Below are 461,373 nucleotides of genomic sequence, written 5' to 3'. Positions count from 1 at the left end.
GCGCTTTAACACAATGCCGGAGACCACTTCGCCCAGCGGTTGCACTGAGCCATCAGGGTGGCGTTGACTCATGGTGACGGCGCCTTGGCGAATTTCACCACCAAATTCTACTGTGGCGATATCGGCCAGCGTCACTGTGGTACCGTCTACGCTTTTCACCGCCAGCTGAGCCAGGCTTTGCAGCCCTTGCTCACCGCCCGGCAGCCAACCCATGCCACGAATCACCAATTGTTCTTGGCCTCTAGGCAGAAACCAGCCGCCGACATTGAGGTTGTTGTCGGCAATGGCCTGCTGCACTTGCTGCTGGCTGATGTCGTAGGCCAGTAAGCGTTCAGGAATCAGATTGACCTGATACTGGCGCACTTCACCGCCAAAGGATAAGACATCTGTCACGCCTTCGGCCGGCATTAACAGCAGCTTCACCAGCCAATCATTTAAGCTGCGAAGGGCCATCACGTCGTAGCCTGAATCCGGCTCGGCGATCAGTAAATACTGGAAAATTTGCCCCAGGCCTGAGGTATTGGGCCCCATTTCTGGAATACCCACACCTTTTGGAATCAGTTCTCTGGCAGCCTGCAGGCGCTCAAATACCAGTTGGCGGGCAAAATAGACGTCGGTGCCTTCCTTAAACACCACAGTCACGCCCGATAATCCGGTTTTCGACACCGAGCGTACTTGCTCAACGTCGGGCAGAGCGTACATCACGGCTTCAATGGGGTAGCTGATGAGCTGTTCGACTTCCTCCGCGGCAAGTCCAGGTGCTTCGGTATTGATGCTGACCTGAACGTTGGTGACGTCGGGAAACGCGTCGAGATTGAGCCGCGGAATATAAAGTGCCGACAGTGCCATGAGGGCCACCAGCAGCATCAGCAGCAACAAGCGCTGGCGAATGGCCAGGGCAATTAACGAATTTAACATGCAGCCGTGCTCCTAGTGGTTGTGCGGATCAAAGCCATCTTTGGCAAATTGTGAGGCGACAAAAAACGCCCCCTGGATGACCACCTGATCACCGTCATTGACGCCGCTGATTTGCTGCAAATCGCCAAAGCGTGGACCCAACTCCACGGCTTGTGGCTTTAATGTACCGTCGGTGGATTGCACGAATACCTGCCACTGACCGTCATCGGTCGGCATCAAGGCTTGCTGCGGTACCGCGACCACTGGTGGGCTTAAAAACTCCAGTCGGACATTGGCGAACATGCCGGGGTGCAGCAAATGCTGTGGGTTGTCGATACGCAGACGTACTCGGCGGGTGCGGGTGCGGGCGTCAATGGTGTGAGAGTCCTGGCCGGGCGTGGCTTGCAGCTGCAGTCCGGCGACTTCGACGGTTAAGCGTTCAGCGTTACTGAGCAGGCGTTTTTCCGTTGCCGGCAAATGCGCTTCGACCCACAACTGTTGCTCATTGGCGATGCGCATCAGTTGCGTGCCCGCACTGACATGCTGACCTTGCTCAAAATTGTCATTTAATACTGTGCCAGCGACCTGAGCACGCAGCTGATATTGCCCCAGCGCTGGCATGTTTGGCTGCTGCAATCGTGAGATGTCGTCGGCGTTTAAGCCAAACGCCTGCAATCGCGCGCGACTGCGCTCATAGTCCGAGCGCGCACTGACATAGCGCTGATCACCGACCACCGTCTGTCCTAACGACTGGACTCGTTGCCATTCCGACCAGGCCGAGCGGTAATTGGCCTGACCTTCGGCAACGTCAGCGCTGAATAGGGTTAACAGCGGCTGAAATTGCTGCACGCTATCGCCTAATGCGACATGACGACTGACAATTTGCGAGTCCGTAGTTGGACTGACAATAAAGGTTTGATAAGCATCGGCGACCAGTTCTGCGGGGGCATTTAACACCTGCCGCTGAGGCTGGCGGTTAACGGTGCTGACCTCTATTTGCGCCAGCTGGCGCTGCTGGTTGCTGAGTTCAATGCCTTCTTCTTCGTCATGATCATGGCCGTGTTCGCCTGAACTGGCATGCTCATCGTGCTCATCGTGCTCATCGTGCTCATCGTGCTCAGCGTGTTCAGCGTGTTCAGCGTGTTCAGCGTGTTCATCGTGCTCAGCGTGTTCAGCGTGCTCAGCGTGTTCAGCGTGTTCAGCGTTGCCGTCATGCCGATGGTCTGTCTCGGCCTCGCTGCTGCTGGCGGGCATGGCGGTTAATAGCAACGTCAGGGCGGTGCAAGGAAGAGTTTTAAAAAACAGATTATTCATAGCGAGACTCCAGAGCAGAAGAGGGCCATTGGCCGCTGGTGAGCCACAAATCCAGTGCGGCCAAACGGGTTTTACGTTGCAATTCGATCGCGGCAGCCTCGCTGGCGGCCAGCTGATTCAGGCTGCGTAGATAATCGGCAATGCTCAGGTCGCCTTGCTGCCAACGCTGTTTCAGCAGTTGCTCGCTGCGCTGCAAGCGCTTGGGGCTGTGTTGTTGCCATTGCGCCCATTGGGCTTGATAGCTTTGCCACAGCTGTTGCTGTTGTTGCAGCTGTTGCTGCCATTGGCGGCGTTGCTCGCGATACCGGGCTTCCATAGCCAGAGTCTGCTGTTGCAGGGATTGCTGTTCGTAGCGGTAGTCATTGCGCACCGTGAGCGGCACTGACAGGTTGATGCCTGCCACGGTTTGCTGCTCATCCTTGCCAGCATTTAGGCCAATGGTGGGGCGAGCACGACGATCCCGGGCCGTGGCTTCTGTGCTGGCCTGTTGCGCTTGCCAAGAAGCTTTGGCCAGCGCGACTAGGGGGTGCTGATCCGCGCTGTTGGCAGCATTGAGTGGCAAGGATTGCCAGGTATCCGCTGGTGCGGCGGGTATCTTACCTAGCCAATTACGGCGTTCGCTGCTTTGCACGATCAGCTCGGCTTTGGCATCGGCCAGTGCCAGCTGTTGTTCGGATAGGGACAAAAAGGCCAGTTCAGCATCCAGTTGGCCTACGTCGCCTTGTTGCTGGCGCTGCTCTAACAAGGCCAGCAATTGTTGCAAGCGTTGCTGTTGCAGGCTGGCCAGTTGTTGGTGTTGTTGCGCGGCTTGCCAGTTGGTTTCGCTGCGCAGTGCTTGGGCCAGCATTTGCAGCCTTGACCAACGCGTTTGCTGTGCCATGGCTTGGCTGTTGAGAGTGGCTTGTTGGGCCGTTGCTTCACCGCTGTCCCACCAGTCAATTTCTTGGCTGAGGCCGAGGCGATAAGATACTTGCTGGTCGGTTTTTTCCCATTGTGCATCCAGCGATGGATTAAAGCGCGCTAATTGCGCCTGTTGCTGCTGCAGCTGACTGCTATTTTGCTGGGCGGTTTGCGCCTGCCACTGGGGCAGCTGTTGCAGTTGTCGCTGGACTTGCTGCCACCATTGCTCGCTGCTGGTGTCGGCCCACAGCGTTACTGGCGCCATAAGGCTGGCAGCCATCAATGCCGCCTGGCATCGATATCGTAAAAAGACGGATAACATGAATGTCTCCACACAGGTTTAAACACAAAAACATGGTTGCCGCGCCACAAGTGCGCGCAGTCTGGCTGTGTTGGCTGGAGATAAACTGGGCGAGCTAAAACCGCGTAGCCGCCAGCAACTTGGCCACGGCGTTTTACCGCTGGCTGATGGCTGTGACGACAGAAAACGTCTCTATTGAACGATCACCATGCCCAATGTTCAGGCATTGGCTGTCCGCAGCTTGTAATGAGCGCAGATCAGGCGATCAGTATTCAACGTTTAGCGGCAAGCCGGTTGCTTATCAGCAGCCGGCTAGCGGTTTGGAGGGGGCAATAACGGCGGGGCTCTGAGCCCAATGGGGTCGGTATTGGCGGCGATGGCCGGTAAGCTGATCGGCCGGGGGGCGTCAGTAAAAGAACACAGCGCCATCGGTGCCAGCAAATGCACATGCAGGTGTATTTCGCTGTTGCCGTCGTGCTGGTGCAGCTCATCCGCGGTTGAATCCGTGACCAAGCTGAGCAAGTCAGCAATGGCCTGTTCACCATGCAAGTGCGGGGTTTCGCGTCCATCATGCGGGTTATGAGACAGATGCACAGACGCCGCCACGGTGTTAAACACCGTGTGCTGAATCAGCAATGTCAGAATCAATAACAAGCGCATGGGAACAAACATTTGGTTCTAAAGAATGCCATTTAAATCACACCCGCGTAGAAACACAAGGCTTTCGACATTTCTTTAATCAGATTTAAACGGCAGTCGCAGCCTTGCTTGCTGCAGATACTGTTGCACCTGTTGTGCTTCTTCCAAAGCAAATGCCTCCACCGCTTGATGAAATTGCGGATGCCTGAGCCAGTGCGCGCTGTAGGTTAGGGTGGGCTCAAAGCCACGGCTTATTTTGTGCTCACCCTGGGTGCCGGGATCAAAACGCTGCAATGCCTGTTCAATGCAAAACTCGATACCTTGGTAGTAGCAGGCTTCAAAGTGCAAACCGTCGACCCCTTGCAGGCAACCCCAGTAGCGTCCGTAAAGGGTGTTCTGATCAAAGAAGTACAGCGCATAAGCGACGGGCTGCTGTCCTTGCTGAGCTTTCACCAGCAGCATTTGATCGCTCAGGCTAATGCGTAACTGTTGGAAAAACGCCTCATTTAAATAGCCACTGGATTGGCGTTTGAGGTAGGTCAGCTGGTAGCAGCGATAAAACTCACTGATATCATCGGCACTGATATCACTGCCCGTTAAGCGGCTGAGTTGAATATGCTGTTTAACTCTGTGGCGCTCTTTCAGTACGTTTTTGCGTTTGCTGCTGCGAAAGCTCTGCAAAAAATGCTCAAAGCTTTGGTAGTGGCGGTTATGCCAATGAAACTGGCAGCCAAGCCTGATATGAGCGTGGGTGTCGGCAAATAAGGGTTGCAATTGTGCCTCAAAAAAATTGAGATGCCAGCCAGATAACTGATATTGCTGGCACAGCTCTGTTAGTACCTGGGTGGCAAGGGTCAGTTGTTGCTGACTTGGCGTTGCAGGGGTGAGAATGCGTGGCCCGGTGGCGGGGGTGAAGGGTGCACCACACAAAAGCTTGGGGTAATAGCCAATACCGTGCTGGTGATAGGCATCCGCCCAGCTCCAATCAAACACGTATTCGCCATAGCTATGCTGCTTGATAAAGGTCAGCAAGGCAAAGGGCTCAGCGCCATCGACCAATACATAAAGAGGGTCCCAGCCGCTGTCATCGCCTATACAGCCGCTGTCTTCCAGGGCCGCCAAAAAGCGCTGGCTGATAAACGGATAGGCGCTGCCTATGCGCTGTTGCCAGTCCGTGGCATCTACCTGATGGATGCTGGTAAAAATACGAAAAAGTGCCATCTTTCAGTGATTTATACGCGCTTCGGCCCTATCATGGGTCGGGATATGAATTTGGAGTAAGCATTATGTTCCGTCTGCATGAACGTCTACAAGCGGATACCGCCTGGATTGGCCGTTTGCCGCTCAGTCAGGTACTGCTGATGAACGACGCCCGTTACCCATGGGTGATTTTGGTGCCGGTGCGCACCGACGTATTTGAAATTTATCATTTGTCTGAGCAGGATCGTATTCAGCTGGCCAAAGAGTCGGCACTAGTGGCAGAAAAGTTGGCTGACCACTTTGCCGCCCGCTCGATGAATATTGCCACGTTAGGCAATGTCGTGCCGCAATTGCACCTGCACCATGTGGTGCGCAAAGAAGGTGACCCAGCCTGGCCTGCACCGGTATGGGGCCACAGCGAGCCAGAGGCATACACGCCAGAGATGTTAGAGCAGCGTGTGGGTGAGTTGAAGAGCCTGTTGGGTTCACATTTAGTCGAAGATGTCGCTGCTGCAGATGAAGCGGCCAACAACGTTTACTGGTAAGCGCATCGTTTAGCAACGGGTCAAATTGAAGGGGGTGATATGCGGGTTTTGCGTCGTTATATGCACAATGCACTGCGCAACTTTAACTATTTGCTGGCCTGTGAGCACAGTCAGCAAGCCATTGCCCTCGACCCGTTGGACGGAGAAGCCATGGTGGCGTTGGCCCAGCAGCATGGGCTGACGATCAAGCTCATCATCAACACCCATGAGCATCATGATCATATTGAAGGCAACCCTGCGGTGCAGGCAGCGACCGGGGCGCCCATTTGGGCCCATGAAAACGCCCGCATTTCGAATCAGGCCCATGGCATTAAGGCCGGTGATTGGATCGAGTTAGGCAGTATGCGCCTGCAGGCATTGCATACGCCGGGTCATACGCCGGTGCATGTGTGTTTATTGGCGCCGGCCAGTGAATACGATGAGGTACCGCTGCTGTTTTCTGGCGACACCTTATTCAACGCCTGTGCTGGCAACTGTAAAAATGGCGGCAATGTTGACGATCTGTACGACAGTTTTGTGGCTCAACTGATGCCTCTGCCAGATGAAACCTTGCTTTATCCCGGTCATGATTACATAAAAAACAATCTGGGTTTTGCGCTGGATCGCGAGCCAGGAAATGCCATGGCGGCGTATTGGCAAGATCAGCTGGCGGCAGTTGGTGAAGACGATATGCCGGTGATGACCTTAGGCCAGGAACGTGAGTACAACCCGTTTTTACGTTTGCATGCTGATGCCATGCGCCAGCGACTGCGCGAGCGCTTTCCTGATTTAGGCGACAGTGATCGAGATGTGTTTAAAGCGTTACGCCACCTTCGTGATCACTGGTAGCTGTCTCTTCACTTTTTGGGGCAGGCGTTGGCAGGCGACTCGATAGGGTGGAGGCTAAAGAACGTGCCCACAGCCGATAGCCATCGGCGTTGGGATGATAGCCATCCGTTGCCATCCATTTTGGCTCTAGGGCCATTTCAAACGATTGATACAGCCAGCCTTGTTGCTGACTTAACTGTTGTAACACCTGATCGAGCTGCCAGGCTCTAACGCCTAAAAACCAGTTTAATGGTCGTGGTAATGCCGGAAACCTCTGCATCGGCGGCACCTGGGTGACCAGCACGGTGTGGCAATCAATGGCTTGCGACAGTTGTTTTAAATGCTGGCGCCAGTGACGGCGGCGTGTCAGTTCGGTGGTGTCGTTGACGCCTAGGGTGATGATCAATACATCGCAGCGGATTTGACCGGCGGGAAGATGTTGCAATAGTTGCTTCGCAGTCAGGCCATTGGCTGACAGGGTCTGCCATTGCACGCAATAGTCTTTATCTAGCTGGCGCGACAGTTGCGCCGTTAGCCCTTGTTCTATGTCATCGATACCAACGCCGGCGACGGTGCTTTCACCAATGTGCAGTAGCCTCAGGGGTTCGCCAGTGCCGCTTTGACCTTGGCAATTACCGCCCGCGGCGGCTAAGCGCGGCGTCAGTTTGCGTGTACGTTTTCCTTGCCAGAGAATCAGTGGCAATAACGGCAGCATCAGCAGCTGGCTGAGACGAAGCCACAATGCGGTCATAGCAGTGTCCTTATTCTCGGTATCAGCTCTTTTTCAAACCAGGGATGGCGCTTTAACCACAATTGATTGCGTGGTGAAGGGTGAGGCAATGGCACAATCGACGGTAATACCGCTTGGCTGTGCAGCGCTTGCAAACGTGCGGTTAGCGTCTTGTGGGAGTCGTTCAGGTAATAGCGCTGGGCATACTGGCCAATCAGCAGGGTCAGTTGAATATTGGGCAAGTGTTGCAAAATTGCCTGATGCCAGGTCGCTGCACACTCGGGTTTGGGCGGCAAATCGCCTTGTTTGCCTTTGCCGGGATAACAAAAGCCCATCGGAACAATGGCAAATCGTGTTGGGTCGTAAAAGGTTTTTTCATCGACGTCTAGCCACTGACGCAATCGCTGACCGCTGGCATCGTTCCATGGAATGCCTGATTCATGAACTTTTCTGCCCGGTGCCTGGCCAATAATTAAAATGCGCGCTTCAGCGGCAGCCACGACCACAGGTCTGGGTTCAAGGTGATCTTTGCATAGGGTGCATTGGCGAACGTCATGCAACAGGGTTGCTAATGGCGGGTTCATGTCGCTAGAAAAACGAGTAGAGGGCGGGGCGCAGAAATAAGCAAAAAATGCGCTGGCTGGGCCAGCGCAGTCTGGCTTACATCGCCATGTCTTTGAGTTTTTTCAGCGGTGTCACTTTAACCTTGGTTGATGCAGGTTTGGCTGCCACATCCATCGTTTCGCCTGGGCGGAAAGGATTTGGCACACCTTTGCGGGCTTTTTGAGCGGGCTTTTTAACGGTTTTGATTTTCAACAAGCCTGGCAGGGTGAATTCACCAACGGCACGTTTTTTAACGTGACGTTCGATGACTAAGCCCAGCTCGTCGAGTACTGCAGCCACTTCTTTGCGGGTCAGGCCGGTATTATCGGCAATCTCGTTCAGTAGTTGTGTCTTGGTAAACTTTTCGCGCACAGCAGTGACTTTGCGAGTAGTCATGGGTACATCCTTATTATTCGGGAAGTAAACGGCGGTTTTGCCTTGGGTCAGATAGTTTTTAGCCAAACTCGAGGTTGAGAGCAAGCCCTGATTGCGTACAGATGATAAGGAATAGTCAAAGTCGTTGCGATTGATCGTTCAGATGTGCAATTGGGCTGTCAGGAATTGCCTTTCTTCCGCTATAATGCTGGGCTTTTGTCGGTCGACCTGCTGTTTGCACGGGTTTTCAGCCACTTATGGCCACCGACAAGGCATAACTCACAGCTTTTATAGGGATGCGGGACCAACCATGCGCACGCACTATTGTGGTGATATCAACGAAACCTTGATTGACCAAACCGTCACATTCTGTGGCTGGGTTCATCGTCGCCGTGACCACGGTGGCGTTATTTTCCTCGACGTTCGCGATCGCGAAGGTCTGGTTCAGGTGGTATTCGACCCAGATACGGTCGATGCCTTTAATACCGCCGATAGCGTGCGCTCTGAATTTGTGATTCAGATTACCGGTCGTGTGCGTGGTCGCCCGGAAGGCACCACTAATGACAATATGAAAACCGGCAAGATCGAAGTGCTGGGTAAAGAGATTAATGTCATTAACAAAGCGGCCACCCCGCCTTTCCCTCTGGACGGTTACACCGACGTGGGCGAAGAGATTCGTCTGAAATATCGCTACATGGATATGCGTCGTCCGGAGATGCAAGAAAAGCTGCGTTTCCGCTCAAAAGTGACCTCCCATGTGCGTCGTTATCTGGAAGACAACGGCTTTTTGGACATCGAAACGCCGATTCTGACCCGTGCCACGCCGGAAGGTGCACGTGATTACCTGGTGCCAAGCCGTACTCACGAAGGCTCGTTTTTTGCGCTGCCGCAATCACCACAGCTGTTTAAGCAGCTGCTGATGGTGTCTGGTTTTGACCGTTATTATCAGATCGCTAAGTGCTTCCGTGACGAAGACCTGCGCGCCGACCGTCAGCCTGAATTTACCCAAATCGATATCGAAGCGTCGTTTATCGATGAAGAGCAAATCATGGCACTGACCCAGGGCATGATCAGCGAAATCTTCGAAAAAGAACTGAATGTACAGTTGGGTGAATTCCCACGCATGCCGTACTCGGAAGCGATGCAAAAATACGGCTCAGATAAGCCTGATTTGCGTATTCCGCTGCAGTTAGTGGATGTGGCTGAGTTCCTGCAAGACATCGAATTTAAAGTGTTTGCCGGCCCTGCCAAAGATCCAAAAGGTCGCGTCGCTGCGCTGCGCGTACCTGGTGGTGCTGAAATCAGCCGTAAGCAAATCGATGACTACACCAAGTTTGTGGGCATTTACGGCGCCAAAGGTTTGGCCTGGATTAAGGTCAACGAGATTGAAAAAGGCGTTGAAGGTCTGCAATCGCCAATCATTAAGTTCATTGGTGATGACAACACCATGAGCATCATGAACAAGCTGGGTGCAGAAAACGGCGACATCATCTTCTTTGGTGCCGATAAAGAAGTGATTGTGAACGAAGCGCTGGGCGCGCTGCGTTGCAAGCTAGGTGAAGATCTGAATCTGTACACCTGCGACTGGGCGCCTCTGTGGGTGGTCGACTTCCCAATGTTTGAAGAGACCAAAGACGGTGGCATTACTGCCATTCACCACCCATTTACGGCACCAAGCTGCTTACCAGAGGAGCTGAAAGCCGAGCCAACCACAGCGCTGTCACGTGCCTACGATATGGTACTGAACGGCTGTGAGCTGGGCGGTGGTTCGATTCGTATTCACGAGCAGTCAATGCAAGAAACGGTATTTGACGTCCTCGGTATCAGCGAGGAAGAGCAGCAAGAGAAGTTCGGCTTCCTGCTCGATGCCCTGAAATACGGCGCTCCTGTTCACGGTGGATTGGCCTTTGGCTTAGACCGTCTGGTGATGTTGCTGACTGGCGCTAACTCGATTCGTGAAGTCATTGCCTTCCCGAAAACTCAGTCGGCGGCCTGTGTGATGACTGAAGCGCCAGGCCAGGTAGGCAATGCCCAATTGCGTGAGTTGCATATCAAACTGCGTGAAAAGCCGAAAGCCGAGTCATAAGGCTAGGCCAAATAGGCTAATAAAAACGGGAGCTTAGGCTCCCGTTTTTTGTGGGAATTGCTTCTTTATTACACCTTGTGAAAGGCTGTGGGGAGAAAGATTACTTGACGTTGTTCTGAGCAAGGGGAGTGTAGGATGAATGAGGATCAGTTTTATCCGTTGTGGCTGTATCAGAAGCTTGTGGAGGACGACCTTCCTTGGGGAAATAAGTCGTCATATGACCTCAACGGTTTTTTAAGTAAGTACACGCTTCATGATTCTTATTGGGTCGGTTTGTTCCATCATGTCGCATTTGATAAATCGGCGACGCTAGCTTTTCAATGGGATTCGGTGTGGCTTCCAGATGAGGTTACTAAAGGTAGCTCCCATGTTGATGACTGGCCGTTTCTATTTATAAAAATTAACCAGCTTGATGAAGTAAGCACTGCTAACTTTATTGAGCTTGATAGGGTTAATCGCGCTATTGGGGACGTTGAGGTGCTTGAGATTGAAGGGTCGATGCACTTAGCGGTAGATGATGTGTACGGTGGGCAAGTGAATCTAGTTTTTAACGGAGAACATTCCATCCTTGCTATGAATCCGGATGGATCGGTTTTAAGTATCTGAGGATTTCGTGGTTGGAATGATCTTTTGGCATAACAACTTACCGTCCTGGTTTTCCGTTTGAGTGAAGTCATTGAAAGATGAATAGGGATGGCATATCTCGCTAAGAGCTTTTTATTATTTTCAATTCTCTCGTTATTTCTCAAAGTATTTATAGAACGTTTGTTTAGCAGAATCCTTTATAGCAGAGGCTATTTTGACATTACATTCTAGGCCTTTGTTTTTTATAGGTTTATCGGAAAACCGGCGAACTTAGCTAACACCTAAAATTCCATCCTGTTGTATCTCTCGCCACTTTTAATCTGTTTTTGTTCTATGGCGATTTAAACGCGCTGGGTTGAGTCCATAGCCCAGACTGGTCTTAACTGTCAGATATAACAAACACAATAACCGTGCTGGTTCTGTTGTTTGAAGCATCCGCAGAGGTGCGCATTCAGCAGTGATGTAGCCGCACGCATGGAATGCCTGCTTGCAGGGGGTGAATATGCGTTGTCGTGAATGGCTTGCTACTGCTGTGATGCTGTGGCCGCTAGGATTGGGGTCGTCCGCAGCTTGGGCCACTGGCACCAAAGAAGGTGTGGATTACGGTTCTCGTTGGAATATGCCCACTGGGGTAACGGAAATCAGCCGTGAGGTGCACTCACTGCATATGATTATCTTCGCCATTTGCGTGGCGATCGCCGTGGTGGTGTTTGGGGTTATGTTCTGGTCGTTGATTCGATATCGCCGCAGCCAGAATAAACAAGCCGCTCATTTTCACGAAAGTACCGCCATTGAACTGCTGTGGACGGCGGTTCCTGTGGTGATATTGGTGGTTATGGCGGTGCCTGCCACGGCTACCTTGAAAAAAATCTACGATCCCAGCGACGCCCAGGTCGATGTTTTGGTGACGGGTTATCAGTGGCGTTGGCGCTACGAATTTTTAAATGAAGACGTGGCGTATTTTTCTAATTTGTCGACACCGCTCGATCAAATAGAGGGTCAGCAGCAAAAAACCGATACCTATCTGTTAGAGGTGGATGAGCCCCTGGTGCTGCCAATTAATACCAAAGTACGCTTCTTGCTAACCTCCAATGATGTGATTCATGCCTGGTGGGTGCCGGAGCTGGCGGTTAAAAAAGATGCCGTGCCTGGTTTTATTAACGAAAGCTGGACTCGTATTGAGCAGCCGGGTACCTATCGTGGCCAATGTGCGGAGCTGTGCGGTCGCAATCACGGCTTTATGCCGATAGAGGTCAAAGCCGTTAGCGAGCAAGAGTTTCAGCAGTTTTTGGCAGAAAAACGTGAAATTGCGCTGGCCGAAAAAGCCAAAGAAGCCAAGCTATGGAGCATGGATGAGCTGATGGAAAAAGGTGAAGCCGTTTACACCACCTACTGCTCAGCTTGCCATCAACCTGGCGGCCAAGGCCTACCGCCTGCTTTCCCAGCATTGGCAGGGAATCCCAATATGAAAAACGCCAGTGGTCTGCAAGGTCATATCGAGCGAGTACTGTACGGAAAATCGGGTACCGCTATGCCTGGTTTTGCTGAGACCTTGTCGGCAGCGGATATTGCCGCAGTGGTAACTTATGAGCGCAATGCCTGGGGCAATGACAGTGGCGATACTGTTCAGCCAGACACGATTAATCAAATCCGTTCAGGGGAGGAATGAGTATGCAACTGGACACGGAACACACTCATGCTCCAGAAGTGAGTGGACCACTGCGTTGGCTGTTGACAACTAACCACAAAGAAATAGGTACCTTGTATTTATTTTTCTCGTTATCCATGTTGCTGGTGGGCGGGGTTATGGCGTTAGTGATTCGGGCCGAATTGTTTCAGCCTGGGTTGCAGCTAGTCAATCCAGAATTTTTTAACCAAATGACCACTATGCACGGTCTGATTATGGTTTTTGGTGCGGTGATGCCAGCTTTTGTTGGTTTGGCAAACTGGATGATTCCGCTGCAAATCGGCGCGCCAGATATGGCCCTGCCAAGGCTTAATAACTTTAGCTTTTGGCTGTTGCCCATCGGTTTTAGCTTGTTGTTGGCAACCTTGTTGATGGAAGGCGGTGGGCCTAACTTTGGCTGGACCTTTTATGCGCCTTTATCGACGACCTATGCGCCGGCATCAACCAGCTTCTTTATTCTGTCGATTCATATCGCCGGTATTAGCTCCATTTTGGGTGCGGTTAATATTATTGCCACCATCCTGAATTTGCGCACACCCGGTATGCGCTTAATGGATATGTCGCTGTTTGTCTGGACTTGGTTGATTACGGCCTTCTTACTGATAGCGGTCATGCCTGTGTTGGCCGGTGTGGTTACTATGATGCTGTTAGATATTAACTTTGGTACCAGCTTCTTTAATGCAGCGGGTGGTGGTGATCCGGTATTGTTCCAGCATTTATTCTGGTTCTTTGGTCATCCCGAAGTGTACATCATGATTTTGCCAGCCTTTGGCATTGTCTCTTTGATTGTGCCGACGTTTTCACGTAAGCGACTGTTTGGTTATAAATCCATGGTGTATGCCACGGCTTCTATTGCCATCCTGTCGTTTGTGGTGTGGGCACACCATATGTTTACCGTCGGGCTACCTTTAGAAGCCCAACTGTTCTTTATGTATATGACCATGCTGATTGCTGTGCCGACTGGGGTGAAGGTGTTTAACTGGATCGCGACCTTGTTCCGTGGCTCGATCAGCTTTGAAGTGCCTATGTTATTTGCATTAGCCTTTATTGTGCAGTTCACCATAGGGGGGCTTTCGGGTGTGATGTTGGCCATCGTACCGGCTGATTATCAGTACCACGATACCTATTTTGTGGTTGCTCACTTCCATTATGTGCTGGTGCCTGGAGCCATTTTTGCCATCATAGGTGGTGTTTATTATTGGCTGCCGAAATGGACGGGCTATTACCCCAGCGAAAGTTTGGGGAAACTGCATTTTTGGTTATCGGTAATCGGTGTCAATTTAACCTTCTTCCCCATGCACTTTTCTGGCTTGGCGGGCATGCCGCGGCGGATTCCAGATTACGCACTGCAGTTTGCCGACTTTAATATGTTGTCTTCGTTTGGTGCTTTCCTGTTCGGCTTATCGCAAATCTTGCTGATGGTCGTGGTGTATCAGTGCATCCGTGGTGGTAAGCCTGCGCCGGCCAAACCTTGGGAAGGCGCTGAAGGCTTGGAATGGACGGTGCCCAGTCCGGCGCCTTTGCATACCTTCTCTGAGCCACCGCCGTTTGTGCCTGAGCGTGACTCGCCTAGCCGGGCTTGAGATGTAAATATGACGAGCCAGCAGCAGGCAGTTAAAAAAACACTGTGGCAGTTGTCCGGACTATTGCTGGCCATGGTGTTGTTCACCATGGCGCTGGTGCCCTTGTACGATGTCTTTTGCGAAGTGACCGGCTTAAATGGCAAGGCCAGGCAAATGTCTCTAGAGCAAATACGGGACAGCTCATTGCTGTCCACCCATCGTACATTGGAAATGCAGTTTGTGACCCGTGTGGGCACTGGGCTGCCGATATCGTTCGAGGCAGAAAGCGGTCGTCAGTCGCCAATTTTTAACGGCCGCAATCAAACTCATTTTACCTTCCATAATGAGGGCAATAAGGATCTGCTGATCCGCACGGTACCCAGTATCAGTCCGGCAGAAGCCAGCCCCCATGTGTTAAAAATCGAATGTTTTTGCTTTCAGGAAATGGTGTTGAAAGCAGGCGAAAAAAAAGAGGTGGGGCTGATGTACATGATCGGTGCAGGGTTGCCTGAGCATGTGGCTGATATCACCTTATCTTATACGGTTTACCCCGTTGAATCGGTGAATCTCACCCAGGAGGATTCGTTATGAGTGGTTCCTATTATGTGCCGGCGTCCAGTCGTTGGCCTATTGCCGCCGTGGCAGCAATTTTATTAATTGCCCTTGGTGCTGGAAATGAGCTGGCATTTGGCCGTGGTGGCATGCTGCTGGTGTTTGGCCTGATTGGTATCTTGTGGGTGATTTATCACTGGTTTGCTGATGTGGTGTATGAATCGAGAGCGGGTTTGTACGATGCGCAAATGGACCGCTCATTTCGACAAGGTATGGGCTGGTTTATTTTCTCCGAGGTGATGTTTTTCTCGGCGTTCTTTGGTGCGTTATTTTATGTGCGCACCTTTGCCATTCCCTGGTTGGATGGTGAAGGTGCCAAGGGTATTACCGCTTTGCTGTGGCCTGACTTTACCGCCAGTTGGCCGCTCATGTCGCCACCGTCAGCCGAAGTGGCGGGGCCAGAGGGGATTATCGACCCTTGGCATTTACCGCTGGTGAATACCATTTTGTTGGTGACTTCCAGTGTTACGCTGACCTTTGCTCATCATGCGCTCAAGGCTAATCATAGATTTGCATGCATTAATTGGTTGGCGGTCACCTTGCTGTTGGGAGCGGCCTTTTTGGTGGTGCAAGGCATTGAATATGTTGAGGCCTATGAACAGCTGGGCTTGACGCTGCAAGCCGGCATTTACGGCAGCACCTTTTTCCTACTTACCGGTTTTCATGGTATGCACGTGACACTGGGTGCCTTGATACTGGCCAGTATCTGGCTGCGACTGATGAACGGCCATTTTTCTGCCGATCAACATTTTGGTTTCGAGGCCGCTGCCTGGTACTGGCACTTTGTTGATGTGGTGTGGATAGGGCTGTTTTTATTCGTATACGTGTTCTGATTTAGCCCAGTGCGCCACTGGCAAAGCCATACACCAGGGCGCACATTAAACCCACGGCGCAAAAAATGCGCAGTTTTAACGATGTGAGCAAGCGTTTTGACCCGCTACCGTCTTTGAGTAAAAAGCCAACGCCAGCCAGTAAACTGAGCAGCATGATAATAAAAAGAATGGCGATCAGAATTTTTAACATAAATAACCTAACGTCCTGTGGTCTGTGTGAGAGTAGCGCATGGCAGTGATTGTGAGGTCAAGTCGAGCATCTCATTGGCCGCCATTACGTCTTATTTGGTGGTCATTCTGGCTACTATTGGTCACTGTTGGTGTGAGCTTATCGCATTGGCAATGGAGCCGGGCAGAGCAAAAACAACAGTTATTGGCCCCAAAGGCTGTGTGGAATGAAGCATCGAGCAGTCGCTGGCCGCAACCAGGCCAGCAGGTGATGATTCATGGTCGCTGGTTATCTGAGCACAGGTTTTGGCTGGATAATCGACAGTATCAGGGCCAGGTGGGTGTGTCTTTAATTACTCCGCTGCAAGGTGCTGATGGTCGTGTTTATTTGGTTGATCGCGGTTTTGTGGCCACCCAAGGCAGTCGCAAAGCGCTGGCATTGCCTGAGCCGGTTAATGCAGAGGCGATGATCGAAGGTCGTTTTCAGTCCCTTATTTCGTCCCCTTTTGTGCTCGGCGCCTTGCAGGAGGGCAATCGCTTGCAGGCGTTGCAGTTGCAAGACTGGCAGCAGCGCCTTGGTATTTCAGAGTCCCTGGCCACGGGAGTGGTGCACCAGAGCAATGGCGCCTGGCCAGCCTGGTGGGCACCATTTGAACGTATGCCGCCGCAACGCCATTTGGGTTATGCCTTGCAATGGTTGTTACTGGCGTTGGCTGCTGTTTGCATGGCCGTATTGGCAGATCCATGGAGGTAAATCATATGTCGTTGTCGCAATGGAAGTTATTGGGCTTATTGCTATTGCTGTCGGCACCAGTGCCAGTGGCTTGGGCCATGTGGCACTGGCAGCTAGGGATTCCTGACGGGGTCGGTGTTAGTGCTGAGGTGCAGCCCGATGTGCCGCTATTGTCTGATTGGTTGCCGGATTACTACCAGCCCGATGCAGACTTTTATTTACTGATTAATTGCCAGCGTTCAAGCTGCCCGGCAGAGCGTATATGGCGCATACATCGAGCATTGGGAAAAGATGCCAAACGCATTTGGCGTTGGCGCTTTGACTCGCAAGCCAGCAGTGCCTTACCAGGTGAAACCATTACTAAAAGTACAATAGCAGATGACTCACCGTTATTGCTGGCCGATGCCGATGGTCGCATTGTGCTGCGCTTTCAACGATTGGACGATAAACAGGTACTGAGCGATCTGCGTTATGTGTTAAAGCGAGCACCCGCTGCTCCTGATTATTGGCCGGAGCAACAAGATGACTAAATCATTAATTAATATTCAGCGTTTGGCCGTGTGTGCTGCTTTTTTTAGTGTGGTAGTGATTTTATTTGGCGTCGCTACGCGGTTGATGGATGCAGGGCTGGGTTGCCCAGACTGGCCTGGCTGTTACGGAAAGCTGGTGGTGCCGGATGAAACAACGGCCGCCGCTTTTGCCGCTCAACCATTAGAGCCCGTTAAGGCATGGATGGAAATGATTCATCGCTATTTAGCATCGGCATTGGGTGTGATGGCGTTGATGTTATTTGCCATCGCGTTTCGGATACGCGGTGAACATCGAGCTACTTTTCGCTGGGCAACGGCTTTGCTTGTGATGGTCATGCTGCAAGGGGCCTTTGGTGCCTGGACAGTAACGCTAAAACTTTGGCCTCAGGTGGTCACGGCACATTTATTAGGTGGACTGACCTGTTTATCACTACTGGTTGCCTTGGTGTTGAGTTGTCGTAGGCATCGTGGTGTCGCTTTAACGGTAAAAAGCACTCGCGAAATGCGTCAATGGCTAGCGCTACTGAGTTTTGTGTTGGTGTTGCAGATCGCTTTGGGGGGATGGACATCCAGCAATTATGCCGGCGTAGGCTGTGTTGGTTTTCCTCAATGCAATGGCGAATGGTGGCCGGCAATGGATATGTCGGAAGGCTTTCATCTTAGCCAGACCATAGGGCCGCATTATTTATATGGTCAGCTGCATTCTGAAGCGCGTACCGCCATTCATTTTGTGCACCGGCTAAATGCCCTGTTGCTAGGACTGGTGATTGTCTTGGCGGGCTGGCGCGCAGCCAAGTTGCAGTCGGCGGCAAGGCGGCCGTTGTTGTTGGCATTGGCGGCGTTCTGCTTACAGTTGTTGCTCGGTGTGATGTTAGTGACTCAGGGCATGCCGTTGTGGGTAGCGCTGGCACATACCGCTGGTGCTGTGGCCTTGCTGTTATTGCTGTGGTGGGCTTGGCATTTGTCGGGTCAATGGCAGATGCAAACACATCCTGAGCTGGTCAAGGGAGGAGTTCAATATGAGTGATATGGTACTGGCAGCAAAGTTTCGCTGGCGCGATTATTGGGAGCTAGGCAAGCCACGAGTCGTGGCGCTTATGTTGGTGTGTGCCTTGGTAGGAGCACTGCTGGCGCGACCACAGCTACCGGATCTGCAGTTATTGCTGCTGGCCATGTTAGGCATTGCGCTGGCGTCTATGGGAGCTGCAGCCTTTAATCATTTGCTTGATCAGCGCTTTGATCAATTAATGGCGCGCACTGCGCGCCGGCCATTTGCTCAGCAACGGTTAACGGCAGTGCAGGTATTAACCTATGCCTCATTGTTGTCGTTAGCGGGTTTATTGTTATTGGCGGTAACGGTAAATTCGCTGACCGCCTGGCTGACGGCAGCTTCTTTACTAGGTTATGCGCTGATTTATACCGCCTTTTTAAAACACGCGACGCCGCAAAATATCACCATTGGTGGCCTGGCTGGTGCCGCACCGCCGCTGCTGGGGTGGACCGCCATTAGCGGTCAGTTGGAAGGCGGTGCGGTATTATTGGTGTTAATTATTTTCGCCTGGACGCCAGCGCACTTTTGGGTGCTGGCAATACATAAGCGCGACGAATACAGCCAGGCCGGTGTGCCTATGTTGCCGGTCACCCATGGGGATACGTTTACTCGTTTACAAGTGTGGCTGTACGCTTGGCTCACCTTAGTAGCCAGTTTATTGCCCTTTGTTACCGCCATGAGCGGTTGGCTTTATTTGTTATTGTTGTTGCCGCTGAATGCCCGTTGGATGTGGTTTAACTGGCGAGTGTACCGGCATCGACACGATGTTAATGCGCCGATGCAGGCATTTTGGTATTCAATTCGCTACCTTTTGTGTCTGTTTGCTGCACTCTTGCTCGATCACTTTGTGCGGCTCTGAGGCTAATAGGCGCGCAAGCAGCGCGTCTTTTTTCTTCCAGATAGCCGATGTCCATTGCTGCATTTCTTGGCGCAGCTGTAAGTCATTTTGATAGTCGCCATGGCAGAAATGCGGTGGAATCGGGATTTCTTCAATCACCATGCGAATAAAAGCAACCCGGCCACACATTAAATCCCAAAAACTCGGCGTGCCATAAGGGTAGGCGATGGTGACATTCGTGAGGGCATCAAAGCGTTCTCCCAGTGCTTGAATGGCAAAGGCCAACCCACCGGCTTTGGGTTTTAATAGATGCTGATACGGCGATTGCTGCTGACGGTGCTTGGCCGCTGTGAGGCGTGTGCCTTCTAGAAAATTCATCACACTGGTGGGTGTTTGGGAAAACTTTTCACAGGCGCGCTGAGTTTCTAACAAATCCTGTCCGGCTTTTTCAGGGTGTTTTTTTAGATAGTCCTTGGAGTAACGGCGCATAAAGGGAAAGTCCAATGCCCACCATGCTTGGCCAACGATGGGCAAATAGCCAAGTTCGTGTTTGATAAAGAACTTCAGCAGCGGAGCTTTGCCTAGATAGACCTGATAGAGAGCAAAGATATCGACCCAGCTTTGGTGATTGGCGGTAATCAGATACCAGCCATCGGCTCGGCTGCGCTCCAGCCCCTGGATATCCCACTGTACTTTGCCAACATGATTGATCCACCACAAAATGCCTTGAATCCATAGACTGGCGATGGCCACAATAGCTGGGTCGGCGATGCGTTGACGCAATGGCGGCAGCAGTATTTTTACGGCAATCATGGCGTACAGAAATACCCCTAGAAATACTGTGTACAGCAGCAGTGCTAGTGCACTGATAATGCCTGTGAAAGTTGAGCCGGATGGACTCGCGCTATTATTTGCCATGAATCAGCGTTCCCAAATAAATCTGCTTAGGATACTACTGTTTTTTGCATCCAGATCAATTTGTTAGGCGCTGTTTTGAGTGAACTGTTGGTCATTTATTGTGAGTTGTTATGCAACATAGAATTCAAATAGATCCAGGCTGGCTCACTATCGCTGCCCCCATCACCGAGACGGATCTCCATCAACACACGTGCTGGCAAGTGGTGCTTGGCCATGATTGGCAGTTGCTGCTTGATGATCGGACGTTAACTGGCTCTTATGTTATCGCGCTGGCACCTGGTGTGAGGCATGCTTTAAGGCTGACCCAAGGGGCCGTGATATTGCTCGAGCAGCAAAGCGCAGTCGGTCGTTGGCTAAGGCAAGCGTGCGCCGGCAAGGGTTACTTTCCAATAGGCTGTGACCCGGCGTTAACTCCCGATGCGTTTCGCCGCTGGATTGAACTGCAAAGCCAAACCCACGAGGTGGCCATGGATGCTCACATAAGTCAGCTGTTAGCACAGTTGGATGGCTGTTTGGTGGCTGATTGCATTAAACCTTCACAATGGCGAGCGGCGCAGGTGGCGCAGCAGTTGGGCTGGTCTGAAAGTCATTTTTTGCATCGCTTTAAACAGTCTATGGGAGTGCCCTGGCGACCGTATTTAAAATGGCGGCGTTTGCAGTGCGCCTTATTAGCCTTGCAGCGAGGGCAGTCAGCGACGGATGCTGCTCATGCGGCGGGTTTTTCCGACAGTGCACATCTGTCACGCACTTTTCGCCAGCAGTTTGGCATGACTATTCGACAAGCGTTACGGCAGTTTTTGTAAAGGCCCATCACCAGTTTATTCAAGTATGTTGTTGCTCAGCCTCGTAATCTGGTGGCATATGACCGGAGGTGAGCATGAACGATTATCTGATACACACTGATATGTTGGATTTCCAACAGGTTGATTTGCAAGCGCTGATCGATCAGCGCGGCTGGCGCCAGCTTGATAGTTATGCTGCCATCGGTGCAGTGTACGATTTTGTGCGCGACGAGATTTTGTTTGGCTACAACGCCCATGATGAGCTGAAGGCCAGTCAGGTGCTTGCTGATGGCTATGGCCAGTGCAATACCAAAGGCACATTGTTAATGGCGTTATTAAGGGCGTTGGGTATTCCCTGTCGCTTACATGGCTTTACGATTTTTAATCGCTTGCAGCAGGGCGCCATTCCTAATTGGCTCATGCCATTGGCGCCAGAGCGTATTGTGCATAGTTGGGTAGAAGTCTGGTATCAACAGCGTTGGATTAACCTTGAAGGTTATATCATCGACCAGCGCTATCTAAATCAGATTCAGCATCGCTTTGCCAAACAGGGTGGCGGGGAGAGTGAAAACTGCACGGCATTTAGCGGTTATGGCATAGCGACCACTTGTTTGGCTGAGCCTCAAATCAACTGGCAAGGAGAAGATACCTATATACAACGCCAAGGCATTGCTGATGATTATGGTGTTTTTACCCATCCCGATGATTTTTATCGTCAGCATCGTAATTTAACCGGTGTAAAGCGCTGGTTTTATTGTTACGCATTGCGTCATGTGCTTAATCGCAATGTTAGGCGTATTCGAGATCTCGGGCGCCTCTGATTAATTCGGTGCCCTTGGCATTGATCGTCGTTGAGCAAAATAAAGCGAGGATGAATAGCTTAGGGCCTGTTAACACTATTTCGATCACGCTGTTATGAGATGAAAACCCCGCAATCAAGGCGCGAAGATGGATGTTTAACGAGTTAAATGAAGGATGAGCAACACAGATTGAGGGGTTTTCAGCCATACCCCGAAGGGCTGGCGTCCGTTTTTCCCTGAGTCGCGTTATTCGTTGCTGATTTAACCCGTTAAACCACACGCCTTACTCAAGAAAGAACTAACTTCCAGCAGCAAAGAGCTAAATAGTGTTAACAGGCCCTAGAAAAAAGCCCGGCAAATGCCGGGCCTTTTATTGGGCTAGGTGGAATGGCTAGGAATTATTTATCCGTTGCAATCACAGCCGTTGCCGCTTTTTTGGTGTACTCGTCCATCTTGTCGAAGTTCAAGTACTTGTAGATGTCGGCAGACATGCTATCCAAGTTCTTGGCGTACTCCATGTATTCTGCAGGTGTAGGCAATTTACCCAAGATGCCGCCCACCGCTGCCAGTTCCGCAGAGGTCAGGTACACATTAGCGCCATCACCCAAACGGTTAGGGAAGTTACGCGTTGAGGTCGACAGTACCGTGGTGTTTGGAGCTACACGCGCCTGGTTACCCATGCACAAAGAACAGCCCGGCATTTCGGTGCGAACGCCTGAGGTGCCGTAGATGTTGAAGTAGCCTTCTTCCATCAGCTGAGCTTCGTCCATCTTAGTCGGTGGCGACATCCAGAAGCGCGTCGACAGACCGCCTTTGTTTTGAGCCAGCAGTTTACCCGCCGCACGGAAGTGACCGATGTTGGTCATACAGGAGCCGATAAAGACTTCATCAACACTGTCGCCAGCCACTTCAGACAGATATTTGGCATCGTCTGGGTCGTTCGGGCAGCACACGATCGGCTCTTTAATGTCGGCCAGATCAATTTCGATCACGTGAGCGTACTCAGCGTCTTTGTCGGCGCGCATCAGGCTTGGGTTAGCCAACCAGGCTTCCATGGCTTGTGCACGACGTTCCAGAGTACGAGGATCGCCATAACCTTCGGCAATCATCCAGCGCAGCATGACGATGTTAGAGCGCAGGTACTCAGCAACGGACTCTTCCGACAGGTTGATGGTACAACCCGCAGCAGAGCGCTCTGCAGAGGCATCTGATAGCTCAAACGCTTGCTCAACGGTCAGATTTTCCAGGCCTTCGATTTCCAGGATGCGACCTGAGAATTCGTTGATCTTGCCTTTTTTCTCAACCGTTAACAGACCTTGCTTGATGCCGTACAGAGGAATGGCATGCACTAGGTCACGCAGGGTGATGCCAGGCTGCATCTTGCCTTTAAAGCGCACCAGTACAGATTCCGGCATATCCAGTGGCATCACACCGGTGGCGGCAGCAAAGGCCACCAGGCCAGAACCGGCTGGGAACGAAATACCCATTGGGAAACGGGTGTGTGAGTCACCACCGGTACCCACGGTATCTGGCAGCAGCATGCGGTTCAGCCAAGAGTGGATGATGCCGTCACCCGGACGCAGTGCAACACCGCCACGGGTTTGAATAAAGTCTGGCATGGTGTGCTGCATTTCAACGTCAACCGGCTTTGGATAAGCTGCGGTGTGACAGAAAGATTGCATCACCAAGTCGGCTTGGAAGCCCAAGCACGCTAGGTCTTTCAGTTCATCACGGGTCATAGGACCTGTGGTGTCTTGAGAGCCGACGGTGGTCATTTGTGGCTCGCAGTAGGTGCCAGGACGAACGCCTTGACCGTCTTCCAGGCCACATGCCTTGCCGACCATCTTCTGCGCCAGGCTAAAGCCTTTAGAGCCTGCTTCTGGGTCAACGGGCAAGCGGAAAGTATCCGATGCGCCCAGGCCCAGAGCTTCGCGTGCTTTGGTGGTCAGGCCACGACCAATGATCAGTGGGATACGGCCACCGGCTTGAACTTCATCCAGAATGACGTCGGATTTGAATTCAAATTCAGACAATACGTCGCCCGATTCAGACAAAATCTTGCCGTCATATGGGCGAATTTCAATCACATCACCCATGTTGAGGTCGTCAACTGGGGCTTCGAAGACCAAGGCGCCAGCGTCTTCCATGGTGTTGAAGAAAATCGGTGCAACTTTGCCGCCGATACACACACCGCCGCCACGCTTGTTAGGTACACCAGGGATATCGTCGCCAAAGAACCACAACACCGAGTTGGTGGCTGATTTACGTGACGAGCCGGTACCTACAACGTCACCAACAAAAGCAACCGGCAGGCCTTTGGCTTTGATCGCTTCGATCTGAGCCATAGGGCCGGTGACGCCGTGCTCTTCAGGCTCTAAGCCGTCACGCGTCATTTTGTAAGCAGCGCGGGCGTGCAGAGGAATGTCTGGACGAGACCAAGCGTCTGGAGCTGGAGACAGATCGTCGGTGTTGGTTTCACCAGTGACCTTGAACACGGTCATCTTGATGCTTTCGGCGACTTTGTTTTTGCGTGTGAACCACTCGGCGTTGGCCCAGGATTCCATCACGTTTTTGGCGACTGCATTGCCAGCGTCCATTTTGTCTTTAACGTCGTTAAAGGCATCGAACATCAGCAGTGTGCTTTTCAGTTGCTCGCCGGCCAGCTCGGCCAAGCTGGCGTCATCCAGCAGCTCGACCAAGGTAGCGATGTTGTAGCCACCTTGCATCATGCCCAGCAGCTGCACGGCTTTTTCTTTCGAGACCAAAGGAGAGGCCGCTTCGCCTTTGACGATTGCGGTGAGGAAACCGGCTTTAACATAAGCAGCTTCGTCCACGCCTGGCGGGATGCGATTTTCCAGCAGGTCAACCAGGGTTTCTTCTTCGCCTGCAGGCGGGGTTTTTAACAGCTCGACCAAAGCGGCTGTTTGCTCAGCATTCAGAGGCTTTGGCGGAACGCCTTGCTCTGCACGCTCAGCGACGTGAGCACGATAAGCTTCTAACACGGTTATATCCTCGTCTCGTTATATCTGTCGCACTACCAGGTCCGGCTTGTGGCCGGCATGGCCGACGGATGGTTGCACGTCCTACTGGGTGTTGCGGCGAATCAAACTGGCATGCCTGGGACATCACCAGCGCCGTCAGGGCGGTAGTGACAGGACTTGCGAACGCCAGATGTCGCAACAAACCTCAAATGGATTTCCGGGCGCAAGTATAGGTCATTGGCGTTTTTGGGTTAAGGAAGGCGTTGATGGAATAGGTTATTAATTGCTCGCATTCTGCTTATATTCACTATTTCCTGAGTGAATGCGACATCTCACGCCCCTTGTAACGGTGAAATATCAGCAAAAACAACCTTGCAAGGTGTTATTTTGCTGTCCGCAGTATTCATGTCATTGTCACTGGCGGGCTCTGTTGCCAGAATAACGGCTGATGGATTATCTGAGATTACGCCGTGCGAATACTGGCTGATGAAAACATTCCCCTAATTGATGAATTTTTTGCTGACTTAGGCAGCATAGAGCGCCGCCCTGGCCGCCAGTTGTGCCGCGATGATTTGCAGCAAACCGACGTATTGCTGGTGCGATCCGTTACCCAGGTGGATGAGTCGTTATTGTCCGGTACGCCGGTCAAGTTTGTCGCTACCGCCACGATTGGCACTGACCATATCGATGTGGACTATTTGCAGCGCCAGAACATAGGTTTTGCCAGTTCGCCTGGCTGTAACGCCCAGGCGGTGGTGGATTATGTGCTCAGTTGTCTGAGTGTGTTGACCGACAGTCGTGGTCAGGCGTTTAGTGACTTAACGGTGGCGGTTGTTGGTATTGGCAATGTGGGTGGTCTGTTGCGCCAGCGACTGGAGGCCATGGGAGTCACAGTGCTGGCCGTTGACCCGTTTAAGGACCCAGAGGAGGTGGGGGATCTGGTCACATTGCAGCAGGCGCTCAAGGCCGATGTGGTGACCTTGCACACACCCTTGACCACAGACGGAGAGCACCCAACTCGACATTTGATCTCAACCGCTCAACTTGAGCAAATGCAGCACAACGCCTGCTTGATTAATACCTGTCGTGGTGACGTGGTGGATGGCAAGGCGCTACTACAGCATTTGCAGCAGCACGAGCATTTTGAAGCGGTATTGGATGTGTGGGAAAACGAGCCTTACCTGGATTTGGCGTTGATGAATCGGGCGATGATCGCAACGCCGCACATCGCAGGCTATTCACTGGATGGAAAAATGCGTGGTACGGAAATGATTTACCATGCCGTCAGCGAATTTTTGGGGCTGCCGGTACGCTGCAAATTAGCGCAGTTTTTACCCGAGCCTGGCATTAAACGTATTAACTTCTCCGATCGGGTGCCGGTGCATCAAGCCATTCGCACCGCCATTCGTGTTGCTTACGAGGTGCGTGTTGATGATGGCGTCATGCGCTCTGCCATGCGTCGCAGTCAGGATATGCGTGCCACTTTTGATCAACTGCGACGGGACTATCCGTTGCGTCGTGATATTCCGGTGCTTAAAGCTGGAGTGCCTGCCCGCTGCCAGGATCTGGGCAAAGCGCTGGAAGCGGTCGGCTTTGATGTGCGAGTAAAATAGAGCGGCTAAATCAGCTGGTTATGGCACAAAATGTGAGCTTGCAGTAGGCGCCCTAACATTAGGGTGTCACCTTGCAAGCGGGCGTATTCCAATGCGTGGGCCAGGGTCTGACTGGGATCTTGGTCGACGGCTTTCATAAGCCGGGCAAAGGCTTTTGACGTTAATACAAAATCATCGACTGAGCGGCAGGCATCGCGTGCGCCGAAACGCACAAAACCTTCGTCTTGCAGCCATTGAACCGTACCCAGTGCGGCCATGTGGCGTGCTGAGTGCAGGCCAAATTCATCCATATCATCTGGGCCTGAAATATCCTCGATAAACAGGGTTTGCTGGCGTGGAAACCAGCGAAAACCCAGTAATAAAGCGGCGGCGCAGTCTTTGTAAAAATCGTCGATATGAACGTCGAGCATGGTCTCTCCGTTAGATCTGGCGATAGCCGGCAAAAAACTGCTGCATGCGTTCCATCGCCGCAGATAAATCTTCTGGACGCGGAAGGAAAACCACCCGGAAATGATCTGGGTAGGGCCAGTTAAACGCCGTGCCATGCACAATCAGAATTTTTTGCTGCTCCAATAAGTCCAGCACCATGCGCTCGTCGTTATGCATATTAAATTTCTGCGTATCGACTTTTGGGAAACAGTACAAAGCGCCTTTCGGCTTCACACAGCTAACGCCGTCGATGGCGTTTAATGCTTGATAAGCGATGTCGCGTTGCTGGCAAATACGACCGCCTGGTGCCACTAAGTCATTAATGCTTTGATAGCCACCCAGCGCCGTTTGAATCGCATGCATGGCGGGCACGTTGGCACACAGGCGCATATTGGCCAGCATATCCAAACCTTCTAGATAATCTTTAGCCAGGTGTTTGGTGCCGCTAATGATCATCCAGCCGGCGCGAAAACCTGCCAGGCGATAATTCTTTGATAAGCCGTTAAAGGTAATGACTAATAAATCATCAGCCAGGGAAGCGGTTGATATATGCTCGGCACCATCAAATAAAATTTTGTCGTAAATCTCGTCGGAAAACACCACCAGCTGATGCTCGCGAGCAATCTCCAGCATGCCTTTTAATATCTCTGGTGGGTACACGGCACCGGTCGGATTATTGGGGTTGATCAACACCATCGCCCGGGTTTTATCGGTGATTTTGCGGCGCATGTCGTCGAGGTCAGGAAACCAGTCGCTGCCTTCGTCGCATACGTAATGCACAGCGCGGCCGCCGGCCAGGCTGACTGCGCCGGTCCACAAAGGATAATCGGGCGCAGGTACCAGTACCTCATCACCATTGTTGAGCAAGCCCTGCATGCTCATCACAATCAGCTCGCTGACGCCATTGCCCACGATAATGTCTTCAATGCCGACGTTGGCAATATTTTTCTGCTGGGCGTATTGCATGATGGCTTTACGAGCAGAAAACAAACCACGTGAATCGGCATAGCCTTCAGAATCGGGCAGGTTGTAAATAACGTCCTGGATGATTTCTTCTGGTGCATCAAGGCCAAACGGCTTGGGGTTGCCGATGTTGAGTTTGAGAATGCGGTGGCCTTCTTCTTCCATGCGCTTGGCGGCTTGCAGCACGGGTCCACGAATATCGTAAAAAACGTTGGCCAGCTTATTGGATTTAACGATTTCCTTCATGGAACTACGCACGCCTGTGTTGAATCGAAAGGGAACTGAGCATCATACTCTGAGCTTAGATAAGGCGAAAGTGAGCAAGGGTATCGCATGGCAAAAATTACCAAAACCCCACAACAATGGCGTGAGCAACTGGACGAACACACTTACCGCATTACCCGTGAAGCCGCGACGGAGCGCCCGTTTACTGGGCAGTACTACGATTTTAGCGAAGATGGCACCTATCATTGCGTTTGCTGCGGTGCGGCGCTGTTTTTAAGTCACAACAAATACGATGCTGGTTGTGGCTGGCCCAGTTTTACCCAGCCACTAGAACAAGATGCTGTTGATGAGCATCTGGATACCAGTCACTTTATGGTGCGCACCGAAGTGGTGTGCCATCAATGTGATGCCCATTTAGGCCATGTATTTACCGACGGTCCGGCCGAAAATGGCTTGCGCTATTGCATTAACTCGGCATCTCTCGATTTTGTCGCCACCGGCACGGCAGCCAGTGGCCGACAAGAGCGCGCTTCTGACGCTGAAGACAATCCTGATGAGTCATGAAACATTGGGCTGCAGCGGCGAATAAGCCTTGCAGTCGTTGTCTTTCAGGGTAGTATGTTGCGCACAATCTTAATGTGAGCAATATTCTGAGGTGAGCATGATCTTATCGGGCAATATGAATCGCTTAAATGGCGAGCAACAAGAGCTGGAGCAATACCAGGGTCAGGTGGTGTTGGTGGTCAACACCGCCAGTGCCTGTGGTTTTACGCCGCAATATGAAGGGTTGGAAGCCTTGTGGCAGCGCTACCAAGACGACGGCTTCGTGGTGTTGGGTTTTCCCTGCAATCAGTTCGGTCAGCAGGAAAAGGGCGACAGTGCAGAGATCGGTGCTTTCTGTCAGAAAAACTACGGTGTCAGCTTTCCCATGTTTGCCAAAATAGAGGTGAATGGTGGCAACGCAGCGCCTTTGTATCAGCGTTTGAAAGCCGCTGCGCCCGGCGTGTTGGGTACTGAGGGCATTAAGTGGAATTTCACCAAGTTCCTGATCGGACGTGACGGCCAGGTAATTGGACGTTACGCACCGACTACTAAGCCAGAAGCGCTGAGCCGCGATATAGAAAACGCCTTATCGGCCGAGTGAAGGATGCAAGATGGACCACCATGATGTGCTGCGCCTCGATCAGCAGGTGTGCTTTCCACTTTACAGTCTGTCGCGCCAGGTGACTCAGGCTTACCAGCCGCTGTTAAAGCCGCTGGGCTTAACTTACCCCCAGTACCTGGTCATGCTGGTGTTGTGGCAGGCGCAGCAGGAGTCGCGGTTACCGTTGGCCGTCAACGATTTATGTCGTGAGCTACTGCTGGATACAGGCACGGTAACGCCGCTGCTGAAGCGCATGGAGGCGCGCCAGTGGCTAACAAGGCGGCGCAGCCAACAAGATGAAAGGCGGGTGTTGGTTGATCTCAGCAACGAAGGAAAAGCACTTCGCCAAGCGGCTGAATCGATACCGCAGCAGTTGATGTGTCAGCTGCAGGTGTCTGGCGAGGAGCTGATCGAGCTACGCCAGTTACTGCAGCGTTGGCAGCACCAGTTGTCCGAACTTGGGAAGCTAAGTGAGTAGTGGTGTTGCAATGGCGAAGAGCGACTTTTTGATCAAGCGCCATCTAGCCATTGCAGTAACGCCGAATGTACCTGCACCTGGGTAAAGGGTTTGCCAATAAAGTCATTCATGCCGGCGTTGAGGCAATCCTGGCGTTCGCCTTCCCCGCTTAGGCCGGTTAGTGCAATGATGGGCGTATCCTGGTTAAGCGAGGCGCGGCGAATTTGTCGGGTGGCTTCAAAGCCATCCATGATGGGCATTTGGCAGTCCATTAAGATCACATCAAAGCTGCGCTCACGTGCCATCTCCAACGCATGCAAACCATTGTCTGCCAACTCTGCTTTTACCCCCAGGTTTTTAAGGAAGCGCTGGCACAACATGCGACTGATGGTGTTGTCCTCGGCTACCAGAGCCGTGGTTTGACGCTGTACTTGGGAGGGTTGGCTGCAGCGTTTTGCCAGTGCCAATAATAGCTGCGCGGCGGTCCATTGGCGGCCCAGTTCGGCTAGCTGTTGGCCGATCACGACGGTGCGGGAGTGCTGTGCATGAGATAAATCATCGCTGATGATTAAGCGGCTAGGATCGGGCTCATGGCAGCGGTTATGGGGCAGTTGCCATTGCTGCAGCAATGTTTTTACTTTATTGCGCTGGCCACTATCAGCAATCATTAACCCTATGGGCTGATGGCAGCCCGACTGCACTTGCTGCAGTACCTGGCTTTGTTGATGACAGGGCAGGTGCCAGGTCAGTCGTACGCTGTGATCACACTCCAGCTGCAGAGAGCCGCCATGCGACTCAAGCAGTTGTCGATAAACGCTCAGACCTGGCATTAAGCCTTGCTCGGTCGTCATCACATCTTGTTCCAATGCCAGAGTAACTTGCTGTTGCAGCTCAAAGGGCTCACTTTGAAGCTCAAACGCCAGCTGGCAACGATTTTCAATAGCTTTAACCTCTGCTTGCAAGGTGAGTGCGGGTGCGCCGCTGGCATTTAGGCAGTGAGCTACTCCGATCAGTACGCTGGCGTGCAAGGGCTCGGCAATGAGTAGCACCTGATCGGATGCTTGAAGCTGTGTAATGGCCAAGGGATACAAGCCTTGGTGTGTCAGTGAGTGCTCTATCCAGCTGTGCAATACAATTTCTTGGTCGGCGTCTGCGCTGAGCGTCAGACTTTTTTCTAGCCAACGAACGTGCTGTAACAAGGCGCGCGCGGTTGCCACGTCGTGGTGTTGATCGCTAGCGAGTTGTTGCCAGGTGGCATCAATGAATTGCTGGCGCGCAGATTGAACGGCACCGTGCAAATGTGCTGTGTTGCTGACCTGATGCTGACTGGCTTCCTGCAGTGCTTGACTGCGCCGACTGACCAATTGCTCTAGCTTGGCGGAGTATTCCGCCACTTGTGCTTCGGCTTGCTGCTGCTGTTGGATGTGTTGTGTTAGTGCTTCTAATAAGTGGTAAAACGCGCGGCTTAGCTGGCCCAGTTCATCCTCGCGCTGACTTTGGAATTGTTGCAGCGTCTGCTGGTCAATGTGGTGATCGTCAATGGACTTGGCTTTTTTGGTGAGTCGGCGCAACGGGCGACTGATGAGTCTGTGGTGGCTGAGGTAAATAAAGCCGGTAACCAGCAGGCATAACAGCAGTGTGTATGCCGTGGCGTGAATGATGGCTTGGCGAAACTCTTCTATAAAGGGGCAAGGGTCCGAGCGTAGGATAACTTTGCCAACGGCCGTCGCTCGGTGAAACAGGTCGGCAATATGAATGTCCTGAACATCAAATATGGCGTATTCGATGGCACTGATTTGGCAGCTCTGGTGGCGGTATGCATGTGCCAGCTCGCCACCAGTGCTATCGATGACAGACACTCTGAGTACACTGGGGTGTTTGATTAATCCGTCGCTGAGTTGCTGATTGAGACGGTCGTTATAGTTAAAGGTGGCTAATGTGAAAGCGGGAATATTGCTCTGCAACAGTAGCTCGGGGGTTTGTTGCAGTTGCTGTCGTAACGCTTTAGCGGTACTGGCTAGGCTAAAAGCGCCCAAACAGAGTGCAATAAAAAGCAGTAGGGCGCTGACTTGCAAGGCTGTGCGCTGGGCTAGTTTTCGATTAATACGGCGGAGCATAACGGCAGACTGTCCGTAATAGCCAGGGAGGCCTTGATAGGGTATGCATCATCGTATCCAACCCGTCCGCTGCTGTCGATCTGGGCGCTGAAATAGCCTGTTGATTAAAAGTGCTTTTTTTTCCAAGCTTCTTCGTTTTCGGCCATCTCCTGGGTGCCTGCTTCTAACCGCGAGGGGGTGTCTTCGGGGGCCAGTTCCGCGATTGCTGCTTTGACGTCGGCCTGCAATGCCTCCAGGGCTTTGTTCAATGTCGCTATTTCATCACTGCTGGCCTGCAGCAGTGCTTTCGCTTTATCGACGAAGCGGGTGGCTCGAGAAGGGCTGTTCATGGCCAAAGCGGCGCGCGCTTTGCTTTCGTAAACGCCATAACACACCTTAAGGTTTAGCGTGCGGGCCTCTTTGGCGATGGCGGAAGCCGTGTTTTTGTCAATCTGGCCACGTTGATAGGCCTGTCTCACTAATGTGCCTAGGTGCCGTGTTTGCTCACTAAAACGCTGTGCTTGTTTGCTGTCTTTGGGCAAAGGTGGTGGTGTTTTGCTGGGAGCTTGGTCAGCGACTTGCTGTGCTAAATTGACGGCGCGCTTAACCAATTGAGTGCTTTTTACGCCAAGCAGTGACAGTTGTTGCTGCATCGAGAGTATCTGTTGTGCCAGTAACTGCTTGGCGTTGCTACTCAAATACGCCGTTAAGGTCGACAAGACCTCGGCGTATTTGCTGATGTCATCGGTTAATAGAATGGCTTGCCGGGCACGCTCTAGGCGTTTTTGCTCGCGCAGGCGCAGAAACCCCATGGCGCCAACGCCAGCCAATGCGACGATAGTGACAATGATCACCAAGCCCAGTGTGGACATAGGTTGCGTCAATCCTTGCAATCTCCATGATATGGCACAAGTGTAGCTGTGCTGGCTGCAAACGCTTGCAATAGGCTAGGCCTGGCCTGTTAGAACGTAGGTCTTATGTTTTTAGAAAGTTATGATAAAAAAGTTATAAAAAAGAGTTGACGACCCTGAGCTTCACCCCTAGAATGCGCGCTCCTTGATTGAGACGTCCCCATCGTCTAGAGGCCTAGGACACCGCCCTTTCACGGCGGTAACAGGGGTTCGAATCCCCTTGGGGATGCCATCTTCTTTGAAGATGCATTAAGTGCGGGAATAGCTCAGTTGGTAGAGCACAACCTTGCCAAGGTTGGGGTCGCGAGTTCGAATCTCGTTTCCCGCTCCAATTCAAATGTGAATTGGAGTAGCGCAAGCTAAGCGTCAGCAATCAGGAAAGCAGCACTAGGCGCTGCAATACGGTGTGTCCCCATCGTCTAGAGGCCTAGGACACCGCCCTTTCACGGCGGTAACAGGGGTTCGAATCCCCTTGGGGATGCCATTAGCGGGAATAGCTCAGTTGGTAGAGCACAACCTTGCCAAGGTTGGGGTCGCGAGTTCGAATCTCGTTTCCCGCTCCAGATTTAAAAAGCCGATTCAGAAATGAGTCGGCTTTTTCGTTTTTGGGGTTTGAGTTTATGCATGGGAATCAGCGACGTCGCGAGCTGGAGCGCCAGCCCGATCGGTCTCGTTTCCCACTCCAAATTTAGAAGCCCAATCAAGCAATTGACTGGGCTTTTTTATTGGTTGCGGAGTTGGTCGGTATCTTACCTGTACCGACCCTTCGGGCTCGCTACGCTCTCGCAAAAATGTTCCCGGCTATGGTGTCGGTATCTTACCTGTACCGACCCTTTAGGATCGCTGCGCTCTCGCAAAAATGCTTCCGACTATGGTGTCGGTATCTTACCTGTACCGACCCTTTGGGCTCGCTACGCTCTCGCAAAGATGTTCCCGGCTATGGTGTCGATATCGTCCAGATACCGACCCTTCGGGCTCGCTACGCTCTCGCAAAAATGTTCCCGACATTTTTGTCCCGCTCCGGATTCTAATAGTCGATTCAGAAATGAGTCGGCTTTTTTTGCATCTGAGCTTTTTGTTGGTTGCGAGTTTGGCGGCTATTTTCCTGCGGAAAAAGCTGTCGATATTTGTGGCGTGTCAGATGTTGAAGTCGCTAAGTCATCAGCCAATGATTTCGTTATGCTGCTTGGGCTGATTTCTGGTTGTTTGGAGTTCGTTGTGGGTTGTGAGATAAAAGGGCGCTACGTTGCCCGTTGTTCAGTCAGAACTTTCCAGCGAGTGAAACTTTTTTAAAAAAAAGTGTTGCAAATCAAATAGATGAGGGTATCATGCACGGCATCTAAGCGATGCGTCCCCATCGTCTAGAGGCCTAGGACACCGCCCTTTCACGGCGGTAACAGGGGTTCGAATCCCCTTGGGGATGCCATTAGCGGGAATAGCTCAGTTGGTAGAGCACAACCTTGCCAAGGTTGGGGTCGCGAGTTCGAATCTCGTTTCCCGCTCCAGATTTAAAAAGCCGATTCAGAAATGAGTCGGCTTTTTTCGTTTCTGGGGTTTGAGTTTATGTTTGGGAATCAGTGACGTCGCAAGCTGGGGCGCCAGCCCGGTGGCTAGCTGCCCGGTCGATCTTGTTACACATTACCGGTTCTCAGTTAACTGACAGGATTGGGGGTGTTTGCAGATTAAGTATCTAGCCGATTGCGATTATGAATCGGTGCCTAGAGGCGATAACTGCAACAGTCTGGTGTGGTGGCGTGGCTGGTGTTGCCACGCGTCATTCGCTATCCTGCCTCGCCACTCAGCCAGCAAAGATATTTTGCTTCGCAATGTGGCGATCAAATGTTTGGCCAGCCGCTAGGGCTTCGGCTTCCTGCTCATCCAGTTGTTGAAAGCGCTCTATCTCTTCATCGGTCAGGGTGTGCAGGCAACTGCCGCCGAAAAACCAGAATAGGTCTCGCTCAATGGCAGGTACCAGTTGAGGTTGGTGAGTGGCTAGATGGCTAAGCCAGTCCTGGCCTTGCTCATAGACGTCGGGTAGTTGCTGTTCCATCGCCTGAATCATGCTGTCCAGGGTGGCGATGGTCTCTGGGGTAATGGCTTCGCTGGCTTTTAGCAGTCGCTGTTGCAGCTGCTTGAGCAGTTGCAAGTGGTAAGCTGATCGCGGATTTAACAGATTCGACATGGGTGTAACAATGACTCCGGCTTTACAGGTAAACGCGTTACGAAAGGTCTATGCCAATGGCTTCGAAGCATTGAAGTCCATTGATCTGACGGTGGAGCAGGGCGACTTTTTCGCCTTGCTGGGTCCCAACGGGGCCGGTAAATCGACCACATTAGGTATTGTATCGGGTCTGGTACAAAAAACATCCGGTTCTGCTTCCATTATGGGGTTTGATGTTAATCGTCAGTTGTTCGAAGCAAGGCGGCGACTGGGTGTGGTGCCGCAAGAATTTAACTTTAATCAGTTCGAAAAGGTGCAGGACATAGTGGTCACCCAGGCCGGCTATTTTGGTCTGCGTACACAAGAGGCCCTTGGGCGCACGCAAGAACTGTTACAGGCGCTGGATTTGTGGGATAAGCGCGATCAGCCTGCGCGTATGTTATCGGGTGGTATGAAGCGGCGTTTAATGATCGCGCGGGCGCTGGTGCATAAGCCCGATGTATTGATTCTGGATGAGCCCACGGCGGGGGTGGATATCGAACTGCGCCGCTCTATGTGGCGTTTTATGCAGCAGTTGAATAATGAAGGGGTGACCATAGTGTTGACCACCCATTATTTGGAAGAAGCTGAGCAGTTATGCCGCAATATTGCCATCATCAATCACGGTGACATTGTGCAGTGCACCAGCACACGAGCCTTGCTGTCGACCTTGCATACCGAAACCTTTGTGCTGGACTTGGCGGCTCCTTTGTCAGAAGTGCCGGCGCTTAACGGCTATGACGTGTGTCAGCCTTCAAGCGATAGCCTGGAAGTTACGGTAGAAAAAGGCCAAGACCTTAATGCCCTGTTTCAGGTGCTGACTGAGCACCAGGTGCTTGTTCGCAGCATGCGCACCAAATCGAACCGGTTGGAAGAGTTGTTTGTTCATCTGGTACAGGAGCCACAGCGATGAATCAATGGTCAGTGCAGCGCGTCGCGTTTAGCACCATAGTGGTGAAAGAAGTCAGACGCTTTATGCGCATCTGGCAGCAAACCTTGCTGCCGCCTGCCATCACCATGACACTGTATTTTGTGATTTTTGGCAATCTGATTGGCTCTCGCATTGGCGATATGGGCGGTGTCGATTACATGGCTTTTATTGTGCCTGGGCTGATTATGATGAGTGTCATCACCAATGCCTACGGCAATGTCGCATCGTCGTTTTTTAGTAATAAGTTTCAGCGCAGCGTTGAAGAAATGATGGTGGCACCGGTGCACCCGCTGACGATTTTGTCCGGTTTTGTCGCCGGCGGTGTGGTACGTGGCGTGCTGGTGGGCATCATAGTAACGCTGCTGTCGCTGTGGTTTACCGATCTCAATGTGCACAATGCTTGGGTGGTGGTGTCCGTCATCTTATTGTCGGCCATTGTGTTTTCACTCGGTGGTTTTATTAATGCCATCTTTGCCACCAAGTTTGATGATATCTCCATTATCCCGACCTTTGTGATTACTCCGCTGACCTATCTGGGCGGTGTTTTTTATTCAATTAACCTGCTGCCTGAGTTCTGGCAGATGGTGTCGGCATTAAATCCGATTCTCTACCTGGTCAACGCCTTTCGCTATGGTGTGCTAGGGGTGTCGGATGTTGATATTATTCACGCTTACTTAATGTTGCTGGCCTTTATCGCGGTGCTGACCAGCGTCAGTGTTTGGTTGATTCGTCGCGGTGTTGGTATGCGGCAATAAATGGATAAGTTGGAGAAAAGAATGGCTTCGGTGCACAGTGATAACAACCCGCTTGGGCAGTCGTCTGAATATAAGGATCAGTACGATCCCACACTCTTGTATCCTATCGACCGCCAGGAAAGCTGGAAAGCGATGGGGCAAGATCGTAACCAGGCGGCATTTCATGGCGTCGATATCTGGAATGCTTATGAGGTGTCTTGGCTGAATGGTCGGGGCAAGCCTGTGGTGGCGATGGCGGAGTTTCGTATACCGGCTACTAGTCCGTTTTTAATTGAATCTAAGTCATTCAAGTTGTATCTCAACTCATTTAATCAAACTCGTTTTGAGCAGGCCGAGGTGGTGTTGGAATGTATGCAACGAGACCTAAGCAAAGCGGCTGGCGAGCCGGTTGCAGTTACCTTGCTGGATATTGAGCACAGCTTCGAGGCACCGCCTCAGGCGCGCTGTATTGATGAGCTCGACATCGAAGTCAGCCAATATCAGCCCGATGCCAGTTTGTTACAGTTAGCAGAAGGGCAGTTTGATGGATGGTTGTGCAGTCATCTGTTGAAGTCTAATTGCCCAGTAACGGGTCAGCCGGATTGGGGCAGTGTGTATATTCATTATCGTGGCCAGCGCATCGATGAAGAAGCCTTGCTGCGTTACATCATTTCGCTGCGCCAGCATCAGGATTTTCACGAGCAGTGCGTGGAACGCACCTACCTAGATTTAATGCAGGCCTGTCAGCCCGAATCTTTAACCGTCTATGCGCGTTACGTACGCCGTGGCGGCTTGGACATCAATCCAATGCGCAGCAGCGACGCCAGTGTCGAAGCGATCAACTTTCGCTTAGCGCGCCAGTAGCCTTTATCGAGTAAATCTTGGTGCGATTGATGGCGGCGGAGCTCTGTCTCTGCCGCTGAGCGATAAGATTAAGCGTCGACTTGTTTGCGCAGTTTGCGGGCAGCACGTTCCAGTGCCGCAGCCACTTTTTCTCGCTCGTGGTCTTTGACCTTATCGGATTCCAGATACAGCGAAAATCCTTCGGTATCGTGATTGATAAAGCTGGGGTTGGCGCCTAGGTCACGGCGGTAGTCGACCACCTGGTACAGAGGCACAGGATCTCTAAAGCCTTTTACCTGGGCTGTGCCGCGAGTGCGGCAAATAATCTTGTCTTTGATCAGTGCGTAGGTTTCGTGGGAAATCAGAATTTCTCCCGCTTCAGCTTCGCTTTCCAGGCGAGCGGCTAGGTTCACCTCTTTGCCGATAATGGTGTAATCCATACGGTTTTCGGTGCCGAAATTGCCTACTGTGACGTAACCGGTATTGATGCCCATGCGTATTTGCAGCGGTGCGGTCATGCCGTGCTCTGCCCACTGCTTGCGCAGTTTGAGCATATGGCGGCGCATTTCAATGGACATGGCAACACAGGCCAAAGCGTCGCGCTTGGTGCCTTTGGTGCGTGGGTCGCCAAAGAAGATCATGATGCCGTCGCCAATAAACTTGTCGATGGTGCCGCCGTATTTCAACGCGATGCGCGACATATCGGTCAGATAGGTATTCAGTAACTCGGTAAAGGCTTCCGCCTCCATTTGCTCAGATAAGCTGGTGAAACCAACGATATCGGAGAAGAACACCACCAACTTTTTGCGTTGGGTCTCCAGCTTAACCTGGCGCTTGCCCGAGAAAATCGACTCCCAGATCTGCGGCGCCACGTATTTGGATACTTGATGGGAGAGGGCTTGAAAGCGCGACACCTGGCCCTGGAACTTGCGTTTTAAGTGGATCAGGTCACGAGCCTGACGATTACTGTTAAAGCCTGAAATCGCCAAGTGGATGCCGACACCAATCGCGGCGGTCATAAACACCACGTCGGGAACTCGCGGCGGCATACTGTAGCCAAACACCAGGTAACCAATGGCGGCACCCGATACCAGCGAGATTATGCAAAATGCCCAGGCGGTAAAACTACCAACGATAATAAAACTGGTATTGATCATGATCAAAAACAGCATCACCAGCGGCATAGGGAGCTGCATGTAGGATAAAAACAAACCGCACAGCAGTGCATCACCGTGGATCAAAAGTTGACGCGTGGTGTAGCCTCTACGGCGCTTAAACGGGCGGCTGATCAGATAAACGATGTGTGGATACAGCAAGCAAATCAGCATCACCAGCAGTGCACTGGCAGCAAAATATCCTTCAATAAAACCGGCCACTGCCGTTGCGGCAGCGACGCCATAGCCCAGTACGCGGGCCATATAGTCTTGCTTGGGCAACGTTGATTCGCTGAACTGAGCTTCGTCAGCCTGACTGGTCATGTACGCATTCCACGGTTGTTGTCGTTATGGTCGAAAGGCGTTATCGCCGCAAAACCACTCTGTATACCGGGATTACCGGTTGTCAGCAAGCTTTGGCGTCAGGCAAACATTATGAAGTTGAGAATGCAAGCCGTTCGCCTCAGGTTTTGTTGTTAGCCGACAGTCTTTAAAATAGCTCACTCACTCGTTTGCTGGAACTGAATTGATGAATGCCATTGATGTATTGACCCAACGCGTTTCCGCCCCGCAACTGACTGGGCCGGATGTCACTGCAGAGCAGATTGAAATCTTGCTGCAGGCAGCCTTGCGGGCAGCGGATCATGCCTGGCTACGCCCCAGTCGTTATCTGTTGATTCGTGGTGAGCGGCGCAGCGAGTTAAGCAACATATTCCTTCATGGCATCAAAGACTGGCAGAATTTGTCTGAAGAGAAGCAAACTAAGTTCGCCAACCTGTTAAATCGTGCCCCCTTGGTGATCGCCGCTGTGACCCAGGTCACTGAGCACGATAAGGTGCCGCGTGATGAGCAAATCTTGTCGACGGGTGCCGGTGTGCAAAACATGCTGAACGCCGCCTGGGCGTTGGGCTTGGGTGCGATCTGGCGCAGCGGCGATATGGTGAACAGCCTGGCCGTCAGAGAGGCATTGGGTCTTGGCAAGGACGACGTTTTGGTTGGTTTTGTCTATATCGGCCATGTGAACTGCCGCTTAAAGACCGCGCCGCAGTTGGATGTGGCCGAGTTTGCTAGCGATTGGCTTGGGAAATCTGAGTAAAAACAACGAATTACCCAGCAATGCTTGACGCCTACCCAGCACATGCGTATAGTTCGCCGCCACTGATCAGCGCAGCATGCATGCTGTGAACTGACTTTAGGTGAGGTGTCCGAGTGGTCGAAGGAGCACGCCTGGAAAGCGTGTATACCGAAAGGTATCGAGGGTTCGAATCCCTCCCTCACCGCCACTGATTCAAGAAACCGCGTTTGCTATCGGCTGCGCGGTTTTTTTATGTACGCGATTTGGTGAAGTTAAAATCTCAGAGGCGATGTTGTCGCAAGGCGAACAGTTTCGAAGGAACGGAGTTTACCGGCGAGTAAATGAGCACCCTGAGAGGCTGTTCAACACCGCGACAACGAGAAAAAGAGATTTTAATGAGGGTAGGGTGAGAAGCCTCGTTGTTCGTACCGAGCGAAGCGATTAACACCACCCTGCCTGAGGTCGAAGGGGCATTTGCCCTCCCTTACTTCCCCACACCCCAAAACGCGATTAGCCTCTCGATAAACTCCCTCGTATCATGGCAGCCATTAATACACTGGTTGGGGAATTTTGTGCGTATTCGTCCTGCTCAAATAGAAGATATTGATGCTATAGCAAATCTGCATGCCAACAGTTGGCGCATTGCCTATCGCGGCATCTTGTCCGATGAATTCCTAGATAACCAAGTATCTGCTGATAGATTAAAGGCCTGGCAGGAAAAGTTTAACTGCGCAAAAAACAATCAGAAAATATGGGTGACGGAAGAAGGCGACGACTTGGCTGGCTTTATCTGCATTTATGGAGATGAGCACGAAACTCTGGGCACTTTCATCGATAACTTGCACGTCGCAGCGGCTTACCAAGGTCAGGGCATTGGCCGACAGTTAATGCACACCGTGGCAGAGTGGGTTAATCAGAACTGCGCGAGTAAAGGGCTGTATCTTGAGGTACTGGCGGATAACCAGCAGGCGCAGAGGTTTTATCAGGGCTTGGCGGGCAAACCGGTCAAAAGCCAATGGTGGCAGCCGCCGGGCGATGGAGAAAAAGTCAAAGAGTGGTTGTATAGTTGGCGGCATGTCGAGGAATTGTCCCAAACTTATGCTTAGCGCTATAGAGAATGCCCACTCAATAACTTTATCGTTAGCTGCATCAAAGGGTCTCTTTTAAAAAAGGGACCTCTTATTGCGTAGGGCTTTCAGTTTTCTTTTTTTGCCCAAACAGTAGCTTGATGGCTCCCCAAATGCCTACAGCTGCAAATACCCAGAATTTTTTCAAAAATACCAGTAGCAAGGCAAAAAATCCTGTTTTAGCTAAGACCTTGCCTGCTACCAGGGCGCCTATACCGTATGCTGCAACTTTATCGACGTCAGGGTTAAAGTCACTGTAGCGATTCCCGTCATTGAAGCTTGTCATGGCCAAGACGGGTTCGAGGTTGGCATTGATTTCGTCGAGTTGTGCCATGCCAGCAACGAAATTGAGCTCTAGAACTCCTTGGCGGCCTAGTACGCGGATGCTGTAGTTCAGGGTATGTGTGTCCATGCCCTCAAATGCCAGCTCTTTGGCCCAATGCAGTTTTTTTTCCTCTGCGTCGTAGTAGGGTGTGGCTGCCCAGCCAATCAGTTCAATACCCTCATAACCTGCTTTTTTACGAGCGGCACTCGATGTTCGAGTATCTTTCTTCATCTGTTTCAGCATCTCATCGTAATCGATACCAGCGGCGTCTTCATCTGACACGTAACCTTCTTCGCGATAGTCAATAGTAACCGCCCAGCCGGCCGCTTCTAACGGTGAATACTCTGATGGCAGAATCATGCCTAAACCAGGTTCGGATGGAGGATTCCCCCAAAGATCAACCAGTACTTTCTGACTATCTGAGGGTGCTAAATAGTAGAAATTGTCTGGAACAGATAATGTGGCTAAGCCATTGCCAAGGTCGACCTCACCATGAATAGGCGTTAGCGAGTCAATGACGTCTTGAATGTGCTGATAGGCAGCAATGTCTTCAGCGTTTAATTCTGTTTCCTGAGCAAACAGGTTTATAGATAGAACCAGCCCTAAGGCCATGGTGAGGATTTTCATAGTGGTCTCGAGAAAATGAGGTCAAATTACGTAACAAGCAAAAAGGGGGCTAGTTACGTGAGGGGGCGCGATTGTATGAAAATCGACCAGTTTTGGCAATGTGCAGCAGTAAGCTCTGGAGCGAAAATGATTGCAGGGTAGGCATGACACCATGCTGTGTAGGGTAGCTGGTGCCCGCCTGTTTGTTAGGGCAACAACTCAACTACCGCTTGCCAGGGCACCAGTTTGAAATTTTGACGCTGCTTTGGCAGTAAATTACGCCCATCTTGCACCACCATCAGGCCTTGCTCATAGCCAGGCCCAAGATTGGCGCTGGTGACGGTTAAGCCGTCGGTTTCTGATGCACCATCGATATTGTTGTCGAGATTCATGCCAATACGAAAGCGCGTTAGCGGCTGGTAAGGCGGCTTGGCACTGTAGAGCACAAAGCTATCGTTGCCCTGGCTAGAGACCAGTAAATAGGCGTTTTGGCCGTTGTCGTACACTTCCATGCCTTCAATATCGGCGTGCAGCCAGCCATCGTTAACACGGCCGATGACGGTCAGCTTATCGCTGCCGCTGGGCTCTGCGTCCATGACGTATAACGCTGTATTTTCTTCTGCCAAAAATAATTGTCGACGAACGTCGTCGCCGCTGCAGCCTTCTGGTTGAGAGGCTAGGGCAAATTCACGCACCTTGCTGGCGTGCCAGCCTTGCTCACTGTCACGGATGTGCCACTGCTGGTAACGGCCGTCTTCGTCATTAATAAAAACGTACATCGCGTTATGGTTGCCGCGATACATGCACAGTCCGTATACGTTATCTAAATCCGTGGTAATTTCGCTAACGAGTGAAACCTCACCACTGTGTGGCTGAATGGAAAATAACGCGATGGCGGCATGATCACGCTGACTGGCGGCGGCAATATCCATCGCCTGGCCTTGTAAGGTAAAACCAGACCGTAGGTCGACATTATTGACGCGTCCAACGGCGAGCTGCTGGATGGTTTTGCCCTGTAAATCGTAGACCCACAAACCATATTGTTTGTCGGTGGCTAAAATGCGGCTGTCTTGTTGACGAGAGGGATGTACCCAGATCGCCGGGTCATCGGCGGCATCGCCCATCGATGTGACAGGGTCAGTTTCAGCGCTGGGTTTAATTTCAACAATGCTAGTGCCAGCTGTTGCTGAGCTTGGTTTCGGTAGTTTAATGGCTTGCCAGCTGTGCGTATTTTCGTCCAATAGCAAAGCGTTTAAATGATTATCTGAACTCGCGATGGCTAAGCCGTCGGCGGCAAGGGTAGGAATGTACCACTGCTGTTGCAGTCGATCGTGATGAAAATGATACAGTTGATCGCCGCCTTTAGGTGCCATATAGATGTGCTCCTGGTAGCGGGCGAGCGGCCCAACCTGATGCAATGGCCCATGGGGCTGGACCATGGCGACAACTTGGCGACGAAGGTCACTTTCGGCTCGAGCATCATAGCGCCATAAACCGATCTGCTCTTCGGTCACATACAGAGCATTATTTTGATCATCCACCACACAAAACTCACTGGCGCCTGGCAATGGCAGGGTGCGCAGTAGTGTTATTTTTAGCTGATCCTGTTGGGGCTGTAATAGCACTTGTAGCGCTTGGTGATCCTCGGTTAATAAAAATGCCTGCAAACCTTGCTCTGGACCTGGCTGATACAAACACAAGCCTTCGATGGCAGTGTCGAGTGCGTTCGATGCCCTAATGCGCCATTGGTGCTGTTGTTGAATAAATACCAGTTGATGCTTGTGGTTGAGTGTCAGCCAGCTGGGTTGGCCGTTATGATGGCGTTGATCCAGGTATTCAGCAGAAATACTCGCGATTTTTTCTGTGTTGAAGCGGGTACTGTCGTCCCTGCTGATGCTAAGCCATTGGCCGTTATGGTGGCTGATATAGTCGCCAGATACTTCTGGTTGTGTGACTGGGATCAGCCTGTTACTGGCACAGGCTGTCAGCAATGCCATGGCAATGGCGGAGGATAACAATAGCTTGTTTAAATATTTCATAGTGTATTTGGCCTTAAGCGACCTTCCTCTAAATCGGTACAGTTAAAAATGGCTGTAACTTAGGCCGATGCGATACGTCGGGCCGTATTCTTCGTATTGGGCGTTGTAGCGCGACTGGTGTTGGTAGCTGTAGTAGGGCTCGTCACCAAGATTGGAAATATCAAAGCTGACTTTTAGCTGATCGTTAATGTTGTAGGCAGTGCTGGCATCAATTTGCATGTGTGCGCTTTGATAAACATCCCCCTGGCTAGACGTTAAATCTTCTACTTCTAGTAAGTAGTCGGACTTATAGTTACTGGCTAGGCGCAACATTAAGCCGTTCTTTTCATAGCCGATCACTAGATTGCCTGTCACATCCGATTGATTCGGAAGGTCTATGGTTCGACGACTGGATTCACCTTGCTGATAGCTAAGGATTTCAGCGTGGGAGTTGCTCCATGTGATATTTGCTGCGACTAAAAGCCCATCAAAGGGAGCGGGTAGATGACTCAGTTTTTGTGAATAGGCCAGCTCCAATCCTTTAATGCTGGCGGTATTGCCATTACGATAGCTGGCTACTTGGTCGTAACCCTGCCATCGCTCTGATGATCCAGCCAGGTCGGTTGCAAAAATAAAGTCGTCGATGTCTTTGTAAAAGAGTCCTGCTGATGCGGCGCCAGTCGAGTCCATGAAATGTTCAAGGCTCAAATCAATATTGCTGGCTTGCATGGCATTTAGCTGGGTGTTGCCCAGCTCGGCTTCGTCGCCTTTATCAACAAAGCTGGGTGACATTTGCTCAAATGTTGGCCTTACTACGGCGTTGCTCCAGGACATGCGCAGCTGGGTGTCGTTGTGCCATTCATAACGTAGGTGAAGCGATGGCAGATTATGGCTGTATCGCTGCTTATCTTTAAGCCTAGTCAGTTGTTCGTCTTGATTTAACTGGGTGCCGCTAAAATCCTGCTGTGTCTCTTCATAACGCAGGCCAGCTAATACCAGCCAATTGTTAATCTCGATGCGGCCCATGAGGTAGGCTGCATGAATTTGCTCGTCAATGTCGTAGCTGGCGACGCGGGAGGCTTGTTCATTATAAAAATCATCTTTATTTAACGCCGTTAGTATGGAACGTATGCCTGATTCGCTAATACCAGGGCCAAAACGTCCTAAGCTATAGTCAGGACTGGAGCTGGCATAATGACTGAGCAGCAGCTGCTCTGCACCGACACCATGTTCGCTGAAGTCCTGGAACAGGTATTGCTCAACGTCTTGGTTCTTTTCACGTTCAGTGGCTTTTATTCCAGCTTTTAATAAAACCGGAAAATGGCCGAAAAAAAGATCACGACTGATATCTAATTGAACGCTGTACTGTGAATCTTTTGCCAGTGATTCAGAGTATTCGATCTCATCCAACTGGTAGAAGTTAGCATCAATATAGCCAGAGCTGGTGATTAAACGAGGCTTGCGGCTATTGTAAAACCCCATGCCAGCCAAGTTTTGCTGGCTGAACACTGCACCATCGATGGAATTCGGCTCGTCTTCTTCGGCTTGGCTATAGGCTAAGGCATATTCGACTGTCCAGGCACCTAGATAATGTTCTCCGCCGAGGCTAGTGGCAACGATTCGTTGTGTTTCTTGGCGATCTTTTAATTCACGTTTAATCTCAGCCAGCCCAGTTTCTCCTGGGCGGCGGGCTTTGTTATCGAATTCAAACTGACCTGGCTCATCGTCGCGGCTAGTGAGTTCACCAAACTCAATGCTGTTGGCTAAACGCAGTTCGTCATCGCGAAACGAACTGTACAGTGAACGCCAGAAAAAATTGTGTTGGCTGTTCAGCTGGAAATCGATATTTAAAGCAGCGCCTAGGCGTTCACGTTCGATGCTGTAGTCACGTTGCTCAAGTTGCTGCAGGGCTGCGCTATTTTCTTCAAATACCCAGGCGGCACCGGTTTCAATATTGTCCGATCCAAATTTGTGCTGATCGTAAGAGAATGCACTGGCGATGCCGAGACGCCGATGTGCGCCCCACTCGAAGGTGTTGCCGCCGGTGATGGCATAGGCTGGGCTGGTTTGCTCGGTCATATCGTCGTAGCTGGCTTCACCTCTGAGGGTGTAAAAAAAACCATCACGATCTAAAGCCGATAGGCTTTCCACTTCAATGCTGCCGCCAATCGCATTGGCATCCATATCCGCTGTTAATACTTTGCTGACCACCAGAGAGCTAATGAGGTCGGCTGGCAGGACATCGAGGGCAACAGCGCGCCGGCCGGCCTGTGCTGCCGGCAACTGGGTGCCATTTACCGTCACCGAGTTTAACTCTGGGCTGATACCACGTACCCGTACAAAACGTCCCTCTCCCTGGTCGCGCTCAATGGAAATGCCAGGCATGCGTTGCAGCGCTTCGGCGGCATTGCTGTCTGGCAGTTGGCCGATGGCGTCAGCATTAATGACATTGACTAGGTTATCAGCGTAGCGCTGGCGATCTAATGCCCGTTGTAACTGAGCGGCCTGACCGATAACCAGCACTTGCTCCAGCCTGACATCCTCATTGAGCTGTATGTCGCTATAGGTGGTCTGTTCATTACTGATATTCACACGGTGTTGTTGCAGACGTTGCTGCCCCAATGAGACGGTCAGGGTATACACGCCCGCTGCCAGTCCGGGCAAACGAAAGCGCCCACCTTGGCCTACCAGGGTTTCTCGCTTGAGCTCTTCAATGCGAATGACGGCACCCTGATAGTGAGCAATACCATGCTCACTGATTAAGCGGCCCTCGAGAATGCCATCGGCAGCGGCTTCACTAGCTGCTATGGCCGCTGATAAGGCAGCCAGCATTGCCGTGAATTTACAGGGGAAGTGCATATACTAGAGTCCTCTTGCTGTCGAAAAATAGTGACGGGCGACGCTAGATAATTACTATGTCAGTTCTGTGACCCTTGCCAATGAATAAGCGTCAGTTCTGCGACCTCGGTGCCATGTTTGCGGGTTTATGAGCTTATTTGACCTCTACCTGGTTGCGGAATTATGTCGCTAAAGACGATGTTGCTGCGGCTCTGATAAGGCTGATGCTAATGGTTGTTTTCGGGTTCGTAGAGCAGGCTTACCTGTCTTAAATTGCTCCATTGTTGATGGTTATATTTGGTTAGTATCTGTGCTTTTTAAATAATATCGCGTATACAGCTGAGCTAATTTAACCCCTGGTACCACCAAGCCACGGTCATCCAAGGCTGCTAATAAGTCAGGCCATTCTCTGATAGATGCACAGAATATGCTTGATAAATTCCTGTGCTTGCCGCAAAGGCTTATATAGCCTGCTTGACTCTATCGCTACTGATCAGAGCAGTTTACTTTTCGATGGTATGTCGATTTCCTGCTTTCTATAAGCTTGCATATGCTATGTCTAAAGCACGGCCCGACAACCTGCGGGTGTTTGGAAGGAGGCTGTGGTTTTACAGAAAGGGGGGGGGGAGGATAAGAATGCAGCAGACATCCATACGTTACTGAAGACGTCAGAATCATTCGCTACAGGCTCTTGGGCCACGAAACGGGCCCGTTGCTAAAGCCGGCCACTACTTAAGGCGGAAATATAAACGGATTTTCATCGTGCGTTGGGGCAGGTTTTCATAACGTCGTTATTGGTGTTCAAACGAGGCGGGCATGTTATGCCATTGCCGTCTTTATATGAAAGCCTGCTGCACCTGCGCACAATTATTCAAGGTCTCTAGTTAAATTGCACTGGCAATGAAATGCCTGATTTGCATTCGTAGCTTTGGCCGTGGCAACCCAAAAAGTGAACCTTAAGGATCGCTGGCAGTGTCGAAGCTTGCGTGGATAAATCCACCGGGATGTTCCCACAAATTACACTATCAAGACTGAGGTAGGTGCACTTGACCTTAAGGACGTCGTCAATGTTAACGGCATCGTTAAAAATAACGCCGGGTATGCCGCTGAAGCCATTGTCGATCAAAGAACGAGTTTCTACCTCTGGGCCAGTGTACAGCATTATCACGCTGGTGAGTTTATCCCGTTCTGGATCGAGTAACAGTGAGGAGCCAAAGTCGGATGATTCGACAAAGAACCAAAATTCACCATTTTTCATATTGGCGTGAACCTGGGGGTAGGAAATGCCTTGGTCAATAATGACTTCTGCATTGCCCTCTGCGGTGACGCGGTCGAAGCTGACGAAAAGGTCAAAAGGACTCTTGTCTGTGGTGTCGATATCGTCGGTGCTGGTCACACGATAGGCTGAAAGATCAAGCTCCTGCTCTTCACAGCGCACTGAGAACTCATTACCTGTGATGCTGCCTGCTTGAAAACCACCAATCTGTACCCGGCCGTTGCTGCAACTGGCTAGATCGCTATCTACCGGAATCGGCAGCTTGTCTTTTTGCTCGGCAGTTAATGTGCATTGACTGCCCTCGGCGATAAATATGGTGTTATCCACCGCTTCACAGAAATTGCTGGGTTGTACTTCAGGCGTAGGCGTTGTGTCTGTTTGCTCTGTATCAGACGAACTAGAGGAAGAACTGCCACCGCCGCCGCAGGCTGCTAAAGACAGTGACAGTATGGCGATAAAAGCAAAATTGTTCGTTTTCATATTGGTTTTCACTTAGCAATGAGTCGGGGCTCGCCAGGTACAAAACCCCAGCGAAGTTGATATCTGGGCCTAGTTCAGCTGCAAGCGTACATAGGCGCCGTACTGACACACATTCTTTTCAGCGTCGCAGCTTAATGCATGCAAGTTCATGTGAGCGGGGAGCTGAGTTTCGTATTGGCTCAGGTCGACTGAAACTTTGCCGCAGGTTACTTTGCTTAAGCTCTCGTATTGGCAGAGAGTACGAAGGCCCTGTGTTCTGCTTATGTCATCCAGGTTGTCGTAAATGACACCATTGTAGATATCACTGCTGTCTTGCAATAGATCGCGGCTGCTGACGTTATCATCTGAGAACACTAAGCGGATTTGGGCGTTGTCATCGGCAAAGGTGCCAAACTCGCCATCGATCTCAACGATAAATTCGCCATCGTCGATATTGGCGTGTACTTGAACAGTATTCTTGCCATCGTTGAAGGTGTATTCGGCATTGCCTTCAACTTTGATGCTGCTAATACGCACGGCATTGGAACTCACGTTAAGTGCAGAATAACTGCTTCCTGTGACACGATACTCTGCTTTTGATGACGAGCTTGATTTGGTGTCTGAACTGTCAGAGCTGCCACCACTACCACCGCCACAAGCGGTTAATGACGCAATAGCGGCCAAAGAAACAAGCACTTTATTCATATCGATACTGTCCCGGTGCACTTGAGGAGTGGATAGAGAGGCGCGCGAGTATAAAGATATGCTGTTAGAAAGAAATATAAATTTGTGCAAAAAACGATCTGTGCGAAGTGTGTCGCATTTTTTCCACTTTGGCGCAGTGAGTGTTGTTCTGAAGGTGCTACAGGTTGTTGCTGCCAAACTCGATGACTCATTAGCAGTGTGACTTGGTCGCTTGGGTGTTACGTCACTAGGCAGGGTCGGCTGACCGCGTTGAGCACGGTGACCTGGTTCGCTACATCGCATCGATATTTGATGTGGCTGACGCGCGGATGCTCTAGATATGTCCAGGGTTAGCTGGCAGTTAACGTTTTCCTTCGTAGCAGCCCCTTAGGGTGACAAGGTCGGCTATGTTGCTCACTTTTATCTTAGTGAGCCCGGTGCTGAGCAGAACTCGCCCATGTTATTGTCATGCCGCTGTCATCTATGGCTGGTAATAAGTCAGGCCATTCTCTGATAGATGGACAGAATATGCTCGATACCCTAACCCTCCATCGTCAAAAGCTGGGGCTTATATTCGGTCTTTGGTGGGGCTCATTAGTGGCGGCGCTGTGGTTGGGCAATGCCAAGCAGCAGTCAGCCATCGACTGGTTGGATGTGTTAGGAGAAGGCGGCAGTGCCATGGCTTTGGCCGTTTGGATTCTGTTGATTTTGGCCAGTCGCCCGCCAGGGCGCGTCACCAACTGGCTGACCTTAGGGTTGGGCTTTATGTTTTTGTCTTTTTGGCTAGATGCGCTCGATGAATTCTTGCGCTTGCCGGCAACGACTTTATGGCCGACCTGGCTTGAGTCTGTTGCTATGCCGGTGGGCATCGCACTACTCACTTATGGCTTGTATCACTGGCATCGAGAACAACTGGCCATCAACTGTCAACTGCGTGGCCGTGAATTATTGTTTCGTGAGCATCGTTTATGGGATCCACTAACACAACTGGGCCAAGCTGAGTATTTAAAGCAACAACTGACACTGTTGGCACAACAAACACCACTGGCCATTGTGATGTTTGATCTGGTCGACTTCGCTAGTTTTAATCGCCGTTATGGCCATCGCCAGGGTGATCGTTTGTTACGCCAGTTGAGCGAGTTGGTGTTACTCAATGGCCGCGACGGTGATCTGTTGTGCCGCTATGCCGGTGATCGATTTGTGCTGTTATTGCCTCATACGCACCACTTTGATGCTAGGCGGTTAGCGCAGGAGCTGCGCCGGGCTGTTGGCTGTTTCGCCTTTAAAACAGACGATGGCAGTAGCTGTTTTCAAACCCTGCGCATAGGGGTGGTGATGGCGCGTCCAGGACAGACGCCTTTGCAGCATCTCAAGTCCGCCAATGACGCTTTAATGCGTGATTCAGTTAAGACTAGGGCGGCCTGATGCCACCTCTGTCGTGGAGTGTTAGAGCCGCCCCGTCTGGGCTGTTAATTCATAACCCATCTGTTCGTTGGAGCGAGCAAGATGATGCGTTATTTGCTGCCGATTTACAGCCTGCCATATTAATGGATTTACTCAATGCTCGCGGCCTTTGCAGTCATCGATACTTGACCGGCAGCGGACTCTTTTATGAGGATGTGGTGCAGGGTGACTGTCGTTTGTCTGTGCATCAATGGTTGGCCTTTATTAAAAATGCACGCGCGTTGTACGCCAGCGATGACCTTAGTTTTCGCTGGGGCAATGAGTTATGGCCAGGCTATTACGGTGATGCCAGCCAATGTTTACGCGACAGTAAAAATCTCCAACAAGCCCTTGCACGGATGCAGGAATTTAGCCGCGAGCTGTGTCCGTTAATGACTCCCGTGCTGCAATCGGATCAGCGCTATTGCATGATCAGTTGGCAGGATAATTACGGCCTCGGTCAGCAATCGAGCTTTGTCGCCGAAGCGTATATCACAGGTTTGGTGGCATTCTGCCGTTGGCGCAGCGGCCAGCCATGGCCATGGCGCATCGGTTTTGCGCATAGTGAGCCCAGATATATTGAGCAATATCAGGTGCATTTAGGAAGTACCGTGTTTTTTGATGTTGGCAGTCATTTAATGCTTATTGAGCGAGATTTTCTTGAGCAGGCTTGGCACGTCGAATCACCACCAACAGCACAAGCGGCTGCCTTGCATCGCAGTCGTCAGCAAGATCGTCCTGCCGATGGTCTGTTGGTCGTCGCCAGTCGTTTTTTGCACCAGCATAGGGCTGCCTCATTAGAAGAGTTGGCACAATGGTTAGGTATCAGTGCGGCGACGTGTAAGCGCAAATTAAAGAAACATCACAGTAGTTTTCAGCAATTACAAGATCAGATGCGTTTACAGCAGTGTCAGTATCGTTTTCATGTGTGTGGCTGGAGTAATGAGCAAGTGGCTGCCGATTTAGGCTTTAGCGATATAGCCAACTTTCGCCGCGCTTATAAACGCTGGTGTGGCATGACGCCCAGCGCCAGTAAACATAGAATTAAAATGCTGTTCAGTTAGCGTTTGTTAATACTATTTCGCTCACGCTGTTATGAATTGAACATTGTTTAGTTTACAGGCCTTAGGCAGCCATGATTTGATGGCTGCCTAGTGGCATTTATCAGGCGTAGGCGTAAGGGCCGCCTTGTTTTAGGGCTTGCTGGTAGCTCGGCAGAGCATGAACCTGGTCGACAAAGCGCTGAATATTTGGGTACTTAGCGGCATCTACGCCGCGATTTAAGGCTGCTTCTAGCGGAAAGATCATTTGAATGTCGGCGCCGGTTAATTGCTCGCCAATAAACCAATGGTGCTGGCTTAAATGCTGTTCTATATGTTGCATATGAGTATCAACATTGGGACGGATAAAACCGCTTCGTACCTTGTTCACTATGCCTTTGGCGATAGGTTTAACAAAAAATGGCATTGGAGCTGTTTCTATGCGGGTGAAAATCAGTGACATCACCATTAATGGCATTAAACTACCTTCGGCATAATGCATCCAATACAAATAATTCCAATATTGATCTGTGTCTTCTGCCGGCATAAAGCGCTCGCGGCCGTAGCGGCGAATCAGATACTCAACAATTAAACCGGATTCCGCAATGGTCTGCTGTCCATCCGTAATGACAGGTGATTTGCCTAAAGGATGAATCTTTTTCAGGCTTTGTGGTGCTAGATAAGTGTCCTTGTTACGCTCATAACGCTTGATTTCGTATTCGACGCCCAGTTCTTCCAGTAACCACAGTATGCGCTGCGAACGCGAATGTTCTAAATGGTGCAAGACAATCATGTAGACTCCTTTTTATGGGTATTTAGATGAACCAAACAAATCATTTGAACCACTGCAGAGATGGTCCCGAGAGGAATAAACAACAATTGCAGCAGCCACCAAATGAGCAATACCGGGTGCCAATAACGACCGCGATTAAATAATGATAACTGCCAAATTGGCCAAGCAATGGTGAGCAGTAAAATAAGCGGGGAATAGGCCAGAATCCAGCCCAGAACTTTTAAATCATCGTGATTGCTGTAGAACTCCATCAGCGCTAGCAGAGATAACGCCAGCAGCGCCAGTAAGGTGACGGCCCCAGATTGAAACACCAGCATAAAGCGCCACAAAGTGACGTAGCGAGCACTGTCCATGAGCTTTCCGTGTGACTCTGTCAGTGCGCAGTATGCACCAGTGGCGACATAACGAGAAGTGGCCAGGGAGCAATAGAGCGTTGCGCTCGCGCCCTGGTTGGTGTCGTTTAGTCCGCGTGTATCGGCGCTAGGTCAAACCACAGTGCCTGGGCAGCCTGGTGCGTCGCTTTCAACTCGACCTTGCTGATATCTGGGCTTCCGGCACCATCGCCTGGCGACAGTGTCACAGTACCCTGCGTCGATGTTGCTTCAAGCTCACCTTGCAACAGATGCACATAGCCGCTGCGGCCCTGACGTTCGATCGTCACACGCTGTCCTGGCTCAAGGTCTAAACGATAAAGGCTGGCGTCAGCCTGTATGGTTAAGGATCCATCAACACCGTCTGGTGTTGCCAACGGTGTGAGCTTGCCATGGGCCGTCACCGCCATTTGCTGATAGTTAGGTGCAATACCGGTGCGATTCGGCTCAATCCAAATCTGTAAAAAGGTCAGCTCACGATCAGTATGATGATTGTATTCGCTGTGAGTGACACCGCTGCCGGCGCTCATCAGTTGTACATCGCCTGCCGGAATCAAATAGCCATGCCCCATGCTGTCTTTGTGTTCGATGGTGCCCGAGGTGATGTAAGAAATGATTTCCATATCTCGATGGCCGTGGGTGTCGAAGCCCGCGCCGGGCGCTACCCGGTCGTCATTAATGACGCGCAGGTTAGCAAAGCCCAGATGGGCGGGATCATAATATTGGCCAAAGGAAAAACTATGGCGACTGTCGAGCCAGCCAAAGTTGGCATGGCCACGTTGATGGTGGCGACGAATATAGTGCATACGCAGTCTCCCTAAACAGGGCTGGCGGCAATGAGGTGCCAGCCCGCTGATGGCTATGTTTGCATCATAGGATCGGTGGCATCGAATAAAAATCGTAAAAAAACGCAACTATCTTTCGATAAAATCGATGTGTTCGGGGCTCGTTTAAAACAACACAGCTCTGCTGATAAGAGGGTACCATCCATCTTAAAAGGCCAGGTCTAGCGGGCGGTGTGTGTTTTCGGGCTATACGAGGGCATCGCGACGGCCTGGCCTTGTGGTAATAAGGGTCGTTTGATTCCTTATGGAACGACAAAAACGACCAGGCAATCGAGGATGTTAATAGGGCATCAGCGACTAGCTGATTTTGCCAGTGACTCGAACGCGTTTGCTGCCGACTTCGACGGGCGCTTTTTGCGCTTCCAGTCGAGCTTTAAGGCGCTCATCAATAATATTTTTTAGTGCGATCAGCAGTCCCATGGCAACAAAGGCGCCCGGAGGGAGGATGGCAAATAAGAAATCTGGGTAGTCTTGCACCAGCTCTATTTTCCACTGGACGGCCGCAGGCCCAAATAACAGCTGCATATCAGAAAAAATGACGCCTTGGCCGAGCACTTCACGCATGGCTCCTAATATCACCAAAACCAGAGTAAAGCCCAGTGCCATCATAAAACCGTCAACGGCTGAGGGCAGGATCGGATTTTTGCAGGCAAAGGCGTCTGCGCGGCCGAGGATGGCGCAGTTGGTGACGATCAACGGAATAAAGATACCCAGCACCTCGTACAGGTCGTAGGTAAAGGCTTGCATCACTAATTCGGCCACGGTCACAAAGGAGGCGATGATCATGACGAAGGCGGGTAAGCGCACCGCATCGGATACATGGTTGCGGATTAAAGAGACGGACACATTAGAGCCGACCAACACCATCATAGTCGCCAAACCCAAGCCTAAGGCGTTGACCACGGAACCGGTAACGGCCAGTAGCGGACACAGGCCTAACAGTTGCACTAGTGCCGGGTTGTTAAACCACAAACCATCCAGGCTGATGCTGCGCAGTGTGTTAGTGCTCATTGGTATCTCCTTGAGCTGGGCCCGGATTTAGCAAGCTGGCTTGATGTTGTTGAAAGAACTGTAACGCCCGCTCAACGGCGGCGACCACCGCTCTGGGGGTAATAGTGGCACCGGTAAATTGATCAAAATCGCCGCCGTCTTTTTTAACGGCCCAGTGAATGTCTTGGCTTAATGACGTGTGGTTAAAGCCCAGTATCCAGTCCGATTTACGATGATCCACTTTGTCACCCAGCCCTGGCGTTTCTTTATGCTCAACGGTGCGCACCCCCACTATCTGGCCGTTGGCATCAATGCCCACCAATAAACGAATGTGGGTGGTATAACCATCTGGAGCTGTAACTGGCAAAATTACACTGCTGACTTTGCCGTCGCGGCGCGCTACATGCGCCTGGGCGTGCTCATCAATGGGGCCTAACAGGCTGAGGTTAAAGCGATCATCCAGTTGGATGATGTCGGTTAATAAATCGTTGTCGTAATGTTCTTTTGGAACGATCAGATTCAGCGCCTTGGCTTCGGCCGCTAACACATTGCGCGCGATGCGCTCTTTGGTCAGGGCTTGGGTGACGGCAATGGCACCGGCGGTCACCATGGCAAACAATGCCAGGCCAATGGCGTTACGACGAATGGCGGGCAATAACGGTTGCATGTTATTTCTCGCTCTTGGCAATTAAGCCACGGCGTGCTGCCTGGTGGCCGTAGCTGCGTGGCTGGGTGTAAGCATCGATAAAGGGCGCGGCAAAATTCATCAATAACACGGCAAAAGCGACGGCATCGGGGTAAGCGCCATAGGCCCGAATGATGTACAGCAGAATGCCGATGCCAGCGCCATAGATGAGCTTGCCTCGTGGTGTCGTGGCGGCGGATACCGGGTCGGTAGCGATGAAAAATGCCCCCAGCATGGTGGCGCCACTGAGCAGTTGCAGCGACAGTGGTGCATACATGTCCTCGTCCCAACCAAACAACAGTGAGCACAGCGACAAGCCCGCCAGCATCGCCGTTGGAATATGCCAGCTGATGACTTTGCGCCAGATTAACACCAATCCGCCCAACAGATAGGCAAGGTTGACCCACTCCCAACCGCCATTAAGCCAGCCGTTAAAAATGGGGCTTTTTAATACTTCACCGGCCGTTTGTGAGCCGATCATGTGTTTATAACTGTCGAGAGGGGTGGCGCTGCTAAACGCATCCGGGCTAACGCCGGCAAAAATAACCGCCAATGAATCTGTAAAACCAGGCACAGTGCTGGCATCGACGGCGAGTGGGGTAGCCCAGGTGGTGGTCATTTGCAGTGGAAACGACACCAGAACCAAGGCATAGCCGACCATGGCTGGGTTAAAGGGGTTATTGCCCATACCACCATATAATTGTTTGGCAAATATCACCGCAAAAGCGCTGGCCAGCACCGTGATCCACCAGGGCGCTAAAGGCGGCAGTGCCAGGCCTAACAACACGCCGGTGAGGGCGGCGCTGTAGTCACGCAGGAAAAAGCCCACTGGCCGCCTGCGCGCCTTTAATACCAGCGCTTCGCTGATTAAGGCACTGGCTGTGGCTAGCAGTACATTGACTAAGGTGCCGTAGCCAAACAACCAAGTGGTAACGACAAAGCCCGGCAGAGTGGCCAGAATCACCGTCAACATCACCTTGCTGGTGCTGTTGCTGCCGTGGGTATGGGGAGATGACAGGGTCAACACGGCCTCAGGCTCCTTCGGCTTGCTGCAGCTGCTGCTGCAATTGAGTCAGTTTGTCTTGCTGCTTTGCCACCGCCTTGCTCAGCGCTGGCACAGTATCCAGTTGCTCGGCTTGGGCCATTTGCAGACGCTCTTGGGCTTTGGCCAAGCGGTCTTGCTGGGCGAGGATTTTTTTCTGCAAAGCGGAGATATCGATATCTGCTGCACCAGCCGTTGGGCTTTGCACGGCATTATCGTAGGCCGCTTTGGCTTCTTCTACCCGAGCCTGCTGCTTGTCGACGCCGGCCTGTAACGCGCTGACGCTATCCAAACCTTGCTGCTGTGCTTCGAGCAAGCGTTGCTGGGCGGTTTGCAGCCGCGTTTGTGCGGTTTCCCATTTGCGTTTTAGCCGCTCCGGGCTATTCGGATCACCTTTGTCATGATCGACGCCAGTCGTGGTGGCTTTTGCGGCTTTTTTCAGCGCGGCCATCTGCTGGGCAATGTCTTTGATTTTGGTCTGGGTCTTTTCTAATGCGGCCTCGAGGGCTGGAACCTTATCGGCCAGCATGTCGTCGGCCTTGGCGGCATCCAGCTTATCTTGGGTCTTGGCTTGTGCACTTTTAGCGGCCTCAAGCTGCTTGCTGAGCTTATCTAGCTCGGCATTACTGTCGCTGGCGGCAGCAGGCGCTGAGCTGGTCTGGTCACTGGCCTCTCGCTTGGCTTTGGCCGCCGCTTCGGCGCGGGCTTTGCGCTTAGCTTCTTTTTCTTCCTGCTCGCGTTGTTGCCTGGCCAGGCGGTTTTCAAAGCGCTCTTTGGCGCGCTCAGACTTGGCTTGGGCAGCGCGCTCTTCGCGAATGGCACCTTTGGCAAACCGATAGTACTGCACCAGCGGGATATGACTGGGGCAAACGTAAGAGCAAGCGCCACACTCGATGCAATCAAATAGATTATGTTGCTCGGCTTTGTCGAATTCTTCCGCCTTACTGAACCAATACAGCTGTTGCGGCAACAGCTGTGCCGGGCAAGCATCGGCACACTGGCCACAGCGAATGCAGGCCATGGCAATATCGTTGGGCGGTAGTTCTTTTTCGCTGGGCGCCAGTAAGCAGTTGCTGGTTTTCACCACCGGCAAATCGGTATGTGGCAGTGCAAAGCCCATCATCGGGCCGCCCATAATCACCCGCTCACGTTTGGCGGGCTGATAGCCACTAAGGCTCAGTAAGTGACTGACCGGCGTGCCGATTAGAGTGTCCCAGTTGCCTGGTTGGCTGCAGGCATACCCCGTCACAGTGGTAATACGACTGATCAGCGGCTCGCCGTGGTACACCGCACGATAGACGGCACTGGCGGTGCCGACGTTCTGACAGACGATGCCAATCTGGGCTGGAATACCGCCCACTGGGACTTCCTCACCAGTGAGAATCTGAATCAGCTGTTTTTCACCGCCCGAAGGGTATTTGGTGGGAATCACCACCAAATCGAGCAGATGCTGTAGATTCTGCTCTGTTAGCGCGAGCTCCAGCGCGTTGATGGCCTCGGGTTTGTTGTCTTCGACGGCAATCAAGCAGCGTTCACTGGCCACTATGTGCTGCAAGGTGCGTGCGCCCAGCACTACTTCGGTGGCGCGCTCGCGCATCAGCATATCGTCGGCAGTGATGTAGGGCTCACACTCAGCGCCATTGATGATCAAGGTATGAATCGGGAACTGGCGGGTTTGCAGCTTGGCCGCGGTAGGAAAGCCCGCGCCGCCCATGCCGGCAATGCCCATAGTGCTGATAAAGTCGACCAGCTGCTTGGGTTCGATATCGCTGATATCGGTTAGCTGCAGCTGTTCAAGTAAACTGGGGTGTTCGCACCATGTGTCTTGGCCGTCGGGTGTTAAAACGATGCACAGCTCGTTTAACCCTGAGGCATGGGGTACCGGGCGTTCTTCAATGGCAGTGATGGTGCCAGAGGTTGGCGCATGCAGCGGCACGCTGATCTTGCCATCGGCGCTGGCGATGCGCTGTCCCTTCAGCACACGATCGCCGACGTCGACCTCTGCCACAGCGGCGGCGCCAATATGCTGATGCAAGGGCAGGATCAGTTGCTGGGGCAGGCCGCTACTGGCGATGGCACGAGTGGTGGACTGGTGTTTGTTTTCGGTTGGGTGAATGCCGCCATGAAAGTCATGCAGCCGGATCAGGTGGGTCATAAAGGCCCTCCTGCTGGGCGACGGTCACTGGCGATCAGTTCAACACCTCGGGTAGGCGCTTGCCAATACCAACTGCTGGTATCCTGGGCAACGGGAATCATATCAATACAATCTACAGGGCAGGGCTCTACGCACAGGTCACAGCCGGTACACTCATCAACAATCACGGTATGCATTTGTTTGGCGGCACCTAGAATGGCGTCAACCGGACAAGCCTGAATGCACTTGGTACAGCCAATGCATTCATCTTCGCGAATATAGGCCACCGTTGGCACGTCTTTTTCGGCGCCGTGCTCGGCATCCAGAGGCTCGGGCTCCACGCCTAGCAGGTCGGCCAAGGATTGAATCGTACCTTCGCCGCCGGGCGGACACTTGTTGATTTTATCGCCTTCAGCAATGGCTTCGGCATAGGGTTTACAACCGGGGTAGCCGCACTGGCCACATTGAGTTTGCGGTAGCAACTGGTTGATTTGGTCGACGATGGGGTTGCCTTCGACTTTAAAACGGACGGAAGCAAAGCCCAGCAATGCACCAAACAAGGCGGCCAAAACAACCACAACAAAAATGGCAATAACAATGGCGGTCATGGTCGTCATCAGATGCTCACCAAGCCGGTAAAGCCCATAAAGGCCAGTGACATCAGGCCAGCGGTAAGCATGGCGATGGCTGAGCCTTGAAAGGGCTTAGGTACGTCAGCCACGGCGATGCGCTCACGCATGGCGGCAAACAATACCATCACCAGAGAAAAGCCGACGGCGGCGCCAAAACCGTACAGAATCGATTCGACAAAACCGTGCTCACGTTTGGTATTCAGCAGCGCCACGCCAAGTACCGCGCAGTTGGTGGTGATCAGCGGTAAAAAGATACCTAAAACGCGATACAACAGCGGGCTGCTCTTGCGGATCGCCATCTCGGTAAAGCCAACGACCACAGCAATTACCATGATAAAACTGATGGTTTTTAAGTATTCAAGCTGTAACGGCACCAGCAGGTAAGTATGCACCAGATAGCTGCAGACGGATGCCAGTGTCAGCACGAAGGTGGTGGCGGCACCCATGCCGATGGCAGTCTCCAGCTTGTTGGACACGCCCATAAAGGGACAAAGCCCGAGAAACTGTACCAGTACGAAATTGTTCACCAATATGGTGCTGATGAGTATGAGCAAATACTCTGTCATGGCCTGACTTGCCCCGAACGCTGTGACCTAAGTGGCCAGTAAAAAGGGTGCGCATTATCCCAAAGATTGAATATGTCAGACAATATAGGCAGAGCTACTTTTAATGTCTTTTTGGAATAACAGCTGTATGCATAGCGTCTAACGCCCTGGATAGGGCAGTTAACACTATTTCAATCACGCAGTTATGAGCTGAAAACCCCTCAATTAAGGTGCGAAGAGTGATGTTTACCAGTTAAACACCACTCCTCATGCCTCACTCAAGAAAAACTGACGCCCAGCAGCGAAGAGCCAAATAGTGTTAACAGGCCCTAGTGTAGCTACGCCAGCAGGTCGGGCGCTGACGCCAGTCAATGACCGCGCAGTCTGCCCGGATAGTGTCCGGGCATAATCAGCCGCTTATTGCTCTGCTTTACGTTGCGCTTCTTTGAGCGCCAGCTTTTCTTGTCGGCGTTTTTCAATGACTTGATTTAGATCGGTGCCGAGGTGGTCTTCACCGCGCTGACGCGCTAATTGCATTTGCAGCTCACGTTGGCGAAAGCGCTCGCGCTGCTCTTCAGAGTATTCGTCAATGCAGTGGTGACAGCTGACTCCAGCAACATAATGCTCCGACTCTTTGTCGGCTTCGGTAATCGGGCGGCGACAGGCGTGACACTGGTCAAATTCGCCTTTTTCTAGCTGATGATTGACCGTTACGCGGTTATCAAACACAAAGCATTCACCTTGCCACAGAGATTCTTCCTGTGGCACTTCCTCCAGGTATTTGAGGATGCCGCCTTCCAGGTGGTAAACCTCATCAAAGCCTTGCTCTTTCAAATACGCGGTCGACTTCTCACAGCGAATGCCACCGGTGCAGAACATGGCGACTTTTTTGTGCTGCTCAGGGTTTAGATTGTCCTTAACGTACTGAGGAAATTCACGAAAGGTTTTGGTATTCGGGTCAATCGCCCCTTTAAAGGTACCGATGCCGACTTCGTAGTCGTTACGGGTGTCAACCAGAACTACATCCGGGTCGGATATCAGTGCATTCCAATCTTGTGGTTTGACGTAGGTGCCAACAACGCGTTTAGGGTCGATGCCTTCGACGCCCATGGTGACGATTTCTTTTTTCAGTTTCACCTTGGTGCGGTAAAACGGTTGCTCATCATCGTAGGATTCTTTGTAGCCTATGTCGGTTAAGCGCTCATCTTGGCGTAGGTGTGCAAGCACTGCGTCTATGCCTTCGCGGCTGCCTGCCACCGTGCCATTGATGCCTTCTTGGGCCAGCAATAGCGTGCCTTTAACATTGTGCTTAAGCATCATGTCGAGCAGTGGTTGGCGTAACTGTTGGAAGTTTTCCAAAGTGACGAATTTGTACAGGGCGCAAACGACAAAGGGTGCCGGTGATGTTGGTTGCATAGGTTTTTTCCTGGCTAGCCGGAGCGTAAATCCGGTGCGGTGTTAAGTTCAATCGCCATTTAGGCGGCGCGTATTCTAACAAAACTGCCGCCGACTGACAGAGGTCAGTCGACAAAGACCTTACATAAATCGGGTGGAATTTTTTCCCACAGGGCTCATACTGGGGCTATGAGTATCATGACCAGTCATCCCTATGCCGTAAATGCAGTACGGCGCATTTTAACACCACTGGTGCGCTTACTGTTGCGCTACCAAGTGACATACTCGGCACTCTTACCTTTGCTAAAGCAGGTGTACGTAGAGGTGGCCGAGCAGGACTTTGCGTTGCCTGATAAAGCCCAGACAGACAGTCGCATTAGCTTGTTGACTGGGGTGCACCGTAAAGACGTACGCCGCTTGCGTACTGAAACCGATGGTGAGGATTCCCATGCGCCTGTGTCGGTTTCGATGGGCGGACAAATGGTGGCTTACTGGCTCAGTGCTCCGGGTTACCAAAACAAAGGCCAGCCGGTACGGCTGCCGCTGAAAGCAGAAGCCGGGAAGCCGAGTTTTGAACAGCTAGTTGAAGCGGTTGTTCATGGTGATATCAGGCCCAGAGCTGTGCTGGATGAATGGTTGGCGCTGGGTGTGGTGCATCAATTTGACGATGGCTTACTGGCGTTGAAACAAGAAGCTTTTATTCCGCGCTCTGGCGAACAAGAGTTGCTGTTCTTTTTGGGACGCAATGTGGCGGACCATTTGCAGGTAGCAGCAGAAAATATTCAGGCCGAATCACCCATGCTGGAGCGCAGTGTGTATTACGGTGGTTTATCTGAGCAGGCTGCTCAGCAATTGCATGAGTTGTATCGCCAGCAGGCGAGTGAGGTGTTAAAGCGGATTAATCAGGAGGCGTTGCGGTTAAAAGACAGCGATCCTGGCGAGTATCGGATTAATGCAGGAGCGTATTTTGCCCTGCAGGAAAAACAAAAAGGGAAGCAAACATCATGACGTTAAGGTTGATGCACTGTGCACTAATGATGCTGCCGTTGTTGGTATATGCCGGTGATGATATTGAAGGCATTGGTGGGACTGGGCAGCAGCAGCCAATTCCGCAGGACAGCGACATGCTCGAAACACCGGATATTCCAGAGCTGCCAGAGATTCCTGAAACGATGGATGTGCTGGATACCCCGGAAGTGGACGCTGGCATTTCCGACGGTGACATGACCGAGGCACCCGACGTCGTTGAGCCGCCAGAGGAACCAAGGGATTAATGTTGTGCCTGCGCCGGTTAAAAGCGCAGGCTAATGCCAGCCGCGCGGCTGCCGTTGTTACCCAGCTGCAAATAAGGGGTAAAACGCATATCTTGAGTCTTGATTTGCCAGGAGGCCGTTAAATAGTGGCGCTGGCTTTGTCTCGACTGGCTGGCTTGGCGGCCACTATAAATTAGGCTAAAGGGTTGTCGGTACAAGCCAACTCCCCATAATCCGCCATCGATCATTTGATAGCGCTCGCTGGATGAGCGCCAGCGATAACCCGCTTGATACCACAGCCAATAAGAACCTATCGTGCGCATGGCGCGCAGCCTTAATTCTTGCTCGTCGGCGCCTGTCCCCAGTCCTTTTTGCTCATTGGCGGTTGCCACTTTGTAGCGACCGCGCAGTTGCCAGCGGTGTTGTAACCAGGGCTGGGTCATGTATTCAAGATTGATCCAAGCGTCGGCCATCCCTCTTTGTTTACCTTCATCTTGCTGGCGCTGTAATAAGCCACTGCTGATTTGTCCACGCCATTGCTGCCAGCGTTGGCTGGCACTGATGCTCAGTTGCTGCCATTGACCGTCGTCGATGTCGCTGGATGAACCCGCATGCAAGCCAGTGCTGATTTCCAGTCCATAACCTGGCCCAGTCAAGCCTATCAAGCTCACTAACACTGCTAGCTGCTTCATCGTTTTCCGTGCGGTGGTGATTAAAAGGTGTCTGAGTATGACCTTATCTACATCAACTTTACAAACTTTAGGCTTTCGTGGGAAAAAATCCCACGTATACTGAGGGCTCGATGGGGTTGCCCTGAAACAATAAGGAGATACGGATATGAACAGTTTGAGCTATCGCCCGCTGGCGTTGGCTGTTTTGGCTGCAGCGATCAGTGCTTGTGGTGGAAATAGCAGCAGCGATAAAACACCGGTCAGCGAGCAAGGCAGTCTGGAGCGATATTTAAAGCAAGGCTTTATTGAGGGTCGTAACTACGACTATGAGGACAGCATCGAACAGCCCACTGCCGATGCTGGTGATAGCGCCGAGCCAGGATTTTCCGAGACCAATACGCAAGAAGCAGGGGTGGATGAAGCCGATCTGGTCAAGATGAACGGTGACTACCTGTACGCTTACAAGCCTCGCAGTTATGACAATGATGTCTCATTGTCGGCGTCAATTGAGGTCTATCAGGTTAGTGCTGACCCTATTTCCAATGAGCAAAAGAACAGCGTGCCTTTGCCAAATAACACGTGGGGTGTAGAAGGATTATATTTGGTCGATGAGGCGCTGGTGACCATCACTCACGGTGATGCGCCAACCATGGGGGCTTCTTCTGCAGCAGCCACCACTATAGTGAGCGATTTTGCCGCCGATGATGTCAGTGAGCCATTTTTCGGGCAGCATCAAAGTACATCGATAGCGGTCTTTGATCTGGAAGACCCAAATCAACCTGAGTTGGTTACTGATTTGAGTATTGAAGGGTATTTGGTCAGCAGCCGGCGTATCGGTGACACGCTCTATATGGTGAGTAAGTTCTCGCCGTCTATTGCCGTGCCTTATTACGACGATGTCAGTGAGTCTGATTGGCAGCAGCGTATAGAAGAGACCCCGCTCGCTGATCTGCTGCCACGCTACTGGGTTAATGGTAAGGAAGCTGGAAAACTGTTTGAAGATGGCGAGTGTTATCTGCCAGATCAGGATGATCAAGGTGGTTATCCAAGCATTGTTGCCATTACTAAAGTGGATTTAAAAAACCCTCAAAACTGGCAAAGTCAGTGCGCCAGTGGTCGTATTGATGGGGTTTATGCCTCCGCCGATGCATTTTTCCTTACCGGTGGTTGGTATGGCGGTGAAACGCGCATCGACCAGTATGATCTCGATAGTTTCGAGCGCGTCGCAACGGGTAAAGTGGCTGGCAATTTGGGCTGGTCGATGCCGAGTTTCCGGTTAAGTGAAAAAGACGGTTACTTGCGAGTCGTGACCAGTAGCATGGATGATTTTTGGATTGGCTTGCCTGAACCTGTCATGGAAGACGATGGCACGGTGTCGACAGAGCCCGATACCACCACCGACACCGAACCATCTGGGCCAGATCACAGACTGTATGTGTTGAAAGCCGATGGTCAGGGTGGCTTCGAGCAAGTGGCAGTGTTACCAAACGAACAACGTACGGCTGCCATTGGTAAGCCGGGTGAAGAAGTGAAGTCGGTTCGTTATCGTGGTGATAAAGCTTATGTCGTTACTTTTGAACGGACCGATCCTTTGTATGTGATTAATTTATCTGACCCGGCCGATCCGTTTATTGAAGGAGAGCTGGAAATCAATGGCTTTTCCGAATATCTGCATCCTATTAACGATGAGCTGCTGCTTGGCTTAGGTCACAGTGCCGACGATGAAGGTCGCATTACTGGTCTTAAAGTGAGCTTATTCAGTACGGTTGACCCAACGTCACCGGTAGAGCTGCAATCCTACAGTTTGGGCGCAGAATGGTCGTCATCGGATGCCTTTTGGAATCATCGTGCTATTAGCTTCCTTGAGGTGGGCGATGCCACGCGCATGGCCTTTACTTGGCGCGATTATGGTCAGGACTACAGCATCACGAATAAACTGCATGTGGTGGACATAAATAAAGTACAACAGCAGATGCAGGTTCAGGTCGATAATGATTTTCGCACCGACAGTCAGTGGGGAGGCATGTATACCCGAGTACCGTTGCATAACGACGGGCTGCACTTGATTAATGATGGTAACGTCACATCAAAAACCTTGCTGCAGTGGCAACAATAAACTAAAAAAGCCCGGTCATTGACCGGGCTTTTTTTTGCGATGCAGCTGACGACAGTTATTAGTTGCCTTTTTGAGTTACTGTACCGACGCTACCGGCCAAATAATGCGGTCCTGCAAGGGCTGGTGGATCAGGTCATGGTACCGCGCTTCGATCAGATGGCGGCGGATTTTTAACGTCGGCGTCAACAGGCTGTTGTCGATGCTCCAGGTGTCTTTGATGATGATGATTGCGTCCAGTTGTTGATGGCTTTCAAGGCGCTTATTCACTTTGTCGAGCGTGTGTGTGAGGCTGTTTTGTAGCTGCTGCTGATCGTGATCCCAAGCTTCAGGTGTAAGAACGGCAAGGGCTACGGGCTGCTTTAATGACGCTCCTGTGACACAGATTTGCTCAATTAAGGAGTTCTCCATCAGTTGTGCTTCAATCGGAACAGGGGTGACGTATTTGCCTTTGGCTGTTTTGAAGATTTCCTTCAGTCGCCCTGTGATGGTGACATAACCATCATCGTCCATTTTGCCTTTATCGCCGGTTTTGAGATAACCGTCCTGGGTGAAGGTGTCAGCGGTTTTATCTGGCTCAAGATAATATTCTTTCATTAAGAATGGGCCTTTTAACTGAATTTCTCCTTCGTCGCTGATGCGTAGCTCAATGCCTTCATAAGGTTTGCCGATGCAGCCCACCTTGTCGGCTCTGAATGGGTAGCAGGTGGTTCCAAGGGCATTGGTTTCAGACATGCCCCAAGCCTCAGTGATATTGATGCCAAGTTTTTGATACCAACGAATGACCGCAGGAGACAAGGGTGCAGAGCCGCTGCCAAACAAACGTACATGCTCGAAGCCAAGCTGTTTGCGTATCTTGCGGGCAATGAGGCCTTTTAATAGCGGGATGCTGAGCATGCGATTGAGTTTTTGCGGTGGCACCTTGGCCAGGATGCCCATCTGGAAGCGGGTCCATAATCTCGGCACCGACAGAAATAGGGTGGGAGATACCTGCCTCAAATCGTCGGTAAAGGTGTCGAGTGATTCGACAAAGGACACTTGAAAACCGTTGTACAAACTGGCGCCTTCGACGATCACGCGCTCGGTGATGTGAGCCAGGGGGAGATAGCTCAGCATGCGATCTTGCGGATGAGTGGGCATGGTTCGCCCCAGGGTGTCGCAACTCCAGGCATAAGAACCAACGGTGATGACCACGCCTTTGGGGTTGCCAGTCGAGCCCGAGGTATAAATGATGGTCATGGTGTCATCGGCATCTGGAATGGGGTTGTCTTCCAGTGGAGGGTGGGACTGTAGCGTTTGCCAGTCTAGGTCGATATCGACGCCTTCAAGGTCTTGCGGGTAAGGAAAAGAAAACCGTTTTACACCCTCTGGAATAGCTTGGCTTTGCTGTTTCGCGTTATCGAGTTTGCCGACAAATATCGCCCGACAGTGGCTATGGGTGAGTACATAACGCAGCGTTTCTCCACCGGCTGTGGCGTAGACAGGCACTGACACGTGGCCCGCCATAAGAATGGCTAAATCGGTGATAAACCATTCGGCGCAATTTTTCGACAATATGGCTATATGGCTGCCTTTGGGAAAGTTCTGCGCGATCAGAGCATTGGCCAGTCGCCGTACTTGTTGCCCAACTTCATGCCAGCTATAGGGCTTAAATTGACGTTGTACTGGCTGTTGTAGATATATTTGCTCGGGTTGGGTTGACTCCCAGTGGTAAAGCATTTCCAGAGGGGATTTTGCTGGCATGGTGAATCCTTAGTCGTTGTTATTGGTATCCTGTTGACACACTAAGCGCCCAATAATTAGGCGTCTGTTAAAAAACGTAAATGCCGCTTATAAGGCTTGGGCAGCGCGTGGTGCAGCAATGGCCTGTATAGCAGCTATATCATCTGTGTTTATGGCGGTGCACTAATAAAAGCGGTGGGGGCGAGAGAGGTTTGCAATTGGCTTGAAATGATGTTCCTGCGCAACTCCAGGCTTAGTTTTATTCGTACTTTTGCCATGACTTGCTCGCGCTATCGGGATCGCGGCGCGATTAAGGTTGATTGGTAGACGGGCAGAAGTAATAGGAAGCCGCTGTAACTATGTGCTCAAGGCCATGATCGTCAGCCGTGCGCTCTGCACTTAGTGCATAAAAGGTTTGCTGTAGTTCGCTGGCGGTGCCAACGCTTTGCACACCGTATTTGCTACGAACGTCGCTGCTTATCACGGCAGGAGCGAAGAAAAACCCATGGCCCTGGCCGCCAAATGCTTTAAGGAGCGCGGAATCATCGAACTCACCGGCAATGCGGCTATGTATTTGCTGGCGTGATAACCAGCTGAGCACACTGGCGCGAACGCCAGAATGAGTGTCCGTTGGCAGCAGTAAAGGAGCGCCTTGCAGGCACTGAGGAAAGGGCCCCGGGTGAGTCTGCTGTAGCTCTGGGGTGGCAAAGCAGGCCAGAGGGCTGCTGCCTAACAGATGGCTGAAGCAGCGAATCTTCATATTCGGTGGAATGGGGCTGTCCGCCAGTACCAAATCGAGCTTGCCGACCGCCAGTTCGCCGAGCAGGTCAGGCATAGGCTGTTCGCGACAGATTAGTTGGGTGGGGCTGGCGGCCAGTGCAGGTAGCAGCAGCTGATGGGCAATGGCCTTAGGCAGTGCATCAACGATGCCCACGCGCAGTTGTTTGGGTTGTGGGTCATCAGCTTGGTGCAGGGCGTGTTGTAACTGCTCACCCAAAGCGAAAATGTCTCGACTGTAGTGCAGCGCCAATCGGCCAGCGCTGGTGAGCTCTAGTTGACGACCAGATTTGCGCAGCAGTTCTACCCCCAGTTGCTGTTCTAGCACGCGTAACTGACCACTGATGGTTTGTGGTGTGACGTTGAGCCTGGCGGCAGCAGCCTGTACGCTACCCTCTTCAGCGACCAGCTGAAAATACTGTAAGTGCTTATAGTTAAGTGCTTTCAAGGGAACTTATGCCCATTATGATAGATCGAAAAAACCGAGGTGTTAGGGTAATATAATTCGAATATTATTCTGCTTTGCCCGTATCTACAATAATGGGAACTCATACTAAAGGAGTTGAGAAATGAATCGTCCAGATTACCTGAACATGAAAAGCGACCAGAGCGCAGACAGCCGCGTCGCGGTGGGTGACTCTTTCGAAGTGCACAGCCGTGATCAGGTGGTCTCTGCCGACGGCCGCAAAGTACTTCGCAACACCTATGCGTTGTTGTCGATGACACTGTTGTTTAGCGGTGCCATGGCCATGGTGTCTATGGCCATGAATGTTCCACACTTCGGCTTGTGGACCTTGTTGGTGTACTTTGGCTTGCTGTTTTTTGTAGAAAAAACCAAGCACAGTGCTATGGGTTTGGTGGCTGTGTTTGCGCTAACTGGTTTTATGGGACTAACTCTGGGGCCCATCTTAAGTTTTTACCTGACTCAAGTACCTAATGGTGGCCAGCTCATTGCCATGGCGATGGGGACCACAGGTCTGATATTCCTCACCATGTCTGGTTGGGTTGTCAGTACTGGCAAAGACTTGAGCGGTTGGGGTAAAACCCTGACGGTCGGAATCTTGGTGGCCTTTGTGTTGAGTCTGGGAGCCTTCTTGTTTGAAATCCCTGCTTTGGCACTGGCGGTATCAGCAATGTTTATCATTTTGATGACAGGCTTGATCGCTTATCAAACCAGCGAAATCTTGCATGGTGGTGAAACCAACTACATTTCTGCCACTGTGACCTTGTACGTTGCGATCTACAACTTGTTCCTGTCGCTACTGCAGATCTTTGGTGTGTTGGGAGGTGATGAGTAAGTGTCACGGCTCGCTCATTGATTCCACTCTCTGGCCCTGACAGCGTTGCTGTCGGGGCTTTTTTTTATGATATGGTTTTGTCTACAAGGGTGTTGTAGAGCGCAGAGCTATGATGAAATCAATGCTGTGCTGGCTGATGTGTTGTTGTTCGGCTATATCGTTGGCGGATTGTCGCGATAAAGAGGCGATGGCTGCCAGTGACGCCCTAGCGTTAAAGCTGCTCAAAAACTCTGAAATATTTCATCCAGCTAAGGTGCTGAAAGTGCACCACCCTGGCCGGCGCAAAGAGATTGCTAGCTACGTCAAAGCGAAGGAAAAGCACTACAGCATATTTACACTGGTAGATGCTGAGTGCCAGGCAGTGTTTCGCAAGCGTACCCGCCAGCAAGACTAAGCGCAGTTACCCCTTCCTCTAAAGCCAACAAAAACTGCTGGCCAGGTATCGGTGTGTTAGCCCTTCACAATGCTTAATATGCGTTCCCGATAATGCTGAGCCAGATCTCGGCATTTTTGCAGTCGGTCTTTTTCCGCTTCAATTTTTGCGGCCGGCGCGCGGCTAACGAAGCCTTCGTTGGCCAGTTTGTTACTGATCTTCTGTGCTTCCTGTTCAAGTAAATCCACCTGCTCCTGCAGGCGCTCAATGTCTTCTTCCGGTGGGATTTGTGAGGCTGCCGAATGTGCCATGGCGGAATATCTCCTTAAAATTTGGCCTTGTCTCGCGACAATTGCTGTCACACTGCTTTAAAGAATAGTCTACTCTGGGGAGTTTGCTTTGAAATTGTGCCAGTCTGGCTGAGTGGTGGTTGTCTTTAACGTGGATCTAAGTCACCCGCTGTGAGGGCTTGCGCTAATGGGCTGCCAGTAAATGACGGATACGCCAAAAGAATTAGGGCGTGGCGCCTGTCTGTTGTGCCCTTGATTGATCCTGCAGGGAATAGGGTGAATCTGAGTCGTTTCGATAGTGGTGGCGTAAAAGGTTGGATGCAAGGGCGCATAGCCTGGAACTTTGCCATCCCAAAGGTGCCGTGCATTCTATCCAGACTGTGTTTTTGCTATCTTGCGCGCTTCATTTATTGGCAGGGACGTGATCATGATGATCAAAAAAATCTTCGTAGTTTCTCTTTTGTGGCTGACCTCAGTCTCTTGTTTGGCTGAGGTCGAAACCTATTCTATTAATACCGAGTACAACGGGTTTAGCATCGTTTATCCAAGGTTGGATCTACATACTCTTGATGGCATTGATTTAACAGTTGAAAAAAAATCGATCGCAGGAAGCGCTGAGGTTGAAACAGTTATCAAACGGGTGGAGTTCAAGTTGGCCAATGCTACCAACCTTGTTGCGACGAACCTAGTTGATGGTGCCGAGCACGAGGGTAAATACAGAGCCATCCTGACGGGGCCATGGGTATTCAAAAAACTGCTGGTTGAGATCTCGGCTGCAAACTTTAGTGATGGCGCTGCTGCCCAGTATCAAGTTAAGGCAATTGATAAATTCTCCGCGACTAACGCTTTGGTTGAATCAGATGGTGCCGGTCTGATTTTTGGTGGTGGTTCGTTAATTGATACTACTAAAGATTCTGTCGTTGATGTGGTTCGCACTGAAGTCGATGGAAAATTGGTGGTTCTGAAATTGTTTGGTCGTATTAAGAATAATCAAGCACGTATTGAGGCGACTTGGATGGGGCGGGGAAGTCGAATTTTAAGTCTTGACGCAAACCATATTGTAGGTAGCAAAGTGAAAACGCTAAAGCTAGGTGCTGAAGCGTTTGAAATAATCTTTGAAGGTGAAAGTGGCATTGAACCTCGGATTGTTTCATCGAGTTTGAGCGACTTATTGCATGAAGCCTTTGATGCCTAGTGGTCAGGCGTATATAGGGCGGGTTAGGAATGGTTTTTGTTTAAAATCTAATCTATAAGTTCGTTTGCCTATTTTGATAATTGTTCCGCATATGCGTGACGCTTGTGTGTGGATGAGATGGCAGGCGAAGCTTGTCGGCGCTCTTTTGGGGCGCCGACACTGCTGCGAAAGAAGACTGGTGACTCAGTAATGCTCTCAGCTGCCTGCTGGTCTTGATTCGGCGTGGCGGCGGGTGGCTAGTTGCAACGAGATGATTTGGCCTGCGGTTTCACCTACAATGTCGGCCTTTCATTGGTAAGGTGGTAATCATGAGCGATAAACCCGAACTGCCCGATCATTTGTCGGTAAACCCCAAAAGCAAGTTCTATGCAGAAGAGTACTTTGAGCATGAGATTGGCATTCGTTTGAATGGCAAAGAGCGCACTAACGTCGAAGAGTACTGTATCAGTGAGGGCTGGGTGAAAGTGTCTTCACCAACGGCAAAAGATCGTTTCGGTAATCCTATGCTGATGAAGCTAAAAGGCGAAGTAGAAGCATTTTATAAGTAAGTGCAAAGCTTAAAGCACAACTAAAAAACGCCCTGGCGACAAACCAGGGCGTTTTTTATTGGTCTTGAGAAGGGCGCTGGTTACAGCGCCTTGATTTTCTCAATCTGGTCTTTCAGCTTGATAATATCACGCTCAAAGCCTGTGGCTTTTTCTTTCTCTTTATCGATCACGGCAGCAGGTGCCTTGTCGGTAAAGCCTGGGTTGCCGAGCTTGTTGGTTACCCGCTCCAGTTCTTTGCCGAGCTTTTCAATCGACTTGTTAAGGCGAGCCACTTCAGCGTCTTTATCAATAAAGCCAGCCATGGGGATCAAGACTTCCATCTCGCCCACCAGCTGAGTGACTGACATCGGCTCTTCGTCGCCGTCGTTGAGCCAGGTGAGTTTTTCCAGTTTGGCCAGTTTCGTTAAGAAGGTCTGGTTTTCTTCGGCGCGGCGGAAGTCGTCGTCATCACCGTTTTTAAACAGCAATTCCAGGGGCTTGCTAGGTGGAATATTTTGCTCACCACGGATATTGCGCACCGCAGTAATCACGCCTTGCAGCCAAGCGATATCGGCTTCTGCTTCGGCGTCTATCAGTTCTGGCTGAGCAATGGGGTACTGGGCCAGCATAATGGTATCGCCAGCATCGGCTTTGCCAGCCAGCTCTTTGATTTGCTGCCAGATCGACTCAGTGATAAACGGAATAATAGGGTGCGCCAAGCGCAGAGTGGCCTCTAGTACGCGTACCAAGGTGCCTAGTGTGCCGCGCTTTTCCTCTTCGCTTGTGTTCTGGTTTTGCAGAATTGGTTTAGACAGCTCCAGATACCAGTCGCAGTATTCGTTCCAGATAAACTCATACAGTGTCTGTGCTGCCATATCAAAACGGTACTGGTCGAGATGACGGCGAACTTCGCTTTCGGCGCGTTGCAAACGGGAAATAATCCAACGATCGGCCAGTGATAAAACGCCGGCTTCACCATTGGCGCCACAAGCGACCTTCATCTCATCCGTTACGGCAATGGCTGTGCCTTCGGCGGCAGCTTTTTCTACCGCGTCTTCACCAGCCACTTCTCTCATAACGTAGCGCGAAGCGTTCCATAATTTATTACAGAAATTACGGTAACCTTCTAGGCGTTTCATGTCCCAGTTGATGTCACGACCGGTGGATGCCATTGCTGCCAAGGTAAAGCGTAAAGCGTCGGTACCGTGTGGGCTGATGCCTTCAGGGAATTCTTTTTTGGTGCGCTTGGCGATTTTTTCAGCCAGCTTGGGCTGCATCATATTGCCAGTGCGCTTGCCGAGTAATTCGTCCAACGAAATACCGTCAATCATGTCCAGTGGGTCGAGCACGTTGCCCTTGGTTTTGGACATTTTTTCGCCCACTTCATCACGAATCAGGCCGGTGACGTAAACGGTTTTAAATGGAACTTGCGCTTTGCCATTTTCATCTTTAATGAAATGCATGGTCATCATGATCATGCGCGCCACCCAGAAGAAAATAATATCAAAGCCGGTTACTAACACATCGCTAGGATGAAAGTCGGCCATGCGCTTGGCTACTTCCGGGTCGTCCAGGTTTGGCCAACCTAAGGTGCCAAAGGTCCATAGCGCGGACGAGAACCAAGTGTCGAGTACGTCGTTATCCTGGATGAGCTCAACGTCAGCGGCCAAGTTGTTTTGTTGGCGCGCTTCTTCTTCGTTGTGAGCGACATAAACGTTGCCTTCCTCGTCATACCAGGCAGGAATGCGATGTCCCCACCACAGTTGGCGAGAAATACACCAGTCCTGAATATCACGCATCCAGGAGAAGTACATGTTTTCATAGTTTTTCGGTACGAATTCGATATCACCGTTTTCGACTGCTTCGATGGCGGGCTTTGCCATGGTCTTGGCATCGACGTACCACTGGTCAGTCAGCATGGGTTCGATAACGACGCCGCCGCGATCACCAATAGGGACGGATAATTCGTGGTCTTTGATGCTGTCGACCAGACCTTGCTCTTCCAGGTCAGCAACGATGGCTTTGCGAGCAGCAAAACGCTCCAAACCACGGTATTTTTCTGGAATAAAACCAGACAGTTCGTTGTTGACGCTGCCGTCGCTGTTAAACGTCTGTGCTTCGTCGCGAATATCGGCGGTGAAGGTCAAAATATTGATCATGGGCAGCTGATTGCGCTTGCCCACTTCGTAGTCGTTAAAGTCGTGCGCTGGAGTGATTTTTACGCAGCCAGTGCCTTTTTCCATATCAGCGTGCTCATCGGCAACGATAGGAATACGACGGTCAACCAATGGCAGAATAATCTCTTTGCCGATCAGGTGCTGGTAGCGCGGGTCTTCTGGGTTTACTGCAACGCCAGTGTCGCCCAACATGGTTTCAGGGCGAGTCGTGGCCACGACAATGTAGTCTTTACCATCTTGCGTAAGTGCACCATCCGCCAACGGATAACGCAAATGCCACATAAAGCCTTTTTTATCGTGATTTTCTACTTCAACATCCGATATGGCGGTGCACAGTTTGGGATCCCAATTAACCAAGCGTTTGCCGCGATAAATCAGGCCATCTCGATGCAAACGAATAAACACTTCCTGAACGGCTTTGTAAAAGCCATCGTCCATGGTGAAGCGCTCGCTGTCCCAGTCTACCGAGTTGCCGAGGCGGCGCATCTGGCTGGTAATGGTGCCGCCAGAATGTTCTTTCCACTGCCAGACTTTATCGATAAAGGCGTCACGGCCCATGCTGTGGCGATCTGGCTGGCCTTCGGCGGCCAGTTTGCGCTCGACCACCATTTGCGTGGCGATGCCGGCATGGTCGGTGCCTACTTGCCACAAGGCTTTGTGACCGTCCATGCGCTTGTAGCGGGTCAGAGCGTCTTGCAGAGTATGTTGGAAGGCGTGGCCCATGTGCAGTGAGCCAGTGACATTGGGCGGCGGAATCATAATGGAGTAGCCAGGTCCGTCCAGGCCTTGCTGATAGGGGCTAAAATAGCCTTGTTGTTCCCATTGTTGATACCAAGCTTGCTCTAAGGCGCTGGGTTTGTAGGTCTTGTCCATAATCTGCTGCTAACTAATCTAAGTCGAAAAATGGCCCAAAGTATAACCGAAGACGGCCCGTGCATGCACGGGCCGTCTAGGTGTTGGCAGCGGTAGTGACAGTGTTAGGAATAGAGCAGTTGTTTTAATCGCTGGCGCAGCTTGTAACGCAGTGTGGGCAGCATTTCTTCTACCAGATCGTCTAGCAAGGCCTGCTTTTGTTGCTCCGTCAGCTTGGGCACATCTTCTAGCAAGTCATGGTTGGCTGGCGGTGTGCGTGATTCGCTCGGGCGAATTAATGTTTGGTGAGCCTGCTGGGCATCGGCTTGAGCGGCGGCGCGCTCTTGTGCCAAGCGTTCAAGAATCGATGCGGGCAGAAACGGATTGGCGCCACTGGCTACAGGCTCATCACTGTCGTCATCGTCTATCTGCTCAAGCATGTCGATGATGTCAGGACCTTCTTGTTCGTCATCACCTAGGCCTAACAAATCCGCGGCGCTTAACAGCGGGGCGCTGCTTGGCGCTGCGCTGTTTGGGGAGTTGTTGGCTGTGCTGGCGGTGGTTAATACAGTGACCTTGGCGGCTACTGCTTCATCTGTATTGATGTCATGCTGCTGCCTAGGTTTGACCTCTGCTACCGGCGCCGCTGTTGGTACCGCTTTAAGCGTCGGTATTTCCGTGGCAGGGGCTTTGCTGTTTACAACGCTGTCGGCGTTGATGCTCACGACTGCCGCGCGGGTACCGTCGTCGACCGTGTCTTGTGGTTGCCAGTCGTCGTCAAATACGTCATCCAGCAGCGGGATATCGTCCATGCTGAAGTCGCCAGCCTCTTGTTCGCTGCCTGGTTCGCTGGCGGCGTCGTCGAGCACTTGCTGCAGTTTTTCCAACTCATCCAGCAGGCTTCGGGATTTATCGTTCATTCACGCTATCTCATGTCGTGATCTGTGATCGGGTAACCCCGATCACGCAGGTATTTATAATGCTCACGAGTGTAGTGCAGGACGTCTTCCTGTTGTACTACCACCTCTGAGAGCCTTTCAAAGCGGCCGACAAACCCTGGCAGGCGGCTGCTCAAATTCACTAGCAGTTGATGGTGCGGCCCTGGATCATTATGCCAGCAGATATGCACCGGCGCTGCTTCAATCGGTTGATTCGGATGAAGTAGAGTATGCGGCACAAAGGCCTGCGGTTGAAAGGTCCACAATAACTCATCTAATGCCTGGGCTTGATCCTCGGAATCTACTTGCACCAGCACATCACAGCCTTGGCGTAGCAACGCTTGAGAAATCAGTCGACAGGCGAAGTGCCACTGCGACTGGGTATCGTTATCGGGCAAGATATAAAAGTGTGCATGGGTCATATCGAGCCCTCGCATTGTGTGCTTGGTTGCGCGCGAAACAACCAGCTCAGATGTTGGTGCAAGGTGGTGTGAAAATCACGCTGCAAGAAGGTGAGTGGCGGCTGGCTGATGGCCGCGGCTACCGCTGCACTGGGGTGGCAGATATGCCAGCAGCCGATCATGGCTTGCTGCACATGCAGTAGTAAGGTCATGGCCGTCGGCAGCTCTAAGCACAGCCAGTTAGCCAGCAGTTGCGCAAAGCGTTGCAGTAACGGCAGCAACTGTAATTTGAAGTCGCGCGCTTCATCAGTCGTCAGGTTTTGCTCTAACACCGTATGTAAAATGGCATTGAGCTGACAGAACACCGGATGTCGAGCCATCACCTCAACGCATGCCTTTGCGGCATCCGTCGAGCGCGGCTGTTGCTCGGCGTCTTCTACTAACCGTTGTAGCTGCTCGACGAATAAGGCCAAAAACAAGGTTTCTTTGCTGCGAAAGTAGCGATACAGCGCCGCTTTGCTGATGCCGCTGCGCTGAGCAATATCGTTTAAGTTGACTTGGTCGTATGAGTGGCGCGCAAATGCTTCGCTAGCAGCCTGCAAGATCTGCTGTCGTCGCAGCGCTTTTTGCTGTGGGCTTTTCGCACGTTGGGCAATGACAATGTCACAAACGCTCATGATGGTAGTTCCGCTGATTCGACCCAGTGTATCACGCGCTCGATGCGGCTTGGCAGCGGCGTCGGAAGTGATGCAGGCGAACGTCGATGTCGACCTGTAAATCCCCTTGAGCGACCAGGGCATCACGTGCCTCGCTACTGGTACGCCAGTAATGTGGCGTCATCATAATCAGGTCGTGCAACAGCTCCTGTGGTACCTCAACCTGGTATTGAATCTGCTGCTGCTGCAGCAACTCAAACTGCGCCGCCATGGTGCGCTCGGGGTCAAATCCTGACGCTTTTACCTGGGGGTAGAGTGCCTGGCGCAACTGCAGCAGATGCTGATCGCCGGTCGACAGGGTAAAGACGTTTCCCTCTGGCTTAAGGGCATTAGCAAACTGCTGTGGCATCAAGCGGGTAAAGAGGCAAGTGATCGCATCGAGCTGGCCTGGCAGCAGCGGTAGCTGTGCGCCGGACGCCACCAGCCAGCAAATTTGCTGGCTGCGTTTGGCGGCGGCTTTGATCGCATCTTTGGAAATATCGACACCGTATACCTGAGTCGTAGCCCCCAATGCCTGAGCCAGTCGTGCTGTGTAATAGCCTTCGCCGCAGCCGATATCAGCCAATTGTTTAACGTCTGTCGCTTGGCGGATGTGCTGCTCTAGCGCGTCGCTGATGGGCTGGTATAAGCCGCTGTCGAGTATGCGGCTGCGAGCGCTGACCATGTCGGCACTGTCACCGGGTTGGCGTGAGCGTTTGTGCTGCACCGCCAGCAGGTTGAGGTAGCCCTGGCGAGCGCGATCGAAACTATGTCCGGCATCGCACTGCCAGCGTTTGTGGTCGCTGCTGGTGAGGGCCTGGCCGCAATGCGGGCAGGCAAGAATCCATTCATTCATGAGGCCAGCAACAGCTCCAGCATGCGTTCGTACATGGCGGTTAGGGTATCCAGGTCTTGTGCTTTGACGCGTTCATTGACCTTGTGGATGGTGTCATTGCAGGGACCCAGTTCAAGTACCTGAGCGCCGGTTGGGGCAATAAAGCGGCCATCAGAGGTGCCACCTGCGGTTGATAGCTCGGTGTCGTAACCAGTCACTTCAGCGATGGCTTGGCGGGCCGCATCCACCAGTGGGCCGTGATCGGTTAAAAACGGTAGGCCGTTGACGGTCCAGTCAATGTCGTACTGCAAACCAAAGCGATCAAGAATGGCATGGGTGCGCTGCTTAAGCTGGTCGGCAGTCACTTCGGTAGAGAAACGGAAGTTAAATACCACCTCCATTTCGCCAGGAATGACGTTGGTGGCGCCAGTACCCGAGTGAATATTAGAAATCTGGAAACTGGTGGCCGGGAAAAACTCATTGCCTTCGTCCCAATGCTCTGCTGCCAGCGCAGCCAAAGCCGGAGCGGCTTGATGGACTGGGTTGCGAGCCAGATGTGGGTAGGCGACATGGCCCTGAATACCGTGCACATGCAGTACCGCACCCAAGGAGCCGCGGCGACCGTTTTTCACGACATCGCCAACGCGATCGGTTGACGACGGTTCGCCGACAATGCACATATCAATTTTTTCATTGCGCGCTTCTAGGGTTTCAACCACCTTAACGGTGCCGTTTTTGGCCGGGCCTTCCTCATCGCTGGTAATCAAAAAAGCAATGGAGCCTTGGTGGTTGGGATGTTTGCGCACGAAGTTTTCTACCGCCACCACCATGGCCGCCAGTGAGCCTTTCATATCGGCGGCGCCGCGTCCGCACAGCATACCGTCGCTATCGACTTCTGGTTCGAAAGGCGGATGCTGCCAGTTGCGCTCTGGCCCTGTCGGCACCACGTCAGTATGGCCGGCAAAACACACCAGCGGGCCTGAGTTGCCACGTCGAGCCCAGAAGTTATCGACTTCGTCAAAACGCAGTGGTTCGCAGTCGAAACCTTGCTTCTGTAAACGTTGCATCATCAGTTGTTGGCAGCCGTCGTCCTCGGGAGTAACGGAGCGACGGGAGATCAGATCAAAGGCCAATTCTAGTGTGGGAGTCATAGGGGTCCGGCTGATTTGTCGAGAGTGGCTGATAAAAGTCGCGCATGATAACACAGCCCTGCGTGCACAGCTGCGTTGCCTTCCGCATTCGCGGTGGTACCATACGCCGCTTTCTGTGCCGACCGGCACCCTAAGCAATTTGAGTGAGCACGCAAAAATGACAGAGTCACTGACCCTGGAGCAATTGAATACGGTTCTGCAGGAAGCTGATTTATTAAAAACAGAACAAGACGTCGAAAACGCCCTGGATAAACTGGCCGCCGATATTACCGCTCGCTTGGCTGATCGTATGCCGGTTGTTTACAGCATCATGAATGGCGGCCTGGTAATGGCGGGGCGACTACTAACCAAACTGCCGTTTGCACTGGAGCAAGGCTACATGCATGCCACCCGGTATCGCGGTGAAACTCAGGGACAAGCCGAACTGCAATGGCAGGCGCCGCCGTCCATTCCTATGACGGGCCGCACTGTGCTGATCCTGGATGACATCTTTGATGAAGGAAATACCCTGGCCGAAGTGGTGAAGGCTTGTAAGCAGCAAGGCGCGGAAGAAGTGTTGACGGCCGTGCTGGTTAATAAGGTGCATGATCGAAAGAGTACGGATCTCACGATAGATTTTGTTGGAATGGATGTTGAGGATCGCTATGTCTTTGGCTGTGGTATGGACTACCGCGGTTACTGGCGCAATGCTCCTGGTATCTACGCCGTTAAAGGCCTGTAAGACCATTAATGCAGCGATGGTTGGCTCTTCGGAGCTAATCATCGTGCTGCAGTCCCTCCTGTAGATCTACCTTGGTTTCTCTTTCTCCACCGCAGCAGTAACAAGGCATAAGCACTCGGGTTACAAAATCCTGCTAGAAGCCTAAGCAGAGCCGACTAGAGTTAGTAGTCATTGTGTTGTCGGGCTAGGGTGGGCGCTTATGCATGCGGAACTGATCAATCCATTTATTCAGACCATCAATCATATTCTTCATACCATGGCAGCGACTTCCTGTGCTCATGGTGCTCCATTTGTTAAGCAAGACAGTGCGCCACTGGGCGATGTAACGGCCATTATTCCGATGCAGGGCGACGGCGTCGCTGGCTCACTTGCCATCAGCTTCTCGGCGTCAACCATTATTGGCATTACCACGGCGATGTTGGGCGAGGAGGTGTTGGAGCTGGACGAATCTTGCACCTCATTAACTGGTGAGCTAACGAATATGCTGTCGGGTGGTGCACGGCAGCTGCTGGAGCAACGCGGTTATGATATTGATATGGCGCGGCCTAATTTGCTGCAAGGCTCAGAACCTATATGTCACCATGGCAGCAGCCCTGTGATTGTTATTCCCTTTGATAGTCAGCATGGCGACTTCTTTATTGAGCTGACCATGACGGTGCAGCCATAACGGCCATTGAATGGTCGTGAGTAAACAAGGGTAAAAGCAGTGGGGTGGTGAATAAACGTTGCCTAATATGACGATGCTTTCTGAGGGAGATAGAAGTATTTATGGCTGTCGCACGTGTTCTGACCTTGCTGCCCATCACTGTGTTGCTGACCGCCTGTGCCTTCAAGTCTGCGCCTGATCCTTCAGAGTTAGATACCCGCCCAATACTCCCCGATAATTTTCTCGCCCAGCAGGGTGCTTTGGGTATTGATGCTTGGTGGCAATCCTGGGCCGATCTTGCGCTGCAAGATTGGATTAAACGTGCGCTGCAAAACAACAACTCTTTGCAAGCCGCTAGGCAGCGTTATGCTCAAGCTAAGGCCAGTGCAAAGGCGTTAGGATCTGAGCAATTCCCGTCAGTGAATGCTGAACTTGGCCGCTCGCGCGTTATCAATGGTGGTGACAGCTCATCGGCGTCTAATCGCTGGAGTGCGGGCTTATCAGCGAGTTACGAGCTGGATATTTGGGGGCGCATCAACGCATTAGATGAGCAAGGCCAGTTATCGATGTTAAGTCAGCAGGCTAAAGTGCGTTTGCAGCGCACCTCGGTTATTAGCCAGGTCAGCTTATCTTGGTATAACTGGCAGGCTGAAAGAGCCCATCTTATTTTGCTGCAGCAACAACAAAAACGGCTGCAGGAAGCACTGCAAGTGATCGAAGGGCGCTTCCGCCGTGGACTGGTCACGGTCGCTGATGTCTGGCAGCAGCAACAACTGATCGAAGCCAATCTGGCAGAGCAAGCCAGTGCCCAAGCCCTGCAAGAAAACCATTGGCAAACCTTGCGCCTTTGGATGGGGGGGAATGTTCAGGATTTACCGGCTGAATTAACCCCGCTGCCGACCTTGCCATCATTGCCAACCCAGATACAGTTGCAGGCCTTGCAACAGCGTCCAGACGTCCAGGCTGCTTGGTATCAATTGCGAAGTGATGATGCGGCATTGGCCGCTGCGGTTGCTAATCGCTATCCGCGTTTATCGTTGTCGGCCAGTGTGACTTCGACGTCGGCAGGTTTTGCTGATTTGTTTGATAACTGGCTGGCGAATCTGGCCGCCAATTTAATGTTACCCCTGATCGATGGCGGTCAGCGCCGGGCTGAAGTGGCGCGTCAGCAGGCGGTCGTTAAAGAGCAGATGGCCAATTATCGTCAAACTTGGCTGCAAGCCGCACATGATGTTCAGCAGGCCCTGATCAATGCTCGACAAGCCGGTCTGCAGGTTGACAGTGTGAGTCGTCAATTATCTCTGGCGCGTAAAAATGAAGCCTTTCAGGCCAGTCGTTATCGCAAAGGCGTTGCCGACTTTTTAAGTTTGTTAAATGCTCAGCAGGATGTATTACAGCTGGAAAATCAGCTGCTGCAGTGGCAGCAACAGCAGCTGCAGTCTCACATTAATTTTTATACCTCCCTCAGCCCAGGTGCGGATATTTTGAGTGTTAACCGGTCCTAAGGATATTTGATTGATGCAAGCTTCATTAAAAACCGCCGTGTTCAGTGTGGTGGTGTTGCTGGCGGCAGCAGCGGTTAGCTATGGCATAGTGGCAACGGCTCCTAAGCCTGGTAAAAAAAATGCCACTGATCCGGCGCGATTGGTGGATGCTCAGCCGCTACAGCGCCAATCCTCTCGACCTACCTGGCGTAGCGGGGGCGTTGTGCAAGCTGCAGAGCAGGTCAGTTTAACGCCACAAGTGAGTGGGCGAGTGGTTGCTCTGTCGAAGGATGCGGTTCCAGGTGCTTGGCTAGAGCAAGGTTCCTTGCTGGCACAGATTGAGGATGACGATTACCAGTTATTGCTGGCTCAGCGTATGGCGGCGGTGACTCAGGCCAAAGCTGATCTGGATATTGAACGCGGTGAAGCAGCGTTAGCGCGTGAAGAATATTCATTGTCGGGGCAGGCGCTGTCGTCTGCAGAGCGTGCGTTGGTATTGCGAGAGCCACAGCTGGCAAAAGCCGAGGCGGCGCTGGCTAATGCACAAGCATTGCTGCAGCAGGCCCAGCTCGATGTAAAAAGAACCCAAGTACGTATGCCCTTTGATGGCCAGCTATTAAGCCGTTCTGTGAGCAGCGCTAGTTATGTTACGCCGAGCAGTTCAATGTTTGAGTTGGTGCGCACCGACACCTTTTGGCTAGAAGTTCGCCTACCACGACATTTTTTGCCTTGGCTGGATGTCGATCAACCCGTCATCGTGCGACAGCCTAATTGGCCCAAAGGCCAGCAGCGTCATGCTCGTGTTGTTAATGTGTTGGCGGGCGTGGACAGTTCCGATCGCCAAGCCCGGGTTTTGCTGGCCATTGATCAGCCGCTAAATGGCACACCCAACGTGTTGGTCAATGAATACTTGGACGTCACTGTGGTGGGTAAAACCATTAATGAGGCCTACGCCGTTGCCGTTGATTTGCTCAATGATGATGACAGTCTTTGGGTTATTCGTGACGGGCAGTTACGGCAGTTACAGCCGGAGATTATTTATCGAGACCGTGAACAGGTTTGGTTAAATGCGGCGATTGAAGAGGGTGATCAACTGTTGCTCAGTCGCATTGATGCGTTAACAGAAGGCATGGCCGTGCGCGTTGCTAACGAGGTGCCTGGCAGTGACTGATTATACTCGTGGTCCGATTGCTTGGATGGCTCGCCATGGGGTGGCGCCCAATTTATTGATGTTGTTTTTAATCGTTGGCGGCTTAGTCATGTCGCTCAATATTCGTAAAGAATTTATTCCACCTTTTGAAGCCGATATGGTGCTGGTCAGCGTTGGTTATCCCGGCGCAACACCCGAAGAAATGGCGAATGGTGTGATATTGCCGATTGAAAACGAATTGTCTCAGCTTGATGGGTTTAAAGAAATTCGTGCTGAAGCGTCGCAAGGGTCAGCGCTGGTCACGGTAGAGCTGGAAAATAGCACCGATAAACAGCAGGCTTATCAGGACATTCAACAGGCAGTTAATCGTATCAGCACTTTTCCGGCACAAATTGAGCGGCCAGTGGTGCGCGTGGCCAGTCGCTCCATTGAAGTGATGGAGCTGGCGCTGTTTGGTCCACTCGATAAATTTGCCCTCAAGCGCTTAGCAGAACAGATTCGTGAAGAACTGCTGTCATCGCCGGATATCAGTAAAGTCGACATATTGGGTGCACCAGAAGAAGAGGTGCATGTTGAAGTCACTCAGCAGGATTTACAACGCTATGGCTTAACTCTGCAGCAAATTGCCGGTCATATCAGCGCCAATGCACTTGAACAGTCGGCCGGTGAAGTGAAATCACCGGGCGGTGATATGTTGGTGACGCTGGATGACAAAGCTTATTGGGCCGAAGAATTTCGTCGTCTGCCTTTAGTAGCAGATGACGCCGGCGTGCAATTGCAGTTGGGCGATATAGCCGATGTGACTGAAGGCTTTGCCGACAGCAATGAGCAGGTGACTTACAATGGCCAAACGTCATTGCGATTTGATATTCATCGCGCCGAGAATCAAACGCCATTAACGGTGGTGGAAGCGGCGCATAAAAAACTCGCCAGTATTCGTGCAACCTTGCCGCCCGGCGTTGAGTTATTAGTCACGGATGATGATGGTAAAACCTACCGTGAGCGGGTTGGTTTGTTGCTCAAGAACGCCGCCATTGGCTTGATTCTGGTGTTGGTATTGCTCAGCGTTTTTCTTGAATATCGTTTGGCCTTTTGGGTCACTATGGGCATTCCTACCGCTTTTCTCGGTGCTTTGATGTTGCTGCCTGCAGCCGATATTTCAATCAATATGATTTCTATGTTTGCCTTTATTGTGGCTCTGGGCATTGTTGTTGATGACGCCATTATTGCAGGCGAAAATATTTATGAGCATATGCAAAGTGGCATGCCCTTTATGGATGCGGCAGTGCACGGTGCCAGAGAGGTGGCGATGCCCCTAGCGTTTGCCATCTTGACCAATATCGCTGCGTTTTTACCTTTGCTGGCGTTGCCGGGGTTTATGGGGAAGTTGTTTATTGCTATTCCTGTGGTGGTGATTTGCTGTTTTTTAATATCCTGGCTGGAAGCATTATTTATTTTGCCGACTCATTTAGGCCGTTTAAATAGGCAACCGGCCAGTAGATTAGGGCGGCGATTGGATGCCATACAAGACAGGGTTGATCAAGGTTTGCACCGATTTATTGAACGACGTTATAAACCCATATTGCAGCGTTGTTTGCAGCAGCCGGTGCTTACACTGGCGGTGGCCGTCGCGGTGGCCATGATGGTGCTGGCGGTGCCAGCCAGCGGGCGCATGGGCTTTAGCATGTTTCCGCGTTTGGAAGGGGAATTTGCGGTGGCCACCATTGAGCTGTATCCCAATGCACCCATTGCACAAGCGAATGCCATGCGACAGCGCTTAGAGCAAGCATTGGATGCGGTGGTGGAGCCTTTGGAAGTCGATGGGCAGGACTATGTTTTGAGTGTCGAGGGCCAGATTGAAGGCAGCCGGGTAGAAGTCGAAGCCCGGTTGGTGGATTACGACCAGCGAGTCATTAGCGCTGCCGAATTGGTTAAACGTTGGCGCCAGCAATTGGGTGAAATTGCCGGTATTCGCAGCCTGACCTTCGACTCTGAACGTGGCGGTGGTCCTTCCAGCGGGGCTGGATTAACGATTGAACTGCGTGGCGCCAGCACTGATGATTTGGCCGCTGCCAGCGCTGATTTGGCCGTCGAACTTAAAAGTATTGCCGGAGTCGCCGACGTTGCCAATAGTTTTACTTCGGGCACGCCGCAATGGCAGGTGTCATTGACTGCCATGGGCCGAAGTTTAGGGCTGGAGTCTCAAGAGGTGGCGCAACAGCTACGCGCCGCTTTGTACGGTGCCAGGGCGTTAAGGCAGCAGCGTGAAAGTAACGAAGTGACGGTGCTGGTTCGCTTGCCTGAGCATGAGCGACAGTTTAGTGCCGATATCGAACAACTTAAAATTCGCACCCCAGCAGGTGGCTATGTGCCTTTAATGGAGATCGCCGAGCTGTCAAAAAGTCGCTCGCCGGCCAGCATCAGTCGCCGCGATGGTCAGCAAATTGTGCGGGTAACGGCAGAAGTGGAGCCACGTGAACAAATTCCTGCGGTTATGTCATTGTTGCAGCAGCAAGTGTTCGCTGATTTGCGCTCCAAATATCCCAGGGTCGATTTTGGCTTTCGCGGCCGTCAGGCGGATACCGAAGAGAGTAAACAAAGCCTGATACTGTATGGCCTATTTTCCATGTTGCTGATTTATGTCTTACTGGCGATACCATTTCGCAGTTATAGCCAGCCGTTGCTGATTATGATGGTGATTCCTTTTGGTGCCGTGGGTGCCATGATGGGTCATCTAATGCTGGGTTATGGCCTTTCTATTATGAGTATAATGGGCATAGTGGCGTTGGCCGGGGTGGTGGTTAACGACAGTCTGATTTTAATTACGTACGCCAATCAAAGACGGCGGGAATGTCATCGCACCGCGGTGGAAGCGGCGGTGGACGCCGGTGTTCGACGCTTTAGGCCTATTTTGCTGACCACGCTGACTACCTTTGGCGGTTTGTCCCCTATGGTGTTTGAAACCTCGCGTCAGGCTCAGTTTATTACCCCGATGGCGGTTTCGTTAGGGTTTGGCATCTTGTTCACCACCTTTATCTGTCTATTGGTGTTGCCTGCGCTGTATGTGTTGTTGGATCGCATACAGTTAACGCTGCCGGTTCGCCACACCGATCCTGCTTACTAGGGCCTGTTAACACTAGTTAGCGCTTTGCTGCTGGACGTCAGTTCATCACAGCGTGATCAGGCCCTAGGCCCTCGCGCAGCTAGGCCGGCTTCTATACAATGCCGGCCTCCAGCATGCAGCCAGGTTTAGCGTTGCTCTGGTAATGACGCGCCAACATGGCTTTCTTTGATTTGATACGGAGTATCTTTGTGAGTTCATCTAAATGGATTGCTGCGGCAGTGGTCGTTGCCGGCGCCGCTGCATGGCCTTTTGCTGTTGGCCAGATCGCTAAACAACAAATAGAAACGAACGTTGTACAAACTGTGGGTCAGGGTGTCAGCGTTGCGCTAAATGATTACCAGGCTGGTTATCTAACATCGTCATTTAGCACGACTTATCAGATTGATGATCCTGGACCCGTCGCCTTATTTGAAGAACAGCAATGGCGCTTGCAGTGGGTGGTGCGCCATCAAGTGAGCCATGGCCTCACCGGCGTAACAATGGAATCAACTGTAGATGATTTGTCCTGGCCATTATTGGCCACCAGTGACATTGAGCTGAACGGTGATGCCAACATTCATGTCGCTTTGCAGCAGCATCAGTTCAGTGATGACGATATGCAAGTCGAGATTGCTGCCTCGGATCTCTATGCTCAAGTGCGTGGCGATGCGGTGACTTTCCAGTTAAACGCACCGACTGTGGTAATGACTGGCGAAAAAAACGTCAGGCTAAGCTTTAATAATATTACCAGTGAAGGTGATATCAATGGCGCCAGCCGCTTGGGTCTGGGCGCGCAGAATTTTCATATCGACACTATTCGCAGCGAAAATGCCCCCGACGGCGACCTAAATATTGCTGATGTAGACATATCAGCGGCTTTGACCGAGCACAATGGTCGTTTGGATTATCAGTTTGATATGAGTCTGGCAAAGATTGAATTACCGGATGCTCCTGCTGGCAGCATGGCCATGACGTGGCTGCTGAAAGACGTTGACTCGGTTTCAGTATTAGCCCTGAGTGAGAAGCTTGAACAAGCTGACGCCGAGTCTCAGTTTATGACGGATGCAGATGCCATGCAGGCCCTGGATACCTTGATGACGCGTGGTTTTTCGTTTTCAGTCAGCAAATTATCGCTAAATGTGATGAACCAACAGTTTGACGGTAGCTTGAACTTGACCATTCCCGAAGGCACCAGCGGTGTTTTGCAAAATCCACAGCTGTTGGTGGCAGCACTGCAAGGCAAGTTGGATGCAGATTATCGTGGCGATTTGATGGGCAACGCTCAGTTGCGCCAGCAGTTAGAAGGTGCCGTGAGTGCAGATCTGTTGCAGCAAACCCCTAACGGTTATCAGCTTGGTGTGTCGTTACAGCAGGGTGAGTTAACCTTTGCTGGCGGCAAAAAAATGCCGTTACTGCAATTGCTGGCACCCTTTACGCAGTCTTAATTTTACGCAGTCCTAACTGCTAAATCCGGCCCTATCGCTGTTGTTTTTATCATGGCCACTTTGCGATGGGGTTGGAGCTTTTCCAGGGTTAACCGCAGCTATTTATACCTGTTTGCAATATCATTTCTTTCCATCTTCGGGCCGTGATTGTCTTTGTCACTCTCAAATGAGTGTTAACGATTTATCGCTATTTATGTCTTTAGCTGATCTGCTAGCCAATGATAAAAACACCTTTCCATTGGTGATGTTTGCTCGCGACTAACAAACCTCCAGCTAGCGGCGGGCAATGATGTGTCGCTAATCGGCATCAGTAAGCCATTTTGTAATTCTCTGCTGATTAAAACTTGACTGACTAGAATCGCGCCTTGTCCGGCTATGGCGGCTTGAATGGCGTGGGATTCGTCAGAAAAATGTATTTTCTGTTGCAGGCAGATACGCCATCGCTGACTGCAGCGCTGTTGCCACTGGCGCCATTGCGGCATTGGGAGTTGCTGGTTATGCCAGTCGTAATGCAGTGTCGGAATCAAATCCTGGCTGGCTGCATAGTGGGGCGCAGCCACCACAATAAAATGATCATCGACCAAATGGCTGCCGGTTTTACCATCATCACTGCAGCGAAGCGCGATATCAATGGTGCCATGGGCTGGGTTTTGCACACTGACCTGACTCTGGATGCGGATATCACATTTGGGGTATTGCTGATACCAGTCACTGAGGCGTGGGATCAGCCAATGACTGGCAAATGCGGGAGTGCAGGCGATGGTGAGTGAAGTGCTTTTATTAAACAGCGATGTGATCGATTGCTGCAAAGTTTGCAATGGTAGATCAATGGCTGCCAACAGTGCTTGGCCATCGCTGGTGAGTTGTAATTGGCGTGACTGACGGACAAATAGCTGTTGTTCTAATTGTGATTCCAGTTGGCGCATGCGATGGCTAATCGCGGTGGCAGTGACTTGATGCAACTCGGCGGTTTGTCGAAAGCTTAAGCAGCGGGCAGCGCTGGCAAAGACCTGTAATGTATCTAAAGATAGCGATGACAGGCCAGTTGCAGATGTTAAATGCATGAGAATATCTCAGCTATGGACGAGAATAAGTCATTTTTCGCGCTAATTTAGCATAGGTATCTTATTTGGGTTGAATAAAACTCATTGATTTGGAGTGCCTATGTCTACCCTGTTGCGTCTTGATTCCAGTGCCCGAGCTGGCTATTCCGACCGTCAATCACATGGCTCACATTCTCGCCGCCTGACTCGACAGTGGGTTGAATGGCTGACACAACGACAGCCAGAACTGCAGGTGAGTTATCGGGATGTCGGCGCCAATCCACCACCACCGGTAACGGGTGATTGGATACATGCGGCATTTACGCCCGCCGCTAAGCGTGAAGCTTGGATGATGCAAACCTTGGCGTTGAGCGACGAGCTGGTGGCTGAGTTAAAGCAGGCAGACATGATTATAATGGGTGTGCCTATGTATAACTTTGGTCCGCCTGCGGGTTTTAAAGCCTATCTGGATAATATTGTTCGTGTCGGTCTAACGTTTGGATTTGATCGTCAGCGCAGTGGTGAACCCTATTGGCCATTACTAACCGAGTTGCAGCAGAAGGTGGTTATTGTCTCTTCACGTGGTGACTATGGTTACGACGATGAGTGCCGCATACAGCATTGGAACCATGTGGAGCCGGCCGTTGAAACGGCACTCAATTACATGGGCATTCGCCAAATACAGCGTTTAACGGTTGAGTATGACGAGTTTACTGACCAACGCCTGCAGCAATCGCTGCTACAGGCCGAACAGCGTATCGATCAAGTGTTGGGGCCTTGGTTATTAGGGCCTATTAACACTATTTAGCAGCTCTGCTGCTGGACGTCAGTTTTTTGAGGCATGAGGCGTGTGGTTTAACGGGTTAAATAAGCAACGAATAACGCGACTCAGGGAAAAACGGACTCCAGCCCTTTGGGGTATGGCTGAAAAGCCCTCAATCTGTGTTGCTCATCCTTCATTTAACTCGTTAAGCATCACTCTTCGTGCCTTGATTGAGGGATGTTCAGTTGATACCAGCATGATCGGAATAGTGTGAACAGGCCCTAGTTAAAGAAGCCTGTTTGATGTCATAACTGAAGGGACATCTCTAGCCGATATCGCCGCGCTGATATTCCTGCTCTAAGTCGTCGGTGTAACCTTTAGGTGGTGGCGTCCAGCCGCGTTCCGATCGGCTATGGCGGTCGTCAGGTTCGTCCTGCATGGCCGCTGAAATGCTGGCCTCCATTTGCAAAAATAGCTCAGTATATTCGTGGCTGATTTTCTTTTCTTCGCCTTTTGCTTTCCATGCTTCAAACAGTTGCTGTGAATGCTGCCGCTCCAAGTTGATAAATGCACGCTTTAATTGCTCAGCTCTAAATGGATGTATTCCCAGAGAAGTCAAAGCTTCGCCACCTAGCTGCAGAGCTGAATGGTAGGTTTCACTGACGATCCAATCGGCGCCGGCGTCTTTTAAGGCAAAATAATGTGGCCGATCAAAGGCTCGTACCAAAATGCGCACCTTGGGGTAAGTCTGTTTAACATAGCGAGTCAGCTCAATGGATACCTCACGCTGGTCGATGGCAATAACAAATAAGTGGGCGTCGGCTATGCCGGCGGTATGCAGCAAGTCAGGCCGGCTGGCATCACCGAAAAAGCTTTTGATTTTTACTCGGCGTACATTTTCGACTTGTGTTAGTTCGTGATCGAGTACAACGGTAGAAAACCCGTTAGCACGTAATAAACGACTGACGATCTGACCAAATCGACCAATGCCAGCGATAATCACTTTACCTTGTTCGTCGATGGTGTCGGCATTTCTCTGATTGGCGTGATGCCTATAACGCGGCAAAATTAACTTATCAAAGGCGATAAATAGAGCGGGTGTTAAGAACATTGACAGTGCTACTACCATAGATAATAGCTGTGCTAGCTCGGCCGGTAACACATGGTTTTGAACACTGTAGGACAGCAATACAAATCCAAACTCGCCAGCCTGGGCCAAACTTAGCGTAAATAGCCAGCCATTGCTGTCTTTGATATGAAATATTTTCGCCAATGCTAGCAATATGGCAGCCTTGCCGATAATCACAGCCAGGGTCATGATGATTAATGTGCTGGCTTGCTGTTGCAGCATGTCAAAGCTAATACCTGCACCAACGGTGATAAAAAACAGCCCAAGAAGCAGGCCTTTAAACGGCTCAATATTGCTTTCCAGCTCGTGTCTAAATTCTGAGTTGGCCAGTACTACGCCAGCTAAAAAGGCGCCGAGTGCTGGTGATAGCCCGACCAAACTCATTAATGCGGCAATGCCAATGACCAGCATTAGTGCTGTGGCGGTAAATATTTCTCGCAAGCCGGAATTAACCACGTATTTAAAAATAGGGCGGCTGAGGAAGTGGCCGCCAATAACGACAAAGGCGACGGCAGAAATCACCACCAGTGCGTGAATCCAAGCTGGAAGGCCGGTCACTAGCGACAATTCATTATGAGCAGCTGTGGTATTGCTGAGCGCCACTAGCTCTGGTAATGCCAGTAGTGGAATGAAGGCTAAGATGGGGATGACGGCGATGTCTTGGAATAGCAATACAGAAAATGCGCTGCGCCCACCTTCGGTATTACTAAGTCTTTTTTCTTGCAAGGTTTGCAACACAATGGCGGTCGACGACAGAGCAAAGATCAGCCCTATGGTTAACGCAATGCTCCAGGTTTGTCCGGCGACGCTGGCGATGCCCATAACAACCAATGCCGTCAGCCCTACTTGCAGCCCCCCTAAGCCGATTAACTTATGACGCATTTGCCATAGGCTGGTTGGGTCCAGTTCCATGCCGACCAAAAACAGCATCATGACAACGCCGAATTCGGCAAAGTGCTGAATGGTGGCGGTTTCCTGGCCTACCAGGCCCGTCACTGGGCCAATGATGACGCCGGCCACCAGATAACCCAATACAGAACCTAAGCCCAATCGCTTAGCCAAAGGCACGGCAATGACGGCAGCGATCAGGTAGATAAATGCCTGCACAAAATAACTGGTCATGGGTTGGCCTCCTGTAAGCGGCCAGTCCAGAAGTCGTTAAGGGTGGGGTAGTCGACAGCGTCGTTGAGGTTAATCTGCTCAGAGATTATGTGCGCGAGCAGATTTAGCCAGTCGGCCTTATGCTGCTGCGCGCGGCCATCATCCAAAGCGGTGCGAGCGCTAAACAGCACCAGCGGAGGCACATAGGTCATGTGGGTTAAGTTGGCTGTTTGCTCCAGCGGCTGTAATAGCTCGCGAATGGTGAAATGGTTGTAACCTTGGTGCTGATAGCCCTTTTCGCTGCCGCCAGCCGATGTGACGCAGAAGAAGTGTTTACCTTGCAACGCCGTTCCGTGAGAGCCATAGGCAAAATCGTGCTCTAGCACTAAGTCCTGCCACTCCTTCAGTAAGGCCGGCGTTGAGTACCAGTACAGCGGGAACATAAAGACGATGACATCGTGCTGGCGTAATTGCTGTTGTTCGGCCTCTATGTCGATATCAAAGGTCGGGTAACGGGCGTAAAGGTCGACCAATGTCACCTCAGGGTGATCTGCAGAGGCGTTAAATAGCAGCTGATTGATTTCGGATTTATGCAGGGCGGGGTGTGCGAAAAGGATCAGAACACGCTTCATGGACAGCTCATAAACAAAGTGTATATGGGCAGATTAGACAGTGTCGTCGCGTTAGATGCGACTGTTTTGCGTGATCTGGAGTAACTCTGCAGTTTTAGAGCGGTTGGAGAGCAATCGGCCGCAAGCCAGCGTCTGTTGATGACGCCAGCCTGCGAGGCAGAGTTTACAGCCCGTGGCTGCGACGAACGTCGTTTAACGTGCCGCGTTTTTCTAATGTGCGGAAGGCTTCTTGTATACGTTGAATTGCGCGTGGGTCGGTATCTGGGTTAAGACCGAGATACAAATCCATGCGTTCAAACTCCAGAATTGGCTTCAAATCAACGATATCAAAAGCGTCGGCAGCGACATAAGGGCCAGCTAGTCGATCAGAAATCCACAAGTCGACCTGGCCTAGTTCTAGCCGGCGCGGATTAAAACGATCGTTGCTGATGGCAGACACGTTTAGCCCCATCTTGGTGAGCTTATCCGTCATCGCATCGCCAGTATAACCACCAATGGTGTACTTCTTGGCATCGTCCAACGAGCTTAACTTGATGTTCGAGCCAGGCGCGGCAAATAGCGTCCAGCGCAATGACGTCAATGGGCCCACCATGACGAATTGTTTGTCCCGCTCAGCGTTGCGAGCCATACAAAACAGACCGTGATTGGGTTTTTGAGTGGCGCGGCTCAGGCCAGCTGACCAGTTTCTTAGCCGCATGTCATACTCAACCCCAGCCTCTTTCATGATGGTTTTCACCAGATCGGTACACAAGCCGGTAATTTCGTCGGCGCTGTGAGCGAATGGCTCGGAGTTTGATGTCATGTTGTAAGGCGGAAACTGCTCAGTAAATAGCCTCATGATGGGCATTTCAGCAGCCGATAACGGTTGAATGATCAGCACCAGCGCCAAGCTGGCGAGAATGCGTCTAGTCAGGGTCATAGTGGCTCTCTCATGGTTGAGTTAACGACAGTGTAGGAAACGCTCAGGAATTTGCTGTACCTGGCCTATTGCAACAGCTGTGCGGCAATGATGCCCAGCCCGGAAGATCCGACCACCGCCAGCGCCAGATTGCCGCCTTTCACCCGATAGCTCACCTCAGGATGGCGTTTGCGGCTGATGTACACCAGTGCAGCAGGCAGCAACAGTGCCAATACAGCCAAAGCAATGGCCGCGTACCCCAGCGCTGCGATAAAGCCTTGTGGGTAGTACAGGGCAAATAGCAGCGGTGGAATAAAGGTGATCAAACCCACCGCGAAACGACCAAAGCGTTTATCGTTGGCTTTTAGGGTGTCGGCCAGGAAATCGAACAGCCCTAGGCTGACTCCCAGAAATGAGGTGGCCAACGCTAGGTCAGCAAACCAGGAAATACCGCTGGCGACGGTGGGCTGATCAATAACGGCGCGAATGGCTTGCATAAAATCTGGCAACGATTGACTGCGCTGCAGTTCATCGGCGCCGAGACTGCCGAAACTGGCCAGTTGCCACAGCAAATACACCAACAGCGGCAAACTCGCCCCCCACAATAAAGCACGGCGCACGCTGGAGATATCCAGGTCGAGATAACGAACAATCGATGGGATGCTGCTGTGAAAGCCAAACGAGGTAAATACCACAGGTATGGCGGTCAGTAACAACCCTTGCTGCAACGGCAAATCAACCAGGTGGGTGGTGCGAATATGAGGAGTGATCAAAATCAGTGATGCCACCAGGGCGATGATTTTGAGGGTAAACAGGCCGCGGTTAATGATGTCTACTTGGCGCGTTCCCAGAATAACGACCGTGGCGACCAGCAGGGTAAAGGCCAAGGTGCCGCTGAAGTCTGGGATATCGGGCAGCCACTGTTGCAGGCTATGCTGCATTTGCCCACCGCCGCCAGCAATATAGGCGGCGCATAAGCTGTACAGTAAAAACAAAATGGCTGCCGAGGCTAGCCATTGGCCGTGACGGCCCAGAAACTGGTGTGCTAAACGATTGAGGGTGGCATTGGCATCAGCGTGCTGGTGCAGCTCGAGCATCAGCAGGGCGGTGTAGGTCATCAATGCCCACATGGCAACTAATAAGAAACTGGCATTGACTATGCCTAAGCCAGCGGAGGCTAAAGGCAGGGCTAACATACCGGCACCTATGGTGGTGCCAGCGATAATCAGCGCACTGCCGACAACGCGGCCGCGATGATTGGATGCATTCATAAGGGGGACTCTGACAAAAGCGCGCGATAGTAATCATCTTGTCAATGTTTGTCATCTGCCGTCTGTCGGATCGGTCAACATTCTGCTGGTATGTCGCTGCTCAATAACTGAACCAGGGCCTTAGTTGCAGGGCCTGAATGTTCTTCGCGAGCATTGATCAAATACAGATCGACATAGCGTCTGGCGTCGTCGCTAAAGGGAATTTCTTGCAGATATCCGGCGTCCAGGTCGGCTTTAATCAGGTTACGTGGCATCCAGGCAAAGCCCAGGCCGCGGCGTACCATGTCCAGTCGTGTCAGTGGGTGAGAGACGGTCCAGCGTTGGTGTGCCCCGAGCCAGCCTTCTTCCCCCTGGCGCTGTTGTGAGCTGTCGCGTAATACAATTTGTCGTTGTTGGGGAAGATCATTAAAGGTGGCGTCGCGGCCCAGTTGTAATAATGGGTGCTGGGGTGCTGCCACGGGTAAAAACTCGCTGCGATGAATAAAACGACCGCGGTAACCGTCGGGTACGCGATGGGTGATGAGAATATCGATATCACCGGCGAGTAGCATGTCGTTGCCGCCGTTCAAGACAAACTCCTCCAACTCCAGGCGGGTGTCCGAGAATTGCTGGGAAAAGTGCTCAAAGCGCTGAAACAGCACCTCTGACGGATAGACGCTATCGACCGCCAAGCGGACCAGCGGCTCCACTCCGGCCACTAAAGCGTTGGCTAGCTCGTCGATACGCATGGCTTGTGACAGCAGCTGTTCAGCATGCAATAGCAGGTTGCGGCCATGGGGCGTTAGCAGCGCTTTTCTGCCTTCTACTTCTAATAGCTGCACCCCTAGCTGCTGCTGCAATTTGTGCACGCCGTAACTGATGGTGGATTGGCTTTTGTGAATGGCCTCGCTGGCCTGGGCATAGCCGCCGTGATCGACGACGGCTTTGAACATGCGCCACTGTTCTAAGGTCGATTTCATTTGTATTCCAATAAATCGAATGATCGCTGCCATATTATGGGATTATTATTCGGATCCAGCGAACTAATATACGTTTGAAGTGATCACCCGCCTTTAATCTGATCATCTGCTGGTTGCATCTCAGACGGGTGTGTTGGTCATGGGTAATAAACAGCGGGCGTAACCTTGTACGGAGAGCGAGTGTGGAGTGGCATTTTTGGCTAATTGCTTGTGTCGGAGTGTGGCTGACAGGTGTATCTAAATCAGGCTTTGCTGGCGGTGTAGGGACCGTGGCTGTGCCTATGATGGCGCCCTTTGTCGGTGGTGAAATTGCGATTGGCTTAATGTTGCCGATTTTAATTTTGATGGATGGTTTGACCGTCTGGGGTTATCGGCGACAGCTGTCTTGGTCATTAATACGGCCGTTAATCCCCGGGGTGTTGGCTGGCATTGCTGTGGGCACTTTGTTGCTTGGTAGTACCAATGAGCACAGCATTCAACTGTTGATAGGCTGTATGGGTTTTTGGGTGCTGATACAGCGCTTTGTGCCGGCTGTTCAGAAATTTATTACCTACAAAGCAGCGGCCATATTGGCGCCAGCGCATGGTATGTTGGCTGGTGTGGGCAGCACACTGGCGCACGCCGGTGCGGCACCGTTGCAAGCTTATTATTTGCTGCAAAAACTTGAGCATCGACGCTTTTTGGCTCAGGTGAGCGCTACCGTGGGGATTATGAACCTTGCCAAGTGCATTCCCTATGGGGCTTTGGGCGTGCTGGATATCACCCTAAGTTGGCAGGCCGCAATACTCGTACCGGTGGCTTGGCTGGGTGTCGTGAGCGGTCGCTGGTTGGCTGGGCGCATGTCTGGCGAACTGTTCTTTCGCATTATGATGGCATTATTAGCGTTGAATTCTTGCTGGCTGGTGTGGCAAGGAGTCAGTGCCCGTTAGGATGACACAAGTAGAGCAATAATAGGGCAATGGAAGCTTTGGCTGGCTTTTAGCCAGCCCAGCGGCGTGATAACGGATGATGTTGCTGCTTGTTCTGGCCAGGCCTGATGTCAGGCAAGCAGCGTTGAACGGAACGAACCGTGTCTTAGTTTGCAGCGATCAGAGCTTCTAGCTCTTCAAAGTGCTCAACAATGCGGTCGTTATAGCTGACCACCAAAAAGGGCACGGTATTCTCGTTGTAGTTGCGTACCGAGCGTTCCATAAACTGCCATTTGGCAGCGATGTCTTGCATGATGCGACGGGCTCGGTCGGTACTGATCAGCGCATCCAGTTGATTCAACTCAGCTTGAAACTCTTCTGCCATGGTTTCTAGACTGCGCCCTTGATAGCCCATAAAGACTTGCCCTAGGTTGCTGGTGCCTCTGGCTGAGTATTGGGAGGTGATTTCTTCCATCAGAAGGGCCAAGTCACGGCTGCGCTGCACGAGTTGGCTGGGTTGAATGCCACTGTTCTGGCGCAACTGCTCGTAGGCTTCTGATGCCCGTTTTACCAAGGCGACATTAAGTTTGCCCATTTCATCGACCAGGCGGACATTGGGATAACCGCGGGTTTTCATATCTCCGCGATTTTCTTTCATCAGTTTGGTAAAGGCTTGCCAGTGTTTTTCAAGCTCATCTATATGCGGCTGAATACCGTTCGCAGCGGCCAGTGATTGGGCGCTGGTGAGAGCTTTATCAAAGCGTTTCATACTGTTGCCAATGCGGCGATCGTATTTACTGTCGGCATCGAGGCCAGAATACATATAAAAGTTAGTGACGGCGTTGGTTGACGCCAATCGCATGTGCTGCAAATCCAGCATCAGCTGTTGTGGGGTTGCCTGTGAGGTGCCGACCAGAGCACACAGGACCATAGCAAGCAGATAGTGCGTTAGTGACTTCATGGCAATTCTTCTTGTTGTTTTTGTTATGTTGCGTCGAGTGTATGGCATACGACGTTGTTTGCCCTATGCCATATTACAAACAGTAACAAAAAATCCTGAAATCTCATTCTAGTGGCGGAGTGTTGCCTAGTAAAACACCGCATGTACGTGCAACTGCGCGCGTGGTGGCGTTCCGTCTGAGTAGAAACTCGTAGTGGCAATCTATTGACTTTCCTTCCGCTTTCCCCGATTGTGTGCCCTCAGTTTCAAACGCTCGTATGAATTGTTCGTTTCATGAGCAAGAGTGTTGTCAGGATGGGGCTGCCATTTGGTATTGCACCCGGAGCAGAATGCTGATGTTGTGTCATTTAAACATCAGTTAAAAGCTAACCACCATGTGGAGAACAGTTGATGATTTACGAAGGTAAAGCCATCACGGTAAATCTGATCGAAGGCGGCATCGCCGAATTGAAATTCGATCTGCAAGGCGACTCAGTCAACAAATTCAACCGTGTCACGCTAGAAGACTTGAAAGCCGCCGTCGAAGCCGTACAGGGCAACGCTGATGTTAAAGGCGTGCTGGTAACATCAGGCAAAGACGTATTTATTGTCGGCGCAGACATCACCGAATTTGGTGAAGCGTTTAAGAGCAGTGAAGAAGAAATTGCTGCTTGGGTGGCGGAAGCCAACGTGGTGTTTAACACCATCGAAGACTTAAACGTACCGACGCTGACCGCCATCAACGGTATCGCTCTGGGTGGTGGTTTTGAAATGTGTTTGTCGACTGACCTGCGTGTTATGTCTGACAAAGCCAAAGTTGGCCTGCCTGAAGTTAAATTGGGCCTGATGCCTGGCTTTGGTGGTACTGTGCGTTTACCACGTGTGATTGGCGCCGATAACGCCATCGAGTGGATCTGCATGGGCGCTGAGAACAAGCCTGAAAAAGCGCTGAAAGACGGTGCCGTCGATGCCGTCGTCGCTGCCGATAAACTGCGTGAGCAGGCCATTGCTATGTTGCAATCTGCCATCAGTGGTGAGATCAACTGGCAAGCGCGTCGTGAGGAAAAAACCTCCAAGCTGAAGCTCAACGCAATGGAGCAAATGATGGTGTTCGAAACCGCTAAAGGTTTCGTTGCCGGTCAGACCAAGGGTCACTACCCAGCGCCGATTCAAGCCATCAAGAGCATGCAAAAAGCGGCTAACTTTGCTCGCGACAAAGCTCTGGATGTTGAAGCTAAGGGCTTTGCCAAGCTGGCAAAAACCTCTGAAAGCACCGCCTTGATTGGTTTGTTCAACAACGATCAGTTGCTGAAGAAAAAAGCCAAGGATTACGACAAGCAAGCCAAAGATACCCATAAAGCAGCGGTATTGGGCGCTGGCATCATGGGCGGTGGTATTGCTTACCAGTCGGCGCTGAAAGGCACGCCGATCATGATGAAAGACATCAACGAAGCGGGCATTCAGCTGGGTCTGGATGAAGCCAACAAGCTGTTGGCGAAGCGCGTTGAAAAGAAAAAAATGAAGCCAGCACAAATGGGTGAAGCGTTGAACCGCATTCGTCCAACCTTGAGCTACGGCGACTTTGGGGATGTAGATACCGTGGTAGAAGCCGTGGTTGAAAACCCGAAAGTGAAAAAAATGGTATTGGCCGAGTTGGAAGACCAGGTGCGTGAAGACACCATCATTACCTCTAACACCTCGACCATCTCAATCGACCTGCTGGCTGAAGACCTGAAGCGTCCAGAAAACTTCTTGGGCATGCACTTCTTTAACCCAGTGCACATGATGCCGCTGGTGGAAGTGATCCGTGGTAAGAAGACCTCTGAAGAAGCCGTGGCTACCGTGGTGTCTTACGCCAAGAAAATGGGCAAAACGCCAATCGTCGTTAACGACTGCCCAGGCTTTTTGGTTAACCGCGTATTGTTCCCATATTTTGCTGGTTTTGCTGGTCTGGTCAATCACGGTGCTGACTTCCAGAAAGTCGACAAAGTGATGGAGAAGTTTGGCTTCCCAATGGGTCCTGCTTACTTGCTGGACGTTGTCGGTATCGATACTGGTCACCACGCTAACGAAGTGATGGCGGAAGGTTTCCCAGATCGCATGAAGGCTGACTTCAAGACCGCCATGGACGTGATGTACGAATTAGAGCGTTACGGTCAGAAGAACAGCAAAGGTTTCTACGTGTATGAAACCGATAAGAAAGGCAAGCCGAAGAAAGTTGTTGACCAAGCGGTTTATGACTTGCTGAAGCCTATCGTGGCGGAAACCCGCGAGTTCACCGATGAAGAAATCATCGAGCGTATGATGATTCCAATGTGCATCGAAGTCGCGCGCTGCATCGAAGAAGGCATCGTTGATACACCAAACGAAGCTGATATGGGCCTGATCTTTGGTATTGGCTTCCCTCCATTCCGTGGCGGTGCATGTCGTTACATGGACTCAGTAGGCATGGCTAACTTCGTTGCCATCTGCGACAAGTACGCTGAGCTGGGCAACCTGTACAAACCAACCGATCGCATGCGTGAAATGGCAGCGAACGGCGAAAGCTACTTCGGTTAATAGGCGCACTAGGAGATTTTCACTATGTCTTACAATCCAAAAGACGTTGTTGTTGTGGATGCAGTGCGCTCACCAATGGGTCGTTCCAAAGGTGGCGTATTCCGCAATGTTCGTGCAGAGACCATTTCTGCCAACCTGATCAACGCGCTGTTTGAGCGCAACCCAGACGTTAACCCAGCGCTGGTCGAAGACATCATCTGGGGCTGTGTGAACCAGACCTTAGAACAAGGCTTTAACGTAGCGCGCCAAATCGGTTTGATGACCGTGGTGCCTAAAGAAGCGGGCGCTTTGACGGTTAACCGTCTGTGTGGTTCTGCGATGTCAGCGATTCACACCGCGGCTCAAGCCATTCAAACCGGTAACGGCGATGTGTTTGTGGTGGGTGGTGTTGAGCACATGGGCCACGTCAACATGCAACATGGCTTTGACCACAACCCAGAAGCCTCTAAGTACTCTGCCAAAGCGTCCAACATGATGGGCCTGACGGCAGAAATGCTGGGCAAGATGCACGGTATTACTCGTGAGCAAATGGATCAGTTTGCTGCACGCTCACATCGTCGTGCTCACCAGGCGACTCTGGATGGCAAGTTCAAGAACGAAATCGTGCCTATGTACGGTCACGATGCCGATGGCAAAGAGATTTTGGTGACGGAAGACGAAACCATCCGTCCAGAAACCACAGCTGAGAGCTTGAGCAACCTGCGCCCAGCGTTTGATCCGAAGAACGGTACCGTGACTGCGGGTACGTCTTCTCAGATCACCGACGGTGGTTCTGCCATGCTGCTGATGAGCTATGAGAAAGCTCAAGAGCTGGGTCTGAAGCCTCGTGCTCGTATCCTGGGTATGGCTGTTGCCGGTGTTGATGCCGCCATCATGGGTTACGGCCCAGTACCGGCGACCAAAAAAGCACTGAAGCGTGCTGGCTTGGAAACCACCGACATCGATTACTGGGAGCTGAACGAAGCGTTTGCTGCTCAGTCTCTGCCATGTGTTAAAGATCTGAAGCTGAAAGATATTGCTGAAGATCGTGTCAACATTCATGGTGGTGCGATTGCGCTGGGTCACCCGCTGGGTTGCTCTGGTGCACGTATCTCGACCACGCTGATCAATGTTCTGGAACAACAGGACGCGAAATACGGCGTATCGACCATGTGTATTGGTCTGGGTCAGGGCATTGCGACCGTGTGGGAACGCATGTAAACCCTGCCAGGACAAGGAAAAGCCCGGCAGTCGCCGGGCTTTTTTTATCTAAGCGATAAAGCAAATCTTGCGACTGCTGTCGCATGTATTGTTTTCAATCGCCTGCGAATTTCCGTGTTTCATTCGGATTGTCACCTTGTAATGCGTTAGGGCAAGGCGAGTGTGGAACTCTGAAATGGCGAAATAACGGATATTGTTACCTGGTATGATGGCCGACTGTCGGTATTTCTTCCGAATATTCTACGGTGCTCGTTCGCGGGTAAACTGGACGTATTTGGTGATTACTGGTTTAGTTTGCGCAAGTCATATCAACGATAAGAGCAATAGTATGATTAAAGGCACTATGCTGCTGCAGCAGCCTTCATTAGGTTCTACCCGAAATACTCTGTGGTTTTTACTGCCATCCCTGTTGGGGTTATTTCTATTTATGATGCCATATCCAACAGAGGGCGGTTTTACTATTCCGGTCGCTATATTGGCAACTCAGTTTAAAAGTTTATTAGCGCCGGTAATGGCCGAATTGTTATTGGTATTGGTGGCTATATCGGCAGTTGCGACCGGGATATTTCGTTGGATATTGCCTGAGAAAAAACTGCCGGCATTTTGGAGTGATTTACTACGGCCTACGCATTTCTGGAGTGCTGTACGCATTATCGGTGCGGCGCTGGTGTTGATGGTGTATTTCAAGGTGGGGGCAGAGGAAATTTACTCTTCCAATACCGGTGGTTTATTGTTCGGTGACTTAATGCCTTCCCTGCTGGCGGTGTTTATTTTTGCTGGATTGTTCCTGCCGTTATTGTTGAATTTCGGTTTGTTGGAGCTGATGAGTACGTTGCTGACGCCCATTATGCGACCCATTTTCCGCTTGCCTGGCCGCAGTGCCATCGATTGTGGAGCCTCTTGGTTAGGCGACGGCAGTGTCGGTATTTTGATGACGGGCCGTCAGTACGACGAAGGCTTTTACACCCAACGTGAAGCTGCCATTATCGGTACCTCTTTTTCATTGGTCTCTATTTCGTTCACTCTGGTGGTGTTGGCCCAAGTCAAACTAGAGCATCTGATATTCCCTTTTTACGCCACCATTTCGGTGGCCGGTATTGTCGCCGCCGTAGTGATGGCACGTATACCGCCATTGGCCACTAAGTCCGATCTATTGGTTGACGGTACTGAGCCAAAAGTGGATCGTGACCATGTACCAGAGGGTGAAACTCCATTGAGCTATGGTGTGGCCCAGGCGCTGCTGAAAGTGTCCACCATGGACAGTCCGACTCAGCAAATCAAACAAGGTCTGCATAATGCACTAGAAATGGTGTTGGGATTATTGCCAGTTGTGATGGCGTTGGGAACCGCTGCTCTGATGGTGGCTGAATATACGCCGTTGTTTAGCTGGTTAGGCAAGCCCTTTATCCCGCTGTTGCAATTATTGGATGTGCCGCAGGCGGTTGAAGCCTCACGCACCATACTCGTAGGCTTTGCCGATATGTTCTTGCCGGCGATTCTGATTGCTGATTTAGACAGTGATAAAACCCGTTTTATTATTGCAGCCTTGTCGGTGACTCAGCTGATTTATATGTCGGAAGTCGGTGCCTTATTGCTTGGCAGCCGTATTCCGGTCAACTTTGTGGAAATGGTGATCATCTTCCTGCTCCGCACCCTGATTACCTTGCCGGTCATTGCCTTGATGGCGCACTGGTTGTTGTAATATAAAAAAGCCCCGTATTGACGGGGCTTTTTTATATAGCGTTTTAGTGGATGGTCAGCGAATAGCGATGCCAACACTAAGCTGTTCAAACCAATCAAAAAACTCTTTAATTTGTGGTTGGCGAAACAGTCGGCCGTGCTGCGGCGCCATAATATCAATGTCCAGCTGACGTACTCGTCTGAGCCAGTGGCTTTTGGCCTCGTTAGAAGGCATCCAACGCTGATGAAAGGTTTTCATATGATTGCTGTGTTGTCCCATATCTTCTACCCATAGCGGTGGTTGACCAGGCTCTAGCGCAGCGCCAATGTCGCCACTCATCAGTATTTTGGCTTTAGGGTCATAAACGTGAAAATTGCCCGATGAGTGCAAATAATGGGCAGGAACAAACTGTAACTGGATACGACCCACAGTCAGGTTCATGCCTTCATCAGGAATGGCGCAATAGCGAATCTGCTCCATGCCAAAGTGGCGAATAAAACCCTCCCACAACCAAGGCGAATACAAACTGGCTTTTGGCAGTGCTTGGTCCCACAAACCTAGCGACGAAATAATGTCGGGATCTTGGTGTGATGCAAATAAGTAGCGAATATTGTCAGCGGGAACAAACTTTAGTACCGCAGATAACATAGGTGCAAACAGCTCAATGCCGCCGGGATCGAGTAAAATGGCTTCATCGCCACTCATTACCAGATATTGATTGGTATCGATAATTCCCTCGGTTTTATCCGGATCGCGCCCGAACATAATCCACCGATGGTCTCCCTGCTCGTAAATGGTCGTGGCTAACATGCAATATCCTTATGGTTGGCGCTGGCTCAAGAGTTGACGTGCCTGGCTTAAGTGTTGACGAATACGATCGGCGGTGGCACTGATGCTGTCGGCAATGACTTCTAATTGGCCTCGAAATTCCTCTGCCGACGCTGCTTCGACCTTGCTGGAAGTGGCAATCAGGTTGGCGGTGCGAATGTGTTTATCGCTTTCGTCCAGCTCCTGCTCTAAAAGTCTTAATCCACGACGCAGTTGCTCCGACAGTGTGTCACTGCGTTGTTGGCATTCTTTTTGTCCCGGCAATAGCGAGGTGCAGTGAGCGCTTTTGTTGTGCATGATCCATTCGATTTTGGCGTTCGCCATATGGGATCGCCACAGCGACACCGCATGTTGTGACATGTGCTCCGACAATTGATTAATGTACTGTGACTGGCGAATAATGTCGCTCGCCAGCTCATCAATAAATTGCGTGATGGCACGAAAACCCACGGTTTTAGAGCCAGCCCGAACCGCCAGTGCACGTGCATTTTTGGCCGTCAGCGCAAGACCTCGGGCATGTTGCTGGGCTTGATGCAACTCGGCTGCGATGCTGGCAGCGGTGACAAAAATCGGAATGTTCATAGCGACTCCTTTTGCCTGTGGCCTCAGTATAGGAGCTTCTGCAGCCTTAGGGACGTTGGCCCACTTCCACACCGGCCGCATGGGTACGCAGCCAGCCGCGCACGCGCCGGAGCACTAAACTGCTGGCGGGCTGCACTTCTGCAACCGCCGGTAAATGAATCTGTTCATATTGCTGGCGTTGGCGTCTGCGCATGGTGCCGGCGCGGCGTTTATCGTAATAATCTCGGTGTGAGCGTAGATCTGTCAGTAAATCCAAGATGGCAATATCGAGCTGCTCTAACTGATCGATGAGCGGGCTTTGGCTGTAGGGGTCATCCAGTGGGTCGATTAATACCAGGGTGTGGCCTGGCTGGCGGGCTTGCGTTTCCTCTGTGTCTGGGCTGTCTGCTGAGTTGTCTAGCTCGGCGATCGGACTGTCGAGTAAAAAGTCCGCAGCCCAACTGGCGCTGATGCCGTTCGCCACTATGACCAGGTTGTATTGACCACGTTGGGTTAAATAATCGATGGCCGCGGCAATGCGCTCTCTCACTTGTTGGCGGTACTGCTCGACGATATCGATCGGTTCTGGCGCTGGTGTGGGTTCGCTGACGTCATTGGCAGGTAGCTCCGGCAGCGATGATAGCGGCGGCAGGGCAGGTTCGTTATCGCCTGGCGTTTCATCGACTGCCCCTTGCAGGCTGATGCCATTGCTATCCAACTGCTCTTGCCCAGCTGCTGTTTCGCTTGTTGGTGGTGGGGCACTGACAGCCGGTGGCTGAGTATCTGCTGCGCTTGTAGTCACTTCGCTGCTGGCGATTTCTGGCTTTTTTTTCGGCGGCTGTGGGGGGATGGGCAGCTCAATAGCTAGCGTGCTCCAGCCATAGTCGGGTAAATATTCTCGTAATGGCCCAACCACCGCAGGCCAGTGGCCGTGCTGACCGCGATCGTGCAGCAGTAATACGCCACCTTGTGGTCTGCCGGAGGATTGCGGCAAAAAAAGGCCGCTGAAGGATTGTTGGGCGGCAACCAGTGGCACGATTTCTGGCTGTCTCCCCAAGGCTTGCAGGTGCGCAACAATATCCAGGTGACGCTGGTGGTGTGGATCGGGCAAGACCCTGTCTGCCGGCTTTGCTGGCTCTTTGGTATCAGTGCCGGCGTCGGCGTCAGGGTTGGCTTGGCTAGTGATCTCAGTGTCGGCGCTGGCTTGTGTCTCTGCAGTTGGAGTGTCTTCGCCAGCTGCCAACAAGGGTAGCGCCAGTGCCAGTAACAATAGGCTCCATCGCAACATGGTGTGCTCTCGTTTGCCAGATAATCAACATAAGCAAACATCGCGCCGGGGTGAAAAGCGACAGCAGGCTGAGTACAATGCCGGGAAAATCCAACTGAGCGGACGCCCGTCATGAAGCAACCCTTGATCGCCCCTTCAATTTTATCTGCCGATTTTGCTCGTTTAGGAGAAGAAGTAGAGCAGGTGTTGGCCGCTGGTGCGGACGTGGTGCACTTTGATGTGATGGATAACCACTATGTTCCCAACCTGACGGTGGGGCCTATGGTGTGTAAAGCGCTGCGTCAATACGGCATTACGGCGCCGATTGATGCGCATCTCATGGTAAGTCCTGTTGATCGTATTATTGGCGATTTTGCTGAAGCCGGTGCTGACTACATTACCTTTCATCCAGAAGCGTCCGATCATGTTGATCGTAGTTTGCAATTAATTCGCAGTGCTGGGTGTAAGTCTGGTCTGGTATTTAATCCAGCAACGCCTTTGCATCATTTAGATTATGTCATGGATAAGGTCGACGTTATTTTGCTGATGTCGGTGAACCCAGGCTTTGGTGGCCAGTCTTTTATTCCGGCTACCTTGGATAAGCTGCGTCAGGCACGCCAGCTTATCGATGCCAGCGGCTATGATATTCGCCTGGAAATCGATGGTGGGGTAAAGGTCGATAATATTGGCGAAATTGCTGCAGCGGGTGCCGATATGTTTGTGGCTGGCTCGGCCATCTTTAATGCGCCCGATTATGCTGATGTCATCAAGCAGATGCGCGAGCAAATTGCTGCCCATGCTTGAGTGGAATGACAGGTTATTGCAGCGTCTTCAGCCTAAGGCGCTGCTGTTTGATTTGGACGGCACCTTAGTCGACAGCGTACCGAGCTTGGCTCAGGCGGTGAATGCCATGTTGCACGCCCTGGGGCATCCGCCGGCAGGTGAGCAGCAGGTTCGTCTGTGGGTGGGCAACGGCGCAGAGCGTCTGATTCGACGGGCGCTGGCCGGTGGCGATGAAACGACAGCTCTAGCCTTGAAGGGGGATGTCGTGGCACGCGCCCGTGATCACTTTAACCTCTACTATAGGCAGGCGGTTCAGCAAGCCCCCCGTGTATATGACGGTGTTGAATCCATGCTGGCCAACTTACCAGTGCCAGCAGCCTTGGTGACCAACAAACCACGTCAGTTTATCGAACCTTTGCTGAAAGCCTTGGCGTGGCCGTCGCACTTTTCTGTGCTGGTCTGTGGCGATGATTTAGCCACTAAAAAGCCCAGTGCGGAGCCTTTGCTGTTTGCCTGTCAGGCCCTTGCAGTCAATGCATCTCAGGCTCTGATGGTGGGAGACTCGCGCACGGATATCGCTGCCGCTAGGGCGGCAGGCATGGCCTGTGCTGCAGTCACTTATGGCTATAACCATGGTGAGCCAGTCGCCCAAAGTGAGCCAGATTGGCTGCTCGATAATGTGCTGGAGCTGTTTGCTTAAAGCGGCGCCAGCTGCCCATCTTGCTCTAGCTGCTGCTGTTCGCGCTGCTTCCAGCGCAGGGCTCGTTGCTCTCCCAGCCACTGATACCTGAGCTGATAGCGCTGCTTCAAGCGTTCTGCTGCGGGCTGGGACTGATCTTCTGTGAGGGCAATTAGTCGGTTAACATGATCGCGTACTTCACGGTAGGCCGGTACACCGTGCTGTTGCTGATAGTGTTCAACCTGCTGCTGATACCAGTTAAGGCGTGTCTCCTTGTTGTCCTCATTATGCTCAATGTAGTTTTCGACCTGATGTTCAAAGCGTAAGCGATCGCGCTGGGCAGCAAATACTAGGGAGGTAAGCTGCTGGCCATAAACCGCGTCTTGCTGTTGCCAGAATGCTTCAAAGAAATCTAACGGCGAGTCAAAATCGGCCACAGAATGCTGGCTGGTGAAGCGCTGAAAATCGGCCAGTGGTTGATAGCGAGTGAGTAGCGTTATGTCATCTGTGCTGAGTGGCAGGGTTTGCTGCAATGCCTGCTGCAGCTGTTGCTGGCATTGGCTGTTGGCATTGTCGACTTGCTGGCTCAGGCGTGTAAGACAGTCCTGTTGTAGCCGATTTAACTCGGCGGCGGGATCGATTAACCACTCAGAGTCGAGCCAAATAAGGTCGTTGAGCTGGTGTTGCAAGCGTCCTTTGGCGGCGCTAACAGCGCCAGCCTGGATAAGATCCCTAGCGCTGCCGTGGGCATTGGCTTGGGAGTTGGCAGCAGAAAGTGGCTTTGATGGCAGAGCACTCGTCGTTGGGGCGTAAATGAGCGTCGGTGCTTGCCACCAAATAATGCCAGTGAGGCATACCAAGCCAAGCGCTAACAGTCTGTCTAGCGGCACCAATCAATCTCCGTCAGGCTGCCGTAGTGGTCACTGTGGGTGTAGTAGGCCAAGTAACGCTGGCCGTCTTGGCCAATCCATTGTGGCGCCCAGACACTGGTTGTGACTCGCTCCGTACAGCCGAGCGGACCAGATAATACCAAGCTGTAGTCAAACCAAGCGTAATCGTCTTTGGCCAAGCCATTGGGGCCAGTGTCTTCGCAGCAATCGTCTTTGGGCCAATAGGAATAGCGCAGGCCATCGCGTATGTCTGTGGTTTGTGAACCATAGAGTCCGAGGGTTTGCCAAAGTGAGCTTTGGGTGACGTCCGCCATGGCGCCGGTGTTTTGCAAGTCGGTGTTAAAGTCACCACCGAAGATAATGCCAGCCGGAGGATAAGCTTGTTGATGCTGCTCAACTTGCTGTTGGATCCAGTGGATGGCTTCGTTCATTTGTGCTCGCCTGGCACTGTCGTCGCTGCTATTGCCGCCCAAATGTTGAGCGCTGCCGTATACCAGATGGGTGTTAAACACGTACAGATAACGTCCGTCTTTTTCCACGATAACGCCAATCACGCCTTTGCCTTTTACCGCATCAATGCCACTGCTGGCCTGGTACTTGTGATAACCCAGCTCTTTGACAAAGCCGTGTTGGGAGAAAATCATCAGGCCTGAACAGTCGCCTTCGATGTCGCTGCCGTTGCAATAATTGTCACCAGCCCCGTAACTGGCGCTAAAACCTCGCGCAGCGAAGTCATCTACTGGGCCATCTTCGTACATGTCGTCGTAGTCCCAGGCTTCTTGAATCAGGATGACATCGGCACAAGCAGTGACTTCACCGAGTGACTGCTCCATTTCATCGCCAAAGTCATACACAAAGCCGACATTGTGAAAAATGTTATAGGTGACGCTGGTAAAGTCCGCATCGCTTTGGCATTCGGGGTTTGTGACCCAGGGGGTGGTAAAACGAGTATCAAAATATTCCAATTCAGACACGTCGTTGTACCAAACCAGAGGATGGGTGGAGTAGTGGTGATCCATGCTGGGAGTATCGGAAGCGGCCATCGCATGGGTTGTTACGAATGCAATCGCCAGAAGGGTAACGACCTTAAAGCCTGTCATGGTGAGTTCCTTTTTATTTTTAATTCTGTACGTACGTGCTTAATTTGGCTGTTGGCGCTTTGTGCCAATCGCCAGCTGGCGACGTATTGGCCTGTTTAGTGATAACCTGTGCGCCCTGCGTGGCGCCCTAATCTGACAACAAAGGATGACAACCGCATGACAATATGGACGAAACCCCTGTGGCTGATGGCAATGCTGTTTGCTTTGGCGCAGGCACAGGCTGAGCCGGTGTTTTATGCAGATTTAGCGTTTGGTTTGGGTGTGCAAACCATCGATAGTGACACCGGTGGCGAAGACGAGGATCGTTCAGCATTAACCGATGTTGCCAAGGCTGGCGGCGGAGTACAGTTGGCGCCTTTTTTATCCGTCGGGGCGGCGCTGTGGTTTTACGGACAGAGCACGTCGGGTAATGAAGACGTGGCACAATTTGATGGCGCCAGTATTGGCGTTGAGGCCACGGCTTATTTGCCACTCAATGTTTTTTTTGGTGATGCCGACGGTCCTGTGGTTGGGCCTTATGCGCGCTATGCTCACCATTGTTGGTCTGCCACCATCGTTGGCATTACCCGTCCGTGGGATGATGATGGTTGTTCTCCTTTATTCGCTGCGGGTTTTAGTTTCAAAGCGCAGCGCCGGATATCGTTATACGCAGAGTATTCGCGTACTGAATTTGATGAAGTAACGTCTGGCAGTATCGTTGCCGGTATGAAAACAAGGTTTTAATGAATGGATGTGTTACTGACACCGCCTCTGGCGGTTGTATTGTTAACGGTGTCGGCGGTATTGGCTTGGGGCACAGCTCGGTATCGACGACTGCTGCAGCAACAAAAGGCCAATCAGCACGAGTTGGAAAATTTACAGCAGCAACTCATGAGCGTGCAACAGCAGTATCAAACGGTGCAGCAGCAGTGGCAGCAGGCACAGATTGATAGCGCACGCGCGCAAGAGCGTGCCGATCATCTTGCTCAGCAAAATCAACACACCCATGACAGAGAGCAGCATTGGCAGCAGCAGGCAGAGCAATTACAACGCCAGTTGCAACAGTGCCAGACTGAGCTGGCGACCTTGCACGAAGGGCGTCAAATGCAGCAGCAAGCGATGGAAGAAAAGCTGGCGTTGCTGCAGGGCAATAAAGATGAGTTATTAAAAGAATTTGAGCGATTATCTCAGCAAGTGCTGGAGCAAAAAAGCCAGCAAATGGCGCAGCAGCAAAAACAATTTGCCGAACAAAGCCAAACCGGCATGACGACGCTATTAGCGCCATTTCGTGAGCAACTGGAAGGGTTGCGTAAAAAAGTAGAGGACGTGCATTTGCACGACGCCAAAGACAGGGCCTCGTTACGCACGCAAATTGATGAGCTGCACAAGCTTAATCAGCAAATGAGCAGTGAGGCCCAGGCGTTGACCGATGCGCTGCGCGGTAAGCAAAAAGTGCAGGGCAATTGGGGCGAAATGGTGCTGGAGACGGTATTAGAGCGTTCCGGGTTGCGAGCTGGAATAGAGTATCAGCGCGAGCAAAGCCTGAATGATGAGCATGGCCAGCGTTATCGGCCTGATGTGATTATCAACTTGCCCGAAGGCAAGCACATTATTGTTGATGCCAAAGTGTCGTTGACGGCTTATGCCGACTGTGTGAATGCCGATAGCGATGACGCTCGTGAGTTGGCATTAAAACGTCATATCGACTCGGTGCGCCAGCATATAAAAAGTTTGAGTCAAAAAGCTTATCAGCAGCTGGAAGGGTTAAATTCTCCCGATTTTGTTTTTTTGTTTATGCCGGTTGAGCCTGCTTTTATGCTGGCCTTTCAGCACGACGAAAAATTATTTAGCGACGCCTTTGAACAACGAATTGTGGTGGTCACGCCGACGACCTTGTTAGCAACGTTGCGCACTGTGGCCAGTTTGTGGGCAATTGAGCGTCGTAACCGCAATACCGAAAAAATTGCTGATCAGGCCAGACTGGTTTATGAAAAAGTGGTGGTGCTGGTGGAGCATATGGAGAAGCTCGGCAAACAGCTGAACACGGCCCAGGGGACCTATGACGATGTATGGCGCTCGCTGCGTGAAGGCCGAGGCAATTTGCTCAGCCGAGCAGACACCTTTCAAAAGCTTGGCATTCGGGTGAAAAAGGAGCTGTCGCGTCAGTTGGTGGAAGAGGCCAACGCCGAAGCTGAGCTACATGAGCAGTTGTCGATGTTGGAATCCACCTCAGAATCGCCCCAATAGTCATCACAGGCAGCCACCTAGGCTATGGGTTGGCTGCTATTGCTCAGGTATAATGCGCGGCTTTTATAGCCGACCGAGTCGAGCATGAGTGAGCTAGACCAAGATTCAGACCGTATATACCAAAGCCCCCAGGCGAATGTCGCCGACTTTGCTTTTGACGCTGCCGTCGCCCGTGTGTTTCCAGACATGATTAAACGTTCCGTGCCTGGCTATGCCGAGACAGTGGCCATGTCGGGTGTTATTGCCGGACGTTACGCCAAGCCTGGAACACATTTGTACGATTTAGGCTGCTCGTTAGGGGCGGTCACTTTGGCCATGCGTCACGGTGTACGCCAGCCAAACTGTCGTATCATTGGCATCGATAACTCGGCTTCTATGATTGAGCGCGCTCAGCACTATGTGGCGTTAGACGATGCCACTGTTGAGGTGGAAATGTGTTGTGGTGATATTCTCTCTGTGCCCCTTGAAAATGCGTCGGTCACCGCGTTGAACTTTGTATTGCAGTTTATTGAGCCTGCTATGCGGCTCGAGTTGCTGAGTAAGATTGCAGCGGCAACCTGTTCCGGTGGCGCGCTTATTCTGTCGGAAAAACTGTGCTTTGATGCAACAGAGCAGAGTATTCAAACAGATTTGCATCACGATTTTAAACGCGCCAATGGCTATTCGGATTTGGAAATCGCGCAAAAACGCAGTGCTATTGAGAATGTTCTAATTCCAGAAACCGAAGCGGTCCATATAGAACGGTTACAACAAGCCGGCTTTTCTACCGTAGTGCGCTGGTATCAATGTTTTAATTTTGCGTCTTTTCTAGCGATTAAATAATGTCGACGACTGAATCCCCTGACTCTGTATTGGCTTGGTTTGATGATTTATTAAACTGGATGCCGACCTCTGCTCTCGCTGCTTGGTCTGAGCAACTGCCCCAACAGCTACAGCAGATATTGATTGATAAGCAACATGGCGACGTGCCACGCTGGCTAGCTGCATTGCAGCAATTACCCGATATTCGCCAGGTCCGTGCCGACTTAACGGCCGACGCACTCGACCTCAGCAGCTCAGAATTAGACCCAGACACTCAAGCGCAATTAGAAGCCGGCTTGCGCGGATTAATGCCTTGGCGTAAAGGACCCTTTCAGTTTTTTTCCAGCTTTATCGATACCGAATGGCGCTCCGATTGGAAGTGGCAGAGAGTATTGCCCCACTTAGCGCCACTGAAGAATCGTCTGGTGCTGGATGTCGGCTGTGGCTCTGGCTATCACATGTGGCGCATGCTGGGCGAGGGCGCACAAAGGGTGATAGGCGTTGATCCGTCACGACTGTTTCTAATGCAGTTTCAGGCTTATAAGCGCTATCTAACCCAGGCTCAAGGCCCAGTTGCAGCAGATTTATTGCCACTCAAAATGGAAGACGTGCCAGCTGGGTTAAAGGCCTTTGACACGGTGTTTTCAATGGGGGTGCTGTACCACCGCAAATCGCCCATTGGCCACTTGCAGGAGCTGAAAGACGCGTTACGACCCGGCGGTGAACTGGTACTGGAAACCTTAGTGATTGATGCCCCTGCTGGGCACTGTCTTATGCCGGAAGATCGTTACGCCATGATGCGCAATGTGTGGTTTATTCCATCCGTCGAGACTTTGCTGTTGTGGTGTCGCCGGGTTGGGTTGTCTAACGCCCGTTTGGTGGATCTGAATCAGACCTCTTTGCAGGAGCAGCGTTCAACGGACTGGATGCGCTTTAACTCACTGTCCGATTTCCTCGACCCTCACGACGCCACTAAGACTGCCGAGGGCTATCCGGCGCCTCTGCGTGCTGTGATCGTGGCTAACGCCTGATAGAATTTGTAACCTTCGCTGTAACCACTTTGGTACCTGAGTATGGCTAATCTGCTGTGCTCACACCTGAGTGGCACAGCTTTGCAAATTGTTGCCTGACATACCTGTTTTGCCATGCCATACATGCCATGTTTGGCCCTTGTCTCACCGGGCGCTCTGGTCTTTTATTGAAGTTCATGCCAACCACAAGAGCGCGGAGCCATGTCAGATACTTTGCACGACTCGCTGTTTGTCTCTTGTCATTGTTTACGTCCACGCTGGCAGGTGTGCCTGGATAGCCCGGTTGGGCACTGGCAAATTCAAGCCTGTGACCATTCGTTGTGGCAATGTCATCACAGTGACCATGCCACAACCCATGCTGTTGATGATCGCTGGCCTTCGTGGTTATTGGCCCTGGTCGCCAATTGGCAGCGAGGTTGGCAAACCGGACGCCTATTAGGCTTCCCTTTACGCGCCCAGGGTTCACCGTTGCAGCACGACATCTGGTCGTATCTGATGACCATTGATCAAGGCGAAGTGCACAGCTACCAGCAGGTCGCCAATGCGGTGGGTAAACCCAATGCTGTGCGTGCTGTCGCTAATGCAATCAGTCGCAACCCTTGGTGGTGGCTGGTGCCTTGCCATCGTGTGGTCGGCAGTGATAACCGTCTTAAAGGCTATGCAGGTGGCGCTGAGCTGAAAGCGACTTTGCTGGCCCATGAAGGTCTTCACGTTGAGCAGCACGACGTCATCGAACGCGCTCGCATTATGGCATAGGCGCTTGTGCCTCCTCCGTCATCGACTAAATCAGTCGTCTTAGTTGTACCCATACCGTCTAACTCATTGCTGCCTCATCACCGTGATACGGCTGAATTTGGCCGTCATAGTCGTTACACTGCCACCTTGATGACTGAGGGGGCGTCGCAATAGACGGTCGTCTTCGATGATGAATAAATCGAATATGTAATGGATGAATTATGTCTGTGTGGTCGGATTTTCCGCAATTAAGCCGGGTTGAGTTGATGCGGTTGCGCACAACCCTGGATGAAGGTTATCGCGAATTTTCGCGACAATATGGAGAATCTATTGAAGCCTTTTTCGATCCGCTGCTGAGTTTTTTAGTTTGGTTCGAAAAGCTGCTGTTGGCCACGCCCTGGTGGTTGATGCTGTCGATGTTGATGGCGCTGACCTATGTGGCGTCACGCTCATCAAAGTTGACGGTATTAGTAGGCGTCGCATTGTTTGCCGTCGGGTATCTCGGTATGTGGCAAGATACCATGAGCACCTTGAGTATTATTACCGTGTGCACTCTGATATCAATTGCCATCGGTGTGCCGCTAGGAATATTGATGGCACGCAGTGATGGTATGCAAACATTCATGCGCCCGATGCTCGATATCATGCAAACCATGCCAGCGTTTGTCTATTTGATACCTGTGGTGATGCTGTTGGGAATTGGCAAAATCCCGGGGGTTATTGCAGTGGTTATTTATTCCATTCCTCCGGTTATTCGTTTAACCAACTTGGGTATTCGGCTGGTTGACAAAGACATATTGGAAGCGGCCGATGCCTATGGCCTAAGCCCATGGAAACGATTATTTAAGGTTCAGTTACCCTTGGCGCTGCCGACCATTATGGCGGGCATCAACCAGACCATTATGATGGCATTGGCCATGGTGGTGATTGCCTCCATGATTGGTGTGTCAGGGCTGGGGCAGCCGGTGCTGAAATCCATCACCAATCAGTATTTCACCTTGGGACTATTAAATGGTGGCGCCATTGTGGTGTTGGCCATTATTTTTGATCGTGTGTCTCAAGCCTATGCACAGCGCGCTCAGCAGCACAGAGAGTCGTTGTCATGACCGAGACGCTAATAAAAATAGAGGGGCTGTATAAACTCTTTGGTGATAAGCCGCAGCAATACTTATCCTGGGCACAAGAAGGGGCAACAAAAGAGCAGTTGTTAGCCGAAAGCGGCCACACCCTTGGCCTTAGAGACATCAACTTGTCGATTAATCGTGGCGAACTATTTGTCATTATGGGGCTGTCTGGCTCAGGTAAGTCGACGCTGGTTCGGCATATTAATCGGTTGATTGAGCCAACGGCAGGACGTTTGTTGATTGATGGGCAAGACCTGCTGCAAATGAACGAACGTCAGCTGCGACTGTTTCGACAGCAACGCTTGGCCATGGTATTTCAGCGCTTTGCTCTGTTACCGCATTGTACTGTGGTAGACAACGTTGCATTGGGCCTGGAAGCGCAAAATGTCGATAAAAAAATACGCACCAATAGGGCGATGCAGTGGCTAGAAACGGTTGGTTTAGAGGGCTATCACAGCCAGTATCCAGCTCAGCTGTCTGGCGGCCAGCAACAGCGTGTGGGCCTTGCTCGTGCACTGTGCACCGATGCTGATGTTCTGTTAATGGACGAGGCTTTTTCAGCCCTTGACCCGCTTATTCGTACAGATATGCAAACTCAGTTGCTGGAACTGCAACAGCGTTTTAAAAAAACCATTGTGTTTATCACCCACGATCTGGATGAGGCGCTCAGACTCGGTGATCGAATTGCAATTTTGCGTGATGGTGAACTTTCGCAAATCGGCGAGCCGTCCGATATTTTATTGCGCCCCGCTGGTCAATACGTACGTCAATTTGTCCAGGATGTGAATATCACCCGAGTATTGCGGGTGAGCGACATTATGCGGTCGGTGCAAGCCGATATGGCTGACTCAGAGTTACTGACTGAGCAGCAGCGTGATCGCAGTATTACAGCCGATACTCGGCTTGAAAGCGTCATTCCACAGTTGTTGATGAATGCTGAGCCAATCCCCGTGGTTGGTGAGCAGGGCAAGCTGTTAGGCAGTATAGGGCGAGAAGACATGAATCAGGTGTTACAACGACAGGCCGACGTGAATGACGTGCGGCTTTAGTCGCTGATGACTATGCCCTGTAACCAGTAGAAAATCCCGTCCATTAAATAAGCTAGGCAAAAAAAGATGACTTTAGAGATAAATAGGATGCGGCCATTATGAATCAATCGGTGGCCCTTCATCCTGCGTGGTTGGCATTGGCCGGTGCTATTGGCATGGCGACTATGGGAGTGATGTCACGTTACTCCGGCGTTGATGCGGGCGTGATTACCTTTTATCGCCTAGCTGTAGGTGCGCTGTTTGTATTGGGTTTATTGCTGGTGCAGCGCCAAACGCCGTGTCGGCCACACTGGTCAACCTGCTTGGCTGGCGCGCTATTGGCGGCCTTTATCGTGTTTTACGTCGAGGCGATGAATTACACCACCATGGCAAATGCCATATTGATGGTGTACCTGGCCCCTGTGGTGGCGGCGGTGGCGGGGCATGTTTTTTGGCAGGAGTACATGCGGCGCCAACAAGTGCTGTGCATTGTTATGGCTTTGTTTGGCTTTGCTATGGTGATGCAATTTGAATTAAATGTTTCACCACAGGATTTAAAAGGCTTGGGCTTTGCCGCTGTCGCCATGTTGGCCTATGCGGCTTTTATGCTGCTTAACCGCCATAGCAATGACAACTTATCATCCACTCAGGCGGCGTTTTGGCAGCTGCTGGTCGGTGGTCTGGTGATGTTTTCTCTCGTAGGCTTGGCCGTGTTTCGTATACCTATTGAGAGCTATCCTTGGATGCTGGCCACTGGTTTGATTCCCGGATTTTTAGCCATCGTGTTGACGGTTGCAGCCATGCAGAAATTACCCACCGCAGTGTTTGGTACTTTGGCTTACAGCGAGCCTGTGGCGGTTGTGATCTTTGGTTGGAGTCTATTCGGTGAACAGCTAACGGGGCTGCAAACTCTCGGTTGTGTGGTCATTGTTGCTGCTGGTGTGGCTCAGTCCTGGCTGGGAAAAACATCGGCAATAAAAACCGAAGATGGCTCTGCTGAGATGATGTCGGGCTTGCAGTCTCGCTGAGATATGGTAATACTGATGCCATGAATAGATTGATTGCACACGTCGATACAGCCGCAGAGCAGTTACTGAAGAAAGTCAGTAACGTATTGTCGTGCGTGTTTTTTGGCTGGTTTGGATATGGTTATTTTAGCCAGGGTCCGGGCCGCCACTAAGTTGTAAATACAACGGCAGTCCGGGCGAATAGCCTGACTGCCAACGGAAACCCCGAGCGGCAGTCAGTCCTCGGGGTTTTTTTTTTGCCGTTTCCAACCCAATGTGGAGGAGGCACCATGAATTACTTTGATCATCATTCAACAGTCACATCGAGATGGCATATGGCCGGGCTGTATTGGCGATTTTATTGATCGTGAATATTTGTCTTTGCCATCTAGTCTATTTTTACTGTTGGAGAATGAAATGTCATTGTCATCCTGTGTGCTGAATCAGCCAGCTCTACCTACATCGATTGTTTCGCCAATCGACAGTCCACACAGTGTTAAAGCTCAACAGCCCTTAAGTGTGAATACTAGGGCGCAAATTGAGTATCAGCGCCATGTTATACGCCGCCTGTTACAGGGGCAGGATTCACGCCTGCTGGTAATAGTGGGGCCATGTTCGTTGCACGATGAGCAGGCCACGCTGGATTACGCGCAGCGTCTTCGCCAGTTAAGTGAGTCGCTATCGGATCGACTATTTGTGGTTATGCGTGCCTATGTCGAAAAGCCAAGGACTCAGATGGGCTGGAAAGGATTTGCCTACGATCCACTACGCAATGGTGGAGATTTAGCGCTGGGCATTGAACGTTCTCGAGCTTTGATGTTGAAGTTGGCACAGCTCGGTTTGCCTCTGGCGACGGAAGCGCTAAATCCATTAGTTATGCAGTATTTTGAAGACTTGATAAGCTGGACGGCGATTGGTGCGCGTACTTCGGAGTCACAAACTCATCGAGAAATGGTCAGTCAGCTGGCCATGCCAGTGGGTATAAAAAACAGCACCGATGGCAGTGTTGATAATGCCATCAATGCCATGGTGGCAGCGCGGCACTCCCATCATACCTTGGGGGTGGATGAGCAGGGTCATATCGCTATGTTGCATACGGCTGGAAATGCGGACACGCATTTAGTCTTGCGTGGTGGCCATAAGGTCACCAATTACGACAGCGTGTCGGTGTTTCAAGCGGTGGAGGCTCTAGCCAAGGCGCAATGTCATGCTCGAGTGCTTGTAGATTGCAGTCATGCCAATGCTGAAAAGAAGCACCAGCGCCAAATTGACATCGCCTTAGATGTGGCGGCACAACATCGCACACATCCTGATCGCATACTGGGCATTATGTTAGAAAGCTTCTTGCAAGAAGGGCGGCAAGACAGTAGCGCTAACCTTACCTATGGGCAGTCAATTACCGACCCTTGCATTGGCTGGCAGCAAACCAAAAACTTGCTGATGGATATTCACGCTCACTTAGCGGGAAAGCCCTGAATAACGCCCAATGACCTTGACCAGGGAGCCGATTAAGCACCCAGGTCAAGGAAGTGTGTCTTTATGGATACAGTGCTGTCAGGGTTTGATTGGTTTGATGATTTTTGGGTGCTTTCCAGCGACTCACTAAATGCCATAAATTGCTGCCATTAAAAGCACTGTTTTTACCTTGCCCGTATAGCGTTTGGTCAAGTTCCGCTAGGGCAGCCTGAATTTTTGTATCTGCCATCTTTTGACCCAGTTCACTAAGGCTTTGGCTGTCGGAGAGTGACGGGTGCTGCTGTGCCCAATGCAACAGAGCAGAGCGTATGCGAGCTGGGTCATCACTACGACAAGCGTGCTTTAATGATTCGCTGTTGATGGCTTTGTCAGTCGACAACATCCTTTCTGCCTGGGTGCTTTTCCTTCGTTTAAGCACTAGCATCAGCAACACGATATTCAATGCTGTCGATACGGCCAGGCCGAGTATCAATAAATAATGGCTCGCAGATGGCTCTGGGGGTGAAACCTGTGTATTGGCAGGTTCCGTATTTGCAGAATCGTTAGCGCTCGGCATTATTGATGACTCTATAGCTGGCGCTGGTGCGACGTTAATGGTTCTGGCTGGAATGACGGCGTATTCAATTTTTTGGCTACGAATGTTCCACCAAGGCACTCGGATCTCAGGCAAGGTGAGTGGTCCGCTTTGAGTCGGCACAATCGCCATTGCTTGGCTCATGGTGCTTTTGATGCCGTTGTCTGTTACCTCATCTTGGTGCTGATTTTGTTCGGGGTAATAACGCAGTCCATCGACTTCAGCAATGGCCAATGCCGGGATTTGGCTACCACTCAGGCCATCGGCGGTAACGGTTAAGGTACGAGTAACCGGAGTGCCGACTTGCCATTGTTGCTGTGACAGCTGTTCATTGATATTAATCGCTTTCGCTGGCAACCAAGGTGCCTGGGGGTATTGTGATGGCTGTGGTTGAATATTGAGCCGCATTAAGCGACTGACTACCGATACGTCTTTCGCTGGATCCCAGCGATTATAGGGGTTAGGCACCTTCGCGCTAAAGCGCTGTCCCGGAATCACTAGCTCACCACTTTGCTCTGGATAAATAACATAGCGGCGCTCGTAAACACCAAAACGTTGACCATCAACCACGGTGGTGTAGGTTTTAACTTTTCCTAATGGCTCCACTCGGGCGTCAGTCACTTTTAAATCCGACAAGCTGGCCTGGTCGTGGTTCTGGTTGTAGTAAAGTTTTTCGATGTAGAGAATCTGGCCTTGAACCCAATAGGGCCCTTTACTGATTTCAACGTTAAAGAAAAAATCTTTATTGCTTTGTTGCAGTACGTCTGCAGACGGTGGTTTGACTTCGATGCTGATCGGAGTGGTTCGGCTGCCTTTAAAGCTGATCGCAGGAATTATCAGCTCGCCGCTGCGTTTTGGCGAGAGTCGCAATTGCCATTCGGTAAAGGATTCGCTGTCGCCATTGCTCATATGAAACTGAGTGGATCTGCGGCTGCTCTCAATATTGAAATCCTTTTGCAAACCACTCAGTTCGGGTTGACCACTTATCACTTGTTGGTGATAACGCAGCACCAGATTGAAGGTATCCTGCTCAGTGATGTGTTTGCGATCGACGCTGGCCGTAAATGGTGCGGCTGCATAACTGGCAGGTACCAGTAGCGAACATATTAAAAAAAGCCACAAACGGATTACCATAACACCTCCTCGTCTGATGGCGCTGATTCTTGTTGTTGTCGGTATTGATACAAAAATTTTCGCTGCAATAAATCGCCTGGATCATCGGGAACACGATTTAGCCATTGCTGCATAGCCGCCTGCTCTTCTTTATTCAGCGGTGCTTGTTCTGCTGATAGCGGATTTTTTTGCTTGGCTTCGGCCATGTCCTGGGATTTATCCTGCTCTGATTGCTGCTGTTGCTGCTGTTGCTGCTGTTGCTGCTGTTGCTGCTGTTGCTGCTGTTGCTGCTGCTGCTGTTGCTGCTGTTGCTGCTGCTGTTGCTGCTGTTGCTGCTGTTGCTGCTGCTGTTGCTGCTGTTGCTGCTGTTGCTGCTGTTGCTGCTGTTGCTGCTGTTGCTGCTGTTGCTGCTGTTGCTGCTGTTGCTGCTGTTGCTGCTGTTGCTGCTGTTGCTGCTGTTGCTGCTGCTGCTGCTGTTGCTGCTGTTGCTGTTGCTGTTGCTGTTGCTGCTGTTGCTGCTGTTGCTGCTGATCGAGCAGCTCTTGCACTCGTTGGCGATTGATTTGGGCGCGCTCTAAATCAGGATCTTTGGCCAGAGCGGTGTCGTAAGCCTCGATGGCGGCTTCCAGCTGCCCTGATTTAGCCAAAGCATTGCCTCGATTGTAGTGGGCGTCGGCGTTGTCCAACTCGCTAAAGGCGCTGGCGGCGAGCTCATAATCACCGGCTTGGTAGGCGGCAAAGCCGCGCCAATCGGGGCGCTCGAATACCTTAGCGGCTTGCTGATGTTGTTGCTGTTGCAGCAGTGCTTGGCCCTGCTGATCGGCGGTTTGCCAAGGACCGGCTTGGCTGTTGGGGCTGTGCAGAATGATCAGTAATGGCAGACAGGCCAGGGCACCGCGACGAAACAGCAATAGTGCTGCGGGGAGTAATAGCCAAATCAGCCAGTGCCCTTGGTCGTACCACTGGTCAAATTCACCGGCTGCCTGGCTGGCTTGCAATTGCTGCCAGCCGCTATTGAGCAAGCTCTGCCAATCACTGTCATCCAAACGCATGGATTGCCAATTAATGGCGGCATTGCTACTGGCCAGGGAGCGAATGACTTGGGTATCCAAGCCTGGCATAACGATTTGCTCACTGCCGTCGCGCAAAAAACCTTGCCCATTAGGCAATGGAATAGGCGCCCCTTGTTCTGTGCCTAAGGCAATAATGCCAAGGCTAAAACCGCTATGTAAGGCGCTATTAATGCGCTCGACATCTCGTGCTTGCAGGCCGTCGGTGATGAGCAGTAAACGCCCATGACTAATACCAGCCCCAAAAGCCAGTTGCTGAGCTTGCGAAATGGCTAAATCTGGGCGGCTGCCGGGCTTTGGCATAATAAAGGGGGACAGTGACGGCAGCAGATTTTCTATGGTGCTGATGTCATTGGTGAGCGGCGTGACTGTGTGGGCGGTGCCGGCATAGGTCACCAAGGCCGTTTGGCCATCTTGGCGGGCGCGCACAATATCGGTGATTTTTAAGATCGCACGCTGATGGCGGTCGGGTGTCAGATCCGTCGCCGCCATGGATAACGACTGATCGAGCAAGATAATCAGGGCATCCTGGCGTTCTGCCACCGCGGTGGGTTGTTTATCCCAAGCTGGGCCTGCAAGTGCCAATACCGTGATGATGCCCACCAGCAGTAGCCAAAGGCTTCGCTGCCGACTTTGTGTCGGGCCTTGCTCCAGTACATAGGGCAACAAGTCGGTATCAACAACTTGGCGCCACTGGCCAGCTTTGGCTTTGCGTTGCCGCCACAGCCACCAGCAAGCCAGTAACGGGAGTGCTAACAGTAGCCACAATGGACGAATAAAATGCCATTCCATTAATGTCTTCTCCGCAATGTCAGAACTCCGCTTTGTTGCAGCGTGAGTAGCAGCCCCAAACTAAACGCAACGGCCAGCGGCCAATAAAACAGACTGCGCTTGGGGCGTAGGGTTCGACTGTCTTTAAATGTGGGCTCGAGTTCATCAATCAAGGCGTAGATTTGTTTGAGTTCTTCACTATTGCGGGCACGAAAAAAAGCACCGCCGGTTTGCTGAGCGATCGTGCGCAAGGTGGTCTCGTCCAGATCACGTGACGGATTGATTCGACGGCTGAATAGCAGTGTTCTTTGCTCCATCACTTCGGCGCCTAAGCCAATGGTGTAAATTTTCACACCGGCCTGCTGCGCCAATTGTGCGGCTTTCAGAGGGTCGACTTCACCTGCGGTATTGGCACCGTCCGTGAGTAGCACCATGACACGGCTGTCTTGTGGATTGGCACTTAAGCGTTTAATCGTGAGGCCAATGGCATCGCCAATCGCAGTATTGCCGCCTGCTAGGCCAATGGCGGCTTCGCGCATATAGGTGCGAATGGTTGCGGTATCAAAGGTGAGCGGTGCTTGCAGGTAGGCTTTGCTGCCAAATAACACAAGGCCCAGTCGGTCCCCTTGGCGCTGGCTGATAAAGTCGTCCAGCACATGTTTTACCAGTGCCAAGCGAGGAACAGGTTGCTGCTGCCATTGCATATCTTCAATGCGCATGCTTTCGGATAAATCCACCGCCAGCATCAGATCACGTCCAGTGCGTGGCAGCTCAATACTGTCACCAATAAATTGCGGCCGTGCTAGGGCGCATACCAGTGCCAACCAAATGGCCAACGGCAGCAGCCACAGCTTCCAGCGACTGCCCTGAATAGTGTTTTGGCGGCTAGCCAAGCTTTGCCATTGTTCCAGTTCGGGCACTTGTAGCGCCGCTTGCTGCTGTTGTTTTGGCGGCAGTAGCCAATACGCCAGCAGTGGTAATGGCAGTAAAAAAAACGCCAGAGGCCAGACCCACTCAAACATGACGACCTCCACGACAGTTGCGCTTTAGCCACTGCAAGCATTCAGATATCAGTTGCTCGCAGTTGATGTGACTGGCCAGTTTGGGGTCGTAAACCGCAAAAGCCAGTGCTTGGCTGCTGTGTTCGGATAATCCGTGGTCACGTAAAAAATCCTGCCAGGCTTGGCCGTGCCAGCTCATGACGTGTGGAAAATAGTGCTGACAGGCGCGTTTTAGAATCTGATTGCAGTGCAGACATAATGCTTGTGGCTGCTGAGGCGGATCTTGCTGTAACAGTTCTATGGCGGCTTTAGCTGGTGCCTGTTGGCGTTTCCTGTGACGCCACCAAATGACCAATATGATGACGGCTGCCAGGCAGGCCAACAGCAGACACCACCAACCATAGGCTGGCCAGGTACTGACCGGCTCTGGGGTGATTAAAGGCTCCAGTTGCAATGGCTGAGTGATGTTAGGGTTCATTTTCTTCTGTCTCGTACCATGCCCAGCCCGGCTTGCAATGCTGGCAATATTTCCTCGTCGGTGGCCAATGACAGCATTGGAATACCCAGCCGTAACATGGCCTGTTTTAGTTCGTCGCGACCTTGCTCAAACGCCTGCTGGTAGCTTTGGCGGGCAGCAGCCGAATAGGTGGCCAGGTGCAAACGATGCTGCCCGTCGGTAAGGTCGTAATCGCCAGGCGGTGGCAGCTCGGCCTCTAATGCGTCATAGAGGTGCAGGGCAGTGACGTCACAGTGGCGACTGAGACGAAACAGCGCTTGCTGGCAATCGGCATCAAAGCCATGCCAGTCGCTAATGATGTAGACCGAGCTACCGGGACGACAAATGCGTTGTAAGTGGCGCAGCATTTGTGCCAGTCGATCTTTGCTAGTTGTAGCGTTGGGCGATGATGGCGCTGCGCTGGGCCAGTGCGCCAGATGATGAAGCAGGCTGAGCACTTGGCGACTGCCGTTACGGGCACGCAGGTCAATTTCTTGTTGGTCGTCGAATAATAACGCGCCGATGCGATCGCCGTTTTGCAAACCGGCCCAAGCCAATAGCGCACTCAGGTCTGCGGCCAATACCTGTTTAAAAGCTCGCCGTGTGCCAAAACGCATATGCTGGCGTAAATCGCAGGCTATCATAACGGGCCGCTCGCGCTCTTCGCGAAACAACTTAATATGGGCGTCGCCAGTACGCGCCGTTACCCGCCAGTCCATGGCACGAATATCGTCACCGGCTTGATATTCCCTAACCTCAGAAAAATCAATGCCACGACCGCGCATGGCCGAGGTATGAGTGCCAGCTTGATCATTTAGCACTTTGCGTTGACGCTTTATTGGTAGCTGCTGCGCCAGGGTGCGCATTCGAATTAAATTGTCGCGGTCGATCAAGGCCCCGCGACTGAACTCCACCTGTGTCATTAGCTAACCGCAACCCGTTGCAGTAATTCGTCGATAACGGCATCGACCTGGATGCCGCTGGCTTGGGCTTCAAAGCTAAGAATTAGGCGATGACGCAGCACGTCGTGGGCGACGGCCTGGACATCATCTGGGCTAACATAGTCTTTGCCTTGCAACCAAGCATGGGCCCGAGCGCAGCGTTCTAGGGCGATGGTGCCGCGTGGACTGGCGCCGTATTCGATCCATTGCGCTAGTTCATCGCCGTAGGCTTTTGGTGTGCGGGTGGCGATGATTAATTGCACCACATATTGCTCAACCGCCGCGCTGAAATGCAGCTGCATAATATCCTGGCGCGCTGCAAAAATTTGCGCCTGGGTAATGACGTTAGGTTGTGGCAGCTCTTTATGCTGAGCTTCACCGCGCACTAAACGCAAAATATTCAGTTCGGCATCGGCATCCGGGTAGTCAATCAGTACCTGCATTAAAAACCGGTCGAGTTGGGCTTCGGGTAGTGGATAGGTGCCTTCTTGTTCTATTGGGTTTTGCGTTGCCATCACCAAAAACAGCTGCGGTAGCGGACGGGTTTGTCCGCCGACGGTGATCTGACGTTCTGCCATGGCTTCCAATAACGCACTTTGTACTTTGGCCGGGGCGCGATTGATCTCATCGGCTAGAATCAGGTGGTGAAATATTGGCCCGCGTTGAAAATCAAAGGTTTGCGTTTGCGGCCGATAAATATCAGTGCCGGTGATGTCACCGGGTAACAGATCTGGAGTGAACTGGATGCGTTTAAAGTCTCCTTCCAGTCCTTGGGCGAGGGCATTAATGGCTTTGGTTTTGGCCAAGCCAGGGGCGCCTTCAACCAGTAAGTGCCCATCTGCCAGCAGGCAGATCAGCATGCGATCGACCAATTTAGGTTGACCAATGATGTGATGTTGCATGTGTTGGCGTAGGGCCAGGACGGCGTTTTTAACGGCCATGTGTTGTTATCATCCTTTGCTGCTGGGGCGCATAATTTTATGCGTGAAACTGCGCATGACTCAATCCAGTAGTATGCTTGTGGCTGAAAAACCATGACTACCGGAACCCGCCGTCAGACCTATGAATGCATGCCATAGTTCCATACTGGCCACAGTCTATTGCTGCATTAGGGGCTGAACGCGCAGAAAGCCAGTTTTTTACTAGGCTACCACGTACGTAGTTTTAATTTTCAATTACGCGATTTATGGGGCTGAATATAGACCGCCAGCTGTGGTCAACTTTGCCTCTTACTCTATGCCTATAATTCGATAAGGAAGGATTCAATGCTGACTGCGCTCAATAATCTCATTGACGAACGCAATGACGCAAAACAAGCCGACATTTTGCGCCGCTTCGCCAGTCTCTACTACTCTGGCGCGCCGATGGAAGAAGTCATGGCGCGCCCGGTGGAAGACATCTACGGTGCGGCTATGTCTTGCTGGCAGCTGGTCCAACAGCGCCAGGCCGGAAAAAATAAGGTTCGGGTGCTGAACCCGGATTATGAAAACCATGGCTGGCAATCCAACCACACCATTATCGAAATTGTCTGCGAGGACGTTCCTTTCCTGGTGGATTCAGTACGCATAGAGTTGAACGCACGTCAAATGGCATTACACGCCATTCATTACTGTGTGTGGAACGTAGAGCGCAATAAAGAAGGTCAGCTGAAGTCGTCAGGTCAGTGGGACAAAGCCAGTAAGTCCTCCGTGGCAGAAGCCATTATCTACATCGAAATTGACCATCACTCAAATCCTGAAGTATTGGATGAGCTGACCCAGGCATTGGTAAGTGTGCTGGATGAAGTGCAATGTTGTGTTGCCGACTTCCCAGCCATCATGCAACACGCTAACGCTGCGGTAGCCAGCCTTGAAGGCGGGCGTAAGCGTGTGCAAGAGCGCAAAGAAGCCCGTGAGTTTTTGCAGTGGTTGATTCATAACCACTTTACCTTCCTGGCATACGACGAATTTGAAATGCAGGCCGATGGTTCGGTGAAGTATGTTTGCCGTAATTCTGAGGCTGACTTGGGTGTATTTCGCTTTCGCAAAGCGGCCCACGACCGTTTACGGTTAGATGAACTGCCGCAGGAAATTCAGGACTTTATCAAAAGCCCACAATTGATCAGCTTTATGAAATCGGGCTATCGCAGTCGTGTGCATCGCCCAGCGTATCCTGATTACGTGGTATTAAAGCGCCTCAATGACGAAGGTGAAGTGATTGGCGGGGTGCGCTTCCTTGGCCTGTACACCTCGATGGTTTATATCGAATCGCCAAGCAATATCCCGATTATTCGTCAAAAATTGGATGAAGTCCGTGCCTTAGCTGGTTTTGACCCTAACTCACACAGCGGCAAAGAGCTAAATCGCATTTTAGAAGTGTACCCGCGTGATGAGCTGTTCCAATCGGCGGTCGAGCAGTTGCATGAGACGGCGATCAGCGTTCTGAATATTCAAGAACGTCGTCAAACACGCGTGTATCTGCGTCGTGACACCTATGGCAAATTTATTTCCTGCTTGGTGTACACCCCACGTGATATCTATAACACCGAGCTGCGGCAGAAAATTGAATCGGTACTGGAGAACGAGTTTTCTCCGACGGATGTCGAGTTTAATACCTACTTCTCAGAATCGGTGTTGGCTCGAACCCACTTTATGGTGCGCTTAGACCCAGATAAGCCGGTTAAATACGATGCCGATATGGTTGAGCGCAAAATCCGCCAGGTCGCGCGTTCATGGCAAGATGACTTGCACGACGCTCTGGTTGAGCAAGTGGGTGAAGAAAAAGGCAACCGCCAGTTCAACCGTTACCGTAGCGCCTTCCCGGCCGGTTACCGCGAGAGTTTCTCGGCGCGTACAGCGGTGTCGGATGTGCAGCATATGGAATCCTTGTTTGTCGATAATGCCGACGAGCTGGCGATGAGCTTTTACCGTGAGCTGGAAGAGGATGATAACCAGCTGCGCTTTAAGCTGTTTAATCGCGATACCATCTTGCCGCTGTCCGATGTGATTCCTGTGTTGGAAAACTTAGGACTGCGAGTGTTGGGTGAGCACCCGTACGAAATTACCGTTGAAGGTAATCGTACTGTGTGGATTCACAACTTCCTGTTGGAATACACCTTGTCAGACAGCATCACCATTTCTGAAGTGAAAAAGCTGTTCCAAGATGCGTTCCGCGCTATTTGGGAAGGCCGTGCAGAAAACGATGGCTTTAACCGCTTAGTGCTTGGCGGCAAGTTGGGTTGGAAAGATATCGCTATTTTGCGTGCTTATGCGCGTTATATGAAGCAAATCCGCTTTGGCATTTCTGAAACCTACATTGCCAATGCCTTAAGCCGATACATTCCGATCGCGGCCAGCTTGGTGGAGTTTTTCCACTTGCGCTTTGGCTTGCAAATCGACAGCCAGCAAGAGCGCATCTTGAAGATGGCTGAATGCGAAGAGCAGCTAAAAACCTCAATTGATGAGGTAGACCAGCTGAACGAAGACCGTACTTTCCGTCGCTACGTTGAATTAATGAAGGCAACGCTGCGTACCAATTTCTTCCAGTGCGATGAGCAGGGTAAGACGAAAGATTACGTGTCGTTGAAGATAGATCCATCGTCGGTATCGGATATGCCGCTGCCGCGTCCTATGTTCGAAATCTTTGTTTATTCACCTCGTGTTGAAGGTGTGCACCTGCGCGGTGGACGCGTCGCTCGTGGTGGTTTGCGCTGGTCAGATCGTACTGAAGACTTCCGTACCGAAGTATTGGGCCTGGTAAAAGCCCAGCAAGTGAAAAATGCCGTTATTGTACCGGTGGGTGCTAAAGGCGGTTTTGTCGCTAAGCAGCTGCCAAAAGACGGCGGCCGTGATGCCTTTATGGCGGAAGGTATTGCCTGTTACCAAACCTTTATTTCGGCGCTGTTGGACGTTACCGATAACCTGGTTGAAGGTGAGCTGGTGCCACCGCAGCAAGTCATTCGCCATGATAGCGATGACCCGTATTTGGTGGTGGCGGCTGATAAAGGCACCGCGACTTTCTCCGACATTGCCAATGAAATTGCAGTGAAACGTGGTTTCTGGATGGGCGATGGTTTTGCGTCGGGCGGCTCGATTGGTTACGACCATAAGAAAATGGGTATTACCGCTCGCGGGGCCTGGGTGTCAGTGCAGCGCCACTTCAGAGAGTTGGGTGTAAACGTTCAAGAGCAGGATTTTTCTGTGGTGGGCATCGGCGATATGGCCGGTGATGTATTTGGTAATGGCATGTTGTTGTCCAAGCATATCTGCTTGGTGGCGGCCTTTAACCATATGCATATTTTTGTTGACCCAACCCCAGATGCAGCCAGCAGCTATGAAGAGCGCCAGCGCCTGTTTGATCTGCCGCGCTCCAGCTGGGCAGATTACAATCGCGACCTGATTTCTCGCGGCGGTGGTATATTCTCGCGTGATGCCAAAAGCATTCCCATTTCTCGCGAAATGAAACAGCTGTTCGGTATTTACGATGACCGCTTACCGCCCAATGAACTGATTCGTGCGATCTTGCGTGCGCCGGTAGATTTAATCTGGAACGGCGGTATTGGCACTTACATTAAATCGAGCACTGAGCGTCACGCGCAAGTGGGCGATAAAGCCAATGATGGCCTGCGAATCAATGGTGATCAGGTACGTGCCAAAGTGATTGGTGAAGGCGGCAACCTAGGTATTACTCAGCTGGGTCGGGTTGAGTTCAACCTGAATGGCGGTGCGTCTTATACCGACTTTATTGATAACGCCGGTGGTGTGGATTGCTCTGACCACGAGGTGAATATCAAGATTATGCTCAACGAAATTATGGATAACGGCGATTTGACGCGTAAACAGCGCAACGAAATCTTCATGTCCATGACCGATCAGGTAGCGGATCTGGTATTGACCAATAACTACAATCAGACTCAAGCCATTGCCTTGGCCGAGCGCGATTGTCGTACCCGTCTGGATGAATATTCTCGCTTAATGCGCGATTATGAAGGTGTTGGTAAGCTGAATCGTTCGCTGGAATTTTTGCCAAGTGAAGAAGAGCTGCAGGATCGTCGTAGCCAAAACAGTGGCCTGACCAGGCCAGAATTGTCTGTGCTGATTTCCTATACCAAAGCGGATTTAAAAGAACGTCTGAATACCGCTGAGATCTGTGCTGACAACTATATCTCCCGCATTTTGACCACGGCCTTCCCAGAAAACCTGTTTGAACGGTTTGGTGAAGCCATGTATCGCCATCGTCTGCGCAGCGAAATCATTGCTACCCAGTTGGCCAATGACATGGTCAATTACATGGGTATTACCTTTGTTAATCGTCAGCAAGAATCGACTGGTGCCACAGTGACGGAAATCGCGCGTGCCTATCTGACAGCGCGTGATGTGTTTGATCTGCCTCACTTGTGGAAGCAAATCACCGAGCTGGATTACCAAATCGATACCGATGTACAGGAAAGCATGATGGCTGACCTGATGCGTTTGGTGCGCCGTGCAACGCGTTGGTTCCTGCGTAATCGTCGTGTACTTGATAACATCGATGAAGAAGTGAAGAACTTCCGTGCCCCGGTGCGTGAGCTGGCAACACGTTTAGGTGATACCTTGAAGGGTTCCGCTCTTGAAAGCTGGCGCCAAACCTACAATGAGCGTGTAGAAGCCGGTGTGCCAGAAGCGCTGGCGGCGGCGACTGCCGGTGCGTCCAACCTGTATTCGGTGCTGGGTATTATCGAGGCTGCGCGTCAAACCGAGCGTGAGTCTCAGCATGTAGCGGAAACCTACTTTGAGCTGGGCGAATACTTGTCGCTGGATTGGTTTATGCAGCAAATTAACTTGTTGCCAGCCGCCAGCCACTGGGACGCACTGGCGCGGGAAACGTTGCGTGATGATTTGGATTGGCAGCAGCGTGCACTGACGGTGGGTCTGTTGCTGGGCTACGATGCGCACGAGTCACTGGATGCTGCTATTGAGGCGTGGGCCGATGAGCAGAAAGCACTGGTGAAACGCTGGCGCAGTATGTTGGCCGAGTTGAAAGCTGCGGATGGTTTGGAGTTCTCTATGGTGGCGGTAGCGCTGCGCGAGCTGCTGGATTTGGCCCAGGCCAGTCGCCATCACAAGATCAGTCACGATGCCCCTGTTGCTGGCTGATGAGCTGCGCTAAACGCTGTATGAGCGCTTAGTGCGGTTTGTTCCCTGGGAAGCGCCGGCTCTGGAGACAGAGTCGGCGTTTTTTTATTCTGACGGATGACGCTGTTACTCTGGCGATGGATAATATTGCCACGACTGCGACCTGAGTTTGTCTTGTGAAGTATATTGCATTGTTGTTGAGTGCTCTGTTTGCCCTGGCGTTGCAGGCAGCAGAAGTGGACCAATTCACTCACTTGGATGGCGTGCCTCTGAATGACAGTGCCGATCTCATTGATGCAGAAATAGAGCGGCGCATCGATTTAGCGTTGCAGTTGGCCAATAGCCCGTATCCTAGGCGGCGGCCTTACAAGGTCCATCCGATGCGAAAAAGGCCGCAGTGTGATGAGCAAAGGCTGTATGACAGTTTGCGCTGGTATTTGGCCCGGCCAGTGATTGGCCAGGTGGAAACCTTTGCCGAAACTGCAGCCGATGTCGACCGGCGCAGAGTCAGCTTTAAGCAGTCTATTTATCGTGATTTTCCCTGGCAACAGTCACCTTCGTTGGTGTTGAGTGAGCGGTTAGCGGCAGTCATACGAATCGGCAACGTTGAAGTTGGTAGTGATAAACTTGGCCACTTTTTTACTGAAGGTGCCAGCTACTTTGAAATTACCCGTCGCCTGAATGACTCTGTCGAAGCGGGTCTGTTGTTTGGTGATTGGTCGGAATCTCTGTATTTTGGTGCGCAAACAACGGGAGTATTCTCTTTTGCCGATTTGGTCGCCAACTTTAATGGGCTGCGTTTTTGGAATCGCATTTTAGGACGCCAGCCTGACCCACTGACGGGAGTCATACCCAAGCCATTTGTTGAGTGTCAGCAAAAACGTTGGCGGCGAGTGGCGGATGTGCATATGGTGGAATACGTTGATAATGGCTGGGATGAGTCGATTAATTGCGTCGCTGTGCGCAATGAGACCTTGCTGCAGAGACTGCAGCATCCTGAGGTACGTTGTCGACCACGCTTGTTGCCCAAGTATAAATATCAGCAGCTGGATGTGCGCTTGTTAAATCGAGCGGGGTTAACGGTTCTGGCGCAACATCTGCAACCTGAGGTGATATTGCCGCAGCGAATTGAACTGAAAAACTGGTCGTTGCCTACGGAAGCGATCGATCATATACGTGAGGTTCGTGAGTGGCTGGAGCGTTGGCGTTTACAAGCGCTGGAGCAAACACCATGAGCCAGAAAATTATCGTTGATATTTCTATTTCTGCCGATGAATATCTGGCTTACTACAACGGCAGTGCCAAATATGTGGTAACCAATGCTATTGATGGCCGTGTTGTACGTTTTCCTGCCGGTATTTTGCAGCGAGTGGTTGAGCATCATGGCGTGCATGGGCGTTTTGCCATTGAGTTTGATGGCCAAGGGCGATTTGTATCGATTAATCGTGTTGGCTAAGGCTGCGGCCAGCAGTGTGGATGTGAACCGGCGGAAATCATGTCTATATACAAGATGTTGCGCTGCTAGCCCGGAGCAGCGCACCTGTTCATCCAATCTGACTTAAATCGTGTTAACAGGCTCTCATTATGCTGTTGTCAGTATTGCTGATTTACAGCAACTTAAGTTGTCGTGCCTTTGCAACGCATTGGGAGCGAGTGTTGGCATCGAGAATCATAAATAAATGCGACAAATGTTTTTTTACCGTGTTTTCAGAGATGCTGTACTGAGTACCGATTTGTTTGTTGGTTAATCCATCGGAAACCGACTGCAGTATTTGTTGCTGGCGGAACGTCAATGCCAGGGTGCTTACCGGCTGGGGTGTAGCGACGGGTGTTTGAGGCTCAGCATGCAGAAACTGTGTCAGCGCGACAATTAACTGCTGGCGCGTCTGGCTTTTGGACATAAAGGCTTGTGCGCCTTGTTGGTAGCAGATTTCGCGCTCTACTTGGCTTTCGCTGGAGGATAACACCAGTAACCGACCGTTTAGTGCGTTGGCCAGCCGGTTGATGGCGCCACTAGCTTTCATGCCGGGCATTTTCAAATCCACGATGCCAGCCTGCATTGTTGATAACGGTAGGGTTATTAAACTGTCAAAGCATCGGGCTCGGTGTATTTGTGCCTGGGGGGCCAGGCTGTTAACAAGACTCTCCAAACCATCGAGAAATAATTCGTGGTCATCGGCAAGGGCGATTCTCATAGCAGTATTACCATGGTTGTTTAGCTGGCTTGGGGTGTTTTGTGGATGAATTGACCCACAGCAGGTGATGGCAATCGGCTATGTATCCAAACCGATGGTTTACAAGTGACAGTTTGCTGAGTAAAGGGGCAGTGTTTGTGCCATCGCCTGCGAGGCTCGCAGGCGATATTGATTGGTGAGCGGGAATCATGATCCGCGTTTCCTTATTATTTAATTCTTAAAGCCTGCCGACCGTATGGGAGGGCTTGTTATCGATAAAGCCTATGCGCCAGGAGCAGAGGGGGCTCGGCGCCTTTAGCAGACCAGTCCAGTGGCCCGACGTCTTTGTGTCCATGACTGGCTATCTAGCGCTGCCGTGAGCATTCACGGTGGTTGCTGATAGTGGAGTAATGAACTGGATAGCAGCCTTTCGCTGGTCGCGATTGCCTGTCGGCCAGCACAGTGGGTGTCTATGCTGGGTGGCCTGATTGCTTCTCTGGCCCAATGTGCGCGCTCTGTTTAAGCGCGTCATTCTGGGCGCCAATCAGTACAGGCGGGCCAATATCCGGTCGGCGATAGTAGAAATGCTCGAGCTGGCATTGAACTACCCATCTGGGTAGTTTTTGTAGCGACAGGTAGCATTTTCATGAATAGCGATAGTTTCCTCCGTTTGTCGTCTACAGAGATGCTGGATTACCGTATAATGCCCGCGCTTTTTTGCCTGCAACCCGTGAATCTGGAGATTTGGTATGGATTGGTACAGCCTGACCCGACAGCTGTTTTTTCGCCTGAGCGGTGAAACATCTCATGAACTGGGACTGGATATGCTCGGCGCGGGTGAACGCCTTGGTCTGTTGCAATATCTCGCCCCTGAGGTTGCCAATCTGGAAACTCAGGTCGCGGGGATACAGTTTGCTAATCCCGTGGGCTTGGCGGCGGGGCTAGACAAAAATGGTGATTACATTGATGCCTTTGCACGTTTAGGGTTTGGCTTTATTGAAATCGGTACTGTGACGCCACGGCCGCAGCCAGGCAATCCTAAGCCTAGGCTGTTCCGCTTGCCTAATCAGCGTGCCATTATCAATCGTATGGGCTTTAACAACAAAGGTGTGGACCACCTAGTTGAGCGGGTAAAAGCTTGTCGCTATGACGGTGTGTTGGGCATCAATATTGGTAAAAACTTCGATACCGCTGTCGAGGATGCCACGTCCGATTATCTGATTTGTCTGGAAAAAGTGTACGACCATGCCAGTTACGTCACGGTCAATATCTCCTCGCCCAATACGCCAGGACTGCGCACCTTGCAGTACGGCGATGCGTTAAAGCAGCTGCTGGAGCCCATCAAAGAGCGTCAGGCGCAGTTAGCTCAGCAATATGGCTATAAGCCTGTGTTTGTGAAAATTGCGCCGGATATGAGCGAAGAAGAGGTTGGCTTGGTTGCTGAGACACTGGTCGATTGCAATATGGATGGCGTCATTGCGACCAATACCACCTTGTCGCGTGATGGTGTCGAGGGTGAGCGCTTTGGCGACGAGCAGGGCGGCCTGAGTGGCGCGCCAGTGGAGGAGTTGGCCACTGAAACCGTGCAGCGGTTGGCCCAGGCATTAGACGGCAAACTGCCGATTATTGGTGTTGGCGGTATTCTCGACGGTGAAGGCGCGGTGGAGAAAATTAATGCCGGCGCTCAACTGGTACAGATATACAGTGGTTTTATTTACCGTGGGCCTGAATTGATCGCAGAAACGGTGGATGCCATCGCGGCTCAGCGCAGTAAGGCGTCTTAGCCACAAAACGGTTGGCTGGGCAAGGCGTGTATCGGTCAAAAGATGGCATTGCGGTTGTCTGGCTTTGTTAGTGGCAAAAAGTGAGTGGCTGGTTGGATATGATCATGTGGCCGCTAGCAGGTATTGCTGCTGGCCCCGACTTTCTTGCTGGCAAAAGGTCAGTGGTTAGTTGGACAAGATCGTGCGGCTGTTAGCAGGCGTTGTTGCGGTGGCTGACTTTCTTGCTGGCAAAAGATAAGTGGCTGGTTGGATATGATCATGTGTCCGTTAGCAAGTATTGCTGCTGGCCCCGACTTTCTTGCTGGCAAAAAGTAAGTGGTTGGTTGGACATGACCTGCGACTGTTAGTAGGTGGCCGACTTTCTTGCTGGCAAAAGGTAAGTGGCTGGTTGGATATGATCAGGTGGCCGCTAGTAGGTATTGCTGCTGCCCCCTACTTTCTTTCTTACTGGCAAAAAAATGCCCCGTTGATAACGGGGCGACCTCCCGGGTGAGGAGGCGGGGTGCTAAAGGTTATATAGACATTTTATGAATTCCAGAAACGCCGGTGTATCCATCCCAGTTGTCTGCACGTCCGGATCGCCAACCGGCCATCCAGGCGTCTCGCATGGTACCCATCGGAGCCAGGTCTTTAGAGCGTCGTTCAACGCCGGCCCGATAACCACGAGAGAATGCCCGTTCTTGCAAATCGCGTTTCTGTTTCTTCATAAGATGCGTCCTCGCTTCTGTTAAAAGAACTGGCCACTGCCAAGTGAAAAGATGACGTAAGCAGTGACAGCCCCTAAGGTTTTAACGCGACGACTGGGTCGATGTTAATGATTTTTTTCTTATAAACAGCGTTACCGTTACTTCGCAACGCTATTTGACGAGTGGAACACTATCAGTATGCAAACTGAGGTTGAGGCGCCAGAGACGGCGTGGATGGCCCTATGCCCTAAAGGTCTGGAATCACTCCTGGCCGATGAAATCAGCCACTTAGGGGGCAAAGTTGAACGAGAAACGCACATGGGGGTGTCGTTTTCTGGCGATCTGACGGTGGCTTACCGGGTCTGTTTGTGGAGCCGTTTGGCGAGCAGAATATTGTTACCCTTGTATGAATGTCAGGTGGCTTCGGTCAAGGAATTGTACGACGGTGCAAGACAGGTTGACTGGCCGTCGCTGTTTTCTGTCTCAGCCACCTTTCGTATCGATTTCCATGGCCGTACGGATTATGTCCGCAATACCCAATTTGGTGCCCAGTGCATCAAAGACGCGGTGGTTGACGCCTTTAAAGAGCAGCAGGGGCAACGGCCATCGGTTGATAAAGAGGGTGGCATTCGCATCGAGGCGCGGTTGGCGAAAGGAAAGCTGAGCCTGTTCTTGAATGTCAGTGGCGATAGCTTGCATCGTCGTGGTTACCGCCTGCAGCCTGGCAAGGCACCGTTAAAGGAAAACCTGGCGGCAGCTTTGTTGCTGCGTGCTGGTTGGCCGCAAAAAGCAGCCCAGGGGCAGCATCTGGTTGACCCTATGTGCGGCTCTGGCACCTTGTTGATTGAAGCGGCGATGATGGCTGCGGATGTGGCGCCAGGCTTGAATCGACAGAAGTGGGGTTTTAGTGACTGGAAAGGCCATGATCGCAAGTTATGGATGCAGCTGTGTGAAGACGCGCGTGTGCGTCGCAGTGCGGGTATCGAGCAGCTAAATAATCGCTTTTACGGCTTTGATATCGATGGCGAGCAGCTTAATGCGGCACAGAAAAACCTCGAGCGCTCAGGGTTGGCTGGCAGTATTCACCTAGAGCGGCGTGCGGTTGAAGCACTGCGGGTACAAAAAGAGGTGATTGCTAAGGGTGGCTTAATTATCTGTAATCCGCCCTATGGTGAGCGCCTAAGCGAATTGCCGCAATTGGCACCGCTTTATCAGCAGCTGCATCAGGCGGCCCTAAAGCTGCCTGATTGGCCGCTGGCGGTATTTACCGGCAATGTCGATTTGGCGAAAGTGATTCGCCGGCCGATGGATAAGCAATACCGCTTTAACAACGGCCAGATAGCAACGCGGTTATTGATGTTCGCTGCCGCCGACGAGCGCTCTCATGCAGCATCAGAAAGCCTGATTCGTGGGCCGGTAGAGGCATTTGCGAATCGGCTTAAGAAAAATTTAAAACAACTGCAAAAATGGGCCAAGCGTGAGCAGGTAGATTGCTACCGGCTGTACGATGCGGATTTGCCCGAATATGCGGTAGCGATTGATCGTTATCAGGCAGAGCAAGGCGAGTGGCTGCATGTGCAGGAATACACGCCGCCTAAATCTATCGATCCGGAAAAAGCTGAGCGTCGTTTAATGGATATACTGGCTGTGTTGCCTGAAATTACCGGTGTGGCAGCGCAGAATATTGTCTTAAAGCGCCGTGAGCGCCAAAGCGGTAAGCGCCAGTATGAAAAAGTTGCCAGTGCAGAGCAGGCGCTGACCGTGCAAGAAGGCGCGGTTAAATTACAAGTGAATTTGCGCGATTATTTGGATACAGGGCTGTTTTTGGATCATAGGCCAACACGTTTGTGGATTTATCAGCAACTTAAACCAGCACAGCGGTTTTTGAATCTGTTTTGCTATACCGCCACGGCCAGTGTGCATGCGGCCAAGGCCGGTGCTCATTGCACCAGTGTTGATATGTCGCGGACCTACTTAAATTGGGGTAAGGATAACTTCAAATTAAATCAGCTTGATCCAAGCGAGCACGCCTTTGTGCAGCAAGATTGCTTACAGTGGTTGGAGCAACAGAGTGAGCAGGGCGGGCAAGGTTACGATGTGATCTTTATGGATCCACCGACCTTTTCTAACTCCAAGCGAATGGAGGGTGTGCTGGATATTCAACGTGATCATGTGCGTTTGATTGAGCAGGCCATGACATTGCTTAACCCAAATGGTGTGTTGGTGTTTTCAACCAACTTGCGCCGTTTTCAAATGGATGCTGGCGCACTAAAACAGTTCACTGTAACGCCGCAAGGCTCTAAATCGGTGCCGTTTGATTTTGCTAGGCGCCCCAATATCCATCATTGCTACCACATCAAGGCGAGCTAAAAGCTCTGATTGTGACACTTTCAGGCCCGCTATCGCGGGCCCTTTTCGATTGATTGCACTGTTTTATTACTTCATTCACGGCCAGTGCACGGCTTTGGTACGCATCCTGCTAAGTTAGTCCCGCTGATAATGACAACAGCCCAGTAATAGGGCGTTAAAGATGGCCGTGCGCCTAGAACAAACAGGCATTAGACACGAGTCGTGGTCTTAGGGGGGAAGTAGGTGGATAGTCTCGAATTGACAACTGTTAACAGTGCTGTAGAAACCTTGATGCAAAGCGCTAACACCATGTTCGTGTTATTAGGTGCCATCATGGTATTAGCGATGCATGCAGGCTTTGCTTTTCTAGAAGTTGGCACGGTGCGACGTAAAAACCAAGTGAATGCACTGGTAAAAATTATTACTGACTTTGGTATCTCAACCATTGCCTATTTCTTTATTGGCTATCAAGTCGCCTATGGTCTTGATTTTTTTGCCAGCGCCCATGACCTGATTAATAACAATGGTTATGAATTGGTCAAATTCTTCTTTTTACTCACCTTTGCCGCAGCGATTCCGGCCATTGTTTCGGGCGGTATTGCCGAGCGCGCGCGGTTTTATCCGATTTTGATCGCATCGGCGTTAACGGTGGCGTTTGTTTATCCCTTTTTTGAGGGTTTGATTTGGAATGGCAACTATGGTTTTCAGGCGTGGCTAGAAAACCGTTTTGGTGCGCCATTTCACGACTTTGCTGGCTCTATTGTTGTTCACGGTGTTGGCGGTTGGATAGCATTTGCAGCGGTGTATTTATTGGGTTCACGTAAGGGGCGTTATCGTGATGGTCGGGTGGTGGCGTTTGCACCATCGAATATTCCCTTTTTGGCTCTTGGTGCCTGGATTCTTGCTGTTGGTTGGTTTGGCTTTAATGTGATGTCGGCACAAACGCTGGACGGTATTTCTGGCCTAGTAGCCGTAAACAGCTTAATGGCCATGGTGGGGGGGACTGTGGTGGCCATGTTAGTTGGCCGTAATGACCCTGGTTTTATTCATAATGGCCCACTGGCGGGTTTGGTGGCTGTGTGCGCCGGATCGGATGTGATGCACCCGATCGGTTCTTTGATTGTTGGTGGCATTGCCGGTGCTTTATTCGTTTACGTATTTACCTTGGCGCAAAATCGTTTTCCAAAATTTGACGATGTATTAGGTGTATGGCCGTTGCATGGCCTGTGTGGTACCTGGGGGGCTGTCGCTGCTGGCATTTTTGGATTGCAAAGTATGGGCGGTTTGGGTGGCGTCACCTTTATGTCGCAGCTGATAGGTTCGTTAGTCGGTATCGCGGTAGCTTTAATCGGCGGCTTTGCTGTGTATGGCGCGGTAAAAGTGGTATCGGGTATACGCTTGGATGAAGAGCAAGAATTCGATGGTGCGGATTTAAGTATTCACAAAATCGGTGCAACTTGTGATGACTAAGCTGTCGTTATAATCGTCTACACGGAATGCGCCTCTTTGCTAGCCAGTGATCCTGAATCCCAGTGCTGCAGAGGCGCCAACAATAAGTGTGATAAAGAATAAAAGCTTTAAATAATCGGAGCGCTAACAGAAGAGACGCAAAGCCGAGTTCTCATGACTGTGCAGTGGGCTGAGTTGCTAAACACTTTTCTGTACTAGCGTTTCGTTCCCTCCGATCATTCTGATAGATCTCAAGTATTGGGCTTTAGTTATCGCTGAGACGCTATGGCATCTATCTTTTTCCTCATTGCGCAATGGCGCGATATCGCTGCTGGTTGGCCATTCTGGTGAAAGTGCGAACTGGCTCCCAGGGTGCTGTGATAGCTTTCTCGGTTATTTTTTGCTCAGCTCAGTAATCTCTCGGCGATAATTAAAACGAGAGAAAGCGAGATGAGAGTACTAGGTATATTGCTGGCAGCACTGCTGACGGCCTGTGGCGGCGGATCTGGAGGGGGCGGCGACTGTAGTGGTCGTGATGGTTGCACGCAGATAGACAACCCAGGCAATGACTCGGGTAATGGCTCTGATGACTCAGGTAATGACTCTGATGACTCAGGTAATGACTCTGATGACTCAGGTAATGACTCAGGTAATGACTCAGGTAATGACTCGGGTAATGACTCGGGTAATGACTCTGATGACTCGGGTAATGACTCGGGTAATGACTCGGGTAATGACTCGGGTAATGACTCGGGTAATGACTCGGGTAATGACTCGGGTAATGACTCGGGTAATGACTCGGGTAATGACTCGGGTAATGACTCGGGTAATGACTCGGGTAATGACTCGGGTAATGACTCCGGTAATGACTCCGGTAATGACTCAGATGACGGTAAAGATCAGGGTGATGGCGATACAGAGCGAACGCCGTTGCAGCAAGCGTTTGAAAGCGGCGATGTTGGCACTGTTAGTGCTGCTGAGCTTTTGCAACAAGCGCACAAACAGCTGCAAGCGGACACCCAGTTACTGCTAGAGCAGCGATACCGACTGTTAGGGCGCGATGTCAATGGCAATCCACTGAACAACAGCGCTGTAGGCCCGATGAACTGGGAGTTGAGTGTCGATGCAATGTGGTTGCAGCCGACGCTGGGTGAAAACGTGACTGTGTTGCTCACCAATGCCAGCCATAGTGGTCATCAACAACCCGCCAGTGTTGGCGTAATGGGGGATGATAGTAAAGGACGTTATTTAGCCTTGGCATCCAACCCAATGCGAGCCTGGAAAAAAGGCTGGGATATTAATGAGTCCACTCAGCAATGGTTAGAAAATGGCATTCGCTGGTTGGCTGGTCGGGAATTTACCGCCGATAAACCGTTGAATATTGTATTGTCTCATATGGCAGACTATTCGGTATTTGCCGATACTCGAGCAACCAGTGAGTGGCTTGAGCAGCGTTACGGCGATCGTGTGCGATTTAATGCAGATAAAAGCTGTGATGGCGCGGCTTTAGCAGGCTGTTTGGCTAATGCAGATGTGCTGTTTTTATCGCAGTCGGGTGAGCTAACGGATGGCCTTAAACAGGCTGTTTTGTCAGCCCGTAATCAAAATATCCCGATTTTATATATGCACCACTATGGCGGTTTAGACCCTATTGGTGAGTGGGTGTTAAACGAATTAAAAATCGACGCGAATCAAAATAACTATTGGGTCAAAACTTACCTAAAGAACCAACCCATGTATGACCATATGGATAACCAATCCGATCTGGTTGAGCACATCAGTCGCGTATTAAGCGTGTTGGAGAAAGGCTCGGGTGTCGATTTTTCTCAGTGTGATGGCCAAAACTGTGACAATGCCCAAAGCGTTGTTCAATGGTTGAATGACATCAGTAGCATCCAAACGCAACTGCGTACGTTTGATCAAAACTTTGAGCACATATTTGCAGAAAAAGAAGGCTATGCCATCTGGCGCTGGTTGGTTTTGCTGGCAGACCGCTACCGGTTAGATGGGCACTATCCGCTGGATAAATATACCGATACACCTGCCTTTTTACGCGCCATGTTTGCGGATGCAGCAGTGTATCAAATGCGCTCGGTAAATCCTGTGGCGGCAGATTTAGGCAACTTCAGTCGCAGTGATTTTAGTCATATCAGCCCGACTACCGTGACGGTAGAGCGCACCAGTCGTCCCAACTTTCGCTCGGCTGGTGTGTATGTTTTGCCAGGGCAGCCGGTAACAGTGACTCGTCTGGATAGCAGTGATGTCACGGTGAGCGTGCAGGTCAACAGTGTGCGTGAGGGCGCTACACGTTGGTTTGAAGACAAGGGTTACAATCGTCCGCGGTTTTTACGTGGCCAGGCACTGGCGATTGAACCCAATCAAACTATCCGCTTTACCTCTCCCTACGGTGGTCCGCTGCAGCTGTTGTTTGACCGCAGCAATCAGCCGGTGCGTTTGAAAATAGAAGGCATTGGTCAGCACCCATACTGGGCCAGTAGCGCAGATGATCACACCTTTAATGCAGCTCTGGCGAAGGGTGATTACGACTGGGCTGAGATGGTAACAGAATCATTTGAGGTGCACTCTAAGCTCGACAAAATGCGTGAGTCCGTTGGCCGCTGGCACAACATTGGCGAAATGGCCGCCGCCACCGAGCGTTATATTTGGAATTTGCCCCACGTATTGTCGGGTTTTCAGGGCCGTGGTATTGATAAGCTGGCAGAAGTACACGACTTTGCTGACCAAAGGCAGCTGACTATTGAAGAGCTGGATCTGGTTAAGCATATGAATGCCGATCAATCGCTCTGTGGCTGGGGCTGCAGTGGCAATCCGTACGACGCTGGCTGGAGCTTCAACCCAGTATTTCATGGTGATATTCACGAATTAGGGCACGGTCTGGAGCGTGACCGCTTTTTGTTTGCCGGTTGGAACTCTCATGCAGTGACCAACTTCTACGCTTATTACTCCAAAACTCACTATCAGCGTGATACGGGTAATGCACACGAGTGTCAGGATCTGCCGTTTCGGGAACTGTTCGAGGCGCTGCGCGCCAGTCAGCAACAGGCGGATCCGTTGGCGGCAATGGAAGCAGCCAACCTAATTGGTTGGGACCAAGGCGTGGCGCGCTATATTCAGCTGATGATTGCCTTACAGCAGCAGGGGGCACTGCAAGATGGCTGGATGCTGATGCCTCGTTTGCACATTCTTGAGCGCAATTTCAGGGCAGCCGTGGGTTCCGATGCCCAATGGCAGAAGCAGCGCCAAGCCTTAGGTTTTGGCAACTTCAGCCGCCAGCAAGCCCAGGCATTAAATAACAATGACTGGTTGCACATTGCTATCTCGGTGGCATCGCAGCGCAATGTATCGAGCTTCCTACGGGCGTGGGGACTTGATGCTTCCGCTACGGCGATACAGCAAGTCGATGCGCTGGCGCTGGAAACTTTGCAACCACGTTTTTACGCGGTAGAAAACCGCGATTATTGCGATGGTTTTGATAAAGCCGACAGTGTCATTGAAGGGGGTATGAGCTGGCCCAGCCGTTAATCTTGTGATGCACGCATGGCCGTTGTGTTTGCGGCGTTAGTCCCCCCAACAGCTCAATTATGCGCTGTTGGGGGGGGCTGCTTTTATCGATCAGGCCAGATGAATCAAGGCAGTGTGAACTTTGTTAGCAGCTATTCAGGCTATTGCCGAAAAATCTGTCTTTGGTTATGGTGCGCTGACTATTTCTGTCGTTATCAAGGATGAAATCTATGATCAAGATATCTATGCCACGATGGTTTGCCGGCGTTGCGTTGATGTTGTTAGCAGCCGGTACCATCGCTGCCCCCGTTAAGCAGCAGGACTTATTGGGTAGCTGGTGCTTTCATACGCTTGAATATGCCGATGGCAATGAGTCGAATGAAAAGGTCACTTATACCTTTGGTGCCAATGGCCAGGTCACGGTGCAAGAGAGCAGCTATGAAACGCGCAGTGCTTATCGGTTAAAGCGTAATCGCTTAAAAATGGATAAATTCGGCCGTCTTACCGTGCTGCAACTGACGCCAACTGAATTGTTATTGCAAAAGACTAATGACGCCACTATGTATCTAAGTCGAGGGGAGTGTCAGTAAATATATTTTTCCAAATCATGATGGTTTTTGGTATGGGGTGATTGCACTGGAAGTGATAGTGATGGTACAGAAGAATATCTTGCTTGTTGTTGGCTATAGCAGACCTTATTAACGCCAGCTGGTATCAAATGACTGAAAACTCATTAAAGCTGAATCAGGCAAAGCATGAGCTAGATGCTGGGCGTTGTAGGCAAGCCTACAATTTATTGAAGCCGCTTCTGGATCAGAGAGTGCCAGAGGCATTGTTTTTATATTCGCAATTTAGTTTGGCTGGGAGTGAAACAGAGCGCGAGTTTGAAGCCAGAAGTCTTCGTTTATTAAAAGAAAGTAGCGATCTTGATTTTCCTCCTGCCGTATACGCTTTGGGCGTATGTTATGAGATAGGCGATCTTGTGGATCGCGACCCAAAAATCGCAGCTTTATTGTTTAAAAAATCGGCTGAGCTGGGCTATGCAAAGGCCAAGCTGAGTTACGGCCTAGATCTGTTTTACGGTTACAACGGCATACCAAAAGATGAGAGCTTAGGGTTGTATTATGTCAAGCAGGCAGTTAAGGAGGCTGTTGATGGAGCGGATGTTTGCTTGCAAAAAATGCGGGCTGGCGACTGACTCGGTGCCAACCGCAAAACGCTTCTTTTGGCATTCCTTTTTTGTATAAGACGCAAGCCGTCCGCTAAAGTGGCACTCTTGTGCTAATGACTCGTTATAATAATGATGTGTTTTTAACCCACAATCCATCTAAACAGAAACACAGTTCAATCCCCGCTGAGGTGCTGGAAAACCTATACTAAAAGCTTCTGTTGTGTTTGTGATGGAGACTGCCATGGTCATTCCTCGCACTCTGGTATATCAGGTAATTTTATTCCTTTTTCTGGCTGTAGTGATAAGCATGACGCAAGCGCATGCGGCTCCCTCGGCTTGGGAGGTCAGAAAAGCAACCATCATCAAACACTGGACGCCCGAGCGCAAAAACCAGGCGATACCCAGAGACTTATATCGGGATCATAGCGGTAAAGGCTTTATGAGCGATGGTCGTGGTGGCTTTGTGCCCTATGGCCAAGCCAACGATGCCGTTGTCAGACGACCAGGTGGTACCGATACCACAGCACCTGTCATCTCGGCAATGAGTCCGGCGGAAGGAGCCATTATTGGTAGCAGTGCTACCTTCAGTGCCACAGTCACTGATAGTGACAGCGGTGTGCGGAGCGTGGCCTTTAACGTGCGTTACCCATCGGGGGCCACGGAAAGCTTTACCGGCAGTCATACTGGTAATGATGTCTGGGCCGTCAACCTGCAAGGTTTTAGCGATGGCAGCTGGAGTTGGTGGGTAACTGCTAAAGATGGCGCGAGAAAAGGTGGCAATAGCTCTAGCTCGCCAGAGTTAAGTTTTACCGTATCTACTGGCGACCCAGGGCCGTCTGATCCTCCCACCGAACCACCTGCTGAGGGTACGGTGACTAACGCCGCTTATACCTCAGGTGGTACCGTACAAACGGCAGCCGGGCGTATTTATTTCGAAATGCCGGGTAATGCCAAACGCAAAGGCCCCTGGAATGGTTACGTCTGCAGTGGCACTGTGGTACGCCACATAACCACAGAGACCGTACCGCCCACCGATCGCAGCATTATTTTGACCGCGGCCCACTGTGCCTACGACGATGCAAACAAGGCATTTGCACGCAACGTGCTGTTTATTCCTGATCAGGCGGGTACGACCGCGTCAGGCACTGACACAAGTTGCAGCAACGATCCTATCGGTTGTTGGGTGCCTTCGTTTGCGGTGGTGGATGTGAACTGGAGTAATCGCGTATTTCCCGACAATATTCGCTGGGATTATGCTTTTTATGTGGTGGAACCCAGCGGAGCCCACAGTGCAGGACTCAATGCAACAGAGGATGTTTTGCATAATGCAGCAGGCTACATGACGATCAGTTTTGATCCACCTGTCGTTGATGATGGAACTCCTGGTGCGACAAGTAGCGATTTTACCCATGCGTTGGGTTACAGCTACAGCGATGACCCCAACTTTATGTACTGTGCTGAAGATATGACCACAGAGGGCAGTGACAACTGGTGGCTTGCTAACTGTGGTTTAAGTGGTGGAAGCTCAGGAGGCCCTTGGGTGCAGCCGCTTGTGTACGGTGATGGCCCTGTGATGTCTGTGAACTCCTGGGGCTATACGACTCGTTCTGGAATGGCAGGCCCCATGTTTGATCAGACTTCTGCACTGTGTATTTATAACAGCGCAGACAGTCTGGACTTCAGTTCAATAAATAGTGCAGATGGAGAAGCGGGCGTTATTGAGAACTGCCCATAGCAACAAGGGGCATAAGTTGGCTCAAGTCGGGTTCATATCTGGCCGGTATTGTTTGATTGATAGCAATATCGGCTTTTTTGTACGCTCACTGTGAAGCCGTTGTAGCGATCTTTCATCATAGAACGAAATGCGTTTGTTCAAATCTGTTGAGTGGATTTTATTGCATCGATTGAGTCGCTATTCACGAGGGTGTTTGTCAGGCACTCTTCTTAATAGATGTATTGATATCAGATTCACCGAGCCTAGTTTGATTATTATGAGGCCTTTATTGTTGGCCAGTCTCTATTTGGTTTAAAAGAAGCACCAATCTCTGGCTTTCAGTTTGATCATTCATATTCGATGTTTGCACGGTTTTTGGCCGGCCCATTGTAAAATCAGTAAGGAAGTCATCTATGGCGAAGTCTTTTACGCCGCTTGTTCCCGCACAGAGGCAACTGCATGAGCTGACCCTCAAGGCACTGTTATTAGGTGCAGTGCTTTCCATGTTATTGGCAGCTGCCAATGCCTACATCGGTTTATTGGTCGGTTTGACGGTATCCGCTTCGATTCCTGCCGCAGCGGTGTCTATGGGGGTGCTTAGATTATTCCCACGCTCCAATATTCTTGAAAACAACATGGTACAAACGTCCGCTTCAGCGGGCGAGTCGCTGGTGGCGGGGATGATTTTTACCATACCGGCCCTGGTATTAATGGGGGCCTGGTCAGAGTATGAATATTGGCCGCTGGTCATTGTGGCTGCGCTCGGTGGTGTGTTAGGGGTGGCTTTTACCATTCCGTTGCGCCGTGCCTTAATTGTTGAAGCAAAGCTTAAGTTCCCTGAAGGTGTTGCCACCGCCGAAGTACTGAAAACAGGTGGCATTGAATCATCATCCGATAATCGACAACAGCAGGGTGAAGGCGCAAGTGGATTTAAAAAACTGTTGATGGCAGCGGGTCTGGGGGCGGTATTTAAAGCATTAGAATCTGGTGTTGGCGTTATTGCTGGTGGTGTTGCCAATGTGTCTGCCTGGTTTTCTGGTCGCTGGTTATTTATGGGGGATATAGCGTTATCACCCGCCTTAGTCGGGGTTGGCTATATTGTCGGGCTCAATATTGCTGTTTTAGTTTTTTTAGGTGGTGTTATTGGTACGCTGCTCGGCGTGCCTCTGAATTGGCTACTGAACGGTGATGCACTGATTCAGGCGGTTGGTATTCCGGCCGAGCTTGCCGCAACCGACTATAGCCTTGAACACTGGCAGGCCATTGCTGGAGAAGCTTGGTCTAATAACCGTCGAATCGGTGTGGGTGCCATGATTGTTGGTGGTATCTGGTCCTTGGTTGCCTTGTTTCGGCCAGTCGTAAAGGGTGTCAAAGCCAGTTTTGAGGCATACCGTGCTCTAGGGTCGGCCGAGGGTAAGGTGCTTCGCACCGAAATGGATACGCCCATTCCTTATGTGCTTGTTGTCACGTTAATCAGTTCGATACCACTGTTTTTTGTATTTTATAGCGGTTTAGCCGATTACCCTGATCGTTTTGGTATTTCGCTATTTATGACGTTGTTAATGTTGGTGTTTGGTTTTGTGTTTTCCTCAGTGGCGGGTTATATGGCTGGCCTGGTTGGATCATCAAATAATCCTATCTCGGGTGTTACCATCGCCACGGTCATTATTTCATCATTGATTTTATTACAGCTGATGGGCAATGACGGCATTGCCGCAAGGCTGGGTCCGGTAGCCGTTATTTACCTAGCAGCGTTGATTTGCTCGGCCGCCGCCATCGCTGGCGACAATATGCAAGACTTAAAGTGTGGGCACATCCTTGGTGCCACGCCGTGGCGCCAGCAGCTGTTTCAAGTAGTTGGCGTGCTGGCAGCAGCGCTAGTGATTCCATTGGTGTTGCAGATCCTTGATGCCGGTTACGGTATTGGTCGCCCCAGCCCTATGGGTACATCCAGCTCGTTTCTGTCCGCGCCCCAGGCAGGCTTAATGAAAGATCTTTCTACGGGCATTTTTGGCAGCGGTATTGAGTGGCAGTTTATCTATATCGGGTTTGCACTGGCGGTCGCGCTTATTATTTTGGACAAAATTCAAGAAAAGCGAGGCTCATCATTCCGCTTTCCGGTATTGGCCATTGCGATAGGCATTTACCTGCCGCTGGGCTTATCTGTGCCGATCTTTATCGGCGGCTTACTGGCGCATTATGTAAAAATCACCAGCCAAAATGAATCAGAGGCGGTTAAAAAGAATCGTGAAAATGCTGGTTTGCTGGTGGCATCGGGTTTGATTACTGGTGAAGCACTGATGGGTGTGTTGATTGCCGTGATCGCGGCCTTTGTGATGCCGCTGCCTTCTCCTATGGCGATTGCACCCTACTTGGGTCTTGCGGCGATGGCATTTGTAATCTGGTATCAATACCGTCAGTCGATGGTGAAACATCAGTACCAATCTAGCTAAGTCATGGCGCGAGCAGCTTTCGTTTTGGTCGCTGCTCGCGCTGATATCCACATGCTTTTAACTTGTTGGCGCTCAGATTAGCGCAAATAGTCACTCAAGGCTGTGGCGATTTGCTGATCTGTCCATTGCTCTATCTGCAGGATGGCGGTGTAGGGGTTACCCTGGATATTAAGGACTTTGCAGATGGCGGGTTCAGTTTTGAGGCCTGATTTCTTTAGTTCTATCACCGGCTGAGTAAAGGACTCTCCGGCAATGGCCGCTAAGCGTTTCATAATCTGAAAATGGCGATAGCCAAGCTGTTGTTGACTGGGGGTGGCGCACGCAAAAACCTCGAACAGGTGTTGGTTGAATTCAAATTCGACGACCACACGCTCGGGCGAATGTTTAAGTTTAAATTGCTGGTATGTTGCACAGCTCTGTGTGATTTCGGCAATAAAGTTAGCCTGGTTTTGGTAGCAGCAGATAATGTCAATATCGCTCGTTGGGGTATCTAGACTGACAAAAATAGTGCTGATCAGTTCAGGTTGATAAGCTGACAGTTTTACCAAAATACCAGATTGATCAACGGCTTGGTAGGCGGCGTTGGCTTTGTTGGTCATGCAGAATATATCTTGGTTAAGGCGGATTTCTCCGTTGTTGAATTTTTGCTTAGCCTAGTCGCAAACGAGTCTGTTGAACTAAGCGCGCTTTAAATAGCGCCAGCGCCGCCTGGCAAAACGTCTCATATTGGTAATGGTGTCGGTTTCATCCAGTATCGGGTGGCCTAAAATCGTCTCTAAGATATCTTCCATTGTGACCAGCCCTTGCCAGCTACCGTACTCGTCGTACACCAACAGCATTTGCTGGCGCTCGCGTAGCAGCAAGCCCATGGCTTGCTCGGCATTCATCTGATCGAGCACCACATGGGCTGGTTTTAGCAAGGTGCGGATTGTGCGTTCAGGATCTTTTTCATCTAGAAAAAGATCCTGGCGAAGTAAAATTCCAAGCGGCTCCTGATCATTGCCTAACACCGGAAAGCGCGAAAATGGCTGCTTACGACTAAATGCTTTTGCTGTTTGTATACTCTCACTGGGTGACAGTATGGTGCACACCGTGCGTGGTACCATGATGTCTTTGACCCGTATTTCGTGTAAGTCGATAATGTTGGCAATGGCGCGCTGTTCATCTTTATCGAGTTGGCCCATCTCTTCACCTAGGGTGGCCATGGCCTTAATTTCACCGCGAAAATCCGCCGTATGAGTGTGATCTCCAAGTGATCGCAGCAGTATGTCGGATAACCAGATAAAGGGCTTTAGCACGACAATCATGCTATTGAGCACGGGGGGCAAGATCGAAGAGAGTTGCCGCCAGTAGCGCGCTCCCAGGCTTTTCGGCACAATTTCTGACAGTACCAGTATCAGCAAGGTCATAACGGCTGAGGCAATACCGAGGTAAGTGTCGCCGTAGAGCTTGGTAACCTGAGCACCGACGCCCGCTGCCCCTATGGTATGGGCAATGGTGTTGAGGGTTAAGATGGCGGCGAGGGGTTGATCTATGGCGTCTTTTAATGCGGCCAAGCGCTGATGTAGCCTCGAATGCTCGTCTTTTAGTCCTGCGATATAACTCGGTGTTAAAGACAGCAGTGACGCTTCCAGCACGGAGCAGACAAAGGACACTGATATGGATAACAAGGCAAAGGCGATCAGTAAGGTCATAGCGCTGGGGTAATAAACATTGACCCTAAGCATACACCGGCTAGGACGTTTGTACCGTCAATAAGTGCAAAACAGCAATGATCGCCGATAGGAAAGCAATGTAAGAGTCGTTGCTATCAGAGCATCGATTAAAGCTGGCGCGAACGCCAGCTTTAATCAAAAGGCTTAAGCGTTAAAAGAAGCCCAATGGACTGGTGCTGTAACTGACCAGCATATTTTTGGTTTGCTGATAATGCTCCAGCGCTTTTTTGTGGGTCTCGCGGCCAATGCCGGATTTTTTATAGCCACCAAAAGCAGAGTGGGCCGGGTAGGCATGATAACAGTTGACCCAAACACGTCCGGCCTGAATGGCGCGGCCGGCCCGATAGGCGAGATTGGTATCTCGGGTCCAAACGCCAGCGCCTAAACCAAATTCAGTGTCATTGGCAATGGCAATGGCTTCGGCTTCATCGCGGAAGGTGGTGACACCAACGACCGGGCCAAAAATTTCTTCCTGGAACACTTTCATGTCGTTGCGGCCTTTTAACAGCGTTGGTTGCACGTAATAACCACGCTGTAAACTACCTCCCAGCTCTGCAGCATGACCACCGATCAGCACTTCAGCGCCTTCTTGGCGGCCAATATCCAGATAAGACATGATGCGCTCAAATTGCTCCTGTGAGGCTTGAGCACCGACTTGAGTGTCGGTATCTAACGGGTTGCCGCGCTTGATACGACCAGCACGCTCAACCACGAGGCCGATAAAGTCATCGTAAATGTCTTGTTGAATCAGTGCTCGTGATGGGCAGGTGCAGACTTCGCCTTGGTTGAAAAAGGCTAGTACTAGGCCTTCTACACACTTACTGAGGTAGTCGTCTTCATGGCGCATGATGTCGCCAAAATAGATATTGGGTGATTTGCCGCCCAGCTCCACCGTCGATGGAATTAACCGCTCAGCCGCACAACGTAAGATATGCTGGCCGACAGGCGTTGATCCGGTGAAAGCAATTTTGGCAATACGGTCACTGCTGGCCAACGCTTGACCGGCTTCTTCGCCCAAACCATTGACGACATTCACCACACCTGCGGGTATTAAATCGGCAATCAGCTGCATAAACAATAAAATTGATGCCGGTGTTTGCTCCGCCGGTTTTAATACCGTGCAGTTGCCGGCGGCCAAAGCAGGTGCTAGCTTCCAGGCGGCCATTAATAATGGAAAATTCCACGGAATAATTTGCCCAACAACGCCCAAAGGTTCGTGCACATGGTAGGTCACTGTGTGCTCATCGAGCTCCGCCATGGTGCCTTCTTGGGAGCGAATACAACCAGCGAAGTAACGAAAGTGATCGGCTGCCAGAGGAATGTCAGCAGCCAGGGTTTCGCGCACGGCTTTACCGTTATCCCAGGTTTCAGCCACCGCCAGCATTTCTAGATTTTGCTCAATACGATCGGCAATTTTTAGCAGAATATTGGAGCGTTCAGTGACGGATGTTTTGCCCCAGGCGGGTGCCGCGGCGTGGGCAGCGTCCAGTGCCAGCTCAATATCGGCGGCATCGGAGCGGGCCACCTGACAAAACACTTCGCCATTAATCGGGCTGATATTGTCCATATAGCGGCCGCTGCTGGGGGCCACCCATTGGCCGCCAATAAAATTGTCATAGCGTTCAGCAAAGTTGACGACGGCGCCGTTGGAACCAGGATTGGCGTAAATCATGGGATACGTCCTCTTATTGTTGTCAGTAGACTGCTGTTGGCAGTAAGTCGCATTGCGAGCACTACAGCCTACGTGGTGCACTATTGCCGTGCTTGTCCGTCAGTCCACAAATCTGGTCTGACGATCCAGTCCGGCACGGATTAGGGGCTCAGGCGTGGAGCCAACATCAATAGGAGGGGCTATGTCGTCATTGCAGGATGTTCGCAGCCGTCAGCCGCAGCAGCTGGTGGAAAACCGAAGTGTGTATTGTCGCCAGGATGTTGAGCTGTCCATCTACGATACCTATGCCAAGGCCAGTAACGTTGCCCTGCAGGCCGATGAAGTGCTGTATTGCGCCATGATTCAAGGGCGTAAGCAAATGCACGGCCCCCACGCTCGGCACAGTTTTTTGCCCCATGAATCTTATGTGCTGGCGCCGGGTCAGCAGGTGCTGATCGACTTTCCAGAGGCCAGCTTGGAGCAACCGACGATTTGCTTAACGGTGGCGGTGGAGGGCAGTAAGATTCAGCAGTTGTGTGAACGTTTAGATCAACAAACGCCTTTGCCTAAAGATCTGGGCCATTGGGGTGACGTACAGCCACGTACTTGGCACAGCCAGCATTCGACCGCCACGCAGCAATTACTGGAACGTATCGCCGGCAGTTTTTTACAGCCGGAAGACGATAATGATCTGGTATTGAGTTACGGCGTGGATGAGTTGCTGTGTCGCTTGCTGAGACAGCAAGGCAAGGAATTTTTGTTGGCTTGTAGTGCCCATGATCCAGAAAAAAATGCGCTGACAGCCAGTTTGCATTATTTGCAGCAGCATTTAGCCGAGCCATTAGATGTTGATGCCTTGTGCCGCATCAGTTGTATGTCGCGCAGTAAGTTTTATCAGCAGTTTCGACGGCTATTGGCGTGCTCGCCAAATGAATACTTGCAGCAGTTGCGACTGCAGCGGGCTTGTACCTTGTTGCAGCAAGGTCATGGTGTTACCCAAGCAGCTTTTGCTGTGGGTTTTCAAAGTGTCAGCCACTTTTCCAGACGCTTTCACCAGCTGCTAGGGGTTTCACCAAAGGCCTATCGCCAGCAGAGGATATCGCCTGCGGCCTAGCCACAGGCGATGGTGGCATTAGCTGCTGCGGGTAATGCCATGGTCGAGGGCATAGCGCACCAGACCAGCCGAGGTGGAGATATTCAGCTTCTGCTTGATTTTCATGCGGTGCGCTTCCACTGTGCGCACCGAAATATCCAGCTCACGGGCGATTTCTTTGTTGCCCATGCCTTCTGCCAGCAGTGCTAATACGTCTTCTTCGCGTGGGCTCAGAATGTCGTCATTCTGGTTACTGCGAATATTGCCAATGTCGCTGAACAAGGTTTTTGCAACGCTAGAGCTGAAGTAGGTGCCACCTTGATTAACGGTTTGTACCGCCAGTAGTAGCTCTTCAACGGACACGTCTTTTAACACGTAGCCAGCTGCACCGGCTTGAATCAGCTTAAGAATGTAATCTCTGTCATCGTGCATGGTGATGATCAGGATGCGAATATTCGGATGCTGGGCTTTAAACGCCTTGCACGCTTCCATGCCGTTCATAACCGGCATTGAGATATCCAGCATCACCACATCGGGCTGGTGCTCAGCCGCTGCGTCGAGTGCTTCCTGGCCATTGCTCACGGCAGCAACAACAGTGATATCGCCCTCGGCTTCGAGGCTGACTTTTAATCCTTCGCGGACCATTGGATGATCGTCCGCAATAATAATTTTTATGGATTTGCTCATGGTGACCTTCATTTTTCGGTGTCGCCCTCAATGGGCGAAGGGGGAGCCGCTTGCTGGCGTAGCACGGGCTCAGGGTTTAAATACAATACAGCGATGATCTGCGTGCCTTTGTGGGCCCAGCTGCGCACAGTCAGCTTACCGCCCAATAATTCAAGGCGCTCACGCATATTCATAATGCCGATGCCATCGGCGCTGTCGTCCGGGGTGAATCCGCAGCCGTTGTCCTGCATTTCGACTTCAATACGGTTCGGGTATGGGCGCACATCCAGCTGGAAGCGGCTGGCGCCAGCGTGCTTGCGCACGTTGGTAATGCCTTCCTGGATGAGGCGATATACCGTCATCTCTATGGCATCGGGTAAACGGGTATCGGGCAGGCGAATATAGCGTTTGACTTCAACATCGCCACTGCTGGCCAGGTCATCCAGTAAGGTATGCATGGCAGCTTCAAGCCCAAAATCGTCCAGCATGACCGGGCGCAGATTATGCGATACTCGGCGAACTTCCTGAATCGACTGGTTCAACATATCGATACCTCGCTCCAAATGGTCGCGTGCTGTATCGGAAGGCCATTGTTTGAAGGCCAAGTTTAACCGTAGTTTAGCGGACACTAGGATCTGATTGACACCATCGTGCAGCTCACGGGCAAATACCCGCCGTTGCATGACCTGAAATTCAACCGAGCGGTGGGCCAGTTCACGCAGACGCTCGTCAGCTTGTGAGGTGGCATGCACATTGATCAGCACCACAATGATGATCACCAGGGCTAGGGTAATCGCCAGCAACAAGGTCGCCACCAGGAAAGTCCGGCTGATATTGGAGTCAACGCGCTGCTCCAGCTCCAAAATTTCGGACTCTATGTCGTCAATGTAGAGGCCAGTGCCTAGCATCCAGTTCAGTTCTGGAATCAGCACCACATAAGCGAGCTTGTTTTTGACTTCATTGGCCGAGGGCTTATGCCAGGAGTAGCGATAAAAGCCGCCACCGTGATTGGCAATGGCCAGCAGATCTTGAATCACTGGCTGACCATTACGATCGCGAAAATCGATCATACGGGTGCCAATCAGGTTGTTGAGTGCCGGGTGCACCAAGTTCACACCTTGCTGGTCATAGGCAAAAAAGTAGCCATCCGGACCAAAGGTCATGCTTTCAATGATGCTTTTGATCTCATATTCCACCCGCGAGCGCTGCATACTGCCGTCAAGACCGGCCAGTATCGGCTTAATCGAGGTCATCGCCAGATTGACGTAGTCCTCTAGGGCACGGCGTTTGTTGGCCATCACGGTTTCTTCAAAAATCGCTACCTGACGTTCAGACAGCTCCTGCGACTGGCGCTGGGTAATCCAGGTCAGTGTCAGGGTGATGGCCACCAGCGGTAGGATGGTCAACATCAGTATTTTAGTTTTTAGCGTCAGATTCATAAGGCCCACACAGCGCAACGGCCAAGGCTAAGCCCTGGCCTGCAAGGTTAATCAACGAGTCCGTAAAATTCCGGGAACAGCAGAATCGAGATCACTACACCGACCTGCATGAGAATAAAGGGCACCACGCCACGGTAAATATCCATGGTTTGCACCCCAGGCGGTGCCACCCCTTTGAGATAAAACAGACTAAAGCCAAATGGCGGCGTTAAAAACGAGGTTTGCAAATTCATGGCAATCAAAATGGCAAACCATACCGGCGCAATATCTAAAGCAATGGCCGCTGGTGCCAACATCGGCACAATGATAAAGCTGATTTCAACAAAGTCGATGAAAAAGCCCAATACCAAGATGGCTACCATTGACAGAATCAAGAAGCCCATGGCGCCGCCTGGCAGGTTAGACAGCACTTCTTCTACTATGTAATCGCCGCCGGTGTAGCTAAAGGCCATGGAGAAAGCGGTAGCGCCGAGCAAGATGGCAAATACCATAGCGCTGATTTTGACCGTTTCCTGGGATGCCTGGTACAGCATTTTCCAGCTGAATTGGCCGTAGACCATGGACAATAATACCGCACCTACGCCACCCAGAGCCGAGGATTCCGTCGGTGTGGCGATACCGGCAAAAATGGACCCCAGCACGACTAGGATCAACGCCAACGGTGGCACGATGGCTTTTAGTGCGCGCAGGTAGTGCTCACGGCGATGTTCAATATCGTCATCGGCCGGAATGGCCGGGGCCGCTTCTGGCTTGAAGTAGCTGTACACCAGGATGTACACCACATAAATACCAATCAGTACAAAGCCTGGGCCGACCGCTGCCTGGAATAAATCTCCCACCGGAATGCCGAGTACATCGCCAAGAATAATCAGTACGATAGACGGAGGAATAATTTGTCCTAGCGTGCCTGAGGCGCAAATGGTGCCGCAAGCAAGGGATTTGTCGTAGTTGTATTTCAACATGACTGGCAATGAAATCAGGCCCATGGCGACCACGGAAGCGCCGACCACGCCGGTTGAGGCGGCCAATAACGCGCCGACCAGTACCGTCGATATGGCCAAACCACCACGAACACCGCCAAACAGCTTACCCATGGATTCCAGCAGTTGCTCCGCCAGGCGGGTCTTTTGCAGCACAATGCCCATAAAAATAAACAGCGGTACCGCCATTAGTACCACATTTTCCATAATGCTTTGGATGCGAAATGGCATAAAAGCAAACATGCTTGGGCCTTCAGCAATCAGGCCAAAAATCAATGCCACGCCGCCAAAGGTAAACGCCACTGGAAAGCCGAGCAACAGTGCCAGCAGGGCGACAAAAAACATCACTATGCCAATCATAAGGACGACTCATGCGGGTGGTTGTTGGAGTTTTGCTCAGGGTGTAACAGCTGATTCACACTGCTGACAATTAACCCAAGGCCAGCAATGGCGGTGGCAAAAAAGGCAAAAGGAATCACCGCTTTAATGATCCAGCGATAGGGCAGGCCACCTGGGTCACCAGAGGTTTCACCTAACTCAAAGGCCTCGTAAGAAAAGCCGACGCCGTAATAACCCACCAATAAACAAAACGGCAGCAATAGCACCAGGCCACCAAAAATATCGATCATGGCTTGTTTGCGGGCGGATAAACGTTCATAAATCAAATCGACCCGGACATGGCCGCCGGTGCGTAGGGTATAGGGCACCCCCAGCATGAACATGGTGGCAAATAAATGCCATTCCATTTCTTGCGAGCCGATCCACACCGCGTTAAACGCATAACGGGCGATCACGTTGATAAATACGTTGATCAGCATCAGTAAAAACAAAATTGAGGACAGCATCCCCAATACATCCGAAAAGCGGTTTATGATCCGCTCAGCTTGCTTCAGCATGACAAACTCCACTGCGACAGTGCCCACCTGCAGGGCAGGCACCCAGATTGAACATTACTGAGCAATGCTGTTCAGGTACGCCTTGTCGGAAATATCCGTCCAACGGCGAATGGTTTTCAGGTAATTGGCTTGGGATTCAAGAATTTCTTTGGCCAAAGGGTCTTCTTTGGCTTTTTCGGCCAGCAATTCTTCGTTGGCGCTGCGCAGGGCTGCCATTACGTCGTCTGGGAATGAGCGGATTTTCACGTCTGGATATTCGTTTTCGATGATTTCCAGATTTTTCGCTGACTCATGGTAGGAGTGAATGTACATATCATAGGCAGCGGTACGCATAGATACGCGCAAGATTTCTTGCAGGTCTTCGGGCAAACGATCCCATGAGCGCTTATTGATCATAAACTGCAGCTCAGTGGCCGGTTCATGCCAGCCGGTGTAGTAAAACGGTGCAATCTTGTGAAAGCCCATGCGCAAATCGAGAGAAGGGCCAACCCACTCTAGGGCATCGATGGTGCGTCGCTCCAGTGCGGTATAGAGTTCGCCGGCAGGAATGTTGGTTGGGCTGGCGCCCAGTTTGGCCAGTACTTCACCGGCAAAACCAGGAATGCGCATTTTCAGACCTTTAAGGTCATCCAGTGACTTAATTTCTTTTTGAAACCAGCCACCCATTTGGTTGCCGGTGTTACCACCCGGAAAGCTCAGCACGTTGTATTTGCCGTAGACTTTTTCCATCAACTCCATGCCACCGCCGTGGTAGAACCATGAATATTGCTCTGGAGCCGTCATGCCAAACGGCATGGTAGTGAAATACAAGGTGGCGGGTACTTTGCCCTTCCAATAATACGACGCTGAATGGCCCATGTCGTATTGCCCGGCACGAACCATATCAAACACACCCAGCGGTGCTTTGTGTTTGTTTTTAGAGTCGATGGTGATTTTTAATCGGCCATTCGACATTTTTTCAGCCATCGCCGCCATATTACGCGACGCATCACCAAAGATCGGGAAGTTGGTAGGCCAGGTTTCAGCCATTTTTAGGCGATAGACCTTTTCAGCGTGGGCTGGTGCCGTGACTGCCAGGGCGCACACAGACAGCGCCAACCAGCGCTTAAACTTATTCAGACTCATCATATTATCGTTATCCTTCTTTGTGGTAGAAGACCACCCGTCGACCAAAAGTGCGGGCAAGGTAACGGCAGTGTGCAATGGCTAGCGCGGCGGTCCTATTCGCAGGACTGCGGTTTACTAGGTATTTATTCTTAATGTCGATTGGTATTTTGACGCACTGGTGCGCGGTGCTTTTTCGTGCAGGAAAGGCCGCTGCCTGGGCTGAGCCCAAGTAATACCGGCCTTTACATGGATGACTGAGTGAGCGCGATTGCGCTGCTCATTAGTGATTAACGAACCAATACTTCTCCCAGAAAAGTAGTACTTTTTCCGGATATTTGGTGCGTCCGAGACTGCCGTTGTAGCGTGCCAGGGCGCGGATCCAATCGCCTTTCTCTTTGTCGAGGTAGTGCTTGAGTATGGTGCAGCCGTAGCGAAGGTTGGTGCGGGTGACCATTAGGTTGTCTCCCGGACGGCCGATTTCCTTCTTCCAAAACGGCATGATTTGCATATAGCCCTGGGCGCCGACGACGGAAATCGCAAAGCGCTGGAAGGCACTTTCGACATGGATAACTGACAGTACTAGCTCAGGTGATAAGCCCGCGCGGGTCGCTTCCTGGTGCAAGATACGTAAGAACTCCAGCCGTTTTTTGTCTTCGGGCATGTAGCGTTTTAAACGACTGGATACATCAACTAGCCAGACTTCGGCGTCAAAACGGTCACCAAAGCTGTCGGTGTTGGCGGCGGCTTCTTTTAAGGATTGGCGCAGTTCGGGGTCGATATGGCGTTGGGTTGTAGCGCTGCTGAGGGGCGCTATTAGCAGCCCGCTCAGCATTATCAGCAGTAATGGGGTTTTTAGCATTGTACCGTCTGGCGTAAATACTCGACGATGTCGTCGAGGGCGATGTCCTGGGTATCTCCAGAACGTCGTTGCTTATATTCAACGGTACCGGCTTCTAGCCCGCGGTCACTGATGACCAATCGGTGCGGAAAGCCCATCAGCTCCATGTCGGCAAACTTCACCCCGGGGCTGGTCTTTTTGTCACGATCATCGACATACACGTCCAGTCCGGCGTCTTTTAATGCCCGATACAGTGACTCTGTGGCCTGTTGAACTGCTTCGCTACGATGCAGATTCATCGGCACTATGCCAACATGGAAGGGCGCAATGGCATCTGGCCAAACAATGCCGTTGTCATCGTGGTTCTGCTCAATGGCAGCAGCGACAACACGGCTCACACCGATGCCATAGCAGCCCATCATCAGGGTTTGCGACTTGCCATTTTCATCCAATACGGTGGCATTCAGAGCTTCTGAATACTTACGTCCGAGTTGGAAAATATGGCCCACTTCGATACCGCGCTTAATCTCCAGTGTGCCTTGGCCGCAAGGGCTAGGATCACCGGCTTCAACATTGCGCAAATCCACCACCTCAGGCAGATCTGCGTCGCGCTGCCAGTTAAAGCCAGCAAAGTGTTTGCCGGCCTGGTTGGCACCGCAGTAAAAATCAGCCATGTGTGCCGCACTGCGATCAACATAGCAGCGTGCCGACAGGTTACGGGGGCCGGTGGAGCCTGGTACGCCACCGATGCCTTGTACATCTTCTTCACTGGCAAATTGCAGTGGAGACAGCACACCGGGTAGTTTTTCCGCCTTAATTTCATTGAGGCTATGATCACCACGCAGCAGCAATACCACAGGCTCGCCAGCTTCACCTTCTTCTGCGTCTTCAGCCTCGCTACAGCCGCGCACGACAATGGCTTTGAGCACCTGGTCCAGGCCGATGTTGAGCATCTTGGCGACATCTTCGACAGACGTCGCATCGCCGGTATCGACCAAGCTCAGCTCAGCAGCTGGTGCAGCACGCTCACCACTCGGTGCCAGTGCTTCGGCCAGTTCAACATTGGCGGCGTAATCGCTGGCATTGGAGAAGGCAATATCGTCTTCGCCGGATGACGCCAGTACATGGAACTCGTGCGAGTGAGCGCCGCCGATAGAGCCGGTGTCGGCCAGTACGGGTCTAAAGTCCAGTCCCAGGCGTTCAAAGATGCGGCTGTAAGCTTGGTGCATGCGATCGTACGTCTGTTGCAGGCTGTCGGCATTCAAGTGGAAAGAATAGGCGTCTTTCATTATGAATTCTCGCGACCGCATCACACCAAAGCGAGGCCGGGTTTCATCACGGAACTTGGTTTGAATCTGGTACAGGTTGACCGGAAGCTGCTTGTAGCTGCTGAGTTGATTGCGCGCCAGGTCGGTGATGACTTCTTCGTGGGTCGGGCCAACGCAGAAATCGCGGTTGTGGCGGTCTTTTAGGCGCAGCAACTCGCCGCCGTATTGGAACCAACGGCCGCTTTCTTGCCACAGTTCCGCCGGCTGCACCGCCGGCATCAGTACTTCTTGGGCACCGGCGTTATTCATTTCTTCCCGCACGATGGCTTCGACCTTACGCAAGGTACGAAGACCCAGCGGCAGCCAGGTGTAGAGGCCTGCGGCCAGCTTGCGGATCATACCGGCACGTAGCATTAACTGATGGCTGATAATGACTGCATCAGCAGGGGTTTCTTTTTCCGTAGCGAGGAGGAATTCGGTGGCGCGCATGAACCTGTTATTTCCTGTCAATCAATAAATAAACGACCGGCAGTGTATCGCCTGACGGCGACAGCGGCAATTGCAGGCGCGTTGGGTCGTTGAGCTGTTGTTAGTTTGCACTTTAAGATAAGGTGCAAAAGCCCTGAAGGTTGTTGCGTTTTTTAGTAAGGAGGCCGCTGTGCCGCACCCTGTATCCGAGTCGGCGTTAATCGTTAATGAGTCCTGCTTGCGCAATCAGGCACCGATTGCTGACGTACTCAGCGATGAGTTGCCAGAATCGGCGCTGGTGTTGGAGTTGGCCAGTGGTTCTGGTCAGCATGGCGCTTATGTGACCGGCAAGTTGCCTGCGGTAAGGTGGCAGCCCTCAGAGTTGGCTGGCCAATTGCAGTCAATTAACGCTTGGCGCCAGCGCTGTGGTCACAGCAACTATTTACCGCCCCTGACCCTCGATGTGACGCAAGACTTATGGCCCGTCAAACAGGTAGATGCAGTTTTTGCTGCCAATCTGGTGCATTTTGTCGGCTGGCCCCAGGTTCGCAGCATGATGACGGGCATTGGCCGGGTATTGCGCCGGGCTGGCTTGGCGTTCTTTTATGGCCCCTTTAACTATGCCGGCCAGTTCACCAGTGAAGGCAATCAGCAGCTGGATGCCTGGCTTAGACAACGTGACCCAGAGTCGGGTATTAAGGATTTTGAACAAGTTATCTTAGCGGCGCGTAAAGAAAAGCTGCGGCTGCTAAAAGACATCGCCATGCCTGCGAATAATCGTATGTTGGTGCTGCAAAAGTACTGACCTGTCTATTGTCAAATGCAGCGCCTAAGCCACTGGCGCTGGCTATATTGGTGGTATGCCCACTTTAGCCAGAAGCCTGCATCATGGCCGATCGTCAGACCAATCCCGTCCCCAGTCAGCCGCTTTCTGTTCCTACCTTGATGGCGCGCAGCCTAATAGATTACAACCCAGAGTTGCCACTGTTGGTGTTGGCGTTTGGGCAGCAAGCCATGCCCGACGGATTACAGCAGCAATTAGAAACAGCAGGTTTTGCTGTGAAGGTGGTCGAGTCGACCTCACATTTGTTGGTGCATAAAGACAATAATGCCTGCGCACTGCTGGTCAATCTGGATGGCATGAGTGATAAGCAACGCCAGCGTATGCAGCAACTGGCCGGGCAAGATGGGCAGCTGCCGGTGGTGGCGTTTAGCTCAGATAACCAATTGGCCGAACGTTTGGCTGCGATTCGTATGGGGGCGGTGGCCTTTCATCCAACGCCGATTGTCGCCGATCAGGTGTTGCATGAGTTAACTGTGCTGACAGAGCGCTACCAAGCAGATCCATACCAAATTCTCATTATTGAAGATCAAACCTGTGTGGCCGGGTTCTATGCATCAACTCTGGAACAGGCAGGGTTTGAGGTGAAAATTATCTCTCAGCCAATGACGGATTTAATGCCGTATCTTAATAATCATACTCCCGATTTGATTTTATTAGACCTGTATTTGCCCCAGGTAACTGGCCAGGAACTGGCGGGTGTGATTCGACAGCAGGAAAATCTCATCAGCGTGCCGATTGTATTTTTGTCCAGTGAAATGAGCCCAAAAAAACAAATGCAGGCCATGTGCACTGGCGGAGATGTGTTTTTGTCCAAACCCGTGCAGGCAGAAGACCTGTTAGTCACGGTTGAATCAAGAGTGCGACGTGGGCGGGCGGTGCGCGACTTGGTGACGATAGATCCACTAACAGGAGCTGTGAATCGGCGTGAAATATTGCGTCGATTAGCGGAAGAATTAAAACGTGGGAGGCGTTTTGGTAGCGAGTTTTGTATCGCTATGGTCGACTTGGATCATTTTAAAAAAATCAACGATAAATACGGGCATGCGGCGGGTGATCAGGTGATTCGCCACTGTGCCATGATGCTGAATCGCCAGTTACAAGACAGTGATGTGGTTGGTCGCTTGGGCGGCGAAGAGTTTCTGTTGTTACTGCCGCAAGCTTCACTAACACAAGCTTTAGAGACCTTAACACAAGCCGCTGTTGCGATAGCAGCCGAAATGCCGTTACCGTCACTGCGTTATACGTTTTCGGCCGGTATTACGCATAATCAACCCGCTGACCGGCTTGAAGAAATAGTGAACCGCGCAGATGAATTAATGTATCAGGCGAAACGAAAAGGCAGAAATGCCATAGTGTGCGATGCGGATTCTGACTGCCATTAATCATCGCCATGATGGGATTATGGTTTAACAACTTGCTTACTGTGACTGTATGCGAATGACTCGAATAAGCACAGTAAGCGAGTGGCGTTACAGTTTACACAAACCAGGATCCATAGAATCGATCCAGGCTTTAATTAACGCGTTGCCTTCTTGATGGATCACGGCACGGCCTAAGGGTGGCATGGCATCGCCTGCCTCTGTGGTGTGCATACGCTGATACAGCAATGAGTTGTCGGCGTTGCCAGGTACGATAATAATGGCCGATTCTCCAGCCCCTGATACCGCCACTGCACATGCACCATGATATTGCTCGTTGCCTTGCCAGGGTGTGTTCCAATCTGCTCTAAAGGCGGTGTTACTGGCTTGACCTTGCTTGCGATGGCAATGACCGCAGTTGATATCCAGCCAGGCTTTGCTGGTATCTTGCAACAGCTGCGCCGAGGCTGTGATGTCCGCCAAAGCTCTTTGGTCGCTAAATTCTGGTGTGGCATCTATATCCTGGCTGGAGTCAGGTAGACCCTCCAAAATCCCCTCAGATAACCACCGTTGCAATTGATTTTCAGGGCCTTGGCCATAATCAAAGTCGGAATTTAAATACCGTGCTTTGGGGCCAATAGGGCTAAAAATGGCGGGTGTCGGGTCGATGCCATCGACGGCGTCGTCATCGCCATTGGGATTAAATTGATGGCAGGTGGTACAAGAATTTTGATTGGGCACGGCGTAATTAAAACTTAATGAGCTGTCTAAATGTTTTAATTCATCAATCACAATACTTTCGCCGGTTAAGTCCCAGTTGGCTTTGGTGCCTTCGGCATTCCAAACATACGGCCTGGCAATCCAACCAGCTTCGCGCTTAATTAATAGGCGCGTTTCCAATAAACGTTCCTGTTCAAAACCACGCTGATCGGTGTTTTTGGGCATGGTAAAGGTTTTAGCGATGACACTGCCAACGGGAAATTCAAAGGTTTCACTCGGGTGGTATTTGACTTTGCTATTGGGTGGAATAAAGACGAAGCGGTATTTGGAGGCGTAATCGGTAAATAAGGGCACCGATAGATCGTACGCTAGCCCACGGGCATTAGGATTTTGGGTTGGGTCACAGGGGTTCTCAAATAATTGGTATTCAGCCAGGGTAGCGGCATTGCCTTGTAATAAGGCTTGCCACTGAATGTCCTGGCTACTGGCGCGGCAGTCGTTATTGGTATTGGGGGTAGAAGGGGTGTCTACTTCATTGCCAGCGGAAGATCCGCCCGATGAGCCGCCACAGGCGCTCAGCCACAGGGCATTGGCCAGCAGTAAGCCAAGGGCGCGATTGGATAAATGGGTCATAACGATGTCTCAACGGCTAGGCCAGCCCTTGCTGGCCGAGTGAATACAGCTCCCGTGCCGCTGGCACGGGATCCAAAGTAGCGCTAGAGCTGACAGGACGGATCGTCGCTGTCGTCCGCACCGCAGCCATAGGTGTGTTGATCGAAGGTCACGGTGGCCACCGCACCTTTAAAGGGTTCCGCCGGGCACGCCAAGGTGCCGTAGGGGTCGCTCATGATGCGCCCGACCATGCTGGTGTCCATGCCATATTGTTGGATCTTGGCTTGTGGGCTGCCGTTAGCGTCAAAGGTGTTGGCGCCAGCGCTGGTTTCAAATACTGAGGCCGCAAACAGGCTTTGATCATCAATACCATTGTTTTGCTGGCACACACCGTCGCCGTTGTAGTTGGCAAACAAGGCCAGATCAATTTGCAGCCCTTTGCTTTCCAGGCCGTTAGCGTCTAGTGCTGCGGCGACCTGATTAATGCCGCCCGCAACGGCTTGCAAAATGGTTTCTCCAGCGCCACCAGGGTTGGGTGTGTTGGTCAGCAACTCGCCAATGCCGTCGTATAAAATGTGCGGTACCGTTGTTTGGCCGCTGGCGATATCAGGGTAAAAACCATGGAATAGCTGGTAGCCATTAATAATGTCAGCAATTAGAGAACCTTGTGGATTATCAATGCCGGCTGCCACGCTGATGACATTGTCATGGATATGAATATTGCGCACCAGTGGGCTCCAACCGTCGAGCAGGGCATTGGCGTAAGGGTGGATATCGCCATAGCTGTTGACTGGGCTGGTGGCGTCGTTGCCATCTGCGCCGCCAACATCGCTGTTGGGAGCTGAGGCAACTTGATCATCCGGCAATAAATAAGACGCCAGGGCAATGGAGGTGGTTTGGTGATCTTTAATGGTGTTGTTGTAAATCTCGACGTCCGAGGTGGACAAAATAATCACCCCAGTACCGGGCGGAACTATGTGCACTCCGCCGGCAAAGTCGCCAACATTGGCAAAGTTAGGCGCATTGTTGTTTTCCACCAGATTATCAAACACCCGAACGCCCGAGCCGTATTTACCGTTGCCGATGGGTAAATCGAAAACCAAAATACCACCGGTGTTGTCGTTGGCGCGATTGCCGTAAACATCGGCAGCGGTGGAGTTTTCTATTTCGATGCCGGCGACATTTTTTTCTGCCACATTGTTACGCACCACAATTTTGTCCGACTGGCCGACATAAATACCGGCGTCGGCGGAGCCTTTTACGTAACTGTCTTCAATTAATACATTGCTGGTTTCGACTGGATACAGTCCATAAGCGCCATTGGTAGATTGGTAGTCGGTTTCCCAGACAGCGGCCATGCGGCGCATGATGACACCATTGGATTTAGTCACTTTTAAGGCATTGTTGTTGGACTCGTATACACCGAAGTCTTCAAAAATAAGATGGTCGGTGTTGTTAAACAAAAAACCATCGGCGCTGGCGCCACTGACATCAATGATGGTTTTGTCCATGCCGGCACCGCGGAAGGTCAAATGGCTGACGCTGGTATTGTCGACTTTGCCGTTAAACTCGATGGTGCTCGAAAACTGATAGCGGCCCTGTGGCAAAACAAAGGTGTCGCCTGTTTCTGCCATGGCCAGAGCGGCAATTAACTGGTCTTGTACACTGGCGTCGCTGAGGTCACTGTCTGAACCAATGCAAATGACACGCGCGCCTTCGGTGTCGTCGCTGCTGCAGTTAAACGCTTTGCTTAATGTGTCATTATCATTACTGCTGTTACTGTCGTCACTGCCACAGCCCGTGAGGGCGGTGAAAGCAATGGCCAAGGCCAATAAGGTCGGTCTGCTGGGGGGATACACGAGCTGCTTCATGGAGTACCTGCCTGATGCGTTGTCCGTTAAGGCTGTCCTTGTCGGAGTTGTTATTGTTGGTTTGTCCAGGACTGCTGATTCAGCGCCTGTAAAGCTCACTGCTTTGCAGGTGTGTTCAGCAAGCCCTAGTGATAAACGCTGAGCCATCCTGGCTGGGAATAATCAAACGGCATCTTGCAAAAGCGGTAAAAACAAATCACTTGGTAATACTTGTTGAATGCTGTGCAAAGTCTGAAATGTCTAGTGATGACGGGGCCTGCAGGCTATCCTCTGGTGGCTGTGCAAATGCTGAATTATAGCGATTGCATAGATTGTGCTCGCGAAAGAGGGTGGGGGTTGTGTCGTGACAGCGGCGAAATGCGCGGTTAAATGAGCTCATGCTGCGATAGCCAACATCCAGTGCAATATTGGAAATGGGCGTATCCGCTTCGCTGGCCAACCGCCTGGCGGCTTCACCAATACGTAGCGCATTGATGTACTCATTAAAGTTGCTAAATCCGAGTTGCTGATTGATGGCTGCCCGCAGTCGATATTCTGGCAAACGCAGCTGTTGTGCCAAATCTTTGAGTGTCAGGCCTTCTTGGCGATAAAAGCCATTATCCATGCACTGCTGCAACTTGTTTAAATCATCGTCTTGCTGCCGTTGCTCTGGGCTTGGGCTGGTAGTGGACGGGTCATCGCTGTTGTTGGTGTTGACGAGTTGAGGACGCCATAGTTCTCGGCGCCCTTGTAACAAGCACCAGCTGATCACCACAATCGAGATAATCATGGCGATTTGACGCGACTCAGTACCGGCTAGGCGCAGATTAAAAGAGACAATCGACCAGCCGACGGCAACGCCGGTCGCCAACATGACACCACCACGCAGACGACGGCGTGCCTCCATTAAATCGCCGTTCCAATGACTGATAACTTCCCATAGGCCCAGCACAATCAATACATATTCCAGTCCTTGGGGGATTTGCTTGAGCACGAATAAGGCGCCTTCTGGCTCGCCTGCCAATAAAAACAGCAGCGGTCCTAGCACGCTATACAGGGCTACAGTCCAATGCCAGCGGCGATCGGCATCGCTGTCGACAAAGGCAAAACGACAGGCAATCCAAAAACAAGCAGGGGCCGCACTTTGCACGATAAATGACCAGGGGTGCCAGACGGGTGGCAAGGCGTTGTGAAACATATGCAGTGCCGCGATAAACAGTAAAGCGGCAAAGGCTCTGGCAGAGGCTGCACCGCGAAAGTCTCGGCTTAGAACCAGTAATACAGGCAAAATCAGGCCGCTTCCAAAGGCGGCCAACAGCAGTTCAGTCTGGCTCGGCATGGCTCTCATCTTGTGTTGTTATTGTTGCCTTCATAGTTAGTGAGTGAGGGGGGAAAGGCAAGGGTCGCTGACGGCCACAACTGCCTATATGGGCGTGGCGGTAGGCACCATGGGGGATTTCTGGGACAATGAGCGGCCTTGTTGATCATTATTAGTTTTATTCATGAAAACTGCTGCACCGCATCTGAATTCGTATTATCCCTACTGGGCCGAGTGTTACGGCACTGCGCCGTTTTTGCCTATGTCTCGGGCCGAAATGGACGAGCTGGGCTGGGATAGTTGCGACATTATCCTGGTAACGGGCGATGCCTATGTTGACCATCCCAGTTTTGGCATGGCGGTGATGGGGCGAGTGTTGGAAGCACAGGGTTTTCGTGTGGGTATTATCGCGCAGCCGGATTGGAATGATCCTAAAGCCTTTACCGAGCTGGGCAAGCCGAATCTCTATTTTGGCGTAACTGCCGGCAATATGGATTCAATGATCAACCGCTACACCGCGGATCTTAAGGTTCGTAACGACGATGCTTACACCCCCCATGGTGAGCCTGGCAAGCGTCCTGATCGTGCCGTCATTGTGTATTCACAAAAGTGTCGTCAAGCCTATAAAGAAGTGCCCATTGTTATTGGTGGTATCGAGGCCAGCCTGCGCCGTATCGCTCAATACGACTATTGGAGTGATCAGGTTCGCCGCTCGGTGCTGATTGACTCGGGTGCCGATGTATTGCTGTACGGCAATGCTGAGCGTGCCATTGTTGAGCTGACCCATGCGTTATCACAAGGGCGCCAGGTGAGTGATTTGACGGATTTGCGCGGCACTACTCTGGTGCGCGCCGCAACGCCTGCCGGTTGGACCGAGATTGACTCGACCCGTATCGACTGGCCAGGGCAGATTGATGTCATTCCCAATCCGTATGACATGAAAGAAACCGATGGAACCAGCTGCGAGCAAAAAAAAGCCGACGACAGCGATGACGTGATGCCGGTGAAAATTGTGCCTATGCCGTTGCAGCGCAAAGTGGACCATGATCCGGACAAAACCGTTGTGCGTTTGCCGTCGTTTGAAAAGGTGCGCAATGACAGTGCTTTGTATGCCCATGCGTCACGGGTGTTGCATCAGGAATCGAATCCTTACAATGCACGTCCCCTGGTTCAGCGTCATGGGCAGCAAGAAATTTGGGTCAATCCGCCGCCGATTCCACTAGAAACCGACGAGATGGACAGCGTGTTTGGTCTGCCTTATCAGCGGGTACCGCATCCAAGCTACGGCGATGCCCGCATTCCGGCCTACGAGATGATTCGTTTCTCCGTCAATATCATGCGTGGCTGTTTTGGTGGTTGCACCTTCTGCTCTATTACCGAGCACGAAGGACGAATTATTCAAAGCCGTTCGCAGCAGTCGGTGCTGAGCGAAATCGAAGAAATACGCGATAAAGTACCGGGCTTTACCGGCACCATATCGGATTTGGGTGGGCCGACGGCCAACATGTACCACCTCAAGTGTAAAAGCGATGAAATTCTAAAAAATTGTCGGCGCTTATCCTGCGTATACCCAGGTATTTGCAAAAACCTTGAGACCAGTCATAAAGCCACTACTGAGTTGTATCGGGCTGCGCGGGCATTGCCAGGTGTTAAGCGCATCGCCATTGCCTCGGGGCTACGTTACGACCTGGCCGTTAAAGATCCCGAATATGTGCGTGAGTTGGTGACTCACCATGTGGGTGGCTATTTAAAAATTGCGCCGGAGCATACTGAACAAAATGTGCTCAGCAAGATGATGAAGCCGGGCATGGGCACCTACGATGCGTTTAAGAAAATGTTTGATAAATTTTCGCGCGAGGCCGGTAAAGAGCAATATTTGATTCCGTATTTTATTGCTGCTCACCCGGGCACTGAAAACGAAGACATGATGAATTTAGCGCTGTGGTTAAAGCGCAATAAATTCCGCGTTGATCAGGTGCAAACCTTTTACCCATCGCCTATGGCGTTGGCGACGGCCATGTATCATTCAGAGCGTAACCCGCTGCAACGCATGAGTTATAAGAGCAAAAAATTGGCCATTCCTCGGGATATTCAGGATCGTCGTTTGCAAAAGGCGTTTTTGCGTTATCACGACGAAAAAAACTGGCCCATGCTGCGCGAAGAACTCAAAAAAATGGGCCGTAGTGATTTGATCGGTAGTGGCCCTCAGGCGCTGATTCCTGCTGAAGATGCTCCGAACTCTCGTCACAGGCGCCCAGGCTTTAAGCCGGGCCAGGGTTCTAAACATGTCCAGGGGGCAAAAAAGCGTCGTTAGTGGCCGTGGCTGTTAATGGCTATAGCAGCGAGGGCCGATGAATGACTCGGATCTCGCACCTAGATCGTCATAGAGCTTTAAATCCTGCAGCCGCTTAGGTGCTCTAGTTTGTGCTCACAAATATCGGCGATAGTGAGTCAGCTGTCTTGGCTGGGCAGCTATTCAGAGGTTTGCTGGTCGACAGATGAAGGCTCTTTGGGCGATGAGGCATCCAATATTAGGGTGCCTTTTTCCACTCTATGTTTTTGGTTATACATTTCTCTATCAGCCTGGGCCAATAGATCATTGATGGTTTGCTGATCAACAATGGCTTGGCCAATGCTGATCGAAGGAATAATGATGTGCTGCTGCCAGCGTAGTGGGTGCAGCCGCACCACTTCGTGTAGCTTTTGCTGAATCTTCTCGACCTGCTTGGGGTCATCAACGTCCGATAACAATACCAAAAACTCGTCACCGCCAAAGCGGCAAACAATATCCCTGCTGCGTACCGATTCGGCCAAATGATTAGCAATATGCTTGAGCAACGCATCTCCCGCTTCATGGCCGAGCTGGTCGTTGACGCGTTTAAAGTCATCCAGATCAATATTTAAAATGGCGAATTGGCGCGGCTTTTCTTTGCTGGAAAACAGCTGCTTAAGTTTTCGTAACATAAAGCGGCGGTTGGGGAGCAGAGTGAGCTCATCTTGCATCGACTCCTGATGTGCGTATTGGTAGTTGCGATACAGCAGGTACACCACCAAATACATTAACAATAGGGCAATGCCACCGAGCAGGTGTACCAATAATGCTCGATTGCGCAGGCCTGGGCTGTTATTGATATCAAAGCGAACGGCAATTTCCCATTGGCCGCTAGGCAGTTGAATAGGCAGTTGGGCGTTGGCCTGCTCAAATACCGTGGGCTTGCCATAGAACACGGTCCATTGCTCGCCATCGGTGTCGCGCTTGCGTAGGGCGACATCGCCATAGCTGAAGTCACTTACGCCGCTGTCGTCTAGCAGTTGGTCGTAACGCATCACCACGCTAACGCCGCCCCAGTACTGACGATTATAGGGAGGGTCAGAAAATATCGGATAGCGAGCAATAATGGCGGTGCCGCCTTGCACTAAGTTCACAGGACCTGCGATGTATACCTTCTGCTGCTCTTTGGCCTTCAGTACTGTGGCCAGCTGTTCTGGTCGGGTGCGAAAGTCGAATCCGATCGCCGCTTCATTCCCCTCAATAGGGTGTACGTGGGTGATAACGTTATCGGGTGCTAGGCCGACGTTTCGAACATAGGTCGAACGATCCAGCAGCGTGGAGGCGATGCTGGCCCAGTTATTGACTGCAAACTCAGGGTCGATGGTCACCACCGTAGCAAGACTGTCGGCCAAATAACTGTCCATAAAAATGGCGGCTTCCAGTCGAGAGCGTACCAGTGTTAGTTCGCTGTTCAATGCTGAGGCGGCTTCCACCCGATGGCGTTCCACCACTAGGCTGGAGATCGAGCGCACCATCACGCTGCCGATGGCGATGTACAGCAAGGTGATTAGTACACAAATGAGCTTTTCTCGTGCAGATAAGCACAGCCACATAGTTCAGGCCCGGGTTGTCAATGAGTCGCCTTCCTGTGTTGAAGTGCGCCAAGCACTAATATCGCTGGCGCACGCTTCCTTAATCAGTAAAGACGAGTTGTGCCAGTGCGGCCACGAAGTATGGCATGGAAGGCCGTCTATCTTGGCCCTCGATGGACGCTGCTACACTGTGGCAAAACAAGGGAGGTGGTTATGCGAATTGGTGTGCCGAAAGAAATAAAAAATCATGAGTATCGGGTCGGATTGACGCCAAACAGTGTACGAGAACTGGTTGCCGATGGTCATGAAGTATTGGTTGAAAGCCAGGCGGGCGCGGCGATTGGCTTTCATGATAATGATTATCAAGACAGTGGTGCCAGCATTGCCGCCGATGCCGGGGCGGTGTTTGCAGCGGCCGACATGATTGTTAAGGTCAAAGAGCCACAAGCCTCTGAGGTTGCCTTACTGGAGCACCGGCATACTCTATTTACCTATTTGCATTTGGCGCCAGATACCCAGCTAACGGAGTCGCTTATTAAAAGCGGTGCTACCTGCATTGCCTATGAAACCGTCACCGATGACCACGGACGTTTGCCGTTGTTGGCACCTATGTCGGAAATTGCTGGCCGCATTGCGGTGCAAGCTGGCGCCCGCAGCTTAGAGATGGAAGCTGGCGGTCGCGGTGTGTTGTTGTCCGGCGCGCCGGGCGTGCCTGCTGGCAATGTATTGGTGCTGGGCGGTGGGGTCGTGGGTTCAAATGCTGTGCGCATTGCCGTTGGTATGGGGGCTGAGGTGACGGTACTGGATACCTCGTTACAGACCTTGAGGATGTTAGATCAGCAATATGGGAACCGCATTCGTACACGTCTGTCTACCCGCACCACTCTGGATGAGTGTTTGCCGCAGATGGATTTGGTCATCGGCGCGGTGCTGATTCCAGGGGCAGCGGCGCCCAAACTGATCGCCAGTGATCAACTACAGGCCATGCAGCGTGGCGCCGTGATTGTCGATGTTGCCATTGATCAAGGCGGCTGTGTCGAGACCTCAAGGCCCACCACCCACGATGAGCCAACCTATGTTGAGCAAGGGGTGGTGCATTACTGTGTGGCCAATATGCCAGGTGCCGTGGCACGTACGGCGACCCAGGCCCTCAACAATGCTACCTTGCCGTTTGTGCAGGCGTTAGCCAAACAGGGTCCACGCAAGGCCATGCACGCCGATGAACACCTATTAAATGGCCTTAATGTGGCAGCGGGGCAGCTGTGTAACATGGAAGTCGCCAGCAGTCAGGGGCGTATGTGCGCCGATAAGCTCAGCGTGTTGGTGCAAGTGCGTTAAGGTTGAGGCCAAATGGATTGATGTGCTTTTGGCATTTGTTTGCTGACGCTGGCTCAATATTAGTGGTGCGTATGGACGTTTAGCAGCCAATTGTCGGCTTTTTGTGGCCGTTGCGTACGACTTTGGTCGAGTGCCGAAGTCGTTCTTGTAAAAAAACTACAAGAAGGGATTGTCAGCCTCTTATAAAGGCGTCAGACTGATGCCGAATTTTTCAAGGAGCCCTTGTTTTATATGGGGGCTCTGGTTTGTAACCAGTTTTCTAATTACGGCAGCCAATGGCCGAATAGTGGCATTATTTATCGCTCTTGGGGCTGAATAAGAGCAATAGGTAAGTCTACTTTTGAAGGCTGCCCTTGTTGTGATGACAAGCATCCTTGTCAAACCATCGGAGCGATCAATGACCGAAGATACCGACGTATACGAAACCCAGGAATGGTTAGATTCGTTACACGCCACCATCCGTCACGCTGGCCCTGAGCGGGCGGCGTTCATTCTGAAAAAGCTGTTTGCTAATGCCATGGATAAGGGCGTTGCCCTGCCACAAGCGATCACCACGCCGTATCGCAATACCATCGCACCAGAAAAAGAACGCCGCATGCCTGGTGATCTGTTTATGGAGCGTCGTATTCGTTCCCTGATTCGTTGGAATGCACTGGCCATGGTGGTGCGAGCCAATGACAATAACGAAGGTCTGGGCGGCCATATCGCGTCATTCTCATCGGCGGCCACCTTGTATGACGTGGGTTTCAACTACTTCTTCCGCGGCAATGACGGTGATCAAGCGGGTGACCTAGTGTACTTCCAGGGGCACTCGGCGCCAGGTATTTACGCACGCTCTTATTTAGAAGGGCGTTTTGATGAAAATCAGCTGGATAACTTCCGCCGCGAAGTGGACGGCAACGGTCTGTCATCGTATCCACATCCTTGGTTGATGCCTGACTACTGGCAGTTCCCAACGGTTTCTATGGGCCTAGGTCCGATTCAGGCGATTTATCAGGCCCATGTGATGCGCTATTTATCTGCGCGTGAATTGGCGCCACGCGGTGATCGTAAGGTGTGGGCTTTCTTGGGTGATGGTGAGTGTGACGAGCCAGAAAGCTTGGGCGCCATCTCATTGGCCGGTCGTGAACAGCTGGAAAACTTAATCTTTGTTGTGAACTGCAACCTGCAGCGCCTAGATGGCCCAGTGCGCGGCAACGGCAAAATCATGCAAGAGCTGGAAGGCGTGTTCCGCGGTGCTGGCTGGAATGTGATTAAGGTCGTTTGGGGTCGTCATTGGGATGTGCTGTTGGAAAAAGACACCAGCGGCATGTTGCAAAAGCGCATGGACGAAGTGTGCGACGGCGATTTGCAGAACTACAAGGCCAATGGTGCAGCCTACACCCGTGAGCATTTCTTTGGTGCTTACCCTGAACTGGCTAAGTTGGCGGAAGATCTGACCGACGAAGATATCTTTAAGCTGAATCGTGGTGGTCACGATCCATTTAAAGTGTACGCCGCTTATGCAGAAGCTGTGGCGCACAAAGGTCAGCCGACTGTGATTCTGGCGCAAACCGTTAAAGGTTATGGTTTGGGTGCAGCGGGCGAAGCCGCTAATGATACTCACTCCGTGAAAAAACTGGATCTGGATGCGCTGAAGCATTTCCGCGATCGGTTTGCTATTCCGCTCACCGATTCTGAGCTGGAAAATGTGCCTTATTATCGTCCGGCACCTGATAGCCCAGAAATGAAGTACATGCGTGAGCGTCGCGAGTCGCTGCAGGGCTTTGTTCCTTCTCGTCGAGTGAACAGCGAGGCCTTGGTAACGCCTGAACTGGAAAGTTTCAAAAACCAGTTGGGCGGCAGTGGTGAGCGTGAAATGTCATCGACCATGTCGTTTGTACGTATTTTGTCGCAGCTGGTTAAAGACAAAAATATTGGCAAACGTGTGGTGCCTATCGTTCCGGATGAGGCGCGTACCTTTGGTATGGAAGGTATGTTCCGACAGCTGGGGATTTATTCTTCTGCTGGGCAAAAATACACGCCCCATGATCACAGCCAGATCATGTATTACAAGGAAGATAAAAAAGGCCAGATTCTGGAAGAGGGCATTAACGAAGCCGGTGCTATGTCGGCCTGGATTGCTGCGGCAACGGCTTACAGCAATAGCAACTGCCCGATGATTCCGTTTTATGTGTTCTATTCCATGTTTGGCTTCCAGCGTATTGGTGACTTGGCTTGGGCGGCGGGCGATATTCAAGCCCGAGGCTTCTTGATTGGTGCTACCTCGGGGCGCACTACATTGAACGGCGAAGGCCTGCAGCATCAGGACGGTCATAGTCATTTGATGGCGCAGACGATTCCAAATTGTCGCTCTTATGATCCAACGTATGGTCATGAGCTGGCGGTGATTATTCAAGATGGCCTGAAGCGCATGTACGACGAGCAGGAAAACTGCTTCTACTACATCACCACCATGAACGAAAACTATCCGCATCCTGAAATGCCGGTCGGCGCTGAAGAGGGCATCGTAAAAGGTATTTATAAGCTCAAGTCGGTGGGCAAAAAAGGTCCGTCGGTTCAGTTGATGGGTGCTGGCTCTATTTTGCGCGAAGTGGAAGCGGCTGCTGATTTGCTGCAAGAAAAATACGGCGTGCAATCCGATATCTGGAGTGTCACTTCAGTTAACGAACTGACTCGTGACGGTCTGGCGTGTGAGCGTCACAATCGTCTCAACCCTGAGTTGCCAGCTGAGCAGGCGTACGTGACTCAGCAACTGCAAGGTCAGGACGGACCTTTTGTGTTGGCAACCGATTACATCAAGTCTTACGGCGAGCAATTACGAGCCTTTGTGCCAGGACGTTTGACGGTGTTGGGTACCGATGGTTTTGGTCGCAGTGATACGCGCAAAAAACTGCGCCACTTCTTTGAAGTGAGTCGTGAGTTTGTTGCTTATGCCGCCTTGGTGCAGTTGGCCGAAGACGGTCACTTCAGCCAGGAAGCGTTATTGGCAGCCCGCGCTGAGCTGGGCATTGAAGCCGACAAAATTGATCCGGCACATAGCTAAGGGGGAATGGAATGAGCAATACAACTGTTTCCGTCCCTGATTTGGGTGGTGCCGACAAGGTTGAAATTATTGAAATCTCGGTGGCCGTTGGCGATCAGGTGGAGCTAGAGCAAGACCTGCTGGTGTTAGAGACCGACAAAGCCAGTATGGAAATTCCCAGCCCTGTGGTGGGCACTGTGGTGGAGATTTTGGTCGCGGTGGGCGATCAGGTGTCCGAAGGTGACAGTATTATGGTGGTGGATGTGCAGGGCGAGGCTCAGGCAGATGCAGGCTCATCTGCCAGCGACCAGCCTGCCGCACCAGAGCCCGCTACAGCAGCCGTCGAGCCTGCAGCGCCTGTGGCCAGCGCACCGAGCAGTGCGGGTGCTAGCGTCGAGTTGACCATTCCTGATCTGGGTGGTGCAACGGATGTTGACATTATCGAACTCAGTGTTGAACCCGGTAGCGACGTTGCGGCAGAAGACTCGCTGTTGGTGCTGGAAACCGATAAGGCCAGTATGGATGTGCCGGCGCCGTCGGCTGGTACGCTGGTGAAGTTTACCGTAGCGGTTGGCGATAAGGTCAACGAGGGCGATGTGTACGCTGTGTTACAGCAAGTGGGTGAGGTAGCCGCAGCGCCTGCAGTGGCGGAAACGGCAAAAGCTGAACCTGCGCCTGCGCCGGCGCCTAAGGCATCGCAGCCCGAAACCGCTGTTGCCGCGAATAAGGCACAGGGTGAGGCTAAGCCTGAGCCGGCTAATCGTTCGTCAGATGTGTACGCCGGTCCGTCATCAAGACGTTTGGCTCGACAGCTGGGTGTTGATTTGACCAAGGTGTCAGGCACTGGGGTGCGCGGTCGCATTACTAAAGATGACATTCGCGCCTACGTGAAAAAGATGCTCAAACAGGCAGAGTCGGGTACTATTGGCGCCGCCTCGGGCATGGGTATTCCGCCGATTCCAGAAGTGGACTTCAGTCAGTTCGGTGATATCGAGCTGCAGCCGATGAGCAAGATTAAAAAGCTCACTGCTGCCAATATGCAGCGTAACTGGTTAAACGTGCCACACGTGACCCAGTTCGATGAGGCAGACATCACCGATCTTGATGCCTTCCGCCAGCAAATGAAGCCGGAGGCAGAAAAGCGCGGGGTGAAAATAACGCCGTTGCCTTTCCTGATTAAGGCGGCAGCACAAGCGCTGCGGTTGGAGCCTAGCTTTAACGCGTCATTGCACGCCGATGGTGAACATATGGTGCACAAGCACTATGTCCACATTGGCATTGCCGTTGACACGCCAGCAGGTTTGATGGTGCCGGTGATTCGCGATGCCGATAAAAAAGGCATCTGGGAGCTGGCGCAAGAAAGCAGCGAGCTGGTAGAAAAAGCTCGGGCTGGTAAACTAAAGCCCAACGAAATGAAGGGTGCTTGTTTTACGATTTCCAGCTTGGGGGCTATGGGTGGTACTGGCTTTACGCCGATTGTGAATGCACCCGAAGTTGCCATTATGGGAGTGTCTCGAGCACAGATGAAACCGGTGTGGAATGGCAAAGAATTTGTGCCACGAAATATGCTGCCATTGGCAGTGTCCTACGATCATCGCGCCATTAACGGTGCTGATTGCGGACGTTTCTTTACCACATTGGTAGCGCTGATTAGCGATATTCGCCGCCTGATACTGTGAGGCAATGCCCACGTTTCACGTTGACGGTGGATGAATCGGTCTGGAATGGGTGACTGACGCGTTTGAAATTGCAGGTAAGGGGGCAAGCTTAGACGCACAGGTTTCAGATCGTTACGACAACGCCGGCACTGGAGACAGTGCCGGCGTTTTTTATGCTCTGTTTTTTTGCTAGGGCACCTCTGAATAATTCGGTGCCTGCTCTGGATCGCCAGAGGATTTCAGATCACGAAGCTGGTTCCAGCTACAGCAAAAATCGGCGACACAGAGCTGGAGCTCACTGGCGTTCCCCGCAGGCCTCCATAACGTCGTTGGCGATGTTGAAAGGGCTGGCCATTTGCTGCCATCACCGCCTTGTTCTGAAAGCCTGCTGCACTCGCGCAGGGCTGTGCAGAATTATTCGGAGGTGCCCTAGGAAAAGAACTGCACTGACTGGCTGAGTTCGCAGCGCTCGGTACGAGCGTGGTTGGCGGCAGCAGTGCGGTCTTCATAGCCAAACGACATGCCAAATAAAATGCCGACATGGTCGGGAATATCCAGCAGCTCTTTGACCGGCTGGGGAAATTGTCCCAGCGCGCCTTGCATGCAGCAGCTAATGCCTTGCTCTTGCATTAATAGCGCCAGGCTTTGGGCATAAATGCCCAGATCGACGGCACCCATGATGTCGAGGTATTTATCCATGGTAAAAAAAGCCACGTGCGGTGCATCAAAAAAAGACCAATTACGCAGCATCGCCATATTACGCTTCATTTTGTCGTCACGTTCAATGCCCATGGCGCCATACAAAGCATTGGCTGAGCCGAACTGGCGCTCGCGGTGAATCCCTTGGTAAGCGACTTTCCAGTTAAAGTCTGGGTTGGGAGTTTGCTGTTTCATGACGGTGGCGATCAGGGCATTTTTTAATTGATCCTTTTTTTCGCCGGATACGACATAGGTGCTCCAAGGCTGAACATTGCAGTTGGATGGTGCGCGCTGAGCGCTTTTGAATATTTGCTGCAGGGTATCTGGATCGACGCTTTGTGGGGTGAATGCCCGTACGGAATAGCGCTGCTGTAATAACTCGATGACGCTCATGTTGGCTCCTGATAATAATGTCAGAGCCATGCTAGCAGTACAGTCGTCGTTGGTAGATGTGCAAAGGTGACAAAAAAGAGGCCGCAGTGAGCGGCCTCTGATTGCTGATGCGAGATCAGGCTTTATTCAGCAGGTAGTTCACCAATAGCGGAACCGGGCGGCCAGAGGCGCCTTTTTTCGCTCCACCCGTCCAGCCAGTGCCGGCAATATCGATGTGCGCCCATGGGGTGCCTTCGGTAAAGCGTGACAGGAAGCAGGCTGCGGTGGTTGCACCGGCCAATGGGCCGCCAATGTTGGCCATGTCGGCAAAGTTGGAATCCAACAGTTCCTGGTAGTCTTCTTCCAGCGGCAGGCGCCACACTTTGTCGTGAGCGTATTCTGCTGCGCTTTGCAGTTCGCCGGCCAACGCTTCGTCTTCGGTGAACAGGCCACTGTTCACTTCGCCCAGTGCTGCCATACAAGCGCCTGTTAGAGTTGCAATATCGACCACAGAGGCTGGCTTAAACTGCTCGATGCCGTAAGTTAGGGCGTCACACAGTACTAAGCGGCCTTCAGCGTCGGTGTTTAAGATTTCGATGGTTTTGCCAGATAGGCTGGTCACCACGTCGCCAGGCTTGCTGGCGTTACCCGCTGGCATGTTCTCTGCCGCTGTGATCATGCCGATAACGTTGATGGCAGGACGCAGCTCCAGCAGAGTTTTCATGGTGCCCAGTACGGACGCAGCGCCGCACATGTCGTACTTCATTTCATCCATTTTAGCGCCCGGCTTCAGGCTGATGCCGCCGGTATCAAAGGTAATGCCTTTGCCCAGCAGCATGTGAGCAGGCTCATCGGCTTTGCCGCCTTGATAATGCATGATGATGATCTTGCCAGGCTCAACCGAACCTTTGGCCACTGAAACAAAAGCGCCAGCACCCATTTCCTCCAGCTGAGACTCGTCCAAAATGGTGGTGGTCATCTGCTCATTGGCCAGTGCCTGAGCTTGCTCAGCTAGGTAGGTCGGGGTGCAGATGTTGCCTGGCAGATTGCCCAGCTCACGAGCAAAGTTAACACCCGACGCCAGAGCGTCCCCTTTTTTCAGGCTATCGAGCTCGTCAGAACCTAGCCAGATCAGGCTGCTGGCTTGAGTTGGCTGGTCTTGCTCTTTTTGTGGTTTGGTGGTGGTAAAGCGGTACGCCTGACGGCCAAAGGCGATGGCGCTTTGCTCTGCCAGCCAGCTGCTGGTTAATTGATCGTTCGCCAGGTCTTCCAGCGCCAATGCAATGCTGCCTTCCATATTGCCGGTGTTGTCGGCGATGGCGTTGAGCAATTTAATGGCTTGACCACGTTTCAGTGCCTTGCTGCTGTCGCCACGTCCAACCAGCAACACACGCTGAGCTGCGACGCCAGTGACGGCGGGTAATAACAGTGTTTCAGCCAGCTTACCTTTAATGTCTTTATGTTCGAATCGTTGTTGCAGAAAATGCTGACTGGCGCTATCCAGTTGATTGCCGGCCTCTGACAGCTTGCCTGCGGTGTCGATAGTGACCACAATACAGCTCGCTTCTACTTCGGCAGCGCTGTGTTGAGACGTCTGGTATTCCATGTGAACTCCTAGAGTCAGGTGAATGACTTATTCCGTCCGTATATATGCTGTCACATGTTGGAAATACAAGGTCTGGTTGTTTGATTCTTTTTCGATATCTTGCGCGTGAACTATTTAGTTCGATTGTGGCAGTTACTGTGGTGTTACTGCTGATTTTGATGAGTGGGCGGCTGATTCGCCAGTTGGCGGAAGCCGCGGCGGGTCAGGTATCCCTTGAAATTGTGTTTTTTACCCTGCTGCTGCGCCTGCCGTCCTTTCTGGAAATGGTGCTGCCGTTAGCGTTGTTTATCGCCATTTTACTGGCCTATGGACGCTTGTATGCGGACAGTGAAATGACCGTGCTGACGGCGACGGGTTTTTCCCATCGACGCTTACTGTCTTATACCTTAGTCCCGGCGCTGTTTATGATGGCCATAGTTGCCTCGCTGTCGCTGTTTTTAAGCCCGTGGGGCGCTCAAAAGATGGAAAGTCTGTACCAAAAACAGGCCCAGCTAACGGAGTTTGAGCTGCTGATTCCTGGTCGTTTTCAAAGTATGAAGGGTGGTTCTCGAGTGACCTATGCACAATCGCTGTCGGACGATAAAACCGAAATGCGGCGTGTTTTTATTGCTGATGGCAATACCTTATTAATTGCGGGTCGTGGCACTCAGTATGTCAGCGATGAAACCGGCTCGCGATATTTGGAGTTGCATGATGGTCGTCGCTATGACCTCAGTGCAGAAGGTTTGGGCATGCAGTGGCTGGAGTTCGAACGCTACGGCGTCAAAATTGCCGATGAGCCCGACGAGCGTCGCAAATTGCGCCAGGAGTCTATTCCGACCCTGGCGTTGATTGGCAGTGACAATGTTAAGTCTCAAGCACAGTTTCAGTGGCGGGTATCGCTGATTTTAATGGTGCCGATTGTAACCTTGATTGCCTTACCCCTGGCTCGGGTTAATCCGCGTCAGGGACGATTTGCTCGGCTGTTTCCGGCTATTGTGCTGTTTATGGTGTACATCTCGTTGATGATTGCCATGACCGGCATGATAGAAAAAGGCCGCTTGAATCCATCTCTCGGCTTGTGGTCTTTGCACGCCGTTTATCTCGCCATTGCGGCAGCATTATGGTGGTGGCCGGAACTGCAGCGACGACGTAAGGTGCGCCAATTATGATGTCTCATCTTGATCGTTACGTTGCCCGTCACGTGCTGAATGCCACCTTAGTCGTGGTGCTGGTGATCGTAGGGCTGGATGCCGTATTCGCTTTGGTGGACGAGCTCAAGCGCCTTAAGGGTGACTACCAGCTGTTAGAAGCACTGGCCTTTATTGTCATGCGGCTGCCACGCCGCGCCTATGAGTATATGCCACTGGCTTGTTTGATAGGCTGCTTAGCCGGTTTGGGTAGCATGGCGGCCAGCAGTGAGCTGACGGTGATGCGTGCCGCGGGCATGTCGATTCGCCGTATCAGTGTATCGGTCATGAAACCAGTACTGGTGCTGATGATGCTGAGCATGGCCGCGGCCGAATACGCCATTCCAAACTTAGAACGCATTGCTCAGTCGCAAAAAGCCGTCGCCCAGGGCAGAGGCGATACCTTGTCTAATCGTGGTCAGGGTTTTTGGCATCGAGAAGGCGATACCTTTATGCGTTTTACCGCCGTTGAACCCAATGGCGTTTTGCATGGCCTGACCCTGTACCGCTTTGACCAGGATGATCGACTGCAACACATCCGCACCGCTAGTCGGGCTATTTATCAGCGTCAGTTTTGGCAAATGGAGCAGGTAGAAGACATTTCATTGCAAGATGAGGCGGTGGTGCAACAGCGTTACGACAGTTTGCGATGGGAAACCGGTTTAACTCCACAAAGCTTAAGTGTGGTGATGGTCGAGCCGCGGGATATGTCGATTTCCAATCTTTATCGCTATACCCGCTATGTGACCGATCAGGGTCTAAATGCCGACAGCTATTTGTTATCTTTCTGGCGCAAGGTTACTCAGCCGCTCAGTACCTTGGCGTTGGTCTTGTTAGGTGTTTCTTTTATTTTTGGACCGCTGCGATCAGTGACACCGGGATACCGTATTTTTACCGGTATTTTGGTCGGGCTGGTGTATAAATACGCGGAAGAATTATTAGCCCCGGCCAGTATTGTGTTTGGCTTTGCGCCCCTATGGGCCAGTGTGGCGCCGATTTTATTGTGCTCGGCTGCAGCGGCTCTGTTACTACGGCGAGCCGCTTAGCAATCTCAGGGTCACTGGCTGCTTGCCGTGGTTTATCAGAGGGCTGCAGCCCCATGTGGCTCAAATCAGTAACAGCAAAAAAGCTGCGCATTACTCTGCGTTGTTAGGTGGTTTTTGCGGCGCACGGTCGGCGGCTTCAGGCCGCCGATCTGTTGTGAGCGACAGCGCCGCACAATAAGGATAAACGCCTACGCCATATGATCTGGAATATGCACGACGCGGGTCAGGGACGCCATGTCGTGCCAGGTGCGCTGCTGTGAATCAAACAGCATCCAAAAAAAACCGCCGCCGAAGGCCAGTAAGGAGAAAAAACCGCAGCCGCAGCGCAACATGCACTGACTGAGTTGCAGAGGAAGGGTTTTGCCATGTTGCTGACGGGCGTTAATAAGATAAATGCGCCATGCTTTCATGCCAATGGTTTGACCGCCTTTTAGCCAGGAGTGGGTGTAGTAAAAAAAAGCGATGCAGAAAAATAACGACAAATTGACGGATGCGGGCAATGCGCCAGGGAACTCCCCTTGATTGATCAGCTTTAATAGCGCCACCACAATAAAACCGGCAAAAATGTACAGCGAGATCAGCACCAAGCTGTCATACGTCATCGCCGCCAAACGGCGAAGCAAGGGAGCGGTTGGGTAGTTTTGAACCGACATGAATGTGCCTTGAGCTATAACAAAGGCACCTATATTACCAAAACCATAGCAGTGAAAGGAGCGATAAAGAGTGAGCCAGGTGAACCCGCAGGGAAGCCTTGTTAAACCTTCGGGATGGCGATTGTGGTGGTATGCCGCCCGACCCAAAACCTTGCCAGCCGTGTTGGCGCCAATTCTTGTTGGGCAGGTATTAGCGGCGCTACATACACAACCGGGTGCGTTCAATGGCTGGCTGTCGATCATTATCGTGCTGTGTGCGTTATCGTTGCAGGTGGCGGTGAACTTGGCCAATGACGTCTTTGATTATCGTGCCGGTATTGATGGACCTGAGCGCGTGGGACCGCTACGGGTACTGACTTTGGGTTGGGTGCCCATGTGGCAGATGGTCGTGGCTTTGCTGTTGATGCTGACGGTTGCCCTGCTGTCGGGCAGCTATCTGGTGTCGGTGGGCGGTCGTGTGTATCTGATTCTGGGAATCGCGGCGGTAGTGGCGCTACTGGCGTACAGTGCAGGCCCTTATCCTCTGGCATCACATGCCCTTGGCGAAGTGACCGTATTTACTTTTTTTGGTTTGGTTGCGGTGGTTGGCGGTTTTGCGCTGCATCATAATTCAACACCTTTTATTGTTTGGGTTACCGCGGTGCAAATGGGCTTACTGACGTCGGCCATTATGTTGGTCAACAATATTCGTGATCACGATTCAGATTCGCGGGCAGACAAACACACTCTGGCTGTGCGCTTAGGGCCAGCGCGCAGCGAGGGGTTGTATCGTTGGTTGATGTTATTGCCCTTGGCTTTGCAGCTGGCGCTGGTAGAACAGATGCTGCCCGATGTGGCCATGACCATGGCGCAGCGCTTGTTCTCTACTGTGTTGTGGGCGCTGGTGGTGGTGCAGGCGGTGCGTTTGAGCTATTTGATCGCCATTCGCCGTCAGCACGCATTAAATAAACAATTGGCGCAAACGGCGGCGCTGACGTTGGCTTTTGCCGTTGCTGCCAGTGTAGAGCTGGTGTTGCGTTATCAGCCCTGATGCGTATCAATTGGGCCAAAGATCTGATCTGTTAATGTGCCACTCAGTGCGTTGTTATGAGGAATATAGACATGGTTGATTTATGGGATGTGCGACGGGAGTACACCCAGGGGCGATTGGATGAGCAAACGGCGGCGCCCGATCCACTAACCCAGTTTCATGCCTGGATGGAGGCTTACCGCGCCACCGACCCGCTTGAGCCTAATATCATGACCCTGGCAACGGTGGATGCCAATGGCCTGCCGTGGCAACGGGTGTTGCTGTTGAAGGCTTACGATAATGAAGGCTTTACCTTCTTTACCAATTACGACAGCAATAAAGGTCAGCAGCTGACGGCCAATGCTCAGGCCAGTATGCACTTTTTCTGGCTTGAGCAAGAGCGTCAGATTGAGGTGCAGGGGTGTGTAGAGCGCTTGCCTAGGGAGGTGTCTGAGCGTTATTTCCACTCTCGTCCGAGACAGAGTCAGCTGGGTGCCTGGGCCTCTAAGCAAAGTCAGCCTATTGCTGATCGACAAGCGTTGGAGCAGGCATTTGAGCAGGTATCTGAGCGTTTTGAGGGCGATTCGATCCCGTTGCCTGATTACTGGGGTGGTTATCGGTTATTGCCCCAGCGCATTGAATTTTGGCAGGGTGGTGCTCATCGTTTGCACGATAGAGTTGAATATCAGCTTGAGCAGGGTCAATGGCGAAAGCAGCGGTTAAATCCTTGACTGCAGATTTATACCGTTATCTTCTCTGCTCTTTAAAAACGGCTGCATCGCAGCCGTTTTTTGTTTTTGCCATGGGTTAGAGTGTGGCAATCAGCTCTTTGCTGTGGTCTATATAAGCGCCGCCAATGAGTAAACTGTGATTTAGCGTGTGGTACAGCTGATACAAGGGCCGACGCTGTTCATAGCTGCTATCAACTTCATGCACTGAGGCATAGCCATCGTAAAAACGCTGCGGGAAGCGGCCAAACAGCTCTGTCATGGCCAGATCGGTTTCACGATCGCCGTAATAACAAGCTGGATCAAAGACTACGGCAAAGCTCAGTGATTTGTCTGGGTTAAAGCCGATATTGCCGGACCACAAATCGCCATGCAGTAACACCGGTGTTGGTTGGTGGCCATTCAAGTGCTGCATGGAGCGCTCTAGCGCGAGATTTTGATCGGCAAACTCAATGCCTTGGCGTGCCAGTGCGGCAAATAACGGCAGCAGTCGCTGTTGAGTAAAGAAGGTGGCCCAATCCTGATTCCAACGATTGTCCTGGGCGGTGCCTCCGCAATAGGTAGTCATGTCAAAGCCATAGCCTTGTGCACTAACAGTGGAGTGCATTTGTGCGATTTGCTGGCCAGCAGATAACCAGTCGCCGCCCATTACCATGGGCAAAAACTCCAAAATGAGATAGCTACAATCGTCTAACTGGGCACAGGCCAGTGGCGCGCACGTAGCAATGGTTTCGGTGGCCTTGATGGCTTCCAGGGCCTTGGCCTCGGCTTGGTATACCGGCAGGTTGGCAGCGCTGTGACGTTTAATGAAATACGCACCGGCGTGGGTTTGGACGCGGTAGAAGCTTTGCGCCCCGGAGCGGTGATGGCTGGCGCCTTCGATATGCAGGGCTGCGGGGAAAAGCCATTGCTGTTCCACGGCGTGTTCGATAATGGCCAGCAATGCAGGGTCGCTGAGCTCAGGGGAAATAATTGCGTGTGCGGTTTGGCTGGCCATAAAGCAGTCCGGCGTATTTTGATGACAGCGTCAGTCTAGGTAATTTGAACAGTGTAAGGCCGTCGAGTAGTTAACAAAAACTCATTTTCATCTTGTTACACATCGTATTTCTGCGACCTTAGTTTCATCCCCCTTGGTCGTATAGTGCCGCCTGACCTGCTTGTCCTATGGTGGGGGAAACAGGCCGAGGATTATCGGCCGCTTCCCGTTTTATCAGGTTGGACTGTGATTATGAGCTACCCAAGTGAATACCAGGCTTCTATCGACACCCCGGAATTATTTTGGCTCCAGCAGGCCGATACCATTCATTGGTTTCAACCACCCACGCAGATCCTTAGCAAAGATGAGCAGGGTATTGATCGCTGGTTTGCCGACGGTGAGTTGAATACTGCCTATCTGGCCTTGGATCATCACGTTCTCAATGGCCGTGGTGATACTACGGCATTGATTTTTGACTCTCCAGTCACGCAACAAAAGCGACGTTACAGCTATTCCGAGCTGACAGAGCAGGTGGCATTGTTTGCTGGTGTGCTGGCGCAGCAGGGCGTCAATAAAGGCGATACTGTGGTCATCTATATGCCGATGATTCCTGAGGCGGTCATCGCCATGTTGGCCTGTGCCCGTTTGGGAGCGATTCATTCCGTGGTGTTTGGTGGCTTTGCCGCCCATGAGCTGGCGTTGCGCATCGATGATGCCAGGCCAAAGGTGGTGCTGGCTGCTTCTTGTGGTATCGAAATCGACCGCATTATTGAATACAAGCCGATACTGGACCAGGCAATAGATCAGGCGCGGCATAAACCTCATTGCTGTGTGCTGCTACAACGGCCGCAATGTGTATGTGAGTTAAGGGCGGAGCAAGATATCGATTGGCAGCAGGCGTTGGCGACGGCGCAGCCGGCGGATTGTGTCCCTGTGTTGGCAACAGACCCGCTTTATATCCTGTATACATCCGGCACAACGGGCGCCCCCAAAGGCGTCGTGCGTGACAACGGCGGTCATGCCGTTGCCATGAATTACAGCATGAACGCTGTCTACGACATGCATCCGGGTGATGTTTTTTGGGCGGCATCCGATGTTGGCTGGGTGGTCGGGCATTCCTATATTGTTTACGCCCCTTTAATCCGTGGCTGTAGCAGCGTTTTGTATGAAGGCAAGCCGGTGCGAACGCCGGATGCCGGCGCGTTTTGGCGTGTGTGCCAGGAATATGGAGTCAATGGTTTATTTGCAGCGCCGACAGCGTTTCGTGCTATCCGCAAAGAGGATCCGCACTGTCAGCTGTTGGCATCCTACGATCTATCGGCCTTGCGCACGGTGTTTATGGCCGGTGAACGGTTGGATCCACCGACCTACGATTGGGTGCACCAGCATTTGGCTAAACCGGTGGTGGATCACTGGTGGCAAACCGAAACCGGCTGGGCCATTGCGGGCAATCATATGGGGCTAGAGCCTGGGGTAGTTAAGGCCGGTTCTGTGACCCGGCCGTCTCCGGGCTTTAACGTACAGATTCTGGATGTCGATGGCATTCCCGTTGAACGGTCTCAGCAGGGCAGTATTGCCATTCGGCTGCCTTTGCCGCCAGGGTGTTTGCCAACCATTTGGGGTAACCATGAACGTTTTGTACACGGGTATCTGTCGACGTACCCGGGCTATTACGTTACCGGCGATGGCGGCATGCTGGATGAAGATAATTATCTGTTTGTGTTAGGACGCACCGACGACATTATCAATGTTGCTGGGCATCGATTATCCACCGGTGAAATGGAAGAAGTCGTGGCCGGCCATGAGGCGGTGGCTGAATGTGCGGTCATTGGCCGTCACAGTGAATTGAAAGGTGAAGAGCCGCTGGGGCTGGTGCTGCTCAAAGCCGGCGTTAACATCGATGAAGAAGAACTGCGACAGCAATTGGTGGAACGGGTGCGTGATCGCATTGGCGCGGTTGCTAGTTTTAAAGACACTGTGGTGGTGGCGCGTCTACCCAAAACCCGATCAGGCAAAATATTGCGCAAGGTGCTGCGTGATATTGCTAATGGTGAGCAATATCAGCCCCCCTCAACCATTGATGATCCCGCTTGTTTGCAGGAAATTGAGCAGCGATTAAAACCACAATAAATGGCAATGTTAGGGCAGAAGGCAGACATTGGTTGGTTAGGGCCTATTAACAGGCCCTAGATAATTCCTTGCTCTAGTGCATAGCCCATGGCTTGGCCCAGATCTCTGGCTTGCTGCAAAAATGACGTTTGCCATGGGCCTTGTAGCACCAGTGGCGGCTGTACCCAGCGCCAGCGCAGTCCGTTACAGATACTCTGCAGGGCGCGCTGGGTGCCAGTGCCATCATGGCCAGCGCGGATAATGGCAGTGATGGGTTTGCCTTGGGTTTCCTCCAGGCAAGGGTAATAAATGCGATCAAACCAGTCTTTCATTGCACCGCTCATGTAGCCTAAATTTTCAGGTGTGAGCAATATAAGCGCGTCGCTGTTTTTTGCCGTGTCGGCGTCGGCAGACAGTGGGGCTAACAAGGTTACTTGAATGCCGGCTTCGCTGGCGCTGGCAGTTATGGCTTCGGCCAGCGCCTGTAGATTTTGCGACGGTGTGTGGGCAATGACGGTTAGCCGGCGCACTTAATCGGCATCCGGTTTCACACCGTCGGCGGGTTTTATAACCAGTACATCGCAGTCCACTTTATCAACCAATAACTCTGCGGTGTTGCCAAGCAGTACACCGGCGAGCCCTTCGCGGCCAACGGTACCGACTACCACCAAGTCGGCTTCTAAATCATCGGCAAAACGGGCGATAACATCGTCGGCGTCGCCTTCATCAATATGAACATGATCATCATTAATGTTGTATTTTCTGGCCCATTCAGCGCAGGCTTCGTGATGCTGCTCAAGAATGTATTTTTGAATGTCATCCGGTGCAGTGACTTCTGGCACCATGGCAAACGCGACAGACACTAGCGGATAAGCATTGGCCAAATGCAGATCGGTTTCAAAATGGTCGGCCAAATGCTCGGCATAGGACAGAATATTGTCATTAATAATGACGTGGCCTTCGTCGCTGGAGGTGGCGTCGATGGAGGCCAGTATGCGGTTGTGGCGCCATGGGCGCGCGTTTTTGACGAGTAATACCGGAGCAGGGCAATGACGCAGCAAATTCCAGTCGGTGTGGGTAAATATGCGATCAACCAAAGAGTGTTGCTGGGTACCTTTGATCACCAGGTCATAATCTTGGTGGCGCATGGAATCAATCACGGCATCGTGCAGATGCTTTTGCCAATGCACTTCGGTACGAATATTTAACTCGCTGTCGTCTGCGATAAAACTTTCAATCCAAGCGGTGGATTTATTAATCAACGCTTCTTTGATGCGCTGGCGAGTATCCAAATCGATGGAGGATGAATCGTCGCAATAGGCTTCGTGGGTGGCGGTGAGCAAGGTCAGATCTGCATCCAGGGCAGCTGCGAGCCAAGTTGCACGCTCTAGGGCTTGCTGCTGCAAGTGTTCGTTATCCAGAACCACCAGAATGTGATTAATGTCGAGCATGCTATCTCCTTGGTTGGCAGTCGCCGATCGTCCGCTAAAGCGTTGGTCTTTATGTACAGACAGGCTAGCGTCTGATTTCCGCTTTGACATTGTTATGAATCAATGTGGCAGCGGCAAACGGTTTAAAAAAGCCTGGGCGGCGTTGCTGAGCGTGCGCTGCTGTAGATGAATGATGCCCAGTTGGCGCTGGATTGGCTGGGCGGGCCACGGCAGTGTGTGGAGCTGTTCATCGACCATGCTGGCTGGCAGCAAACTCCAGCCAAGCCCAACGGACACCATCATTTTTATCGTCTCTAAATAATTGGTGGGCATGGGCGCGGTTAAAGTCAATTGTTGCTGATAAAAAATGCGATTAATCAGCTCAAAGGTAATGGTCTGGCGCTCAGGCAAAATGGCGGCTTGTTCAGACAGTTGCTTAAGGCTGGGGCTGCGAATACGGGCCAGGTGATGGTCTGGCGAGCAGACGCACACCAAAGGGTCTTGCCAAATCACGGTTTGTGAAATATCAGCGCCAGGGTTGTCCATTAAGGTAGTTAATGCCAGTTCGACTCGTCGCTGCTGTACCGCTTGGTAGGCACCCTCGGAGCCCATAAAGTGCAGTTGCAGTGTGGCGGCCGGATGGGCTTGGGTGAATTCACGTAAATAAGGTGGTAGCCGGTGCAGTCCAATATGATGGCTGGTGGCCAGCTTGAGTTTGCCGCTCACCTCGCCGGATAAGTTGCTTACCGCAGTGCGGGTGTCATCGAGTAATTCCAGAATTTGCCTGGCTCGGGGTAGCAGCGTTTGACCGCTTTCGGTGAGGCTAATCGTGCGATTGTGGCGGTCGAATAGCGGGCTTTGCAGCTGCTGCTCTAGCTGCTGAATGCGCTTGCTGATGGCCGATTGGGTCAGGTGCAGAGCGTCGGCAGCGAGGGAAAATGAGCCGTGATCAACCACCGCCAAAAATGCTCTAAGAGACTGGGTATCCATGAAGTATTCCTTGGTGGAATCTTTAATAGTATTAATATGAATTTATGTTGTCGACTGGCTGGCGTATAGTGTCTTGCATCGTGATAATGATGACAGCAGGAACGCACCATGGCCGGACAAACTTTATACGACAAATTGTGGCAACAGCATGTGGTTAAGCAGAGAGACGATGGTACAGCTTTGCTGTACATCGATCGTCAGTTGCTGCATGAAGTCACGTCCCCGCAGGCATTTGAGGGCCTGCGCCTAGCCGGCCGTCAGCCATGGCGCTTGGATGCCAACTTGGCGACTCCGGATCATAACGTCCCCACCACCCGCGACGAGCGTCTGTCGGGCATCGACGGCATCCAGGACCCTGTGTCTCGTATCCAGGTAAAAACGCTGGACGAGAATTGCGATGCTTTTGGCATTGAAGAATTCAAAATGAACGACGTGCGCCAGGGCATTGTGCATGTCGTGGGTCCGGAGCAAGGCGCTACCTTGCCTGGCATGACCGTCGTGTGTGGCGATTCTCACACCGCCACTCACGGTGCGTTTGCCGCCTTGGCGCATGGTATTGGCACTTCTGAAGTTGAGCATGTGTTGGCGACCCAGTGTCTTATTCAACGCAAAATGAAGAACTTGCTGATTCGTGTGGAAGGTGAACTGGGCGCTGGTATCACCGGTAAAGATGTGGTGCTGCATGTGATTGGCATTATTGGTACCGCCGGCGGCAACGGTTTTGCGATGGAGTTTGGTGGCAGCGCAATCCGTTCCATGAGTATGGAAGGCCGTATGACCATGTGTAATATGGCCATCGAAGCCGGTGCGCGCGTGGGCATGGTAGCGTTTGATGACATTACCGCGGATTACATAAAAGGGCGCCCTTACGCGCCGAGCGATGAGTTGTGGCAGCAGGCCGTGGATTATTGGCGTGACCTCAAATCAGACGATGATGCTGAATTTGACAAGATTGTCGATATTGATGCTGCGGATATTAAGCCCCAGGTGACTTGGGGAACCTCTCCGGAAATGGTCACAACCATTGATGGCAGCGTTCCACAAGTGGATGACGGCATCGATGAGTCGCAGCGTAATGCCATTCGCCGGGCACATGAATATATGGGCTTGCAGGGTGGGCAGAAAATCACCGACATTCATTTGGATCGGGTATTTATTGGCTCATGCACCAATAGCCGTATCGAAGATTTACGTGCCGCGGCGGCGGTGGCGAAAGGCAAACGTGTTGCATCCAGTGTTAAGCAAGCCTTGGTCGTGCCAGGGTCTGGTTTGGTGAAACAGCAGGCCGAGGCAGAAGGCTTAGATAAAGTCTTTACCGACGCTGGGTTTGAATGGCGAGAGCCAGGATGCTCCATGTGTCTGGCGATGAATGCGGATAAATTGGGGGCCGGTGAGCACTGTGCGTCTACCTCCAATCGCAACTTCGAAGGGCGGCAAGGTTATGGTGGTCGAACCCACTTGGTGAGTCCAGCGATGGCGGCGGCCGCGGCTATTGCCGGTCATTTTGTAGATGTGCGTGAGTTTTAAGGAATTAACGATGAAAAAATTTACGGTACATACCGGTATTGCTGCTCCCATGGATCGCGCCAATGTCGATACCGACATGATTATTCCTAAGCAATTTTTAAAATCGATTAAGCGCAGCGGTTTTGGCCCAAATCTATTTGATGAATTGCGCTACTTGGATGAAGGTCAGCCGGATGCGGACAACAGTGGCCGTCCACTAAATCCAGATTTTGTCTTGAATCAGCCACGTTATCAGGGTGCCTCTGTTTTGTTAGCGCGGGAAAATTTTGGCTGTGGCTCCAGCCGTGAGCATGCGCCGTGGGCTCTGGATGACTATGGCTTTCGAACGGTAATTGCGCCGAGTTTTGCCGATATTTTTTATAATAATTGCTTTAAAAATGGGCTGCTGCCGATCGTATTGGATGAAGCTGTGGTCAGTCAATTGTTTATAGAAGTTCAGTCTCATGATGGCTACCAGTTGACCGTGGATTTAGAAAATCAACGCGTTATGACGCCGTCAGGTGAATGCTTTGAGTTTGAAGTGGACGAGTTTCGTCGCCACTGCTTATTGAATGGCTTGGATGATATTGGGCTGACACTGCAGGACGCAGATGCCATCAAGCAGTACGAACAACAGCGCCGTGAGCAGACTCCCTGGCTTTTTCGTTAATGACTAATTTTTGGAGAATATGATGACTCAGCAAGTATTGATTTTGCCAGGTGATGGAATTGGCCCGGAAATCGTTGCCCAGGCGCGCAGCGTGTTGGATGCCGTTAATGATAAGTTCGATCTTGGGTTGACTTTTGATGAGGCCTTAGTCGGTGGTGCGGCATACGATGAGTTTGGATCGCCGTTGCCTGAAGAAACCATGGCCAAAGCAAAATCTGCCGATGCCATTTTATTGGGTGCTGTTGGTGGCCCTAAATGGGATCGTTTGGAAGATCGCGAATTGCGCCCGGAAAAAGGATTGTTAGGGCTGCGTTCGGGTTTGGAATTGTTTGGTAATTTGCGCCCAGCAATTTTATATCCACAGTTAGCATCGGCGTCATCGCTGAAACCGGAAGTGGTCTCTGGTTTAGACATTCTTATTGTGCGCGAGCTGACGGGCGGTATTTATTTTGGCCAGCCTCGTGGTATTCGTACTCTTGAAAATGGTGAGCGTCAGGGTTTTAACACCTACGTTTACAGTGAGTCTGAAATTCGCCGTATTGCTCGGGTGGCCTTTGAATCTGCGCGTAAACGCAACAAAAAACTGTGCTCGGTGGACAAGGCCAATGTGCTGGAAGTAACGGTGTTGTGGCGTGAAGTAATGGAAGAAATGGCACAGGAATACCCGGATGTCGAGCTGTCGCATATGTATGTTGACAATGCCGCTATGCAGTTGGTGCGAGCGCCTAAACAGTTTGATGTGATGGTTACCGGCAATATGTTTGGCGACATCTTGTCTGATGCTGCGGCTATGTTAACCGGCTCTATAGGCATGTTGCCGTCGGCATCGTTGGATAAAAACAACAAAGGCATGTATGAGCCTTGTCATGGCTCAGCACCAGATATTGCTGGTCAAGGTGTTGCCAATCCTCTGGCAACGATTTTGTCAGCGGCCATGATGTTGCGGTATTCTCTTGGCCACGGGCAAGCCGCCGATGCTATTGAGAAAGCGGTCAGTGATGTGCTGGATCAAGGTTTGCGGACGGCAGACATTTACTCTGAGGGCACTCAGCGAGTGGGTACTCAGCAAATGGGTGAGGCGGTCGTTGCTGCCTTGCAAACGGTGTAAAACATTATGGCAATGAAAAAAGTAGGTTTGGTCGGCTGGCGCGGAATGGTTGGTTCCGTGTTAATGAATCGCATGCAGCAAGAGCAGGATTTTGCCCTGATTGAGCCCACTTTCTTTACCACCTCTCAGGCAGGCCAGGCTGCTCCTCAATACGCGGAGCGGGATGCTGGATTATTGCAAGACGCTTACGATCTTGAAGCCTTGGCTGAGCAGGAAATTATTATCACCTGCCAAGGTGGGGACTACACCAAGGCGGTTTATCAGCCTTTGCGCGATAGCGGTTGGAGTGGTTATTGGATTGATGCTGCATCGACACTGCGTATGGATGAGCAAGCCATTATCGTACTTGATCCTGTTAATGGCGCACAAATTAAAGCGGCTATTGCTGAAGGCGGAAAAACCTTTGTTGGTGGCAACTGCACTGTGTCGTTAATGCTCCTGGCGTTGGGTGGCTTGTTTGAAGCGGGCTTGGTCGAGTGGGCGGCGCCTATGACGTATCAGGCAGCATCAGGGTCTGGTGCCAAACATATGCGCGAATTAATTTCGCAAATGGGTGCTATTCATTCGCAGGTAAAGTCGTCGTTGGAAGATCCTGCGACCGCTATTTTGGATATTGATCGTCAGGTGGCTGACTTCATTCGCAGCGATGACTATCCGGCGCAGCAGTTTGGTGTGCCATTGGCGGGCAGTCTGATCCCCTACATTGACTCGCAGTTAGACAGTGGTCAATCACGGGAAGAATGGAAGGCACAGGTAGAAGCCAACAAGATTCTCGGCCGTTCTGATTCGCCAGTTCCAATTGATGGCATTTGCGTGCGCGTCGGTGCCATGCGCTGTCATAGTCAAGCGATTACCTTGAAACTCAACAAAGATATTCCTTTGGCTGAGATCGAGCGTTTGTTGGCAGAGCATAATGACTGGGTGAAGGTCATTGCCGATGATCGTGAGCTCACTATGCAGGAGCTAACGCCGGCTAAAGTGACGGGGACCTTATCGATACCTGTTGGTCGGATCCGCAAGTTGGCCATGGGGCCTGAATACATTTCAGCCTTTACTGTCGGTGATCAGCTATTGTGGGGAGCAGCAGAACCACTGCGTCGAACCCTACGAATTTTGCTGGCTGGCGCATAATGACAAGCGGGTTTTTACCCGCTTTCATGAACTCCTTCTCATTTCTCGCCTAAGCTCTTCTTATCACAAGATATTTGTGACTTCAGGCAAAGCCAAAAGATTGCGCTATGCTGTTTTATATTTGATACTTAGCGTCGCTTATTAAGGGAATATATAAGGGATCCGTGCTATTCAGGCCAGAATTGTCTACGTTGTTCGGCGCAACATGACAACATGTGCCAGGCCAATTTTGCATAGCGGGTCGCTGTACCGAAGCTGGGTTAGGATTATCTGAGCATAAGATGTCGAATAATTTCGGTGGCTGTCGCAGGCAGTCACGTCGCCGTGAAAAACAAGGAAGCAATGAATGAAGCGCCTACTTGCGAACACTTTAATGCTGGCCGGTGGCTTAACACTAGCGAGTCACTCTCTAGCGCTGGGGCTGGGTGAGCTGGAACTTGATTCCGCACTTAACCAGCCTTTGAAAGCGGAGATCGCCCTGGTTGAAGCGGAAGACCTATCGCAGTGGGAGATCAAACCCAAGCTGGCATCACCGCAAGATTTTGAAAATGCGGGTGTCGACCGGGTATTTTTCCTCACCAAAATCGATTTTAAAGTTGATGGCGACAAAATTGTTCTGTCTACTCGAGAGCCAGTGACAGAGCCATTTTTGAATTTCTTAGTTGAGCTGAATTGGCCGGCTGGTCGCGTGTTGCGCGAGTACACCGTGCTACTCGACCCACCGACCTTTGCTGATAACAGCGTGGCACCGTTGAGCGTGACCACGCCAGCTACGGTTGATACGGTGTATGTTGAGCAACCAAGTACGGAAACGGTAGAACAGACCGAAATCGTTACTACGGGTTCTTCAGTTGATCGACAGGATTGGACCCAGGAACCATCGGCTCCCGGTACCTATAAGGTTAAGCCAAACGATACCTTGTGGAATATTGCACTACAGAATCGCCCTGACCGCAGCGTGTCACCGCAGCGTATGATGGTTGCAATTCAGCAGGCGAATCCAGATGCCTTTATTGGCGGCAATATCAATCGCTTGAAAACCCACAAAGTGCTGCGCATCCCGGGTATTGATGAGGTCAATGCTATTGCAGAGCAGCAGGCGATGGCCGAAGTCGAGCGTCAAAACAAGGATTTAGGTGCCTCGGCGGCACAGTTGAGTGCTACTGGTCGGTCGACGTCGGCGGAGCCAACGTCAACGTCTCAAGGCGATGGTGAAGTGCGCTTACTGTCTCCCACTGAGAAGCAACGTGATATCGCTGGCAGTAGCGGCGAAGTCGCAAGCGACAGTGTTGGTGGCCGTGAGCAGGCCATTGAAAATGATTTGGCGCTGGCTAGGGAAGATCTGGACCGCAGTCGCCGTGAAAATCAGGAGTTGCGTGAACGCCTTGAAGCTCTTGAAAGTCAGATAGAAACTCTGCAGCGACTGATTACCTTAAAAGATGATCAGTTGGCCAATATGCAGCTGAGTGATGACACTGAAACGGCTGATGAAACCATGGAAATGGGTGGTGATCAGCAGATGATGGAGGACGACGAGGGCATGCCTTCTGATTCCTCCGTCAATCAACAAGACGAAGTTGATTTTAATTACACTGAACCGGCATCAGAAGTTACCCCTGAGCCGGAATATTCTCAGCCAGATGCTGAGGCATCGCCATCGGTAGAGGAGTTGGCAGCCGCCGAAGAACGGCGGCGCCAATTGGCGGAGCAAGCGGCGCGAGAGGCGCAGCGACGATCCGAGCCCTCTTTAATGGATACTCTTTTAAGCCCAGTCGTTCTGGGCATTACTGCGTTAGTGGTCTTGCTTTTGGGGTGGCTGGGTCTGCGGGCGGTTAAAAAGCGTAAAGAATCAGCAGCAGGTACAGAAGAAGCTCTAGAGATCCCTGCTTCGGAAATTGATATGCCAGCGGATGCGGGTCACATCGATGATTTCGATTTTGATGATGAGGAGTTGGATCAGGCGCCTGTTGATCTGACGTCCGCTGATGATGCGTCCGCGGATGAGTTTGATGCTGCTGAAGAAGGTGAAGATTTCAGTCCGGTAGCTCAGACTGAGGATGTCATTAGTGAGTCTGATATTTACATCGCTTATGGCAAGTTTGATCAGGCGGTAGAGCTTTTAACGGGAGCCATCGAAGAGGAATCGAGTCGTACCGACCTACGTCTTAAGCTGCTAGAAGTGCTAGTCGAAATGGACGACAGTCAAGCGTTTGCAGAAGCGGAAGGTGCTCTGAACTTGCTGGGCGATCACCAGGCTAATGACCAAGCGGCGCAAATGCGCTCGCGCTTGTCATCTCCGCAAGCACCAACGGGTTCTGCTGAACCTGACGTGCCAATGATGAGCTTGGATGACGATGTTCCTGAGCTGAGTGATTCTCTCGGCGATGAGTTTAATGACGGCTTGGATTTTGCTGATGCGCTGGAGTCTTCTGACTCTGATCTCGGTGATGACGATATGTTTGCTCCGTCAGCCAGTGCTGAGGATGGAGCAGCAGATGCTCTAGATTTCGACGCCTCGTTGGACTTTGGTTCCGATGACAGCTCAACTGCGGATACCGGATTGGAAGATGTTCCGACCCTGGATCTCGATGCTGATTTAGGTGAGTCGCTGGACTTCGATTTGGGTGATAGTGCTGGTGGCTTTGATGAAGAGCCTGCGATCGAAGAGTCTGCCTCCTCTGATTCTGAAGCCGGTGATGGCCTTGAGTTTGATCTCAGTGGTTTCGGGGAGAGTGATGATGAAGCCGGTGAGTTGGACACCTTAGAGCAGGCATTGGAAGGCAGCGCGGATCTAGATGAGTCGTTAGAGTTCGATTTAGGCTCGCTGCAGCAAGAAGATGACGCGCCTGATGAGGTCGTTGAACCAGCTCCGGCGACTGATAGCGGTGACGATAACGTACTGGACTTCTCGGTCGGTGATTTTGATCCGGAAGCCGGTCAAGAGGCTGACGGCTTAGCTGAGCTGGAAGCAGAATTGGAACAGTCCTCGTTTGATGCCAGTTCCTTGCCTGAAGTGGAGCCAGGTACAGAAGAAGTGACCGATGCCGGTGACTTTATGGCCGAGCTTGAAAGCATGTCTGAATCGGCGGGCAGCGATGCTGGTGATTTTGACCTGTCTGCGGATATGGCCGACCTTGATGGTGATCTGCAAGATTTTACTGCAGCCCAAGAAAATGAGCCTGAGGCCCCTGTTGCTGCAGCTGAAGCGCCGCAAGCGATGCCAGAAGAGGCGCCATCTGTCGGTGGTCGTGCAACCGATGACATCGATTTAGATGAGCTGGCGGCGGCCGATGACGAGTTTGACTTCCTGGCTGGCACAGATGAGTGCGCCACCAAGTTGGATCTTGCTCGTGCCTACATCGATATGGAAGATGCCGAAGGCGCTAAGGAATTGCTGCAGGAAGTATTGCAAGAAGGCAGTGATCAGCAGAAGCAGGAAGCTCGCAGCATGATGGATAAAATGAGCTAAATGTCAGAACAAAAACGCTATGCCGCCGTGGTGGAGTATAACGGTAGTTATTTCCACGGCTGGCAGCGTCAGAAACATCACGACGAACCTACCGTACAGGCCGCTCTTGAAGCGGCCATTTCTTTTGTCGCTAATCATGATATCAGTGTGGTGTGTGCCGGGCGCACCGATGCTGGTGTGCATGCTTGTCGGCAAGTCATTCATTTTGATACCCATGTGCAGCGCAGCGACTATGGCTGGCTGATGGGCATCAACACGCGCCTGCCCGTAGGAGTAGCGGTGCAATGGTTATCCGAAGTGGATTTGGATTTTCATGCCCGGTTTAACGCCTTTGGTCGTCACTACCGCTACCTCATTAATAACTCTGCCGTTAAACCAGCGCTGTTGCATGACCAAATGACTTGGTGTCGCCACCCTTTGGATGCAGATTTGATGCATGAGGCCGCGCAAGGATTGCTGGGCGAACATGACTTTAGCGCTTTTCGGGCGCGTGACTGTCAAGCTAAATCGCCGGTGAAAACCATGCATAAGGTGCAGGTGCGGCGTTTTGCCGATGTGATTGTGGTAGAGCTGCATGCCAGTGCTTTTTTGTATCATATGGTGCGCAACATCATCGGTGTGTTGATGCCCATAGGTCAGGCTCGTAAACCGATATCCTGGCTGGGTGAGGTGCTGGCCAGTGCTGACCGGCGCCAGGCTGGGGTGACGGCACCGCCCGAGGGGTTGTATTTTGTCGGTGTTGATTATCCCGAGCCACATAGTATTCCTTGTACGCCTGCAGGTCCCTTGATTGTTGCCCCGTTGCTGGATCATGATGACAGCCGTTAAGGCGAATGCATGGCAGGTAAGGTAAATAGTGGCAAGAACTCGAATTAAAGTGTGTGGGATTACCCGCATAGAAGACATCGTTGCGGTGGTGGAAGAGGGCGCGGATGCATTAGGGCTGGTGTTTTATCCGCCCAGTCCGCGTGCGGTGACTATTGATCAGGCCAAACAGCTGGTGGCATCGGTACCGGCTTTTGTTACCGTTACGGCGTTGTTTGTTAACCCGAACATAGAGCAGGTGCAGTCTGTTCTTGATCAGGTTAGAATTGATTTGCTTCAATTTCATGGTGACGAGGACGATGACTTCTGCAGTCAGTTCAAACACCCCTTCATTAAGGCATTACGTGTCCGGCAAACGTCGGATTTGGTGGCGTCATGCCTGCGCTTCCCAAGTGCACTGGCAGTCCTGCTAGATAGCTATAAGCCTGGGGTGCCTGGTGGTACAGGCGAGACCTTTGATTGGTCTTTAATCCCAGAGGATTTGCAAACTCCTGTGATTCTTGCCGGTGGGCTGAACCCTACTAATGTTGCCGCTGCTGTGCAGCAAGTTGCTCCATTTGCCGTTGATGTCAGCGGTGGTGTTGAGCAGGGTAAAGGCATTAAAGATCGCAGCAAAATACGTGCATTTATTAATGAGGTCTATCATGTCGACCAACAACGAAATCGATTTGAATCTTCCTGATGAGCGTGGCCATTTTGGCATTTTTGGCGGCCGTTTTGTTTCCGAAACATTGACGGCAGCGTTAGATGAGCTGCAACACACCTATCAAAAGCTAAAAAATGATCCGGATTTTTGGGCCGAGTTTGATCGCGATTTAGCCCATTATGTTGGCCGTCCATCGCCTTTGTATCATGCAGAACGATTATCGGCACACTGTGGTGGTGCGCAGATTTATTTAAAGCGTGAAGATCTGAATCATACTGGTGCCCATAAAATTAATAACACCATAGGCCAAGCTTTACTGGCCAAATATATGGGTAAAAAGAAGGTAATTGCCGAAACAGGCGCCGGTCAGCATGGTGTTGCATCGGCCACTGTAGCTGCACGCTTTGGGCTCGAGTGTAAGGTATTTATGGGCGCTGTTGATGTTGAGCGACAAAAGCTGAATGTCTATCGCATGAATCTACTGGGTGCAGAAGTTGAGGCCGTTGAATCCGGAACGCGCACATTAAAAGACGCCATGAATGAGGCTATGCGCCATTGGGTCACTCATGTGGACGACACCTTTTATATTATCGGCACTGCCGCGGGTCCGCATCCATACCCAATGTTGGTGCGCGATTTTCAGACCGTGATTGGCCGTGAAACTCAACGCCAAAGTCTTGAATTGATTGGCCGTCAGCCCGATGCCTTAGTTGCCTGCGTGGGCGGTGGCTCCAACGCGATTGGTTTATTTCATCCTTATATATCCCATCAGGAAACCGCCATGTTCGGCGTCGAAGCCGGCGGTTTGGGCCTTGACGGTGATCAACATGCAGCTCCGTTAAGCAAAGGTCGCCCGGGGGTGTTGCATGGTAATCGCACTTATCTGATGGAAGATGAGAATGGCCAAATTATGGGTACTCACTCGGTATCGGCGGGCCTGGATTATCCCGGTGTCGGACCTGAGCATGCGTGGTTAAAAGACATTGGTCGCACTCAATATGTTGCCGCTACCGACGATGAAGCGCTAAAAGCATTCCATGCATTAACGCAAATGGAAGGCATTATGCCGGCGTTGGAAAGCTCACACGCGGTGGCCTATGCGATGAAATTGGCCGCCACTATGAAGCCTGAGCAAAGCATTGTGGTGAACTTATCGGGCCGCGGTGATAAAGATATTCACACCGTAGCCAGTCTCGATGGCATTCACGCTTAAGGGTTAAAAGGGATAATTATGAGTCGTATTTCTGAAGTATTAACCCGGCTGAAACAGCAGGATCGCAAGGCGTTAATTCCTTACATCACCGCAGGTGACCCGAGCTTAGACGCCACTGTACCTATGATGCATGCGCTGGTTGGCGCGGGTGCTGACATTATCGAACTGGGCGTGCCTTTCTCTGATCCTATGGCCGATGGTCCGACCATTCAGTTGGCGTGTGAACGTGCGCTGGCACATGGCACGTCTTTGCGTCAGGTGTTGGCCATGGTGGCTGAGTTTCGCCAGCAAGACAGCTCAACGCCTATCGTGTTGATGGGCTATCTCAATCCGGTTGAGGCGATGGGCTACCAGACGTTTGTCGCTCAGGCAACGGAGGCTGGGGTAGACGGTGTGTTAATGGTAGATCTGCCGCCGGAGGAAGCCGATGGCATTGATCATCTGTTTACCGATGCTGGTCTGGATATGATTTACCTGATTGCGCCAACCACCACTGACGAGCGTATCGCCACAATTGGTCAGCGTGGCAGCGGTTACGTGTACTATGTGTCGCTGAAGGGCGTTACCGGCTCGGCAGCGTTAGATATCGATGATGTGGCCGCCAATTTGCAGCGTATTCGCCGTTATGTTGATGTGCCGGTTGGCGTTGGCTTTGGTATTCGTGATGGCGCCACCGCTGCCAAAATCGCAGCTGTCGCCGATGGTGTTATCGTTGGCAGTGCCATCGTCAATTTGATTGCTGAGCATGCTCAGCAGCCAGAGCAAGGACGTCAGCACGTGGCTCAGTTGGTAACTGATATGCGTCAGGCGCTGGATGGCTAATATGTCTCGAACCCTGCCTCAATGGTTGGATTATCTCGAGTCGCTTAACCCTCAGGTCATTGACCTGGGGTTGCAGCGGGTCACTGAGGTGGTCGACCGACTGCAATGTCGACGTCCAGCTGCGCTGACCATCTTGGTCGCGGGTACCAATGGCAAAGGCACTAGTTCTGCGTTGTTGGCTGCGTTATTGCGTGCCCAGGGCTTGACGGTCGGCGTGTATAGCTCACCTCATCTGCGTTATTACAATGAGCGTGTTTGCATCGATGGTGAGTGGATTTCAGATAGAGACCTAGTTGCTTCATTTGAACGAGTGGAGCAAGCCCGGGGTGATCTGGCGCTCACCTATTTTGAATTCGGTACCGTCAGTGCGCTGGAATACTTTGCTCGGCAGTCATTGGATGTGTGTGTGTTGGAAATCGGCCTTGGCGGTCGGCTCGACGCCGTTAATGTTGCCGAAGCAGACGTCACTTTGGTCACCAGTATTGGCTTGGATCATCAAGCCTGGCTGGGGGACACGGTGGAGCAGATCGCTTATGAAAAATGTGCCATCGCCAGGGCAGGTGTGCCGTTCGTGTGTGGTCAGCCGTTGCCTCCAAGTACCGCAAAAGAAACCGTCTTGAAGGCCCAAGGTCAGTGGTACGGTCGTGGTGAAGCCTTTGATATTGAGCGAAATGACGATGGTTATCGGTTGCGTTTTGATGATCATGGGCAGGAGCAATGTTGGCAGCTGCCTATGCCTAACATCCCTTATCATAATGTGGCAACAGCGATACAGGCATTAGCCTTAGTGCAGCGCTTACCGCCACACGATGTGTGTCAGCAGGTGGTGGGCGAGCTGACGGTTAACGGCCGTTTGCAGCGCTATCAATTCGATGACCAGCAGTGGCTGTTGGACGTGGCCCATAACCCCCAAGCGATGGCGCATTTGCAAAGCCAATTGCCTGAGGTCGATGGTGTGGTGTTTTCGGCCTTGGCCGATAAACCCGTTGCTGAGCTGTTGGCCAGTTTGCCTGCGCACAAGCAATTATTGCTGACTGGACTGGACGTTTATCGTGGTTTGTCGGTAGAACAGCTGCTTGAGTTGGCCGGTGATGCTGGGCGTGCAGCTAAGTGTTTTGCTACGGTCGCCGACGCCATGGCGTATGCTCGTCAACAAGGTGGTCGAAACTGGCTTGTCGCTGGCTCATTCTATACAGTGGAACAAGCACTCAATTGGCTGGATGAGCAGGCGCATGGAGCAACATCTTAAAAAACGCATTCTGGGTGCTTTGATTACCGTTATTGCGGTTGCCATTGTACTGCCGATTCTGCTTGATGGTGGTCGTGCAAAGTTACCCCTTGAGGCCGATATTCCGCCTATGCCGGTGGTCCAGGATTGGTCTGACGACAGCAGTGAGCGGCGGGTGCGCATAGAGCTGGAGCAGTTGGCCTCTGGTGAAAGTGCTAATGAGACGGCCATTGACGCGTCGCGGCAGGTTGAGCGCGATGATCCCGCAGTGCCTGGTATTCAAGGTGATCGTGGTGGAGTCGATGATCGTGATTTGCCTTATGCTTGGACGCTGCAGGTGGGGGCTTTTTCCAAACGCTTAAATGCTGAGCAGTTACGCCAGCAATTGCAACTCGACGGTTTCAAGAGTTACCTGGAGCAAGCGCCAGATGATGCTTGGGTCAGAGTCTATGTCGGGCCCGTGTTGCAGCGTGCCCAGGCAGAAAACTTGCAGCAGCAGCTGCGCGACAAGCTGCAGCAAAAAGACGTTTACATTAAGCGTTTTCGAGCACGCAGCTGAAACTGACTCTGTGGTCAGAAAATCCCGCTGCAGCCCCCGTCAATACTGGGTTTGTATGAATCCATCATGTCAAACCTGCTGACCTTTGATATACTGCGCGCTTTGCTAGCGCCGCCGTGTCGGCGCAGCTCACTTCTATGGCATAACAGTGGAAGCAAGCGTGCAGTCTATAGCAGTTATCGATTGGGTTTTGATGGTGATCGTGCTGGTTTCCAGCCTGATTAGTCTAAAACGCGGCTTCGTTCGTGAGGCGCTGTCACTGGCCAGTTGGATCATCGCTTTTGTCGTTGCGCGTCTTTTTAGTGGCAATTTAGCGACCTTGCTGGAGGGGCAAATTGATACCGCCTCGCTGCGCTGGATGATCGCCTTTCTTATCTTATTTGCTGGCACCGTGATTATTGGTGCATTGCTGAATCATCTGATTGTAGAGCTGGTAAAAGTAACTGGCTTAAGTGGTACGGATCGTGTGTTTGGCATGATCTTTGGGGCTGTGCGCGGCTTGTTGATCCTGGTCGCCGCCGTCTATGGTTTGCAGTATACCCTGGTGGTTGAAGACGCCTGGTATCAGCAGTCAGCTTTCATTCCTCACCTTGAATCGGTGGCTGATTGGGCGCGCAAAACGCTGCCTGCAGCCACTGAACGGGTGGAATGGTTTTCTCAGTAGTCCTTATTTGAGGTAAAGCGCACATGTGCGGAATAGTGGGCATTGTTGGTAAATCCCATGTCAACCAGGGCATTTATGATGCTCTGACAGTCTTGCAGCACCGTGGTCAGGATGCTGCTGGCATCGTCACCAGTTATCAAAACAAGCTGTTTTTGCGCAAGGATAACGGCTTGGTGCGCGATGTGTTTCGTACCCGCCATATGCAACGCCTGGTTGGAAAAATGGGCATTGGCCATGTGCGTTACCCAACTGCAGGTACCTCAAGTTCTGCTGAAGCGCAGCCGTTTTACGTTAACTCGCCCTACGGCATTACCCTGGCTCACAACGGCAATCTCACCAATGCTGAACAGCTGGCCCAGGATATTTACCGGGAAGATTTACGCCACGTAAATACCACCTCTGATTCTGAGGTGTTGCTGAATATCTTTGCTCATGAATTGCAGGTGCAGGGCAAAATTAAGCCAACGCCAGAAGTGATTTTTAATGCTGTACGCCGCGTGCACCAACGAGTGCGTGGTGGTTATGCCGTGGTGGCCATGATCAGTGGCTATGGAGTGGTTGCGTTTCGTGATCCCAATGGTATTAGGCCTGCGGTGTTTGGCAGTAAACAAACTGATGCCGGCACTGAATATATGGTGGCCTCTGAGTCGGTGGCTCTGGATGCACTGGAATTTAAGCTAGAACGGGATATCGCCCCCGGTGAGGCCATTGTTATCACCGAAGAAGGTGAGTTGCATACCAGCTTGTGTGCCGATAATACTCGTTTGACTCCGTGTCTTTTTGAGTACGTATACTTTGCTCGTCCAGATTCCATTATGGATGAAATGGCAGTGTACAAGGCGCGATTGCGTATGGGTGAAAAACTGGCTGAAAAAATCATGCGTGAACATCCTGAGCATGATATCGATGTGGTAATTCCGATTCCTGATACCAGTCGTTCCTCGGCGTTGGAGCTGGCGAAAAAACTCGGGGTTAAGTACCGCGAAGGGTTTATGAAAAACCGCTACATCGGTCGCACCTTTATTATGCCGGGTCAAACCCAGCGCAAAAAATCCGTTCGCCAAAAGCTAAATGCGTTGGATTTGGAGTTTCGCGGTAAAAACGTTTTGCTGGTCGATGACTCTATTGTGCGCGGCACCACTTGTGAGCAGATCATTGAGATGGCTCGTGATGCCGGCGCTAATAAAGTGTATTTTGCCTCGGCGGCACCGGCGGTGCGTTATCCCAACGTTTATGGCATTGATATGCCCGCTAAAGATGAATTTATTGCGCATGGTCGCAGCACCGAAGAGATTGCCGCAGACATTGGTGCAGATTGGTTGGTGTACCAGGATCTGCAGGATCTGATCGACTCTTGCCTAGAAGGCAGTAGCACCTCTGCGACGGCGTTTGATTGCTCGGTATTTGATGGCAAATACGTTACTGGTGATATCGATGATGCTTACTTTGAGCGTTTGCATGCGTTGCGTAGCGACAACAGTAAAAGCCGTTTGACGGTGGAAAACGTTGCCATCGATTTGCATAACGACGACAGCCCTGAAGGTCAGCTATGACGGATTACTCCGATCGTTACCCTGCGGATTTGCACGACGTTGAGTTTGATACTCTGGCGGTGCGAGCGGGGCAGCAACGCACTCATGAAGGAGAACACGCAGAAGCGTTATTTCCTACCAGTAGCTATGTTTTTCGTTCGGCTGCAGAAGCGGCTGCGCGTTTCTCTGGCGAAGACGAGGGTAACGTCTACTCGCGTTACACCAATCCCACGGTGCGTACCTTTGAAAAGCGTTTGGCTGCGTTAGAGCAGGGCGAGGCATGTGCTGCTACGGCGTCAGGCATGGCGGCCATTTATGCGGTATGTATGGCGCACTTACAGTCGGGCGATCATCTGGTGTCGTCGCGCAGTGTTTTTGGCAGCACCAATGTGCTGTTTGAAAAATTCCTGCGTAAATTTGGTGTTGAAATCAGCTATGTTGACCTTCTTGATTTAGACAGTTGGCGCGAGGCCATTCAAGACAACACCAGATTGTTGTTTTTGGAGTCGCCCTCCAACCCCGTGATTGAGATTGCTGATATTTCTGCTTTGGCTGATTTAGCTCATCAGCATCAGGCTTTGTTGGTGGTGGATAATTGTTTTTGCACACCGGCATTGCAGCAGCCATTGAAGCTGGGGGCCGACGTGGTCACGCATTCGGCGACCAAATACATCGATGGCCAGGGGCGCTGTGTCGGTGGTGCCGTGGTGGGCAGTGACGCATTAATTGAGCCGGTGGTCGGCGTATTGCGCTCGGCTGGCCCGACTATGAGTCCATTTAATGCGTGGGTGTTTACCAAGGGTCTAGAGACGCTGTCGCTGCGCATGAAAGCCCACTCTGACAATGCCTTGCAGTTAGCACAGTGGTTGCAGCAGCAGCCCGCTGTTTCGCGGGTTAATTATGCTGGGCTGCCAAGCCATCCGCAATTTGCCTTGGCGCAGCGCCAGCAGCGCTTGGGTGGCGGCGTGCTGTCGTTTGATGTGGTTGGCGGTCGTGATGCTGCTTGGAAAGTAGTAGATGCGACGCGCTTGATCTCGATTACAGCGAATTTGGGTGATGCTAAAACCACCATTACTCATCCAGCAACCACCACCCACAGCCGCTTGTCGCAACAGGAGCGTGATAACGCCGGAATAGGCGATGGCTTGTTGCGCATTGCGGTAGGGCTGGAGTCCGTCGACGATATTATTGCAGACTTGCAGCGGGGGCTGTCCGCGCTCTAGTTTGTAGGCTTACAGAAGCCAATAAAAAAGCCGCCAGTAAGGCGGCTTTTTTATTTATCGATTCGGCAATACGTCTTTTAATTTGTCACGCATTTTTCGAATCGCTGTTTCAGTTTCTTCCCAGCTGATACAACCATCGGTCACCGACAAGCCATACTCTAGATCATCTAAATTGGCAGGAATATTCTGGCGCCCGTGTTTGATATTGGATTCAACCATCAAGCCAATAATGGACTGGTTGCCTTCCAGAATTTGGTTGCTGACGTTATCCATCACCAGAGGCTGTAAGCCAGGGTCTTTATTGGAATTTTCATGGCTGCAGTCAATCATAATGTTTGGCACCAGATCGGCTTTATTGAGTGCCTGCTCGGCCAGAGATACATTGACCGAATCATAATTTGGTTTGCCGCCGCCGCCACGCAGCACTACGTGAGCGTATTGATTGCCCTTAGTGGACACCACGGAAACAGCACCGCTTTGGTCGATGCCCAGAAAGCGATGCGGGTTGGCCACGGATTTCAGTGCATTAACGGCCACTGTTAAGCTGCCATCGGTACCATTTTTAAAGCCAACCGCCGATGATAAACCAGATGCCATTTCGCGGTGGGTTTGTGATTCCGTGGTTCGTGCGCCAATCGCAGACCAGGCAATTAAATCCTGCAGATATTGCGGTGAAATAGGGTCCAGGGCTTCGGTTGATAGCGGCAGACCCATTTCGGCCAGATCCAGCAGTAATTGCCTTGCCCGATGCAGGCCGTCTTGAATTTTAAAGGTATCGTTCATGTAAGGGTCATTGATCATGCCTTTCCAGCCGACCGTGGTACGCGGCTTTTCGAAATAGACGCGCATGACCAAATACAGGGTGTCACTGACTTCTTCGGCCAGGTCTCGTAGACGAGCGGCATAATCGTGAGCGGCTTCAATATCGTGCACAGAGCAAGGGCCAACGACTAAAAAGATACGTTTATCCTTGCGATCGATAATATCTCGGATAACCTGACGCCCTTTTTGCACACTGGCGACGGCGCTATCGCTGATAGGCAGTTCGGCTTTTAGTTGATCTGGAGTGATCAGTGGAGAAAAGGACTCAATATTAAGATCTTCTACGCGGCTGTCGGACATGCTCGTTCCTAATTCATCACGGTAGCTCTAAGATAGCGTTTGATTATGACAAATGATGAAGTAAAAGCACACAATTCCCTTGCGCTTAATGCGGCTAAGCTACGTATTGGTTTACCTATGTGGTACATGGCTCAGTGGCGGGGTGAGCTGTTGCCGCCAGGCTGTGATCAAGGATCGGCATTGGGCTTTTATGCTCAGCAGTTTTCTACCATTGAGGGCAATACTACCTTTTATGGTCTGCCTTCCCAGGCTCGGGTCGAGCAATGGGCGCGCGCAGTACCTGATGATTTTCGCTTTGTGTTTAAACTCCCACGCATCATCAGTCACAGTCATAATTTGACGGTGGCCATTGAGCAATATGGCCATGAGTGGCAAACCTTTTGTGGCATATTAGGGCAAAAACTCGGCGTTGCTTTACTGCAGTTGCCGGCAGAATTTGGCCCGCAGCGTTTACCTGAGCTAATGGCGGCGCTGGATCAGTTACAGCAAATGACGGCCGTGAGTATTGCCGTTGAAGTCAGGCATCCCGAGTTCTATGCAAAAGGTGAAGCTGAGCGGGCGCTGTTACAAGGCTTGTCGCAACGCTGTGTTGATCGTGTTTGCTTTGATAGTCGTGGTCTCTTCCATGACTCCAGTGACAGTGCCGCGGTAAAAGATGCACAGTCTAAAAAACCACGCCTGCCGCTGCACCCTGTGGCGACTGGACAGCACCCTATCGTGCGCTTTATTGGTCACAGTGACTGGCGCCAAGACGATGTTTTTTTGCAGCAGTGGCACAACAAATTGGTTCAGTGGCAAAGCGAAGGCCGACGGCCGTATTTTTTTATCCACACTGCAGGCAATGACGATGTGCCGCAACGCGCCAATGCCATTTGTCAGCTTTGGCGTTTGCCGCAACTGCAGTGGCAGGCGCGCCAGCCTAGTTTGTTATAGCGTCAGAAAAATGCGTAGCGGGCACCAATGCCAAACAATATGGTCGCCAAAAGCGGGCGCAGAATTTGTTCGGGTACACGCCGGCTAATGTGGCTGCCGAGGTGAATGGCGGGCAGCGAGCCGATTAGCAGCGCGCCGAGCAAATAAAAGTCAACATTGCCCAGGTACATGTGAATCAGGCCGGCCGCCAACGTGAGCGGTACGGCATGAGCGATGTCAGTGCCAACGATCGAGGTGCTACGCAGCAGTGGGTACAACAGCATCAGAATGGCGGTGCCGATGGCGCCGGCGCCTACCGATGATAGGGTGACAAAAATGCCGAGAAAAACGCCCATGGTAATGGTGGCTGGCGTGCGTAAATGTCCCCATTGTCCTTGGCTATGCTGGCTGGCCCAGCGCTGGATTCGACTACGTCCTATGATAACCAGCGCCGTCAACAGCAGCATGATGCCCAAGGCGTTGCTCAGCACATGGCCGTAGGCGTCTGAGTCCTGAAAGACGCTGTTCAGTACTAATCCTGTCACTATGGAGGCAGGCAGGCTGCCCCAAGCGAGCAAACGTACCAGGCGCCATTCAACATGGCCTTGTTTGTGATGACTGAAAGCGCCGCCGGCTTTGGTCAAGGCGGCGTACATGAGGTCGGTACCGACAGCAATATGCGGTGGAAAACCAAACATCAGCAGCAAGGGTGTCATCAAGGCACCGCCGCCGATGCCGGTAATTCCAACAATGAGGCCAACCAATGCACCGGCTGCTATATATAACAAAATATCCATGAGTAATGGTCTAAAGTACTACTGGTGGCTCTAAAAACGGGGTAGAAGGCTAATTTAGAGGCTCACATCTATTCTGGAAAAGAATATTTGTTTATATTTTTATAACAAATCAGTGCTGCACGGTGGAGGACATATGAAGTTGCAACAACTGCGATACATCTGGGAAGTAGCGCATCATGATCTAAATGTGTCGGCCACGGCGCAAGTGCTCTACACCTCGCAGCCAGGAATCAGCAAGCAAATTCGCTTGTTGGAGGACGAGCTAGGAGTAGAGATCTTTGCTCGCAGTGGCAAACATCTGACCCGCATTACCCCAGCGGGTGAAGCGATTTTGCAGGTCGCTGGCGAAATTTTGCGCAAGGTTGAAAGCATCAAGCAGGTGGCGCAAGAGTTCAGCGACGAAAGAAAAGGGTCGCTATCGATCGCCACAACACACACGCAGGCGCGTTATGCCTTACCTGGTGTGATTAACGAGTTTATGAGCAACTACCCTGAAGTGTCGCTGCATATGCATCAAGGCACGCCGATGCAGATCGCTGAGATGGCGGCCAATGGCACCACGGATTTTGCCATTGCCACTGAGGCCATGGAGCTATTTGGCGATCTGATCATGATGCCTTGTTACCGCTGGAATCGCAGTATTTTGGTGCCAAAAACCCATCCGTTAGCACAAACACCAAAGCCGTCGCTAGAGCAGGTAGCCGCTTATCCACTGGTGACCTACGTATTTGGCTTTACCGGACGGTCAAAGCTGGATGAAGCCTTTACCAGTCGCGGACTAACCCCAAGGGTGGCCTTTACCGCGGCGGATGCCGACGTTATTAAAACTTATGTTCGTTTAGGCGTTGGCGTCGGCATCGTCGCTAGTATGGCTATTGATCCCGAGACAGATAGTGACTTAGTGGCCCTGGATGCCAGCCATTTGTTTGACTCCAGTGTGACCAAAATCGGCTTCCGCAAAGGGACCTTCTTGCGCGGCTATATGTACGACTTTATCGCCCAGTTTGCACCGCACCTGAGTCGCGACATCGTTGACCAGGCGGCTCATTGCCATAATCGCCAGGAGCTGGAAGAGCTATTTGATAGCATGGAGCTACCGCAGCATTAACGCTGCTCTAGCTTGCAGCAAGCAGCACAAAGTGAAATGGTGAGAGAGCCTGTCAGGCAACAGGCTCAGGATTCAAATGTGTGTCGGCAAGCTTATGACTTGCTGATAATGTTACTGGCGTGCAGCCCACATTCTTTATGACCTTCATGTTCCCACCACCAACGGCCTTCGCGCTCATGCTGATTTGGCAAAGTGGCGCGGGTGCAGGGCTGGCAGCCGATGCTGGCGAACCCTTGTTGATGTAGTGGATTAAACGGCACATCAAAAACGCGGATGTATTCCCATACCTGGGCTGAGGTCCAGTGGGCCAATGGGTTGTACTTGGTCAGCTCGCCGTTGCGGCCTTGAAAGCTGGCATCGGCTTCAACCAGTTCAATGTTGCTGCGCGTACCAGGTGACTGATCGCGACGTTGTCCGGTTATCCAGGCGTCCAGCTGCAGCAGCTTTTGCCGTAAAGGTTCGATCTTACGAATGCCGCAGCATTCCTGATGGCCATCTTCATAAAAGCTAAATAGCCCCTTGTCGTTGACCAGTTGTTGCAAGGCTTGTTGCTCTGGCGTGCGGATGTCTATGCGAATGCCGTAGTGCTTGCGCACCGTCTCGATGAACTCATAGGTCTCTGGATGCAAACGACCCGTGTCGAGGGTGAAAACATCAACATCGGCACGAACCTTAACGGCCATATCAATCAATACCACATCTTCGGCGCCGCTAAAGGACACGGCGATGGCGTCATGGGTCTCCAGCGCTTGGCGCACCACATCTTTAGGACGTTTATCGGACAAGCTTTGATTGAGCTGCTCTATTTCTTCACTCATCAGTCGATTACCTGTTTTTATCGGTGTTCACGGTACTTCTGTAAGACTAACATGGGTTTTTTAGTCAATTTAATAATAAAAAAGAATACTAGCATCCGTTTGAAATATAAATTTGGCGGAAACTACTGAGGGTGAATTGTCTTATTTTACCTGGCTGTTACAGTCAGTGGCCATAAAAATGACCAGCGAGGAAGCACCATGGAAATCGCATGCCTGGATTTGGAAGGGGTATTAGTACCCGAAATCTGGATAGAGTTTGCTAACAAAACGGGAATTGATGAGCTTAAAGCCACTACCCGTGATGTGCCTGACTATGACGAACTAATGCAGCAAAGGCTGCGTATTTTAGATCAGCATCAGCTCAAAATTCAGGACATCCAGGAAGTGATTGCCACCTTAAAACCTCTGGAAGGGGCGCGTGAATTTATCGACTGGTTGAGAGAGCGTTTTCAGGTCATCATTTTGTCGGATACGTTTTATGAATTTTCCCAGCCGTTGATGCGTCAATTGGGATTCCCGACCTTGTTTTGCCATCGACTGGTGACCGATGACAGTGGCAGGGTGGTGGACTACCAGTTGCGCCAGGCCGACCCGAAGCGTCAATCCATTCGGGCATTGCAAACCTTGTATTATCGAACCATTGCGGCCGGCGATTCCTACAACGACACCACTATGCTGGCCGAAGCCGATGCGGGTATTTTGTTTCATGCGCCGCAAAATGTGATTGATGAGTTTCCTCAGTTTCCTGCCGTGCACAGCTACGACGATCTTAAGAAAGAATTTATAAAAGCCAGTGAGCGTGACTTGACGCTCTAACTCTGTTTGGTAAGCGCCCCTTGTTGCCAAGGAGCGCGGCCTAAAACTGACACTCTGCAGGCATGGCTATGAAGGGTAGCCAGCGATGGGGCTGTAGGTAATTGACTGGTGTTCTTTCGTCTTAAGGGGCTCGTTGAGGTGGTTTTCAGTGCCGGACGCTATCTCTTATACCGTTATCTGTATGTGTTGCTGACGATGTTTGTGCATAGCTTTCAAGTCTCGGTTTCGAATGCTCTTACATGCCTCTACTTTGCTGCGTATGTAACTCGGTGGGATGGTGATCGACAGGTTTCAGCCTAAATCACCCGATATTCTGCTGGTTGATTTCAGCTCGTCGTGTCGGTTCCCAACAGCCTATAAAGGGTGATCCAGGATTCGTTGTACCTTGTTCAGTATTTCCTGGTATTCGGATTCGGCAGTGCTGTCGAGCACGATGCCGCCACCACCCCAGCACTGGGCGCCATGGGGTTGCGCACAGATAGTGCGAATTAAAATATTAAAATCGCTATGGCCAGCATCATCGAAATAGCCCATGGAGCCGCAATAAAAACCACGCGGAGCTAGCTCCAGCTCGTCAATGATTTCCATGGCCCGGCGTTTGGGGGCGCCAGTAATAGAACCGCCCGGAAAGGCATCAAATACCGCCGTTGCATGGCTAATGTTGTCCACCAGTTCAGCTTCAATGGTGCTGACTAGGTGATGAACGTTGGCGTGGCTTTGAGGTGCAAACAGTTCGACTACCCGCACGCTGCCAGTGCGAGCGTGGCGGCTGAGATCATTGCGCAGTAAATCAACAATCATTAGGTTCTCAGCCTGATTTTTTGGACAAGCCTGCAATTGCTGCAGCAGCTGTTGATCGCGTTGCGGATCTTCGCTGCGCGGAGCCGTGCCTTTTATCGGGCGCGTTTCAAGGTGGTTGTGCTCTATGCGAATGAAGCGCTCTGGACTAACGCTGAACAGGGTAAAGTCCTGAGTTTTAAGGTAGCCGCTAAATGGAGCGTTAAAGTTCTCCAATAGCTGAGTCGGCGATTGCTGGGTTAAATCATCCTGGCAATAAAATGGCATGGTCAAGTTGGTTTGGTAGCAATCGCCACTGCGCAAGTAGTGTTGTATGCGTTCAAATGCGTGTTGGTACTGTTGTTGCGTCCAACCAGGTTGCCAATGCCTGGGTTGGCTTGGAAATATAGCTGGTGTGTTAGCCAGTAGATTATCCAGCGCTTGCAGCCAGTAGGATGCATCCGTGGCGGTAGGGTTAATTAACGTTAGTGTGTCCGTCGTTAAATCGAGATGGAACGACAAGGGGTAGTAGCCGAACCAGGCCAACGGAAGTTCAGTGGGTTGAGGCTGCAGCCCATTGCTGTCGTTGCAGTGTCCAGCGTTATAGCTAAAGACGCCGGCCCAGCCGGAGCAAAACACTGTCTGCGGTTGCTTGTTAGTTATAGGGTCTGCTTCAGTCTGGCGTAAAAGGTCTAGTAGTTGTTCTTTGTTGTTGGCCTGCAAGCACTGAGTGGGGGCGAACGAGAGTACTGCAATGCCTTGCTCCAGGTCATCGTGATCGCAGGCCTTGCCCGATTGTTTGTCAGTTTTACCCGAGGTGCCATCGTAAAAGAGGATTGGATTATCCAAAAAATGGCAGTATTTCAGTAGTTTACGGGCGCTGTAGGGGAGTTTTGTATGTATCATTTTGTGCCAATCAAATGGCCTGGCCAACTAAGATAAGTGCCTGATTTTACAGTAAATGTGAGGCAACGTCTGGGGTTGGCTTTGGTTATATCATAGCGATTTGCGTAATTGGCCGTAAAAAAATGTAACAACAGCAGTGGACAGCGCCAGCCCTCGAGTAATAGATTAGCCTCAGTTCAGATCTGGATGCCTCTGGACTACCAAAGCGAATAACAATAACAGCTGACTGTTTTCAACAGTTCACCGCAGTTGCTTAACCGCTCGTATGAGCCAAGCAGGGCTGCTGCAGTGAAGAGGCCGATAACGGCCCGCACAACGCAAAAAAATAATCAGGAGTGTGCACACATGAAACTTCTCAAAAAAGCGTCTCTCGCCGCGGCTATCGCTGCTGCCCCATTTGCAGCCCAAGCTTTGCAGCCACTGGATGATACGACGTTATCCAATGCTACAGGCCAAGCGGGTGTGACCATTGAGATTGATATCGATGGTTCTGGTATTTCCGTTGGCGAAATCGAATATACGGACGAAGGTTCTGTATTGCTGCAAGATATTCGCGTTAGCAATGTAAATAATCTGACACAGACTATCGACGTTGATGCTAATGGTAACTTGGCGATTGGTGTAACAGGTGTGACTGGTATGCAAGTCGCCATCGGCGATACCGCTGCAGACACTTCTGGTAACTCATCTGCTCTAGCCTTGCGTAGTACTAGTGGTGCGACAACTGAGGTCGTCAACAATATCGATATGACGTTGAATCTTGGCCAGTCAGAAACTTTTATCTTTAACCTCGAACAAGCAGGTAATAGCGTTACTTTTGCCAACGGTGATGTGGTCAATACCGCAGATCTACCAGCCTCTGCTCAGGTAGGTTCGGTTGCAATTCTGTCACGCAGTGCCATCGAGATTACCGATATGAATGTTGGTGCTTTTGGTTACACACGGGCGCAAGCCGATGCACGTGCTGACAGTGCGGCCTATGGTGGTGATGGTGATGGTAGCTTGAGTGCTGGTGAGCAGGCGGTTGCAGACAGTCTTGCTAATGGCTCTGCAGTTCAAATCGAAGGTCTGAAGTTCTATGGCACCGGTGGCCAGGGTACTGCTGCAACCATCGATCAAACGATCTGGGCAAAAGGTGGCACCGTTGCTCAAGGTGGTGGTGTCTATATTAAAATGGGCCAGATTGCTGGTACCTTAGACATTGCTGCTATTAAGATGGGTAATGAGTCCATTGGTGGTATCAAGGTTTCAGACATCAATCTTGCTGGTATGACTCAGCGAATCTACGGTCACTAATTCGTAGAGCTTGATGTGGTATTAAAAAGCGGGCTTTTCTAAGCCCGCTTTTTTTGGTTATTGATTGGCGAGGTTTGTAGTACGCGTATGCGGTTGTGTTGTTTGATGTTGATTGTTCTATTAGTAGCTTGTGGCAACGAGCAAGACAATTATAAAAAAAAGAAAGAAACGGTAGAAAATATAACTGAAGTTCCAGCTCCTTCAGTGGATGATGAGCCTTCTAATAATGATGATTCCTCAAATAATGAAGCCAATAAAGGGTTAGTGGGATCGGATGATGAAAAGCAAGAAGGCACTGAGGACCCTGGAGAGACGGTGCGGCCTGTTTCGCCGCGCGCAGACGTACCTGGCGCTTTAGTGGGGCTGTGGAAGCCAGTGGGTAATGATTTGGGCTTGGCGGGAAAGTTTCATTGCGCTAAGCATCAGGCTAACATTGGTTACCTCGAAATTTCGCAGAATGGGCAGGTAAAAGTTCACGATTATATGGATGATGAGTGTACTCGTGCATCTCAGTGTTACTGGCGGTCCGAAGAGTATCTAGTGGATGAGGTGATTTCGGATACGGCGTTGACTCTCAAAGTTAAAGGTGGAATTCATTCTCGCTTGAAGCTGTCCGTTAGCCCAGCTTCCGATGGTGACTTTCAGTTCAGCGTGGAAAATTTGATCGCGGGTGTTGAAACTGAATATTCTTATCGTCGCGAGAAAGCCATTACAGCTATCGATTTGTCTCCAGATTGTCGCGATACCATACTGCCCAAAAAAGACTCTTTTGATACCTTAAGGGCCCTGCTTAATGAGGTGAAAAACACACCGAGCGGCTCACTCAATAACTACTTCTGTCCCGGAGTATCATGGGGTGGCTTTAGCTATGAAGGTGTTGATAGTTACGTTATTTACACAGATAGATTGGTTGATCGGCCCTTTTCTTTTTCGACTCAAAGTAACTATGCCCTTGATCTGATGGCGGGTGGGCAAGTTCATCAAAGGACGTTTTCGATGGCGTTGAATCGATCCGTTGTTCCTTACCAATGGTGCATATATGGGGTCTATCAAGGCCATCTTAGGTGACCTGTCACTGGCTTGAATGACTAAAAAACGGCTTGGTGCTCTATGTGATTTTATGTAACATGAGTACCAAATCACATAACAATAATAACGAGGCTGGCTACTGTGTTTGTCATTCTTCTCGGATCCATCATTGGCTTTGCCATGATCCACGAGCTGGCCATAGTTAATGATCGCCAGCAGGGCGATACTGTTATTCGCTATGATGTCAATCAAGCCTTTCAGTCTGATCAAGTTGTCAATGTTGAACCCTTGGCGGTGCAAAAGTTTCAAAATGTGGTTCGTCAGCAATATGACTACTCCTGTGGCTCGGCGGCGCTTACCACCTTGCTCGATTATTACTTAGGGCGAAATTTTCGTGAGCGCCAGGTGATGGAAGGGTTGCTGCGCTTTGGCGAAACCGAGCGCATTGTTGAGCGTCGTGGTTTTTCTTTGTTAGATATGAAGCGCTTGGTCACGGCACTTGGTCACCCGTCTGGTGGCTTTCGTGCCGATGCCGATGACTTGCGTGAGCTCGATCACCCTGCCATTGCGCCCATTAATCATGCAGGTTTCAAACACTTTGTCGTTATTCGGGCTGTGCATGAGGATAGGGTGTATCTGGCGGACCCGGCTCAGGGTAACATTAGCTTTACTATGCAGCGATTTTTAGACATTTGGGATAACAATATTTTATTTATTGTGTTCCCTAATGGTCATACGCCGGCCAATGGTTTGGCCCTGCGTGAGGAAGATATGCGTTTTGTTGCTGACTTCGTTCTTAGTGACAATGCGTTTCGTGAGTTTCCGTTGTTGTCCATTCGTCATGAGGATGCGTTGGCCAATAAGATTGCCTCGCTATCCAATAATGCTAAATCAAGTTACGACCACAAGTTGGATGAAAATGGTAAAGCCATGACGAATGATGATGGCGATTACTTATATGAAATAACCCTAGAAGATGACGATGACGGTATCGGACCATCGGAATACAATGTTCGGGTAACACAAGACCCGACGGAGCGTATCGAAAAAACACTGCGCTTTAGAAGAAAATAATAATTATACGCAAGGACTAACCATGCTGACTCGCCACACTCTGTTTGCGCTGCCTCTGATGCTGGCACTGATGCCGGCTGTTTGGGCGGATGACAACGACCTCTCTAAGGCTCGTGAAGCACTGTCGAAGCAAGATGATGACGCCGATACAGAAAAAGCGTTGGAAGAAGTGTTTGAAGCGGCAGAAAAAAGCTATTCCTTGCTAAAACAAGGCGGCGTTGGGCTGAATTACAATTTTGACTACAGTTACTACGGTGACCAGCGCATTAACTTGGTGGTTGAGCCTAATCTTGACGATGATGGTGAGCCTACGGGCAGTTCCTCCATTCGCAATGCAGACGTGTCTCCGGCAGCGACGCATACCTTTACCAACTCGTTTACCCTCGATTACGGCCTACTCAATAACCTTACCGTCAGTGGTCGACTTCCGCTGGTGGCGAAGTTTGATACCGAAGAAAGCTTAACCACTTATGCTTTGGGCGATGTGAGTGGCACTGTGCGTTGGCAGCCGTGGGAATACGTTCCAGGGGCGCTAAGCAAAACGCTGTTTGCCACCTTTAGTTCAAAAACCGGCGACAGCCCATATGAGATTGATCTGGATAAGCACTTGGCCAGTGGCTCTGGCTACTATAGCTGGAGTGCTGGATTTAGCGCCTCTAAGGTGATGGATCCCGTGGTGCTGTTTGGGTCGGGCAGTTACGGCTACAACGTGCCGGTTTCCGATTTGAATCAGGTTCGGGGTTCTTCTTTGTTGCAAGAGGTGCATCCAGGTAACTCACTCGGCCTGTCGATGGGCTTTGCCTATTCGCTTTCTTATGACGTGTCTTTAAGTGTGTCGTTTCAGGGTTCTTTCAATGATGAAACCCGCTTTAAGCTCTACACCCCAGCGACGGATACCTACACTAGTTCCATCAGTGGCAGCCAATTATCCGGCATTATGAATTTTGCTTTAGGAGTGCGGGTGTCGCCAAAAACCATTGCTAATATCAATGTCGGTTTTGGCATGACGGAATTGTCACCCGATATCATTGTTGGGTTGTCGCTCCCTATCGATATCGAAGGCGTAAAACCGGCCTCTGGCAGCTAGGGAGTATCCACTATGAAGATAACTCCCGTTGCACGTAAGGTGCTGCCCCTAGCTATTAGCTTGGCGTCTTGTTCTGTCCAGGCGCAGCTGGCGCAGAACTTATTTTTAGATACCAAGGCTATGTCGCTCGGTAATGCCGTGACGGCAGACCCTACCGGCATTATGGATATTCATTTTAATCCGGCGGGTTTGACAAAGCTCGACGGGCGGCAATGGCAGCTGCAAGCGATGAACATTTATTTATCAGCCAAGTCCAGCTTTTCATTACCTGACGGCTATGACCCTGATGAGTCTGGTTTGTTGCCGATTCATAATGACCCTGTTTTGCAGGAGGGGGATAGCGAGGCATCGGCCGCAGCCTATATTCCGGGCTATGGCATCTTGGCTATGAACGCCTTGCCTATTTTAACTCTGCCTACGGGCGGTGTGTCTATTCAGCCGCCTGGCTCTAAATTCACCTTCGCCAATGCAGTGTATGCCCCCATGGCTGCAGGTTTCGCTAAAGATGACGACGATCCTGGTCGCTATCAAGCTAAACAGGTAGCACTGCAGCGATTTACCTACTTGTCGCCGTCTTTTGGTTATAAGGTCAATGATGAATTCTCTGTGGGAGCGAGTTTTTTGTTTTCCCATCAGGCAGTATCGGTTGTGCAGGATATTCGTGCACCGAGTGTTTTGATCGGTGTGTTGGAAGAGCTGCAAGATGCGTTTGGCTGCTTTAATGAGGATGGCACGTCAACCGGTAACGACCCATTGGCACCTCTGGTGGCTTTGTGCGGTGGTGATGTGGGGCCTTACGATGATGTTGGTGAATTACGCCTGACCACCGAAGAAAGCTTGTCGCCATCGTTTAACTTAGGCCTTTTGTGGGAGCCTGCTGACTGGTTTGCTTTTGGTGTTGGTTATCAAAGTGAAGCGGTCAGCCGGTTGAAGGGGAGTTATGAGCTCGAATACACCGAAGAATTTAATGCATTCTTTAGAAAATTTCGTTCTTCCATTATTGGTGCGATAGGCGGTGCCATTTTTTCTTTACCAACAGGAACAACCCGCAAAGAAACGGGTAACGTTTCGGTGGAAATGACCTATCCACAGCATTTGCAGCTGGGTACGAAATTTCGTTTCCTCGATCGCTATCAGCTTAATATCGATGCCGGTTGGACGGATTTTGAAAAGTGGGATGCACTTAAATTTGAATTTGACCGTCAGGTAAGCTTTCTCAGTACGGCAAAGACATTGGCACCCGGATTGGTAACAGACACCACCCTGAAGCAGACATTGGGTTATCGCAGTGTTTGGAGTTGGGGGTTTGGTTTTCAGTATGATCTTAACTCGCGGGTAAAGCTGAGGCTGGGTTATGAGCCGCGAGCGACATCGATCCCTGACGACGCTCGCAGCGTGCAGGCGCCGTTAGGTTTTGCACGTCTGTATAGTGTCGGCATGGGATATCAGTGGGATATGGACACGGTTGTTGACCTGTCACTGAGTTTCATGCAGTCTGCCGAATCCATTAAGGCGGACCCTCAATCAGCGGATCAGGCTGGCGAGTATCCGAACTCCAGTAATGCCATTAACCGGAATTGTCTGACATGTACAGTGACCAACCCCTATCCGGGATTGGACGTCGACACCAGTCTGACCATTGGTGCAGCCGGGCTCAGTTTCCGTACCAAGTTCTAATATTTTTCTGTCTGCTGCTGTCGCTTGTTTTGCCAGTGTCGGCAGCCGACAGTGATTATTATACCTGGGTCGATGAGCAGGGGCGCATCCATAATAGCCCTAAACCTGTTGCTGCAGACTCTGATACTGCCTCTGATGCGAGCGCTAAGTCCAACGCTACTGAACGTGAGTTGCCAGGTATTAATCCAGACGATTTCCCAGATGAAGCGGAAGTGCTCAAGCGCCAGCAAGAACAGCGCGAACAAAATCCACGTTTTTATATTTGGGTCGATGAACGCGGTATTACTCATCGTCAGATGTTGTCTGACGATGACATTAATGGGCAGGTAAAACCTAGTGAAATGGCTTTTGATCATATAGTGGCGCCGCCATTTCGTGTGGCTAGTGACCAGATGGACTGCTGTTCTCGTTATCGTTTTGCCTTTAAAACGCTGCTATCGCTAGAAGATGCTGAGGTGTTTGATCGTTACGCCCATGCTCAGCCAATTGAAGTCAGTGGGCACCCATATCGGGGCTGGTTTGTGTCGCTGGCAAGGGCTGAGTCGAGTGTTCGGGAGCTAGAGTTAATCCAAATGGGCGCCAGTTTGCCGAGTCATCGCAGTAGCCGGCTGGCGCTTTTGTTGCTAGATGAGCAATTTAACGCGCTATATTGGTTGCCTCGTGTGGAGGGTGTGTATGGTGCTGCTGATTGGGCGAATACGGCTCGCTTTGAAACACGTATCCAGGTGCGTGATCGCCAAGTTGAGCATGCCATTGTGATGGTGCCAGAGTCTGCCTTGGCATTAATTTCTTCTACTCGTTTATCATGGTCTTATGGAACGTCATCCGATTAATTTCGTTACTGATAGTGCACAGCAGCATGCGTTGTTGTTGCAATATCCACAATTTCCCAATGGCCCGCGTTTAGTGATGGTGCATGGCTCTGGGGTGGCGGGTGAATATACTTGGACCTATTTGTGCAATTATTTGCAGGGTTGGTCTGAGGTTCTATTGGTCGATTTGGCAGAAATGGGTCAGTCTCGTTTTACCCAGGATTTGCCCTGGCGTGCTGAATCCTATGCTGTGCAGATTCAAGAATTATTGCAGCGCTTAGATTGGCAAGCATTTGATCTGGCGGCCTATTCGTTTGGCGGCATGGTGACCTGGGCCTGGCTTAGCCAATACGTGTTATCTGGTCGGTTGTTTTTGTTGGAGCCGGCCATGTTGGGTGGTGTGTCGGTGCAGACCTTGCTAGAAAAGGCGGATGCTTATAAGCAATTGTCCCATCAAGTGATGGCTCAGCCGGCTAACTTGAGTTTATACCAAGGCTTTTTAGATATAGTTTCGCCTAAACGCCCAGCTAATGAAAAAGCCGATCAGCTGACCATAGCGCGCTTGGCGGAAAACCCCGCAGGTTTTGCCCGTGCGCTCAATACGGTGGCGACAGAGCTTGAATTAAATGCAGATACCTTTGTTGTCTGGCAGCCGCCGGTGGCAGGTATAAGTTTTGTTGGCAGTCTGACACCCGATGTGATGCATGAGCGTCATCAGCAATTACAAGATTCAACCCCAAACTGGCAATACGTTAGTATTCAAGGCGCTGATCATCGCTTGGTGTACACCCACTCGCGTCAGATTGCAGCGGCGATGAATGCACTGAATAAGCCGTCGTAGGCCAGTCTTCTTTGCTACATCGCACCTGTGTGTGCGGTTGGTTAGGTTTTTAACCGGCGTTGTAAGCCGGTATCGGCCAAAATGCGCGTGGCAATTTCTTCAATCGAGCGCGCCGTGGTGCTGATATAAGGAATTTTTTCGCGCTGATACAACAGCTCGACTTCTTCCACCTCCAGGTAACATTGCTTGAGCGACGCATATTTGCTGTTGGCGCGGCGCTCGCTGCGAATTAACGACAGCCGCTCAGGGTCAATCGATAAGCCATACAGCTTGTCATGGTGGTCGCTGAGGGACTTAGGCAATCTAAGGTCGAGCATGTCTTCTTCGGTGAGCGGGTAGTTGGCTGCTTTAATACCAAATTGCATTGCCATATACAGGCTGGTGGGGGTTTTACCGCAGCGCGAAACGCCCACTAAAATAATGTCAGCTTCGGCGTATTGGCGAGTGCGGGCACCGTCATCGTTGTCTAGGGCAAAGTTGATGGCATCGATGCGATCTTGGTAGTCATTGCTGTCGGTGGCTAGGTGTGATCTGCCGACGCTATAAGACGACTCAGTACCTAGCTCCTGCTCCAATGGTGCCAAAAAGGTGGCAAAAATATCGACTTTAAAGGCATTGGCCGAATCGACAATGGCGCGAATACTCTTATCCACTATGGTGTCGAACAAAATGACGGGCATGCCGCTTTCGGTAGCGGCTTGATTCATGCGAGTAACGGCGTCATAGGCTTTGTTTTCGTTATCGACATAGGGCATGGTAATACGCTCGAATTCCAGCCTTTCAAATTGAGCCAGCAAGCTGTTACCTAAGGTTTCTGCGGTGATGCCGGTGCCATCGGAAATAAAGAATGCGTATCGCTTCATGTAGAAATTTGCTCTGGGTACTTTTACTATAACGCGCTGCGAATCATAGCGATAAGCCATTGAAAATGACAGGAGAAGGGCGTTGACCGATTACGTACTCTGGTTTGATCAGGTGTCGATGGGCGATGTAGAGCGGGTAGGTGGCAAAAATGCATCGCTCGGTGAAATGATCAGTAATCTGGCCAACGCAGGCGTTACTGTTCCCAATGGCTTTGCCACCACGGCCGATGCCTATCGTGAGTTTTTGTCCTACCAGGGGCTGGATGGGCGCATTAATGCCGAACTCAGCGCGTTGGATGTCGATGATATCCGCATGCTGACCGAAACCGGTGCGCGCATTCGTAACTGGATTTTGGAAGCGCCGCTACCACCTGGGCTAGAAGCCGCTGTTGAAGAGGCCTTTGCCAAGCTGCAAGGTGGTAATGGCAAGATGGCCGTGGCGGTACGCTCATCGGCCACGGCAGAAGACCTGCCTGATGCCTCCTTTGCCGGTCAGCAAGAAACCCACCTGAATATTGTTGGTATTGAAAATGTTAAACACGCCATTCGTGATGTGTTTGCTTCACTGTTTAATGATCGCGCTATTGCCTACCGTGAGCATCAGGGCTTTGACCACCACAAAGTGGCGCTGTCGGCCGGTGTGCAACGCATGGTGCGCAGTGAAACCGCCTCCAGTGGGGTGATGTTTACCCTAGATACCGAGTCGGGTTTTGATCAGGTGGTCTTTATCACCAGCTCCTACGGTTTGGGTGAAACCGTGGTGCAGGGCGCCGTTAACCCAGATGAGTTTTACGTTCATAAAGATAATCTGGCCAATAATCGCCCCGCTATTTTACGTCGCAACCTGGGTGCCAAGGCCATCAAGATGGTCTACAACCAGGATGCCGCTGTTGGCCGCTCAGTTGAAACCCAGCGTGTTGATCGTGCTGATCGCCAAGTGTTTTCCATTAACGATGCAGAAATCGAAGCGCTGGCTCGTCAGGCGGTGATTATTGAGCAGCATTACGGCCGCCCAATGGATATTGAATGGGCCAAAGACGGTGACGACGGCCGTCTTTACATCGTACAAGCGCGCCCAGAAACGGTAAAAAGCCGTGCCAGCAAAACCGTGATGGAACGTTATCTGCTGCAAGAGACCGGCAAGGTATTGGTCGAAGGGCGCAGTATTGGCCACCGAATTGGTAAAGGGCCGGTACGAATTATCGACTCTGTTGATGAGATGGATCAGGTACAGCCTGGCGATGTATTGGTTGCCGATATGACCGACCCAGATTGGGAACCGGTGATGAAGCGTGCCTCGGCTATTGTCACCAATCGCGGCGGCCGTACCTGTCATGCTGCCATTATCGCTCGTGAACTGGGCATCCCTGCCGTGGTAGGCTGTGAAGACGCCACTAAGTTGTTAAGTGACGGTCAAGACGTGACCGTGTCTTGTGCTGAAGGCGATACCGGTTTTGTTTATGAAGGTGCGCTGAATTTTGATATTCGCCGCAACAGCGTTGAATCTATGCCGGATTTGCCGTTTAAAATCATGATGAACGTCGGTAATCCAGATCGTGCGTTTGACTTCCAGGGTTTGCCGAATGCTGGTGTCGGCTTGGCGCGGTTGGAATTTATTATTAATCGCATGATTGGTGTGCATCCGAAAGCGCTGCTGAATTTTGATAGCTTGCCTGAGGAAGTCAAACCTACCGTTGAGCGACGCATTTCGGGTTACGCCAGCCCGGTGGATTTTTACGTCGATAAGCTGGTTGAAGGTATTTCCACTTTGGCGGCGGCGTTTTGGCCTAAGCGGGTGATCGTGCGCTTATCTGACTTTAAATCGAACGAATACGCTAACTTAATTGGCGGTCGTTTGTATGAGCCAGAAGAAGAAAATCCGATGCTGGGTTTCCGCGGTGCATCGCGTTATATCTCCAAAAATTTCCGCGACTGCTTTGAGTTAGAGTGTCGCGCCATGCGTCGTGTACGCAATGATATGGGCTTTACCAATGTTGAAATCATGGTGCCCTTTGTGCGTACGCCGGGCGAAGCTGAGCAAGTGGTGAATTTGCTGGCCGAAAACGGTCTAAAACGCGGCGAAAATGATCTGCGTTTAATTATGATGTGCGAGTTGCCGGCGAATGCCGTGTTGGCTGAGCAATTCCTTGAGCATTTTGATGGTTTCTCTGTCGGCTCTAACGATTTAACCCAATTAACCTTAGGCTTGGATCGCGACTCCGGCATTATTGCCCACCTGTTTGATGAGCGTAATCCGGCCATTTTGGCGTTGCTGGAAAATGCCATTAATGCCTGTAAAAAGGCTGGCAAATACATTGGCATTTGTGGCCAAGGGCCATCGGATCACCCAGATTTTGCCAAGTGGTTGATGGAGCATGGTATCGACAGTGTGTCGTTGAACCCAGATTCTGTGATGGATACCTGGTTCTTCCTCGCCGATAAGGACAATTAAGGCCGCGATGAAAAGCAGCAGTTCCTTATTTCCAGTCAGCCTGATGCGAGCAGAGCAGCATCAGGCTATGGCTGAGGATGTTTATCTGGTTAAGCACAATCGCGATCCGGATCGCAGCGTGCAGTTGGCGCTAACGCATCTGAGTTTTGCCGACGGGCGTAGCAAAGGCGGTCAGCCGGTGGTGCTGTTGCATGGCAGTTTCACCAACCGCCGCTTTTGGTGGTCGGATCGCGGCATCGGACTGGCTCGCTATTTGGTCGAGCAAGGTCATGATGTGTGGATGCTGGATCAGCGCGGACATGGTTTAAGTCCGCGCAACCTCGACTATCGCAATAATACTTTGCAGCGCTATGTCGAGTACGACATAGGTGCCGTTAATGATTTTCTATTGGAATGCACCGGCAAGCCAGCAATCTGGGTCGGACATTCGTTAGGTGGCGTTATCTTGTCATCGGCATTAGCCAGCGGCATTTTGCATCGTGACAATGTGCACAGCTGCGTGTTGTTGGGTACTCAGGCGATTCGCCGGCCGCGTTATTTGTGGTTGCCGCTGTTAGGCTTTGGTCTACGGCGCTGGGTTAAGCGGCGCGGTGAAGTCAGTGGTCAACGTCTAAAAATCGGCCCTGAGTCTGAGCCAGCGGGGTTGGTGAATGAATATCTCAGGCGTCATGATTGGTTTGGCAGCTGGCAGTTTCGCCGTCCACGGCGCAAGTTAATGCCTGGCTGGCAGGCCTGTGATGTGCCTTTGCTGGCGATGGCTGGTGCCGCCGATAGCTCTGATCCGGAGCGCTATTGCCAGCGTTTTGCAACCCTTTACGGTGGTCCACTGCAATATGTGCGGCTTGGAAAAGCCGAAGGCTTTCAGTGTGATTATGGTCATGTGGATATGGTGGTCAGTCGAGAAGCGGCTGCCGAGATCTGGCCCATGATCAGCCAGTGGTGTGCTGGCCGTTCTTTGTCGCAACACAAAGAAGCCGACTCGTGAAAGTGCTGTTGGCCGGAGCTACCGGGCTGACCGGCCAGTCTCTGTTGCAGCAGTGTCTTCAGCGCAATCACCAGGTATTTGCTTGGGCGCGCACAGCGCCTTCCATTGAACATCCTAGGCTTATCTGGCTTGATTTTGAGCAGCATCCAGCCGATTGTGTTGATGTTTTTTTGTGCACCTTGGGCACCACTCGCAAACAATCCGGTGCAGAGGGCTTAGCTTGGGTCGATCGAGATTTGGTGGTCCGCTGTGCAGCTCGGGCTAAAGCCCTAGGTGCGCGCAGCGCTGAGGTGCTCAGTGCGGTTGGTGCCAATGCCCATTCGCCATTTCTCTACAACCGCCTTAAAGGCGAAATGCAACAACAGCTCGCCGGCATGGGGTTTGAACGGTTGGTGTTTGTGCAGCCCTCGGTGTTGCTGGGGCAGCGGTCAAGCCCGCGGCCATTGGAGCAATGGGCTGGTCGATGGTTGGCCCATCCATGCTTTGGTCGTTATCAAGCCTTGCCGGCCACGCAGGTGGCTGAGGCTATGTGGCGAAGCGCAGAAGATTTCACTGCCGGGCAATTTGAGTTGTCGGTGGCCGAGATTCAACAACTTAACTCTAACAAGGAGTGATTATGACCGATTACGTAACCCCGGATTTGTGCGATGAGTATCCGCAATTGGTGCAAGTGGTTGAGCCAATGTTCAACAACTACGGTGGCCGCGAATCTTTTGGCGGAGAAATCGTTACAGTGAAATGCTTTGAAGACAACTCCAAAGTCAAAGAGTTGGTCGATACCGACGGTACCGGCAAAGTCATGGTGGTCGATGGCGGTGGTTCGTTACGCCATGCTTTGCTGGGCGATATGTTGGCCGAAAAAGCCGCCAGCAATGGCTGGGAAGGCATCATTATTTACGGCTGTATCCGTGATGTTGACGTGATTATGCAAACCGATCTCGGTGTGCAAGCGCTAGCGACCCATCCGCTGAAAACCGATAAGCGTGGTTTGGGAGATGTAAACCTGGAGGTGAAGTTTGGCGGCGTGACCTTTGTGCCCGGCCAGTTCGTTTATGCCGATAATAATGGTGTGATTGTCTCGCCTGAGGCGCTGTCGATGCCAGCGTAAAGCGTATCGCTATGGGAATGGTCGACAAAGCCGGCGCAGTGCCGGCTTTTTTGTGCTCGTCTTCTGTGTCTGAGAAGGTTTTGTATACAATATTTCAGATCAATGCTTGAAATATGTGATCTTGAGCGTATTCTGGGCCAATCTTTGGGTGAATTGTCGACAAAACTATGGCAGAGAGCACACCGCTGGCAGAGAAGGTGTTTGCCGAACTGACCACGGAAATCGTCCGTGGTGAGCTCAAACCTGGTGCTCGGATATCAGAGCAGCAGCTGGTGCAGCGCTATGGTGGTAGTCGTGCACCCATGCGCGAAGCCATTCAAAAGCTGGAAGCCAGGCATTTAGTGGTGCGCATCCCCCATGCTGGCGCCCGGGTAGTATCACTCAGTTTGACTGAGCTGCGTGATATTTACGAAATACGGGTGGAACTGGAAAGCATGGCCTGTCGCCTTGCTGCACAGCGCATGCCGGACAATGAAATTGCCGAACTACAGGCCCTGTTGCAGCAGCATGCGCACAGCATTCAACAAGAGCAGGGCCTGGCTTATTACCAAAAAGCCGGCGATTTGGATTTTCACTATCGCATTGTCAAAGGCAGCTGCAACGCGCGTTTGCATCAAATGCTGTGTGGTGAGCTGTACCACCTGGTGCGCATGTATCGCTACCAAACCTCGACCAGTGATAAGCGCCCGCAGCAAGCGTTAATCGAACACCAGCGCATCGTTGAGGCCATCAGTGCCCGCGACGCAGAACTCGCCGAATTATTAATGCGTCGTCATATCCAGACGTCGCTTATCAATCTTGAACAGCGTCTAGAACAGGAGGGTCAGGCATGACTCCAGGTCAAAGATTCAGACAGGCCTTGGCAGACAATCAGCCATTGCAAATCGTCGGTACCATTAACGCCTACGCTGCCATGATGGCTGAGCGTATTGGCCATCAAGCGATTTATTTATCGGGTGGTGGGGTGGCCAATGCCTCCTATGGCTTGCCCGATTTAGGCATGACCTCCCAGAACGATGTATTAGAAGACGTACGTCGTATTACCTCGGCATCTCAATTACCGCTGCTGGTCGATATCGATACTGGTTGGGGCGGTGCCTTTAATATTGCCCGCACTATCTCGCAGATGGAAAAAGCCGGTGCAGCGGCGGTGCACTTGGAAGATCAGGTGGCGCAAAAACGCTGTGGTCACAGGCCTAATAAAGAAATTGTATCCAAAGCTGAAATGGTCGACCGCATTAAAGCGGCGGTGGATGCGCGCACCGATGATAGCTTTTTTATCATGGCACGTACCGATGCCTTTGCTCAGGAAGGTTTAGAAGCCGCCATTGAGCGCGCCCAGGCGTGTGTTGAAGCCGGTGCAGACGGCATTTTTGCCGAAGCGGTAAAAACTGAAGAGCATTACCGCGCCTTTGCCGACTCCCTCGACGTGCCGATTCTCGCCAATATCACCGAATTTGGCCAAACCGAATTATGGAATCGCGAACAATTAGGCGAGTGGGGGGCTGCTATGGTGCTGTATCCGCTCAGTGCTTTTCGTGCCATGAATAAAGCGGCAGAAACTGTCTATAAAAGCATTTTGGAAGAAGGCGATCAGCGCAAAGTGGTCGACATGATGCAGACTCGCATGGAGCTGTACGATTACCTCAATTACCACGATTTTGAAGCCAAGCTCGACGCTTTATTCGCTGAAGGCAAAAACAAATAAGGGAGATAAACATGGCTAAGCAATTAACGGGTGCCGGCCTGCGTGGCCAGGTAGCAGGCAAAACCGCATTATCAACGGTGGGGGTATCGGGCTCAGGTCTGACCTATCGTGGTTACGATGTCAAAGAGCTGGCGGATAAGTGCCAGTTTGAAGAAGTGGCCTATTTAATTTTAAAAGGTGAACTGCCAAATCAGGCGCAACTGAACGACTACAAGGCCAAACTTAAGTCACTGCGCACCTTGCCGGCTGCATTAATCGAAGTATTGGAACGCATTCCGGCATCGGCGCACCCAATGGATGTGATGCGCACCGGCTGCTCCATGCTGGGTAACTTAGAAACAGAAGGCAGCTTTGAGCAGCAACAAGATGCGACGGATCGTATGCTGGCGCTGTTCCCGGGCATGATTAATTACTGGTACAACTTCAGCCACAACGGTCAGCGCATTGATGTGGATACCGATGCTGACTCCATCGCTGAGCAATTCCTATGGACCTTGCACGGTGAAAAACCCTCTGAATTGCACACTCAGGTGATGCATGCTTCATTGATTTTGTACGCCGAGCACGAATTTAATGCTTCAACCTTTACCGCGCGCGTCTGTGCTTCCACCTTAAGTGACATGCACTCCTGTGTGACCGGCGCCATTGGTTCGCTGCGTGGGCCTTTGCATGGCGGTGCTAATGAGGCGGCGATGGAGCTGATTGAGGGCATGGAAAATCCAGACGATGCTGAGCAAAAATTGCTCGGTATGCTGGCGCGCAAAGAAAAAATCATGGGCTTTGGCCACGCGGTTTACAGCGAATCTGACCCACGCAATGCCATTATTAAACTCTGGTCTGAAAAACTGGCCCAGGAAAATGGCAATACCTCGCTGTACGATATTTCTGAGCGCTGTGAAGCCGTGATGTGGCGCGAGAAAAAACTGTTCTGCAATGCCGATTTTTTCCACGCCTCTGCCTACAACTACATGGGCATTCCGACCAAATTATTTACCCCGATTTTTGTCTGCAGTCGTCTGACCGGCTGGGCTGGGCATGTAATGGAGCAGCGTGCCGATAACCGTATTATTCGCCCTAGCGCGGAATACACCGGTGAAGAGTTGCGCCCAGTGACCGCCATAGTCGACCGATAATTCTAAAAGCACCGGCTAGGCCCGGTGCTGCTTGATGAGCCTAATTATGAATACTGAATACCGTAAGTCATTGCCTGGCAGTGATATCGATTTTTTTGATACCCGGGCGGCCGTCGATAACATTCAGCCGGGTGCCTACGACGGTTTGCCATACACTTCGCGTATTTTGGCCGAGCAATTGGTGCGTCGCTGTGCGCCTGAGGCGTTGACTGATTCATTGCGACAGTTGATTGATCGCAAGCGTGAGCTGGATTTTCCTTGGTATCCGGCGCGCGTGGTGTGCCACGATATTTTGGGACAAACGGCGCTGGTCGACTTGGCCGGTTTGCGCGACGCCATTGCCGAGCAGGGCGGTGATCCTGCTAAGGTAAACCCTGTGGTGCCAACCCAGTTAATTGTCGACCATTCGCTGGCGGTGGAATGTGGCGGCTTTGACCCTGATGCCTTCGATAAAAACCGTGCCATTGAAGAGCGCCGCAATGAAGATCGTTTTCATTTTATCGATTGGACCAAAACCGCGTTTGATAATGTCGATGTGATTCCAGCAGGCAACGGTATCATGCACCAGATTAATCTGGAGAAAATGTCGCCTGTGGTGCAAGTGCGCGACGGTGTTGCTTTCCCGGATACCTGTGTCGGCACCGATTCCCACACCCCCCACGTTGATGCGTTGGGCGTAATTTCCGTAGGCGTTGGTGGCCTGGAAGCGGAAACCGTGATGCTGGGTCATCCGTCGATGATGCGCTTGCCCGATATCGTTGGTGTTGAGCTCACGGGGAAGCGCCAGCCTGGCATTACCGCCACCGATATCGTTTTGGCGTTAACTGAGTTTTTGCGCAAAGAACGAGTGGTAGGCGCCTATTTGGAGTTCTTTGGTGACGGTGCGCGCAGCTTAACCATTGGTGATCGTGCCACCATTTCCAATATGACGCCGGAATACGGCGCCACAGCGGCGATGTTCTATATCGATGAGCAGACCATTGATTACCTCAATCTGACTGGTCGTGAGCCAGAGCAGGTAGCCTTGGTAGAACAATATGCCAAGCACACCGGATTGTGGGCGGATTCCCTGGTTGGAGCGCAATACGAGCGGGTATTGAGCTTTGACTTGTCCAGTGTCGGCCGTAATATCGCCGGCCCATCGAATCCTCATGCACGTGTTGCTACTAAAGATTTGGCCGCCAAAGGCATTGCTGGCAACTTAGACCAAGCGCGCGAGCAAGAAGCTCAAGGCTTGATGCCAGACGGTGCGGTCATTATTGCCGCCATTACCTCTTGTACCAACACTTCCAACCCGCGCAATGTGGTGGCGGCAGGTTTGCTGGCGAAAAAAGCCAATGAGCTGGGGCTAGTGCGCAAGCCTTGGGTGAAATCCTCCTTTGCACCGGGCTCTAAAGTGGCGCGCACTTACCTGGAAGAAGCAGGCTTATTACCAGAGCTGGAAAAGCTCGGCTTTGGCATTGTGGCTTTTGCTTGCACCACCTGTAACGGCATGTCAGGCGCATTAAACCCAGACATTCAGCAGGAAATCGTCGATCGTGACCTGTACTCCACCGCGGTGTTGTCGGGCAATCGCAACTTTGATGGCCGCATTCACCCGTACGCTAAACAGGCGTTTTTGGCATCGCCGCCTTTGGTCGTGGCTTACGCTTTGGCTGGTACCGTACGTTTTGATATCGAGCAAGACGTATTGGCAGTGGTGGATGGCCAAGAGATTCGCTTGGCGGATATTTGGCCGTCGGATGAAGAAATCGACGCCATCGTTAGCGAGCACGTTAAGCCGCAGCAGTTCCGCGATGTCTATATCCCGATGTTTGACCTCGGTGATATCGAAAAAGCGCCGAGCCCGCTGTACGACTGGCGTGAGATGAGTACCTATATTCGTCGCCCGCCATATTGGGAAGGTGCCTTGGCCGCTGAACGCACGCTTAAAGGCATGCGCCCGCTGGCCTTGCTGCCGGATAACATCACTACCGATCATTTGTCGCCGTCGAATGCCATTTTGGCCGACAGTGCGGCCGGTGAATATTTGGCCAAGATGGGGCTGCCGGAGGAGGATTTTAACTCCTACGCCACCCACCGCGGTGATCATTTGACGGCTCAGCGTGCCACGCTCGCTAATCCCAAGTTAATGAATGAAATGGTGTGCGACGAACAAGGCAACGTAGTGCAGGGCTCGCTGGCGCGCATAGAGCCAGAAGGCCAGGTAGTGCGCATGTGGGAAGCCATCGAAACCTATATGCAGCGCAAGCAGCCGCTGATCATTGTTGCCGGCGCCGATTATGGCCAGGGCTCATCACGTGACTGGGCGGCCAAAGGCGTGCGCTTGGCGGGCGTTGAAGTGATTGTGGCTGAAGGCTTTGAACGCATCCATCGCACCAACCTGATTGGTATGGGCGTATTGCCACTGCAGTTTAAGCCGGGTACCACGCGCATTACTTTGGGCCTGGACGGCACGGAAACCTTTGATGTTGTGGGTGAGCATCAGCCAGGCGGTGAGCTGGCCTTGGTGGTTCACTATGCTGATGGTCGTGAGCAGCAAGTGCCAGTGATCTGTCGCCTGGACACCGGTGAAGAGGTCACCACCTACCAAGCCGGTGGTGTGTTGCAGCGCTTTGCCAAAGAGTTCCTGCAGCAGTAACTCTGTGGCTTAAACAACAGGACAGCTTAGGCTGCCCTGTTTTTCCTTGAGTGGGTGAGTTCACCCATTTTTCGTTCTGGGTAGCAGCGCCGCCCAGTGTTTGATTCAACGCGAGATGGCATTATGTCCTTTTCCTCTGATAGCCCCCAAATTCGTATTCCCGCTACCTACATGCGTGGTGGCACCAGCAAGGGCGTTTTCTTTAATATCAAAGACCTACCGGTTGAAGCTCAGAAGCCAGGTGAATATCGAGACAAGTTGCTACTGCGTGTGATTGGCAGCCCAGACCCTTATGGCAAACATACCGACGGCATGGGCGGTGCGACGTCCAGTACCAGCAAAACTGTATTGCTGGATAAAAGTACCCAGCCAGACCATGACGTCGATTATCTATTTGGCCAGGTGGCCATCGACAAGGCCTTTGTTGATTGGTCGGGCAACTGTGGCAATTTAACCGGCGCGGTCGGAGCTTTTGCCATCAGCCAAGGCCTAGTAGACGCTGAGCGCATACCTGAAAACGGTATTTGCACGGTGCGTATCTGGCAGAAGAATATCGAAAAAACCATCATCGCCCAGGTGCCGATAAAAGACGGTCAGGTGCAGGAGTGTGGCGACTTTGAGCTTGATGGCGTGACCTTTCCGGCGGCTGAGGTGGTGATTGAGTTTCTCGATCCGGCCGATGCCGAGGGTGCCATGTTTCCGACCGGTAACCTGATCGACCAGCTCGAGGTGCCGGGGGTGGGTACTTTTGATGTGACTTTGATTAACGCCGGCATTCCTACCGCCTTTGTACGGGCCAGTGATATTGGCTACAGCGGCTCTGAGCTGCAGGACGACATCAATAACGATGAAGCGGCTCTGCAGCGCTTTGAGACCATTCGCGCCTATGCGGCGCTAAAGATGGGCTTAATCAGTGATGTCAGTGAAGCGGCGGCGCGTCAGCATACGCCGAAAATCGCATTTGTGGCAGCGCCTGAGGCCTATGTTGCTTCCAGTGGCAAACCAGTGGCGGCAGAGGATATCGATTTGCGGGTGCGGGCGCTGTCGATGGGTAAATTACATCATGCCATGATGGGCACGGCGTCTGTGGCCATCGCCACTGCGGCGGCGGTGCCAGGTACCTTGGTGAATGAAGCGGCTGGCGGCGGCGAGCGGCGCGAGGTAAATTTTGGTCACCCGTCAGGCACGTTAAAAGTCGGTGCAGAAGCGGTTGTAAAGGACGGCCAATGGAGTGCCAGTAAAGCCATTATGAGCCGCAGTGCGCGGGTATTAATGGAAGGCTGGGTAAGGGTGCCACCGGCGCAGATTTAAGGGCGTTGGCTCTAAAGCGAAGACATAAAAAAACCGGCGCATGGCGCCGGTTTTTTTATTGCTCGAACGCCTTAGCGGCTTTCTTCTGCCTCATTGCGACGGTGGTCGCTGTCATTACCAGCATTGTCGCTACTGGTGTCGGCATTGGCTTGTACATCAGCAGAAGGCGCTGGTTCTGCGCTGCCATTGCTTTGTGGTGTTGCAGTGCTTTCTGCTGTCGCAGGCTGCGGTTTTTGCTCCGCTATTTCAACACTTTCCTTGTCTGCAGGCTGCTGAGCAGCGGTGTTCTGCTCGGCTTGCTCAGACTGGCGTGGATCATTCACGGCGCGAGCTGTGTTACGACGACGGCTGCGACGAGGGCGGCCTTTGCTCTCTGCAGCATCGCTGCTTTCAGCTGCGGGTTGTTCGCTGGCGGCTGCAGGTTTGGCTTCAGGCTCGCTCTTTGCTGGCTCGGCAGGTTCCGCGTTCGCTGGTTGCTCGGCTTGCTCTGGCGCTGCTGTTTGTGCTTCAGCTGCCTGGATTTGAGGCGCGTCATCAGTGCTGACCACTTTTTTCGGCGCAGCCTTGCGCTGGGAGCGACGAGGGCGGCGCGGCTTGTCATGGCCGTCATCTGCGCTAGCGTTCGCCTCATTGCCAGCAGGCTTCTCATCAGCAGGCTTAGGCTCATCACTGCGGGTTTGGCTTGCCGTTTCGATCTCGGCTGCGGTCTCTGCTTTTGCCACGGCTTCTGGTGTGGCGCTAGTCTCGCTGTTATCACCATTGCTCTGCTGCTCGGCCTTGGCGACAGGCGCATCACTGGCGTTTGGCGTGCTGTTGTCGACGGCGTCAGTATTTTCCGGCTTGCGGCGACTACGGCGACTGCGACGACGCGGTTTGTCGTCAGAGTCGTCCTGCTGATCCTGGCCATCAGCGATAGCATCAGTTTCTTGTGCAGGCGCAGCCTCGGTAGCCTTTGCTTCAACGCTGTTGGTGGTGTCGCTGGCAACGGTTTGGCTGCCAGTATCGTCGGCTAATGCGCTGCTGTCGTTGTTGCTGGCCGCATCCGAGCTGTTTGGGCTGCTATTGGTTTCAGCCGTGTTCTGACTGATAACGGCGTCGCTTGACTGCTCGCTGTTATCAGCCGTGCTGTCAGATTTGCTAGCAACGTCATCACGCGGCTTTTCGCTGCGGTTACGACGACGCGAACGACGTGGGCGGCGCTCTGTGCTGTCATTGTCGCTGGCAGTGTTGGCATTGTTGCTGGTTTCCGCCGCTGTGGTGGCTTCGTTGCTCTCTTTTTTGCCTTGCTGGCCAATAACGACGGTATCTGGCTCATCGCTGAAGTCAGGCTTATTTGGACGTTTGCGTGTGCTGTTGCCCTGGCTGCGGTCACGACGTGGAGCTTTGTTGTCACTACCGCTGTTGTCGCGGCTTGACTCTTCACGTTTGCTGTTGCGGCCTGACTCTTCGCGCTTGTTGTCACGTAGCTCGTCGCGCTTGCTATCGCGTTTTTCATCACGCTTATTGTCGCGTTTAGGCTTGTCATTTTTGGCGTCAGCAGTTTTGCTGCGAGGGTTTTTGTCAGCGCGCTCGTTGCGAGCTTCTTCGCGTGGATTGCGACGCTCTTTGTTGTTGCGGTTGGCTGACGCAGCGTTACCATTCTGGTTGCGACGATTGCTTTGGCCTTTGTTCTGGCGCGAGGCATTGCCTTTGCTTTGGTTGTTGCTGGTCTTTTTCGCGGGTGTGCTGTCTTCTTCGCCAGACTCAAACAAAGTGCTAAGGGCAGAGCTTAGGCGCTTGAAGAAACCTGGTTTTTCTTCGCTGGCAACAACGGGCGCGGCCGTGGGGGCAACGGCTTTAACCGCCGCGCGTTGTGGTTTAACGCTGTCGCTTTCTGCCAGTTCAATGCCGTATTCAGGCTCGCCGCCTTCCAGCTTGTGTTCATAGCTGATTTCATCAATCAGGGTGTCATCTGGGCGCAGGCGCTGGACTTCAAAGTGTGGCGTATCCATGTGTGGATTTGGCAACACCATCACGCGCGTGTCGTGACGCTGCTCGATCTCGGCGATCAAGGCGCGTTTTTCGTTCAGCAGGAAGCTGGCCACTGGGTTTGGTACCACGGCACGGACTTGGCCGGTGTTTTCTTTTGCGGCTTCTTCTTCAATTAGGCGCAGAATCGACAGGCCAACAGATTGGATGCCGCGGATAACGCCGGTGCCGTTACAGCGAGGGCACACGTGGCCACTGGTTTCTTCCAGTGATGGGCGCAGGCGCTGGCGCGACATTTCAATCAGGCCAAAACGAGAGATGCGACCCACCTGTACGCGGGCGCGGTCCAGCTCAAGGGCACGTTTAAGGCGGGTTTCTACTTCGCGCTGGTTTTTGTTCGACATCATGTCGATAAAGTCGATAACCACCAGGCCACCCATATCACGCAGGCGCAATTGGCGAGCGATTTCATCGGCCGCTTCTACGTTGGTGTTGAGGGCGGTTTCTTCGATGTCAGCGCCCTTGGTGGCGCGTGCCGAGTTGATGTCGATCGACACCAGTGCTTCGGTTGGGTCGATAACGATAGAGCCACCGGACGGCAGTTTTACTTCACGTTGGAAGGCGCTTTCGATTTGTGACTCGATCTGATAACGGTTGAACAGAGGTACGCTGTCTTCGTAGCGTTTGAACTTGTTCTGGAACTGAGGCATGACGCGGCTGACGAAGTCCAGCGCTTCCTGGTATGCCTCTTCGGTATCAATCAGTACTTCACCGACATCTTGGCGCAAGTAATCGCGGATAGCACGCAGGATAACGTTACTTTCTTGCAGCAGTAGTTTCGGTGCCTGATTGTCATCAAAGGCTTCCTGAATGGCTTCCCACAGCTGCACTAGGTAGTCGAGGTCGCGTTGCAGCTCCTCGGAGCTGCGACCGATGCCTGCGGTGCGCACGATCACGCCCATGCGGTCGGGTACAGAAACGCCTTTCATGGCTTCGCGCAACTCAGTGCGCTCATCGCCTTCGATGCGACGCGAGATGCCACCAGCGCGAGCGTTATTGGGCATCAATACCAGGTAGCGACCAGCCAGACTGACTTGCGTGGTCAGTGCTGCGCCTTTGTTGCCACGTTCTTCTTTGTCGACCTGGACAATAACTTCCTGGCCTTCTTTCAGAACGTCTTTGATATTGATGCGACCCGGACCTGGGTCTTTAACAAAGTACTCGCGGGCGACTTCTTTCAATGGCAAAAAACCATGGCGCTCAGCGCCGAAGTCGACAAAGGCCGCTTCTAGGCTGGGCTCGATGCGGGTGATTTTGCCTTTATAGATGTTGGATTTTTTCTGCTCGCGGGCACCGGTTTCGATGTCCAGATCGTACAGTTTTTGCCCATCCACTAGGGCTACGCGCAACTCTTCAGTTTGAGTGGCGTTGATTAGCATTCTTTTCATGCCGTTTGTATTGCTCATGTGAGCAACGCGGCGCCTGGCAATGCCGTGGTACGGCCACTACCAAAATGTTTATGGGTGCTTTGCTTGCCAAAGCCAACCGGGCTTTGGTCCTGTTCGCAGAGGTGCTACTCAGTCTTACTGGGCACCGACACTGTCCATAATTTGATAATGCGAGATGCCAGCGCGCTGTGCTGCTTGGTTTATCTCACTCAGCGCTGCGTGCAGCGCCTGAACTTGGTTGTTCATGCGGAAGAGTGTCTTATTGCGTGCATCTTCCTTATACTGTGCCGCTTTTCGGCGGGCCTGAGCGCATCTGATCAATCGGATGTACGGGCGCGTCAGGCTGTCGGCGACTATAGCAACATTGCCAGGCGGCAGCAAATACTGTAACCGACGCACTCACCGGACAATGCATGGTGCCATCAGAGTTAGACACCAGCCAAGTATCATGGCTGACCATCAGTGAGGCCAACGCCGGCCAGCGACTCGACAACTTTTTATTGTCTACGTTAAAAGGCGTTCCTAAGACACTGATTTATAGAATTATTCGCAAGGGCGAAGTACGAGTTAACAAAAAACGAGCGAAGGCGGATACGCGCTTGGCTGACGGCGACCAGCTGCGTATCCCACCATTGAGGCTGGCGCAGCGAGGCGAGACGCCGCCGGTATCGTCGGTGCTTAAAGACAAGCTGGATGCTGCCATCGTATATGAAGACGAGGCTTTGCTGGTGGTCAATAAACCATCGGGCTTAGCGGTGCATGGCGGTAGCGGTGTGAGTCTGGGGATGATCGAAGCGCTGCGCAAAATGCGCCCTCAGCATACGTTTTTGGAGTTGGTGCATCGCCTCGATCGCGACACGTCAGGTTTGGTGTTGGTGGCGAAAAAGCGCAAAGCACTGACAACGCTGCAGCGTATGCTGGCCGACAAACAAGGTATTGGCAAATACTACTTGGCGCTGGTGCACGGCCATTGGTCGCAACACATTAGTGCCGTGGATTTGCCGCTGTTGCGTACTGAGCGGCAATCGGGCGAGCGCATCGTGCGTGTGAGTGACGACGGCAAAAGCGCATTGACTCGCTATAAATGCTTGGCTGTTGGGCGCGATTACAGTCTGGTGCAGGCTGAGCCAGTCACCGGCCGTACCCATCAGATTCGCGTGCATTGTCAGGCCAGTGGTAGCGCCATTGCTGGCGATATCAAGTATCGCAATCTGACCGAGCAGCAGCTGGACGATAAAACTCAAGTCACACGTTTGTGTTTGCATGCCTGGCGGCTGGTGTTTCGTCATCCTATCAGTGGCGACTGGCTCGATTTACAGGCTTGGCCAGATAAGCAGCTGTCTGCCTGGCTGGATGGTTTTACCGCAGGTGCGCAGTGGCGCCAGTCGTTGGAAGCGATGTTATGAAATATGAGCTGATCATCTTTGATTGGGACGGCACTCTGTCGGATTCGAATGGGCGTATTGTCGACAGTATGCAGCAGGCCGCCAAGCAGGTGGGGTTAACTCGCATCTCAGATTTTGCTGTACAAAACATTATCGGATTAGGCTTGCCAGAGGCGTTGCAAACCCTGTGGCCCGGCATTGACGCAGAGCAGCAGCGGCATATGACCGAAGTGTATGCGCGTTATTTTGTTAGTGATAGCCAGGTGTCGATGGATTTTTACCCCCATGCCCGTAGTTTGCTGGCTGAATTAAAAGAGCAAGGGCGCCAGTTGGCGGTGGCGACGGGTAAAAGCCGGCGCGGACTAGATAGGATATTGGCTGAGTCCGAGCTGCAATCGTCGTTTGCTGCTACCCGCTGCGCCGATGAAACGGCCTCTAAGCCAGATCCCTTGATGTTGAACGAATTGCTGCGCGAGTTGTCAGTGTCTGCCAATCGCGCTGTGATGGTCGGGGACACCAGTTACGATTTGGAAATGGCCCGCGCTGCCGGTATGGATGTCGTGGCTTTGACCCATGGTGCCCATGATGAAGAAATATTGAGACGACACAGTCCGGTCGCGGTGTGTCACAATCTAACTGAGTTAAAGCATTGGATACAAAACTATGGATGAGATGAATAGAAGCAGTGCATCGCGCCCAGCAGATGACAGTAAAGAGTGGCGCTTGATTGAAAAAGTGCTGATGGATATGCAGGGCGAGCAGCGTCGTGCGCGTCGTTGGGGCATCTTTTTTAAGAGTCTGACATTTTTGTATTTGATCGCCATTTTGTGGTTGGTGCGTATGCCGGTGGATGAGGTGGCCAAGGGGTCTGATGCGACTAGCTATGCGGCGGTGATTGAAGTGAATGGCCCAATTGCCGCCGATCAGGATGCCAGTGCTGATTTGCTGATCGGTGCACTGCGCAATGCCTTTGAGGATGAATCGGCGCTGGGGGTCATATTGCGTATTAATAGCCCGGGCGGTAGCCCTGTGCAAAGCGGCTATGTGTATGATGAAATCAAGCGATTAAAAGAAACACGTCCTGATTTTCCTGTGTATGCGGTGATTATGGACTTGGGTGCTTCTGGCGCTTATTACATTGCCGCAGCGGCCGATGAAATCTATGCCGATAAAGCCAGCTTGGTGGGCTCCATTGGGGTGGTCGGTTCAGGTTTTGGTTTTGTCGACGTAATGGAAAAGCTGGGCGTAGAGCGTCGCTTGTACACGGCGGGTGAGCACAAAGGCTTTTTGGATCCGTTCTCGCCTGAAAATCCAGAAGAGAAGCGTTTCTGGAAGGGCGTATTGGATGTTACCCATCAGCAATTCATTAATCAGGTGAAGGCAGGTCGCGGTGATCGTTTGAAGTCTCACCCAGATCTGTTTAGTGGTTTGGTGTGGTCGGGCGAGCAGGCGCTGGAGCTGGGCTTGGTGGACGGTTTGGCGTCTAGCAGTCAGATTGCGCGTGACAAGATGGGTACTGAGGAATTAGTAAACTTCACCCATAAGCCACACCCATGGGAAGAAATCATTCGTCAGTTCGGCGCCAGCATTGGTAGTGGCTTTGCCACCATGCTGACTAGCCAGTCGCTGACGTTGCGTTAAATATTTTTGACAGAGGCCGGTTGCATACCTATGATGTCGCGCACTATGGCAGATGCTCAACTTCCGAAGCGGGTTGATGCGACTAAATTAGTTGATACAAATCAGCAATTTAGCGCAAAAATCGACAGTCAAAATCTGGATCGTGTAACAGCGGCTGTGGTCAGCTGTGACGATGCTGTTGACTGTCAAATCGAGTTTTTCAGAGATGTAGAGAATCATCGGGTTCTGAAAGGCCATTGCAGCACCCAAGTGACTATGTTGTGCCAGCGTTGTCTGGATACAGTGTCATTGGCGGTGACAAGCGAATTTGAGCTGGGGCTGGTATTTGATGACGAGCGTGCAAAACAATTGCCGCGGCGTCTGGAGCCGGTAATAGTAGACGAAAACGGATACCTTGATCTTTGGGAAGTTCTTGAAGATGAAGTGCTGTTAAGTCTGCCACCGTTCCCGCTTCATCCAGACGGTGAATGTCAGCTGAAGCAGCCCGAGCCAGACACGAATGCCGAACCAGAAGTCGAACGTGAAAATCCGTTCAGCGTTCTGGCTCAGCTAAAAAAGAACTAGCGACTGATATATCTAGGAGCCAACCATGGCGGTTCAAAAAAACAAAGTGACTCGTTCCAAGCGCGGTATGCGTCGTTCTCACGATGCTCTGGACAGCGGTGCCGTTGCCCTGACTACCGATCCAACGACTGGTGAGACGCATCGTCGTCACCACGTAACGCTCGACGGTTTTTACCGTGGCAAAAAAGTCGTGGAGACTGGCAACGACTAATATGTTTACCATTGCGGTAGATGTCATGGGCGGGGACTTAGGTCCCCGCGTTGCGTTTAAGGCCTGTCGTAAGTGGTTGGCAGACCGTCCGTCAACAGATCGCCTCGTGTTGGTGATGACGGAAGAATTTCAAGCCGAAGCCGAAGAGCAGCTATCTGACTACTTATCTCAGGTGCGCTTCGTGATTGCCCAATCAGCCATTTCCATGGCCGACTCTCCTGTCGCCGCGTTGCGGCAAAAACAATCTTTTTCTATGTCGATGGCGTTGCAGCTGCATGCCGATGGTGACGCTGACGCTGTGTTGTCGGTTGGCAATACCGGTGCCTTGATGGCCTTGGCGCGAAAGCAGCTGGGCATGTACGACGGCTTTGATCGCCCGGCATTGGCAGCCTGTTTGCCAACTCGTCGCAAACCGGTGCTGATGTTGGACCTGGGGGCAAATTTAGAATCCAGCGCTGCTCAACTAGAGCAGTTTGCCACGTTAGGAATGGTTTGGCAGTTAGTGCAGGGTAATCGCACTCAGCGCATGGCGCTGTTGAATATTGGTCAGGAATCCTGCAAGGGCACGAGCACCATTAAAGAGGCCGCCGAGCGTTTTCGCCAGCGCTGGCCGCAGCAGTACGTTGGATTTTGTGAAGGCAGTGATATTTATACCGGTGAGCTTGATGTGGTTGTCTGTGATGGTTTTGTCGGTAATGTGGCGCTGAAAACCAGCGAGGGCTTGTCTGCTTGGTTGTCTGATCAGATTCAGCGTGAATTTCAACGCCACTTTTTTGGTCGCAGCTTTTATCCCTTATTGCGGCCTATTATTGACCGCTTGCTGCGGCGTTTTAACGCCAGTCGCTATGCTGGTGCCTTGTTGTTGGGGGTAAAAGGGGTGGTGGTTAAAAGCCACGGCAACTCAGATTGGCGTTCATTGCACCACGCATTAGGGTTTGTGGCAGCGCAGCTGGAGTGCGGTGGCCAAGCGGCCTTTGCGCGTGAGTTGGCGTCTGGTCAGTGAATTTAACTCAATAATATTGTGCAAGCCTTCCCATTTACTGTAACAATTCCGCTCCATAGTATGTGCCCCGTTACGCCGTTGAGCGTAATGGTTGGTGCGCAGCGCCACTAAGCAGCAACAAATAAGGTTGTTAAATGACTGATTTTATTGCCTTTTTTCCCGGTCAGGGGGCCCAGCAAGTAGGCATGCTGGCAGAATTGGCCGAGCAAAACGGAATCATTAAAGAAACCTTTGCTGAAGCGTCTGAGGCAATAGGTCAAGACCTCTGGGCGTTATCGCAGCAGGGGCCTGCTGAAACCCTAAATCTCACCTACAACACTCAGCCAGCCTTGCTAACGGCCAGTGTTGCCGCATGGCGCTTACTGCAACAGCGCAGATCGCAACGGCCAGTGGCGGCGGCGGGTCACTCGTTGGGTGAATACAGTGCCCTGGTTGCCGCTGAGGCGCTGGACTTTGCGACCGCGGTGCGCCTAGTAAAACGTCGCGGTGAGCTGATGGATGCTGCGGTACCCGCCGGTGAAGGCGGTATGGCGGCGGTATTGGGTCTGTCAGAAGAGCAAATTGCCGAGCTGTGTCAGCAAGTGTCTGCCGTTGGTGTGGTTGAGGCTGCAAACTTTAATGCCCCCGGCCAAATTGTTATCGCCGGGAGTGCCGCAGGGATAGACGCTGCCATCCCTCTGGCGAAAGACATGGGTGCCAAGCGAGCCTTGCCTCTGGCGGTGAGTGGGCCTTTTCATTCCAGTCTGATGAAGGCAGCTGCAGCGGAGTTTGAAGCAGAACTCAATGCCGTTAGCTGGCAAGCGCCGTTGTTTCCTGTGTATCACAATGTTGATAATCAGCCAGCCGAGGCGGCCGATATTGCGGCAAAACTATTGGCCCAGCTGTACAGTCCAGTGAATTGGACGGGTGCCGTACAAGCCTGCAGGCCAATGGCCGAGTTGGCGATTGAGTTTGGTCCTGGCAAGGTATTGGCCGGTTTGAACAAGCGCATCGATAAAACATTGGCGTGCAAAAACACATTGGACCCAGCGGCGTTCGAGGACGCCCTGTTAGCCCTTCAGGGAGGTGAATAATGGATAAGCAGATCGCATTAGTAACCGGTGCCTCGCGTGGCATTGGCGCTGCCATTGCTATGACACTGGCGCAGCAAGGCTATCGAGTGATTGGCACAGCAACCAGCGAGGCGGGTGCCGCGGCTATTCGTGACACCTTGCGTAGCCAGGCTGATGATCACGATGCCATGGTGTTGAATATTGCCGACGCCGAGCAGACGGATGCAGCCTTAAAGCAGTTGCTGGCCGATTTTGGTACGCCGGCGGTGGTGGTTAATAACGCCGGTGTTACCCGTGACAACTTATTCTTGCGCCTGTCTGAAGACGACTGGCAAACCGTGATTAACACCAATTTGAACGGTGTGTTTCGCGTTTGCAAAGCTTTAGCCAAAGCCATGATTAAGCAAAAATACGGCGCGATTGTGAACATCAGTTCCATTATCGGGACGACAGGTAACGCCGGCCAAACCAATTACGCAGCGGCAAAGGCTGGTCTAGAGGGCTTTAGCCGCTCGTTGGCACAAGAAGTGGCCAGTCGCAATATTCGTGTTAATTGCGTGGCTCCCGGATTTATACAAACGGATATGACGGATGTCTTGCCTGACGGGCAAAAAGAGGCCATCCTAGCGTCGATTCCGATGAAGCGTTTTGGCCAGGTAGATGATATTGCCGCTACGGTCGCGTTTCTGGTCGGTGATGGCGCACAGTATGTGACAGGTCAGACCATTCATGTGAATGGCGGCATGAATATGGGGTGAGGTCATTGCTGACCCTCAGGAAAAACTGAAACGGTAGGAACTAACCATGAGTAACATTGAAGAACGCGTTAAAAAGATTGTTTGTGAGCAGCTGGGTGTTAAAGAAGAGGATGTAAAACCTGCCTCTTCATTTGTTGATGATTTGGGTGCTGACTCACTGGATACCGTTGAGCTGGTGATGGCTCTGGAAGAAGAATTTGAAACCGAAATTCCTGACGAAGACGCTGAGAAGCTGACCACAGTTCAGGAATCCATCGACTACATCATCGCCAATCTGTAAGATTTGCGATGTTCGAAAGCCGCCTCTTCGGACGCGGCTTTTTTTATGCCCAGCAAAAAAATAGTGCAGTGACAGCCGGGCGAAATTACAGACAGTGTGAATAGGTGCTATGAGTAAACGACGCGTCGTTATTACTGGCTTAGGAACGGTTAATCCATTGGGATTAACGACACAGGACACCTGGAAAGCGGTTTGTGAAGGCAACAGTGGTATTGGCCTGATCGATCACTTCGATACCGACGGTTATGCCACTCGCATCGGCGGTATGGTTAAAGACTTTGACGTCAGTTCGGTGATGACACCAAAAGAAGCACGCAAAGTGGATCTGTTTTTACAGTATGCCTTGGTGGCAGCGGAGCAAGCAGTCCTCGATGCGGGCTTTTCTGAGCAATTAAATAAAGATCGTGTTGGTGTGGCCGTTGGTTCGGGGATTGGCGGCTTGAGCACCATTGAGCAAAATTACGATCAATTAATTAAAAGCGGTGCGCGGCGCGTGTCACCGTTTTTGATTCCTGGTTCGGTGATCAATATGGCATCCGGCAATATCGCCATTCGCCATGGTTATCGCGGCCCGAATTTTGCCATTACTACCGCCTGTACTACGGGCACTCATAATATTGGTTATGCTGCGCGCACCATCGCCTACGGTGATGCCGATGTGATGTTAGCTGGTGGCGCCGAGCGCGGCTCGTCGCCGTTAGGCGTTGCCGGCTTTGCCGCAGCACGTGCCATGAGTACACGTAATGACGAGCCTGAAAAAGCCAGTCGTCCGTGGGATAAAGACCGTGATGGTTTTGTGCTGGGTGACGGTGCTGCGGTGTTGGTATTGGAGTCACTGGAGCATGCAATAGCTCGCGGCGCGCGCATTTATGCCGAAGTAGCAGGCCTGGGTATGAGTGACGATGCCCATCATATTACCAGTCCCCCCGAAGATGGCGCAGGTGCTCGCGATGCCATGATTAATGCTTTGCAAGATGCCGGTATGGCCGCTGAAGATATCGATTATATCAATGCCCATGGCACCTCGACTCAAGTGGGTGATATTGCTGAAACTCGGGCCATTCGTGCGGTCTTTGGTGAGCATGCCAATCGATTGGCGGTCTCGTCCACTAAATCCATGACCGGCCATTTGCTCGGTGCGGCAGGAGCGCTGGAAGCGTTAATTACCACCTTGGCGATAGTTGATGGCATTGCACCGCCAACCATCAACCTGGATCAGCCAGATGACGGCTGTGATTTGGATTATGTGCCGCATACGGCGCGAAAAATGCCGATACGGGCCGCGATTTCCAATTCCTTTGGCTTTGGTGGTACCAATGGCAGCTTACTGATTAAGCGCTTTGATGACTGATCCGCTCTGGTATCGCGCCGGCGCACTAGTGGCGGCGCCGGTCAACCATCGTGCCGCGCAGTTTGGTGATGGTTTATTTGAGACCATGCGGTGCGATTCGCAAGGTCAGTTGCCATTATGGCGTTGGCATCGCCAGCGATTGCAGCGTGGTTTGGTGGCGCTGGATTTTCCTATCTCGACTTTGTCGGACGTCGATCAGGCGTTGTCGCATTACCTAGCGCAGTCAGCGCCTTGCCAGGGCATTAAGCTATTGCTGAGTCGCGGTGAAGGCGGCCGTGGTTATGGTTATGATTCGACCATGCAGCCTTTGCTGATGTTGCAATCATTCACCTTGCCAGAGCGAAGCCTGTCGCCCTTGGTGATCACCATCAGCGATGTAACACTGGCGTATCAACCACTGCTGGCAGGCATCAAACATCTGAATCGGTTAGAACAGGTATTGGCACGTGGTCGGTTGCAAAAGTCATGGGACGATTGCTTATTATTGGACGCTGATGGCCATGTGGTGGAGAGCTCGGCGGGCAATGTCTTTGTCTGTTTTGATGGCCAGTGGCTGACTCCTGATCTAAGTCGTTGTGGTGTTGAAGGTATTGCTCGGCGTTGGTTATTGGAACAATCGAAAGCTCAGGTGACTGATATCGCTGCTGCAGACTTGGGCCAAGCCGAGGCGCTGTTGATCTGCAATGCCGTGCGAGGAGTGCAGTGGGTGAGTCGTTTAGACGAACATTCTTTGCCAACCACTCGGCTAGCGCAGATCCAGCAATGGCAAAATGACTGGCAGCAGCTGTTTATTGGCGGATGAATTCCGGTATCCTGAGCGCTGTTAAACGATAATCGAGTTGTGTGTGGCTACTCCCTCCGTTAAAACATCTCCTTCCAAGGGGTCGACATCCGCGCTAATGCGTATTGTATCGATATTATTGCTGCTGATGGTTGGGCTGCTCTTGGCTGCCTGGTATGTGCCCAGCAGTAATTCCGAGCGGGTGCGGGTGCAGATCGCCAGCGGTGATACCTTGTCGAAAAAAAGCCGCCAGTGGCAAAACGACGGTTGGTTGCCATCGGCTGCCTTATTGCGGTTGCAGGCGCGTTTATTAGGCAAAGAGCGAGTGTTGCGGGTTGGCGAGTTTGAGATTCCAGCCGGAGTGACCGGCAGCGAACTGCTGCGTTTGCTGGAGACGGCGCCACCGGTAAGCTACCGCGTTACCCTGATTGAAGGCACACGGCTAAAAGATGCGCTGCAGCAGCTGGCTAGTGCCCCCAAACTGACCCAGGATGTATTGCCGCTCACCGCCGAGCGAGTGGCTGAGGTGTTGGGCATTCAAGGCAGTGCCGAAGGGCTGCTGTACCCGGATACCTATGTGTACCCCAGTGGTGAGCGGGTGAGCCGCTTGTTACAGCAGGCCCATCAGCGCTTGCAGCAAGAGTTGCAGGCGGCCTGGCAACAACGCGCGCCGTCTTTACCGCTGCAAAACCCTTACCAAGCACTGATTCTTGCCTCTGTGGTGGAAAAAGAAACCGGTGCGGCCTGGGAGCGCGCCCAGATTGCCGGTGTGTTTGTGCGCCGGCTGCAAAAGAATATGCGTTTGCAAACGGATCCTACGGTGATCTATGGCCTTGGTGAGAGCTTTAACGGCAACCTTAAACGCCGCCATTTGCAAGACTCCAGCAACCGCTATAACAGCTACCGCCATCATGGTTTGCCGCCCACGCCCATTGCTTTGGCGGGACGTGCAGCTTTGCTGGCAGCCGTGCAGCCCGAAGAAGGCCAGTCGCTGTATTTTGTTGCCAAAGGCGATGGCAGTCATGTGTTTTCAGACACGCTGGAGCAGCACAATCGTGCCGTTCGCCAATATCAAATATTAAGTCGGCGAGACAACTATCGTTCCTCGCCGCCGTCGCAGGAGACTCCATCATATGAGCGCTAAACCAGGGCGCTTTATCACCTTTGAAGGTGGCGAAGGGGTGGGCAAAACCACCAATATTCAGTATTTGGCCGACTGGTTACGCCAGCAAGGCGTTGACGTTGTCACCACTCGAGAACCTGGCGGTACAGAAATTGCCGAACTGATTCGCGAGCGTTTGTTAAAAGCCCACCATCAAGAAAAAATGGGCGATCTCACAGAGCTGCTGCTGATGTTTGCTGCCCGCGCTCAGCACTTGCAACAACGGATTCGTCCAGCATTGGCCCAGGGGCAGTGGGTACTGTGTGATCGTTTTAGCGACTCCACCTTGGCTTATCAAGGTTATGGTCGCGGCTTAGACTTACACGTGATTGGCCAGCTCAAGCAATTAGTGCAGGGGGATTTAGAGCCCGATCTTACCCTTTGGCTACGAGCCCCTTTGGCCATAGGCCGGGCGCGCAGTGGTCGCCGCGGCGAGCCTACAGATCGTATTGAGGCTGAAAAAGATGGCTTTTTTCAGCGCGTCGAAACAGGTTTTGCCGAGTTGGCGCACAGCGAAGCACGCATAAAACCGATCGACGCCAGTCAGCCCTTGAGCCGAGTGCAGGCCGATATACTCGCCGTCGTTGAGGCCATGCTGTGAGCCTGCCTTGGCATCAGCAACCCTGGCAGGCGGTTATGCAGCGTCATCAGGCAGCGGGCTTGCCCCATGCTATGATGCTGACCGGTGTTGCCGGCATAGGTAAACACCAGTTTGCCCAACGGTTGGCGCAATGGTTGTTGTGCTCCGCCGCGCAGCCGGATGCAGCCTGTGGTCAATGTCACAGTTGTCAGTTATGGCGTGCCGGCAATCATCCCGATTATTTACACTGTGGACCCGAAGACGGCAGTCAGCAGATTCGAATTGAGTCGATTCGACGGTTAAATCATTTTTTGTCGCAGACACCACAGATTTCCAGCTGCCAATTAGTTACATTGGCGCCTGCTGAGGTGATGAATATGAATGCCGCCAATGCCTTGCTAAAAACCCTGGAAGAGCCACCGGGTGAGAGCTATCTGATTTTGTCGGCCGAGCGTTACGGCTCGGTACTGCCGACCATTCGCAGTCGCTGTCAGCGCATTAGTATGTCGGCGCCGACTCAACAGCAAGGCATAGATTGGCTGCAGCAGCAGGGCATAGACTCGAATGCCGCCCTGCAGGCGCTGAGCTTTAACCCAGGGGCACCGCTGACGGCGCAATGCTGGGTCGAAGACGGCACGCAGCAGCAGTTACAGCAATGGCAGCAGCAGTTGCTGCAGTGGAGTCAAGGGCAGCTGGGTTTGACTGAGCTGGCCGAGTCATGGAACAAAAAACAGGACTTTGACTGTCTGTGTCGCTGGTGGCTGCAACTAACGGTGGATACCCTCAAGGCGCAGCTGGGGGCTGTGTCGGAGCAGCTAATGTTTGTTGAGTTCATTCAGCAATTGCCGCAGCTGCAACAGGGCAAGCTGGACAGGCAGCGCTTACTGGCCTTACATAGCAAGTTACAAAGCATGGTTGGGCGCCTCGCTTCCGGCGCAGCCCACTATAATAAACAACTGACAGTGGAAACGCTGTTGCTCGACTGGCGAGAGCTGGTGATGACAGGACAACAAAGGGAGACTGCATGATACCCGGAGCAGGTGGCCGCAGCGGCATTTTATCGCTGACGATCAAAGACAAGTCGGTACTGTACGCGGCGTATATGCCATTTATCAAAGATGGCGGTCTGTTTATTCCCACCAATAAGCAGTATCAGCTGGGTGATGAGGTATTCATGTTGCTCAAGCTGATGGAAGAGCCGGAGAAGATTCCGGTGGCCGGTAAAGTGGTCTGGATCACTCCAAAAGGTGCGCAGGGCAATAAGGTGGCCGGCATTGGCGTGCAGTTTACTGGCGACACCACCATCGCCCGCGACAAGATAGAAACATACTTGGCCGGTGCGCTTAAATCCGATCGGATGACCCATACCATGTGATTAAAACCCGGCAAAGCCGGGTTTTTAATTAGAATGGAACGTTGTCGTTCTTGTAAGCTGTGCTAAGCAGATTTTTTAGGTCGCCCATTGGGTGAAAGTTATCAGGGTTGCTGGCAAATTTGATAGAGACGTCGTAGTTTTGGCCCCATTCTGGATCAATATCTCCATCGCGCTTATGGAGCTCGAGTCCAATGGCGATGTCTGCTTCTTCATTTGGAAACCTATCTGCAGGTAGCTGAATGACCTTCAAGCCATGGCCAAACCAGTTGGATTTGATTGCGAAGTATGTTCTGCCGCTTCTTGGGTCTCGCTCTTCTCTGCTAAGTAGCTCGAGTTCTAGTTTCTTGTCTTTAACTGTGGTTGTTATCCTGTCAGCAACTGGGTTTTCGCCCTGAGGTTGAAAGTCAGAGATAAAGAACTCCATTAGCTCTACAGTTCTATTGTATTCGTCTACGTCTCGAGGAATCCATACTTTAAATTGCAGGCGGGGATCACTTCCATCGACTTGAAACTCTCCTTCCATGCGGATGTCATTAAACATCCAGGCGGATGTATTTGCTGATACTACTGTTGGTGAGTATGGATAATCAATATCGCTAAATATCAAGTTATGGTTACGTGCTAGATCGACCTCTAAACGCTTAAGTTTGTACTTCTGGTTATGCGATGTGTCGTTCTTCTCTACCCAAATGGTTACTCCTTCAACCTCGCGGAGGTCAATTCCGAATAAACCAAGATCATTTTTTACATCTGGGTGTGCATATGACGAGTGATATTTAATCACTTCTGCTTGTGCAGAAATGGCGGTGCTGGCTGCAAATGCCAGGGCGATGATTTGTTTTTTCACATAAACTCCTTAAAAGAATCATCTTTTACCGCGCTTCATTGTGCGGTGTGGGCGAAACTAGCAAATAACCCAGGCAAAAGCGCGAGATTAAATTAATAAACCGAAAATAAGGCTTCTGGATTGGTCTTTTAGGTGTGTGTTGCCACTCTGTGGCGCAAAATGTCTTGCGCATGGGCGGGCGTCGGCCGTATTATATGGTGTAACAGTAGTTTTGATTGAACTAAGTGATGTTAACGGGATGTCGTGATCTGGTGAGGGGAGAGAGCGCTTACATATGCGGGCAAAGCAATAACATAATGACGGCAACCGTTTCTCAAATCAGCTGGATAAGTCACGCCTTTTGATGGTTTTCGCTCATTATTTTCTCAACACTCTATGTGTCGTCTTTAAACCGTCAGTGTGATATTCGAAAGGTGATTAAACGAGGCCCGGAATTAACCGGGCCTCGCTGGTTAGTTGGCTTCTTTGATTCGTCTCAGAATTTCAGAAAGCCTGACGCCTTTAGTGCCGACAGGACCTCTCGTACCATCTTTAAACTTAGGCCACAGAGAGTAGTCTGGGCCATATTCAGGGTGTTCAGTAGTTGGCTCGATGTTAAAACCAATTGCGTCTTGACTCATAGGGAACGACGTAATGATTTCCCCATGTCCCATCCAATGAGCTTTAATAGTATGAGCGAGTATTCCGCTGCCGCTAGAGACGGTTTGCTTATGGGTCAGTAGCTTTATCGTAACTTTTTGGCCGTTGACGTCAAAATGAGCGATATCGGCTACAGGGTTGTTATTCACACGATGCAGCTGCCCTACTGCATAGCCTGCTATGAGCAACTTGTCTTGCAGGGTTGTGGATTTATGATCAGGAACAACAGAAACGGAAATGTTGGTTATACGGAGTAGATGTGGATCATCGTCAAAGTTAACGCGAACTTCTAAATCTTTAAATATCCAACCTTGTGTTCTACCGACGTATTCATGGTCGCCAATGTAGTCGAAGTCCTTAATGATCAGGTCACCCAGATCCCCTGATGCGTCCAGATCAATTGCTAAACGACGCAGTTTAAATCCTGGTTCTAACCCGTCGGCTGTTTCTACCCATGCAGTGATCTTTTCGATATTGCCATGGATTGAGCTTAGGTCGGAGTTTAAGTAGGCGGTAAGTGTGCGCTTTGCTTCGTATTTGCCAATATCTGCATGTGTGAATGCGCTACTCAGTATAAGGAATATCGCGAGAAAACATTTTTTCACTGTAAGGTCCTAAAATAATTATTGCGTTAGTTGGCTGTATGAACAGTTAGCCGACTCATTGCTATTTTTGAAGGCTGTTATTGGTTATACGTATCCAGCATTTTTGAAAGATTGTAATCGTGTTTCGAAAGAGCGCCGTCAGCCGTTTTTAATGTCACGATTACTTTATAGTTAGTCCCATAATCTGGATGGCTTCCGTCGGCCTCTAAGCGAAGGCCTACCATGCTTCTTCCCCAAGGGATTGCTATTGGATGAAATTTGCTTCCATGGCCCATCCAGTTTATTTCGATGCCATAGTTAAGGCTGTAAGTTTCAAACTGCTGTGGCTCGGCCAGGAGGTTTAAGGTTAGCGGTTTGTCATTGATGCTGGTGCTGACGGTATCGACGACTGGGTTTGGTGTAACACGTTTGGCAACGGGCTGAATGTAGTACGTCGCAAGCTGAATTTTATTGGCAGAGCTATTTGCCTTAGGGTCTGGCATTGAGGCGATGGAAATATGTGTAAGGCGAGGAGCAGCTTCGCTAGCGAACTCGGCACGAACTTCCAAATCTCTGTATATCCAGCCTTGTGTTCGACCAACGTATTCCGAGTTAGATACGGGGTCAAAGTCTCTAATGACTAAGTCGCCCAGATCTTTCATATCAATCACTAAGCGATGCAATCTGTGTATATATTGCGAGTTTTGCGGGTCCCATGTGCTTTCGATCCAAGCAGAGACGCCATCAACATTCTCTGGGTATAGACCAAAGGCCTGCTCAACATTTGCAAGAACCCCATCGCTATCTACGTGGTATTTAACAATCTCTGCTTGAGCAGACAGGGCGGTGCCGGCTGCAAAAGCCAGTGCTAAAAGCTGTTTTTTCACTCGGTTTCCTTAAAAAATCGTCTTTGCCGCACCTCATTGTGCGGCGGCGCGCAAACTAGCAGAAAGATGGCGAGAAATGGCTAGTCCGTGGCTGCAAAACGCCGACTGTCCGCTTTGAGGAGGGTTTTTTTTGGGTCGATACCTGTTTTGTGTCTCATTATGTCTTGTTTTTTTTGCCATTTAAGGCCACTAAGTCAGTAAAGTCATATGAGTGGTTTTATAGCGACTTCCCTAGTTGAGTATTTGGCTGATGCCCTCAACCGCTTCGCAAGCCTCGTCGAGCAGTGTTATCGGGGTGTGACAATGAGGAGAGAAGCGAATACCGCCACCGCGATGGGCGCAAATAATGCCGCTGCGCATTAATTGGCGGTACAACTGTGCGCTGTCACAGTTCCATAAATGAAAGGTAATAATGCCACTGGGCCTTTGCTCCAATAGCGGGTTGATAAGCTGGGCATCGATGGATCTGAGTTTATCGACCAAGGCCATGCAGCGCTGATGAATAGCGCTTTCTATTTGCCTTAGGCCAATTTGCAACAATAAACCGACGCTGGCATGCAGCGCGGTTGCTGCGAGCATATTAGGGCTGCCACATTCAAAGCGCCGGGCATCATCCGCTAACTGCCAGTCATGTTGATCAAAATCGCCCGGATTTTTGATCATATGCCAGCCGTATTCGCTCACCTTGAGCTGATCAAGGCGTTGAGGGTGAATATAAAACAGCCCTAAACCCTCTGGGCCGAGCATCCATTTATGGCCATCGGCCATGGCAAAATCACATTGCCAGTCATCCACATTGATTGGCATGGCGCCAATCGCTTGAATGGCATCAACACAAAACAAGACTCCGTGCTGGCGGCAAGCCGCGCCTATGCGGGCGACATCCATGATTAAGCCGCTGGCGTATTGCACCGCACTGATCGACACCAGCTTGGGCTTCTGTGCAATCGCAGCGAGTAGTTCAGATTCGGGGTCATGCCAGGGCAAGCTGACACTGACCACCTTAACGCCACGATCGGCCAGCGCCTGCCAAACGATTCGATTGGACGGAAATTCCTGATCCGATATCACCACCACATCACCGTGTTGCCATTCAATGCCGTTGGTGACAAAGGACAAGGCTTCAGAGGTGTTTTTTACCAAGGCAACACTGCCTTGAGGGGCAGCGATTAAAGCTTCCAGGCGTCTGCGCAGTTCGGTTTCAAGACTCATCCATTCAGGGTAATGGCTGGCTCCTAAGGCGACATTTTCACTGGCGAAACGGCTGACGGCCTGTTCTGTACGCACGGGCCAAGGGGCGATGGCGGCGTGGTTAAGATAAATACATTGCTCGTTGACGGGGAATTCATCGTGCCAAAGTGGGTTTTGCATATGATCTCCGGTGCGAAGCGACGCCGCTGTTGGTACCATGGACGTTTTATTGAGCTACAAACTGGGGTTGCATGTCTACTCACACCGCCTTTGAATCCATCGGTTCGACGCCTGTTGCATCGTTAAATCTGTGTGTTGAGCACTATCGTCACAAAGTGACTGGAGCAGAACATTTCCACTTGCGCTGCGATCATGACGAAAAAGCCTTCTGTGTGGCTGTGCGCACTATGCCGATGGATTCCACTGGGGTGGCGCATATTCTTGAGCACACCGTATTGTGTGGCAGCGAACGTTATCCGGTGCGCGATCCGTTTTTTATGATGACTAGGCGCTCCCTCAATACCTTTATGAACGCCATGACCAGCAGTGACTGGACGGCTTATCCCTTTGCTTCACAAAATGACAAAGACTTCTTTAACTTGTTAGACGTCTATATGGATGCGGTGTTTTTCTCGCGCTTAGACCCATTAGATTTTGCTCAGGAAGGCCATCGGTTGGAATTTTCTGAAGCGGGCAATGCACAGTCTGAACTGATGTATAAAGGCGTGGTGTTTAATGAAATGAAAGGCGCTATGTCATCGCCGGTGTCACAGTTGTGGCAAGGCATTAGCGCTGAGCTATTTCCGACCACCACCTATCACTACAACAGTGGTGGTGAGCCAGCCGATATTACTGACCTGAGTTATGAGCAATTAATGGCCTTTTATAAAAGCCATTATCACCCCTCCAACGCCATCTTTATGACCTTTGGTGATCTTGATGTCGATGACTTGCACCAGCGCTTTGAACAGCTGGCGTTGGGACGTTTTGAAAAGCAAGACAAACGCTGGCAAGTTGCGGCGGAAAAACGCTATGCCGCGCCGCGTGCAGTGCAAAGTCATTATGGCGTTGATAGCGAAGAACTGGATGGGCAAACCCATCATGTCTTGGGCTGGCTGTTAGGCGACTCGACTGACTTAGACGCTCAACTGGAAGCCAATTTAATTAGCCAGGTATTACTCGATAACAGCGCTTCGCCGCTTCGCCGGGCACTAGAAAACACCGATTTAGGCAGTGCGCCATCGCCTTTGTGTGGGCTGGAAGACTCCAATCGTGAAATGAGTTTTTTGTGTGGCTTGGAAGGCAGTGAGCCTGAACACGCCGCAGCGTTTGAACAATTGGTACTGTCCGTTTTGCAGCAGGTTGCCGATGAGGGCGTCGACGATGATGTTGTCGCCGCGGCTTTGCATCAGTTGGAATTGCACCAGCGCGAAATTGGCGGCGATCATATGCCTTATGGTTTGCAGTTGATTTTTTCTTCTTTGCCCGCGGCTATTCATTATGGCAATCCCACTGACCTGATTAATCTTGATCCTGCCTTGGAACGGCTGAAGCAAAAGGTCGCTGAACCTGATTTTATCGCCCGTCGAGTGCGCCAATTACTGATCAACAACCGTCATCGGGTGCGTTACACCTTGGCCCCGGATGCCGGGATGAATCAGGCCGTTGCCGAGCACGAAAAACAACAATTGCAACGTGTACAACAGAGCCTTGATGAACAGCAGAGTCAGGCCATTATCGACGCCGCCGAGGCGCTAAAACAGCGCCAAGCGCAGCAAGACGATGAGTCACTGTTGCCGGCCGTTGGTTTGGCGGATGTGCCTGCAGCGGTGCCGTATGTTGCGCCAACGGCTAATCATGCACCGGGGCCAAAGGTCAGCGAATATCAAACGGGCACCAATGGTTTGGTCTATCAGCAGCTGATTGCTGACCTGCCCGTATTAAATTTTGAACAGCTCACCTGGCTGCCATTTTTTACCCATGCTTGGACTGAAGTCGGCGCAGGTCCGTACGACTATTTGCAGCAACAACAACGGCAAACGGCGACGGTGGGCAGTCTCAGCGCTTATGCGACCTTAAAAGCCAGTGTTGATAACGCCGATGAAGTGCACAGCTATCTGGTGTTAACGGGTAAGGCGTTAAACGATAAGGTCGCCCCCTTTAGCGATATGATGGCGGAAACCTGGAACAGCGCTCGTCTCGATGAGGGGCAGCGGCTGCTGGATTTGTTAAAGCACAGCAAGGCCCGAAAAGAACATGGCATCACGGGCAATGGCCATGCCTTGGCGATGTCGCTGGCCGCTGCGCCGTTAAACTTGGCGTCACGTTTGAGTGATGAGCTGAGCGGCCTGCCGCAAACCCGTCGCTTAAAGCAACGAGTCGAGGCGCTAAAGCAGGGCAATGGTGCCGATATTTCTGAGCTGTTGCAGCAATTACGCAACGATTTACCCGAGCGTCCCGATGACGCTTTGCTGATTCATGATGCCAATGGCGCACAACAACACTTGAGTGCAGTGCAGCAGCACTGGCAACAGCCAGGGTTGGCGTTAAGCGGTCAGCAAACGGTACAGTTTGATGGTAATAGTGCACGATATTGGATGGTGGATGCCCAGGTTTATTATTGTGCCTGGGCATTACCGACGGTATCGGTAACCCATCCAGATGCCGCGGCGCTATCGGTATTGGCCGGTGTGCTGCGCAATAATATGCTGCATACCGCAATTCGTGAGCAGGGCGGTGCCTATGGCGGTGGCGCCACCCAAGACAGTGCGCAAGGCTGTTTTAAATTCTATTCCTATCGCGACCCTCGTTGTGAAGCCACCTTCGATGATTTTGCGCGCGCTGCAGATTGGCTGAAACAGCAGCCCGTGGATGAATCTTTGGTTGAGCAGGCTATTTTAGGTGTGATCAGCTCAATGGATCGCCCAGGATCGCCTGCCGGTGAAGCCAAACAAAGTTACCATCAGGACCGCACTGGGCGTAGTCAGGCGTTGCGACAAGCCTATCGTGAGCAGGTGCTGGCAGTACGTTGGGATGATTTGCTGCGGGTAGCCGACACGTATTTGCAGGGTCAAGAGGGTAGCAAGGCGGTGGTTGCTCCACGTGGTAGTGAGCATATTGCTAAGGCTTTGGGTCTTGAGGTTGAGGATTATTAATTTCGCTGTTTATTGCATAAGATTTAAAGGTTCTTAAGAGGATAAAGAGAGGAGTGGAGCGGCGGCTGGCGAGATTCAATGTTCTATCACGCTAGTTGCTAACGATTCTCAAGAACTTGTCATTACCGGTCAGCGGCGCCATAATCGGCGCCGTTTTTATTACTGGCTGGCGCCATCAGTTCAGTCAGGATTCACATTCAGATTATAGAATGTTTGCCATTCACCTACAGTCAGGAAACCTTTTCCTATGAAGGCATCGTTATTTATGGCGCCGGCGCTGGCCCTGCTGGTGTCGGGCGCAGTCGCTGAGGACAGCACGGATTTGCGCCAGGCCAAGCAGCAGGTGGCCAACAGTGAGCAAGCGGGTGCCCGCAGTCAGAAAAAAATCGATCAACTCGATGACAGCCGTCAGGATTTATTACAGCAATATCGCCAGATTATTGCCGAAACTGAGCAGTTGGCGCTGTATAACGCTCAGATGCAGCAAATTGTTGATAATCAGCAACAAGAGCTGCAATCCCTTGACCGCCAAATTGGCGAAATTGAACGAACCGAGCGCGGAATTTTGCCCTTGATGTCGCGCATGTTGGATTCGCTGGATGAATTTGTTTCCCTTGATACGCCGTTTTTGCCCAATGAACGTGCGACCCGCATTGCCTTGCTGCGCGATATGATGACGCGCGCCGATGTGACGGTATCGGAGAAATTCCGCCGGGTATTAGAGGCTTATCAGGTTGAGGTCGATTACGGTCGTAATATTGAAGCCTATCGTGCCAGTGAGCAGGACGTTAGCTACGATTTTTTGCGCATCGGTCGCGTCGCGTTATATCGCCTGTCTAATGACGGTCAGCAAGCCTGGCTGTGGTCACGTCAGCAAGATAAGTGGCTGCCACTCGATCCAGGCTATGTGCGTGATTTGAATCAGGCGTTAAAAGTCGCCAGACAGACCGCGGCACCCCAGTTGCTGACCTTGCCACTGCCTACTGTTAACGGAGGTGCCTAATGCGCATGATTAAGCACACTTTGCTGGCGCTGGCCGCTGTCACCATAGCGCTATCGGCCAGTGCTGATGACGCCCAGTTAAAGCAATTACTGGATCGAACGTCATCGTATCAAAGTGGTGAGGCCACATTAGATAAGCAGCGTGAAGCTGAATTTCGCCGCAATTTGGCCCAGCAGCAGACCTTGCTGCAACAGGCTAAAGCTAAGCTCGCTGCCGAGCGGCGCCGGGCGGATCTATTAAAGCAAGCATTTGATGATAACGAAGTCGCCTTGGTCGAAAAGGAAGAAGACCTGCGTATGCAGGTGGGCAACCTGGGTGAGATGTTTGGTGTGGTACGTCAGGTCGCCGGTGATCTTGATGGCGTACTAAACGACAGCCTGACATTAATTGAAAAGCCAACCCGTCAAGCCGACTTGGCGACTTTAGCGCAATCAAAAGAATTGCCTGATTTGGTGCAATTAGAACAGTTGTGGCACACCTTATTAGAGGAAATGGTGTTAAACGGTCAAATCAGCCGTTTTAATGCTTCGGTAATTACCACCGACGGCAGCTCTGCTGAGCAACAGGTGGTGCGCATCGGTGCTTTTAATGCCATCACCCCAGAGGGCTATTTAGCCTTCGACAGCGAGTTAAAACAGCTGCGTGAATTGGGCCGCCAGCCGCAATCATCGGCCCAATTAAGTGATTATTTATCCAACACAAGTGGCGTAGCGGCTTTGGCATTGGACCCCAGTCGTGGTGCTTTGCTGAACCTGAGCTTGGATACGCCCGATTTAATCGAGCGCATTGAACAAGGTGCCGAGGTCGGATACATCATTTTGGCGGTCGGTGTGATCGGTTTGTTATTGGCACTGTGGCGTTTAATAGCTCTGACCAGCATTGGTGCAAAACTGTCGCGTCAGCAAAAAAGTCTGTCGACGCCGAGTGATGATAATCCATTGGGTCGTATTTTGGCGGTCCACAGCAACCTGCCCAACGGGGTGGACAGCGAGGTGCTGGAGGCACGCATGGATGAAGCCGTATTGCGTGAACTGCCCGCGTTGGAGCGCGGTCAATCCATTATTAAATTGTTTGCCGGTATAGCGCCGCTGTTGGGTTTGCTCGGTACCGTCACCGGTATGATCGCGACTTTCCAGGCTATTACCAACTTTGGCACCGGAGATCCTAAGCTGATGGCAGCGGGTATTTCCCAGGCGCTGATTACTACGGTGTTGGGTTTGATTGTCGCCATTCCTTTGCTGTTGGCCCATAACTGGGTGGCATCCCGCAGCAAATACCTGATTCAGGTATTGGACGAACAATCAGCTGGTTTAATTGCCGAAGTACTGGAACGTCAGGGGCGTAGCTAATGCAATGGCTGCAGGACTTCTTTATTCAGGGTGGTCCAGTACTGTACGGCATTCTGGCCGCCTGTTTACTGCTGTGGAGTCTGATTTTGGAGCGTTTGTGGTTTTTCTACCGCGACCTGCCGCGCAGTAACCGGGCCTTAGCACAGCAGTGGCATCAGCGCAGCGACTATGACAGTTGGACGGCGCGCAAAATACGCGCCGCCATCATCAGTCGCCAGCGTCAGCGAGCACAGATGTTTTTATCTTCCATCGCTACCTTGATTGCCATTTGCCCTTTGCTTGGTCTATTGGGCACGGTAACGGGCATGGTCAGTGTGTTTGATGTGCTGGCGGTCACTGGCACGGGCAACGCCAGGGCGATGGCGTCGGGCATTTCTCAGGCCACCATTCCGACCATGGCAGGCCTGGTGGTGGCGTTGACCGGTCTGTATTTTCGTGCCCGTTTTTCAAGGCTTAGTGCTCGGGGCATTCAACAACTAACCGATTTATTAGGTGCGGATTAATTATGGCACGCAGGCATACCGACAACGACAGTGATGCCAGTGATATCGATATCACACCGATGCTCGATATCGTGTTCATCATGTTGATCTTTTTTATTGTCACCACGTCGTTCGTAAAAGAAAGCGGCGTGACGGTATCGCGCCCCAGTGCGCAAACGGCAGAGCAGAAAAAAGGCAGCAATATATTGGTGGCGATTCGTGCGAATGGCGAAATATGGATCGATCGCCGCGCCGTCGACGTCCGAGCGGTGCGACCCAATATTGAACGCATGAAAGCAGAAAACCCGGAAGGGGCGGTTATTATTCAGGCCGATCAGCATTCAGCCACCGGCATGTTGGTGAAGGTGATGGACCAAATTCGCTTAGCCGGAGTGGAAGATATTTCGATTTCCGCCGAGGGCACCGACTGATGCGATTATTGCTGGCCGCACTGGTGGCGTCTGGGGTGACGCTGGTGCTGTTTTATGCCATGCACCATATGGTGTCCGGGCCTGCTGAGCTGCGCCAAACCGCTTCTGAACGCGCAGTGGTGGATTTTGTTCGGTTAAAAGAAAACAGCGAAACCCAGCTAAAAGAGCGGCGTAAAAAACAACCGCCCAAACCCCAACAGCCCGCCATGCCGGAGTTGGCTGTGGCGCAGCAAAGTACTCAGGTGCAAACACTGCAAATTGACATACCCGATGTCAGTGCCGATTTATCGGTTAGCAATCAATCCTTTTTGGGCGATGCCCTAGTGGGGATGGGCATGGGCGACAGTGAAGTGCTGCCACTGGTCAAGGTGCAACCTCAATACCCAAGAAGGGCATTGCGCGCGCGCCAAGAAGGTTATGTCACCGCACGCTTGTCGATTACTCCAGAGGGCAGTGTTGATGATGTTGAAGTCATTGATTCCAATCCGCCCGGTGTATTTGAACGTGAGGCGGTAATGGCGCTGTATCGCTATAAATTCAAACCCAAAATGGTCGACAATCAGCCGGTCGCGCAAACCGCGACCCAGACCATTGAATTTAAACTGGGAGACAGCTGATGCGACGCCTATTAATGCCCTGGCTCTTTAGTGCCGCATTGCTTGCCCCTCTTGCTCCATGGGCGCAGGCGAACAACACCTTGTCACCGTCCACCTACGAGCAGCTGAACGATATTCAAACCATGCTGGCGGACGAAGACTGGCCGCAAGCACGCGAGCAGCTGGATGAGCTGCTGCAAGAACTGACCCCGGGGTTTGGTAAAGCCTTAGCGCTGCAACTGTCTGGGCAGTATTGGTTATCACGGGACGACAATGCCAAGGCCATTCAAGAGTTTGAACAAGCCTTAGCGCTGGATGCTTTTGCGCCTTCCCAAGAGGCGGGCATGGCCACCAATGTGGCGCAGCTGTATTTGGCGCAGCAGCAATACGATCGTGCTGTATCGACGTTAAAAAAACGCTTGCCCAAATTACTTGCTGCTGAGCAAAATGAACAGAAAAAAACCGGCAAGGACACGGCTTGGGTGCAACCCATGGCGATGATTACCTTGGCCACCGCCTATCAGCTGCAGCAAAACTATCAGCCTTCTATTGGTTGGATTCAGCAGGCCATCGAACGTCAGCGCCAAGCAGGCAAAGCCGCACAAGAAAATTGGTGGCGCATGTTGATGGTGGCTCAATATCGTGAAAATCTGTGGCCTGATGCCATTAAGACGCTGGATGTGTTGCTGTCTTTAGCGCCTGAAAAAGAAAGTTATTGGCAGCAGCAGGCGGCTATTTATCAGCAATTAGGGCAAGAAAGAAAGGCGCTAACGGTATTGGAGACCGCGTACGCTGGTGGTTATTTGCAGCAAAGTCAAAGTCAGTTGCTGCTGGTGCAAATGCTGATCAACCAAGGCTTGCCAGAACGAGGTGGGCGGGTATTGGCCCGTGCTATTGAGCAAGGCAATATTGAAAAAACAGAGCGTCAATGGCGTTTATTGGCCCTGGCTTGGCAGCAGGGGCGACAGCGCCAGCAGGCCATTTTAGCCCTGCAACACGCCAGTAAAGGCATGGATGATGGTGAGCTCTTGTATCGTGCTGCATTGTTGGCAATGCAGGATAACGACTATGGGTCTGTGATTAACAACGCTCAAATGGCATTAAAAAAGACCGTCAGCGATAAAACCCGCGCACAATTATTATTGTTAGCAGGCAATGCCGCCTTTCAGTCGGGTCAGGCGGATACCGCCAGCGGTTTTTTTCGCCAAGCCTTGACCTTGCCAGCGACCGCAGCGACTGCCAAGCAATGGCTGGAATATATCGACAGTTTGGATGAGTTTGATATTGAGCCGGGCAGCTTTGCGAAAGCACATCAGTAACTGACACCAGTTGGCCATGTGCTTCCTATGACGATAGGGCAATGATTACTTCTGGTGAGATGCCTGCGCGGTTTTGGGCTGGTGATGAAGAAACAATACTAGGTCCTTCACCGTCGTGACCTGGTTAAAATAGGGGTTGTTGTCGGCGTTTTCGGTATCAATGCCTAAACGATCAGCAACGGCCCAATACACCTCATCAATATCGTCCCCATCCAGCCCATAGGTCTCTTTTAATCGATCCTGTGATTCTATTGGGAAAGGCTTATACGGACTGTAGTCAAGTTCGATCTGTAGCTGGTTCCATACTTCATGCATGATGAGAGTATTGGTGTTGCGGTAGTCAAAAGACCGTGCATAGCGGCAGATATCAGCATCGCCACGCTCACCTGCAATATGCTTTAACTGCTTGTGATGCAAAAGTTGGCTGATATGGACGTAGGCGACTAAGGCAACGGTTAAGGCGACGATTAAATACAGCATCAGCTTTCCTTGGCGACCTTGAACTTTTAAGACCATGAACGGTTAGCGCAGGGTATCATTAACTGGTCGGTCTTATATCATATAATCGAGGTTCGCTCTTCATCTGGAAAGTTCGGTGCGATTTCTCCATGATTAGCGTAGCATGGCTTTCCCTAAATATAGGCCGGGAGAATAACTTGTTACTAGCAATTGGCATGGGTGATGCCTATGGCGCAGGCTTTGAATTTGCACCGCAAGAAAAAATCCTCAACCATAATAACCTGACGGCTTATCAACAGCATGGCCTTGGCATTGAACCAGGCCACTATACCGACGATACACAAATGTCGTTGGCTATTGCAGAGTTGCTGCTTGACCAGCAAGAGTGGAATCAAACCACTATTGCTGAGGCTTTTGTTTGTTGTTTTAAGCGAGATAAGCGGCTCGGCTATTCTAAGAATATGTATCGACTATTGGATATGTCCGAGAATGGCTTGGATTTCCTAGATAAAGTGATTGCTCGAAGTACCGCCAATGGTGCGGCGATGAGATCGGTGCCATTGGGTGTGATCGCCGATGTGAGGGAGTTGTTAAAAAAGTCAGCCATTCAAGCGTCGGTTACTCATAATAACTCTGCTGGCATTCAATCGTCCCAAGCCATTGCTCTCGCGAGCCATTTCTTTTTGCATAAGGTCGGACGGCGTCATCAGTTATTCGATTTTGTTTGCGCTTATTCGGATTATCGTTGGGATAGTCGATGGTGTGCCGAAGTAGCCTGCGATGCGATAGAAACGGTCAATGCCGTACTAACGGTATTAGAAAACGCAACGAGCTTGTCTGACGTGTTAATTCAGTCGGTGGGGTTTGGCGGAGATGTGGATACCGTGGCGGCTTGTGCACTGGGTATCGCCAGTTTATCTAACGAATACGAGCAGGATTTGCCCAGTTTCTTATATCAGGACCTGGAAGATGGATGTTATGGGAAAGACTACCTAGTAGATGTGGGAGAACGTTTGCTGAATACGTTTGGCTTATTATCGGCTCCATGATTCAGGAGCTATAGCGGGACAGCCATTCCAGGGCTCAGAGCTTCAGCTCTGAGCCCTACGCTAGCCAAAGCGTCTAGCAGCTTAAATATCCGCCCAAATCGGTGCATGGTCAGAGGGCTTTTCCATTGCGCGAATATCATAAGCAATGCCAGCATCCTGGCAGCGCTCAAGTAATGGCTGGGTTAATAAGATATGGTCGATGCGCAGGCCGCGCTTAGGTTCATCATTAAAACCCTTGGAGCGATAGTCAAACCAGCTAAACAACTCGCTGCTTTGCGGCTGGAAATGACGATAGCTGTCACTGAGCCCCCAGGCCAGTAAACGCTCATACCACTCGCGCTCTTCAGGTAAGAAGCTGCACTTACCGGTTTTTAGCCAGCGCTTACGATTCGGCTCACCGATACCGATATCGATGTCTTGTGGTGAGATATTCATATCGCCCATCACCACCAGATTCGATTCAGGCGTAAAGTGCTCATCCAGGTAACGCATCAGATCCGCATAGAACTGGCGCTTGGCTGGAAACTTAATCTCGTGATCCTGGCTTTCGCCTTGCGGGAAGTAGCCATTAATCACATCAATGCTGCGGCCGTCGATCTCATAGCGGGCATGAATAATGCGCTTTTGAGCGTCTTCATCGTCCCAAGGCCAGCCCTTTTGCACAAAAACTGGTGCCTGCTTTGATAGCAAGGCCACCCCGTAGTGGCTCTTTTGACCAAAGTACTCGACGTGATAGCCCAGAGATTCCACATCGCTGAGCGGGAACTGTTCATCGTGCACCTTGGTTTCCTGCAGGCCGATGATGTCGGCATCGTACTGGTCGCGCAAGGCTTCGAGCTGGTGCTGACGGGCACGGATGCCATTGATATTAAAGCTAATGATTCGGGCCATGATGCTGCCTGTGCAAGAAACAAAGGTCCGCATGATAGCAGCCCTGTGTGCTGAGCTGAATGCTGGTCTGCTGCCAAGCAATTCTGGCGCTGCTTTTTCAGTTGCCTGCTAAGCTTAAGGCACCCAGAAATGAGGACCAGATTATGAAGTTCGTACTTGCAATTTTGATGGCGTGTGTCAGTTGCCTGGCCACGGCAGAAACCGTGACCCTGGCAATCGGTGACTGGGAGCCCTTCACCTCGTCAAAGGACCCAGAATCGCAGATTTCCCAAGACATCGTCAAAGAGGCGTTTGCCACTCAGGGGGTTACGGTGCAGTTTGACTTTATGCCCTGGAAGCGTGCTTATGTGGCGACCCAGGAAGGCAAGGTGGATGGCACCTTTCCCTGGTACTCAAACGAGCAACGCAAACAGGAAATGACCATCGCCGAAGAGCCTTTGATGGAAGAAAAAGAGGTGTTCTTTTACCGCGCCGATAAAGGCTTTGACTGGGCCAGCTTCGATGATCTTAAAAAGTACAAGGTGGGTGGTACCATTGGCTACTCCCATGTAGACGTGCTGGAAGGCGAGGGCGTCGAGCTAGATAAGGCCAAAGACGATATTACCAACTTTAAAAAGCTGGCAGCAGGCCGCATTGATGTTTTCCCCATTGGTATGAATGTGGGCAAATATTTGATTAAAAAGAACCTGCCAGCGGCCACCGCGGCCAATCTGAAACAGCATCCCAAGGAGTTGTCATCTGGTGAGATGTTTATGCTGTTTACCAAAAGTGATCGTGGCAGACAGCTAGCGGATACCTTCAATAAAGGCGTTAAGGCGTTGAAAGAGAATGGTCGCTACGATGAGCTGATGCGCTAGGGCTAAGAGGCAAGTGCAGCCGCCTGTTTTACGGGCGGCTCAACGAGCGGCTTTTTGTTTCTGTGTTTAACCCGTTAGTGTCCGTCTACCAATACCGCAAAGCGCTCTTCACCGGCTTGATTGAGATGATGGGCGTGGATCTTACTCATGGTGCCTTGCTGGCAATAGAGCAAGTAGCGCTGCGCTTCTGGCAGTTCAGCCAGACGCGAATCCAGCTCATAAAATGGAATGCTGATGACGCTATTGTTGGTCAAATGCAGTGGCGTGTCGGCGCACTCATGAGGGTGGCGAATATCAATCACCACATCCGTCAAGGCCGGCGTATTTACCAAGCTCACTGAGTCCAAGCCACTGTCTTCACCGCTTAATACCTCATCGATACGCTCGACTTTGGCTGCTTTGATAGCGTCGTTTAATACTTGCATATCAAAGGCTTGCTCGGCTTGTTCGACCAGCTGGCGGTCGCCTACTGTGGTCGGGTTAATCGAAATCACACCACAATATTCAGGCATACGAGCAGCAAAGGCTTCGGCGCCGATACGACGGGAAATATTGATAATGTCTTGTTTATCCATGGCCGCTAGCGGGCGCAGCACCATATGATCACAGGCTTTATCAATGACCGCTAGATTGGTAATGGTCTGGCTGGCTACTTGCGCTACCGCCTCGCCCGTGACCAGAGCGGGTACGCGCAGCTTATAAGCCACTTGAGAGGCTGCGCGCAGCATCATGCGTTTTAACACCACGCCCATCTGGCTGGTTTCGACTTGCTGCAGAATTTCGCTCACCACGTTTTCAAACGGCACGGTAATAAATTTAACCCGGTGGCTTTCGCCGTAGCTGGACCACAAATAGTGCGACACTTGCTTAACGCCAATTTCGTGTGCGCTGCCGCCGAGGTTAAAAAACAAGAAATGTGTTTTCAGGCCGCGACGGTTCATCAAATAGCTGGACACGGTGGAATCAAAGCCACCTGAAATCAGCGAGATGACTTCCCCCTGGCTACCCAGTGGGAAGCCACCCAGGCCACGCATTTCATGGCCAACAATTTGTAAGGTCTGGTTGCGAATTTCAGCACGCACCACCACCTCTGGCTGTTTCAGTGACACTTCACGGGCGTCGGTTTCTTTTAGAATGCCGCCGCCAATATAGATCTCAGCCTGATGGCTGGTGAAGTCATGCTGACCTGCGCGTTTAATGCGAACACAGAACGACTTGCCGGCCACGCTGTCACGATAGGCATCGCGAATCAGTTCAAACGCTTGGGGCAAACCTTCGAACGGGTGTTCGGTTACTTCCAGCGCTGCGCCAATGCCTGGGGTATGCGTCAAGATGCGCACACAATGACGGCGTACAGCGTCATCGTCGTGATGTTTTTCATTCACCACCACCACTAGGCTGTCCCAACGATTTTGCACATCTGCTGAGATCTCATGACGCTTGAACTGGTTGCGCAAATTGGCGCGCAGGATCTTGGTCATTTGCTTGCGCACAGAGCGAGATTTAATGGTGATCTCAGGGAATAGTTTTACTACAAAATTCATTGGCGCGTGTCGTTGCTGAAATTGGGCGCAAAATTATACCAGCAGTCGGGCAATACGGGTATGTCGCTACTTTGTCTGTCGCCTGTCAGTCAGCGAGTCTGATTGAACAATCTTGCCTTTAACGGGTGCGCTAATGAATTAGTGCTGTCTGTTGCGACTTCCGGTTAGGGCTGAGCCTGCCTTCATATTAGTGTCATGCATACGTTGGAGGCTATGTCTGAGTCCGATGGCTGGACGGGCCAAATCGACAAACGCTGCACTTGTTTATCTAACGTGCGATAGCGAGTCAGCGCATACATTTTCTAAAGCAGCACTGATGGAGTAGAGCATGACTAAACGTATTGCGTTCGTAACAGGCGGTACTGGTGGTATCGGCAGTGAAATTTGCAAAAGGCTAGCGGAAGACGGCTACAAGGTCATAGCGGGCTATTTTCACGGCGGTAATCACGACAAAGCCAATGCCTGGCAAGAAGAAATGCGCGCGCAAGGGCTGGATATGTCGGTGGCGTTTGGCAACATTCGCGACTGGGATTCCTGCCAAGCTTGTATCGACGGTATTCGCAAAGACTTCGGTAGCATCGATGTGCTAGTCAATAACGGCGGCATTACTCGTGACACCACTCTCAAGCGTATGTCACCTGAGCAATGGCATGACGTGATAGAAACCAACCTGACGTCGGTATTTTACCTGACCCGCTTGGTGATCAATGACATGCTGGAGAAGAAGTGGGGCCGCATCGTCAATATTTCTTCCATCAATGGTGAAAAAGGTCAGTTTGGCCAGGCCAACTACTCAGCGGCCAAAGCGGGTATGTATGGCTTTACTAAGGCGGTTGCACAGGAAGTGGCGGGTAAAGGCATTACCGTTAATACCGTATCGCCGGGCTATATTGCCACCAGCATGATTATGGATGTGCCGGAAGAAATTCGTGAGCAAATTCGTGAAACTATTCCGGTAAAACGCTTTGGTGAGCCGTCTGAAATCGCCCGCGTAGTGTCCTTCTTGGCGGCCGATGATGCAGGCTTTATTACCGGTGCCAATATATCCGCCAATGGTGGTCAATATATGCACTAAAGCCTGATGTGCCAATTGCATGGGTTTGAAAAAGGAGGCTTAGCCTCCTTTTTGTGCGGTTAATAATCTGGTCGTAAGCGTTTATGGCGTGCGCTGGCATGGCGCTCTCGCAGCTCGGTGTCGATATAGCGATCTGTGGTGGCCATGCTGGCGTGGCCGGCATCTTCCTTAACGTGCTCCTTCGGGCGCACGCGCACATCTTCCGATATGCCTGTGTGTCTAAGCCAGTGCACGGTTGCTACCCGCAGTTCGTTGGCTTCTTCTGATAGCCCTTGTTGCCGCATGCGCTCATAAGCGCTGTCGAAACAAAACTGCACCAGATTACGAATTTGACGTGTGCTGGTGACAGGTCCTCGGCCCCGTAATTTAGCCACCAGCGGCGTTTGCTCACCCGCATGGGGAAGGCTAGGTAGGCCGAGATACAAGCGGTAGCGCTGCAGTGACGCCAGCATATCGTCAGATACTGTGATCAGTCGTGCTTTGTTGCCCTTACCGACGACACGCAGCCACCAATTGCCGTCTAGATCGGCGTGAAAATCGCCCATGGTGGGGGTTGAGCGCTCATCGGCGACCAGCTCGGATATGCGCAAATACATGCCGTATAGGCAATGCATAACAAACAAAGAGCGCTCATGTTCTTTCGGGTTATCTGTCGCCAATTGCTCAACGGTTTCTAATACAAAGTCCCACTGCAAATTGGAGATGCGTCGAATTGGCTCTTTATAAGCGTGACGCTGAATAAACTTGCTTTTTTGTCGGATCAAGCTGATGGGGTTGATATGCAGATAGTCTTCTTGCAACAGATAGTTGAAATAGGTCGATAACACAGAAAAAACACTTTGCAGGCTCTTTTGTGACAGTGCGAACTGCTGCGGGTGCTCACCGGTGAGTTTATCGGCCTGGCTAACAAAGGGGCGCCAGTCAGGGTTCATCACCCGCTGACCTTGACGAGACTTAAAGCGTGCCACCTGTTTAAGGCCAATCCAAGCTGGGGGAGGGGATTGGCAAAAGTGAATGTAGTCTTCCAGGTGCTGGCGCGTTAGCTGTGGCAAATTGGCTTTTTGCACAAACCAAGCCCATTGCAGCAGCCTTTCAATTTCGCGGCGATAGCTGTTGTAAGTGGCGGTGCTGCCGTTGTAACTCATCAAAAACTGCATGGAATGCAAAAAATCATCGTGGCTGGCGGCAGTATCTGCCAAGCAGTCCATGCCTTGCAGTCGCTGGCGGACATAACTCAATGGGTTGCCAATGTGCTCCATATGGTCAATCAGAGCCAGTGGAGGGTGTTCGGTCGCAGATGTCGTCATGTTGAAGCCGTGTGCTGAAGATAAAACAAGGGTATCAGCATCTTTCTGCTGCTCACAGAGGGTATTGAAACGACCTCAATTGGGGGTGTTATAGCACCCCTATAACACCCAACCCTGGGCTTATACCGTTATCTTGAAAGACAAGGATAATTTTTTTAGAAAATCTTCTTTATCAAGAAACCCAGTAATCATGCGGCATTGAACGGTATTTGCTGTGCTGAGAGCATTGCCTTTGAGGAAAAATCTGAAAAAGTTTCTGGTCATCTAGAGATGTAGTGTTATAGTTGCGTATAACACCGGTGCACGACAACACCTAATCAGTAGATGACCTGAAGGGGTCTGGAGGATAGAATGATGAAAACAATGATTGAGTTAGCATTTGGCGCCGTTTTGCTCGTGACCATAGGTCTTAGTGTGGCGCCCATCGTTTGATCTCACTGCTAAGTATTCAAAGCGTTGATCAGAAGAAATGTTGCTTGTCAGGGTATAGCGAGCTCATCAGTGGTAAGGCCAGACTTGGTCTGCTGCTGACAAATTAAGGAGTAAAGCAGCAATGCAATGGTTGTGTTTGATGGTTTTGGCGTTGGCCAGTGTGGCCTGGTCAGATGATCGCGCTGTCTATGAAGTGAATATCGACGGCGTCTTTGATGAGATCGAAATCAAAGCGCCCGTCACGGTAGAAGTTCAGCAAGCAGATCAAGCCAGTGTCTGGGTCAATACTCCGCGTTTGCTGCGTAATAATTTGGTCATGCAACAGCATGGCAAACGATTGCTGATTGCATGGAAGGTGGACGATCGCTGGCTCAATATGGTCGATAGTGAAAGTATCAAGGTGAAAATCCAATTGCCGCAGCTACGAGTACTCACGTCGAAAGGCTCGGGCACTGTGTATCTGGGGGATATGCAGCTGCAAGATTTTACCTACAACAATAGTGGCAGTGGTGATGCGCACATGAGTAGTGTGCGAGCCCAAAATATCAGCATCGCTATGCAGGGCAATGGTGATCTTGAAGCGGTGCTTTGGTCTGCAGATCGTCTATCGATTGCCAGCATGGGGTCATCGGATATTTGGTTGGCTAAATTAATGGCCAAAGACGTATCCATCAACAGTGCCGGCAGTGGAGATCTGGATATCATAGATACCAGCTCCGCCGACAGCGTTGAAATCAGTTTGATGGGTAGTGGCGATATTGATGCAACACAGCTTCATGCTGTGAGTGCGTCTGTGAAAATACTTGGATCTGGCGACATTTTTATCACCGTTGATGAATCCATTTCGGCCACTGTACTGGGTAGTGGTGATGTGAAATACGGCGGGACGCCCAATGCTGTGAGTGTTAGTCAGATTGGCTCAGGAGATGTCAGTGCTCTGGAAGGTGACGAATCGTGACCGAATGGAACGATAAAGAGCCGATTTATCGTCAAATAGAAGCTCGCATTATGAATTTGATTCTGGATGGTTCCTTACCAGAAGGTGAGTCCATTCCGTCTGTTCGTGGCCTTGCCAGCGACTATCAAATTAATCACTTAACCGTTAGTAAAGCCTATCAAGAATTGGTTTCCCAAGGCTTATTGGAGAAACGACGCGGCCTAGGAATGTTTGTGGCGACTGGGGCACGTGAAAGTTTACAGCGTGAACAGCTTGATCAGTTTTTGCAGCAAGAGCTGCCGGCGCTGCTCGAACGCATGGCGCAACTGGGCATAGATCCAGATATGGTTATCAATGCCATTCAGACTTATAAGGATAATCAATCATGAGCGCATTGATTCAAGCGACTCAGCTCAAAAAATCGTATGCAAAAACCCCTGTGCTGAACGGTATTGACCTAACGGTTGAAGCAGGTCAAATCCTAGGGTTGGTCGGGCCAAACGGTGCAGGTAAGACCACCTTGTTACGTTGTTTGCTTGGTCTTACCCAGGCCCAAGGTGAGCTGACGGTGTTGGGGCAATCGCCTTGGGCTCAGCGTCAAAAGATGTTGCAGGAGTTGGCTTATATCCCTGATACCGCAATCCTGCCGCGCTGGATTAGTGTGGAAAAACTGCTGGTCTATATGCAAGGTGTGCATCCACGCTTTGATATTGAAAAAGCGCGTGAATTGTTAGCGTCAACCGACGTGCCTATGGCAAAAAAAATATCTCAGCTCAGTAAAGGCATGGTGACACAAGTGCATTTAGCGCTAGTCATGGCGATTGATGCAAAGTTACTGGTGTTGGATGAACCAACCTTAGGTTTGGATATCTTGTATCGACGTCAGTTTTATCAACGACTGCTTGAAGACTATTACGACCAAGAACGCACCATCATTATTACCACTCACCAGGTCGACGAGGTTGAAGACATTCTCACTCATGCCGCATTCATTCGTCGTGGTGAGCTGATATTGCAATCATCCATGGAAGATTTGCAATCACAGTTTCGCCAGCTCACGGTGAAGCCCGATCAGTTGGCTAATGCGCGGTTGTTACAGCCGATGGCTGAGCAAACGCTTTTGGGTGCATCGCGGTTACTGATTAAAGAGGGTAATGAACAGCAAATGCAGCAACTTGGCGAGGTGAGTATGGCGAGTCTGAGCGATGTGTTTGTTGCTCTGATGCAGGAGGATAAGCACGCATGATGTCGATACTGATTCGTCGTGAAATATGGGAGCGTCGCGCAGAATACCTGTGGATTCCTTTGATTCTTGCCGCGTTGGCGTTGCTGCCGAGTGCATTTGTTGCTAGCCAGTGGCAACTATGGGTCGAAGATTTCGAAGGCACAGTGATTATTGACATGGGCGATGATAAAGACACCATCGATCACATGATGGGGCCAGAATCCGAAATTGGTCCTGGTCTTAACATGCATGAACTGCCAGCCGAGCAGCTTAGTGAAGATCGCTGGGACTTCCATCAACGTTGGCTCAACTCCGGACAAGAGCAAGGCTTAAGTCAGGCTGTGATCGAGCAGTTTTTCTCTGAAGAGGAAAATGAGCCAAAAAATCTATCTCTCAATGTCGTTGCTCACTTTGTATTTTGTGCATTCTTAGTGCTTTGGTTGTTGGTTGCGACTCTGTATCTGTTGGATGCGCTTTATCGAGAGCGACGTGATCGCAGCATTCTTTTCTGGCAATCCATGCCTGTACCTGAATGGCAAGTTGTATTGGCGAAGCTGATCTCGGCTTGGATTCTTACTAGCTTGGTCTTTTGGCTGGCCAGTCTGATTCCTCAGTGGGTATTAGTGTGGAGTGTCACGCAGTTACCTAATGAAGGACTGAAATTGACCAGGGATTTCTCTTTGCTGGAGACAGTGCAAACTCAATTGCTGGTGCTGATGGAAGTTTGGCTGGTGAGCTTGCCGCTGCCAGCCTGGTTATTGCTGGTGTCGTCAAGAGCCAACAAAATACCTATGTTATGGGCTTTTCTTGTACCAGCGGCATTGGCAGTAGTTGAGTTTTGGTGGTTTGGCACGACCGTTATATGGAAATTTATTCAATTTGTTATACCCAGTGTTGGTATCGCTGAAACTACGAGTGGTTGGGAGCTTCAAGGTGGTGGTGCTGGTGATATTGTAACGTTAGCTGTAGGAACAGTGTTATCGATCGCAGCATTGGTGGGTGCTATCTATTTTCGCCGCCAACAACATTAATATTTTAGCTCTGCTTTTTATCCATTTTTCCCCAGAGGTGAGCCTCTGGGTGACGGCGATCTGCCGTCACAATAAGAATTATTCAGTTTGAAAAATTAGGATGGTTTATGAAATTGGCTCAGAGAACTGCCATGTTAGCAAAGCGATCGGCTCCAATATTGATACCTATTACGATAGTGGCTGTTGCGGCGGCTGGAATGACCTTGTTGGCCTCAATGGAGCAGCCGCCGGAAGAAAAAAGTGTAGAAATGACTACCCCGGAAGTAGAGGTAGTGCATCAAAAGGCTGGGCGAGTGACTGTGCACGTTGAGTCTCATGGGGTGTTGCAACCCCGTGAAAAAACAGAACTAGTGGCCCAGGTCAGTGGCAATGTGACCTATGTGCATCCGGCGTTTGTACGGGGTGGTCAGGTTGGCGAGGACACGGTGTTGCTTCGCATTGATGACAGTGATTATCAAACGGCTTTGTTGGACGCTCAGGCCAACTATGCCACTGCACTGGCAGCGTTGGAGACCGAACAGGCGCAAGGGAAAGTTGCCCGCGAGCAATTATCTGATGTCAAAAATCCTACGGTACTAGCGTTGCGTAAACCGCAATTGGCTCAAGCAAAAGCGGCTGTAAAAGCCACCTTGGCGATGGTGCAGCGTGCCGAGCGAGATTTGCAGCGAACCTCCATTCGTGCACCGTTTGACGCCCTGGTGGTTGAGCGTCATCCGGGTCTGGGAAGTTACGTTGGCACGGGAAGTGCGCTAGGTACTATATATGCCCTCGACACAGGCGAAGTACGTTTGCCGATTGCAGCAAAACAATGGGCGCAACTAGTCGATGGTGGCCAAGGGGCTGAGGTGTTATTGCAGGTTCAGCAAGGCAATGAGTTATTGCAATGGCCTGCGACCATCGTACGTAGCGAAGGGCTGGTCGATAATAACAGTCGCATGAATTATTTGGTGGCCCAGGTTGAACAGCCTTATCAACATAATCCGGCGCTGCATTTTGGTCAGTATGTCACGGCGACAATTGCTGGGCGCAGCTATGAAAACAGTTTGCGCGTACCTTATCAGTGGCTACGTAATGGCCAGTTGCCGATTTATAGTAATGGCCAGCTGGCGATGGTAGATGTCGGCATAGTGCGTCTTGAAGGTGAGCAAGTGGTGGTTCAAGTGCCGCAGCCTGATATGGATATTGTAACGACGGCTTTGCAATACCCTACGACGGGTATGGATCTTCATTTGATCACTGACTCGGAAATAGAAGTCGAGGTGATCACCACCGCGATGGAGGGCGGCAATGAGTAATACTCAGTCGCGCGGTATTATTGCTTGGTTTGCTATGAACCCGGTAGCAGCCAACCTGTTGATGTTTTTTATATTGGTGGGCGGTATTTTTTCCGCTTTTACCATTCAAAAACAGATGTTTCCGCAGTTGGAGTTTAACTGGATTTCTATCAGTACGGCTTATCCAGGTGCCGGGCCACAAGATGTGGAAGATGGTATTACGGAAAAAATCGAACAGTCATTGGAAGAAATTCAGGGCATTAAGCGTGTCATTACCTACAGCATGCGCAACGCCTCCCAGACTTGGGTGGAAGTCGACGATAGTTATGATGTCGATGAGGTATTAGACGAAGTTAAGGTGAATGTCGAAGGTATTCAAACCTTGCCTGCGGGCGCAGAAACACCGCTTATTACCCAGGATAAATACACCCAGGAAGTGATGTGGATAGCTTTATATGGCGATCTGCCATTTGCCGATATTCGTACATTGGGTGAAGACATCTATGATGAAATTCGTCAATTGCCTATTGTGCAAGTCAGTGACTTTCATGGTGGGCCAGACTATGAAATCAGTATTGAAGTATCGCGTGACCGGCTGCGTGAATACCAACTGACCTTTGATGAGGTGGCCGCTAGTATTCGTGCCTACAGCACTAATATGAGTGCCGGTGAAATCCGCACGGATGCTGGTTATATTGGCATACGGGTTGAAAATCAGGCGTATAAACAGCGTGACTTCGAGCGTGTTCCTATTCGTACCCTAAGCGATGGCAGTCAGTTATTTTTGTCGGATGTGGCGACAGTAAAAGACGGTTTTGAGCAAGGTCTGCAGTACAACAAGTTTAATGGCCAAGACGCGGTACTGTTTTTTGTTGGCGCTTCTAAAGATCAGTCTACGCCCGACGTTTCAGCTGCCGTAAAAGAATACATAGAGCAAAAACAAAGCAGCTTGCCCGCAGGTATGCATCTCCAATCCTGGATTGATTTGACCTACTACCTAGAAGGTCGGCTTAACATGATGCTCGACAATATGTGGGCGTCGGCATTGCTTGTTTTCTTAATGTTAGCGATGTTCCTGCGTTTGCGCCTGGCTGCTTGGGTAATGGTGGGCCTGCCGGTGTGTTTTTTGGGTACTCTGATGATGATGCCCTTAGACCCGATTAATATCACCATCAGTTTAACCAGCTTGTTTGGTTTTATTTTGGTGCTGGGTATTGTCGTCGACGACGCCATTGTGATTGGCGAAAGTGTGTATTCGGAGATCGAACAAAAAGGCCAATCGCTAAACAGTGTGGTTGAAGGGGCTAAGCGGGTGGCTATGCCAGCGACTTTTGGTGTGTTAACGACCGTTGCAGCTTTTTTGCCCATGCTATTTGGTGATGGGCCCGATGCGGCGATCTCTGCTTCCATTGGTTGGGTGGTGATCTTGTGTTTGCTGTTTTCATTGGTGGAATCCAAACTTATTTTGCCGGCGCATTTGGCCGGAATGAAGCCGAAGAAAAACAGCAATAACCCAGTTTATCGACTGCAGGATTGGGTTGATGCCAAACTGCAATTCTTTATTCAGCAGCGTTATGTGCCGGTATTGGCCAGGGCGGTTCAGTATCGATACACAGTGGTGGCTATTTTCTTGGCGGTACTGCTAATAACGATTGGTCTGATACAAGGCGGCATCGTGCGTATGGTAGGGACGCCAAAAGTACCCCATGATTTTCCCGAAATCTCTCTAGAAATGACGTCGGACAGTGGTGAGCAAGCGACTCTAAATGCGGCGTTGGCGATCGAAGCTATGATTCGCGAGGTTGATGCGGAAATTGCTAATAGCACTGGCAAAAGCATGGTCAGCTCAATATATGTTGAATTGGACTCGCGTACTAAAGCGGAGATTTTGACTACCTTGGTTGAGCCAGAACTACGTCCAATGGATACCTTTGAGTTGGCTGAGCGCTGGCGCGCTGCTATGCCACCCATCGCTGGATTAAAGTCGTTAACCATTCAGGAAGACGTATTTGGCGGTGGGCGTGAAGACGGCGATGTCAGCTTTAAGTTGTTTGGAACCGATCCACAACAACTGGTTGCTGCAGCAAACGAACTAAAGGACAAGCTAAGTCGTATCGCTGGAGTGGGGGATGTTAATGACAGTCAACAATCTACCCGCCAAGAAGTGCGTTTAACATTGACGCCGCTTGGCCAGGGGCTGGGGCTGGATTTATCAACCGTGGCACAGCAAATGAATGCCAGCTTCTATGGCATGGAAGTGCAACGTATTTTGCGTGATGGCGAAGAGGTCAAAGTGATGCTGCGCTACCCAGAGCATCAGCGCAATGCACTGGGTCATGTCGCCGACACCCGTATCCAGACGCCGGCTGGGCATAGTGTGCCTTTATCGCAAGTGGCAACTATGGAGTTAACAAGCAGTGCTGAGTCGATTCGCCGAGAAGACGGTGCTCGCACCGTGACTGTATGGGCATCGGTGAACAGTGCCACTGTTGAGCCGCAAAAGGTGGCAGAAGATATCAATGATAACTTTATGCCGGAAATGCTCAGTCGCTATCCTGATGTGCGTAGCGAATTATCGGGTCGCATTCAGGATGAAATCGATAGTCAGGTTGATCAGTTGCGTAATTTCGTGTTGTCCATGCTACTGGTTTATGCCTTACTGGCTGTGCCGCTGCGTTCCTATGGTCAGCCACTGGTCATTATGTCGGTCATTCCTTTTGGTGTGATTGGTGCCATTTATGGGCATTTACTGTTAGGTATGGATATCAGCTCTTTTTCGCTATTTGGTATTATTGCTGCCGCGGGTGTGGTGGTAAATGATAGCTTGGTAATGGTGGATTATATTAATCGCCAGCGTCAGTCGGGAGCGACGGTTCGGGATGCTGTTTTAGCAGCTGGGCGACGACGTTTTAGAGCGATTATGCTGACATCATTGACCACCTTTATGGGTCTGATGCCGATCATGTTGGAAACCAGTTTGCAGGCCAAAATTGTGATTCCAATGGCGGTGTCTTTAGCGTTTGGTGTGTTGTTTGCGACCGTTATTACTCTGCTATTGATACCCAGCTTATATATGGTCGGAGACGATCTGGCCCGCCTCGTGCAAAAGCTTAAGCCTGGGCGCTCGAAAGATATGCATAGTGCACCTCCTGATAAGGGTGTTGTATAGGCTTTGCCATTATTTGTTTGATAATCCCGATTTACCCAAGCCGGCCTATTGCAAAATAGGCCGGTTTTTTTATGGCTTGGTAACGGTTATTTAAATAATTATATGGGTTGTTGGCGGGCTGTTTTTTGTTTGCCGCGATATGGTGCAATGGCTTGTCTTTATATTAATGACTTTTTTGTAGGTATCTTGTCGGTTAATACCGCTGTAGTCGCTTGGCAGTATGACTTTCATTACCTCGGTTGTGTATTTGTTGATCACATTTAGCACTGGAGTATCGGGCTCATTAGTAGGATAATGCCGCGCATTTTTTTGCCTGTGGCGTTCTTTTGGCGTGCCTTTTCTTGAGGTCGTTGCATTGTCAATAGAGCGCGGCGGGTTGGTATGTGACTTTTGTGTAAAAACAGCACTGTTGAGTGCAGTGTTGATAGGGGTCGCAGCGTCTTTTAGTTTTGTGAGTAGTTGAGTCGGTTATGGTAGCAATTGTTGGTGGTCAGGGATTAGGCGTTTGGAATCAAACACAACTGGGTCTGGGTCAGGAAAGTCAGATCGGCGATGCCAAAACGCGCATCGCGATGAATGCGGCAACGGGCAATCTGGTGGTATCGCGCAGCGATGGCACCATTATGACGGCCGGCGCCGATATCGGTGTGTTACGAACCTACAATAGCCAGGGCGATTTAAATAACAGCAGCGGGTTTTTATTTGGTTTTGCGCAAACATTAACCAATTTGCCCGCAGATACGGCCAGTGGTTCTATTACCCGCTTGGACAGTGATGGTTTTGCCGGTGATTTTATTTGGCAAGATGATCAGCAAGCGTATGTGTCGACGGCCGGGCAGGGTGCCTACGACACCCTGATTTTTGATGCCGACGCTCAGCAATGGATATTTATCGACGGTGCCACTCACACCGAAGAACGCTACAACACCGATGGCCGTTTAGTGAGCTTAACCGACGCTCAAGGCCAAACGACTCGCTTTAACTACCGTAATGACCAACTGATCAGTCTGACCGATGCGGCCGGTTTGGTGACGCATTTGGAATACAACGACGCTGGCCGCATACAACGTATTTATACCCAGCAAGATGGTCAGGAAATCACCCTGTCTCGTTACAGTTACGATGATTTGGGCCGTCTGATCAGCGTGCAAATCGACTTAACGCCCGATGATAATCGCATTGATGACGGCGCGTTATACCAAACCCTGTACACCTACCACGATAACAGCCAGCGCTTGGCGACCATTACCCACTCAGACGGTACTACCTCGGCATTTGATTACGTTGAGGTCGATGGCCAATGGCGCATACAGCAAGTCTTGATCGGTGGGCAGGTCAGCACCACTTTCGATTACGATACCGCTAATAACACCACCAAGGTCACCGACAGCAGTGGCCACGAATGGCTATATCGCTACGACGAGCACGGCAATATTGTTGACATGACGGCACCGGCGGTGGATGGCCAGGTGCTGAGCTATCGCTATCAATACGACCCGTCAGGCAACCTGGTCGCTCAGATTGATAGTCTGGATCGCGCCATTCGCTATGGCTACGACGACGCCGGCAACCAGGTACGAGAAATCCATGCCGACGGCCGCGCCATCGTGCGTGAGTTTGATGACAATAATCAGCTACTGAGTGAAACCCAGGCGCAGTTTGATGCTGAGTATTTGCAAGAGCTGGATCAAGCTTGGGTCAATGGCGAGATAATACCGGACCCGATCAACGAGGGCATCGAAGACGACAGTTTCTCTGCGTCGTCTGTCGCAGCTCTGCCAGTGGTCATGCACGATGTTTTATACCGTGCCGATGGCTCCATTTGGGGCTATATCGATGGCCGCTTCAGTATCGCTGAAGGCTCCTTGTCGGTGAATGACGCCGACGGCAATGCGGTGGCGACCATTGATCGCCAGGGCGATGGCGGTACTCGTTTGCTTGATTTGTCGGGCGCTGAGCTAGCGACTTACGACGCCTGGAGTGGTTACTTTATTGATGGCAGTCGCCAGTTGTTGGCTCAACCGGGCAAGGTGGTACAGCAATTAGATCAGCTGTCGCATCCAGAGCAAGTGGTCGTTGAAGGCCCTGATGGTGACAATATTGGGGTGCTGGTGTTTGATTCTGAAGATCCGGATCACTCAATGGCTGGTCGTCCGGCTCGCTATATCATAGCCGCCGATGGCACTATGGTGGCGCTCGAGTCGTGGCGCCTTGAATCGCCTGCTTTCTTTACTGCCAATGGCAGTGAATACGGTCATCCGGCGACCATGGAAGATGGCCGTGAAGGCTTAGTAACCGGGTCTGGTGAATCTCATGCGGTGGCCTACTTTAACAGTGCCAGTCAGGTTTATGTGCTGCACCCTTGGATTACCGCGCCGTTGGCGAATGCCCAAAGCCGGCAGACCGACTTTTTTGTCTATAACGATCAGCAGCAATTGCGTTTTGCTGTCTCCGGTGAAGGTCGAGTCACGGAATACCGTTACAACGATTTGGGCCAGCTGATCACTCAGCGTGAGCACAGTGCCAATCAGCTGGATATGACCGGCATTGGCCACAGCGATCGCTTTACCCTGGAGCAGCTCACCACCTGGGCCGAGGCCCAGCCCAAAGACCAATGGCAGCGCACCGATTATGTTTACGACCAGCGCGGCCAACTGCAGCGCAGCTACCAATATGACCAGTTAGATACCAATGGCGACGGCGTGCGCAACGAGCGCACCGCAGAAATGCATTACCGCTACGATCTACAAGGTCGACTGCGCATCGAAAGCACCGTGCGTGGCAGCGATGCCGATACCCGTCAGTACCACTACGACGGCCTGGGCCGCTTGCTGGAGCAAGTTGATAGCGCGGGAGCTCGCACCCAGTGGGCCTACGACGATGCCAATCGCAGCATCAGCTTAACCGAAGCCAGCGGTTTGCAGCGCTTGCAAGTACGCGGTGCTCAGGGGCAGATCATCAGCAGTGGCTGGAGTGATGCCCAGCGCGGTCAGCGTGAAGAATTATACCGTTATGACGAGCAGGGCCGTAAAGTGGCTCAGCAATCCGCCGATGGTGTGCGCCAGTACTGGTTCTACGACGAGCGTGGTCAGCTGGCCGTTGAGGTGGATGGCAAAGGCGCCGTCACTCGTTACAGCTACGACGAACGCGGCAACCAAACCGGCGTCTTAAATTACGCCACCTTAGTGAATACGCAGAACTGGTGGACCGATACCGGCCTCAGTGTCGGCAGTTACGCGGGTATTTTGCCGGCCTTTAGCAACCAGGATCGTCATCAGCAAAAGGTCTACGACACTTGGGATCGACTCAGCTACGAAGTCGATGCCGAAGGCTACGTGACCCGTTACCACTACGATGAAGCGTCGCGTATTGTTCGCACCGAGCAGTTATCGCAGGCCCAAGCCCAGCGCTATGGCTTAAAAGTTTCCATTACCAATACCAAACGCCCGATCGAGCAGGACTACGTCAACCCGTATGGTACCGGCGATGCCGATCATCTGATCGGCAATGATAAGGCCGATACCCTGTGGGGCTATGGCGGCAACGATACCCTGGATGGTGCTGAATCTGGTGACCGCTTAATCGGCGCCGATGGCAATGACACCCTCTATGGCCGCAGCGGCTATGACACCTTAGAAGGCGGTGCGGGTAACGATACCCTAATCGGCGGCACCGGCCGCGATACCTTAAAAGGCGACGCCGGGGATGATTACCTGGACGGTGGTGATGGTAATGACGTCATCGAAACCGGTGCTGGTAGAGATACCATTGTTGCTGGTCAAGGACATGATACTGTTACCCTGTCGTATCTTAACGAAGGTAGTGACGTCATTTATCGCCAGGGGGATGGCTGGGATACCTACCGCTATGATGGTAATACTAATCAAACCAAAAATAATGCCCGCTCAAGCATTCGTTTAGAGGGGATTCGCTCGGATGACGTCGGTATCTATTGGAGTGGTACACCGGCAGGCGTTGCTGTATTTGTATCACCGCACAATGGCTTCTGGGTGGAGTACCAAGATCAACATCTGGTGTTTGGCTCCTTTGAATTTGATGACGTAACTCTCACTGCAGAACAGGTGATTGAACGGGCTAATCAAGGCCAAGAATTTGGTCCTCATGTTCGCTTTGATGAACTCTCTAGCGAAGGCGGTTGGTCGCTGAATGGTGGCGGCGGCAGTGACACCATCTCTATATCTAGCTCGCTTGTTAGTGATGATACCCTTTGGGGGGGCAGCGGTAACGACAGCTTATATACCGGCAAGGGCGATGATACCCTGATCGGAGGTGCCGGAAATGATTACTTAACCGGAGGCCTGGGTGATGACCTGTATATTTATGAAGGATATTTTGGCAATGATGTCATCGCCCTGCAACGCCCAGATGCAGACAGTACTGCCACCATTCAAATTAAAGGCGTCAGCCAAGATCAACTTATTATTGAAAAAACTGACACGAATGATTTGCTGATTCGCATTGCTGGACGCAGCGACTCTATATTCTTAGATCAGTTTTGGGAAAATCGATGGCAGCAGCACACCGGCTTTGCGGCCGTGACGATTGCTCTGGACGATGGAACGCGACTATCGACCGAAGATATATTAGCCCTAGATGTCGCCAGCGTAGACCCAATGACGTGGTTATCAGGCTCTGTCTTGCTGGGTGGTGAGCGCAGCGCGTTTGGCGGTTTGGGTGATGATCACCTGCAAGCTGGCGCAGAACCTGCCACGTTAAGCGGTGGCTTTGGTCGTGATTACCTGGGTGGCTCTAGTCATGACGACACGTTAATCGGTGGCTCTGGAAACGATTCTCTCTCAGGCAAAGCCGGTAATGATGTGTATATATTTGCTGCCGGTTTTGACAAGGACACCATTGTCAAAGGAAGCAATGCTAATGACATCGATACTGTTCGTTTTACTCAAGATATCACTGCAGAGCAGTTGCTGCTGAGTAAAAACGGCAATGACTTGATGCTTTATGTGGATGGCAGTAACGATCAGATTACGGTATCCAATCATTATTCTGGGCAAAACAATAAACTCAATATTATCGAGTTTGCTGATGGAACTCAGTGGCAAGAAGCTCAGTTTGATGAGCTAATATCCCAGCATGCAGAGCGTTTGGCTGAGCTCAATGCCTCTAAGTCAAGGCAAACCGTGACTTTGGCTGCTGATCAAGCCGACTATGAGGCGGATATTGATCAAGCGCTATATGTTCAAAATCGTTCTGAGATAGACAAACAAATCACCGGGAGTCGATACGGAGATCGTATCGTTTCTTATACCAGTAGCGGCGATACCCTGATGGGTTTGGCGGGTGACGATACTCTTTTTGGTGGCGATGGTAATGATACCCTCATCGGTGGTGCAGGCTTTGATACTCTGTATGGCGGAGCGGGTGACGATACTTACGTCTTTTCTGGCGATTTTGGCTATAACTATATCTCCTATAATGCTGGCACAGGTCATGATCGGGTCGTATTCAAAGATATTGCTGTAGATGAGGTGGTATTTAGCCATCTGTCGAATGATTTACATATTTCCTATAAAGAAAATAACGTAAAGATTTTCAATGTTATTTCCAACGGGGCATTAAATTATCATGTCGATGAGTTTGAATTCGCTAATGGTGTAATACTTACGATAGAGCAAGCGATTGCCAAGGCCAATGAAGGCAGCTGGCATGATCAAAGTATTCGAGGTACATATGGCGTTGATACGCTAGTCGGTGCAGAAGGGAAGGATACACTATTCGGTTATGCTGGAAGTGACGTATTCTTTTTTGAAAAGGGCTTTGGCCACGATGTTATTTCTATATCTGCGGGTGACGATGCAGATATTATTAAGTTTGGCGACATTCAGTCTGACGACGTTAAACTTTATCAATACGGCATTCACCTAGTACTAGAAGTAAAGAGTACCGGCGACAAAATTACTATTGATCGTTATTTCCAGCACAATAGCTCCCAGGATGTTGCTGCCATCGAATTTGCTGATGGTGAACGCTGGGATCAAAAGGCGCTATACGATAATAGCCGCCATTATCTTAATGAAAGTGCAGGTCATATTGGCACCATTGGCACGGCGAGAGAGTTTTTTGGTGGTATTGGCAGCGATTCCGTTGGAGCCAATAGCGCCGAACATACCTTGGATGGCGGCTTCGGTCACGACAGCCTGCACAGTAGTGGAGGTCATGGCACCCTACTGGGAGGTGCCGGTAATGACGTGCTAAGAGCTGATGGTGACTCCGCGCTGTTGGTGGGCGGTGCTGGAGACGATAGCTATTATGTCGATCATGGCCAATATAATATCGCGCTTTCACGTGGATTTGGCTACGACTCACTGAACTTTAATCATGATTTTACAACCACGAACAGTGCTCAGGTTCGAATCGGTATTGATGAGTCAATATCGGTTGATTTAATCGATGTGCGTCGCTCTGGCAATAATTTGCTAGTGATTGTGAATGACGGTGACGACCAGTTAACTATTGTTAATTTTTTCCAAGATAAATTAGCCAGTCGAGACTTTATCCATCTGGAGTTCGCCAACGGCCAGAGTTGGAGTACGGATGAGCTGCGCCAGCGGGTGATTGTGACTACCGATGGCGAAGACACCATTACTGCGTATAGTGGCAATGACTCTATTGATGGCAAAGGCGGTAAAGACAGGTTATACGGCGCCGGCGGCGATGATTATTTAAAAGGTGATGATGACGACGATTACCTTGATGGAGGGATAGGTAACGACTATCTTGATGGCGGTTCTGGTAAAGACACGCTTTTTGGCAAGCAAGGCAATAACTATTTGTCGGGTGGCGCAGGCGATGACATTATCAGTCTGTCGTCTGATTCCGGTTCCGATACCGCCATTGGCGGTGCCGGTAATGATTCTTTCACGGATGGAAGTTATTTAGGTGTAGATACCATTGTTGGTGGCGCTGGTAACGATTCGTACACTTATGAATATAGCAGTGCTGTTAATGCTAAATCGGACAATGAACAAAATGTATTTATTTTTGCTGGTGAGTTTGGTCAGGATTCGATTAACTTAAACCCCTTCAATGCCTTTAATGCAACTCAAGTATTTCGCTTAGAAGGTTACTTGTCGTCGCAAGTTCAGTTCTTCCGCTCTAATCAATCTCTTCATGTTGGAATTATTGGTCAAACCGAACAAGTGACTATTGCGTCGGTGTTTGACAAAGGAGATCTGGCGATTCGCAAACTGCGATTCGAATTTGACGACGTCAGCTTGGATCAAGACACCATTTTTGACCTAGTACACGCAGCTACACCCCGGGATCAAGTGCTGTATGCATCGCCTTATTTGCCTACCTTACAAGGTGGCGACGGACACGACCGTATCAATGGCTCAGACAATAACGATACTTTACTGGGCGGACGTGACCACGACACCTTGTCGGGGGGGGGCGGCGACGATGTTTTAGAGGGTGGACATGGGGATGATAGCCTCTACGGTGGGAATGGTGCAGATACCTTAGTTGGAGGTGCTGGCCGTGATTACTTGGAAGGTTCAGGCGGCGATGATGTTTATTTGTTCCGACCAGGTTTTGGTCATGACCACATCGTGGAGAAATACAGAGATACTGCCAGTGTTATTCGCTTTGACCAAGGTATTACCCCCGATCAATTACACATTTATCGGGCCCATAATGCGATGTACCGCTGGTCTAACTGGTATATCGACGTCGGCGATTTCGATCGAATTCTAATAGAGGGGTATCACCTTAACGAGCGTAATATCGGAACTGGTGGCATAGACCGTATAGAGTTTTTTGATGGCACGGTATGGGATGCCGCAGAGCTGACCCGTCGTTTAGATTTAGCATCTAATATCAGTCAAGATCTGCAAACGTCTGAACAGTTGTCGTCCATTGATGGTATGGACGGCAACGACCGTATCTTGGGCGACAATAACGACAATACCCTAATTGGGGGTGGCGGTGCCGATACCCTGCATGGTGAGCAAGGCAACGATATTCTTCGCGGTGGCTCCGGTAATGACACCATAAAGAGCAATCCACAGCAGGGCCAGTCTGCAACCTTAATGGGCGATGCTGGCAATGACAACCTCTCTATCAGTGGTCCCGGTCGGGGTTTGATAGATGGCGGTATTGGTGATGATCACCTTTCTAGCAATACTGCGGGCAGCACGTTAATTGGTGGTAGTGGTAATGATTCGTTATATGTACAGAAAGGCAACAATGTCTTAGCGCCCGGGCTCGGCAATGATAGCGTTTATGTATACGCTTCGACCGACACAACCTTAATCAAGCTGTCGCAGGGGTTCGGCTTTGACTCTTATGATATCTATGCGGCCACAACCTTGCAGTTTGATGCATCAGTCCGTCCACAAGATTTGGCTATTATTCCGGGTAGCACCCTGTATATACGTCATTTAGGTACTGGTGAACAAATCACTCTACAGCGGTTTAATCAGGCTGGACAGCATGTGACGATCGAATTTGTGGATGTCAGTGGTGTTGTTACCACTCGCTGGGACCAGGCTGGATTATTAGCTCATGCCGCGACAGGGACATCGGCACACAACTATATTACCGCCACAGACGACCACTTAAATCTCGATGGTGGAGAAGGCCATGACCGTATTGTGGGTAATAGCCAGGCCAATACCTTGGTCGGCGGTGCCGGCATGGATATTCTGGACGGCAATGGCGGTAACGACGTTTATATATTTGAACCGGGCTTTGGCAAAGATTATATCCATGCAGAAAGCAATAACAGCAGTAAGCTGATCTTCTCAGAAGGTTTGGTATCGACAGAATTTAAATTATTCAGATCTCCTGTGCAGTATTATGATTTAATTGTGGAACATAGTTCTGGAGATCGGGTCTATCTAAGCTATGGCCTTCTCGGCAACAATGCCATAACACATATCGAATTTGCTGATAGTGTTATTTGGGATAAGGATTATATTGCAGCGAATGCATTGCCTGCCAACCAGTACCATTATACGGCTAAGGAAGTATCTGAAGGACAGGCATGGCTTGGTCAAGGTAGCTTGTCAGGAACCAGTGGCGATGACACCTTAATATCAGAGATGGGCGCTGGCTCACGTGTTTATGGCAAAGATGGCAATGACACCTTATCTGTCGCGGATCATGCTGCCAATACCACCAATATAGCGGGTGCTCAAGCGTCTCTGCACGGCGAAAAAGGCAATGATACCCTGATCGCTGCGTCAAACCGGTCAGCATATCTAAGCGGTGGCGAAGATAATGATGTTTTAATTGGCTCGGCATCAAATTCTCAATTTAATGGCGGTGCGGGTGACGACACTGTTTTTGCGGGTAGCGGTGATGAGAGTATCGATGCTTCTCAAGGCCAGGATATCCTGCATATTAATGCCTCTTGGGGAAGGGACCAGGTTAGTTTACCGAGCAATATCAGCCAGGGCTCATTAACCATTCGCTTTGCGGAAGGCATTGATAAGACACAACTAAGCTGGTATCGCAATGTTAGTGACGATCTGATTATTGTTAGTGGCGATAATCATCTGAATATCTTGGATTATTTCTTACGCCAGGACGTTGTTAACTTTGCTTTTGCCAACGGTGCATCGCTCACTTCTGATGATATTCGCCAGGCCGTTTATGCCACTTCATCTGGCGAATCCATGTATTACCTGGATGATGTCTCTACCTTAGTATCTGCTGGTGCCAGCTATGATTCGGTCAAGGGTGGCGACGGTGATGATACCGTGTATGGTGACTCTGGTGACGATCAAATAAGCGGCTATCAGGGCAACGATACTCTGTTTGGCGGTAGAGGAAATGACTCTCTGTCAGGAGGGGAGGACGACGACAGGCTCTATGGTAATGCTGGCGATGATACGCTGGATGGCGGTGCAGGTAACAATACTTATGTGTTTGCCAAAGGTTTTGGTCGAGACACGGTTAAGTCCGGCTCTGATGGACTAAATACCATTATTTTTGCAGAACATAACTATGTCGACATGGTCGTTTGGAGTGATGGTTCGGCACTCTACATTGCCGACGATGCAAGTGGAGATTATGTTCGTTTGGCCGACATTCTAAGTTCAGGTGTCGTGAATGATGACTATAAAATTATATTTGCTGATGGCGTAGAAAAAACTGGCCAAGAATTATTGTTGCAAGCTCAGCTAGGGCACGATTCCAGTCAATCTCTCTATAGTTTTAAAGGCGATACTGGCAGCCTTGAAGGTAGGGCAGGTAATGATAATATTCGTGGATATGACCAGGATGACTGGCTCAGCGGTGAAGATGGCAATGATTCGATTGATGGTAATTACGGTCGTGATACGCTGCTGGGTGGACGTGGTAATGACAGTCTGCAGGTCTATTCCGGTGGCGATGTTTTAGACGGCGGCAGTGGTAACGATTCGCTGGTTATTAAAAATCATGCTGGCCGTTTCCCTGCAGATTCTGCCGACGCCCATTCTACGTTGATGGGTGGTGCGGGTCACGACAGTATTCAGCTACGTGATACCAATGGACACAGTGGTGATCATGCCTATCAGTTTTCCATTATCGGTGGGGCTGGTAACGACACCATTTCTGTTCGCAGTTACAACAATGATTTCTTATTTGAGCGTGATTTTGGCTTAGATAAAATAACCATTAATAAATTGCCTGACCACCCAGATTCACGTGATGTGGTGAAGTTCTCTGCTGATATTTTATCCAGCGAAGTCTATTTATTAAAAAGCCAAAATGATTTGATTATTCGCCTGCAAGATGCCGATGATCAAATCACGGTGGTAGGCCACTTTAATGAAACGTCGAATAAAAACCACATCGACGCCATTTCCTTTGCCGATGGCACGGTATGGGAGCTGGACGATATAGTCGCCAAGGTTGAAGAACGACCAATTTTCCAGCGCACCACCTTAAGCTGGCCGATTAATTCCCGCTACGCCCAGTTTGATGCCTTTATTCGCCTCGACGATACCAGCTTTATTCCGCTGGTGGCGCGTGATCAATACCAGATTACCTTTGAGCACTTAACCTTAGGTGAGCACAGCTACACCATCGAGTATCGCAACGACGACGGTGAGGTGATGTTCCGCACCACGGATCACTTTACCGTCTACGACAACGGCGTCGAGCAGCAGCTATCCATCGTTGATGAAACCGATGACGGTGAAGAGCGTGCCCGGGTCACCGAATACCGTTACGACGATGATGGCAATTTATTGCGCCAACGTGACGCCGCAGGCTTTGTGGTCGAGCACCGTTACAACGGCGCCGGTCAGCGCACCCAGACCATTCGTTACGCCACTGCCGTGGCCAATATCGACGATGCACCAAGTGTTGATATTGCCGATGTGCACGAGTACTTCTTCTACGATTTGCGCGGTCAGCGCATTGCCGAGGTTGATGGTCAGGGCTATCTGCACGAGTACCAGTACAACGAGCACGAGCACAGTCGCACCACGGTGCATTATGCCGAGCGCCTGAGCGAGATCGACATTGCTCAAGCCAGCCTAAGCGAGCTGCGTGAGCGCGCCAGCAGCGCCCAAGACCGCAGCGAAGTGTCGCACTACGACGGCGAAGATCGCCTGCTGCGTCACACCGATGCCCAAGGTCTGGTGACCGAGCATTTCTACGATGCCAGCGGCAACCGGGTACGTACCGTCAAAACTGACAGTCAATCCGATGAGCGCCGACTGTCGCGCCAACGCTACGATCAGCATGGCCGTTTAACCGGCGAATTAAATGCTGCCGGTAGCCAGTTGCTGCGTGACGACATGAGCCGCGATGAAGTCGATGCCCTGTACCAGCAGTACGGTACACGTCATTTTTATAATGCCGATCAGCTGCGCACCCACAGCATCGATGCCAACGGTCATAAGCGTTATTACTATTACAGCCAAGCGGGCCGTTTGAGTGTTGAGATTAACGCCCTGGGCGACGTGCGCGAGTACCAGCGTGATGCCTTTGGCCAAGTGGTGGCGCAGATCGATTACGCCGAGCGTCTAGATACCACCAACCTGCGCGGTGGTTATTTGACCGCGGCCTTGCAGCAAAGCCTGTCGGCCCTGGTCAGCGCCCAAGACCGTCGTACCCTGACCAGCTACAGCCGTCGCGGTGAGATCACCCAGCTGACCGACGCCGAGGGTTATCGTACTCGCCACCAGTACAATGGCTACGGCGAGCGCGTTCAGCAATGGCAAGATATTGAGCTGGATGAGCAAGGGCTGGCCAGCCGTCAGGTGCGCCACGAATATTATTACGACGATCGTGGCCTGTTGACCCAGGAGATCCTGGATGCTGGCACCGAGCTACAACCGGGTGCAGAAAAGAACCGCACCTTGGAATACGATGCCTTCGGCCGTAAAGTCGCTCAATACGACACCAACGGCGCCGAACAGCACTTTACCTATTTAGACGGCGGCCGGGTGATCGAACACACCCAGGCCAATGGCGATGTCACCATCACCCGTTACGATGCCTTCGAGCGTATTTTGGAACAGCGTCAGCAATCCAAAGCGGGCTACGCCGAACATATAACTCAGTATCAATATAGCGATGATGGCCGTACCGTGACCGTCGCTACACCGGGCTTGAGCTTGACCCAGAGCACCACCCAAAACGCCTTTGGTGAGCAGATTCAGGTCACCGATGGCAACGGCGTGCGTACCCATTATCAGTACGACGCCGATGGCCAGTTGCGGCAGGTCGAGCGTGAAGAGGGCGATCAGCGTGTGCGCCTAGAAAGCCACGACTACGATCAGACCGGTAACCGCACTCAAACCACCGATGCCAATGGCCATATCACCGAATACGCTTACGACGCCGAGCAGCGCCTGCTGAAAACCCGTCAGTTGATGGGCGACTACGACAGCGACATCGTGCGTGAATACGGCTACGACGCCTTTGGTCAAAAAATCATTGAGCGCCAGGTCAACAACCAGGGCGAGTCGCTGCGCAACGAAACCCAATACGACCGCAACGGCCGCGTGGTGGCCGTCATTCAGGACGCCGACGGCGTCGCGCGTACCACCCGTTATGAATACGACGGTCAAGACAACCGCATCGTACAAATCGAAGGCGCGGGTACGGAGTTCAGCATCCGCACTGAGTATCAATACGATGCCCTGAATAACCTGCTGCAACAAACCCAGCAGGCCGACGGTCAGAGCCGCAATACCGAGTTTGCCTACGACGAGCATGGTCGCCTGAGCTATCAGCGTGATCACGACGGCTATGAAACCCGCTACGCCTACAACCTCAAAGGCCAGCTGCGCTTTACCGTTGATCACCTCGGTGGTGTAACCGAGTACACCTACAACGCCAGCGGCAAACGGGTGATGAGCACCCGCTACGCCGCCGAAGTGGCCAGCACCGGTTGGGATAAAGCCATCGACGCTGAGCAGGTGGTGGATCGTTTAACCACCACACCAGGCTTTGATCACAGCGAATTTAACCTGTACGACGGCGCCGATCGTTTGCGTTTTGCCATCGATGCCAATGGTCGTATCACCGAATACCGCCGTGACGGCAATGGCAACGTGATCCAGCAGTTGGACTATGACGCCCGTGCCGTGGTGCAGGGCGCTGAGCTGCAACTGCAAGACGAAGCCGGCACTGTGCTGGCCAGCGTTGCGCTCACGGCCATCGCCGCCGACAGCGACGAGCGCATCGTCAGCGAGCTGGCCCGTTACCGGGTCGATGCCAGCGATTTGCAAGCCGCCATCGATGCCGCTGGCGACGCCTTTGCCGCTCTGGGCTACCCGCAGCGCAGCTGGGTCACTAGCGCCAATCAGGTGCAGTACCAGATCGACATTCGTGGCTTTGTTCGCGCTTATGGTTATGACGCCAACGGCAACCGCATCACGGAACAGCGCAGCACCGTGGCCTTTGATCTGAGCCAGCTTGAAGGCTTGGACGACAGTGAGCAGCGTGCCTTGCTGGCACAGTTTATCGCCAGCGACGGTGAGCTGACGCAGCGTCATTTCTATGATGCCGCCAACCGCTTAACCCACAGCCTCGACAGCGATCAGCAAGTCACTGAATACCGCTACGACACCCTCGGCCGGGTGCGCGAACAGGTGGCCTATGCCCAGCCACTGACGGTGGCGATCAGCGATCGAGCCACCCTGATCAGCAGCTTAACCGTGATCGCCAGTGACGCCGATCGTCATACCCAATTTGACTACGATGCCTTAGGTAACCGTACCCGTCAGATCGATGCCGCTGGGGGCACCCAGCTGTGGACCTACGACGCTCTGGGCCGTCAGGTCAGCCATGTTGATGCCCGTGGTTACAGCGAGCGCGCGGTCTATAACGCCCGCGGTCAGGTGCGCTTTGAGATCGACGCCGAAGGCGGCGTTACCGAATACGATTACAACACCGCCGGGCAGCGCATCCGCAGCTACCGTTACGCTCAGCCGATTGACGTCAGCCAGTTAAACGCCACGGTTCAGGCCAGTGACCTGCAGCCGTTGCTGCAGCGCACCGACGCCGACCAAGTCGAACACTTTGCTTATAACCCGCGTGGCCAGTTGGCCTACAAGGTCGACAGCCTGGGCTACGTCACCGAGATCCGCCGCCATGGCAAACTCGGCCAGCTGACCTCGAACAACCAGGTCATCGCCGATGCTTACAACCATACCCTGGTCGACACCATCCGTTACGATCAGAGCATTGGTCTGGACTTTGTTAACACCTACGACGGCATCCATGCCGCACTGGAAAACCTCGGCTACAGCGAAGACCAGTGGCATAACGTTGACTGGCAAGACGCCGATCTTAGCCGTGCCGTCACCGACGCCAACGGCCAGGTGCTGTTTGAGCTGTCGGCCACCGGCACCTTAAGCGAATACCGCTACGACATCCTTACCGGCAAAGTGGCAGAAGAAATCCACTACGCCGGCGAGTGGGACATCAATGCCCTCACTCAGGTCGCGCACTTTAAAGACACCGCCGCCAACGCCAGCGTGCTCAAGCAAACCGTCTATGAGTACGACAACCAAGGCCGGGTGGTGCGTCAGCAACGCCTGATCGGTGACGATCAGCGCACCACCGAATACGACTACGACGTGCACGGCCAGGTGGTGTACCAAAGCACCGAAGGTCGTGCCACCTACACCGTGCGTGATATCCAGGGGCGCGAGCGCTTCCGCATCGACAACAGCGGTGCGGTGACGGAATTCCAGTACGACGCTTGGGATCAGCTGGTCGCTCAGCGTCAATACGCCACCCAGATCGACGTTGGCACACTCACGCGCCGCAACTCAGTGGCCGATATCGCCGCTCAGCTGCAGGCCAGTGAGACCGATCAGGTCACCTATCAAGTGCGTGATGGCTTAGGCCGGGTGCGCTTTAGCCTGAACGCTCTGGGTCAAACCGTAGAGCTGCGCTACGACGCCAATAGCAACCGCATCGAGCAAATCCGCTACGATCGCAGCCTGGATCTGACCACCACTCAGCTGACCGAGAAAGGCGTGACCGCCGCACTGACCGCCGCTTACGGTGGCAGCCTGGATAGCCAGTCCGCGGGCATCAGTGCTGTGCGCTCGTTCTTTGATGGTGAAAACCGTGAGCGCTTCCAGCTCGACGCCTTAGGTCAGCTGACCGAACTGCGCTACGAAGTCGACGATCAGCGCACAGAAGAAATCCACTACGGCACGGCGTTGACGGCGGAGCAGATCGCAGGCCTGAACAGCCTTAGCGATGTACAAGCCCTACTCGATGAGCAACGCCAGCAGGGCGCCGTTGAGCTGCGCCAATCGTATCGGTTGTATAACCGCGATAACCAACTGCGCTACGAAATCGATGGCGAAGGCAATATTGCGGTCACCGATTACGATCCGATGCGCAAGCACAGCGTGGCCCAGCGTCAGCTGAGTGTGAACCTGAGTGAACTGGAGATCGACGGTGCGCTGACCACGGAAACACTGTCCGATGCGTTGGTGAGCTGGGCGCAGCAGCGTCAGAAATATGATGGACAGGAGTTATTGATTAACGGTAACGCCGAAGATGGCATGCAGGGTTGGGAGTCCGTGTCGGGCTCTTGGTCGCGGCAAACATCTGGACCGGAAGAGTATGAAGGAACTCACTATTTTGCCGACAGTAGTGGTAATTATGCGGAGTTAACTCAGACCGTTGACGTCAGCTTTATGCACGATGAAGTGACTCAAGGATTTAAAACATTTACTTTGAGTGCTGCCATTCGTGTCTATGAGTCACAAGATGCTGCTCAATTAGTATTAGAGTATTTGGATAACCAAGGACAGCTGATATCAAGCTGGAATTCGGATAAGTATCAAAACAACACCGACTGGCAGCTACTGACTAAAGAGCACATTCCTCCTCTGGATACCCACAGTATCAAGGTGCGTTTGATTAGTCATAACAGTACCAGCGGTCATAGTTGGAATGGCTTTTTTGATCAGGTTTCGTTAAAAGCCCAGTTTAACCAGGGCCAGCGCACCACCCAGATGCTGCGTGACGATAAAGGCCAGCTGCGTTATCAGATCGACCCATCGGGTTACATCACTCAATACCAGTACGATGCTTTGGGGCGTGTGATCGCCACCCATGCTTATCAGAGCCTGCGGGCCAGTGATATCGATGCCGAGCGCACCTTTGGCGCCTTTGATGCCGCCTTTACCGCGGCTTATGCTGAGCTGCAAGCCAATGAGCCTGAGCGCCTAGCACAGGATCAGTCCGTCCAGCGTGTGTTGGATGGCTTAGGTCAGCTGCGCTATGAGATCGATGCCGAAGGTTATGTCACGGAATATGTGTACGATGCCTTAGGTCAGGTCACTCACGAGCGCCGCTACCAGCAAGCGCTGGACGCCAGCGCCAAAGCCGCGGCCGATATCAGTGGCCTTGATCGCAGCCAGGTACGTGAGATCAAACGTGATTTTGATGCGGTAGGTCGTCAGATCAGACAGACCGATGCCAACGGCAGCGTTACCGACATCGAATACGACGCTTTTGGCCAGCGCATTGCTCAGCATCTGCGCGGCGCCAACAGCGATCAAACCCGCAGCCAGAGCTGGCGTTATGACCAGGCCGGTCAGCGCATCGCTGAGGCCAGTGGCCGCGCCGTGGCTGGCGACTACGACAGCGCCCAGCGTCACTACGACGGCCAAGGCCGCTTGATTCGCAGCAGCGATGCCAGCGGCAATACACGCTATTACTATTACGACGATGCCGGTCAGCTGACCCATCAAATCAACACCTTGGGTGAGGTGACGGCGTTCTTGTACAACGCCTATGGCGAGCAGATCGAGCAGATCCAGCTGGCCACTCGAGTGGATAGCCAAGGCCTGACCGGTGGCACGCTGACCAGTACCTTGGTTGATGCCTTGGTGTATGACAATAGCGTCGACCGTCAGCAGCACAGCAGCTACAACGCCAATGGCAAGGTGGTGGAACGCCTGGATGGTGAAGGCTACTCGTTGCGCTATCGCTACAACGCCTTTGGTGAACTGGTGACCGAAGTGCGTGAGCTGCGCAAAGACAGCGACCATGGTGGCGCCGCCACCGTCACCACCGACTGGAGCTACGACGCCTCGGGCAACCGCACTAAGCAGGTGCGCTCGATGGGCGATGACGACAACGTCAGCCTGTATCGCTACGACGCCTTTGGGCGTCAGACCCAGGTCAGTGAAAACGGCATACTGGTCAGCAGCAAAGACTACGACCGCAACAACCGCGTCATCGCTGAGATCGATGGCCGCGGCAACGCCAGCCGCACCGTCTACGATGCCCACAACCGTATTGTCAGCACCTTTACCCCTATGGGGCTGGAAACCCGCTACCAGTACGACGATGCCAACAACAGCGTTACCGTCACCACGCCGGAAGGTGTGGTCACCCAGCGTGTTAACAACGCCTTTGGTGAGACCGTCCGCCTGATCGACGGTCATGGTCGCACCACCGAGTTCGACTATGATCTTGATGGTCAGTTGCTGGCCCGCCGTGGTGAGCACACCAACGCCAGCTGGCACTACGATGTGCTCGGCAACCAGACCGTCAGCATCGATGAGCGCGGTCAGGTGGTGAGCTACCAGTACGACAGCGAAGGTCGGGTGCTGAGCCGTATCGAAGATCCGAACGAGCTGAACGGCGAAGCGCGCCCGAATGCCCGTCATCTGGTGACCGAATATCGTTACAACGCCTTTGGTGATCGCATTTATGAGCGCTCGCCACAAAACCGTGTGCGTGAGTTCCAGTTCGACCGCGAAGGTCGCCTGATTGAACGCCAGGAGCGTGACGGCAGCGGCCCAGCACGCACCACCCAATACCGTTACGACAGCCGTGACGAAGTCATCTGGCAGCAAGACGCCGAGGGCGGCGTACAGCAACAGCACTATGATGCCCAGGGTCGTTTAATCGCCCAGCGCAATGCCTTGGGTGGACTGGAGCGCTTTGTTTATAACGAGCGTGGCCTGGTGGCCTACCACCTTGATGCCGTCGGTGCCGTCACCGCCTACGACTACGACGCCAGCGGCAATCGCATCCAGGAACTGCGTTACGCCGAGGTGATCGATCTGGCTGGCCTGGCCTTGCGGGCCAGCAGCGATGACATCGTAAGCCGCCTCACCAGCACGGCTTACGATCAGACCCTGCGTCACGACTACAACGCCGATAATGAAAAGATCCGCAGCGTGTCGGCCAGTGGCCGCGTTAGCACCTATCAGCGCGATATCGAAGATGGCTATCTGGTGGTCGAGCACCGCAATGCCGGCTACAGCAGTCGTGAACTGCAAGATCAGCACGGCCGTGTGCTGTACCGCATCTCCAGTCGCGGTCAGTTAACCGCGTTTAGCTATGACCCAGTGACCGACAAGGTTAGCCAGGAACTGCGTTACAGCGGCAGTCACAGTGCCAGCGCGTTAACCGACCTGGCGAGCGCCAAGGCTCTGGTCGCCGAGCAGCAAGTGATCCAGCAGCAGGATCACAGCTACAACGTGCATGGTCAGCGCACCCAAACCACCGTAACCCAAGGCGACAGCCAACGCACTGAAACCTGGACGTACGATGAGCGTGGTTTGCTCAGTCAGCACACCGACCAAGATGGCCGCTCGACTTACTCACTGTACGATCAGTACGGCCAGCGCACGCACCTAATACGTCAAGATGGCAGTGTCACCCAATGGCATCACAACGCCCATGGCGAAGCGCTGGAACAGCGCCGCTTGGCACAGCGTATCGATGCTTCGGTGATGGACACCGCCACTGACGCTGAATCATTACGCGCCCATATCCACACTGGCGAGCAGGATCAAATTCGTTATCAGATCCGCGATCAGTTGGGTCAAGTACGCTTTGATATCAACGCCCTGGGCGACGTGCTGGAATATCGCTACAACGCCTTAGGCAAGGTCAGCGATACCCTGAACCATTACCGTCGCATCGATCTGAGCAGCACGGCCCTGACCGAAGCGGGCCTGAGTGAAGCACTGGCCAACACCGACCAAGTACAACACCAGCGCTCGCTGTACGATCCAGCGGGGCAAGAACGCTTCCGCCTCGACAGCGACGGCCATGTCACCGAATACCGCTACGAAGTGGACGGCCAGTTGGTGGAAGAAATCCGCTACGGCCAGGCCGTGACTCTCAGCCAAGCCGGTGATATCGACGCGTTGCAAGCTCAGCTGCAACGTCAGAGCGACGTGCGCCATACCCGCCACTTCTATAACCAAGACAACCTGCTGGCGCAGACCCTAACCAGCGCCGGTGAGCTGATCAGCTATGGCTATAACGACCGCTTAGAGCGGGTGAGTGAAAGCCGTGGTGGAGCCAGAGGCCTGTCCTTTGAGGATCAAGAGTTACTGGTTAATGGCAGTGCTGACGATGACATGAAAGGATGGACACCAGTATCAGGCTCTTGGGCTCGTGCCTATACATCGGTAGCTCCCGTAGGCTACTACTTCTACGGGAATAATTCAGGCGAAAGTGAGCTTCAACAAACCGTCGATGTGAGTCACTTAGCAGCCATTATTGATGCCGGTGCACAGCGCTTTAAACTATCAGCGTGGCAGTTGAGCAGCAATAATAGCGATCAGGGTCATATGATTCTGGAGTTCCTCGACAGCCAGGGACGTGTACTGTCATCCATCACCACCGACCCGGTCAAACAGAACCAATGGCAAAGCGTTGAGCGAGAGGTGATGGCCTCTGCCGGCACCCGTCAAGTGCGTGTGCGTCTGATCAGTCATCTAAGCCGCGGTAGCTATAGCGCAGGCTTTGATCGTGTCTCTTTACAGGCTATGGGAGTGTCCTTAATGAAGGGCGTTACCATAGGCAACAGCGCTCTGGCACCGGTATCAAGCAACCATCAAGAACTGCTTGGTAATGCTGCTGATACCACCAGTGGCTGGTCGCAGGACGCAGGTTACTGGACCACTCGCAGTAGCAGCCCAGCCCCACAGTCGGGCCGTTATTATTTAGCGACCTATAACTGGAGTGCGGAGGCCACCTACAGCCGCAGCGTCGATATCAGCGCTTATCAAACGCGTATCGATCAGGGCATGCAGGGCTTTGACTTTGAAGGCTATATTCGCGGCACCAACGCAGATGACGTAGGCCGTATTGAGCTGAACTTCTTAGGCGCCGACGGCAGCACGCTGTTGAACTGGTCATCCGACGAGGTGCAAAACCACGAACAGTGGCAGCAGGTGGGTAAAAAACTGCTGGCGCCGATCGGTGCGCGCAAGGTCCAGATTCGTTTAATCAGTTTGGCCAACGAGCAATCCAGTCGAACCTATAATGCCTTGTTTGATGGTCTGTCACTGCAAGCCAGCAGTGCGGTGCATGGTCTACAAGATGCTCGCACTACGCACTCGCTGCGCGACGAGCAGGGCCTGGTGCGCTATCAGATCGATGGCGAAGGCTATATCCAATCCTTTGAGTACGATGCTCTGGGTCAGTTGCTCGCGAGCCATCGCTACAACAGCCTGACACGCCAGGACATCGACGCCAGCCTTGAGTTTGCCGCCTTTGATGCTGCCTTTAATGCCGCTCACAGTGCGCTGGTCGCCAACGACCCCGCGCGCCTGGCACAGGATCAGTCCGTCTATCGTATCCTCGATGACTTTGGCCAGCTGCGTTATCAGATCGATGCTGAAGGCTATGTCAGCGAATACGTCTACGACGCTGCCGGCAATGTCAGTGACGAGTACCGTTATGAACAAGCGCTGACGGCGGACGCCATCCGTGCCCGCAATGTCAGCACGCTGGATCGAGCACAAGCTCAACACATCGAGCGTGATTACGATGCCCTGGGTCGTGAGGTCATGCATAAAGCCCATGATGGCAGCGTGACGGGTAAAGAATATGATGCCTTTGGCCAGCAACTCAGTGAACGCCGTGCGGCGGCCAACGAGGCTCAGGTGCGCACCCAGACCTGGAGCTACGACCAGGCCGGTCAAAAAATAGCAGAAGCGTCGGGCAAGGCCAGTCAGCAAGGTCTGCACGACTGGCGCTACCAATACGACGGTGCTGGCCGTCGTATTCAAGCCACCGACATCAATGGCAATCAGCGTTTTTATTATTATGACGCCGATGGTCAGCTGACCTATCAGATCAACAGCCGTGGTGACGTCACGGCTTATCTGTACAACGCCTTTGGTGAGCAGACCGACGAGGTCAAACTGGCCGGTCGAGTCAATATCACTCAGCTGAGCGGCGGTGTTATCAGCAGCAACCTGCTGAACCAGATCCGCTACAACGCCGAGCAAGACCAGCATCAGCGCACTGTCTATGGCGATGGCGGTGAAGTGATGGAGCGCACTGACGGCGAAGGCTACTCGGTGCGCTATTACTACAACGCCTTTGGTGAATTGGCCGCTGAGGTGCGTGAACTGCAGCAAGCCAGTGATGAGCAAGCCGGCAAGGCGGTGGTCAGTACCTATCAGTACGACCGTCGTGGCCTGCAAACCCAACGTCACCAGGATGTTGGGGGTGCCGATGTGGTGGTGGATCAGCAGTACGACGCCTTTGGCCGTCGGGTACGAGTGATCGAAAACGGCGATCTGCTGGAGCTGCAACGTTACGACCGTAATGGCCAGATGATTGAGCGTCAGCGCAGTAACGGCGGTGGCTTAGATCCTCAGCTGCAAAGCCACAGCTACGACGCCTTTGGTCGAGTGCTGCGCAGCACCGACGTCTACGGTGAAATCACCGAATACCGCTACGACGACAGCGGTCGTCAGGTGGTGATGCTGACGCCCGATGGCATCGAAACCACCACCACCAGTAACGGCTTTGGTGAAACCATTCGGGTCACCGATAGCCTCGGCCGCAGCATTGAATACCAGTACGATGTTAACGGTCAGCTGCGTGAAACGCGGGACTCTCGTGACGGCACGTCCAATCGTGAATACGATAACCTTGGCAATCTGATCACCGAAATCAGCGCCCACGGCGATCGCGTTGAATACCGCTACGACAGTGAAAACCGGGTGCTGAAGCGCGTGGTGGACCCAAAATCAGACAGCCACCCAGAGGGTCGTCATCAAGTGACGGCCTACAGCTACGACGCCCTCGGCAACCGTATTCGTGAAACCGCCGCCAATGGCCTGGTGACCGAGTATCAGTTTGATCGTCGCGGCGATGTGCTGCGTGAACTGCGCGACCCCGACGGTCTGCGTCAGGTCACTGAGTACCGCTATGACGGCCTGCAAAATGCTGTGTCGCAGGTACAAGGCAGCCTGGATAACAACGGCAGCATCGTGCTCGAGCGTGAGCAGCAGTTCTTGTTTGATGGTCTGGGCCGTCGCATCGCTGAGGTGACCGATCCGGATGGCGAAGCGGTTAAGGTGCAGATGCGCTATGACCAACATGGCAATGTGTCTGAGCGCATCGACGCCCTCGGCAACGTCACCCGCGTTGAATACGATCTGCAAGGGCGCAAGCTGAAGCAGACCGACAGCCTGGGGGTGTACACCACCTTCCGCTACGACGTGGCTGGCAATTTATTGCAGCAACAGCGCTTTGATGTTGACCATACTTTGCTGTCGCAGCAGCACTATCGTTACGACACCTTGGGCCGCTTACGCGTCAGTGTGGATGCTCGTGGTCTGGTGTCGGCGTACGACTACGATATCCGTGGTAACCGCATCAGCGAGCGCCAGCTCGACAGTAACGCTTATGAGCTGGGGCTGGACGTGGCCAACGCCAGTTTAAGCCAGTGGCTGGCGCTGTTTGACGACAGCCAAGATGGCCGCTGGAGCTATCGCTACTACAACGATCGCAACCAGGAAATCCTGCGCGTTGACCAGGCGGGTTTTGTGATCGAACAGCAGTACAACGATCGGGCCCAGGTGGCGCGCAAGATCGAATACGCCACTGGCGTTGAGATCAGTGGACGTCCAAGCCTAGAAGACTTGCAGGCTCTTGTGGTCGCCAGCGATGCCGATCAACACCAGCAGTTTATCTATGATCAGGCCGGTCGTTTGGTATATAGCCTGGATGCCGCCGGTTATGTCAGCCAGATCCACTACAACGCTGTCGATGAGCGCATCGCCGAAACCCGTTATCAAGCGCCGCTGAGCGTACGTCACGACTACAGCTTGGACGAGCTGAGTGCTTATCTCGAGCAGAGCGAGCAGGTGCTCACCGGCAGCGACCGTCAGGGCCAGCAAAGCTTGAGCAATGACGACGGCGTCAGCGTTCTGTCGGGTCAGCGTGACCCAGCGCTGCAGTGGCAACAGCATGGCTTTACCCTGAATAACGAGCAGGTCACTCGAGCACGGCCAGAAGACGGGGCCGTGGTGGTGGAAGACAAGCTGCTAGAAGGCCACTACACGGTTAAAAGCCACAACCCTCAGTGGACGGTGATTAACCTGAAACGTGATCCGGTGGTGCCGCAGAATTTTAGTTACAAGCTGCCGAGTGTGCCGGCCCGTGTTAACGAAGGTGAAGTGCTGGAGCTGGACTACGGCACCAATAGCAATGGCTTGTCGATGGATATCCGCTCGTTGTACTACAGCGATGGCCTTCCTTATAACTCGGACCTAACCAAAATCGCCAACCCGGACCGGGTACGGGTCAAGCTGACCTACTTCCAGGTCGACAGCGAAGGCGATGTTACTGAAGTCTATAAAGGCGAAATCGCCACCCCGCGTACGGTGAGCTACCTGCGTGTGTATCAGCCTAACTTGGATGACGATCGCACCGATAACGATGTGGTGCGTGAGGTACGGGAAGAGGTCAAAATCCCGTGGAATCACCAGGTCAACTTCAGTGACTATGGGCGCTCGCTGTCCGATGGTGAGTATCGCGCTGAGGTTATTTACGAAACCCTCGATAGCCAGGGCCAGGTGAGCAACAGCGTTAGCGATGACATCACCTTCTACAAAGGTAAACGCGAAGGCGATCTGCCGCTGCTGCTGGATTGGTTCAGTCGCGAAAATACGCTGGATTACGATGCCAGGGTGCTGTATCGCAAAGCGGGCTCAAATGACGACTTTACTGAAGCCAACAATGTTGAAGTGCATTCAATCTTTGATGCCAATGACATCGATGCTGAATTCCTCAATGACCCAGACTTGAGATCCGACAATGATCAGAGCAGGGTCGTGCGCTATCAGGTAGAGCTTAGTGATGCACGTGAGGGGCGTGAATACGAGTTCCGGGTCGAGTACACCGATGGCCGTAATAAGGTCATGGAGCAATGGAATGGCCAGATCGCGGTAGAGGACGACTTTGTCACATACGGCCAAGCCACTCGTGATCGCTTTACTTACGGCAACAATGATCCTGATGGTACCTCGGTGAATTACGCCATCCCGGCGGCCGAGTTTGAGCAGATTAGCCGCGTTACGGCTCAGGTATTGGATGCGGCGGGTAACCCTTACGGTGATCCGGTCGATACCAACCCGACCTTGCTGTTCCAAATCAATGATCAGTACAGCGGTCGCCTCAACCTGTCGACATTGCAGCTCGAGCAGCTGGCTAACGTCGTGGATGACGAGGGCTTCCTGAACGTCAAACTAACGACCACCAAACTCAATGAAGACGGTGAGCCGGAGTCAACGGAGGAGATTAAACGTTACATTCTTCCAAGCGACGCCGAGCGCCAGCAGCGCTTAACCTTTGCAGGTAACGCGCTGGCCATTGAAGCCGGTGATCAGGTCAGCTTCCGCTACCGTGCTAAGGGCAGCGAGGCCTTTATTGAGCATGCGGTGAGCCACCATGAGACCCAATTGGCGGTGTGGTTCGAACAGCCGCTGGCCAGTGGCGACTATGAGTATGAACTGAGCGTACGTAACGCTCATGGCATTGAGCGCAGCCGCGCCAGTGGCACCTTCCAGGGTTCACCAGAGCAGTTAGCCACCAGCCTGCAAGTGGTTGAGCGCCGTGATACGGTGCAAAGCCGTGATGGCATGCGTCTGCAAGGGGCCTTGCTGGCGTCGGACTGGCAGGATGTGGATTATATCGATGCCACCATTGTTGAGCTGGACAGCGGTCGCACGGTCGGCACGGTCCGTACCTATGCCTCCTTGGATGGCAGCGCTTACGATCTCAATATCAGCGATGAGCGCCTAGGCACCGGTCGTTACCAGGCGCAGCTGCAGTTCACTCGCCATGATGGCAGCAGTGCCAATCAGAGTGTCGACTTTATTGTCGGCGATTATCAGCGCACGGTCAGTCAAGTCGCGGTTGATCTAGAGGGACTGTCGATACCGGCCCATGCCGAGCTGAGCGCTCGTTACCGTCGCCAGGGCGAGAGTGACTGGCAGACAGGAGCACAACAGGACGGTCAGCAGCTGATCTTTAACGCCTTAACGGCGGGTCGCTACCAAGTGCAATTAGAGCTGGTTGACCGCACCACAGGCCAGCAACTGCATCGCTATGACGCGGTACTGGATTACAGTGCTGGCCAGGCTCAGCTCAATGTCAGCACACAGAACCGTAAAACCCATGAGCACAGTTTCTACGATGTACTGGGGCGTTTGCAGTATCAGATTGATGGCCAGAACTATCTGACCGAGCTGAAGTACAACGCCGTGGGCGATGTCGTCGAGCGCATTCGTTATGCCCAGGCATTCCCAGTATCTACCAGCACCAGCACTGCCGATATCAGCGCCACAGTGGCAGCCTTAACGGCTGAAGAATTGGAACTACGCCAAAGTACCCACTACGACTACGATGATGTCGGCCGACAGGTGGCCGAGCGCAACGGCGAAGGTCATGAAACTCGCTATGAGTACGATGCCGCCGGCAATGTGACCGCTGAAACCGATGCCAATGGCCGCACCCAGTATCACTATTACAACGATCTGGGACAGCGTATTCGCACCTATGTGCCGGTCAGCATCACCTTGGATGGCGACAGCCTGTTCAAGGTAGAGAACCAGCCGAGTTATCAGCAGGCATCGGCCAAGACCGAAGAAGGTTATGTCACCGACTACGCCTACGATAGCCAAGGCAATCAGATCGAGGTGCGTCAGTACCGTAATCCGGTGACGCTGGCGCAGGCCCAAGCTGAGCAGGGTGCTAAGGCATTAGACCAAGCGGCCTTTGTTAATACGTACGAGTACAACGCCCAAGGTCAGCTGATCAGCGAAAGCCGTGAAGGGGTGCGTACTAGCTACGCCTACGACCTATTTGGCAATCGCAGTGAAAAAGTCGAAGCCGCAGGCACCGAGTTGGCACGTACCACCACCTACCAATACGACCTGCGCAATCAGCTGACGCAAAAAACCGAGCTGGCTGGCAGCGATCAGCAGCGCATCACCGGCTATCGCTACGATGCCTTTGGCCGCAAAGTGGCTGAGCAGCCACCGGCCATGGCAGTGGCATTGGCAGAAGAAATTAGAAGCCTAACGCCACCACTGATGCGGCCTATGGGAGGAGGCGACCTCAACGATAATGAAGCGCACTATGCTGCATGGTCGAAGGATCTGATGCCGCATGTACTGCCCTACATTGCAGAGATGTATGAGATTCGTTACGCCTATGACCAGAACGGAAACTTAGCGCGTGTTACGACGGGCCATGGTGATGTCGAGGTAGATAAGAACTCTTTATTTGATGCCCTTTCAGGCAATGGCCCAATGGTCGTTGACGTCGGTTCAGGCAAGCGTGGTGCTGAAATGAGCACCTGGACCGACGCCTTTGGCAATGTGGTGAAATCCGTTAACCAAAGCGGCGAGCCAAGCTACTACTTCTACGATCAGGCTAATCGTCTGCGTGTCAGCGTCAATGGCACCGGTGCAGTGACGCGCTTTGATTACGACGCCCAGGGCAATAAAACTCGGGAGCAGACCTATCAGCAACCCTTAGACGTAGAGCAGCTATCGACCTCTAGCCACTGGCAAACCGTGCTGGAATCCCTAGAAAGCGATGCCAGTGCACGAGTTCAGCACTTTGTTTACAACGGCGCCAACCAGCTGGTTGAGACCCGCTACGGCGACCATGAGCAATACCTCGAGGAATACGGTTACGATGCCAATGGCAACCGTATCTGGATGAAAGATGGCAACGGTCATATCACCCATTATTTGTACAACGGTCGCAATGAGTTGATTGGTGAACGTTCGCCGGCGTTTAAAGACGCGAATGGCGAAGATCAGGTGCAATACACCGAGTACCGCTACGACGTGCTGGGCAATCTAACCAGTACCCACGAGCTGGGCAGTGATTTAGCCTTGACTGCGGCCTACGACGCCTGGAACCGGGTGCTGGAACAAAATAGCAAGGACGGTAGCAGTGTCAGCATCGAGTACGACGATTATGGCAACAGCATTCGCGAGACCGATGGCCGTGGCAAGGTCACTCATCTAATACGCGATCTGGCGGGCAATATGCGCTTTAAGGTCGCGGCCGATAACAGCGTTCAGTTCTACGAGTACAATGTTGATGGCAAGGTGACTCGCCAATTGCGTCTCGCTGACTTCTACGATGGCGAAGCGTTCACTCTGGATGCGCTGCAGTCCTGGATGGCCACTCATCGCAACGATGCCCGTGAGACCCGTTATCATTACAACGAACAAGGCTGGTTGGCATTCGAAGAGCAATCGGGCGGAGCACAGATCAGCGATGACTTGAAATATGGCCAGTCATCCTCCACTCGTCGCAATGAGTACAACAGCTACGGTCACATCACAAAAACCACCGACGCCAATGGCCATAGCCGTCGTTACTTCTATAACGATCAGCAACAGATCGCGGTTGAAGTTGATGCCAGTGGTGGCATTACCCAATATCACTACGATACCTTGGGCCAGATTGCCCGCAAGGTCGAGTTTGAGGCACTGCTGCCAGACAACAGTCCGTTCAGTGATGTCGATGGCATTGTTGATTGGGCCATCAGCCAGCAAGGCAAAGATCGCACCACTGTGTATGCCTACGATGCTCGTGGTCAGGTGACCGAAGAGCGTGTTGTGGGCGTGACCCGCCATACCGTGGCCAGCAGTGCTGTCGGCGAGGGCAGCCAAGCTGAGTTGGTGGCGTTCGAGGGTGATCACGTTACCCAATACATCTACGATGCCGCTGGCAATATGATCGAGCGGGCCCAGGGCATGATGGCGCGTGACGGTCAGCAATGGCTGAGTGACGCCGACGTGAGCAGAATTAATCGCCAATACGATGCACTGAATCGGGTGGTGTTAGAGCAGCAAGCGGGCTATAGCAACCATGAAGGCAAGCAGGTACGTCCGACCCAAACCTTTGCTTATGACTACTACAACAATGTCATCAAAGAAGCGACGTTAAATGCCAACGGCGACGAAGTTAAAACCCATCAGCGCAGTTTCCGTATGGGGCAGCTGCTGAGCGAAGAAGGTGTATTGGGCAATAAACAATACATTTACGACAACAGTGTTAACTTCGACAAAGACAGCCGCAACAACACCGACACCTTCAATGGTCTGTTGATGCAGGTGATCGATGAGGATCGTAACGCCCAGCACGACTATCTCTATGACAATCTGGGTCGAGTGATTAGCCGTCATAGCTATGATCAAGACGCCAACACCGACAGCAAGCGTGTAGCCGGGAAGAACTCCCATACTGAAACCACCGCCTATAACGCCTTTGGTGACATCGTTGAGCGCCAGCGCAATGGCAAGGTGACCGCGAGCTATCGCTATGACGGCCAAGGCAATTTGATCGCCAGCCAGGATGGCGGTGTCAGCCGTTTGTACTTGTACGACGCCGAAGGTAACGCTGTACTGCAAGTGGAATCGTCGGCGGTTGATATCAGTGGTTGGACAGTACAGCAGCTAATGAGCGAAGAGCTGGCGAGCACCGATGGCATGCGCTTTGTGGTCAATCGCTACGACGAGCAAAACCGTCAGATCGCTGAGATCCAACTCAGCAGCGAAGCCGTGTTCGACTATCTGGCTGAGCATCCTGAACTGGCCAGTCGCAGTGAGACCGCCGCCCGCCATAACGGCAATGTATTTTCCACCCGCATGGATCTGGACTTTACCGCCACTATTTATGGTCGTGGTGATGGCAACCGTTGGCATGCTGATGATAACTTGCGCGCGCACACCCATAAAGGCATTCATCTGGAGATGGCGGCCATTGACGGCTATCAGGGCAAGGTGCGCATCGACTTTGAGACCGATTACCACTTTGGCCGTAAGACCAGTATCGAAGGGCTGCGCAACTGGCAAAAAACCTACGAGCTGGATAACGTCGGCGAACGCCTGAGTCTGGATATCGGCAGTGATGTAGAACTGCCACACATTAATCGTAAAGACGTTGATGATGTGGTGTACCAGTACCAGTACACGGTATGGCTGCAAGACGACGACGGTGGCTGGGTCAGTATCGCCACCGATGAGGGCGTGTATCAATGGCAGGGGCGCAAGCCGAGCAAAGGCAATCGCGCCAGCCGCCGCCAGACCAGTGAAATAACCGTTAACGATGTGTTTGGTCAGCGACTGGTGTTAAGCAACCAGCCAAAAGACGCGACTCGGGTTGAGTTCCATTACCAAGCGATGAAAGACGGTGTGGCCGAAGAGCGCACCTTGTTGGCCAGTCGCATGGGCGATTATGGCTGGGTGGTCGATGGTGATTGGTTGCTGAACGACAAGCAGCTCAACTTCGGCGAATTTAGCTACCGCTATGTCGCGTACGATACCGATGGCGTCATGCTGGGCCAGGGCCAAGGTCAGATGACCAAGCAAGGTGAAGTTACGGGTGAAACGCCAGAAGATAAGCGCAAGCTCAATGATGATCGCAGGCGCAGCAGTGGCAGCATTGCGGTCTTGAGCCATCAGGCGATGGATCTGCAGCCGCAGCTGTTTAGCAATATGAGTGCATTGGCCCGCAACGGCGCGCTGTGGCAAGGCGCGCGGGCGACCAGCCAAGCCTACGACCGTTTTGGCAACCGCATTGCAGAAACCAGCGCTTATGGCAACCAGGTCAATAGCGACGGCAGTGTGGTGGCAAAACTCGTTACCACCGAAGGGGAAGTACGTCAGTACGCCACCACTCGCCATGAATACGATCATTTAGGGCAGCGTATCGCCACGATGCAGCCGAATGTCGACCGTATCGATGCGGTGGATATCAAGGGTCAGGCCGGTAAGGTCTCGCGTTTGGCCCATGAGCAAGCGGCTGATAGCGATCGAGTGGAATACTACTACGATGGCAGTGGCCGTTTGGTCGGTGAAAAAGACGCTCGTGGTGCGTTAACTCTGCAAACCTGGGCCGGCGATAAGGTCGCCAGTCGCATCGATGCGCAGCAATCGCGCACCGAATATGGCTACGACGAGCTGGGTGATTTGCGCACCGTCGTTGCTCCGGGCATCACCGACGAGGCCCAGGTCACCCGATACCGCTATCAGCATAATGCCGATGGCAGCATGGTGGTCACCGTGACTGGGCAAAAAATCCTCGGTGATAGCGTGCAGCGCTATAACCGCTTTGGTGAGCTGACTCATAGCCAATCGACGGTCACGTTAAAACGCAATAGCGATGGCAGCGAGCAAACCCGCGACCTGCACACCGCGTTTGAGCGTGACTACCAGGGGCGTTTGGTGCACCAGTATGAAACCGATAGCCGTGGCAATCTGCTGCGTGGCGGGCGCTTTAGCCGCTATGACTATGTGCTAAATGAGCATGGCGGTTTAACCCTAACCACCACCGAGGGCCTCAGTGGCCAACCGGCCAATCAGGATGAAAGCACCACGGTGCAGGATGCCTGGGGCCGGACTGTGCAAAAGACCGACTTGGGCGGCCACCAGTTCTTCTACGACTACGACCTGGCTGGCCAGCTTCAGCGCGAATACAGTCTGGATGCCAACGGCAACCGCTCGGATCGCGACGATGGCCAATTAGGTGAATTCACCGGCAAAGACGTGCGTTACGACTACTTCTCCGATGGTCAGCTCAAGTCGGTCAACGACTTAGGTGTGCACAGCTTTGCGGAATACGAATACGACCAGGGCGGCAAGCGCTCGCGTGAGACCTATTACAGCCAGGATGAAAACGGCCTGATTCAAATCATCCAGGATGCCTTTGCCCGCTACGACGAGCAGGGCCGTCTGGTGTTTGTGGAAGACGATCAGCGCTTTAAAGTCTCCTACGGTTACGACGCCAACGATAACCTGGTGTACAACGAATCTCTGGTGTATGCCCAGAATAGTGTGCCTGCGGCACGCAACGCCTACTGGCATGCCTACGATGACGTCAATCGCATGATCATCGGCAATGCCAGTATCGAAAATGGCACCTTGTCGCTCGACACCCACGGCGAGCGTACCGTTTACGACCAGCAAGGCAGACGAGTGCAGGTGGTGAGCGGCAGCGGCGATAGTGAACAGGATATGCGCTATCGCTATGACGCCAATGGCCACTTAACCAGCATTCATTTGATGGGCGACGACGGTGAGCAGCTATTGGCCGACCGTAACGTGTCGAAAGACGGTGTGCTGCTGCGCTCGACCGAATACGGCCATTATGTCGAACGTAAGAGCCGGCGAGTGACTGACGAAAGTAGTCGTACTGGATACCGCACAGAATATTACTTTGTTGAGCGTTACGGCAAAATCCGCGACAACAGCTACCAGTACGACCAATACGGCAACAAGCTAGAGTCGATTAACCACTTTGATGACGACGAGCGCACGGTTAACACCTATAACCATGCCGATGTGCTGATCAAGCAAGATATTATGGGCGATGGTGCCGACCCGGCTCAGTTCACCTATGAGAAATGGGACAGTTACCAGCAAAGCGGTACCCAACGTGCCCATGACGCCCCTACAGAGGCGCAAAAGGGCCAGGCTTATGGCCTGCAAAACTACCGTTACGATGCCAATGGCAATGTGCAAACCCTGCGCGATGCCACCGGTAAACGGGTGTATGAGTACACCAGTGGTATCAATGGTCTGGTACTAAAACGTGCTGAAAGTGAATACAACCAAGGCGACGAGGTTTGGCAGCACCAGCAACAGCACTATTACTACTTTAACGGTCAAGCCATCGGCGAAGCCGGTGATAGCCAATACTTCAGTAAAAACTATGCCCAGCAGCATTTAGAAACGGCAGAGCGCGCCTTGGCGTCACGCGATGACGTGGTGGAAGTGAACGGCGGCTATAGCAGTTCGGCTGAGGCCGATGCGCTGCGCGACACGCTGCAGCAAGGCCAGGGTAGTCAGTTTAGCTACGGCAATAACAGCCTCAGTAGCTACACCAATATGGTGAGTTACACCACGGCGGTAGAAGGCGAAACGTTAGAAAGCATTGCCTTGTCGGTGTATGGCGATGCCAGCTTGTGGCACGTGATTGCTGAAAGCAACGGCCTTAGCGCCAGCGATGTATTGCCAAAGGGCACCAGCCTTCGCATACCAGAAAAAGTCTATGGCGTGATCTCGACGGCCAGCCAGCTCAACGTCGATACCAGTGATCCGATGGGCAATGCCCAGCCGCTGATGCCGGCGTTTGAGAATAAAGACACTCATGTCACCATGTACGCCAGTGTGGTGGTGACCGTGGTAGCCGTGGCGGCTGCGGTAGCGGTGACTTATTTGTCCGCTGGAACGTTAGGCCCGGCGGCCGCCACCGCCTTGTCTGCTGTGACCTATGCCGGTACCAAGCAGGCAGGTAACAATGTTGCCGGTCTCCAAGATGGCTGGAACTGGAAACAAGCCGTTTATGACGGTGTCACCTATGCGGCCGCTGCATCTTCCTTTGGTGCTGCATCGAGTGCCGCCGGAGGGACGGCTGCCAGTGCCAGTGCCAGTGCCAGTGCAGCTGCAACAGCAGCAACTGGAACTACAGTTGCAAGTACAACTGCAAGTACCGTATCCGTGTTGGCCGGAGCGGCGGCGTCTGCTGCCACCAGCTCGGTGATGGATGAAGTGTTCTATCGCTTTAGTGGTGGTGACGTTGGTCAGCAGTTTACGTGGCGTAACACCCTCACCAATATCGCCGCCAGTGCGGTTACCTCGTTTGTTCCAGGTATGAATGCGAAAGCGAGCACCTGGTATAACGAAGCCGCACGCCAACTGGCCCAAAGCGCCGTGCAGGGTTTTGCCAGTGATACCATTCGTCGCCATACCTACGGTGGCTACGACGCACAGCAAGAAACCGGCATGAACTTCCTGCAGCGCACGCTCAGCTCGGCAGCCGTGTCGATCGCCCATAGTATGGGTGATAGGTTCTTGCAGTCTCAAGGGTTGGAGAAAGGGTCATCCTTTAAACAAACACTCAATAACCAGATTGGCAGTGCCCTTGATACTGGCTTTGATGCGTTAAGCAATGAAGTGACAGGTTGGTTTGGTGATGAGGGGAGTGCGTCGAAGAATGCGTTGAGTGAGACGCAAGCGAAGCAGCATAACGCAAACGCTCAACAGCAGGCCGATAACCGCACCCCGCAGCAGGCGACTAAGGTGGCGAATGGGGCTACCGGTCAGTTAGCTTCCGACGCTTCTGATGCTGGCCCTAATGCTAAGCAGACAGTAACTGCCGCAGTCAATAGTGCCCCACCAGCCACCACGACTGCGGATGCCACTGTGTCGTCTGGAACCGATAGCGGTACGGCAGTTGTCACTAAAGTGAATATGAAGAGCGGTGAGCAAATTGAAACCGACTCGAATGTTAATACAACCAAGACTGGAGCAGCCAAAGTCGATCTTCAATCGGGCAATGGTGAATGGACCCAGCGAGCTTTAGAAAAAGGTGCACAACACTTTGGTGACTTCTCTGATAAAGTTCATGTGCTGAATGAGGCCGGAATGGTCGCCATTTTTGCAGTTCCTGAAGGAGCCGGAACGTCGGATGCAGAATCGGTTGCGTTGGCTAAAGCTTTGGGGATTAAAATCACCTCGAAAGTCGAGAACACTAACAGCAATAGCCATTGGGGAATGGGCGCTACCGTTGTAGAAACGGTTGATGCGTCTGGGGTTGCCTTGCTTAAAGGAATTGTGCAACAAAATCTATCTTCCGATCATACTGATCTGCCGAATCAGCTGGTAGTTGTCAAGCCGGGAAGTTCTCAGGAAGAGGCCTTCTTTGGCACCATGTACCACCTTGGGACGCATGGAAGCGAACAGCAAATGCAGACGCTCGAGCAAGGCTTCCGAAGTGGTGAAACTGTTCTCAATACGACAGAATTGGCGGATTCCTCAGCTAATGGGTATGCACTAGCACTAGCCGAAGGGATTATTGGGACGGAAAGGCGAAGGCTGCAAAGAGATACTGAGCTTTCTGAGCATATGGCCACCGTGGAGACCGCATCAAGTTTTGATACTATGGCTCTTAATTTCATAGGGAAAGGAAAGCAACTGTGGAATGAATATGTTGCTTCCCCTCTACTGGATGCTTTAGAGCCTTCAGTGACAACGCTTGAAACGGCCTTTTCGTCACCGCATGCCCCTGCAGCCTTACGAGACGATGCGCAGTGGAAATCTTTAATCATGGGCCTTGCGTTGGCAGCTGAGTTTATTCCAGGAAAAGCTCAGACGTCGATTCTGTCGTCGATTACCGATAAGCTAGGCGATGCGACCCGTGCATACCGGAAGCAGGGTGGGTTTAATGGTGGTGTGGTTTCGAATAGCAAATCTTTAGTTCCTAGACAAGGTAGCCTAATCATAGAAAAGCGTTGGGAAACGTTAAGTCCAACCGAGCAAGCTTCAGGAGTTGCATTAAAAGACCTTGGTTATGATGTTAAAGTGCTTTTGGAGGCAAGTGAGAAGGGAGTTCATGGGGTTAAAACGCCAGAGTTTTTTGTTGATGGGCTTGGTAAAGTAGATGTTCTGACGCCAGACGTTTTAAAACCAGGGGCAATTGCGCGTAGACTTGAGATGAAAATAAAGGGTGGTCAGGCGAATTCATTTGTAGTGGCAGTACCAGATGACTTCAGTACGTTTGATATATATAAGTCAGCAGCAGCGTCATTTGGAAAGCGCAAAACTGGGGATAAACTAGATCAACTATTCTTCTTGCAAAAAGGCAAACTCATCCAGCTTGATAGAACAGTAGTAAATAATTTACTTGGAAAATAACTTATGGAGTTCTAATGGCTAAATTCTCATGTAAATGTGGTGTGGTAATTGATTTAGTAAAATCTCCAGCTAGGGAGGAGCACATGCTGCTTCCCGAGTCTGTGGTAGACTACATTGGTAGCAAGATCGAAGAAGGTAGGATTAGTGATAATGAATACTACAGTACGGTTGATGATAACTCTGTCAGTGTGGTTAGGTGTTTTTCTTGTGGAAGGATTTGGTTGAAAGGAGAAGGCGAGGTGTTTGAATCTTATGTAAAGGAGTGAGGTTTAAAGAGAACGAACTACATGCGAACAGTAAACTAGTCGGACAGGACACCCACCCTAAGCTGTCACGCTGGTGGCAGCCTGCTTTGCAGCGGCTAGGCTGATATCAGCTGCTGCAGAGAACTACATGGACATAAGCTGTCCCCACCCTAAGCTGTCCCCACCCTAAGCTGTCACGCTGGTGGCAGCCTGCTTTGCAGCGGCTAGGCTGATACCAGCTGCTGCAGAGCCGGAGTGTCATTATGCCCAAGCCCAGAAAACATCGGGAACTAGGGAACTGGGAACTATATGGACACCCACCCTAAGCTGTCACGCTGGTGGCAGCCTGCTTTGCAGCGGCTAGGCTGATTTCAGCTGCTGCAGAGCCGGAGTGTCATTATGCCCAAGCCCAGAAAACATCAGGTCTCCCTCGATGCCACGCCGTATTATCATTGCGTATCACGCTGTGTACGGCGCGCATTTCTCTGCGGTACAGATCATTTGAGCGGCCAGTGCTACGAGCATCGCCGTGGCTGGTTGGAAGATAAACTGTTGTCGTTGCCACAAGTGTTTGCCGTTGACGTGGCGGCCTACGCCATTATGAGCAACCACTATCATGCCGTGTTATTTATTGATTCAGAGCGTGCGAGTCACTGGAGCGATACCGAGGTGATCGAACGCTGGCATACGCTATTTAGCGGCAATATGCTGTCTCAGCGGTTTTTGAGTGGCGATGAGCTAGGCGTGGCAGAGCAAAACCGGATGCAGATTTATGTCGAAGAATGGCGCTCACGGCTGTGCAGTATCAGCTGGTTTATGCGGGTGCTGAATGAAGCCATTGCGCGAGAAGCCAATCGAGAAGATCAGTGTTCAGGTCGGTTCTGGGAAGGACGTTTTAAATCCCAGGCGCTGCTGGATGACGCTGCACTGGCTGCGTGCATGGCTTATGTCGATTTGAATCCCGTTCGTGCCAAGATGGCTGCCACGCCAGAAACATCCGCGCATACCTCGATTAAACGTCGGATTAAAAAAGCCAAAGCGAGTAAGCAGCCAAACCATCCCAACCAACAAGCCAAAGGTTTATTGCCTTTTGTGGGTAACCCTCGACAAAACATTCCGCCAGGCATTCAGATGAAACTCACGGATTATCTGCAATTGGTCGATTGGACAGGGCGCATTATTCGCCATGATAAACGTGGCGCTATTGCACAAAATGCGGCTGCGATTCTTGATCGTTTAGGCATTGATGACGATCAATGGTTAGCCATGGCTGAGCATTTTGAAGACTGCTTTCAGACCTTTGCCGGCAGTGAAGAAAAGCTACGCCTGGCTTGTGGTGCTCTGGATTATCAGCGCCCGCCAGGGCTTAGCCGCTGTCGGACGTTGCTCGGCCGACCGGCTTAACAAAAACTGCTTACCATTCGGTATTATCAGATGACGTCTGAAGCTAGCCTGCGCCAAAATTTTACGGATCTGGCTCTAAAAGTCATCAAGTTAGCTTATTAAAAACCGTCCTGCCAACAATCAGCATGCTTTTGCCAAGTCGAGGTCGTCAATTAAACCTCCGCGGGTGTTTGATTAAGATATTGTTATAATGGATGTCTGATTAATTTGGATTAAGATATTGTTCAAATGGATGTCTGACTAATTTCTTGATTAAGATATTGTTATAATGGATGTCTGACTAATTTGTCGTTAGAATGCATGTCTAAGTAATTTGTAATTAATTTGATTTCTATTTAATGGTTGGCAGTAGTCGTTGCCCTGCAAGCCATCGAAACTATCATTGCCATCCGTTCCTGTAAGTCGGTCGTTGCCGTCAGTGCCCGTGATGACTGCAGGTGACATTGAATCATCCCATCTCAAGTCGTTGCTGATGTGCAAGCAACCAATAAGGCTGTCTTGCTCACGGTGGTGCTTGCTGATGATTGTATAAATTAAAGTTTCATGACTTAAATCCCAAGACGGACAAAGCGCATGCTGAAGTGGAGGTTTTCGCATTGACACGTCATCGGCATGTTGTACTTAAGGGTTTTTCTCGATTCTGTCTTCTAGAAAGTAGGCTGAGTCACAAATGACGGCTGATCTGTAGTTGGCAGCAATGGGCTAAGTCGGTAGAATCGCGCCGGCTCGCAGGAAGGGTATATGTCGACTACATCTCAGCTCTATCAACAGGCGCTGCAGCATTATCATGGCAAGCGCTATCAAGCCGCTATGACAATGCTGGCGCAACAACCTAATGACTTGTCTGCACAACTGCTGTATGGCTCGTGCTTACGGCGCATCCATGCCTATGGTGTGGCCACGGTTCATTATCAGCGGCTGCTGGATCTCCATCCGCACGATGCGTCGCTGCGTTTGAATTATGCCAACTTGCTCATTGATGCAGGCAATCCTGAACAGGCCTTTGCTGTTTTGCAGCAAGCGCAAGTACAAGATAAGTCAGCACAGCGAACCCAGGCGTTGGCGTTGTTCTACAGTAATCGCTTTGATGAGGCCGCCGAGCTATTTCGGGCGCTGTTGCAGCAAGATGAAACCAATACCGATTATCAATGGCATTTGAGCTTGTGTTTGTTGGCGTTGGCGCAATGGCCGGAAGCATTTGAGCTGTACGAAGCGCGTAAGCAGTTACGGGAATATGGCAACAAGCGCTTTGCTGATCGCGTTTGGAATTCCCTCGATGAGGTCAGCGGTCGGTCTGTGTTGCTGTATACCGAGCAAGGCTTTGGCGACAATATTCAGTTCGCGCGGTTTATACCGCTGCTGTTGCAGGCCGGGGCAGAGGTCACCTTAGTCGTGCGTCCAGCGCTAAAGCGTCTTTTTAGTACCATTGAAGGTATTAGGGTGGTGGTTGATGCCAAGGCCACGGAATACGATTTTGTGGCGTCGCTGCTGTCATTGCCACTGCTGATGCCAGATAGCTTTGAGGCCGCCATCGAGCACATCGGGCGGGTGTTTCGACTGCCAGCATCCAGCCAAGAGCGGTCGCAAGATCGGCCACTGACCGTTGGTTTGTTATGGTCGGGCAAGTTACGGCCGAAGAATCGCTCGATTGCGCTAGCCGAGCTGGCTCCTTTGCTCGCTGTGCCGAATGTTCGTTTTACCTCGCTGCAACTGCCGGACGTTAATCGTCAGATCAGTGCTGAGGGTATGCAGGTTTATATTTCAGAGCCTGAGCAGCCAGTGGCTGATTTTTATGATCTAGCGGTCGCCATTGAGTCGGTTGATTTAGTGGTGAGCATCGACTCGGCACCTTTGCACGTGGCTTTGATGCTAAACAAGCCTGTTGTCGCGTTGTTACTTAATAGTTCTGATTGGCGCTGGCATGGCGGAGAAAATGATGACAGTGCTTGGTACCCACAGGCGACCTTACTACGGCAATCGCAACAGGGTGGCTGGCGTGATGTGATTATGGCAGCACAAGCCATACTGAAGGAAAGAGCCGCTTAACGCGGCTCTGTTGGTGTTACATCTTCCAGTGTTGCTGGATACGAGTAGCGCGTTTCTCGTCGATGTTAAACCAGGAAATGTTGTCATTGCTGGCATCGATAACGACTAGGGTGTCGGAATCAGTGAGTGCATCCGCCAGGTGGCGTACCAGCTGCTCTGAGGTGTACTCAACATTCAAAAACCAAGAGCTGGCCGACAAAGGCGTGACGTTGTAAAGGTTTTTGATGCGGGTTTCTACTTCCAGTGCGCGCTCTTCGTCTTGGGTGTCGAGCTGAACGATAATGTTGTTAGGCATGTTTTTAACCATTAATGAAAAAGCCATTTTAATCCATTGAGAAAAGAGGCGTAAAGATTCGATGACAACAGAAATGCTGGATTATGTAATGTCTATGTTCTCAATGGTGGCATTTCAGGTGTGCGGACCTTTGCTGTTCACCGCTATGGCAGTCGGTGTCGTAATTGGCATGCTGCAAGCCGTCACGCAGATTCAAGAAATGACACTGACATTTGTGCCCAAAATGATTGCTATGGGTATGCTGATCGCCGCTTTAGGTTGGTGGATGCTGGATTTAATGGTCGGCTTCACCCGTCGTGTGTTCGAACTTATTCCGGTTGTCTCGGGTGGCTGAACAGTCGGCTACTGGCATCATGCTGGTGATGTTACGCATCGTCCCCATTTTGATGTTGGGTGTGGTGCCGGTATTTAAATTTGTACCGGCGCGCATACTGTTTGCGGTGGCGTTGATGTTGGCGGTGGTGATTTATTCGTTGTTACAGCCATTGGGGCTTTTAGCAGGCGTTGAAACCCTTGCGGGCATTCACCTAGTGTATGCCGGGGTGCTGGAGCTGCTGCTGGGGTTTTCTATTGCGTCGGCACTGGTATTTATTCAGATGTTGATTGGCTTTAGCGGCAAGCTATGGGACTACGCTCATGGCTTTTCATCCCTCAGTGCATTTAATCCCGGCCAGAGTGAGCTGGTCTCTATTTATAATACGGTTTTTCTGATCCTGTTTGCTTTTGTGTTTATTTCCCTGAATCTTCATCACAGCCTGATTGAATACATTATTGCGTCCTATCATGAGGCGCCGATAGGTACCTTGCTGGTTTGGCACGACATTAATAGCTACCTCTATGCACTGTCAAAAATGAGCTTTTTTGTGTTGGTGCTGTCATTGCCAGTGGTTGTAGTGTCACTGGTATTTGATGTGTTGTTCGCTTACCTGATGAAGACCCATGCAGGCTTCAATATTTATTTTATCTCGCTGCCTGCCAAGGTGTTTCTTGGTCTGTTGATGTTTGCGGTGACAGAACGTTGGCTGGTCGACATGATGGAAATCGTCGTCGACACCTGGTTGGAGGTGTCGTTTGGCTGACGAAAACAAGTCTGAAAAACCCACCGAATACAAAAAGAAAAAGTCGCGTGAGCAAGGCCAGGTACTGAAAAGCATTGAACTCAGTGCGTTGTTGCTGTTGTTGCCTGCGTGTATCTTGCTTAAGGGTGCGCTGATCGATCTACCGATAGCCATGCCATCGTATTTGCTCACGGTAGAACAGGTATTCGCCGCATCCAATATGGCCTTGCTGGATCGTGCATGGCTTCTATGTCTGCCTCTGTTGCAGTGGCTGCTGCTGTTCTTTAGTTTAATGATGGCGGCGGCGGCGGTGATTGGCTTGCTGCAGGTTGGCCTGGTGTTCTCACCAAAGACACTGTCTTTCAAGGGTGAGCGTGTTAATCCTGTGGCTGGGTTTAAACGTATATACGGTCGAAGTCCATTTGAACTGTTAAAAATGTGCCTTAAGTTGACCATTTTTCTACTGGGTTTTCTATATTGTGCTTACCACGATGCTCCGCAATTAGCATTGCAAGTTTCTCAGGCTGCTGGCATGACCGATGCCCTGAAAGCCGCCGCCGGTTTTGTTTATCATCCCTTTCTATTTTTTGTGGCAGCATTGCTGAGTTTGGCGGTGGCGGACTATTTGTACAATCGTCGCAAGCATTTTAAACAATTGATGATGAGTCGACACGAAGTAAAAGAAGAAAACAAAATGCGTGAAGGCGATCCTGAGATCAAGTCAAAACGTAAAAAATACATGCGTGAAATCATAGAAAACAGCAATGTGGTGAAGCGTGTGAAAGACTCAGATTTTGTCTTAGTAAACCCGGATCATATCGCCATTTTGCTGCGCTACGTGCCGTCAGACATGTTAGCCCCTGAGGTGATTGGCAAGGCGCGAGGACAACTGGTTGAGCAAGTCAAAGCAGAAGCTAGGCGCTGTCGCACGCCGATTGTGCGAGACGTGAAGCTGGCGCGCGCTATGTATCGGATGACGTCAACGGGGTCGGCCATACGACCTGAATTCTACGAGCCCGTGGCGGGCATATACAATCGTTCTGGAGTAGAAGAATGAGGAATATTTTAGGCTCTAAGCGGGAGCTGGTGTTTGTTGGTGCCATTGTGGTGGTGCTGACGATACTCTTCACTCCCATTCCCAGCGGCCTGCTGGATGTGTTGCTAATACTGAATCTGTCGTTTGCGTTAGGCATTCTGACGCTGACGATTTATACCGATAAGCCCACGTCCTTTTCCACCTTTCCTTCTATCTTGTTGCTGGCGACCTTGTTTCGGCTGTCGTTAAACATTGCTGCAACGCGCTTGATTCTCGATGGTGCCGATGCCGGTGAGGTGATCGAATCCATTGGTTCCTACGTGGTCGGTGGTAATTTTGTTATTGGCCTAGTGGTCTTTTTGATTCTGATCGTTGTGCAGTTCGTGGTCGTGACCAATGGTGCCCAGCGCATTGCTGAGGTGGCCGCTCGCTTTACTCTAGATAGCATGCCGGGCAAGCAAATGAGCATCGATGCCGATTTGAATATGGGCATTATTGATCATCATGAAGCGATTAAACGCCGTAAGGATGTGGAAAAAGAAGCCAGTTTTTATGGTGCCATGGACGGAGCGAGTAAGTTCGTTAAAGGCGATGCGATTGCTGGCATCTTGATTGTTATGATCGATATTATTGGCGGCTTGGCCATTGGTATCAGTCAGATGGGGATGTCTTGGTCAGAGGCACTGCATCGTTACACTTTGCTGACGGTGGGTGATGGCATCGTTACGCAAATCCCTGCGCTGGTGATCTCTGTGGCAACGGGCATTATTGTGACCCGCGCGGCTTCCGATGGCGAGCTGGGCAAAGAAATTTTTGATCAAGTCGGTAAACATCCGCGCTCGGTTATTCTTATCCTATTTGCACTATTCCCCTTGTTGATTTTGCCCTCCATGCCGGTCTTGCCGATCGCGCTGGTCATGCTACTGCTGATTGTGGGTTTGGTGTTTTTGCTGCGCCAGCAAAAAGTGTCCTCGGCCGAGGAGGAGGGAGTGGACTTGTATGAATACTCGGCGTCGTCCAAGTTGGCATTGCAGCTCAGTCCTGATCTGTGCCAGCAGCTGGGTGGAGAAGACTGGCTGCAAACCAAAGTTAACGAAGTTCGTATGGACGTGGCCGAGCGCTTGGGCGTTGTGATTCCCAACATTGAGGTGTTGTTGACGGGCAAGGGCGAGCAGTACCAGATTACTCGTTATGGCGCCACCTTGGCAGCGGCTGAACTAAGACCGGGGAAAGTGTTGGCGATTTCCTCGACATCAGAGCGTGTGGCGCTAGAAGGTGAAAATACCCAAGACCCAGCGTATGGCTTGCCCGCTTGCTGGATAGACGAATCGCAAGTGGCCGATGCTAAACGCTACGGTTATACCCTGGTCAGTTTTGAAACCGTTTTGGTGACCCATTTATCGGATTTGGTGCGCAAGAATATCGGTGAATTTATTGATCGTGCGTTTGTTGAGTCACTGTTGGCCAGGGCGCGAGAAACGTCGGCACCGCTGGTAGAGGAAGTGGTACCGACTCTGGTGAGCGTTAATGGGCTGATCAAAATATTACGTTTAATGGCGGAAGAGGGCGTGCCCCTGCGCTCATTTGAGCAGTTACTTGCCTATTTATCTGAAGCAGAGCAAAAAGAGGCAGAAGCCTCTCAGCTGTATGAAATTATTCGGCGTCGTATGGCCAGTACCTTGGTCGAAGGTGCGGTGGTGAATGGCAACTTAAAAGTAGTGGCATTAGCTGGCGACATAGAGAGTGCGCTGATATCGGCGGTCACATCCGGCAAAGGTTTGCATGCCGCATTCACCAGTCATGCCGGAATTGAATCGTTTGTTAGAAAATCCGTATCTGCATTAGAAACGTTGCTAACGTCAGGGCGTCGCCCCGTTTTGATTGCCGCGCCTGTGGTAAGGCGTCAGCTGCGTGATTATTTGTCGGATGCGTTCCCCAGTGTTGTGGTGATCTCCACTCTGGAAATCCCTAAAGGAATATCCATTGATGCCAGCCAGGTAATCGGGAGTTAGTTGTGAGTATTGATGCTATAGAGCATGTTCGACAGACGTTGTCGGAAAATATGCAGCGCTTGGAAAGTATTGCCAAAAACGTTTCCAATATGCGTACCAATGGCTACAAATCGGTAGATTTTGTCACTGCATTGCGGGGCAATGAGGTGGTTGGCTCTGCTGTTGTGAATGATGCAGCTGGTCAGGCTATGTCTGTGCAAAACAACAACAGCATATATGTCGATGACGGATATCTGGTTACCCAGGATAAGTCCAGCTTGGAGCTTCAGCAGCTAAAAAGCACCATCCACTCGGTGAATGAGGAAGGGGCGCTGGTGACAGATCAAGGTCGGTATTTGCTGGGTGAGTCGGGCATTATTTTTACCACCAGTGATTATCACATTGATGATGCGGGTCAAGTGGTGGTAAATGGCCAGGTGGTTGACCAGCTGCGTCTGGTCGATGCTCAGCAGCAGGCGATGTCGGCGGCGACGCGTAAGGTGTCGTCAGGTATGGCGGAGGCATCCAACGTGGCTTATTCACATGAAGTGGTTGCCGCATCTGAAGCATTATCTGCCGTGCGTACATCCAATTCGCTAGTGGCGCGCTATGACAGCCTTTTGGCTATGACCAATGAATTATTGAGAGACTAAACGTGGACGCTTCTTATATTTCTGTGACAGGACTCAAGGCCGCTGAAGACGCTATGACAGTCGCTTCAGACAATCTCGCTAACATTAAAACCAAGGGCTACAAAACACGTGAGGTTGGTTTTTCTTCGCTGATGAATGGTGGCGTAGCAGCAGACCAGAGTCGAGTGCTGTTTGACAGTGGCGAAATGAGCAAGACCGGTGATGCTTATGACGTTTCTGTCTCTGGTAACGGTTTTATCGAGCTGACCGACGGTCGCGGCAATACCTATTTAAGTAAAGGTGGCCGCGTTGAGTTGGACAGTGCCGGTTATATGAAATTGCACGGTTTGTATCTGGCCGCTCCCGTTAGTATTGGTAGCAGTGATGCGGCCTTTAGTATTAATACCGCAGGTGAGGTGTATGTCGATACTAATGGCAAGGCCATGTTGGCCGGTAAGATTGATTTGGTGCGCGTGAATAACCTGGACCAACTGGCCGAAGTTCGCAGTGGTATTTATGGTCCATCAGGTGGTGTGGCCATTGAAACCGAGGCGCTGCGTGACGATGCCAAGGTGTCACTGCTGCAAGGTACGGCAGAAGAGTCCAATGTCGATATGACCAAAGAGCTGCTTGATATCATGGCAGCACAAAAGATGTATCAGTCGAATAGTAAAATGATCGGTGTGCAAACCCAAGTTGATCAATGGTTAAACGAATTGCTGGATGTGTAATTGCGCTCTGGCTGTGTACAGCCGACGCCTTTGCCGTGTGCGCGCTGGCAGAGTTGCAACGCCGTTTTCCGCTATTTGAATACCAACGAATCAGTGGCGACGGTTATTTGTGCGCTAAAGAGCAAGAGGTGGGCTTTCGTTTGTTCGAAGGACGCAACTTGTTGCTGTGTGAATATTCATGTCCGGGACGAAGTAATTACTCAGCTTGGTTTGAATTACGTGCTTGGCAGCGCGGTCTTCGCGTGACTGAGCGCACGCCAATCAATGCATCGCTGTCCGAGCACAATACTCAGATGGACTGGGTGAAGGCGGGCTCACCATTGGCAACCACGCTGGCTGAGGTTGATGGCTTGCATTTGACGCGTGGTTTGGCGGCGGGGCAGGCGGTGTTACTGGTTGATGTGGCCGACACAAAAACCATTAAATCAGGGCAGGATATTGTTGTACGTGTGTCTATCGGGACAGCACGGTTAGAGGTTGAGGGGCTGTTGCTGTATGATGCGCGCCCCGGTTCGGATGCGGTAGTCAACGTGGGTGGAAAAGTACTTCATGGCAGGATCAATCATGAACAGATTGTTGAGTTGTATTAGCTTGGCAATGTTATTGTCGTGCGGCCAGATAGCTTGGGCAAACGGCGACAATACTATGCAAGGGTATCGCTCTTTGATTAGCGATGCCAAAGGCGATGCCATTGGCAAGTCTCTCACGGTTGAGATTGTGGAAAGCTTGTCAGCAGAGACCGGTTCTCGCTCTGATGTAAGGCGCTCAACAGATTTTAATTTTGGTGTATCAGCCAACGGCACATACGGCAAAGAGCTGGCGCTGGACGCGGGTATTGGCCGTGAAGGCGGTGGCTCACTGAATAAAGAAACCAAAATCACTTCGCAGATCACCGCCACTATTGTTGATAAAGACGACTATGGACGCTTGTATATTGAAGGCAGTCAGAGTCTGAAAATTAATGATGAAATCCAGACAGTCGAATTAAAGGGCTGGGTGCGCTATGAAGACATCGCCTCTGATAACACTGTCTTGTCTACTCGATTAAGTAATGCAGTCATCAATATAACCAGCGAGGGGCATAGTTCCGATGCCACAGAGCCAGGACTGTTCTATCGTTTTTTCTCTTTTCTGGGACTGATATGAGATCGCTGATCGTTATTGCTGCTTTGATATATTCAGCCGTTGGCCTGTGTGCCGACGTACGTTTGAAAGAAATTGCGCGTTTTTCCAATAACCGTGACTTATCACTGACTGGCTACGGCATTGTGGTCGGTTTGGCAGGCACAGGCGACAGTGTGCGGCACGCACCGACGGTGCAATCGCTCAGTAATGCACTGCGTAACTTTGGTGTCGATGTGCCCAAGCAACAACTAAACAGCCGTAACGCGGCGTCGGTGATAGTGACGGCCACCATCCCGGCATTTGCTGAGCCAGGAGATACCTTTGATGTGACGGTGTCGTCGATGGGCGATGCCAGAAGTCTGCATGGCGGTGCGCTGTTGCTGCTGCCCCTGGAGTTGCCTAGCGGCGATATGGTCGCCTTGGCGCAAGGGTCTGTATCGGTAGGCGGTTTTGAATTTGGTGATGCCAACAATACTATTCGAAGAAATCATCCAACGGTGGGTATCGTTAGTGATGGCGGTCGAGTGGAGTCGCGCTTGGGTGGCAATGACTTTAATAGCCAGCAGTTTGAATTGGTGTTGAAAGACCCTGATATAACCACTGCATCTAATGTCGAAAGTGCCATCAATAGAGCGTATGGCCAGCCTCTGGCCAGTGCTAAAAGTGCCGCGCGGATAGTGGTTGCCTTTCCGGCAGACACTAGCAATAAAATTCAGTTTTTATCATCGATTGAACGAGTACGGGTCGAAACCGATCAGCGCGCACGCGTGATTATTAATGAGCGTACCGGCACTATCGTGGCTGGCGCTGATATTGCGATTAATCGTGCGTCTATTGTGCATGGCAACCTAAGATTAACCATTAGCTCAGAACTTGAGTACTTAGGACCTAATCCCGTTGTTATTAGTGACTCTAATGTTGGCTATTTAGCCAATCAAGTCGATGTCGATGCTGAAGAAAAAGACTCTAAGCTGCTGACCTTAAATGAAGGCGCCAAGCTGGACGATTTGATGACTGCGCTGAAGCGCTTGTCCTTCAGTACGCGAGATATGATTAATGTGCTGCAGGCATTAGAACGCGCCGGCGCACTTCACGCAGAGGTAGTGGTTCAATGACCATTGAGGCAATCACGGCACGTGAGATGGTGAACACTGCCATCGACGTATATGCCCATGCAGTGGATGTGTATTCAGCATCTATTGCTGAACTCAGTGTTACCGGCAAGGCCAAGGCTGCTGTTGATTTTGATGCCATTCGTGCGGCGTTTGCCGACGGCAGTGCAGCACCTGGGTCGTACCGCGGTTTTACTGTGCTGGAGCCAGATCATACCTTAGGCCAGCAAACGGTAGAGTTGTCGATGGCAGTCAAAGCATTCGAATCGTCAGTCGAGATCAAACAGCGACTGGGTAACTTATATTCACTGGCGATATCGGGGAGGAAATAATGCCAAATATGGGAGCAATTGAATCCTATGGCCAGGTAGCAGGTTACCATCAAGCACGGTTAGATGCCGTGATTGATACGCTGCGTTTAGACGGGGTTGTTGCTACGTCGGCCTACTCGGTATCCGTGCCGGTGTTAAAGGGTGGTGATGTTTTTAAAGGCTTGTTGAATAACAGCGGTTTAAGCGTCAGCGATAAATCTGAGCCTGTTGCCGTTGAAAAACGCTATGAACCTGAGCATCCATTAGCGGATAGCAGCGGCCATATTTCCCGTTTTAAGGTTGATAAAGCATCGCTCACGTTGGAAGCGCTAGAAGCCTATCGTCATTACGAAACCTTGGTTCGTATTGTTGGCGTGCAAGGCAAAATGTCGCAAAAATCGATGGAAATAGGGCGTTAATCATATGATAGAAGGCATTCAAGCAGTTGCCGGAGACATGCTGGCGACACAGGCGCCCGCATCAATTCAGCCACAACAGCCGAGTTTCAGTTCCTATTTGGCCGGTGTCAACGACTCGCTGCAACAGGCTGAGCAATCTGTACAGGCATATTACGCTGGCGAAGACATTAGTCTTCATCAAGTGATGATCGACCTGTCGTCGGCTCAATCGAAGATGGAGCTATTGGCAGAAGTACGTGATCGTTTTACCGACGGTCTGGATAAGGTTCTGAGGATGCAAATCTAGTATGAACACTGCACGAATTAAAGAACAGCCCATGGCTCTACTGGCATTGGCTGTCGGTTTGATATTTGTTTTATTGTTGGCGGTGTACGCGATTTTTCTGGCATCGGCTGATTCGGTGTCGGTGAATGCTGACGGTATCCAGCGAGACGCCTTGATAAAAGTACTAGAAGAACAGGGCGTTGACTTCAGCACCTCTGCCGATAAAGGTATTGAGTTAGCGACAGCTGATTATAACCGGGTTGCAGACGCTATCAGTCCTTTGTTGGCTGCGCCTGCTGAGTCCGTGGGTTACGGCATTTTTGAATCTGACAATATTGGCGTCTCTGACGCCACTCGGCGGATATTTTTGACCCGTGCCATTCAGGGTGAAATCGAAAACACGGTGCGCACCTTTGATGGCGTTGACGGTGTTCGAGCACATGTATCGTTGGAGGAAAGAAATCGCCTCGGCAAACTTGTGTCAAATGCCCGTGCTTCCGTGTATTTAAATGGCACTGAAGCGGCCGCGCCTGGGGTTATTACTCGCTCTGTCAAAGCGCTGGTTAAATCTGTGGTTAATGGCATCACGGATGACAATATCAGTGTTTTTATTGACGGCGAAAGCATGGCATCAGACAGCAGTCACTTGCCTGCTATTTTTTCCGTATCGGCAGCCCTAGAAAAACAAATGCAGAGCAAGGTGGAACAGTTACTGTTGACCCTCTACCGCGCCGAGCAGTTTTCTGTGCAAGTGACGGTGGCTTTGTCTGAGCGGCAGGTGACTGAGGAACGTCGTACCCAGGGGGATGGCAAAGGTGGAGCGGTATTGCAGCGCTTGCGTCAGCAAAAAGATAAAGACACCAGCAGTGGCGAAGAATCTGGCGGCGAGAGCGAAGTGACGGAAAAAGATTATGCCGTATCCACTGCGCTGGTAACGGAAAGTACTGCTGGAATGAGCATCGAGCGCATCAGCGTTGGTATCCTGCTACCTGAATACACCTCGAAAAAATCCATCGCCGCGATTGAGCGATTGGTGAGCCAGTCGCTCGGCATGAATGCCAAACGCGGTGATGCTTTAGCAGTTGAAGCCTTGATCCCAGCTGCTGCGACAGCAGGGGCAGCGCAATGATGACGCCGTTGGGTGCTGATTCAGGCTCTGCCCAATTGGCGACACAGCAGCATTTACAACTGTTGCAGTTGGTCGATGCGGCCGGCAAACCTGGGCCTACAATGCAATTTGATGCGCTGTTGAATCCGACGTTAACGACGTCTGCATCAGACAGTGCTCAGCAGGTGGCGACAGCACCCCGTTCAGCCGAGGTGAAACCCGAGGCCAGTAGTGATCGTTTAACTACATCGGTGATTCGACCCCTTGCAATGCAAAGCACTACGCTTAAATTGCTGGATGCCCCAACGGCATATCGCCAGTCGATAACAGCTCCCAGGGCGTTCGAGGCTAGCGCTTCGATAAGCCCAACGGCACTGACTGAAAGCTCCGTTAGTCGTCACCAGCAGCGGCTGCTATTGGTTAAAAAAGACAACGGTGAACAAGTGGCTTACATGGGGGTTGATGAAAATCTGGATACTGTCGACCGCTTGAATTGGATTGCCTATATGAAGACCGTCTTCAAAAACATTACACGTATTGTGATAAACGGGAAATAATCGATGGAAGTGTCTGCTATCAACAGCTTGGGCGCTGCCCAGGAATACAGTGCACCAGCGCTGGATTTTTCTGATTATTTGAATCTTATGGTGTCGGAGTTATCTTCTCAGGATCCGACCGACCCGGTCGATAACAAAGAAATGATTGCGCAATTGTCTAGTTTTAGCCAGCTGTCATTGTTAGAGCAAGTCAGTAATCAACTGCAGCAGTTGTCCAGTGCTTATGAGAGTCAATATGCCGTACAGCTACTGGGCAAGGATGTTGAGATGCGATCGTCTAATGGCGAGGTGTTGACGGCAACCGTATCTTCAGTCGACACCTCTTCCAATGCGCCTCAGCTGACGCTGAAAACGTCTGATGGCGAGTTCTTAAATGCGGTTCGTCTGTCGCAAATCACGATGATTCGATAATGTCGTACATTAATCTGTTGTCACAAGCTTACAGTTCCATGTCCGAGTTTTCGCAGGCGATGGAAAACTCCTCTCGTAATATTTCGTATTCAGAGCAAAATGGCTATAAGCGCTCGGATTATAGCTTTCAAGATCATGTTAATGGCGTTGAATCGCCATTGCGAATTGATACGCGTAATGGCGAGTTAGAATTTACCGGCACGGCAACAGATTTGGCCATTGCTGACGAAGGCTTTATGTTGTTAGGCAATGGCAAAGGCGACTATGCCTTGACCAGTTCGGCTCAATTTCGCTTGGCGGATGATGGACAGCTGATTGATAACGACAGTGGTTACGCGCTGCTGTCGTCGTTGGGCAGAGCGATTACCGTGGATAGTCAGTCTTCTCATCCAGGCAGTTTGACATCGAAGGTATCGATTTCCGGTCAGGTGCTGGATGATGGCGACGTAACGTTTGAACTCGGTGATGATGCTCGCTGGCCGTTTGAGGACTACCCCAAACTTGAGTTTAAGTTGGTTAAAGTCGAAGCAGAGCCAAATGACTCGGCTGCTGAAGCAGACAATGATGAAGCCACCGATGCGACAAACGGTGCCGACCCGGCAGGCGATACAGAGGTCAATGTCAGTACTGAAGAAACGGGCCCAGTCTGGACCTTAGAAGCGTACGTCGAAGATCAACTGCTTGCATCAACAGCGCTGACTTTGACGGATGACAAATTGTCACTGCAAGATTTTAACATGTCGCTGACCGCACGCCCCGGAGATGCGTCGGACATCATCGCTGAGCAGTCTGTCGACACCTTTGATGCGGCAACAGATGCGTTTACGGTGAGTGTCGAGGAGGAAGGTTTTCACTTGGCAGTAGAGGGTGGGGATACTTCGCTGACCACCGGTGCTCTGCGCTTAACGGCCGGTGAAAAAATCACCCTCGACAATAAGCCCTTGCTGTTTACGGACAGCGATGGCAAGCCCATCACTATTGACGCAGATAGTGTTTTAACATCGCCGGCTCAGCCTACCAGTGAAATCTATTTTAGTGGAGTGCTGCCTAAAAGTGCTGTAGTGGGCGAGACCCTTTCTGTTAGTTCTGCTGAATTTCGCTCTGCTGATGCTCAAGTCGTGAACCTGGATTTTGAATTTCAGAAAGTATCCGATGAAGAATGGTCATTTGCGGTAAAGAACTCCGACACAGGTGAAATCCTGACATCCGGTAAGAGCCTGGTGTTTTTGCAAGGGGGGGCTGTTTCTCCCATTAGTCGCTCATTTTTAATCAATGTTGCGGGCACCGACGTCAAACTTGGTTTTTTTGATGATCAGTATGGGGCGCTATCCACCTCTGATGTGCCTGAATCTACCGTGGCAGTCTCACATATGGACGGCGCCGATGAAACTCAGCTGTCAGGGCTCTCTTTGGCTGCTGATGGCACTCTGACGGCTAAATACAGTAATGGCAGCAGTGATGATATTGGGCGACTCAAAGTCGATGGTGATCAAGCCAGTGCTCATCAAATTACGTTGGACCTTGAAGTTGATGTTGTGTCAGGCGAAGGGCAGCAAAATAAGGTAGCAGTGGAGCACAATGGCACGGCAGAAGGCCAATTTAGCCGATTAGCCATCGCCTCCGACGGAGCGGCCACCGCTCAATACGACAATGGTGAGTCTGTTGTTATTGGCTCGGTCGACATCTATACCTTGCCAGAATCTCAGCGCTTGCAAGAGGGGCGTCGCTATTTCGAACTATCCTCTACCAGTGGCCTACAGAAACATAGCGATGGTCGCTTTCGCCAGGGTTATGTCGAAGGCGCTAATGTTGATCAGTCGGCAGAGTACGAGCGCATTTTAGATTATCAGAAAGGCTACCAAGCGGCTTCTCAGTCGCTGTCCGTTGCTTCTGAAATGCTAGAAGAGCTGTACGGACTATTTAAATAAAAGGTTAGTTATGTTCGATTTTGCTGCATTGGGCGACAGTAGCGTGTCAGAACCGTTAAAGCTGTTTTTTGCTTTTGCGCTGCTGGGTGTTTTTCCGGTTTTTTTGGTGACTATGACGGCTTTCACTCGAATTGTGATCGTGCTATCCATGTTACGCCAGGCCTTAGGGTTACAAAACACCCCGCCCAATATTGTCATTATTTGCATATCACTCATGCTGACGGTGCTGTCCATGAAGCCATTGATAGTGCACTTTGATGAGCAGATTTATCCGGCAGTGACGGCGGGTGAAATGTCCGATATAGAGGCCGCCACTGAGATGAAGTCACTGCTAATGGAGCAAATATCATCTCGGGTACGCGCTGACGATTTAGCCTTTGTCATGGAAATCACTGAGGCGAAAGAATCGGAGGCAACCAGCATCTTTACTTTGGTTCCTGCGTACATGCTCAGTGAACTTCGCATTGCTTTCGAAATAGGCTTCTTGATTTTAATACCGTTTTTGCTGATTGACATCGTTGTGGCTAGCGTGCTGATGTCGGTCGGTATGATCATGTTGCCACCGCTGGTTATCTCTTTGCCCATTAAGTTGTTGGTGTTCATCTTGGTTGATGGTTGGAAGCTGGTTATCGAGTCTTTATTTAAAACCATTGTTTAAATGGCATGAATTGTTGCCGCGATTGAGAACTTTGCTGCTGAAGTCGGCTGTTTTTATTCAGTGTTCTTTGTCGAGCAACTCACAAGGCTTGTTGAATAATCCGGTAGCTAGGCCAGCAGCACCGCTTAGAGAAGGGCGGGCTCGTTATCGCTGCCCTCATGCATCTAAATTACCAGTTGCCGGTGACAGAGCAGCTCCGTCCCGACGATTAGATATATTGTATTTTGATAGCCTGTGTTGTTAAAGCTTGCAGCAGGCTAATGATGCGGTTATGCAACAATTCCCGGCAGCAAATGCAACTCTCTGACTTTGCTCTCAGCAAAGTCCATAAAGGTTTGCAAAACTTTAGATTTATAGCGGCTTTCGTCATACACCATATAAAAGCCAATTGGTTCAGGCCACAGTGATGGGCAGACGGGTGTCAGTGCTCCTTCCTCTATGGCCTGATAAACATTATGTGTGCTGGTATACACCACGCCGAGTCCAGACAGTGCTGCCTTTACCCCCTGGTTCGGTGATTCCAGCAAGATATTGGGCGTCGGTGAGTATTGGGTGGGTTTATTCTTCCGAGTTAATAGCCAAGGAAAACGTTTGCCTTGTGCGCCTATGCCAATGGTGCGTTGCTGTGTTAGCCAGTCAAAACTGTCTGAATATGCTTGGCGTTTTAGATACTCTGGTGAAGCAAATAAGCCATATTCAAGGCTAAATATGCGTCGTTGATGTAAGCCAGAGTCAGGTAAAGGACCTTGGCGAAAGGCCAAATCAATACGGTGCTGATAAAAATCCAGATATTCGTTACTGCCGACGACCTCAATCACCAATTGCGGATAATATTGCTGATATTCAATCAACCAATCCGTTAGCGGGAACTCAATAAATTGATGCGGTGCCGTGAGTCGGAATTTACCCGACACCTCTCCCTGACTATTGACCCAGTCGAGCACCGTCAGATACTCACGATCCAAATGACTCATCAAGGCTTGCAGCTCTTTGCCCGCAGCCGTTAGGCGCATATTGCGTGTATTGCGCACCAGCAATTGCCGACCGATGTCTTTTTCCAGCTGGGCAATACGGCGGCTGATGGTGCTGGCAGGTTGACCTAGCTCGGTGGCGGCGCCGCTAAATGAGCCCAATCTAGCCACAGTGACAAACCATAATCCCGCTTGAATATCCAAATAATGCCTGCCTCATTCGATCATATTTGAGAATCTGAAAGTCACTTTAACCCATTATTGCGCCAATCATCCAGCGTTAGACTGCCCCGGTGTTAGCAAATAATCTAAACAAGAGGGAGCAGAATATGATTAACACCGTCGCCGTTATTGGTGGAACAGGCATGCTGGGCAAGCCAGTGAGTGAACAGTTTGCCAAGGCGGGCTATCGCGTCGTGGTGATATCACGCCATGCCCAAGCATCGGCAGCCCATTTTTCTGATGAACTGAGTCTGATATTTCGTGATGTTGATATCTTTAATCATCAACAGTTACAGGAAGCGTTAGCGGATGTGGATGCCATTCATATTAATCTCAGTGGCAATTCACCACAGACCTATCATAAGCATCATGTGCAGGGCACAGCAGCCATATTGCAGGCTAAAAACGCTAAGACTCAGCTTATTAGCATGATTTCGACGGCAACCGCCTATCGGCAAAATGATTTTCGCACGGACACTAAGGCCAAGCTCGAGGCGGAAGAGTTGCTTAAAAAAAGTGGGGAGAACTACATGGTTTATTTGCCCAGCTGGTTTTTTGAAACCCTAGACTTGCTGCAGCAAGACAACACAGTCACGACCCTGGGTGAAGCTAGCCAGCCGCTCCATTGGCTATCGGCCAATGACTTCGCACAGGCGGTGGTACAGAGCTATCAGCAAGCCACTCTCTACAATCGTCGTCTGACCTTATTGGGGCCAGAGGCTTTTAACATTATTGAAGCGGCGAATAGATATGCATCGGTCATGGGCTATCAGCGTGCCCATATGAGCAATGACGAGGCCTTAAACTACGCGCAAGAGATGCAGGACGATACCCTGTTTGATGCCATTGACTTGCTGGCCTACACCGAAAAAGTTGGCGAACATCCACAGTCACAGACCTTGGATCATCCGCTGGTAGTGGCAGAAACGTTAGATGAGTGGCTAGCGGGAAGGATGGTAAAGGCTTAAACACTAGAGCAGTTTCTAGTCGTACGTGGATATGCCATGATTATTCAAATTGTCATCTAATTGGGTTTAACATGTCTTCATTGTCAGTGGAACATGAGATGTATTCTGCATGGCACAAATCCATTGAAAGCTTGTTTGTCGATGTTTTGAATTGTGAATACCCCCAATACCATCTAACTCAAATAAGTAGCTCGCTATGGGAGGTTATGAGAACTGAGAAGCTGGAGGTGTTTATACTGGAACTAGTAGAAGGCGAACTTGCGTATATTGGTGATGAATGGCATGTAGATTTCCTTCTTACTGATGGTGAAGAAGAGCATGCAAAGCTTGTAGTTTACTTGGCAGGTAATGAGTCTAAGGTCGATATCGATCTTTTCTGCAGTGCTGCTAGACTCGCATGCCTTTTTTATCGAGCTCATATAAATGCCGCATTTGATTCGTTAGCACATATTGTTATGCTAGATGAGTTGTGCCTGCATCATCTCAAAACTTCCCACTAGCAACTATATTGTTGTTTTGCGCATATTATATAGCTGAGGCTATTACACACATACCAGCCAGTTATCACCCCGTCAAAAGGCAGCGTTTACCAGCAGGTGAATGCAGTCAATGCCCAAATGCAACTTTCGCTGGGTGTCACTGGAGTTATACCGTAAATGGTGAGTTCTTTGACCGAACATGATCGTAGCCGAAAGCCAGTTGCTGAGTGATAGACGATTGCAGGTGATTATCAGCTTGATATTCAAAGCACATCTACTATTGGACTCTAAGGCCATCCCCACCTGGGATTAATAAAAACCCGGCATAGCCGGGTTCTTATTAAAAGCACTTTGGAGCATTGCTCGCGGCTAGCGGCAACTGCCGTTAGCCGCAAAACACCAAACGTACCGAATCCAGCAATAGCTGCGATTCATCGATGGCTGCCAATACCGCATCACGTTCTTGGCGAACAGTGTCTAACATCATTGGGGAAATGTTAGCGTTATGCTGTGCCAATGAATCCAATCGGGCAAGGCGATCTTGGTAGGCTTCTTCGGCTTTGCGCTTGGCCACCAACACCATTTTGTCCAGCTGGGCGGCACCCATTTTTTCCAGTTTCAGCAGCAAAGGCTCGATTTCTGCCGTACGCTGCTCAATCAGGCCGCGAGCAGTGCCTTTTTTCAGCGGCAGGGCAAAGCCTGGCAGCGCCTCTGGCTCATTGACCTTCAGGTCGCCGGCTGGCGTCATCATCAAATGCATGGCATTAGGCGGTAAGTAGCGCTCGACCTGCAACGCGCGTGGCGCTGGGCAGCTGGCAACAAATTGCAGCTGTAAAAACACATCGCCGGTATCGTGCGGATGATCTTCGATATAGCCCACCGCCGCATTGCCACTAGGGCTGGTTAAAATCAGCTCCAACGCTTGGTCAATAAAGGGGTGTTCCCAGCTTAAAAACTGTACGTCGTCGCGTGACAGTGCCACCTCACGGCTGGTGGTTGCCATAAAACCATCGGCGGGCAAGTGCGGCATATCCGGTACTTGCATATGATCACCCGGCGCCACGGTAAAGCACTCGCCGCCTAGATCGGTGATTTCAACACCAAAGGCATCGGCAAACAATTCAAGAAAATCGTTCAGCTCGGCTTCGTCTTCGATATGGGTAATGGTCATATCGCGCGCCAAGGACTTGGCTTTGCCCGGGCGACAGGAGTGCATTTCTAATAAGCGGTCACGGCCCGATTCCAGCTGTGCCAGTAATGCTTCACGCTGGGCAGCAATATCCTCCAGCAGTGGCTCTAAGTCACCATCGCTTAACAGAGCCTCGCGAATATTATCACGCTGTTGCTCTAGTAGCGGCTGGGCAGCGGGATTCGGTGCTCGGAATAAATCAAAACCCTGCTGCAATAAGGTCGCCCAGCGCTGGCTAATATGACCTTGATACACAGGAATATGAATCTGAATATCGTGTTTTTGACCAATGCGATCGAGGCGACCAATGCGTTGCTCAAGCAAATCGCAGTTAAAGGGCAGATCAAACAGCACTAGGTGATGGGCAAACTGGAAGTTACGACCTTCGCTTCCAATTTCTGAACACAGTAATACCCTCGCACCTTGCTCGTGGTCGGCAAAGTAGGCAGCAGCGCGGTCGCGCTCAACCAGATCCATATGTTCATGGAACACCGCCGCTGGTAGGGCATATTGATCCCACAGGTGCTCTTCTAGATCGAGCACGGTTTGGGCGGAGTGACAAATCAGAATGACTTTTTCTTTGTCAGTCGCTGCTAACAACTCGGTTAGCCACTGTACGCGAGAATCTTTTCCACACCAGTTAAGCTTGCCCTTTTCTGGCACTAGATCATCGAGGCTATGATTTTCAGCAAATTCTGCGGCTGGCAGCTCACAGATGCTGGTTTGACGCTGGGGGAAGCCGCTGACACCGTGGCGGGTGTTGCGATACAGCGCCCGGCCCGGGCCAAAGCGGTCGATAAGGGCCTCTAATTGACGATCGCGACTGTCGCTGTCGGCCAGGTCTGGCAACTTATCGCTCAGTGCTTGCTGCTGCTCCGACGTCAGTGGCTCATCGCCACATAAGGCAGCGGCTAGATCAGCAATCGGCTGATAGGCCTGCTGCTCTTGCAGGAATTTACCTAAAGACGGGTAGCGCTCTGGGTCGAGCAGGCGCAGGCGGGCAAAATGGCCTTCCACCCCCAGCTGTTCTGGTGTAGCCGTCAGCAGCATCACACCCGCGGTACGACAGGCCAAACTTTCTACCAGGGTATAGGCGCTGTCTTGCTGTTCTTCACTCCACTGTAAATGGTGCGCTTCGTCAACAATCAGCATGTCCCATGGGCTGCTTAACGCGGCTTGCTGTAACACCTCTTGATCGGCCAGCGATACCGGGCAAATAAACAGCTGGCCGCCAGCAAACATATCGTCGCCATCGGCCAGCGAGCCATGATTGATCACACTAAAGCGCAAGTTAAAGCGGCGAATCATCTCCACCAGCCACTGATGCACCAGATGATCTGGCACCAGAATCAACACCCGCTGTAGGCGCTGCTGCAGTAATAAGCGATGCAGCATTAAACCGGCTTCAATGGTTTTACCTAAGCCTACTTCGTCGGCCAACAATACCCGTGGCAAGCTGTCTTGGGTGGCTTGCTCAGCGATATATAGCTGATGAGGCAATAAACTGGTTCGTGCACCCAGCAGACCGTAAAATGGTCTCTGGCGTAATTTGCCTAGTTGCTGCAGCGCCACCTGACGCAGTTCGTATAAATTGTTGCGGTCGATCTGACCGGAAAACAGACGGTCAACCGGACGGTTTAGCTGAATACTGCCGCTTAAATGCGTTTCAGGAACGACACGTTCGCCATCGCCGTAAAAGACAATGTCATTTTGCTCATCCAGTTCTGCCACCGTCATCACGCTGCCATCCTGCAGAGGCACCTGATCGCCTACTTTAAAGATCACACGGCTAAGAGGGGAGTTCTGGCGGGCATAGGTGCGGCTCTCATCAATTACCGGGAAGTACACGGTAACCATGCGAAAGTCGACACTTTGGATCAAACCCAGTCCTAGATCAGTCTCTGCTTCACTGATCCAGCGCTGGCCAACACTAAAGTCGCTCATCGTCTGTTGCTGTCTTCTGTTTGTCACTTTGAAAAGGCGGCGAAGTCTAACTGATGAGTGGGCAAAATCCCATGCATGATGAAGGATTTACTGTCAACGTCGTGGTTACAGCAAGGCTTGTGGTGCAAAACTTAGATGGGCCAGCAAGGTAACAACAAAGGTAACAGCTGGCCGTGGCCGGTGTGGGGCTTTATGCCCCGCGCTCAGGACCATTTGTGTTGCCATGGCGGACGGCAGCGGCTGCACTGTCAGTGAATCTGCAGCCCAGCACAGCGATAACAGGAATACGCGTACGACGCTTTACTCGGTAGTGATGATGACCTTTTTAACGTCGTATTTTTTCACTAGCTTGCCAAAGGCGCGTCGATCTTTGCCACACATGGCCGCAGCACGGGTGATATTGCCATCGGCCAGTTCCAGTAAGTGGACTACATAGTGACGCTCAAACTGTTCAATGGCCTGGCGTTTGTCATCGGAAAAGTTAAAGCGGGTTTGGTCTGCAAAAGTCAATTCACAAGCGGTGGTGGCTGGCAGCTCTGACCCCTCATCGGACATCGATATTCGATCCAATGGCGTATTGGTCAACTCAGGTTGCCAGTGCTCAATATCAATGACCTGGCCAGGGGTGAGTAAAAACAGTCGATGCAGGCTATTTTCCAGTTCACGCACATTGCCATGCCAGGGTAATGTGACCAGCTGAGAAATCAACGCAGGGGAGACCGACTTCGTCGGCATTTGATACTGGCTGGCAAACTGATTAAGAAAGTGGTTGATCAGCAAGGGAATATCTTGGCGACGTTGCCGTAAAGGTGGCATGTGTACCGCAAGAATATACAGCCGGTAATACAGGTCACGCCGGAATAACCCTTGCTCAACTCGTTGCAGCAAATCGCAGTTAGAGGAAGCGATCAGCCGTGCCGATGAGGTAAAGGTCTTTTCTGAGCCTACTGGACGGAATTCAGATTCCTGCAAAAAACGTAATAAAGAAGCCTGAGAGGTGAGTGATAAACTATCAATCTCATCTAAAAACAATGTCCCTTTATCGGCTTCTACCAACAGGCCTCGCTTCTCCTGCCTAGCATCGGTAAAGGCGCCACGTTTATGGCCAAACAGTTCGCTGGCAAATAATTCTGTGGTTAGCGTGGCGCAGTTTACTGCCACAAAAGGATAGCCAGCGCGATCCCCGCAATAATGCAAGCCCCGCGCTGCCAGCTCCTTACCGGTACCGGTTTCGCCAGTAATCAGCACTGGCGCATCGTACTGGGCTTGAATCTGAATGCTCGATAATGCCTGCTTTAGCTGAGCGGATTGTCCCACCATATGCAGCTGGGCGGTGGGCCAGCGATCGTCGGTTTTCATGGGATCGGGTGGCAAACCTTCTGCTACGGGTGATTGCGAGAAGGTGCGAACTGAAGAATCTGAGAGCAACTGAGCGTCCTCCATGAAATCTGCTACGACATCCGTTTTAGGAAAATATATACGCCTAGCATGATGACCAGGCTGACCCATCTCAATATCACTTGGGTCTATAAAACGACGTTTGACTAAGTTAATGGCAAGTTCAATGCCAGCTAAGCGAGGCTAGCAGACAAGCTTGCCAATACCATGGAAAAAGATAATTTTCACACTAACGACTGGTAAGCGGCTGATATTTGTACGGGGTGCATTTGACCCGGTGGGTCAAACAGCACCCACACTGATATCCCGGTCGATATGTCATCCTGACCTTAGTTTTTTATTGCAATCGAAGAAGTGCATGGCCACACAAAAAGCACCCGGTAAATAACCACCCAGCTGCGTCAAATTTGTCGCCTTTTTTGATGGATTATTGGTCAGATATTGTTTTTTAGGTCAAGTTCAAACGGATTTTATCGGCACACCATTAATTGGCATCGCCATTGCTAAATGCCCAAATGCAGTACCAGTTTACTTCCTCGAATTCAGTGATGGTGCCCACGTGAGCGAACACAACCAAAACGACCACAGTCTTTATGTCGCCAGGTTAATAGAGAACTACCTGCAAGCTCATCCCAATGCCATGGATAGCTTTGAAGGCATACGACGTTGGTGGATAACGGAACAAAAAATCCATGAATCCGCCTTCTCAGTACAAAATGCTCTAGAAATCTTGCTTGATAAAGGCGTGGTGGAGGAAGTCGGGGGTGGCTTCTTTAAATGCGCGGACAAACAACCGACTGCTCGTCATTAAGACGAAGCCAACTGTCATATTAATATTGTGAGGAAATAATTTTGGAAAGTGTACAAAAGAAACTATCCAGGGTTAGATCGCCAAGGGTCCACATCACTTATGACGTGGAAATCGGCAATGCGATTGTCCAGCGCGAACTACCACTGATTGTCGGCGTTTTAGCTGACTTGTCCGGTAACCCAAAAGATCCACTGCCACCGTTAAAGGAACGTGATTTCGTAGACATCGACCGTGACAACTTTGACTCAGTCATGGAAGGCATTAATCCGCGCCTGACCATGAAAGTAAAAGATGTCATGGCGGATAAAGACGATGCCACCACCAATATTGAGCTGTTTTTTACGGGTGTTGACCAATTTGGTCCACTAGAGCTGGTACAGCGTATCCCGGTCACTGCCAAACTTTACCAAGGGCGTATTCACTTGCGTGATTTCCTCGCCAAGCTGGATGGTAATGACGCACTTGATGATTTAATGACCCAGCTACTTGACGACGAAGCCCTGCAAAAAGAAGTCAGCGCGGTGTACGACGGCGCAGAAGATTTGTCGACAGTTGAGCCCAGCGACTTTATGAAAAAGTTGATGGACGAAGGCGGCATGGTGTTAGACGAGTCACAGCGTTCTTATGCGCTGGCGTTGATCGGCCAGTTTGCTCTCGATATTTTGTCAGAAAAGAGCACGCAGAAAAGTGGCGATGCTGCTGATCGCATGAATGATCGCATTTCTGAAATTGATAACCTGCTGACCCAGCAAATCAATATCGTAATGCATGAACCAGGCTTCCAGCAGCTGGAGTCTTCCTGGCGGGGCTTGCATTACCTAGTCATGAATACAGAGACTAGCACTCACCTTAAACTCCGCCTGCTGAACGTTTCTAAGCGCGATTTGCTCAAAGACTTGCAAAAAGCATCCGAATTTGACCAAAGCGCTCTGTTTAAAAAAGTATACGAAGAAGAGTTTGGTACCTACGGTGGTGACCCATTCAGTGTGCTGCTGGGCGACTATGAGTTTGGCCGTCATCCAGAAGATATTGAATTGTTGGAGAAAATCTCTGGTGTCGCCGCAGCGGCTCATGCGCCATTTATTAGTGCTGCATACGCCAAGTTGTTCGACCTGCAGGATTATTTCCGCCTGTCGCAACCACGTGATTTGTCAAAGATCTTCGAAAGTGCTGAGCTTATTAAGTGGCGCAGTTTTCGCGATAGCGAAGACTCACGTTATGTGTCATTAACTCTGCCTAAGGTACTCATACGCTTGCCTTACGGGCCTGAAACCGTGGTGGTCGATGGCTTTGACTTTAAAGAAGATGTGGATGGTACCGACGCCAGTCGCTACTTATGGGGAAACCCTGCCTTTATTCTCGGTCAGCGAATTACTAATGCTTTTTCAAAACACGGCTGGCTAGCGGCTATTCGTGGCGTTGAAGGTGGTGGTTTGGTTGAAGGCTTGCCGGCTCATACCTTTAAAACCTCGGCCGGTGATGTGCGTTTAACCTGTCCGACCCAGGTTGCTATTACCGACCGTCGTGAAAAAGAACTGAACGATTTGGGCTTTATGGCCATTTTGCACTGCAAAGGCACGGATAAAGCTGCGTTCTTTGGTGGCCAGACCACCAACAATCCGAAGAAATACAACACCGATGAAGCCAACGCCAATGCGCGTACCTCCGCTATGTTGCCGTATGTCCTTAACGCCTCGCGTTTTGCCCATTACATCAAGGTGATTATGCGCGACAAAATTGGCTCGTTTTTAACCAAAGACAATGTTTCCGCTTATCTCAACACCTGGATTGCCAACTACGTGCTGATTGACGATGGCGCTGCCAATGAAATCAAAGCCCGATATCCACTGCGAGAAGCACGCATTGATGTGACCGATGTGCCCGGGAAACCAGGCTCATACAAGGCCATTGTGTTTCTGAAACCGCATTTCCAACTGGAAGAGTTGTCCACATCGATTCGTTTAGTGGCCGACATTCCTGGTTAGGCTTAGCGCAATTATTAATGCAATCTGGAGCATGATATGGATCTTATTTTGTTAGAACTGGGCGATGCTGCCTTAACCAAACCAAAAGGCAATGACGTCGCTGCTGGTGGTTCTTTGATTGACGGCCTCGATGAAAGTTCGGCCGATTGGCAAGCCGTGACCGCTAACCCTGGCAACCTAGGCTTTGATGCCAGTAAATGTGTCGAACTGGTGTCGATCAACCAAGGCATTCAACAACAGGTCACCACGGATGTGAGCAACAGCGCTCGCACCTCTGGTCGTCCCATTATTTCCGACTTTACCTGCGTGAAATACGTTGATGTTACTTCTCCTAAACTGTACGAGCACTGTCTGAAAGCCAAATTGCTGGATGCCAGCGGTGCGCCTTGCCGCATTCATGTGCTGCGTAACTCGGGTGATCGCCTCAACCTGTTGATGCAATTTGAGCTAACCCAGGTATTGATCAGTGAAATTCAGTTTCAGTCGCACCCCAATGATATGGCGACAGAGCAGTTTAAATTGAACTTTACCGAAATTTCCTGGGTGCATTGCTTACAAGGTCCTGGCCTGGAGAACAAAGGTCATGTGGCGACTGGCTGGAGTGTGGTTCGCAACCGACCTATCGCACCAGGCTCGTATACCTTGTAGTTATTGCAGGCACAACGATGAACCGGACGTTATTAGAAAAACTCGATAGCCGCTGTCACCGCCAGGACTCAAAGCAGTCTATCTGCCAGCAGGTTCAGCGCATATTGACGACGCGTTGCTATCGCTATGCCAAGGATGGCACCGGTTCATACGTTACTGCCTTCGGTATTCCCGAACTACTTGAGCAATATGCGGGGGACAGCAGCGCGCATTTGCATTTTCGCCAGTTAATTCGCCAGCAATTGTTGGCATTGGAGCCAAGGCTTAGCGATGTGGAGGTGAAAACCATTCATGCCCATGCACTGCAAGCCAGCTGTCAGTTGGTACTACATACCGAGCAAGGCCCCATTGAAGAATTGTTTTTTTTCTGATGTGCAGGATTTGAGGCAAACATGAGCGCAGACATTCAGTCGTTTCAGCAAGAGCTGCAGGCACTGAGGCAATCGGTGGAGGCCTTTAGCGATGCCTACCCGTCAGTGGCTTCAGAGCTGAGGCTTAGCGCTGGTCATTCTGCCGACCCTCATGTTGAGCAGTTACTGCAGTCGTTTGCCTGGCTAACGGGACGCTTACGCGCAGATATGCAGCGCCAGCGTTATCAAATGCCGAATCACTTACTGCTCAGTTTGTACCCAAATCTGATTCGTTCCATTCCCAGCATGACCGTGATGCAAGCTAATGTACTGACTGACGGTGCTAGCTTTATTAATGGCTATCAGCTCGACAAGGGGCGGATCTTTAATGCCCACAGTAAGTCCAGGCGTTTAGGCGACGGCCTTGATCAAAAAAAGGTCTCGTGTCGCATGCAGTGCTGTTACGACACCCCATTATGGCCTTTTGAGATTGTCGACATAGCCACCAAGCCCAAAAATATTTTTCCTTTTCTGGATCGCAGGCCAGATGTGCAGGGAGTGCTGTCGATTCAAATTCGCAGTAATGGCACCGATCCGATTTACGAATATCCACTTGAGCGGTTACGTTTTTTTATTAATAAAACCGAGCTGCGCTCACCTTTACATCAGCTGCTGAGCAATCACTTTGGTGGCGCGGCTTTGCGTGTCGGGCAAGACTACTTTCCGTTAACTCAGGCCGATGTCGACTGGTTAGGATTTGACCGGCGGCACAATGTGCTACCGCAGCATGAGGGTAGTCATGAAGGTTATCGGTTATTACAAGAATATTTTTTCTTCCCAGAAAAGTATTACTTTTTTGAAGTGACTGGCCTTGAGTCTCAGCATATTACCGATGAATTTGAGCTGCTGTTATTTCTCGATAGGCTCGATACCTTGCCAGCCATCGATAAAACCAGCTTGTCGATCAATAGTTTTCCGGCCATCAATCTTTTTCCAGCGACCTTTAAGCCGGTACAGCTCGATCAAAGTCAGTATGAATATCGCTTGTTGGCCGATGAACGTCAGTATGGTCAGAGCGAAGTGCACAGTCTGGATGAAGTCAAAGTGTTGTCGGCAGATGGTGCTATACGTCAGGCAGAGCCTTGGTTGGGTGGGGCGGGGGCATTTTCGCCACGTCATCAATTGCGTTATTTAACGCGGTTGGCGCCGACTATATCGCCCGCCACACACGGTTGTGACACCTTGATTTCGCTGCAGGATCAAACCTTGTGTCCCGCCAGCCCGATAGACCAAACACTAAGTGTGAATGGCTTATGCAGTAACCGAAACCTAGTGGAATCACTGCGTATTGGCGATCGCATGCAATTGATTGGCGCTGGTGCCATGCAAGATGCGCAAATTGTGACGCGGCCAACGCTATTTAAACCGGCGCGCTTGCAAGGTCAATCTATGGTGCAGTTGTTATCACAGTTGCACCTAAACCTACGCTCTTTAGTCAGTGGTGATTCAGAGCAGGTGTTACGTCGCTTGCAACAGCTGTTAACCCTATACAGTGATCCTATGAACCCCTCCCATGCCAAGCAAATAGAAGGCATGGTGGCAGTCACTGCCCGTGCGTCGGTCAAATGTTTGGGGCCAGATGCTTGGCGCGGCCATTATCGCGGTACTCATATCAGTTTGACGCTGGATGAGCATTGTTTCGAAGGGGCCAACCCCTTGCTATTGGCACAAACCCTCAGCCATTTTTTGGGTCTTTACACCACGCCCAACCATTTTGTGCAGTTACAACTATTGAGCTATCAACGAGAAGGAGTGTGGAAGCAATGGCATCCGCGTATTGGCGAACAGGTCATTCTGTAAGCACATTATTGCAAAGCAAGAGTGTCGGCTGGGATTTCCTACAGCTGGTGCGCTTATTGTTGACGGCGGCTAATGGTGACAAAAATAGCGATGTTCTCGCCGTTGATGACCAGCAGTGGCTAAAGCAGCTCGATCAATACATTCATTTTGGTTTATCACTGGATTCTGATTTTCCGCCGGGCGAAGTGCGTCACCTTAATTATGAACCCCAACAGCCCAGTCAGCTGACGGCCATCCATGGCGGACTCATAGCCCCTGATGGCCCATTACCTGAACCCTTTGTTGAATGGTTGCGTGATCTGCAAGAGCAGGGCGACCGTGCCATGCTGGACTTTCTGCAGTTGTTTAACCAGCGCATGCTGGCGTTGCGCTATTTAGTCCACAGAGACCAGTGCCCAACGTTAATTGATACGCCCGCTGAGCACAGCAGTAGCGGTGAGTTTTTATTGGCCTTGGCAGGCAATCAGGGCACTGCAGAGGATGTCGATGATGATCTAGCACTGGCTGGATTATTTGCCAACTGCCGTATGTCACTGCCGATAGTGCGCCATTTATTGCTGTTCTCACTTGGATTGAATTTGCGCGACATGGAACATTTACAGGGCGGTTGGCTGACCCTCGATCCGCAGGATGTGTGTTATTTGGGACAGCAACAGGGCTGTTATCTAGGTATGGATACGATGCTCGGTCGCTTTGCCTGGGATCAACACAAAGGCGTACGTTTTGTTATCGGCCCGGTGGATTGGTCAAGGCTGCAACAATTAATCCCTGGCGGTGAAGATCACCAGCGGCTGGTGGATTTATTGAAGCGTATTAGTGATTGCCACTATGACTGTCGTGTCAGTTTATTTTGCCCACAGGCGCAAATACCCGATTTACGCCTGGGGCAAGGGCCACAGGTTGGCCCTGATATGTCATTGGGTCTAACCGCTTTTTTACCAGTATCACTCGAGCCTGCATCGAGTGAATTCCAACATAGCCTGCAAGGCGATGAAGTCGAAGTGAGTTTTTGGGTGGAGAGTGCCGCATGAAACGAATCAGTCTAATGGTGTTAATCCTGGTATTGCAGGCCTGTTCCTCCAATACCCCTAAGCCACATGCCAATGAACTATTGCAGGTGGATATAGAAGCCAACGCGGATAGCAACCGTAACATCGCCACGGCCATGGATCTGGTGTTTGTCAAAGACCCAGAAGTGGCCAAATTGCTCAATCAATTGACTGGGCCTCAATGGTTTGAGCGTAAAGCGGAGCTGATGTTGCGCTACGCCAACTCCATTTCAGTGGCAGCGTTCGAAGTGGTGCCGTTAACGCTGGAATACCAAGTGCCACTGCCCAAGCAGTATGACGATGCGCCCAATATTTTGCTGTTTGCTAATTATCTGGCCAGTGAAGGCCAGTACGTCAGCGAGCTTACACCGTTTAAGCACCTGAAAATCCGTCTGCTTCGTGATCAGTATCAGCTCATTGAAGTCAATACTGCGATCACCAAGGAGGACTAAAACTATGGCTATTTTATCAACCGGTCAAAGCAGCCTGGTTCGCAGTGCCGCCAATGACGATGGTGCACTGAAACGCTTACCGAATCCTATTTGCTGGCATCAGGGCATGCTGTTATCGCCACAGCATTTCCAGCAAAATCACCTCTATTGGGAAGAACAGCTACGCCAGCGTTTGTCGTTATTGCAGCCTCATTATTGGGGGGTCGCGCAGTTACAGTTGGATGACACAGCATTATTAGAAGGCAAGGTGTTAATTAACCATTTGGTGGCGGTTATGCCGGATGGATTGCTGGTCGATTATCACGGCTCTATTGAAGAGCCTTTACAACTGGAATTGGACATGGCACTGGATAAAGAGCCAGTGACCATTCAGCTGGCGGTGCCTATTCAAGTACCCGGTAGTGCCAGTGGCCGCTCAGAAATTCAGCGCTATGTTAGCCGTGAAGATCGCCCCAGGGTAGATGAAAACACCGGTGACAACGAAGTGGTGATGCCAAGGCTGGTGCCACGTCTGTCGTTGCAAAGTGGTGATAAAGTCAGTAATCGTTATGTCGGCCTGCCACTGTTTCGTGTGGTCAAGCCCGAAGGCGGTAATATTCAACTGGATGCGAATTATGCGCCGCCACTGCTGGCCGTATCAGCGGATGCTTTTCGTCGCTGTGGTGATAACAACAGTAAAACCTTGCTGCAGTGGTGTACGCAATTAGCCTTAGCCATTCGACAAAAAGCTCGCCAGCTGGCTGGTTTATCCGAGGATGGTGAACACTTAGGCCGACATATTGCGCAGCGCCATCATCGTTGGATACGCGCTATGGTGCAGGAGCTGGCCAGTTTTGAGCTGGCTGCTAGCACACCCTCTACCACACCGTTTGAGCTGTATCAAAGCTTGGTGCGTTTAGCTGGGCCCATTAGTGAGCTTGATCCAAATGCGATTCCACCGGCATTTAAGCCCTATATTCATGACAACGCTTTTCCTGGTTTTATGCAGGTCATCCGCTACGTGCAACAGCAGATTAATCATGTCAATTTGCACTACACCACCTTAAGTTTCGACGAAGAACGCAGTGGCTATTTCACCTTGGAATTCGATAAGGCTTGGGAAGGTCGGGACTTGTTAATTGAATTACGTCCCAGCGCCAAAGTCTCAACCGACGGTTTGGTGCAATGGCTCAAAGCCAGCCGCATCGCGTCGGCCAATATGCATAAAGTGCTTATGCAACGACGTCTACTGGGTGCCAAGGCAGAGCGTATTGAGCGCGACGAGCGCAGTGAAATTGAACCCGCTCAAGGCAATGTTTTATTCAGGATCAAGGCCGATAAATCACTAATCAGTGCCGGAGCTAAGCTGCTGATTACCTGTACCAGCGAGCAACAGTTTGACCAGCAGCCGGCAGCTATCTTGCTGCATATGCCACATGAGTAGCTTATGAATTCTTATCAATGGACGCCTTCGGCGGTATTGCAACAGCAATGCAGCAGCAGCGACCCAGTGCGTTTGATGAGCCACTTTTATCAGCAGGTGGTTACCATCAAGCAGGAACTAGAAAGTCGCGAGCTGCAGGAAAATATCAGCCGTGAGTTGAAAATTAATCGCCCTCCGAGTGATGAAGAGGTGGCTGAGGCTGTGGCTCTTAGGCTACAGCGCTGGGTTGAGCGTTGCAGTAAACAGCTGCGCCAGGTGCTCACTGATCGTGAGTACCGTTTGGTACGGCAAGCGATGTTTGTCATGGTGGCACTGGCTGACGAGTTATTTATTTTCAATGTCGATTGGCCGGGTCGCAGCTTGTGGCAAGAGTTGCCACTAGAGCAGCGTATTTTCCGTAGCAGCTACGCCGGAGAACGATTTTTTTCCGGCGTGGCATCTTTATTGCGGCTGCGCAGTTGGGATAACCAGCAGCAAAACCTCGCGGCTGTGTATTTATTCGCCATGCGCTTAGGTTTTTGTGGCTGCTTTCGTGATCAGCCAAAACGTTTGGCCTATGTTCGTCAGCAATTGTACAAGCGTATCCGCTCCAGTGATGAAATGGAGGTGGTTTGCCCTTCGGCCTATCTCAATGTGCTGTCCAGCAGCGAAGAGCGACGCTTGGCCCCCCTCGATGGCTGGTATCGGCTGATGGCGTTGGCAACCCTAGGGTACTTGGCCAGCAGTTGGGGTTTATGGTGGATGCTGCAAGGAAGTTGGATATGAAAACACAGGGGAGAGCAGCATGAGCGGTTCTTGGCAGCAGTCAGTGAGTGAGCAATGGCAGCGGGTTGAAAGCCTGTCGCAGTCGATGTGGAGCGCCTTGGAGCAACGTTTGCAGCCTTTAATTAATCAGCTAGAGCCCATCTGGAGTGATCCATTGTGGCAATTTGTTGGGCTGGTTATCGGTTTGTTATTGCTAACCTATGTTGTTTATAAAGTTGGCCAAATTCTGTGGGATGGCCTGTTATCTCTGGCTTCAATTATCAGCAACCTGATCGGCAAACCCTTTGCTTGGCTGGAAAAGAAATTACAGCAGCGCCAGCAAAAAAAACAGCAACAGCAGCAGCAACAAACAACACGCTGGCGTTGGTTAAGTCGGGTGCATGTGCGCCAAGGTATCGATGTTGTACGCTACCTGACCACCCGCCGAGACTGGCGTTACCGCACCCAATGGCACTTACTCACGGGTCTTGATGGCAGTGGCAAAAGCCAGTGGGTAGACAGCATTGCACACAATACTCGAACGCATTTATTAGCACGTGAAAAGCAGCTGATTAGCGATGGCAGCCAATGGCGCTTCTTTGATCAGGGCACCATCATCGAGGTAGAACAAGAAAAAGACTTTCCGCACATTGTTGATTTGCTGAATTTCTACCGCCCAGAGCGCCCGGTCGACGGCATTATTCTCACTCTGTCGGCGCGGCAACTGGTGGCAGCCAGTGATCCCACCGAGCAACGTCAGCTAGGCGAACGCTTGTATCAGCAGTTGTGGCAGATACAGCAAAAAACCGGTTTTGTGGTGCCTGTGTATGTTCAGCTGACTCAATGCGATTTAGTCCCAGGGTTCGAAGCATTTTGGCGTGCCCGTAGCAAGGATCAACCGAAAGAAATGTTTGGCTGGTCCAATCCTTATCGTATGGATGAAGCCTATTCCGATCAGTGGATTGACGAGGCGTTTGATACCCTAATCAACGGTGTGCGCAGTGGTCAGTTGGCCGTTGCCGCCCAAGGCGGTGATATCGAGGATATTGACGCCTTTATGCTATTTGATCGTGAATTGACGCAGCTTCACGCACCGTTAAAAGCGGTGTTGTCGTATGCCTTTAGCCGCAGCAGTTTTCAAGATGCGCCGCCACTGAGGGGCATTTGGCTGAGTGGGCTGATCAACGGTCAGGCGGCGCCGACGGAAGATTTCTTCTCACAAAAACTGTGGCCCGAAGCCAACTTGGCGTATCCGTTAGAGCAGCGCCGTTTTTCGGCCAATCGCATTTTACGCCGAATGCAGTACGCCTCGTTGGCAATGCTGATATTTTTCTGTATGGCACTGGCCTTTGACAGTCATAGGTTGTATCGCTACAGCACAGATACCGAAGGCTGGTGGCAAGAGATCACCAACCGTAAAGACGATTATTGCGACGCCGGCGGCGAGCGCACCTGGTGGCTATTAACGGCACTGACGCGTATGAGTCAGCAGCCTAATACCCTGGCGATCCCAGCTTCATGGGGTAATGGTCAGTTAGATACGTTGCAGCAAGCCGTTGCCCAACGGGTACTGCCTGAGCGTTTATTTAAAGGCATGGAATGTCGACTGCGCCAACGTGCCGATGAGTTACGCAAAAATCACTTTAAGCCGCTGTCGAGCAACGCTGATTTAAAACAAGCCAATACACGACTAACAGGCTTTATTAACGATTTAAGCGAGTATCAAAATGCTCAGCAGCTCTTTATTGAGCTGGCTGCCCCCACCAGTGATGGCAGTCATATCGATGACGATCTAAGTCACTTATTACGCTATTTGTACGACACCGCTATTCCAAGCACCATTCGTTTTGATAGCCCTTTGATCGCCGGTGCGGTAGAACGCGGCTCCTATGATCATCGTATCCGCCAGGCAGATATGCTAGAGCCCGATCGGCAACTGTCTCAGTTGTACCATTTGTCCTCTGCGCTGCATGAGCAGCTGATAGCCACCACGTTAACACCACCGGTGAGTCGGTTGCAGCGTGCTTTTATGGCCTTGTCAGACAGTAGCTATCAGCGTGAAGACAATGATATGGAAGCCGCACTGCAAGAATTTGAGCAGTGGGTGGAATACGTACAACATTATTGGCTTATTTCGGGCAGCAATAACAGTCCTTGCGGCCAGACGCTCGCTCGACTGCAAACACTGCAACGGCAACTGTTAGATGCAGGCTACCCAAGCGCTCCGTTAGCTGCCAGTGTGCACCACTTTAAAACTGAGCAGTGCGATCAGTTTATACGGACTCGTTTAGCGCGAATGAACATAGCCCCACTGGGTGATATGTTTGTTTTAGGTGAGGCAGACAAACTGGTACTGACGCCTGCATTAAAACACTGGGTTGATCAGTTTGCTGCGTTGGAATCACTGCCTTTTATTGCCAATCCGGTGGATACCAGTGTTGAAAGCGTCACAGCAGCACAGGAGGCTAAGCGCATTGTAGTCGGCTGGCAGCGAGATAGCCTGATTCAGGCCATGGATGCGATCTTGGCCTACCAGGCATTCAAAACTCAATGGTGGCAGCAATCGGCGCCTTTTTATGCCACCGCGGTGAATCAGCATTTGCGCTTATCGATTGCCAGCTTAATTGATCAGGCACAGATATTTAAAGTGGTGAATAGTACAGCTTTACTCGACAGCAATGATGAAGAGTCGCAGCTTGCCGCCAGTGTTAGTAGCTTTCAGTCCGTTAGCGCCAGCATTAAGCAGCTCATGGCGTTGCTGAAACAAGAGGGCGATGAAGCCAATCTGGCGCTGCTTAAAAACGCCAGCCAGCGCTTTGCCAGACAACAGCTGAGCCAGCTCGACCAATTAGTAAAAGACAATCGTATCTATCTGCCACTGCCTGCACCGCAGTGGGCCAGTGAGAACTTCGCTGCGGCTTTATTTAGTTATCCCAGTGAAGCGGAAATGGATAGTTATTTGCAAAATCAGCGTCAGCGTTTGAGTTATGTGGCGACCTTGTATGCCAAACCAATGGTAACGTTTTTGGTCGATACCCAAGGCGTGAGCAGTACCGACACATCGGCTAATCGTTGGCTTGATACCTTGCGCGATATGCGCCGCTACGATCGTCAAGAACCCGGTAACCATGTACTGGCGCTGGAGCAATTTGCTGGCTCGACCCTAGTGCAGCTCAATGCCGCAGACTGCAACCAATGGCTTAAACAACCCGCCGCCGCTCATCGCTCGGGCGGGTTATTTGCCACCCGACATTATCGCATAGAGCGACAAGTGCGCAGTTATTGTCAGCAATATGGCAAAAACACCGTTATTAAACGCTATCTGGCCTTAGCGGAGCGATTTAATCGTGAACTGGCCGGGTATTTCCCCTTTGCTAGTTTGGAGCAAGCTGGCAGACAGGACATTAGCCCAGAAGTGCTGACGTCCTTCCTAGAGGATTATCGCCAGCAGTGGGGCCAACCAGTACAGGGAAAAACCTTATTGCAAGGGTTAGAAGAGCTGGTTTCGGCACAGCCGCAACTGGCATTAGATGGCTGGCTTGAATTTGTTCGCCAGCTCGATCAGTTGGCCGGGCTATGGCAGCAATCTCAAGACGGTAAAGGCATGCCGCGGTTTAATTTGGATATTGAGTTTGCAGCCTTACCTCAACAGTCTCTCGGTGTTCGTCAGATCGTGCAATGGACGCTTAATAGCGGCAGTGAGCTGCTGACGTTCCCTAACGGCCAGCAGCAAGCCAACTGGGTGCCTGGCGATGATTTACAGCTAACGTTGCGCTGGGCCAGTGGTTCTGAATTTAGACCCGCTCGCAACAGTGAGCATCCGGTGCAGATTAATGACAAACAGCGTACCGCGGTATTTAACAGTCGTGGCCGCTGGGCGCTATTTGAATGGTGGCGACGCTATGCTCAGAGCGACCACGTTGGTCAATCTACCCAGTTAATGTTTGAAGTGCCCGTGGTTGGGCATGGCAAAAACAGCCAGGCTGCACCAACGTCTTATCTCAGCAAGGTCAACTTATTGGTCGATGTGTCGGCTATTCACGATGGTCAGGCCAATAGCGTCAGTTTGCCTATTCAATTACCCGTAACAGCGCCGGGCATTCCCGGTGATCTGTCGCAACCTGGAGGAAAGAGCCTTGCGACTTCCGAGCAACCTTGAGCCGACCGATAATGCCGGACTGAGCCAGTACATTGAGTCTTTTTATGGCTACAGCCTTGAGCAATTAATGGCGCCCATTGCCGATAATCCCGTGGGTGAATCGGTACGCCATAACGGCGTCTATTTTGCCATTAAAGAAGCCAGGCGATCAGACGATCCGACCCTACCACAAGGGGTATGGACCCACGATTTAAAAACTGCCGATTGGGAGCAGGTCGAAAAGACCGCACTCAATGCCTTGTGCCACAAGAGCAAGGATCTGCAACTGGGTGTGTGGTTAATGGAATCCAGCATTCACCGTTATGGCTTTGCTGGCGTTGCCCCCGCTGCGATATTGATCCGCAGTTTGTGTCAGTGTTATTGGGATTCGATGCACCCACAAATGGAAGATGGTGATATTGAATTCAGAACCAATCCGATTAATTGGATCAACGAAAAACTGTCGCTGCAGCTGCGTCTGGTACCGCTCACCAATGCTGATATTGATTCAAAAGAAATGTCCTGGAGTGATTGGGAAAACACTCAACGTTATGAACTATTAAAGCGCCAGCAGCAAGAAGCGTTTGATTGGAAAGGCCCCACGGCAGAGGCCTTTAAGCATCATATGGCGGCTACCTCGAAGGAATTTTTGCAGGCCTTAAGTGCCGACATCAGTGACGGTGCTAGAGCCGTCGACGAGCTGATGGAATGGCTAGACGATACTTGTGGCGAAGACAGTCCTAGCCTGACCGAAATCAGTCACTTATTGCGTGATATTTCACAAATGGTGGGCTCAGAATTACAGCGTCGTGGTGTCAGTATGGCCAGCGAAGATGAGGAAGATGCCGCTGCTGGCAGTGCCGACGACCCTTTAGTGCCTCCAGCCGCTGGCGGTCAGGGAGGCAATGGCCCGTTAAAAAGTCGCGCCGATGCCTTCGCCTTGCTGTACAAGGCAGCAGAGTTTTTGATGCGTGATGATCCGCACAGCCCTGTGCCGTACCTGGTGTACACCGCATGCGCCTGGGGAGAAAAAACAGCGCCCGATTTATATCAGGAGCTGTTTTTACAAAAAGGCGGGCAACTCAATATTTTTGAAGTGATGGGGCTGGATACTAGCGAGCAACGATAAATAGAGGATAGGGATATGCCGGAGACGCTTGTTGATGCGACACAAATGCGCGCCTTGATCACCCGCGGTGGTCGAAGTCTGGATGACGCTCACCATCAGTTTAGCCGCGACAGTCGAAATGGCCGTACACAAATGGAAATTGTAGGGCATATGCGTGGTGCTAGGCAGCGCCGCGCCAGTGTCACCAACTTTCATATGCATGGTGGTCATTTAGGGGCCATTACCCATACCGATCGCACCGGCACTACCTATCGAATGAATGCCCGAGATCACAGTGGCAGCACCAGAGATTTGACGTTTCAAGCCCATGGGCGTGGCTAGGGCCTGTTAACACTATTTCGATCACACTGTTATGAACTGAAAACCCCTCAATTAAGGCGCGAAGAGTGATGTTTAACGAGTTAAATGAAAGATGGGCAACACAGACTGAGGGGTTTTCAGCCATACCCCGAAGGGCTGCAGTCCGTTTTTCCCTGAGTCGCGTTATTCGTTACTTATTTAACCCGTTAAACCACGCTCCTCATGCCTTACTCAAGAAAAAACTGACGTGCAGCAGTAAAGAGCTAAATAGTGTTAGCAGGTCCTAAATTGGCGGATGCAGCTAAATGAACAGTGCTTATTTATTAAAGCAACAAGTAAGTAACGATTACAGCGAGGCACTGCTGCGAGCCATTAATCAGCCGATAGAGCAGCAGCAACGTTTGGTATGGATGCAGCAGTCTAGAGAACGCTGTCAGCAGCAGGAAATATCTATTCAGGAGCGACAATTATGGCAGAAGCTCAGTCAACAGCTATGTGATTGGCCAATGCTGAAGGTTTGGCTGGAGCCAGACTTGTCGCTGTCTTCGACACAAAGCCGCGAGCAGTATTTTCAAGCACTGCAATTAGCAACCCATGCCAACTGGCAATTGCATGACCTGGCTGCTCTTGAACAGCTACTGACACGCTTAAATCTTTATTTTCCCGGGCAAGACTGCCTAGATTGGCAGGCGTTTGAACAGCTCTCCAACAGCGGCATTCATTGCGGCAATGAGCTTGTTTTAAGGCCTATGCGCGCTAATGATCTGGAAAGCTTTTTTTGGCTCTATGAACAAGACATTGCTTGGCGCTGCAACCTGCCGATGTTTGACAACCAGGATCAATGGCTGCAGTGGCTGTTGGAGCAGCAAGCCAACGGCGCTTGGCTGTTTGCCATCATACATCAGCAATGGGGAATGATGGGTGCCGTGAGCATTGAAGTACACAACGGTAGCGGTTTTTTTTACTACTGGTTAGGTCGGGATTTTCAGGGCTATGGCTTTGGCCCCGCGGCGGTATCGGCGGTATTGACTTGGGCGCAACAGTGCATCGGCCTTGAGCAATGTTTTGCCAAGGTATATGACCATAATCAGCCGTCGCTGTATGCCACCCAATCTTTGGGCTTTAAACCACTGGCATGCAGTCTCGCGCCACCTTATGACAACGAAGTTTTATTTTATCTGGCGGATCATCAGGACCAAACACGGTTGTTTGATCAGTTACAACAATTGATCACTGCCATGGGCTGTGAGTATTCATTGGTACCTTCTCTAGAGTCATTTGTCGGACTTTCAGTTGCTACACCCATCGTTCGTTAACCAAAAAGGAGAGTTGATATTTTTCTTGCTTCGTTTAACCCAACTTTTAATGGAGAGCATCGGCAATGATGTTTTTACGCACTAAGGCCAAGCGCGGGGCTAAGGCGCCCTCCAAGGGTCTTGATTTTAAAACCATGATTAGCAACGTGCAGCAAGCGCGTGAAGAGCAGGGTGGTTATAGACGTATCACCCCGGATATGCTGCAAAGACAGGCAGCCAGACTGAACAGGGTCGATAACGTTACTGTCCCAGGATGGGATAACGTCACCATTTCACGTGACCGTGCCAATGGCACTCATGACACTGGCGCCCACTATGCTGATTTTATTCAGCAAACACGGCGCGATTTATCGCAACTGGCCGGCACCGAAACGGGCCAGGATATCTCTCAACGCATAGGCCAAAGTGGCCACAATGTGTCGATACGAGATCGCGGCGATGACAGTGCTCACGGTGGATCCAACAAACCATTGGATCGTGTTAAGGCTAGCCAGCCCGGCGTCGGCTCGTCGGCAGTTGTTACCCATCAGCCAGATAGAACTAAGCTCGCTTCTCGCCAGCATCGTAAAGGCTATGTAGGTTCTTCTAGCGCCATGAGTTTGGGTCATGAACTTATTCATGCCGTTCATACCGTTGAAGGTAATCACTCGGGTAAAAACATTCATGGTCCAACGGGCGCTAAAGTAGAAGAGCGCAACACCGTTGGCCATCACAATGGTCGTGGTGATTTAACCGAAAACAAACTGCGAAGCGAACTACAGGATACCCACTATGCCGGCAATAGTGGCATTCTTAATCCAATTCCTCCGCGTAAGTACTATGGCAAGAACAAGCTCAAGTTCTAGGTCAGTTCAGTAGTAAGGCGGTCTTACTTAACCCAGGCGGGTGTTTTTTGACCCGCCTTGTTCTTTCCATAGAGGCTCAACGCCTCGATTTATGCCGCTATCAGAGCTGGCACTAAACCTGCTAAATCCAAGCAAATGAAGTTTGCCAGGTTTATGCATGTCAGCGCAGCAGCCCCCGTTTTCCATTGACGAAGTTGAATACAACAACCCTCAGGTGGCAGTCCAGATTGAGGGCGGCAGTGGTTTAAATGGTAACTATATCCGCGTTGAGTCATTGCAAGGGCAAGAAAGTATTTCACAGCCGTTTCAGCTGACGTTGGAGCTGCGTGCCGATGATATCGCCAGTGCCAATGGCAAAATGTTGGATGCCAGCGTCATAGGGCAGTGGGCTTGTATCAGTATTGCTACCCGTAATGACGACAGTGCAGCAGCGCAATACCGCTACTTGCGTGGCTTAGTGACGGAAGTGGCGCTGGGGGCGCCTGGCTGCTACACACTGACGGTGCAATCGCAGCTGCATATATTAAGTTTGCGTAATCGCTACCATATCTATGAAGACTGCGATGTTGAGACCTTGCTGAATCTGGTGTTTGCTCAAGAGCTGCAAGATGCCAAATTTCAGATTCGCTATGACTTTGACAGCAGTCTGACCCTCACACGCACCCAAGATTGGTTACAAGCCGGCGAGACCGACTTGGAGTTTATCCAGCGCATATTGGGTAAATGCTGCGTGCATTATTTTTTTATTCATCAGCAGCAATCATTAACCTTGGTGTTTTCCAATAGTGTCGTCACTGCCGATAAGGTAGCGATTCCCGGTCATGAAAGTGGCCCAATTCTGCTGCGTTACACCTATTCATCAATCGATAAGCTCGGTGAGCAGCAAAATGACTTGTTTTGTGACCTGCGTTATTCAATGAAGATGATGCCGGGTAAAGTCAGCGCCATGCTGTCTCGCCAGCAGGCAGTATGGGAGCAAAACCCCGTAGCCAGCTCAGAAAATACCCCTTGGGTACAGCATGGTCATCAGGCAAAAACCGAATACCAGCACCACAGGTGCTACGACTACGGCGCTAATGCTGACGAAAACAAAGGCCAATTAACCAAAATTTGCCAGCAAATAGAAACCGAAAGCGGTACCTTGTCGGGCACTGCGACAACGCCGCTATTGAGTCCAGGTTATTGTTTTACCTTAACTGACCCGCTACAAGATATACCTGCTGGAACGTCCATGAGTGTTAACGCCCAGGGACGACCGGAATTTTCTGGTCAAACCTATGTGGTGACCAAAATTCAGCACAAAATGGCTGCCTCGGGTGCATACAGTGGCCAGGTGGAAGCCACCGCCTTAAGTTTGGGTGAGGATCAATATACTCATACCTTGCTGACGCCGTTTTCCATTCAGAACACACGCCAAGGTAGTATTCTGGCCAAGGTCATCGATCATGAAAAACCCTCGGGTTGGCGCTATCGCAGCAAAAGCAACTTTCAACCCGAGCGTGGCCAAACCAGTTTTGATAGCGAACCGTATCATGAGCGTGGTTGCTTGGTTGAGCTAGTAACGGGCGAGCAACATTGGGTGGCCCTGCCGCGCACATCACAAACGGTACCGGAAGTTAACTCGCTGGTAATGATCGGTCGTGGCAGCAATGAAAGTGAGCAACCTGAACTGCAGCAGGTGCTGTCTTCCCATGGTTCAAAAACCATAATGCCACCCGACCGACGCAATGCGTCCTGGCAAACCAATACCCATTGGGGCAGTAATTATTCCACCAGTTATGGCGACGGCATCAGTATTCGCTACGGCCACAATTCCGCTACTAATCTTAGCCAAGCCATTCAGCTGGTGGAAAGCGCCTATGATAATGCCGCCATCGACGGTGGATTATATGGCAATAGCAGTTATTCCAAAGGCGGGGGCTGGAGCTTATCGCAAAGTGATAATGCCGATAGCGGTATTCTGAGCGCCTCGGTGTCCCAAGGCAGCAGCTACAACGAGAGCCATAGCAAGGTCAGTTATAGCGTCAGCAATACCGAAACCAGCCAAAGTTATTCTAAAGTTGGAAAAAGTGTTAGCCGCTCGGTGATTGGCGAATACGATGGCAGCGTGGATTTAAACTCCCCCAGCTTTGTTGCCGGAAAGCTGCCCGATCAATCGATAGTGTCGTTGGCAGGGCAGCTCGGCAATGGCGATAGCTACAATGAGCATCATATTAAAGGTCGCTCTATCAGCCTAAGCGGCACCGATATGCCACCGCCGGGCTGGGGTGATAAATCCGCCACCGTGTATTCCAGCTCACAAACCAACGGCAAAGTCGTCAATAAAAATAAACACCTAGGCGATAGTGACAGCACCTCGCTGCAAATTGGCGACAGCTCCAGCATCAGTACCACGGTGGGCGCCGTCAATAATATCAATACCTTTGTTGGTATTCGCGATGATATTAATACCTCGCTTAGCGCAACCAACAGTATTTCCACCACCATAGGCGCCGCCAATAGCATTACCACCAATGCCAGCGCCACCAATAACATTTCCACCACCGTAGGGCTGGCCAACAGTGTCGATACCTTTATCGGTGCGCGCAACTCTCTGTCAACCCATCTGTCGGCCACCAACTCAACGTCGACCACCATAGGCGTGAGTAACGCCACGGAAACCTTTATTGGCGCCAAAAACGTTACCTCAACCAATATATCGGCCAGTAACAGCACCAATACGACCATAGGGCTGACCAACAGCACAGAGACGTTTATCGGTGCTCGCAATCACACCTCAACCAGCTTGGCCGCTACCAACAGCACGGAAACCTTTATTGGCGCGACCAACAGTACTAGCACTAAGCTGGCTGCCAGCAACAGTGTATCGACGACCCTGGGAGCGGCCAGCAATACCGATACTTTTATTGGTGCTAAATCCGCGACCTCGACCTTTATTGGTGCCGAAATCAATAACTCCACCAATGTCAGTATTGCTATGAACAGCAAGGTCAATGTCGGGGTGGCTATCAATAGCGTGGTCAATGCCGCTGTAGAGTTAAATTCCAAAGTCATACCGGCGACGGTGACCAGTGAACTCACCACCCATGTCAAAACTACAGAAACCACCACGGAAATACTGTTGGGTATTTACATCATATTGTGAGCCGCTATGCAGATCATTAAACCGCGCACTTTAAGCCTGATCAGTCAAACTTACCATTACCGCAAAACACAAATGGCCGTTGGCGTGTTGGGATTTTTTCGTTTCGGCGAGGCAGGTTACCTAAATGAGCAAGATGGCTGGAAAGCTCTAGCGCCTATTTTGCAGCAGGGTGTGATCCTTGATACTGGCCATGCTAAAGCGTGCGGCGAGTTTATGTTATGGGGCGACGCTTGTGCTCCAGCCGGACAGTCCGTGCAACAAATGAAGGTCAAAGTACAAGTGACCAACGTTGGTAAATCGCTTCAGGTTATTGGTGATCGCTATTGGAACGGGCGGCGCTTCAGAAGCCCAAGCCAGCCAAAGCCTTTTTCGACCATGCCATTACGCTTTGAAAACGCCTATGGCGGCGATGATTTTGCCGATAATCCATTAGGCAAGGGACGAGCAAAAGATACGGACGGATTGATATCATTACCCAACCTATATGCCAAGGGCGATAGCATTAAAGCCGATCATCAGACGATAAAACCTGCGTGTTTTGCCCCGTTGGATGTGCGCTGGCCGCAGCGCCAGCAATTTACTGGCCACTATGATCAGCAGTGGTTGCAACAGGTGCACCCCGGGTTCGCTGATGACACCCAGCCGGAATTTTTTAATGCAGCACTGAAAGATCAGCAATTAAAGGGCTTTATCAAACCAGGCAGCACAGTCGAGCTACAGGGGTTGCATCCACTGCATCCACAGTGGACATTTAATGTTCCTAGTTTAACTGCGCGGGTATTTGCACAACTAACGTCCAAGCAGCCTAATCAGCTGGTAGAAGCCAGCACTCAAATTGATACTTTGTGGCTATTCCCTCAATTAGAGATGGGGCTGGTGATTCATCGTGGCTGTATTGATGTGCAGGATTCTCTTGGTTTGGATGTCAGTCATTTAATGCTGGCCTATGAACGACAAGGCGACACCCCCAGAGAGTTGGCCCATTATCAGCAGCAGCTGGCACTGCGCACCGACCCCGAAACAGCGGCAACGCATATGATCTTTGAAGCGCCGTTAAAGCCGTTGAAAACTGCCGTTGAACAGCAGCGAATAGAGCAGGCTTATCGCCAGGCAGCGGAGCAAGCACGGCAGCAAAAGGCCAAATATGTTGAACAGTTGCAGCAGCAACATCCAGATCAGCACATTAATAGCAGCGACGATGACGACTTACCGCCGATTCCAGCTGAGCTGGTTAAAGAAGGTGAGGTCGATTTAAGCAAGCACCAAGCTTATGCCCAGGCGCAGCTAAAGCAAGCTAAGCAAGACTCTGCCAGTACACTGCAACAGGCTCAGCAACAGGCTCAGCAACAGGCTCAGCAACAACAGGCAGCCAAGTCACAGCCAGAAACCCTAGAAGCTTTGCATGCCCGAGTGTGGAGCAGGCCATTAGCCGCCAGTGATATAAATCTCAAAGACGTTCCTCAGCAACCGCAACAACAGCTGGCTTATGCCGCTGAGTTGCAACGTCAGAGCCAATACCGTAATCGCGTAAGCTCACCTTTGCGCTTGCCCAATGTTGAAAGCATGCCGGAGAATGGCGCTCAAACCATTCGTCAGTGGGTTGAGCAATTGTTGGCTAACGGCGAAAGCATGGCAGGGCGGGATCTATCAGGCGGGGATTTACAGGGGCTGGATTTTAGTCAGCAAGATTTGAGGCAGTGTGGCCTAGAAGGGTGCGACCTACAGCACTGCTGTTTTGATGGTGCAAATTTAACCGGCGCCATTTTGACCGACGCCAATATAGCCGGTGCAACCTTCTGCTCAGCAACGCTGCATCACTGCAATCTGTCTCAATGCCAAGGGCAAGACGCGGATTTTTCTGGGGCTGAACTCGATGATGTCCTAATGATGGACAGCCAGTTTGACGGGGCTCGCTTCGTTCAAGCCAAGTTAACCAAGGTACAAGCGCTAAAGGCGTGCTTTGATCAAGCGCAGTTTGAGCAAACCGAATTATTGCAATGCCAGTTTATGCTGGCCACTCTAGCGGGTAGTCAATGGCGACAGTGCTCGCTACACATCGGCAACTTTAGCAAAGCCGACCTAAGTCATAGCCATTGGCAAGAATGCCGCTTGTATCGTTGCGTTATGGTCGATCTTAAGGCCGAAAAAATTGAGCATATTCAGACCAAAGCCGAAAAGGTCCAGTTTAGTAACCAAGGCCAGTTGGGCAATGCTAAGTTTGAAGCCTGCCAATGGCATACATGCGGGTTTCGTGACTTAGATTTAACACAAAGCCGATGCATAAACAGTGTTTTTGAGCAGTGTGATTTAGGGGGCACGCAACTGCAACAATCCGTTATTCAGCACTGTGTGTTTAATCATTGCATCTTACTGTTAGCCGATTTTAGTCACAGCAAGCTGCAGCAGGTTTTATTTTGCCAAGGAAGGTTAAATAAAAGCCTGTTTGTTTCCTCTGAATTAACCGAGGTGAAGTTTATCAACTGTTCGACGACGGAAATGAATAGCCAGGAGGCACGCTTTATTCGTTGTCAAACGTCACCTATGCCATCGATTGCTAGTTGAAGCGCTGATGGTTACACCACTTACTATTTCATTGCCAGGCGAGAACTGTTATGACCGTGCCAAGCAATCAAGCTCCGATAATGGATCAGAACTTTTCTGGCCAGCATTGGCAGCAGCGCAACCTGGAAGGACAGGTATATATCCGCTGTGACTTTTCCAGTGTAATACTGGAAGAGTGCAACTTAAATCGTTGTGTATTTGTGGAGTGTAATTTCAGCGACGGCCATTTGCGCAATAATTCTACCGAGCAAGCGAGCTGGCTACAGTGCAGTGCCAAAGCCAGTCAATGGTTTGGTAGCGTGAGCACAGCGACCTTTAGCGATACTGACCTCAGCCACAGCCACTGGCAACAATGCCTGTTACAAGCCAGTACCCTGAGTCAATGCAACATGGAAAAAGCGCAGTGGCAATCATGCCAGCTGCATACGGTCAATCTGGCGGAGTTGGGCTGTTCAGGACTCAGCCTTAGTCAATGCCAGTTGCAAAATATTGTCTGGAGCAACAGCAACTTTGCCGATATGACGCTAAGCCAATGCCAGTTTAATAAAGCGCTATTGCTGCACTGTCAGTTTGTTGGCAATGACTTAAGTGGCTATAACCTCAGTCAGTGCACCTTTAATAACAGTACTTTTAGTGATGTTGTATTGCGTCAGGCCAATTTGCAAGGCAGTAGCTTTTCTCAATGTGCCATCAGTCACTGTGACTTTGGCCAAGCTCAGCTGCAGCAGGCGTTGTTTATGCAAAGTGATGTGCAGGCCTGCCAGTTCGATGGTGCACAACTACAGCAAAGCAATTTTCAGCAAGCGAAGCTTTTAAAGTGCAGTATGAAGGCCGCCAATTTGGAGATGGCCTGGATGAAGCAACTGGAGGCCAATCAGTGTGAGTTTCAAGAAGCCAACTTAAGCTATGCCAACGCCAGTTATGCGCAACTGCATCAATGTGACTTTAGCCGCTGTCGGCTGCAACAGAGTAATTTTCACGCCCTGATCGATGACCACAACCGCTGGACTGGCGTCGACCTCAGTCAGCGTATCGATGAAGATCCGCAACAGTCCCAACAACAACAAGCTCTCGCCGAGCACGAGGTTCAGTTATGAATACCTGTATTCGCTTTGCACCGAAAAAACTGCCGACCGAAATTGAGCACACCTATTACGGACGTATCAGTGCAGTGGATGAAAACGGCTTATTTTGTATCGATCAGCATTTCCATGCCAGCGCGGCCACCAGTTTGCTGGTTGCACCTCAGCTCAATGATTTGGTGTGTTTTATCGAAGCCGGGCAGGGGTATTACATAGTGCAAATTTTGCAACGCTGTGCCGAGGTCAGCCGCCAAATCGATATCAAGCTAGATCAGCCGTTAACGATAACGGCACCGGAAGTGTCGCTACTGGGATGGAATCGTACCCAAATTTGCTCGGCCGATCAGGTATCGATTAGCGCTCAACATGCGTGTCTGTCTGCCGCTGGCAGTTTGGTACAACAAGCGCAGCAACTGATTGTGCAATCTGAACAGTTGACTCAAAACACCAATGGCATCGCCCGCAGCAGCGCCCAACAGCACATCATGACCGCCAGTGAAGATGTGGTGATTGATGGCAAACGCATCAATATGGGGTGAAGCATGTTTGCCAATACACAAAGTATCGCCATACATTTATCGGTGATTGATGTCTGTAAAACACCTGTGCCAGTCCCTATGCCCAATATCGGCCTGACATCCATGGCGATCCCGAATATTTTTAATATGTTTACCGAAGCCATGCCGGACCATAATCTGCTGACCACAGTGCCGCTATCAAATGGTGATCAGGCTGGGATCTTAATGGGTGTGGTGTCCAATACCATAATGGGGCCGGTAGAAAATATTATCGGCAGTTTTAAGGTGTTTAAGCAGGTTATGCCAGCCACTAAAATGCTGTGCATCTCTACTCACAACACCTACAACACCATTGGCATGACGCTGTCGCCATGCCAGGTAAAGGTCATGATCTTGAGTTGAACGATTAAAAGGTGATGTCTGTGCCTTTAATGCCTTTCAACGAGGGTGTATCGACCAGCGGCAAGCGAGTTTGTTTGCCAGGGCGCAATGCTGATGGCTGATAGCTCAAATCAGCAGGCAGGTGCTGGGGCGGCTGAGATACGAACTGCTCGCTATTTGGCTCTGCAGACTGCTGAGGAGGGTTAGTATTTTGCTCGCTGCGTTGCTGCTCCCCCGGCGGCTGAATATTGACCGATTCCTGACTGCCACCGCCCAAGTAGGCGCGCGATTTAGTGCCTGGCCAAGCTGACTGGCGGGTTGGTGCTGGATCTGGATTTATGCCGCGAAAGTAGCTTTGCTGCTGATCGTCTAGTTGATGATACAGCGTCGTTGTCTCTCGGGTGGATACAAAATTATTGTTCGCCGCAGGCTCAGGCTGGCGCTGACTGCGCGCATCAATGCCAATTTCATCAAGGCTGCGCAGCCGGGTTTCCGTCGGCGATGCGTTGCCATCACCGTAAGCCCTAGCTAATTGATAGGGCAAACGACAGCAAGCGTGGGACTGGTTATCACGCACGACGCGAACCATTTGCTGATAATTTCTAAGCGGAGCGGGTGTTTTCATTGAGCATCCTTGTCATCGGCTTTTTTGTCGGACACGGGCCACAGTAGTAGCTCATTAGCAAAACGTTGACCGGTCGCTAACGACTGATATGGGCCAAGCTCTGCAGTGGAGCTGGCTGGCCCTAACATCAGTGCCTGCCAACTGCGTTGATCGTCTTTTAAGGTAAACAACACCAGCGGCAATGTTGGCGTCACTGACGCTGCCAACTTACTCCAGCGCTCAGCCACTTTAGCTGCATCAGTGGGGTGATTAACAATCGACAGCAATAGGCCAAATGACGGTTTTTCTTCGCTAGCACTGATTTCCCACTGAGCAATACTTAAATCAGCGTAGTTGATGGGCGTATCTATCGATGGTTTATCCACACTGTACAGGGGCACTTGTGCGTTCGTCGCACCCTGTTTGGGTAGGTACAATGTCAGGGCTGTGGCCGATGCCAGCAACAACAGACATAACGCAGAAATAGCTTTCATTTATTCGGCCTCCGTGCAGCTAATACTATACACAGCAGCGCCTTGTGGTTCTATGAAAATGGCCACCCTGTGAAAGGCAGCTCATAACAGCATGATCGAAATAGTGGTAACAGGCCCTAAGGCGTTGTGAGAGAAAGAGAAAGTGCAGTACCATTCGGCGTCTTTTTATTGGCGGTATGTTATGACGATTTCCTGGTGGTTATCTTTAGCACTGGTGTGTTTGCTCGGAGCCATGTCACCCGGACCAAGCCTGACCACCATGGTCAAACATAGCCTGGCAGGGGGACGTATCAACGGGCTTGCTGCAGCCTGGGCGCATGCCGCAGGCATAGGTGTTTATGCTCTATTAACGGTGGCGGGGTTGAGCTACGCATTGGCCCAGGCGCAGTGGCTGTTTCAGGGCATTGCTGTTGCCGGCGCGGCATACCTGGCGTATTTAGGTTTTAAGGCTCTACGCTCTTCAGGCGGTGTTGCCAGTAGCCTAGAGGCTGGCACTGTTATGCCTGTTTGGCAGTCGGCAAAGGAGGGGGCGTTAATTTCGTTATTGAACCCCAAAATCGCCTTGTTTTTTATCGCACTGTTCAGTCAGTTTATTCAGCCTGAATCTGCGCTGTCGGCCCAAGCCGTTTTGGTCGCAACCCCAGTGTTAATAGATGGGCTCTGGTATACCGTGGTTTCACTGTTATTGTCTCGGCCTAATGTCCTACAGACGCTGAGAAGCAAAGCAATATTGATCGATCGCTTATCAGGCGCGGTATTGATGGCATTGGCGATAAGAGTGCTGGTGACGATTTAGTTGCCGCGTGCTGGCACCCGGCAAGCTGAGTAGAGCGTTAGGTCTTTATCGGTTTATAACGCCTCTGAACTAACCGTAACAATCTGCCCAATCGAGATATCCAGTGCTATGGCCAAGCTTTGGCCTTCACCATATTCAAACAAAACTAATGCCGCACCTGAAGCCTTTAACTGTTGGTAGTATTCATGACTTATCCCATATTCAAATCCCTGTTGCTGCAGATGATCCAATTCATTCGTCAGGGCGTTATAACTCTGCTCAGCGGGTGAGGCGAGGGGCGATTCGGGATGAGCATTAAACGTAGATGCATCGATCTGAGCGCGTTGTTGCTCTAACCAGGCGATACGGGATACCACCGATGGTGCATCGTTGGTGCTGGAATATTGATACTCGGGCCATTGAATGGATTGACCCACGCTATTCAGCAAAGCGTACAAGCGAGCACTGGCAATGTCGTTATATTGCTCGGGACGATAATCGTCGTGACGGGTCAGCTCATTCCAGGCATAACCCAAAGAGAACAACGTTGTCTTGGTGTCAGGATCGATAATGCTTAAAGTTAAGGTAGATTGCTCACAGGGCAAACCATCAAACTGAGCAATCAACCAATGGCTAGAATGATCATCACCACGGCCAGGTAGCATATTCATCAAGGAGGTACTGGCAGCAAAACAATAACGCGCTAGTGCGTTGTCGTTGTCCACCCAGACGGTCGATTGTTGTGAAATGACATGGCCGCTATCGTTTTGTGTTTCTTCAATGCGTACTGAGTCGCCTTGGTCATAGATTCTGATGGTTGTGTGCGCCTTAGGGAACTCATAGCCCAGAAAGCGACAAGGGCTAATGCCATCGGCGCAGCGGCTATAAAGTGTTGAGCCAAGCAATGAGGGATTGTCAGAACCCGATTGACCAGCAAACTTTAACGACACATAGTCGCATTCTACATATCCCTCAGGACATAGGCTGCTCACGTGGATAATACCAGCATCCGTTACTAGGGTGCCGGTTCAACACGCAGTGTAAACAGCAACAGGCCTATTAGCTGCTGCAGTGTTCGACGGTAGCGGTTGCTCATAAAACAGTATCCTTAGGCTTAGGGCTGTAATTTAACGTACAGCCAGTGTCAGTAACCAGGGCCAGGCATGTATTCTGAGAAGCGGTTCTTGCCAGAGGCTTTAGCAGCCCAAATTAAGGGGCAACAAGTAACGTTGGATGTGGAAGATAGAACGGCGGCTAAGTTATTTCCGATAATTGATATTATCGGAAGTATTGATTAAGGCGTTTTTGCGGCCTTAAAATCCAACTCCATGATCTGTCTGTTCCGTATTTGTGACTCGTTGGTTAACGCTATCATGGTCCTTGATGACAACAGCCTGTTGATCACATCAATGATTGAAACTCCCTGCGATTCGCTCAGGTTAACCATCTTTCATCCATCAGAATCATGGTCAGGCGTTTATCTGGCGCCATTGACTATTTAGGCAAGTTAATCCAATCAAAGTAAAGCCCCGTAAAATGTCGGGGCTGTGCTCATTAAAGCGGGTATGACTTTGAAACGTCAGAAACGCAGCCATTTCGAATACTTGGATATAGACCTTGTCGTCGGAGCCTGCTTTGCTGACTTCGACAATAAAGAAGCCTTCACCTTGCTCTTTGATGGCTACCTGATCGCGTTCAATTTTTGCCAGCCGGTATCTGGCTGACCAGCGCTATAGCCGAAATCGAGTACAGTCATCTTTTGTACAGTACGTGCGGCTATGGCTATTGCTGCTTGGTCGTTGACTACACCGTGACCATAGGCTGAACCGAACTAATGCATCAAGGCTCTTGTGGTTGATAGCAAGGCATTGAGCGTTACTGAAACTTGGCCGAGTAACAAATCCCTTTTGCCATCTTTAGCCTCTCCAGATGTAAGTTGTATACCTGCCATAAGCAGCGTCTAGAAAGTTCAGGCCCAACCGATCAACTACACTCTTAATCGATGATGTTCAGACCGTGTGACTCTAGGGTTTATGTGCTGTGATGCTCTGAAAGCCCTGCGTACGTTTGAACTTTAAACAAAACAGGCTAGCTTAACCTTGCGCATGGTGGCCGTCGTGCTGAAACCATTCTCTGCATTCCTGCAAACCACAGTGGCTGTGCTTGTCACGGTCTGTAATGGACTTTTCCAGTCCCTTGATGCGGCTGAACTGCGCATGGGGTTGTATAACTGGCCTCCTTTCAGTTTTGTTGCCGATGGCACGGATGCGGAGGGGCTTAATCATGGCATAGATGTCGACCTTGCCCATGAAATCAGCCAGCGTGTCGGTTTTGACTTCACCATTGATACCTGCCCTTTTGAACGCTGCCTGCTGGAGATGGAACTGGGGCGATTGGATTTAATGTCAGGCATCGCACTGACCCCCAAACGCGCCAAATATATGGATTATGCGCTCTCCCCTTATGCCGAAGTATCCACCGCATTTTTCGTACGGCGAGGCGACGAGGAACGTCTGCGTCACTACGACGATCTTTATAACTTACAGATTGGAGTAGTGAGTGAAGCACACTATTTCGATCGATTCGATATCGACGACAAACTCAATAAGACGGTATTCCACAGTGAAAAACTGATGATTAAGCTGCTGCACTTGGGACGGATAGACACCTTTGTCAGCCATGAGGTCACTGGTGCCTATGAAATTCTGAACCAAGGGTTTAAAGGAGCGCTAATAAAGGCACCTTATTCTCCCGGCGGCCACATACCCATCTATTTTGCAATCTCCCAAAAATCACCACACCGTGCCCTACTTCCTGCAATAAACCAAGCCATCAAAGACATCCATGCTGATGGCACCATGGAAAAGATTCTCAATAAATACCGTTAATCAATATTGACGTGTTCTAACCTGCTAATGCCTGCGGGCTTGGCTCCAGCCGTTATGATGTGTTTCAGTGGGGGCCGGTCGACCGCGTGCACCTCGATTACTTACAACCCGTGGCGCTGGTAAGGCCGGATGCCGAACGTTGAGCTGCCACAGTATTGGCAGCGTTTCATACTTGCCTTGGTGGGTCCACCGCGTGTCGGGCGGCGCAACTATATTACCGTCAATAGTCTCAGTAATTGCTTAGGTGGCTGGTAGCCGGGAATGAGCGCCCCATTAGGGAGAATAAGAGACGGAGAATTTGATAGCGCAAGTTCTTCAGCTAGCTCATGCATTTCACTGACAAAGGTCACCTGTTTGCTTGGCCTTGGTCTCAAGCGATCCAGCATTGTTTTGCGTAGCTCTTGCTGAGGATCTGTGGCAGTCCACACACTCTCCATTTCGGCGGCGGCCATTGAATGAGTCCCGCCGCTAGCATAAGGCAGGAAACCAAGGCTGATGCCACATGCAAGGTACTCAGACAGTTCAGAGTACATTTTTATGCAGAAACCGCTCGTGATGTCGATAAACGCTGTTACCTTGTAGCGTTCAGCTTCGGCCTGGTGGAAAATCACTCTTTTCTCCCATAAAATCGAAACCTTGCTCTGTCTGTATCGGCACATAGACTGCTCAGTTAGATTACTAATGCCAGGCTCTTGCACATTGAAAACATTGCCGACAATCATTTGCATTCCGTCCTCGGTTAAATAAACCAAACCTCGATCGGTAAAGACTTCCCATGTATCTGGCAGGGAAGATTCCTGTACGTTCTTCACCTGATAGCCCAGTTTAGATCCCAGTATTTGGGCCGCTGTATTGGCATCCATCTCGCAAATCTCCTGTTGTAGACTGACCAATACAATTTTTCCTGCGGTTAAATGCAAGGGTTGAGTACAACGCCATGTTACAGCAGCTTTAATATGGCACCGTAACCGCCCCCAATAGATCGAAAACCGTATAAACAAGAGGCGAATACAACAAAACATGGTCCAATTGTCTGGCATCACCTTGTGTGCAGGCAGGTTCATCCTTGGCCATGCTACAGGCAAGCACTGCCGGGCTGACTACAGAACAAACCCTAGGGCCCGGGAGCCAATTGAAATACCCAGGCAGGCAGTAGAAAATCGGTCAATCAGCGCCTCCCAAAAGCCATAATTAAATCAATTGAAGGGATATGTATAGGTGAGTATCGAACACAGCAAACCCAAAAAAGCATTTTTCAGAAAGCTCTATATAGCGCATCTGATTGATGCCAGGCAGCACAATTTATTATCTCTGAACAAAGAGACGGCAATGCCCCGGCGTACCATTCAGACTGCTATGGAGGGCTTTTCAGATATCGGTATAGAACACGAATTTGTACAAGATGGCGAGCGCAACCGGCATGGATACTACCGCATAATAAGCTGGGGAGCGATTGATCCGCGCTGGGTAGAGAGCAACCTAAAAATGATTATTGATGTACTGCAATAAAGTCGTTGAAGAATTCGTCGTTGTTGCACTAGAGAGTTGTGAAGCTGACGTGTTGCTGGAACTGTGGGAATTACTCTTGAGAAGTTCGTTTAATAAACCACAAACTAGTGATTGGGTGAGTAATGCCGTTTCCTACTCCCTGGAAACGGCAATTTCATAACTGCGGAATAACACCAACTGGCTATTACAGCAGTATGCTCAGGTCGATCAATTCATTATCTTCCGGGCTGACCGAATGATTGTCATAGCTGCCCATTTCAGTGTAAAAAACCTTGTTGAACATGGCTTGGGTGTCAAACTGCAAATACCCAATTCGACCGATCACGTGCACATCATGCATACCGCTCTCAATATTGAGCTGATCAACATTGCCGTAGACATAAACGGTGTTGGTTACATTTTTGATTGTGAGTTTGTTTAGGTTGCCTGCCACATACAACTTTGTCCCCCCTGCTTCCAGGGTGACTTCTCTGACCGATCCATCAATGCAGACACGATTATTCATACCCGACACCCGGAGTGATCCGTCGTTGGAGAGTGGATATCCGCGATAAGTACTGAAATCAGCAGATACGACGGCGTCGGTGAAAACCGCCTGACCAGTGCCGCAAGCGCTATTAGCCAGAAGGGTATAGTCTACGTACCCCATAGGAAGTGGATTGGTTGCAGCATCAACAATGGGCGTAGGTTCGCTGAAATCAGTGCTAGGTTGTTTTTTGCTACTGGAGGAAGATCCTCCGCCACAAGCCACTAAAGAGGAAGCCAGCACGGTCAATAGGAGTCGAGATTTGAGCATAATATTTGTACGGTTGGTGAGAAGGTGCGGGATAGTAATGAAAACAGCCTGCGCTCACCAGATAACAGTCATGATATTTCCGTATAATTTGCACTGGATGGACATATTTGAGCCCAGGCAACCCTGTTGGCGTAATGAAGCCTGTCTAACATCCTATTAATAGCAATATACATATTAATGACAGGCAAATGTTGGCAGACGATATCGGTTTGTTTGAAAGATATGGTCAAATAATAAGCCCTGGATTGCTAATGGGATCACACTGACATTGCAAAGGCATGTGCTGCTAGGTGGAAGTAGTTCCTTCCGGCTTGGCAAAGGCGTCAGATGATGAATCTGGTCTTTGTAGTTAGCCAAATCACCAGCAAGAAGCTCAACTCTAATCTTATCAATGCCACTGCTGAGCTTAAGTTCACCTGAAGGTGTTTTGTTGTTACTCATTATTGTTTGTTGGATTCTCTGTGCGCGACCAGCTAGATACTCGCTGGCTGTATTCAAGTTCAATGCATATGTTGCTGATATAAAGCCGGCGTCTAGTCACCGGCCTTATGGCTATATACAAGCTGCCTGGCTTAAATGGCTGCGGCCAGCTCAGTGCCCTGTTTGATGGCGCGCTTGGCATCTAGCTCTGCGGCTTTATCAGCGCCGCCGATTAAATGCACGGATACGCCAGCATCTAAAAGCGCTTGCTGCAGTTCGCGATTGGGCTCTTGCCCGGCGCATACAATAATATGATCCACTTCCAGCAGCTTGGCTTCGCCTTTGATGCTGATGTGCAGCCCTTGTTCGTCAATGCGCTCATAGCTTACGCCGTTGAGCATGCTGACACCTTTGTTTTTAAGCGTGGTGCGATGAATCCAGCCAGTAGTCTTGCCAAGGTTGGCGCCCACCTTGGTGGTTTTTCGCTGCAGCAAAAAGACCTGGCGCTCGGCGGTTTCTGGCTTTGGTTCGGCCAGACCGCCAGGGGCACTAACGGTTAAATCCACGCCCCATTCGCGCATAAACTCATCAATATTTTGACTTGGCGTGGTAGTGCCATGGGTTAAATATTCTGATACGTCAAAGCCAATGCCACCGGCACCAATAACGGCGACACGTTGACCAACGGCTTTTTTATGCTTCAGTACATCCAAATAACTGAGCACCTTGTCGCTGTTGTGGATGCCTGGAATATCCGGTGTGCGCGGTGAAATACCGGTAGCGAGCAATACTTCGTCAAACTCGATGAGATCGGCGGCGTTGACTTTAGTATTGAGCTGCAGGTTAACACCGGTTTTTTCCAGCATTACACGAAAATAGCGCAGTGTTTCGTAGAACTCTTCTTTACCGGGAATTTGCTTGGCAACATTAAATTGGCCGCCAATTTTATCGTCGGCATCAAATAAGGTAACCTCATGGCCTCTGCGTGCGGCAGTGGTGGCCGCGGCCAAGCCCGCAGGCCCTGCGCCAACAACGGCGATGCGCTTTTTGTGCGCCAATGGCTGATCAATTAATAACGTTTCGTGGCAGGCGTAGGGGTTTACCAGGCAAGAAACTTCCTGGCCGCCAAAGGTATGATCAAGGCAGGCCTGGTTGCAACCAATGCAGGTGTTGATTTCATCGGCGCGGCCTTCTGCCGCTTTTTGCACAAAATAAGGGTCAGCCAACATAGGGCGTGCCATGGACACCATATCCGCTTTGCCTTCGGCAATAATGCCATTGGCGACCTCTGGGTCGTTAATGCGGTTGGTGGTAATCAGTGGCACTTTAAGGTGTTGCTTCATGCGCGCGGTGACTTCAGCAAAGGCTGCCCGTGGCACGCTGGTGGCAATGGTCGGCACCCTGGCTTCGTGCCAGCCGATACCGGTATTAATTAAGGTAACGCCGGCTTGCTCGAGCGCTTGACCAAGTTGCACCACTTCCTGCCAAGTGCTGCCGTCTTCCACCAGATCTAACATTGATAAACGATAAATCAAAATAAACTGATGACCGACCGCTTCGCGCACCCGGCGCACGATTTCGAGCGGCAGGCGTATACGATTTTCATAGCTGCCGCCCCAGCGGTCGGTGCGATGATTAGTTCGCTTGGCAATAAATTGGTTAATAAAATAGCCTTCCGATCCCATGATTTCGACGCCGTCATAACCGGCCTCTTTGGCCAGGCTGGCACAGCGAACAAAATCCTGGATTTGCTTTTCGATGCCTTCTTCGTCCAGCTCGCGAGGCGTCATGGGGTTAATTGGCGCAGCAATGGCGGAAGGTGCGACGCCCAGGCCACCATAGGCGTAACGTCCAGCGTGCAAAATTTGCATACAGATCAATGCACCCGGCACCTGGTGCACAGCGTTAGTAACGATGCGATGCTCGGCCACTTCGTCGCTGTTGGTCAGTATGCTGCCGCCGCGAAATACCGCCCCTTCTTCATTGGGGCCAATGCCGCCAGTGACGATAATGCCAACACCACCTTCGGCGCGCTGACGAAAAAACTCCGCTTGCCGTTGCCAGCCACCGGGGCGCTCTTCGAGTCCGGTATGCATGGAACCCATAACGACACGGCTGCGGGCCTGGGTAAATCCTAAATCCAGCGGCTGTAACAAAGATTGATACTGACTCATATTGGCTCACTCGGTTGCTTGGGCTTGCTGTTGCTTTTGTTATGCAGCGCCCTTGTTATCGTGCTTATTGATGAGCATCAGAGTAAGGTCAAAACTTGAAATGGACCATGATTGAAGATAACGAATCAATGATTAATTTTTGCATCAGCTGTCATCCGTTACCATCAACTGCGCCATTTGCTGCATGAGCGGAGTAGCTGCATTGTCTTCCAGCTGGCGCCCTTCTTCGATGTATTCCCACACGGTGGCATCGCTTTTCCAACCACCTTGTTTTTTGATCAGAGCGAAGTCGACATTGGCGCGAGCGGCACTGGTGGAAAGACCGCGGCGCAAGCTATGGCTGCTTAACTCAGGCACAAAAGCAAAATTCAGCGCCCGCCCTAAGTCTTTTAACACATCGTTTATAGCACTGGCTGGCAGGGCTTTATCACGCAGCTGGCCCCAGCGATTAATGGGCCGAAACAACGGACCCTGTTTAAGCCCCGTGGCCTTTAACCATTGCTGAATGGCATGGCACGGACAATAGCCGTGTTGGCCTTGCGGCAACGCTCGGCTCGTGCCGCTGCCCTGCTGGTCGGTTTTTGAGCGAGGCAGATGAATAATCACGCCCTCTGGCTCCCATTGCAGTTGTTCTACCTGAATGGCCACCAGTTCACTGCGCCGAAAGGCACCAAAAAAACCGCACAAAATAATCGCCAGATCGCGCAGTTGCTTAAGGCTGGCTGGCTGCTCCTGGCTTGGCGTTAACCGTTGCGCCATGGCGGCGATATGCTCTAAACGCAGCGCTTTGGCCTTGCGCTTGGGTTGGCCGTGTTGGCGGCGAATGCCTTCGAGGGTTTTTCGCACCAGCGGGGTTTGCGCTGGGTCATTCAATTCTTGATAGCGGTGCCATTGGCTAATAGCAGTGAGATGCAGTGTCAGGCTGCGGCTATTTAAGCGCTGTGCTTGAGCCAACAAGTAGCGCGTTAGTGTATCGCTGTCACACGGTAGGCGCCCTCCCCACTTTTCAAACTGACGAATGGCAGAGCTGTAGGCTTTGCGCGTATTGGCAGAGGTCGATGCCTCTAGATACTGGCGTAGCTGCTGTTGCTCTATGCCTGCGGGCAGATGGGTCTGCTGTTGGGGCTGTTTTGTCTGCTGGCTAGTGATCTGTTTTTTCATACCGTGTTTTGAACCGCGTTATTGGCAGGGGTTCGGTGTTGCAGCTGTTGGTGGGTGACTGCTGCAGCCTACTGTACTGCTTGGTACGTGTATTTGGCCTTAGTTTAGCAATATAACCTGCGATAATGATATTTATCGTCGGTTATATCTGAGACCTCATGTTTGTTTGTATTTTGACCTATATAACGTAATATTACATGATACGTAATACAGCTATTTTCAAGGAAAATCCATGGCACGAAACGGCGTCAGTTACGACGATATAGCCCAGGCAGCCGAGCACATTCGCAGCGAAGGACAAGCCCCAACCGTGGACCGGGTACGCGAAGTGTTGGGAACAGGAAGTAAGAGCACCATCGGCCCACTGCTAAAGCGCTGGCGCAACGCACAGCAAGCAAAACCTGACTTGCCAAGCGATATCCTCGACAGCGTGCACAGCCTGCATCAGCGTTTACAGCGCCTGGCTGATGAGCGCATTGAACGCGTACAGCAAGACTTTGAAGCCCTGAGTGATGCCCAGCAGGCGCAGATCAGCGAGGCGCTAGCGCGCATAAGCGAGCTAGAAAGCAGCGAAACATCCCTCAGCAAAGAATGTGAGCAACTTAAAGAGACGTTGGCGCAGCAAGAGCGTGCACTGCAGCAGGTTAGCATTGAGCTCAGTAAAACCTGTGAACAGCGTGATCAAGGCAAGATTCAGCTAGAGGAGCTAAAGGATCTGCTTAAAGAGCAGCGACAAGAAAATAAGGACATTCGCCAGCACTTTGAGCACTACCAGCAGCGCAGCATTGAAGAACGCCAGCAACAACGCGAACAAGCACAGCTAGAAATACACAGCCTGAAACAGCAACTACAAACCCTGCAGCAACAACTGCAACAAGGCCAGCAATACACGCAGCAACTGGTCCTGCAAAATGACGGCTTAAGCACCCAATTGCAGCAGTTAGAATCACACAGCCAACAGCAGCAGCAACACAGCGTGCAGAAGATTCAGCAGCTGGAGCAGCAGCTTGATCAACAAGCCACCAAGCTGCAGCAGCAACAAGACGACGGCAAGCAATGGCAGTGGCAACTGGCCCAAGCCACTAAAGAACTTAGCGACAGTAAACAGCAGCTGTATCAACTGCAGCAAGCAAACAGCGCACAACAACAGGCATATGAGCAGGAAAAACAGCAGCTGCTGCAACAGAGGGCGCAGCTGGAGGGACGCTACCAGCAGCTACAAGAGCTGCTGGCCGATCAATCTTAACACTCGACCGAAGTCATCGCCTGGCTTGCAGACGAGTTAATCGCGTGGCGTTCGCAGGGTAACAAACTCTTCCGCCGCAGTGGGATGAATGCCAATGGTCTGGTCAAACTGAGTCTTAGTCGCACCCATTTTAATGGCCACGGCCAGACCCTGCATGATTTCACCGGCATCGGGGCCTACCATGTGCGCGCCGATGACCTTATCTGTACTGGTCTGCACCACCAACTTCATCAAGCTACGCTCAGGCAGGCCACTGATGGTGTGTTTCATGGGACGAAACGACGACTGGAAAATGGTGACATCCTGACCATAACGTGACACAGCTTCAGATTCGCTGAGGCCAACGGTGGCGATATTGGGCTGACAAAACACCGCCGTGGCAATGTTATCGTAATCCAAGCTGCTGGTATCACCTTCAAACTGCTGCGCCACCAACTTCATGCCTTGAGCCAGAGCGACAGGGGTTAATGCCGGCGTGCCAATAACGTCGCCAAGAGCAAATACTGACGGCACGCTGGTGCGGAAAAAATCATCGGCGATGATGGTGCCATCGCTGCGAGTATCGATACCCAGCGCCTCCAAATTAAGACCGTCTGTCATCGGCCTGCGTCCGGTGGCGTACATCACACAGTCGCAAGCAATGCGTCCGCCCGACTGCAAATGACACATCAGGCTGCCATCGGACAGTTTTTCGATGCGGGCAATATCGCACTGAGTTTGAATCTTCACGCCCTTGGCCGCCACCTGCTCTGCCGCAAATTCACGCACATCATCATCAAAGCCACGCAAGATTTGCTCACCGCGATACAGCAAGGTGGTATCTGAGCCCAGGCCGTTAAATATGCCAGCAAACTCTACCGCGATATAACCGCCGCCAACGACCACGACCCGCTTTGGAAACTCATCCAGATAAAACGCCTCGTTAGAGGTAATGGCGTGTTCGATACCAGGAATGTCCGGCGTAAATGGCCAGCCACCGGTAGCGATCAGGATGCGTTCGGCGCTGTACTGCTGGCCATCGACATCGACGGTATGTGCATCGACCAAGCTGCCACTGCCGCGCAAAATCTGAGCGCCAGAGTTTTCAAGCAGATTGTTATAAATGCCGTTTAGGCGTTCAATTTCTGCGGTTTTGTTGTCGCGCAATGTAGGCCAGTCAAAATGGTTTAACTGCCCATCAACACCAAAACCCTTGGCTTCATGAAACTTCTCTGCGTATTCAGAGGCGTACACAAACAATTTTTTTGGCACGCAGCCAACGTTGACACACGTACCACCCAGGTAGCGATTTTCCACCACCGCCACCTTGGCACCTTTAGCCGCTGCCATGCGTGACGCTCGAACACCACCGCTGCCCGCGCCAATCACCAATAAATCAAAATCGTAACTCATAGCCACCTCTCGTTAGCTTTGGGTCAGTGTGGCGCGCAAATTGACGCGGCCGACTTCGGTGCGATCAATGGTCACCAGGGATGAGCGAATATTGTCCTGCTGCAGCTGCTCCAGCCAGCCGATGGCGTCGTCAAAGGCAACGTTGTCGAGCCAGATGCGAAGATCAGAACCGTCTTGCTCATAGCGACTTAAGCTCAAGCCGTATTTTTGTGCTTGCTGGGTAATGCGTGCCAGGATGGGGCCACCCTGGCCGCTGCTACGCGCACCACCAAAACGATAAGCATTGTCAGCGATCAGGGTATAGCTCGCCAAGCTGCGCTGATATTGCTGCTGCAGTGCCGCGTTTTTCTGCACCAAGGGCGCCACCACTAACATCAGCACCACGGCTATCCCAGTCAGACTGGCCGCCACTTTTACGATCTTTTGATCGCGTGCACTAAGATGGCCGTACCAACCATTCCAGGCTTGCCACACTCCAGATTTTTGCAGCTCTTGTTTTAACGTGTCTAATTTCATGCCCGGCTCCCTACTTTTAAGCGCCCTTTAACGCCTTTGGCATCATTACTGGCGGTTGCCACCTCAGCTTGTAGGCCAGCACTTTCGAGGGCTTGGCGGAAACTTTGCAGCTGACTCAGCTCAGCCGCCGTGACCTCTAGGGTTAGCTGTTTGTCGCGGTCACTGAAACGCATGGATTGTAGCTCCAGTGACTTGCTGTGGCTGCCCTGGGCATAGACTTGCGCCGTTTGATTGACCAAGGCGACAAAACCATCGTTGCTTCCGCCGCCCGTGCCGCCTTTAAGTTTTTCGCGAAATTGTCGCTCTAAACTGCGAATACGTTCGCTGGGGAACAAGGATCGATATAACTGATTGGCTTCATTACGCACCAGCTTTTCGCGTTGACTGAGCTGATGGTTTTCCACCATTAAGGTGGCCACCAGCAAAACGGTGACCGAAGCGGCCAGGCCAGCCAAAGGTCGCCACCAGGCCGGTGGGCGTTTTTCGTTGCTGGCACTAACGCCGTACAAGCCGGCCAGCAAGTTAGTGTGTTTTTTATCGAGGCTACGCTGCAAGGCTGCCTCGGTGGCGGCGATACGGGCTTCGATCTCTCCCAGCGCATCGCTGTAGCCGCTCTCCAGCGTGGTTTTGAGCAGCTGCGCCTGATCCATGGTATCGGCCAGAATCAATAACGGCGCCTCGCCGTCTTCGATCAGCTGGCTTTCCAGTACCGCGTTTAACGCCATATCACTGACCCAGCCCTCAAACCGCCCGGGCCAGCACCAGAGCCAACCTTGCTGCCAGCGCACCAGCTGATTGCCATCGGCAAACAGCTCGGTTTCGGGTATTAATTCACTAATGCGCAGATGATGAAGCTGGCAAGCCTGAACCAGATCATCCAGTTGTTGCTGCTGCACGGCATAAGCGCATTGGCGTTTGTCGTGGGCCTGGCCTGGCACAATCAGATAGTCTTCAGGGTCACTGATTAGCTGCTCTTCTAATGCAAACGGCAGCGCCCTGGCCAAATGACGTTTGCTAACACCGGGCAAGGAAACCCAATGGGCGGAGTAGTTTTGGCCACTGAGCAGCAAGCGTACGCTGCTTAAATCCGGCTGTTCTGCCGCCCATTGCGTTAATGGTTGCGGCGCTAAAAATCCCTGTTCTGGCTGCCAGGGGCTGATAAACCATTGGCTACTGGTGGCCAACCATTCAACCCGTGCTGTGATCATGGCAATGTCCGATTATTGTTAACTGCGGTGGTAGAAAGTCCCGGCGCATTGGCTGGGCGCGCCTCGCGGCGACTGAAATCTCGATACAAAGTGCTCAGGCTGCCATCACTCTGGTTGCGCTGCAACAGGGCCTCCATGGTGGCAATGCGACCGGCAAACTCAACCCGGGCAAACATTTCAAAATATTCACTTTTGATATCAAAGGCGGCTCGATCCCACTGAGTCGTAGCCGGCTGATCTTTATCGCGGTCTTTATTCTCTGCTTGGGTAAAACGCGAAATGGCGGACGAGTTCCAAAAATCATCCAAGCTAGTAAAGCCTTTTTCACCACGTTCAGCCGCCAATGCCTGCCCGTCGGCTAATGACATACGCTCATCCAAAGCGGCTAACACCACTGGCGACGCCGTATTCACGTTTAATGTCACTGTCATTGGCAAGCAGCTGACATACGGCTCCAGGCGTTTATAAGCATCCAGTGTGACGCCTTCAATGAGCATTAACTCAGAGCTATGGGTGCATGCGCGATAGGCCGCCCGATAAGGATGAGTTTCACGCGATAGATAGAGCTCATCGGCCTGGCTTTCTGGATTTAACCAACGCTGCCACTGACTGGCGATCAAAGGGTCGAGCCCTAGCTGATTCAGCAAGTTGCGAAAGCGGCGCAGCTGAACATCACTATTACTGGCTTTCGGTAACAAGCTATTGAGGTTAAAGCGTCCTTGGGCATCGGCAATTTTTAGCAGCACTTTGCCAGGGTCAGGATCGAGGGGCAATACGCGTTCCTGCGCCCACTCTTCATTAAGGTGATCTATGCTGGCATCGTTTTTCCAGTCCAGATACAACCCTGTTTTGACCGCATCTTCGGCGCCATCGGCATAGGCCCGAGCGCGTTGAATATCGAATAAGGTAGACGCGCGTTGGATATCGGTGGATTCACGCTCAATCATCGCCGTTGCCAGCAAAGATACAAAAGCAAACACCATTAACACCATCAACAGGGCAACGCCGCGCTGGCGACCAATCCGAGCCATCGACATCATGGCAGATCCCCCGCGGTCAGCAGCCAAGTGCGCTCAATTTCTCCAAACGGCACCAGTTCTATGCGCCAACGCAGTGCGACCACAGAGGAGCTACTATCGGTGCCGGTTAGTGCCGGCCAGCTGCTGTACCAGTCCTGGCTGGCATTACCGCTTGCCGGTTTGCCCTGGCGTACCAGCACTTCCATTTCTAATCGGTCAACTAGCTCGTACACCACCTGCTGAGCAGGCTCACTGTCATTGGCGCGATCCAAAACCTGCCAGTAATAGCGCACCAGACAGTCGCCTTCTGGCTCGCTAATGCCCCACTCAAACAAGCGCTCGCGCGCAGGCTCACAGGCATCACTGTCGATATCTTCCAGACGATAGGCGACACGTTGCAGCTGAGAGCGTGGATCGTCAGTCACTGGAGAGTTACGCCAGCCGGCACGGCTGAATTCAATCGGGTATTCGCCAACATCTAGCTGCAATGCTTGTTGCTCATCACCAAATACATCGCGTATCGGCCGATCGATATATTGGCGAAGATCACGATTTAATACCTGATTTAATCGCTGCAAACTTTTTAATTGATCCGCTTTGCGATCGGATACTTCTTTGGCCACCAAAGTACCGCTCAATAACTGATGAGCACCCACGCCTATGGTTGCGGTAAAGGCAATGGCCAGCAGTACTTCCAGCAAGGTAAAGCCACGAGAAAAGGACATCAGTGCTTACCCACCAAAGTAGACAGCCGAGTTAATTCACCGCCTTCATCTTCACGGCTAACGGCCACAGTGACTCTGCGGGTATCAGGCAATGGTGTTTCTTCGACTTGGGTGACAATAAACCATTCGCGTCCGGCCATATCGACCTGGTCGTTGGTTTCGCTAACGTTGGGGTAGCCTGCAAGGCGCATCTCTACCAAGCGGTTTTCAGCGACTAACATGGCCAGGGTCTTTTCTTCCATCGCCAACAAATTCGACGTGGTTTGGCTGTTGACGCTAGCAATACTCGATGCCACCACAGCAAAAATGGTGATGGCGATCATCACTTCCAGTAGGGTAAAACCGCGCTCAGTCGTCATAATCTTTTAATTCCAAACGAAGCGGTGCAAAGCCGTCGCCCGACAACTGATAATAAAAACTGGCATCTTCATCGTGTTCCAGCACTAAGCGAAACGGTGTGTATTCATCCGAAGACAACAGCAGTAACGCCGGCAAAGGACCGTCGTCCTGCTCTAAAAATTCTGCAAAGTCGACTTCGTCATCATCTAGGAACAACCGCATGCGCACACTGTCTGGCACCTTAAGCTCAGACTTTAAACGACCGGCGGTGTGTGGCTGCCATGGGTTTTTCTTCAGTCGATCGAGCTCTTTAGCGTCCAGATTGGCTGAAAATTCCTGGCTATAGACATCCTGATAGCTCAGCAGCAGCAAGGTTTCGCTATCCATTGCCAAGCCAAGGTCGATATTTTGAAAGATCGCTTCCTGGTGCAAAGATCCCAGCCAAAGTTGCATTTGCTGGCCAAACTGCTTGGTATCCCGACGCGCTTGATCATTGGAGACATTGAGCATCACAATGCCCATCAAACCGCCAATGAGCATCAGTACCACCAGGATTTCCAGCAGGGTCACCCCCTGCTGGTAACGCTTAGTCATCAATCCAGTGAACTGATGTCAGCAGCTTCGCCTTCGCCGCCTTCTTGACCATCGGCGCCCATAGAAACAATTTCGTATTCGCCTTTATCGGCAAAGTACAGAAACTCGTTTTCCCAGGCGTCTTTAGGCAGCTTGTTGCCTTTGAGGTAGCCACCGTCGCGGTAGTTCTTAGGCTCCGGGCTGCTGGATGGCTTATTGATCAAAGCCTCCAGACCTTGCTCCGAGGTCGGATATACGTAGTTATCCAACTTGTACATATCAAGAGCGTTTTCGATCAGTTTCATCTGGCTCTTGGTGGTCTTAATGCGCGCCTCGCCCGCTGAGCCTAAAACGCTGGTCGCCACCAATGACAAAATGCCGCCAATGATGGCCAATACCACCATGACCTCAATAAGGGTAAAACCGCTGCTGGCAGCGATACGAGATGAACGAGAATACATTGTCAGAACTCCTACTGAACCATTTGTTGTAACTGCACGATGGGCAGCATGATGGCAGCGACAATGACACCCACCACGCCGCCCATAACCAATAACATCACCGGCTCAAAAATCTTTACCAGAGCCGAGACGGTGTTTTCTAGCGCTTCTTCCTGTTGGCGGGCGGTACGCGCCAGCATGCTGTCTAGCTCACCACTGTTTTCACCCGAGGCAATCATATGCAGCATAATGGGGGAAAAATAGCCGGTTTCACGCAATGCCTGGTGCAAACTGCCGCCTTCACTGACAGACACGGTGGCTTCCGTCAACGAGGACTGAATGGGTTTATTGGCCACGACCTGACTGGCAATGCGCATGGCTTCCACCAAGGGCACGCCGCTGCTGGTCAAGATGGCCACGGTGCTGCCAAAGCGAGCGGTATTGGCATCTTTAATAAAACGACCGATGCCAGGGACCTTGAGCAAAAAAGCGTGATACTTGTATCGAAATGCCGGTCGTCGCATGGCTCGCCAAAATGCCAGCAGCAGACCCGTCACCGTCACTAGCGTGTGTATCCAGTAGCTTTGAATAAAATCACTGGCGCTTAATACTGCGGCGGTGAGCCAGGGCAGCTCCTGTCCATTTTTAACAAAAACATCAACGATGTCGGGGACCACCCATACCAGCAAGGCCACCACAACGGCAAAGGCAACAATCATCAACACCAATGGGTAGATGGCCGCCAGTTTAATTTTTTGATTCGACGAGTGCTGGGTTTCGGTGTAGTCCGCTAGACGGTTCAATACACCATCGAGCTGACCGGCATGCTCGCCCGCGGCCACCGTAGCACGAAACAGCTGCGGAAACGCCCTGGGGTAATCACCCAGCGCCTGGGCCAGGGTATAACCTTCTAAAACTTTGGCACGAATGGCCAAAATCATCGCCTGCACCGACTGCTTGGTGGTTTGATCGGCCAGAGCCTTGAGCGATTCATCGATGGGCAAACCAGCAGCGATCAACGTCGCTAATTGGCGCGTTAATAACGCTAAATCTGCCACTGATAATGATGGGCCGCGCTGTGTCCAGCGACTCCACGCACTGCCGCTGGCGTTATTGGAGGCCGACCGGGTTGCCTCAACGGACAGCGGCATCCACCCCTTATCGCGCAATTTTTGCCGAATTTGACGGGCGCTATCGCCCTCCAATACGCCTTTTTGCTGTTTGCCTTTGGCATCCAGCGCCTGAAACTCGAATGCTGCCATGCTTATCCCTTAGCAACCCGCAGCAGTTCTTCAATGGTGGTGCTGCCGGCCAATACTTTACGAATACCGTCCTGGCGAATGCTGGGGCCCAACTCCCGCGCATGCAATTCCAGCTCTTGCTCACCGGCCTTGTCGTGAATCAGGGTTTTCATATGCTCATCAACCTTGATGATTTCATATATACCCTGGCGACCGCGGTAGCCCAATTGGTTGCACTTGTCGCAGCCTTTGGCGTGATAAATCAGCGGTGGTTGCTCGGGATCAGCGCCCAGCAGCTCACATTCAGAGCCATCGGCCGGCGCCGGCTGCTTGCAGTCATCACACAACACCCGCACCAAGCGCTGGGCAATAACGCCCACCACGCTCGATGACAATAAAAAAGGCTCAACGCCCATATCTTGCAGTCGGGTAATAGCGCCGACGGCGGTGTTGGTGTGCAGCGTCGATAATACGAGGTGACCTGTGAGCGATGCCTGGATGGCAATTTCAACGGTTTCTAAATCGCGAATTTCACCGATCATGACCACGTCAGGGTCCTGGCGCAAGATGGCCCGTAACCCCTTGGCGAAGGTCATATCAACCTTGGTATTTACCTGGGTTTGGCCAATGCCCGGCAGACTGTATTCCACTGGGTCTTCCACCGTCAGAATATTGCGACTGGCGTCATTCAGGTCACTAAGAGCGCCGTACAAGGTGGTGGTTTTACCTGAGCCCGTTGGGCCGGTCACCAAGATAATGCCGTGGGGCTTGGAGATGATGTCGCGCATGGTATTAAGGTCACGCGTCGACATACCTAGCTGACCAAGACTCATGCGGCCGGCTTGTTTATCCAGCAATCGCATAACCACTCGTTCACCATGACTGGACGGCATGGTTGATACCCGCACGTCAACTTCACGGCCGCCAATACGCAAGGCAATACGGCCATCTTGTGGCACCCGCTTTTCAGCGATATCCAGCTTGGCCATAACCTTGATACGAGATACCAACAGCGCTGCTAGTGCACGCTTAGGCTGCACCACTTCACGCAGAACGCCATCTACACGAAATCGCACAATCAGGCGCTTTTCATAGGTCTCGATATGAATATCTGAAGCGTTGTCTTTCACCGCTTCGGTGAGCAATGCGTTGATTAGGCGGATAATCGGCGCATCGCCTTCTTGCTCGAGCAAGTCTTCGGTTTCCGGCACAGAGTCAGCCAGACTGGCTAAGTCCATGTCTTCTCCCAGACCTTCTACCATTTCCATGGCTTCGGACGAGTCGCTTTGATAAGCAAGGCCGAGGCGACGATCAAATTCATCACTGTTGACGGCTTCTAGGCGAAACGCATGGCCCAGATGACGCTGCACTTCCATCAAGGCAACGGCTGATAGGCCCTCTTTATGGACCAAGGTAAGCTGCTGACCGCGACCTTCAACCACCACGCCAAAACGGCGAGCAAAGCTGTACGGCAGCTGCTGCTCTCGTTGCGGTATGGCATCAACCTGAACCAGGTCAGCGTCTTGTTGTTCAATATCAGGCATGGCTACTGCTGTCATGAATTGTTCCGTCTCAGGCTATGTCCCGGCCAATGCCGGTGTAGTCAAAGCCCTGTTGTTTCAAACTGTGCGGATCATACTGGTTACGACCATCAATTATGATGGGCTGCTTCAAAAGTTTACCAATTGCATTAAAATCCGGCTGCCTGAAGGGCTTCCATTCCGTTACCAGTACCATGGCATCGGCATCTTCCAGTGCATCGTATTGATGGGCGCAGAGCACAATAGTTCCATTGTCGAACCAAAGGCTCGGGAAATATTTTTTGGCTTCCGCCATGGCGACTGGATCATAAGCACGAACCTTAGCGCCAGCATTGACCAAAGCGTTGATTAGCTCAATCGAGCTGGCCTCGCGCATATCATCGGTGCCAGGTTTAAACGCCAGCCCCCAGATGCCAATGGTTTTATCACTAAAGTCATCAAAACGCTGCTGTAACTTTTCAAACAGGCGCTGCTTTTGCGCCTTATTGCGCGCTTCGACGGCATTGAGAACATCGGTGCGATAATCAAAGGCCTCACCCATACGAATCAGGGCTTTTACATCTTTAGGGAAGCAGGAGCCGCCATAACCACAGCCGGGGTAAATAAAGCTGTAGCCAATACGCGAGTCAGCGCCGATACCTTTGCGCACCTGCTCGATATCGACCCCCATACGCTCTGCAAGATTGGCCATTTCATTCATAAAGGAAATCTTGGTGGCCAGCATGGCATTGGCAGCGTATTTGGTCAGCTCGGCATCGCGCACGCCCATAAACATCACTTTGTCATGATTGCGCGAAAACGTCTGGTACAGCTCGGCCATCACTTGTCTAGCGCGATCCGATTCTACGCCAATAACGATGCGATCGGGACGCATAAAGTCATCAATGGCCGCGCCTTCTTTTAAAAATTCTGGGTTAGAGACGACGTCGAATGACACGCTCACACCGCGCTGATCCAGCTCTGCTTGGATGGCTGCGGTGACCTGATCGGCAGTGCCGACGGGTACGGTCGATTTGTTGACCACGATGGCGTCGTGACTGAGGTGTTGGCCTAGGGTGCGGGCAACGCTCAACACCTGATCGAGATCGGCTGAGCCATCGGCATCTGCGGGTGTGCCAACGGCAATAAAGTACAACGATGATTGCGCCATGGCAGCGGCCAAATCGCTGCTGAATCTTAACCGCCCTGCTTTGCTGTTGTTGCCGACAATGGCGTCCAGTCCCGGTTCATAAATGGGAATGTGGCCTTGCCGCAGCTGCTCAATTTTGCTGGCGTCTTGGTCGACACAGATCACCGAATTGCCCATTTCGGCAAAACAGGCGCCGGTAACTAAGCCAACATAACCGCTGCCAACGACAGTGATATTCAACGCAGAGTCCTTGTGTGTACGTTTGGTGCAGGTACGTTACCTTATTACCAAAAAATGACAAGCGCATGACATAAAAAAACCCGGCCATGGCCGGGTTCTTCTAAGCTGTTGATATTACAGCGCATTTTCCAGTTCAGGTACGGCTTCAAACAGATCCGCAACCAGGCCGTAATCGGCCACCTGGAAGATAGGAGCTTCTTCGTCTTTGTTGATAGCAACAATAACTTTAGAGTCCTTCATGCCCGCCAAGTGCTGGATGGCACCTGAGATACCCACGGCAATGTACAGGTTTGGCGCAACGATTTTACCGGTTTGACCCACCTGCATATCGTTGGGAACAAAGCCTGCGTCCACTGCGGCGCGAGACGCACCTACAGCAGCGCCCAGCTTGTCTGCCACCTTGTACAGCATTTCAAAGTTGTCGCCGTTTTGCATACCACGACCACCAGAAACAACAATCTTGGCTGCAGTCAGCTCAGGACGATCAGACTTAGCCAGCTCTTCGCCTGCAAAAGCAGAAACACCGGCATCTTTCACAACATCAACGGCTTCGATGGCTGCACTGCCGCCTTCGGCTGCTGCGTCAAAAGCGGTGCCGCGAACGGTCATCACCTTAATGGCGTCAGCAGATTTAACTGTTGCAATTGCGTTACCCGCATAGATAGGACGAGAGAAGGTCTCAGCATCTTCTACTGCGATCACTTCAGACAGCATGTTAACGTCCAGCAAGGCTGCTGCGCGTGGCAGGAAGTCTTTACCAGTGGTAGTGGCAGCAGCCAGGATATGGCTGTAGCCTTTGCCCAGCTCAGCCACCAGCTCGCCCATGTTTTCAGCCAACTGATGCTCATATGCTGCGTTGTCGGCCAGCAATACTTTAGCAACACCGTCAACTTTAGCAGCAGCTTCTGCTACTGCACCGCAGCCGCTACCAGCGACCAATACATCGATATCACCGCCAATCGCCTTGGCTGCCGTGATGGTGTTCAGCGTAGCGCCTTTCAGAGTGGCGTTGTCGTGTTCTGCGATTACCAAAATAGCCATTACACTTACCTCTGTTACAGCACTTTCGCTTCAGTTTTCAGTTTCTCGACCAGCTCACTCACGCTGGCTACCTTGATGCCGGCTTCACGCTCAGCAGGAGGAGTCACCTTAACCAAAGATTGAGTCGACTTAACTTCAACACCCAGATCTGCAGGTGTTGTCACGTCTAAAGGCTTGCGCTTAGCTTTCATGATGTTAGGCAAAGACGCGTAGCGTGGCTCATTCAGACGCAGGTCGGTAGTAACGATGGCTGGCAGATTCAGTGCCACAGTACGAAGACCACCATCGATTTCACGAACTACGTTTACTTTATCGCCATCAACTGCCACTTCAGAAGCAAAAGTACCTTGTGGCATGCCAGTCAGTGCGCCCAGCATCTGACCAGTCTGGTTGTTGTCGCTGTCGATGGTTTGCTTGCCCATCAGTACCAGTTGTGGCTGCTCTTTTTCAACCACACCTTTCAGTAACTTAGCAACGCTCAACGACTCGAGTTTTTCTTCGGTTTCAATCAGGATGCCGCGGTCTGCACCCAATGCCAGCGCGGTGCGAATCTGCTCTTGCGCTACTTTAGGACCGATAGATACCACGACAACTTCGGTCGCTACGCCTTTTTCTTTCAGGCGAACCGCTTCTTCCACCGCGATTTCACAGAATGGGTTCATCGCCATCTTGACGTTAGCCAAGTCGACGTCTGAATTGTCTGGTTTAACGCGGACTTTCACGTTGTAATCGATCACGCGTTTTACAGCGACAAGAACCTTCATAGATTCCTCGTTTTTCTCTAGTGGATGAACAAAGGGTACTGAATACCTCTCCGCAACGATGACGCCGTCACACGCGGGTACCCTTTCCAGCGCGGCACATTATTGGTCCCTTTATTGACAGCGTCAATAGCGTACGCGCAAGCCGGAGGCGCGGCCTAGGTATTATCCGCAGATTGCGACTTTGCATGGTCGCCTAGATTCACTGCAACAAAGTGCTCGCCACCAATGCTCGCAGCTCTGGCAAGGTTAAAGCAGTTGCCAGCACCGGTCGGAGCCGTATAATGCAGGAAATTCAAACGCTCGTTTGATATTAACAATGCACGCTGTGGGCGGGTATATAAGAGCAACATGCTCACACTCCCCGTGACGCTTGAGGAGATTGATATGCAACGTGAAGTGATGGAATACGATGTGGTCATCGTTGGCGGCGGCCCGGCCGGTCTGTCGACAGCCATTCGTATCAAGCAGCTGGCCAACGACGCCGGTGAAGAAATTTCCGTTTGCCTGGTAGAAAAAGGCTCAGAAATTGGCGCCCACATCTTATCTGGTGCAGTCATTGAAGACCGTGCCCTGGCAGAGCTGTTCCCGGATTGGAAAGAGCTAGGCGCACCACTGACCACCGCCGTCACTGAAGACGAAGTGTACTTCATGACCAGCGAAGAAAAAGCCATTCAAGCTCCGGGTTGGAGCATTCCCAAGCCAATGCACAATGACGGCAACTACATAGTGTCACTGGGCAATGTGTGCCGTTGGTTAGGCGAGCAAGCCGAAAACGTCGGTGTTGAAATCTATCCTGGTTTTCCTGCGGCGGATTACATCGTCGAAGACGGCCAGGTCAAAGGCATCGTTACGGGCGACATGGGCATTAGCGCCGACGGCGAGCAAAAAGACACCTACATGCCAGGCATGGAACTGCGTGCAAAATACACCATCTTTGCCGAAGGTTGCCGCGGCCATCTGGGCAAGCAATTGATCAGTGAATTCAAGCTGGATGAAGGCAAAGACCCGCAACACTATGGCATCGGCATCAAGGAGCTGTGGGACATCGACCCTGCCAAGCACAAAGAAGGCTTGGTATTGCACGGCACGGGATGGCCGTTAAGTGAATCGGGTTCTAGCGGCGGCTTTTTCCTCTATCACGCCGAAAACAACCAGGTCGTGGTTGGCCTGATTACCGATTTATCTTATTCCAACCCGCATCTGAGCCCGTTTGATGAATTCCAGCGTATGAAGCACCACCCGGTGATCAAGCAATACCTGGAAGGCGGCAAGCGCGTGTCATACGGCGCCCGTGCTATCACCAAAGGCGGCCTTAACTGCTTGCCGAAAATGACCTTCCCGGGCGGCTTAATTGTTGGTTGTGATGCCGGTACTTTGAACTTTGCCAAAATCAAAGGCACTCACACCGCCATGAAGAGCGGCATGGTGGCAGCAGAAGAGTTGTACAAAGCCCTTAAAGCCGATCGTGCAAACGATGAAATAACCGAATTCACCACGGCCTTTGAGCAATCTTGGGCTTATGAAGAATTGCATCGCAGTCGTAACTTTGGCCCTGCCATGCATAAATTCGGCACCTTTGCTGGTGCGGCATTTAATTTTATTGACCAAAATATCTTCCCTATTCCGGTCACACTGCACGACACCACGGCTGATCATGAAATGCTGAAGCCGGCTAGCGAATGCAAAAAGATCAACTATCCCAAGCCGGATGGCGTATTGAGCTTTACTAAGCTTGATTCCGTCTTTATTGGCAATGTGAACCACGCCGAAGATCAGCTGTGTCACTTGAAGTTAAAAGATGCCAGCATCCCATTGCAATCGAACTTGCCTAAATTTGACGAGCCAGCGCAGCGTTACTGCCCAGCGGGTGTATATGAAGTGGTTGAAGACGAAAGCGGTGAAAAACGTTTCCAAATCAATTCACAAAACTGTGTTCACTGTAAAACCTGTGACATCAAGGACCCGGCTCAGAATATTACCTGGGTAACACCGGAAGGTGGCGGCGGCCCGAACTATCCGAATATGTAATTCGGCCAATAAAAAACCGCGCTTAGGCGCGGTTTTTTATTTCATTAAATTGCGTTCAGGCACGAACAGATGTGCCGCCCTGAGCACTTTTTTTGGCTGGTTAAATATTTCCAATCACAAAAACCGCACCATCACTTTTGATGCACCACTGCTGATTTCGCTCAAACGCCTGCTCTGCCAACGCGTAATAAGCATTACGCGATAAACGCGCCCACAACTCATGGCGCACCTTCACTTCAGGCACTGGCTCAGCTGCAGCGGGGCACTGACTAAGACGCAGCGGATGATCGGCGCCAATAAGACCAACATCACCGACGTTACTGACAAATTCTATACCACTATCACCTTCGTCGATCAACGTAATCACAAAGGGTCTATCGACCACGCGGATGCGCCATTTCTCTACCGGCGTGACTAAAAAATACTCTCCTTGTTCGCATCGCAAAATAGAGGCGAATAGCCGCACCAAATCCTGGCGCTCAAAAGCGGTGCCTTCATGCCACCAGCTGCCATCCGCGCGTATTTCAATGTCGATATCACCGCTTAGTTCAGGTTGCCACTGCTCTATTGGCGGGTAAGATTGCGCCGCCGTTAAACCAAGCTGTAGTTGCAGTTTGCTCAGATCCATTACAGCCCTCGCTGCCATTCTTGGCGTAAAGCAATTCGCCCATTCATGGCGGCGTCCAGCTGCTGTAAAAACTGTGTTTTATCTGCCCCTAAGGTGCCCTTTAATGGCAAATAGTTGGAGGCGTGGTCGCTTCGAAACACAGTATTATCTAGCTCTAACGTATCGATCAACAGCCTCAGCTCTTGAAATAACGCCATTTGATCGGGCAATTCATAGTCGCCAGCAAACCCTTCGCGCACCCTTTCATCGCCGAGCGGATAGCTTACCACTAGGGTCGACAAATAATCGGGCTGAGCGTCGTTCATCAGGCGCGCTGAGTTGATGGCATGCTGCTCGCTGTAACGTACGCCGCCCATGCCATTCAAAATCATCACCGAGCTTTTGATATTGGCCTGGTGGATCTTTTGCAAAGCTTCCAAGGTAGAAGCGTAGCTTTCACCCTTATTAATACACTGCAACACCTGGTCATCGCCGCTCTCTGCGCCGACATACAAAATGCCAAGCCCTAGAGCTTGTAAATGCGTTAAATCCTCGACGCTTTTTTTCCGCACATTACGCGGCAAACAGTAAGCCCCTACGCGCTTCACCCAAGGCAGATGTTCACGAATGGCGAGCAGAATATTGGCCAAACGATGTGTGGGTATTACCATGGCATCGCCATCGGCAAGAAATACCTTTTCAAATCGCGGCCCTATGGCTTTGGCTTGCTGTATTTCTGCCAAGACTTCCGCTTCATTACGGGCGCGAAATTTCTTTTGCGGCTGGGTGTACATGTCGCAAAAGGTGCATTTATTCCAGGAGCAGCCGTTTGTCACCTGAAAAATGAGAGACCGGCCTTCACTCGGGGGACGAAAGACGGGTTCGATATAGTTCAGCATGGACAACGTCTCTTACGGCATAAAAGCACCATATTACCAGAGTCGCCATCCACCTCACACGCAATGCCCTAGCCCAGGCCACGAAATATACTGCTGTTCAGGTTTTCAGCCAGCTTTTCTAAGGCAAACAATCCCGCCACCGAGTTACCATATTCATTCAACTCAGGCGACCAAACGCAGACGGTAAACTTGCCTGGTACGGCACCGACAATGCCGCCACCGACGCCCGACTTGCCCGGCATGCCAACACGTACAGCAAAATCACCAGCAGCATCATACAAGCCACTGGTCAACAGCAAGGCGTTGATTTGCTGGGTTTGGCGCGGACTTAACACGGTCTGACCACTGTGCAAGCACACGCCCTGATTCATTAAATAACTAAAGGTATGAACCAGTTCGACACAATTCATATGCAAGGCACAGAACTGAAAGTAGGCTCTTAACGCCTGGTCGACATCGCTGTGAAAATTACCGTAAGACTTCATCAACCAGGCCATAGCAGCATTGCGCTCACGGTGCTGATATTCAGATTCACTAACCACCTCGTCCATGACAATCGATGGGTTGGCCGCCAGCCGACGCACCGTCGATAACATGGTATGCACCGGCACGGCATTACGGGTCATCAATGCATCCACCACCACCAAGGCACCGGCATTAATAAAAGGATTGCGTGGTTTGCCTTGCTCGTATTCAAGCTGCACCAGCGAGTTAAACGCCGTGCCTGAGGGCTCAATACCAACCCGCTGCCACAAAGCTTCGCCGTGGCGCTGCAGTGCTAACGTCAGCGACAGCACTTTTGAAATGGACTGAATAGAAAATCGACTGCGCGCCTGCCCTGCTTCAAATAGCTGGCCATCATGGGTGAGCAAGGCAATGCCAAACTGGCGTGGGTCTACGCACTGCAAGGCTGGAATGTAATCGGCGACCTTTCCCTGGCCAAAAAGATCCGGAGCCTGTTCACAAATGGCATCCAGCAAGGGTTGGTGCGGCATAACGATGGGCCTTCTAATGTGGGCGGGCGATTATCACAAAGCGATCACTGTGACTCTATTCGACCGAACCACTATAGCCACCTAGAAAAACTACGCATACTGCGGGCGCATATCCTGCGCCCGACGCTCTTATCTGGCCAGTTAGAAACTTCGCAGCTCGCCTCTAACGCCGTTAACAAACCAGTCCATATGGGTCAGATCCAGGTCGCTCAACACCACTTGCTCACGCACCTTGATGCGACCACGGTGGTTGCGAATTGGTCCGGCAAAAATCGGCTGCTCACCTGACAACAGGCTTTCACGCTCTTGTTGAACGCGCTCGCGAATAGCGGCTGGCACGTCAGGGTGCAAATCCGTCAGGCGAATAGCACCGGAATCCAGCCCTTGCCAGACATCGCCAGACTGCCAGGAGTGATCCAATGCCGCTTGGATGCGCTGCTCATAAACAGTTCCCCAGTTGTGCACCACCGACAACAAATGGTGCTTAGGCGCATAAGCCGACATATCGGTATGATAACCAATGCTGTAAACACCGCGGCGCTCAGCCGTTTGTGTCGGAGCCGGGCTGTCGGTGTGCTGAGCGATGACGTCGGCGCCGGCATTAATCAGCGAATTGGTGAGACGGGTTTCCATGGCAGGGTCATACCAAGAACGTGTCCACTCTACGCGCACATGTGCATCTGGGTTAACGCTGCGCACACCTAAAGTGAAGGCATTAATGCCACGAATGATCTCTACCACAGGGTGTGCAGCGACATAACCAATCTGGCCACTTTTGCTCATCGCTCCAGCGACGACACCAGCCAGATAGCGCCCTTGATACGCACGATTGGCATAGGTCGATAAATTATCGCCGCGGCGAATGCCCGTGGCATGTTCAAATAAGGTGTCAGGGTGAGCCTGGGCGGCTTTGTCTGTGGGTACCATAAACCCCCAGGACGTGGTGAAGATTAAGTCAGTGCCTTGCTGCACCAACGACTCGATGGTTTCGGTAGCTGCCCTGCCAGGCGGCACAGATTCAACTATCTGAGTTTGAATGCGCGAGCCAAACACCTGCTCAACATGCTCGCGGCCCAGGTCGTGGGATTTGCTCCAGCCAGAATCACCCACCGGCCCCACATAGACAAAGGCCACTTTTAGTGGATTTGCCTGAGCTCCGTTTACCAGTCCAAGCACGAGTGCCAGACATAAAAAAATCGATCGCATGCTGCCTCCAATCAGTAAGGCCGGGCATGGTATATCAAGCTGACTATGCGATCAGCTTTTATCCTGACATAAACCCATCGTTTGTAGGAGATATCGCACGACAAAAAGCGACAACGCTCGCTGACCGGACCAAAATCGGCACCTATCCTTAGCAGCGCTGCAAGGAGGCCAGCATATGAAACACTATTACGTTAACGATTTAGCCCAGGCGGATGGTTATCACGTCATCCACAGCGATGACTGTAAACACTTGCCATTACCCCATAATCGAACTTATTTAGGGGTATACCCTTTTGCGGTGAATGCGCTGGAGCAAGCCAGACGTTTTCGCAGCGCCGTCAACGGCTGCTTGCATTGCTCGCCAGGCTGCTATGAGGGAGTTAAAGCCGTTCAATCATCAGATAAGCGTCGCACTGCCTGAGCGACGCTAGACATTCGCCATGTTATGGGATGCGTCCGGTACGGACGCACCCCCGGCCCGATTCTTTGCCGCGATACAACTGCTCATCGGCTGCGGCCAATAAATCTTTGGCATTATTCTCTGCCACCGGATACGTCAGTGCAGCCCCCATAGTGGTACTGATGCTACCAACGCCTCTCAACATCCCCTGCGTTAACTCAACGTCAGCAATTTTTTGGCGAATATGGTCAAGAAAATCAAATAATTCATCGTATTCCATCGCCGGCAAAATCAGCGCAAATTCATCGCCACCATAACGAGTGACGGTGTCTTGGGATCGGCGCACATGGGCACACAAGGTTTTGGCAACATGGGCAATGACCTGATCGCCTACCAAATGCCCATGGGTATCGTTGATGGATTTAAAATAATCGATATCGACCACCACCAGCGTCAGCGAGGTGTTATGGTGACAACAACGGCGCCATTCATAATCTAGCGTTTGCTGAAAATGGCGGCGATTGCCAACCCCGGTAAGCGGGTCGGTCGTGATGGCTTTTTCTAGCAAAGCGGTTTTTGAGCGCAAATCCAGCAGGGTGCGAATTTTCGACAGAATAATGGTTTCGTTGGGCGGTTTAATAATGTAATCCAATGCGCCACTGCGAAAGGCTTCTTCAATATCTGTCACGTCATTGGAGGCGCTGACACAGACAATGGGAATAGTACCAAACAGCTCATGCTGCTTTACTTCACTGATAAAATCAATCGAGCGCTCATCCTCCAAATACAAATCTAATAAAATCAAATCCAGTGCAGGGTCGAGTAGCTTGCGGGCATCTTGCAGGTTTTTAGCGCACTTTATTTGGTAGTGTTGGTGCAAAATAGACACCAGAGCCTGAATGTTTACTGGATTGTCCTCCACAATCAAGATAGTGGCCTTATCCATAATTCAGCTCCTGCTTTACCTCATCCAGCACATCTTTGGCTTGCTCGTATTCAAAGCACTCAACGGCTGACTGCAATGCCTTGGCACTGTCTTGCCGGCCATGGCTTTGTAGATAGTGGCACACGCCGGCGAGCTGCTCATGATCGACGATGCCATGGGATTCAATCACATCGGCAATGGCGGCCATGGCTTGGCTAAAACCCGCCCGATCCAGCTGCTCGCCAGGCGACTCTGCTGGGCGTTGATACGCTAATAATTGCTGATAATGCAATTCAATCAGCTGAATTAAAGCGGGCACCTTGGTCTCGCTGCTCTGTTGTTTTAACTCAGTTTCAACCTCTGAGGCGAATTCAAACAGAGCCTGATCGCAGATATTACCAGCAGCCCCTTTAATGCTGTGGGCAATGCCCGCCATATGAGTAACGTCATGCTGGTCAAAAGCTTGCTTTAGCTCCTCCAAATAGCGCGGCAAACTGTGCTCAAAAATACTCAAACATTTTACGATGACATCACTATTGCCACGAAAACGCTGTTCCACCTGAGCCAAATCAATAAAGGGTGGCAGTGAATGATTGGGGTTATCTGTTACTGGCACTGCACTGCTGCTTGAGTTATTAGCATGACATTCAACTGATGACAGATGTTGCTGTAACGAATGCTCTAGCTCAGTCACCCCGAGGGGTTTGGTGAGATAGTCCGTCATGCCGGATTCCAAGCCAATGCGTTTGTCTTGCTCCATAGCTGAAGCCGATAAACCAATAACCACCGGTCGTTCATCAGGCTCAAACATGGCGAGCAGCTCACGGGTTGTGGTGATGCCGTCTTTGCCATCCATATGGACATCCATTAAAACCAGGTCAAAATTGCCCTGCCGCACTTCTTGCAAGGCTTCATTGCCAGACGTGACGTTGGTTATTCTATGTATACCCAGCTGAGCTAACAGCAGCCCGGCCACTTCTAAGTTGACCGCGACATCGTCCACCACCAGTACCTTCAGATGGGACCAATCGGCTTGATGATGGTGATCGACGTCTGACTGGCTGCTGTGGCTGGTAAGCGAGAAGGCGCGTTGTATCTTAGCGGGCGTCAGTGGCAACGAAACAATGCCAATATCCAGGGCATTCAGGGCCGCTACATCTGAGCCGGACAAATGCTGAGGGGTTAATAACACCAGCTGGCACTGTTGCGCCGTCTCGCCGACGGGCAACACCTGCAAGGAGGCACAGGCTTGCAGGGAGCGCATATCAACCCACAGCTTCTGCCCAGGTTGTTGCGCTAACTGCTGCAGCTGTGTTCCAGCCTCAAGGCCTGCGGCTGGCGGCACGAACTGAAGCGATAATTCCCAAGCAGAAGCCAGTTGCTGCAGCAATGAGTATTGCTCCGCTCGGTGGGTGACCACGGTTAACTGCCCTACACTTGGCGCCAGTGCTTTATAGGTAGTGCCGGCTGCGCATTCAGCCAATGGCAGAGTCAAGGTAAAGCAGCTACCCATGCCAGGTTTGCTCATGGCGCTGATATCACCTCCCAGCAACTGCGCCAATTGGCGTGAAATCGACAATCCCAAACCGCTGCCACCAAAGCGGCGCGTGGTACTGGCATCGGCCTGGGAGAAGGCGCCGAATAACTTATCTTTAAATTCCTTATCAAAGCCAATGCCGGTGTCGGCGACATCAAAACACAGCTGCGGCACATGCTGTTTATCCAGGCCAATATGAATCGACAAGGATACCTTGCCTTCAGCGGTGAACTTAATGGCGTTACTGAGCAAGTTGTGCAATATCTGGCTGATGCGCAGACGATCGCTGATCAAACGAGTGGGCACATTGGCATCGATTTGCAGCGCAAGCTGGAGCCCCTTGTTTTCGGCCGGCAGGGCAAACAGATCCATGGCGGTATCAATCACCTCGTCGAGTGCAAACTCGTGTTTGTCCACCTCCAGCTTGCCCGAGTCCAACTTAGAGACATCAAGAATGTCGTTTAATATTTGCAAAAGAGTCATCGCGGCACTGTGAGCCTTGTCGGCATACGCCGCGTGCACAGAATCTAGCTGGGCTTTTTTCAACACCGTTAGCATGCCAATAATGGCATTCATGGGGGTGCGAATTTCATGGCTCATATTGGCCAAAAATTCAGATTTGGTGCGTGCGGCCGCCTCGGCTTTAGCCGTTTGCTGCTCCAGCGCCTCTCGCTGCTCTATCGCCTCTGTCACGTCAGTAAATATCGTCACCCAACCCTGTTTGTCGTTTTCATACAAGCAGGCGGCATACTGCACTTGAATCTGTCTCGGCTGCTGCAGTTGGTGCAGCTGCATGGGCATAGTGAACATGGCCTGCTGACGTTGACCGCCAGGCAAATGCTGATGATCCAGAAGTTCGTTTAGCTGGATTTGTAGAAAACTGTCTGGCGACTTGCCGAACCAAGCCAAGCAGGCGTTATTAATAAACCGACAGCACAGATTTTCATCCCATAAGGCGACCACCATGGGCAAGTTATCCGTGATAGCCCGAATCAAGGCCAAGCTGTCGTTTAAATGCTGGGTACGAGCAATAACGGACGACTCGAGCTTTTCTCGCAAAACCTTGGCTTTTTCATCTTCAATGCGTTTTATCTGGCTTTGCTCCCGGTGCAGTCGCCAGCGACGTATCGCAGCAAAACACAGCGCTGCCATGGCCACGCCAAACGCCGCTAACCATAGCAATATGGCGACCCGTGGTGACTTAGGAACGTAGCTGATCAAATAACTGCCATGCTCCCCTGTCATGCTCCAATAATTACTGGCCAATGGCAGACTAAGCCAGTATCCACCTTGAGCGCCGCGCCAGGAGGCTTGCTCGGTTTCGAGCAGGCTGGTGGCCGGTGGTGCATCTGGATGGTCAAAAATGTACTGGGGGCGATCAAATACGTAGGACCAATGCTGCTGCGGATCAGGCCCTAGAGACCAAGCTCCATCATGACGAATAAGATACGTGGGCAGTTCGGCCTGCTGTATCGCCGTCACCACAGAATTAGCATTCAGATTGACGACGATCACGCCATGAATGGTTTGTCCGGCTTGAATGGTGACAGCCAAGCGCAAGGTCGGCTGCCAAGGCTGCTCAATCACGCCATGTTCAATGTTTAAGTCAAAGTCTGAGACATAAACATCGCCATCCTCTAACGCCAAACCGTATTTGAAATAGTCGCGATCGCGTTTGTTTTGCAGCTGCTCAGGTTTCGCTGCGACCACCTTATCGCCTTTGCGATCATAGCGAATCACTTCATCGCCCTGAACATTGAGATAACGCACTTGCAAATAATTCGGACTGACCGTCGCCAGAACGTTTAATGCCCAGGCCAAGGTGGCCTGATCCAGGTCCAGGTCATTATCCTGGGCGAAGTACTCAGATTTATGCTGCAGCTCCAGCAGCGCATCGCGCGCATGGCTGATTTCGGTATTGATGTTGGATGCTAAGCTGCTGAGCTGGCGCCAGTGAAGAGTCAGCTGGCGTTCGCGCTCCAAGTGCTGCTGTTGATTTATCAGCAGGTAGGCCAATAGAGCCGCCGCCAGGGCCAATGGCAAGGCGAGCCATTCGGAGCGAAAACGAACCACAGACATGTATCACATCCTTGTCGACAGACGTTAGCTCAATACTAGTCAAAGATGTTGCCAGAGGTGGTGGATCTGCTTATACCGCTGCAGCTTGACTGCCGCCTTGTCTGCGCTGGGCTCGTTTTTCTTGATACATGGCGCCATCGGCAATACGCATCAACTCAGTCAATTCATGGCCTTGCACGGCGCTGTAAGCAAAACCAATGCTGGCAGACACGGGAAAACCTTCGAGCTTTCCATCGTTGATGCTTAACACCAGAGCGCGCAGCCGCTCAAGAATGTGCAGCAGCTGCTCCATGCTGTCTATCGGGTCGATGATAATAACGAATTCATCACCGCCGACACGAGCAGCCATATCGCCGCGCCGCAGGGCTTGGGTCAGCTTTTTACCCACCTGCTCCAACACCCAGTCGCCGGTTTCATGGCCAAGATTATCATTGATGGCCTTAAAGCCATTCAGGTCCAGGTAGAGGATGGCGGCCTGAGTATTGGAACGTTCACAGGTCGCTAAAACACGTTGGGCGTATTCTTCAAACATATAGCGATTGGGCAGCCCGGTCAGCGCATCGTAGTTGGCTTGGCGATACAGCTGATGACGCTTTTCTTCTTCGCCTGCCTCAAAGCGTGAGTGAATGTTATACATCTGCCGGTATAACGTTGGCAGCACCAACATGCCGAGCAGCGTCATAATTAACCAGCCCCAGCGCAAATCACTCCATCCGACGGTGCTGGAGAAGTGAATATCCAGTGCGTAGTCGCTGAAATCCAACTGACGTGATGTTTTCAAAGTGGATAGATACGGAATGCCATCGTCATCTTCGCTATGCAAGCTGGTCAGCTTAAAGCGCTCATTCGGAGCTTCGACGTAAACGCTGACATCTAAGCCTTCGGCATTGGTCAAATTGGGCAGCAGGTCGCTCACTTTAACCACCAATAACGAAAGATATTCCGGCTGATCGTCTAGCAGCACCGTTTGCATCATCACCATCACTGGTTCTTCTTCCAGCAAGGTGAACGGTTCCGTCAGTACAATGCGCTCATTGATATGCTGCGGAATATGGTTATTAATGAAATCAATGGTGGTGAGGTCCAGGCCTAACCGCGATGCCTCGACCGCAGGTTCTATCATAATCACCGGCAAGGCCTGATCGCCGGGTGCAATCACTTCGGGTACCAGCCCTTGACCGCTGACCAACCGCAACACCGATGGATCGTGTTGTTGCTGGCGCATATAGCGGGCGTATTCGCCCCAGTTATGACTTTGCACAAACTGGGCGGCTTGAAACATGTACACATGCGGGAAGCGCTGCGCCATGATATCGGCATAATTGCGAGCGGCCTTTAACTCAACACTTTGCTTGTCTTTAAAATACGTAAACAACCCCACCAGCAAGGTTTCGTTTTGCGACATTTTTTCGCGCACATACTGGCTGATAACATAGCTTTCTGAATCCAGCTCGTGCTGCAGATTTTGCAAATTCCAAAGCCATGACATCACCAAGGCGGTACAAAGCCCAACAACGGTGGCCAAGGCCAACAGGCCATACAGCAGGGTTAAGCGTGATGTGCGAATGCGCGCTCGAATCATAATCCCTTCCCTAGGTGCAAGCTGTTAGCTTAGCTGGCTTTCGGTACAGGGTTGAAAAACGCCATCGCCGACTCAGGAGTTGGTTCGATTTTGCTGCAGCTGCAAAGGTAAGGTGAGCTCACAACAGGTGCCACCGCCGTTGTTCGCGTAATAACGGATATTGCCGTTAAGCCGGTGGGTCACCAAATTATAGACAATACTAAGCCCCAGCCCGGTTTTGCCGCGTATTCTGGCGGTGGTATAAAAGGGCTGAAAAATACTTTCAATCAGCTCGGTATCAATACCGTCACCGTTGTCGGCGACGACCAACGAAGCACCTTGCTCACAAAGGCTCACCTCAATAGTGAGTGTCGGGTTGTTATTCGATTCACTGAAGGCATGGTCGACGACGTTGCTGACCAATTGATATAGAACCGCCTCAAGGGCACTGGGGTAAGTAATGATGGAAGCACCCTCGGCAACAGAGCATTCCACCTGGATATGCTTTTCATGCAACGCCTGAGAAAACCTAGATAAGGTGTAGTTCAACAGCCCCTGCAAATTTACCTCATCCAGCTCATCGCCGTACTCCTCTGGCGACAACTGCTTAAACACCGCCACCAATTCTGCCGAACGGCGCAGGTTGCTGTCGATCAATCTAAGCGCCTCGTCCTCACTGGCAAAATAGCGCTTCAGACCGGAGCGAGTCAGTTCTCCGCTATCCGAATCGGCGACCACCTTGGCTGAATCGTCCTTCAATACGGAGCAGGCCGTCATACACACGCCAAGAGGTGTGTTTAGCTCATGGGCGACACCTTGCAGCACTTTACCTAAGGCCCCCATTTTTTCGCTTTCTATCAGCTTCTGCTGGGTCTGTCGAAGCGCGACGATGGTTTGCTCCAGCTGGCCGTTCACCTTGTGCATTTGTTTGTTGTACAGCGAAATTTGCCGATGCCGATAAGCAAACAGCAGCGCAATTGCGCCAACAACAGCGAGCATTTTCCACATCAAGTCATAATCAAATCCTTGCTCATATTTGATGGTCATCCATTTGTCCATGATGTTTCTATGCTGGCGGGCAGACACGGATTGTATTGCCTTGCTCATGACCGATCTCAGCTCAGGAGCGTCGCTTCGCACCCCCGCTCCTAACGAGATTTTTTCATCCAAGCTGCCGGAGATTTTCAGCGTACCGGCGCCAAAGTCTGAAATAGCCCGGCTGGCTGAGGGAAGAAAATCGATAAAACCAAAGACTTCGCCTTCGGCGACTTTGAGTACCCCCTCTTCGTGGTTTTTTACCTCGACAATATCCAGATCTGGGTATTTCTTAGACAGGATTTCGACAATGGCATAACCCTCTACCGCGGCGATTGTTTCACCCAATACGCCCGATGTGCCACTGATAAAAGGAGCATCGGTGCGGGTCACCACCACCTGCGGGAAAAACAAATACGGCTGAGTGAAGATAAGGTATTCAAGTCGGCTTTCGGTTTCTGCAATTTGCATGGCCATATCGCATTCGCGATTTTGTAATGCCTCGATGGTCTCCACCCAAGAGTTCGTTCTTTTTAGTGCCATCGTCACATCGGTGCGTTCGGCGATAAGATCGATATAATCCTTGGTAAGCCCCTGAATGCCCTCTTCATCAATAAACTCAAATGGATACCAGCCGGGGTCTGCACAATAAGTGATAACACCTTTGCGGTTCAGGTAATCCGCTTCTCTTTCGCTGATGGCCACCATCTGCATGCCAGCTTCTAGCCCGCCAAACCATCTTTGCCTGGCGTCTTCAAGATCACGATTGCTAAGGGACCTTAGTGCTTTATTAATCAAGTCATTTAAAATGGGTGAACTGGGTTGGGTCAAAAAATAGTATTTTTGGATACGCCCGCCATCCAGCTCGCGCGCCCAACCCGATACTTTTAAGCCGGTGTAGCCAACCCGGGTAAATAGATAAGCAATGGTCTTTTCATTGACAACGGTTGCGTAGGCTTGTTCAGAGGCAACCGCATCGAGCATGTCTTCGGTGGTGTCGACGATAAGCAGTTTTATTTCTGGATAGTGGGTGCGTATAAACTCTTCTTGAAACCAGCCTTTTCCAGCCGCAACGGTTTTGCCCTTCAGATCGTCAAACCCTTCAATATCCGGGGCGTCAGATCGGGTCGCAAAGCGCGTTCTAAAGGTGACGTAGCTATTGGAATATAAACTGAACTTCTCCCTTTCTGGAGTTTTGGCAGAGCTATGCAGTAAATCAATACGCCCCTCCTTAAACCCCTCTAGCAATTGATCGAAGGTGGACGGTGGTGTGTAGCGCAAGCGCAAGCCAATGCGATCAGCCACCAGTTTCAGTACATCGATACTGTAGCCCTGAGGTGTATCGCCAATAGAAAAGTTAAACGGTGGGTAGTTGGCTTCGTTACTGACGACGATTTCTTTATGGCTCGCTAGCCAAGCTTCTTCTTTCGGTGTTAGGGATATTCGAGTGGTTAAATCACTACCGAACCATTTCACCCGTAAGGTTTCGTACTCGGCTACGCTGATTCGATCCAGCGCTTTATTGAACAGATCTCTCAGAATTGGCCAGTCTTTTCGAATAGCGTAATAAAGGTTGCTGTCGCGAGTGTAATCCAGGTCACGAAACCAGGTGTTCACTCTTAAGTCTGCTCTGCCCTGGGTCGAAAAAGCATATCGGGCGACATCTTTGATCTCTATCGTGGCAAAGGCAACGCCGGAACTGACCGCATTCAAGGATTCTTCTAGGCTGCTGGTGTAATACAGGTCCACCTCTGGATAGCGATCTTTAAGAAAATCAACCGTGGCATAACCTTTCACAACAGCCACAGTTTTGCCTTTTAGTTGATCTGGACTACCAACATCATCTTCGCTCTTGCGGGTGATAAAGTGGTGACGCCCGGCATACAAAGTGGTGGTAAACAAACCGGCTTGTTCTCTGGCCGGCGTTTTATACAAAGGATGAATGACGTCGATTTCACGACGTTCAAACTTCTTGTACAGCTCGGCCCATTCATAGCCGTTGATGTAGTTGAACTTCACACCAAGGATTTCTTCTACGCGCCGCAATATATCAATGCTGTAGCCTTGGGGTTCTGAGTTGTCGGCAAAGTCGAATGGCGGCCAGTCCATTTCATTGGAAACGTTGATGACGGGATGAGTCGCTAAAAAGGCTTGTTCTTCGTCGGTCCAGGATGGCACGGTACTCTGCTCCTGGTTGGCAACCGCCACCGGTGAAAGCCCATACAAAACCAAAAATAATGCCAAAAGATATTGCATAGCCGAGACCGCGAGTTTAGCGGTTGCCTTGTGGCGCAACCTATCTGATCAACGATAGTGCAATATTAGGGAGGTCGTGACTTTATGCTGCAGTAAGCTTGAGCTGTGTATGCTGGATATTACGAGGACAGCCTTCAGTTAGTAAGCGCTATCACTGGAGATCTTGTCATGAATGGTGCCCGAGGCCGGACTTGAACCGGCACGACCGTTAGGTCGGGAGATTTTAAGTCTCCTGTGTCTACCAATTCCACCACTCGGGCTGAGTGTGCGCACCCTAAGGAATATCAATACTGGCTGTATTGTTACGCATAATGTGGAGGCGCGAGCCGGAATCGAACCGGCGTCAGCGGATTTGCAATCCGCGGCATAACCACTTTGCTATCGCGCCTGATTCATCACGAAGATGAATTGGAGCGGGAAACGAGATTCGAACTCGCGACCCCAACCTTGGCAAGGTTGTGCTCTACCAACTGAGCTATTCCCGCGTAAGTGCTGCGCATTGTAATCTGTTCGCTCAGCACGTCAAGCTTTTTTTCTTACTTTTTAGGCACTTAGCCATGATTTGGCTATTTGCTGGCAGAAAGATGCGGCCACGCTGCCTTGAGATAGACCATCATCGACCAGATGGTCAACACGGCGGCACCGTACAGCAAACTCAGGCCAATCCAGTTCAGCCAGGTATGCAGTTCAGCTGCCAGCAGGATGGCAATGGCGCCCATTTGCATCGCCGTTTTGACTTTGCCGATATTAGATACGGCAATATTGGCACGCTTACCCAGTTCGGCCATCCATTCACGCAAGGCGGAGATCACGATTTCACGTCCGACAATAATCGTGGCGGGAATGGTCAACCAAACCGAAGCGTGGGATTCAACCAACAAAATAAGCGCCACCGAGACAATCAGCTTGTCGGCAACAGGGTCAAGAAAAGCGCCCAACGGGGTGGTTTGATTCCAGCGCCGCGCTAGATAACCATCAAACCAATCGGTGAACGAGGCCAAACAGAACAAGCCGGCTGCCCATATCTTGCCCGCAGGACCTGCCCAATAAAAACACACCACCAACATGGGAATCATGATGATGCGACTGAGGGTCAAGAGGTTGGGCAAATTCATGTGTGCAATTACTCCAGTGGCTCACCGTGCAGATGAGCAAATATTTGTTCTGCCAGTTTATTACTGATACCTGGTACCCGAGCGATTTCTTCACGGGCGGCGCCAGTCATGTTCTTTATGCTGCCAAAATGCAGCAGTAGTGCTTTGCGTCGTTTCGGCCCTACGCCAGGCAAATCTTCTATACCCGAGCGGCCACGACTTTTGGCGCGTGCCTTACGATGACCGCTAATGGCAAAGCGATGGGATTCATCACGCACCCATTGCAACAATCGAAAACCTTCATCGTGGGCGTCGGGAATAATGGGCTGACTCTGCCCTGCTCGCCATAAAAATTCCCAGCCAGACTTTCGCGTTTCGCCTTTTGAAATACCAAAGGCTTGCACCTGGGCCAAGCCCATGTCATCCAACAAGGACTGAATGCGCGCTATTTGTCCTTTGCCACCATCAATCATCAACACATCGGGGCAATCTTGCTGCTCTTGCAGTCGGGTCATATGCCGCCGCACCGCTTGTTCCAGTGCGGCATAGTCGTCGCCAGCCGTGACGCCCTTGATGGCAAAACGGCGGTAACGCGATTTATTTAGCCCATCATGGTCGTACACTACGCAAGAGGCGTAAGTCGCCTCCCCTTGCGAATGCGAGATATCAAAGCATTCAATCCGCGTTGGCACACTGACCAACCCTAACAACTGTTGCACGCGCTCCAGTTTTTGCTTCGCCAGCTGCGCCGCTGACAATTGATTGTGCGCGCCGGTGCGGGCATTTTCCTGCGCCATATGCAGCCACTGTCTAGGCTGGCCACGAACCCCTCGCACATGCTGACAACGGTACTGCTGTTCAACCCGCACCGCCTCCAGCACCACCGCCATGGCATCAGGGTCGATATCAGCAATAATATCGCGCGGTAAACCTTCAGCCGCATGGCCGCCTAAATAAAACTGGCTCAAGTATTCTGCCAGCAGTTCTTCGTCGTCGAGTCCAGCGGGATTATCCGGGAAAAAGCTCTGACTGTTAACCAGTCGACCGCGGCGAAAGCTCAAGCGATGCAAGCAAGTGATGCCTTGCCAGTGCACTAACGCCCAGGCATCGGCATCACCTTTGTCAGAATCCACATTCTGTTTTTCCTGAATGCGGCGAATCAAATCAATCTGATCTCTTAGCTCGCCGGCTTTTTCAAACCGCAAATCTGCCGAGGCCTGTTGCATCGCTTGCTGCAGCTCGCTCAGTAGCTCGCGGCTTTTGCCTTGGATAAATAACACTGCATGATTAATGTCGCGCTCGTAGTCGGCGGCGCTGATTTTACCGACACAAGGGCCAGAGCAACGCTGAATTTCATATTGCAGACAGGGTCTGCTGCGATGATTAAAGTAGCTGTCCTCACACGAGCGCAGCAAAAATAACTTTTGCATTTGATTGACCGCTTCACGCACTGCGCCGGCATTGGGATAAGGCCCAAAAAATCGCCCACCGCCTTTGCGCTTACCTCGTCGGTAACTGAGCATGGGAAATTCATGCTCGGTTAAATGCAGGTACGGATACGAACGGTCATCTTTGAGAAGAATATTGTACGGCGGGCGATGGCGCTTGATCAGCGTCTGCTCAAGCAGCAACGCTTCTACCTCACTGCCGGTCACCGTCACTTCAATGCGTGCAATGCGCGCCACCAGAGCAACGGTTTTAGCGTTCAGGCCTCGGGCACGAAAATAACTAGCCACACGATTTTTGAGATTTTTGGCTTTGCCAACATACAACAGTTCGCCGGCCTCATCGAACATACGATAGACACCGGCACGACGAGTTAGATTGGCGACAAAGGCAGGGATATCAAATGCCGTCATAACCTCAACTGGCCGGATTAACCAAGCCGTAGCGCATGGCCAGCAGTGCTAACTCAACGTCGCTGGAAATATCCAGCTTATCAAATATGCGATAGCGATAACTATTGACGGTTTTTGGACTCAGAAACAGCTTTTCACTGATGTCGGCTACTTTTTGACAACCAACGATCATCAGAGCAATTTGCATTTCCCGCTCAGACAGTTCGTCAAACGGTGACTTTTGATCTTCCTGAAATGGCTTAAGTGCCATGCGTTGAGCAATTTCAGGGGAAATATACTTCTGCCCGGCGCGGACTTTCATAATGGCGGTAATCATTTCATCCGCATCCGCCCCTTTGGTAATGTAACCCGACGCACCGGCTTGCATAAGACGCGCAGCATAAGGGTTATCATCCAGTGCCGTGACGGCAATGACGTGCACTTCCGGGTGGGTGCGCAAAATTTTACGGGTAGCCTCTAGGCCACCAATACCAGGCATATGGATATCCATCAAAATGACGTCCGGAGTGTCATTGCGCACCCATTGAACAGCATCTTCACCGCTGGCCGCCTGGCCCACTACTTCAATTCCCTTGCTGTCGGACAATAAGCGTGAAATCCCCGAGCGCACTAGCTCGTGATCATCAACAACAAGAACCCGTATCAAATTTAACCCCTTGTATGAGAGCGGACCTGGTCATTGCAGGCCACCTTATTTTCTTGCGCCACTCAGTGACGGCGTCGTTATTATAGTTGCCAATATAACAGACACTTTATAGCGGGTACATGCGCTTGCGCTGCCAACTATATCTTAATGGATTCAATGACTTACCGACATCTACGACACCTTCATCAGGGTTATTGCGACGACTAAAACCTAGTTTTTGGGCAAGCTTTAGCATGCCTCGATTGTGTGGCAGAACCGAGCCATAAATTTGCAACACACCGCGGTTTTGCAAGTAATCGATAATGGTATCCATCAACGCTTTACCCAGCCCTTCTCCGCGACAACCGTCGTCAATAATCACGGCAAACTCAGCTGTTACATCATCCGGGTCAATCCACACTCGCACCACGCCATACAAGTTGTTATCTCGCAATGCGACAAAGGCCATTTCACGGTCGTAGTCAATCTGGGTAAAGCGTGCCAGCTCCTTATGATCAAACTGACGCCTGGCCGAAAAAAAACGTAACCGCAATGATTCTGGACTCAAACGCTGATAAAACGCTTCCAGCAAGGGTTCATCCTCGCCGCGAATGGGGCGAAAGGTATAGTGATGATCTCGCGGACTGCTATAGCTGCGCTCCAGCTCCAATGGGTATGGCTGTATGGCACTCTTACTGGTAACACCGACTTCCGCCGCGACACCAATCGCCAAATACCGTCCCACCTGCTGGCGAATGGCGTTGACTTCCATGCCAGACAGCCAGGGATGATTCAGCGCCATGTGCGACAGGGCTACCAGCCAGCGCTCCAGTGTTACCAGCTCTCGTTTGATGTCGTCAGAACGCTCACGCAACACCTGATAAAAGTGGCTGCGCTTGATCAACTGCTTAGCCAGATTGGCATTCAGTGGCGGCAGCGCCACTTGTCGATCCGATAAAATATCGGCCGTGCTACCACCGCCGCCAAAGAACAAATACGGACCCAGCTCACTATCGCGGCCAATGCCAAAGGAGAACTGTAAATTGTCCAACGCTCGGTGCATGGTTTGCAGTGTGTAGCCTAACACCGGACTGTCGGGGAAGGTTTCATGAATCTTCGCTTCCAGCCGGTCGGCTGCCAGTGGGATGTCTTCGACCGTGTGCAGCTCGCGCGCCACGCTGCGCAGGCGTTCCCGAGCATTGGCTCCGTAAGCAAATGGATACAAGTAGCGCTGATGGTGCACCCGCAACACCCAGGGCCCAGGCACCTGCTCTGCCATGGCAGCAAATTCTTTACGGCTGTTAAAAAAGCGGTTTTCAGCAAACGGAAAACCATAAGCTTCCAATAATCGCCAAGCGTCGTTCGGTGGCAGATAGTCGCCAGGGCGATGGCGCGAACGGATTTCTTCGCCCAGCTCACGCCAGGCGCCTGACATAGGGATTTCTAAGCTTTGCGGCGTTTCGCGTAATAAATCTTGGGTACGCTGGTGTTGCACCATGTACATATAGGATTTGATGGCATTGTCAGGCGTATCAAAGGTCGGGATGGCATGGCGATCGAACAGCTCGCGCGCCTGCTCAACGGAATACTCCCCCATCCAACTGGTCAAGACGGTTTTGTTACTCGCTTTGGCAATGCGCACCAGCTCATCGGCATTGTCCAAAGCGCTAGATCCCAGACTCGGAATATAAATCACCAGCAGCGCTTCAACCTGACGGTCCCGCAGCAGTGTGTTGCTCACTGCGGCCAGCTGCTTTGGATTGAGTTCCGGGTTCAGTAGCACCGGATTATCGGTGCGCACGTATTCAGGTAGAAGACTACGCAAATGCGCACGAGTGTCTTCACTCAAAGTCGCTAGCAAGCCCTTGTCATGACGCAGCCGATCCAACGCCAAAATAGCTGGGCCACGACCATTGGCAACAATGGCCAAACGTCGCCCAAAGCCTTCTCGGCGCCGGCTCAATGCATCCACGCAGTCAAACAGCTCGTCTGTCGCCGACACTCGCAGCACACCGGCACGGGCCAAGGTTTCATCGATCAATTGATCACGACTGATTAAGCCCTTTGGCGTGGGGATGCGATTGAGAGGACTGTTGGCAAAACGATTGCTTTTTACGGCCAGAACGAGCTTGTGCCTCGACGCCGCCCGCAAGGCTCGTACCAATGCCTTACCTGAGCCAATTTCATCCAGTTGAATCAGAATGGTGCGCACATGGGGCTCTTGCACTATGTAGTCAAGAATATCGGCCAGGCTCACATCTTGGCTTTTACCCAGGGTTAATACGTGAGAAAAGCCGATATTTCGGCTGTAAGCCCAGTCCATTACACCGGATGCCAGGGTGCCCGACTGACCAATATAAGCCACGCTGCCCTTACGTACCGGCACATGTAAAAACGAGGCATTCAGCTGCCTGCCAGGAACAATGACACCCAGGCAATCTGGGCCCAATATGCGCATGCGGGTCTGAGAAATGACTTGCTGCAAACGCTCAGAGCTGGGCCTGAATTGCCAAGAGCGCGCCCTGGCAATACCGCCAGTCAGCACCATGGCCGCCTGCACACCCAGTTGATGAAGTTGCTTGAGCACTCGAGGAACGGTTTCAGCAGGCGTACAGACGATGGCAAGTTCGGGCGCCTGCGGCAGCTGACTCACCCGCGACCAGCATTTCAGTCCATAAACAGAGCTGTAACCACGTGAGTTAACGGGATAAACCGTGCCGCGATAATGGTTGTCGAGCAGATTGCGGACAATCGCTCCCCCTAAGCTGCCCTCACGTTCAGATGCCCCAATCACTGCAATGCTGCCGGGGTTAAAGAAATGTTCCAGTGAACGTGTGCCCATAATGATCCTACTGCCGCTGTCGTTATTATTGGCGCTTCGCTGCCAGTGTCGCTGTTCTGGATGCAGGCATAATGACGCAAGGCAAGTCCAAGGTGAATAGGCGGTTTATGACTTCTGCCACAGGAACAACAGCAAATTCCAGACAGCGATGCGCCTATCGTCGAATAACTTGCTGCTTTTTAAACCCTGTTTGCACCAGTACACTGTCACAAAACAGGGATCCAATGTGCCATGTCGACCGCTTATTACTGCTTTCATCAACATTTCTCCCACGTGACTGGGGATGATCACCCAGAGCACGCTTTGCGCATTACTGCGATTGAAAACGCACTGCGCCAGTCTGGCAGCTGGGATAAATTAACGATTTGCGAGAGCGGCCCGGCACAGTCTAACGATATCCTCCGTGCTCATAGCCCAGGCTATGTGGATCAGCTTAACCTTATCCAGCCTCAGAATGGCCGTATTTACGTTGATGAAGATACGCCCATGTCTCCAGGCAGCTTAGAGGCCGCTTATTACTCTGCGGGGGCTGCGGTCGAAGCCGTTGATGCCGTATTGCAAGGCAAATACCGTAATGCATTTGTTGCCACCCGCCCACCTGGTCATCATGCCGAACATAAAAAAAGCATGGGGTTTTGTTTTTTTAACAATATTGCCATTGCCGCACTGCGGGCGGCAGAGTTTCACCATTTGCAACGCATTGCCATATTGGATTTTGATGCTCACCAAGGCAATGGCACCATAGATATCTTGCAAAACGATGTGCGCTTCCTACTGTGCTCTACCTTTCAGCATCCGTTTTATCCTTACAGCCATTACGAAGCGAACAAGTACAGCAACTTGATCAATGGTCATCTCAGCGCTGGCGCTGGCAGTGTTGAGTTCCGTGATGCTGTATTGCATCAGTGGGCCGAGCCATTGCGCCGCTTTGCTCCAGAGTTGATCATTGTTTCGGCTGGCTTTGACGCTCATATTGACGACCCTATGGCCGAGCTGTGTTTTGTCGATGATGATTATCGCTGGATAGCCGAATGGATCTGCAACATCACCAATACACGCAACACCCCCTGGCTAGCGTTATTAGAAGGCGGCTACGATTTAAATGCCCTTGGGCGCAGCGTAAATGCCTTTATTGATGTGATGCTAACGCAACGCTCGCCTAGCTGATTACAGTGTTGTAACAGTGGAAAACACCCTGATACAAGAAACTACTCAAAGCCGATAGGCTTTCGCACTATCACAGTCCATCTTTGTCACTGTTAACCCTTGCGGAGAAATACGGTGTCAGAGCGGGCGCTGCAAAGCATCAAAGATGCACTATCCAAACCCTGTGTGGTCGCACGAATTGTTAAAGCTGAATGGCTGGTGATTGCCTTGATGTCGCTGTGGTGCGGCAGTCTGTTGGCAATGTCGCTGGCGGGCATAACACGCTGAAGCAGAGGCGAAATTTGGGCAAAAAAAAAGCCGGCTATTAGCCGGCTTTTTAGAATATGGCGGAGGGATAGGGATTTGAACCCTAGATACGCTATTAACGTATGCCGGTTTTCAAGACCGGTGCTTTCAACCGCTCAGCCATCCCTCCAAGCGATGCCGCGCATGATACCGAACTGGCTGTTATCGTCAACACTTTTTTAATCAAATCAATATGATAGCGCTGTTCGGCGATCGCCATGGGTTGTAAAAAACAGCCATCTGCCTATCATCTGTGCATCTTTCTTTTGTTTTTACCTGATGGCTACTTTCACCTTATTGCTACGTCGCACGCCCTATACAAGCCCTGCCCATCAGACCGCCTTGGCATTTGCCCAAACCGTGTTAAATGGCGGCCACCAAATCAAGCGCGTGTTTTTCTATCAGGACGCCGTGTTTGCTGCACTGCAACAACAACCTCCTCAAGGCCAGGCTGCGCTCTATCAGCAATGGCAACAGATCGCCGATCAAGGTGTTGAACTGCAGGTCTGCATTGCCAACGCCCTACGGCGAGGCATTGTCGATGATCGCGAGGCACAGCGATACAATTTAAAGGCAACCCTAGCGCCTGGATTCACACTCACAGGCTTAGGTGAGCTGGCCAGCGCTACGGTCGATAGCGATCGCATTGTGGAGTTTTGATGGATATTTTACTGATCATTCGCAGCGCACCGGCTATTGATCCAGAACCACTTGAGCTGGCGCTGGCATTGGCTGCCTTTGACCAGCCACCCTGCCTGATATTTGAGGGTGCTGGTTTGCAGTGGCTGATGCAGGATATTCAAGCACTAACTCCAGGTGGCAAGTCACCGGCCAAATTACTAAAGAGCCTGCCAATGTACGATTGTGACCAGGTCTATTTCCTCGATGGCGAAGTACCAGAAGGTGCTCAATTGAATAGCATTGCTTCTGCGGTGAGCAGCCAACAGGTTAGCGACTGGATCGCTTCTGCTAAACATTGCCTGAGCTTCTGACATGACCCTACATCTACTCTTTTCTTGCCGTCTAGAAACCCATCAACGTTTACTGCAAAGTCTCAAAGATGACGATGTGGTCGTGTTGCTTGAACAGGCGCTTATGCTACCGCTTGAACCAGGGGTTCAATACGTTGCGCGTTTACACGATGGCGAACAGCAAGGACTGCAATCACGTCCAGTACAATGGATTAATGACGAACAATGGCTGCAGCTGAGCCTCGACGCCGATCGCACACTGAGTTGGTTTGACTGATGATAACACTGGATAACGATGGTTTTTTGGTTGACCTAGGTGCCTGGTCAGAAGAGGTAGCAAAACAATTGGCTGCCGATGAAGGCATTGAGCTCACCGAGCAGCACTGGGAAATTATTTATTTGTTGCGACAATTTTATGCTGAATTTGATCTGTCTCCGGCGATGCGACCACTGAGCAAATACATTCGAACAGAGATCGGTGCAGACAAAGCCAGCAGTATTTATTTGCTGACCCTATTTCCCGGCAGCCCGGCGAAAGTGGCCGCCAAAATTGCAGGGCTGCCACGTCCAGAAAACTGCCTGTAGGTTAAACACGAAACTGCCCGGTGACACGTTGTAGGGTCGCGGCAATACCTGCCAGTGATTGACTGGCACTTTCCACTTGCTGAATGCTAGAGAGAACCGCTTCCGAGGTTTCTCGAATGCCGGTGACATTTTCCAAAATACTGGCCGCAGCTTGATCTTGCTCTTCCGTAGTGGAAGCAATACGCATATTCATTTCCGAAATGGATTCTACTTTTTCGGTAATGGAGGCCAGACTGTCGTTGGTTTTGGCGGCCTGCGCCACACTTTCTTCCGCGCGGGATTTGCTGTCGGCCATCGCTTTAACGGCGGAGTTGGCTGCCGACTGCAGCTTTTCTATGACATTTTGAATTTCTTGCGTGCTGTCCTGAGTGCGTGATGCCAGGGTTCGCACCTCATCGGCAACCACGGCAAAACCTCTGCCCTGCTCACCCGCGCGAGCTGCCTCAATGGCGGCATTTAATGCCAATAAATTGGTCTGCTCGGCGATGCCTTTAATGACATCCAAAATGGCGCCGACATTGCCAGTATCCACCTCTAACTGGCGAATCACCTCCCCTGCGCGCTCAACTTCTACGGCCAGGCTATTGATGGTGCTGACGGTCTGATTCACAACCTCACGTCCAGCCTTGGCGGAACTATCGGCATCATAAGCCGCTTCGGCGGCCGAATTGGCGCTACTCGATACTTCACGCACACTGGTGACCATTTCTTCCACCACCATAGACACTTGCTCCGTGGCCTGATTTTGTCGCTCCGATACTTGTGAAGTTTGACTGGTGAGGTCTCCCAAATCATTAGATACCGAATTCAACGGCTGACAGGCTTGCACTATTTCACCAATACTGCCGTGCAATTTATCGATAAACATATTGAACCAGTCAACCACATCGCCGATTTCATCGGCACTGGTTTTCTCGATGCGCCGGGTTAAGTCACCTTCGCCTTTGGCAATATCTTTTAACGAATGCAGCAAACCAGACAAGGATTTGCCGATACTCCGAGTGGTACTCCATGCTACAAATAACAAGATCACAACTGCCACAGCGGTGACCGTCAAGCCGAGCTTGAGTGCGTCTTGCACCGCCTGATTAGACTCTGTCACGGTATTATCAAAGGCTTCAATTGCAGCCTGGCTGTAGCGCTGCATTTGCTCACGGCTTTGTTTTAGTGAGGCATTCATTTTTTGGATAGACGAGCTAATGCTACTCATATCGGCACTGCCATCCACCATGCCGGCAGAGACGGAGCGCGCTAACTTAAAATACCCCTCAAACGTCTGGCGCACCTCTTGCCCACTGGGCTTAGCATCGGGCCACAGCGTTGCTAACTGGGTAAAGCTGTCTTGGGTTTCTTTGCTGAGCTTGTCGGCGGTGGTCACAAAATCCATCTCGCCCGTACTGACCGCCGTCGACAGCAACTCTTCGATACGCGCTAGGCGTACTAGATTGGCCTTAGATTCTTGCACCACCGGGAAATAACGTTCTTGAATGGTGCGCAAGCGCTCGGAATTATCCTGATTGATACTGGCATTGAGTAGCAGATTCACCACAAATCCTATCACCGCCACAGCGGCCAGTGACAGGATTTTGATCTTAATGCTGACGGAATTTAGAAATGACATAAGGGTTCTCACCACACCTCAAAAATTGCCGAAAAAAGATCGGCTTACGACTGCCTAAGAGTCTAGACAGTGCTTTGAGGTTATCGCCAGCTAAGGCGAGAACTTAACGTCACCACAGAGCCCACTATGGTCAGAGTTGGCGGCTCAATCGTATGCTGCTCAAGGTACGCAGGCATTTTCTCTAACGTGCTGACATGCACCTGCTGGTCAGGCCGAGTGCCTTTTTCAATCAGTCCAATCGGTGTATTGGCAGGCATACCGGCTGCCATTAATTGCTGACAAATCTGCGGCAACCCAGCCAGGCCCATATAAATGACCAAGGTCTGATCAGGGTGAACCAGCTCATGCCAAGGCAGATGACAAGTGCCATCCTTCAGATGACCCGTCACAAAACGCACACTTTGGGCGTGATCTCGATGAGTCAAAGGAATACCGGCATAAGCTGCACAGCCGCCCGCAGCGGTGATGCCAGGTACCACCTGAAAAGGCACTTGGGCATCGGCCAGCGTTTCCAGCTCTTCGCCGCCGCGCCCAAAGATAAAGGGGTCACCGCCTTTTAGACGCAAAACACGCTGACCGCGTTGTGCATGCTCCACCAGTAGCTGATTGATACGTTCCTGCGCTACCGCATGATCACTGCGCGCCTTGCCGACGTAATAACGTTCGGCTTCCGCAGGCAGTAGCTCCAGAATCCGCTCACCGACTAAGCGATCGTAAAAAACGATATCCGCCGACTGAATCAGCCTTAGCGCTCTAAAGGTCAGCAAATCTGGGTCACCAGGACCTGCTCCAACCAAGTACACCTCACCCGCAGAGGGTGCGTTGCCGTCTAGCATGGCCTGAGTGAGCGCTTCGGCAGCGTCAGCTTGGCGTGCCAGCACGCGCTCTGGGGCGACGCTGCGCATCCATTGACGCCAAAAATTCTTGCGCTGGGTCAGCGGTAAGGTTTGCTGCACACGCTGGCGCCAGCGCGCAACAAACTCCCCCAATGAGGCAATTTCAGCGGGTAAGAAGGTCTCCAAACGCTGGCGCAAATAGCGTGTCAGTGCCGGCGCGGTGCCATTACTGGAGACAGTGACCAATACCGGCGAGCGATCGATAACGGCCGGAAAATAGAAATCACTGTCATCGGGAGAGTCGGCCCGACACACCCAGCCCGCTGCGGCTCTGATCTGCTTGGCCAAAATGGCATTAAGGCTACGATCATCCAACGCCAGCATGTACCAGACAGCTGCTTCAAATTGCTCTGACGATTGATTCACCGCGCGCTGCTGCACGGTAATCGCACCTTGCTGCGCCAGCTTCTGCAGACTATCGTCCACTTGCTGGGCTATGACGGTTACATCACAGCCACTGGCCAGCAACGCTGGCACGCGCCGTGACGCCACCTTGCCTGCACCGTACACCACAAATCGTGGTGCTCGGCGCAGAATGAGCGGCAAATCCATTAATTCAGAACCTGCACACCACCCATATAAGGTTGCAAGACGGCCGGAACGCGAATGCTGCCATCTTGCTGCTGATAGTTCTCCAAGATGGCGACTAAGCAGCGCCCTACCGCTAGACCACTGCCGTTCAATGTATGCATCAGCTCAGGCTTACCGGTTTCTGGGTTGCGCCAGCGAGCGCCCATACGGCGGGCCTGGTAATCACGGAAGTTACTGCAAGAAGAAATCTCGCGGTACTTCTGCTGACCTGGCAGCCAGACTTCCAGATCGTAGGTTTTAGCCGCAGAAAAGCCTAAATCACCGCCACACAAGATCACTTTTCGATACGGCAGCTCCAGTGCCTGCAATACGGCTTCAGCGTGGCCGGTAAGCTCTTCCAGTGCTTGATCGGATTGATCAGCACGAACAAATTGCACCAACTCCACTTTATCGAACTGATGCTGGCGGATCATGCCTCGAGTATCACGGCCGTAGCTGCCCGCCTCAGAGCGGAAGCACGGTGTGTGAGCTACCCGTTTGAGTGGCAGTTCAATATCGTTCACCTTGTCGCGCAGCAAGTTGGTGACAGGCACTTCCGCTGTTGGAATCAGATAAAAATCTTTTTCTCCTTGAGCTTGAGGAATCTTAAACAGATCTTCTTCAAACTTAGGTAGTTGCCCTGTGCCTTCCAGGGCTTCACGGTTAACCAAGTACGGCACATAGGTTTCGGTGTAGCCGTGCTGGTCGGCGTGCAAATCCAACATGAACTGCGTCAGCGCTCGGTGCATACGCGCCATCTTGCCGCTCATCGCCACAAAACGAGAGCCCGCCACCAGCGCGCCTTGATCAAAGTTCAGCCCAAAAGGTTCGCCTAGATCGACGTGATCTTTTGCCGCAAAGCCCAGTTCTGTTGGCGTACCCCAAGTCAGTACTTCAACATTGTCGTCTTCGTCATTGCCATGGGGAACTTCACTATCCGGTACGTTAGGTACACTCATCAGCAAATCGTGCAGCGCCTGCTCAGCCTGCTTGGCGTCCTGCTCGGCCTCGCTGATGTCTGCATCGATACTGCCCATAACCTGAGCTTTGGCGTCCTCCGGTGACATACCCTGACCAATCAGGGCGCCGATTTGCTTGGACGCTTTTTTCTTTTCCGCTTGTAAGGACTGAGCCTTGGTCAGCGCCGACTTGCGGTGCTCATCCAGGCGTTTAAATTCGATGTCATCAAAGGTGAATCCTTTTTTCGCCAGGCCAGCTTTGACGGTGTCCAGGTTGTCGCGAATGTATTTAATGTCCAGCATGTTGCTCTATACCAATGATTTCGATACCCACATCCCTAATGCCGTTGCCAGCAAACAACCGATAAGGCTGGCGCCGATATAACTCAGTGCAGCCAACCAGCGTGCCTGTTGCATCAGGGTGAGCGATTCCAGGGAAAACGTAGAAAACGTCGTAAAGGCGCCAAGAAAGCCAATCATAGCCAGCTGCCGGTGGTGGTCTCCGCCCCACTGGTGCTGCACCAGCCATACATAGACGGCGCCTATGGCAAAGGAGCCTAACAGGTTGACAGATAAGGTGCCATAGGGAAACGGCCGATCCAAGGCACGAAATACGGCGGTTGCCATCCAAAAACGCGCCATCGCCCCCAGTGCCCCTCCTACGGCGACCCATAAATAGGCCATCATGACTCCTTGTGATAACGCTGCTTGGCTGACTGCTGGTTTAACTGCCGTAGATGGGCCAGCTTGGCCGAGATCTTGCCTTCAAGGCCACGCTCGGTAGGCTGATAAAACTGCTGCCCATGCAAGGCTTCGGGAAAGTAGCTTTCTCCTGCTGCAAAGGCCTCGGGCTCATCATGGGCATAACGATATTCTTCGCCATAGCCCAGCTCTTTCATCAAGCCGGTGGGGGCATTGCGCAGATGAGCGGGAACATCGTCACTTGGACGCTGCTGCACCAGCTGACGAGCTTGGTTGTAGGCCTTATAAACCGCGTTACTTTTTGGCGCGCAGGCCAGATACACCACCGCCTGGGCGATGGCCAGCTCACCTTCGGGGCTGCCAAGTCGCTGCTGCACATCCCATGCACTGCAGCACAACGCCAGCGCACGCGGATCGGCATTGCCGATATCTTCGCTGGCCATGCGCACGACACGCCTAGCAATGTACAAAGGATCACAGCCACCATCGAGCATGCGACACAGCCAGTACAAGGCCGCATCCGGATCGCTGCCACGCACCGATTTATGCAGCGCTGAAATCTGCTCATAAAAATCGTCGCCGCCTTTATCAAAGCGGCGCAACGACTGCTTCAGCACCTGACGGACGATGTCTTCGTCGATCTGTTGCTCGGCCAGCTGCATGGCCAGCTCCATCAGGTTAAGCAACTTACGGGCATCACCGTCGGCGCCTGACACCAACTTCTGCAACATCTCGGCAGAGGCAGTTTTGCCATCGCCAAAGCGCTGCAAGGCATGCGTGGCAATGGTGGTTAACTCTTCAGAGCTCAGCGATTGCAACACATAGACTTGGGCACGCGACAGTAGCGCATTATTCAGCTCAAACGATGGGTTTTCGGTCGTGGCGCCAACAAATATCACCGTGCCATCTTCAACAAAGGGCAAAAACGCGTCTTGCTGGGATTTATTAAACCGGTGCACTTCGTCAATAAAGAGCAGAGTTTTGCGCCCGTGATACTGGTTTTGTTGAGCCTTTTCAACGGCCTGGCGGATTTCCTTAACACCGGACATAACCGCACTTAAAGACAAAAAATGCGCATCAATGCATCCCGCCATCAGCTGCGCCAGGGTTGTTTTACCCACTCCCGGCGGCCCCCATAAGATCAGCGAATGCAATTGGCCACGATCTAGGCTTTGCCTGAGCGGTGTACCAGGACCAATCACATGCTGTTGGCCAACGTAGTCATCCAACGTGCTCGGGCGCATGCACGCCGCCAGTGGCTGGTAACGCTGACCTTGGTCGAACAAATCAGCTGCCATGGCGACCGTCAATAACGTCGACACCTTCCGGCACGTTGAAGACAAAGGTACTGTCGTCCAACGGCTGGTTCACTTCAGGACTGGCAAAGTCGATCAAGGTCACCTGCCCTGCGGCATCAAGAATTTCCATACGAGCCAACACGCTGTCTTGATAGGTAAATCTCAGTTCTTCAAACAGCTGGCTATTGTCTTGCGGCTGCAGGTAATAGGTACGCTGCTTAGCGTCGCCTTCGGCTTTGACATTAAAATTGCCTTTAATGGCTTCGGCTTGTCCGCTTAACAGCAAGGCAGGTGTTTGCTGGACTCTCTGGTCCATATCACGAATCGTCACTTGCTCCAGATCCATATCGTAAATCCACAGCAAATTGCCGTCTGACACCACCAATTGAGGATAAGGATCATCCGTGTGCCAGCGCATCTTGCCCGGCCTGGCCACCTGAATCTGACCAGTGAGCTGCTGCAACACCTTGCCATCATTAGCCAAAGTACGCTGTTCAAACGATGCCTGCATGGAATCGAGCTGTTGCAATCGCTGCAGCAGCTCTGAAGTAGCATCGTTATTGGCCCACGCCAGCACTGGCAAGCAGCACATCATAAGCGTGCGACGAAAAAACTGAATCATGCGGTTTCCTTTCAATTAATCTGACGGAGCAGCACGCGCCAATACTTCTCGGCTGCCGTTGTGCGCAGGCGGTGAAACAACCCCTGAAGCTTCCATGGTCTCGACCAAGCGCGCAGCGCGATTGTAACCAATTCGCAGTTTGCGCTGCACCGACGAAATCGAACATTTACCCGATTCAGTTACAAAAGCCACCGCTTGGTCGTATAGATCATCCTTTTCATCACCGGCCTCCATGCCAGGAATGGCGTCGCTTTCACTGCTCTGGGTGATCTCTTCGATGTACTCAGGCTCACCACGGGTTCTCCATTCGGCCACCACTCGGTGTACTTCATCGTCATCGACAAAGGCGCCATGAACCCGCTCGGGCAAAGAGCTACCGGGCGGCATAAACAACATATCACCATGGCCCAGCAGCTGCTCGGCGCCACCTTGATCCAGGATGGTACGCGAATCGATTTTGGACGATACCTGAAAAGCAATCCGAGTTGGTACATTGGCTTTAATCAGACCGGTAATCACATCAACCGACGGCCTTTGTGTTGCCAATATCATGTGAATACCGGCGGCTCGTGCCTTTTGGGCAATGCGAGCAATCAGCTCTTCGACTTTTTTGCCCACCATCATCATCATGTCGGCAAACTCATCGATCACAATGACGATATAGGGCAACGGCTCGAGTGTGGGTGGCGTGGTATCAAAACTCTGATCGATGCGCCACAGAGGATCGGCCAGTGGCTTACCTTCTGCGATGGCCTGTTTGACCTTCTTGTTATAGCCGGCAATGTTACGCACCCCTAGCGCGGCCATCAGCTGATAACGTCGCTCCATTTCCTCCACCGACCAGCGCAAGCCATTATGGGCTTCTTTCATATCGGTGATTACCGGGGTCAACAAGTGCGGTATGCCCTCGTAGACAGACAGCTCCAGCATCTTCGGATCAACCAAAATCAGTCGCAAATCGTCAGGCGTTGACTTGAACAATAGCGATAAAATCATGGCATTCACGCCCACCGACTTCCCTGAGCCTGTGGTACCCGCCACCAGTAAGTGCGGCATTTTCGCCAGATCAGTCACCACAGCATTGCCGGCAATATCGTGACCAAGGGCCATGGTCAGCGGCGACGGACTATCGTCGTATTCCTGTGATGACAAAATATCGGACAGTGATACCAGAGCACGATTCTCGTTCGGTACTTCAATTCCCATCACCGACTTGCCCGGAATGACTTCCACCACCCTGACCGCCACCATGGCCATAGAACGCGCCAGATCGCGGGCCAAATTGGAAATTTTGCTGGATTTAACCCCGGGTGCCGGCTGAATTTCAAAGCGGGTAATGACCGGGCCTGGCGCGACTGCCGTTACCTCGACCTTGACGCCAAAGTCGGCGAGCTTTTGCACCAACAGCTTTGACATCTCCTTTAAGCGCTCAGCAGAGAAGCCACTTTTCTGGTCTTTACGTGGCGGGTCAAGCAATGAAATTGACGGCAACGGCTGCGGATGTTTAAACAAGCTGCCCTGCAAATCACGCTGAGCTCGCTTGCTCGGGCCGGTTTCACGCTTTTCCAACGGCGTAATCACAAGTTCGGTGTCATCCGCAGCAGCATCAGTAGCTACCGGTTTTGATTTTGGTTTGACTGGCCGAGCCTCAGCAGGTTCAGCATCCGGCACTTCTAGCAGCATTGGTGGCTCGGGAGGCTCTTGGGTATTAATGGAAAAATCTAATAGCGGCTCATCGTTAGCATCGATCGCCTTCGACTCAGGCTGCTGTAACGCCTTTTGCTGCGCCCGCTGTGACCACCAACGACAAATACGCCAGGCTCTTTTGCCTACCTTTGTTCGGCCTTTATCTGCTTTCTGCTCATCAACAGCCTTAGCGTTAGTTTCTGGTGTACCTGTCACCTTAGAAGCAAAGGCTGCTGTATCTGCTCGATCAGCAGCCTTTGCTTTGTTAGTGCTTGATTTAAATAAGGCCAGCACCCAGCCGCCTATGCGCTCAAACACCTGCAGCCAAGAAAAATCAAAAAACAGCATCAGGCCCAATGCCGCAGTGACCACCATAACCAGCGCAACGCCGACAAAGCCAAACCAGGGCTGCAGCGCGGCCAATAAACCATCACCGATAACGCCGCCAGGTCCAGCAGGCAAATGCGCCGCGCTAAAGACACTCATATGAGTCAGAGTGCAAAGCGACACCAGTGTCAGAGCCAGACCAAAGGGGCGTCGCGACCAATGCCCAGGCATAGGCTGACCGCGCATCACCAAATAGGCACGCAAGGTGGTGAGCAAGGGAATGGCATAAGCGAGATAACCAAAGCCGTGATACAGCACATCGGCCGACCAGGCACCCGTTTTACCGATGAGATTGTTTACGCTGTGTTGCCCAAGGCGAGACCAGGCAGGGTCTGCCGGTGAATAGCTCAGCAGCGCTAGCAGTAGCAATGAAGATATCAGCGCCAATAGAAAAAACAGCACATCGGCCCATCGCTTGCGCGTTACTGGCTGAGTACTGGAATCAAGCGTATCCTTGGACACACACCGTCCCCATATAACCTTATTAACGTCTGGAGTGTAACACGCACCATGCTTGAATGGCTGGACCCACACAGCCGACCTGAGTTTCCCCCTACAGCTCAGGCTCTGCAAGATCCCAATGGCCTACTGGCCGTCGGCGGCAGCACATCGCCGCGCTGGCTGGAGTGCGCGTATCGACAAGGTATTTTTCCATGGAACGACCCACAAGAGATGCGTTTGTGGTGGTCTCCTGCTCCGCGCGCGATCATTACGCCAGAGACATTTCGCATACCTCGTACGGTGAGCAAGCTTGTGCGCCGCAGCAACTGGTTGATTACCGCCAATCAGGCATTCGAGCAAGTACAAGCCGCTTGCGCAGAGCCGCGTGACGATCAAGCCGGCACCTGGATTGACGACGAGCTGTTGCATAACTACCCGCGACTTCATCGTTGCGGGCGGGCGTTAAGTATTGAGGTCTGGTCTGTAGAAGGCGACCTCATTGGCGGATTCTACGGAGTGCTGCTGGGCGCTGCTTTGTTTGGTGAATCTATGTTTTCAAGACAAAGCAACGCCTCCAAACTCGCCTTTGCCAGCGCCGCTCCACTACTGTTTGAGCTCGGCATCAGCGTCATTGACTGCCAGATGCATACCCAGCACCTGGCTCAGTTTGGCTGCCAGGAAGTTGCACGAACGGATTTTGAGCAACTATTAAGCGATGCGGTTTCGAAGCCGCCACTGCCTCCCTTGCCTGTGGTGATTAACTGATGCGTTCACTGCAGCTGTATCGCCCAACCCAGCCCAGCCCTTGTGGTTACCTACCTGACCAGTGGTCACGCAGTGATTACGTTGATCCGCGGCTGGACTTGGGCGTGGATGAGCTAACACAGCTTAACTTGTTAGGGTTTCGCCGCAGCGGCAAATTGGTTTACCGCCCTGCCTGTGGTCATTGCCAAGCGTGCGAATCGGCCCGCTTTGAGATTGCCAAGCTAAAGATGGAGCGCCGCTTAAAAAGAACCATCAAACGCTGTCGGGCAATACAACTAAGCATCGAAGCCGCTGAGCATAGTGAAGAGCACTATCAATTGTATGCCGATTACATTGGCGCGCGTCATGCCGATGGCGCCATGTATCCGCCCTCGCCGCAACAGTATCAGGAATTTATCAGCAGCCACTTTGGCAATACGCAGTTCCTATGCGCTCGCCTAGACGGAGAGCTGATCGGCTGCTTGGTATTTGACCTGCTGCTGGATGGCGTATCGTCCGTTTATTGCTATTTCAACCCCAGCTACGAGCATCTCAGCTTAGGGCGCTACCTGATTTATTCGCTGTCCGCGGTTGCACTGCAAGCCAAGCTGCCCTATCACTATTTGGGCTATTACATAGCAGGGTGCAAAAAGATGGCCTACAAAACTGAGTGGCAGCCCATCCAATTGCTTAAGCAAGGCCAATGGCACAGTGAATCGGACGGTTAACTGAGTGATATGAGCTAGGCCTTTGCTTCTTTTGCACAATTAGTGCAGAATGCGCGCGCATTGTGCATGGTCTATACAGGTGACGAATGGCAAAAGACGATCATATTGAAATGGAAGGTGAGGTAATTGATACCCTGCCGAATACCATGTTTCGCGTAAAGTTGGAGAACGGCCACGTTGTGACCGCTCATATCTCCGGCAAAATGCGTAAAAACTACATCCGCATTTTAACCGGTGACAAGGTTAAGGTTGAGTTAACTCCCTACGACCTCAGCAAAGGCCGGATTACTTACCGCGCCCGCTAATAGGAGATATCAGCTTACGCTGATACCTCCTCTGGAATCCTGAGGCGAAGCTCGTCGTTATCAACCAAGACGTCCACTTCGCCACCTTTCTCCAGCTCTCCAAACAGAATAATCTCTGCCAGAGGTTTTTTGATTTTTTCCTGAACCAGACGAGCCATGGGACGAGCGCCCATTTTTTCGTCGTAACCGTTCACCCCCAACCAAATTCTGGCCTCATCGCTCACGTTCAGCACCACACCTTTATCATCCAGCTGACCTTGCAGCTCAGACAGCAGCTTATCAACCACGTGCAGGATGGTATCCCGCCCCAAAGGCGCAAACTGAATAATACTGTCTAAACGATTGCGAAACTCTGGCGTGAACAGTTTTTTCAGTTCTTCCATGCCATCGGTACTGTGATCTTGTTGAGTAAAGCCAATACTGGCTCGACTCATCTGCTGCGCCCCAGCGTTGGTGGTCATAATCAAAATAACATTACGGAAGTCGGTTTTACGGCCGTTGTTGTCGGTCAAAGTGCCGTGATCCATCACCTGAAGCAGAATATTAAAGACTTCTGGATGGGCTTTTTCGATTTCATCCAACAACAATACGCAGTGTGGTGTCTTGTTGATGGCTTCAGTCAACAAACCGCCCTGATCGTAACCAACATAACCAGGAGGCGCGCCGATCAAACGAGAAACCGTGTGACGCTCCATGTACTCCGACATATCAAAACGAACCAGCTCTAGCCCCATAACATTGGCCAGCTGCTTGGACACCTCGGTTTTACCAACCCCAGTAGGGCCAGCAAACAAGAATGAACCGATCGGTTTTTGCGGTGAATTTAAGCCAGCTCGATTCATCTTGATGGCCGTCGACAAGCCTTGAATGGCCTCGTCCTGGCCAAACACCACCATCGATAGCTTATCTTCCAGCTTAAACAACAGCTGCTTATCTGATGCATTAACGGATTTGGGCGGAATGCGGGCGATAGACGCCACCACTTGCTCCACCTCAGTAACGTTAATTACTTTTTTGCGCTTGCTGGCAGGCAACAAGTGCTGCAATGCCCCAACCTCATCGATGACATCTATTGCCTTATCCGGCAGGTTGCGATCCGTAATGTAGCGTTCGGCCAGATCCGCTGCTGCTCGCAACGCTTTATCTGTGTAGCGCACCGCATGGTGCTCTTCAAAGCGGCTTTTAAGGCCTTTCAGAATCTTATAGGTATCCTCCACCGACGGCTGTGCAACGTCGATTTTTTGGAAGCGACGGGTCAGCGCGCTGTCCTTCTCAAAGATACCCCTGAATTCTGTAAAAGTGGTTGAGCCGATGCAGCGAATCTCACCCGAACTCAATAGAGGTTTAAGCAAGTTGCTGGCATCCATTACACCACCGGAGGCAGCACCTGCGCCAATAATGGTATGGATTTCATCAATAAATAAAATGCCGTGAGGCTGCTTTTTCAGCTCAGCCAGCAAGGCTTTAAAGCGCTTCTCAAAATCACCGCGATATTTAGTACCGGCCAGCAAAGCGCCCATATCCAAGCTGTACACCACTGCATCTGAGATGATTTCAGGAACATCACCATCAACAATGCGTTTCGCCAAGCCTTCAACGATGGCGGTTTTGCCAACACCGGAGTCGCCTACTAGCAGCGGATTGTTTTTACGTCGCCGCGACAGGATCTGTACCAGCCGACTCACTTCGTAATCACGCCCAATCAAGGGGTCAATGCGGCCATCTCGTGCCTGGCGGTTCAGATTGGTGGCATAGCCTTCCAGCGCATTCTTGCTGCTGGCCTCGCCATCTTCATCAACCTGCTCAGAAAGATGCTCAGAGGACTCTTCTGGGCCGCTCACCTTCGAAATGCCGTGGCTGATGAAGTTCACGACGTCGATACGAGCGATGCCCTGCTGCTTAAGGAAATACACGGCTTGGCTTTCTTGTTCGCTAAAGATAGCCACCAGCACATTTGCCCCAGTCACCTCGGACTTGCCTGAACTTTGCACATGAAACACGGCGCGCTGCAATACGCGCTGAAAACCGAGCGTCGGCTGTGTTTCACGCTCAAGATCGGTTTCAGGTATCAATGGAGTGGTGGAATCAACAAAATCTTGCAGGTCACGACGAAGCTTGACGGAATCTGCGCCGCAGGCCTCCAACACCTTGCCTGCTGCCTCATTATCGAGCAAAGCCAGCAGCAGATGCTCTACCGTCATGAACTCATGACGTTTGGAGCGTGCATCTTTGAAAGCACCGTTAAGGGTTTGCTCCAGTTCTCGGTTCAGCATGCTGCCTCCTATTCTCCGTCCCCTGCTGGCGCCACTTCACATTTGAGTGGATGCTGGCAGTCACGAGAGTATTGATTCACGATGGCGGCTTTAGTTTCCGCCACATCTTTAGTATAGATCGCACACACGGCACTGCCCTTAGTGTGAACAGTCAGCATGATCTGAGTGGCCTGCTCAGGATCTTTGTTGAAGTATGTCTGCAAAACCTCGACCACAAACTCCATCGGCGTGTAATCGTCATTCATCATGATGACGCTGTACATAGATGGCCGCTTCAGTTCAGGGCGCGCTTGTTCAACCGCCAGGCCACCGTCATCGTGGTGTTCTGGGTTTTGCATAACCAGCTTTTGCATAGTGTCCTTGATATAAAAAGTTCAGTGACGGAATGGGCTCATGATAGCGCGCCGGGCAAAGCGGCAACAACGTCACAGAATAAGTAATACATGGGGATGAGATTGCACCTTGACAACGCTTGACGGCATGAAAACAGCCACGTAGTGTTGAAACACAGTTTTTCAATGACCCCGCTCAGCGGTCGCTGCGCAGTAATTGCAAGGGAGGTGTAGCCATGAAAACCGGCAAGGTGAAATGGTTTAACAATGCAAAAGGCTATGGATTTATCCTGGCCGATGACAGTTCCGAAGATCTATTCGCACATTACTCCACCATCCAGATGGACGGCTACCGGACACTCAAAGCCGGCCAGCCGGTGCAATTCGAAACCAAGCCAAGCGACAAGGGGATTCATGCCATCAATATTCAGCCTATTGAAGGCTGAATAAGCAGCCAACAAAAAAGGGCTAACAGGATCACTCCTGCTAGCCCTTTTCTTATGCGCGCTGCTTAGCAGCGAATACCGTCAATGATGCCATTAAATGTTACTGAAGGACGCATGATCTTCTCAACCAAGGCAGGATCTGGACGATAGTAGCCACCCAGTTCAACCGCATTGCCTTGAACAGCATTCAGCTCGGCGATGATAGCGCTTTCATTGGCCGCCAATGCCTCAGCCACTGGACCGAAGCACTCTTTAAGTGCCGCATCATCACCTTGCTCTGACAGCGCCTGTGCCCAATACAAGGCCAAATAGAAGTGGCTACCACGGTTATCGATATCACCGACTTTACGCTTGGGTGATTTGTTGTTCTGCAACAACTGACCAGTAGCCTTATCCAATGCAGCAGCCAACACCTGGGCGCGCTTGTTATCAGCTACTTCAGCCAAATGCTCCAGCGAAGCCGCCAGGGCCATAAACTCACCCAAAGAGTCCCAGCGCAGGAAGTTTTCTTCCACCAACTGCTGCACATGCTTAGGCGCTGAGCCACCAGCACCGGTTTCAAACAAACCGCCACCATTCATCAACGGCACAATCGACAGCATCTTGGCGCTGGTGCCCAGCTCCATGATGGGGAACAGATCTGTCAAGTAGTCACGCAGTACGTTGCCGGTCACGGAAATGGTGTCCAGACCTTCTTTAATGCGTTGCAACGAGAAGCGCGTCGCATCAACAGGGGCCATGATGCGAATATCCAAGCCATCAGCATCATGCTCTGGCAGGTACTGATTCACCTTGGCGATCAACTCAGCATCGTGGGCACGATTTTCATCCAGCCAGAACACAGCAGGAGTTGCACTGGCGCGAGCGCGATTAACGGCCAACTTCACCCAATCACGAATCGGTGCATCTTTGGTCTGACACATACGCCAGATGTCGCCCTGCTCCACCACATGAGACAGCAACACATTGCCAGCTGCATCAACTACTTCGACAGTGCCTGCCGCTGACATTTCAAAGGTTTTATCGTGTGAACCGTACTCTTCGGCTTTTTGCGCCATCAGACCGACGTTTGGCACACTGCCCATAGTCGCCGGATCAAACGCACCGTGCTGCTTACAGAAATCAATGGTTTCCTGGTAAACGCCGGCATAGCTGCGATCAGGAATGATCGCCTTAGCATCATGCAGCTCACCGTCAGCGCCCCACATCTTGCCAGAGCTACGAATCATGGCCGGCATGGAAGCATCAACGATCACGTCGTTTGGCACGTGCAGATTGGTAATACCCTTATCAGAATCCACCATGGCAACCCGCGGCTGCTTGGCAAAAATGGCGTCAATCTCACCTTGCAGCTGTTCCTGAACCTCTTCTGGCAAGCGATCCATTTTAGCAATGACATCGCCAAAGCCATTATTGACACTGATGCTGGCGGCTTTAAAGGCGTCTGCGTGCTTAGCAAACAGATCGCGGAAGAACACATCCACCGCATGGCCAAAGATGATTGGGTCAGATACCTTCATCATGGTGGCTTTCAGGTGCAGCGACAGCAGAATGTCTTGCTCTTTACATTCAGCGATTTGCTGCTCCAGGAAACTGCGCAGCGCGTTGCGACTCATCACCGCCGCATCAATAACTTCGCCCTGCTGCAATGCCAATGCATCTTTTAACAGGCTTTGCTCGCCATCGGTGTTGGTAAAACGAATGCTAACCTCGGTCGCATCGGCTAAGGTCAGCGACGTTTCGCTGCCGTAGAAGTCGCCGCTGCTCATGGAAGCAACATGAGACTTCGAGTCGCTGCTCCACTCACCCATAGAATGTGGGTAAACGCGTGCGTATTCTTTAACGGCCGCTGGCGCACGACGGTCAGAGTTGCCTTCACGCAACACAGGGTTAACCGCACTGCCCTTAATCTTGTCGTACAGCGCCTTTAGTACCACCTCGTCTTCACTGGTCGGGTTGTCTGGGTACTTCGGCAAGTTATAGCCTTTAGCACGCAGCTCTTTCAGTGAAGCTTTTAGCTGTGGAATAGACGCACTGATGTTGGGCAGTTTAATGATGTTTGCCATTGGGTCTTGAGTGAGTTCACCCAGTTCAGCCAGGGCATCGCTTTCACGTTGGTCTTCATTTAGGTATTGACCTAATGTGGCAATAACTCGGCCAGCTAAAGAGATATCACGTGTTTCAACATTGATACCTGCCGATTGCGAAAAAGCTTTAACGATGGGCAGCAAAGAGTAAGTGGCCAGAGCTGGGGCTTCATCTGTTTCGGTGTAAATGATGGTAGGGGTTTGTGTCGACATTCTTACTCCTTTAGCATTCGCTGCTGGTTGCTGTTTCGCAGGCTTCACTGGCTACGGCTTGTGGCCGTCACTTCTGATAGCAGAAGCCAGAATCAGAGGCAGATTATTCAATCGCCACTGGCCATTTTTTAGCCAGAAAGATGACTCTTGGTTCAAAAGTGGCGCTAATTTGTAGTTTTTCTACAAAAAATGCAAGCTAGACAAAAGTAATGAGTAGTAAAGCTACAACATGGCCACCTTAATTTGCCTTAATAAACCCTTCCAAGTACTCAGCCAATTCATCGATAACGAGGGGCGTTCGACACTGTCTGACTACGTCAAACAACCTGGTGTCTACCCGGCGGGTCGCCTTGACTACGACTCTGAAGGATTACTGCTTTTGACTGACGACGGTCAGCTGCAAGCACGCATCGCAGATCCGGCTCATAAAATGCAAAAGCACTATTTAGTGCAGGTGGAAGGAAAGCCCTCCCCGGCCGCACTTGAGCAATTTCGCCGCGGGCTAGTACTAAAAGATGGCCCCACCAAACCTGCGCACATAACCATAGTCGATTGTCCCGATATCTGGCCACGCACCCCGCCCATTCGCCAACGAGTGAATGACGACACCTGCTGGCTTGATATAAGAATTAGTGAAGGACGTAATCGTCAAGTGCGCCGCATGACGGCCCATATTGGTCACCCAACATTACGGCTTATCCGCACCGCCATCGGCCCTTGGCAACTGGGAGACTTACAGCCAGGGCAGTGGACGCAACAGACTGTTCATTTACCGCAGGGCAAAAACACAGGCCAATCGCGACGCCCACGCTCAAACAATCGTCGTAGAAATTGAGCCATTCGGGCATTTTGGGTAAACTGCGCGGCTGATTTTGACCGGCCCAATGCGGGAACCCGAGATGACCGAACGCTGGACCCCCCATGCCACCGTAGCCACCATAGTAGAACGCCAAGGGCGCTTCTTGATGGTGGAGGAAATGAGTGGAGGACAGGCTGTTTTTAACCAGCCTGCTGGGCACGTTGAGCCTGGCGAAACGCTGCTACAAGCCGCCAAGCGAGAAACCCTCGAAGAAACCGGCTGGCAGGTTGAACCCGTTGCATTGCAAGGTCTCTATACCTACACCAGCCCAAGCAACCAAGTGACCTATCACCGCTACTGCTTCATTGCCAATGCGTTACAAGCGGTTGATAACGCCACGTTAGACACCGGCATTATTGCGGCGCACTGGATGAGCGCCGATGAAATACGCGCCTGTCAGCGCTTGCGTTCACCTATGGTATTAACCTGCGTTGAAGATTATTTGGCCGGCAAACGCTTTCCACTCGATGTCATTATTGAGCACCCCTGATTCATGACAACTGCAGCCCAACCTCATCCCGCTTCCACCAAAGTCATCGTTGGCATGTCCGGCGGTGTCGACTCGTCCGTGTCGGCTTACCTGCTATTGCAGCAGGGCTATCAGGTCGAAGGCCTGTTTATGAAAAATTGGGATGAGGATGACGGTACTGAATATTGCACCGCCAAAGAAGATCTGGCCGACGCACAACAGGTGTGTGACACCCTGGGCATTAAACTGCATCAAGCAAACTTTGCCGCCGAATACTGGGATAACGTTTTTGAGCACTTTTTGCTCGAATACCGTGCTGGCCGCACGCCAAACCCAGACATACTGTGCAACCGCGAAATCAAATTCAAAGCGTTTCTCGACTATGCGCGTGTTCTGGGCGCGGACTTGATCGCCACAGGGCACTATGTCCGCCGTCGCGACCAAGATGGTGAGACCTTGCTGCTGCGTGGACTTGACCAAAACAAAGACCAAAGTTACTTCCTGCATGCCGTCGGCGGCAGTGAAATTGCTCAGACCCTGTTTCCAGTGGGCGAACTGGAAAAACCCGAGGTAAGACGCATCGCTGAGCAAAACAACCTGGTCACGGCCAACAAAAAAGACTCTACCGGCATTTGCTTTATTGGCGAGCGACGTTTTCGCGACTTCCTTAAGCAATATTTGCCCGCCCAGCCTGGTCGCATCGAAACCCCAGAAGGGGAAGACATTGGCGAACATCAAGGCCTGATGTATCACACCCTTGGACAACGCCAGGGTTTAGGCATTGGCGGCTTGACCAATCACCCGGATGCGCCCTGGTACGTAGCCGGCAAAGACCTAGAGCGCAATGTACTCATTGCGGTACAGGGCAAAAACCACCCTATGTTGTTTAGTCAGTGGCTGAGCAGCAGCGATATTTTCTGGGTCAATGCAGCGCCTGAATTGCCGCTACGCTGCAGCGCCAAGGTCCGCTACCGCCAGGACGATCAGCCTTGTCTGGTCGAAGCCGACGGTGAGGGCTATCGCATTACCTTTGACCAACCCCAGCGTGCAGTCACGCCTGGACAATCCGTTGTACTGTATAGCGACGATGTGTGTCTGGGCGGCGGCGTTATTGAACAGACAGGTACCACGGCATGAGATCACGTAACGAAGAACAGGTTATTGCCCTGGCCGCCGTTTTTCAGGCCGCTACCTTAGTGGAGCAGCTGGCACGCGAAGGTGACGTACCGGCCTCCACCACTGAACCTCTGCTACGCAGCTTGTTTAAGCAGTCCCCAGAGCGCTTTGACGATATCTATGGTCCCGCCGCAACTCAACTCAACATTGGCTTGAAGCAGCTGCAGATCGTTGTTGGTCGCGACCCCGCGGGCATTAAACCTGAGGTCACCGGCTACGCCCTGAGCTTGCTGCACCTTGAGCGTAAACTGCGCAAGGCGCCAGACATGATGGCGGCACTGGGCGATGGCATTCAGCAAGCCTCAAGACAGGCTGACCATTTCTCCGTAGGTCACGAAAACACCATCGCCGCACTGGCTGGGCTATACCAGCAAACCCTGAGCAAGCTGAGTTTTCGCATTCGAGTGACAGGCAACCCCAACTATTTGCAAAACCACCACACCGCCAACAAGGTGCGCGCCTTACTATTGGCCGGTATTCGTGCTGCCATCCTGTGGCGTCAGGTCGGTGGCCGACGTTTCCATATGCTGGTGGGGCGCAAACGCTATCTACAGGCCTGCGAGCAGATTCTGCAACAACCCAACGGGCGCTCATTATGAGTTCCTTGCCAGCCGGCGCGCGCCGCTTCAGTACAGCACCCATGATGGACTGGAGCGGTACGGATATTTTTATTTAATAAAATCAAAAGGATACGTGCGCTGCAGATTTTTGTGGCGCACTTTTGGCGCACCCAAAATGATAAAAAACCTGCCCTTTATCGCCCTACTCACCCTCTCCTGCACGAATTCACAAGCTCAAAACGTCACGGTTGATGAAGTTGTCCGCGTATACGACGGAGATACCATCACCGTCGACATCAAGGACTGGCCACCAATTATTGGGGATGACATCAGTGTTCGTGTTCGTGGACTGGACACACCCGAGATCCGAGGCAAATGCGACAGCGAGAAGGCAATGGCCCGAGCGGCCAGGGACCGATTAAGAGAGATATTGGAAGCCTCTGATGTTATCGAGCTTGTCGATTACGAACGAGGGAAGTATTTTCGCCTGGTGGCCACTGTCGTGACTGATGGGAAAGACGTGGGCGACACACTCATCCGCGAAGGGCTAGCTAGGCCTTATGACGGCGGCAAGCGCCAGGGTTGGTGCAATTAGCTTTGATCGGGTGGTTCTAGGTGGAAAAATAAGCACGCACACTATTAAACTGCTAACTTTCATGAACGCATTGAGAAGTCATCAAAAGGCCGGATCAACTAACAAGGCCAATCAGAATCTTGCACCGCGTGCGCTGGACAGTCTTTCCACAGCTTCATTGCTACAAGCCTAGCTGTGTTGTCGGCGCTAAACGCCAAGGAGGCCACTATAGATTTTTCAATTAATGATGTTGTTACAACAATAGCATTAATAGCCGCAGCACTATCTACTTTCTATGCCCGCCGGTCTGCTTCTGAAGCAAAAAAAGCGAACGATATGAGCCGCTTGAACGCACTATTAGCATTTCGAGAACACTATATCGAGCTTATGGCACATAAGGGAAGAATTGCAGAGCAACTCGAAGGCACGTACGGTTCGAAGATGGCTTATAAAGAATATGCCGATCTCGACTCCAAGCTACGAGAGGTAAACAAGGAAATTGAGAGTTACCATAAAAAAGTCGTTCCTTCAGACATCCGATAAGGCCAGAAACAACGACGGCAACAAGCCTAATTTAATATTTCGGAGTTGATATGGAAGCCAACGAAAAAATCCAAAACCTCGAAGACTTCAAAAGATTAATTGAACAATTCTTCTCCTCCCGCGACGCCAAGATCCGCAGCGAGATCAACAGAAAAAAAGACTGGGTAAGGCGTGAAGTGCTGGAAGCCCGCTGCTACAAGACATTCACTGTGTCTCCACCTCCAGCAGTAGGGGGATTAATAATGCGGAACGTCGACCTGTTCGAGGCCCTATTCGATCCACCTTACGGATGGAGTGTTAAAAATATGCTCTTCGATATGATAGATGAGACGATCGGCGTGATAATGTCAGGCGGCCCAGCACGAGAAGAATCGGAACCATTCGTGTCAGAAGATCCTGATTACGAAGAAGGGTACGCCTTCATAGCAATGGCGATAGATCCACAAGATTCCGACCTAGAGGATGTTCTGGATTCGATCAAGGAGGCCGCAACCAAGTGTGGCATTCATGCCGAGCGCATTGATGAAGTTCAGAGTAACAATCGAATCACAGATAGGATCCTTGAGTCCATTCAGAAAGCACAGTTTGTAATTGTCGATCTCACCCACTCGAAACCAAACGTCTTTTACGAGGCGGGCTATGCACAGGGCCTGAGTAAAACACCTATCTACATTGCCCGGGATGGCACCCAGCTAGAATTTGATTTGAAGGATTATCCGATAATATTTTTTAAAAACATGCGAGAGCTAAAGGAACGCCTGCAAAAGCGCTTTCAATTTCTTGTAGAATCGACTTGACAACTCCCAGAGCGTTACAGCTCCCAAAAAGTCAAAGGATAGATAAGTGAGCGAAGACAAAAACAACACCATGGAAGATGCTTCATCCACTATGATCGAAAAAGGGCTGGACATTGCCAAAACATTTGTTGACAAATTGGTTAACCCTACCGCTGAAGAACTTGGCTTACTCATAAAGGATCAGGTTTCTTTCTGGCGATTCAGCAACCAAATCAAGATACTTAACAAAGCAAGGGAGCTTTGTGAGAAGAACAAAATAACCGTGAAAGCGATATCTCCTAAACTGCTTTGCCCTTATCTCGAAAATGCTTCTCTGGAGGATGACGAAGAACTGCAAGACAAGTGGGCAAACCTTTTGGTGAACATGGTTGACTCTAAGCAAAATATCGAAAATCACGTATTTCCATATATTCTTAGCCAACTTTCAAAAGATGAATTCGATGTAGTCGAAATAGCCCTTCAAGAGAAGGAAAGGCGTATCAATATGCTAGAGGAGGAGCTGCGTTTCTTTCTGAGTAAAAAATCGAGCACTGAAGCGCGACTTAAGGAGGAACTGGCAATTCTAAGGAAGAAAAAGGATACCCCCAAAACAACTGATAGATCATATTTTGACACGGAAGCTTTGGAACTCATCTCGGAAACTCGCTCTATCGAGCGCAAGCTTGCATCGCTTGAACATGGAGAGGCATCACTGCGGAGAAAAATCGCTACCCCAGAAAACATCCCCAGGGAAAATCTAAAAGATTTTGAGGTCGCCAACATCATCAGGCTAGGCTTGGCAAAAACTCATTACGTCGCCAGCGCAGGGACGCACAGCATAGACATTCCAAATCGCGATGAAGACAGCTTCTTCAGTAGCTCGGTCGACTTTGACATAGACATTGAAACTGAAAGTTTCGTGGTGCTAACAGAGCTGGGTGAGTTTTTTATTGATGCATGCCGGGACAAATACACATAATAGGGAAGCGATAACCCATTCACACTGACTCTTTTGCACCTGCTAGTGCAAGGCCACCCCGCCCCCCACACACTGTATGGATAACAGACCTGAGAGCGCGGCATCTTTGGCTAGGCAGGAAGCCATCAAAGCCCGATGGAGGCAACAAGGCTTTATCGTTTTTCCAGATGGGACCCATCGTCGACTGAAAAGCGTAAGTAAAGGCGTCATCATCGCAGGCGTATTGCGTTACGATGGAGCGGTGGATCTTGTCGACGACGAGAGTTGGAGCGTTATTTTCACAGAGAATGACGACTTAACGCTGACCGATGAGCAACAGGGATTTGGAGCAGGAGCGTTACTCCAACGTATTGCTTGTTAGTCTAGTGAACCCAGTTGTTAAGCGTATTGCTCTGAAGCTAGAGTTTCAGGATATCGGGTATTCCCAGTTGTTCCAGATCGACAAATATTAAGCACCGCATCGATTTCAGCAACAACCCATGCGGGCATATGCTCAGGGTCAGCTGTTAACCCAGGCCTATCAATACAAATTGTTTCTCTGCAAGCAACACGATTTAACTGCGAAACTCCATTGCCAATCAATCCATCAACCTGCTCAAAAATCAGAGTCAGCCCCATCGATTTTCTGTCATCTATGATCAATGGCTCGCCAGCTGGGCGTTCATTCAACATTGAGTCTATGCAGCCCAAAACGGCTTGTGCGGACTCAAACTTATCAATCGCCTCAAACAGGGCGATGTCTCTTCTCACCTCTGACATACTTCCTTACTCCGTGTCATTAAGGTTATACCCTAGGCCGGAGAAGCCTAGTGGTTATGCTGAGTCAAAAATTGACTTCATAGCGTCAATTATAATCAATCGGCAGGCGCAGCCGTGTTCAGCACTGAGCAACGCCTGGCGCCATACCCCGAAAAACTGCACGCCCCTGAGAAATTTGTAACGGCACGTATAAATGGCAAATCTGGGCGAGTTATTTAAAGCGCTCAGGGATGGCCTAGGAATAACGCAAGAACATTTCGCAGATATAACAGGGACAAGTCACGCAACGGTTGGGCGCGCTGAAAATGGCGGGCCACTGTATCGTTACGATTCTATTGTGCGCCTTGAAGAGGAACTGGGTGCTCCCATCGATGTGCTGCTTCAGACGGGAAAGTCCCCCGCCTGGATGCGGAAATACAGAAAGCTTACGCCGGAACAAAGAGCCAAACTCGATGGGCTGATGGATAAGGCTCTAGAATTGCTAGATTAGAGCCTTGCTGCAGCAATAAACATCTCATCCACTTGCTTTGTTGTTCTCCCAGCACCTAGCACCAGCAGCTGCTCAACCAATGAATCTGCGCGGTAGATATAACGGCTTTTATGCCACTTAGCGCTGGCTTTGCTGCGCTCTGGTTCTGGTAGCACGTCGATGGCGTCATTAACCACTTGCAGCAGGCCGTCTTCGATCAGCTGCAGCTCCGCTTGCAGTGTTGTAATGCGTTCAGGCACAACGGTCACGGCATCCGGAATGACTCGAGTAAATTCTCCGGTCGCTGAGTTGTATTCATCGCCAGGCGACACAGCCTGCTCGCCAACACAGACCCAACCCTTGGATTCGGCAAACTCCGTTGCTGGTACAACGACAACATTCGCGACCTTGACGCTTTCTATCACTGCTGCTTTTACCATTGATACACCCTCACCAAACCATTAGCCCCATCACCTGCATTACCATGCCGAGCAGCACCACCTCCGCCGGCTGGGAACCCGCCTGGCTGTGCATCAACATTGTCGCCTGCATCTCCACCGTTGCCAGCATGGACGCTGATACCACCACCAGATCGACTGGCCACCGTGTCGGGACCTGCGCCACCACCACCGCCGTACTCGCTACTGCCGCCCTGCTTGGTGCCAACACCATCAGCCGTGCTCTGATTGAAATAACCCGACCCGCCAAAGCCGCCATCGAAGGTGCCTCTTACTGCGACAGACACTTTCGTGAAATCTGTAGGGGCATAGGCCTGCAGGCCACCACCCGGTAAAGAGGGTAAACCGGCGCTGTTTGACCCCTGACCGCCATGGCCACCATAAGCGGTGATGTCAGCAAATCCTGAATGCCCACCGGCACTGCCATCATTGCCAGAGCCTAAAGCACCACCCACGCCACCCGCGCCAACGACGACAGGGACGGTTTCAGGCAACGTTTCGGCGAGCCTGAACGCCATCGCATAGCTACCACCCGCACCGCCGGAACAGCGCTGCTGTGAGTCGCTACTATTGCCACCACCAGCGCCGGCGCCCCAAGCCTCGACAAACACCATTCTTGCTGCCGGATGTTTTTCCCAGTTGGCTGATGCGGTGTACTCGTCGTACTTGACAATCGCGCCTGTTTGCACCCATACAGCCTCGTCTGTGCCAGGCTCAATGCTGGTCACATCAGCCAGCGGCTGCATCAGTCGCCAAAATCGCGAGTCGTGATGGTACGTTGAAGGCATGGATGCCTGTCCTGATGCATTTGCCCAGGCCCCTTTAAAGTTGGCCACACCCGCTATATTGTCCGCATAGCCTCGTGCTCGATCCGCTTCGCTGGTTGCGGCCACGACCCGATCAGAGGCATCCGAAACAGACTGTTGAGCGCTCGCTGACGACTGTTGAGCGCTGATCATGTAGTCACGCACCATCAGCGCGGTGGTTTTCATCCAGTCCGCCAAGCCAACGAGACCAGTCTGCCAGTTTGGGAGCGACGCAAACCAGCGATTTGTGACCGTCGTGAAATCTGCTTGATTGGCCGCACGGCTAGGCAAATCGTTACTGATATCCGGCACCGCCGGCGGGTCTGTCGGAGCTGTCATGTCAGGCCCTCAATGTTAATGTTGATGTCATCAAAAACCGGGTTACCCTGGGCAACATCGATGGACCGGAAAAAGCCAAAGATCAGGCCCGTCGCCCGGCGTTCGTTGCTGATCCAGACAGCCGGAACGGAGCGCAAGTTGTCGAGCATGGTGTAAACAAAGTCGGCTGCCTGAGCGTCCACCTTCACCGGCACTTTCAGGCGTTTTGCACTGAGGCCCTTTGAGAAGGTGGTATTACCAAAGTCGTTGGTCTCAATGCGGCTGTAGTCCTTTAAGCCAGGCGCCTGGCCGAACAACGTATCGCCCACGTCATGTTGCTGGCCTATCACCAAATGACCACAACGAGCGGGCTCGCCTTCTTTGATCAAGCTCACTCTCACGATCACACCGGCGTACTGCGGTAAATCAGTGATTACGAAGTCACGGCGACGACGAATTGGGTTAAAGAAATAGCTGTAGATGTCATATACAGCGGAGTTATCGACAAGCTCAAACGTCTTGTCGTAGACGACGCCGGCGCCACTCACATCGTCCACCACTTCAACTCGCATAGCGTCGGCAAAGGCGTTAAACACAGCAACGGCATTGACCACTGTTTCTGGCCGATACTCAACCTGGATGCCATGACTGTCGCCGGATGAGAAAGCTGCATCAGATATGGATTGCGAACTGACTTGATCGTCGAACAGGCGCCATGGGTTAATGGAATCAATGCGTGTCCATTGTGTGTTTTCATGGGCAGGAGTCTTGCTGTCGGTATCGATATTGGCCTGCCAGATATCTACCCCTAGGCGCACTTTCGTATCTTGTGGCCATGGCTTTGCGGACCATTCTTGGACCGTGTCGTCGAACGGTATATTGGTCGTCAGCTGACCGTATTGAATCTGGGCCGGGACAACGACCTTCATTTGGCCCTCGCATACACGCCCATGCGTGCCAGTTCTTCTGTTGAGTCTGCAGTTGAAGACGAGGCCACGGAGATATTGCGCAGATAGCCTTTAATGTCTGCCAGCTCATTACTCAGCCGCATTACTTGATTAGCTAGCTGCTCGTTGCTTCGACCTGCACCAACTGCACTTCGCACGGTATTTGCTACGTCTGCCGTCAGCACCATTTCGTCGCGATGTAGCTCCGCTCGATAGCCGTCGAACGGCACGCGATTAAGGCCTGCAGCATGCGATCCGTCAGGTCGGCCCCAGCCCTGAACAGTCATGCCACCTGCCTGCAATACAGTGAGGTTTGATCGGGATGACAACTCTGCCACAAGAGCTGCCTGAAGAGCTTTAATCGAGTCGTCGACAGACTGCACAGACTGATCGATGCCGCGAAGTTCATTGAGCTGCGCCTGCTGGTCATCCAACAGTTCTTGAAGGCGCTTTTCCTCTTCTTCGGCGGCATCTTCTAGAGCCATGATCTGCTCGTCAAAGCTGTCCTCAATGACGCTGATCTGGCGATTGGATGCTGCCAGCTGCCGTTCGGCAGTACTGAGCTGAGACTCGCCTTTGTCTTCGACCTGCTCCAAAACTGCCAAGAACTTGCGCTGCTCACGGTCGTAATCGACGGCCGTGCCAAAGTCCTGCACACTGATGTTCTGTGCTGCAGCCAGCGCCTCGCCCAGATCCGTTAAGCTTCCACCACTGGCAGCCAGCTGCAGTTGATTAAAGGCTGCGTCACGGCTAATGCCAATGCCGGCCTGCTGTGCCAAGCGATCGTATGCGTTTTGTATGCCGCGCACTTCAGACTCGATGGCACTCACCCGCGTACGGGCAGATTCTGCAGACAGTTTCGCGACTGCAACTGCCGCTGAACGCTGTTCTTGCAGGGCTTCGCGCTCTGCAGCCAACTGACTGCTGATATCGGTCAAGCGCTGTGAAACAGAGCTACTGAGTTCACTAAAGGCAGCATCCGTCGCATTTTGCATCGATGCTAATGATTGCGCTCCAGACTCTGCAGCTTCATAAAACTCTACTAATGCGTCACTTGAACGCGTCAACACTTCAAGCGCCGCCCTACCAGCTTCGGTTTTAAGGTCCAGTCCATAAATCAAATCGGCGATGCCCGCTTTTGTCTCCGGCAGCTGCAGATTTAACTCAGTGTATTTTTCGTTGAGCTGATCCAGTTCTTTACTCAGCCGTTGCTCATTCAGCTCTGCTTTTTTCTCATCGCTTAAAAACGTATCGGCCAGCTGCTGACTCGCAGATGTCAATGCCGCTGCATCTCCAAAAACATCCACCAAACTGGTCGCAGCGTTACCCAATTCAAGTCCGTTCAGATCTGCCAGAGAGTCGTTTAAACCCAGCAATGCGCCGTCGACGACCGTCGCATTACGGGCAAATTCCTGAAGCAAGTCACCCGCAGAGTCACCAAATTGATCTACAAACGCCTTCAACCCTGGCGATATTTGCCCAGCCACCTGATTCAGTGCCGAGCCAAAAGCTCGGCTAAATTCCTGAGCCGCCTCTTCAGCACTCATTTCGTAGGTGCTAAATGAGCCGGTGTCGAACGTGGCTTGGCCGATTTGATCAGCAGCATCGATTCCAAGGGATAAGAATGCTTCCGCCAAAAGGTCGCCTGTTGCAGATGAGGCTTCATTCAACAAGCTTTTGATTCGCTCAAGCTCAGCAGCCTGGATAGGGTTCGCTATGGCCTGATTAGCAAACAACCCGTAATACTCAGGGTTGTCTAACGTGCCTCTGATGCCTACCCCAGCGGCTGCTATGAAGTCCGAGCCTATATCAGAGATGGCCTGTGCAACCCTCGCGCCGAAACTATCGACCGCTTCGTCTGCATTGCCTTGTGCTCGCAGTAACTCTCTATTAACGCCGATCAGCTCACTCAGTGCGCTTACAGTTTGCTCTGTGTAATCAGATATCGCGCTCGATTTATTTTCGATCCCGCCAAGTAACTGCTCAATTAATTGATTATCTTGACGCTCGGCCAGGTTGAATGTCGCTCCGACATCGCTGCCGAAAATACCTTGACCGATAGCGCCGCCGAGGATGCCTCCAATGGCTTGCCCTGCTGGCCCCCAAGCAGAGCCAACCGCGGCACCCAAGGCAGCACCAATTTGTTGGCCCGACGCCTCCCAGTCTTCAGTTAGCAACGCTGTTGTTAACGATGTCGCTACAGACTGCATCGCACGCTCGAAGTCCTGCTGCATCGCATCGGCTGCTTGGCGGCTGTTGTTTTGATCGTAAAGTGCGCCAGCAAGCTCTCTGGCGGTGGCCACCTGCTCTTTGGAAGCGTTCGCACTGAGCTTGGCCAGTTCGGCCTGAATGAACTGCTCTTTACTATTCAACTTTTGCCAACGGTTCTGCTCCTTGAGCGCTTTGACGACGCCATCATCCGACAACTGAGCCAGCAAGGACTGCTGCTCGCGCTGACCGTCGATAAGCTTTTGGACCAACTCATCAGATGCGCCTGCTTGTTTGAGCTGGGCTTCCAGCTGTTTTTCTTGCAGGATCGTCTGAGCATCAATCAAAGTGCCACCGGATTTGAGGGCAGTATTCTGAGCTTCAATCAGCTGCAGCTGGGCCTCCGCCTGGGCGATGGCTTGATCCTGACCCGCATCAAGTTCGGCGTAGAATTCGCCAAGCCAATCTCGGCTGCTCATTGCTGGTGTGATGACGGTCTGTGCCAGGGTTTCTGAGACGACCTCGGCTGCTTCTTCGGCTTGCTCCTTGACGCCGCTGATCCTCTCCAGCAGGTCATCGCCAAACAGCGATTCAGTGAGTACCGATTGAGCATCATTAGCCGCTTCGTTGATCGCTCCCTTTGTCAGCTCAATCTCTTTTCGCAGTCCTTCGAGCGAACCTGACGAAACGAGCTCTATTGTTGGCAACTCCAAATTGGCGAGTTTATTGGTCTCCTCAATGACCTTATTCATCAATTGAATATGCGCATTTAACGCATTGACTGGACCCGACAAGATCGCCTCAGCCAGTTGTAGCATGAGGACCTTCGTACTCAGAGCAAAGCTGGCCACGCCAATCCCAGCCACCTTGAATACCCGAGTGACGCCGTCGCCAGCATTAAGAACAAATGCTAGTCCGCTGACTGATACGTCTGCTGCACTCGTCACCGCATCACCAAAGCCACCGGCTTCGGTGGCCGATTCGGAGAACTGATCAGCAACAGCGTGAATAGTCGGCGACAACGCAATGGCCAGGCGAGATGACAAAGACTCAGTCACCATGCCGATACGAGACCATGCATCGTTTGCAGCCTCGACTTTGGCAGTATCTATTTCAGAGAGCCCAAGTCCGTATTGATCAACCTCGACCCGGGCAGCGCGAATGGCGTCGCCGCCGGCAAGGAAAAACTGATTGGCATTGGCTTGTTCAAAGCCCAGCGTCTGCAGGTGACGTGCGGTCTCTTGAGCCGACAGCCCGGAGGATTTAACAGCATCAGCAATAATGGCTAAACGCTCGTCAGCATCGGCTTTTTTAAGCTCAGCAAGATTGAGACCTAAGATTTTAACAGCCGTGGCGTACTCACCGACACCCATCTCAGCTGCGCCCAAACGGCGATTCAGGCGAACCAGACTCATGTCCATGTCGCCCACACCGCCGTCGCTAGCAGCCAGCTGAACGGCACGAATACCCGTGACGGTTGCATCCAGTGATCGAGCGAGTTTGGCCTGGGCATCTACGTTCTCAAGCCCTTTAACCGTCATGACGGATAAGCCAGCAGTGACGGCTGTCAGCCCCACCGCTGCCAGTTTTGCAGAACGCTTGGCCAAGTCGGCAACGCTGAGAGACAGGCCTTCCACTTTGCGGCCAGCTTTGTCACTTTCGTTGCCTGCGCTTTTAACGTCGTCGCTAAACTCTTCAACGCCGTCTGCGCCCTTTTTACCGGCCTCACCGGCATTATCAAGGGCGTCAGATAGTTTCTTAATTTCATCGCGCGAGCCTGAGACCTCAGCCTTTAAGCCGCTATTGTCGGCAGACAGTTTTAGCTTCAGTTCGAAGTTCTTAGCCACGCTTCTCACTCATCGCATTGAGCGCGCCCATTTCAATCAGGCGCACTTTCTGAAAGGTTTCTGCAGTGTCTTCGATGCCCATCATTCGCATAACAGACTCCACCGCACTGTAATCGAGGCCGGTCTGAACACCGGTCATACCCGCATAGCGCCACTGGGTAGCACTAGAGCAAAACACGTCGAATGCCTGCAGGTTTTCTGCGTATAGCTCGAATTCATCGGGCTCAGCTTCCGGTAAAAAAGAGGCATCCATGCCAAACGCGACTAAGTCATCATCGAGTGTTTCTTTGCTATTGGATGCGCCCAACACCCAAGCACGGCCGGCCTCCCTTAGGTTTTGCTCAGGCCCTTTTTTGCATAGCTGTCCTGGTAGGCTGACCAGATTGCTTGTGCAATGTCAGGATCGGAGCGAAGGGCCGCGAGCATGGCATCGCCAGTCAGTGGCTCAGCGTCATGGCCCGTTAGCTCAATGCCTTCGGCGCCCACAAAGACGGCATCCAGGGCTTTCTGATCATCAATACCCATGCGTTCCATCTCAGCGGTGTTCAGCGTCTTAAAAATGCCGGTGAACTCGCCCTGCTTTTCTTCGCTTCCTTCGCGGTAAATCACAGTCACTGGGTATTGGTAGGTGCGTTCTGTTTTGATCTTGAACATGGGGCTCACTTAACGGTTAGGACCAGCTCGTCATTGCCGGCATCGGGATTAATGGTCAGGCTAAGCTGCAGCATCTGCACGCCGTTGAGGTCGGAGTCAGAGGGAGATCCAGTGCCGACTTTGGGGCAGTCGATCTGCACGATATTGCCGGCGGTTTTGCCATGGACCAGCTGAAGCGCGCCAAGGTCACCGGCCAGTGCCTTGCCATACAGGTTGATAGTGGTCAGCTCGGGCTCTTCCAAAGTGACGCTGCCAGAAGGCGAGCGGCCGTTGATCTCAATCGAACTACCAGGGCCAACGACTTGATGCTTAACAACATCATTCGACATATCGATGCTGAGGGTGTTAAACGACAGCGCCGAGCCATGCAGACTGAACGTTGGTGTATTGGCCGTGGTTACCGGCAGAGGCACTTGGTACGAGCTGAAATCAGCGTTGGCTGGCATCGTTTGTTCAGTCACCGGTTCAAACAGCCCTTTAAAGCTGAAGCTCATCACCGGAATGCTGTTCACATCCAAGCTAAACGACACGGAGCCACGGCCACCGGTAAACTTGTGCAGCTTGCTGTCGCGGTTAATGTAAGCCGTTAATGACTCTTCGCCGCCGGTGATCGGGTTATACGTCACGTCAGTACCCGCATTGACGGTCTCAGCAAAGCCGCATGCTCGCAGCAAAGGCGCCCAAGCTGGCGCTGTGCCAGCAGCACCAGAGCCTGCCAGCTCGACTTCCACGATCAGCTCGACATGTTTCTCGCCGGCGATGGTTTGTGCATTGCCGAAATACGGGCGATCCAGTTCGCGTTGAATGTCGTCACCGGCCATCGGCGTCACACTGATGTTGCGCGTCAGAATGGCATTCAGATCGGCCGTAGGGCCGGCATCAGTCCCGTACGCGCTTTCGATTTTTGCCAGCATCAACCGGCGATTGCTTCGATTCTTCATGGTCGGTCACCGTATCTTGGGTGGCGGCTTCGATAGGCGCTGTCACCGGCGCCAGCTCATCCCCATCAATCTGGTATTGGCCGCCTGTTTGGGGCAACGGGCGGCCAACAGGGCCGGTCACGATCCACCACTATCAGTGGACGCACCGACGCCATCGTCAGATGAGGTCGTAGCTTTTGAAGCCGACTTGGTTGAAGTGTTGGGCGCCGATTTACCAGACAGCTGCTGAGCCTTTTTGTCGCCGCTATGGCGCTTGATGCCCTCATAGGCTGCAGGCACATCTCCCATCACAGCTTCGCAGCCCTCGATATAGTCACTTGCACCAGCCACTTCTGAGTTGCGAATTTTGGCACCAGAGTCGCGGGCCAGCTTCAATTGCTCAGCGCTTGGACTACCAAAGATGAAATACAAAACTTGAGCTTTATCCATAACTTAGGGCCTCTTATTGAGATTTCACGAGAACACCTGCGGTGTCCTTTAAGCTGCTGGCAAACAGATCCCAGCTGGCACCCGAGGCCAGAGCAGCGTCGCTTGGAGACGCCCCGCCGTTCTCGGAATTCCAGGAGTAACCCAGCAGGCCCAGCATGAAGTTGTATTCACCCTGATGAGTAACGGTGATGTTTTCACCACCGGTATTTTCTTTGGTCACCGAGATCAATGCACCGGTTTGAACTTGAACAGCCCCTGGCACCAGGCCCAGTGTGTGATACGTATCTGGAGAGCCGGCGGTCATCAAAGCTGGGGAGTCGGTCACCACATAACGCCGCCCGAGTTTGTCTTCCATCACGTTGATGTCACCGATGTTGAACAAGCGATTCGTGTTCTGAATGGCCTCATCAATCAGGTCGTGCCAGGTAGTGCCATGCATCATCCAGCACGCCAGCGATTGAGAGCGATCACCAAATTTACTGGCACCGCGGTTTAATGCCGGCAGACTGATTTTTCCTGCAGTAGCGTCATGAACAAGTTCGGTCTGGCGCTCAATGGCGGCACGTACGGCCATTACGGACGTGTTGATGTAGTCTTTCAGCATGGCAGCAGACGCCTGTTCGCCGATGATCAAGCCCGCCTCTTCTTGGCTTTTGCCCAGGCGACGGAACTGTTCCATAGTCCAATCAACTGGGCCGATACCCCCATCCACTTTGACGGAACGGTCGGTGTCTTGGCGGATCGACTTTGAAGCCACTGAACCACTGCCACGAGCATTCCGGCGGCGGGCCAACCCAGAGATCAGTTTGTAGCTGGCTTCTTCCAAGTAGTCGCCGATATGCTCAGCACTACCAATGACCAGGGCACCCGCGGATGCCTCATTAAATTTCTGCACGTTCTGATCGATGGTTTCGGTTGCGACCAGCTGCACTTGTTTGTCGAACACCGACATATTGGAAACGGACATAGTTATTTACCTATTCACCTGATTTGGATCGAAAGTGATCGAGCTTCTCTTCCCGTGACATTTTGGAAAGATCGCCACCATGTGCGGATCCACCTTCTCGGTCGTTGCCGCGATAACCGGAGCCTCCCGCTCCAGAGGATTTAACGAGTTGCGGCTTGTCTGCCGCCAATGCATCCACCGCGTCCTTGACAGGCATGAGCTTATCGCCACGGCGAATAAACGGGGTTTCTCCATCAAATTCGACGGCGCTGCGCATGGCTTGGCCAACGATTTCTGAATCAACGAATCGGTCGCCAATGGCGTCAGAGAGCTCGCGCTGAAACGCATCATCGCGCTGCTGCTTCAGCATCGTTTCGATTTGGCTTTGCTTGTCAGCCAGATCGGTTTCCAAGCGCTTATTTTTGGTTTCGAGTTGCTTCACGGCATCCGCTTGCCCTTTGGCATCCGGCAAACTTTCAAGCTCGTCGAAGGACTCGATGCCCAGCTTCTCCAGCAGGTCAATATTCTGCTGCTTGAGCGATTTATTCTCTGATTTAAGTGTTTTGCGGCCACTGATCGACTCTTGTCTAGCCTGATCTCGCTGGCCTTCCAATGTCGAAACGTATTCTTTCAGTGGCTCAAACTTATCGCCCAGTGGTTCTCGTAATGTTTCTAAGTCCATCAGCCTCTCGCTTTCTGGTGGTTACTGATCAGTAGTGAGGCTTGATGGTCTCGCGCGCGCGTTCTTTTCTTTGGCAAAAAATCGGTCAGCTGCATGACAGGGTTGCGCCATAAACGAGGTGCGCTCATGTCGACGAATAAAACGATGAAATTTTTGGCGGATGCTTTGCACGGACGTGGCGGCTTCGCCGACGGCAGCTATCTGATCAAGTACCCCCGCGAGGGCGATAAAAAATACGAAAGGCGCAAAGAGATTGCTTGGTACAGCAACCCCATGAGCCAGGCCTGTAATCGCTTTGTGGGCTTTATCAAAAAACGTCCCGTGACGAGGGATATCAGCGGTGAATTATTGGAACAGTTCGCCAAGGACTGCAATTGGCGCGGAGACTCCATCGGTGGGTTTTGGTCTCGGTTTATGATGGAGGCCAAAGCCAGAGGGAACATGGTCCTACTGGTGGAAATGCCAAAGAAGCTGCCGAAAGACAAAGCAAGCCAGGTCAAAGAGCGAGCGTTCCCGTATCTGGTGTCGATCAATCCGGAAGACATCGAAGACTACCGTTTAGATGAACGTGGCCAACTGGCCATGCTGGAAATGCCTGGTGAAGATAAAAACGGTAAACCCGTGATTCGCGGTTGGGATGATCAGCGCTGGTACATCAAACGCGAGGGGAAAAAAATTGACGGCGGCGACCACGGCCTTGGCCGCTGCCCTGCCATTGCATTCAGTGAGACCGGGAAATTTTTAGAACCAGGCCAATTTGCTCCCATCGCTCACCTATCAAAACGCCTCTACAACATGCAATCGGAGCTGGACGAACTGCTACGCAGCCAGACGTTCAGCCTGCTGACCTACCCCGTTGACCCACAAGAGCTGAGCAATTTTGTTCAGGGGGATGATGTAAAAGCCGTAGCGGAGACCATCGGGACCGAAAATATGATCGTGCATAGCGCCGGTGCCCAGCCTGGTTTCTTGAGCCCTGATGCCACGCCAACAGAAGCCTATTACAAAGCCATCGACATGGTCATGCGGCGCATCGATGAGGTCAGCCTGAATGTTCAGCCACCACAGCAGCAGGAAAGCGGTATCGCTATGCAGCTGCGGTTCCAGCTACTCAATGCCTCGCTCAGCTCATTCGCAGCCCGCATGCAGGACTTTGAGAATCTGATGTGGGACATCGTTATCGCTTGGCTGAAAGGCAGCGGAACCGCATCGTCCACCTGGGCTACAGATTACAGTCTGGCCGACATGCAGACTGAGATATCCACCCTACAACAGATGCAAATGGCCGGCGCGCCAGATTCCTACATCAAGGAAAAAATGAAGCAACTGGTCTCGCTTGACTTGGGCTCATCCAATCAAGAACTCATCAGCCAAATTAACGCAGAAATAGACGAAATGGAGCACGACGATGATCACAGTCAGTTCTGACGACATAGAGGACGTTATTAAGCGCCTCAATGATCTTCCCGGCCGTGGCGATCGAGTGGTGACAAACACTGCGCATGATGTTTTCAACGCCGTGTTCACTCAGGCTGATAAACACACTCAAAGCGGTGCGTTGATTGATTCGCTGTCACTCAAGAAGGAATCCGACGGGTTCATCATCCAGCATGACCTGAATCGCGCCCCTCACGCAGAGTTTGTCCATTGGGGCGCCAAGCCACACACCATCGAACCGAAAGACAAGTCTGTGCTGCGGTTCCCTGCTGGCAACGGCTTTGCCTTCGCCAAATCGGTCAAACACCCTGGGTACGAAGGCGATCCATGGCTGGAAGACGGCCAGAACTCCGCCGAGGGATTCTTCAACAAACGGGCAGCCGAGCTGCTGGGAGATAGCTAGATGGCAATTACGTACGACGACAAGTTCCTAGGCGACCGCGTCACACCCGAGATCGAGCAACAAGCGACTACCGACGTAGCCGAGCTAGGAAAATTTGAGGACTACTGGCGTGATCGTTTGATCAAGCTGCGCGCCTACATTCTGGTGTGCCTTATCCATCAGAGCGAAGCCGACGATATCTATGCGTCAAAGCTGGGCAGCTACCGCAAAGAGTTCAACGACGCTGAACGCTCAGCCAAGCGCTCGCAATCAGCCAATACCGGTAAGTCACCAGGCCTAATCAGCATACCGGTGGAACGCGCATGATCGAAAACAAACTGCAGGATATCGTCACGGCCTTGGGCCAGATCCCAGGAATCAAAACGGCCAAGCTAGGGCTAGAGAAAGGCATCAGCCATGCGGACTACCCAATCATCCGAGTGGTACCCGGCCTTCTTGGCCCCGAGCAGAATAGCGCCGGCCACCGTCAGGTTGAGCTGATGATCTACTTTGGCGAAGCGCTCACGGATTCAGACGGGCTCGAATCCATCTACCGCAAGCAAATGGCGATGGAGCGGCAAATCATCGAAGTGATGGAGTCCGGTCCCTGGGCAGCTGTGCACAAACGCACCCTGCTGGATCAGGACCGGATCGATAGCTTTAAGGTGTTTCAGGCGGTGTTTGGGGTGGTGGTTTGAACATAGCTAATTGCTGCTCAAACCATACCGATTTGAATAGCCCCATAACATCAAAGAACGTTCACCCATCCTTTGCCAACTGGCTAGGGCCGTCACAGGGGCAGTTCCTTTGGGAGGGTGCTTCTTGGATACCACTACAGTCCGCTGATTAAAAGATCGAAGGAGTCAATTATTGCTTTAGCTTTTCCCCGCAGAGGTAGCAGTTATCGCCAGGCAACCTCAAATCCGATATAGAAGCTGATCGATAAATTTGTGGTCGTCGACAGTCAGGATTGGGGCACCTAAACGTTATGACAAACCAAGCCAAATGAAACATTTGAGCCAAGTTGACCATATAGAACAACGTATATTCAATCTTGCCTGACTTTACAACCGGTATAACAAAAAGCTCATCTATAATTTTAACTAGCACTAACATAGCCAACAAAAAAAACAATTTACGAGCGTAGTAAGGTGTAGGAATAAACCTCATATCCTTCCTGTATTTTTAAGAACAACGCTTCCTAAAGCTGCCTCCCATAGAGAGAGTATCTATGCAGCCACAAATTATTTGACCGATGAAGCCCAGATCCTGGGCAGCGGTGCACAAACGTACGCCGCCAGACCAGGACCGGATTGACGCCTTCAAGGCTTTCTAGCAGTGCTTGAGGTCGTAGTCATCTGACCACGACAAATGTCTTGATGACTCACTAAACATTGGCACCGGTAGCATATTTATACGTCTTTCAGTTTCGATCAAGCTAGCTGCTACGGCCATCAATTATTTTTTTTAGCCCAAATAGGACCTTTTCTGTGAGGTGTAGACGTGTCTTGTTTCGTTGCAATTTAGCTTCCTTGTTGACATACCCCTCCAGCTTTTCAACAAAAGCTTCACCACAGTTCTTTGCCACGATCATTTGAAACTGCATCATTGAATGACCATCAAAATCTAAATGCCACATTGCTGCCCACAAGAACTCAACTTGACTTTCCTTTGGCAACATCACTACGTCTCTGTTAAATACGCTGACAAATTCATCAAAAATCATGGCTGAACCAAACGGGTTGTCATCATTTTCATAACTGAATTTCTGGTCATGTGAAAGAATCAACTGCCCAATACTACGCTCGACAACCAAATCATCGTTGCTGGATGCTATAGCACATCCACACTGCGTTAAAACGAGCAATGACGCAATTAACAACTTACTCATATAAATCACCAATCATTTTAAGACGCTGAACCAAGCTTGGAGCCAGCCACTTAAGCTTTTCCATAATATGGGAAGTATCGCTCACCAATAGTGGCAGCTATCACCTAAAGCTGGTGTTTCTGCCAGCAGATCCCTACTAGGGAACCACCGATATCCGGCAAACATTGGACTTTGCATTCGTTTAGTTTCATCTTCCAGGCAGCCACGGCGGTTCTCGTAGCACTGCCCGTCGTGTGATCCGTACCACAGACAAAAGCGCGCCGCACACAGCGTGAAACGCAATGATAATACGGCGTGGCGTCGAGCGAGACCTGATGTTTTCTGAGCTTGGGCATAATGACACTCCGGCTCTGCAGCAACTGAACCAGCCAAGCCGCTGCTGAGCAGGCTGCCACCAATGTGACAGCTTAGGGTGGGTGTCCATTTTGTTTTCTAGGATGGGTGTCCGGTTTGTTCCCGAGAGAGCGTCTATATACGTTCGGTTTTTGTTAACTCATCCAAAGCCCATACAACAAACCCTTCACCGTCATAAGCATTTACCACAGCGATACGAATATCATCCACGCATAGCTGAGATAGCTTTACATCTCGATTATTACCTTTCCATCCACCTACACAGATGAAGTACCAGCCTAGATTGAGGGCACGAATTAAGTTAGGCAATAGTCCTCTGACATCGTCGTCACTACTATTAATCACATGGTAAATTTCTTCATTTTCACAACGCCATGAGCCAGAAAATCTCTGCTCTAGATCTTCATCACCTAAATCAGCCATGTAGTCATCCATGACCAAGAAGCTATTTTCAGCCAGCAGGAACTCCCACAGAACATCACTCAGATTACTAGAAGGATCTAGTTTGGCACTCACTCTGCATGACTGTTCTGCTCTGCAATCCTGGATACCTGTTAGGACCCCATCATTAAAGGCATAGACGTCTCGAATACGCACATCGTCTGGTAAAACTGCATAAAAACTCCCTTCCATGAGCCTTACAAGAGGGGGTAGTTTTTTCGACATATGCCGCTCAGATTGAAACATCTCCTCCAGGTATGCTACAGATTTTCTTGACTCAAGACTTAACAACATACTCACCTACTATTTTGGGGTTATTCTTCCGTCAGGGTGAACTCTAGCACCACCGAACCTCCTATTAGTGTAATCCCAATGCGGACCTATCGGCTGAGGGTGATTCATATCCGGGTGCACACTAATTTTTTTATCTTTGGGATTAACATACCCTCCCCTCTTACCACCAGGCTCATCTGGCCCACGCCAAGGCCATTCATTCCCTTCAGCATCGACCGGTGGTTTAGTCGGGTCATCCCAGTCAAAATCCGGAATATCTTCAGGATCAGGTGTCCATCCCCCTCCTCCGCCCGGGCACGACTCACCCTCCGACTCACTTTCTGCAATTTCTTGTAGGACCACTTCCCCGGTAATTGCTGCTATTAGAGTACTCAATGCAGTAAGAGCTGAATTAGAAGTCAGCGCACTAATGGTTGCGTTTATTGCCGCTTGCGCTGCTGGCGCTGCAAAAAACCACAACCCGGTTGGATCAACTGCATTTATCGGATCCCCCAACACATACCCATACAGGTTGGTGTCACCACCGGCAAACCCAATCGGATCGCGTGCAGTCCAGCGGCCTGTTTCTGGGTCGAAGTCACGGTAGCCAAAGCGCAGTAAGCCAGTATCCACATCGTACAGCCCACCCGCAAATCCAAACGGCAGCTCAAACTCTGGGTTAGAGTCTTCCAGCACATTACCGTAGCTGTCGTAGCGGATGTCTTTGACCACGCTGCCGGTGCTGTTGGTGACGATGCGCGGGCTGCCTAACTGGTCAGTGAGCAGGTAATAACGCTCACCGTTTTGAGTAAAGGCAGTTGGCGCATGGCCCAAAGTATACTCAAAGCGTTGCTTCGGCTCGCCGTTGCCATCGTACGTCGCCAACAAGGTGGTTTTGTTTTGCCACAGGTATTTTTCAACGATTTCGCCGTTGATTAATTTGGCTACGCGGTTACCAAAGGCGTTATGACGATACTCAACAGTCTTTTCTGGCGCTATTACTTTGAGTAAGCGGCCTTGGCTGTCGTACTGGTACTGAGTGACCACGTTCGCGCCGTCGTCGGTACGGCGAACTTTGCGTTTTAAGCGGCCATTAGCATCGTACTCGTAGCTTTGATTGCCCGCCTGCTGTAGCTGGTCGCCCTGGTTGTAGCTGGCTGTTTGCTGACTGACCTGGCGCTCAGTACTGGTGGTCAGAATACGATTGCCATTGGCGTCGTAGTCGTAGGCTTCGACCACTTGGTCGTTGATTTTGACCTCAGTTAAGCGTTGTTTGTTGTCGTAGTCATAGTCGTAAATGCGCGTCCCAGCTTGGCTGGTGCCGCTCATCACTTCGATTTTTTGTACGATCTGACCGACCTTGTTGTAGCTCAGCTGTTGCTTAAGGGCTACATCGCCTTGCTGATGATTAATCTCAGAAGCTTCGCCGTAGTCGTTGTAAGTACGCTGTTGCTCATAGCCATCACGTTTCACGCTGGTCGGCAAGCCGTGCTGAGCGTGGCGCTGAATCTCAAAGCCATGCACTCCGGTGGGCAATTTATCGCCATCGTAACTCAGCTGAGTTTGCTGGCCCGCATAGCTCAGTGTATTGACGTTAAAGTCGGCGTTGTAGCCGTATTTAATCAGCTGGTTCAGCTCACCCTGATAAGCCACTTCCGTGAGCAAGGTGCCATCGTAGCGGTATTGAATGCTTTCATCGTCTTGATACATGCGACGCAGCTGATTGCCGTTTTGATACTGATAATGCAGCGTACCCTCTGGCGCTTGGGTGCGCACATGACGACCGTTATCATAGTGGTATTCAATGCGCTGGCCCGACGGCAAAGTAATGGCCGTTAAGCGACGATCACGGTCGTAGTGATACTGGGTCGGCTTACTGCCCGGCGCTTGGCTTCTTTTAACTTTATTCACACCGTTGTAGGCAAAGGTATGACTCGCCGCCGTCGGCACCGTCAGCTCGGTGCTGTTGCCGTTGTTATCGTAATGCACTTCGGTACTGTTGCCATCCGGGTAATGGGTTTTGCGCAACCGCCCCATGACGTCGTATTCAAAGCGTGTTTCTTTGCCATCGGCATGAATCACTTTGCTGAGCTGGCCACGACTGATGGCATCCTCATAAACATACTGGACCTTGCGATCACCTTGTTTGACCTCGATCACTCGGCCACGAGTGTCGTGCTGATACCAGGTATCGGCCAGGCCCGAGCTTTGGCTGCGTTTCAGCAGGCGGGTTTGTGGGTCCACAGCATTTACCACGGTGCGGCCTTCTGCCGAGGTAAAGCGGCTGGTGCCAGCTGGGGCATCCACCGTTACTTCGCTCACATCACCGTTGATATCGGTACGCACGCTGTAGCGGCTAAAATCGGCGCCGGATTCGGCGTAGGTTTTGTCAATCACCACAGTGCTGGTTAGGCCGCTGGGTAACTGCGTACTGACCTTATGGGCACGCTTTTTTAAAGTGCGTGGATCTTTCACCTTTTCAATGTGCGTGGTGACCCCTTGCTCAACAAAGGATTGCTGCAAGCGGTCGGCACTTAATACCTGCTCTAAGATGGAGCCATCCTTGTATTGAGTGACCTTTTTAACACTGCCGTCATCCAATACAGAACGTACCGTGTTGTATTGCTGGCCTTCTGCAGTATCAAAGCCGTATTCAGTTTGATTCTGCTGCAAATATTTTTCGTAAAAGGTCCATTCTCCGCCTTCACTGTTTTGCGTGCGGGTTACCCTGCCGTGCTCATCAAAATGATGTGGGAAACTGTTGCCATTACGGTCGATTTTTTCCGTTAGCAAGCTGCCATCGTAATAAAACTGATAGCTGCTGCCATCTTGATAGCCCACGCGCGCTAACGTGTTATCAGCATCGATATCCAATTCGGTACGCTGACCATCAGGCGCGACAATGGCTTCGACACGTCCGTCCATATCACGCTCGATTGTTACCCGGTTGCCAAAGCGATCAACGATGGCCACCAGTTGTTGTTTGTCGTTGTACTGGTAATCCACCAGAGTGGTGCCGGAATCTAAGTCGATGGTTTGTTGATGGCGGCCCTCACTATCAAACACATAGGGGCTACGACGAGTACTGTCGGCGTCTCGCACACAGCGCACATAATAGTCTTCGTTTTGGGCGTATAAGGCATTAAAACCACTGCTTTCGATACCCCAGGCGTCGGTATTATTGTGCGACGCGGGCGTAGAGCTCCAATAAGGTACACGGAAGCGTTTTTCTTGCCAGTATTGGCCTTCTTTATAATCATCCGGCCGCTGAACTTGGTGCTGGAAATGATCATTCGGCAAGGCATACAGCAGCTCGTTCGCATTAGGCAAACGCCAGTCATCAAAACCTGCGTGGGTTGAGGCTTCACAGTGTGAAATGGCCTGCTCCCAGCTGTAAGTCGCGGAGGAATTACTGGCTACATCTTGCCACATTAAACCACTGTTTTTATTAACAACCACATCATTACTAGCGTTGCGCTTCATGGCCTGGGTCAGACTGGCATCCAGTACATCACCGGCAACACAGTACAACGGCTTGGAACCACGGCTGATATTCAACATGCTGGCTGTCCAGATATCCGCACCGCGATAAATGTCGTTATTGCCATTACGCGCTTTATTTTGGCTATAGCCGCGCTCTTTAAAGGTCGGCAAACGCCAATCATTGCGACCGGCATACACCAGGTTATCGCAATAGGCTCGCGGGGTAACGTCTATGGTACAGCCGCTGCTTGGACTACAAGCCTGAGTCGCATCATAAGCATTCGAACGTTTTGGTGTTTCCGGATACTGCCAAATCAGGCCGGTATTGTTATCGACCATAGTGCCAAAGCTGGTGAAGTAATAATCACCCACTAGGCCACCTTTTTGGTAATAACCGTCGTCACCTTCCACTCGGCTCACGGTCATGCCGGTTTGCATGACGTTATTTTGTGCATCGATGGTTTCTAAGCCACCGTCGCCACGATAAATACTGTCCCGATTGTCGTATTCATGCACGTTCGACAATGACCAGCCTTCAGCAATCTGGCTGGGGAAGGTGTTTTTCAGCTCAATGCCTTGATCGTTCCAAGCAATAAAGGTTTGGCGCCCTTCCACCGCCGTCGCACGGCTGCCCACTTGTGCCCAAGCCACGGGGTAATCACTGGGACTTAAGCCATCGTCGGCGGCATTGCCAGAGCTAACGTAGTTGGTACGGTACTCATACCCCACACTGAATTTACCGCGCACTGTGCCTGGTATGTACTGGCCAGTAATGTCTTTGCCGTCCCAAATAAACTCGGCATCTAAATTTGGCTGGGGATCAAAAGACTGTTCAAAAATATGACCGCCAATTTCCAAACGGGCGATCATGCGCTCTACCCGCTCAGGGTATTCGGCATCGCTCAGCGTGACCGTGACCTTGTGATGGTAATCACCCGTACGCTGGGAGCTGTAATGGAGCTGAATATCAGTCCCGGCCAGCTCAATGTCTTCATGAAAAGATCGCTGGTAGGGCTTAACGTAAGAGCCGGTACATTCTTTATCGTTATTGTCTTTGTCTTGACCAGATTTCGCCCCAGCATCGTTGGAGCCTTCGTCACCTTTCTGAGCAAAGTTCAAATCATTAGCAGAAAAGTGCGATACACGGCTCCACATTAGGGTATCGCCATCACTATATCCGGCAAGGCCTAGAGCTTCATCTGTGGTGCTACCGTCTTTGGTTAAATCATCGGCGATACGATCACCGGTGTAATCCACACCATCAATAGTGCCATCATTATCACTGTCGATGGCCATCACAATCACACCATTAGGCTGACCTTCCCATTCCGAGGTAATGGTATTAAAGGAACCAACGGGCACAATTTCGCCGACCTCAAAACCGAGGAAGTTATCGACCATCAGGGTTACGTCATTATCAAATACCACGGTATCGTCATAACGCACACCGTCAACATGCAACTCTGCACAATAGGTAAAGGCAGTGGTGTCCGGCAACGGTCCTGGCATTGACGCTGGCGTCACATGCTCTGTGGCAGTAAATAGGAATTCGTCCAACACACGTTCACTGCCGTCTCGCGACACCACCTTAGCCTGGGTAATATCATTAAAGACCACCGTAGCTTTGCGACTGCCGCGCTCATCCGTTATCACCGATGCTTGGTGCACCTGAGCCACACCAGCGGTTAAATCTATGCGAGATACCTGATGATCAAACGGCAATAACATGGCGGTTTCAACATTAGCCCAGGCATCGGACGCACCAGTCGCCTTGCGCTGCAGTGGTAAACGCCCCGCCATTTCATAATTAAAGCGCTGCACGCCTGCAGGCCCTGCGATAATAAAGCGGCCATTATGGTCGGTGAACACACTGCCAAGGCGTGGTTTATTAAGGAAAGAAACTTGCACGCCAGCGAGAGGTACGCTGTTTTCATCCACCACTAATCCGGTGTAGGTCGCCATGGCTTTACTATCGTAACCCGACTCAAATAGCATGGCCGTTGTGTTGTATGAGGCATTGGCCGCATTGTCTGGAATATAAGGTTGCTGAGCCTGTGGCACAGACTGCAACAGCATGTCACGCGGTAACGCTTCATGCACCAATACCGGGAGTTCGGTACTGATATCACCCAGCGTTAAGCGAATACGTGTTTCACCGGCTGATAAAGCGGTTAACCGGCCATTGCTTAGCGAAACAATAGAAAAACTGCCTGTTGATGCCGTTACTTGATCCGATACATCCAACACTGAACCATCAGATGCAATGGCAGTAACCTGCACATCATGGCTTTGGCCTTGATTTAATACCAAACTAGAAGGCGATACACGCACACTTTGAATATCACTGGCGGGTGCCGTTACAGTGACCGCCTCGTTTTGTACGCATAAATGCGCACCGGAGGTATCAACGGTCTCTAAGTTAGACTCATCCCAGCTGCTGGATTGATCGAGGGTGTTATAAACGGCAACCCCTCCAGTGGTGACATTAGGCTTATTGGTTGGATTGTAGTCACCCACATCAACCCCAAAGCCAGCAATACCCTCACTGTCAGCACTGCCAGAGTTTTCAGTGCTGGCATTTTTTAACAAGTGATCGCGATGCCCCCATTGCGGACCGCTAGCGTCAGGCTTGCCAGCAAACCAGTTTTTATCAACATAGAGCCAGCCATAAATCGCTCGCGCTAAAACATACTCTTCGCTATCTCCAGCAAATTGATGTACTGACTCACCAAAGAAGTTTAAGCCATCGCGATTATTAACCAGGTAGTCGTGCACGGCTAAACGCTGCTGCGGCGTGCGTCCATCTCTAAAGTGTCCTCCCAACATATTGTTGGAGCGAACATAGCGTGCGTATTCTTTAACGGTTGCCACAATATCACTGGCCACACCCGTCAATGGTTTTAGGCCCCTGGCTTCTCGCTCGGCGTTCACCAGGTATAAACCTTTTTGCTGCAGAGACAGCTGATCCCATTGTTGCTGAGACGGCAAATTTAAATACACGTTTACTGATGGGTCTAAACTACGGGCATGATTAAACGCGCGCTCGATATTTTCCACCGTAGCATCAGCACCTCCCGCCCACGGAATATCATCAGCGGGATATTCATAGAAATATTCGTAGTCCGCCGTCACAACCGGCAGGGAGCACGACTCCAAGTTATGCGACAGCATTACATAGGCCTTAGTCGCAGTAGTTTCAAGACCGGTAGCGTCTTTAACAAAAAGCTCGAGAGTTCTCTGACCCAGGGCAACATCCGTCAGGGATAAATCTTGCTCCCGTCCAACCAGCTCGCCGTCTAAAAACCATTGATATTCCAAGGCATCGCCATCTTGATCTTGGCTGCCTTCAGCACTGGCAATCAAACGACCGCCGGTACTGAGAGATTCGTTGATACGGATAACGGCCACCGGCTCATGCCCCACCAGCACCGTGAAACTCTGCTCAGTACTGATGCCAGCCGAATTGGTAACACTTAGGGTCACGGTATGTGTGCCAGCAGCAAGGCCTATGTGTTCAAGCGTGGCGGTTGTACCAACCAGCGTTCCATCAATCATCCACTGGAAGCTCAATTCACCGCCTGCCGAGTCTTTGCTAGCACTGGCATCGAGAGACAACACATCTCCAGGCGTCACTAGCCCTGGAATAATGGCACTCAGCTCAGGAGGATTAACCACCTGCACAATGACCACGCTGGTGCTCGTAATTCCTAAACTGTCTTCCACCGTTACGCGATATTGATAGCTGCCTGCGGCGTCAAAGCTCAACTTCAGCTGTGCTGAATCAGACACTGCCTTGCCACTTTCCAGTTCGTGCCACTGGTATTTCACCAGCTCACCATTGGCACTGGATGAGCCCGACGCATTCAGCGTCAACTCAGCATCCGGTTCAACCACCGCATTACCCGTCACACGGATTTCAGGTACTGCTAAAACATTGATTCCCCAAGCGTGCTTAAACGCCAGACCATTTTCATCACGCATGACCAAATCAACATTGGCCCAGCCTGGTTCAAAGTCTTTGAAGGAGAACGCAGGCACCGTCGATATAACATTGCCGCGGTAAGTCCAGACAAACGTCAAACGTTCGCTGTCTCCTTTGGTGGAGGCACTGGCATCAAAAGCCACTGGCTGCCCCTGCACCACTTGCTCTGGAACATCTTGCAGCGCTAACGCAGGAGAACGATGCTCCCGCACACAACGAAAGGCGTTGTAAGATGACGCTCGGCCAGAGAATACATTCCAATTGGAATGTTCTAATTGAAAGCGACCACCATTGGCTTTGACGGCGTATTTTTCTTCACCATTGTCACCAAACCAAGAGGTGCTCGTCCAACTACCGATACGTTCCTGCTCATTCGATTCGCTCCAGGTATTGGCAGGAATAACATTATTTAAAACGCGAGTATTGTGCAGCTCTTCCACCAATGAAAAAACTTCGTTAATGGTCGGCAAGCGCCAGTCATCATGACCACTTAACTGCAAGCTTTCACAATGGTTATAGGCTTCGCTCCAATTATGTTTTAGCTCTTTATTAATGGGCTCATCCTGCCACATCAACTGACTTATCGAATCAATAACGACGTTGTTATCTGAGCCATGAAAGCTTGAATCGTAAGTACGCTGATCGTTATTTTCTGGGGAAACGCAGCGCAACCACATCGGTTCATCGGGTTTATTTTCTAGAATCAAGCCTTTGCCTGAATGGCTATTGCCCGCTGAGTTCACTACCATACGCGAACTGGTTTTACGTCCATCACGGCTGTACGTAAGGGTACGAGTCCACATCGTCATGTCAGATGTTGATGCTACCAAATCATAGTTAGGCACATGCCTAAAGATATCTGGCCAGAAATTTACCTTGCCACCCCATCGATCTGAAATGAACTCATCGTGCTCAAAGCTATAGAGAATTTCACGGTACGTGGGCAAACGCCAATTGCTGCGACCGGCCAGTTCTAGGTTTTCACAGTACTGAGTGGCTTCTCGATACGTTAGTCGTTGCGCTTCAATAATTGGCTGGTCTTGCCAGGCCAGACCACTAAGCCGGTCAAATACCACGCCTTCATTTGAACGCTGATAAATACGCGGCGCGCCATTTTGTTTTTCGCCATCGTCACCAGCAAACACCGATGTTGTTTGGCCGGTACGCGGAATTCGACTCGGTGATGGGCTGTTAAACCAGGCATTGCTTTGCCAATCTAACGGATCGGTACCATCAGCACGCTCTTGTTCATCAGAATAGCTGTCGCCGTCGTCATCCGTATCGGTGTTATTGCCAATGCCGTCGCCATCCGTATCAACTGAGTCTGTAGCATCAAGCGGCAAGTCATCGTTGATATCGTCAACTCCATCGCCATCGTCGTCTGTATCCACATCATCATTAATACCATCGCCATCGGTATCACGTTCATAGGGCGCACAGCCACCGGGGCCAATATCGGAACCTGGCAGGGTGTTATCACACTGATCCTTATCGTCGGTTAGGCCATCGCCATCGGTGTCTCGCTGGTAATCGGCACAACCTTGGGCATCGACCGGATTATCCCTCTGAGTGTCAGAGCAGCTATCGACATGATCATTAACGCCATCGTTATCACTGTCTCGCTGACTGATCGAACAACCATAAAAATCCACATCGTCTAATTCAGATTCTGGTGTGCCTGGGCAGTGGTCACTATCCGCCCACTTACCGTCGTTATCCAGATCGTCGCAGCCTTGTTCGTTGACCGCAGCGCCGTTTGGAGTCAGCGGACAGTTGTCTAACTCATCGCTGATGCCGTCATTATCACTATCCAGCTCGTCTGCCGCACAGCCGCTGGCATTGACCGCGGGGCCACCGATATCCTGACAATAAAACTCGGTCAATTCGAAAGAGCAGGCACTAAAGCGCGATGGTTCTATAGGGGTAGACGGGCATTGATCAAGACTGTCGAATACGCCATCAGCGTCGGCGTCAGCGCGAGACGCATCACAGCCTTTTGCATCCACGGATACTGAGTTAGAGAATGGGCAAGCATCGTTGTCGCCTGCAATGCCGTCGTTATCTAGATCACCACCCTCGGTGAGCGAAAAAATGCTAGTAAGATGCTTGTCCTGGCTTGGCGCTAAATTTAAGTCCTGCCAAATATCCTCATCAAGCAACATGGATCCGTCGGCTAGCGTCAACATGCTTACGGTATTGCGGAACGAGAAAAAGTCTTTCACTGTGACGGTATTATTCGCATCACGAGTCAGCTTGATGATGAGATCATTGTTGATACGCTTAAGGCCATAAGCAATATCCGAATACAGTAGACCTTCACCAAAGGCGATAACGTTTTCACCCTCTCTGTCGATGATAATGTTATGGCCGGAGTTCGCAGTAAATTCATAAATATCTGATCCTTCACCGCCGGCAAGAACATTGCCCCCGCTGAACACTTGAATAGCGTCATTGCTGCTACCGCCCACCACTAGATGACGTTCACTTTCAATGCGTAAGCGATCGCTGTCACGCGAACCTAAATGCAACTGTCTAGGGCTATCTTTCTGGGTTGGTTGGCTCTGACCAAAACGACGCAAAAGCGAATCCGCCTTAATGATTGACTTATCGTCAAAGCGAATACCAGCAATGGTGTTTTTGCGGACAAAAAATTGTTTAACCGTAACTTGGTGATCCGTACCTGGCAGCCTAATAATCAAATCCTGCTGTGTACCTGAATAACCAATATCGCCAGCCGTCATACCGTCGGTCAATAGCAGATAGTTATCACCATCCAAATCCCAAATAACATCTTTACCGCCATTAAGACCAACTTGATAGTGATCATTGTCAGCACCGCCAAACAGCCAATCATCGCCTGCTGAACCAACCAACAGATCATTTCCTGGGCCTGAAGTAATCATGGTGCCTGAATCGATGGCTTTAAATGTATTGGCTTCGTCTATACGCCAGCTATCGCCGCCTGCTGTTGGAAAAGGTTCAGATCCATCGCCATTACCAGATCCATCGCCATTACCAGATCCATCGCCATTACCAGATCCATCGCCATTACCAGATCCATCGCCATTACCAGATCCATCGCCATTACCAGATCCATCACCATTACCAGATCCATCACCATTACCAGATCCATCACCATTACCAGATCCATCACCATTACCAGATCCATCACCATTACCAGATCCATCACCATTACCAGATCCATCACCATTACCATTACCAGATCCATCGCCATTTCCATCGCCATTACCTGAACCATCGCCATTTCCATCGCCCGGATACGGCTGAGCCATAGCACTGACCTGGCTGGCCATGATGGTAAATCCACCGTCATCGGGTTGCACATGTACCTGGTGAGCGCTCGATACAAAAAAGTCTTTCACCCGTGCTTGCTGTGTTGCATCTTGATTAACACGCACCACCAAGTCTTCACCGTCGCGGTAGTATGCCAACGCGTCGCGTGATGTTTCCAAGAAAAATAAAACATCGTCACCGGGTTCAGGATCGACAATGATGTCTGTATCGGAGCCTGGGTAGTAATAATAACTGTCGTTCCCCTCCCCTCCGGTCAGAGTATCGGTGCCGTCCTCACCAGCTAAAGTATCATTGCCCGGCCCACCATAAATGGCGTCATTACCACTACCTTTTACCGTACCATTGCCACCATAAAGCCGGTCATGATCCGCCTCTCCATAGATGACATCATCACCTCCGAAAGCGAATACGAGATCATTCCCTCCGCCGGCATGTATCGTGTCTGAATAATTAGTTCCATGCAGTTTTTCACCGTCACCCGTTCCCTGTACAGGGGCGGCCATAGACGGAAATGCTAAAAAAGAGAATATGATAAAAAAGAGTAGCGTGCGGCGGCTCATCAAATATCCTTGTGATGGCTTTTGGTTTAGCAAGGCAATATCCGAATTGATGCCTTACTTTAGCGGGGCGCGAAAACTATCATAAATAAGTAGCTAGACCAAAGAGGACAACAGCAAAGATTCCCTGAATAAAAATCTAAGACTGGGCTATTTACGCCAGACAAAAAAGAACAAGCGAAAGTCGACCACGAATTAGTCAGACGCACTAAGCGCCCCAAGCTGCATCCACCTGGCAGCACTCCCCATACACATCAAAAACGAAGATCAATCTGACAGTCGTCCAATTATGCTTGTGCCAGCTTAGTTGCCGGCTTTGAGAGTACCAATGGTCTGCGCTAAAGCTGAGTTACACCAGCCTCTCCCCTTATCCTTTGTGATGCATCCGCGCGAAATGACGTTTTAGAACCCTGCCTGAAAAATTCTTTGCAACCCAAATTGGGCACCAAATGGGCATTTTGTCTTTTGCGCTTGAGGGAGAATTGTTTTGCGCTAACGATGGCGCGCCAACAAAGGATTAAGAATATGAACAAAAGCAGACCTACAAAAACGATCGATGTGGTGTGCTACTGCCTGAAGGTGGCCATCGCCACATTGATGCTAATCCAGCGCTTGTTGGATGGGAGTTAACCCTTGGGCCTGGCGGGTGATTTAAGCCCGCCAGGCCTCCCATAGGATTTCCGCATGCGGAAATAAGTGAGAAGAGAACCAGCTAGCGCTAATCATCCCCTTAGCCACCCTAATACACTTCTTGTTGATGACTGAGTCTATCTTTCGTCGGCACCCTACGCGACTCATAACCCAGTGGTACGTGAGAGGTGTCTACTTCCGAACCAATGATATATGGGCTATTCAACTGCTTGCAGAGCACTAGAAGACCTAAGTTTAGAGCTCCACAGAGGAGCCCATAGCACGAGAAGGTTAGAGGAAACCCGCGACCCACAACCAATGGTAGGCCGGAGTTTACAGTGACACTACGAATGGCTTACCAGTATACCAGTGGCACCCAACAACGTGAATTCTTCGTCGGTTCCTGGGTAAGTACCCGTGGCACGTACTCGTACATACACAACGCCGTGGCAATCTGGCGCCTTAATAGTTAGCCCCTCTTTACTATGACTAGTTAAATTATGTATCGCTGTCGTATACCCAATAAGGTCCTCGCCCTTGCCTAACGATTCATAGTAGAGCTTTTTAAATTTCTCGAAACGAACATCATCAATAGCAGTCGTGCCTTCATCAAGCTCAGATTCAAGAAGGTTTACGGCATCAATGACATCTAGATTCCTTTCTATAAAGTTTTCAGCAGAGTCCAATGGCTTCGACACCTCCACTTCAAACTGAATATCATCAACCTCCCTATCCTCAATGATTACAGCGCATTTGAGAGGAATTTCTTCACCGAAGCTACATGCGGTTTTCAGATCAATAGAAAGACGCACTTTTGAGTGGGTCAGAACAGTGCCAAAGTTAAACTTTGTTTCAACATCAGACTGTAGAGCTGTCGAGACCCTCCACGTTCCCGGCGCCGGCCTATTTGCCGTAAAGTTAACGTATCCGCTATCTGTCAGCACCTGATCGGGGGTAACGATTTTCCCTTGAGGATCAACAAGCTCAACATTTACAAAATTACTCCCCGACACCTGGTCCCTATAAACCACATCAGTATTTGCCCATACAGTCGACACTTGAACTGCCTCAGACCCTGGCGGGACGTAGAATTTATATGATGCATGTTCAACCCCCGAAAAGTACGAACTTTCATTATAAAGAAGAGTAGAATCGGGAAACCTACCTCTTATTTCGTAGTATATTCTTTCGATATCACTATGACTCGGAGAATAAAATATTTCACTATCTGGATTCAACAAAGCTAGATCATTAAGCTTTGGAGCTCTTATTGCCCCTATTGCCAGTATATAGATCGGTATATCGTGATCGACCTTAGAAACTGGATCGCCACCCGTATTCCAATCACCGTCCGTCACCAGAATATAAACTTTCTGTATATTCCTTTTAACGCTTTCCAATGATTTGGTTGACAGACTAAACGCATCAAAGAAATTTGTTCTTCCTGAAGCACTCAATTGCTTAATAGAATCAGCAGCCGCTTGTGACTCAGACTGATCCCTAGAAACCGTAACCATACCACCATCACCCGGGTACAAATATGATGCTGAGCCACTAAAGCCAACAACATTAATCATATCATCCGGAAACGCCAGGGCTATAAATGATCCGCTATCTATTTTAAACTCAGCCATATATGGCCCCATAGAGCCAGAATGGTCCACCATCATACTAAACGCCAATGGAGCGAAAAACTCAGACATAGTGCTCACCATTAAACTGTCTATTTCAAAAACATAGGATGGATATTTTCATGAACTTTCATTTTCAGCATCCTTGAAGACTTTGAGCTATGATAAATATCGACAAAAACCTTGGGAATTATCATATCTTCAAACTCGACATTTTCTGCAACTTTAAACTTAAAATTATCACCTGAAAGATCATATTGAGAAACACTAACCCCACCACGAATCATAGGGCCTGAGCCAACAAAAATACTGCAATCAACCCTTCCAGAGGTATCATCCGGCCAGCCATCTATTGCACAGTGAACCGTCACTTGATCCCCCTCGCTTTCTTTACCATCAATATTTATTGTGACCCATAGACCTTCATCAATCTTCGATGGAGTATT

At 51.5% G+C, this 461,373-nt stretch carries 373 protein-coding genes and 11 tRNA genes (2 of these 384 only partly in view); 220 read left to right on the top strand and 164 right to left on the bottom strand.

What is annotated here, in order from left to right; genetic code table 11:
* The 5 genes from AC55FS_RS13005 to AC55FS_RS12985 all read right to left on the bottom strand — a co-directional run.
* A protein-coding gene (locus tag AC55FS_RS13005) for an efflux RND transporter permease subunit (RefSeq protein ID WP_496932683.1) crosses the window boundary here: on the bottom strand, positions 1–918 show its start. It extends 2,196 nt beyond the left edge of the window; only the first 918 of its 3,114 coding nucleotides appear in the window; the start codon lies at positions 916–918; its stop codon lies beyond the left edge, outside the window.
* Positions 919–930: 12 nt separating this feature from the next.
* Positions 931–2,211, bottom strand: coding sequence for an efflux RND transporter periplasmic adaptor subunit (locus AC55FS_RS13000; RefSeq protein WP_496932682.1), 1,281 nt, complete (start codon positions 2,209–2,211; stop codon positions 931–933).
* A complete protein-coding gene (locus AC55FS_RS12995) occupies positions 2,204–3,433 on the bottom strand; it encodes a TolC family protein (RefSeq protein ID WP_496932681.1) in 1,230 nt (409 codons plus the stop codon). The genes AC55FS_RS13000 and AC55FS_RS12995 overlap by 8 nt, the downstream gene beginning before the upstream one ends.
* A gap of 291 nt (positions 3,434–3,724) precedes the next feature.
* Positions 3,725–4,072 carry a hypothetical protein gene (locus AC55FS_RS12990; protein ID WP_496932680.1) on the bottom strand — a complete coding sequence of 116 codons (348 nt, stop codon included), beginning with the start codon at positions 4,070–4,072 and terminating at the stop codon, positions 3,725–3,727.
* 75 nt (positions 4,073–4,147) lie between these two features.
* On the bottom strand, positions 4,148–5,272 hold the full coding sequence (locus AC55FS_RS12985; RefSeq protein WP_496932679.1) for a GNAT family N-acetyltransferase: 1,125 nt from the start codon (positions 5,270–5,272) through the stop codon (positions 4,148–4,150).
* A gap of 65 nt (positions 5,273–5,337) precedes the next feature.
* Here AC55FS_RS12985 and AC55FS_RS12980 point away from each other — a divergent pair, with 65 nt between their 5' ends.
* Positions 5,338–5,796: an HIT domain-containing protein gene (locus AC55FS_RS12980; protein ID WP_496932678.1), complete on the top strand. Its 459-nt coding sequence runs from the start codon at positions 5,338–5,340 to the stop codon at positions 5,794–5,796.
* Between the two features lie 39 nt (positions 5,797–5,835).
* The gene (locus tag AC55FS_RS12975) at positions 5,836–6,624 is read left to right on the top strand and encodes a hydroxyacylglutathione hydrolase (protein ID WP_496932677.1); all 789 of its coding nucleotides are present in this window, start codon (positions 5,836–5,838) and stop codon (positions 6,622–6,624) included.
* Here AC55FS_RS12975 and AC55FS_RS12970 read toward each other — a convergent pair.
* The 3 genes from AC55FS_RS12970 to AC55FS_RS12960 form a co-directional block, all read right to left on the bottom strand.
* Positions 6,590–7,354: an SGNH/GDSL hydrolase family protein gene (locus AC55FS_RS12970; RefSeq protein ID WP_496932676.1), complete on the bottom strand. Its 765-nt coding sequence runs from the start codon at positions 7,352–7,354 to the stop codon at positions 6,590–6,592. The genes AC55FS_RS12975 and AC55FS_RS12970 overlap by 35 nt on opposite strands.
* Positions 7,351–7,917, bottom strand: a complete 567-nt coding sequence (locus AC55FS_RS12965; RefSeq protein ID WP_496932675.1) for a uracil-DNA glycosylase family protein — start codon at positions 7,915–7,917, stop codon at positions 7,351–7,353. The genes AC55FS_RS12970 and AC55FS_RS12965 overlap by 4 nt, the downstream gene beginning before the upstream one ends.
* A gap of 76 nt (positions 7,918–7,993) precedes the next feature.
* On the bottom strand, positions 7,994–8,332 hold the full coding sequence (locus tag AC55FS_RS12960) for an HU family DNA-binding protein (RefSeq protein ID WP_496932674.1): 339 nt from the start codon (positions 8,330–8,332) through the stop codon (positions 7,994–7,996).
* Between the two features lie 289 nt (positions 8,333–8,621).
* Here AC55FS_RS12960 and aspS point away from each other — a divergent pair, with 289 nt between their 5' ends.
* From aspS to AC55FS_RS12930, 6 genes are all read left to right on the top strand, one after another.
* Positions 8,622–10,397 carry an aspartate--tRNA ligase gene (gene aspS / locus AC55FS_RS12955; protein ID WP_496932673.1) on the top strand — a complete coding sequence of 592 codons (1,776 nt, stop codon included), beginning with the start codon at positions 8,622–8,624 and terminating at the stop codon, positions 10,395–10,397.
* A 135-nt stretch (positions 10,398–10,532) separates the two neighbouring features.
* Positions 10,533–11,003 carry a hypothetical protein gene (locus tag AC55FS_RS12950; RefSeq protein WP_496932672.1) on the top strand — a complete coding sequence of 157 codons (471 nt, stop codon included), beginning with the start codon at positions 10,533–10,535 and terminating at the stop codon, positions 11,001–11,003.
* Positions 11,004–11,484: 481 nt separating this feature from the next.
* Positions 11,485–12,651, top strand: a complete 1,167-nt coding sequence (gene coxB / locus AC55FS_RS12945; RefSeq protein ID WP_496932671.1) for a cytochrome c oxidase subunit II — start codon at positions 11,485–11,487, stop codon at positions 12,649–12,651.
* 2 nt (positions 12,652–12,653) lie between these two features.
* Entirely contained in the window at positions 12,654–14,252 is a 1,599-nt protein-coding gene (ctaD, locus tag AC55FS_RS12940) for a cytochrome c oxidase subunit I (protein WP_496932670.1), read from the top strand.
* Between the two features lie 9 nt (positions 14,253–14,261).
* Positions 14,262–14,822 carry a cytochrome c oxidase assembly protein gene (locus AC55FS_RS12935; RefSeq protein ID WP_496932669.1) on the top strand — a complete coding sequence of 187 codons (561 nt, stop codon included), beginning with the start codon at positions 14,262–14,264 and terminating at the stop codon, positions 14,820–14,822.
* The gene (locus AC55FS_RS12930) at positions 14,819–15,676 is read left to right on the top strand and encodes a cytochrome c oxidase subunit 3 (protein WP_496932668.1); all 858 of its coding nucleotides are present in this window, start codon (positions 14,819–14,821) and stop codon (positions 15,674–15,676) included. The genes AC55FS_RS12935 and AC55FS_RS12930 overlap by 4 nt, the downstream gene beginning before the upstream one ends.
* A gap of 1 nt (position 15,677) precedes the next feature.
* Here the strand turns inward: AC55FS_RS12930 and AC55FS_RS12925 are convergent, their stop codons facing one another.
* A complete protein-coding gene (locus tag AC55FS_RS12925) occupies positions 15,678–15,866 on the bottom strand; it encodes a DUF2909 family protein (protein WP_496932667.1) in 189 nt (62 codons plus the stop codon).
* A 39-nt stretch (positions 15,867–15,905) separates the two neighbouring features.
* Between AC55FS_RS12925 and AC55FS_RS12920 the strand changes: the two genes are divergently transcribed.
* From AC55FS_RS12920 to cyoE, 4 genes are read left to right on the top strand one after another with little or no spacing between them, the layout of a single operon-like run.
* Positions 15,906–16,598: an SURF1 family protein gene (locus AC55FS_RS12920; RefSeq protein ID WP_496932666.1), complete on the top strand. Its 693-nt coding sequence runs from the start codon at positions 15,906–15,908 to the stop codon at positions 16,596–16,598.
* A gap of 5 nt (positions 16,599–16,603) precedes the next feature.
* Complete coding sequence (locus AC55FS_RS12915; protein WP_496932665.1) at positions 16,604–17,107, top strand: hypothetical protein; 504 nt, start codon at positions 16,604–16,606, stop codon at positions 17,105–17,107.
* Entirely contained in the window at positions 17,100–18,134 is a 1,035-nt protein-coding gene (locus AC55FS_RS12910) for a COX15/CtaA family protein (protein WP_496932664.1), read from the top strand. The genes AC55FS_RS12915 and AC55FS_RS12910 overlap by 8 nt, the downstream gene beginning before the upstream one ends.
* Positions 18,127–19,017: a heme o synthase gene (gene cyoE, locus AC55FS_RS12905; protein ID WP_496932663.1), complete on the top strand. Its 891-nt coding sequence runs from the start codon at positions 18,127–18,129 to the stop codon at positions 19,015–19,017. The genes AC55FS_RS12910 and cyoE overlap by 8 nt, the downstream gene beginning before the upstream one ends.
* Here the strand turns inward: cyoE and yihG are convergent.
* A complete protein-coding gene (yihG, locus tag AC55FS_RS12900; protein ID WP_496932662.1) occupies positions 18,955–19,914 on the bottom strand; it encodes a 1-acylglycerol-3-phosphate O-acyltransferase, YihG family in 960 nt (319 codons plus the stop codon). The genes cyoE and yihG overlap by 63 nt on opposite strands.
* A gap of 110 nt (positions 19,915–20,024) precedes the next feature.
* Here yihG and AC55FS_RS12895 point away from each other — a divergent pair, with 110 nt between their 5' ends.
* Together AC55FS_RS12895 and AC55FS_RS12890 are read left to right on the top strand one after the other, a co-directional pair.
* Complete coding sequence (locus AC55FS_RS12895) at positions 20,025–20,717, top strand: helix-turn-helix transcriptional regulator (RefSeq protein WP_496932661.1); 693 nt, start codon at positions 20,025–20,027, stop codon at positions 20,715–20,717.
* A gap of 74 nt (positions 20,718–20,791) precedes the next feature.
* A complete protein-coding gene (locus AC55FS_RS12890) occupies positions 20,792–21,517 on the top strand; it encodes a transglutaminase-like domain-containing protein (RefSeq protein ID WP_496932660.1) in 726 nt (241 codons plus the stop codon).
* 377 nt (positions 21,518–21,894) lie between these two features.
* Here AC55FS_RS12890 and acnB read toward each other — a convergent pair whose 3' ends face one another.
* Complete coding sequence (gene acnB / locus AC55FS_RS12885; RefSeq protein ID WP_496932659.1) at positions 21,895–24,498, bottom strand: bifunctional aconitate hydratase 2/2-methylisocitrate dehydratase; 2,604 nt, start codon at positions 24,496–24,498, stop codon at positions 21,895–21,897.
* Positions 24,499–24,947: 449 nt separating this feature from the next.
* On the opposite strand from acnB, the gene pdxB reads away from it, so the two are divergent.
* Positions 24,948–26,090 (top strand): 4-phosphoerythronate dehydrogenase PdxB, encoded by a 1,143-nt coding sequence (pdxB, locus tag AC55FS_RS12880; RefSeq protein ID WP_496932658.1) that lies wholly within the window; start codon positions 24,948–24,950, stop codon positions 26,088–26,090.
* 5 nt (positions 26,091–26,095) lie between these two features.
* Here the strand turns inward: pdxB and AC55FS_RS12875 are convergent, their stop codons facing one another.
* Together AC55FS_RS12875 and AC55FS_RS12870 are read right to left on the bottom strand one after the other, a co-directional pair.
* On the bottom strand, positions 26,096–26,500 hold the full coding sequence (locus tag AC55FS_RS12875) for a hypothetical protein (RefSeq protein WP_496932657.1): 405 nt from the start codon (positions 26,498–26,500) through the stop codon (positions 26,096–26,098).
* Positions 26,501–26,510: 10 nt separating this feature from the next.
* On the bottom strand, positions 26,511–27,728 hold the full coding sequence (locus tag AC55FS_RS12870; protein WP_496932656.1) for a pyridoxal phosphate-dependent aminotransferase: 1,218 nt from the start codon (positions 27,726–27,728) through the stop codon (positions 26,511–26,513).
* A gap of 87 nt (positions 27,729–27,815) precedes the next feature.
* Between AC55FS_RS12870 and msrB the strand changes: the two genes are divergently transcribed.
* The 3 genes from msrB (at position 27,816) to AC55FS_RS12855 (ending at position 29,329) form a co-directional block, all read left to right on the top strand.
* On the top strand, positions 27,816–28,271 hold the full coding sequence (gene msrB, locus AC55FS_RS12865) for a peptide-methionine (R)-S-oxide reductase MsrB (RefSeq protein ID WP_496932655.1): 456 nt from the start codon (positions 27,816–27,818) through the stop codon (positions 28,269–28,271).
* Between the two features lie 97 nt (positions 28,272–28,368).
* Positions 28,369–28,851 carry a glutathione peroxidase gene (locus AC55FS_RS12860; RefSeq protein ID WP_496932654.1) on the top strand — a complete coding sequence of 161 codons (483 nt, stop codon included), beginning with the start codon at positions 28,369–28,371 and terminating at the stop codon, positions 28,849–28,851.
* A 10-nt stretch (positions 28,852–28,861) separates the two neighbouring features.
* Positions 28,862–29,329, top strand: a complete 468-nt coding sequence (locus tag AC55FS_RS12855) for a MarR family winged helix-turn-helix transcriptional regulator (RefSeq protein WP_496932653.1) — start codon at positions 28,862–28,864, stop codon at positions 29,327–29,329.
* Between the two features lie 32 nt (positions 29,330–29,361).
* On the opposite strand, the gene AC55FS_RS12850 is transcribed toward AC55FS_RS12855, so the two are convergent.
* Positions 29,362–31,425 (bottom strand): response regulator, encoded by a 2,064-nt coding sequence (locus tag AC55FS_RS12850; RefSeq protein WP_496932652.1) that lies wholly within the window; start codon positions 31,423–31,425, stop codon positions 29,362–29,364.
* Positions 31,426–31,529: 104 nt separating this feature from the next.
* Positions 31,530–32,276: a hypothetical protein gene (locus tag AC55FS_RS12845; RefSeq protein WP_496932651.1), complete on the bottom strand. Its 747-nt coding sequence runs from the start codon at positions 32,274–32,276 to the stop codon at positions 31,530–31,532.
* Positions 32,277–32,471: 195 nt separating this feature from the next.
* On the opposite strand from AC55FS_RS12845, the gene AC55FS_RS12840 reads away from it, so the two are divergent.
* From AC55FS_RS12840 to AC55FS_RS12815, 6 genes are all read left to right on the top strand, one after another.
* Positions 32,472–32,547 (top strand) — tRNA-Glu (locus AC55FS_RS12840).
* A 23-nt stretch (positions 32,548–32,570) separates the two neighbouring features.
* Positions 32,571–32,646, top strand: a tRNA-Gly gene (locus AC55FS_RS12835).
* Between the two features lie 77 nt (positions 32,647–32,723).
* Positions 32,724–32,799, top strand: a tRNA-Glu gene (locus tag AC55FS_RS12830).
* Positions 32,800–32,802: 3 nt separating this feature from the next.
* Positions 32,803–32,878: transfer RNA gene (locus AC55FS_RS12825), tRNA-Gly, on the top strand.
* Positions 32,879–33,665: 787 nt separating this feature from the next.
* Positions 33,666–33,741: transfer RNA gene (locus tag AC55FS_RS12820), tRNA-Glu, on the top strand.
* A 3-nt stretch (positions 33,742–33,744) separates the two neighbouring features.
* Positions 33,745–33,820 (top strand) — tRNA-Gly (locus AC55FS_RS12815).
* A gap of 293 nt (positions 33,821–34,113) precedes the next feature.
* On the opposite strand, the gene AC55FS_RS12810 is transcribed toward AC55FS_RS12815, so the two are convergent.
* A complete protein-coding gene (locus AC55FS_RS12810; RefSeq protein WP_496932650.1) occupies positions 34,114–34,497 on the bottom strand; it encodes a PA2817 family protein in 384 nt (127 codons plus the stop codon).
* A 10-nt stretch (positions 34,498–34,507) separates the two neighbouring features.
* On the opposite strand from AC55FS_RS12810, the gene AC55FS_RS12805 reads away from it, so the two are divergent.
* From AC55FS_RS12805 to queF, 3 genes are read left to right on the top strand one after another with little or no spacing between them, the layout of a single operon-like run.
* A complete protein-coding gene (locus AC55FS_RS12805; RefSeq protein ID WP_496932649.1) occupies positions 34,508–35,428 on the top strand; it encodes an ABC transporter ATP-binding protein in 921 nt (306 codons plus the stop codon).
* Positions 35,425–36,201 (top strand): ABC transporter permease, encoded by a 777-nt coding sequence (locus AC55FS_RS12800; RefSeq protein ID WP_496932647.1) that lies wholly within the window; start codon positions 35,425–35,427, stop codon positions 36,199–36,201. Before AC55FS_RS12805 ends, AC55FS_RS12800 begins: the two co-directional genes overlap by 4 nt.
* A 21-nt stretch (positions 36,202–36,222) precedes the next feature.
* Positions 36,223–37,044, top strand: a complete 822-nt coding sequence (gene queF, locus AC55FS_RS12795; RefSeq protein WP_496932646.1) for an NADPH-dependent 7-cyano-7-deazaguanine reductase QueF — start codon at positions 36,223–36,225, stop codon at positions 37,042–37,044.
* Positions 37,045–37,112: 68 nt separating this feature from the next.
* On the opposite strand, the gene AC55FS_RS12790 is transcribed toward queF, so the two are convergent.
* Complete coding sequence (locus tag AC55FS_RS12790) at positions 37,113–38,501, bottom strand: adenylate/guanylate cyclase domain-containing protein (RefSeq protein ID WP_496932645.1); 1,389 nt, start codon at positions 38,499–38,501, stop codon at positions 37,113–37,115.
* Positions 38,502–38,706: 205 nt separating this feature from the next.
* Here AC55FS_RS12790 and AC55FS_RS12785 point away from each other — a divergent pair, with 205 nt between their 5' ends.
* The 3 genes from AC55FS_RS12785 to AC55FS_RS12775 all read left to right on the top strand — a co-directional run bounded on the left by AC55FS_RS12785 (position 38,707) and on the right by AC55FS_RS12775 (position 40,358).
* A complete protein-coding gene (locus AC55FS_RS12785; protein WP_496932644.1) occupies positions 38,707–39,273 on the top strand; it encodes a nitroreductase family protein in 567 nt (188 codons plus the stop codon).
* A 99-nt stretch (positions 39,274–39,372) separates the two neighbouring features.
* Positions 39,373–39,460 (top strand) — tRNA-Ser (locus AC55FS_RS12780).
* Positions 39,461–39,824: 364 nt separating this feature from the next.
* A complete protein-coding gene (locus AC55FS_RS12775) occupies positions 39,825–40,358 on the top strand; it encodes a GNAT family N-acetyltransferase (protein ID WP_496932643.1) in 534 nt (177 codons plus the stop codon).
* A 73-nt stretch (positions 40,359–40,431) separates the two neighbouring features.
* On the opposite strand, the gene AC55FS_RS12770 is transcribed toward AC55FS_RS12775, so the two are convergent.
* From AC55FS_RS12770 to AC55FS_RS12750, 5 genes are all read right to left on the bottom strand, one after another.
* Positions 40,432–41,331, bottom strand: a complete 900-nt coding sequence (locus tag AC55FS_RS12770) for a DUF2167 domain-containing protein (protein ID WP_496932641.1) — start codon at positions 41,329–41,331, stop codon at positions 40,432–40,434.
* A 185-nt stretch (positions 41,332–41,516) separates the two neighbouring features.
* Positions 41,517–43,349 (bottom strand): phytase, encoded by a 1,833-nt coding sequence (locus AC55FS_RS12765; protein ID WP_496932640.1) that lies wholly within the window; start codon positions 43,347–43,349, stop codon positions 41,517–41,519.
* Between the two features lie 42 nt (positions 43,350–43,391).
* Positions 43,392–46,187, bottom strand: a complete 2,796-nt coding sequence (locus AC55FS_RS12760; protein ID WP_496932639.1) for a TonB-dependent receptor — start codon at positions 46,185–46,187, stop codon at positions 43,392–43,394.
* Between the two features lie 859 nt (positions 46,188–47,046).
* On the bottom strand, positions 47,047–47,922 hold the full coding sequence (locus AC55FS_RS12755) for a hypothetical protein (protein ID WP_496932638.1): 876 nt from the start codon (positions 47,920–47,922) through the stop codon (positions 47,047–47,049).
* Positions 47,923–47,991: 69 nt separating this feature from the next.
* Complete coding sequence (locus tag AC55FS_RS12750) at positions 47,992–48,606, bottom strand: hypothetical protein (RefSeq protein WP_496932637.1); 615 nt, start codon at positions 48,604–48,606, stop codon at positions 47,992–47,994.
* Between the two features lie 507 nt (positions 48,607–49,113).
* Here AC55FS_RS12750 and AC55FS_RS12745 point away from each other — a divergent pair.
* Together AC55FS_RS12745 and AC55FS_RS12740 are read left to right on the top strand one after the other, a co-directional pair.
* Positions 49,114–50,010, top strand: a complete 897-nt coding sequence (locus AC55FS_RS12745; RefSeq protein ID WP_496932636.1) for a GGDEF domain-containing protein — start codon at positions 49,114–49,116, stop codon at positions 50,008–50,010.
* Entirely contained in the window at positions 50,010–51,092 is a 1,083-nt protein-coding gene (locus AC55FS_RS12740; RefSeq protein ID WP_496932635.1) for an AraC family transcriptional regulator, read from the top strand. Before AC55FS_RS12745 ends, AC55FS_RS12740 begins: the two co-directional genes overlap by 1 nt.
* 100 nt (positions 51,093–51,192) lie before the next feature.
* On the opposite strand, the gene AC55FS_RS12735 is transcribed toward AC55FS_RS12740, so the two are convergent.
* The 10 genes from AC55FS_RS12735 to trhO form a co-directional block, all read right to left on the bottom strand.
* Positions 51,193–51,861 (bottom strand): glutathione S-transferase, encoded by a 669-nt coding sequence (locus tag AC55FS_RS12735; protein WP_496932634.1) that lies wholly within the window; start codon positions 51,859–51,861, stop codon positions 51,193–51,195.
* Complete coding sequence (locus AC55FS_RS12730) at positions 51,858–52,214, bottom strand: hypothetical protein (RefSeq protein WP_496932633.1); 357 nt, start codon at positions 52,212–52,214, stop codon at positions 51,858–51,860. The genes AC55FS_RS12735 and AC55FS_RS12730 overlap by 4 nt, the downstream gene beginning before the upstream one ends.
* Before the next feature lie 107 nt (positions 52,215–52,321).
* A complete protein-coding gene (locus AC55FS_RS12725; RefSeq protein ID WP_496932632.1) occupies positions 52,322–53,038 on the bottom strand; it encodes a pirin family protein in 717 nt (238 codons plus the stop codon).
* Positions 53,039–53,374: 336 nt separating this feature from the next.
* Positions 53,375–54,088, bottom strand: coding sequence for an electron transport complex subunit E (locus AC55FS_RS12720; protein WP_496932631.1), 714 nt, complete (start codon positions 54,086–54,088; stop codon positions 53,375–53,377).
* Entirely contained in the window at positions 54,078–54,734 is a 657-nt protein-coding gene (gene rsxG, locus AC55FS_RS12715; protein WP_496932630.1) for an electron transport complex subunit RsxG, read from the bottom strand. The genes AC55FS_RS12720 and rsxG overlap by 11 nt, the downstream gene beginning before the upstream one ends.
* 1 nt (position 54,735) lies before the next feature.
* Positions 54,736–55,779, bottom strand: a complete 1,044-nt coding sequence (gene rsxD, locus AC55FS_RS12710; protein WP_496932629.1) for an electron transport complex subunit RsxD — start codon at positions 55,777–55,779, stop codon at positions 54,736–54,738.
* Positions 55,780–55,783: 4 nt separating this feature from the next.
* Positions 55,784–57,949: an electron transport complex subunit RsxC gene (gene rsxC, locus AC55FS_RS12705; protein ID WP_496932628.1), complete on the bottom strand. Its 2,166-nt coding sequence runs from the start codon at positions 57,947–57,949 to the stop codon at positions 55,784–55,786.
* On the bottom strand, positions 57,946–58,536 hold the full coding sequence (rsxB, locus tag AC55FS_RS12700; RefSeq protein ID WP_496935969.1) for an electron transport complex subunit RsxB: 591 nt from the start codon (positions 58,534–58,536) through the stop codon (positions 57,946–57,948). The genes rsxC and rsxB overlap by 4 nt, the downstream gene beginning before the upstream one ends.
* 8 nt (positions 58,537–58,544) lie before the next feature.
* Positions 58,545–59,126: an electron transport complex subunit RsxA gene (gene rsxA / locus AC55FS_RS12695; protein WP_496932627.1), complete on the bottom strand. Its 582-nt coding sequence runs from the start codon at positions 59,124–59,126 to the stop codon at positions 58,545–58,547.
* Between the two features lie 396 nt (positions 59,127–59,522).
* On the bottom strand, positions 59,523–60,521 hold the full coding sequence (trhO, locus tag AC55FS_RS12690) for an oxygen-dependent tRNA uridine(34) hydroxylase TrhO (RefSeq protein ID WP_496932626.1): 999 nt from the start codon (positions 60,519–60,521) through the stop codon (positions 59,523–59,525).
* Between the two features lie 177 nt (positions 60,522–60,698).
* On the opposite strand from trhO, the gene AC55FS_RS12685 reads away from it, so the two are divergent.
* Both AC55FS_RS12685 and AC55FS_RS12680 read left to right on the top strand, forming a co-directional pair.
* Positions 60,699–61,508, top strand: a complete 810-nt coding sequence (locus AC55FS_RS12685) for a DUF6502 family protein (protein ID WP_496932625.1) — start codon at positions 60,699–60,701, stop codon at positions 61,506–61,508.
* Complete coding sequence (locus AC55FS_RS12680) at positions 61,505–61,774, top strand: hypothetical protein (protein WP_496932624.1); 270 nt, start codon at positions 61,505–61,507, stop codon at positions 61,772–61,774. The genes AC55FS_RS12685 and AC55FS_RS12680 overlap by 4 nt, the downstream gene beginning before the upstream one ends.
* Positions 61,775–61,791: 17 nt before the next feature.
* On the opposite strand, the gene AC55FS_RS12675 is transcribed toward AC55FS_RS12680, so the two are convergent.
* Positions 61,792–62,445 carry a hypothetical protein gene (locus AC55FS_RS12675; RefSeq protein WP_496932623.1) on the bottom strand — a complete coding sequence of 218 codons (654 nt, stop codon included), beginning with the start codon at positions 62,443–62,445 and terminating at the stop codon, positions 61,792–61,794.
* 145 nt (positions 62,446–62,590) lie between these two features.
* On the opposite strand from AC55FS_RS12675, the gene AC55FS_RS12670 reads away from it, so the two are divergent.
* Complete coding sequence (locus AC55FS_RS12670; RefSeq protein WP_496932622.1) at positions 62,591–64,540, top strand: beta-propeller domain-containing protein; 1,950 nt, start codon at positions 62,591–62,593, stop codon at positions 64,538–64,540.
* A 75-nt stretch (positions 64,541–64,615) separates the two neighbouring features.
* Here the strand turns inward: AC55FS_RS12670 and AC55FS_RS12665 are convergent, their stop codons facing one another.
* The gene (locus AC55FS_RS12665; protein WP_496932621.1) at positions 64,616–66,280 is read right to left on the bottom strand and encodes an AMP-binding protein; all 1,665 of its coding nucleotides are present in this window, start codon (positions 66,278–66,280) and stop codon (positions 64,616–64,618) included.
* Between the two features lie 289 nt (positions 66,281–66,569).
* Complete coding sequence (locus tag AC55FS_RS12660) at positions 66,570–67,484, bottom strand: LysR family transcriptional regulator (protein ID WP_496932620.1); 915 nt, start codon at positions 67,482–67,484, stop codon at positions 66,570–66,572.
* A gap of 121 nt (positions 67,485–67,605) precedes the next feature.
* Here AC55FS_RS12660 and AC55FS_RS12655 point away from each other — a divergent pair, with 121 nt between their 5' ends.
* Together AC55FS_RS12655 and AC55FS_RS12650 are read left to right on the top strand one after the other, a co-directional pair.
* Entirely contained in the window at positions 67,606–68,334 is a 729-nt protein-coding gene (locus tag AC55FS_RS12655) for a Bax inhibitor-1/YccA family protein (protein WP_496932619.1), read from the top strand.
* A gap of 109 nt (positions 68,335–68,443) precedes the next feature.
* Positions 68,444–68,728, top strand: coding sequence for a hypothetical protein (locus tag AC55FS_RS12650; protein ID WP_496932618.1), 285 nt, complete (start codon positions 68,444–68,446; stop codon positions 68,726–68,728).
* Between the two features lie 56 nt (positions 68,729–68,784).
* On the opposite strand, the gene AC55FS_RS12645 is transcribed toward AC55FS_RS12650, so the two are convergent.
* Positions 68,785–69,018 carry a hypothetical protein gene (locus tag AC55FS_RS12645; RefSeq protein ID WP_496932617.1) on the bottom strand — a complete coding sequence of 78 codons (234 nt, stop codon included), beginning with the start codon at positions 69,016–69,018 and terminating at the stop codon, positions 68,785–68,787.
* 406 nt (positions 69,019–69,424) lie between these two features.
* Between AC55FS_RS12645 and AC55FS_RS12640 the strand changes: the two genes are divergently transcribed.
* The gene (locus AC55FS_RS12640; RefSeq protein ID WP_496932616.1) at positions 69,425–70,192 is read left to right on the top strand and encodes a hypothetical protein; all 768 of its coding nucleotides are present in this window, start codon (positions 69,425–69,427) and stop codon (positions 70,190–70,192) included.
* Between the two features lie 308 nt (positions 70,193–70,500).
* Complete coding sequence (locus AC55FS_RS12635) at positions 70,501–70,740, top strand: DUF3297 family protein (protein WP_496932615.1); 240 nt, start codon at positions 70,501–70,503, stop codon at positions 70,738–70,740.
* 80 nt (positions 70,741–70,820) lie between these two features.
* On the opposite strand, the gene AC55FS_RS12630 is transcribed toward AC55FS_RS12635, so the two are convergent.
* From AC55FS_RS12630 to dapE, 6 genes are all read right to left on the bottom strand, one after another.
* The gene (locus AC55FS_RS12630) at positions 70,821–73,769 is read right to left on the bottom strand and encodes a valine--tRNA ligase (protein ID WP_496932614.1); all 2,949 of its coding nucleotides are present in this window, start codon (positions 73,767–73,769) and stop codon (positions 70,821–70,823) included.
* A gap of 104 nt (positions 73,770–73,873) precedes the next feature.
* Positions 73,874–74,668 (bottom strand): hypothetical protein, encoded by a 795-nt coding sequence (locus tag AC55FS_RS12625; RefSeq protein WP_496932613.1) that lies wholly within the window; start codon positions 74,666–74,668, stop codon positions 73,874–73,876.
* A gap of 5 nt (positions 74,669–74,673) precedes the next feature.
* The gene (locus AC55FS_RS12620) at positions 74,674–75,108 is read right to left on the bottom strand and encodes a DNA polymerase III subunit chi (protein WP_496932612.1); all 435 of its coding nucleotides are present in this window, start codon (positions 75,106–75,108) and stop codon (positions 74,674–74,676) included.
* Positions 75,105–75,764: a TetR family transcriptional regulator gene (locus AC55FS_RS12615; RefSeq protein ID WP_496932611.1), complete on the bottom strand. Its 660-nt coding sequence runs from the start codon at positions 75,762–75,764 to the stop codon at positions 75,105–75,107. The genes AC55FS_RS12620 and AC55FS_RS12615 overlap by 4 nt, the downstream gene beginning before the upstream one ends.
* Positions 75,765–75,795: 31 nt before the next feature.
* Positions 75,796–76,638: a putative RNA methyltransferase gene (locus tag AC55FS_RS12610; RefSeq protein WP_496932610.1), complete on the bottom strand. Its 843-nt coding sequence runs from the start codon at positions 76,636–76,638 to the stop codon at positions 75,796–75,798.
* On the bottom strand, positions 76,635–77,768 hold the full coding sequence (dapE, locus tag AC55FS_RS12605) for a succinyl-diaminopimelate desuccinylase (RefSeq protein ID WP_496932609.1): 1,134 nt from the start codon (positions 77,766–77,768) through the stop codon (positions 76,635–76,637). Before dapE ends, AC55FS_RS12610 begins: the two co-directional genes overlap by 4 nt.
* A 157-nt stretch (positions 77,769–77,925) precedes the next feature.
* Here dapE and AC55FS_RS12600 point away from each other — a divergent pair, with 157 nt between their 5' ends.
* The 6 genes from AC55FS_RS12600 (at position 77,926) to AC55FS_RS12575 (ending at position 86,317) form a co-directional block, all read left to right on the top strand.
* A complete protein-coding gene (locus tag AC55FS_RS12600) occupies positions 77,926–78,489 on the top strand; it encodes a hypoxanthine-guanine phosphoribosyltransferase (protein ID WP_496932608.1) in 564 nt (187 codons plus the stop codon).
* A gap of 199 nt (positions 78,490–78,688) precedes the next feature.
* Positions 78,689–79,156, top strand: a complete 468-nt coding sequence (locus tag AC55FS_RS12595) for a chemotaxis protein CheX (protein ID WP_496932607.1) — start codon at positions 78,689–78,691, stop codon at positions 79,154–79,156.
* Between the two features lie 101 nt (positions 79,157–79,257).
* Positions 79,258–80,640, top strand: a complete 1,383-nt coding sequence (locus AC55FS_RS12590) for a TolC family protein (RefSeq protein WP_496932606.1) — start codon at positions 79,258–79,260, stop codon at positions 80,638–80,640.
* A 13-nt stretch (positions 80,641–80,653) separates the two neighbouring features.
* A complete protein-coding gene (locus tag AC55FS_RS12585) occupies positions 80,654–81,790 on the top strand; it encodes an efflux RND transporter periplasmic adaptor subunit (protein WP_496932605.1) in 1,137 nt (378 codons plus the stop codon).
* A complete protein-coding gene (locus AC55FS_RS12580) occupies positions 81,783–84,893 on the top strand; it encodes an efflux RND transporter permease subunit (RefSeq protein WP_496932604.1) in 3,111 nt (1,036 codons plus the stop codon). The genes AC55FS_RS12585 and AC55FS_RS12580 overlap by 8 nt, the downstream gene beginning before the upstream one ends.
* A gap of 188 nt (positions 84,894–85,081) precedes the next feature.
* Positions 85,082–86,317, top strand: a complete 1,236-nt coding sequence (locus tag AC55FS_RS12575) for a DUF945 family protein (protein WP_496932603.1) — start codon at positions 85,082–85,084, stop codon at positions 86,315–86,317.
* 191 nt (positions 86,318–86,508) lie between these two features.
* Here AC55FS_RS12575 and AC55FS_RS12570 read toward each other — a convergent pair whose 3' ends face one another.
* On the bottom strand, positions 86,509–87,381 hold the full coding sequence (locus tag AC55FS_RS12570) for a LysR substrate-binding domain-containing protein (RefSeq protein WP_496932602.1): 873 nt from the start codon (positions 87,379–87,381) through the stop codon (positions 86,509–86,511).
* A 100-nt stretch (positions 87,382–87,481) separates the two neighbouring features.
* Between AC55FS_RS12570 and AC55FS_RS12565 the strand changes: the two genes are divergently transcribed.
* The gene (locus AC55FS_RS12565; protein ID WP_496932601.1) at positions 87,482–88,168 is read left to right on the top strand and encodes an FMN-dependent NADH-azoreductase; all 687 of its coding nucleotides are present in this window, start codon (positions 87,482–87,484) and stop codon (positions 88,166–88,168) included.
* A gap of 280 nt (positions 88,169–88,448) precedes the next feature.
* Here the strand turns inward: AC55FS_RS12565 and AC55FS_RS12560 are convergent, their stop codons facing one another.
* From AC55FS_RS12560 to AC55FS_RS12540, 5 genes are all read right to left on the bottom strand, one after another.
* Positions 88,449–90,374 (bottom strand): monovalent cation:proton antiporter-2 (CPA2) family protein, encoded by a 1,926-nt coding sequence (locus AC55FS_RS12560; RefSeq protein WP_496932600.1) that lies wholly within the window; start codon positions 90,372–90,374, stop codon positions 88,449–88,451.
* The gene (locus AC55FS_RS12555; protein WP_496932599.1) at positions 90,371–90,985 is read right to left on the bottom strand and encodes an NAD(P)H-dependent oxidoreductase; all 615 of its coding nucleotides are present in this window, start codon (positions 90,983–90,985) and stop codon (positions 90,371–90,373) included. Before AC55FS_RS12555 ends, AC55FS_RS12560 begins: the two co-directional genes overlap by 4 nt.
* Positions 90,986–91,148: 163 nt before the next feature.
* Complete coding sequence (locus AC55FS_RS12550; RefSeq protein ID WP_496932598.1) at positions 91,149–91,904, bottom strand: substrate-binding periplasmic protein; 756 nt, start codon at positions 91,902–91,904, stop codon at positions 91,149–91,151.
* Between the two features lie 65 nt (positions 91,905–91,969).
* Positions 91,970–93,154, bottom strand: a complete 1,185-nt coding sequence (locus AC55FS_RS12545) for an aromatic amino acid transport family protein (RefSeq protein WP_496932597.1) — start codon at positions 93,152–93,154, stop codon at positions 91,970–91,972.
* 74 nt (positions 93,155–93,228) lie between these two features.
* On the bottom strand, positions 93,229–94,113 hold the full coding sequence (locus AC55FS_RS12540) for a LysR family transcriptional regulator (RefSeq protein WP_496932596.1): 885 nt from the start codon (positions 94,111–94,113) through the stop codon (positions 93,229–93,231).
* 182 nt (positions 94,114–94,295) lie between these two features.
* Between AC55FS_RS12540 and AC55FS_RS12535 the strand changes: the two genes are divergently transcribed.
* Positions 94,296–95,042 (top strand): sulfite exporter TauE/SafE family protein, encoded by a 747-nt coding sequence (locus AC55FS_RS12535; RefSeq protein ID WP_496932595.1) that lies wholly within the window; start codon positions 94,296–94,298, stop codon positions 95,040–95,042.
* Positions 95,043–95,187: 145 nt separating this feature from the next.
* On the opposite strand, the gene AC55FS_RS12530 is transcribed toward AC55FS_RS12535, so the two are convergent.
* Positions 95,188–95,982: a hypothetical protein gene (locus tag AC55FS_RS12530; protein ID WP_496932594.1), complete on the bottom strand. Its 795-nt coding sequence runs from the start codon at positions 95,980–95,982 to the stop codon at positions 95,188–95,190.
* 390 nt (positions 95,983–96,372) lie between these two features.
* Here AC55FS_RS12530 and fadB point away from each other — a divergent pair, with 390 nt between their 5' ends.
* From fadB to AC55FS_RS12515, 3 genes are all read left to right on the top strand, one after another.
* Positions 96,373–98,520 (top strand): fatty acid oxidation complex subunit alpha FadB, encoded by a 2,148-nt coding sequence (gene fadB, locus AC55FS_RS12525; protein ID WP_496935968.1) that lies wholly within the window; start codon positions 96,373–96,375, stop codon positions 98,518–98,520.
* 24 nt (positions 98,521–98,544) lie between these two features.
* Entirely contained in the window at positions 98,545–99,720 is a 1,176-nt protein-coding gene (gene fadA / locus AC55FS_RS12520) for an acetyl-CoA C-acyltransferase FadA (RefSeq protein ID WP_496932593.1), read from the top strand.
* 328 nt (positions 99,721–100,048) lie between these two features.
* Positions 100,049–101,422: a YjiH family protein gene (locus AC55FS_RS12515; protein ID WP_496932592.1), complete on the top strand. Its 1,374-nt coding sequence runs from the start codon at positions 100,049–100,051 to the stop codon at positions 101,420–101,422.
* Positions 101,423–101,476: 54 nt separating this feature from the next.
* Here the strand turns inward: AC55FS_RS12515 and AC55FS_RS12510 are convergent, their stop codons facing one another.
* The 3 genes from AC55FS_RS12510 to AC55FS_RS12500 are packed head-to-tail and all read right to left on the bottom strand — an operon-like array spanning position 101,477 to position 104,078.
* The gene (locus AC55FS_RS12510) at positions 101,477–102,211 is read right to left on the bottom strand and encodes an oxygen-binding di-iron domain-containing protein (protein ID WP_496932591.1); all 735 of its coding nucleotides are present in this window, start codon (positions 102,209–102,211) and stop codon (positions 101,477–101,479) included.
* Between the two features lie 9 nt (positions 102,212–102,220).
* Positions 102,221–102,811, bottom strand: coding sequence for a hypothetical protein (locus AC55FS_RS12505; RefSeq protein ID WP_496932590.1), 591 nt, complete (start codon positions 102,809–102,811; stop codon positions 102,221–102,223).
* A gap of 46 nt (positions 102,812–102,857) precedes the next feature.
* On the bottom strand, positions 102,858–104,078 hold the full coding sequence (locus tag AC55FS_RS12500; RefSeq protein ID WP_496932589.1) for a DUF3530 family protein: 1,221 nt from the start codon (positions 104,076–104,078) through the stop codon (positions 102,858–102,860).
* Between the two features lie 111 nt (positions 104,079–104,189).
* On the opposite strand from AC55FS_RS12500, the gene rpe reads away from it, so the two are divergent.
* Both rpe and AC55FS_RS12490 read left to right on the top strand, forming a co-directional pair.
* Positions 104,190–104,861, top strand: a complete 672-nt coding sequence (rpe, locus tag AC55FS_RS12495; protein ID WP_496932588.1) for a ribulose-phosphate 3-epimerase — start codon at positions 104,190–104,192, stop codon at positions 104,859–104,861.
* Positions 104,854–105,540, top strand: coding sequence for a phosphoglycolate phosphatase (locus AC55FS_RS12490; RefSeq protein ID WP_496932587.1), 687 nt, complete (start codon positions 104,854–104,856; stop codon positions 105,538–105,540). Before rpe ends, AC55FS_RS12490 begins: the two co-directional genes overlap by 8 nt.
* Here the strand turns inward: AC55FS_RS12490 and AC55FS_RS12485 are convergent.
* Positions 105,537–106,409 carry a hypothetical protein gene (locus AC55FS_RS12485; RefSeq protein WP_496932586.1) on the bottom strand — a complete coding sequence of 291 codons (873 nt, stop codon included), beginning with the start codon at positions 106,407–106,409 and terminating at the stop codon, positions 105,537–105,539. The two genes, AC55FS_RS12490 and AC55FS_RS12485, sit on opposite strands and share 4 nt — an antisense overlap.
* Positions 106,400–107,509: an endonuclease/exonuclease/phosphatase family protein gene (locus tag AC55FS_RS12480; protein ID WP_496932585.1), complete on the bottom strand. Its 1,110-nt coding sequence runs from the start codon at positions 107,507–107,509 to the stop codon at positions 106,400–106,402. The genes AC55FS_RS12485 and AC55FS_RS12480 overlap by 10 nt, the downstream gene beginning before the upstream one ends.
* A 156-nt stretch (positions 107,510–107,665) precedes the next feature.
* On the opposite strand from AC55FS_RS12480, the gene AC55FS_RS12475 reads away from it, so the two are divergent.
* The 9 genes from AC55FS_RS12475 to AC55FS_RS12435 all read left to right on the top strand — a co-directional run bounded on the left by AC55FS_RS12475 (position 107,666) and on the right by AC55FS_RS12435 (position 116,937).
* Positions 107,666–108,232, top strand: a complete 567-nt coding sequence (locus tag AC55FS_RS12475; protein ID WP_496932584.1) for an outer membrane beta-barrel protein — start codon at positions 107,666–107,668, stop codon at positions 108,230–108,232.
* 3 nt (positions 108,233–108,235) lie between these two features.
* Complete coding sequence (locus AC55FS_RS12470) at positions 108,236–109,735, top strand: DNA recombination protein RmuC (protein ID WP_496932583.1); 1,500 nt, start codon at positions 108,236–108,238, stop codon at positions 109,733–109,735.
* Between the two features lie 84 nt (positions 109,736–109,819).
* Positions 109,820–110,557: a carboxy-S-adenosyl-L-methionine synthase CmoA gene (gene cmoA / locus AC55FS_RS12465; RefSeq protein WP_496932582.1), complete on the top strand. Its 738-nt coding sequence runs from the start codon at positions 109,820–109,822 to the stop codon at positions 110,555–110,557.
* A complete protein-coding gene (gene cmoB / locus AC55FS_RS12460; RefSeq protein WP_496932581.1) occupies positions 110,557–111,567 on the top strand; it encodes a tRNA 5-methoxyuridine(34)/uridine 5-oxyacetic acid(34) synthase CmoB in 1,011 nt (336 codons plus the stop codon). The genes cmoA and cmoB overlap by 1 nt, the downstream gene beginning before the upstream one ends.
* Before the next feature lie 201 nt (positions 111,568–111,768).
* Positions 111,769–112,323 (top strand): methylated-DNA--[protein]-cysteine S-methyltransferase, encoded by a 555-nt coding sequence (locus AC55FS_RS12455; protein ID WP_496932580.1) that lies wholly within the window; start codon positions 111,769–111,771, stop codon positions 112,321–112,323.
* A gap of 200 nt (positions 112,324–112,523) precedes the next feature.
* Entirely contained in the window at positions 112,524–113,408 is an 885-nt protein-coding gene (locus AC55FS_RS12450) for an ABC transporter permease (protein WP_496932579.1), read from the top strand.
* Entirely contained in the window at positions 113,405–114,475 is a 1,071-nt protein-coding gene (locus AC55FS_RS12445) for a quaternary amine ABC transporter ATP-binding protein (protein WP_496932578.1), read from the top strand. The genes AC55FS_RS12450 and AC55FS_RS12445 overlap by 4 nt, the downstream gene beginning before the upstream one ends.
* 98 nt (positions 114,476–114,573) lie before the next feature.
* The gene (locus AC55FS_RS12440) at positions 114,574–115,482 is read left to right on the top strand and encodes a DMT family transporter (RefSeq protein ID WP_496932577.1); all 909 of its coding nucleotides are present in this window, start codon (positions 114,574–114,576) and stop codon (positions 115,480–115,482) included.
* Positions 115,483–115,761: 279 nt separating this feature from the next.
* Positions 115,762–116,937 (top strand): 3-deoxy-7-phosphoheptulonate synthase, encoded by a 1,176-nt coding sequence (locus AC55FS_RS12435; RefSeq protein WP_496932576.1) that lies wholly within the window; start codon positions 115,762–115,764, stop codon positions 116,935–116,937.
* A gap of 61 nt (positions 116,938–116,998) precedes the next feature.
* Here AC55FS_RS12435 and AC55FS_RS12430 read toward each other — a convergent pair whose 3' ends face one another.
* The 6 genes from AC55FS_RS12430 to AC55FS_RS12405 are packed head-to-tail and all read right to left on the bottom strand — an operon-like array spanning position 116,999 to position 123,844.
* The gene (locus AC55FS_RS12430) at positions 116,999–118,645 is read right to left on the bottom strand and encodes a BatD family protein (RefSeq protein ID WP_496932575.1); all 1,647 of its coding nucleotides are present in this window, start codon (positions 118,643–118,645) and stop codon (positions 116,999–117,001) included.
* Positions 118,639–120,486 carry a VWA domain-containing protein gene (locus AC55FS_RS12425; protein WP_496932574.1) on the bottom strand — a complete coding sequence of 616 codons (1,848 nt, stop codon included), beginning with the start codon at positions 120,484–120,486 and terminating at the stop codon, positions 118,639–118,641. The genes AC55FS_RS12430 and AC55FS_RS12425 overlap by 7 nt, the downstream gene beginning before the upstream one ends.
* Complete coding sequence (locus tag AC55FS_RS12420) at positions 120,486–121,487, bottom strand: vWA domain-containing protein (RefSeq protein ID WP_496932573.1); 1,002 nt, start codon at positions 121,485–121,487, stop codon at positions 120,486–120,488. The genes AC55FS_RS12425 and AC55FS_RS12420 overlap by 1 nt, the downstream gene beginning before the upstream one ends.
* A complete protein-coding gene (locus AC55FS_RS12415; protein WP_496932572.1) occupies positions 121,480–121,944 on the bottom strand; it encodes a DUF4381 domain-containing protein in 465 nt (154 codons plus the stop codon). Before AC55FS_RS12415 ends, AC55FS_RS12420 begins: the two co-directional genes overlap by 8 nt.
* Positions 121,941–122,885 (bottom strand): DUF58 domain-containing protein, encoded by a 945-nt coding sequence (locus tag AC55FS_RS12410; RefSeq protein WP_496932571.1) that lies wholly within the window; start codon positions 122,883–122,885, stop codon positions 121,941–121,943. Before AC55FS_RS12410 ends, AC55FS_RS12415 begins: the two co-directional genes overlap by 4 nt.
* The gene (locus AC55FS_RS12405) at positions 122,885–123,844 is read right to left on the bottom strand and encodes an AAA family ATPase (protein ID WP_496932570.1); all 960 of its coding nucleotides are present in this window, start codon (positions 123,842–123,844) and stop codon (positions 122,885–122,887) included. Before AC55FS_RS12405 ends, AC55FS_RS12410 begins: the two co-directional genes overlap by 1 nt.
* Before the next feature lie 324 nt (positions 123,845–124,168).
* Between AC55FS_RS12405 and AC55FS_RS12400 the strand changes: the two genes are divergently transcribed.
* The 3 genes from AC55FS_RS12400 (at position 124,169) to AC55FS_RS12390 (ending at position 130,451) form a co-directional block, all read left to right on the top strand.
* Complete coding sequence (locus AC55FS_RS12400) at positions 124,169–129,016, top strand: NAD-glutamate dehydrogenase (protein ID WP_496932569.1); 4,848 nt, start codon at positions 124,169–124,171, stop codon at positions 129,014–129,016.
* A 155-nt stretch (positions 129,017–129,171) separates the two neighbouring features.
* Positions 129,172–130,230 (top strand): hypothetical protein, encoded by a 1,059-nt coding sequence (locus tag AC55FS_RS12395; protein WP_496932568.1) that lies wholly within the window; start codon positions 129,172–129,174, stop codon positions 130,228–130,230.
* Positions 130,227–130,451: a DUF2835 domain-containing protein gene (locus tag AC55FS_RS12390; RefSeq protein ID WP_496932567.1), complete on the top strand. Its 225-nt coding sequence runs from the start codon at positions 130,227–130,229 to the stop codon at positions 130,449–130,451. Before AC55FS_RS12395 ends, AC55FS_RS12390 begins: the two co-directional genes overlap by 4 nt.
* Positions 130,452–130,602: 151 nt before the next feature.
* Here AC55FS_RS12390 and AC55FS_RS12385 read toward each other — a convergent pair whose 3' ends face one another.
* Complete coding sequence (locus AC55FS_RS12385) at positions 130,603–131,190, bottom strand: response regulator transcription factor (RefSeq protein WP_496932566.1); 588 nt, start codon at positions 131,188–131,190, stop codon at positions 130,603–130,605.
* A 728-nt stretch (positions 131,191–131,918) separates the two neighbouring features.
* On the opposite strand from AC55FS_RS12385, the gene AC55FS_RS12380 reads away from it, so the two are divergent.
* Positions 131,919–132,953 (top strand): quinone-dependent dihydroorotate dehydrogenase, encoded by a 1,035-nt coding sequence (locus AC55FS_RS12380; protein WP_496932565.1) that lies wholly within the window; start codon positions 131,919–131,921, stop codon positions 132,951–132,953.
* Positions 132,954–133,465: 512 nt separating this feature from the next.
* Here the strand turns inward: AC55FS_RS12380 and rmf are convergent.
* The gene (rmf, locus tag AC55FS_RS12375; RefSeq protein ID WP_496932564.1) at positions 133,466–133,660 is read right to left on the bottom strand and encodes a ribosome modulation factor; all 195 of its coding nucleotides are present in this window, start codon (positions 133,658–133,660) and stop codon (positions 133,466–133,468) included.
* A 177-nt stretch (positions 133,661–133,837) separates the two neighbouring features.
* Here rmf and rlmKL point away from each other — a divergent pair, with 177 nt between their 5' ends.
* The 7 genes from rlmKL (at position 133,838) to AC55FS_RS12340 (ending at position 146,297) form a co-directional block, all read left to right on the top strand.
* Complete coding sequence (gene rlmKL, locus AC55FS_RS12370; protein ID WP_496932563.1) at positions 133,838–136,009, top strand: bifunctional 23S rRNA (guanine(2069)-N(7))-methyltransferase RlmK/23S rRNA (guanine(2445)-N(2))-methyltransferase RlmL; 2,172 nt, start codon at positions 133,838–133,840, stop codon at positions 136,007–136,009.
* Between the two features lie 237 nt (positions 136,010–136,246).
* Positions 136,247–137,458 (top strand): ammonium transporter, encoded by a 1,212-nt coding sequence (locus AC55FS_RS12365; RefSeq protein WP_496932562.1) that lies wholly within the window; start codon positions 136,247–136,249, stop codon positions 137,456–137,458.
* A gap of 429 nt (positions 137,459–137,887) precedes the next feature.
* A complete protein-coding gene (locus tag AC55FS_RS12360; RefSeq protein WP_496932561.1) occupies positions 137,888–140,980 on the top strand; it encodes an ImpA family metalloprotease in 3,093 nt (1,030 codons plus the stop codon).
* 209 nt (positions 140,981–141,189) lie between these two features.
* The gene (locus AC55FS_RS12355; protein ID WP_496932560.1) at positions 141,190–141,549 is read left to right on the top strand and encodes a hypothetical protein; all 360 of its coding nucleotides are present in this window, start codon (positions 141,190–141,192) and stop codon (positions 141,547–141,549) included.
* A gap of 128 nt (positions 141,550–141,677) precedes the next feature.
* Positions 141,678–142,157: a tetratricopeptide repeat protein gene (locus tag AC55FS_RS12350; RefSeq protein ID WP_496932559.1), complete on the top strand. Its 480-nt coding sequence runs from the start codon at positions 141,678–141,680 to the stop codon at positions 142,155–142,157.
* A gap of 280 nt (positions 142,158–142,437) precedes the next feature.
* Positions 142,438–143,865 carry a trypsin-like serine peptidase gene (locus AC55FS_RS12345; protein ID WP_496932558.1) on the top strand — a complete coding sequence of 476 codons (1,428 nt, stop codon included), beginning with the start codon at positions 142,438–142,440 and terminating at the stop codon, positions 143,863–143,865.
* A 392-nt stretch (positions 143,866–144,257) separates the two neighbouring features.
* The gene (locus AC55FS_RS12340) at positions 144,258–146,297 is read left to right on the top strand and encodes an OPT family oligopeptide transporter (protein ID WP_496932557.1); all 2,040 of its coding nucleotides are present in this window, start codon (positions 144,258–144,260) and stop codon (positions 146,295–146,297) included.
* 77 nt (positions 146,298–146,374) lie between these two features.
* Here the strand turns inward: AC55FS_RS12340 and AC55FS_RS12335 are convergent, their stop codons facing one another.
* From AC55FS_RS12335 to exaC, 3 genes are all read right to left on the bottom strand, one after another.
* Positions 146,375–146,896: a DUF4269 domain-containing protein gene (locus tag AC55FS_RS12335; protein ID WP_496932556.1), complete on the bottom strand. Its 522-nt coding sequence runs from the start codon at positions 146,894–146,896 to the stop codon at positions 146,375–146,377.
* A gap of 78 nt (positions 146,897–146,974) precedes the next feature.
* Positions 146,975–148,024: a CNNM domain-containing protein gene (locus AC55FS_RS12330; protein WP_496932555.1), complete on the bottom strand. Its 1,050-nt coding sequence runs from the start codon at positions 148,022–148,024 to the stop codon at positions 146,975–146,977.
* Between the two features lie 139 nt (positions 148,025–148,163).
* Entirely contained in the window at positions 148,164–149,684 is a 1,521-nt protein-coding gene (gene exaC / locus AC55FS_RS12325; protein ID WP_496932554.1) for an acetaldehyde dehydrogenase ExaC, read from the bottom strand.
* Between the two features lie 181 nt (positions 149,685–149,865).
* Between exaC and AC55FS_RS12320 the strand changes: the two genes are divergently transcribed.
* A complete protein-coding gene (locus tag AC55FS_RS12320) occupies positions 149,866–150,777 on the top strand; it encodes an AraC family transcriptional regulator (RefSeq protein WP_496932553.1) in 912 nt (303 codons plus the stop codon).
* An 18-nt stretch (positions 150,778–150,795) separates the two neighbouring features.
* Here the strand turns inward: AC55FS_RS12320 and AC55FS_RS12315 are convergent, their stop codons facing one another.
* From AC55FS_RS12315 to AC55FS_RS12285, 7 genes are all read right to left on the bottom strand, one after another.
* The gene (locus AC55FS_RS12315) at positions 150,796–151,443 is read right to left on the bottom strand and encodes a response regulator transcription factor (protein ID WP_496932552.1); all 648 of its coding nucleotides are present in this window, start codon (positions 151,441–151,443) and stop codon (positions 150,796–150,798) included.
* 8 nt (positions 151,444–151,451) lie between these two features.
* Positions 151,452–152,861, bottom strand: coding sequence for a cache domain-containing protein (locus tag AC55FS_RS12310; RefSeq protein WP_496932551.1), 1,410 nt, complete (start codon positions 152,859–152,861; stop codon positions 151,452–151,454).
* 47 nt (positions 152,862–152,908) lie between these two features.
* Entirely contained in the window at positions 152,909–154,201 is a 1,293-nt protein-coding gene (locus tag AC55FS_RS12305) for a TRAP transporter large permease (protein WP_496932550.1), read from the bottom strand.
* The gene (locus tag AC55FS_RS12300; RefSeq protein ID WP_496932549.1) at positions 154,198–154,737 is read right to left on the bottom strand and encodes a TRAP transporter small permease subunit; all 540 of its coding nucleotides are present in this window, start codon (positions 154,735–154,737) and stop codon (positions 154,198–154,200) included. The genes AC55FS_RS12305 and AC55FS_RS12300 overlap by 4 nt, the downstream gene beginning before the upstream one ends.
* Positions 154,738–154,791: 54 nt before the next feature.
* Positions 154,792–155,865: a TRAP transporter substrate-binding protein gene (locus tag AC55FS_RS12295; protein ID WP_496932548.1), complete on the bottom strand. Its 1,074-nt coding sequence runs from the start codon at positions 155,863–155,865 to the stop codon at positions 154,792–154,794.
* A gap of 259 nt (positions 155,866–156,124) precedes the next feature.
* Positions 156,125–156,703: a lytic transglycosylase domain-containing protein gene (locus AC55FS_RS12290; RefSeq protein WP_496932547.1), complete on the bottom strand. Its 579-nt coding sequence runs from the start codon at positions 156,701–156,703 to the stop codon at positions 156,125–156,127.
* Positions 156,697–158,439: a proline--tRNA ligase gene (locus AC55FS_RS12285; protein WP_496932546.1), complete on the bottom strand. Its 1,743-nt coding sequence runs from the start codon at positions 158,437–158,439 to the stop codon at positions 156,697–156,699. Before AC55FS_RS12285 ends, AC55FS_RS12290 begins: the two co-directional genes overlap by 7 nt.
* Positions 158,440–158,608: 169 nt before the next feature.
* Here AC55FS_RS12285 and AC55FS_RS12280 point away from each other — a divergent pair, with 169 nt between their 5' ends.
* Positions 158,609–159,223: a DUF938 domain-containing protein gene (locus AC55FS_RS12280; protein WP_496932545.1), complete on the top strand. Its 615-nt coding sequence runs from the start codon at positions 158,609–158,611 to the stop codon at positions 159,221–159,223.
* Positions 159,224–159,306: 83 nt separating this feature from the next.
* Positions 159,307–160,644, top strand: a complete 1,338-nt coding sequence (locus tag AC55FS_RS12275; protein WP_496932544.1) for a diguanylate cyclase — start codon at positions 159,307–159,309, stop codon at positions 160,642–160,644.
* An 87-nt stretch (positions 160,645–160,731) separates the two neighbouring features.
* On the opposite strand, the gene AC55FS_RS12270 is transcribed toward AC55FS_RS12275, so the two are convergent.
* The 3 genes from AC55FS_RS12270 to AC55FS_RS12260 form a co-directional block, all read right to left on the bottom strand.
* Positions 160,732–161,973 (bottom strand): SO2930 family diheme c-type cytochrome, encoded by a 1,242-nt coding sequence (locus AC55FS_RS12270; protein ID WP_496932543.1) that lies wholly within the window; start codon positions 161,971–161,973, stop codon positions 160,732–160,734.
* A gap of 83 nt (positions 161,974–162,056) precedes the next feature.
* Entirely contained in the window at positions 162,057–163,823 is a 1,767-nt protein-coding gene (locus AC55FS_RS12265; RefSeq protein ID WP_496932542.1) for a parallel beta-helix domain-containing protein, read from the bottom strand.
* Between the two features lie 196 nt (positions 163,824–164,019).
* Positions 164,020–165,141 carry an AraC family transcriptional regulator gene (locus AC55FS_RS12260; protein WP_496932541.1) on the bottom strand — a complete coding sequence of 374 codons (1,122 nt, stop codon included), beginning with the start codon at positions 165,139–165,141 and terminating at the stop codon, positions 164,020–164,022.
* A 163-nt stretch (positions 165,142–165,304) separates the two neighbouring features.
* Here AC55FS_RS12260 and AC55FS_RS12255 point away from each other — a divergent pair, with 163 nt between their 5' ends.
* Positions 165,305–167,434 (top strand): YgiQ family radical SAM protein, encoded by a 2,130-nt coding sequence (locus AC55FS_RS12255; RefSeq protein WP_496932540.1) that lies wholly within the window; start codon positions 165,305–165,307, stop codon positions 167,432–167,434.
* 158 nt (positions 167,435–167,592) lie between these two features.
* Here AC55FS_RS12255 and AC55FS_RS12250 read toward each other — a convergent pair whose 3' ends face one another.
* Positions 167,593–169,005 carry a diguanylate cyclase domain-containing protein gene (locus AC55FS_RS12250; protein ID WP_496932539.1) on the bottom strand — a complete coding sequence of 471 codons (1,413 nt, stop codon included), beginning with the start codon at positions 169,003–169,005 and terminating at the stop codon, positions 167,593–167,595.
* A 192-nt stretch (positions 169,006–169,197) separates the two neighbouring features.
* On the opposite strand from AC55FS_RS12250, the gene ald reads away from it, so the two are divergent.
* From ald to aceF, 3 genes are all read left to right on the top strand, one after another.
* Positions 169,198–170,322, top strand: a complete 1,125-nt coding sequence (ald, locus tag AC55FS_RS12245; protein WP_496932538.1) for an alanine dehydrogenase — start codon at positions 169,198–169,200, stop codon at positions 170,320–170,322.
* A 397-nt stretch (positions 170,323–170,719) separates the two neighbouring features.
* A complete protein-coding gene (aceE, locus tag AC55FS_RS12240; RefSeq protein WP_496932537.1) occupies positions 170,720–173,368 on the top strand; it encodes a pyruvate dehydrogenase (acetyl-transferring), homodimeric type in 2,649 nt (882 codons plus the stop codon).
* An 11-nt stretch (positions 173,369–173,379) separates the two neighbouring features.
* On the top strand, positions 173,380–175,026 hold the full coding sequence (gene aceF / locus AC55FS_RS12235; RefSeq protein WP_496932536.1) for a dihydrolipoyllysine-residue acetyltransferase: 1,647 nt from the start codon (positions 173,380–173,382) through the stop codon (positions 175,024–175,026).
* A gap of 408 nt (positions 175,027–175,434) precedes the next feature.
* Here the strand turns inward: aceF and AC55FS_RS12230 are convergent, their stop codons facing one another.
* Both AC55FS_RS12230 and AC55FS_RS12225 read right to left on the bottom strand, forming a co-directional pair.
* The gene (locus tag AC55FS_RS12230; RefSeq protein WP_496932535.1) at positions 175,435–176,097 is read right to left on the bottom strand and encodes a nitroreductase; all 663 of its coding nucleotides are present in this window, start codon (positions 176,095–176,097) and stop codon (positions 175,435–175,437) included.
* A 115-nt stretch (positions 176,098–176,212) separates the two neighbouring features.
* A complete protein-coding gene (locus AC55FS_RS12225; protein WP_496932534.1) occupies positions 176,213–177,682 on the bottom strand; it encodes a leucyl aminopeptidase in 1,470 nt (489 codons plus the stop codon).
* A 137-nt stretch (positions 177,683–177,819) separates the two neighbouring features.
* On the opposite strand from AC55FS_RS12225, the gene lptF reads away from it, so the two are divergent.
* Together lptF and lptG are read left to right on the top strand one after the other, a co-directional pair.
* On the top strand, positions 177,820–178,833 hold the full coding sequence (gene lptF, locus AC55FS_RS12220) for an LPS export ABC transporter permease LptF (protein WP_496932533.1): 1,014 nt from the start codon (positions 177,820–177,822) through the stop codon (positions 178,831–178,833).
* Positions 178,830–179,897, top strand: a complete 1,068-nt coding sequence (gene lptG / locus AC55FS_RS12215; protein WP_496932532.1) for an LPS export ABC transporter permease LptG — start codon at positions 178,830–178,832, stop codon at positions 179,895–179,897. The genes lptF and lptG overlap by 4 nt, the downstream gene beginning before the upstream one ends.
* Before the next feature lie 188 nt (positions 179,898–180,085).
* Here the strand turns inward: lptG and AC55FS_RS12210 are convergent, their stop codons facing one another.
* Positions 180,086–180,550 (bottom strand): RDD family protein, encoded by a 465-nt coding sequence (locus tag AC55FS_RS12210; protein WP_496932531.1) that lies wholly within the window; start codon positions 180,548–180,550, stop codon positions 180,086–180,088.
* Positions 180,551–180,620: 70 nt separating this feature from the next.
* Between AC55FS_RS12210 and menA the strand changes: the two genes are divergently transcribed.
* On the top strand, positions 180,621–181,580 hold the full coding sequence (menA, locus tag AC55FS_RS12205) for a 1,4-dihydroxy-2-naphthoate octaprenyltransferase (protein WP_496932530.1): 960 nt from the start codon (positions 180,621–180,623) through the stop codon (positions 181,578–181,580).
* Between the two features lie 71 nt (positions 181,581–181,651).
* Positions 181,652–182,290, top strand: a complete 639-nt coding sequence (gene pdxH, locus AC55FS_RS12200; protein WP_496932529.1) for a pyridoxamine 5'-phosphate oxidase — start codon at positions 181,652–181,654, stop codon at positions 182,288–182,290.
* 76 nt (positions 182,291–182,366) lie between these two features.
* On the opposite strand, the gene AC55FS_RS12195 is transcribed toward pdxH, so the two are convergent.
* Positions 182,367–183,284 (bottom strand): fructosamine kinase family protein, encoded by a 918-nt coding sequence (locus AC55FS_RS12195; RefSeq protein ID WP_496932528.1) that lies wholly within the window; start codon positions 183,282–183,284, stop codon positions 182,367–182,369.
* Between the two features lie 231 nt (positions 183,285–183,515).
* Here AC55FS_RS12195 and AC55FS_RS12190 point away from each other — a divergent pair, with 231 nt between their 5' ends.
* A complete protein-coding gene (locus AC55FS_RS12190) occupies positions 183,516–185,393 on the top strand; it encodes a propionyl-CoA synthetase (protein ID WP_496932527.1) in 1,878 nt (625 codons plus the stop codon).
* 56 nt (positions 185,394–185,449) lie between these two features.
* On the opposite strand, the gene AC55FS_RS12185 is transcribed toward AC55FS_RS12190, so the two are convergent.
* From AC55FS_RS12185 to AC55FS_RS12175, 3 genes are all read right to left on the bottom strand, one after another.
* Positions 185,450–185,902 (bottom strand): flavodoxin family protein, encoded by a 453-nt coding sequence (locus AC55FS_RS12185; protein ID WP_496932526.1) that lies wholly within the window; start codon positions 185,900–185,902, stop codon positions 185,450–185,452.
* A complete protein-coding gene (gene uspE, locus AC55FS_RS12180; protein WP_496932525.1) occupies positions 185,903–186,823 on the bottom strand; it encodes a universal stress protein UspE in 921 nt (306 codons plus the stop codon).
* 99 nt (positions 186,824–186,922) lie between these two features.
* On the bottom strand, positions 186,923–187,792 hold the full coding sequence (locus tag AC55FS_RS12175; RefSeq protein WP_496932524.1) for a LysR family transcriptional regulator: 870 nt from the start codon (positions 187,790–187,792) through the stop codon (positions 186,923–186,925).
* 108 nt (positions 187,793–187,900) lie between these two features.
* Between AC55FS_RS12175 and leuC the strand changes: the two genes are divergently transcribed.
* The 14 genes from leuC to AC55FS_RS12105 all read left to right on the top strand — a co-directional run bounded on the left by leuC (position 187,901) and on the right by AC55FS_RS12105 (position 204,388).
* Entirely contained in the window at positions 187,901–189,319 is a 1,419-nt protein-coding gene (gene leuC, locus AC55FS_RS12170; RefSeq protein WP_496932523.1) for a 3-isopropylmalate dehydratase large subunit, read from the top strand.
* Positions 189,320–189,329: 10 nt separating this feature from the next.
* Positions 189,330–189,968, top strand: a complete 639-nt coding sequence (gene leuD, locus AC55FS_RS12165; protein WP_496932522.1) for a 3-isopropylmalate dehydratase small subunit — start codon at positions 189,330–189,332, stop codon at positions 189,966–189,968.
* A 22-nt stretch (positions 189,969–189,990) separates the two neighbouring features.
* On the top strand, positions 189,991–191,076 hold the full coding sequence (gene leuB / locus AC55FS_RS12160; protein WP_496935967.1) for a 3-isopropylmalate dehydrogenase: 1,086 nt from the start codon (positions 189,991–189,993) through the stop codon (positions 191,074–191,076).
* A gap of 6 nt (positions 191,077–191,082) precedes the next feature.
* A complete protein-coding gene (gene asd, locus AC55FS_RS12155) occupies positions 191,083–192,207 on the top strand; it encodes an aspartate-semialdehyde dehydrogenase (protein WP_496932521.1) in 1,125 nt (374 codons plus the stop codon).
* A gap of 346 nt (positions 192,208–192,553) precedes the next feature.
* Positions 192,554–195,676: a FimV/HubP family polar landmark protein gene (locus AC55FS_RS12150; RefSeq protein WP_496932520.1), complete on the top strand. Its 3,123-nt coding sequence runs from the start codon at positions 192,554–192,556 to the stop codon at positions 195,674–195,676.
* Complete coding sequence (gene truA, locus AC55FS_RS12145; protein WP_496932519.1) at positions 195,677–196,504, top strand: tRNA pseudouridine(38-40) synthase TruA; 828 nt, start codon at positions 195,677–195,679, stop codon at positions 196,502–196,504.
* A 28-nt stretch (positions 196,505–196,532) separates the two neighbouring features.
* Positions 196,533–197,183: a phosphoribosylanthranilate isomerase gene (locus tag AC55FS_RS12140; protein ID WP_496932518.1), complete on the top strand. Its 651-nt coding sequence runs from the start codon at positions 196,533–196,535 to the stop codon at positions 197,181–197,183.
* Positions 197,146–198,360 (top strand): tryptophan synthase subunit beta, encoded by a 1,215-nt coding sequence (gene trpB, locus AC55FS_RS12135; protein WP_496932517.1) that lies wholly within the window; start codon positions 197,146–197,148, stop codon positions 198,358–198,360. The genes AC55FS_RS12140 and trpB overlap by 38 nt, the downstream gene beginning before the upstream one ends.
* Positions 198,361–198,378: 18 nt before the next feature.
* Positions 198,379–199,182 (top strand): tryptophan synthase subunit alpha, encoded by an 804-nt coding sequence (trpA, locus tag AC55FS_RS12130; protein WP_496932516.1) that lies wholly within the window; start codon positions 198,379–198,381, stop codon positions 199,180–199,182.
* 1 nt (position 199,183) lies between these two features.
* Positions 199,184–200,431, top strand: a complete 1,248-nt coding sequence (locus tag AC55FS_RS12125; RefSeq protein WP_496932515.1) for a bifunctional folylpolyglutamate synthase/dihydrofolate synthase — start codon at positions 199,184–199,186, stop codon at positions 200,429–200,431.
* Positions 200,415–200,969 carry an SPOR domain-containing protein gene (locus tag AC55FS_RS12120; RefSeq protein ID WP_496932514.1) on the top strand — a complete coding sequence of 185 codons (555 nt, stop codon included), beginning with the start codon at positions 200,415–200,417 and terminating at the stop codon, positions 200,967–200,969. The genes AC55FS_RS12125 and AC55FS_RS12120 overlap by 17 nt, the downstream gene beginning before the upstream one ends.
* Positions 200,970–201,129: 160 nt before the next feature.
* Positions 201,130–201,633, top strand: a complete 504-nt coding sequence (locus AC55FS_RS12115; protein WP_496932513.1) for a CvpA family protein — start codon at positions 201,130–201,132, stop codon at positions 201,631–201,633.
* A 23-nt stretch (positions 201,634–201,656) separates the two neighbouring features.
* A complete protein-coding gene (gene purF / locus AC55FS_RS12110; RefSeq protein WP_496932512.1) occupies positions 201,657–203,186 on the top strand; it encodes an amidophosphoribosyltransferase in 1,530 nt (509 codons plus the stop codon).
* Entirely contained in the window at positions 203,183–204,388 is a 1,206-nt protein-coding gene (locus tag AC55FS_RS12105; RefSeq protein WP_496932511.1) for an O-succinylhomoserine sulfhydrylase, read from the top strand. Before purF ends, AC55FS_RS12105 begins: the two co-directional genes overlap by 4 nt.
* 54 nt (positions 204,389–204,442) lie before the next feature.
* Here AC55FS_RS12105 and AC55FS_RS12100 read toward each other — a convergent pair whose 3' ends face one another.
* Positions 204,443–205,510 (bottom strand): 3-deoxy-7-phosphoheptulonate synthase, encoded by a 1,068-nt coding sequence (locus tag AC55FS_RS12100; protein ID WP_496932510.1) that lies wholly within the window; start codon positions 205,508–205,510, stop codon positions 204,443–204,445.
* 45 nt (positions 205,511–205,555) lie between these two features.
* Between AC55FS_RS12100 and AC55FS_RS12095 the strand changes: the two genes are divergently transcribed.
* Positions 205,556–206,443 (top strand): DUF72 domain-containing protein, encoded by an 888-nt coding sequence (locus AC55FS_RS12095; protein ID WP_496935966.1) that lies wholly within the window; start codon positions 205,556–205,558, stop codon positions 206,441–206,443.
* A gap of 2 nt (positions 206,444–206,445) precedes the next feature.
* Here AC55FS_RS12095 and AC55FS_RS12090 read toward each other — a convergent pair whose 3' ends face one another.
* On the bottom strand, positions 206,446–207,219 hold the full coding sequence (locus AC55FS_RS12090; protein ID WP_496932509.1) for a sulfite exporter TauE/SafE family protein: 774 nt from the start codon (positions 207,217–207,219) through the stop codon (positions 206,446–206,448).
* Between the two features lie 133 nt (positions 207,220–207,352).
* On the opposite strand from AC55FS_RS12090, the gene cysB reads away from it, so the two are divergent.
* Positions 207,353–208,327, top strand: a complete 975-nt coding sequence (gene cysB, locus AC55FS_RS12085) for an HTH-type transcriptional regulator CysB (protein WP_496932508.1) — start codon at positions 207,353–207,355, stop codon at positions 208,325–208,327.
* A gap of 92 nt (positions 208,328–208,419) precedes the next feature.
* On the opposite strand, the gene AC55FS_RS12080 is transcribed toward cysB, so the two are convergent.
* Entirely contained in the window at positions 208,420–209,145 is a 726-nt protein-coding gene (locus AC55FS_RS12080) for a phosphoadenylyl-sulfate reductase (protein ID WP_496932507.1), read from the bottom strand.
* Between the two features lie 198 nt (positions 209,146–209,343).
* Between AC55FS_RS12080 and thrH the strand changes: the two genes are divergently transcribed.
* On the top strand, positions 209,344–209,961 hold the full coding sequence (gene thrH, locus AC55FS_RS12075; protein ID WP_496932506.1) for a bifunctional phosphoserine phosphatase/homoserine phosphotransferase ThrH: 618 nt from the start codon (positions 209,344–209,346) through the stop codon (positions 209,959–209,961).
* Between the two features lie 354 nt (positions 209,962–210,315).
* On the opposite strand, the gene AC55FS_RS12070 is transcribed toward thrH, so the two are convergent.
* Complete coding sequence (locus tag AC55FS_RS12070) at positions 210,316–211,644, bottom strand: anthranilate synthase component I family protein (RefSeq protein WP_496932505.1); 1,329 nt, start codon at positions 211,642–211,644, stop codon at positions 210,316–210,318.
* Positions 211,645–211,989: 345 nt separating this feature from the next.
* Between AC55FS_RS12070 and AC55FS_RS12065 the strand changes: the two genes are divergently transcribed.
* The 7 genes from AC55FS_RS12065 to AC55FS_RS12035 all read left to right on the top strand — a co-directional run bounded on the left by AC55FS_RS12065 (position 211,990) and on the right by AC55FS_RS12035 (position 219,460).
* The gene (locus AC55FS_RS12065; protein WP_496932504.1) at positions 211,990–212,940 is read left to right on the top strand and encodes a DUF6160 family protein; all 951 of its coding nucleotides are present in this window, start codon (positions 211,990–211,992) and stop codon (positions 212,938–212,940) included.
* Positions 212,941–213,045: 105 nt separating this feature from the next.
* Complete coding sequence (locus AC55FS_RS12060) at positions 213,046–214,008, top strand: hypothetical protein (RefSeq protein WP_496932503.1); 963 nt, start codon at positions 213,046–213,048, stop codon at positions 214,006–214,008.
* A gap of 102 nt (positions 214,009–214,110) precedes the next feature.
* Entirely contained in the window at positions 214,111–215,043 is a 933-nt protein-coding gene (locus AC55FS_RS12055; protein ID WP_496932502.1) for a C39 family peptidase, read from the top strand.
* Positions 215,044–215,065: 22 nt separating this feature from the next.
* On the top strand, positions 215,066–216,130 hold the full coding sequence (locus AC55FS_RS12050; protein WP_496932501.1) for a transporter: 1,065 nt from the start codon (positions 215,066–215,068) through the stop codon (positions 216,128–216,130).
* A 12-nt stretch (positions 216,131–216,142) separates the two neighbouring features.
* Positions 216,143–217,807: an OmpP1/FadL family transporter gene (locus AC55FS_RS12045; RefSeq protein WP_496932500.1), complete on the top strand. Its 1,665-nt coding sequence runs from the start codon at positions 216,143–216,145 to the stop codon at positions 217,805–217,807.
* 35 nt (positions 217,808–217,842) lie between these two features.
* On the top strand, positions 217,843–218,640 hold the full coding sequence (locus AC55FS_RS12040) for a hypothetical protein (RefSeq protein WP_496932499.1): 798 nt from the start codon (positions 217,843–217,845) through the stop codon (positions 218,638–218,640).
* On the top strand, positions 218,621–219,460 hold the full coding sequence (locus tag AC55FS_RS12035) for an alpha/beta fold hydrolase (protein WP_496932498.1): 840 nt from the start codon (positions 218,621–218,623) through the stop codon (positions 219,458–219,460). Before AC55FS_RS12040 ends, AC55FS_RS12035 begins: the two co-directional genes overlap by 20 nt.
* 41 nt (positions 219,461–219,501) lie before the next feature.
* Here the strand turns inward: AC55FS_RS12035 and ppsR are convergent, their stop codons facing one another.
* Positions 219,502–220,323: a posphoenolpyruvate synthetase regulatory kinase/phosphorylase PpsR gene (ppsR, locus tag AC55FS_RS12030; RefSeq protein ID WP_496932497.1), complete on the bottom strand. Its 822-nt coding sequence runs from the start codon at positions 220,321–220,323 to the stop codon at positions 219,502–219,504.
* Positions 220,324–220,405: 82 nt separating this feature from the next.
* Between ppsR and ppsA the strand changes: the two genes are divergently transcribed.
* The 9 genes from ppsA (at position 220,406) to prpF (ending at position 231,661) form a co-directional block, all read left to right on the top strand.
* The gene (gene ppsA / locus AC55FS_RS12025) at positions 220,406–222,775 is read left to right on the top strand and encodes a phosphoenolpyruvate synthase (RefSeq protein WP_496932496.1); all 2,370 of its coding nucleotides are present in this window, start codon (positions 220,406–220,408) and stop codon (positions 222,773–222,775) included.
* Between the two features lie 7 nt (positions 222,776–222,782).
* Entirely contained in the window at positions 222,783–223,760 is a 978-nt protein-coding gene (locus AC55FS_RS12020) for an alpha/beta fold hydrolase (protein ID WP_496932495.1), read from the top strand.
* A complete protein-coding gene (locus tag AC55FS_RS12015) occupies positions 223,757–224,374 on the top strand; it encodes an NAD-dependent epimerase/dehydratase family protein (RefSeq protein ID WP_496932494.1) in 618 nt (205 codons plus the stop codon). The genes AC55FS_RS12020 and AC55FS_RS12015 overlap by 4 nt, the downstream gene beginning before the upstream one ends.
* Before the next feature lie 2 nt (positions 224,375–224,376).
* The gene (gene rraA / locus AC55FS_RS12010; protein WP_496932493.1) at positions 224,377–224,868 is read left to right on the top strand and encodes a ribonuclease E activity regulator RraA; all 492 of its coding nucleotides are present in this window, start codon (positions 224,377–224,379) and stop codon (positions 224,866–224,868) included.
* 167 nt (positions 224,869–225,035) lie between these two features.
* A complete protein-coding gene (locus AC55FS_RS12005) occupies positions 225,036–225,701 on the top strand; it encodes a GntR family transcriptional regulator (protein WP_496932492.1) in 666 nt (221 codons plus the stop codon).
* On the top strand, positions 225,698–226,576 hold the full coding sequence (gene prpB, locus AC55FS_RS12000) for a methylisocitrate lyase (RefSeq protein WP_496932491.1): 879 nt from the start codon (positions 225,698–225,700) through the stop codon (positions 226,574–226,576). The genes AC55FS_RS12005 and prpB overlap by 4 nt, the downstream gene beginning before the upstream one ends.
* Positions 226,577–226,587: 11 nt before the next feature.
* Positions 226,588–227,709 (top strand): bifunctional 2-methylcitrate synthase/citrate synthase, encoded by a 1,122-nt coding sequence (prpC, locus tag AC55FS_RS11995; RefSeq protein ID WP_496932490.1) that lies wholly within the window; start codon positions 226,588–226,590, stop codon positions 227,707–227,709.
* Positions 227,710–227,755: 46 nt separating this feature from the next.
* Positions 227,756–230,350, top strand: coding sequence for a Fe/S-dependent 2-methylisocitrate dehydratase AcnD (gene acnD / locus AC55FS_RS11990; protein WP_496932489.1), 2,595 nt, complete (start codon positions 227,756–227,758; stop codon positions 230,348–230,350).
* Positions 230,351–230,473: 123 nt separating this feature from the next.
* Positions 230,474–231,661, top strand: a complete 1,188-nt coding sequence (gene prpF, locus AC55FS_RS11985; protein ID WP_496932488.1) for a 2-methylaconitate cis-trans isomerase PrpF — start codon at positions 230,474–230,476, stop codon at positions 231,659–231,661.
* Between the two features lie 71 nt (positions 231,662–231,732).
* Here the strand turns inward: prpF and AC55FS_RS11980 are convergent, their stop codons facing one another.
* A complete protein-coding gene (locus AC55FS_RS11980) occupies positions 231,733–235,077 on the bottom strand; it encodes an Rne/Rng family ribonuclease (protein ID WP_496932487.1) in 3,345 nt (1,114 codons plus the stop codon).
* 413 nt (positions 235,078–235,490) lie between these two features.
* On the opposite strand from AC55FS_RS11980, the gene AC55FS_RS11975 reads away from it, so the two are divergent.
* From AC55FS_RS11975 to AC55FS_RS11905, 15 genes are all read left to right on the top strand, one after another.
* Positions 235,491–236,483 (top strand): RluA family pseudouridine synthase, encoded by a 993-nt coding sequence (locus AC55FS_RS11975; protein ID WP_496932486.1) that lies wholly within the window; start codon positions 235,491–235,493, stop codon positions 236,481–236,483.
* Positions 236,480–237,133 carry an HAD family hydrolase gene (locus tag AC55FS_RS11970; protein ID WP_496932485.1) on the top strand — a complete coding sequence of 218 codons (654 nt, stop codon included), beginning with the start codon at positions 236,480–236,482 and terminating at the stop codon, positions 237,131–237,133. Before AC55FS_RS11975 ends, AC55FS_RS11970 begins: the two co-directional genes overlap by 4 nt.
* Entirely contained in the window at positions 237,126–238,103 is a 978-nt protein-coding gene (locus tag AC55FS_RS11965; protein ID WP_496932484.1) for a S49 family peptidase, read from the top strand. The genes AC55FS_RS11970 and AC55FS_RS11965 overlap by 8 nt, the downstream gene beginning before the upstream one ends.
* Before the next feature lie 30 nt (positions 238,104–238,133).
* A complete protein-coding gene (locus tag AC55FS_RS11960; protein WP_496932483.1) occupies positions 238,134–238,667 on the top strand; it encodes a YceD family protein in 534 nt (177 codons plus the stop codon).
* Positions 238,668–238,692: 25 nt separating this feature from the next.
* Positions 238,693–238,878, top strand: coding sequence for a 50S ribosomal protein L32 (gene rpmF / locus AC55FS_RS11955; RefSeq protein ID WP_094061055.1), 186 nt, complete (start codon positions 238,693–238,695; stop codon positions 238,876–238,878).
* Between the two features lies 1 nt (position 238,879).
* On the top strand, positions 238,880–239,881 hold the full coding sequence (gene plsX / locus AC55FS_RS11950; protein WP_496932482.1) for a phosphate acyltransferase PlsX: 1,002 nt from the start codon (positions 238,880–238,882) through the stop codon (positions 239,879–239,881).
* A gap of 134 nt (positions 239,882–240,015) precedes the next feature.
* On the top strand, positions 240,016–240,954 hold the full coding sequence (gene fabD, locus AC55FS_RS11945; RefSeq protein WP_496932481.1) for an ACP S-malonyltransferase: 939 nt from the start codon (positions 240,016–240,018) through the stop codon (positions 240,952–240,954).
* Complete coding sequence (gene fabG / locus AC55FS_RS11940; RefSeq protein WP_496932480.1) at positions 240,954–241,691, top strand: 3-oxoacyl-ACP reductase FabG; 738 nt, start codon at positions 240,954–240,956, stop codon at positions 241,689–241,691. Before fabD ends, fabG begins: the two co-directional genes overlap by 1 nt.
* Positions 241,692–241,737: 46 nt before the next feature.
* Entirely contained in the window at positions 241,738–241,971 is a 234-nt protein-coding gene (gene acpP, locus AC55FS_RS11935) for an acyl carrier protein (RefSeq protein WP_496932479.1), read from the top strand.
* 109 nt (positions 241,972–242,080) lie between these two features.
* Positions 242,081–243,322, top strand: a complete 1,242-nt coding sequence (gene fabF / locus AC55FS_RS11930; protein ID WP_496932478.1) for a beta-ketoacyl-ACP synthase II — start codon at positions 242,081–242,083, stop codon at positions 243,320–243,322.
* A complete protein-coding gene (gene pabC, locus AC55FS_RS11925) occupies positions 243,315–244,124 on the top strand; it encodes an aminodeoxychorismate lyase (protein ID WP_496932477.1) in 810 nt (269 codons plus the stop codon). Before fabF ends, pabC begins: the two co-directional genes overlap by 8 nt.
* Positions 244,125–244,221: 97 nt before the next feature.
* Entirely contained in the window at positions 244,222–245,247 is a 1,026-nt protein-coding gene (gene mltG / locus AC55FS_RS11920) for an endolytic transglycosylase MltG (RefSeq protein ID WP_496932476.1), read from the top strand.
* On the top strand, positions 245,237–245,866 hold the full coding sequence (gene tmk / locus AC55FS_RS11915) for a dTMP kinase (protein WP_496932475.1): 630 nt from the start codon (positions 245,237–245,239) through the stop codon (positions 245,864–245,866). Before mltG ends, tmk begins: the two co-directional genes overlap by 11 nt.
* Positions 245,863–246,873, top strand: a complete 1,011-nt coding sequence (holB, locus tag AC55FS_RS11910) for a DNA polymerase III subunit delta' (RefSeq protein WP_496932473.1) — start codon at positions 245,863–245,865, stop codon at positions 246,871–246,873. Before tmk ends, holB begins: the two co-directional genes overlap by 4 nt.
* The gene (locus tag AC55FS_RS11905; protein WP_094061046.1) at positions 246,870–247,220 is read left to right on the top strand and encodes a PilZ domain-containing protein; all 351 of its coding nucleotides are present in this window, start codon (positions 246,870–246,872) and stop codon (positions 247,218–247,220) included. Before holB ends, AC55FS_RS11905 begins: the two co-directional genes overlap by 4 nt.
* Before the next feature lie 28 nt (positions 247,221–247,248).
* Here AC55FS_RS11905 and AC55FS_RS11900 read toward each other — a convergent pair whose 3' ends face one another.
* The 4 genes from AC55FS_RS11900 to AC55FS_RS11885 all read right to left on the bottom strand — a co-directional run bounded on the left by AC55FS_RS11900 (position 247,249) and on the right by AC55FS_RS11885 (position 251,548).
* Positions 247,249–248,067, bottom strand: coding sequence for a hypothetical protein (locus AC55FS_RS11900; RefSeq protein ID WP_496932472.1), 819 nt, complete (start codon positions 248,065–248,067; stop codon positions 247,249–247,251).
* Between the two features lie 452 nt (positions 248,068–248,519).
* Positions 248,520–249,311 (bottom strand): hypothetical protein, encoded by a 792-nt coding sequence (locus AC55FS_RS11895; RefSeq protein ID WP_496932471.1) that lies wholly within the window; start codon positions 249,309–249,311, stop codon positions 248,520–248,522.
* Between the two features lie 77 nt (positions 249,312–249,388).
* Positions 249,389–250,177: a hypothetical protein gene (locus AC55FS_RS11890; RefSeq protein ID WP_496932470.1), complete on the bottom strand. Its 789-nt coding sequence runs from the start codon at positions 250,175–250,177 to the stop codon at positions 249,389–249,391.
* A 231-nt stretch (positions 250,178–250,408) separates the two neighbouring features.
* Positions 250,409–251,548, bottom strand: coding sequence for an aminotransferase class V-fold PLP-dependent enzyme (locus AC55FS_RS11885; RefSeq protein WP_496932469.1), 1,140 nt, complete (start codon positions 251,546–251,548; stop codon positions 250,409–250,411).
* A gap of 71 nt (positions 251,549–251,619) precedes the next feature.
* Between AC55FS_RS11885 and AC55FS_RS11880 the strand changes: the two genes are divergently transcribed.
* From AC55FS_RS11880 to AC55FS_RS11850, 7 genes are all read left to right on the top strand, one after another.
* Entirely contained in the window at positions 251,620–254,523 is a 2,904-nt protein-coding gene (locus AC55FS_RS11880; RefSeq protein WP_496932468.1) for an insulinase family protein, read from the top strand.
* 247 nt (positions 254,524–254,770) lie between these two features.
* On the top strand, positions 254,771–255,526 hold the full coding sequence (locus AC55FS_RS11875; RefSeq protein ID WP_496932467.1) for a DUF3450 domain-containing protein: 756 nt from the start codon (positions 254,771–254,773) through the stop codon (positions 255,524–255,526).
* Positions 255,526–256,875, top strand: coding sequence for a MotA/TolQ/ExbB proton channel family protein (locus AC55FS_RS11870; RefSeq protein WP_496932466.1), 1,350 nt, complete (start codon positions 255,526–255,528; stop codon positions 256,873–256,875). Before AC55FS_RS11875 ends, AC55FS_RS11870 begins: the two co-directional genes overlap by 1 nt.
* On the top strand, positions 256,875–257,378 hold the full coding sequence (locus tag AC55FS_RS11865; RefSeq protein ID WP_496932465.1) for a MotA/TolQ/ExbB proton channel family protein: 504 nt from the start codon (positions 256,875–256,877) through the stop codon (positions 257,376–257,378). The genes AC55FS_RS11870 and AC55FS_RS11865 overlap by 1 nt, the downstream gene beginning before the upstream one ends.
* A gap of 2 nt (positions 257,379–257,380) precedes the next feature.
* Positions 257,381–257,788: an ExbD/TolR family protein gene (locus AC55FS_RS11860; RefSeq protein ID WP_496932464.1), complete on the top strand. Its 408-nt coding sequence runs from the start codon at positions 257,381–257,383 to the stop codon at positions 257,786–257,788.
* Positions 257,788–258,405, top strand: a complete 618-nt coding sequence (locus AC55FS_RS11855) for an energy transducer TonB (protein ID WP_496932463.1) — start codon at positions 257,788–257,790, stop codon at positions 258,403–258,405. Before AC55FS_RS11860 ends, AC55FS_RS11855 begins: the two co-directional genes overlap by 1 nt.
* Complete coding sequence (locus tag AC55FS_RS11850; RefSeq protein WP_496932462.1) at positions 258,405–259,703, top strand: tetratricopeptide repeat protein; 1,299 nt, start codon at positions 258,405–258,407, stop codon at positions 259,701–259,703. Before AC55FS_RS11855 ends, AC55FS_RS11850 begins: the two co-directional genes overlap by 1 nt.
* Before the next feature lie 45 nt (positions 259,704–259,748).
* Here AC55FS_RS11850 and AC55FS_RS11845 read toward each other — a convergent pair whose 3' ends face one another.
* A complete protein-coding gene (locus AC55FS_RS11845) occupies positions 259,749–260,183 on the bottom strand; it encodes a hypothetical protein (protein WP_496932461.1) in 435 nt (144 codons plus the stop codon).
* A 176-nt stretch (positions 260,184–260,359) separates the two neighbouring features.
* Between AC55FS_RS11845 and AC55FS_RS11840 the strand changes: the two genes are divergently transcribed.
* Positions 260,360–261,211, top strand: coding sequence for an ADP-ribosylglycohydrolase family protein (locus AC55FS_RS11840; RefSeq protein WP_496932460.1), 852 nt, complete (start codon positions 260,360–260,362; stop codon positions 261,209–261,211).
* An 81-nt stretch (positions 261,212–261,292) separates the two neighbouring features.
* Here the strand turns inward: AC55FS_RS11840 and xthA are convergent, their stop codons facing one another.
* Complete coding sequence (xthA, locus tag AC55FS_RS11835; protein WP_496932459.1) at positions 261,293–262,102, bottom strand: exodeoxyribonuclease III; 810 nt, start codon at positions 262,100–262,102, stop codon at positions 261,293–261,295.
* A gap of 143 nt (positions 262,103–262,245) precedes the next feature.
* Here xthA and AC55FS_RS11830 point away from each other — a divergent pair, with 143 nt between their 5' ends.
* The gene (locus AC55FS_RS11830; protein WP_496932458.1) at positions 262,246–262,959 is read left to right on the top strand and encodes a substrate-binding periplasmic protein; all 714 of its coding nucleotides are present in this window, start codon (positions 262,246–262,248) and stop codon (positions 262,957–262,959) included.
* 74 nt (positions 262,960–263,033) lie between these two features.
* Here AC55FS_RS11830 and thiI read toward each other — a convergent pair whose 3' ends face one another.
* Positions 263,034–264,503 carry a tRNA uracil 4-sulfurtransferase ThiI gene (gene thiI / locus AC55FS_RS11825; RefSeq protein ID WP_496932457.1) on the bottom strand — a complete coding sequence of 490 codons (1,470 nt, stop codon included), beginning with the start codon at positions 264,501–264,503 and terminating at the stop codon, positions 263,034–263,036.
* A gap of 328 nt (positions 264,504–264,831) precedes the next feature.
* Here thiI and phbB point away from each other — a divergent pair, with 328 nt between their 5' ends.
* A complete protein-coding gene (gene phbB, locus AC55FS_RS11820) occupies positions 264,832–265,578 on the top strand; it encodes an acetoacetyl-CoA reductase (RefSeq protein ID WP_496932456.1) in 747 nt (248 codons plus the stop codon).
* 59 nt (positions 265,579–265,637) lie between these two features.
* Here the strand turns inward: phbB and AC55FS_RS11815 are convergent, their stop codons facing one another.
* The gene (locus AC55FS_RS11815) at positions 265,638–266,885 is read right to left on the bottom strand and encodes a tyrosine-type recombinase/integrase (RefSeq protein ID WP_496932455.1); all 1,248 of its coding nucleotides are present in this window, start codon (positions 266,883–266,885) and stop codon (positions 265,638–265,640) included.
* 553 nt (positions 266,886–267,438) lie between these two features.
* On the opposite strand from AC55FS_RS11815, the gene AC55FS_RS11810 reads away from it, so the two are divergent.
* The 9 genes from AC55FS_RS11810 to AC55FS_RS11770 all read left to right on the top strand — a co-directional run bounded on the left by AC55FS_RS11810 (position 267,439) and on the right by AC55FS_RS11770 (position 312,058).
* Entirely contained in the window at positions 267,439–268,275 is an 837-nt protein-coding gene (locus tag AC55FS_RS11810) for a GIN domain-containing protein (RefSeq protein WP_496932454.1), read from the top strand.
* The gene (locus tag AC55FS_RS11805) at positions 268,272–268,643 is read left to right on the top strand and encodes a GntR family transcriptional regulator (RefSeq protein WP_496932453.1); all 372 of its coding nucleotides are present in this window, start codon (positions 268,272–268,274) and stop codon (positions 268,641–268,643) included. Before AC55FS_RS11810 ends, AC55FS_RS11805 begins: the two co-directional genes overlap by 4 nt.
* On the top strand, positions 268,640–269,500 hold the full coding sequence (locus AC55FS_RS11800) for an ABC transporter ATP-binding protein (RefSeq protein ID WP_496932452.1): 861 nt from the start codon (positions 268,640–268,642) through the stop codon (positions 269,498–269,500). The genes AC55FS_RS11805 and AC55FS_RS11800 overlap by 4 nt, the downstream gene beginning before the upstream one ends.
* Positions 269,497–270,510 carry an ABC transporter permease gene (locus tag AC55FS_RS11795; RefSeq protein ID WP_496932451.1) on the top strand — a complete coding sequence of 338 codons (1,014 nt, stop codon included), beginning with the start codon at positions 269,497–269,499 and terminating at the stop codon, positions 270,508–270,510. The genes AC55FS_RS11800 and AC55FS_RS11795 overlap by 4 nt, the downstream gene beginning before the upstream one ends.
* A gap of 197 nt (positions 270,511–270,707) precedes the next feature.
* Positions 270,708–271,805 (top strand): efflux RND transporter periplasmic adaptor subunit, encoded by a 1,098-nt coding sequence (locus tag AC55FS_RS11790; RefSeq protein ID WP_496932450.1) that lies wholly within the window; start codon positions 270,708–270,710, stop codon positions 271,803–271,805.
* Positions 271,798–274,953 (top strand): efflux RND transporter permease subunit, encoded by a 3,156-nt coding sequence (locus AC55FS_RS11785; protein ID WP_496932449.1) that lies wholly within the window; start codon positions 271,798–271,800, stop codon positions 274,951–274,953. The genes AC55FS_RS11790 and AC55FS_RS11785 overlap by 8 nt, the downstream gene beginning before the upstream one ends.
* Before the next feature lie 470 nt (positions 274,954–275,423).
* Entirely contained in the window at positions 275,424–310,409 is a 34,986-nt protein-coding gene (locus AC55FS_RS11780; RefSeq protein ID WP_496932448.1) for a calcium-binding protein, read from the top strand.
* Between the two features lie 14 nt (positions 310,410–310,423).
* Positions 310,424–310,675, top strand: coding sequence for a DUF8617 domain-containing protein (locus tag AC55FS_RS11775; protein WP_496932447.1), 252 nt, complete (start codon positions 310,424–310,426; stop codon positions 310,673–310,675).
* 378 nt (positions 310,676–311,053) lie between these two features.
* Positions 311,054–312,058: a transposase gene (locus AC55FS_RS11770; RefSeq protein WP_496932446.1), complete on the top strand. Its 1,005-nt coding sequence runs from the start codon at positions 311,054–311,056 to the stop codon at positions 312,056–312,058.
* A 291-nt stretch (positions 312,059–312,349) separates the two neighbouring features.
* Here the strand turns inward: AC55FS_RS11770 and AC55FS_RS11765 are convergent, their stop codons facing one another.
* Positions 312,350–312,655, bottom strand: coding sequence for a hypothetical protein (locus AC55FS_RS11765; protein ID WP_496932445.1), 306 nt, complete (start codon positions 312,653–312,655; stop codon positions 312,350–312,352).
* Positions 312,656–312,799: 144 nt separating this feature from the next.
* Here AC55FS_RS11765 and AC55FS_RS11760 point away from each other — a divergent pair, with 144 nt between their 5' ends.
* The gene (locus AC55FS_RS11760; RefSeq protein WP_496932444.1) at positions 312,800–314,104 is read left to right on the top strand and encodes a tetratricopeptide repeat protein; all 1,305 of its coding nucleotides are present in this window, start codon (positions 312,800–312,802) and stop codon (positions 314,102–314,104) included.
* Positions 314,105–314,120: 16 nt separating this feature from the next.
* Here AC55FS_RS11760 and AC55FS_RS11755 read toward each other — a convergent pair whose 3' ends face one another.
* On the bottom strand, positions 314,121–314,399 hold the full coding sequence (locus AC55FS_RS11755) for a hypothetical protein (protein ID WP_496932443.1): 279 nt from the start codon (positions 314,397–314,399) through the stop codon (positions 314,121–314,123).
* 61 nt (positions 314,400–314,460) lie between these two features.
* Here AC55FS_RS11755 and AC55FS_RS11750 point away from each other — a divergent pair, with 61 nt between their 5' ends.
* From AC55FS_RS11750 to AC55FS_RS11670, 17 genes are read left to right on the top strand one after another with little or no spacing between them, the layout of a single operon-like run.
* Complete coding sequence (locus tag AC55FS_RS11750) at positions 314,461–314,733, top strand: flagellar biosynthetic protein FliQ (RefSeq protein WP_496932442.1); 273 nt, start codon at positions 314,461–314,463, stop codon at positions 314,731–314,733.
* Positions 314,726–315,478: a flagellar biosynthetic protein FliR gene (locus AC55FS_RS11745; RefSeq protein ID WP_496932441.1), complete on the top strand. Its 753-nt coding sequence runs from the start codon at positions 314,726–314,728 to the stop codon at positions 315,476–315,478. Before AC55FS_RS11750 ends, AC55FS_RS11745 begins: the two co-directional genes overlap by 8 nt.
* Entirely contained in the window at positions 315,471–316,514 is a 1,044-nt protein-coding gene (locus tag AC55FS_RS11740; RefSeq protein WP_496932440.1) for an EscU/YscU/HrcU family type III secretion system export apparatus switch protein, read from the top strand. The genes AC55FS_RS11745 and AC55FS_RS11740 overlap by 8 nt, the downstream gene beginning before the upstream one ends.
* The gene (locus tag AC55FS_RS11735) at positions 316,511–318,505 is read left to right on the top strand and encodes an FHIPEP family type III secretion protein (RefSeq protein ID WP_496932439.1); all 1,995 of its coding nucleotides are present in this window, start codon (positions 316,511–316,513) and stop codon (positions 318,503–318,505) included. Before AC55FS_RS11740 ends, AC55FS_RS11735 begins: the two co-directional genes overlap by 4 nt.
* A 2-nt stretch (positions 318,506–318,507) precedes the next feature.
* Complete coding sequence (locus AC55FS_RS11730) at positions 318,508–319,137, top strand: hypothetical protein (RefSeq protein WP_496932438.1); 630 nt, start codon at positions 318,508–318,510, stop codon at positions 319,135–319,137.
* Between the two features lie 2 nt (positions 319,138–319,139).
* Complete coding sequence (locus tag AC55FS_RS11725) at positions 319,140–319,847, top strand: flagellar hook basal-body protein (protein WP_496932437.1); 708 nt, start codon at positions 319,140–319,142, stop codon at positions 319,845–319,847.
* On the top strand, positions 319,820–320,437 hold the full coding sequence (locus AC55FS_RS11720) for a flagella basal body P-ring formation protein FlgA (RefSeq protein ID WP_496932436.1): 618 nt from the start codon (positions 319,820–319,822) through the stop codon (positions 320,435–320,437). The genes AC55FS_RS11725 and AC55FS_RS11720 overlap by 28 nt, the downstream gene beginning before the upstream one ends.
* Positions 320,412–320,993, top strand: coding sequence for a flagellar basal body L-ring protein FlgH (locus AC55FS_RS11715; protein ID WP_496932435.1), 582 nt, complete (start codon positions 320,412–320,414; stop codon positions 320,991–320,993). The genes AC55FS_RS11720 and AC55FS_RS11715 overlap by 26 nt, the downstream gene beginning before the upstream one ends.
* A complete protein-coding gene (flgI, locus tag AC55FS_RS11710; RefSeq protein WP_496932434.1) occupies positions 320,990–322,087 on the top strand; it encodes a flagellar basal body P-ring protein FlgI in 1,098 nt (365 codons plus the stop codon). Before AC55FS_RS11715 ends, flgI begins: the two co-directional genes overlap by 4 nt.
* Positions 322,084–322,416: a hypothetical protein gene (locus tag AC55FS_RS11705; RefSeq protein ID WP_496932433.1), complete on the top strand. Its 333-nt coding sequence runs from the start codon at positions 322,084–322,086 to the stop codon at positions 322,414–322,416. Before flgI ends, AC55FS_RS11705 begins: the two co-directional genes overlap by 4 nt.
* Complete coding sequence (locus tag AC55FS_RS11700; protein ID WP_496932432.1) at positions 322,416–322,814, top strand: hypothetical protein; 399 nt, start codon at positions 322,416–322,418, stop codon at positions 322,812–322,814. Before AC55FS_RS11705 ends, AC55FS_RS11700 begins: the two co-directional genes overlap by 1 nt.
* 4 nt (positions 322,815–322,818) lie before the next feature.
* Complete coding sequence (fliE, locus tag AC55FS_RS11695; protein ID WP_496932431.1) at positions 322,819–323,100, top strand: flagellar hook-basal body complex protein FliE; 282 nt, start codon at positions 322,819–322,821, stop codon at positions 323,098–323,100.
* A gap of 1 nt (position 323,101) precedes the next feature.
* Positions 323,102–324,208, top strand: a complete 1,107-nt coding sequence (locus AC55FS_RS11690) for a flagellar M-ring protein FliF C-terminal domain-containing protein (RefSeq protein ID WP_496932430.1) — start codon at positions 323,102–323,104, stop codon at positions 324,206–324,208.
* Positions 324,205–324,744: a hypothetical protein gene (locus tag AC55FS_RS11685; RefSeq protein WP_496932429.1), complete on the top strand. Its 540-nt coding sequence runs from the start codon at positions 324,205–324,207 to the stop codon at positions 324,742–324,744. The genes AC55FS_RS11690 and AC55FS_RS11685 overlap by 4 nt, the downstream gene beginning before the upstream one ends.
* 3 nt (positions 324,745–324,747) lie before the next feature.
* Entirely contained in the window at positions 324,748–325,155 is a 408-nt protein-coding gene (locus tag AC55FS_RS11680; protein WP_496932428.1) for a flagellar hook capping FlgD N-terminal domain-containing protein, read from the top strand.
* On the top strand, positions 325,155–327,083 hold the full coding sequence (locus AC55FS_RS11675) for a flagellar basal body rod C-terminal domain-containing protein (RefSeq protein WP_496932427.1): 1,929 nt from the start codon (positions 325,155–325,157) through the stop codon (positions 327,081–327,083). The genes AC55FS_RS11680 and AC55FS_RS11675 overlap by 1 nt, the downstream gene beginning before the upstream one ends.
* A 10-nt stretch (positions 327,084–327,093) precedes the next feature.
* Positions 327,094–327,741: a flagellar biosynthetic protein FliP gene (locus tag AC55FS_RS11670; RefSeq protein ID WP_496932426.1), complete on the top strand. Its 648-nt coding sequence runs from the start codon at positions 327,094–327,096 to the stop codon at positions 327,739–327,741.
* A 269-nt stretch (positions 327,742–328,010) separates the two neighbouring features.
* Here the strand turns inward: AC55FS_RS11670 and AC55FS_RS11665 are convergent, their stop codons facing one another.
* The gene (locus tag AC55FS_RS11665) at positions 328,011–328,883 is read right to left on the bottom strand and encodes a LysR family transcriptional regulator (RefSeq protein WP_496932425.1); all 873 of its coding nucleotides are present in this window, start codon (positions 328,881–328,883) and stop codon (positions 328,011–328,013) included.
* 158 nt (positions 328,884–329,041) lie between these two features.
* On the opposite strand from AC55FS_RS11665, the gene AC55FS_RS11660 reads away from it, so the two are divergent.
* Positions 329,042–329,902, top strand: a complete 861-nt coding sequence (locus tag AC55FS_RS11660; protein ID WP_496932424.1) for an SDR family oxidoreductase — start codon at positions 329,042–329,044, stop codon at positions 329,900–329,902.
* Positions 329,903–329,973: 71 nt separating this feature from the next.
* Positions 329,974–330,402: a hypothetical protein gene (locus tag AC55FS_RS11655; RefSeq protein ID WP_496932423.1), complete on the top strand. Its 429-nt coding sequence runs from the start codon at positions 329,974–329,976 to the stop codon at positions 330,400–330,402.
* 364 nt (positions 330,403–330,766) lie between these two features.
* Here AC55FS_RS11655 and rapA read toward each other — a convergent pair whose 3' ends face one another.
* Positions 330,767–333,514, bottom strand: a complete 2,748-nt coding sequence (gene rapA / locus AC55FS_RS11650; RefSeq protein ID WP_496932422.1) for an RNA polymerase-associated protein RapA — start codon at positions 333,512–333,514, stop codon at positions 330,767–330,769.
* A 300-nt stretch (positions 333,515–333,814) separates the two neighbouring features.
* Complete coding sequence (locus AC55FS_RS11645) at positions 333,815–334,957, bottom strand: sigma-54 interaction domain-containing protein (protein ID WP_496932421.1); 1,143 nt, start codon at positions 334,955–334,957, stop codon at positions 333,815–333,817.
* Between the two features lie 385 nt (positions 334,958–335,342).
* On the opposite strand from AC55FS_RS11645, the gene AC55FS_RS11640 reads away from it, so the two are divergent.
* The 19 genes from AC55FS_RS11640 to AC55FS_RS11550 all read left to right on the top strand — a co-directional run bounded on the left by AC55FS_RS11640 (position 335,343) and on the right by AC55FS_RS11550 (position 359,671).
* A complete protein-coding gene (locus AC55FS_RS11640; protein WP_496932420.1) occupies positions 335,343–335,723 on the top strand; it encodes a hypothetical protein in 381 nt (126 codons plus the stop codon).
* Between the two features lie 104 nt (positions 335,724–335,827).
* On the top strand, positions 335,828–337,708 hold the full coding sequence (gene tssC, locus AC55FS_RS11635) for a type VI secretion system contractile sheath large subunit (RefSeq protein ID WP_496932419.1): 1,881 nt from the start codon (positions 335,828–335,830) through the stop codon (positions 337,706–337,708).
* 36 nt (positions 337,709–337,744) lie between these two features.
* Positions 337,745–338,356, top strand: coding sequence for a type VI secretion system tube protein Hcp (locus AC55FS_RS11630; protein ID WP_496932418.1), 612 nt, complete (start codon positions 337,745–337,747; stop codon positions 338,354–338,356).
* Between the two features lie 17 nt (positions 338,357–338,373).
* Positions 338,374–338,727 carry a GPW/gp25 family protein gene (locus tag AC55FS_RS11625; protein WP_496932417.1) on the top strand — a complete coding sequence of 118 codons (354 nt, stop codon included), beginning with the start codon at positions 338,374–338,376 and terminating at the stop codon, positions 338,725–338,727.
* A gap of 21 nt (positions 338,728–338,748) precedes the next feature.
* A complete protein-coding gene (gene tssF, locus AC55FS_RS11620; RefSeq protein WP_496932416.1) occupies positions 338,749–340,566 on the top strand; it encodes a type VI secretion system baseplate subunit TssF in 1,818 nt (605 codons plus the stop codon).
* Positions 340,530–341,597 (top strand): type VI secretion system baseplate subunit TssG, encoded by a 1,068-nt coding sequence (tssG, locus tag AC55FS_RS11615; protein ID WP_496932415.1) that lies wholly within the window; start codon positions 340,530–340,532, stop codon positions 341,595–341,597. The genes tssF and tssG overlap by 37 nt, the downstream gene beginning before the upstream one ends.
* Positions 341,594–342,067, top strand: coding sequence for a hypothetical protein (locus AC55FS_RS11610; protein WP_496932414.1), 474 nt, complete (start codon positions 341,594–341,596; stop codon positions 342,065–342,067). The genes tssG and AC55FS_RS11610 overlap by 4 nt, the downstream gene beginning before the upstream one ends.
* Before the next feature lie 4 nt (positions 342,068–342,071).
* Complete coding sequence (tssK, locus tag AC55FS_RS11605; protein ID WP_496932413.1) at positions 342,072–343,490, top strand: type VI secretion system baseplate subunit TssK; 1,419 nt, start codon at positions 342,072–342,074, stop codon at positions 343,488–343,490.
* A 3-nt stretch (positions 343,491–343,493) separates the two neighbouring features.
* Positions 343,494–344,255, top strand: a complete 762-nt coding sequence (locus AC55FS_RS11600) for a DotU family type IV/VI secretion system protein (protein WP_496932412.1) — start codon at positions 343,494–343,496, stop codon at positions 344,253–344,255.
* Between the two features lie 19 nt (positions 344,256–344,274).
* A complete protein-coding gene (locus tag AC55FS_RS11595) occupies positions 344,275–348,393 on the top strand; it encodes a type VI secretion system protein (RefSeq protein ID WP_496932411.1) in 4,119 nt (1,372 codons plus the stop codon).
* Positions 348,371–349,501: a type VI secretion system protein TssA gene (gene tssA, locus AC55FS_RS11590; protein ID WP_496932410.1), complete on the top strand. Its 1,131-nt coding sequence runs from the start codon at positions 348,371–348,373 to the stop codon at positions 349,499–349,501. The genes AC55FS_RS11595 and tssA overlap by 23 nt, the downstream gene beginning before the upstream one ends.
* A 15-nt stretch (positions 349,502–349,516) precedes the next feature.
* A complete protein-coding gene (locus AC55FS_RS11585; RefSeq protein WP_496932409.1) occupies positions 349,517–349,822 on the top strand; it encodes a hypothetical protein in 306 nt (101 codons plus the stop codon).
* A 284-nt stretch (positions 349,823–350,106) separates the two neighbouring features.
* On the top strand, positions 350,107–351,117 hold the full coding sequence (locus AC55FS_RS11580; RefSeq protein WP_496932408.1) for a GNAT family N-acetyltransferase: 1,011 nt from the start codon (positions 350,107–350,109) through the stop codon (positions 351,115–351,117).
* A 65-nt stretch (positions 351,118–351,182) separates the two neighbouring features.
* Complete coding sequence (locus AC55FS_RS11575) at positions 351,183–351,962, top strand: M91 family zinc metallopeptidase (RefSeq protein WP_496932407.1); 780 nt, start codon at positions 351,183–351,185, stop codon at positions 351,960–351,962.
* 157 nt (positions 351,963–352,119) lie between these two features.
* On the top strand, positions 352,120–355,107 hold the full coding sequence (locus tag AC55FS_RS11570) for a contractile injection system protein, VgrG/Pvc8 family (protein WP_496932406.1): 2,988 nt from the start codon (positions 352,120–352,122) through the stop codon (positions 355,105–355,107).
* A 6-nt stretch (positions 355,108–355,113) separates the two neighbouring features.
* Complete coding sequence (locus tag AC55FS_RS11565; protein ID WP_496932405.1) at positions 355,114–357,669, top strand: DUF2169 family type VI secretion system accessory protein; 2,556 nt, start codon at positions 355,114–355,116, stop codon at positions 357,667–357,669.
* A gap of 50 nt (positions 357,670–357,719) precedes the next feature.
* A complete protein-coding gene (locus tag AC55FS_RS11560) occupies positions 357,720–358,766 on the top strand; it encodes a pentapeptide repeat-containing protein (protein WP_496932404.1) in 1,047 nt (348 codons plus the stop codon).
* Positions 358,763–359,290 (top strand): DUF3540 domain-containing protein, encoded by a 528-nt coding sequence (locus tag AC55FS_RS11555; RefSeq protein WP_496932403.1) that lies wholly within the window; start codon positions 358,763–358,765, stop codon positions 359,288–359,290. Before AC55FS_RS11560 ends, AC55FS_RS11555 begins: the two co-directional genes overlap by 4 nt.
* Positions 359,291–359,293: 3 nt before the next feature.
* The gene (locus tag AC55FS_RS11550; protein ID WP_496932402.1) at positions 359,294–359,671 is read left to right on the top strand and encodes a DUF4150 domain-containing protein; all 378 of its coding nucleotides are present in this window, start codon (positions 359,294–359,296) and stop codon (positions 359,669–359,671) included.
* A 4-nt stretch (positions 359,672–359,675) separates the two neighbouring features.
* Here AC55FS_RS11550 and AC55FS_RS11545 read toward each other — a convergent pair whose 3' ends face one another.
* Both AC55FS_RS11545 and AC55FS_RS11540 read right to left on the bottom strand, forming a co-directional pair.
* The gene (locus tag AC55FS_RS11545) at positions 359,676–360,275 is read right to left on the bottom strand and encodes a hypothetical protein (RefSeq protein WP_496932401.1); all 600 of its coding nucleotides are present in this window, start codon (positions 360,273–360,275) and stop codon (positions 359,676–359,678) included.
* Complete coding sequence (locus AC55FS_RS11540; protein ID WP_496932400.1) at positions 360,272–360,748, bottom strand: hypothetical protein; 477 nt, start codon at positions 360,746–360,748, stop codon at positions 360,272–360,274. Before AC55FS_RS11540 ends, AC55FS_RS11545 begins: the two co-directional genes overlap by 4 nt.
* Positions 360,749–360,929: 181 nt before the next feature.
* On the opposite strand from AC55FS_RS11540, the gene AC55FS_RS11535 reads away from it, so the two are divergent.
* Complete coding sequence (locus AC55FS_RS11535; RefSeq protein ID WP_496932399.1) at positions 360,930–361,544, top strand: LysE family translocator; 615 nt, start codon at positions 360,930–360,932, stop codon at positions 361,542–361,544.
* Between the two features lie 53 nt (positions 361,545–361,597).
* Here AC55FS_RS11535 and AC55FS_RS11530 read toward each other — a convergent pair whose 3' ends face one another.
* Positions 361,598–362,473, bottom strand: coding sequence for a hypothetical protein (locus AC55FS_RS11530; RefSeq protein ID WP_496932398.1), 876 nt, complete (start codon positions 362,471–362,473; stop codon positions 361,598–361,600).
* A 621-nt stretch (positions 362,474–363,094) separates the two neighbouring features.
* Here AC55FS_RS11530 and AC55FS_RS11525 point away from each other — a divergent pair.
* Together AC55FS_RS11525 and AC55FS_RS11520 are read left to right on the top strand one after the other, a co-directional pair.
* A complete protein-coding gene (locus AC55FS_RS11525) occupies positions 363,095–363,247 on the top strand; it encodes a hypothetical protein (protein WP_496932397.1) in 153 nt (50 codons plus the stop codon).
* A gap of 393 nt (positions 363,248–363,640) precedes the next feature.
* A complete protein-coding gene (locus AC55FS_RS11520) occupies positions 363,641–364,411 on the top strand; it encodes a substrate-binding periplasmic protein (protein ID WP_496932396.1) in 771 nt (256 codons plus the stop codon).
* Between the two features lie 209 nt (positions 364,412–364,620).
* Here AC55FS_RS11520 and AC55FS_RS11515 read toward each other — a convergent pair whose 3' ends face one another.
* Positions 364,621–365,274, bottom strand: a complete 654-nt coding sequence (locus tag AC55FS_RS11515; RefSeq protein WP_496932395.1) for a disulfide isomerase DsbC N-terminal domain-containing protein — start codon at positions 365,272–365,274, stop codon at positions 364,621–364,623.
* A gap of 355 nt (positions 365,275–365,629) precedes the next feature.
* Here AC55FS_RS11515 and AC55FS_RS11510 point away from each other — a divergent pair, with 355 nt between their 5' ends.
* Positions 365,630–365,920, top strand: coding sequence for a helix-turn-helix domain-containing protein (locus AC55FS_RS11510; protein WP_496932394.1), 291 nt, complete (start codon positions 365,630–365,632; stop codon positions 365,918–365,920).
* Between the two features lie 184 nt (positions 365,921–366,104).
* Here AC55FS_RS11510 and AC55FS_RS11505 read toward each other — a convergent pair whose 3' ends face one another.
* From AC55FS_RS11505 to AC55FS_RS11495, 3 genes are all read right to left on the bottom strand, one after another.
* Positions 366,105–366,695 (bottom strand): hypothetical protein, encoded by a 591-nt coding sequence (locus AC55FS_RS11505; protein ID WP_496932393.1) that lies wholly within the window; start codon positions 366,693–366,695, stop codon positions 366,105–366,107.
* A gap of 593 nt (positions 366,696–367,288) precedes the next feature.
* Positions 367,289–369,310 (bottom strand): NADPH-dependent 2,4-dienoyl-CoA reductase, encoded by a 2,022-nt coding sequence (locus AC55FS_RS11500; RefSeq protein ID WP_496932392.1) that lies wholly within the window; start codon positions 369,308–369,310, stop codon positions 367,289–367,291.
* Positions 369,311–369,454: 144 nt separating this feature from the next.
* Positions 369,455–370,471 (bottom strand): site-specific integrase, encoded by a 1,017-nt coding sequence (locus tag AC55FS_RS11495; protein WP_496932391.1) that lies wholly within the window; start codon positions 370,469–370,471, stop codon positions 369,455–369,457.
* Positions 370,472–370,703: 232 nt separating this feature from the next.
* On the opposite strand from AC55FS_RS11495, the gene AC55FS_RS11490 reads away from it, so the two are divergent.
* Positions 370,704–371,717 (top strand): DNA-binding protein, encoded by a 1,014-nt coding sequence (locus AC55FS_RS11490; RefSeq protein WP_496932390.1) that lies wholly within the window; start codon positions 370,704–370,706, stop codon positions 371,715–371,717.
* Positions 371,718–371,753: 36 nt separating this feature from the next.
* On the opposite strand, the gene gorA is transcribed toward AC55FS_RS11490, so the two are convergent.
* From gorA to AC55FS_RS11425, 13 genes are all read right to left on the bottom strand, one after another.
* On the bottom strand, positions 371,754–373,109 hold the full coding sequence (gene gorA, locus AC55FS_RS11485) for a glutathione-disulfide reductase (RefSeq protein WP_496932389.1): 1,356 nt from the start codon (positions 373,107–373,109) through the stop codon (positions 371,754–371,756).
* A 12-nt stretch (positions 373,110–373,121) separates the two neighbouring features.
* Positions 373,122–373,625, bottom strand: coding sequence for a type II secretion system protein M (locus tag AC55FS_RS11480; RefSeq protein WP_496932388.1), 504 nt, complete (start codon positions 373,623–373,625; stop codon positions 373,122–373,124).
* Positions 373,622–374,833 carry a type II secretion system protein GspL gene (gspL, locus tag AC55FS_RS11475; RefSeq protein ID WP_496932387.1) on the bottom strand — a complete coding sequence of 404 codons (1,212 nt, stop codon included), beginning with the start codon at positions 374,831–374,833 and terminating at the stop codon, positions 373,622–373,624. The genes AC55FS_RS11480 and gspL overlap by 4 nt, the downstream gene beginning before the upstream one ends.
* Positions 374,830–375,873: a type II secretion system minor pseudopilin GspK gene (gene gspK / locus AC55FS_RS11470; RefSeq protein WP_496932386.1), complete on the bottom strand. Its 1,044-nt coding sequence runs from the start codon at positions 375,871–375,873 to the stop codon at positions 374,830–374,832. The genes gspL and gspK overlap by 4 nt, the downstream gene beginning before the upstream one ends.
* A complete protein-coding gene (gene gspJ / locus AC55FS_RS11465; RefSeq protein ID WP_496932385.1) occupies positions 375,870–376,577 on the bottom strand; it encodes a type II secretion system minor pseudopilin GspJ in 708 nt (235 codons plus the stop codon). The genes gspK and gspJ overlap by 4 nt, the downstream gene beginning before the upstream one ends.
* A complete protein-coding gene (gspI, locus tag AC55FS_RS11460; RefSeq protein ID WP_496932384.1) occupies positions 376,577–376,936 on the bottom strand; it encodes a type II secretion system minor pseudopilin GspI in 360 nt (119 codons plus the stop codon). The genes gspJ and gspI overlap by 1 nt, the downstream gene beginning before the upstream one ends.
* Entirely contained in the window at positions 376,926–377,510 is a 585-nt protein-coding gene (gene gspH / locus AC55FS_RS11455) for a type II secretion system minor pseudopilin GspH (protein ID WP_496932383.1), read from the bottom strand. The genes gspI and gspH overlap by 11 nt, the downstream gene beginning before the upstream one ends.
* Positions 377,510–377,950: a type II secretion system major pseudopilin GspG gene (gene gspG / locus AC55FS_RS11450; protein WP_496932382.1), complete on the bottom strand. Its 441-nt coding sequence runs from the start codon at positions 377,948–377,950 to the stop codon at positions 377,510–377,512. Before gspG ends, gspH begins: the two co-directional genes overlap by 1 nt.
* 11 nt (positions 377,951–377,961) lie before the next feature.
* Positions 377,962–379,191: a type II secretion system inner membrane protein GspF gene (gene gspF / locus AC55FS_RS11445; RefSeq protein ID WP_496932381.1), complete on the bottom strand. Its 1,230-nt coding sequence runs from the start codon at positions 379,189–379,191 to the stop codon at positions 377,962–377,964.
* A 2-nt stretch (positions 379,192–379,193) separates the two neighbouring features.
* The gene (gspE, locus tag AC55FS_RS11440) at positions 379,194–380,729 is read right to left on the bottom strand and encodes a type II secretion system ATPase GspE (protein ID WP_496932380.1); all 1,536 of its coding nucleotides are present in this window, start codon (positions 380,727–380,729) and stop codon (positions 379,194–379,196) included.
* Positions 380,730–380,742: 13 nt separating this feature from the next.
* Complete coding sequence (locus AC55FS_RS11435; protein WP_496932379.1) at positions 380,743–382,080, bottom strand: UDP-glucose dehydrogenase family protein; 1,338 nt, start codon at positions 382,078–382,080, stop codon at positions 380,743–380,745.
* Between the two features lie 114 nt (positions 382,081–382,194).
* The gene (locus AC55FS_RS11430) at positions 382,195–383,121 is read right to left on the bottom strand and encodes an electron transfer flavoprotein subunit alpha/FixB family protein (protein WP_496932378.1); all 927 of its coding nucleotides are present in this window, start codon (positions 383,119–383,121) and stop codon (positions 382,195–382,197) included.
* A gap of 14 nt (positions 383,122–383,135) precedes the next feature.
* Positions 383,136–383,885, bottom strand: a complete 750-nt coding sequence (locus AC55FS_RS11425; RefSeq protein ID WP_496932377.1) for an electron transfer flavoprotein subunit beta/FixA family protein — start codon at positions 383,883–383,885, stop codon at positions 383,136–383,138.
* A 384-nt stretch (positions 383,886–384,269) separates the two neighbouring features.
* Here AC55FS_RS11425 and AC55FS_RS11420 point away from each other — a divergent pair, with 384 nt between their 5' ends.
* Entirely contained in the window at positions 384,270–385,913 is a 1,644-nt protein-coding gene (locus AC55FS_RS11420) for an electron transfer flavoprotein-ubiquinone oxidoreductase (RefSeq protein ID WP_496932376.1), read from the top strand.
* A gap of 100 nt (positions 385,914–386,013) precedes the next feature.
* On the opposite strand, the gene AC55FS_RS11415 is transcribed toward AC55FS_RS11420, so the two are convergent.
* The 4 genes from AC55FS_RS11415 to AC55FS_RS11400 all read right to left on the bottom strand — a co-directional run bounded on the left by AC55FS_RS11415 (position 386,014) and on the right by AC55FS_RS11400 (position 389,620).
* Positions 386,014–386,541 carry a DUF1285 domain-containing protein gene (locus AC55FS_RS11415; protein ID WP_496932375.1) on the bottom strand — a complete coding sequence of 176 codons (528 nt, stop codon included), beginning with the start codon at positions 386,539–386,541 and terminating at the stop codon, positions 386,014–386,016.
* Positions 386,541–387,419: a radical SAM protein gene (locus AC55FS_RS11410; RefSeq protein ID WP_496932374.1), complete on the bottom strand. Its 879-nt coding sequence runs from the start codon at positions 387,417–387,419 to the stop codon at positions 386,541–386,543. Before AC55FS_RS11410 ends, AC55FS_RS11415 begins: the two co-directional genes overlap by 1 nt.
* 68 nt (positions 387,420–387,487) lie before the next feature.
* Positions 387,488–388,414 (bottom strand): glutaminase B, encoded by a 927-nt coding sequence (gene glsB / locus AC55FS_RS11405; RefSeq protein WP_496932373.1) that lies wholly within the window; start codon positions 388,412–388,414, stop codon positions 387,488–387,490.
* 141 nt (positions 388,415–388,555) lie between these two features.
* A complete protein-coding gene (locus AC55FS_RS11400; RefSeq protein WP_496932372.1) occupies positions 388,556–389,620 on the bottom strand; it encodes a BMP family ABC transporter substrate-binding protein in 1,065 nt (354 codons plus the stop codon).
* Positions 389,621–389,795: 175 nt separating this feature from the next.
* Here AC55FS_RS11400 and AC55FS_RS11395 point away from each other — a divergent pair, with 175 nt between their 5' ends.
* Positions 389,796–390,041, top strand: coding sequence for a hypothetical protein (locus AC55FS_RS11395; RefSeq protein WP_496932371.1), 246 nt, complete (start codon positions 389,796–389,798; stop codon positions 390,039–390,041).
* Between the two features lie 22 nt (positions 390,042–390,063).
* Here AC55FS_RS11395 and AC55FS_RS11390 read toward each other — a convergent pair whose 3' ends face one another.
* From AC55FS_RS11390 to AC55FS_RS11340, 11 genes are all read right to left on the bottom strand, one after another.
* Entirely contained in the window at positions 390,064–390,966 is a 903-nt protein-coding gene (locus AC55FS_RS11390; protein ID WP_496932370.1) for a GGDEF domain-containing response regulator, read from the bottom strand.
* Positions 390,959–394,561 carry an ATP-binding protein gene (locus tag AC55FS_RS11385; protein ID WP_496932369.1) on the bottom strand — a complete coding sequence of 1,201 codons (3,603 nt, stop codon included), beginning with the start codon at positions 394,559–394,561 and terminating at the stop codon, positions 390,959–390,961. Before AC55FS_RS11385 ends, AC55FS_RS11390 begins: the two co-directional genes overlap by 8 nt.
* Positions 394,562–394,631: 70 nt before the next feature.
* Positions 394,632–396,143 carry a GGDEF domain-containing protein gene (locus AC55FS_RS11380; RefSeq protein ID WP_496932368.1) on the bottom strand — a complete coding sequence of 504 codons (1,512 nt, stop codon included), beginning with the start codon at positions 396,141–396,143 and terminating at the stop codon, positions 394,632–394,634.
* Between the two features lie 72 nt (positions 396,144–396,215).
* Entirely contained in the window at positions 396,216–399,335 is a 3,120-nt protein-coding gene (locus tag AC55FS_RS11375; protein ID WP_496932367.1) for a transporter substrate-binding domain-containing protein, read from the bottom strand.
* Between the two features lie 251 nt (positions 399,336–399,586).
* Positions 399,587–399,673 (bottom strand) — tRNA-Leu (locus AC55FS_RS11370).
* Between the two features lie 54 nt (positions 399,674–399,727).
* Positions 399,728–399,801 (bottom strand) — tRNA-Cys (locus AC55FS_RS11365).
* A 21-nt stretch (positions 399,802–399,822) separates the two neighbouring features.
* Positions 399,823–399,898, bottom strand: a tRNA-Gly gene (locus AC55FS_RS11360).
* An 81-nt stretch (positions 399,899–399,979) separates the two neighbouring features.
* The gene (gene pgsA, locus AC55FS_RS11355) at positions 399,980–400,528 is read right to left on the bottom strand and encodes a CDP-diacylglycerol--glycerol-3-phosphate 3-phosphatidyltransferase (RefSeq protein ID WP_496932366.1); all 549 of its coding nucleotides are present in this window, start codon (positions 400,526–400,528) and stop codon (positions 399,980–399,982) included.
* Positions 400,529–400,536: 8 nt separating this feature from the next.
* A complete protein-coding gene (uvrC, locus tag AC55FS_RS11350) occupies positions 400,537–402,366 on the bottom strand; it encodes an excinuclease ABC subunit UvrC (RefSeq protein ID WP_496932365.1) in 1,830 nt (609 codons plus the stop codon).
* Positions 402,367–402,370: 4 nt separating this feature from the next.
* Entirely contained in the window at positions 402,371–403,012 is a 642-nt protein-coding gene (gene uvrY, locus AC55FS_RS11345) for a UvrY/SirA/GacA family response regulator transcription factor (RefSeq protein ID WP_496932364.1), read from the bottom strand.
* Between the two features lie 106 nt (positions 403,013–403,118).
* Complete coding sequence (locus AC55FS_RS11340; protein WP_496932363.1) at positions 403,119–405,833, bottom strand: bifunctional acetate--CoA ligase family protein/GNAT family N-acetyltransferase; 2,715 nt, start codon at positions 405,831–405,833, stop codon at positions 403,119–403,121.
* A gap of 231 nt (positions 405,834–406,064) precedes the next feature.
* Between AC55FS_RS11340 and AC55FS_RS11335 the strand changes: the two genes are divergently transcribed.
* Positions 406,065–407,000, top strand: coding sequence for a histone deacetylase family protein (locus tag AC55FS_RS11335; RefSeq protein ID WP_496932362.1), 936 nt, complete (start codon positions 406,065–406,067; stop codon positions 406,998–407,000).
* 114 nt (positions 407,001–407,114) lie between these two features.
* Positions 407,115–407,267 (top strand): hypothetical protein, encoded by a 153-nt coding sequence (locus AC55FS_RS11330; RefSeq protein WP_496932361.1) that lies wholly within the window; start codon positions 407,115–407,117, stop codon positions 407,265–407,267.
* A gap of 57 nt (positions 407,268–407,324) precedes the next feature.
* Here the strand turns inward: AC55FS_RS11330 and AC55FS_RS11325 are convergent.
* Positions 407,325–407,415, bottom strand: a tRNA-Ser gene (locus tag AC55FS_RS11325).
* A 149-nt stretch (positions 407,416–407,564) separates the two neighbouring features.
* On the opposite strand from AC55FS_RS11325, the gene tusD reads away from it, so the two are divergent.
* From tusD to AC55FS_RS11305, 4 genes are read left to right on the top strand one after another with little or no spacing between them, the layout of a single operon-like run.
* Complete coding sequence (gene tusD / locus AC55FS_RS11320) at positions 407,565–407,945, top strand: sulfurtransferase complex subunit TusD (protein ID WP_496932360.1); 381 nt, start codon at positions 407,565–407,567, stop codon at positions 407,943–407,945.
* Entirely contained in the window at positions 407,945–408,277 is a 333-nt protein-coding gene (locus tag AC55FS_RS11315) for a hypothetical protein (RefSeq protein WP_496932359.1), read from the top strand. The genes tusD and AC55FS_RS11315 overlap by 1 nt, the downstream gene beginning before the upstream one ends.
* A 1-nt stretch (position 408,278) precedes the next feature.
* Entirely contained in the window at positions 408,279–408,533 is a 255-nt protein-coding gene (locus AC55FS_RS11310) for a hypothetical protein (RefSeq protein ID WP_496932358.1), read from the top strand.
* Entirely contained in the window at positions 408,533–408,841 is a 309-nt protein-coding gene (locus AC55FS_RS11305; protein WP_496932357.1) for a TusE/DsrC/DsvC family sulfur relay protein, read from the top strand. The genes AC55FS_RS11310 and AC55FS_RS11305 overlap by 1 nt, the downstream gene beginning before the upstream one ends.
* Before the next feature lies 1 nt (position 408,842).
* On the opposite strand, the gene AC55FS_RS11300 is transcribed toward AC55FS_RS11305, so the two are convergent.
* The 7 genes from AC55FS_RS11300 to AC55FS_RS11270 form a co-directional block, all read right to left on the bottom strand.
* Positions 408,843–410,462 (bottom strand): methyl-accepting chemotaxis protein, encoded by a 1,620-nt coding sequence (locus AC55FS_RS11300; RefSeq protein WP_496932356.1) that lies wholly within the window; start codon positions 410,460–410,462, stop codon positions 408,843–408,845.
* A gap of 80 nt (positions 410,463–410,542) precedes the next feature.
* Entirely contained in the window at positions 410,543–411,910 is a 1,368-nt protein-coding gene (gene cysG / locus AC55FS_RS11295; protein WP_496932355.1) for a siroheme synthase CysG, read from the bottom strand.
* The gene (serS, locus tag AC55FS_RS11290; RefSeq protein WP_496932354.1) at positions 411,910–413,190 is read right to left on the bottom strand and encodes a serine--tRNA ligase; all 1,281 of its coding nucleotides are present in this window, start codon (positions 413,188–413,190) and stop codon (positions 411,910–411,912) included. Before serS ends, cysG begins: the two co-directional genes overlap by 1 nt.
* Before the next feature lie 6 nt (positions 413,191–413,196).
* Positions 413,197–413,571 carry a fluoride efflux transporter CrcB gene (crcB, locus tag AC55FS_RS11285; protein ID WP_496932353.1) on the bottom strand — a complete coding sequence of 125 codons (375 nt, stop codon included), beginning with the start codon at positions 413,569–413,571 and terminating at the stop codon, positions 413,197–413,199.
* Complete coding sequence (locus AC55FS_RS11280; protein WP_496932352.1) at positions 413,571–414,887, bottom strand: replication-associated recombination protein A; 1,317 nt, start codon at positions 414,885–414,887, stop codon at positions 413,571–413,573. The genes crcB and AC55FS_RS11280 overlap by 1 nt, the downstream gene beginning before the upstream one ends.
* Entirely contained in the window at positions 414,877–415,509 is a 633-nt protein-coding gene (gene lolA, locus AC55FS_RS11275) for an outer membrane lipoprotein periplasmic chaperone LolA (protein WP_496932351.1), read from the bottom strand. The genes AC55FS_RS11280 and lolA overlap by 11 nt, the downstream gene beginning before the upstream one ends.
* A 15-nt stretch (positions 415,510–415,524) precedes the next feature.
* Positions 415,525–418,044 carry a DNA translocase FtsK gene (locus AC55FS_RS11270; RefSeq protein WP_496932350.1) on the bottom strand — a complete coding sequence of 840 codons (2,520 nt, stop codon included), beginning with the start codon at positions 418,042–418,044 and terminating at the stop codon, positions 415,525–415,527.
* A 48-nt stretch (positions 418,045–418,092) separates the two neighbouring features.
* Between AC55FS_RS11270 and aat the strand changes: the two genes are divergently transcribed.
* The 3 genes from aat to infA all read left to right on the top strand — a co-directional run bounded on the left by aat (position 418,093) and on the right by infA (position 419,800).
* The gene (gene aat, locus AC55FS_RS11265) at positions 418,093–418,788 is read left to right on the top strand and encodes a leucyl/phenylalanyl-tRNA--protein transferase (protein ID WP_496932349.1); all 696 of its coding nucleotides are present in this window, start codon (positions 418,093–418,095) and stop codon (positions 418,786–418,788) included.
* Entirely contained in the window at positions 418,788–419,495 is a 708-nt protein-coding gene (locus tag AC55FS_RS11260) for an arginyltransferase (RefSeq protein ID WP_496932348.1), read from the top strand. The genes aat and AC55FS_RS11260 overlap by 1 nt, the downstream gene beginning before the upstream one ends.
* 86 nt (positions 419,496–419,581) lie before the next feature.
* Positions 419,582–419,800, top strand: a complete 219-nt coding sequence (gene infA, locus AC55FS_RS11255) for a translation initiation factor IF-1 (RefSeq protein ID WP_028292799.1) — start codon at positions 419,582–419,584, stop codon at positions 419,798–419,800.
* A 14-nt stretch (positions 419,801–419,814) separates the two neighbouring features.
* Here the strand turns inward: infA and clpA are convergent, their stop codons facing one another.
* Entirely contained in the window at positions 419,815–422,073 is a 2,259-nt protein-coding gene (gene clpA, locus AC55FS_RS11250) for an ATP-dependent Clp protease ATP-binding subunit ClpA (protein WP_496932347.1), read from the bottom strand.
* 8 nt (positions 422,074–422,081) lie between these two features.
* On the bottom strand, positions 422,082–422,426 hold the full coding sequence (gene clpS / locus AC55FS_RS11245) for an ATP-dependent Clp protease adapter ClpS (RefSeq protein WP_496932346.1): 345 nt from the start codon (positions 422,424–422,426) through the stop codon (positions 422,082–422,084).
* Positions 422,427–422,641: 215 nt separating this feature from the next.
* On the opposite strand from clpS, the gene cspD reads away from it, so the two are divergent.
* Complete coding sequence (gene cspD, locus AC55FS_RS11240) at positions 422,642–422,851, top strand: cold shock domain-containing protein CspD (RefSeq protein WP_496932345.1); 210 nt, start codon at positions 422,642–422,644, stop codon at positions 422,849–422,851.
* Between the two features lie 65 nt (positions 422,852–422,916).
* On the opposite strand, the gene AC55FS_RS11235 is transcribed toward cspD, so the two are convergent.
* Positions 422,917–425,151, bottom strand: a complete 2,235-nt coding sequence (locus tag AC55FS_RS11235; protein ID WP_496932344.1) for an NADP-dependent isocitrate dehydrogenase — start codon at positions 425,149–425,151, stop codon at positions 422,917–422,919.
* Positions 425,152–425,380: 229 nt separating this feature from the next.
* Between AC55FS_RS11235 and AC55FS_RS11230 the strand changes: the two genes are divergently transcribed.
* From AC55FS_RS11230 to AC55FS_RS11195, 8 genes are all read left to right on the top strand, one after another.
* Positions 425,381–425,986 carry a pseudouridine synthase gene (locus AC55FS_RS11230; protein WP_496932343.1) on the top strand — a complete coding sequence of 202 codons (606 nt, stop codon included), beginning with the start codon at positions 425,381–425,383 and terminating at the stop codon, positions 425,984–425,986.
* A gap of 64 nt (positions 425,987–426,050) precedes the next feature.
* Positions 426,051–426,500, top strand: a complete 450-nt coding sequence (locus AC55FS_RS11225) for an NUDIX hydrolase (protein ID WP_496932342.1) — start codon at positions 426,051–426,053, stop codon at positions 426,498–426,500.
* Positions 426,501–426,503: 3 nt separating this feature from the next.
* On the top strand, positions 426,504–427,616 hold the full coding sequence (mnmA, locus tag AC55FS_RS11220; RefSeq protein WP_496932341.1) for a tRNA 2-thiouridine(34) synthase MnmA: 1,113 nt from the start codon (positions 426,504–426,506) through the stop codon (positions 427,614–427,616).
* Positions 427,613–428,254, top strand: a complete 642-nt coding sequence (gene hflD, locus AC55FS_RS11215) for a high frequency lysogenization protein HflD (protein ID WP_496932340.1) — start codon at positions 427,613–427,615, stop codon at positions 428,252–428,254. Before mnmA ends, hflD begins: the two co-directional genes overlap by 4 nt.
* Before the next feature lie 136 nt (positions 428,255–428,390).
* On the top strand, positions 428,391–428,810 hold the full coding sequence (locus tag AC55FS_RS11210; protein WP_496932339.1) for a thermonuclease family protein: 420 nt from the start codon (positions 428,391–428,393) through the stop codon (positions 428,808–428,810).
* A 174-nt stretch (positions 428,811–428,984) separates the two neighbouring features.
* Positions 428,985–429,332: a hypothetical protein gene (locus AC55FS_RS11205; protein ID WP_496932338.1), complete on the top strand. Its 348-nt coding sequence runs from the start codon at positions 428,985–428,987 to the stop codon at positions 429,330–429,332.
* 50 nt (positions 429,333–429,382) lie between these two features.
* Positions 429,383–430,129, top strand: coding sequence for a hypothetical protein (locus AC55FS_RS11200; protein WP_496932337.1), 747 nt, complete (start codon positions 429,383–429,385; stop codon positions 430,127–430,129).
* A gap of 46 nt (positions 430,130–430,175) precedes the next feature.
* On the top strand, positions 430,176–431,087 hold the full coding sequence (locus tag AC55FS_RS11195; protein ID WP_496932336.1) for an Abi-alpha family protein: 912 nt from the start codon (positions 430,176–430,178) through the stop codon (positions 431,085–431,087).
* Between the two features lie 378 nt (positions 431,088–431,465).
* On the opposite strand, the gene AC55FS_RS11190 is transcribed toward AC55FS_RS11195, so the two are convergent.
* The gene (locus AC55FS_RS11190) at positions 431,466–431,846 is read right to left on the bottom strand and encodes a hypothetical protein (protein ID WP_496932335.1); all 381 of its coding nucleotides are present in this window, start codon (positions 431,844–431,846) and stop codon (positions 431,466–431,468) included.
* A 193-nt stretch (positions 431,847–432,039) separates the two neighbouring features.
* Between AC55FS_RS11190 and AC55FS_RS11185 the strand changes: the two genes are divergently transcribed.
* Positions 432,040–432,336: a helix-turn-helix domain-containing protein gene (locus AC55FS_RS11185; RefSeq protein WP_496932334.1), complete on the top strand. Its 297-nt coding sequence runs from the start codon at positions 432,040–432,042 to the stop codon at positions 432,334–432,336.
* On the opposite strand, the gene AC55FS_RS11180 is transcribed toward AC55FS_RS11185, so the two are convergent.
* The 10 genes from AC55FS_RS11180 to AC55FS_RS11135 form a co-directional block, all read right to left on the bottom strand.
* Positions 432,333–432,755 carry a hypothetical protein gene (locus AC55FS_RS11180; RefSeq protein WP_496932333.1) on the bottom strand — a complete coding sequence of 141 codons (423 nt, stop codon included), beginning with the start codon at positions 432,753–432,755 and terminating at the stop codon, positions 432,333–432,335. The two genes, AC55FS_RS11185 and AC55FS_RS11180, sit on opposite strands and share 4 nt — an antisense overlap.
* Complete coding sequence (locus tag AC55FS_RS11175; RefSeq protein WP_496932332.1) at positions 432,749–433,918, bottom strand: glycine-rich domain-containing protein; 1,170 nt, start codon at positions 433,916–433,918, stop codon at positions 432,749–432,751. Before AC55FS_RS11175 ends, AC55FS_RS11180 begins: the two co-directional genes overlap by 7 nt.
* Positions 433,915–434,826, bottom strand: a complete 912-nt coding sequence (locus AC55FS_RS11170) for a hypothetical protein (protein ID WP_496932331.1) — start codon at positions 434,824–434,826, stop codon at positions 433,915–433,917. Before AC55FS_RS11170 ends, AC55FS_RS11175 begins: the two co-directional genes overlap by 4 nt.
* Positions 434,823–438,899: a hypothetical protein gene (locus tag AC55FS_RS11165; protein ID WP_496932330.1), complete on the bottom strand. Its 4,077-nt coding sequence runs from the start codon at positions 438,897–438,899 to the stop codon at positions 434,823–434,825. Before AC55FS_RS11165 ends, AC55FS_RS11170 begins: the two co-directional genes overlap by 4 nt.
* A complete protein-coding gene (locus AC55FS_RS11160) occupies positions 438,892–439,209 on the bottom strand; it encodes a DUF1799 domain-containing protein (protein WP_496932329.1) in 318 nt (105 codons plus the stop codon). Before AC55FS_RS11160 ends, AC55FS_RS11165 begins: the two co-directional genes overlap by 8 nt.
* A 20-nt stretch (positions 439,210–439,229) precedes the next feature.
* The gene (locus AC55FS_RS11155) at positions 439,230–439,553 is read right to left on the bottom strand and encodes a hypothetical protein (RefSeq protein ID WP_496932328.1); all 324 of its coding nucleotides are present in this window, start codon (positions 439,551–439,553) and stop codon (positions 439,230–439,232) included.
* Between the two features lie 5 nt (positions 439,554–439,558).
* Positions 439,559–440,494 (bottom strand): phage tail tube protein, encoded by a 936-nt coding sequence (locus AC55FS_RS11150; RefSeq protein ID WP_496932327.1) that lies wholly within the window; start codon positions 440,492–440,494, stop codon positions 439,559–439,561.
* A 117-nt stretch (positions 440,495–440,611) separates the two neighbouring features.
* Positions 440,612–440,923: a hypothetical protein gene (locus AC55FS_RS11145; RefSeq protein ID WP_496932326.1), complete on the bottom strand. Its 312-nt coding sequence runs from the start codon at positions 440,921–440,923 to the stop codon at positions 440,612–440,614.
* A gap of 13 nt (positions 440,924–440,936) precedes the next feature.
* A complete protein-coding gene (locus tag AC55FS_RS11140; protein WP_496932325.1) occupies positions 440,937–441,890 on the bottom strand; it encodes a major capsid protein in 954 nt (317 codons plus the stop codon).
* A gap of 10 nt (positions 441,891–441,900) precedes the next feature.
* Entirely contained in the window at positions 441,901–442,551 is a 651-nt protein-coding gene (locus AC55FS_RS11135; protein ID WP_496932324.1) for a hypothetical protein, read from the bottom strand.
* Between the two features lie 126 nt (positions 442,552–442,677).
* Between AC55FS_RS11135 and AC55FS_RS11130 the strand changes: the two genes are divergently transcribed.
* Genes AC55FS_RS11130 through AC55FS_RS11115 form a run of 4 tightly spaced genes read left to right on the top strand, consistent with a single transcriptional unit; the run spans position 442,678 to position 445,068 of the window.
* A complete protein-coding gene (locus tag AC55FS_RS11130) occupies positions 442,678–443,979 on the top strand; it encodes a phage portal protein (RefSeq protein WP_496932323.1) in 1,302 nt (433 codons plus the stop codon).
* The gene (locus AC55FS_RS11125; protein ID WP_496932322.1) at positions 443,960–444,391 is read left to right on the top strand and encodes a hypothetical protein; all 432 of its coding nucleotides are present in this window, start codon (positions 443,960–443,962) and stop codon (positions 444,389–444,391) included. The genes AC55FS_RS11130 and AC55FS_RS11125 overlap by 20 nt, the downstream gene beginning before the upstream one ends.
* Positions 444,392–444,697 carry a hypothetical protein gene (locus AC55FS_RS11120; RefSeq protein WP_496932321.1) on the top strand — a complete coding sequence of 102 codons (306 nt, stop codon included), beginning with the start codon at positions 444,392–444,394 and terminating at the stop codon, positions 444,695–444,697.
* Positions 444,694–445,068, top strand: a complete 375-nt coding sequence (locus AC55FS_RS11115) for a hypothetical protein (RefSeq protein WP_496932320.1) — start codon at positions 444,694–444,696, stop codon at positions 445,066–445,068. The genes AC55FS_RS11120 and AC55FS_RS11115 overlap by 4 nt, the downstream gene beginning before the upstream one ends.
* A gap of 740 nt (positions 445,069–445,808) precedes the next feature.
* On the opposite strand, the gene AC55FS_RS11110 is transcribed toward AC55FS_RS11115, so the two are convergent.
* The 5 genes from AC55FS_RS11110 to AC55FS_RS11090 all read right to left on the bottom strand — a co-directional run.
* Positions 445,809–446,261, bottom strand: coding sequence for a hypothetical protein (locus AC55FS_RS11110; RefSeq protein WP_496932319.1), 453 nt, complete (start codon positions 446,259–446,261; stop codon positions 445,809–445,811).
* Positions 446,262–446,729: 468 nt separating this feature from the next.
* On the bottom strand, positions 446,730–447,281 hold the full coding sequence (locus AC55FS_RS11105) for a hypothetical protein (RefSeq protein ID WP_496932318.1): 552 nt from the start codon (positions 447,279–447,281) through the stop codon (positions 446,730–446,732).
* A 78-nt stretch (positions 447,282–447,359) separates the two neighbouring features.
* The gene (locus AC55FS_RS11100) at positions 447,360–458,612 is read right to left on the bottom strand and encodes an Lcl domain-containing protein (protein ID WP_496932317.1); all 11,253 of its coding nucleotides are present in this window, start codon (positions 458,610–458,612) and stop codon (positions 447,360–447,362) included.
* 1,028 nt (positions 458,613–459,640) lie between these two features.
* Complete coding sequence (locus AC55FS_RS11095) at positions 459,641–460,999, bottom strand: vWA domain-containing protein (protein ID WP_496932316.1); 1,359 nt, start codon at positions 460,997–460,999, stop codon at positions 459,641–459,643.
* A 20-nt stretch (positions 461,000–461,019) separates the two neighbouring features.
* On the bottom strand, positions 461,020–461,373 hold the 3' portion of the coding sequence (locus AC55FS_RS11090; protein WP_496932315.1) for a hypothetical protein. It continues 480 nt past the right edge of the window; 354 of the gene's 834 nt are visible here — the last part of the coding sequence; its start codon lies off the right edge, out of view; it ends in the stop codon at positions 461,020–461,022.

It is taken from the genome of Bacterioplanes sp. CLAM21, from assembly GCF_059641015.1.
Note: the sequence above shows the minus strand (reverse complement) of the source record. Positions and strands in the feature narration are given on the sequence as shown.

Bases quoted from the DNA above. Each gene is read 5' to 3' on its own strand.
- AC55FS_RS13000 (WP_496932682.1), bottom strand. From the start codon at position 2,211: ATGAATAATCTGTTTTTTAAAACTCTTCCTTGCACCGCCCTGACGTTG.
- AC55FS_RS12995 (WP_496932681.1), bottom strand. From the start codon at position 3,433: ATGTTATCCGTCTTTTTACGATATCGATGCCAGGCGGCATTGATGGCT.
- AC55FS_RS12990 (WP_496932680.1), bottom strand. From the start codon at position 4,072: ATGCGCTTGTTATTGATTCTGACATTGCTGATTCAGCACACGGTGTTT.
- AC55FS_RS12985 (WP_496932679.1), bottom strand. From the start codon at position 5,272: ATGGCACTTTTTCGTATTTTTACCAGCATCCATCAGGTAGATGCCACG.
- AC55FS_RS12980 (WP_496932678.1), top strand. From the start codon at position 5,338: ATGTTCCGTCTGCATGAACGTCTACAAGCGGATACCGCCTGGATTGGC.
- AC55FS_RS12975 (WP_496932677.1), top strand. From the start codon at position 5,836: ATGCGGGTTTTGCGTCGTTATATGCACAATGCACTGCGCAACTTTAAC.
- AC55FS_RS12970 (WP_496932676.1), bottom strand. From the start codon at position 7,354: ATGACCGCATTGTGGCTTCGTCTCAGCCAGCTGCTGATGCTGCCGTTA.
- AC55FS_RS12965 (WP_496932675.1), bottom strand. From the start codon at position 7,917: ATGAACCCGCCATTAGCAACCCTGTTGCATGACGTTCGCCAATGCACC.
- AC55FS_RS12960 (WP_496932674.1), bottom strand. From the start codon at position 8,332: ATGACTACTCGCAAAGTCACTGCTGTGCGCGAAAAGTTTACCAAGACA.
- aspS (WP_496932673.1), top strand. From the start codon at position 8,622: ATGCGCACGCACTATTGTGGTGATATCAACGAAACCTTGATTGACCAA.
- AC55FS_RS12950 (WP_496932672.1), top strand. From the start codon at position 10,533: ATGAATGAGGATCAGTTTTATCCGTTGTGGCTGTATCAGAAGCTTGTG.
- coxB (WP_496932671.1), top strand. From the start codon at position 11,485: ATGCGTTGTCGTGAATGGCTTGCTACTGCTGTGATGCTGTGGCCGCTA.
- ctaD (WP_496932670.1), top strand. From the start codon at position 12,654: ATGCAACTGGACACGGAACACACTCATGCTCCAGAAGTGAGTGGACCA.
- AC55FS_RS12935 (WP_496932669.1), top strand. From the start codon at position 14,262: ATGACGAGCCAGCAGCAGGCAGTTAAAAAAACACTGTGGCAGTTGTCC.
- AC55FS_RS12930 (WP_496932668.1), top strand. From the start codon at position 14,819: ATGAGTGGTTCCTATTATGTGCCGGCGTCCAGTCGTTGGCCTATTGCC.
- AC55FS_RS12925 (WP_496932667.1), bottom strand. From the start codon at position 15,866: ATGTTAAAAATTCTGATCGCCATTCTTTTTATTATCATGCTGCTCAGT.
- AC55FS_RS12920 (WP_496932666.1), top strand. From the start codon at position 15,906: ATGGCAGTGATTGTGAGGTCAAGTCGAGCATCTCATTGGCCGCCATTA.
- AC55FS_RS12915 (WP_496932665.1), top strand. From the start codon at position 16,604: ATGTCGTTGTCGCAATGGAAGTTATTGGGCTTATTGCTATTGCTGTCG.
- AC55FS_RS12910 (WP_496932664.1), top strand. From the start codon at position 17,100: ATGACTAAATCATTAATTAATATTCAGCGTTTGGCCGTGTGTGCTGCT.
- cyoE (WP_496932663.1), top strand. From the start codon at position 18,127: ATGAGTGATATGGTACTGGCAGCAAAGTTTCGCTGGCGCGATTATTGG.
- yihG (WP_496932662.1), bottom strand. From the start codon at position 19,914: ATGGCAAATAATAGCGCGAGTCCATCCGGCTCAACTTTCACAGGCATT.
- AC55FS_RS12895 (WP_496932661.1), top strand. From the start codon at position 20,025: ATGCAACATAGAATTCAAATAGATCCAGGCTGGCTCACTATCGCTGCC.
- AC55FS_RS12890 (WP_496932660.1), top strand. From the start codon at position 20,792: ATGAACGATTATCTGATACACACTGATATGTTGGATTTCCAACAGGTT.
- AC55FS_RS12875 (WP_496932657.1), bottom strand. From the start codon at position 26,500: ATGCTCGACGTTCATATCGACGATTTTTACAAAGACTGCGCCGCCGCT.
- AC55FS_RS12870 (WP_496932656.1), bottom strand. From the start codon at position 27,728: ATGAAGGAAATCGTTAAATCCAATAAGCTGGCCAACGTTTTTTACGAT.
- msrB (WP_496932655.1), top strand. From the start codon at position 27,816: ATGGCAAAAATTACCAAAACCCCACAACAATGGCGTGAGCAACTGGAC.
- AC55FS_RS12860 (WP_496932654.1), top strand. From the start codon at position 28,369: ATGATCTTATCGGGCAATATGAATCGCTTAAATGGCGAGCAACAAGAG.
- AC55FS_RS12855 (WP_496932653.1), top strand. From the start codon at position 28,862: ATGGACCACCATGATGTGCTGCGCCTCGATCAGCAGGTGTGCTTTCCA.
- AC55FS_RS12850 (WP_496932652.1), bottom strand. From the start codon at position 31,425: ATGCTCCGCCGTATTAATCGAAAACTAGCCCAGCGCACAGCCTTGCAA.
- AC55FS_RS12845 (WP_496932651.1), bottom strand. From the start codon at position 32,276: ATGTCCACACTGGGCTTGGTGATCATTGTCACTATCGTCGCATTGGCT.
- AC55FS_RS12810 (WP_496932650.1), bottom strand. From the start codon at position 34,497: ATGTCGAATCTGTTAAATCCGCGATCAGCTTACCACTTGCAACTGCTC.
- AC55FS_RS12805 (WP_496932649.1), top strand. From the start codon at position 34,508: ATGACTCCGGCTTTACAGGTAAACGCGTTACGAAAGGTCTATGCCAAT.
- AC55FS_RS12800 (WP_496932647.1), top strand. From the start codon at position 35,425: ATGAATCAATGGTCAGTGCAGCGCGTCGCGTTTAGCACCATAGTGGTG.
- queF (WP_496932646.1), top strand. From the start codon at position 36,223: ATGGCTTCGGTGCACAGTGATAACAACCCGCTTGGGCAGTCGTCTGAA.
- AC55FS_RS12790 (WP_496932645.1), bottom strand. From the start codon at position 38,501: ATGACCAGTCAGGCTGACGAAGCTCAGTTCAGCGAATCAACGTTGCCC.
- AC55FS_RS12785 (WP_496932644.1), top strand. From the start codon at position 38,707: ATGAATGCCATTGATGTATTGACCCAACGCGTTTCCGCCCCGCAACTG.
- AC55FS_RS12770 (WP_496932641.1), bottom strand. From the start codon at position 41,331: ATGAAAATCCTCACCATGGCCTTAGGGCTGGTTCTATCTATAAACCTG.
- AC55FS_RS12765 (WP_496932640.1), bottom strand. From the start codon at position 43,349: ATGAAATATTTAAACAAGCTATTGTTATCCTCCGCCATTGCCATGGCA.
- AC55FS_RS12760 (WP_496932639.1), bottom strand. From the start codon at position 46,187: ATGCACTTCCCCTGTAAATTCACGGCAATGCTGGCTGCCTTATCAGCG.
- AC55FS_RS12755 (WP_496932638.1), bottom strand. From the start codon at position 47,922: ATGAAAACGAACAATTTTGCTTTTATCGCCATACTGTCACTGTCTTTA.
- AC55FS_RS12750 (WP_496932637.1), bottom strand. From the start codon at position 48,606: ATGAATAAAGTGCTTGTTTCTTTGGCCGCTATTGCGTCATTAACCGCT.
- AC55FS_RS12745 (WP_496932636.1), top strand. From the start codon at position 49,114: ATGCTCGATACCCTAACCCTCCATCGTCAAAAGCTGGGGCTTATATTC.
- AC55FS_RS12740 (WP_496932635.1), top strand. From the start codon at position 50,010: ATGCCACCTCTGTCGTGGAGTGTTAGAGCCGCCCCGTCTGGGCTGTTA.
- AC55FS_RS12735 (WP_496932634.1), bottom strand. From the start codon at position 51,861: ATGATTGTCTTGCACCATTTAGAACATTCGCGTTCGCAGCGCATACTG.
- AC55FS_RS12730 (WP_496932633.1), bottom strand. From the start codon at position 52,214: ATGGACAGTGCTCGCTACGTCACTTTGTGGCGCTTTATGCTGGTGTTT.
- AC55FS_RS12725 (WP_496932632.1), bottom strand. From the start codon at position 53,038: ATGCACTATATTCGTCGCCACCATCAACGTGGCCATGCCAACTTTGGC.
- AC55FS_RS12720 (WP_496932631.1), bottom strand. From the start codon at position 54,088: ATGAGCACTAACACACTGCGCAGCATCAGCCTGGATGGTTTGTGGTTT.
- rsxG (WP_496932630.1), bottom strand. From the start codon at position 54,734: ATGCAACCGTTATTGCCCGCCATTCGTCGTAACGCCATTGGCCTGGCA.
- rsxC (WP_496932628.1), bottom strand. From the start codon at position 57,949: ATGACCCACCTGATCCGGCTGCATGACTTTCATGGCGGCATTCACCCA.
- rsxB (WP_496935969.1), bottom strand. From the start codon at position 58,536: ATGACCGCCATTGTTATTGCCATTTTTGTTGTGGTTGTTTTGGCCGCC.
- rsxA (WP_496932627.1), bottom strand. From the start codon at position 59,126: ATGACAGAGTATTTGCTCATACTCATCAGCACCATATTGGTGAACAAT.
- trhO (WP_496932626.1), bottom strand. From the start codon at position 60,521: ATGCAACCAACATCACCGGCACCCTTTGTCGTTTGCGCCCTGTACAAA.
- AC55FS_RS12685 (WP_496932625.1), top strand. From the start codon at position 60,699: ATGACCAGTCATCCCTATGCCGTAAATGCAGTACGGCGCATTTTAACA.
- AC55FS_RS12680 (WP_496932624.1), top strand. From the start codon at position 61,505: ATGACGTTAAGGTTGATGCACTGTGCACTAATGATGCTGCCGTTGTTG.
- AC55FS_RS12675 (WP_496932623.1), bottom strand. From the start codon at position 62,445: ATGAAGCAGCTAGCAGTGTTAGTGAGCTTGATAGGCTTGACTGGGCCA.
- AC55FS_RS12670 (WP_496932622.1), top strand. From the start codon at position 62,591: ATGAACAGTTTGAGCTATCGCCCGCTGGCGTTGGCTGTTTTGGCTGCA.
- AC55FS_RS12665 (WP_496932621.1), bottom strand. From the start codon at position 66,280: ATGCCAGCAAAATCCCCTCTGGAAATGCTTTACCACTGGGAGTCAACC.
- AC55FS_RS12655 (WP_496932619.1), top strand. From the start codon at position 67,606: ATGAATCGTCCAGATTACCTGAACATGAAAAGCGACCAGAGCGCAGAC.
- AC55FS_RS12650 (WP_496932618.1), top strand. From the start codon at position 68,444: ATGATGAAATCAATGCTGTGCTGGCTGATGTGTTGTTGTTCGGCTATA.
- AC55FS_RS12645 (WP_496932617.1), bottom strand. From the start codon at position 69,018: ATGGCACATTCGGCAGCCTCACAAATCCCACCGGAAGAAGACATTGAG.
- AC55FS_RS12640 (WP_496932616.1), top strand. From the start codon at position 69,425: ATGATGATCAAAAAAATCTTCGTAGTTTCTCTTTTGTGGCTGACCTCA.
- AC55FS_RS12635 (WP_496932615.1), top strand. From the start codon at position 70,501: ATGAGCGATAAACCCGAACTGCCCGATCATTTGTCGGTAAACCCCAAA.
- AC55FS_RS12630 (WP_496932614.1), bottom strand. From the start codon at position 73,769: ATGGACAAGACCTACAAACCCAGCGCCTTAGAGCAAGCTTGGTATCAA.
- AC55FS_RS12625 (WP_496932613.1), bottom strand. From the start codon at position 74,668: ATGAACGATAAATCCCGAAGCCTGCTGGATGAGTTGGAAAAACTGCAG.
- AC55FS_RS12620 (WP_496932612.1), bottom strand. From the start codon at position 75,108: ATGACCCATGCACACTTTTATATCTTGCCCGATAACGATACCCAGTCG.
- AC55FS_RS12615 (WP_496932611.1), bottom strand. From the start codon at position 75,764: ATGAGCGTTTGTGACATTGTCATTGCCCAACGTGCGAAAAGCCCACAG.
- AC55FS_RS12610 (WP_496932610.1), bottom strand. From the start codon at position 76,638: ATGAATGAATGGATTCTTGCCTGCCCGCATTGCGGCCAGGCCCTCACC.
- dapE (WP_496932609.1), bottom strand. From the start codon at position 77,768: ATGACTCCCACACTAGAATTGGCCTTTGATCTGATCTCCCGTCGCTCC.
- AC55FS_RS12600 (WP_496932608.1), top strand. From the start codon at position 77,926: ATGACAGAGTCACTGACCCTGGAGCAATTGAATACGGTTCTGCAGGAA.
- AC55FS_RS12595 (WP_496932607.1), top strand. From the start codon at position 78,689: ATGCATGCGGAACTGATCAATCCATTTATTCAGACCATCAATCATATT.
- AC55FS_RS12590 (WP_496932606.1), top strand. From the start codon at position 79,258: ATGGCTGTCGCACGTGTTCTGACCTTGCTGCCCATCACTGTGTTGCTG.
- AC55FS_RS12585 (WP_496932605.1), top strand. From the start codon at position 80,654: ATGCAAGCTTCATTAAAAACCGCCGTGTTCAGTGTGGTGGTGTTGCTG.
- AC55FS_RS12570 (WP_496932602.1), bottom strand. From the start codon at position 87,381: ATGCATTTAACATCTGCAACTGGCCTGTCATCGCTATCTTTAGATACA.
- AC55FS_RS12565 (WP_496932601.1), top strand. From the start codon at position 87,482: ATGTCTACCCTGTTGCGTCTTGATTCCAGTGCCCGAGCTGGCTATTCC.
- AC55FS_RS12560 (WP_496932600.1), bottom strand. From the start codon at position 90,374: ATGACCAGTTATTTTGTGCAGGCATTTATCTACCTGATCGCTGCCGTC.
- AC55FS_RS12555 (WP_496932599.1), bottom strand. From the start codon at position 90,985: ATGAAGCGTGTTCTGATCCTTTTCGCACACCCCGCCCTGCATAAATCC.
- AC55FS_RS12550 (WP_496932598.1), bottom strand. From the start codon at position 91,904: ATGACCCTGACTAGACGCATTCTCGCCAGCTTGGCGCTGGTGCTGATC.
- AC55FS_RS12545 (WP_496932597.1), bottom strand. From the start codon at position 93,154: ATGAATGCATCCAATCATCGCGGCCGCGTTGTCGGCAGTGCGCTGATT.
- AC55FS_RS12540 (WP_496932596.1), bottom strand. From the start codon at position 94,113: ATGAAATCGACCTTAGAACAGTGGCGCATGTTCAAAGCCGTCGTCGAT.
- AC55FS_RS12530 (WP_496932594.1), bottom strand. From the start codon at position 95,982: ATGAAGTCACTAACGCACTATCTGCTTGCTATGGTCCTGTGTGCTCTG.
- fadB (WP_496935968.1), top strand. From the start codon at position 96,373: ATGATTTACGAAGGTAAAGCCATCACGGTAAATCTGATCGAAGGCGGC.
- fadA (WP_496932593.1), top strand. From the start codon at position 98,545: ATGTCTTACAATCCAAAAGACGTTGTTGTTGTGGATGCAGTGCGCTCA.
- AC55FS_RS12515 (WP_496932592.1), top strand. From the start codon at position 100,049: ATGATTAAAGGCACTATGCTGCTGCAGCAGCCTTCATTAGGTTCTACC.
- AC55FS_RS12510 (WP_496932591.1), bottom strand. From the start codon at position 102,211: ATGTTAGCCACGACCATTTACGAGCAGGGAGACCATCGGTGGATTATG.
- AC55FS_RS12505 (WP_496932590.1), bottom strand. From the start codon at position 102,811: ATGAACATTCCGATTTTTGTCACCGCTGCCAGCATCGCAGCCGAGTTG.
- AC55FS_RS12500 (WP_496932589.1), bottom strand. From the start codon at position 104,078: ATGTTGCGATGGAGCCTATTGTTACTGGCACTGGCGCTACCCTTGTTG.
- rpe (WP_496932588.1), top strand. From the start codon at position 104,190: ATGAAGCAACCCTTGATCGCCCCTTCAATTTTATCTGCCGATTTTGCT.
- AC55FS_RS12490 (WP_496932587.1), top strand. From the start codon at position 104,854: ATGCTTGAGTGGAATGACAGGTTATTGCAGCGTCTTCAGCCTAAGGCG.
- AC55FS_RS12480 (WP_496932585.1), bottom strand. From the start codon at position 107,509: ATGACAGGCTTTAAGGTCGTTACCCTTCTGGCGATTGCATTCGTAACA.
- AC55FS_RS12475 (WP_496932584.1), top strand. From the start codon at position 107,666: ATGACAATATGGACGAAACCCCTGTGGCTGATGGCAATGCTGTTTGCT.
- AC55FS_RS12470 (WP_496932583.1), top strand. From the start codon at position 108,236: ATGGATGTGTTACTGACACCGCCTCTGGCGGTTGTATTGTTAACGGTG.
- cmoA (WP_496932582.1), top strand. From the start codon at position 109,820: ATGAGTGAGCTAGACCAAGATTCAGACCGTATATACCAAAGCCCCCAG.
- cmoB (WP_496932581.1), top strand. From the start codon at position 110,557: ATGTCGACGACTGAATCCCCTGACTCTGTATTGGCTTGGTTTGATGAT.
- AC55FS_RS12455 (WP_496932580.1), top strand. From the start codon at position 111,769: ATGTCAGATACTTTGCACGACTCGCTGTTTGTCTCTTGTCATTGTTTA.
- AC55FS_RS12450 (WP_496932579.1), top strand. From the start codon at position 112,524: ATGTCTGTGTGGTCGGATTTTCCGCAATTAAGCCGGGTTGAGTTGATG.
- AC55FS_RS12445 (WP_496932578.1), top strand. From the start codon at position 113,405: ATGACCGAGACGCTAATAAAAATAGAGGGGCTGTATAAACTCTTTGGT.
- AC55FS_RS12440 (WP_496932577.1), top strand. From the start codon at position 114,574: ATGAATCAATCGGTGGCCCTTCATCCTGCGTGGTTGGCATTGGCCGGT.
- AC55FS_RS12430 (WP_496932575.1), bottom strand. From the start codon at position 118,645: ATGGTAATCCGTTTGTGGCTTTTTTTAATATGTTCGCTACTGGTACCT.
- AC55FS_RS12425 (WP_496932574.1), bottom strand. From the start codon at position 120,486: ATGGAATGGCATTTTATTCGTCCATTGTGGCTACTGTTAGCACTCCCG.
- AC55FS_RS12420 (WP_496932573.1), bottom strand. From the start codon at position 121,487: ATGTTTGAGTGGGTCTGGCCTCTGGCGTTTTTTTTACTGCCATTACCA.
- AC55FS_RS12415 (WP_496932572.1), bottom strand. From the start codon at position 121,944: ATGAACCCTAACATCACTCAGCCATTGCAACTGGAGCCTTTAATCACC.
- AC55FS_RS12410 (WP_496932571.1), bottom strand. From the start codon at position 122,885: ATGACACAGGTGGAGTTCAGTCGCGGGGCCTTGATCGACCGCGACAAT.
- AC55FS_RS12405 (WP_496932570.1), bottom strand. From the start codon at position 123,844: ATGGCCGTTAAAAACGCCGTCCTGGCCCTACGCCAACACATGCAACAT.
- AC55FS_RS12400 (WP_496932569.1), top strand. From the start codon at position 124,169: ATGCTGACTGCGCTCAATAATCTCATTGACGAACGCAATGACGCAAAA.
- AC55FS_RS12390 (WP_496932567.1), top strand. From the start codon at position 130,227: ATGAGCCAGAAAATTATCGTTGATATTTCTATTTCTGCCGATGAATAT.
- AC55FS_RS12385 (WP_496932566.1), bottom strand. From the start codon at position 131,190: ATGAGAATCGCCCTTGCCGATGACCACGAATTATTTCTCGATGGTTTG.
- AC55FS_RS12380 (WP_496932565.1), top strand. From the start codon at position 131,919: ATGGATTGGTACAGCCTGACCCGACAGCTGTTTTTTCGCCTGAGCGGT.
- rmf (WP_496932564.1), bottom strand. From the start codon at position 133,660: ATGAAGAAACAGAAACGCGATTTGCAAGAACGGGCATTCTCTCGTGGT.
- rlmKL (WP_496932563.1), top strand. From the start codon at position 133,838: ATGCAAACTGAGGTTGAGGCGCCAGAGACGGCGTGGATGGCCCTATGC.
- AC55FS_RS12360 (WP_496932561.1), top strand. From the start codon at position 137,888: ATGAGAGTACTAGGTATATTGCTGGCAGCACTGCTGACGGCCTGTGGC.
- AC55FS_RS12355 (WP_496932560.1), top strand. From the start codon at position 141,190: ATGATCAAGATATCTATGCCACGATGGTTTGCCGGCGTTGCGTTGATG.
- AC55FS_RS12350 (WP_496932559.1), top strand. From the start codon at position 141,678: ATGACTGAAAACTCATTAAAGCTGAATCAGGCAAAGCATGAGCTAGAT.
- AC55FS_RS12345 (WP_496932558.1), top strand. From the start codon at position 142,438: ATGACGCAAGCGCATGCGGCTCCCTCGGCTTGGGAGGTCAGAAAAGCA.
- AC55FS_RS12340 (WP_496932557.1), top strand. From the start codon at position 144,258: ATGGCGAAGTCTTTTACGCCGCTTGTTCCCGCACAGAGGCAACTGCAT.
- AC55FS_RS12335 (WP_496932556.1), bottom strand. From the start codon at position 146,896: ATGACCAACAAAGCCAACGCCGCCTACCAAGCCGTTGATCAATCTGGT.
- AC55FS_RS12330 (WP_496932555.1), bottom strand. From the start codon at position 148,024: ATGCTTAGGGTCAATGTTTATTACCCCAGCGCTATGACCTTACTGATC.
- exaC (WP_496932554.1), bottom strand. From the start codon at position 149,684: ATGATTTACGCCAATCCTGGTTCCAACGGCGCCGTCGTCAACTTTGCT.
- AC55FS_RS12320 (WP_496932553.1), top strand. From the start codon at position 149,866: ATGTCGTCATTGCAGGATGTTCGCAGCCGTCAGCCGCAGCAGCTGGTG.
- AC55FS_RS12315 (WP_496932552.1), bottom strand. From the start codon at position 151,443: ATGAGCAAATCCATAAAAATTATTATTGCGGACGATCATCCAATGGTC.
- AC55FS_RS12310 (WP_496932551.1), bottom strand. From the start codon at position 152,861: ATGAATCTGACGCTAAAAACTAAAATACTGATGTTGACCATCCTACCG.
- AC55FS_RS12305 (WP_496932550.1), bottom strand. From the start codon at position 154,201: ATGATTGGCATAGTGATGTTTTTTGTCGCCCTGCTGGCACTGTTGCTC.
- AC55FS_RS12300 (WP_496932549.1), bottom strand. From the start codon at position 154,737: ATGCTGAAGCAAGCTGAGCGGATCATAAACCGCTTTTCGGATGTATTG.
- AC55FS_RS12295 (WP_496932548.1), bottom strand. From the start codon at position 155,865: ATGATGAGTCTGAATAAGTTTAAGCGCTGGTTGGCGCTGTCTGTGTGC.
- AC55FS_RS12290 (WP_496932547.1), bottom strand. From the start codon at position 156,703: ATGCTAAAAACCCCATTACTGCTGATAATGCTGAGCGGGCTGCTAATA.
- AC55FS_RS12285 (WP_496932546.1), bottom strand. From the start codon at position 158,439: ATGCGCGCCACCGAATTCCTCCTCGCTACGGAAAAAGAAACCCCTGCT.
- AC55FS_RS12275 (WP_496932544.1), top strand. From the start codon at position 159,307: ATGGCCGATCGTCAGACCAATCCCGTCCCCAGTCAGCCGCTTTCTGTT.
- AC55FS_RS12270 (WP_496932543.1), bottom strand. From the start codon at position 161,973: ATGACCCATTTATCCAATCGCGCCCTTGGCTTACTGCTGGCCAATGCC.
- AC55FS_RS12265 (WP_496932542.1), bottom strand. From the start codon at position 163,823: ATGAAGCAGCTCGTGTATCCCCCCAGCAGACCGACCTTATTGGCCTTG.
- AC55FS_RS12260 (WP_496932541.1), bottom strand. From the start codon at position 165,141: ATGCCGAGCCAGACTGAACTGCTGTTGGCCGCCTTTGGAAGCGGCCTG.
- AC55FS_RS12255 (WP_496932540.1), top strand. From the start codon at position 165,305: ATGAAAACTGCTGCACCGCATCTGAATTCGTATTATCCCTACTGGGCC.
- AC55FS_RS12250 (WP_496932539.1), bottom strand. From the start codon at position 169,005: ATGTGGCTGTGCTTATCTGCACGAGAAAAGCTCATTTGTGTACTAATC.
- ald (WP_496932538.1), top strand. From the start codon at position 169,198: ATGCGAATTGGTGTGCCGAAAGAAATAAAAAATCATGAGTATCGGGTC.
- aceE (WP_496932537.1), top strand. From the start codon at position 170,720: ATGACCGAAGATACCGACGTATACGAAACCCAGGAATGGTTAGATTCG.
- aceF (WP_496932536.1), top strand. From the start codon at position 173,380: ATGAGCAATACAACTGTTTCCGTCCCTGATTTGGGTGGTGCCGACAAG.
- AC55FS_RS12230 (WP_496932535.1), bottom strand. From the start codon at position 176,097: ATGAGCGTCATCGAGTTATTACAGCAGCGCTATTCCGTACGGGCATTC.
- AC55FS_RS12225 (WP_496932534.1), bottom strand. From the start codon at position 177,682: ATGGAATACCAGACGTCTCAACACAGCGCTGCCGAAGTAGAAGCGAGC.
- lptG (WP_496932532.1), top strand. From the start codon at position 178,830: ATGATGTCTCATCTTGATCGTTACGTTGCCCGTCACGTGCTGAATGCC.
- AC55FS_RS12210 (WP_496932531.1), bottom strand. From the start codon at position 180,550: ATGTCGGTTCAAAACTACCCAACCGCTCCCTTGCTTCGCCGTTTGGCG.
- pdxH (WP_496932529.1), top strand. From the start codon at position 181,652: ATGGTTGATTTATGGGATGTGCGACGGGAGTACACCCAGGGGCGATTG.
- AC55FS_RS12195 (WP_496932528.1), bottom strand. From the start codon at position 183,284: ATGGCCAGCCAAACCGCACACGCAATTATTTCCCCTGAGCTCAGCGAC.
- AC55FS_RS12190 (WP_496932527.1), top strand. From the start codon at position 183,516: ATGAGCTACCCAAGTGAATACCAGGCTTCTATCGACACCCCGGAATTA.
- uspE (WP_496932525.1), bottom strand. From the start codon at position 186,823: ATGCTCGACATTAATCACATTCTGGTGGTTCTGGATAACGAACACTTG.
- AC55FS_RS12175 (WP_496932524.1), bottom strand. From the start codon at position 187,792: ATGGATACCCAGTCTCTTAGAGCATTTTTGGCGGTGGTTGATCACGGC.
- leuC (WP_496932523.1), top strand. From the start codon at position 187,901: ATGGCCGGACAAACTTTATACGACAAATTGTGGCAACAGCATGTGGTT.
- leuD (WP_496932522.1), top strand. From the start codon at position 189,330: ATGAAAAAATTTACGGTACATACCGGTATTGCTGCTCCCATGGATCGC.
- leuB (WP_496935967.1), top strand. From the start codon at position 189,991: ATGACTCAGCAAGTATTGATTTTGCCAGGTGATGGAATTGGCCCGGAA.
- asd (WP_496932521.1), top strand. From the start codon at position 191,083: ATGGCAATGAAAAAAGTAGGTTTGGTCGGCTGGCGCGGAATGGTTGGT.
- AC55FS_RS12150 (WP_496932520.1), top strand. From the start codon at position 192,554: ATGAAGCGCCTACTTGCGAACACTTTAATGCTGGCCGGTGGCTTAACA.
- truA (WP_496932519.1), top strand. From the start codon at position 195,677: ATGTCAGAACAAAAACGCTATGCCGCCGTGGTGGAGTATAACGGTAGT.
- trpB (WP_496932517.1), top strand. From the start codon at position 197,146: ATGTCGACCAACAACGAAATCGATTTGAATCTTCCTGATGAGCGTGGC.
- trpA (WP_496932516.1), top strand. From the start codon at position 198,379: ATGAGTCGTATTTCTGAAGTATTAACCCGGCTGAAACAGCAGGATCGC.
- AC55FS_RS12125 (WP_496932515.1), top strand. From the start codon at position 199,184: ATGTCTCGAACCCTGCCTCAATGGTTGGATTATCTCGAGTCGCTTAAC.
- AC55FS_RS12120 (WP_496932514.1), top strand. From the start codon at position 200,415: ATGGAGCAACATCTTAAAAAACGCATTCTGGGTGCTTTGATTACCGTT.
- purF (WP_496932512.1), top strand. From the start codon at position 201,657: ATGTGCGGAATAGTGGGCATTGTTGGTAAATCCCATGTCAACCAGGGC.
- AC55FS_RS12105 (WP_496932511.1), top strand. From the start codon at position 203,183: ATGACGGATTACTCCGATCGTTACCCTGCGGATTTGCACGACGTTGAG.
- AC55FS_RS12100 (WP_496932510.1), bottom strand. From the start codon at position 205,510: ATGTCCGACAGCCGCGTAGAAGATCTTAATATTGAGTCCTTTTCTCCA.
- AC55FS_RS12095 (WP_496935966.1), top strand. From the start codon at position 205,556: ATGACAAATGATGAAGTAAAAGCACACAATTCCCTTGCGCTTAATGCG.
- AC55FS_RS12090 (WP_496932509.1), bottom strand. From the start codon at position 207,219: ATGGATATTTTGTTATATATAGCAGCCGGTGCATTGGTTGGCCTCATT.
- cysB (WP_496932508.1), top strand. From the start codon at position 207,353: ATGAAGTTGCAACAACTGCGATACATCTGGGAAGTAGCGCATCATGAT.
- AC55FS_RS12080 (WP_496932507.1), bottom strand. From the start codon at position 209,145: ATGAGTGAAGAAATAGAGCAGCTCAATCAAAGCTTGTCCGATAAACGT.
- thrH (WP_496932506.1), top strand. From the start codon at position 209,344: ATGGAAATCGCATGCCTGGATTTGGAAGGGGTATTAGTACCCGAAATC.
- AC55FS_RS12070 (WP_496932505.1), bottom strand. From the start codon at position 211,644: ATGATACATACAAAACTCCCCTACAGCGCCCGTAAACTACTGAAATAC.
- AC55FS_RS12065 (WP_496932504.1), top strand. From the start codon at position 211,990: ATGAAACTTCTCAAAAAAGCGTCTCTCGCCGCGGCTATCGCTGCTGCC.
- AC55FS_RS12060 (WP_496932503.1), top strand. From the start codon at position 213,046: ATGTTGATTGTTCTATTAGTAGCTTGTGGCAACGAGCAAGACAATTAT.
- AC55FS_RS12050 (WP_496932501.1), top strand. From the start codon at position 215,066: ATGCTGACTCGCCACACTCTGTTTGCGCTGCCTCTGATGCTGGCACTG.
- AC55FS_RS12045 (WP_496932500.1), top strand. From the start codon at position 216,143: ATGAAGATAACTCCCGTTGCACGTAAGGTGCTGCCCCTAGCTATTAGC.
- AC55FS_RS12035 (WP_496932498.1), top strand. From the start codon at position 218,621: ATGGAACGTCATCCGATTAATTTCGTTACTGATAGTGCACAGCAGCAT.
- ppsR (WP_496932497.1), bottom strand. From the start codon at position 220,323: ATGAAGCGATACGCATTCTTTATTTCCGATGGCACCGGCATCACCGCA.
- AC55FS_RS12020 (WP_496932495.1), top strand. From the start codon at position 222,783: ATGAAAAGCAGCAGTTCCTTATTTCCAGTCAGCCTGATGCGAGCAGAG.
- rraA (WP_496932493.1), top strand. From the start codon at position 224,377: ATGACCGATTACGTAACCCCGGATTTGTGCGATGAGTATCCGCAATTG.
- AC55FS_RS12005 (WP_496932492.1), top strand. From the start codon at position 225,036: ATGGCAGAGAGCACACCGCTGGCAGAGAAGGTGTTTGCCGAACTGACC.
- prpB (WP_496932491.1), top strand. From the start codon at position 225,698: ATGACTCCAGGTCAAAGATTCAGACAGGCCTTGGCAGACAATCAGCCA.
- prpC (WP_496932490.1), top strand. From the start codon at position 226,588: ATGGCTAAGCAATTAACGGGTGCCGGCCTGCGTGGCCAGGTAGCAGGC.
- acnD (WP_496932489.1), top strand. From the start codon at position 227,756: ATGAATACTGAATACCGTAAGTCATTGCCTGGCAGTGATATCGATTTT.
- prpF (WP_496932488.1), top strand. From the start codon at position 230,474: ATGTCCTTTTCCTCTGATAGCCCCCAAATTCGTATTCCCGCTACCTAC.
- AC55FS_RS11980 (WP_496932487.1), bottom strand. From the start codon at position 235,077: ATGAAAAGAATGCTAATCAACGCCACTCAAACTGAAGAGTTGCGCGTA.
- AC55FS_RS11975 (WP_496932486.1), top strand. From the start codon at position 235,491: ATGGTGCCATCAGAGTTAGACACCAGCCAAGTATCATGGCTGACCATC.
- AC55FS_RS11970 (WP_496932485.1), top strand. From the start codon at position 236,480: ATGAAATATGAGCTGATCATCTTTGATTGGGACGGCACTCTGTCGGAT.
- AC55FS_RS11965 (WP_496932484.1), top strand. From the start codon at position 237,126: ATGGATGAGATGAATAGAAGCAGTGCATCGCGCCCAGCAGATGACAGT.
- AC55FS_RS11960 (WP_496932483.1), top strand. From the start codon at position 238,134: ATGATGTCGCGCACTATGGCAGATGCTCAACTTCCGAAGCGGGTTGAT.
- rpmF (WP_094061055.1), top strand. From the start codon at position 238,693: ATGGCGGTTCAAAAAAACAAAGTGACTCGTTCCAAGCGCGGTATGCGT.
- plsX (WP_496932482.1), top strand. From the start codon at position 238,880: ATGTTTACCATTGCGGTAGATGTCATGGGCGGGGACTTAGGTCCCCGC.
- fabD (WP_496932481.1), top strand. From the start codon at position 240,016: ATGACTGATTTTATTGCCTTTTTTCCCGGTCAGGGGGCCCAGCAAGTA.
- fabG (WP_496932480.1), top strand. From the start codon at position 240,954: ATGGATAAGCAGATCGCATTAGTAACCGGTGCCTCGCGTGGCATTGGC.
- acpP (WP_496932479.1), top strand. From the start codon at position 241,738: ATGAGTAACATTGAAGAACGCGTTAAAAAGATTGTTTGTGAGCAGCTG.
- fabF (WP_496932478.1), top strand. From the start codon at position 242,081: ATGAGTAAACGACGCGTCGTTATTACTGGCTTAGGAACGGTTAATCCA.
- pabC (WP_496932477.1), top strand. From the start codon at position 243,315: ATGACTGATCCGCTCTGGTATCGCGCCGGCGCACTAGTGGCGGCGCCG.
- mltG (WP_496932476.1), top strand. From the start codon at position 244,222: ATGCGTATTGTATCGATATTATTGCTGCTGATGGTTGGGCTGCTCTTG.
- tmk (WP_496932475.1), top strand. From the start codon at position 245,237: ATGAGCGCTAAACCAGGGCGCTTTATCACCTTTGAAGGTGGCGAAGGG.
- AC55FS_RS11905 (WP_094061046.1), top strand. From the start codon at position 246,870: ATGATACCCGGAGCAGGTGGCCGCAGCGGCATTTTATCGCTGACGATC.
- AC55FS_RS11885 (WP_496932469.1), bottom strand. From the start codon at position 251,548: ATGCAAAACCCACTTTGGCACGATGAATTCCCCGTCAACGAGCAATGT.
- AC55FS_RS11880 (WP_496932468.1), top strand. From the start codon at position 251,620: ATGTCTACTCACACCGCCTTTGAATCCATCGGTTCGACGCCTGTTGCA.
- AC55FS_RS11875 (WP_496932467.1), top strand. From the start codon at position 254,771: ATGAAGGCATCGTTATTTATGGCGCCGGCGCTGGCCCTGCTGGTGTCG.
- AC55FS_RS11870 (WP_496932466.1), top strand. From the start codon at position 255,526: ATGCGCATGATTAAGCACACTTTGCTGGCGCTGGCCGCTGTCACCATA.
- AC55FS_RS11865 (WP_496932465.1), top strand. From the start codon at position 256,875: ATGCAATGGCTGCAGGACTTCTTTATTCAGGGTGGTCCAGTACTGTAC.
- AC55FS_RS11860 (WP_496932464.1), top strand. From the start codon at position 257,381: ATGGCACGCAGGCATACCGACAACGACAGTGATGCCAGTGATATCGAT.
- AC55FS_RS11855 (WP_496932463.1), top strand. From the start codon at position 257,788: ATGCGATTATTGCTGGCCGCACTGGTGGCGTCTGGGGTGACGCTGGTG.
- AC55FS_RS11850 (WP_496932462.1), top strand. From the start codon at position 258,405: ATGCGACGCCTATTAATGCCCTGGCTCTTTAGTGCCGCATTGCTTGCC.
- AC55FS_RS11845 (WP_496932461.1), bottom strand. From the start codon at position 260,183: ATGCTGTATTTAATCGTCGCCTTAACCGTTGCCTTAGTCGCCTACGTC.
- xthA (WP_496932459.1), bottom strand. From the start codon at position 262,102: ATGGCCCGAATCATTAGCTTTAATATCAATGGCATCCGTGCCCGTCAG.
- AC55FS_RS11830 (WP_496932458.1), top strand. From the start codon at position 262,246: ATGAAGTTCGTACTTGCAATTTTGATGGCGTGTGTCAGTTGCCTGGCC.
- thiI (WP_496932457.1), bottom strand. From the start codon at position 264,503: ATGAATTTTGTAGTAAAACTATTCCCTGAGATCACCATTAAATCTCGC.
- phbB (WP_496932456.1), top strand. From the start codon at position 264,832: ATGACTAAACGTATTGCGTTCGTAACAGGCGGTACTGGTGGTATCGGC.
- AC55FS_RS11815 (WP_496932455.1), bottom strand. From the start codon at position 266,885: ATGACGACATCTGCGACCGAACACCCTCCACTGGCTCTGATTGACCAT.
- AC55FS_RS11810 (WP_496932454.1), top strand. From the start codon at position 267,439: ATGCAATGGTTGTGTTTGATGGTTTTGGCGTTGGCCAGTGTGGCCTGG.
- AC55FS_RS11800 (WP_496932452.1), top strand. From the start codon at position 268,640: ATGAGCGCATTGATTCAAGCGACTCAGCTCAAAAAATCGTATGCAAAA.
- AC55FS_RS11795 (WP_496932451.1), top strand. From the start codon at position 269,497: ATGATGTCGATACTGATTCGTCGTGAAATATGGGAGCGTCGCGCAGAA.
- AC55FS_RS11790 (WP_496932450.1), top strand. From the start codon at position 270,708: ATGACCTTGTTGGCCTCAATGGAGCAGCCGCCGGAAGAAAAAAGTGTA.
- AC55FS_RS11785 (WP_496932449.1), top strand. From the start codon at position 271,798: ATGAGTAATACTCAGTCGCGCGGTATTATTGCTTGGTTTGCTATGAAC.
- AC55FS_RS11780 (WP_496932448.1), top strand. From the start codon at position 275,424: ATGGTAGCAATTGTTGGTGGTCAGGGATTAGGCGTTTGGAATCAAACA.
- AC55FS_RS11775 (WP_496932447.1), top strand. From the start codon at position 310,424: ATGGCTAAATTCTCATGTAAATGTGGTGTGGTAATTGATTTAGTAAAA.
- AC55FS_RS11770 (WP_496932446.1), top strand. From the start codon at position 311,054: ATGCCCAAGCCCAGAAAACATCAGGTCTCCCTCGATGCCACGCCGTAT.
- AC55FS_RS11765 (WP_496932445.1), bottom strand. From the start codon at position 312,655: ATGCGAAAACCTCCACTTCAGCATGCGCTTTGTCCGTCTTGGGATTTA.
- AC55FS_RS11760 (WP_496932444.1), top strand. From the start codon at position 312,800: ATGTCGACTACATCTCAGCTCTATCAACAGGCGCTGCAGCATTATCAT.
- AC55FS_RS11755 (WP_496932443.1), bottom strand. From the start codon at position 314,399: ATGCCTAACAACATTATCGTTCAGCTCGACACCCAAGACGAAGAGCGC.
- AC55FS_RS11750 (WP_496932442.1), top strand. From the start codon at position 314,461: ATGACAACAGAAATGCTGGATTATGTAATGTCTATGTTCTCAATGGTG.
- AC55FS_RS11735 (WP_496932439.1), top strand. From the start codon at position 316,511: ATGAGGAATATTTTAGGCTCTAAGCGGGAGCTGGTGTTTGTTGGTGCC.
- AC55FS_RS11720 (WP_496932436.1), top strand. From the start codon at position 319,820: ATGGTTAAACGAATTGCTGGATGTGTAATTGCGCTCTGGCTGTGTACA.
- AC55FS_RS11715 (WP_496932435.1), top strand. From the start codon at position 320,412: ATGAACAGATTGTTGAGTTGTATTAGCTTGGCAATGTTATTGTCGTGC.
- flgI (WP_496932434.1), top strand. From the start codon at position 320,990: ATGAGATCGCTGATCGTTATTGCTGCTTTGATATATTCAGCCGTTGGC.
- AC55FS_RS11705 (WP_496932433.1), top strand. From the start codon at position 322,084: ATGACCATTGAGGCAATCACGGCACGTGAGATGGTGAACACTGCCATC.
- AC55FS_RS11700 (WP_496932432.1), top strand. From the start codon at position 322,416: ATGCCAAATATGGGAGCAATTGAATCCTATGGCCAGGTAGCAGGTTAC.
- fliE (WP_496932431.1), top strand. From the start codon at position 322,819: ATGATAGAAGGCATTCAAGCAGTTGCCGGAGACATGCTGGCGACACAG.
- AC55FS_RS11690 (WP_496932430.1), top strand. From the start codon at position 323,102: ATGAACACTGCACGAATTAAAGAACAGCCCATGGCTCTACTGGCATTG.
- AC55FS_RS11685 (WP_496932429.1), top strand. From the start codon at position 324,205: ATGATGACGCCGTTGGGTGCTGATTCAGGCTCTGCCCAATTGGCGACA.
- AC55FS_RS11680 (WP_496932428.1), top strand. From the start codon at position 324,748: ATGGAAGTGTCTGCTATCAACAGCTTGGGCGCTGCCCAGGAATACAGT.
- AC55FS_RS11675 (WP_496932427.1), top strand. From the start codon at position 325,155: ATGTCGTACATTAATCTGTTGTCACAAGCTTACAGTTCCATGTCCGAG.
- AC55FS_RS11670 (WP_496932426.1), top strand. From the start codon at position 327,094: ATGTTCGATTTTGCTGCATTGGGCGACAGTAGCGTGTCAGAACCGTTA.
- AC55FS_RS11660 (WP_496932424.1), top strand. From the start codon at position 329,042: ATGATTAACACCGTCGCCGTTATTGGTGGAACAGGCATGCTGGGCAAG.
- AC55FS_RS11655 (WP_496932423.1), top strand. From the start codon at position 329,974: ATGTCTTCATTGTCAGTGGAACATGAGATGTATTCTGCATGGCACAAA.
- rapA (WP_496932422.1), bottom strand. From the start codon at position 333,514: ATGAGCGACTTTAGTGTTGGCCAGCGCTGGATCAGTGAAGCAGAGACT.
- AC55FS_RS11645 (WP_496932421.1), bottom strand. From the start codon at position 334,957: ATGGAGGACGCTCAGTTGCTCTCAGATTCTTCAGTTCGCACCTTCTCG.
- AC55FS_RS11630 (WP_496932418.1), top strand. From the start codon at position 337,745: ATGGATCTTATTTTGTTAGAACTGGGCGATGCTGCCTTAACCAAACCA.
- AC55FS_RS11625 (WP_496932417.1), top strand. From the start codon at position 338,374: ATGAACCGGACGTTATTAGAAAAACTCGATAGCCGCTGTCACCGCCAG.
- tssF (WP_496932416.1), top strand. From the start codon at position 338,749: ATGAGCGCAGACATTCAGTCGTTTCAGCAAGAGCTGCAGGCACTGAGG.
- tssG (WP_496932415.1), top strand. From the start codon at position 340,530: ATGGCATCCGCGTATTGGCGAACAGGTCATTCTGTAAGCACATTATTG.
- AC55FS_RS11610 (WP_496932414.1), top strand. From the start codon at position 341,594: ATGAAACGAATCAGTCTAATGGTGTTAATCCTGGTATTGCAGGCCTGT.
- tssK (WP_496932413.1), top strand. From the start codon at position 342,072: ATGGCTATTTTATCAACCGGTCAAAGCAGCCTGGTTCGCAGTGCCGCC.
- AC55FS_RS11600 (WP_496932412.1), top strand. From the start codon at position 343,494: ATGAATTCTTATCAATGGACGCCTTCGGCGGTATTGCAACAGCAATGC.
- AC55FS_RS11595 (WP_496932411.1), top strand. From the start codon at position 344,275: ATGAGCGGTTCTTGGCAGCAGTCAGTGAGTGAGCAATGGCAGCGGGTT.
- AC55FS_RS11585 (WP_496932409.1), top strand. From the start codon at position 349,517: ATGCCGGAGACGCTTGTTGATGCGACACAAATGCGCGCCTTGATCACC.
- AC55FS_RS11580 (WP_496932408.1), top strand. From the start codon at position 350,107: ATGAACAGTGCTTATTTATTAAAGCAACAAGTAAGTAACGATTACAGC.
- AC55FS_RS11575 (WP_496932407.1), top strand. From the start codon at position 351,183: ATGATGTTTTTACGCACTAAGGCCAAGCGCGGGGCTAAGGCGCCCTCC.
- AC55FS_RS11570 (WP_496932406.1), top strand. From the start codon at position 352,120: ATGTCAGCGCAGCAGCCCCCGTTTTCCATTGACGAAGTTGAATACAAC.
- AC55FS_RS11565 (WP_496932405.1), top strand. From the start codon at position 355,114: ATGCAGATCATTAAACCGCGCACTTTAAGCCTGATCAGTCAAACTTAC.
- AC55FS_RS11560 (WP_496932404.1), top strand. From the start codon at position 357,720: ATGACCGTGCCAAGCAATCAAGCTCCGATAATGGATCAGAACTTTTCT.
- AC55FS_RS11555 (WP_496932403.1), top strand. From the start codon at position 358,763: ATGAATACCTGTATTCGCTTTGCACCGAAAAAACTGCCGACCGAAATT.
- AC55FS_RS11550 (WP_496932402.1), top strand. From the start codon at position 359,294: ATGTTTGCCAATACACAAAGTATCGCCATACATTTATCGGTGATTGAT.
- AC55FS_RS11545 (WP_496932401.1), bottom strand. From the start codon at position 360,275: ATGAAAACACCCGCTCCGCTTAGAAATTATCAGCAAATGGTTCGCGTC.
- AC55FS_RS11540 (WP_496932400.1), bottom strand. From the start codon at position 360,748: ATGAAAGCTATTTCTGCGTTATGTCTGTTGTTGCTGGCATCGGCCACA.
- AC55FS_RS11535 (WP_496932399.1), top strand. From the start codon at position 360,930: ATGACGATTTCCTGGTGGTTATCTTTAGCACTGGTGTGTTTGCTCGGA.
- AC55FS_RS11515 (WP_496932395.1), bottom strand. From the start codon at position 365,274: ATGGATGCCAATACAGCGGCCCAAATACTGGGATCTAAACTGGGCTAT.
- AC55FS_RS11500 (WP_496932392.1), bottom strand. From the start codon at position 369,310: ATGAGTCAGTATCAATCTTTGTTACAGCCGCTGGATTTAGGATTTACC.
- AC55FS_RS11495 (WP_496932391.1), bottom strand. From the start codon at position 370,471: ATGAAAAAACAGATCACTAGCCAGCAGACAAAACAGCCCCAACAGCAG.
- AC55FS_RS11490 (WP_496932390.1), top strand. From the start codon at position 370,704: ATGGCACGAAACGGCGTCAGTTACGACGATATAGCCCAGGCAGCCGAG.
- gorA (WP_496932389.1), bottom strand. From the start codon at position 373,109: ATGAGTTACGATTTTGATTTATTGGTGATTGGCGCGGGCAGCGGTGGT.
- AC55FS_RS11480 (WP_496932388.1), bottom strand. From the start codon at position 373,625: ATGAAATTAGACACGTTAAAACAAGAGCTGCAAAAATCTGGAGTGTGG.
- gspL (WP_496932387.1), bottom strand. From the start codon at position 374,833: ATGATCACAGCACGGGTTGAATGGTTGGCCACCAGTAGCCAATGGTTT.
- gspK (WP_496932386.1), bottom strand. From the start codon at position 375,873: ATGATGTCGATGGCTCGGATTGGTCGCCAGCGCGGCGTTGCCCTGTTG.
- gspJ (WP_496932385.1), bottom strand. From the start codon at position 376,577: ATGTCCTTTTCTCGTGGCTTTACCTTGCTGGAAGTACTGCTGGCCATT.
- gspI (WP_496932384.1), bottom strand. From the start codon at position 376,936: ATGACGACTGAGCGCGGTTTTACCCTACTGGAAGTGATGATCGCCATC.
- gspH (WP_496932383.1), bottom strand. From the start codon at position 377,510: ATGACTAAGCGTTACCAGCAGGGGGTGACCCTGCTGGAAATCCTGGTG.
- gspG (WP_496932382.1), bottom strand. From the start codon at position 377,950: ATGTATTCTCGTTCATCTCGTATCGCTGCCAGCAGCGGTTTTACCCTT.
- gspF (WP_496932381.1), bottom strand. From the start codon at position 379,191: ATGGCAGCATTCGAGTTTCAGGCGCTGGATGCCAAAGGCAAACAGCAA.
- gspE (WP_496932380.1), bottom strand. From the start codon at position 380,729: ATGACAGCAGTAGCCATGCCTGATATTGAACAACAAGACGCTGACCTG.
- AC55FS_RS11430 (WP_496932378.1), bottom strand. From the start codon at position 383,121: ATGGCTATTTTGGTAATCGCAGAACACGACAACGCCACTCTGAAAGGC.
- AC55FS_RS11425 (WP_496932377.1), bottom strand. From the start codon at position 383,885: ATGAAGGTTCTTGTCGCTGTAAAACGCGTGATCGATTACAACGTGAAA.
- AC55FS_RS11420 (WP_496932376.1), top strand. From the start codon at position 384,270: ATGCAACGTGAAGTGATGGAATACGATGTGGTCATCGTTGGCGGCGGC.
- AC55FS_RS11415 (WP_496932375.1), bottom strand. From the start codon at position 386,541: ATGGATCTGAGCAAACTGCAACTACAGCTTGGTTTAACGGCGGCGCAA.
- AC55FS_RS11410 (WP_496932374.1), bottom strand. From the start codon at position 387,419: ATGCTGAACTATATCGAACCCGTCTTTCGTCCCCCGAGTGAAGGCCGG.
- glsB (WP_496932373.1), bottom strand. From the start codon at position 388,414: ATGCCGCACCAACCCTTGCTGGATGCCATTTGTGAACAGGCTCCGGAT.
- AC55FS_RS11400 (WP_496932372.1), bottom strand. From the start codon at position 389,620: ATGCGATCGATTTTTTTATGTCTGGCACTCGTGCTTGGACTGGTAAAC.
- AC55FS_RS11395 (WP_496932371.1), top strand. From the start codon at position 389,796: ATGAAACACTATTACGTTAACGATTTAGCCCAGGCGGATGGTTATCAC.
- AC55FS_RS11390 (WP_496932370.1), bottom strand. From the start codon at position 390,966: ATGGATAAGGCCACTATCTTGATTGTGGAGGACAATCCAGTAAACATT.
- AC55FS_RS11385 (WP_496932369.1), bottom strand. From the start codon at position 394,561: ATGTCTGTGGTTCGTTTTCGCTCCGAATGGCTCGCCTTGCCATTGGCC.
- AC55FS_RS11380 (WP_496932368.1), bottom strand. From the start codon at position 396,143: ATGATTCGAGCGCGCATTCGCACATCACGCTTAACCCTGCTGTATGGC.
- pgsA (WP_496932366.1), bottom strand. From the start codon at position 400,528: ATGAATTTGCCCAACCTCTTGACCCTCAGTCGCATCATCATGATTCCC.
- uvrC (WP_496932365.1), bottom strand. From the start codon at position 402,366: ATGACGGCATTTGATATCCCTGCCTTTGTCGCCAATCTAACTCGTCGT.
- AC55FS_RS11340 (WP_496932363.1), bottom strand. From the start codon at position 405,833: ATGGGCACACGTTCACTGGAACATTTCTTTAACCCCGGCAGCATTGCA.
- AC55FS_RS11335 (WP_496932362.1), top strand. From the start codon at position 406,065: ATGTCGACCGCTTATTACTGCTTTCATCAACATTTCTCCCACGTGACT.
- tusD (WP_496932360.1), top strand. From the start codon at position 407,565: ATGGCTACTTTCACCTTATTGCTACGTCGCACGCCCTATACAAGCCCT.
- AC55FS_RS11315 (WP_496932359.1), top strand. From the start codon at position 407,945: ATGGATATTTTACTGATCATTCGCAGCGCACCGGCTATTGATCCAGAA.
- AC55FS_RS11310 (WP_496932358.1), top strand. From the start codon at position 408,279: ATGACCCTACATCTACTCTTTTCTTGCCGTCTAGAAACCCATCAACGT.
- AC55FS_RS11305 (WP_496932357.1), top strand. From the start codon at position 408,533: ATGATAACACTGGATAACGATGGTTTTTTGGTTGACCTAGGTGCCTGG.
- AC55FS_RS11300 (WP_496932356.1), bottom strand. From the start codon at position 410,462: ATGTCATTTCTAAATTCCGTCAGCATTAAGATCAAAATCCTGTCACTG.
- cysG (WP_496932355.1), bottom strand. From the start codon at position 411,910: ATGGATTTGCCGCTCATTCTGCGCCGAGCACCACGATTTGTGGTGTAC.
- serS (WP_496932354.1), bottom strand. From the start codon at position 413,190: ATGCTGGACATTAAATACATTCGCGACAACCTGGACACCGTCAAAGCT.
- crcB (WP_496932353.1), bottom strand. From the start codon at position 413,571: ATGGCCTATTTATGGGTCGCCGTAGGAGGGGCACTGGGGGCGATGGCG.
- AC55FS_RS11280 (WP_496932352.1), bottom strand. From the start codon at position 414,887: ATGGCAGCTGATTTGTTCGACCAAGGTCAGCGTTACCAGCCACTGGCG.
- lolA (WP_496932351.1), bottom strand. From the start codon at position 415,509: ATGATTCAGTTTTTTCGTCGCACGCTTATGATGTGCTGCTTGCCAGTG.
- aat (WP_496932349.1), top strand. From the start codon at position 418,093: ATGCTTGAATGGCTGGACCCACACAGCCGACCTGAGTTTCCCCCTACA.
- AC55FS_RS11260 (WP_496932348.1), top strand. From the start codon at position 418,788: ATGCGTTCACTGCAGCTGTATCGCCCAACCCAGCCCAGCCCTTGTGGT.
- infA (WP_028292799.1), top strand. From the start codon at position 419,582: ATGGCAAAAGACGATCATATTGAAATGGAAGGTGAGGTAATTGATACC.
- clpA (WP_496932347.1), bottom strand. From the start codon at position 422,073: ATGCTGAACCGAGAACTGGAGCAAACCCTTAACGGTGCTTTCAAAGAT.
- clpS (WP_496932346.1), bottom strand. From the start codon at position 422,426: ATGCAAAAGCTGGTTATGCAAAACCCAGAACACCACGATGACGGTGGC.
- cspD (WP_496932345.1), top strand. From the start codon at position 422,642: ATGAAAACCGGCAAGGTGAAATGGTTTAACAATGCAAAAGGCTATGGA.
- AC55FS_RS11235 (WP_496932344.1), bottom strand. From the start codon at position 425,151: ATGTCGACACAAACCCCTACCATCATTTACACCGAAACAGATGAAGCC.
- AC55FS_RS11230 (WP_496932343.1), top strand. From the start codon at position 425,381: ATGGCCACCTTAATTTGCCTTAATAAACCCTTCCAAGTACTCAGCCAA.
- AC55FS_RS11225 (WP_496932342.1), top strand. From the start codon at position 426,051: ATGACCGAACGCTGGACCCCCCATGCCACCGTAGCCACCATAGTAGAA.
- mnmA (WP_496932341.1), top strand. From the start codon at position 426,504: ATGACAACTGCAGCCCAACCTCATCCCGCTTCCACCAAAGTCATCGTT.
- hflD (WP_496932340.1), top strand. From the start codon at position 427,613: ATGAGATCACGTAACGAAGAACAGGTTATTGCCCTGGCCGCCGTTTTT.
- AC55FS_RS11210 (WP_496932339.1), top strand. From the start codon at position 428,391: ATGATAAAAAACCTGCCCTTTATCGCCCTACTCACCCTCTCCTGCACG.
- AC55FS_RS11200 (WP_496932337.1), top strand. From the start codon at position 429,383: ATGGAAGCCAACGAAAAAATCCAAAACCTCGAAGACTTCAAAAGATTA.
- AC55FS_RS11190 (WP_496932335.1), bottom strand. From the start codon at position 431,846: ATGTCAGAGGTGAGAAGAGACATCGCCCTGTTTGAGGCGATTGATAAG.
- AC55FS_RS11185 (WP_496932334.1), top strand. From the start codon at position 432,040: ATGGCAAATCTGGGCGAGTTATTTAAAGCGCTCAGGGATGGCCTAGGA.
- AC55FS_RS11180 (WP_496932333.1), bottom strand. From the start codon at position 432,755: ATGGTAAAAGCAGCAGTGATAGAAAGCGTCAAGGTCGCGAATGTTGTC.
- AC55FS_RS11175 (WP_496932332.1), bottom strand. From the start codon at position 433,918: ATGACAGCTCCGACAGACCCGCCGGCGGTGCCGGATATCAGTAACGAT.
- AC55FS_RS11170 (WP_496932331.1), bottom strand. From the start codon at position 434,826: ATGAAGGTCGTTGTCCCGGCCCAGATTCAATACGGTCAGCTGACGACC.
- AC55FS_RS11155 (WP_496932328.1), bottom strand. From the start codon at position 439,553: ATGTTCAAGATCAAAACAGAACGCACCTACCAATACCCAGTGACTGTG.
- AC55FS_RS11150 (WP_496932327.1), bottom strand. From the start codon at position 440,494: ATGAAGAATCGAAGCAATCGCCGGTTGATGCTGGCAAAAATCGAAAGC.
- AC55FS_RS11145 (WP_496932326.1), bottom strand. From the start codon at position 440,923: ATGGATAAAGCTCAAGTTTTGTATTTCATCTTTGGTAGTCCAAGCGCT.
- AC55FS_RS11140 (WP_496932325.1), bottom strand. From the start codon at position 441,890: ATGTCCGTTTCCAATATGTCGGTGTTCGACAAACAAGTGCAGCTGGTC.
- AC55FS_RS11135 (WP_496932324.1), bottom strand. From the start codon at position 442,551: ATGGACTTAGAAACATTACGAGAACCACTGGGCGATAAGTTTGAGCCA.
- AC55FS_RS11130 (WP_496932323.1), top strand. From the start codon at position 442,678: ATGTCGACGAATAAAACGATGAAATTTTTGGCGGATGCTTTGCACGGA.
- AC55FS_RS11125 (WP_496932322.1), top strand. From the start codon at position 443,960: ATGATCACAGTCAGTTCTGACGACATAGAGGACGTTATTAAGCGCCTC.
- AC55FS_RS11120 (WP_496932321.1), top strand. From the start codon at position 444,392: ATGGCAATTACGTACGACGACAAGTTCCTAGGCGACCGCGTCACACCC.
- AC55FS_RS11115 (WP_496932320.1), top strand. From the start codon at position 444,694: ATGATCGAAAACAAACTGCAGGATATCGTCACGGCCTTGGGCCAGATC.
- AC55FS_RS11110 (WP_496932319.1), bottom strand. From the start codon at position 446,261: ATGAGTAAGTTGTTAATTGCGTCATTGCTCGTTTTAACGCAGTGTGGA.
- AC55FS_RS11105 (WP_496932318.1), bottom strand. From the start codon at position 447,281: ATGTCGAAAAAACTACCCCCTCTTGTAAGGCTCATGGAAGGGAGTTTT.
- AC55FS_RS11100 (WP_496932317.1), bottom strand. From the start codon at position 458,612: ATGGCCGCCCCTGTACAGGGAACGGGTGACGGTGAAAAACTGCATGGA.
- AC55FS_RS11095 (WP_496932316.1), bottom strand. From the start codon at position 460,999: ATGTCTGAGTTTTTCGCTCCATTGGCGTTTAGTATGATGGTGGACCAT.